393 protein-coding genes, 17 tRNA genes, 6 rRNA genes, 1 other RNA gene and 2 riboswitches (2 of these 419 only partly in view) are annotated in these 461,373 nt (G+C 39.2%); of the genes, 286 read left to right on the top strand and 131 right to left on the bottom strand.

Going from position 1 to position 461,373, the window contains the following annotated elements:
* From HWV00_RS18760 to rraB, 7 genes are all read left to right on the top strand, one after another.
* A protein-coding gene (locus HWV00_RS18760) for a hypothetical protein (RefSeq protein ID WP_211683747.1) crosses the window boundary here: on the top strand, positions 1 to 1,218 show its 3' portion. Its footprint begins 102 nt before the window's first position; the window shows 1,218 of its 1,320 coding nt (coding positions 103–1,320); its start codon lies off the left edge, out of view; it ends in the stop codon at positions 1,216 to 1,218.
* A gap of 10 nt (positions 1,219 to 1,228) precedes the next feature.
* Positions 1,229 to 1,642: a phosphate ABC transporter substrate-binding protein gene (locus HWV00_RS18755; RefSeq protein WP_211683746.1), complete on the top strand. Its 414-nt coding sequence runs from the start codon at positions 1,229 to 1,231 to the stop codon at positions 1,640 to 1,642.
* Between the two features lie 372 nt (positions 1,643 to 2,014).
* The gene (locus tag HWV00_RS18750) at positions 2,015 to 3,199 is read left to right on the top strand and encodes a hypothetical protein (RefSeq protein WP_211683745.1); all 1,185 of its coding nucleotides are present in this window, start codon (positions 2,015 to 2,017) and stop codon (positions 3,197 to 3,199) included.
* A gap of 11 nt (positions 3,200 to 3,210) precedes the next feature.
* Positions 3,211 to 3,624: a substrate-binding domain-containing protein gene (locus HWV00_RS18745; protein ID WP_211683744.1), complete on the top strand. Its 414-nt coding sequence runs from the start codon at positions 3,211 to 3,213 to the stop codon at positions 3,622 to 3,624.
* 366 nt (positions 3,625 to 3,990) lie between these two features.
* Positions 3,991 to 5,211 (top strand): carbohydrate porin, encoded by a 1,221-nt coding sequence (locus tag HWV00_RS18740; protein WP_211683743.1) that lies wholly within the window; start codon positions 3,991 to 3,993, stop codon positions 5,209 to 5,211.
* Positions 5,212 to 5,222: 11 nt separating this feature from the next.
* Complete coding sequence (locus tag HWV00_RS18735) at positions 5,223 to 5,636, top strand: phosphate ABC transporter substrate-binding protein (protein ID WP_211683742.1); 414 nt, start codon at positions 5,223 to 5,225, stop codon at positions 5,634 to 5,636.
* A gap of 121 nt (positions 5,637 to 5,757) precedes the next feature.
* Positions 5,758 to 6,120: a ribonuclease E inhibitor RraB gene (rraB, locus tag HWV00_RS18730; RefSeq protein WP_211683741.1), complete on the top strand. Its 363-nt coding sequence runs from the start codon at positions 5,758 to 5,760 to the stop codon at positions 6,118 to 6,120.
* Between the two features lie 61 nt (positions 6,121 to 6,181).
* On the opposite strand, the gene HWV00_RS18725 is transcribed toward rraB, so the two are convergent.
* The 3 genes from HWV00_RS18725 to HWV00_RS18715 form a co-directional block, all read right to left on the bottom strand.
* Positions 6,182 to 8,299 carry a GGDEF domain-containing phosphodiesterase gene (locus HWV00_RS18725; RefSeq protein WP_211683740.1) on the bottom strand — a complete coding sequence of 706 codons (2,118 nt, stop codon included), beginning with the start codon at positions 8,297 to 8,299 and terminating at the stop codon, positions 6,182 to 6,184.
* Positions 8,300 to 8,543: 244 nt separating this feature from the next.
* On the bottom strand, positions 8,544 to 11,405 hold the full coding sequence (locus HWV00_RS18720) for a valine--tRNA ligase (protein ID WP_211683739.1): 2,862 nt from the start codon (positions 11,403 to 11,405) through the stop codon (positions 8,544 to 8,546).
* Between the two features lie 33 nt (positions 11,406 to 11,438).
* Complete coding sequence (locus HWV00_RS18715) at positions 11,439 to 11,882, bottom strand: DNA polymerase III subunit chi (protein ID WP_211683738.1); 444 nt, start codon at positions 11,880 to 11,882, stop codon at positions 11,439 to 11,441.
* 324 nt (positions 11,883 to 12,206) lie between these two features.
* Here HWV00_RS18715 and HWV00_RS18710 point away from each other — a divergent pair, with 324 nt between their 5' ends.
* The gene (locus HWV00_RS18710; protein ID WP_211683737.1) at positions 12,207 to 14,369 is read left to right on the top strand and encodes a VWA domain-containing protein; all 2,163 of its coding nucleotides are present in this window, start codon (positions 12,207 to 12,209) and stop codon (positions 14,367 to 14,369) included.
* An 83-nt stretch (positions 14,370 to 14,452) separates the two neighbouring features.
* Here the strand turns inward: HWV00_RS18710 and pepA are convergent, their stop codons facing one another.
* The gene (gene pepA / locus HWV00_RS18705) at positions 14,453 to 15,976 is read right to left on the bottom strand and encodes a leucyl aminopeptidase (RefSeq protein ID WP_211683736.1); all 1,524 of its coding nucleotides are present in this window, start codon (positions 15,974 to 15,976) and stop codon (positions 14,453 to 14,455) included.
* 195 nt (positions 15,977 to 16,171) lie between these two features.
* Here pepA and lptF point away from each other — a divergent pair, with 195 nt between their 5' ends.
* On the top strand, positions 16,172 to 17,290 hold the full coding sequence (gene lptF / locus HWV00_RS18700) for an LPS export ABC transporter permease LptF (protein ID WP_211683735.1): 1,119 nt from the start codon (positions 16,172 to 16,174) through the stop codon (positions 17,288 to 17,290).
* Entirely contained in the window at positions 17,283 to 18,350 is a 1,068-nt protein-coding gene (gene lptG / locus HWV00_RS18695; RefSeq protein WP_211683734.1) for an LPS export ABC transporter permease LptG, read from the top strand. The genes lptF and lptG overlap by 8 nt, the downstream gene beginning before the upstream one ends.
* A gap of 102 nt (positions 18,351 to 18,452) precedes the next feature.
* Here lptG and HWV00_RS18690 read toward each other — a convergent pair whose 3' ends face one another.
* Positions 18,453 to 19,010, bottom strand: a complete 558-nt coding sequence (locus tag HWV00_RS18690) for an RDD family protein (RefSeq protein WP_211683733.1) — start codon at positions 19,008 to 19,010, stop codon at positions 18,453 to 18,455.
* Between the two features lie 377 nt (positions 19,011 to 19,387).
* Here HWV00_RS18690 and HWV00_RS18685 point away from each other — a divergent pair, with 377 nt between their 5' ends.
* Positions 19,388 to 20,974: an AbgT family transporter gene (locus HWV00_RS18685; protein ID WP_211683732.1), complete on the top strand. Its 1,587-nt coding sequence runs from the start codon at positions 19,388 to 19,390 to the stop codon at positions 20,972 to 20,974.
* Between the two features lie 442 nt (positions 20,975 to 21,416).
* Here HWV00_RS18685 and HWV00_RS18680 read toward each other — a convergent pair whose 3' ends face one another.
* Positions 21,417 to 21,854, bottom strand: coding sequence for a hypothetical protein (locus HWV00_RS18680; RefSeq protein ID WP_211683731.1), 438 nt, complete (start codon positions 21,852 to 21,854; stop codon positions 21,417 to 21,419).
* Positions 21,855 to 22,726: 872 nt separating this feature from the next.
* Here HWV00_RS18680 and HWV00_RS18675 point away from each other — a divergent pair.
* From HWV00_RS18675 to HWV00_RS18640, 8 genes are all read left to right on the top strand, one after another.
* A complete protein-coding gene (locus tag HWV00_RS18675; RefSeq protein ID WP_211683730.1) occupies positions 22,727 to 24,394 on the top strand; it encodes a P-loop NTPase fold protein in 1,668 nt (555 codons plus the stop codon).
* 362 nt (positions 24,395 to 24,756) lie between these two features.
* Positions 24,757 to 24,841: transfer RNA gene (locus HWV00_RS18670), tRNA-Leu, on the top strand.
* A gap of 593 nt (positions 24,842 to 25,434) precedes the next feature.
* Positions 25,435 to 25,860 (top strand): hypothetical protein, encoded by a 426-nt coding sequence (locus tag HWV00_RS18665; protein ID WP_211683729.1) that lies wholly within the window; start codon positions 25,435 to 25,437, stop codon positions 25,858 to 25,860.
* On the top strand, positions 25,850 to 26,593 hold the full coding sequence (locus tag HWV00_RS18660; RefSeq protein WP_211683728.1) for a hypothetical protein: 744 nt from the start codon (positions 25,850 to 25,852) through the stop codon (positions 26,591 to 26,593). Before HWV00_RS18665 ends, HWV00_RS18660 begins: the two co-directional genes overlap by 11 nt.
* A 123-nt stretch (positions 26,594 to 26,716) precedes the next feature.
* On the top strand, positions 26,717 to 27,934 hold the full coding sequence (locus HWV00_RS18655) for a site-specific integrase (protein WP_211683727.1): 1,218 nt from the start codon (positions 26,717 to 26,719) through the stop codon (positions 27,932 to 27,934).
* A gap of 85 nt (positions 27,935 to 28,019) precedes the next feature.
* Positions 28,020 to 28,397 carry a hypothetical protein gene (locus tag HWV00_RS18650; RefSeq protein ID WP_211683726.1) on the top strand — a complete coding sequence of 126 codons (378 nt, stop codon included), beginning with the start codon at positions 28,020 to 28,022 and terminating at the stop codon, positions 28,395 to 28,397.
* Positions 28,398 to 28,455: 58 nt separating this feature from the next.
* A complete protein-coding gene (locus tag HWV00_RS18645; protein ID WP_211683725.1) occupies positions 28,456 to 29,067 on the top strand; it encodes a hypothetical protein in 612 nt (203 codons plus the stop codon).
* 79 nt (positions 29,068 to 29,146) lie between these two features.
* The gene (locus HWV00_RS18640) at positions 29,147 to 29,569 is read left to right on the top strand and encodes a DUF2787 family protein (RefSeq protein WP_211683724.1); all 423 of its coding nucleotides are present in this window, start codon (positions 29,147 to 29,149) and stop codon (positions 29,567 to 29,569) included.
* Positions 29,570 to 30,224: 655 nt separating this feature from the next.
* Here HWV00_RS18640 and HWV00_RS18635 read toward each other — a convergent pair.
* From HWV00_RS18635 to HWV00_RS18625, 3 genes are all read right to left on the bottom strand, one after another.
* Positions 30,225 to 31,106 carry a YafY family protein gene (locus tag HWV00_RS18635; protein ID WP_211683723.1) on the bottom strand — a complete coding sequence of 294 codons (882 nt, stop codon included), beginning with the start codon at positions 31,104 to 31,106 and terminating at the stop codon, positions 30,225 to 30,227.
* Positions 31,107 to 32,124: 1,018 nt separating this feature from the next.
* Positions 32,125 to 32,379, bottom strand: a complete 255-nt coding sequence (locus tag HWV00_RS18630; protein WP_211683722.1) for a hypothetical protein — start codon at positions 32,377 to 32,379, stop codon at positions 32,125 to 32,127.
* Between the two features lie 265 nt (positions 32,380 to 32,644).
* On the bottom strand, positions 32,645 to 33,811 hold the full coding sequence (locus HWV00_RS18625) for a hypothetical protein (protein ID WP_211683721.1): 1,167 nt from the start codon (positions 33,809 to 33,811) through the stop codon (positions 32,645 to 32,647).
* A 187-nt stretch (positions 33,812 to 33,998) separates the two neighbouring features.
* Between HWV00_RS18625 and HWV00_RS18620 the strand changes: the two genes are divergently transcribed.
* The 9 genes from HWV00_RS18620 (at position 33,999) to HWV00_RS18580 (ending at position 45,806) form a co-directional block, all read left to right on the top strand.
* Positions 33,999 to 35,156, top strand: coding sequence for a site-specific integrase (locus HWV00_RS18620; protein WP_211683720.1), 1,158 nt, complete (start codon positions 33,999 to 34,001; stop codon positions 35,154 to 35,156).
* A 10-nt stretch (positions 35,157 to 35,166) separates the two neighbouring features.
* Positions 35,167 to 35,349 carry a helix-turn-helix domain-containing protein gene (locus HWV00_RS18615; RefSeq protein ID WP_211683719.1) on the top strand — a complete coding sequence of 61 codons (183 nt, stop codon included), beginning with the start codon at positions 35,167 to 35,169 and terminating at the stop codon, positions 35,347 to 35,349.
* A 330-nt stretch (positions 35,350 to 35,679) separates the two neighbouring features.
* Positions 35,680 to 36,114: a hypothetical protein gene (locus HWV00_RS18610; RefSeq protein ID WP_211683718.1), complete on the top strand. Its 435-nt coding sequence runs from the start codon at positions 35,680 to 35,682 to the stop codon at positions 36,112 to 36,114.
* Positions 36,115 to 36,187: 73 nt separating this feature from the next.
* Positions 36,188 to 38,872 (top strand): hypothetical protein, encoded by a 2,685-nt coding sequence (locus tag HWV00_RS18605; protein ID WP_211683717.1) that lies wholly within the window; start codon positions 36,188 to 36,190, stop codon positions 38,870 to 38,872.
* Between the two features lie 173 nt (positions 38,873 to 39,045).
* A complete protein-coding gene (locus HWV00_RS18600; protein ID WP_211683716.1) occupies positions 39,046 to 39,732 on the top strand; it encodes a hypothetical protein in 687 nt (228 codons plus the stop codon).
* A gap of 94 nt (positions 39,733 to 39,826) precedes the next feature.
* Positions 39,827 to 40,093: a hypothetical protein gene (locus HWV00_RS18595; protein ID WP_211683715.1), complete on the top strand. Its 267-nt coding sequence runs from the start codon at positions 39,827 to 39,829 to the stop codon at positions 40,091 to 40,093.
* A 52-nt stretch (positions 40,094 to 40,145) separates the two neighbouring features.
* Complete coding sequence (locus HWV00_RS18590; RefSeq protein WP_211683714.1) at positions 40,146 to 40,433, top strand: hypothetical protein; 288 nt, start codon at positions 40,146 to 40,148, stop codon at positions 40,431 to 40,433.
* Between the two features lie 433 nt (positions 40,434 to 40,866).
* Entirely contained in the window at positions 40,867 to 43,398 is a 2,532-nt protein-coding gene (locus HWV00_RS18585; protein ID WP_211683713.1) for a hypothetical protein, read from the top strand.
* A gap of 2 nt (positions 43,399 to 43,400) precedes the next feature.
* Positions 43,401 to 45,806: a hypothetical protein gene (locus HWV00_RS18580; RefSeq protein WP_211683712.1), complete on the top strand. Its 2,406-nt coding sequence runs from the start codon at positions 43,401 to 43,403 to the stop codon at positions 45,804 to 45,806.
* A gap of 79 nt (positions 45,807 to 45,885) precedes the next feature.
* Here the strand turns inward: HWV00_RS18580 and HWV00_RS18575 are convergent, their stop codons facing one another.
* From HWV00_RS18575 to HWV00_RS18565, 3 genes are all read right to left on the bottom strand, one after another.
* Positions 45,886 to 47,106 (bottom strand): phospholipase D family protein, encoded by a 1,221-nt coding sequence (locus tag HWV00_RS18575; RefSeq protein WP_211683711.1) that lies wholly within the window; start codon positions 47,104 to 47,106, stop codon positions 45,886 to 45,888.
* 604 nt (positions 47,107 to 47,710) lie between these two features.
* The gene (locus HWV00_RS18570; protein WP_211683710.1) at positions 47,711 to 48,934 is read right to left on the bottom strand and encodes a metallophosphoesterase; all 1,224 of its coding nucleotides are present in this window, start codon (positions 48,932 to 48,934) and stop codon (positions 47,711 to 47,713) included.
* A gap of 319 nt (positions 48,935 to 49,253) precedes the next feature.
* Positions 49,254 to 50,492, bottom strand: a complete 1,239-nt coding sequence (locus HWV00_RS18565; RefSeq protein WP_211683709.1) for a RidA family protein — start codon at positions 50,490 to 50,492, stop codon at positions 49,254 to 49,256.
* Positions 50,493 to 50,977: 485 nt separating this feature from the next.
* Between HWV00_RS18565 and HWV00_RS18560 the strand changes: the two genes are divergently transcribed.
* On the top strand, positions 50,978 to 51,532 hold the full coding sequence (locus tag HWV00_RS18560; RefSeq protein ID WP_211683708.1) for a PEP-CTERM sorting domain-containing protein: 555 nt from the start codon (positions 50,978 to 50,980) through the stop codon (positions 51,530 to 51,532).
* Positions 51,533 to 51,864: 332 nt separating this feature from the next.
* Positions 51,865 to 53,592, top strand: coding sequence for a hypothetical protein (locus HWV00_RS18555; RefSeq protein ID WP_211683707.1), 1,728 nt, complete (start codon positions 51,865 to 51,867; stop codon positions 53,590 to 53,592).
* 71 nt (positions 53,593 to 53,663) lie between these two features.
* On the opposite strand, the gene HWV00_RS18550 is transcribed toward HWV00_RS18555, so the two are convergent.
* Positions 53,664 to 54,431 (bottom strand): SDR family NAD(P)-dependent oxidoreductase, encoded by a 768-nt coding sequence (locus tag HWV00_RS18550; protein ID WP_211683706.1) that lies wholly within the window; start codon positions 54,429 to 54,431, stop codon positions 53,664 to 53,666.
* A gap of 102 nt (positions 54,432 to 54,533) precedes the next feature.
* On the opposite strand from HWV00_RS18550, the gene HWV00_RS18545 reads away from it, so the two are divergent.
* The 5 genes from HWV00_RS18545 to HWV00_RS18525 all read left to right on the top strand — a co-directional run bounded on the left by HWV00_RS18545 (position 54,534) and on the right by HWV00_RS18525 (position 61,738).
* Entirely contained in the window at positions 54,534 to 54,887 is a 354-nt protein-coding gene (locus HWV00_RS18545) for a helix-turn-helix domain-containing protein (RefSeq protein WP_211683705.1), read from the top strand.
* Between the two features lie 312 nt (positions 54,888 to 55,199).
* A complete protein-coding gene (locus HWV00_RS18540; protein ID WP_211683704.1) occupies positions 55,200 to 56,600 on the top strand; it encodes an aminotransferase class V-fold PLP-dependent enzyme in 1,401 nt (466 codons plus the stop codon).
* Positions 56,601 to 56,665: 65 nt separating this feature from the next.
* Positions 56,666 to 57,601, top strand: coding sequence for a transporter substrate-binding domain-containing protein (locus tag HWV00_RS18535; RefSeq protein WP_255554813.1), 936 nt, complete (start codon positions 56,666 to 56,668; stop codon positions 57,599 to 57,601).
* On the top strand, positions 57,598 to 59,907 hold the full coding sequence (locus tag HWV00_RS18530; RefSeq protein WP_255554811.1) for a bifunctional diguanylate cyclase/phosphodiesterase: 2,310 nt from the start codon (positions 57,598 to 57,600) through the stop codon (positions 59,905 to 59,907). The genes HWV00_RS18535 and HWV00_RS18530 overlap by 4 nt, the downstream gene beginning before the upstream one ends.
* A gap of 301 nt (positions 59,908 to 60,208) precedes the next feature.
* Complete coding sequence (locus tag HWV00_RS18525) at positions 60,209 to 61,738, top strand: serine protease (protein ID WP_255554809.1); 1,530 nt, start codon at positions 60,209 to 60,211, stop codon at positions 61,736 to 61,738.
* Between the two features lie 79 nt (positions 61,739 to 61,817).
* On the opposite strand, the gene HWV00_RS18520 is transcribed toward HWV00_RS18525, so the two are convergent.
* Positions 61,818 to 63,497, bottom strand: coding sequence for a phosphoethanolamine transferase (locus HWV00_RS18520; protein WP_255554807.1), 1,680 nt, complete (start codon positions 63,495 to 63,497; stop codon positions 61,818 to 61,820).
* Positions 63,498 to 63,499: 2 nt separating this feature from the next.
* Positions 63,500 to 63,889 carry a diacylglycerol kinase gene (locus HWV00_RS18515; RefSeq protein WP_211683701.1) on the bottom strand — a complete coding sequence of 130 codons (390 nt, stop codon included), beginning with the start codon at positions 63,887 to 63,889 and terminating at the stop codon, positions 63,500 to 63,502.
* Between the two features lie 359 nt (positions 63,890 to 64,248).
* Here HWV00_RS18515 and HWV00_RS18510 point away from each other — a divergent pair, with 359 nt between their 5' ends.
* Together HWV00_RS18510 and HWV00_RS18505 are read left to right on the top strand one after the other, a co-directional pair.
* On the top strand, positions 64,249 to 65,415 hold the full coding sequence (locus tag HWV00_RS18510) for a hypothetical protein (RefSeq protein WP_211683700.1): 1,167 nt from the start codon (positions 64,249 to 64,251) through the stop codon (positions 65,413 to 65,415).
* A gap of 4 nt (positions 65,416 to 65,419) precedes the next feature.
* Positions 65,420 to 66,232 carry a TauD/TfdA family dioxygenase gene (locus HWV00_RS18505; RefSeq protein WP_211683699.1) on the top strand — a complete coding sequence of 271 codons (813 nt, stop codon included), beginning with the start codon at positions 65,420 to 65,422 and terminating at the stop codon, positions 66,230 to 66,232.
* Here HWV00_RS18505 and HWV00_RS18500 read toward each other — a convergent pair.
* The 5 genes from HWV00_RS18500 to HWV00_RS18480 all read right to left on the bottom strand — a co-directional run bounded on the left by HWV00_RS18500 (position 66,209) and on the right by HWV00_RS18480 (position 70,387).
* Positions 66,209 to 66,841 (bottom strand): diguanylate cyclase, encoded by a 633-nt coding sequence (locus tag HWV00_RS18500; protein WP_211683698.1) that lies wholly within the window; start codon positions 66,839 to 66,841, stop codon positions 66,209 to 66,211. The genes HWV00_RS18505 and HWV00_RS18500 overlap by 24 nt on opposite strands.
* A 275-nt stretch (positions 66,842 to 67,116) precedes the next feature.
* Positions 67,117 to 67,830, bottom strand: a complete 714-nt coding sequence (locus HWV00_RS18495; protein ID WP_211683697.1) for a CHASE domain-containing protein — start codon at positions 67,828 to 67,830, stop codon at positions 67,117 to 67,119.
* 177 nt (positions 67,831 to 68,007) lie between these two features.
* Positions 68,008 to 68,442 carry a TadE family protein gene (locus HWV00_RS18490; protein WP_211683696.1) on the bottom strand — a complete coding sequence of 145 codons (435 nt, stop codon included), beginning with the start codon at positions 68,440 to 68,442 and terminating at the stop codon, positions 68,008 to 68,010.
* Position 68,443: 1 nt separating this feature from the next.
* On the bottom strand, positions 68,444 to 68,920 hold the full coding sequence (locus HWV00_RS18485; protein ID WP_211683695.1) for a TadE/TadG family type IV pilus assembly protein: 477 nt from the start codon (positions 68,918 to 68,920) through the stop codon (positions 68,444 to 68,446).
* 12 nt (positions 68,921 to 68,932) lie between these two features.
* The gene (locus tag HWV00_RS18480) at positions 68,933 to 70,387 is read right to left on the bottom strand and encodes a pilus assembly protein TadG-related protein (RefSeq protein ID WP_211683694.1); all 1,455 of its coding nucleotides are present in this window, start codon (positions 70,385 to 70,387) and stop codon (positions 68,933 to 68,935) included.
* A gap of 447 nt (positions 70,388 to 70,834) precedes the next feature.
* On the opposite strand from HWV00_RS18480, the gene HWV00_RS18475 reads away from it, so the two are divergent.
* Both HWV00_RS18475 and HWV00_RS18470 read left to right on the top strand, forming a co-directional pair.
* A complete protein-coding gene (locus HWV00_RS18475) occupies positions 70,835 to 71,971 on the top strand; it encodes a flavin reductase family protein (RefSeq protein WP_211683693.1) in 1,137 nt (378 codons plus the stop codon).
* 7 nt (positions 71,972 to 71,978) lie between these two features.
* Positions 71,979 to 73,112 (top strand): acyl-CoA desaturase, encoded by a 1,134-nt coding sequence (locus HWV00_RS18470; protein ID WP_255554802.1) that lies wholly within the window; start codon positions 71,979 to 71,981, stop codon positions 73,110 to 73,112.
* Between the two features lie 127 nt (positions 73,113 to 73,239).
* On the opposite strand, the gene HWV00_RS18465 is transcribed toward HWV00_RS18470, so the two are convergent.
* Together HWV00_RS18465 and HWV00_RS18460 are read right to left on the bottom strand one after the other, a co-directional pair.
* Entirely contained in the window at positions 73,240 to 73,902 is a 663-nt protein-coding gene (locus HWV00_RS18465) for an HAD family phosphatase (protein WP_211683692.1), read from the bottom strand.
* Between the two features lie 13 nt (positions 73,903 to 73,915).
* Positions 73,916 to 74,182 (bottom strand): TOBE domain-containing protein, encoded by a 267-nt coding sequence (locus HWV00_RS18460; protein WP_255554801.1) that lies wholly within the window; start codon positions 74,180 to 74,182, stop codon positions 73,916 to 73,918.
* 355 nt (positions 74,183 to 74,537) lie between these two features.
* Here HWV00_RS18460 and HWV00_RS18455 point away from each other — a divergent pair, with 355 nt between their 5' ends.
* From HWV00_RS18455 to HWV00_RS18425, 7 genes are all read left to right on the top strand, one after another.
* Complete coding sequence (locus HWV00_RS18455; RefSeq protein ID WP_211683691.1) at positions 74,538 to 75,116, top strand: cache domain-containing protein; 579 nt, start codon at positions 74,538 to 74,540, stop codon at positions 75,114 to 75,116.
* A 120-nt stretch (positions 75,117 to 75,236) separates the two neighbouring features.
* A complete protein-coding gene (locus tag HWV00_RS18450; RefSeq protein ID WP_211683690.1) occupies positions 75,237 to 76,631 on the top strand; it encodes a hypothetical protein in 1,395 nt (464 codons plus the stop codon).
* Positions 76,632 to 76,824: 193 nt separating this feature from the next.
* Positions 76,825 to 77,439, top strand: a complete 615-nt coding sequence (locus HWV00_RS18445; RefSeq protein WP_211683689.1) for a trimeric intracellular cation channel family protein — start codon at positions 76,825 to 76,827, stop codon at positions 77,437 to 77,439.
* Positions 77,440 to 77,451: 12 nt separating this feature from the next.
* Complete coding sequence (locus tag HWV00_RS18440) at positions 77,452 to 77,898, top strand: YbaN family protein (RefSeq protein WP_211683688.1); 447 nt, start codon at positions 77,452 to 77,454, stop codon at positions 77,896 to 77,898.
* 185 nt (positions 77,899 to 78,083) lie between these two features.
* Positions 78,084 to 81,200 carry a bifunctional proline dehydrogenase/L-glutamate gamma-semialdehyde dehydrogenase PutA gene (putA, locus tag HWV00_RS18435; protein ID WP_211683687.1) on the top strand — a complete coding sequence of 1,039 codons (3,117 nt, stop codon included), beginning with the start codon at positions 78,084 to 78,086 and terminating at the stop codon, positions 81,198 to 81,200.
* A gap of 32 nt (positions 81,201 to 81,232) precedes the next feature.
* On the top strand, positions 81,233 to 81,961 hold the full coding sequence (locus tag HWV00_RS18430) for an aldehyde dehydrogenase family protein (RefSeq protein WP_211683686.1): 729 nt from the start codon (positions 81,233 to 81,235) through the stop codon (positions 81,959 to 81,961).
* Between the two features lie 174 nt (positions 81,962 to 82,135).
* On the top strand, positions 82,136 to 82,600 hold the full coding sequence (locus HWV00_RS18425) for a methylglyoxal synthase (RefSeq protein WP_211683685.1): 465 nt from the start codon (positions 82,136 to 82,138) through the stop codon (positions 82,598 to 82,600).
* Between the two features lie 84 nt (positions 82,601 to 82,684).
* Here HWV00_RS18425 and ribA read toward each other — a convergent pair whose 3' ends face one another.
* Together ribA and HWV00_RS18415 are read right to left on the bottom strand one after the other, a co-directional pair.
* Positions 82,685 to 83,293 (bottom strand): GTP cyclohydrolase II, encoded by a 609-nt coding sequence (gene ribA, locus HWV00_RS18420; protein ID WP_211683684.1) that lies wholly within the window; start codon positions 83,291 to 83,293, stop codon positions 82,685 to 82,687.
* Between the two features lie 198 nt (positions 83,294 to 83,491).
* Positions 83,492 to 84,079, bottom strand: coding sequence for a super-infection exclusion protein B (locus HWV00_RS18415; RefSeq protein ID WP_211683683.1), 588 nt, complete (start codon positions 84,077 to 84,079; stop codon positions 83,492 to 83,494).
* A gap of 206 nt (positions 84,080 to 84,285) precedes the next feature.
* On the opposite strand from HWV00_RS18415, the gene HWV00_RS18410 reads away from it, so the two are divergent.
* On the top strand, positions 84,286 to 85,218 hold the full coding sequence (locus HWV00_RS18410; protein ID WP_211683682.1) for an NAD(P)-dependent oxidoreductase: 933 nt from the start codon (positions 84,286 to 84,288) through the stop codon (positions 85,216 to 85,218).
* Positions 85,219 to 85,240: 22 nt separating this feature from the next.
* Entirely contained in the window at positions 85,241 to 86,140 is a 900-nt protein-coding gene (locus HWV00_RS18405; RefSeq protein ID WP_211683681.1) for a lysine exporter LysO family protein, read from the top strand.
* Positions 86,141 to 86,242: 102 nt separating this feature from the next.
* Here HWV00_RS18405 and HWV00_RS18400 read toward each other — a convergent pair whose 3' ends face one another.
* The gene (locus HWV00_RS18400; RefSeq protein WP_211683680.1) at positions 86,243 to 87,112 is read right to left on the bottom strand and encodes a phosphoribulokinase; all 870 of its coding nucleotides are present in this window, start codon (positions 87,110 to 87,112) and stop codon (positions 86,243 to 86,245) included.
* An 86-nt stretch (positions 87,113 to 87,198) separates the two neighbouring features.
* The gene (locus HWV00_RS18395; protein WP_211683679.1) at positions 87,199 to 87,426 is read right to left on the bottom strand and encodes a YheU family protein; all 228 of its coding nucleotides are present in this window, start codon (positions 87,424 to 87,426) and stop codon (positions 87,199 to 87,201) included.
* Positions 87,427 to 87,588: 162 nt separating this feature from the next.
* Here HWV00_RS18395 and HWV00_RS18390 point away from each other — a divergent pair, with 162 nt between their 5' ends.
* From HWV00_RS18390 to HWV00_RS18355, 8 genes are all read left to right on the top strand, one after another.
* Positions 87,589 to 88,395 carry a DUF3450 domain-containing protein gene (locus HWV00_RS18390; protein WP_211683678.1) on the top strand — a complete coding sequence of 269 codons (807 nt, stop codon included), beginning with the start codon at positions 87,589 to 87,591 and terminating at the stop codon, positions 88,393 to 88,395.
* Positions 88,395 to 89,825, top strand: a complete 1,431-nt coding sequence (locus tag HWV00_RS18385) for a MotA/TolQ/ExbB proton channel family protein (RefSeq protein WP_211683677.1) — start codon at positions 88,395 to 88,397, stop codon at positions 89,823 to 89,825. The genes HWV00_RS18390 and HWV00_RS18385 overlap by 1 nt, the downstream gene beginning before the upstream one ends.
* Positions 89,826 to 90,332, top strand: coding sequence for a MotA/TolQ/ExbB proton channel family protein (locus HWV00_RS18380; protein ID WP_211683676.1), 507 nt, complete (start codon positions 89,826 to 89,828; stop codon positions 90,330 to 90,332).
* The gene (locus tag HWV00_RS18375) at positions 90,333 to 90,734 is read left to right on the top strand and encodes a biopolymer transporter ExbD (protein ID WP_211683675.1); all 402 of its coding nucleotides are present in this window, start codon (positions 90,333 to 90,335) and stop codon (positions 90,732 to 90,734) included.
* On the top strand, positions 90,706 to 91,410 hold the full coding sequence (locus HWV00_RS18370) for an energy transducer TonB (protein WP_211683674.1): 705 nt from the start codon (positions 90,706 to 90,708) through the stop codon (positions 91,408 to 91,410). Before HWV00_RS18375 ends, HWV00_RS18370 begins: the two co-directional genes overlap by 29 nt.
* Positions 91,397 to 92,716, top strand: coding sequence for a M48 family metallopeptidase (locus tag HWV00_RS18365; protein WP_211683673.1), 1,320 nt, complete (start codon positions 91,397 to 91,399; stop codon positions 92,714 to 92,716). Before HWV00_RS18370 ends, HWV00_RS18365 begins: the two co-directional genes overlap by 14 nt.
* A 135-nt stretch (positions 92,717 to 92,851) precedes the next feature.
* Entirely contained in the window at positions 92,852 to 93,211 is a 360-nt protein-coding gene (locus tag HWV00_RS18360; protein WP_211683672.1) for a nuclear transport factor 2 family protein, read from the top strand.
* Between the two features lie 185 nt (positions 93,212 to 93,396).
* On the top strand, positions 93,397 to 94,437 hold the full coding sequence (locus HWV00_RS18355) for an oxidoreductase (protein WP_211683671.1): 1,041 nt from the start codon (positions 93,397 to 93,399) through the stop codon (positions 94,435 to 94,437).
* A 61-nt stretch (positions 94,438 to 94,498) separates the two neighbouring features.
* On the opposite strand, the gene HWV00_RS18350 is transcribed toward HWV00_RS18355, so the two are convergent.
* A complete protein-coding gene (locus tag HWV00_RS18350) occupies positions 94,499 to 96,412 on the bottom strand; it encodes an ABC transporter ATP-binding protein (RefSeq protein WP_211683670.1) in 1,914 nt (637 codons plus the stop codon).
* 178 nt (positions 96,413 to 96,590) lie between these two features.
* Here HWV00_RS18350 and HWV00_RS18345 point away from each other — a divergent pair, with 178 nt between their 5' ends.
* Positions 96,591 to 96,794, top strand: a complete 204-nt coding sequence (locus HWV00_RS18345; RefSeq protein ID WP_211683669.1) for a YheV family putative zinc ribbon protein — start codon at positions 96,591 to 96,593, stop codon at positions 96,792 to 96,794.
* A gap of 51 nt (positions 96,795 to 96,845) precedes the next feature.
* Entirely contained in the window at positions 96,846 to 97,430 is a 585-nt protein-coding gene (gene slyD, locus HWV00_RS18340) for a peptidylprolyl isomerase (RefSeq protein ID WP_211683668.1), read from the top strand.
* Between the two features lie 156 nt (positions 97,431 to 97,586).
* Here the strand turns inward: slyD and HWV00_RS18335 are convergent, their stop codons facing one another.
* Positions 97,587 to 97,808 carry a SlyX family protein gene (locus tag HWV00_RS18335; protein WP_211683667.1) on the bottom strand — a complete coding sequence of 74 codons (222 nt, stop codon included), beginning with the start codon at positions 97,806 to 97,808 and terminating at the stop codon, positions 97,587 to 97,589.
* 254 nt (positions 97,809 to 98,062) lie between these two features.
* On the opposite strand from HWV00_RS18335, the gene fkpA reads away from it, so the two are divergent.
* Positions 98,063 to 98,806 (top strand): FKBP-type peptidyl-prolyl cis-trans isomerase, encoded by a 744-nt coding sequence (gene fkpA, locus HWV00_RS18330; RefSeq protein WP_211683666.1) that lies wholly within the window; start codon positions 98,063 to 98,065, stop codon positions 98,804 to 98,806.
* Positions 98,807 to 98,959: 153 nt separating this feature from the next.
* Here fkpA and rsd read toward each other — a convergent pair whose 3' ends face one another.
* Positions 98,960 to 99,448 carry a sigma D regulator gene (rsd, locus tag HWV00_RS18325; RefSeq protein ID WP_211683665.1) on the bottom strand — a complete coding sequence of 163 codons (489 nt, stop codon included), beginning with the start codon at positions 99,446 to 99,448 and terminating at the stop codon, positions 98,960 to 98,962.
* Between the two features lie 505 nt (positions 99,449 to 99,953).
* Here rsd and hemE point away from each other — a divergent pair.
* Positions 99,954 to 101,018, top strand: a complete 1,065-nt coding sequence (hemE, locus tag HWV00_RS18320) for a uroporphyrinogen decarboxylase (RefSeq protein ID WP_211683664.1) — start codon at positions 99,954 to 99,956, stop codon at positions 101,016 to 101,018.
* A gap of 133 nt (positions 101,019 to 101,151) precedes the next feature.
* Here hemE and bamD read toward each other — a convergent pair whose 3' ends face one another.
* Positions 101,152 to 101,889: an outer membrane protein assembly factor BamD gene (gene bamD, locus HWV00_RS18315; protein WP_211683663.1), complete on the bottom strand. Its 738-nt coding sequence runs from the start codon at positions 101,887 to 101,889 to the stop codon at positions 101,152 to 101,154.
* Positions 101,890 to 102,025: 136 nt separating this feature from the next.
* On the opposite strand from bamD, the gene rluD reads away from it, so the two are divergent.
* From rluD to HWV00_RS18295, 4 genes are all read left to right on the top strand, one after another.
* The gene (gene rluD, locus HWV00_RS18310; RefSeq protein ID WP_211683662.1) at positions 102,026 to 103,006 is read left to right on the top strand and encodes a 23S rRNA pseudouridine(1911/1915/1917) synthase RluD; all 981 of its coding nucleotides are present in this window, start codon (positions 102,026 to 102,028) and stop codon (positions 103,004 to 103,006) included.
* 6 nt (positions 103,007 to 103,012) lie between these two features.
* The gene (pgeF, locus tag HWV00_RS18305) at positions 103,013 to 103,768 is read left to right on the top strand and encodes a peptidoglycan editing factor PgeF (RefSeq protein WP_211686696.1); all 756 of its coding nucleotides are present in this window, start codon (positions 103,013 to 103,015) and stop codon (positions 103,766 to 103,768) included.
* A 148-nt stretch (positions 103,769 to 103,916) separates the two neighbouring features.
* Positions 103,917 to 106,490, top strand: a complete 2,574-nt coding sequence (clpB, locus tag HWV00_RS18300; RefSeq protein ID WP_211683661.1) for an ATP-dependent chaperone ClpB — start codon at positions 103,917 to 103,919, stop codon at positions 106,488 to 106,490.
* A 180-nt stretch (positions 106,491 to 106,670) separates the two neighbouring features.
* A riboswitch (glycine riboswitch) is annotated at positions 106,671 to 106,744 on the top strand.
* A 9-nt stretch (positions 106,745 to 106,753) separates the two neighbouring features.
* A riboswitch (glycine riboswitch) is annotated at positions 106,754 to 106,849 on the top strand.
* A 177-nt stretch (positions 106,850 to 107,026) separates the two neighbouring features.
* Positions 107,027 to 108,460, top strand: a complete 1,434-nt coding sequence (locus tag HWV00_RS18295; RefSeq protein ID WP_255554799.1) for a sodium:alanine symporter family protein — start codon at positions 107,027 to 107,029, stop codon at positions 108,458 to 108,460.
* A 589-nt stretch (positions 108,461 to 109,049) separates the two neighbouring features.
* Here the strand turns inward: HWV00_RS18295 and HWV00_RS18290 are convergent.
* Together HWV00_RS18290 and HWV00_RS18285 are read right to left on the bottom strand one after the other, a co-directional pair.
* The gene (locus HWV00_RS18290) at positions 109,050 to 109,643 is read right to left on the bottom strand and encodes a response regulator transcription factor (RefSeq protein WP_211683660.1); all 594 of its coding nucleotides are present in this window, start codon (positions 109,641 to 109,643) and stop codon (positions 109,050 to 109,052) included.
* The gene (locus tag HWV00_RS18285; RefSeq protein ID WP_211683659.1) at positions 109,636 to 110,838 is read right to left on the bottom strand and encodes a histidine kinase; all 1,203 of its coding nucleotides are present in this window, start codon (positions 110,836 to 110,838) and stop codon (positions 109,636 to 109,638) included. The genes HWV00_RS18290 and HWV00_RS18285 overlap by 8 nt, the downstream gene beginning before the upstream one ends.
* A gap of 251 nt (positions 110,839 to 111,089) precedes the next feature.
* Between HWV00_RS18285 and HWV00_RS18280 the strand changes: the two genes are divergently transcribed.
* From HWV00_RS18280 to HWV00_RS18265, 4 genes are all read left to right on the top strand, one after another.
* A complete protein-coding gene (locus tag HWV00_RS18280; RefSeq protein ID WP_211686692.1) occupies positions 111,090 to 111,377 on the top strand; it encodes an MFS transporter in 288 nt (95 codons plus the stop codon).
* A complete protein-coding gene (locus HWV00_RS18275; protein WP_211683658.1) occupies positions 111,377 to 112,600 on the top strand; it encodes an HlyD family secretion protein in 1,224 nt (407 codons plus the stop codon). Before HWV00_RS18280 ends, HWV00_RS18275 begins: the two co-directional genes overlap by 1 nt.
* A gap of 139 nt (positions 112,601 to 112,739) precedes the next feature.
* On the top strand, positions 112,740 to 113,492 hold the full coding sequence (locus HWV00_RS18270; RefSeq protein ID WP_211683657.1) for a hypothetical protein: 753 nt from the start codon (positions 112,740 to 112,742) through the stop codon (positions 113,490 to 113,492).
* Positions 113,493 to 113,695: 203 nt separating this feature from the next.
* The gene (locus HWV00_RS18265; RefSeq protein ID WP_211683656.1) at positions 113,696 to 114,232 is read left to right on the top strand and encodes a DUF924 family protein; all 537 of its coding nucleotides are present in this window, start codon (positions 113,696 to 113,698) and stop codon (positions 114,230 to 114,232) included.
* A gap of 3 nt (positions 114,233 to 114,235) precedes the next feature.
* Here HWV00_RS18265 and HWV00_RS18260 read toward each other — a convergent pair whose 3' ends face one another.
* The gene (locus HWV00_RS18260; RefSeq protein WP_255554798.1) at positions 114,236 to 116,032 is read right to left on the bottom strand and encodes a methyl-accepting chemotaxis protein; all 1,797 of its coding nucleotides are present in this window, start codon (positions 116,030 to 116,032) and stop codon (positions 114,236 to 114,238) included.
* A 684-nt stretch (positions 116,033 to 116,716) separates the two neighbouring features.
* On the opposite strand from HWV00_RS18260, the gene HWV00_RS18255 reads away from it, so the two are divergent.
* From HWV00_RS18255 to HWV00_RS18230, 6 genes are all read left to right on the top strand, one after another.
* Positions 116,717 to 118,261 (top strand): 16S ribosomal RNA (locus tag HWV00_RS18255).
* A 119-nt stretch (positions 118,262 to 118,380) separates the two neighbouring features.
* Positions 118,381 to 118,456, top strand: a tRNA-Glu gene (locus HWV00_RS18250).
* Positions 118,457 to 118,675: 219 nt separating this feature from the next.
* Positions 118,676 to 121,567, top strand: a 23S ribosomal RNA gene (locus tag HWV00_RS18245).
* A 141-nt stretch (positions 121,568 to 121,708) separates the two neighbouring features.
* Positions 121,709 to 121,824, top strand: a 5S ribosomal RNA gene (gene rrf / locus HWV00_RS18240).
* The 16S, 23S and 5S rRNA genes sit together here with 2 tRNA genes alongside, the layout of an rRNA operon.
* A 56-nt stretch (positions 121,825 to 121,880) precedes the next feature.
* A tRNA-Asp gene (locus HWV00_RS18235) sits at positions 121,881 to 121,957 on the top strand.
* A 190-nt stretch (positions 121,958 to 122,147) separates the two neighbouring features.
* The gene (locus HWV00_RS18230; protein WP_211683654.1) at positions 122,148 to 122,783 is read left to right on the top strand and encodes a bifunctional 4-hydroxy-2-oxoglutarate aldolase/2-dehydro-3-deoxy-phosphogluconate aldolase; all 636 of its coding nucleotides are present in this window, start codon (positions 122,148 to 122,150) and stop codon (positions 122,781 to 122,783) included.
* A gap of 81 nt (positions 122,784 to 122,864) precedes the next feature.
* Here HWV00_RS18230 and HWV00_RS18225 read toward each other — a convergent pair whose 3' ends face one another.
* Complete coding sequence (locus tag HWV00_RS18225) at positions 122,865 to 123,494, bottom strand: MBL fold metallo-hydrolase (protein WP_211683653.1); 630 nt, start codon at positions 123,492 to 123,494, stop codon at positions 122,865 to 122,867.
* Between the two features lie 217 nt (positions 123,495 to 123,711).
* On the opposite strand from HWV00_RS18225, the gene HWV00_RS18220 reads away from it, so the two are divergent.
* Entirely contained in the window at positions 123,712 to 124,086 is a 375-nt protein-coding gene (locus HWV00_RS18220; RefSeq protein ID WP_211683652.1) for a SirB2 family protein, read from the top strand.
* Positions 124,087 to 124,166: 80 nt separating this feature from the next.
* Here HWV00_RS18220 and lnt read toward each other — a convergent pair whose 3' ends face one another.
* The 5 genes from lnt to miaB all read right to left on the bottom strand — a co-directional run bounded on the left by lnt (position 124,167) and on the right by miaB (position 129,653).
* A complete protein-coding gene (gene lnt, locus HWV00_RS18215; RefSeq protein WP_255555038.1) occupies positions 124,167 to 125,630 on the bottom strand; it encodes an apolipoprotein N-acyltransferase in 1,464 nt (487 codons plus the stop codon).
* 139 nt (positions 125,631 to 125,769) lie between these two features.
* Entirely contained in the window at positions 125,770 to 126,654 is an 885-nt protein-coding gene (gene corC / locus HWV00_RS18210) for a CNNM family magnesium/cobalt transport protein CorC (protein WP_211683651.1), read from the bottom strand.
* 42 nt (positions 126,655 to 126,696) lie between these two features.
* A complete protein-coding gene (ybeY, locus tag HWV00_RS18205; RefSeq protein WP_211683650.1) occupies positions 126,697 to 127,158 on the bottom strand; it encodes an rRNA maturation RNase YbeY in 462 nt (153 codons plus the stop codon).
* Positions 127,155 to 128,192: a PhoH family protein gene (locus HWV00_RS18200; RefSeq protein ID WP_211683649.1), complete on the bottom strand. Its 1,038-nt coding sequence runs from the start codon at positions 128,190 to 128,192 to the stop codon at positions 127,155 to 127,157. Before HWV00_RS18200 ends, ybeY begins: the two co-directional genes overlap by 4 nt.
* A 30-nt stretch (positions 128,193 to 128,222) precedes the next feature.
* Positions 128,223 to 129,653, bottom strand: coding sequence for a tRNA (N6-isopentenyl adenosine(37)-C2)-methylthiotransferase MiaB (gene miaB, locus HWV00_RS18195; protein WP_211683648.1), 1,431 nt, complete (start codon positions 129,651 to 129,653; stop codon positions 128,223 to 128,225).
* A gap of 223 nt (positions 129,654 to 129,876) precedes the next feature.
* Between miaB and HWV00_RS18190 the strand changes: the two genes are divergently transcribed.
* Positions 129,877 to 131,049 (top strand): FAD-dependent oxidoreductase, encoded by a 1,173-nt coding sequence (locus tag HWV00_RS18190; RefSeq protein ID WP_211686687.1) that lies wholly within the window; start codon positions 129,877 to 129,879, stop codon positions 131,047 to 131,049.
* Positions 131,050 to 131,059: 10 nt separating this feature from the next.
* On the opposite strand, the gene HWV00_RS18185 is transcribed toward HWV00_RS18190, so the two are convergent.
* The 15 genes from HWV00_RS18185 to lolB all read right to left on the bottom strand — a co-directional run bounded on the left by HWV00_RS18185 (position 131,060) and on the right by lolB (position 139,158).
* Entirely contained in the window at positions 131,060 to 132,670 is a 1,611-nt protein-coding gene (locus HWV00_RS18185; RefSeq protein WP_211683647.1) for a methyl-accepting chemotaxis protein, read from the bottom strand.
* 361 nt (positions 132,671 to 133,031) lie between these two features.
* Positions 133,032 to 133,106, bottom strand: a tRNA-Gln gene (locus HWV00_RS18180).
* 42 nt (positions 133,107 to 133,148) lie between these two features.
* A tRNA-Leu gene (locus tag HWV00_RS18175) sits at positions 133,149 to 133,233 on the bottom strand.
* Between the two features lie 23 nt (positions 133,234 to 133,256).
* Positions 133,257 to 133,333: transfer RNA gene (locus HWV00_RS18170), tRNA-Met, on the bottom strand.
* A gap of 48 nt (positions 133,334 to 133,381) precedes the next feature.
* A tRNA-Gln gene (locus tag HWV00_RS18165) sits at positions 133,382 to 133,456 on the bottom strand.
* A 35-nt stretch (positions 133,457 to 133,491) separates the two neighbouring features.
* Positions 133,492 to 133,576: transfer RNA gene (locus HWV00_RS18160), tRNA-Leu, on the bottom strand.
* Between the two features lie 95 nt (positions 133,577 to 133,671).
* Positions 133,672 to 133,746: transfer RNA gene (locus HWV00_RS18155), tRNA-Gln, on the bottom strand.
* Between the two features lie 33 nt (positions 133,747 to 133,779).
* Positions 133,780 to 133,864, bottom strand: a tRNA-Leu gene (locus HWV00_RS18150).
* 103 nt (positions 133,865 to 133,967) lie between these two features.
* Positions 133,968 to 134,042, bottom strand: a tRNA-Gln gene (locus tag HWV00_RS18145).
* Between the two features lie 16 nt (positions 134,043 to 134,058).
* Positions 134,059 to 134,135, bottom strand: a tRNA-Met gene (locus HWV00_RS18140).
* A 384-nt stretch (positions 134,136 to 134,519) separates the two neighbouring features.
* Positions 134,520 to 135,611, bottom strand: a complete 1,092-nt coding sequence (gene ychF, locus HWV00_RS18135) for a redox-regulated ATPase YchF (protein ID WP_211683646.1) — start codon at positions 135,609 to 135,611, stop codon at positions 134,520 to 134,522.
* Positions 135,612 to 135,703: 92 nt separating this feature from the next.
* Positions 135,704 to 136,294 carry an aminoacyl-tRNA hydrolase gene (gene pth / locus HWV00_RS18130; protein ID WP_211683644.1) on the bottom strand — a complete coding sequence of 197 codons (591 nt, stop codon included), beginning with the start codon at positions 136,292 to 136,294 and terminating at the stop codon, positions 135,704 to 135,706.
* A gap of 282 nt (positions 136,295 to 136,576) precedes the next feature.
* Positions 136,577 to 137,521 carry a ribose-phosphate pyrophosphokinase gene (locus HWV00_RS18125; protein WP_211683642.1) on the bottom strand — a complete coding sequence of 315 codons (945 nt, stop codon included), beginning with the start codon at positions 137,519 to 137,521 and terminating at the stop codon, positions 136,577 to 136,579.
* Positions 137,522 to 137,699: 178 nt separating this feature from the next.
* Positions 137,700 to 138,563 carry a 4-(cytidine 5'-diphospho)-2-C-methyl-D-erythritol kinase gene (gene ispE / locus HWV00_RS18120; RefSeq protein ID WP_211683640.1) on the bottom strand — a complete coding sequence of 288 codons (864 nt, stop codon included), beginning with the start codon at positions 138,561 to 138,563 and terminating at the stop codon, positions 137,700 to 137,702.
* Entirely contained in the window at positions 138,550 to 139,158 is a 609-nt protein-coding gene (lolB, locus tag HWV00_RS18115; RefSeq protein ID WP_211683638.1) for a lipoprotein insertase outer membrane protein LolB, read from the bottom strand. The genes ispE and lolB overlap by 14 nt, the downstream gene beginning before the upstream one ends.
* 151 nt (positions 139,159 to 139,309) lie before the next feature.
* On the opposite strand from lolB, the gene hemA reads away from it, so the two are divergent.
* From hemA to rlmM, 8 genes are all read left to right on the top strand, one after another.
* On the top strand, positions 139,310 to 140,560 hold the full coding sequence (gene hemA, locus HWV00_RS18110) for a glutamyl-tRNA reductase (RefSeq protein WP_211683636.1): 1,251 nt from the start codon (positions 139,310 to 139,312) through the stop codon (positions 140,558 to 140,560).
* Positions 140,561 to 140,808: 248 nt separating this feature from the next.
* Positions 140,809 to 141,897, top strand: coding sequence for a peptide chain release factor 1 (gene prfA, locus HWV00_RS18105; RefSeq protein WP_211683634.1), 1,089 nt, complete (start codon positions 140,809 to 140,811; stop codon positions 141,895 to 141,897).
* Between the two features lie 13 nt (positions 141,898 to 141,910).
* Complete coding sequence (gene prmC / locus HWV00_RS18100) at positions 141,911 to 142,750, top strand: peptide chain release factor N(5)-glutamine methyltransferase (protein WP_304610864.1); 840 nt, start codon at positions 141,911 to 141,913, stop codon at positions 142,748 to 142,750.
* Positions 142,751 to 142,753: 3 nt separating this feature from the next.
* The gene (locus HWV00_RS18095) at positions 142,754 to 143,128 is read left to right on the top strand and encodes a SirB2 family protein (RefSeq protein ID WP_211683630.1); all 375 of its coding nucleotides are present in this window, start codon (positions 142,754 to 142,756) and stop codon (positions 143,126 to 143,128) included.
* A complete protein-coding gene (locus HWV00_RS18090) occupies positions 143,128 to 144,033 on the top strand; it encodes a SirB1 family protein (RefSeq protein WP_255554786.1) in 906 nt (301 codons plus the stop codon). The genes HWV00_RS18095 and HWV00_RS18090 overlap by 1 nt, the downstream gene beginning before the upstream one ends.
* 39 nt (positions 144,034 to 144,072) lie before the next feature.
* On the top strand, positions 144,073 to 144,927 hold the full coding sequence (kdsA, locus tag HWV00_RS18085) for a 3-deoxy-8-phosphooctulonate synthase (protein WP_211683628.1): 855 nt from the start codon (positions 144,073 to 144,075) through the stop codon (positions 144,925 to 144,927).
* A 319-nt stretch (positions 144,928 to 145,246) separates the two neighbouring features.
* Positions 145,247 to 146,155 (top strand): transcriptional regulator GcvA, encoded by a 909-nt coding sequence (locus tag HWV00_RS18080; RefSeq protein WP_211683626.1) that lies wholly within the window; start codon positions 145,247 to 145,249, stop codon positions 146,153 to 146,155.
* Positions 146,156 to 146,354: 199 nt separating this feature from the next.
* Positions 146,355 to 147,491: a 23S rRNA (cytidine(2498)-2'-O)-methyltransferase RlmM gene (gene rlmM, locus HWV00_RS18075; protein WP_211683624.1), complete on the top strand. Its 1,137-nt coding sequence runs from the start codon at positions 146,355 to 146,357 to the stop codon at positions 147,489 to 147,491.
* A 65-nt stretch (positions 147,492 to 147,556) separates the two neighbouring features.
* Here the strand turns inward: rlmM and HWV00_RS18070 are convergent, their stop codons facing one another.
* From HWV00_RS18070 to queF, 7 genes are all read right to left on the bottom strand, one after another.
* On the bottom strand, positions 147,557 to 148,060 hold the full coding sequence (locus tag HWV00_RS18070) for a hypothetical protein (RefSeq protein ID WP_211683622.1): 504 nt from the start codon (positions 148,058 to 148,060) through the stop codon (positions 147,557 to 147,559).
* Between the two features lie 231 nt (positions 148,061 to 148,291).
* Positions 148,292 to 149,299 (bottom strand): isocitrate dehydrogenase, encoded by a 1,008-nt coding sequence (locus HWV00_RS18065; protein ID WP_211683620.1) that lies wholly within the window; start codon positions 149,297 to 149,299, stop codon positions 148,292 to 148,294.
* Positions 149,300 to 149,528: 229 nt separating this feature from the next.
* Positions 149,529 to 150,308: a flap endonuclease Xni gene (xni, locus tag HWV00_RS18060; protein ID WP_211683618.1), complete on the bottom strand. Its 780-nt coding sequence runs from the start codon at positions 150,306 to 150,308 to the stop codon at positions 149,529 to 149,531.
* 18 nt (positions 150,309 to 150,326) lie between these two features.
* Positions 150,327 to 151,688, bottom strand: coding sequence for a nucleotide 5'-monophosphate nucleosidase PpnN (ppnN, locus tag HWV00_RS18055; protein WP_211683616.1), 1,362 nt, complete (start codon positions 151,686 to 151,688; stop codon positions 150,327 to 150,329).
* 97 nt (positions 151,689 to 151,785) lie between these two features.
* Positions 151,786 to 153,306: a GGDEF domain-containing protein gene (locus HWV00_RS18050; protein WP_211683615.1), complete on the bottom strand. Its 1,521-nt coding sequence runs from the start codon at positions 153,304 to 153,306 to the stop codon at positions 151,786 to 151,788.
* Positions 153,307 to 153,397: 91 nt separating this feature from the next.
* A complete protein-coding gene (locus HWV00_RS18045; protein WP_255554785.1) occupies positions 153,398 to 155,617 on the bottom strand; it encodes a lipopolysaccharide assembly protein LapB in 2,220 nt (739 codons plus the stop codon).
* Positions 155,618 to 155,847: 230 nt separating this feature from the next.
* On the bottom strand, positions 155,848 to 156,702 hold the full coding sequence (gene queF, locus HWV00_RS18040) for an NADPH-dependent 7-cyano-7-deazaguanine reductase QueF (RefSeq protein ID WP_211683613.1): 855 nt from the start codon (positions 156,700 to 156,702) through the stop codon (positions 155,848 to 155,850).
* Positions 156,703 to 156,813: 111 nt separating this feature from the next.
* Here queF and syd point away from each other — a divergent pair, with 111 nt between their 5' ends.
* Positions 156,814 to 157,383, top strand: coding sequence for a SecY-interacting protein (gene syd / locus HWV00_RS18035; protein WP_211683611.1), 570 nt, complete (start codon positions 156,814 to 156,816; stop codon positions 157,381 to 157,383).
* 108 nt (positions 157,384 to 157,491) lie between these two features.
* On the opposite strand, the gene HWV00_RS18030 is transcribed toward syd, so the two are convergent.
* The 5 genes from HWV00_RS18030 to HWV00_RS18010 all read right to left on the bottom strand — a co-directional run bounded on the left by HWV00_RS18030 (position 157,492) and on the right by HWV00_RS18010 (position 160,478).
* Positions 157,492 to 158,265, bottom strand: coding sequence for a Zn-ribbon-containing protein (locus HWV00_RS18030; RefSeq protein WP_211683609.1), 774 nt, complete (start codon positions 158,263 to 158,265; stop codon positions 157,492 to 157,494).
* Between the two features lie 92 nt (positions 158,266 to 158,357).
* Complete coding sequence (locus HWV00_RS18025) at positions 158,358 to 158,687, bottom strand: DNA-binding protein (protein ID WP_211683607.1); 330 nt, start codon at positions 158,685 to 158,687, stop codon at positions 158,358 to 158,360.
* Positions 158,688 to 158,747: 60 nt separating this feature from the next.
* The gene (locus tag HWV00_RS18020) at positions 158,748 to 158,978 is read right to left on the bottom strand and encodes a DUF2789 domain-containing protein (protein WP_370630526.1); all 231 of its coding nucleotides are present in this window, start codon (positions 158,976 to 158,978) and stop codon (positions 158,748 to 158,750) included.
* Positions 158,979 to 159,042: 64 nt separating this feature from the next.
* Complete coding sequence (locus HWV00_RS18015; RefSeq protein ID WP_211683603.1) at positions 159,043 to 159,339, bottom strand: DUF3301 domain-containing protein; 297 nt, start codon at positions 159,337 to 159,339, stop codon at positions 159,043 to 159,045.
* An 83-nt stretch (positions 159,340 to 159,422) separates the two neighbouring features.
* Entirely contained in the window at positions 159,423 to 160,478 is a 1,056-nt protein-coding gene (locus HWV00_RS18010) for a DUF3549 family protein (protein ID WP_211683601.1), read from the bottom strand.
* Between the two features lie 160 nt (positions 160,479 to 160,638).
* Between HWV00_RS18010 and HWV00_RS18005 the strand changes: the two genes are divergently transcribed.
* From HWV00_RS18005 to ptsG, 3 genes are all read left to right on the top strand, one after another.
* A complete protein-coding gene (locus HWV00_RS18005) occupies positions 160,639 to 160,965 on the top strand; it encodes a YqcC family protein (RefSeq protein WP_211683599.1) in 327 nt (108 codons plus the stop codon).
* A gap of 41 nt (positions 160,966 to 161,006) precedes the next feature.
* Positions 161,007 to 161,750: a tRNA pseudouridine(65) synthase TruC gene (gene truC / locus HWV00_RS18000; RefSeq protein WP_211683597.1), complete on the top strand. Its 744-nt coding sequence runs from the start codon at positions 161,007 to 161,009 to the stop codon at positions 161,748 to 161,750.
* Between the two features lie 460 nt (positions 161,751 to 162,210).
* Complete coding sequence (gene ptsG / locus HWV00_RS17995) at positions 162,211 to 163,671, top strand: PTS glucose transporter subunit IIBC (RefSeq protein ID WP_211683595.1); 1,461 nt, start codon at positions 162,211 to 162,213, stop codon at positions 163,669 to 163,671.
* Between the two features lie 285 nt (positions 163,672 to 163,956).
* Here ptsG and dapD read toward each other — a convergent pair whose 3' ends face one another.
* The 3 genes from dapD to map all read right to left on the bottom strand — a co-directional run bounded on the left by dapD (position 163,957) and on the right by map (position 168,680).
* Positions 163,957 to 164,988 carry a 2,3,4,5-tetrahydropyridine-2,6-dicarboxylate N-succinyltransferase gene (gene dapD, locus HWV00_RS17990; protein WP_211683593.1) on the bottom strand — a complete coding sequence of 344 codons (1,032 nt, stop codon included), beginning with the start codon at positions 164,986 to 164,988 and terminating at the stop codon, positions 163,957 to 163,959.
* 147 nt (positions 164,989 to 165,135) lie between these two features.
* The gene (gene glnD / locus HWV00_RS17985; protein ID WP_211683591.1) at positions 165,136 to 167,751 is read right to left on the bottom strand and encodes a bifunctional uridylyltransferase/uridylyl-removing protein GlnD; all 2,616 of its coding nucleotides are present in this window, start codon (positions 167,749 to 167,751) and stop codon (positions 165,136 to 165,138) included.
* Between the two features lie 89 nt (positions 167,752 to 167,840).
* Positions 167,841 to 168,680 carry a type I methionyl aminopeptidase gene (gene map, locus HWV00_RS17980; protein ID WP_211683589.1) on the bottom strand — a complete coding sequence of 280 codons (840 nt, stop codon included), beginning with the start codon at positions 168,678 to 168,680 and terminating at the stop codon, positions 167,841 to 167,843.
* A 485-nt stretch (positions 168,681 to 169,165) separates the two neighbouring features.
* Between map and rpsB the strand changes: the two genes are divergently transcribed.
* The 18 genes from rpsB (at position 169,166) to tilS (ending at position 190,070) form a co-directional block, all read left to right on the top strand.
* Positions 169,166 to 169,894, top strand: coding sequence for a 30S ribosomal protein S2 (gene rpsB / locus HWV00_RS17975; RefSeq protein ID WP_211683587.1), 729 nt, complete (start codon positions 169,166 to 169,168; stop codon positions 169,892 to 169,894).
* Positions 169,895 to 170,000: 106 nt separating this feature from the next.
* The gene (gene tsf / locus HWV00_RS17970) at positions 170,001 to 170,879 is read left to right on the top strand and encodes a translation elongation factor Ts (protein WP_211683585.1); all 879 of its coding nucleotides are present in this window, start codon (positions 170,001 to 170,003) and stop codon (positions 170,877 to 170,879) included.
* 77 nt (positions 170,880 to 170,956) lie between these two features.
* Entirely contained in the window at positions 170,957 to 171,694 is a 738-nt protein-coding gene (gene pyrH / locus HWV00_RS17965) for a UMP kinase (RefSeq protein ID WP_211683582.1), read from the top strand.
* A gap of 153 nt (positions 171,695 to 171,847) precedes the next feature.
* The gene (gene frr, locus HWV00_RS17960) at positions 171,848 to 172,405 is read left to right on the top strand and encodes a ribosome recycling factor (protein ID WP_211683580.1); all 558 of its coding nucleotides are present in this window, start codon (positions 171,848 to 171,850) and stop codon (positions 172,403 to 172,405) included.
* A 68-nt stretch (positions 172,406 to 172,473) separates the two neighbouring features.
* A complete protein-coding gene (gene uppS, locus HWV00_RS17955) occupies positions 172,474 to 173,244 on the top strand; it encodes a polyprenyl diphosphate synthase (protein ID WP_211683578.1) in 771 nt (256 codons plus the stop codon).
* Positions 173,245 to 173,303: 59 nt separating this feature from the next.
* On the top strand, positions 173,304 to 174,200 hold the full coding sequence (locus HWV00_RS17950; RefSeq protein ID WP_211683576.1) for a CDP-archaeol synthase: 897 nt from the start codon (positions 173,304 to 173,306) through the stop codon (positions 174,198 to 174,200).
* A 12-nt stretch (positions 174,201 to 174,212) separates the two neighbouring features.
* On the top strand, positions 174,213 to 175,409 hold the full coding sequence (ispC, locus tag HWV00_RS17945; RefSeq protein WP_211683574.1) for a 1-deoxy-D-xylulose-5-phosphate reductoisomerase: 1,197 nt from the start codon (positions 174,213 to 174,215) through the stop codon (positions 175,407 to 175,409).
* Positions 175,406 to 176,761, top strand: coding sequence for a sigma E protease regulator RseP (gene rseP / locus HWV00_RS17940; RefSeq protein WP_211683572.1), 1,356 nt, complete (start codon positions 175,406 to 175,408; stop codon positions 176,759 to 176,761). The genes ispC and rseP overlap by 4 nt, the downstream gene beginning before the upstream one ends.
* Positions 176,762 to 176,797: 36 nt before the next feature.
* Positions 176,798 to 179,245 carry an outer membrane protein assembly factor BamA gene (gene bamA, locus HWV00_RS17935; RefSeq protein ID WP_211683570.1) on the top strand — a complete coding sequence of 816 codons (2,448 nt, stop codon included), beginning with the start codon at positions 176,798 to 176,800 and terminating at the stop codon, positions 179,243 to 179,245.
* 77 nt (positions 179,246 to 179,322) lie between these two features.
* Positions 179,323 to 179,820, top strand: coding sequence for an OmpH family outer membrane protein (locus HWV00_RS17930; protein WP_211683568.1), 498 nt, complete (start codon positions 179,323 to 179,325; stop codon positions 179,818 to 179,820).
* Positions 179,821 to 179,887: 67 nt separating this feature from the next.
* Entirely contained in the window at positions 179,888 to 180,898 is a 1,011-nt protein-coding gene (lpxD, locus tag HWV00_RS17925; protein WP_211683566.1) for a UDP-3-O-(3-hydroxymyristoyl)glucosamine N-acyltransferase, read from the top strand.
* An 80-nt stretch (positions 180,899 to 180,978) separates the two neighbouring features.
* Positions 180,979 to 181,395, top strand: a complete 417-nt coding sequence (fabZ, locus tag HWV00_RS17920) for a 3-hydroxyacyl-ACP dehydratase FabZ (RefSeq protein WP_370630525.1) — start codon at positions 180,979 to 180,981, stop codon at positions 181,393 to 181,395.
* Positions 181,395 to 182,165 (top strand): acyl-ACP--UDP-N-acetylglucosamine O-acyltransferase, encoded by a 771-nt coding sequence (lpxA, locus tag HWV00_RS17915; protein ID WP_211683562.1) that lies wholly within the window; start codon positions 181,395 to 181,397, stop codon positions 182,163 to 182,165. Before fabZ ends, lpxA begins: the two co-directional genes overlap by 1 nt.
* A gap of 25 nt (positions 182,166 to 182,190) precedes the next feature.
* Complete coding sequence (gene lpxB, locus HWV00_RS17910) at positions 182,191 to 183,369, top strand: lipid-A-disaccharide synthase (RefSeq protein ID WP_211683560.1); 1,179 nt, start codon at positions 182,191 to 182,193, stop codon at positions 183,367 to 183,369.
* A complete protein-coding gene (gene rnhB / locus HWV00_RS17905; RefSeq protein WP_211683558.1) occupies positions 183,362 to 183,961 on the top strand; it encodes a ribonuclease HII in 600 nt (199 codons plus the stop codon). The genes lpxB and rnhB overlap by 8 nt, the downstream gene beginning before the upstream one ends.
* 80 nt (positions 183,962 to 184,041) lie before the next feature.
* Positions 184,042 to 187,521 (top strand): DNA polymerase III subunit alpha, encoded by a 3,480-nt coding sequence (gene dnaE, locus HWV00_RS17900; RefSeq protein ID WP_211683556.1) that lies wholly within the window; start codon positions 184,042 to 184,044, stop codon positions 187,519 to 187,521.
* A gap of 60 nt (positions 187,522 to 187,581) precedes the next feature.
* Positions 187,582 to 188,532, top strand: a complete 951-nt coding sequence (accA, locus tag HWV00_RS17895; RefSeq protein ID WP_211683554.1) for an acetyl-CoA carboxylase carboxyl transferase subunit alpha — start codon at positions 187,582 to 187,584, stop codon at positions 188,530 to 188,532.
* 128 nt (positions 188,533 to 188,660) lie between these two features.
* Positions 188,661 to 190,070, top strand: coding sequence for a tRNA lysidine(34) synthetase TilS (gene tilS, locus HWV00_RS17890; RefSeq protein ID WP_255554781.1), 1,410 nt, complete (start codon positions 188,661 to 188,663; stop codon positions 190,068 to 190,070).
* A 121-nt stretch (positions 190,071 to 190,191) separates the two neighbouring features.
* On the opposite strand, the gene hutZ is transcribed toward tilS, so the two are convergent.
* Positions 190,192 to 190,725, bottom strand: a complete 534-nt coding sequence (hutZ, locus tag HWV00_RS17885) for a heme utilization protein HutZ (protein WP_255554780.1) — start codon at positions 190,723 to 190,725, stop codon at positions 190,192 to 190,194.
* Between the two features lie 56 nt (positions 190,726 to 190,781).
* Complete coding sequence (hutX, locus tag HWV00_RS17880; RefSeq protein ID WP_211683552.1) at positions 190,782 to 191,291, bottom strand: heme utilization cystosolic carrier protein HutX; 510 nt, start codon at positions 191,289 to 191,291, stop codon at positions 190,782 to 190,784.
* A 203-nt stretch (positions 191,292 to 191,494) separates the two neighbouring features.
* Here hutX and HWV00_RS17875 point away from each other — a divergent pair, with 203 nt between their 5' ends.
* The 6 genes from HWV00_RS17875 to folA all read left to right on the top strand — a co-directional run bounded on the left by HWV00_RS17875 (position 191,495) and on the right by folA (position 196,052).
* Complete coding sequence (locus HWV00_RS17875; protein ID WP_211683550.1) at positions 191,495 to 192,346, top strand: hemin ABC transporter substrate-binding protein; 852 nt, start codon at positions 191,495 to 191,497, stop codon at positions 192,344 to 192,346.
* Between the two features lie 12 nt (positions 192,347 to 192,358).
* Positions 192,359 to 193,411 (top strand): iron ABC transporter permease, encoded by a 1,053-nt coding sequence (locus tag HWV00_RS17870; protein ID WP_211683549.1) that lies wholly within the window; start codon positions 192,359 to 192,361, stop codon positions 193,409 to 193,411.
* A gap of 4 nt (positions 193,412 to 193,415) precedes the next feature.
* Entirely contained in the window at positions 193,416 to 194,204 is a 789-nt protein-coding gene (locus tag HWV00_RS17865; protein WP_211683547.1) for a heme ABC transporter ATP-binding protein, read from the top strand.
* Positions 194,205 to 194,273: 69 nt separating this feature from the next.
* Positions 194,274 to 195,086, top strand: a complete 813-nt coding sequence (locus HWV00_RS17860; protein WP_211683545.1) for a threonine/serine exporter ThrE family protein — start codon at positions 194,274 to 194,276, stop codon at positions 195,084 to 195,086.
* Positions 195,083 to 195,550, top strand: coding sequence for a threonine/serine exporter family protein (locus tag HWV00_RS17855; RefSeq protein ID WP_211683543.1), 468 nt, complete (start codon positions 195,083 to 195,085; stop codon positions 195,548 to 195,550). Before HWV00_RS17860 ends, HWV00_RS17855 begins: the two co-directional genes overlap by 4 nt.
* A 13-nt stretch (positions 195,551 to 195,563) precedes the next feature.
* Positions 195,564 to 196,052, top strand: coding sequence for a type 3 dihydrofolate reductase (gene folA / locus HWV00_RS17850; protein ID WP_255554778.1), 489 nt, complete (start codon positions 195,564 to 195,566; stop codon positions 196,050 to 196,052).
* 110 nt (positions 196,053 to 196,162) lie between these two features.
* Here folA and putP read toward each other — a convergent pair whose 3' ends face one another.
* The 7 genes from putP to lptD form a co-directional block, all read right to left on the bottom strand.
* Complete coding sequence (gene putP / locus HWV00_RS17845) at positions 196,163 to 197,653, bottom strand: sodium/proline symporter PutP (RefSeq protein ID WP_211683541.1); 1,491 nt, start codon at positions 197,651 to 197,653, stop codon at positions 196,163 to 196,165.
* Between the two features lie 210 nt (positions 197,654 to 197,863).
* The gene (locus HWV00_RS17840) at positions 197,864 to 198,688 is read right to left on the bottom strand and encodes a symmetrical bis(5'-nucleosyl)-tetraphosphatase (protein WP_211683539.1); all 825 of its coding nucleotides are present in this window, start codon (positions 198,686 to 198,688) and stop codon (positions 197,864 to 197,866) included.
* Between the two features lie 79 nt (positions 198,689 to 198,767).
* Positions 198,768 to 199,145 carry an ApaG domain gene (locus tag HWV00_RS17835; RefSeq protein WP_211683537.1) on the bottom strand — a complete coding sequence of 126 codons (378 nt, stop codon included), beginning with the start codon at positions 199,143 to 199,145 and terminating at the stop codon, positions 198,768 to 198,770.
* Positions 199,146 to 199,160: 15 nt separating this feature from the next.
* Positions 199,161 to 199,979 carry a 16S rRNA (adenine(1518)-N(6)/adenine(1519)-N(6))-dimethyltransferase RsmA gene (rsmA, locus tag HWV00_RS17830; protein WP_211683535.1) on the bottom strand — a complete coding sequence of 273 codons (819 nt, stop codon included), beginning with the start codon at positions 199,977 to 199,979 and terminating at the stop codon, positions 199,161 to 199,163.
* The gene (pdxA, locus tag HWV00_RS17825; RefSeq protein WP_211683533.1) at positions 199,976 to 200,959 is read right to left on the bottom strand and encodes a 4-hydroxythreonine-4-phosphate dehydrogenase PdxA; all 984 of its coding nucleotides are present in this window, start codon (positions 200,957 to 200,959) and stop codon (positions 199,976 to 199,978) included. The genes rsmA and pdxA overlap by 4 nt, the downstream gene beginning before the upstream one ends.
* 11 nt (positions 200,960 to 200,970) lie before the next feature.
* Positions 200,971 to 202,257 (bottom strand): peptidylprolyl isomerase SurA, encoded by a 1,287-nt coding sequence (gene surA, locus HWV00_RS17820; protein WP_255554777.1) that lies wholly within the window; start codon positions 202,255 to 202,257, stop codon positions 200,971 to 200,973.
* A gap of 269 nt (positions 202,258 to 202,526) precedes the next feature.
* Entirely contained in the window at positions 202,527 to 204,899 is a 2,373-nt protein-coding gene (lptD, locus tag HWV00_RS17815; protein WP_255554776.1) for an LPS assembly protein LptD, read from the bottom strand.
* Between the two features lie 190 nt (positions 204,900 to 205,089).
* Between lptD and djlA the strand changes: the two genes are divergently transcribed.
* A complete protein-coding gene (gene djlA / locus HWV00_RS17810; protein ID WP_211683526.1) occupies positions 205,090 to 205,881 on the top strand; it encodes a co-chaperone DjlA in 792 nt (263 codons plus the stop codon).
* Here the strand turns inward: djlA and HWV00_RS17805 are convergent.
* The 3 genes from HWV00_RS17805 to rapA all read right to left on the bottom strand — a co-directional run bounded on the left by HWV00_RS17805 (position 205,878) and on the right by rapA (position 210,435).
* Positions 205,878 to 206,684 carry a DUF3530 family protein gene (locus HWV00_RS17805; protein ID WP_211683524.1) on the bottom strand — a complete coding sequence of 269 codons (807 nt, stop codon included), beginning with the start codon at positions 206,682 to 206,684 and terminating at the stop codon, positions 205,878 to 205,880. The genes djlA and HWV00_RS17805 overlap by 4 nt on opposite strands.
* A 25-nt stretch (positions 206,685 to 206,709) precedes the next feature.
* On the bottom strand, positions 206,710 to 207,405 hold the full coding sequence (locus tag HWV00_RS17800) for a pseudouridine synthase (RefSeq protein ID WP_211683522.1): 696 nt from the start codon (positions 207,403 to 207,405) through the stop codon (positions 206,710 to 206,712).
* A gap of 117 nt (positions 207,406 to 207,522) precedes the next feature.
* Positions 207,523 to 210,435: an RNA polymerase-associated protein RapA gene (gene rapA / locus HWV00_RS17795; RefSeq protein WP_211683520.1), complete on the bottom strand. Its 2,913-nt coding sequence runs from the start codon at positions 210,433 to 210,435 to the stop codon at positions 207,523 to 207,525.
* Positions 210,436 to 211,011: 576 nt separating this feature from the next.
* On the opposite strand from rapA, the gene HWV00_RS17790 reads away from it, so the two are divergent.
* The 9 genes from HWV00_RS17790 to HWV00_RS17750 all read left to right on the top strand — a co-directional run bounded on the left by HWV00_RS17790 (position 211,012) and on the right by HWV00_RS17750 (position 219,250).
* Positions 211,012 to 212,556: ribosomal RNA gene (locus HWV00_RS17790) — 16S ribosomal RNA — on the top strand.
* A gap of 139 nt (positions 212,557 to 212,695) precedes the next feature.
* Positions 212,696 to 212,771: transfer RNA gene (locus HWV00_RS17785), tRNA-Glu, on the top strand.
* A 219-nt stretch (positions 212,772 to 212,990) separates the two neighbouring features.
* Positions 212,991 to 215,882: ribosomal RNA gene (locus tag HWV00_RS17780) — 23S ribosomal RNA — on the top strand.
* 127 nt (positions 215,883 to 216,009) lie between these two features.
* Positions 216,010 to 216,125 (top strand): 5S ribosomal RNA (rrf, locus tag HWV00_RS17775).
* 73 nt (positions 216,126 to 216,198) lie between these two features.
* Positions 216,199 to 216,274 (top strand) — tRNA-Trp (locus HWV00_RS17770).
* 77 nt (positions 216,275 to 216,351) lie between these two features.
* Positions 216,352 to 216,427: transfer RNA gene (locus HWV00_RS17765), tRNA-Trp, on the top strand.
* Positions 216,428 to 216,461: 34 nt separating this feature from the next.
* A complete protein-coding gene (locus HWV00_RS17760) occupies positions 216,462 to 216,860 on the top strand; it encodes a DNA polymerase III subunit psi (RefSeq protein WP_211683516.1) in 399 nt (132 codons plus the stop codon).
* 26 nt (positions 216,861 to 216,886) lie between these two features.
* Positions 216,887 to 217,327 (top strand): ribosomal protein S18-alanine N-acetyltransferase, encoded by a 441-nt coding sequence (gene rimI / locus HWV00_RS17755; protein WP_211683514.1) that lies wholly within the window; start codon positions 216,887 to 216,889, stop codon positions 217,325 to 217,327.
* A gap of 135 nt (positions 217,328 to 217,462) precedes the next feature.
* On the top strand, positions 217,463 to 219,250 hold the full coding sequence (locus HWV00_RS17750; protein WP_211683511.1) for a long-chain fatty acid--CoA ligase: 1,788 nt from the start codon (positions 217,463 to 217,465) through the stop codon (positions 219,248 to 219,250).
* A 90-nt stretch (positions 219,251 to 219,340) separates the two neighbouring features.
* On the opposite strand, the gene HWV00_RS17745 is transcribed toward HWV00_RS17750, so the two are convergent.
* Entirely contained in the window at positions 219,341 to 220,258 is a 918-nt protein-coding gene (locus tag HWV00_RS17745; RefSeq protein WP_211686674.1) for a manganese-dependent inorganic pyrophosphatase, read from the bottom strand.
* A gap of 318 nt (positions 220,259 to 220,576) precedes the next feature.
* Between HWV00_RS17745 and dauA the strand changes: the two genes are divergently transcribed.
* From dauA to HWV00_RS17715, 6 genes are all read left to right on the top strand, one after another.
* On the top strand, positions 220,577 to 222,301 hold the full coding sequence (gene dauA, locus HWV00_RS17740) for a C4-dicarboxylic acid transporter DauA (RefSeq protein WP_211683509.1): 1,725 nt from the start codon (positions 220,577 to 220,579) through the stop codon (positions 222,299 to 222,301).
* Positions 222,302 to 222,381: 80 nt separating this feature from the next.
* Positions 222,382 to 223,968: a peptide chain release factor 3 gene (gene prfC, locus HWV00_RS17735; RefSeq protein WP_211683507.1), complete on the top strand. Its 1,587-nt coding sequence runs from the start codon at positions 222,382 to 222,384 to the stop codon at positions 223,966 to 223,968.
* Positions 223,969 to 224,314: 346 nt separating this feature from the next.
* Entirely contained in the window at positions 224,315 to 226,180 is a 1,866-nt protein-coding gene (locus HWV00_RS17730; protein WP_211683505.1) for a DEAD/DEAH box helicase, read from the top strand.
* A 191-nt stretch (positions 226,181 to 226,371) separates the two neighbouring features.
* Positions 226,372 to 228,438: a S9 family peptidase gene (locus HWV00_RS17725; RefSeq protein ID WP_211686672.1), complete on the top strand. Its 2,067-nt coding sequence runs from the start codon at positions 226,372 to 226,374 to the stop codon at positions 228,436 to 228,438.
* Positions 228,439 to 228,615: 177 nt separating this feature from the next.
* Complete coding sequence (locus tag HWV00_RS17720) at positions 228,616 to 229,707, top strand: efflux RND transporter periplasmic adaptor subunit (RefSeq protein ID WP_211683503.1); 1,092 nt, start codon at positions 228,616 to 228,618, stop codon at positions 229,705 to 229,707.
* A gap of 9 nt (positions 229,708 to 229,716) precedes the next feature.
* The gene (locus tag HWV00_RS17715) at positions 229,717 to 232,791 is read left to right on the top strand and encodes an efflux RND transporter permease subunit (RefSeq protein ID WP_211683501.1); all 3,075 of its coding nucleotides are present in this window, start codon (positions 229,717 to 229,719) and stop codon (positions 232,789 to 232,791) included.
* 80 nt (positions 232,792 to 232,871) lie between these two features.
* On the opposite strand, the gene HWV00_RS17710 is transcribed toward HWV00_RS17715, so the two are convergent.
* On the bottom strand, positions 232,872 to 233,903 hold the full coding sequence (locus HWV00_RS17710; protein ID WP_211683499.1) for a GGDEF domain-containing protein: 1,032 nt from the start codon (positions 233,901 to 233,903) through the stop codon (positions 232,872 to 232,874).
* A 123-nt stretch (positions 233,904 to 234,026) separates the two neighbouring features.
* Between HWV00_RS17710 and HWV00_RS17705 the strand changes: the two genes are divergently transcribed.
* The 10 genes from HWV00_RS17705 (at position 234,027) to HWV00_RS17660 (ending at position 249,521) form a co-directional block, all read left to right on the top strand.
* The gene (locus tag HWV00_RS17705; protein WP_211683497.1) at positions 234,027 to 234,803 is read left to right on the top strand and encodes a TatD family hydrolase; all 777 of its coding nucleotides are present in this window, start codon (positions 234,027 to 234,029) and stop codon (positions 234,801 to 234,803) included.
* Between the two features lie 209 nt (positions 234,804 to 235,012).
* Entirely contained in the window at positions 235,013 to 236,236 is a 1,224-nt protein-coding gene (locus tag HWV00_RS17700; RefSeq protein WP_211683495.1) for a NupC/NupG family nucleoside CNT transporter, read from the top strand.
* 624 nt (positions 236,237 to 236,860) lie between these two features.
* On the top strand, positions 236,861 to 238,084 hold the full coding sequence (locus HWV00_RS17695) for a NupC/NupG family nucleoside CNT transporter (protein ID WP_211683493.1): 1,224 nt from the start codon (positions 236,861 to 236,863) through the stop codon (positions 238,082 to 238,084).
* A 681-nt stretch (positions 238,085 to 238,765) separates the two neighbouring features.
* Positions 238,766 to 239,539: a deoxyribose-phosphate aldolase gene (gene deoC / locus HWV00_RS17690; protein ID WP_211683491.1), complete on the top strand. Its 774-nt coding sequence runs from the start codon at positions 238,766 to 238,768 to the stop codon at positions 239,537 to 239,539.
* Between the two features lie 192 nt (positions 239,540 to 239,731).
* The gene (gene deoA / locus HWV00_RS17685; RefSeq protein ID WP_211683489.1) at positions 239,732 to 241,063 is read left to right on the top strand and encodes a thymidine phosphorylase; all 1,332 of its coding nucleotides are present in this window, start codon (positions 239,732 to 239,734) and stop codon (positions 241,061 to 241,063) included.
* A 65-nt stretch (positions 241,064 to 241,128) separates the two neighbouring features.
* Positions 241,129 to 242,343 carry a phosphopentomutase gene (locus tag HWV00_RS17680; protein ID WP_211683487.1) on the top strand — a complete coding sequence of 405 codons (1,215 nt, stop codon included), beginning with the start codon at positions 241,129 to 241,131 and terminating at the stop codon, positions 242,341 to 242,343.
* A 120-nt stretch (positions 242,344 to 242,463) separates the two neighbouring features.
* The gene (gene deoD, locus HWV00_RS17675; protein ID WP_211683485.1) at positions 242,464 to 243,177 is read left to right on the top strand and encodes a purine-nucleoside phosphorylase; all 714 of its coding nucleotides are present in this window, start codon (positions 242,464 to 242,466) and stop codon (positions 243,175 to 243,177) included.
* Between the two features lie 170 nt (positions 243,178 to 243,347).
* On the top strand, positions 243,348 to 245,018 hold the full coding sequence (gene ettA, locus HWV00_RS17670) for an energy-dependent translational throttle protein EttA (RefSeq protein WP_211683483.1): 1,671 nt from the start codon (positions 243,348 to 243,350) through the stop codon (positions 245,016 to 245,018).
* Between the two features lie 409 nt (positions 245,019 to 245,427).
* Complete coding sequence (locus tag HWV00_RS17665) at positions 245,428 to 246,927, top strand: GGDEF domain-containing protein (protein ID WP_255554772.1); 1,500 nt, start codon at positions 245,428 to 245,430, stop codon at positions 246,925 to 246,927.
* 233 nt (positions 246,928 to 247,160) lie between these two features.
* Positions 247,161 to 249,521, top strand: coding sequence for a PilZ domain-containing protein (locus HWV00_RS17660; RefSeq protein ID WP_211683478.1), 2,361 nt, complete (start codon positions 247,161 to 247,163; stop codon positions 249,519 to 249,521).
* 115 nt (positions 249,522 to 249,636) lie between these two features.
* Here HWV00_RS17660 and serB read toward each other — a convergent pair whose 3' ends face one another.
* Positions 249,637 to 250,818, bottom strand: a complete 1,182-nt coding sequence (gene serB / locus HWV00_RS17655) for a phosphoserine phosphatase SerB (RefSeq protein WP_211683477.1) — start codon at positions 250,816 to 250,818, stop codon at positions 249,637 to 249,639.
* Positions 250,819 to 250,920: 102 nt separating this feature from the next.
* Here serB and HWV00_RS17650 point away from each other — a divergent pair, with 102 nt between their 5' ends.
* The 3 genes from HWV00_RS17650 to HWV00_RS17640 are packed head-to-tail and all read left to right on the top strand — an operon-like array spanning position 250,921 to position 253,807.
* Entirely contained in the window at positions 250,921 to 251,667 is a 747-nt protein-coding gene (locus HWV00_RS17650) for a hypothetical protein (RefSeq protein ID WP_211683475.1), read from the top strand.
* A 12-nt stretch (positions 251,668 to 251,679) separates the two neighbouring features.
* Positions 251,680 to 253,125 (top strand): UDP-N-acetylmuramate:L-alanyl-gamma-D-glutamyl-meso-diaminopimelate ligase, encoded by a 1,446-nt coding sequence (mpl, locus tag HWV00_RS17645; protein WP_211683473.1) that lies wholly within the window; start codon positions 251,680 to 251,682, stop codon positions 253,123 to 253,125.
* A 52-nt stretch (positions 253,126 to 253,177) separates the two neighbouring features.
* Positions 253,178 to 253,807 (top strand): flavin prenyltransferase UbiX, encoded by a 630-nt coding sequence (locus HWV00_RS17640; protein WP_211683471.1) that lies wholly within the window; start codon positions 253,178 to 253,180, stop codon positions 253,805 to 253,807.
* A 77-nt stretch (positions 253,808 to 253,884) separates the two neighbouring features.
* On the opposite strand, the gene HWV00_RS17635 is transcribed toward HWV00_RS17640, so the two are convergent.
* Positions 253,885 to 254,532 carry a TetR/AcrR family transcriptional regulator gene (locus HWV00_RS17635; protein ID WP_211683469.1) on the bottom strand — a complete coding sequence of 216 codons (648 nt, stop codon included), beginning with the start codon at positions 254,530 to 254,532 and terminating at the stop codon, positions 253,885 to 253,887.
* 280 nt (positions 254,533 to 254,812) lie between these two features.
* On the opposite strand from HWV00_RS17635, the gene hpt reads away from it, so the two are divergent.
* From hpt to HWV00_RS17615, 4 genes are all read left to right on the top strand, one after another.
* A complete protein-coding gene (hpt, locus tag HWV00_RS17630) occupies positions 254,813 to 255,346 on the top strand; it encodes a hypoxanthine phosphoribosyltransferase (RefSeq protein ID WP_211683467.1) in 534 nt (177 codons plus the stop codon).
* Between the two features lie 277 nt (positions 255,347 to 255,623).
* Entirely contained in the window at positions 255,624 to 256,556 is a 933-nt protein-coding gene (locus tag HWV00_RS17625) for an ABC transporter ATP-binding protein (protein WP_211683465.1), read from the top strand.
* A 163-nt stretch (positions 256,557 to 256,719) separates the two neighbouring features.
* A complete protein-coding gene (locus HWV00_RS17620) occupies positions 256,720 to 257,490 on the top strand; it encodes an ABC transporter permease (RefSeq protein ID WP_211683463.1) in 771 nt (256 codons plus the stop codon).
* A gap of 118 nt (positions 257,491 to 257,608) precedes the next feature.
* Positions 257,609 to 258,310 (top strand): tRNA (guanosine(46)-N(7))-methyltransferase TrmB, encoded by a 702-nt coding sequence (locus HWV00_RS17615; RefSeq protein WP_211683461.1) that lies wholly within the window; start codon positions 257,609 to 257,611, stop codon positions 258,308 to 258,310.
* 451 nt (positions 258,311 to 258,761) lie between these two features.
* Here the strand turns inward: HWV00_RS17615 and HWV00_RS17610 are convergent, their stop codons facing one another.
* Entirely contained in the window at positions 258,762 to 258,977 is a 216-nt protein-coding gene (locus HWV00_RS17610) for a hypothetical protein (protein ID WP_211686739.1), read from the bottom strand.
* A gap of 281 nt (positions 258,978 to 259,258) precedes the next feature.
* Here HWV00_RS17610 and HWV00_RS17605 point away from each other — a divergent pair, with 281 nt between their 5' ends.
* From HWV00_RS17605 to galU (HWV00_RS17345), 54 genes are all read left to right on the top strand, one after another.
* Positions 259,259 to 260,446: a polysaccharide export protein gene (locus HWV00_RS17605; RefSeq protein ID WP_211683459.1), complete on the top strand. Its 1,188-nt coding sequence runs from the start codon at positions 259,259 to 259,261 to the stop codon at positions 260,444 to 260,446.
* Positions 260,447 to 260,503: 57 nt separating this feature from the next.
* A complete protein-coding gene (locus HWV00_RS17600) occupies positions 260,504 to 260,935 on the top strand; it encodes a protein tyrosine phosphatase (RefSeq protein WP_211683457.1) in 432 nt (143 codons plus the stop codon).
* A gap of 124 nt (positions 260,936 to 261,059) precedes the next feature.
* A complete protein-coding gene (locus HWV00_RS17595) occupies positions 261,060 to 263,249 on the top strand; it encodes a polysaccharide biosynthesis tyrosine autokinase (protein WP_211683454.1) in 2,190 nt (729 codons plus the stop codon).
* 146 nt (positions 263,250 to 263,395) lie between these two features.
* Positions 263,396 to 264,640, top strand: a complete 1,245-nt coding sequence (locus HWV00_RS17590; protein ID WP_211683452.1) for an O-antigen translocase — start codon at positions 263,396 to 263,398, stop codon at positions 264,638 to 264,640.
* A gap of 11 nt (positions 264,641 to 264,651) precedes the next feature.
* Positions 264,652 to 265,722, top strand: a complete 1,071-nt coding sequence (gene rfbB, locus HWV00_RS17585; RefSeq protein ID WP_211683449.1) for a dTDP-glucose 4,6-dehydratase — start codon at positions 264,652 to 264,654, stop codon at positions 265,720 to 265,722.
* A 1-nt stretch (position 265,723) separates the two neighbouring features.
* Positions 265,724 to 266,596 carry a glucose-1-phosphate thymidylyltransferase RfbA gene (gene rfbA / locus HWV00_RS17580; RefSeq protein ID WP_211683446.1) on the top strand — a complete coding sequence of 291 codons (873 nt, stop codon included), beginning with the start codon at positions 265,724 to 265,726 and terminating at the stop codon, positions 266,594 to 266,596.
* A gap of 2 nt (positions 266,597 to 266,598) precedes the next feature.
* Entirely contained in the window at positions 266,599 to 267,000 is a 402-nt protein-coding gene (locus HWV00_RS17575) for an FdtA/QdtA family cupin domain-containing protein (RefSeq protein ID WP_211683444.1), read from the top strand.
* Complete coding sequence (locus HWV00_RS17570) at positions 267,000 to 267,245, top strand: acyl carrier protein (RefSeq protein WP_211683442.1); 246 nt, start codon at positions 267,000 to 267,002, stop codon at positions 267,243 to 267,245. The genes HWV00_RS17575 and HWV00_RS17570 overlap by 1 nt, the downstream gene beginning before the upstream one ends.
* On the top strand, positions 267,238 to 268,572 hold the full coding sequence (locus tag HWV00_RS17565) for an AMP-binding protein (RefSeq protein WP_211683440.1): 1,335 nt from the start codon (positions 267,238 to 267,240) through the stop codon (positions 268,570 to 268,572). Before HWV00_RS17570 ends, HWV00_RS17565 begins: the two co-directional genes overlap by 8 nt.
* Positions 268,573 to 269,298 carry an SDR family NAD(P)-dependent oxidoreductase gene (locus HWV00_RS17560; protein WP_211683438.1) on the top strand — a complete coding sequence of 242 codons (726 nt, stop codon included), beginning with the start codon at positions 268,573 to 268,575 and terminating at the stop codon, positions 269,296 to 269,298.
* A 2-nt stretch (positions 269,299 to 269,300) separates the two neighbouring features.
* Positions 269,301 to 270,056: an acyltransferase gene (locus HWV00_RS17555; protein WP_211683436.1), complete on the top strand. Its 756-nt coding sequence runs from the start codon at positions 269,301 to 269,303 to the stop codon at positions 270,054 to 270,056.
* Positions 270,053 to 271,168, top strand: coding sequence for a DegT/DnrJ/EryC1/StrS aminotransferase family protein (locus tag HWV00_RS17550; protein WP_211683434.1), 1,116 nt, complete (start codon positions 270,053 to 270,055; stop codon positions 271,166 to 271,168). Before HWV00_RS17555 ends, HWV00_RS17550 begins: the two co-directional genes overlap by 4 nt.
* A 273-nt stretch (positions 271,169 to 271,441) precedes the next feature.
* Positions 271,442 to 271,564: a hypothetical protein gene (locus HWV00_RS21520; protein WP_255554767.1), complete on the top strand. Its 123-nt coding sequence runs from the start codon at positions 271,442 to 271,444 to the stop codon at positions 271,562 to 271,564.
* Positions 271,565 to 271,926: 362 nt separating this feature from the next.
* Positions 271,927 to 272,094, top strand: coding sequence for a DegT/DnrJ/EryC1/StrS family aminotransferase (locus HWV00_RS21515; RefSeq protein ID WP_255554766.1), 168 nt, complete (start codon positions 271,927 to 271,929; stop codon positions 272,092 to 272,094).
* Between the two features lie 361 nt (positions 272,095 to 272,455).
* Positions 272,456 to 273,571 carry an O-antigen ligase gene (locus HWV00_RS17540; RefSeq protein WP_211683432.1) on the top strand — a complete coding sequence of 372 codons (1,116 nt, stop codon included), beginning with the start codon at positions 272,456 to 272,458 and terminating at the stop codon, positions 273,569 to 273,571.
* Between the two features lie 31 nt (positions 273,572 to 273,602).
* Positions 273,603 to 274,643 (top strand): GDP-mannose 4,6-dehydratase, encoded by a 1,041-nt coding sequence (gene gmd / locus HWV00_RS17535; protein ID WP_211683430.1) that lies wholly within the window; start codon positions 273,603 to 273,605, stop codon positions 274,641 to 274,643.
* Positions 274,643 to 275,539 (top strand): NAD(P)-dependent oxidoreductase, encoded by an 897-nt coding sequence (locus tag HWV00_RS17530; RefSeq protein ID WP_211683428.1) that lies wholly within the window; start codon positions 274,643 to 274,645, stop codon positions 275,537 to 275,539. The genes gmd and HWV00_RS17530 overlap by 1 nt, the downstream gene beginning before the upstream one ends.
* 4 nt (positions 275,540 to 275,543) lie before the next feature.
* Entirely contained in the window at positions 275,544 to 276,461 is a 918-nt protein-coding gene (locus HWV00_RS17525) for a glycosyltransferase family 2 protein (protein WP_211683426.1), read from the top strand.
* Positions 276,458 to 277,459, top strand: a complete 1,002-nt coding sequence (locus HWV00_RS17520) for a glycosyltransferase family 4 protein (RefSeq protein WP_211683424.1) — start codon at positions 276,458 to 276,460, stop codon at positions 277,457 to 277,459. Before HWV00_RS17525 ends, HWV00_RS17520 begins: the two co-directional genes overlap by 4 nt.
* A gap of 60 nt (positions 277,460 to 277,519) precedes the next feature.
* Positions 277,520 to 279,424: an acyltransferase family protein gene (locus HWV00_RS17515; protein WP_211683422.1), complete on the top strand. Its 1,905-nt coding sequence runs from the start codon at positions 277,520 to 277,522 to the stop codon at positions 279,422 to 279,424.
* 163 nt (positions 279,425 to 279,587) lie between these two features.
* Positions 279,588 to 281,003 carry a mannose-1-phosphate guanylyltransferase/mannose-6-phosphate isomerase gene (locus HWV00_RS17510; protein ID WP_211683420.1) on the top strand — a complete coding sequence of 472 codons (1,416 nt, stop codon included), beginning with the start codon at positions 279,588 to 279,590 and terminating at the stop codon, positions 281,001 to 281,003.
* A gap of 48 nt (positions 281,004 to 281,051) precedes the next feature.
* Positions 281,052 to 282,455, top strand: a complete 1,404-nt coding sequence (gene cpsG, locus HWV00_RS17505; RefSeq protein ID WP_211683418.1) for a phosphomannomutase CpsG — start codon at positions 281,052 to 281,054, stop codon at positions 282,453 to 282,455.
* Positions 282,456 to 282,502: 47 nt separating this feature from the next.
* Complete coding sequence (locus HWV00_RS17500; protein ID WP_211683416.1) at positions 282,503 to 283,243, top strand: glycosyltransferase family 2 protein; 741 nt, start codon at positions 282,503 to 282,505, stop codon at positions 283,241 to 283,243.
* A gap of 22 nt (positions 283,244 to 283,265) precedes the next feature.
* The gene (locus HWV00_RS17495) at positions 283,266 to 284,432 is read left to right on the top strand and encodes a nucleotide sugar dehydrogenase (RefSeq protein WP_211683414.1); all 1,167 of its coding nucleotides are present in this window, start codon (positions 283,266 to 283,268) and stop codon (positions 284,430 to 284,432) included.
* Between the two features lie 23 nt (positions 284,433 to 284,455).
* Entirely contained in the window at positions 284,456 to 285,382 is a 927-nt protein-coding gene (locus HWV00_RS17490) for a sugar transferase (protein ID WP_211686670.1), read from the top strand.
* Between the two features lies 1 nt (position 285,383).
* Entirely contained in the window at positions 285,384 to 286,286 is a 903-nt protein-coding gene (galU, locus tag HWV00_RS17485; protein WP_304610842.1) for a UTP--glucose-1-phosphate uridylyltransferase GalU, read from the top strand.
* Positions 286,287 to 286,421: 135 nt separating this feature from the next.
* Entirely contained in the window at positions 286,422 to 287,429 is a 1,008-nt protein-coding gene (gene galE / locus HWV00_RS17480) for a UDP-glucose 4-epimerase GalE (protein ID WP_211683412.1), read from the top strand.
* 227 nt (positions 287,430 to 287,656) lie between these two features.
* A complete protein-coding gene (locus tag HWV00_RS17475) occupies positions 287,657 to 289,093 on the top strand; it encodes an MBL fold metallo-hydrolase RNA specificity domain-containing protein (protein WP_211683403.1) in 1,437 nt (478 codons plus the stop codon).
* A gap of 228 nt (positions 289,094 to 289,321) precedes the next feature.
* Positions 289,322 to 291,247 (top strand): nucleoside-diphosphate sugar epimerase/dehydratase, encoded by a 1,926-nt coding sequence (locus tag HWV00_RS17470; RefSeq protein WP_211683402.1) that lies wholly within the window; start codon positions 289,322 to 289,324, stop codon positions 291,245 to 291,247.
* A gap of 3 nt (positions 291,248 to 291,250) precedes the next feature.
* Positions 291,251 to 292,744, top strand: coding sequence for a murein biosynthesis integral membrane protein MurJ (gene murJ, locus HWV00_RS17465; RefSeq protein ID WP_211683401.1), 1,494 nt, complete (start codon positions 291,251 to 291,253; stop codon positions 292,742 to 292,744).
* On the top strand, positions 292,745 to 293,563 hold the full coding sequence (locus tag HWV00_RS17460) for an aldolase/citrate lyase family protein (protein ID WP_211683397.1): 819 nt from the start codon (positions 292,745 to 292,747) through the stop codon (positions 293,561 to 293,563).
* The gene (locus tag HWV00_RS17455; protein ID WP_211683396.1) at positions 293,563 to 294,117 is read left to right on the top strand and encodes a sugar transferase; all 555 of its coding nucleotides are present in this window, start codon (positions 293,563 to 293,565) and stop codon (positions 294,115 to 294,117) included. The genes HWV00_RS17460 and HWV00_RS17455 overlap by 1 nt, the downstream gene beginning before the upstream one ends.
* A gap of 2 nt (positions 294,118 to 294,119) precedes the next feature.
* Positions 294,120 to 295,892: an asparagine synthase (glutamine-hydrolyzing) gene (gene asnB, locus HWV00_RS17450; protein WP_211683395.1), complete on the top strand. Its 1,773-nt coding sequence runs from the start codon at positions 294,120 to 294,122 to the stop codon at positions 295,890 to 295,892.
* A 102-nt stretch (positions 295,893 to 295,994) separates the two neighbouring features.
* Positions 295,995 to 296,684, top strand: coding sequence for a cytidylyltransferase domain-containing protein (locus tag HWV00_RS17445; RefSeq protein WP_211683394.1), 690 nt, complete (start codon positions 295,995 to 295,997; stop codon positions 296,682 to 296,684).
* Entirely contained in the window at positions 296,677 to 297,726 is a 1,050-nt protein-coding gene (locus tag HWV00_RS17440) for an N-acetylneuraminate synthase family protein (RefSeq protein ID WP_211683393.1), read from the top strand. Before HWV00_RS17445 ends, HWV00_RS17440 begins: the two co-directional genes overlap by 8 nt.
* Complete coding sequence (gene neuC / locus HWV00_RS17435) at positions 297,726 to 298,844, top strand: UDP-N-acetylglucosamine 2-epimerase (RefSeq protein WP_255554763.1); 1,119 nt, start codon at positions 297,726 to 297,728, stop codon at positions 298,842 to 298,844. Before HWV00_RS17440 ends, neuC begins: the two co-directional genes overlap by 1 nt.
* A gap of 11 nt (positions 298,845 to 298,855) precedes the next feature.
* Complete coding sequence (locus HWV00_RS17430; protein WP_211683391.1) at positions 298,856 to 299,674, top strand: formyltransferase family protein; 819 nt, start codon at positions 298,856 to 298,858, stop codon at positions 299,672 to 299,674.
* Positions 299,674 to 300,597, top strand: coding sequence for a polysaccharide deacetylase family protein (locus HWV00_RS17425; protein ID WP_211683389.1), 924 nt, complete (start codon positions 299,674 to 299,676; stop codon positions 300,595 to 300,597). The genes HWV00_RS17430 and HWV00_RS17425 overlap by 1 nt, the downstream gene beginning before the upstream one ends.
* Before the next feature lie 30 nt (positions 300,598 to 300,627).
* Positions 300,628 to 301,821, top strand: a complete 1,194-nt coding sequence (locus tag HWV00_RS17420; protein ID WP_211683387.1) for a hypothetical protein — start codon at positions 300,628 to 300,630, stop codon at positions 301,819 to 301,821.
* A 165-nt stretch (positions 301,822 to 301,986) separates the two neighbouring features.
* Positions 301,987 to 302,979, top strand: a complete 993-nt coding sequence (locus tag HWV00_RS17415; RefSeq protein WP_211683385.1) for a hypothetical protein — start codon at positions 301,987 to 301,989, stop codon at positions 302,977 to 302,979.
* Positions 302,980 to 303,227: 248 nt separating this feature from the next.
* Positions 303,228 to 304,229 carry a UDP-N-acetylglucosamine 4,6-dehydratase (inverting) gene (pseB, locus tag HWV00_RS17410; protein WP_211683383.1) on the top strand — a complete coding sequence of 334 codons (1,002 nt, stop codon included), beginning with the start codon at positions 303,228 to 303,230 and terminating at the stop codon, positions 304,227 to 304,229.
* Between the two features lie 14 nt (positions 304,230 to 304,243).
* Positions 304,244 to 305,437, top strand: a complete 1,194-nt coding sequence (gene pseC, locus HWV00_RS17405; protein WP_211683380.1) for a UDP-4-amino-4,6-dideoxy-N-acetyl-beta-L-altrosamine transaminase — start codon at positions 304,244 to 304,246, stop codon at positions 305,435 to 305,437.
* Between the two features lies 1 nt (position 305,438).
* Entirely contained in the window at positions 305,439 to 306,134 is a 696-nt protein-coding gene (pseF, locus tag HWV00_RS17400; RefSeq protein ID WP_211683378.1) for a pseudaminic acid cytidylyltransferase, read from the top strand.
* A 1-nt stretch (position 306,135) separates the two neighbouring features.
* Positions 306,136 to 306,801, top strand: a complete 666-nt coding sequence (locus HWV00_RS17395; protein WP_211683376.1) for a formyltransferase family protein — start codon at positions 306,136 to 306,138, stop codon at positions 306,799 to 306,801.
* Entirely contained in the window at positions 306,801 to 307,931 is a 1,131-nt protein-coding gene (gene pseG / locus HWV00_RS17390; RefSeq protein WP_211683375.1) for a UDP-2,4-diacetamido-2,4,6-trideoxy-beta-L-altropyranose hydrolase, read from the top strand. The genes HWV00_RS17395 and pseG overlap by 1 nt, the downstream gene beginning before the upstream one ends.
* Positions 307,918 to 308,967, top strand: a complete 1,050-nt coding sequence (locus tag HWV00_RS17385; protein ID WP_211683373.1) for an N-acetylneuraminate synthase family protein — start codon at positions 307,918 to 307,920, stop codon at positions 308,965 to 308,967. Before pseG ends, HWV00_RS17385 begins: the two co-directional genes overlap by 14 nt.
* Before the next feature lie 5 nt (positions 308,968 to 308,972).
* Complete coding sequence (locus tag HWV00_RS17380) at positions 308,973 to 310,232, top strand: ATP-grasp domain-containing protein (protein ID WP_211683371.1); 1,260 nt, start codon at positions 308,973 to 308,975, stop codon at positions 310,230 to 310,232.
* A gap of 14 nt (positions 310,233 to 310,246) precedes the next feature.
* Complete coding sequence (locus HWV00_RS17375; protein ID WP_211683369.1) at positions 310,247 to 311,092, top strand: amidohydrolase family protein; 846 nt, start codon at positions 310,247 to 310,249, stop codon at positions 311,090 to 311,092.
* 1 nt (position 311,093) lies between these two features.
* Positions 311,094 to 312,308 (top strand): pyridoxal phosphate-dependent aminotransferase, encoded by a 1,215-nt coding sequence (locus HWV00_RS17370; RefSeq protein ID WP_211683367.1) that lies wholly within the window; start codon positions 311,094 to 311,096, stop codon positions 312,306 to 312,308.
* Positions 312,308 to 312,976 carry a PIG-L deacetylase family protein gene (locus HWV00_RS17365; RefSeq protein WP_255554762.1) on the top strand — a complete coding sequence of 223 codons (669 nt, stop codon included), beginning with the start codon at positions 312,308 to 312,310 and terminating at the stop codon, positions 312,974 to 312,976. The genes HWV00_RS17370 and HWV00_RS17365 overlap by 1 nt, the downstream gene beginning before the upstream one ends.
* Before the next feature lie 11 nt (positions 312,977 to 312,987).
* Complete coding sequence (locus tag HWV00_RS17360) at positions 312,988 to 313,692, top strand: class I SAM-dependent methyltransferase (RefSeq protein ID WP_211683366.1); 705 nt, start codon at positions 312,988 to 312,990, stop codon at positions 313,690 to 313,692.
* A 49-nt stretch (positions 313,693 to 313,741) separates the two neighbouring features.
* The gene (locus HWV00_RS17355; RefSeq protein WP_211683363.1) at positions 313,742 to 314,908 is read left to right on the top strand and encodes a nucleotide sugar dehydrogenase; all 1,167 of its coding nucleotides are present in this window, start codon (positions 313,742 to 313,744) and stop codon (positions 314,906 to 314,908) included.
* Positions 314,909 to 314,954: 46 nt separating this feature from the next.
* On the top strand, positions 314,955 to 315,962 hold the full coding sequence (locus HWV00_RS17350; protein ID WP_211683361.1) for an NAD-dependent epimerase: 1,008 nt from the start codon (positions 314,955 to 314,957) through the stop codon (positions 315,960 to 315,962).
* Between the two features lie 81 nt (positions 315,963 to 316,043).
* Complete coding sequence (galU, locus tag HWV00_RS17345; RefSeq protein ID WP_211683358.1) at positions 316,044 to 316,940, top strand: UTP--glucose-1-phosphate uridylyltransferase GalU; 897 nt, start codon at positions 316,044 to 316,046, stop codon at positions 316,938 to 316,940.
* Between the two features lie 80 nt (positions 316,941 to 317,020).
* Here galU (HWV00_RS17345) and torD read toward each other — a convergent pair whose 3' ends face one another.
* On the bottom strand, positions 317,021 to 317,674 hold the full coding sequence (gene torD / locus HWV00_RS17340) for a molecular chaperone TorD (protein ID WP_211683357.1): 654 nt from the start codon (positions 317,672 to 317,674) through the stop codon (positions 317,021 to 317,023).
* Positions 317,675 to 317,898: 224 nt separating this feature from the next.
* Between torD and glyA the strand changes: the two genes are divergently transcribed.
* From glyA to HWV00_RS17285, 11 genes are all read left to right on the top strand, one after another.
* Positions 317,899 to 319,152 (top strand): serine hydroxymethyltransferase, encoded by a 1,254-nt coding sequence (glyA, locus tag HWV00_RS17335; protein ID WP_075477245.1) that lies wholly within the window; start codon positions 317,899 to 317,901, stop codon positions 319,150 to 319,152.
* Positions 319,153 to 319,430: 278 nt separating this feature from the next.
* Positions 319,431 to 319,724 (top strand): hypothetical protein, encoded by a 294-nt coding sequence (locus HWV00_RS17330; RefSeq protein ID WP_255554758.1) that lies wholly within the window; start codon positions 319,431 to 319,433, stop codon positions 319,722 to 319,724.
* 181 nt (positions 319,725 to 319,905) lie between these two features.
* Positions 319,906 to 321,384 carry a DUF4124 domain-containing protein gene (locus tag HWV00_RS17325; protein ID WP_211683356.1) on the top strand — a complete coding sequence of 493 codons (1,479 nt, stop codon included), beginning with the start codon at positions 319,906 to 319,908 and terminating at the stop codon, positions 321,382 to 321,384.
* Between the two features lie 174 nt (positions 321,385 to 321,558).
* A complete protein-coding gene (gene nrdR, locus HWV00_RS17320) occupies positions 321,559 to 322,008 on the top strand; it encodes a transcriptional regulator NrdR (RefSeq protein ID WP_017221092.1) in 450 nt (149 codons plus the stop codon).
* The gene (ribD, locus tag HWV00_RS17315) at positions 321,980 to 323,308 is read left to right on the top strand and encodes a bifunctional diaminohydroxyphosphoribosylaminopyrimidine deaminase/5-amino-6-(5-phosphoribosylamino)uracil reductase RibD (RefSeq protein WP_211683355.1); all 1,329 of its coding nucleotides are present in this window, start codon (positions 321,980 to 321,982) and stop codon (positions 323,306 to 323,308) included. Before nrdR ends, ribD begins: the two co-directional genes overlap by 29 nt.
* Positions 323,308 to 323,973: a riboflavin synthase gene (locus HWV00_RS17310; RefSeq protein ID WP_211683354.1), complete on the top strand. Its 666-nt coding sequence runs from the start codon at positions 323,308 to 323,310 to the stop codon at positions 323,971 to 323,973. Before ribD ends, HWV00_RS17310 begins: the two co-directional genes overlap by 1 nt.
* Before the next feature lie 48 nt (positions 323,974 to 324,021).
* Entirely contained in the window at positions 324,022 to 325,131 is a 1,110-nt protein-coding gene (ribBA, locus tag HWV00_RS17305; protein ID WP_211683353.1) for a bifunctional 3,4-dihydroxy-2-butanone-4-phosphate synthase/GTP cyclohydrolase II, read from the top strand.
* Between the two features lie 132 nt (positions 325,132 to 325,263).
* Positions 325,264 to 325,749: a 6,7-dimethyl-8-ribityllumazine synthase gene (ribE, locus tag HWV00_RS17300; protein WP_211683352.1), complete on the top strand. Its 486-nt coding sequence runs from the start codon at positions 325,264 to 325,266 to the stop codon at positions 325,747 to 325,749.
* A complete protein-coding gene (nusB, locus tag HWV00_RS17295) occupies positions 325,746 to 326,168 on the top strand; it encodes a transcription antitermination factor NusB (protein WP_198438503.1) in 423 nt (140 codons plus the stop codon). Before ribE ends, nusB begins: the two co-directional genes overlap by 4 nt.
* A gap of 225 nt (positions 326,169 to 326,393) precedes the next feature.
* The gene (gene thiL, locus HWV00_RS17290; protein ID WP_211686659.1) at positions 326,394 to 327,494 is read left to right on the top strand and encodes a thiamine-phosphate kinase; all 1,101 of its coding nucleotides are present in this window, start codon (positions 326,394 to 326,396) and stop codon (positions 327,492 to 327,494) included.
* On the top strand, positions 327,491 to 327,994 hold the full coding sequence (locus HWV00_RS17285; RefSeq protein WP_211683351.1) for a phosphatidylglycerophosphatase A: 504 nt from the start codon (positions 327,491 to 327,493) through the stop codon (positions 327,992 to 327,994). Before thiL ends, HWV00_RS17285 begins: the two co-directional genes overlap by 4 nt.
* A gap of 112 nt (positions 327,995 to 328,106) precedes the next feature.
* Here HWV00_RS17285 and dxs read toward each other — a convergent pair whose 3' ends face one another.
* The 3 genes from dxs to HWV00_RS17270 are packed head-to-tail and all read right to left on the bottom strand — an operon-like array spanning position 328,107 to position 331,146.
* Complete coding sequence (gene dxs, locus HWV00_RS17280; RefSeq protein ID WP_211683350.1) at positions 328,107 to 329,972, bottom strand: 1-deoxy-D-xylulose-5-phosphate synthase; 1,866 nt, start codon at positions 329,970 to 329,972, stop codon at positions 328,107 to 328,109.
* Positions 329,973 to 330,006: 34 nt separating this feature from the next.
* A complete protein-coding gene (gene ispA, locus HWV00_RS17275) occupies positions 330,007 to 330,897 on the bottom strand; it encodes a (2E,6E)-farnesyl diphosphate synthase (protein WP_211683349.1) in 891 nt (296 codons plus the stop codon).
* Between the two features lie 3 nt (positions 330,898 to 330,900).
* On the bottom strand, positions 330,901 to 331,146 hold the full coding sequence (locus HWV00_RS17270; RefSeq protein WP_211683348.1) for an exodeoxyribonuclease VII small subunit: 246 nt from the start codon (positions 331,144 to 331,146) through the stop codon (positions 330,901 to 330,903).
* Positions 331,147 to 331,331: 185 nt separating this feature from the next.
* On the opposite strand from HWV00_RS17270, the gene pomA reads away from it, so the two are divergent.
* A complete protein-coding gene (gene pomA / locus HWV00_RS17265) occupies positions 331,332 to 332,096 on the top strand; it encodes a flagellar motor protein PomA (RefSeq protein ID WP_211683347.1) in 765 nt (254 codons plus the stop codon).
* A 41-nt stretch (positions 332,097 to 332,137) separates the two neighbouring features.
* Entirely contained in the window at positions 332,138 to 333,049 is a 912-nt protein-coding gene (locus tag HWV00_RS17260; protein WP_211683346.1) for a flagellar motor protein MotB, read from the top strand.
* Positions 333,050 to 333,213: 164 nt separating this feature from the next.
* Here the strand turns inward: HWV00_RS17260 and HWV00_RS17255 are convergent, their stop codons facing one another.
* Together HWV00_RS17255 and HWV00_RS17250 are read right to left on the bottom strand one after the other, a co-directional pair.
* Positions 333,214 to 334,149 carry a lipase secretion chaperone gene (locus HWV00_RS17255; RefSeq protein ID WP_211683345.1) on the bottom strand — a complete coding sequence of 312 codons (936 nt, stop codon included), beginning with the start codon at positions 334,147 to 334,149 and terminating at the stop codon, positions 333,214 to 333,216.
* A 101-nt stretch (positions 334,150 to 334,250) separates the two neighbouring features.
* Positions 334,251 to 335,312 (bottom strand): triacylglycerol lipase, encoded by a 1,062-nt coding sequence (locus HWV00_RS17250; RefSeq protein WP_211683344.1) that lies wholly within the window; start codon positions 335,310 to 335,312, stop codon positions 334,251 to 334,253.
* 455 nt (positions 335,313 to 335,767) lie between these two features.
* On the opposite strand from HWV00_RS17250, the gene HWV00_RS17245 reads away from it, so the two are divergent.
* The 7 genes from HWV00_RS17245 to ushA (HWV00_RS17215) all read left to right on the top strand — a co-directional run bounded on the left by HWV00_RS17245 (position 335,768) and on the right by ushA (HWV00_RS17215) (position 344,684).
* A complete protein-coding gene (locus HWV00_RS17245; protein WP_211683343.1) occupies positions 335,768 to 337,399 on the top strand; it encodes an ABC transporter substrate-binding protein in 1,632 nt (543 codons plus the stop codon).
* A 113-nt stretch (positions 337,400 to 337,512) separates the two neighbouring features.
* Positions 337,513 to 338,433 (top strand): oligopeptide ABC transporter permease OppB, encoded by a 921-nt coding sequence (gene oppB / locus HWV00_RS17240; RefSeq protein WP_211683342.1) that lies wholly within the window; start codon positions 337,513 to 337,515, stop codon positions 338,431 to 338,433.
* 10 nt (positions 338,434 to 338,443) lie between these two features.
* On the top strand, positions 338,444 to 339,346 hold the full coding sequence (oppC, locus tag HWV00_RS17235; protein WP_211683341.1) for an oligopeptide ABC transporter permease OppC: 903 nt from the start codon (positions 338,444 to 338,446) through the stop codon (positions 339,344 to 339,346).
* Between the two features lie 114 nt (positions 339,347 to 339,460).
* Positions 339,461 to 340,426: an ABC transporter ATP-binding protein gene (locus HWV00_RS17230; RefSeq protein ID WP_211683340.1), complete on the top strand. Its 966-nt coding sequence runs from the start codon at positions 339,461 to 339,463 to the stop codon at positions 340,424 to 340,426.
* Positions 340,426 to 341,451, top strand: coding sequence for a murein tripeptide/oligopeptide ABC transporter ATP binding protein OppF (gene oppF / locus HWV00_RS17225; RefSeq protein ID WP_370630464.1), 1,026 nt, complete (start codon positions 340,426 to 340,428; stop codon positions 341,449 to 341,451). Before HWV00_RS17230 ends, oppF begins: the two co-directional genes overlap by 1 nt.
* A gap of 417 nt (positions 341,452 to 341,868) precedes the next feature.
* Entirely contained in the window at positions 341,869 to 342,942 is a 1,074-nt protein-coding gene (locus HWV00_RS17220; RefSeq protein ID WP_211683337.1) for a porin, read from the top strand.
* A gap of 92 nt (positions 342,943 to 343,034) precedes the next feature.
* Complete coding sequence (ushA, locus tag HWV00_RS17215; protein ID WP_211683335.1) at positions 343,035 to 344,684, top strand: bifunctional UDP-sugar hydrolase/5'-nucleotidase UshA; 1,650 nt, start codon at positions 343,035 to 343,037, stop codon at positions 344,682 to 344,684.
* A gap of 134 nt (positions 344,685 to 344,818) precedes the next feature.
* Here the strand turns inward: ushA (HWV00_RS17215) and HWV00_RS17210 are convergent, their stop codons facing one another.
* The 6 genes from HWV00_RS17210 to HWV00_RS17185 form a co-directional block, all read right to left on the bottom strand.
* Positions 344,819 to 347,989 carry an ExeM/NucH family extracellular endonuclease gene (locus HWV00_RS17210; RefSeq protein ID WP_255554751.1) on the bottom strand — a complete coding sequence of 1,057 codons (3,171 nt, stop codon included), beginning with the start codon at positions 347,987 to 347,989 and terminating at the stop codon, positions 344,819 to 344,821.
* A 51-nt stretch (positions 347,990 to 348,040) separates the two neighbouring features.
* Positions 348,041 to 349,153 carry a porin gene (locus HWV00_RS17205; RefSeq protein WP_211683333.1) on the bottom strand — a complete coding sequence of 371 codons (1,113 nt, stop codon included), beginning with the start codon at positions 349,151 to 349,153 and terminating at the stop codon, positions 348,041 to 348,043.
* 54 nt (positions 349,154 to 349,207) lie between these two features.
* Entirely contained in the window at positions 349,208 to 350,869 is a 1,662-nt protein-coding gene (gene ushA / locus HWV00_RS17200; protein WP_211686655.1) for a bifunctional UDP-sugar hydrolase/5'-nucleotidase UshA, read from the bottom strand.
* Positions 350,870 to 351,363: 494 nt separating this feature from the next.
* Positions 351,364 to 352,791: an endonuclease gene (locus tag HWV00_RS17195; RefSeq protein ID WP_211683331.1), complete on the bottom strand. Its 1,428-nt coding sequence runs from the start codon at positions 352,789 to 352,791 to the stop codon at positions 351,364 to 351,366.
* Positions 352,792 to 352,956: 165 nt separating this feature from the next.
* The gene (locus tag HWV00_RS17190) at positions 352,957 to 355,785 is read right to left on the bottom strand and encodes an ExeM/NucH family extracellular endonuclease (RefSeq protein ID WP_211683329.1); all 2,829 of its coding nucleotides are present in this window, start codon (positions 355,783 to 355,785) and stop codon (positions 352,957 to 352,959) included.
* A gap of 51 nt (positions 355,786 to 355,836) precedes the next feature.
* Positions 355,837 to 356,949 (bottom strand): porin, encoded by a 1,113-nt coding sequence (locus HWV00_RS17185; protein WP_211683327.1) that lies wholly within the window; start codon positions 356,947 to 356,949, stop codon positions 355,837 to 355,839.
* 734 nt (positions 356,950 to 357,683) lie between these two features.
* On the opposite strand from HWV00_RS17185, the gene HWV00_RS17180 reads away from it, so the two are divergent.
* Together HWV00_RS17180 and HWV00_RS17175 are read left to right on the top strand one after the other, a co-directional pair.
* A complete protein-coding gene (locus HWV00_RS17180) occupies positions 357,684 to 358,496 on the top strand; it encodes an outer membrane protein OmpK (protein ID WP_211686653.1) in 813 nt (270 codons plus the stop codon).
* A 306-nt stretch (positions 358,497 to 358,802) separates the two neighbouring features.
* A complete protein-coding gene (locus tag HWV00_RS17175; RefSeq protein WP_211683325.1) occupies positions 358,803 to 359,687 on the top strand; it encodes an outer membrane protein OmpK in 885 nt (294 codons plus the stop codon).
* A gap of 94 nt (positions 359,688 to 359,781) precedes the next feature.
* On the opposite strand, the gene HWV00_RS17170 is transcribed toward HWV00_RS17175, so the two are convergent.
* Complete coding sequence (locus HWV00_RS17170) at positions 359,782 to 360,246, bottom strand: DUF1097 domain-containing protein (RefSeq protein ID WP_211683323.1); 465 nt, start codon at positions 360,244 to 360,246, stop codon at positions 359,782 to 359,784.
* A 474-nt stretch (positions 360,247 to 360,720) separates the two neighbouring features.
* Between HWV00_RS17170 and rbsD the strand changes: the two genes are divergently transcribed.
* The 10 genes from rbsD (at position 360,721) to HWV00_RS17120 (ending at position 370,867) form a co-directional block, all read left to right on the top strand.
* Complete coding sequence (rbsD, locus tag HWV00_RS17165) at positions 360,721 to 361,140, top strand: D-ribose pyranase (protein WP_211683322.1); 420 nt, start codon at positions 360,721 to 360,723, stop codon at positions 361,138 to 361,140.
* A 94-nt stretch (positions 361,141 to 361,234) separates the two neighbouring features.
* The gene (rbsA, locus tag HWV00_RS17160) at positions 361,235 to 362,740 is read left to right on the top strand and encodes a ribose ABC transporter ATP-binding protein RbsA (protein WP_211683320.1); all 1,506 of its coding nucleotides are present in this window, start codon (positions 361,235 to 361,237) and stop codon (positions 362,738 to 362,740) included.
* 68 nt (positions 362,741 to 362,808) lie between these two features.
* On the top strand, positions 362,809 to 363,768 hold the full coding sequence (gene rbsC, locus HWV00_RS17155) for a ribose ABC transporter permease (protein ID WP_211686651.1): 960 nt from the start codon (positions 362,809 to 362,811) through the stop codon (positions 363,766 to 363,768).
* Between the two features lie 143 nt (positions 363,769 to 363,911).
* Complete coding sequence (gene rbsB / locus HWV00_RS17150; protein ID WP_211683318.1) at positions 363,912 to 364,790, top strand: ribose ABC transporter substrate-binding protein RbsB; 879 nt, start codon at positions 363,912 to 363,914, stop codon at positions 364,788 to 364,790.
* Between the two features lie 145 nt (positions 364,791 to 364,935).
* Positions 364,936 to 365,856, top strand: a complete 921-nt coding sequence (gene rbsK, locus HWV00_RS17145; protein WP_211683316.1) for a ribokinase — start codon at positions 364,936 to 364,938, stop codon at positions 365,854 to 365,856.
* A gap of 75 nt (positions 365,857 to 365,931) precedes the next feature.
* Positions 365,932 to 366,942: a substrate-binding domain-containing protein gene (locus tag HWV00_RS17140; protein ID WP_211683314.1), complete on the top strand. Its 1,011-nt coding sequence runs from the start codon at positions 365,932 to 365,934 to the stop codon at positions 366,940 to 366,942.
* 909 nt (positions 366,943 to 367,851) lie between these two features.
* Positions 367,852 to 368,793 (top strand): porin, encoded by a 942-nt coding sequence (locus HWV00_RS17135; protein ID WP_211683311.1) that lies wholly within the window; start codon positions 367,852 to 367,854, stop codon positions 368,791 to 368,793.
* Positions 368,794 to 368,975: 182 nt separating this feature from the next.
* Complete coding sequence (locus tag HWV00_RS17130) at positions 368,976 to 369,278, top strand: hypothetical protein (RefSeq protein ID WP_211683309.1); 303 nt, start codon at positions 368,976 to 368,978, stop codon at positions 369,276 to 369,278.
* Positions 369,279 to 369,444: 166 nt separating this feature from the next.
* The gene (locus HWV00_RS17125) at positions 369,445 to 370,386 is read left to right on the top strand and encodes a porin (RefSeq protein ID WP_211683307.1); all 942 of its coding nucleotides are present in this window, start codon (positions 369,445 to 369,447) and stop codon (positions 370,384 to 370,386) included.
* A 277-nt stretch (positions 370,387 to 370,663) separates the two neighbouring features.
* Positions 370,664 to 370,867 (top strand): hypothetical protein, encoded by a 204-nt coding sequence (locus tag HWV00_RS17120; RefSeq protein WP_211683305.1) that lies wholly within the window; start codon positions 370,664 to 370,666, stop codon positions 370,865 to 370,867.
* 163 nt (positions 370,868 to 371,030) lie between these two features.
* Here the strand turns inward: HWV00_RS17120 and HWV00_RS21605 are convergent, their stop codons facing one another.
* A complete protein-coding gene (locus tag HWV00_RS21605; RefSeq protein WP_211683303.1) occupies positions 371,031 to 371,510 on the bottom strand; it encodes a type II secretion system protein in 480 nt (159 codons plus the stop codon).
* Positions 371,511 to 371,850: 340 nt separating this feature from the next.
* Between HWV00_RS21605 and HWV00_RS17110 the strand changes: the two genes are divergently transcribed.
* Positions 371,851 to 372,780: a zonular occludens toxin domain-containing protein gene (locus tag HWV00_RS17110; protein ID WP_211683301.1), complete on the top strand. Its 930-nt coding sequence runs from the start codon at positions 371,851 to 371,853 to the stop codon at positions 372,778 to 372,780.
* 156 nt (positions 372,781 to 372,936) lie between these two features.
* Positions 372,937 to 374,331 carry a hypothetical protein gene (locus HWV00_RS17105; RefSeq protein WP_211683299.1) on the top strand — a complete coding sequence of 465 codons (1,395 nt, stop codon included), beginning with the start codon at positions 372,937 to 372,939 and terminating at the stop codon, positions 374,329 to 374,331.
* Positions 374,332 to 374,403: 72 nt separating this feature from the next.
* Here HWV00_RS17105 and HWV00_RS17100 read toward each other — a convergent pair whose 3' ends face one another.
* The 4 genes from HWV00_RS17100 to HWV00_RS17085 form a co-directional block, all read right to left on the bottom strand.
* Positions 374,404 to 374,673, bottom strand: coding sequence for a hypothetical protein (locus HWV00_RS17100; protein WP_211683297.1), 270 nt, complete (start codon positions 374,671 to 374,673; stop codon positions 374,404 to 374,406).
* Positions 374,666 to 375,196, bottom strand: coding sequence for a hypothetical protein (locus HWV00_RS17095; RefSeq protein ID WP_211683295.1), 531 nt, complete (start codon positions 375,194 to 375,196; stop codon positions 374,666 to 374,668). The genes HWV00_RS17100 and HWV00_RS17095 overlap by 8 nt, the downstream gene beginning before the upstream one ends.
* A 579-nt stretch (positions 375,197 to 375,775) precedes the next feature.
* Complete coding sequence (locus HWV00_RS17090) at positions 375,776 to 376,084, bottom strand: hypothetical protein (RefSeq protein WP_211683293.1); 309 nt, start codon at positions 376,082 to 376,084, stop codon at positions 375,776 to 375,778.
* A 1,426-nt stretch (positions 376,085 to 377,510) separates the two neighbouring features.
* Positions 377,511 to 377,813, bottom strand: a complete 303-nt coding sequence (locus tag HWV00_RS17085) for a hypothetical protein (RefSeq protein ID WP_211683291.1) — start codon at positions 377,811 to 377,813, stop codon at positions 377,511 to 377,513.
* A gap of 588 nt (positions 377,814 to 378,401) precedes the next feature.
* Between HWV00_RS17085 and HWV00_RS17080 the strand changes: the two genes are divergently transcribed.
* Together HWV00_RS17080 and HWV00_RS17075 are read left to right on the top strand one after the other, a co-directional pair.
* A complete protein-coding gene (locus HWV00_RS17080) occupies positions 378,402 to 378,773 on the top strand; it encodes a hypothetical protein (RefSeq protein ID WP_211683289.1) in 372 nt (123 codons plus the stop codon).
* A 182-nt stretch (positions 378,774 to 378,955) separates the two neighbouring features.
* A complete protein-coding gene (locus HWV00_RS17075) occupies positions 378,956 to 379,252 on the top strand; it encodes a hypothetical protein (RefSeq protein WP_211683287.1) in 297 nt (98 codons plus the stop codon).
* A gap of 26 nt (positions 379,253 to 379,278) precedes the next feature.
* Here HWV00_RS17075 and HWV00_RS17070 read toward each other — a convergent pair whose 3' ends face one another.
* Entirely contained in the window at positions 379,279 to 380,133 is an 855-nt protein-coding gene (locus tag HWV00_RS17070; protein ID WP_211683286.1) for an RNA polymerase sigma factor RpoD/SigA, read from the bottom strand.
* 373 nt (positions 380,134 to 380,506) lie between these two features.
* On the opposite strand from HWV00_RS17070, the gene HWV00_RS17065 reads away from it, so the two are divergent.
* Complete coding sequence (locus HWV00_RS17065; RefSeq protein ID WP_211683284.1) at positions 380,507 to 380,803, top strand: hypothetical protein; 297 nt, start codon at positions 380,507 to 380,509, stop codon at positions 380,801 to 380,803.
* A 1-nt stretch (position 380,804) separates the two neighbouring features.
* Here HWV00_RS17065 and HWV00_RS17060 read toward each other — a convergent pair whose 3' ends face one another.
* Together HWV00_RS17060 and HWV00_RS17055 are read right to left on the bottom strand one after the other, a co-directional pair.
* Complete coding sequence (locus HWV00_RS17060; protein ID WP_211683281.1) at positions 380,805 to 381,776, bottom strand: tyrosine-type recombinase/integrase; 972 nt, start codon at positions 381,774 to 381,776, stop codon at positions 380,805 to 380,807.
* A 224-nt stretch (positions 381,777 to 382,000) separates the two neighbouring features.
* Entirely contained in the window at positions 382,001 to 382,447 is a 447-nt protein-coding gene (locus HWV00_RS17055; protein ID WP_211683280.1) for a helix-turn-helix transcriptional regulator, read from the bottom strand.
* A gap of 116 nt (positions 382,448 to 382,563) precedes the next feature.
* On the opposite strand from HWV00_RS17055, the gene HWV00_RS17050 reads away from it, so the two are divergent.
* From HWV00_RS17050 to HWV00_RS16995, 12 genes are all read left to right on the top strand, one after another.
* Positions 382,564 to 382,806 carry a hypothetical protein gene (locus HWV00_RS17050; RefSeq protein WP_211683278.1) on the top strand — a complete coding sequence of 81 codons (243 nt, stop codon included), beginning with the start codon at positions 382,564 to 382,566 and terminating at the stop codon, positions 382,804 to 382,806.
* A gap of 31 nt (positions 382,807 to 382,837) precedes the next feature.
* Positions 382,838 to 383,104, top strand: a complete 267-nt coding sequence (locus tag HWV00_RS17045) for a hypothetical protein (protein ID WP_211683277.1) — start codon at positions 382,838 to 382,840, stop codon at positions 383,102 to 383,104.
* A gap of 70 nt (positions 383,105 to 383,174) precedes the next feature.
* The gene (locus HWV00_RS17040) at positions 383,175 to 383,768 is read left to right on the top strand and encodes a hypothetical protein (RefSeq protein ID WP_211683275.1); all 594 of its coding nucleotides are present in this window, start codon (positions 383,175 to 383,177) and stop codon (positions 383,766 to 383,768) included.
* Positions 383,769 to 383,773: 5 nt separating this feature from the next.
* The gene (locus tag HWV00_RS17035) at positions 383,774 to 385,753 is read left to right on the top strand and encodes a replication endonuclease (protein ID WP_211683273.1); all 1,980 of its coding nucleotides are present in this window, start codon (positions 383,774 to 383,776) and stop codon (positions 385,751 to 385,753) included.
* A gap of 104 nt (positions 385,754 to 385,857) precedes the next feature.
* Complete coding sequence (locus HWV00_RS17030) at positions 385,858 to 386,208, top strand: hypothetical protein (protein WP_211683271.1); 351 nt, start codon at positions 385,858 to 385,860, stop codon at positions 386,206 to 386,208.
* Positions 386,205 to 386,447, top strand: coding sequence for a hypothetical protein (locus HWV00_RS17025; RefSeq protein WP_211683269.1), 243 nt, complete (start codon positions 386,205 to 386,207; stop codon positions 386,445 to 386,447). Before HWV00_RS17030 ends, HWV00_RS17025 begins: the two co-directional genes overlap by 4 nt.
* A 36-nt stretch (positions 386,448 to 386,483) precedes the next feature.
* A complete protein-coding gene (locus HWV00_RS17020; protein WP_211683267.1) occupies positions 386,484 to 386,696 on the top strand; it encodes a hypothetical protein in 213 nt (70 codons plus the stop codon).
* A 210-nt stretch (positions 386,697 to 386,906) separates the two neighbouring features.
* Positions 386,907 to 388,421, top strand: a complete 1,515-nt coding sequence (locus HWV00_RS17015) for a hypothetical protein (protein ID WP_211683265.1) — start codon at positions 386,907 to 386,909, stop codon at positions 388,419 to 388,421.
* Positions 388,406 to 388,807, top strand: a complete 402-nt coding sequence (locus HWV00_RS17010; RefSeq protein WP_211683262.1) for a hypothetical protein — start codon at positions 388,406 to 388,408, stop codon at positions 388,805 to 388,807. The genes HWV00_RS17015 and HWV00_RS17010 overlap by 16 nt, the downstream gene beginning before the upstream one ends.
* 8 nt (positions 388,808 to 388,815) lie before the next feature.
* Complete coding sequence (locus tag HWV00_RS17005; protein ID WP_211683260.1) at positions 388,816 to 390,216, top strand: zonular occludens toxin domain-containing protein; 1,401 nt, start codon at positions 388,816 to 388,818, stop codon at positions 390,214 to 390,216.
* A 198-nt stretch (positions 390,217 to 390,414) separates the two neighbouring features.
* Positions 390,415 to 391,134, top strand: coding sequence for a DUF1566 domain-containing protein (locus HWV00_RS17000; RefSeq protein ID WP_211683258.1), 720 nt, complete (start codon positions 390,415 to 390,417; stop codon positions 391,132 to 391,134).
* 27 nt (positions 391,135 to 391,161) lie between these two features.
* Positions 391,162 to 391,740, top strand: coding sequence for a DUF1566 domain-containing protein (locus tag HWV00_RS16995; protein ID WP_211683256.1), 579 nt, complete (start codon positions 391,162 to 391,164; stop codon positions 391,738 to 391,740).
* A gap of 178 nt (positions 391,741 to 391,918) precedes the next feature.
* On the opposite strand, the gene HWV00_RS16990 is transcribed toward HWV00_RS16995, so the two are convergent.
* The 4 genes from HWV00_RS16990 to smpB all read right to left on the bottom strand — a co-directional run bounded on the left by HWV00_RS16990 (position 391,919) and on the right by smpB (position 394,538).
* Positions 391,919 to 392,653, bottom strand: a complete 735-nt coding sequence (locus tag HWV00_RS16990) for an endonuclease (protein ID WP_370630524.1) — start codon at positions 392,651 to 392,653, stop codon at positions 391,919 to 391,921.
* Between the two features lie 558 nt (positions 392,654 to 393,211).
* Entirely contained in the window at positions 393,212 to 393,520 is a 309-nt protein-coding gene (locus HWV00_RS16985) for a hypothetical protein (protein WP_211683254.1), read from the bottom strand.
* A gap of 138 nt (positions 393,521 to 393,658) precedes the next feature.
* Positions 393,659 to 394,017, bottom strand: a transfer-messenger RNA (tmRNA) gene (gene ssrA / locus HWV00_RS16980).
* A 41-nt stretch (positions 394,018 to 394,058) separates the two neighbouring features.
* A complete protein-coding gene (gene smpB, locus HWV00_RS16975) occupies positions 394,059 to 394,538 on the bottom strand; it encodes an SsrA-binding protein SmpB (protein ID WP_211683252.1) in 480 nt (159 codons plus the stop codon).
* A gap of 209 nt (positions 394,539 to 394,747) precedes the next feature.
* Between smpB and HWV00_RS16970 the strand changes: the two genes are divergently transcribed.
* Positions 394,748 to 395,191, top strand: a complete 444-nt coding sequence (locus HWV00_RS16970) for an SRPBCC family protein (protein WP_211683250.1) — start codon at positions 394,748 to 394,750, stop codon at positions 395,189 to 395,191.
* Positions 395,172 to 395,501: an RnfH family protein gene (locus tag HWV00_RS16965; protein WP_211683248.1), complete on the top strand. Its 330-nt coding sequence runs from the start codon at positions 395,172 to 395,174 to the stop codon at positions 395,499 to 395,501. The genes HWV00_RS16970 and HWV00_RS16965 overlap by 20 nt, the downstream gene beginning before the upstream one ends.
* 77 nt (positions 395,502 to 395,578) lie before the next feature.
* Here the strand turns inward: HWV00_RS16965 and bamE are convergent, their stop codons facing one another.
* The 3 genes from bamE to nadK all read right to left on the bottom strand — a co-directional run bounded on the left by bamE (position 395,579) and on the right by nadK (position 398,809).
* Positions 395,579 to 395,935: an outer membrane protein assembly factor BamE gene (gene bamE / locus HWV00_RS16960; protein WP_211683246.1), complete on the bottom strand. Its 357-nt coding sequence runs from the start codon at positions 395,933 to 395,935 to the stop codon at positions 395,579 to 395,581.
* A 153-nt stretch (positions 395,936 to 396,088) separates the two neighbouring features.
* The gene (gene recN / locus HWV00_RS16955; protein ID WP_211683244.1) at positions 396,089 to 397,750 is read right to left on the bottom strand and encodes a DNA repair protein RecN; all 1,662 of its coding nucleotides are present in this window, start codon (positions 397,748 to 397,750) and stop codon (positions 396,089 to 396,091) included.
* A 177-nt stretch (positions 397,751 to 397,927) separates the two neighbouring features.
* Positions 397,928 to 398,809, bottom strand: a complete 882-nt coding sequence (gene nadK, locus HWV00_RS16950) for an NAD(+) kinase (RefSeq protein WP_211683242.1) — start codon at positions 398,807 to 398,809, stop codon at positions 397,928 to 397,930.
* A gap of 248 nt (positions 398,810 to 399,057) precedes the next feature.
* On the opposite strand from nadK, the gene grpE reads away from it, so the two are divergent.
* Positions 399,058 to 399,714, top strand: coding sequence for a nucleotide exchange factor GrpE (gene grpE, locus HWV00_RS16945; RefSeq protein ID WP_211683240.1), 657 nt, complete (start codon positions 399,058 to 399,060; stop codon positions 399,712 to 399,714).
* Between the two features lie 119 nt (positions 399,715 to 399,833).
* On the opposite strand, the gene HWV00_RS16940 is transcribed toward grpE, so the two are convergent.
* Positions 399,834 to 400,976 carry an anhydro-N-acetylmuramic acid kinase gene (locus HWV00_RS16940; protein WP_211683237.1) on the bottom strand — a complete coding sequence of 381 codons (1,143 nt, stop codon included), beginning with the start codon at positions 400,974 to 400,976 and terminating at the stop codon, positions 399,834 to 399,836.
* Between the two features lie 29 nt (positions 400,977 to 401,005).
* On the bottom strand, positions 401,006 to 402,304 hold the full coding sequence (locus HWV00_RS16935) for a peptidoglycan DD-metalloendopeptidase family protein (protein WP_211683235.1): 1,299 nt from the start codon (positions 402,302 to 402,304) through the stop codon (positions 401,006 to 401,008).
* A 181-nt stretch (positions 402,305 to 402,485) separates the two neighbouring features.
* On the opposite strand from HWV00_RS16935, the gene tyrS reads away from it, so the two are divergent.
* A complete protein-coding gene (gene tyrS, locus HWV00_RS16930; protein WP_211683233.1) occupies positions 402,486 to 403,682 on the top strand; it encodes a tyrosine--tRNA ligase in 1,197 nt (398 codons plus the stop codon).
* Positions 403,683 to 403,827: 145 nt separating this feature from the next.
* On the opposite strand, the gene HWV00_RS16925 is transcribed toward tyrS, so the two are convergent.
* A complete protein-coding gene (locus HWV00_RS16925) occupies positions 403,828 to 404,451 on the bottom strand; it encodes a trimeric intracellular cation channel family protein (protein WP_211683231.1) in 624 nt (207 codons plus the stop codon).
* 877 nt (positions 404,452 to 405,328) lie between these two features.
* Between HWV00_RS16925 and greA the strand changes: the two genes are divergently transcribed.
* Complete coding sequence (greA, locus tag HWV00_RS16920) at positions 405,329 to 405,808, top strand: transcription elongation factor GreA (RefSeq protein WP_211683229.1); 480 nt, start codon at positions 405,329 to 405,331, stop codon at positions 405,806 to 405,808.
* A gap of 114 nt (positions 405,809 to 405,922) precedes the next feature.
* Here the strand turns inward: greA and yhbY are convergent, their stop codons facing one another.
* Positions 405,923 to 406,219, bottom strand: coding sequence for a ribosome assembly RNA-binding protein YhbY (yhbY, locus tag HWV00_RS16915; RefSeq protein WP_211674116.1), 297 nt, complete (start codon positions 406,217 to 406,219; stop codon positions 405,923 to 405,925).
* Between the two features lie 114 nt (positions 406,220 to 406,333).
* On the opposite strand from yhbY, the gene rlmE reads away from it, so the two are divergent.
* The 15 genes from rlmE to nlpI all read left to right on the top strand — a co-directional run bounded on the left by rlmE (position 406,334) and on the right by nlpI (position 422,754).
* Positions 406,334 to 406,978: a 23S rRNA (uridine(2552)-2'-O)-methyltransferase RlmE gene (rlmE, locus tag HWV00_RS16910; protein ID WP_211683227.1), complete on the top strand. Its 645-nt coding sequence runs from the start codon at positions 406,334 to 406,336 to the stop codon at positions 406,976 to 406,978.
* Positions 406,979 to 407,274: 296 nt separating this feature from the next.
* Entirely contained in the window at positions 407,275 to 409,200 is a 1,926-nt protein-coding gene (ftsH, locus tag HWV00_RS16905) for an ATP-dependent zinc metalloprotease FtsH (protein ID WP_211683225.1), read from the top strand.
* 96 nt (positions 409,201 to 409,296) lie between these two features.
* Positions 409,297 to 410,148 (top strand): dihydropteroate synthase, encoded by an 852-nt coding sequence (gene folP, locus HWV00_RS16900; RefSeq protein WP_211683222.1) that lies wholly within the window; start codon positions 409,297 to 409,299, stop codon positions 410,146 to 410,148.
* Between the two features lie 101 nt (positions 410,149 to 410,249).
* A complete protein-coding gene (glmM, locus tag HWV00_RS16895; RefSeq protein WP_211683220.1) occupies positions 410,250 to 411,584 on the top strand; it encodes a phosphoglucosamine mutase in 1,335 nt (444 codons plus the stop codon).
* A 250-nt stretch (positions 411,585 to 411,834) separates the two neighbouring features.
* Positions 411,835 to 412,155 (top strand): preprotein translocase subunit SecG, encoded by a 321-nt coding sequence (secG, locus tag HWV00_RS16890; RefSeq protein ID WP_211683218.1) that lies wholly within the window; start codon positions 411,835 to 411,837, stop codon positions 412,153 to 412,155.
* A gap of 7 nt (positions 412,156 to 412,162) precedes the next feature.
* A tRNA-Leu gene (locus tag HWV00_RS16885) sits at positions 412,163 to 412,249 on the top strand.
* Between the two features lie 204 nt (positions 412,250 to 412,453).
* Positions 412,454 to 412,530: transfer RNA gene (locus HWV00_RS16880), tRNA-Met, on the top strand.
* A 238-nt stretch (positions 412,531 to 412,768) separates the two neighbouring features.
* Positions 412,769 to 413,227, top strand: coding sequence for a ribosome maturation factor RimP (gene rimP, locus HWV00_RS16875; RefSeq protein ID WP_211683216.1), 459 nt, complete (start codon positions 412,769 to 412,771; stop codon positions 413,225 to 413,227).
* A gap of 14 nt (positions 413,228 to 413,241) precedes the next feature.
* Positions 413,242 to 414,741 (top strand): transcription termination factor NusA, encoded by a 1,500-nt coding sequence (gene nusA / locus HWV00_RS16870; RefSeq protein ID WP_211683215.1) that lies wholly within the window; start codon positions 413,242 to 413,244, stop codon positions 414,739 to 414,741.
* A gap of 26 nt (positions 414,742 to 414,767) precedes the next feature.
* Positions 414,768 to 417,488, top strand: coding sequence for a translation initiation factor IF-2 (gene infB, locus HWV00_RS16865; protein WP_211683213.1), 2,721 nt, complete (start codon positions 414,768 to 414,770; stop codon positions 417,486 to 417,488).
* Positions 417,489 to 417,564: 76 nt separating this feature from the next.
* Entirely contained in the window at positions 417,565 to 417,990 is a 426-nt protein-coding gene (gene rbfA / locus HWV00_RS16860) for a 30S ribosome-binding factor RbfA (protein WP_211683211.1), read from the top strand.
* 2 nt (positions 417,991 to 417,992) lie between these two features.
* Positions 417,993 to 418,958, top strand: coding sequence for a tRNA pseudouridine(55) synthase TruB (gene truB / locus HWV00_RS16855; protein ID WP_211683209.1), 966 nt, complete (start codon positions 417,993 to 417,995; stop codon positions 418,956 to 418,958).
* A gap of 217 nt (positions 418,959 to 419,175) precedes the next feature.
* Positions 419,176 to 419,445 (top strand): 30S ribosomal protein S15, encoded by a 270-nt coding sequence (gene rpsO / locus HWV00_RS16850; protein WP_211683207.1) that lies wholly within the window; start codon positions 419,176 to 419,178, stop codon positions 419,443 to 419,445.
* Positions 419,446 to 419,659: 214 nt separating this feature from the next.
* A complete protein-coding gene (gene pnp / locus HWV00_RS16845; protein WP_211683205.1) occupies positions 419,660 to 421,777 on the top strand; it encodes a polyribonucleotide nucleotidyltransferase in 2,118 nt (705 codons plus the stop codon).
* Between the two features lie 83 nt (positions 421,778 to 421,860).
* Positions 421,861 to 422,754: a lipoprotein NlpI gene (gene nlpI / locus HWV00_RS16840; protein WP_211683203.1), complete on the top strand. Its 894-nt coding sequence runs from the start codon at positions 421,861 to 421,863 to the stop codon at positions 422,752 to 422,754.
* A gap of 83 nt (positions 422,755 to 422,837) precedes the next feature.
* Here the strand turns inward: nlpI and HWV00_RS16835 are convergent, their stop codons facing one another.
* Together HWV00_RS16835 and HWV00_RS16830 are read right to left on the bottom strand one after the other, a co-directional pair.
* Positions 422,838 to 423,719: a U32 family peptidase gene (locus HWV00_RS16835; RefSeq protein WP_211683201.1), complete on the bottom strand. Its 882-nt coding sequence runs from the start codon at positions 423,717 to 423,719 to the stop codon at positions 422,838 to 422,840.
* A 113-nt stretch (positions 423,720 to 423,832) separates the two neighbouring features.
* A complete protein-coding gene (locus HWV00_RS16830; RefSeq protein WP_211686647.1) occupies positions 423,833 to 424,828 on the bottom strand; it encodes a peptidase U32 family protein in 996 nt (331 codons plus the stop codon).
* Between the two features lie 173 nt (positions 424,829 to 425,001).
* On the opposite strand from HWV00_RS16830, the gene HWV00_RS16825 reads away from it, so the two are divergent.
* The 3 genes from HWV00_RS16825 to rimJ all read left to right on the top strand — a co-directional run bounded on the left by HWV00_RS16825 (position 425,002) and on the right by rimJ (position 426,970).
* Positions 425,002 to 425,529 carry an SCP2 domain-containing protein gene (locus tag HWV00_RS16825; protein ID WP_211683199.1) on the top strand — a complete coding sequence of 176 codons (528 nt, stop codon included), beginning with the start codon at positions 425,002 to 425,004 and terminating at the stop codon, positions 425,527 to 425,529.
* A 246-nt stretch (positions 425,530 to 425,775) separates the two neighbouring features.
* The gene (locus tag HWV00_RS16820) at positions 425,776 to 426,354 is read left to right on the top strand and encodes an NAD(P)H-dependent oxidoreductase (protein WP_211683197.1); all 579 of its coding nucleotides are present in this window, start codon (positions 425,776 to 425,778) and stop codon (positions 426,352 to 426,354) included.
* Between the two features lie 37 nt (positions 426,355 to 426,391).
* Positions 426,392 to 426,970: a ribosomal protein S5-alanine N-acetyltransferase gene (rimJ, locus tag HWV00_RS16815; RefSeq protein WP_211683195.1), complete on the top strand. Its 579-nt coding sequence runs from the start codon at positions 426,392 to 426,394 to the stop codon at positions 426,968 to 426,970.
* 63 nt (positions 426,971 to 427,033) lie between these two features.
* Here the strand turns inward: rimJ and HWV00_RS16810 are convergent, their stop codons facing one another.
* From HWV00_RS16810 to rdgC, 4 genes are all read right to left on the bottom strand, one after another.
* A complete protein-coding gene (locus tag HWV00_RS16810) occupies positions 427,034 to 427,297 on the bottom strand; it encodes a YfhL family 4Fe-4S dicluster ferredoxin (RefSeq protein WP_211683194.1) in 264 nt (87 codons plus the stop codon).
* 23 nt (positions 427,298 to 427,320) lie between these two features.
* On the bottom strand, positions 427,321 to 428,685 hold the full coding sequence (gene yegQ, locus HWV00_RS16805) for a tRNA 5-hydroxyuridine modification protein YegQ (protein WP_211683191.1): 1,365 nt from the start codon (positions 428,683 to 428,685) through the stop codon (positions 427,321 to 427,323).
* A gap of 226 nt (positions 428,686 to 428,911) precedes the next feature.
* Positions 428,912 to 430,027: a Na/Pi cotransporter family protein gene (locus tag HWV00_RS16800; protein ID WP_370630523.1), complete on the bottom strand. Its 1,116-nt coding sequence runs from the start codon at positions 430,025 to 430,027 to the stop codon at positions 428,912 to 428,914.
* Between the two features lie 644 nt (positions 430,028 to 430,671).
* A complete protein-coding gene (gene rdgC / locus HWV00_RS16795) occupies positions 430,672 to 431,586 on the bottom strand; it encodes a recombination-associated protein RdgC (protein WP_211683187.1) in 915 nt (304 codons plus the stop codon).
* A gap of 397 nt (positions 431,587 to 431,983) precedes the next feature.
* On the opposite strand from rdgC, the gene phoB reads away from it, so the two are divergent.
* The 4 genes from phoB (at position 431,984) to HWV00_RS16775 (ending at position 437,041) form a co-directional block, all read left to right on the top strand.
* On the top strand, positions 431,984 to 432,670 hold the full coding sequence (phoB, locus tag HWV00_RS16790; protein WP_211683184.1) for a phosphate regulon transcriptional regulator PhoB: 687 nt from the start codon (positions 431,984 to 431,986) through the stop codon (positions 432,668 to 432,670).
* A 22-nt stretch (positions 432,671 to 432,692) separates the two neighbouring features.
* The gene (phoR, locus tag HWV00_RS16785; protein WP_211683182.1) at positions 432,693 to 433,991 is read left to right on the top strand and encodes a phosphate regulon sensor histidine kinase PhoR; all 1,299 of its coding nucleotides are present in this window, start codon (positions 432,693 to 432,695) and stop codon (positions 433,989 to 433,991) included.
* A gap of 267 nt (positions 433,992 to 434,258) precedes the next feature.
* Positions 434,259 to 435,236 carry a PstS family phosphate ABC transporter substrate-binding protein gene (locus HWV00_RS16780; RefSeq protein ID WP_211683180.1) on the top strand — a complete coding sequence of 326 codons (978 nt, stop codon included), beginning with the start codon at positions 434,259 to 434,261 and terminating at the stop codon, positions 435,234 to 435,236.
* A gap of 344 nt (positions 435,237 to 435,580) precedes the next feature.
* Positions 435,581 to 437,041 carry a NarK family nitrate/nitrite MFS transporter gene (locus HWV00_RS16775; protein WP_211683178.1) on the top strand — a complete coding sequence of 487 codons (1,461 nt, stop codon included), beginning with the start codon at positions 435,581 to 435,583 and terminating at the stop codon, positions 437,039 to 437,041.
* A gap of 175 nt (positions 437,042 to 437,216) precedes the next feature.
* Here HWV00_RS16775 and HWV00_RS16770 read toward each other — a convergent pair whose 3' ends face one another.
* Entirely contained in the window at positions 437,217 to 437,720 is a 504-nt protein-coding gene (locus HWV00_RS16770; RefSeq protein WP_211683175.1) for a glycine cleavage system protein R, read from the bottom strand.
* A 241-nt stretch (positions 437,721 to 437,961) separates the two neighbouring features.
* Here HWV00_RS16770 and HWV00_RS16765 point away from each other — a divergent pair, with 241 nt between their 5' ends.
* The 7 genes from HWV00_RS16765 (at position 437,962) to HWV00_RS16735 (ending at position 448,182) form a co-directional block, all read left to right on the top strand.
* Positions 437,962 to 440,172: an ABC transporter permease subunit gene (locus tag HWV00_RS16765; protein ID WP_211683173.1), complete on the top strand. Its 2,211-nt coding sequence runs from the start codon at positions 437,962 to 437,964 to the stop codon at positions 440,170 to 440,172.
* A 27-nt stretch (positions 440,173 to 440,199) separates the two neighbouring features.
* Positions 440,200 to 441,846, top strand: a complete 1,647-nt coding sequence (pstA, locus tag HWV00_RS16760) for a phosphate ABC transporter permease PstA (protein ID WP_211683171.1) — start codon at positions 440,200 to 440,202, stop codon at positions 441,844 to 441,846.
* Between the two features lie 78 nt (positions 441,847 to 441,924).
* On the top strand, positions 441,925 to 442,743 hold the full coding sequence (gene pstB / locus HWV00_RS16755) for a phosphate ABC transporter ATP-binding protein PstB (protein ID WP_211683169.1): 819 nt from the start codon (positions 441,925 to 441,927) through the stop codon (positions 442,741 to 442,743).
* A 77-nt stretch (positions 442,744 to 442,820) separates the two neighbouring features.
* On the top strand, positions 442,821 to 443,528 hold the full coding sequence (gene phoU / locus HWV00_RS16750; protein ID WP_211683167.1) for a phosphate signaling complex protein PhoU: 708 nt from the start codon (positions 442,821 to 442,823) through the stop codon (positions 443,526 to 443,528).
* 200 nt (positions 443,529 to 443,728) lie between these two features.
* Positions 443,729 to 444,637, top strand: coding sequence for an alpha/beta fold hydrolase (locus HWV00_RS16745; RefSeq protein ID WP_211683165.1), 909 nt, complete (start codon positions 443,729 to 443,731; stop codon positions 444,635 to 444,637).
* Positions 444,638 to 444,885: 248 nt separating this feature from the next.
* Complete coding sequence (aceB, locus tag HWV00_RS16740; RefSeq protein WP_211683163.1) at positions 444,886 to 446,502, top strand: malate synthase A; 1,617 nt, start codon at positions 444,886 to 444,888, stop codon at positions 446,500 to 446,502.
* A gap of 84 nt (positions 446,503 to 446,586) precedes the next feature.
* Positions 446,587 to 448,182, top strand: coding sequence for an isocitrate lyase (locus HWV00_RS16735; protein WP_211683161.1), 1,596 nt, complete (start codon positions 446,587 to 446,589; stop codon positions 448,180 to 448,182).
* A gap of 139 nt (positions 448,183 to 448,321) precedes the next feature.
* Here HWV00_RS16735 and HWV00_RS16730 read toward each other — a convergent pair whose 3' ends face one another.
* Genes HWV00_RS16730 through HWV00_RS16720 form a run of 3 tightly spaced genes read right to left on the bottom strand, consistent with a single transcriptional unit; the run spans position 448,322 to position 452,390 of the window.
* On the bottom strand, positions 448,322 to 449,134 hold the full coding sequence (locus tag HWV00_RS16730) for a slipin family protein (RefSeq protein WP_211683159.1): 813 nt from the start codon (positions 449,132 to 449,134) through the stop codon (positions 448,322 to 448,324).
* A complete protein-coding gene (locus HWV00_RS16725; protein WP_211683157.1) occupies positions 449,115 to 450,638 on the bottom strand; it encodes a nodulation protein NfeD in 1,524 nt (507 codons plus the stop codon). Before HWV00_RS16725 ends, HWV00_RS16730 begins: the two co-directional genes overlap by 20 nt.
* Before the next feature lie 51 nt (positions 450,639 to 450,689).
* Positions 450,690 to 452,390, bottom strand: coding sequence for a methyl-accepting chemotaxis protein (locus tag HWV00_RS16720; RefSeq protein WP_211683155.1), 1,701 nt, complete (start codon positions 452,388 to 452,390; stop codon positions 450,690 to 450,692).
* A gap of 401 nt (positions 452,391 to 452,791) precedes the next feature.
* On the opposite strand from HWV00_RS16720, the gene HWV00_RS16715 reads away from it, so the two are divergent.
* From HWV00_RS16715 to metC, 3 genes are all read left to right on the top strand, one after another.
* Positions 452,792 to 454,159: a sodium:alanine symporter family protein gene (locus tag HWV00_RS16715; RefSeq protein WP_211683152.1), complete on the top strand. Its 1,368-nt coding sequence runs from the start codon at positions 452,792 to 452,794 to the stop codon at positions 454,157 to 454,159.
* Between the two features lie 215 nt (positions 454,160 to 454,374).
* Positions 454,375 to 456,006 (top strand): hypothetical protein, encoded by a 1,632-nt coding sequence (locus tag HWV00_RS16710; protein WP_211683150.1) that lies wholly within the window; start codon positions 454,375 to 454,377, stop codon positions 456,004 to 456,006.
* Between the two features lie 178 nt (positions 456,007 to 456,184).
* Positions 456,185 to 457,369 carry a cystathionine beta-lyase gene (gene metC, locus HWV00_RS16705; protein ID WP_211683148.1) on the top strand — a complete coding sequence of 395 codons (1,185 nt, stop codon included), beginning with the start codon at positions 456,185 to 456,187 and terminating at the stop codon, positions 457,367 to 457,369.
* Positions 457,370 to 457,482: 113 nt separating this feature from the next.
* On the opposite strand, the gene HWV00_RS16700 is transcribed toward metC, so the two are convergent.
* On the bottom strand, positions 457,483 to 458,376 hold the full coding sequence (locus tag HWV00_RS16700; protein WP_211683146.1) for a DMT family transporter: 894 nt from the start codon (positions 458,374 to 458,376) through the stop codon (positions 457,483 to 457,485).
* A 157-nt stretch (positions 458,377 to 458,533) separates the two neighbouring features.
* Entirely contained in the window at positions 458,534 to 459,412 is an 879-nt protein-coding gene (locus HWV00_RS16695) for a DMT family transporter (protein ID WP_211683144.1), read from the bottom strand.
* A 225-nt stretch (positions 459,413 to 459,637) separates the two neighbouring features.
* Here HWV00_RS16695 and HWV00_RS16690 point away from each other — a divergent pair, with 225 nt between their 5' ends.
* Complete coding sequence (locus tag HWV00_RS16690) at positions 459,638 to 460,774, top strand: hypothetical protein (RefSeq protein ID WP_255554733.1); 1,137 nt, start codon at positions 459,638 to 459,640, stop codon at positions 460,772 to 460,774.
* A 56-nt stretch (positions 460,775 to 460,830) separates the two neighbouring features.
* Here HWV00_RS16690 and HWV00_RS16685 read toward each other — a convergent pair whose 3' ends face one another.
* Positions 460,831 to 461,373, bottom strand: partial view of a M14 family zinc carboxypeptidase gene (locus HWV00_RS16685; protein ID WP_211683142.1) — the 3' end only. The gene runs 2,121 nt beyond the window's last position; 543 of the gene's 2,664 nt are visible here — the last part of the coding sequence; its start codon lies beyond the right edge, outside the window; the stop codon is at positions 460,831 to 460,833.

The raw sequence follows: 461,373 nt of genomic DNA, 5'->3' as shown, positions 1-461,373 counted from the left end.
TCTGCCGCGTTATTCTCTAATTATGCTTTAGCTGAAGAGTCTCGCCGTGTGCAATTACTTGAAGAACAAGTTGCTGTACTTGAAGAGCAGCAAGCTGAAAGTAACCGTATGAATAATGTAACGGTTAATGGTTTTTTCACTTTAAGTGCAGGAATGGCGTCGAACGATTCTGGCTATGCTGGATATGATAAAACCCTTGATTATGTGCCTGAAACGAAAGTGGGCTTACAAGCCTCATTTGAAGTTACAGACAGCACATTTCTTGTAGCACAACTTGTTTCACGCGCGGAGCAGCACTGGCGTCCAGAGATGGAATGGGCTTTTATCAGTCATACATTCGATAATGATTTAACAGTACGTGCAGGGCGTTTACGCGTGCCTTTATACATGTACTCTGATTATTTAGAGATTAACTTTGCTCAGCCTTGGTTACGCCCACCTGAAGAAGTTTATGCTGTCGTGCCTGTTAGTTCGTACGAAGGTGTTGATTTTGTCTATACGGTTTTATTTGATGAAGCAGAATGGCAATTTCAGGCATACACAGGTGTAGGGTCTGATCCGAACGAAGAAACGGATTTTGGTACTGATGTTGAATATGATGATGTGATAGGTCTAGCAAGTACTTTCAGTTACAACAGCTTCAGTGTTCGTGCGAGTTATGTCATGACAACATTAAACTCAGAGCAAGCACATGTGCCTGGTACAGGTATTCCATTAGTGGACTTTAATGACTCTGATGCGCGCTTTATTGGACTTGGCGCTAGCTATGATGATGGTGATTTACTTGTTGTTGCAGAATGGACTAAATCTGAAGTGGATGGCGGAGGTCCAGATGTTGCAACGAGTGCAGAAGGAAATTGGCAGGATGTTAATTCGGCGTATATTTCTGCGGCCTATCGATTTGGTCGAATTACGCCATATGTTACGTATGCAATGATGGAAACGACGGATGATGATGAACGTGCATTAAACCTTGTTAATCAAATTGCATTTGATGCTCAGCGATCAACTTATAGCGCAGGCCTTCGTTATGATATTAATGCCAATATGGCGCTAAAGTTTGATCTTACTTACTCTGGCGACTTTGGTGATTCAGGCGCGACAGGTGGCTTAAGCGGTAATATCGTTACGAGTCTTGATAATGCTTATACTGGAGCATCCAACGTAATCGAAGACGATACCATGGTTTATACCGCATCGTTAAACATGGTGTTTTAGGGAGAGAATTATGAAACCGCTGTTAAAAAGTGTCTTTTTACTGTTGTTATTTTCTTGGACGGTAAAGGCAGATGTTGTTGTTATTGTGAATCCGCTTGGACCTGATCATTTATCACAGTCTCAAGTTAAGAAATTGTACTTAGGTAAGAGTAAGTATCTTCCAGAGTTGGGTAAGGCATACATCATCGAGATGACGGATGGTGATGCTATTAGAACTGAATTCCACGCTAAAGTGACGCATAAAAGTGCGGCACAATTACAGGCATATTGGTCTCGATTGATCTTTACCGGTAAAGGTAAACCACCTCATACAGTGAGGACGCCTGAGTTGATATTATCGTTAGTCGCGAGTAAATCGAATGCGATTGCTTATATTGACGAGTCCCTAGTGGATGACCGCGTGAAGGTTGCTTATCGACCTTAGTTATTGAACACAAATTAGGTTATAAATATGAGTCATGATTTTTGTTGTCGGCTCTTATTTACTTCCCATATCATCATTTCCCTCATTTAAATATTTTTCCTGTCACACTAGAATTAAAAATCATTTATTTTTGGTTAATCTCTTATGCCTATTCTCACGGTATTGCTGTTCCTCACTTGTTTGCTTTATAGCCGTATAAAATGATTTTAGTGTGATTACTCGGCAATTTTGTAAGCCTGTGTCATTTCGTTTAATTATCCTTGGTGTGTTAGTATAAGTTATTGTTTGGAATGGCTTTACTCATATTTATGTATTTTTATACATAAGCGATAAGCAGGGCATTCGTATTAATTAAATACCTAGGATAGATGGATGAAAAAAGTATTTACGTTGTTACCACTTGCTGTAGTTTGTGCAACGCAATTTGCTCATGCAGCAACGGATGCAGAGCGCCTAGCGCAAGTTGAACAAGAGCTTGCTATGTTACAAGAGCAAAGTGCATATGATACGTTAGCTGATCGCATGACAATTAATGGTTTCTTTACCGGTAAAATGGTTGTCGCGAATAATGATGCTGGTTTTGATAATGCGACTAAGAATCCCAACTTTGGTGATGGCAGTAAACTTGGTTTACAAGGTACGTTTGCGATCACAGATCAAACTCAAGTGGTTGCTCAAATTGTAGGTCGTGGTTCAGACGGTTGGACGCCAGAAATGGAATGGGCTTTTTTAAGTCATGATTTTGATAATGGTTTTGTTGCGCGCGTAGGTCGTTTACGTCTACCGCTGTACATGTACTCTGACTTTTTAGAAGTAGGCTATGCACAACCTTGGGCAACACCGCCTGCAGACGTTTATACGATTGCACCAATCACATCATTTAACGGTGTTGATGTGACTTATCAGCATGATTTGGGTGATGCAACACTGGCGCTTCAAGCAAGCTATGGTAATGACAGCTCATCAGGCGAAGACAACTCTGTAGGAAAGGATGTCGACTTTAAAGATATCACAGGTGTATCTGCGACGTTAAGTTACGAAGATTGGGTATTCCGTGGTACTTATTTCCAAACTGATTTAAGCTCAGTTCATACGGGTTTACCAGCACTTGGTGCATTTGAAAATGAGAAAGGGCAGTTCTTTGGTGGTGGTGTAAGTTACGATAACGGCTCATTCCTTGCGATTTCAGAATACACAGTTTCAAAAGTTGAAGGTGCATATGCGGATACTGAATCTGCTTACATTACCTTAGGCTATCGTGTTGAAGCGTTTACTCCTTATGTTAGTTATTCTTATTTAAAAACAACGGATGATGAGATGCGTGCTGGTAGTGCTCCAGACATGGCTTTACTTAATTGGCAACGTACAACTTATAGTGTAGGTACACGTTATGATATTAATCATAACTTGGCGCTTAAATTAGACGTGACTTATGCGGGTGATTTCGATGGTACTACAGGTGCTTTAACATCAAATATTGATCCTAGTACGTATGAGAATACACAAGAATTTGATGACACCGTTGTTTACACAATATCTTTTGACGCTGTATTTTAAGGAAAGTAAAAGTGAAATTATTAGCTAAAATCGTATTAACTACAGCGTTATTTTCTGGTGTTGCGCAAGCAGGATTCGTTGTTGTTGTTAATCCAGATGGACCTGATGCACTATCTAAATCTCAGGTTGCAAAACTGTATTTAGGTAAATCTAAAAAATTACCGAATGGTGAAAAAGTCAGTGTATTAGAACGTGCAAATGGCAGTGCAGAACGCCAAGCCTTTCATGCTGCAGTAACTGGTAAGACAGAGTCTCAATTACAAGCATATTGGTCGCGTCTTGTTTTTACTGGTAAAGGCAAGCCACCTAAAACATTAGGTTCAGCATCATTAATTAAAAACCAAGTAGCGGCGAATAGGGCTGCGATTGGTTATATTGATGAAGCTGATGTTGATGGTTCAGTGAAAGTCGTGTTTAGACCTTAATATCCTCATCAATGCCTCTTTAAATAAAAATGCCGTGCTTTTAGCGCGGCATTTTTATTTTATATTTTTCTTTTATCACTAATTACTCAGATGTTATCAGTTTGTTGGTTTATCACGTTGGTGGTATTTCTATTGATGCAGCTAAATGCTAGCGTTTAGAAGTAAATTACAATAAGTTCAACCTAATTCCTTACATTTATGTAACAAGTCGTCTCGTTGTGAACTAGATCGCAAAAATAAAGAACATGAGCATGAAAAATTCCATCATACTAACGAACCGATTGATTGATAATCAATATATATGTCGTATGACGACTTACTGAGAAATTCAACACGGATGAAATTTTTAATACAAGGAGAGTTTTGATGAAAAAAGCATTTATCATGCTACCGCTGGCTGTTGCCTGTGCTTCACAGTTTGCTGTCGCAGCAACAACGGATGCACAACGTCTTGCCCAGCTCGAACAAGAACTTGCGATGTTACAAGAAGCGAGCTCTTATGATTCGCTATCTGATCGTATGTCTATTAATGGTTTCTTCACTGGCCAAATGGGTGTTGCAAATAATGACGCTGGTTATGGTAACCGTCCTGGTGTTGAAGGTTATACTTCGGATCCGGATTTTTCATTAGGTAGTAAGCTTGGCCTGCAAGGTACATTTGCATTAACAGAACAAACGCAAATTGTTGCTCAATTAGTTTCTCGTGGTGCCGATGATTGGACGCCTGAGATGGAGTGGGCTTTTTTAAGCCATGACTTCGATAATGGTTTTACTACGCGTATCGGTCGCTTACGTGTGCCTCTGTATATGTATTCTGATTATCTTGAAGTTGGCTATGCACAACCTTGGGCTAACCCTCCTGCAGATGTTTACTCTATTGTTCCAGTAAGTTCATATGATGGTATTGATATCATTTATGATACTGACCTAGGTGATGCAAGTTTATCATTACAGGCGAGTTATGGTCATGATGTTGATGATGCAGAAGATAACCCGTTAGGTGTTGATGTTAAGTTCAAAAATACCATAGGTATGTCTGCAACGCTTTCTTATGAAGAGTGGGTATTCCGTGGTACTTATTTCCAGAGCGAACTTGAGTCGGGTGATGTCGCGATTCCAGATGTGCCAGCACAGCCTTTTGAGAAGTTTGATAATGAAAAAGCGCAATTTGCTGGCGTCGGTATTAGTTATGACAATGGCTCATTTCTAGCTATTTCTGAATATACGATTTCGAAAGTGGAAGGGAAATATTCGGATACTAAATCTGGATACATTACATTAGGATACCGTATTAATGCGTTTACCCCTTATGTGAATTATTCATTCCTAGAAACAACTGATAATGATGAAAGAGCACCAACTGCAGTTGATGATTACCCTAACCTTGTTGGTTCGAGTGCATTTAACTGGGAACGTACAACTTATAGTGTAGGTAGTCGTTATGATATCAGCTCTAATTTGTCGCTGAAATTAGATGTGACGTATGCTACTGATTTTGGTGACACTCATGGTGCATTACCTTCTCATGGTAGTGAGACGTATGATGACACTATCGTTTACACCGTTTCATTTGATGCAGTATTTTAAGGAGAACTTTGATGAAATTATTAGCTAAAGTTGCCTTAACAGCAGCATTAATCTCGGGTGTGGCACAGGCTGGTGTTGTGGTTATTGCTAACCCGACAGGTCCAGATACATTGTCAAAAGCACAAGTATCTAAATTATATTTAGGTAAATCTAAAAAATTACCTAACGGTGCTAAAGCCGAAGTGATTGAACAAGCGGCTGGCAGTGACATTCGTGGTGAATTTCACGCGGGCGTGACTGGTAAAAGCGATTCTCAGTTACAAGCTTATTGGTCTCGTTTAGTGTTTACCGGTAAAGGTAAGCCACCAAAAACGATTGGTTCATCAGCATTGATTAAAAGCCAAGTGGCGTCACGTGCTAATGCCATTGCTTATATCGACTCTTCAGAAGTAGATAGCACAGTTAAAGTGGTCTTTACGCCTTAATTTTTCTGTTTATCTGTTCATGCCAAACTTTATGTTTGGCATTTTTTTTGGGTAAAATTTAATGGCATGATGATTAAAACCAGAGTATTCTTCAATCATCATAACTAAAGAGATTAACCTAGTGGATTTTGAAAAAGAATTTGCCGAGCTGAAAGTAGAAGCTGAAGAGATCATTGATAACTTATTAGAAGATGGCAGTGATCCTGATGCCGTATATTCAATTGAGCACCACTTTGCAGGTGATGATTTTGCACAATTAGAGAAAGCCGCGATTGCTGCGTTCAAATTGGGCTATGATGTATCAGATCCAGAAGAAGTTGAACTTGAAGATGGGCAAACAGTATTTGCGTTTGATTGTGTTGTTGAAACAGAACTTGATATTGATACAATCACGCGTGACATTGAAGCACTACTTAAAATGTCTATCGAACAAGACGTGACTTATGACGGTTGGGGTACTTACTTCGAAGAAGACGCATCATAGTACTTACATTATGTACTTACATTATGTACTTACATTATGTACTTACATCATAGTACTGGCATCATAGTACTGGCATAGATAACCTTGTCTCTGTCTGTTGCAGATAAGTCATATTATTGTGTGTGGCATAATGTTTTTTATACCATAGACAAAATTTGTCGCTCGGTAACGGGCGACTAAATAAATACCCTTGAAGCTGATCGCATTGCTGCTCCTGTAGCCATTTCATTTGTGATTGCTCTTCAATTCCTTCTGCTGTTACCGTAATATTTAACTCCCTTGCTAGACTGATCACTGAACGTGTAATCGCAGTCGTTGTTTTATCTAATTCAAGTTCATCTACAAATGATTTATCAATCTTAAGTTTGTGTGCAGGCATATTTTTTAAATAAGAGAGTGAACAATACCCTGTCCCAAAATCATCAATAGACAAGCGAATGCCAAGTTTAATGAGCTCTTCAAGCATATGCTCTGCTGTACGGTTTGATTCCATGAGTGCGCTTTCTGTGACTTCTAACTCGAGTCGTTGTGCGGGGATATTATAGTATTCAATGTAATGTTTTATTTTACTGACCAGTTGGGGATCGTTGAACTGGATTGGTGACAGATTGACTGCAATAAAAATATCGAGATTATCTTTACGCCATAACGCTAATTGCTGGCAGGCCTTTTCTAATACAACATCGCCGAGTTGACCGATTAAATTATTTTTTTCGGCAAGCGCAATAAATTTTATCGGCATGATCAGTCCTTTTTCTGGATGATGCCAGCGAGCAAGGGCTTCAACGCCTAATACTGCTTTTGTTTTACTGTCGATAATAGGTTGATAGTAGAGATCTATATTTTTGTTTTTTATGGCGACTTTTAGGTCTTCGATAAGGCGTCGCTCCGCTTCAGAGCGTGCTTCTAAAACGGGGTCAAACAAGCTATAACTTTGTTCTGGTTGTTTGCGTGCTCGAATTAAGGCTTGTTCACTACAGGTCAATAACTGCTTGGTATTTTGAATGCTATAAGGATAATTTGCGGCACCAATGCAGATGACGAGATCAATAACACGTCCTTGTATGGCTATTTGCTTGTTGAGTTTATTTGCTAAGGCACTACATAAACTATTAAGTTGTTGGGTCGAACCCACTGTATTACTTAGGATGGCAAAGCGATCACCTTGAATTCGAGCTAAGCACGCATTTTTAGGCGCAATTTTTTTAATTACTTCGCTCACATAGAATAATACTTGGTCGCCAATATCAGTGCCGTGATGGCTGTTGATATGTCCTAGTTTTTTGATGTCGATGAGCAACATACCCCACTCAGAATTAGGGGCTATATTGTCGAGTTTTTGTAGGAAGGTGGTGCGATTGAACAGATTAGTGAGTTGATCTTGTTTGGTTAAGGTATCTATTTTTTGTAGTGTGATACGACGTTCTTTAATGTCTCGAGATATACTGACTGTACCGACAAGCTTATCATTTTGGATCACTGGGTGTTTGTGTACATCCACGTATACATCTCGGCCTGCAAGACTAAATTCCATTTTATAATTGGCACTTTTGTAATTTTCTTTGAGCTGAGTATCATAGCCTAAACTGACTTTGGCTGTTGATTCTGGTAATACCTGCTCTATTGTTTTGCCAATCACGTCTGACTTTTTCTTTTTTGCGAGCTTTAATGCTGCGCGGTTACATTCGACAATTCTTCCTTGCATATCTTTGTAGATAACGAAGTCGGGCAGCGCGTCAAAAATAGAGTTAAGCAATGCGGTTTTTTCTTGAAGTTTTTGTTCAGAGCGAAATTTACTTGATACATCAACTGCAATACCTAATAAACCCACGATCTGGCCTGCGCGGTTTTTTAATGGGATCTTTGTTATTTCAAATTGTCCCTCACCGTAGATAGTTTCCATCGTCATGGTTTTAGCTATTACGCTGCGGCCATGTTTTAGTGCTTCTTGATCTGTTTGATAGAGTACTTCGTTGGGGAGTACTTTTTGTTTAAATGCAGGCTCGAGTTGAGCGTCGGTTTTACCGATAATAAATTCTTCAGAAGGAAGATCAAATAGCGCTAGGCAGTGTTTATTGCAACCAAGATATTGACCTTCGATGTCTTTCCAAAAAATACCAATAGGTAAGTGCTGAATCGCTGTAATTAATACGTGATTCAGAGGATCTTTATTGTCCATAATCTATCACTCCATTCCTTGGTGTTGACATTTATAGTCCGTCGCTAAGCGGTGTCGCTCTCCATAACTACAACGCATTATTTTTTAACAAATATGTTACATCGTATACTTGTAGATGGGAATGTTTTTACTAGAAAGGAATGGGTAATTGTGACGTTGATTTAGTATTTAGTGGTGTTTGAAAACAACAAAGGGAAGGTTGATTGCTCAACCTTCCCTTTGTAGGTAAGTACGATTTTAACGATTAGATCGATTCAATTCGTGCTTTTTGTGCTTTAAATTTAGCAATCGTACTTTCAAATTCCGCTTGTTTCTCACGTTCTTTCGCGATAACGGCTTCTGGTGCTTTACCAACGAATTTCTCATTGTTTAGCTTACCTGAAACACGGTCTAAGTCTTTTTGTACTTTTTCCATTTGCTTGTTGATACGTGCAATTTCAGCATCTTTATCAATTAGACCAGCCATTGGAATTAAGATTTCCATGTCGCCTAATAGTGATGTTGCTGAGATTGGCGCTTCTTCATTATCGCTAAGGATAGTGATAGCTTCTAGTTTTGCTAGTGAGCTTAAGAACTGTTGATTTTCGTCTAGACGACGTTGCTCTTCAGTGCCTACGTTTTTCAACAAGATTGAGATTGGCTTGCTTGGACTGATGTCCATTTCGCCACGAATGTTACGGATAGCAATAATGAATTGCTTAACCCATTCTAGATCTTGCATTGATTGTGCATCAACTTTAGCTGCATCGTACTCAGGGAAAGCCTGTAGCATGATTGTCGCACCTTCAGTGTGCTTACCTGCAAGTGGCGCAACACGCTGCCAAATCTCTTCAGTGATGAATGGCATGATAGGGTGCATCAAACGTTGTAACTCTTCAAGAATCGTTACTAGTGTATGACGTGTACCACGTAGTTGTGCTTCAGTACCTTGTGCAAATACTGGCTTAGTTAATTCTAAGTACCAATCGCAGAACTGGTTCCATGTGAATTCGTAAGCGATGTTTGCTGCAAGATCAAGACGGTAAGTATCAACTGCTTCACGGTAAGCTTTGATTGATTCCTGGAATTGGCCTTGGATCCAACGATCTGCAAGACTGAATTCCATGTCGCCGCCATTTTGGCCACAATCATGCTCTTCCGTGTTCATCAATACGTAACGGCTTGCGTTCCATAGTTTGTTACAGAAGTTACGGTAACCATCAAGACGTTTCATGTCCCAGTTAATGTCACGACCAGTCGATGCCATTGCTGCTAATGTGAAACGTAATGCGTCAGTACCGTGAGCTTCAATGCCGCCTTCGAATTCTTTACGCGTTGCTTTTTCAATTTTCTTAGCAAGTTGTGGCTGCATCATGTTACCAGTACGTTTTTCTACTAGTGACTCAAGGTCGATACCGTCGATCATGTCTAGTGGATCAAGTACGTTACCTTTTGATTTTGACATTTTATCGCCAGCTTCATCACGTACTAAACCTGTTACATAAACAGTTTTAAAGGGTACTTGTGGCTTGCCGTTTTCATCTTTGATGAAGTGCATCGTCATCATGATCATACGTGCAACCCAGAAGAAGATGATGTCGAAACCTGTTACCAGTACATCACTTGGGTGGAACACTTTAAGATCTTGCGTTTGCTGTGGCCAGCCTTGCGTTGAGAATGTCCAAAGCGCAGATGAGAACCAAGTATCAAGCACATCGTCATCTTGACGTAATGCGATTTCTGGACCTAAATTGTTTTCTGCACGCACTTCTGCTTCATCACGGCCAACGAATACATTACCTTCGTTATCGTACCAAGCTGGAATACGATGACCCCACCAAAGTTGACGTGAGATACACCAGTCTTGTACGTCGTTCATCCACGAGAAGTACATGTTTTCGTACTGTTTTGGCACGAACTGAATTTCACCATCTTTAACTGCGTCAGTAGCTACTTTAGCCATTGGACCAACACTTACATACCATTGGTCTGTTAGTAGTGGCTCAATCACAACACCACTACGATCGCCGTAAGGTACTTGTAGTGTATGTGGTTCAATTTTTTCTAGTAGCTCAAGTTCTTCAAACTTAGCTACGATTGCTTTACGTGCAGCAAAACGCTCCATGCCTTGGTATTCAGCAGGGATTGTGAACGTTAGTTCAGTGTTTTCTGTGCCGTCTGAGTTGATGATTTCCGCTTCTTCACGGATATCTGCGTTTTCAGTTAGGATGTTGAACATCACTAAGTTGTTACGCTTACCAACTTCGTAATCGTTAAAGTCATGAGCAGGTGTAATTTTTACACAACCCGTGCCTTTTTCCATGTCAGCGTAGTCATCTGCAACAATTTTGATGCGACGGCCAACGATAGGAAGGATAATGTCTTTACCAACAAGCGCTGCATAGCGTTCGTCTTTCGGGTGTACTGCAACCGCAGAGTCACCTAGCATTGTTTCTGGACGTGTTGTCGCGACAACGATGTAATCTTTACCGTCAGCTGTTGTTTCGCCATCTGCTAGTGGGTAGCGGAAGTACCACATGCTGCCTTGTTTTTCTTTGCTCTCAACTTCAAGATCAGAAATAGCAGTGTGGAATTTTGGATCCCAGTTTACGAGGCGCTTGCCACGGTAAATTAGGTCTTCTTTAAATAGACGTACGAATACTTCTTTTACTGCTTCAGACAGACCGTCATCCATAGTAAAACGTTCGCGGTCCCAATCTACAGATGTGCCTAAACGACGCATTTGACGAGTGATGTTGCCACCTGATTCGTTTTTCCAATCCCAGATCTTGTCGATGAAAGCATCACGGCCATAATCGTGGCGCGTTTTGTTTTCTTCAGCTGCAATCTTACGTTCAACAACCATTTGTGTTGCGATACCAGCGTGATCGGTACCAACCTGCCATAACGTATTGTTACCTTGCATACGCTTGTAACGAGTTAGCGCATCCATGATCGTTTGTTGGAAGGCATGACCCATGTGCAGGCTACCAGTGACATTTGGCGGTGGGATCATGATGCTATATGCATCTTTTGTTAGATCGCCATTTGGCTTGAAGTAACCTTGCTCTTCCCAGTTCTGGTAAAGCGCTTGCTCAATGGCTTGGGGATTGTATATTTTTTCCATAGGTCTGCTTTCTAATTCTCAATGGTTGATTGATTATTCTGCGTTCACAGTTAACAGTTGTAACCCTGTTTGACGGTAGTGTTTATAACGCTCTCGAGCTTGTTGTTTTAACCCGTCTTGATGCGGTACAAAATCGATAATCTGATTAAAGTTTACTGCAAATTGTGGTGTGTGGTCATGCAGGTTTATTAGTACCTGATAGCGATGGCGAGGTGGTTGAAAACCAATTTCAACGGGCGCGCCATTACGTGGACCTTCACCTTGTAAATTATGTGGTACAAAACTGTTTGCATCCAATTGCCAAAGGTATTCGTCAACATGGTTTGCTGCCGATTCATCGTTGGTATGAATATAGACGCGTTGTCCTTGCTGGTAAAACTCACCAGCCAGTTTACAGGCAAGCTCATGGTGCTGTGGCATAGCTGCCTCAACGCCATTTTTTGATTCTTGCATGATATAAAAAGTGACTTTCTTCATCTGTAGTTTTGCGCCAATGACTGAGTCATTTACCAATTATAAATATAACAGCACATAGTATCACAAAGGATAGTGATGAAAAATAGAGTTGTCGGTTTCTGATGTGATTAGTCGCTTTAATTACTGGCTCTTTGTCTATTTTAGAATATGCAATAAAGTTATGGTGATGATTGTTACTCTGTGTTGGCTCTCACACGTTTTTTTGAAACTTTCGATTTAAATCTCACTATCACCACAGAGGTATAATATATTTTATTGTTTGATTTGTGTTTCAAGGTTTATGTCTAAAAATATATGCTTATCTCACAAACAGGACGTCATGATATGAAATATAAGTTATCGCTTGCTGCTATTGCAGTACTGTCTTTATCAGCTTGTAACAACAGCAATGAAACGCAGTCACCGCAAGAAACAACATTTAATTCATTGGTTAATATTACCGAAATAAACGCGGGAGAAAACTGTGCTTCTGGTGGTATTAGAGTGGATTCAGGTGTGGACAGTAATGCTAATAATACATTAGATGCGGATGAACTTATTGAACCAAGATTTTATTGTAATGATGGTTCACGTACTGTGAATGGTGATGCTGAGATTTACGGTCAATCTTTAGTGTCGGTGCTATCGGTGACTAAAGATGATAATGACTGTTCTGCTGGTGGACAAAAAGTGATCGCTGCGATTGATAGTAATGATGACGGTGTTATTCAAACGGAAGAAATCGTTGATACTTTTACTATGTGTAATCAAGGGGATTACGTATCAGATGAATTAATGATTAACGCGATAACAAGTTCATCTTCGGTTGCACCACCTAATTCAACCGTTCTATTGAGGGCGACAATATCAAATCTAACGGCAAGTGATCGTTTGTACTGGATTGGAGCTAATGGTGATGTATTAGCGCCGACAAATAGTAACGTGCCTAATGAAATCACGGTGACAGTTGGTGCAAACACAGGCATTGAAGAATATAAACTGTATTTATATCGTGAAGGCGGGCAAGACGATGGCTTAATTCAAAGTAAAACGATTAGTATTACTGTGGGTGAAAATGCACAAGCAACGCAGTCTGTGTTTTTAGATAATAGCCAAGTACTGCTGCCTAAGGGTTACACGGTTCAACCAGTCACAGGTGATTTTATTGGTACTGCAATTTATGGTGATAGCGTTGTTTCACCAAGCGCACGTATTAATCGTATTCCAACGCAAGATGATATTGATTTAGTTGGTTTTGTGAGTGAGCGACCTTCGCTTGGTTCGGGTAGTAATTCGATTGATATTCTAAGCTATTTAATGGGGGGATTATCATCGTCTTTATCGGGTAATGTATCGGTTACGCAATTTTCTCAGAATGTATTGCCAAATGGCGATATTTCAGCAAGTTATAATATTAATTACGCATTACCATCAGTTAAAACAACGACGTTATTGAATGAAATAATGCAACAAATCGGTGTTAATAAAGTGGGCGGTATTGCTGATGCGCTAGTAGCGAGCAATAACGAAATTGATAATCAGAATTTTCAATTTAATATCGTGCTGTCATATGCTGATGTGCTCGATAGCATTGTTCTGACAACGACACTGGTTGAGAAATCCTTGTATGAGCAATATGAAACACTCATTGTATCAACGACATCTGAAAATGTATTAGCGCCTGTTGATGCTAAACTTAAATTGCAAAATGATTCATATAAAGCGATAGAACAAGTGACTTCAAAAGCTGACTTCTTATTCGTTATTGATAATTCAGGCAGTATGTCTGGTGAACAAAACATGATTAGTCAATTAACACAAAGCTTTAGTAATTATGTTGGCAGTACGGGTATGGACTTCAAGGTTGGTACTATTACGACGGATAGAGATACTTTACGAGGTGTTGGTTTTACAGATGATTTAGCGCAAATTGAGTTAGATTTGAAACCTGGTACGAATGGATCTGCTAATGAACGAGGTATTTATTTTGCAGAACAAGCATTAACACCTGTGACAGGCACTGTGGCTTTAGATGGTTATCCAAGAGCTAATTCAACAATGTCAGTTATCATTATGAGTGACGAAGAGAGCCATTATTCTGGTTCACCGGCATTTGATCCATTAGATAATCTGTTTGTAGATAATAACTTCCGTGTGTACAGCATTGTTGAGCCTCGTGATATAGACCGTAGTCAGTATGATGATCTGTCGAATGCCACACTTGGCCTCGTACTCAATATTCAAGAAATGTCTGAGTATGATGGGTTTATGGAGAAAATTGCACAAAATGCGGGCGCGTCATCTGCTGGTTATAGTTTGAGTATTGTGGATAGTGAAGCGATTATTTCGTCTTCGATTGCTGTAAAAGTGAATGGCGTCGATGTGACACGTGATGCAACAAATGGTTGGCAGTATTACCCTCAAACAAATTCTATCGTCTTTACTGGCACCGCTATTCCGGCTGTTAATGCAGATATTGTATTTGCTTATCAGTATTTTAAGGCATAATTTTTTAATCAGTATATTTAGTCGGTGTAAAATAAAAAAAGGTCGCAATAGCGACCTTTTTAATATCAATAATATGAAATCAATTAAGCTTCGTCAGCTTGTTGAACTTCATTACGTTCAGTACGGTTAAGTAAGAACTGTGTCAGCATAGGGACAGGGCGACCTGTTGAACCTTTGTTTTTACCACTTACCCAAGCAGTACCAGCGATGTCTAAATGCGCCCAGTTATACTTTTTAGTAAAGCGTGATAAGAAACAAGCCGCTGTGATTGTACCGCCACCAGGGCCACCAATGTTTGCTAAATCAGCAAATGGACTTTCAATTTGTTCTTGGAAGTCGTCAGTAATTGGTAGACGCCATGCTTTATCTGCAGCTTGGTCTGATGCATTTAATAATTCATGTGCTAGTGGGTTATGCGTCGATAGTAAACCTGTGATGTGATGACCAAGTGCAACAACACAAGCACCGGTTAAGGTTGCTACGTCGATAACTAATTCTGGATCAAAACGTTCAACATAAGTTAATACGTCACATAATACTAAACGGCCTTCAGCATCGGTATTTAATACTTCAACTGTTTGCCCTGACATTGTCGTGATGATGTCACCTGGACGGTAAGCATTACTGCCCGGCATGTTTTCACAGCCCGCTAGAATACCGATTACATTAATTGGTAAGTCTAGTTTAGCTAATGACTTCATTGCGCCAAGTACGCCAGCAGCACCACCCATGTCATATTTCATCTCGTCCATGCCTGCGCCTGGTTTCAATGAAATACCACCTGAATCGAATGTTAGACCTTTACCAATGAGTACAATAGGTTTTGCGTCAGGATCTGGATTACCTTGATAATTAATAATCGACATCTTAGCTTCGTTTGCTGAACCTTGAGATACAGCAAGGTAAGAATCCATTTTTAATTCTTTCATTTCAGGCTCACCTAAAATCTGTACAGTGACTTTGTCACTTTCATCAGATAGTTGGCGTGCTTGATTTGCAAGGTAAACAGGATTACAGATGTTTGGTGGCATGTTTGCTACGTCTTTACAAAGACGCATACCGCTAGCAACAGCAAGACCGTGTGCAATTGCTTTTTCACTTGTTGGTAAATCACGGCGTGATGTTACGTTGAATACCATTTTACGTAATGGGCGACGCGTTTCTTCTTTATTGCTTTTTAGTTGGTCGAAACGGTAGCGACTTTCGCGTGCTGTTTCAACGGCAAAGCGGATCTTCCAGTAGGTATCGCGGCCTTTTACATTAAGCTCAGGTAGGAAACAAACCGCTTCCATAGAACCCGTTTCGTTCAAGGTATTCATTGTTTTAGTGATTATTTGCTTGTATTGACGTTCATCTAACTCACGTTCTTTACCACAACCAACTAATAATACACGTTCGCTTAGTACGTTTGGTACATGGTGAAGTAGTAACACTTGACCTGGTTTACCTTCGATATCACCGCGACGTAGTAGGGAACTTAAATAGCCATCACTAATTTTATCGAGTTGTTCTGCTGCTGGTGATAAACGACGTGGTTCAAATACACCTACAACAACGCAAGCACTGCGTTGTTTTTCAGGGCTACCACTTTTTACATTGAACTCCATGGACTCTCCGGTTTCCTAAAGACAAAATCAAATATTTATAACATAATAGGGGGTTATACGTATTTAGTTAATCAAAAACTAAACATTTACAGATAAAATGGGCGTGCAGTTAACTATTTATACTGCATTTGTAGCTGAGTTTACCTAATTATTAGCTGCATTTCATACAAAACATTAGTCTAATATAGGTTTTAAGTGATAATTTTCCGATATTTATTTGCTGAAACAGTTAAATCGCAAATCGCTGTTTTATTCATCTTATCACTTATCTTTGTGAGCCAGCAGTTTGTTGCATTGCTCTCGAAGGTAATGACAGGTGCCTTGCCTGCCAATTTAGTGATGGAGATGTTGTTGTACACTATGCCCGCATTAGGCACTTTAATTTTACCTGTGAGTTTGTTCATTGGTATTTTATTTGCGCATGGGCGGCTGTATGCCGAAAGTGAAATGGTGATTTTAACGGCCTGTGGTTACACCCCAAGCCGAATACTCATGTCATCATTATTACTGTCATCTGTCACCATTGGTCTTGTGGCTTTTAATGCATTTGTGTATGCGCCGACAGCGGAAGAAGGCCGTGTACAATTACTCGAAAATGTCGATGCAGATGCAGGCCTCGCCACATTAAAACAAGGTCGATTTGAGTCGCTTGATGGTGGTCGTGCGGTGGTCTATGTTGAATCTTATGATAGTGATAAGGCGCTGCGTAAAATATTTATTGCGAAGTCTCCTTCACAGGAAGGTGAACGTCCTTCTGTTGTGCTAGCTGATAAAGGCAATGTGGAGTCTGATGACAGCGGTGCGCAGTGGCTAAAACTAAGTCAAGGCTTACGCTATGAAGGTGAATTATCACAACAAGATTTTAGGATTGTTGATTTCAGTGCTTATAAAGTACTGATTCAAGAACAGGATGTCAGTGAGCGAGGCCGTAAAACAAAAGCGTTGCCAACGTCTGAACTGTGGAATTCAAATGAGTTTGAGCATAAAGTTGAATTGCAGTGGCGTATTGCCCAAGTGATTGCAATCCCATTACTGACATTGTTAGTTGTGCCTTTAGCGATGGTTAACCCTCGCCAAGGACGTTACGCTAAATTATTTCCTGCATTATTAATGTTCTTAACTTACTTTATGTTATTGAGTGCGGCCCGTTCAGCTATTTTAGATGAAAAATTACCGCTATCGTTTGGTTTTTGGATTGTTCACCTCGGGGTATTCTGTTTAGCTACGTGGTTTAATTTAGCTAACTTTTCTTGGTATCACCATGCTGTACATAAGCTGAAAGTTCGTTTCACTCGAGGTAAAAACAGTGATTAAAATTTTAGATATTTATATTGGTAAGGCTATTTTATTTGCCACTATGATCTGTTTATTTACCTTGGTTGGTTTATCTGCGGTGATTAAATACGTTGAGCAATTACGTGCTGTTGGCCGTGGTTCATATGGCTTATTAGAAGCACTATTTTTTGTGTTACTTAAGATGCCGCGAGAAATCACCATCTTTTTCCCGATGGCGGCATTATTAGGGGCGTTAATCGGTTTAGGTGCCCTCGCGAGTTCTTCTGAGTTAGTGGTTATTCAAGCCGCAGGTCAATCGCGTTTTAAAATTGTGTTGTCAGCAATGAAAACAGCGATCCCGATGATGGTTTTAGTGATGTTGATGGGTGAGTATGTTGCTCCTTATACTGAGCAGAAAGCGGCTCAACTTCGTGGTGAAGCGATATCTGGTCAATCTATTATTCGGGCTCAGAGAGGTGTTTGGGCGAAAGACAAAGATAACTTTATTAATATCGGTAAAGTTAACAATGGTAGTGAATTACACAATGTGACCATTTATGAGTTTGCAGAAAGCCAGCGCTTAGTGAAAACAACTCAAGCTGAGAAGGCTATGTATGTTGACAAATATTGGGAATTAACTGGGATCCGCATTACACATTTCGAGAGTGATAGTATTACGGTCAGTGAACAACCCTCGTTACGTTGGAATTCAAAATTAACGCCAGAAAAACTGGATGTTGTTACGATTGATCCTGAAGATTTATCGATATCTGGTTTGTATTCTTATATTACTTACCTTGATAGTAATAAGCAGGATGCGGCAAGTTACGAGTTAGCTTTTTGGCGTAAGATATTTCAACCTATTTCAATCGGTGTCATGGTATTACTTGCTTTGTCTTTTGTATTTGGCCCGTTGCGAACGGTGACTATGGGGGCGAGAATCCTGATGGGGGTTGTTGCTGGTTTTACTTTCTATCTCGCGAGTGAAACCTTCGGACCAATTAGTTTGGTGTACTCACTACCGCCGTTTCTTGGGGCTGTTGTCCCCAGTGCCATCTTTACCTTGATTGCGATTGTGCAGTTAAGGAAACATGGTTAGGTAATAATGTAGATAGATAGATATAAAAATGGCAACCAATTGGTTGCCATTTTTGTTTCCGCTTACCAGCTTAGTATTTGCTGCTAAGCAGAGGTAGACGAACTATTTTTTCTGTTTTAGCTTGTCAGCATAACGCAGTAGTGAACCGTTTTGATCTTTGCTTAAACGTAATACATTACAGTTTGACCAGTGGTCTTGAAATGCACGGTTTTTCATATCAAATGGCACTTGTAAATTACCAAGACCACAGGCTGATGTTGCTAAACGAATCGTTGCTTGAGTCAGGCTAATTGCGCTGCCATCGGCATTTTGTACACGTAAACGCCATGCGCGCATACCAACAGTTTGACCACCGTGAGTCCAGAACCATAGATAGAACCCTGCGACTGAACCCCATACTAAGATTGCAAACCAGATTTGGCTGCCTGCATACGCAGCGCTATCAACATAACGACCTGCAATGTCTACGATACCCGATGCAATTAATGCCTCAGCAATACCAAGTCCGATAGCACTTGCCACTGCCGCGATACCAATCACAATTAATGCGTCATATACAAGGGCGCCGATACGTGGGCCAAAAGTGGCAATTGATGCCGTTTCGCCTGTTTCAGGTGCAGGTGTGTGTTTTGGTTTTCTGAGTTTATTTTTCTTCGCCATTATTGAATCCAGCCATGTCTTCAGGGTTATCTCGAAAGTGGGAATAGTGTAGCAAAAATTCTTGTCCTTGGTAGCGCTAAATAATATGTGCTGGTGGATTGTTATCTCTGTTTTTAAAGCTATTTAATAGTATTAATTATTAGTCGTTTCGTTGGGGTTGTGGCGTTAAATTGGATTAAGTGAATACTCTACTCACTATTAAATAGAGAAGTACTCTGCTTGTTTTCTGTTCGACGGGTGTTGTGAAATATGATTCATCACACAAATCGCTATGTTTTTTAACACTTTACATACTTTTCTTGTTCATTTATCAGTATTCTGCGTCCGAAATTTAGACATCGTCGTCAAATTAGGATAACCATAACAAGGAGAGACAGATGAGTTCATCTGCTTCAATTAAAAATAACTCACTAAAGAAGCCTTTATTTACTCGGTTTTTAGATGGAGTTGAATACTTAGGCAATCTATTACCTCACCCGATCACGCTTTTCGCAATCTTCTGTGTTGCCATCTTAATATCTTCTGGTATCGCTGGTTACTTTGAGGTTTCTGTTATAGATCCTCGCCCTGAAGGCGCTAAAGGACGAGCTGCTGATGGCATGATCCATGTTGTGAGCCTGTTCAATGCCGAAGGCTTACAGCTTATCGTGACTAACCTAGTTAAAAACTTTGTTGGTTTTGCGCCATTAGGTACTGTACTTGTTGCTATGCTTGGTGTTGCCATTGCTGAGTACTCAGGCTTATTGTCTGCTGCTATGCGTGGCTTAGTTATGGGTGCATCTAAGCGCATGGTAACTGTGACGGTAGTATTTGCTGGTATCATTTCTAATACGGCATCTGAACTTGGTTACGTCGTTCTTATCCCACTTGCTGCTATGCTATTCCACTCTTTGGGTCGTCACCCATTAGCTGGTCTTGCAGCGGCATTCGCTGGTGTATCTGGTGGTTATTCTGCAAACCTACTAATTGGTACAGTTGATCCACTGCTTTCTGGTATTACAGAAACCGCTGCGCAAATGATTGATCCATCTTACACGGTTGGTCCTGAAGCAAACTGGTACTTCATGTTTGTTTCTACATTCTTCATTGCGATCACGGGTGCATTCGTAACAGAAAAAATCGTTGAGCCAAAATTAGGCAAATATAACGATGAAGAAGCATCAGAAGATCTATCAAATGATTCGATGGGTAAACTGACTAGTATTGAAAAGAAAGGTCTTAAATTCGCTGGTGTTGCTGTTCTTATTGTATCTGCACTACTAGCTTGGACGATTGTTCCTGAAAATGGGGTTTTGCGTTCAGACACTGGTACTATTTCGGGTTCACCATTCCTTAAAAGTATCGTTGCATTTATTTTTGTATTTTTTGCTGTTCCAGGCTTTGTTTACGGTAAAGTTACCGGTTCAATGAAGACTGACCGTGATGTGATTGATGCAATGTCTAAGTCTATGTCTTCTATGGGCATGTACATCGTACTTGTATTCTTTGCTGCGCAGTTTGTTGCGTTCTTCAAGTGGACTAACTTTGGTCAAGTATTCGCTGTAGGCGGTGCATCTTTCTTACAAGATATCGGTCTAACAGGTCCAATGCTGTTCTTCGCATTTATTTTAATGTGTGGCTTCATTAACTTGATGATTGGTTCTGCATCAGCTCAGTGGGCAGTAACAGCGCCTATCTTTATTCCAATGCTAATGTTAGTTGGTTATGCACCAGAAACGATTCAAGCGGCATATCGTATCGGTGATTCTGCAACGAATATCATTACACCTATGATGAGCTACTTCGGTCTTATTCTTGCTGTTGCATCACGTTACATGAAGAATCTAGGTATCGGTACGCTGATTGCGACTATGCTACCTTACTCAATCTGCTTCTTGGTTGGTTGGAGTATCTTATTCTACGTTTGGGTATTCGTCTTCGGTCTACCAGTTGGTCCTGGTGCGGCAACGTACTATACGCCTTAATTTTTATGGTTTTAACCATTTAACTTAGGTGAAAAGAACCTATGTTTGAAGTGACCCGTAATAGTTGGATAACCGATTGTTGCGGGTCTTTTTTTATGCCTGAGGTGTCCTTGTTAGTTCAAATTAATCACTGCAACTTTATGTGGTTAGCTAGCGCTGATATCAAAGGTGTGAATGTTGTTAAGCGCTTTATTACCCTTAGAAAACTTGATCTTGTTCATATCTTGTACTTTTACATGCAGAACTTACGCGCAACAAAATTTCACGCATTCCTTATGGTTCCAACAAATTCCTGTACTTTAACGATCGTTAATTTTGCTGGTGGATATTGATACCAGTATTAGCATGGGAGTCGGTTGGGCGTGATTCCGGTCTTTACGGTCCTAGTCCTGTCCTTTGGAATTGGTATGGGTAATTTGGTGGATTGTATGAATGAAAACAATTATTGTGCTTCTAAGAATTCTTGGTAAGTAGGTGTTAAGAAATTAGTATCGCACCCCTCTAAGTAATAAGGAGTGTTTTTTTTAATAATCTCTAGTGTTTTTCTCTGCTCGCGAAGCACTAAGAGTACCTCATTGACTTTGGTATAGTCGACTGATTCTTCATTATAGAGTTCTAATAATTCATCAAATAAGAACCAAAACTCATCAGCTGCATCCTTTGAATCCTCTGCTTTTTTATGTTTAATCCACGTTTCACAGGGAAATAGCAGCTCAGCCATTTCGTTTGTTTCTCGATCTAATTGATTTATTTTTGCTGTAATTTCGATTTTTTTAATTTCACTAAAATTTTCCGTTTTTAGCACTTTTTCAAGATTCTCTTGTATACGGCAATCACGGAAAAAATGTGACTCTAGCTGTTGAGCGTTTTCCTTGTTCATAATAGATATCTCAGAAGTGAAAAATAATTTAGAGTATTGGTATCAAAGTATTTTATATTCGTAGAATTTATGCACAACTAGAATAATTACGGGTATTTAAGGTTCTGCACATCTAACCCAACTTCAAGATAACTTCAATGATTACCAACGTGTATTATGCTCAGCTAGTATTGATAATATTGGTTAATGTATTGATATAAATTGATTAATAACTAACTTTCACACAGGGATAGTAGCAATGTAGAAGTGTTGCCGATATTAACTGACAGATATTGTTTCTGTGATTACGTACGTATAAACATCGTAATCAAATGAATAATGACGGCAATGTATCCATTGCTATAAACAAGGTTTGGAGTTCATCTTAAGTTATTGAATAACAATAAAATAATGGTGGTTTTATTTACGGTTGCTGATAAATAAGGGTAATTAACATGTCTAAATTAACTATAAACGATATTGAATTCGCTAGTCGTTCTGCTGCTGCCCGTCATTATGGCCTTGAATCTACATTAGTTAATGAGCTAGTAGCTGAAGGGCAGTAAAACAAATGGTTTATAACGATATTCTATACCTATCTTCTCGTAACTTGCTACTGGCGAACTTTGAACTGGTTGCTGGTGATACCGAGAAGATGATTACGTTATTGAAGTAGAAAGCCCGTAGAGCTAAGGCTAAAGGTGAAATGCTGGGATTGTCGTTGGATGAGTTAGTACGAAATTAGGCGTTGATAAGTTGCTGTATGTGGATGAATTTTATATTCGGGTTGATATGGTGAGTTATCGAATTAGTAATGCTGGAATGATTGATATTTATTACATGTTTAAATGTATGTTAACCTATTGATATAATTATTTTTTCGGGTGTTTGCCATGTCGGTTGAATTGGTTAAGGAACAGATTGAAATTTTTCTAAAGAGTTGTGAACCTGAGGTCCTTGCTATTAAAGGGCGCTGGGGTATTGGTAAAACTTATAGCTGGGATAAGTATATATCTGAGTTTAAAGATGAAATAGCTCTGAATTCGTATTGTTATGTTTCACTTTTTGGTATTAACTCACTGGATGACTTGAAACGAGGGATTTTTGACAACACTGTAGATACCAATATTATTGGTCAGAAACCCAATATTAATACCTTTAAGCAGAATTATCAGAGCTTAGTTAAACAGGTGGGTCGTAAATCTACAGGTGTAGTCAAAAGTATCGCTAAACCATTGGTAGATATTGCTGTAAAAGGGTTAGGTTCTGGTTTAGAGGATGTTTTTAGTTCCTTATCTTTCTTGTCTTTAAACGAGACGCTTATTTGCTTTGATGATATTGAAAGACATAGTGCAGGCCTGAGTGTTAAAGATTTTTTAGGTCTAGTTTCGTTTTTAAAAGAGCAAAAGGGTTGTAAAGTCGTTATTTTACTTAATGAAGACGCTAAAGATTTGGATGATTACTTTACATATAAAGAGAAGATAATTGATAAACAACTTCATTTCGAGCCTAGCGCTGCAGAATGTTTTGATTTAGCTGTCGATATGCAAGATCAGTATCCCCATATTCGAGATTGTTGTCTTAAATTGGATATTAAAAACATTCGAGTGCTTAAGAAAATTGAGCGTCACACACATGAAGTATTGAGTCTTATAGCTGACCATCATTGTGACCTTAAATATCAGGCTGTTCATTCTGTAGTTGTTTTTAGTTGGTGTTATTACTGTCGTGGTGGTGATGATTCTATACCTAGTTTTGATTTTTTGAAGCAGAGTGGTTTAAGGAAAACTATAAAGGGTGGTGATGAAGATAAGGCAAAGGAATGGAATGCCAGGTTGAGTGAATATGGCTATATGCTAACAGATGAGTTGGACATAGTTATTGCGGATAGTATCGAGCAGGGGTTTATTTATAGAGAAAAGTGGCTAGCGTTGTGTAATGCAAGGCAAGTTGAGCTAGAGGCTTTGGAAAGGAGTAAAGAGTACTCAAAGGCTTGGAATATTTTTCATCATTCATTTGATAATGATGTAGAGCAGGTTATCGAAGCGATGGAGATTGGTTTGAGGGTATCAGCTAAAGATCTATCAACATCTCAATACAGCAAAGGTATTAAGTTAATTCGGGATCTTGGTTTTGAGAGTAAAGCTAATGAATTAACGGATTTCTATATTGACCAAATGACAGACCGGTGTGAAATTTTTAATATGAAAAATATGGATTTTCATCCTTTTGGTGTTGAAGGCGGAGAGTTTAGAGACCGATTACAAGCTAAGTATGATGAGATTAAGGTAGATGACTCCCCTTTGGATATACTTGAACGATGGAAAGGAAAAAACTCTTATAACTTAGAAGATGCAGAACGTCTTGGTCAGCTCAGTAAAGATCAGCTAAAAACAATGTTTAAAGACTTTAAGGGGGATGATCTTACCGACTATATTAGAGTCTGTTTATTGCTGGGGCGTAGTTGTTCTGAACTTATGATAAATACTAGGCAGGCTTTGAAGGAAATTGGAGACGAGAGTCCTTTAAATAAACATCGATTAGATAAGTTCCACCTATAACCTGAATTAAGTTAGGTATAGCGGGTAGATCTTAAATTAATATGCGCCTCATTTAGCTATTGATATTCTTTCCTGTCCAGTTTCCGGTCCATCAATTATGACTTGTTATTCAGGCTTTAAAGAAATTTTGAAAGTGGTTATACGTAGCAAAGTTTGTGAGTATTAGTTGTGTTAAATAGTCATTGCCGGTGGATAGCAATTGATATGTAGTGAGACTAAGCATACGGATATCAAAGACGTGGATGTTGTTAAGCGCTTTATTACAGTTAAAATGCCAGTTTGCTTTAAAATTGAGCAGTTGATTTTACGATCATGAGAAACGCCTTGCTTGGCATCGTTTGCTATGTATAATGTTGACCTATGCCCGAGTGGTGAAATCGGTAGACGCGGTGGATTCAAAATCCTCTTCCGAAAGGAGTGGCGGTTCAAGTCCGCCCTCGGGCACCATATTTAAGTAATAGAGCCTCAACGAAAGTTGGGGCTTTGTTGTATCTGGTACTATCAAAAGCTTACGCTAACTTTCCTTACGTTATATCCTCAAAAATATTCAGCAATAAACTCTCGTTATTACCCTTAGAAAACTTACCCCTGTCCATATCCGGTACTTTCGCATGCAGAATCTGTGCGCAAGGGGATCTCACTGGATCCAACACTGTCCTGTACTTTGAAGATTGTTAGTTTTGCTGGTGGCTGTAACTGGCAGTATTAGCATGTGAGTAGGTTGGGTGGTTTTCGGTACTTTACGGTCCTAGTCCTGTCCTTTGGGTAGCCATTGGAATTTGTATGCGTAATTTGGTGGATTTATTAATAGTGAAGGTTGCAGCGTTATTATTTCGTAATTGGTTATTGCTGGGTGGTCCTATGCCATATGGGTTTGTGGTATGTGTGTGATTAGTGCGTAGGGGTAGATAACAAGTAGCACGCACTAGTGTCTACTTTTTTAATACTGTGAAATACCTAGGAAAATAAATGTGGTGTAATAGATAGTTCACGTATAGCATCTGACATTAACCTAATTAAATAAACAAAAAGAGGTAGAGATGATCGAGACATTACTTTCACAAGATAATTGGGAAGAAAACTTCACGCTGAAAGAAATAGTAGAAGAACTGAATAACCACCTTCCTGATGTTTTAACTTTGAGTGGAGTTGAGTCATGGGATGAACTAAATGCCAGCAAAGAAGTTATTTGTATGTTTTTAAACATTAGTTCCGGTAAAGATAATCAGTACTTTATCTCTAAGAAAATTGAAACAATATTCTACTTAGTAGAACTTAGCGGTGATGTTCAACAAGATAAATTGGGTATTAAGCCTATATATTACAAAAGTAAGAATAAGGCAAAGAATTGGCGAAATAGAATAGGTCATTTGATAGGTTCGAGCTCAGACAATCATGAGAAAGCGACAGATGCTCGTACAAAATTAAATGAGTTATATGAGGATATGGCCAAAAATGGTAGATAATAAAAATCAATTAAGCCGCATATTTGGAACATCACAAAGTCTAAGTTCGAGTCATTTAGATTCTTTACCAAAATCCTTAAACAGGCGTTCAGCTAAAAGTACATTTAACTCTTGGACGTCAGCCTCACTAGTTGACGGAATTGGCCAAGTTTGGGTTGTTACTGAACATTTACCTTCGATATGGCGTACTGATGCTGGAACTGCATCTTACTTCGTTGGTGGTATCGGTTCGCATGATAAAGCTAACTTTAATGGGCAAGATTGTGTTAGATATTCGTCAGTTATATATAGACTTAATGAAATATTGCAAAGTCCTATCAGCCATAAAAGACGAGAGTATCTTCGCTTTTCAGAGGAATTAGGGCAATCAGTTCGAGATTCAGACTCAGTGGAAGTTATAAGACTTAGGTATAGGGAGTTTATAGAAGAAACTAAAAAAGAGCTGAAAAAACGTAGGATCAAGCAATTTAGAGTTTCTCACGATGAGTTGACTGACGATCCTCTTTTTCATCGTTCAAGCGAGTTTCATCATATACGTAGACAATCAGCTTACCCTGATCTTATTAGCATGATTTGGAACGGTCTAATGATCAATAAAACTACTCACGATATTATTACTGCTAAAAACTGCTCAGATGAATACGATTTGTTAGAACTTTGTGAAGACAAAGGTTGGGCTACTTCATGGTTCAATAATTATCAAAATGATCTAGAAGATGCAGGATATGAGTAAACTATTATTAATAAATTAATTACACAGAATTCTTTATAGGGCCATGACTTGTAACCAATCAACGTATCTAACCCATCTTCAAGAACATATTAATACCTTGTATCTAACCAACGAGGTATTAATATGACCAGCAACAACACATCCAATAACCCCAGTCCCATCACGACCAAAAAATTCAAATTCACCAATGCCAATCTAAAATCCCTTCCCGCGAATCCAAGCAATTCATCATCAACAGAACTCGAAGTATCCGATACTGAAATCATCGGCTTAAAATGTCTATCCGGTAAAACGGGTAATAAACGTTTCTTATTACGTTATAAATTCCACGGACGTAAATGTAGTATCACCATCGGGCGCTTTCCTGATATCGACATCAACCAAGCTAGAAAGGTCGCTCGTAAGTATAAAGGTATGATCGCTGATGGTACTGACCCTAAAGCTGAACGTGACAATGCCACTGAGTACCCAACCGTTAAATCATTCTTCTACGATACGTACTTACCACTGGCAAAGCGTAGAAAGAAAACGTGGGGTATTGATGAAAAACGATTCCGTAAACACTGTAATGCTATTGCAAATATTAAATATAACGAGCTAACGGTTAGCCATGTAATGAAGCTACATCTTGGTTTAAGCGAGACTAAATACAAAGGTGAGTATTACGCACCAGCAACTTGTAACCGTATATTAGCTTTATTAAAAACGATGGGTAAGCTGGCGCATAACATGTTAGATATAATCAATGTGGCCGATAGGGTGTCGTTACTGCCCGAGAATAATGCTCGTACTCGATACTGTGATATTGATGAAACTAAACGCATAATCAAAGCCTCTAGAGCCTATCCGCAGAAAAGTATTGGTAACTTCATAGCATTGCTACATTTGATTGGTTGTCGTGAAGGTGAATTGCGTTTCAGACTGCATACGGATATTAATTACGAAAAGCGCACCCTAACTATCCCTCGCACCAAGAACGGTACTTATCACATCATTTATCTGTCTGACCTCATGATAGAGATCCTGCAATCTACCCCAAAAATATCGGGCAATAATTACGTATTCCCAGCGCCACACAAAAAAGGCAAGCCAATCGGTGCGCCTCGTTACTCTTTCGATATTATTAAACAAACAGCAAAGATAGATAATCCCGATGAAGTGTTATTGCATACGGCACGACATTCAGTCGCGAGTAACCTGATCTCTAACGGTGTTGATATTAGCGCTGTTCAGAAATTATTAAATCACAAGGACATATCTAGTACCTTACGTTATGCCAAATTAAGCGAGGGTAAACAACGTGAAACGGCATCGATAATATCGAGTATGGTCAATCTGTAATTTGTTGATTTTAAAGTAATAAAATAATTTTTAAGAATATATAAATATCATGTTATTGATTGTTAATACATAAGGAATACAACCAATGAAAGTGATTAAAAACTTCAACCTTGTTAATGAACTAACCCTGCCTGAACAAGTTAAAACCGCATTACATTCTGAGCTAATCAGTCCATTCGATGGTTGCTTGGATACCACTGCTGAGTTCTGGTCTGAATACGATACCTTTCTAATTCTGTTAGAAGAAAGCGATGTTGATAACTCGTTGACTGAAGCAGATGAAGATATTCAATACTTTATCCAACGCATGATAGATGTTGGTCCAGAGTTTGTCATATTGTTGAATGATGATACTTGTCCATACATTTTAGGACTGTTAGCCAATACAGACGGCGGCTGTTATGTAGTAGCCCCATTAACATCTAAGACAACTGCAGCAACGACATTAAGCAAGATGCTTTAACCTGCAATAACTACCTATATTACCAATCTAATTACCCATCATTATTAAAGGATTTTCTATGAGCCGTAAAACTAACAGCACCAATAAAACAACAGACGTAAAAGCTGATGATAACAATGTTACTTCTACCACTGTTGCAGTTGGTGATACTAATGTCGATAACACATCTGCTGAATTAACCGATGAACAAGTAAGTAATGTACCTGCTGATTCACCAACAGATAAAGCTGTTGAAGATAAGCCTGCTAATGATAAACAAACTGAATCTGAGAAACATGACCATTTCAGCAATATTGTATTATCAGGGAAAGGTAAGAAGCTAAGTCCTAAAACAACTAATCACGTTTTCTTTGATGTGGCAGAGCATGATGAAGAAGGTGAGTTGTATATCCGACTTAGTGGCAATGAAGGGGGTGGGTTACATTCTAAAGAATGGATTAACTTGTCTAAGTTGTTTGCCATCCTGGATGAACAAGTTGATAAACCATTTAAAAGTACCGTACTTAAACCTACATTAAAAAAATCTAACGCAAACAATGCAGGGTTTCTTGCTGGTGTGCTACGTTCGCCTGATATTGGTTTAATTGTCCAATCTGATACTAGCGTATTTCTGCATGTATTAGCTGATGATTACGAGGAGAAGAAAACCAAATTGTTAGCATTAACTTAATCCACGCTGGCCATTCACCACTTACATACCTAAGAACCTCACTAAACCTAATCCCACAAACTTACTAACGGAACTCATTATGAAACTGAACTTTGATTCGGATAGCTTCCTTGTGCCTGTAACACCAGACTTGATGAATATACTTGCCAAGGTTACCCAAGAACAAGACATACCAACAGGCACTAACACTATTGTATTTAACTTTAGAGATAGTGCTTACAACAGCGAAGATGGTGGTTTTCATCCTGTTGAAATCAGCATTACCCATCATAACGGTCTGTGGCAATTTGATTACATCACTTCGTTCAGTTACCAAGGTTATCATTATCCTGAATTGGCGAAAGAAATTGATTTCGATATGCGTAATGGAACTGGCATGGTGTACCCATTACCGATGCGTTCTTTACATGAAGTTATGGATTTCTATCCGACATGGGAGATGAACTTTATTGAGTATCAAGGTTTTGGTGCATTTGATGAAGTTAAACTCAGTACGTTTTAACCAATACAAAATAAGCTGTAATAGTGTTTTAACTGGACAGCGTAAAGGTCAGGAAAAAGTCGCGTTATGGACAGGAGGAGAAGTAACAACTTAGTGTACTTAAATTGGCACTGCCCATCGCAGCTTACGTAGTAAGGTGTGATGGGTATTGCCTTTCCATTCAATGGATTTTTAACAAAGGATACTAAATCCACTGACTGGAATTGGCTGTTTTAGTTGGTAATGATTGATGCTTAATGAAGTAAAAATACCATCGAAAATAATCACCCCATTGCACGATAGGCAATGGGGTAGGTGACTCAAATTAATGTAGTACTGGCAATAAAAGATAGAAATCTAAGTCTGTAAATTACTGATGAATTACTCTCTTATTATCCTTTTATATTAGATGTGCAAGCACTTATTAATTTAATGTTAGACAGTCGACGCTATTTTTTAGCTACTTTAAATCTTTCGATAACCCGTATCGGTTTACAGGTTTATGAATTTTAAGTATCTGGTTAGATCGCATCAGCAACTTTGATTTTAACTAACTATGTCAATTTAAAGTGACTCTTACCCTGTACTCACGTTCAAAACCAACAGTATGCAAAATAAGAAAATGAAGTTTAGCTGTGATTTGTATCGGATTAACACCTACCTCAAACTAACAGCATTACATCATCTTGGTGCGCTCTAATGACGCGTACAAATCGCGGATAAGTTCATGCTTTAGACTCACTGGTGATAACACTTCAACATGAGGCATCCAAGCCTTTAAAATAGGAAGCACATCGTGTAATCGTGTTACCTGAGAGCTAATCAGTAATGAACCATCATCCATTTCTTTTAACACCTGAATATTAGGGAGTAAATCACTATCAAGAAAGCGAGAGGCCACATGAGCATCAACTTGTATTAACACATCTGACTTGTCGATATCTAACCACTGCATTCCCTGCCTAATGATTTCATCTTGGATATTAGCTTGCGGTTTATATTTATCGTCACTGAGCTTAAATTGTGAAATATAGGCAATTCTGAATGAGTGTAGGTGGTTCTGACAGACTGCGGCTAGATACCAGATACCTCTGTCATTCACTAAGCGGTAGGGCTGAACCTGTTCTAGTAATTTATCTTTATATGTAAATGAAACCTGTCGCTGTGAATGGATAGCGTTAGTTAATACATCAAATAAATCAGTGAAATTAGATACATCTTCAATACGTACATTCTTGAATAAGAACGTCGGCATATCATTGGTCTGCCAGTTGTTCATGTTGAGCTTAATCGGGATTAATGATTCCAATCCAGCATTCTGTATTAACTTATTCATGTTATTTGATGATTGCTGTCTAACACTGCTCATATCAAGAAAGTAACAACCATCTTCACGAATCAAAGGCAGATAGGAGAGCCTTTCGAAATCACGCCATATCGTCCTTTCATGGACGTTAAATTCCACTTCCAAGTCTTTCTGGCATAACCGTTCTCCCGCATTTAATCGGGCAAGGATAGTACCTAATCGCTTGGCTAATTTTTCATTTTTAATTTTCATTTAACTAGATTAAACCACCGTACTGACAGGTTGAGTCAGTCGTTATTATTTGTAGTTCAAATCCATCAGGTTAGCGGTATTGCTATAGCTTTCATTGAGTAGATACCGTAAGGCTTATAACAATAATCAATTATTTATTCAGACACTGACACAACCTGTCAGTAGCCAACTATATACTAATCTCAAGCTACTTAATCTGAGTAGCCATCACTAATAGAAACTAATAGGGAAATATCATGACAATCAAAAAAATCTTAACAGCAGTAACGACATGTCCAGCTTGTGGTCAACGTGCTTACGATGATGGTAGCTGCCAAGTATGCGGTCATTCTCACTAATCAGGAACGAGCTAACATGTCATTTTTTAAGAAGTTGAGCAGTAACCTAAAACTATGGACTTGCAATAAGTGCGGTAAGAAAACAGAAGTCACTGGTGGCACATCATGTAATAAATGCGGTAAGTGGGTATGTAATTCACATAAAGCATCTGGCGGAGTCTGTAAGGGTGGTTGTTAGCCCATTAGATTGAATAAATAACAGAACTAAACGCAGCGCCATATCAGCAATGATATGGCGCTTTTTTATATCTGAAACAAATAAGGAAATATTATGCCGCTCGTTTTCACCAATCCAATATTTGGTATTGGGTTCATCATCGGCTATGCCATCTATAAAGAATTAAACAAGGAGTAATACCATGCCATTACCATTGATTTACTTAGGGTGCGGATTGATTTCAGGGTTCTTATTTGCCGCGAATGAAACCAAGGTTACAAGTAACTATAAATCTAAACGTGCTTAATTAAACAAGCATCCGTTCGGATATTATGACGTAATGAAAAAGTCATTTCCCAGTTGAATTCAGGAAATGACTTTTATTTTTTTTTCTAGGTGATTCTATTAATGTAAAGGGAGTCTCAACTTCGTTAATCCCCCTCCCTTTACATTAATCCATATATTAGTGAATAAATTACCCACTAATACAGACATACCAATAAATCACACCCAATACCCGCTATCAACCATCACCTCTGATTTTAGCAACTGTGCTATCAAACTCTTCAATAACCTTACGGCAGCCCCAATTAGGTCGGCTAGATATACACACGATGAAGTGCGCACGAATTCTACCGATATCAGGTATAGCACCATGTACCATTTCAATGTCATTTACGATGGCATCGAATTCCTTGACCCGAGCCTTAGAACCTTGGTTCGCTTTAAGTATTACCTTTGCCTTAAACGCTTCAACAAATAAATTAAATGTACTCATTTTTTATTTTCCCTATGGATTGTATAGCCCTTAGATGAAACGTTAGGACTATTAAAATTTTAACTAATTTATTGTTGATTTCATTTGCTAGTTAAATGAGTACGTTTGATTTTTCGTTTTAGTTTATGCAGTAATTTTATTATAGTTCAGTGAGTTGAGTGGGTGTGTGATTTACACGTAGGGGTAGATATAACAATGACACTCACATGTCCAGCTCAGTGTGAGTATCAGCATGACGCTAATGTTTTATTATTCGTTAAGATAATCAATTCATGATGAACTTAGTCGGCTTTATTTTTGTTCCCTTTTTATCTATAAACATTTTCGGGACAGTTTGTTCATAGAGTCCTTTTAGGGATAGGTGCTGATGAAAACGTTGTAATGTATGTTCGACGCTGAGTTTGTCACTAAGCCCGTTTGTTGATGTTAAATCTGAGATACAGTTACTCAGTAGATTTTTTTCTACTAATGAATAAGTAATATTAGGTAGTGATGAATCCCAAAGTTCTAATTTATTAAAAACAGGCTTTCCCGTAAATGGGTTGTTCACTATAGGTTTGAATACTTGCTCTATGACTGTTTTATACGTCAAAGTACTTCGAGCTTCGTTTGATAACTTAAGCGTAATAGTTAGTCTATTCTCTTCCTTTTGAACTGTAATACTGAAATTGCTTGTGTGGTCGAATAGATAATCATATATATTTTTTTCTTTCAGTGGATTATAGAATTTTACAGGTATATATCCGTACGCCTCGGAAGGTCTTAATAGTAGACATATTGCTGGATTAGATGCTACGTCATCATCTTCATTATCATCAACATTTATTATGATTAACTCTGCACTTATTGGTGTTTTCTTCGGTCGTATACATTTATATTTTGTAAGGTGGCTTCTATACCATTTACAGTTTGGTTCAATAATATGCTGTTCGGTATTAGGTGATATATCTTTAACTGCATTGAGGAATAATTTATAGCTGTGATTATCAAATTTTTTCTCTTCAGATATCAAACCGCCTAACCTTTTTATAATTAATTTATTCTGTTCATACCATGGTGGGAACTCATCAATATTAACTGTAACAATAAGATCGATTTTCTGAAAACTATCATCATTGGCGTTATTCTGTTCGATGACTGTATTCGTTATTAGTGTGAGATTTACATTATATTTATTATCTAAACTTTTCAGTGTCTGAAATGGTGTTTTTGTCTTATACGTTGAGTGGGCAGAACGTTTTGGCCATGTACTCTCGATATTGGCTTTCTTAAAGCCGTGTATTAGTGATAATGCTGCATCATCAGGGCTCAACCCAAAAAGTCGTTTAAAAGTGGCAATGATTAAATGTTTTGAATGTGTTGTTAACTCTTCTTTTCTTCTAATAAATAGCTGAATTTTCTTTTTCATCATCACAGGCTTTTTTCTTGGCATCGTAGTTTCCAATCAAACAAAAATGTACTTATTTTTATATATTACCTTTTTATAGCTTACTAATCTTAGGTGTTTTTATTTTGATGTGGTTGGTCTATACCTTGTTCAATGGTTTTAGCATTGAAATTGTAACCGCTTGATAATCAATATTCTCTGCGCATGATTTATTTATACAGAGTTAGATTTAATGAGTAATCCCCCTATTGATTTTACCCAAAAGGTACTCAATGCCTTGATTCGCCCTGCTAAGGGTGAACAAGGTGTTGAGTATCGTTGGAATCGTAATCCCCGTCTTCGAGTTCTTGCTACTCATAAAAGCATGCGCTGGCTTGTTCGTTTTAGCTGGAAAGGTCAACGTTATTACGAGTCATTCGGTACGTACCCTGAAATGAAATTTGCTGAATTTAATCAGCTAGCTTACCAATTCATTGCTGATGTTCAATCTGGTGCTTATCAAAAAGGTACTCGCTTAACGATTCAGCAGTTCTTTGATGAACATGCAGTGCCTTATAGCCTCAAGCATCACCGCGCTCATAAAACTTTTATGTCTAGATCTAAGCTGGTCATGAAATTATTGGGTGATAAGCGTGTTTCGGATATCACTCGTCGTGATACTCAGAATTTTTTGAATAGTCTTGAAGAACTTAGTAACTCGACCGTTAATCGTTATAAGGCTTTTTTATCCAAGCTTTTTTCGTTGGCTGTAGATCTTGAAATTATCGATAAGAACCCGTGTAAAGGTATTAAAAAGTTACCTGAGAATAACTTTAAAGATCGCGTGTTATCGCCGAAAGAGGCTGAATCATTTTGTCGCCATGCTTGTAGTGATAATAATTTTTATCATGCTAGTGCGTTAATGCTGAGTTTGGTGAGCGGTATGCGCATTGGTAATGTTATCAGTCTGACTCGCTCTATGATTTCCGATGACCTTTCTTCCATCATGTTACCTATAACTAAGTCGGGTAGGTCGCAACGGATCTATTTATCTGAACCTGCGAAACGTATTTTACGTAAATGCCTTGATGTGGCTTTTAACCATTGGGTGTTTCCGTCAATGATAAATGAAGGTGAACATATTGGTGCTCCGCGTGCTTGTATGGATCGAATTCAACAACTGATGAAAGAAGATGGATCATGGGCTGGGTATTTCACCATTCACGATCTGCGTAGAACCTATGCGTCAACCATGTTGGCTGCGACTAACGATATTCGATTGGCACAACAGAGTCTTGGTCATTCGAGTGTGAGTGTCACTGAGCGTTATGCCTACCACCAAAATATTCACTTAGCTCAAGCATCACAGAAAACCGTTGATGTAATGCTACCTAACTTTACTTTTGATTAAGGGCGATAAGATGAAAAATGCATTAACTATTGAAGAATTTGCTACGGAGTACAACTTGAATCCATCGACTGTGCGAACCAATGTTACTCGTAACCCTGAGTCATTGCCTAAAGTGTTGCGTATTGGTCGCAGTGTACGCTTTCTACGTACTGAAATTGATAAATGGGAGATAGCATTGTTAGCACAAGTATAAGTGGCATTCCCTTTACCCTGTAAAGTCCAAAGGTATCGATATAGATGTCTTTGGACTTTTTTGTATCTACGTTGCAATACAATCAAACAAAAACGTACCTACTTTGTATTTATGTACTTTCTAGTTACTCGTATTTACAGGGAACCATTAATAATTATCGCCCTTTGTGGCGTCTTCTTGATATCAGCCCTACGAATAAAATATTTCCCCAATCTCTAAAATCCTTCCTTATCAACTTAAGGCGTTGCTTTTAATTTGATTTTTAGAGAGGGCGATAAATGTCCTTATTGCTCTTTAATAATTTAAACTCTTAATTGAAGGAAGACTATTATGTCGACTACAAAAACACTATTCGTTCGTACATCAAACGGTATCGTAAACGCAAGTGCAGGTACTACTGCTGTCCACTCAGAAGGAGTAACCGTATTATTTGATATGCAATGTCGTCAAATCATTTTTGATAACAGCGATAAGTCATCTGAGCTGTTTGAGAAAGTGAAGCAACGCGTTAAACCATCTAAAGACTATGCCATCGTACTTGAAAATGGCGGTTTTATTGATGCTCGTATTATTAAAGAAGCATTTGAGTCGCCGAAGACTGGTCACTTACTTGTTATTGGTCTTAATGAACGTCCACTCTATATCTTTGATAAAGAGAAATACTCGGATATCTCTGGTCTTTCTGATGCCATTGCTGAGGTGCTTATTGACATTAGCGATGATAAAAAAGTGTCAGCCATTGAATGGTCTGTATACCAAAAATAATACTTTGGTAAATAACACACTTTTTAATTAAGGCTCCCTTGCGGAGTCTTTTTTGCATCTGGGGAGCAGAAAAATGAATAACGAATTAATGGTATGGGAACAGGAAGCGCCTGTAGTACTTGATTTCAGTGATGAAGATAATGGTTCATTATCTATGTGGGGTGAAGGAAATCTTGTCGATTACGAAGCTGAGATCCCCACTGCCCGATATGAAGAAAAAGTAAATAATTCCTCTGCTAAGAGCAGGGGTAAAGATAAAGCTAAAAAGAGTAAGCGTAGAATCGGTACTAAGTTCTTTGAACGTCCTACTGTGTCGCTGGATACCGAATACACGGAATCACCCTGTGGTACTTACAATCGTATATTGAGTTATCAATTTGTGGTGCGGCATGGAGATAAGTCATCAAGCATTATCTTATACCCTGAATCAACGAAGAAGTCTGGTCGATTAGCTTTGGATAAATGCTTGGTTTTGGCATTAGAAAAAGCAATGGCTGAAGATGTATTAACATGCTGGCCTACCGATATTATTTTGGTAGCTCATTTTCTCAAAGCGGATTTATTTAACTTCAGTAATGCTTTTGAACAGCTTAAAACTCACGTCAAAGGATTACGTAAGACTGTTGCCAGTCTTGATGAACCTTACGGTCTTGATCTTGATGAGGTCTTATCTCGTCGTATCGATAAAGAACCGTTGGAAGTTTATGATAAAACCCGCAATTACCACACCTTATACATTACCTTTTACGACAGTATGTTGTTATCGCCAAGCGGTAAGTCTTTGTTTAATATCGGGATTTTGGTAAATAAACCGAAGCTTAATATTCCTGCGACATATTCAATATCACGTATGGATGAATATCGAAAAGGCGATCCAGCTGGTTTTGAAGCTTACGCTATGAACGATGCGATTATTACATCACTTCATTTTGAACGCATCTCTAAATTCTGCAAAGATATCGGTCTGAAATCTGTCCCATTCACTATCGGTGGAATTGCTGTAAAAGCCTTTGTAAATGGGCTTGCAGACAGTAAAGGTTATCGTCAGTTATTTGGTTTTATGAAAGTAACTAAAGAAGTTTGGCCTGTTGATCGTAATGAACCACTGACGCTAACTAGAGATGTTCCTGTAACGGCAAGAATGACGTTGGAAAACTTTGCAACACAGTGTTATCACGGTGGTCGTAATGAATCATTTATTTCTGGTCCTACACATATTGATACATGGAATGATTTCGATGCCCCTAGCTGTTATACAGCGATTTCCTTAGGGTTAAAAAATTTAGCGTACGATCGTATGTTTATGACCAAAAATCTTAATGATTTATTTGGTGATAAATGTGCATTGGCTTGGGTTCGCTTTGAATTTCCGGCCTCGACACGTTTCCCTAGTTTAGCTGTACGCTCAGATAAAGGCTTGATATTCCCACTTACTGGTGAAACGCACTGCACTGGACACGAGCTTGAGGTTGCATCTAACCAAGGGGCGATCATTACCATCAAACAAGCGTTCGTGATTCCTTGGGCTGATGATGTTCGTATCTTTGAAAACTTTATGGGTTGGGTGAGGGAGAACAGACAAGCGAATGAGAAAGGCGGCTTCGAGGAACGTTTATTTAAAGAGATCGGTAACACGCTTTATGGCAAGTTTTCACAATCTCTACGTCCTAAAACTGCATTTGATATACAAGCTGGTTACTCTAAACAGCTTCCACCATCAACACTAACTAATCCATTCTTTGCAGCCTATACCACGGGACTTGCTCGTGCGCTAATGGGCGAAATGGTTGCTAGTATTCCTGAACATAGAACCGTCGTTTCACTTACTACAGATGGAATGCTTACCAATGCAACTTTAGATGAGTTTGATCTTAACGGTCCTATCTGTCAACGCTTTCGTGAACAGTTTCATCGCATCGATCCTGACGGTGGTGAGATCTTGGAATTGAAACATCAAGCGAAGCAACTTATTGGGGCAAAGACTAGAGCTCAATATACAGTGCTGGAAAGTGAAGGTTTTGCGCCTATTCTAGCTAAAGGCGGTGTGATGGTTGATCGGAGAGTGGTCAATCAAAATGCTTATATGGTGGACCTTTATTTAAATCGAGTGCTTGGTCAGCTGACTGATGGTTCTTATTTGACCTCTACTCGTGAAATGTTCATTGGGCGTAAAGACATGATGAATGAACAAAGGGATATTTTATTGAACATGGAATTCGACCAAAAACGTGAACTTATTACTCCTGTAATGATTGATGTTAAAGGTCAGTCCCATATTAGTTTGCAGTCCAAACCGCATCATTCTTTAGACGATATGTTATTTACACGCTTACGATTTGATCGCTGGCGTAAGAATAATTGCTTGAAAACGATGGATGATTGGATCATTTGGCAAGACCGTCTAGCAATGGCTAAAGCATCAAAGAATAAGTCTGTGAATCTAAAAGCCGATGAAACTTCGGATAGTTTTATGGCTCGTTTGTTCTTGCGTTTTTACGGGCATGAACATGCTGGGATGCTTAAGTCAGATATTAATGCTGCTCAATTGGCACTATGGTTGACGGTTCAGGGATATCCGATTAAAGCTGCTGCTGTTCGAAGTGGCGGTCGGAATAAGTTGGTTGAAGGTGCTGTGCCTTTAACCGAGCTAACAATCAAGTTTGCTAAATTGTTGGTTGCGAAGTTTCCTCACTTCAACCCAGAACGATTGTTTGAAGCATCATCACGACCTCAATTACGTGAAGCTTTAAAGCAATAAATAATATTTCTTCGTAAATACCTATATATCGAAGCCCTTATGCGATAAGGGCTTTCTTCTCATGTGTGAGTTGAATGTAGGGGATACAGATAAACATCAACACACACATTTCAAATATCAATTAATAGCTACATCCTGTGGCAAATTTTAACTTCAACACGGAGGGACTAATCATGTCCAAAAAACCAAAATATAAATTTTACGCTGCTATTAACGATACAGAAGCTCGCGTTGTAACTACATGGGCTGAGTGTGCTGCTATCGCAATCGGTAAACCCGGTGGTGATAACAAAGGTGCTTTTACACATGAAGAAGCAGAGAAATATCTTAAGCAGTTAATTAAAGAGCGTACCGCACGACTGAAAAGTAATAAGCCTAAGCGTAACCGTTACTCTAATTCATCACCTAACCCTAAGATGGACTTATCCTATCTAGCTAAAGTTGGTGCACCTAAGCAGCCCAAAGTCGTCACATTAACTTGCAAGCTTGGTACTGGTGGTAATGGTTCCACGATTAAGAGTTTAGATTGCGATACGCATATTATTAAAACATCTAAAGGTGCTACACCTGCGCAGATGTACCTAGAGCTTGGTTATGAGGCATTAAAGCTGGCGGATAATCATATTAAACAGGGTGCTGATACCGTTGAAATTATCGGACTGAATGCGAGTGTAGGTAATACCTTAAATAATTTCGCACCTAACTGGAAGACAAACAACTGGGTAAATTCTTCGGGTAAACCTCCGGCTAATCTTGAGGTGGTGCAATCAATGCTTGAATTATATGAGCAGATTAAGGTCAAGGTAACACTGGGCACTAAACAGTCTAAAGCAGCCTATACAGACATCTTACCGTTTTAAACATCCCATCAACTTAACCCCACGGTTGCAGAGCTTGTCGATGCAGCCTTGGGGTTATTATCTTCTTTATTTTTATTATATTTCGGAGTTACAAATGAATACTGAAAATGTACATATTGTTGATGGTGTTGAATTCGCTAGTCGTTCTGCTGCTGCCCGTCATCATGACATTGAAGCTAAATTAGTTAATGAACGAATGACTAAATTTGGTTGGTCATTAGCACAAGCTGTAGGTGCTGAATCACGGCCTAGTAAAGCGCATAGTAAACCTGTTGAGATTAACGGGGTTAAATATAAGAGTGTTAGTGAAGCGGCTAAGGCATTAAGTATGGCTAAAACGACATTAGCGGGGGAAGCTTAAGTCTGGTAATGGTATTGAAGTACGCGAACAACTGAAAGGTCAGTCAAAGCCAATGTTCTATAACGACACTCTATACCCATCTGCTCGTCACTTGTTACTGGCGAATCCTAAGCTGGTTGCTGGTGGTGATATTGATAATATGATTGCATTATTGAACCAGAAAGCCCGTAGATCTAAAGCTAAGGGGGAAAAACAGTGGATGTCGTTGGATGGTGTTAGTGCGCGATTAGGCGTTGATAAGCTACGATATATGGATGAATTTGATGCTTGGGTTGATACGGTGAGTAATCGAGTTGGTGATGCTGGAATGGCAGAGATGTTTTATTCTTATAAGCCGTAACGCTGTAGAGCTTTAAATTATTTTGAAAAGGCACTATGACTGCACTGAGCGTATGCGAGGTGTCGTTGTAGTGCCTTTTATATATTGGTTCACGTGTAAATGACTCTTCGTGTTGCACTGAAGGTGGGATCAAACCTTAAACTGTATTCATACTATTAACTCTATAATCGTGAATCCACTTGTTATAATCTGCGTATTCGTCTCTTTATTATCGTCATTTTTTTAAATTTAAAAATTAACAGTAGTGCTATCAACCTTATGCAAAAGTAGGTTTTTTGGAGATAGTAATGTTTAGGTTATAAACTTCTACTGTTGTATAGCAAATCTTAGTGCGTCGGGGTACAAAGCAAGCTAAAATGTTTTAAATCTGTTTGGTTGGGTGATCTCTTTTGATTTTTTACCAATACAAAAACCTAAAAACGTTAAGATATAGATGATAAAAAAACTAATACAATTAGAACGCGGAGATATTGACTGGAAAACATGGGCTTCTGGTAATTTATACTTTGTTTTCAAACACATATGCTTTAATGTGGACTCTGGCTTTGATGGTCCTATTAGTTTGGAATGTTTGCTTGATTTTAAGCTGCCAGTGGACTTGAACATATCAAAGTACGAGTCATCTGCTAAAAACATAATTGAGTCATACTCGCAGGAAGAACTTGAAGGTATAAGTGAGTTGGTATTTTCTTTCGCTAAAAATTATCAAAACAACTCATGCTGTTTTTTCTCTGAATTATATGAAAAGCTTAAGAAAAGAGCTTTAAAGAGTACATTCAAAGAAATTTTAACTCCGGGATCTGGTGTTAAAATACAAAATGAACGATTGTTTACCACCACGCAGTTTTTTACTGATGATTATATGGCCCGTTATCTTATTAAAGAATCATTAAGTGCAAAAGTTAAAGTTATAGATGTTGCTTGTGGTGGGGGGAACTTTTTAACTATAGCCTTAGAAGAAATGTTTAATGCTAAATGTTTGAATAGTAATCATGATTATTCCTCGATAGTCGAAAATTTATTATCAAGTCAATTGATTGGTTTTGATATTGACCAAAGTATGGTTGAACTATCTAGAATTAGTCTATACACGAAAGGAAGCACTCTCGCCAAAACTCTTCTAAAGGTTGAGCCAGTTATACAGCCTTACCGCTCGCAATATGGATTTTATGACATAAAAGAAAAAATAGAATTAGGGATCGATAAATCTCAACCAACGATGTTTCTTACTAATCCACCTTTTGCGGGAAAAAGAGATATAACGGAAGATCTGAGAGAGCACTTGAAAGGTAATTTCCCTCTATCTAATGGCGATATGTGTGTGTCATTCCTTCAGAATATGATGTCTATCATGCAAGAAAATGATGTCTTAGGTGTTGTTATTCAAAAAAGTTGGATGAATTTAAAATCATTTAATAACTTCAGAGAAATGTTTCTAAATGACTATAAACTAACTAGTTGTATAGATCTCGGTGCCGGTGCATTTCAGGCAATTTCAGGTGAAAAAGCATCTGTAGCTCTTGTATCTATACATAAAAATCAGAAACATGAACGATATAAAACCCTATTTGTTAATCTTACAGGTTTAACATTTAACGAAAAGAAAAGAATTCTAAATACTGGTGATATTAAAGATCTATCTGTTAATGTGGACTTAAAACTACTTAATATCCATGGCGATAACTCATTTAAATATCAGTTGGGATCAACGGTACTGAATATATTAAACGCTAATGGTTCTTATCGTGATTTTGCAACTCCAATGCAAGGCTCAAGTACAGGTGATCATAAAAAGTTCATAGATTTTATCTGGAAGAGAAAAGATGATAAAGAATGGAAACTTGTAAGTAAAGGTGGTGGTTATTGCCAATGGTTTGGTCTAAATCACTATTGCGTTCGATGGGGGGATAATGGGGAGCTGATTCGACAAAATAAAGGTTCAGCTTTAAGGAATGTTGATAAATTAGAAAAAACACAATTAGTTTTTAGTGATACAGGGACCTTAGGGTTAAATGTTAGGTTAAAAATTGAAGGGCAAATATTTGTTGCATCAGGGCCTGGAATTCATGTGAAAGAAGGTGATGTATATAGCCATTTAGCATATTTGAACTCAATTTTAGCTAGTTACTTGATTAGAAATTTTAGTCCGAAATTAACTATCGCAGCAGGTTATATTGGAATGCTTCCTATGACTAAGGAAATTGCATTTAATGAAGAGCTTAGTGCGCAATCTAAAGAAGTTATAAAATTAAAAAAAGTAAAGCATAATTATTTGGTTAATAATTATTTATATGAATTTGATAATTTCAACACCGACGGAAATAAAATTATTGAAGTGGTATTGTCTAACATTATTTCTGATGTGAAGTGTGCATTCAAAATTTTCCAACTGGAAGATGATATCAATAGTAAAATATTTCATCTTTTAAGTTTACCTTTAGATGAAATTGAAAATATTGATAAGAAAATGTATCCAAGGAAATACCTACCTTTTGATAGTTACAATATTACCGATTTAGATAACGTTATTTTTTCAAGTTTAGATAAAGCCACTGAATTTAAAGGTTGTAAAACAAAAGGTAATATATTAGGAAATGATAATGTAATGAGTGTTTTATCGTCTCATTTCGATCCTGACATTAATAATATAATGGGAATTTTATCTGGTAATATAAATGGTTTGAATAAAACTATCGTGCTTTACTTTGAAGACTTTCTCCATAAGCTAGTTTTAAAATGTATGGGTTTTAATGATATATCGAATTGGTCTGAAATTAAAATGAATATTAAAGATGTAGAGTTTAATTCACAAGTTTTATTTCCTAATATTCAAGTTGAGTGTGAAGAACATCTAAGCTTAAGTTTTACATCGTGGCTATCAAATAGACTACCCGTTATTCACCTTGAAGTTTTTAAAGGTGCACCAATCCTACACTTTTACGAGAATTTTTTGGAGCTTAAATAAATATGAAATATCTCATTGATGATAAAGCTTATAATGAAATTATTAGCTTTATGGAGACAAAATTATCTGACTTTATTCCGCTCCATTATATAGATGTTATTGAAGATCCCCTTGAATATAAAAAGGTTAAATACGATATTTTAGCGTCGATCGTAAATGAATTATGCCGCAGAGTTTTAGGTTGTGAGCTATCTAGTCATGCTTATATATCAACATTGCCCTTGATAATGAATGCTGACTATTATTGTGAACTAGAGGTTTTACTTACTCGTTTATGTCCGAATGAGATAAGCAGGATGTCTGAGGTCGAAGAGTTATATGAAAATATAATAGCTACTGATTTCACATTTAAAAATGGTCAGATTGAAGCAAATATATTACACGGTGGTCGGAATATTCAAGGTGCTTATTTTACACCTAAAGAATTATCAGATAATTGTGCCAGTTTTTTATTTTGGAATCATATAGAAAAATCGTTAGGATTTAAAAAAAATAAAATCAAGCACTTCAATACTCAACAAAAATCTCAAATTATAGGTTTGATATGTTCATTCAAGGTAGCCGATATATCAAGTGGTGTTGGCCGGTTTTTAATTTCTTACCTCAGAGTAATTAAAGAATTTTTTGACCTTTTAGGCGTTGAAGGAAAAGAGCAGAAAAATAATTTCAGAAAAATAGTTCAGGGTATATATGCTGTTGATATTGATTATTTAGCATTAGATATTGCAATGTTTTCTATAGCTGAATTTATAAATGACCCTTTGTGTATAGATGATATGAAAGGTAACTTTATTTTAGGGAATCCGTTGTTAACGAATAATGATAATGCTACTTGGGAAGAAAAAATAACTATTTTTAACAGTGGGATTTATTATTCAGAATCGATGGGGGTTGACCTTAAGAGACTGTTACCAAAATTAGATATCATTCTCGGTAATCCTCCATGGGAGAAAGTTAGGCTGGAAGAAAAATCATTTTTTATGGAACTCGCTCCAAGTATTTTAACATTGCATAATAAAAAAGAACGGGAAAAGTGGATTTCAGAATTATTTGTAGATAATGAAAAATTATATAATTACTATCTTAAGGCTAAGTTATCTTACGAAAAATCGAAAAAATTGATAAAAAACAATCCCTATTTCGAACATTCTAGCCATGGAGAGTTGAATACATACGCTTTATTTACTGAGTTGGCCGAGAAGTTAGTTAACTCTTCTGGAAGTGTTGGGTTATTGGTTAAAACAGGACTTTTAAGTACCTCTGTAAATAAATTCTTTTTTAATGATCTAGTTAATCGGAATAGACTTAGTGTTGTTGCTGATTTTATTAATAAAAAGAAAATATTTCAGATCGATGGTAGAGAACGTTTTTGTTTTTTAATAAATGCTTTAAATGAAAAAAATAGTTTTAGTTATGCTGGGTTGCTCCAAGAGTCAAAAGAGATCTTAGAGGATAAGTTTTGGGACTTTCCTTATCAGGCATTAAAAGAACTGAATCCCCAAACTGGTATGTTGCCTACCATTAAAGATCCAGCAGAGTTGTCTTTTTTGAGAAAAATTTACTCTAATTGTTCTACATTTAATGAAGTTTTTGGAGCCGCTCATTATGGGAGACTCGTACACTATACTAGTCATGCTGCTGATATAGTGAATTCAAATTTAGAAGGAACCTTACCAATATATGAAGGGAAATTTATCCATCAATATGATGGTAAATTTTCTACTTATCAAGGTTTGGATGAAGCAGCAATTTATTCTGGTAAGGCTTCGGCTCGTATTCTAAATGATGTAGAGAAGGAAGATTGTAATATTGTACCTCAATCTCGCTTCTTTATTTCAAAGGATAAATGGGACAGAATAACTAAGAATTACTCTAAAAATTATTCTTTAATGTGGCGCAGTATGTCATCAGCGAGTAATACTCGAACATGTCTCGCTACTATTCTTCCTCACTGTCCTGCATCACAATCAATTCAATTTCTCCAATTAGACAGTGAAATAGAACTAGCACTAGCATTGTCTATTATGAACTCAACAGTTTTCGATTATTTAGTCAGAATGAAAATGTCTGGTATTGACTTAACACAGACGGTAATTAAACAAATAGCTGTGCCATCACCTGATTTATTTCAACGTAAAATAATCGTGGAGAATATAAGCATTTCTATTTCTGATGCGATATTAAACGGTGTTGTAGGGTTATTGGGTAAAGATTATAGAAATAGAAAGTTCTGTGACGCTATTTCACGGCAGGCTGAGTTAGTAACGTATTGTGCAGATCCAATATTCTTGGACGCTTTGGTGGCCCATTGCTACGGAATTTCTATTGACGATTATGATTATATCCTTTCATCTTTCAAACTGGAGTGGGATAAACGAAAAGGAATTGATTTTTTTAAATCGTTTTAAGTTGAAATAGATACAATAAGTGGGCTATTTTTTCTAAGCCCATTTATTTTTCTAACAACATAAGATGTGTTTAAGCTGATCAATTTTTTAGTATGCCAAATTTTTTAGATTTGGCATTTGCTTTATCTATTTTGATACTCTTTGACTCTATATCCTTAATATGAGTTGCGTGATCAAAAAGTTCCATTTTGTAATGATCTGTGTCCATATAGGTAAAAATACAAACTTGATTCACAAACCCTTTCTGCTCCCCATTATTCAGCAACTTTGTAAACTTGATACCTGAATCTGATACCCCTCTAAGTGATAATCTAAGACTTCCATTCGATTTTCCTGTCACTTTTGACACAGGATAAATAATATCATTACCCTTGAACGTAACTCCTTCATAATCTATTGATATTCTTTTCAAAAGAGTTGTATTTTCATAATTATGTCTGACCTCTGATGGGGGTAATCCAAATAAACTAGATGCTCCTGGGATTATGTTATCGTGGCTACTAATACTTATATCTAAGATATTTCTTGAACCTCCAGTACTCAGACCTGTCTCAAACCAAAATTTGTGTACTAAACTAGGTAGTTTTTCTTCTGGGGTCGGCACACTAATTTTTTTATTCTTCGAAGTTTCTTTTTCCTTATCAGAAGCTTTGGTACCTACAGATCTTTCTATACTTGGGAAATCTTGTTTTAATAAATTAATTTGAGAGGCAGAGGGTGACTTTGAATAAGCTTTTCTGGTTTTAGACTCTGGTGGTACTATGCCAGAATCTAGTAGTAGTTTTATTAAGCCTTTTGTAAGCACTTTTTCATTTTCACTTAAACTTGATAACGCAGTGTTTAGTTCTTCGTAAAAAGCTAAGTCGTCTGGCTCGGATAACTTTAAATTAATCGCGATATTTGCCTCTATATTTTTAAGAAACCCACTGTCTGTTAAGTTTGATGACCCTAAAATAATTCTGCACTCTTCCTTACCTTCAAAAATATAAATTTTAGGGTGAAAAATAAAATTGGATGTAGTGTAAATGATGCTTGTGCTGAAACCACTATGAAGAAGTGCCTCTAAAGCTTCTACAGAAGTACCGCCTTGATCCACGCCAATATAAAAAGAAGTATTTAAATTACCGTGTGAAGATAGTAGTTCAGTTAATTTTGAAACTTTACTTCTAGTAGCAAATGCAGAATAAGCTCTAAACGTAGTGTAGTTATGATGTTCATTGATAATTGTTGATTCAATTGCGCTACCAATTGATTGTATTGTGCAGTTTTTACCAAACTGGCCTAATAATTCTATTTTCATAATTACTCCATATCATCTGATTAGTCAACACATCAGATGATATGGTTTCTGGCGTAACTTGTCAATATTTATCTAATCCGATTAGGTTGTTTTTTGTTGATATAGTTAATATGAAATTTTCTTATGAGGCTGATTACTTTTATTAAGCGCAATGGTTCTAGAGTTTAGTCATTTATTTATAGGTGTAATTCCTGTACGTATCAGTAGTTAACTTGATCTAATACAATCCCAAATTATGGACAAGAATATCCAACAAGATCCTAGTGTTTATAATCACAGTAAAGGCGTCTCAAGGAATTCAAAATCCTCTTCCGAAAGGAGTGATGGCTCAAGTCCGTCCTCGGGCACCATATTTAAGTAATAGAATAGAGCCTCAACGAAAATTAGCTCTCGTCCATATCCAGTACTTTTGCATACAGAATCTGTGGGTAAGGGAATCTCACTAAATTCAAGACTGTCTTGTACTTTTAAGATGGTAAGTTTTACTGGTGGCTGTTAGTGAAAGCATGGACGTGGGGTCGCTTGAATCGGTATGCGTAATGAGTTATTACTGAGGATATAGTACAGTAGCTCTGCATTTAAGCCACTACAGTACCATTACTGTTTATACTATTTTTGATGTCTTTAATGTAAGCTTGATAACGCTATGCTCTGCTGGCACGCCCAACCTAAAAGGGAATCCATAATGGCCGGTACCTCGATGTACATATAACTTGGTCTTATTTATTCCCCATAAGCCATGATCTGGCGATTTCGAAAATAGACTCAGTATCGTCGTTTTAAACCCTAGGCTCAGCAAACCTATTTGGCCACCGTGTGTATGCCCACTTAAAAATAAATCTATATCATTATTAGTTGGTAGATCTAAAACATGACTAGGATCGTGTAATAGGGCAATACGCGCGATTACCTCCCTTACTGCAGGTAAGTCCTTAACCGCTTTACTCAGTTTCGATGCTCTATCTTTAAAATGAAAATCAAATCCAATCACTTGAACAGCACCAAGTCGTGTTTGTACTGTTTGAGCTTCATCTATCAGCAAAGTAATATTATTGTTCGTCAACGCTTCCCTTACTATTTCAGGGGCTTCGTGATCATGATTGCCCATACAAGCAAACACTTTCCCATTATAATCTTTTAATGGCCTTAGCGATTGCGACAGTATTTGTGCAGATCCCTTGGACTCCATCGTTAAAAAATCACCGGTTAATAAAATGAGATCCGGTTGTTCCTTTACCGCATTTTCACAAATACGTTTAAGCCGTGCAACGGACATATACGGACCTAAATGCGGGTCTGTTAACTGTACTATATGTAGTTTGTCGTTATTATTCGAACTTGGCTTAGCTAAGTCTAATCGACTTAATTTTGATGGGTTTTCGTTATCATTAAGATCTATAAATACATTCTCTTTGGTAACTTGAAAATTTTGTAATAACCCTATCCCGCCGAGTATATAAGGGATATATAGAAAATCAGTACTATCAAGGAACAGTAAGGACAGTGCCCAAGGAAATGCAATTATAGTCGCGCCTAAAAACCACTGACCAGGCCAATTAACCAAAATTCGCATCCAAACAGGCTGCATTTTAGGCCGAACAAGAAGTAGGGTGTCGACAAACACTAAACTATATAACAGCAACACAATGAAAGGAGGGACGAAGCTAACTAAGGAGTCAAATAAAGTAAGAAAAACCAAACTGTATATTGTTAAAATAACGCCTCTAAAAATGGCAAATTCCTTCGAACGAAAGAACCAATTAATAACAAAATTAAACAACAATAAAAATAACGTTATTGTGCCGATATTATCCAAAACAATATTCAATTCATTCATCCTAGGTAGTGATTATAAATAGCATTCACAACGATATAAGGTTCAAGGCTGTATTCTTTCGATGTGCTAAGTTTACGCTAGCCAAATTAAATAACAATTGAAGTAAATTGAAAATAACTTTTACGATGGCGCAATAATGATGAAAGTATTGTAATGGTGTGCTGAATCTAAAATTATTTATTGGCGAGGGAGATCTAGATGAAGTTTTCATTGTTTTTACACAATTATTTTTACTGCTATCAAGAAAGAGCCTCAGTGTTACTGAAACTCTTTTTATTTTGAAAGTAATAAGACTGCAATCAAGTACCGATTAGCTCTGTGGCGGTGTACTTTCACAGTTAGATACAACGGCATCTATCTGTACTAAAGCATCCATAGGAATAGCTGAAACACCAATGACAGTTCTTGCAGGAAGATCACCTTTAAAGAATGTTGTGTAGATTTCATTTACTGCATCAATATCATCGATATTTTTAAGTTGGATGTTTATTTTAACGACATCGTCCATCACATGCTCAACACTTTCTAAAATTGCTTTAATATTATTTAAGCACTGCTTTGATTGGTCTTTTACATCGCCAGCTACTATTTCATTTGTTTTTGCGTCTAAAGGTAATTGACCTGCAATATGATTGTAGTGAGAAAAAGCAACAGTATGTGAATATGGTACTTCTGGGGCATTGTCGGTATTGTTTGCTTCTATAACAAGTAGGCGGCTGTCTTCTGGAAGTTGTGGCGGTGTACCATCGCCATGTGATACTGATGTATCAATTTGTACTAAAGCTCCCAAAGGTAAAGCGGAAGCGTTAACGATTGATCGTGCAGGTACATAATGGGGATAAAACTTGGCACAAACTTCGTTTATCGCTTCAACATCCGAGATGTTTTTAACGAATATAGTTGTTTTAACGACATCGTCCAGCACATGGTCGATACTTTCTAAAATAGCCTTAATGTTATTTAAGCATTGTTCAGTCTGCTCTTTTACACCGCCAATAATCAGTTCACCTGTTTTTGGATCGATAGGCAATTGAGCTGAAATATTATTGTAATGAGAAAAAGCCACAGTTTGTGTCGATACAGAACTTATTGGTGCATTCTCAGTGTTTCTTGATAGTTTTATAAGTGAGCAAGGCGCTTGTGGCGTTGTACCTTCACCGTTCGAAATAAGCGCATCCATTTGTACTAAAGCATCATTCATCGGTAACGCCGCTACTGCGACAACTACTCGTGTAGGAAGTGTACTTTGGAAAAATGTTGTATAAACACCATCTATAGCATCAATATCGGAGATACTCTTAACGAATATATTGATTTTAACAACGTCGTCCATCACGTGACCGATACTTTCTACAATTGCTTTAATATTTGTTAAGCACTGCTTTGCTTGGTCTTTTATACAACCAATTACGATATCACCCGTTTGAGGGTCTACAGGTAATTGAGCTGAAATATTATTGTAATGAGAAAACGCGACCGTCTGGGTTGATACTGCGTTTTTTGGTGCATTTTCTGTGTTTCTTGACGCTTTTATGATGTTAGTGCTCATATCGGTATACTCCTATTTGAAGGTTTATTTATTTTGTTGATTTGTAATCATTTTTGTTGAAAGAAGTATACGTAATAGAGATGAACAATCTTTGAACTTACTCACGAAATAAATTATGAGGATAGAGCTATCTGATTGATTTAAAATGACTTATTATGCTTGGCTATATTTTCATTATCATTTTTCAACGATGAAAATTGTTATTTTATTTTAAGTTGTTGATTACACTGGGTTTGATTGTTTGTTGTTTTGTTGTAATTAAGTTAATTATTTTAACTTTTAAATGTTATTCAGATTAAATGATTATATATACATAATTTAATAGTTTTTTGTTTTTGTAATTTGCTAGCTTGATCATGTTTTTACTTGAGAGGCGATTAAGTCTTGGTTATGTAGCAAATATGATGCTCATCTTTGCCGCTTCTGAACGCAGAACCTATGTGTAGGCTATCTTAGTAGATAGGGACTGGGTAAAAGGAGAGTCAATGATGAAATGTAAGATTCTATTGAGTTGGTTTTTTAGTGTTTGGTTTACTTCTGTTGCACAGGCTGGGTTTCTTGATTTCACGGAAGTTAATAACGGTTATTTGAATTCGACAACGATATCACTTTCTAATGCCACCATTAATTCATTTGGAACAGACTCTTTTGTTTATGCTCCTGGTGATTTTGGTGCTCTCGGAGGCGGAGGATTCTGTAGTATTGCTGGTGGATCTTGTGAAGGCAGTGCTGAAGTACTTTTTTCTGATTCTGTTTCTGATCTGACATTGAATACGCAGTTTTTTGATCGAGGTGATTCTGCATTACTGGAGATTTATAGCGGTGCTATTTTACTTTCTAGTATTGGTGTCATATCTGACACGATTGTTGATTTCACCGGCTTTAGTGGTATTACTAGACTGCTGATAACAGATTCAAGCACAGGTTCTGGTTTTGCCTATACTAATTTCGAATTCACCAGTGTTTCAGAACCCGGTGTATTAATCTTGATCATTTTAGGTCTTTTAGGATTCGCGATTAGAAAGAGGTTAGCAGAATGAGCGTTCGTTCTATCTGGCCTATCTTATTTCTTCAGGAATAAATTAATTCCTAATTCCTAATTCCTAACTCTTAATTCCTTACGTTATAGCTCTAAAGTGCGCTTCAATAAACGTCATACCTTCAAATTTAATTGTGAATTCCCAATAAAACCACGTCTGTTGTAAGAGGGTGTAAGGTGTTGTAAGCGATAGGCTTCAATATCAGAAATAGAACAAATAGTATGTTACGTTTTTATTCCTAGCTCGATATATAAGGGTAATCCCTGTGGGCAATAATGATGCTTTTTGAGTGAATAGTTTTATGAATTCAAATTATAATAGGAATCGCTAATATGCCACTTCAAAGTCAACCCCACTTAGAATTAGATTTGGATCTCATCAGTAATAACTTAGGTAAGGCTGGTGTATGCTCGAGAGAATTCGATAAATGGTTAGATCGGTTAGAAAAAGCGTACGGAAAACGTAATGCAATCAGAGCACTTCCAGCTTTGCAAAGAGGGGTTGATGGTGTTTACTCGCTACTTGAAGCGATGAAGTATCAGCATCATAAAAATCGCAGTAGTGCATATGAGTATGGTATATCCGCAATTACTGAGGATTCAACTTGGCAATGTCTTGTGGCTTCTGCGATGCGCCATTTTCCTGAGCAGGTTAAAGTTGTAAGACCGAGTCGAACCCCGCATGAAGCGATTCGAGATAAATGTGTTAACCGGACATTTTTTAATTTCATTTTTCAGAAGCAACGTTTAGCTGAAATAATGAAACCGAGTATTATCGCCCAAGGTGAGTTAGGTCGCCTACAAGTTCAGATTCTTGACGCTCAGATATCCTCTTTAGAAAAAGCTTATAATGAGCGAAGCCAGTTTAATGAACAAGTATGGAAAATTCTGAATGATTACAAATGTCGCCAGAGTCTTTTGAAGGCCTCTGCGAATGATGGTGGTGATAGTTATTTAGATGCGAGTGTTGAGTTGTTTGCTGGTTTAAAAGTTGAATACAGTAAGACCTGGGACTTTGCGAATATTATCCAGAATAAAGTAACAACAAAAGCTTCTATGGGTACTCACTTTAAGGCAAAAGTTAATATTGCTGATGAAGTTAAATTTGCTAGCGGCAGTGCTAAAACGAGCTCTTCTACTCCGATGCAATTAATTCCTGGTATTGATTTGGGCGTAAATGCAGAGTTAGCAGCCATGGTTGGGGCAAAAGTTACTGTTAAGCATGAGCTGACTGTGGGTCAAATTATGGCGATGACCAATGAAGCAGAGCTATTCGTTGGTGCGGAAGTAAAGGCTTATTCTAATTTTGCTTTAAATTCTAAGAATATTTATGACAAAGATGAAATTATTGTATGCAAACTTGGTGCAAGTGCGTTCGCGGGCCTAAAAGCAACAGGATCGAGTACGGTGACTTTTAAAGCGCGTGGTATTAATGCTGCGTCAGCTAAAATTTCAGGGACTGTTTCGGCAGGTATCGGCATAACAGCCGAAATTGAAACTAAAATACAAGGGTCTGGAGATATGACCCTTAAAATGGCATCTGGTGTGACAGCCGGAATAGGTGCTTCAAGTAGCTTTGCTGCCACGGTTAATCCTATCGCGCTTAAAGTGATTCTATGGGATGGTTTTGCGCATCACCTGACAACCAAAAAATATCAAAGACGCAAGAATGAAAAGCTCGATCGAAATTTAAATACAGTGGCCGTTGTACGTTGTAGTGAACATGCGCTTATGTCATTAAATATGCTAGAAAATGATTATAGAAAGATGGCTGAGGAACTTTGGCGAATTCCGGTCGATGCAAATTTTTCAAATGGTACTTATCATGATGATTTATCTCGAGGGGTTGAGCTTGATGATGCTTATACACGTTCGGTTGAGATGAATAGTGATAAAGGGATGGAGAAAGAAGAGGAGGGTATTATGCGTAGTTCTCAGGTGCTAAGTCGCTCGTCTGCCGTTAACAAATCGCATCTAAATAAACAATCTCGCGGTCGAAAAGCAATACGAAAAACGAAAGGGTTATTAGCCATACAGCCTCCGGTAGGGGCTTGGGTTTAGTACCTTGTAAATAATAACAAAGCCTCATATTCGATGAGGTCTTGTTATATATAGCATCATTTAGTCTAGACTTAATTTCGGCCAGCGATCACGCCACCGTCTACGTCCCAAATTGCGCCAGTGACCCAGCTTGATTGATCTGAGAGTAAGAAACAAATGCTATTAGCAATATCTTCAGGCGTACCCACTCGACCAATAGGGTGGAATGCGTTAAAGCTTGCTAGTGTTGCGTCCATATCTTCAGGGCTGATGAATGTTTCATAAATAGGCGTTTTCACTACCGCTGGCGATACAGCATTAACACGAATATTATGCTCTGCTAATTCCATTGCCATGTGTTGTGTTAAGGCATGTAGACCTGCTTTTGCCATAGAATACGCAGAAGAAGGCGTGGCTTTAATCGCTTGCTTACCCCACATTGAGCCGATGTTTACTACGTTGCCACCACCATTACTGATCATTTTTTTGGCAACGGCTTGTGTGATTTTGAACGTCGCTTTGTTTAATTCATGGTATTGATCATAGTCTTGCTCGCTATGCTCGATAAACGGTTTAGGATTAAAGTAACCCGCGGCATTTACAAGGTAACCGATGTTTTTACTTTGCTCGGTGATATGGTCAATAAATTGCGTGACACTGTTGCGATCATATAGATTTAATTGGATGCCTGTCACGTCACCGATTTGACTAAGTTGAGAAACAGCAGCGTCTAGTTTGTCGATATTGTTACCAACAATCGTAACGGGAATATTTTGAGCTGCAAGTTGTTTTGCTGTTTCAAATCCCATGCCACTTGTGCCACCAATGATGAGTGCGATACCTGATTGAGTAAATGTCATTTTCTTTCTCCTAAGATTTTGTATGTGGTAATCTTAGGCGCTAATTCACTTATTAAATAGTAAGTACAAATTGGTTACCTAGGTACTTATTGGTGCATCTTTATGAATAGTAACGAAAAGATATTTGTAAGAAAAACTGCGCCGGAAAATAGCGCAAGAATGGTCGAAAGTATTTATGGCTGTAAATGGTCATTGACTGTCTATCAGCTGTTGTCTCATGACATTAACCGACCGGGTGAAATGGTTCGTAATGTAGAAGGGTTAACGACCAAAGTGCTAAATCAATGTCTAAAACGAAATGTTGAATTCGGTATCTTAGATAAAGTTATCTACAACGAACTTCCGCCGAGAGTGGAATATCATGTGACGACATTTGGGCATAAATTTCTGGGTGTGTTAGCGCAGCTCGATGCTTTACAAGATGAAATTGACAACAAATACGACACGCCTCTTTAATGATGTAAATAAAAGCCTCGTATTGTATTGGGGCTTTGTTGTATCTGGTCTGATCTCATTTGCTAATCCACCCGAATTTAGCGTCGTAGTATCGAATTTTCATAAAAAAAATTTTAATACTACAACTATGTTTATCTCATGTTCAATAAATCGAATGAACCTTAACCGCTTGTGAATAAACGACAATAATTTGATCTCGATGATTTAACATATGTATATTTTCGAATAACATAGTGCGATCATTATTAATAATGCTTGTGATAATTATTATTAATAATAACTATATTTGCGTTTTAACAAGGAATTAAGTGGATGAACAATATAGAGACAGGGCTTAAAAGCCTTAATCGTCGTAAGTTTCTTAAAAGTACCGCGGCTAGTGTTGCTGTTGCAGGGCTTGGTGGTTCAGTACTTGCGAATACTGCGAGTGCATCAGAATTAGACAGTGAGTGGTTCCCGCCTGCACATAATAAACATAGCAAAAAGTTCTGGAACAAGATTCAGAAGCAATTTGTGTTAGACAAAAGAACAACTTATATGAATGTTGGTACAACTGGCTCAATGCCAAAGCATGTACTGGCTGGATTTAACGATAATAATAAAGCAGTGGCTAAATATCCTTGGGATATGGATGAAAGATTCGGTTCTTGGCCTTATATGACTGAGATGGTCGCTGATGTCGCGCCTGGTTTTGGTGCTGATGCACATGAGATTGTATTAAGCCGTAATACGACTGATGGTATATGTTCTATTATCAATGGCCTTCACTTCGAAGAAGGCGATGTGATCCTTACTACGCACCATGAACATATGGCAGCAACAACGCCAATGAATGTCGCTAAACAGCGTTTTGGTGTGAAAATAGTTGAAGTTCAGCTTCCTGTTTATACCGGTTTTGAAAGGGTAACAGAAGAAGATTATGTGGAAGCATTCCGCACCGCACTTAATGAAAACCCGAATGTTCGTCTGATTACTTTTTCTCATATTACTTACAAAACAGGTACGAAACTACCAGCGAAGCGTATTTGTGAGTTAGCGAAGCAGTACGCGGTACCAACACTGGTTGATGGTGCACATTCTATTGGTATGCTTGATTTAGATTTTCACGACATGGATTGTGATTTTTATGCAGGTTCAGGCCATAAATGGCAATGTGGGCCGGGCGCGACGGGTATTTTATACGTGCGTGATAATGCGCAGCGTTTAAATGAATATTGGAGCGATCGTGTTAATCCACTTTGGCCTATTAACGCATCATTATCGCATGCTGATTATCTTTGCGAGCAGATGCAGTATATAGGTAACGATAACTATCCTGCGAAACAAGCCTTGGTTGATAGTTGTTTAATGTGGGATGAGATTGGACGTAAGCGCATTGAAAAACGTGTTTTAGGTTTAGGCTCACTGTGTAAATCATTATTGGCTGAAGAATTACCAAATGCATACATCTTCTCTCCGGATGTAGAAGAACTTGCAAGTGGTTTAACAACGTTTAATCCATTTGAACTTGAAGACAGTGAATTACTTACTGAATTCAGAGATCGTCTTCGTAATCAGTATGGTTATATCATTCGTACAACCAATTTTAAACTGTATAAAGAAGATACCGCTAACAGTTATGCATTAAGAATCTCAACACATCTTTTCCATGATGAAAAAGATGTCAGAGGCTTAGTGGACGCCATTAAGCAATTATACCGAAGAATGTCTTAATAGTGAGGCGTCCAGCGAGACTGGGCGCTCTCTTTAAATCAGAACAGATTATATAGAGTATGTTGATGAAAGTTTCAAAATTTAAACAAACAATAAATAATATTTTCTTCGTGTGTTCATCCATTATGTTTAGTCAAAATGCCTTAGCGATGGATTTAGAAGATATAAAAAAACAAGGTGTGCTACGTCATATTGGTGTGCCTTACGCAAATTTTGTCTCTTATATTCAAAAAGATAACTTTCAATCGTTAAGCGGTTTGGATGTCGATTTAGTTAAGGGCTTTGCGGAGTCTCTGGGTGTTGAATATCAATATGTACCAGCGAAATGGGATAACGCGATAGGCAAATTAACGGGTCAACATGCTCAGTTCAAAAACAATAAAACAGTATTCGGAGACGACTGCGAAATAGAAGGTGACATCATTGCCAATGGGGTCACTATTTTAGAGTGGCGAACTAAACTCGCTGATTTTTCAAATGATTACTTCCCCTCTGCGGTATGGCTTATTGCACGAGCTGATTCAGATTTAAAGCCAATTGAGCCTGCGGGGTCGATTGACAAAGATATTCAGAAAGTAAAACAACTTATCAGTGGCCGAGATGTGTTAGCGATGGAGCATTCTTGTTTAGACCCTAACTTATATAATCTTTATAGCACAGGCGCAAACATCATCTTGCCAGATACAGAGCGCCACCTAAATGAAATGGTGCCAGCAATTCTTAATAAGGATGCTGAAAGTACGTTACTCGATGTTGCTGATACATTGATAGCACTTGAGAAATGGCCTGGTGAAATAAAAGTGATTGGACCGATATCTCAGCATCAAAGAATGGGCGCGGTATTTAGAAAAAACTCACCAGAATTACGCGAAGCATTTAATCAATATTTAGATGGCATAAAAGAAGATGGTAGTTACTTACAGTTGGTTGAAAAGCACTATCCATCAGTGTCTTATTTTTATAGTGATTATTTTAACAATAGCAATAAGTCGGAACGATGATGAAGTTGAAGAAAAAAATATCAAGTAGTCGTTTAATTATTATTGCAGCGGTATTACTTGCCGCCTACTTAATGCTGATTTTAGCCGTGACGAACCTTGGACAAACACGGTTAAAAGAATCACAACAACGTGAGCTTAATCTTAAGGTTCAAAATTACACCAGTACTTTAGAGTACTTTTTTAATGTTACCAATGATGAACTGACTAATCTCGCTGGTGATAAGTCGATGCTGACTTACTTTGCTAATTTAGCATCGGGTATGTCAATGAAGTATGGCTTAGGATCGAGTTTATTTAAGCTTAATAAAGAGCTAACTAACTTGATCGATAATACCGAAATTGACCAACAATCCGTTTATCAACGCTTTGTTTTAATTGGTTATGACGGGACGGTTATTGCCGATACGGATAAAAATAAAAATACTGCATTCGATATGGTGAAACCTCAAGATATGGGGGCTAAAGGATTTATTATTCGCACCCACCAATATGCAGGTGATACCCATATTCAACTGATTAAACTTGTGCACTATGCAGATAAACCCGTTGCATTTTTGGTTGTTGATCTGAATAAGCAAGTTATCGTTGCACAGTTAACGGCTCAGGAACATGAAGACAGCCAGAGTCGCATGGATTTAACCACCGAAGATGGTGATATTTTTATTTGGGATTCTCTCAATAATAAAAAGCCAAGTGATCAACGTAATAAGCTCGCGAATAAAATTTATTTCGAAACGCCAATTGAAAATACACCGTTTAAATTAAGAAGTTGGTTTGAACCCGTTAATGAAAAAGATATTTTCACTTCGGGGTGGTTTATCGCTGGCCTGTCTTTTCTTGCTGTGCCCGTTGTGTTTGGTCTTTTTTATACATTCATGATTAATAATGCAAATATCGTATTAAGAACGAAATTTGAAGAAAGTCATAAGCAACGACGAATGTTGTCTTTACAAAATCAGCTATTAACCGAAGAAGTTGAAAAAAGAAAAATATCAGAGCAAAAACTTGCTCATCAAGCGGCGCATGATGCTTTGACAGGTCTGCCAAATAGAACTTATGGCAACGCTTGTTTAGAAGAAGAGTTAGCGAAGGCTAAAGCAACAAATAGTAATGTACTAGTTATGTTTATGGACCTTGATAACTTTAAGCAGATCAATGATACCTTGGGGCACTTAGCGGGAGATCAGATCTTAATGCAGAGCACTGAGAGGCTATTGGGCTCTGTGCGTAATTCGGATATTTTAGCGCGCTTGGGTGGCGATGAGTTTTTATTCGTTATTCCGGATCTAAAAGGAGTTGATTCTGCAGAGTGCTTAGCAAGAAGAGTATTATCTCTTTTTGATAAACCGTTTGTTTGGGATAACCAAGAATTGTTTATTTCGGGCAGTATCGGTATGTCTATATATCCTCAAGATGGTGATAATGCCCAGCAACTATTAGCGAGTGCTGATACGGCTATGTATCGATCTAAGCAAGATGGCCGTAACACATTTAGTTTTTATCATACCGCGATGAGCACTGATTTACAGCGTACATTAGATTTGGATGGGCGTTTACGTCAAGCGATCGCAAATAATGAATTAGAACTTTATTATCAGCCAATAATGGACTTATCATCCAATAAGATAGTGGGTGCTGAAGCGCTTATGCGTTGGTATGATGATCGGTTTGGATTTGTGTCTCCAGATGAATTTATTCTGCTTGCGGAAAAAAACGGATCAATACACAAACTTGGAGAGTTTGCTATTAATCAAGCTTGTATGCAGGCTGCAAAATGGCAAAAGATCACTCCGCTACATATTTCGATTAACTTTTCGAGCGTGCAATTTAGATATTGTGAACAGTTATTTAAGCTGATTCGTGATGGTTTAATACAGTCAGGTTTACCTGCGGATAAATTGGATATCGAGATCACCGAAAGTTTGTTGTTCAATCATAATGAAGAAGTCGTCACCTTGTTAAATCAGCTACAAGCAATGGGAATACAGCTTTCAATTGATGATTTTGGTACCGGTTATTCTGCGCTGAGTTATTTACAGAAATTCCCCTTTGATCGGCTTAAAATAGACCGCGCATTTTTACAAAATATGCATGAAAATGATTCAGACCGAGAGCTTGTTAATGCGATCATCGCGATGGCAAAAGCATTGAATCTAAAAGTGGTAGCAGAAGGCATTGAAGATCAGTGGCATGCTGATTATTTGAGTTCAATGCATTGTGAATATGGTCAAGGTTATTTTTACAGTAAACCAGTACCAGCTAAAGAGTTTGAAGTGTTGCTGAATAAAGAAAAGGGACTGGTGTAGATAGTTAAGCATCACTTGTTCATGATTGTAATGCATTAAAATCATGATATATACAAGGCTTATAGCGTGTATGTATCATGTATGTGATTGATTTCATAAATTACAAGCAATAATCATTCTTATGTATGTTTATTGTTTGTAAGGCTGGAATATTTATTAATCTAATGTACTCTTGATAAAATTTTAAACAAAATCAATAGTTAACGCTTTTATCAAGGACGCGAACATGTATTTAAAAAGAATACTCTCATTTTTGCTTTTAGCACCACTCTCGTTGAGTCAGCTTCATGCTACAGAGAACATGAGCCCAAGAATTATTAACGGTGAAAAAAGTGATATTGATAGCTGGCCATTTATGGTGGCATTAGTATCTAAACATCGAGAGGTTAATAAAGGCTTATTTTGTGGTGCGAGTTTCTTAGGTGGGCGTTATATATTAACTGCAGCGCACTGTGTCGATAGTAAAGAAAAACTGGATTTGGATGCCGTTATTGGTATTTCTGATTTGACTCAAAATGATGTTACTGAGCACCGATATAGTGTTAAAGAAATTTATGTTCACGAAGATTATAAAAATGTTGAAGATGGCAATGATATTGCGATTATCGAGCTTGAAAAAGAGGCTGCATATACATCTGTTAATTTAGCTGATCAGTATTTACGTAATAACCTTCCCGTTGGCGAGACATTAACGGTGATGGGGTGGGGCGATCAAGATCCTGCTCCTGGTCGAGATTCAACATTATTTAAAAATGAATTATATCAAGTCAATGTACCTTTAGTTAAACAAAGCTTATGTCCTGATTCCGTTAAAAATAACGATAATGCATTCTGTGCAGGGTTCGAGAATGGTGGTTATGATTCTTGCCAAGGTGACAGTGGCGGTCCGATTGTTGTGGCTAGTGGTAATGGTTATGAGCAGCTTGGCGTCGTCAGTTGGGGTCAAGGTTGTGCTGAAGCCGGAAATTATGGTGTTTATACTAATATCAGTCATTTTACTGATTGGATCTCAGCAAAAACACAAGGGTTGAGCTACCGCCAATCAGAATTTGTTGGGACTAAATATCTAGGAACCCATTCACATTCTTTTTCTATCAACAATAATACTGATCAAATAGTGAGAACATCGGGTGTAACGATACAAGGTGTTGGAGCGTTAGTGACGGCGAATACTTGTTCTGAAATTGCGATAAATGAAAGTTGTGCGATTACGGTTAATTACAATGTCGATAAATTAGATGCTGGCGCTGTCTCTGTTAAGGTGCTGACAGATCTTCCACTGACGCCTAGTTTTGATGTCGCATTATCTTATGTTGGGGTTGAAGCTGCTTCTGCAGGTCTTCGTAATATGCTCTCGATTGCTAATACCGAAGTATATGTATCTGAAAATGCATGGGTTAAAAATGGTAGTTCCATTGAAACACCAGTGTTAGGTAACGGTGAATTCGCACAATTAACAATGACAGGTTTAGCGCCGGGAAGTTTGTCTTTCAACGTAAACATATCAACAGAAAAAAATTATGATTATTTTAATATCTATATTAATGGACATTTTTATTTCCGAACAAGTGGTCCAGGTTCGGGTGTAATTACTCTCGGTTTATCAAGAAATAATAATACGGTTGTACTTGAGTACAAGAAGGATGACAATTATTCATACGGTAATGACCGAGTGACAATTAGCAAGGTAACTCATTCAGTCGATGGAAAATCTGATATACCTGATGGACATTCGACGAGTAAAAGTTCAGGCAGTAGTGGTGGTGCGATTAACTGGATTAGCGTACTTTCTTTAGGGTTGTTAGCCTTCGTGAGAAGACGTTCTGTATAAAAGATTCGTTAGTATAAGAACCATCAGCAAGCGATGATTAATGACCCAAATAATACATTTATTTGGGTCATTATATTATTTACAGTTTACAGCTAGCTGTAATATCTAAACGTGGGTTAATCACGCTACTTTCAACACCATAAAATCCCAATAAAGTATGGAATAAATTATCGTGAGAGAACGTATTCTCTTTTGCTTTCTTCATGATACAGCGCTTATCAATCCCTTTTGCATCCGCGTATTGTTGTGGTAACCACATGAAAAATGGCACTTGGGTTTGTTCTTCTGGTGCAAATGAGTAAGGTGTTCCATGCAGGTATAGCCCTTTCTCACCTAATGATTCTCCATGGTCAGAAATATACATTAAGGCAACGTTATAGTCTTTTGAATAACGCTGTAATTTCTTGATTGTTTCGGCAATCACGTAATCGGTATAAGCAATGGTATTATCATAGACATTGACAATTTCTTCATCAGTACAGTTCTCAATATCACTCTGATTACATGATGGCGAAAATAATTCTTTTTGTCGTGGGTACCTTAAAAAATAGGTCGGTCCATGACTGCCAATAACATGCATTGCGATTAATTTGTTTTCTTTCATATTCGCAACTTCATCATCAAATGACTTCAGCATCACTTCATCGTAGCAAGTCGCACCATTACACACATCGGCATGTTTATTCGCATCCATCGTGATTAAGCTAACGCCTTTAGCTACTGACTTATCACCGCCATCATTGTCTTTCCATAACACATCAACGTTGGCATTCGCTAATACATCAAGTACGTTATCTTGGCTGTTGGCGCGGTTTTTATTATAGTCGCGGCGGTCTAGGTTGGAGAACATACAAGGTAACGAATGTGCTGTTGCAGTACCGCAAGACGATACATCTTGAAACGAGATGATGCCCATGTCCTGTGTATAAGGATTAGTATTACGTTCATAACCGTTATAGGCAATGTTCATTGAACGGGCTGTTTCACCGACAATGAGTACCATTAAGTTTGGTTTACCGTTAATTGCGGGTGGTAACGTAGCATCTTCACCTTGGGGTTTATAAGTGAGCTTCTCAGTAAAGACTTCTTTTTTAATGTATTTAAAACTATTAAAAATATGTGCAGGTACGATCATCTTATTGAGATAAGAATTATTACGGCCTACAGATGCGTAATCTTTATAAAAACAAGCTGCGATTAAAACGATTATCGCAATTGCAGATAATACTAACATTAATCTTTTAAAAGCACGTTTTAGCAAAGGCTCTTGGGTTTTGAATCGAATTAAGGCAATTAATATTGCAGGTACAATACCAACAAAAAATAAGTAACTAATTGAGCTTAAATTAACATATGAGACAGCTTCACTGGTATTGGTTTCAATCACATTTTCGATCATGGTGTAGTCAAATAAAACACCGTATTTTAGGGTCGCATAGCAAGCTGCAGCTGAAGATACGAGAACCATAATAAAGAAAGGTTTAGCGAAGTAGGGTATTGCAAATAAAGAGAAAATAATGACAAATGCGCAGCTTAGTAATACCGGGGCTGTGTATACAAATAACCAACTACTTGTATCGGCAGTAATATCGATTAAACGTGAGGTGATAGGAGTGTTGAGTACGAATCCAAAATACAGTGAATACAGCAATATAAACTTAGTCATGCTGATATTAATTTGGAGTTTACGTAATTTATTGACGCTAATACTAAGGTTAGGGGCAATGCGATTGACTTGAGCGTTAAGTATATTTTTCATCGTTATAACATCACAACCATGAACCAAATAAATGCTGCTAAGCATAAGGTAACAAATACAGCGGCAGAACCGATGTCTTTGGCTCGACCACTGAGTATGTGGTGTTCTGTTCCCACTCGGTCTACAACGGCTTCAATCGCCGAGTTTAGTAGTTCTACGATGACGACGAGAACTAACGATGCCACTAGCAGTATTTTTTCGATATTACTCACATCTAATAACAGGGCAATAGGCGTGAAAATGACCAGTAATAGTAATTCTTGTCTGATCGCTGATTCGTATTTAAATGCATCGCGCAATCCTTGGAATGAATACCCTGTAGCTTTAATAATACGGGTCAAACCAGTAAATCCGGGCTTACCGGCGTTAGTTATTACATCACTTTGATTCATTCGCTTACCAATCCTATTTGAGCTAAAATAATTACCTTTATTAGCGCATCATAATAGGACAATATCTTGTACGTTACTGTAAGATACCGTAAGCTACCGTAAGCTACCGTAAGTTATTGTAAGCGATAACATAGTGTAATTATCTATTTATAATCGATATGTTTGGAATGTAAAAGATAAAACAATCGGCTTTTATGATCATCTTAGTAAGATGTACTGCATCTCAAAATTGGCAGTTACAGCAGCGGTTAGTGGTTATAATTGTGTCATAGGCACAGATTTCATGGTTTTGTATTGTGACCTTGCTAGGTGTTCGGTAGTATCCATAGATTAACAACATAAAATATTGGATGAATGACATGAAGAAAACCCTGTTTGCTGCGATCGTGATATCGGTTGCTGGACTATCAGGTTGTGCATCGACGGAGTCTGCACAAAATAATGCTCATAATACCAATGATGTTGAAATCATCGACGAAGCGACGCTGGCAATACAGAAAGTCAAAGCATTAGCTGATCGTGTTGAACAGCAGTATCAATCGGCGAAAGAACAAGACTATGTATACTTTGCACCAGATAGCTGGAAAGACGTAAATTCGTCGGTTAGAACGATGCGTACGCTCGTGACCCAATTTGATCCGAATGATCAAGGTTTTTTTGGTGGCCCTTCAGAAAGTAAAGTTATCGATAAGATTGAATACGCGCAAGAAGCGTTAGATAAAGCTGTGCGTATTAAAGCACTGGTCTCCGAATTTCTAGCGCCGCAATTGGCTGATGTTGCGTATTTATTGCCGCAAGTACATGGCCAATGGCAGAGTGAATTAACGGATATTAATGAAAGTATGGCCGATTTAATTGCTGATATTGAAGATGATGACTCAACCAGTGGTTATGACAAGCGCAGTGCGGCAGTGCAAGCTCGATTATTGCAACTCGAGATCAGGGTTGTGAAAAGTAAGTATTACACACCGTTAGTAAAGAAAATGAAGAAATTGGATCAAGATCTGATCCCACAAACTTATACGCAAATACAGCTAAGCGTAAAACAGCTGAATGATGCGATCATTTTCGCGCCAAGAGAGCATCTCGTTATCGAGAAAATTGTCACGAAAGTTGAAGATGATTTACGCCGTGCTAATAACGTGACAGCTGAAGTACGTTGGATCAACAGTGTCGATCGTTCTGAAAGTGAAAAGATTGCATTACGTTATCGAGATGCGGTTGCTACTGTCGCATTTAATTTATTTTCTGAAGATATTTCGAGCCTGACATATGTTGAGCAAGTGTCGTATTTCGAAGATGCGATCCATAATAAATTGAATCAACAAAAAGCGCTTAACGATGAACAAGCAGCGTTAATTATAACGTTAACAGAGAAAGTGAAAGCGGCTATTATTGAAGATGAAGCCGTAGAGAATGACGCTGTAGAGAGTGAAGTATTAGATGAAGAGACACTCTTGATGGATGTAGATGTTGTGGCTGCTAGTACAGATAGCGATACGGTTAACAGCGTAAGTAAAGAGTAATAAGGTGAAGATTGAGCTGCTTACTCCACATATTGGGGCGTTGATTCATAATGTTGATTTAGCTACATGTGATGATCATACATTTAATATGGTTTATCAAACTTGGCTTAAACATCAAGTCATCTTTATGCGTGAGCAAGTATTTTCACCGCAACAACATTTAGCGATTGCAGCACGTTTTGGGGCGCTAGAATCGGTACATCCTTTTTTTCCTCATGTCGCTAGTGCACCGCAGGTCAGTGTCATTGAAACGGTGAAGGGAAAGCCACCGCTAGAAAGTTTCTGGCATACCGATCATACATGGCGACAGCAACCTTCAAAGGCATCTGTTCTTCATGCTCAGCATGTGCCGACTTGTGGTGGCGATACCATTTGGTGTTCGATGACGGCTATATTTCGTGATTTACCTGAACAAGATAAAGTATTGCTAAGAGCGTTATCTGCGATGCATGCGTTATTTGCATTTGATGGCATTGAATCTAGCGAGATCACCGAGGATTGGCAAAAAGACGTTATTGCAGTGTCAGCAGAAAACCCACCTGTATCTCATCCTGTGATAACGCGGCATCCTGAAACTGGCGAAGAAATATTATTTATTAACGAACAGTTTACTCGTTATATTATCGGTATGAATCGAGATGATAGTAATACGTTATTAGCGAAATTATTTGCCATGGCAAGACAGCCTGAATATCAAGTAAGGTTTAAATGGCAAGCCCATTCATTAGCCATTTGGGACAACCGTTGCACTCAGCATTATGCCGTGATTGATTATGCTGATAACCCGCGTAAGTTACATCGAGTTACTGTCGTTTAGATAGGTTTTGGTGTATGTTTCTGTGACTAATTTCAGCCCTTTTTTTGATGATACAACAACTTGATTCCTGCCCTTGGCCTTCGCTTGATAAAGCGCTTTATCCGCCGCTTCAATAAGTTGCTTTTTATCACTTTTATCTGAAGGGATTGTCGTCGCGACACCAACGCTTACAGTAATGACATCGGCTATTTTTGAATGTTGATGGGCAATGTTCAGTGCTTCAACAGCTTGACGGCATCTATCTGCGACTGTTTCTGGCGTTGCTGTTTCTGCGAGTACGATGGCAAACTCTTCTCCACCGTAGCGGGCCACAAGGTCACCAGTTCGTCGGGGGATGCAATTGAGAATATTGGCGACTTTTTGTAAACATTCGTCCCCCATCGGATGGCCATAGTTATCGTTATATTTTTTAAAAAAATCAATATCAATGAGAATGAAAGTAATGGTTTTTTTATTTCTTATTGCACGCGACCATTCACTACTAAAAACTTCATTTAAAAACCGTCTATTGGCAATGCCTGTGAGCGCATCATAACGAGATAAAAGCTCCAAACGTTTGTTTTTTCTATGCAACGCATTATTTTTCTTTTCATGTTCACGCTGAATCATGACTGATTTACGTGTACTGACTTTAATATAATAAAATATAAATAGGCTTAATAGGAAGCCGATATTAAATACAGCGAAAGGCATATAGTTTATTTTATTATTAATATAGTGAGTCGTTGGTGAGGCGACGATTGTCCATTGCCGCCCCCAAAGAGGAGGGAGATTTTTACTGTAAACAATACTGGTATCGACAGCTGTATTTATAGTTTGCTCTGTATACAGAGCTGTTGGATTTTCTAGTGCTGTGTTATCGACTAATTTAAAGTTAACATTCGTCAGCGAACCATGATTATCTGAGTGAGCAATAATATCGTTGATATTATAAACGCCAAGGACAAACCCGAGTAAGTTTTCGTCGGCGAATATATCGAATAGATGGGTTGGAATGCAATAAATCCCTTTTTATCCTGTGCGCCCTGTACCAATGTGACGCTAGCGGTTGCTTGCGCTGTATTGCTGTCTCTTGATTTTTGTAACGCAGATAGGCGCTCAGTGTTAGAAGAGAGATCAAACCCTAATGCTGCTTCATTCCCAATAAGTGGTTCTAGATAATACACCGGAAAATATTCAGACTTTATTTTTGCCGTGATCATCTGGCCATCGCTTAATTCAGTGATTTCATAATTAGGATAGTGAGATCGTACATTCAGTTCATATTGTTTTCGATTCGAATTATCAATACGTGGCACCCAGTTTAGGGCTTGAATCCCGTTATGACGATGGCGTATTTTTTGTGCCTCTTTTTGAAAGCGGGCATGATCAGGAATGACGCTCCCATCAAATAATATCGCTAATGATTGCAGCGTTTCGAAATTGATAAGTAATTCGCGATGGATTGCTGCTGCACGTTCATCAACATTTTTTTGAAACTCACTGATGATTGATTCTTTTTGAGATGCATAAATCAGCCAACCACTTAAAGTAGCAAGCGACATAGTAATGAGGGCTATTGTCAGTAGGATGACATTTGGTCGACTATTTTCCTTCATGATACCTTCAGTTGATTCGGAATGAGCGCAGAATAACGAATTCAACTACCCACAACTAAGTATAGCGATTGTGGTCGTAATGATTAGATAAACTTGAGGATAACAAGAGGTTTGATGATTTATGTGATAACCGTTAAACCTTCATTTTTACTTTAGAGAGCTATGAGGCGTATTTATTTAGAAATAAATGATCGTACTCGATGTACTGCTAAGTGTGATAGAAGGTAAAAAAGGGGTCACGCTAACAAAGTCGTGACTGACTTCAACTTCTACTACTTGCCCTGCGTCTTTAGTGATTAATTGGTTACTGTCTCGATCCCACGTTGTCGTCACTGTAATACTGTTTAGTGGCTGGGAACGCTGTAATACATAGGTTTCGATTTGTGTTGGTGAGGTTGGTGAATCGCCTATACGGCGGTTATCTTGTCCTGCTTCTGTCCCTCTTACTACGGCGTAACGGACACCTTCTCGGGCTGCGTGGGATATTGCGCCATAGGCATAAATAAGTCGAGAACCATCTAATATAACCAGTAATAATAAGCAAAATAATGGTGCGACGATGGCCGATTCGATAGCGGCGATACCGTGTTGGTAACGTAATGTATTTTGCATGTTATTGGATCCTGATCGTTGCGCTACGTGTTAACTGTACGCTATTGGGGATTATTGGATAGGGAGCTAGAGTGCGAAAATCTCGAGTTGCAGTACTTTTTACATATACTTCAACACCCAAATTACAAGATGATGTGCTGCCGCAACTGATATTGCTTCCTCCTACGCAGCGACAGATTCGCTCGGTGGTAATGGTGACCGCGGAAGTATTGTAATCATCAACCTTAAGATTCGTTGCATCTGCTAATGCTGCTGACTTCATGCCTGTGTAATCTATGGCTGAATTGGTATTTTGAGCACCATAACCTGCAGCGGACCTCGCGGAATTTGTCGTGGTGATAGAAGCGTGCATCACTCTGCCAAAATCTAATATTGTTAACATAATAAGAATCATAATCGGTAATACTATGATTGCTTCTATGGCTATGATCCCCCGTTGGTCCGTTTTAGAGGGGCGGCTAATTGATGATCGTTTCATGCTCTGTCCCTATTATTCGACTAAGGTAACTCGTTTTAATGGCGAACCACCGGCCCCTGTGAAATTGGTGATTTCGACAGATGAGTTACTGGAAACCTCTAAAAATTTTGATACTAAAATCGCATCACTTGGGTTACCTGACGAACCACTGTGAAATTTGAGGTGCTGGTTCCATACGTAAATAGCGCCTGAAAGTATGGCATTTGAGTCACTGTCTATGCGGTTCACTGGATCTGCGCCTGGATCATCTGAAGAGGGGGCGTCACGATCAGAAAAGAAGAGTACGCCGTCAAGTGTGTTGACACACTGACTACCGCTGTTACCTCCATTACAAGGTGGTGCAGATAGATCGACAGTAGCGCTCGAATTAACATCTAATGTCGAATACCACTCTTTACCTTTATCGGGAGAATGGTCTGAATTTGGGTCGTCACATTCCCAGAAACAGGTATTGTAAATAGAGACGCTGTTACCTGTGACATCGGAGTCGCCTCCTTCTACTTTAAAGCCGCCTCCACGCATTATATATACGCCAGGATTCATTGTTACATTGCCTTTTTTAACCAGTATCCCGCCACAATATGTACCTGGATTTAACGTTTTTGAACCACTGGTATCCACGGTATAAGCTTCGTATGGACCGCCTGAATCTTTTTCTTTACCGCTACAGCCAGTTGCATCACAGGATTCATCACTTGGGCAGGCGCCAGATGTTCGATCCACTGTTGGAGTCGCTAGATTAATAAATGGATCTGCTGCTGGAAGTGGTGATAACGCCGCTGATTTACCTTTGCCATAAATAGGGCAATCACCTGCGGTGTCACATTGGTAAGCTGAACCACCAGAATCGCAATTTTGACCTGTTTTATATCCTCCAACAACAGAGATAGTATCAGCTTTAACACAGGCCCCACTTTCAACCATAGAGGCTTTCTTATTATCAGAGTTGACCCAAATACCACAGTGGGCTTCTAAAGATGAATCACTACTGACTTCTAATGCGCCTTCGTGATCATCATCGAGTACGTAGACACAATTTGACCCTGAGGCTGTATTACCATTAGCAACCGCCCTTACTTCACTATTGATCGTATTAATATTGAGTACAGGTAGAAAGAAGGTCGCGGTAGATTGATTGATAATAACTTCAACGGAATTGTTATCACCTTGATAAAATCCACTTGTTGGAGGGTTATTGACAGTGATGGTAATGCCATCGGTACCATCGGTGAAGCCATTTGTTGTTGCTTCTGCATAAGCTGCGCTGCTAATCGTGCTATCGCGCTGGTTAAATTTTTCAAACGCGCCAGCTAAGGCTGCAGCATCTGCAGCTGTTTGGGCAAGACGATGATCGGAATAGACTTTCCCTGTATCTAGCGCAAATCCGACCATCGCAATTAAGGCAATGAGAGAAATGGATGCAAGTGGAATGATAAAACCGTTTTGTCTATGGCTGCTTGAGATCATGAATCAATTCTCTTTGATGATTTCTATCAACTTGATTACTGGTCATTATAAATTTAGATGTAATTTGGCGTAGTTTCTAATTTATTTTTTATTTTTGTGTGGATTGACGGGTAGTTGGAACAAATGAATGGATTAAAGATTATCAATTACAATGATAGATGTTTAGTAAGTATTAGACTTTATTGGTAAATAACAGTCGTATTTACAGTTAGGTATTTTATTTTTAGGGCGGAAATGATTCATCTTTCATGAAATTGTCATTAAAATTTAACCGTGTTAACACTTGTGCACTCAGTGTTTTTTTGGTTTGTTGATTAATGTGTTTTTAAGTTGTTGTTTTTAAGTGTTTATTTTATTTGTTTAATTTAATTTTATTTAAGTGAAATACTGATGGATCATTCTAGTGTACACCTGTAAGCTCTTTTTAACTTTTAGGGAGAGCGCTACATGCTTAATGATTTAACCAATAAACTATCACTGACGTTATTTAATAACGATACATTTAAAGCTTACTTTGCACCATTTTCAACTAAGCCTATTGCCGTACTTATGGGTGATATGCATGCCGCAAAGGTGGTGGGAATAAAGACCGAAAACAATGATATGTACTCATTAACATTAGCAATATCGGGCAAGGTGAATGAACAATATTTTACATTCAAGCCTGGCCAATATGTTGAATTACAGGTTAAGCAAAACGGCAGTTATATTAAACGTCCTTTCACAATATCTTCACCGCTATCGCAGTTGCAGCAAGATAAGACCATTACCTTAACCATTAAAAAGCAATTTGAAGGGCGTATTACTCCTTGGCTAGAAAGTGCTGTTGAGAAGGGTGAACTATTGGGTATCTCACCTGCAAAAGGTGATTTTGTTTTAAGTGCTTGCCTGCCACAAAATGCAACAGAGCAAACAATTAAGCAAACAACGAAAGAAGTCATATTCATTGCTGGTGGTAGTGGTATTACGCCGTTTCATAGTTTGTTGCTATCACATGTATCTCATTATCCGAATATTAAATTTACACTGCTTTATTATGCCCGTGCGAATCAACATGTTTTACATGAAAACCTTGTTGCGTTAGAGGTTGAACAGGCTAATTTCAGTTTGAGAATCTTACAAAGTGAACGTGATGGCCACTGTTCTGCTACACATATTAACGCCGTGACTACAGATCTGAGTAACAGCGCGGTATATATCTGTGGTCCAAATAGCATGATGGATAATACCCAAGCATTATTCGTTGAAATGGGGTTATCTCAAGAGGCTATTCACCTTGAACAATTTGGTTTAGCCAGCTTCAGTAATGTTGATTTAAATGTTGCCCGCAAGGTTTCATTCACCACAACAAACAAAGATATTGTAGTGAATGAAGAAAATCAGCAAACACTATTAACCATTGCTGAGGATAATTATGTTCCTGCTAAATATGGTTGTCGTATTGGTATTTGCCAAGAGTGTAAATGTAAGAAGGTAAGTGGTGTGGTTTATAACAGCCAAACCAAAACATATTCAGATACGGGTGAAGAAGATATTCAGGCTTGTATCAGTGTACCAGTGACTGATGTCGTGATTAATTTATAGGGATAAGATGATGGCCACGTTAGATAAAAAATTTGGTAAAAAGTTAAATGAACAACAGTTAGAGCAGTTGGCGATAGACCTTGATGGTGTTAAAGCAAAAGCCATGAATCAAGTGGGAAGTACCGATGAACGTTATATTAAAAAGATTGTTCGTCTGCAACGTACATTAGAAATTGCAGGACGTATTTGTCTTGTACTCGGGTTTATTTCATTGTATTTCTGGGGTGTTGGTGTGCTGCTATTAAGTGCATCGAAGATTTTAGATAATATGGAAATTGGCCATAACGTATTACATGGTCAATACGATTGGATGAATGATCCTACGCTTAATTCACAAACATTTGAATGGGATAATGCGTGTAGTTCAGAATCATGGAAGCGTGTGCATAATTATGAACACCATACTTATACCAATATTATCGGTAAAGACCGTGATTTTGGTTATGGATTATTACGCTTAAGTGACGATTTTTCTTGGCGCTTGCGTAACTTATGGCAATTCGGTACGTACCTTGTGTTAAGTACGTTATTCCAATGGGGCATCGCATTTCATGAGATGGCGGGTGAACGCGTATTCTTTGGTAAGCGTAAAGAAGGTCGTGAATCTCATGTAGATATTGAGCAATTAAAAAAAGTATTTTATAGCAAATCAACACGCCAAATTTTAAAAGATTACGTTATCTTTCCTATCTTAGCAGGCCCATTTTTTGTGATGGTATTGTTAGGTAATTTAGCGGCTAACTTACTGCGTAACTTTTGGACATCGACTATTATTTTCTGCGGTCACTTCCCAACAGAAGTGTATACCTTTACCGAAAAAGAATGTGAAAATGAATCTCGTGGTCATTGGTATTATCGTCAGATTTTAGGTTCGGCTAATTTAACGGGTGCTAAATGGTTCCATATTTTAACGGGTCATTTAAGTTGCCAAGTCGAGCACCATTTATTCCCTGAAGTACCAGCACATCGCTATGTTGAAATGTCAAAAGAAGTACAAGTGATTGCTGCTAAATATGGTATTGCTTATAACACTGGTAGTTTCTTTAGTCAGTATGCATCGGTAGTGCAACGCGTGATTTATTTCTCATTCCCGGTGGGTAAAGTTTCTGGTAAGAATGCGGCTCTTTACCCGCGTTTTTAATTTGGAACACTAGAATAATACGCATAAAAAAGCCTGACTATGTTGATTCGTAGTCAGGCTTTTTTGTTCAAATATCGGTATCGATTTATTTAGGTCTAATTACTTATATTTAACTACTTATCTTTAACTATCTGCCCCAAGATAATTGTGGCCACTTTTTTTCTTGAGCATAGTTGGTTAATTGTGGGCAAGGATTTACAACATGCGGATATTGACTGAATAGACACAGTGGTAGATCGTTAATTGAATCAGTATAAAAATAAATATCAGTAAAGATTTCAGTTTGTTCTGCCAACCATGATTCTAGGCGTATGACCTTGCCTTCACGATAACTGGCAACACCAAGTATATTTGCAGAGTAATGATCATCCTCAACCAGCATATCAATGCCCATCGCATGTTCCATGCCTAATTTAGCGGCGACTTTTTTTACAATAAAGCTAACTGTCGCTGAAATTAATATCCTTGTTATGCCATCTTGTTTTAGTTGTTCAAGAAGTTGCGTAGCTTGCGGAAAAACAGTCGGCATAATGCATTTTTCGACACATTCATCAACCAAGCTATCGACTTGCGCTTGAGTGAGAGAGGCAAGTGGTGCCATTGAAAAATGAAGGTATTCTGGCATATCCAATTTTCCCGCGGCATATAATGCCATCAAGCGAGCATCCTCAGCGAGGAAAGTCGGATCGGTAATAATGCCTTTTTGTACTAAAAATTGATGCCATAAAACAGAGCTATCTGCACCAATCAAGGTTTCGTCCAAATCAAAAATATACAGTGGTTTGCTCATCGTATTCTCTCTCTTAACTTACCTGTTGTAATTCATTTAGATTAAATAGCAGCTCTAGTGGCGTGCCAGTATCAAATAATCGTTCCGATGAACGATTCAATAAATCGACCGTAATATCACAGCCTTTTACATCGACCTGATAGCGGATCACATTACCCAATAATTGATGGTTTTTAATAATACCTTGAGTCGGGGCTGAAATATGTTCGCCATAGTCTCGACCTGCTTCCCGCACATAAATAGATTCAGGACGAATAGCCAGTTTGTTATTGATTGTCATACCAAGTACATCTTGCGCTTGTTGTACTGGTTAGTAACGTTTTCATTTTCTCTATCTTCCTAGACAGGTGAGTGAATTCGCAGCTATCTTATGACTATTTTGTGACATTCTTTGTTGTTTTTTATGACATTTTAATGAAAGAAGGGTGACAATAAAGCCCTTTTTAGATGATCATATTACGTTATATGTGAATCTGTATATCTAGATTAATTGACTGTTTTTTAAGGAATTATTAACAGGTCTGACCTTTCTTATTTTTGCTGTTTAGATTTATATTGTACTGTTGTATGATTGCGCCATCTATTGTCACAGAGGATTGAACTAATAAGGATGTGAATGTTCATTAAGTTAATTAATGTTAAAAACAGTATCACTTGAAAAAAAATTATTATTAATCGCAGGCTTCTTCTCTTTGTTGTTTATAGCCCTCAGCATTAATTATTTTTTATATGTCCGAAGTAATTTAATCGATGACCGTCGTTGTGCATTAGAACCCCGTATTAATTTTATTGGCTCAATTATTAATGAGTATTATCAAAAATCTCAACGTGGTGAATTGACATCATTAGAGGCTCAATTAAAGGCCGTCGATCGAATACATCAAATCAATGAAGACAATGAAAATTATATCTTTTTGTTTACTGATGATTACCTCTTACTCGAGTCTATAAGTAATGCCAAATTACGTTATCAGAATGTCAAAGACGTCACTGATATTAATGGTGTGAAGTTGTATCAGCTTTTGCATTTGGAAGCTGTAACTCATGCCAACGGTGGGTATTCTCGTTATTATTACTATTCAAATACGACACGTGAAGAGCAAGAAAAAATATCCTACACTCAGCACTTTGCCCCTTGGGGTTGGACCTATGGCGAGGGTGTGTATATTAACGATGTTGACGACTCGATTATCAACATGCTGACTTCGCATTAGCGAGTATAAAATTCCTTATTAATGATTATTTATAATCAATGAATGTTTCATAGTGCTTTTGGCGTAATATTTGCATTGTTCGTTTGTTGATTTTAATTGAATTATTTTAAGGAATGTCCGATGAGCAGACTATTAGCATTGTCTATATTGGTAAGCACCGCACTAACAGGTTGTGGCGGCAGTGGTAGTAGTGATGCTGGGCCAACACCTCCGTCGCCCGCAAAAAAATATACATTTGAATTTGTTAAACTGACCCAAGATAGTAAATCAGAATGCACGGTCTTTGACGGGTTGGGGCAAAATTTTGACACTAAGTATTTTGCCTATAATGTACAACCGCAACGAATCGAAATTCATGATGGTAATGGTTCTTATAGTAAAGAACTGAGTTCTGAAAATGGATCTATTACTTTTACTGTTGATGATGTTCCTGATGGTGGTTATGTTTCTATCATTGACTACCGTGCAGGTTCTCCAAACTATCAAGTTTTATCTATTCAAAAACAGCTGCTTGGTGACTATTTAATTAGATTGAATGGTGACTCTTTGAATACTTGTTATAGTAAAGGGAAAGCACTTGAAACTAAATCAGGTTTTGCGTCTATTTTAGTGTCTGGTCTACCGGTAAATTACTTCCAATTTGAAACTGGATTTGTGACAACTGAGAGAAAGGCTAATAACAGTGTTAATATTAGTGCTTATGCAGATGAAAAAGTGTTAGCTAAAGGCTATGAGGGTGATACAACTAATTTAATTGCTTATGCTTTTGTGAGCGAATTAACAGCTAACGCTAATGATGATTTAACATTAATCAATGGTTTTAATGATAGTTTAAATTGGTCAACTGACTTTGATTTGAATGATCTTGATAGTTTACAAATTAGTATTAAACAAGGCAGCTATACTTACCCTTGGTTTGATGCTCAATTTGATCCAGCTACTGATACAAAAACAGCATTTCCATATACTTATGAAGAGTCTGAGTGGCTATATACAGCCATGGGAACGACGCTTAATTGGGACTTTAAACATAACTCGGCATTTTCAGATACATTAGACGCTAGTCTGATGGTTAATATTGATAGTGATGTTGCCCCTAGTATTAGTAAAAATGGTGCAAGTTATGTGTTTTCAGCTCCCGGTATTAGTTCTACAGACGATTTAGTGCAACGCAGTTATTATTATACAGAAACGAGTGGACCTAATTCGACCTTAACTCATGTAATATATAGTGTACCAAATGAGGATGGTGAAGTTGTTATTCCGGATTTGAAGCTAGATCGCTTATTACCAATTACGGCTACGTCAGATGCAATTAAAGTGTCAATGATTGCAACTAAATCTAGAAATACAGATTTTGTTGAAAGTTTTATGCGTAGATTCCAGCCTCTCGATCCAAATATAGCTTCGTTTCCTATGAATGAAGACAGTATCTCGTTATTGTTGACACCTGCTGAGCAGCTTGAGCAACGCCAATATACTAAGATGCATGACTACACTATCGTAGAACGATAAACAGAATGTAATACGATCACAAAACCTCAGCTTGCTGGGGTTTTGTTGTTTCTGGGCGCTAAGTATTGTGATGAGCAAGGCGAACCCTGTACGTAATACGATGAAAATAGTTGCCAGTGAATGAAATGACTGGGTAGACTACTTGTTAATGCGTCGATTAAAATATTGAGTTTGGTGCGACAAGGAGTTGCTGATGTTGGTGTACAGCTTAGAAATGTTATGTATTGTTGCTTTTGCATTGAGTGGTGTATTGGTCGACTCTAATCGAGGCAAAGATATTGTCAGCGTGATGATGCTCGGTTGGATCACTGCATTAGGTGGAGGCACACTACGTGATATTATTTTATCGGCTGACACCATATTTTGGATCCGTGATCCCAGTTATTTCTGGACTGCATTAATTAGCGCCATCGCCGGTTTTTTTAGTATTACGCACATGCGTAAAACGCGAATAAATAAACTTATTATTATGTTTGATACCATTGGCGTATCGCTGTTCTCGATATTAGTGACTCAGCAATTATACAGCGCGGGTTATGCAGCTTATGTTGCAGTGTCTATGGGCATGGTCACCGCTATATTTGGCGGGGTATTACGGGATATTTTAGCGCATCGTCGTACTTTATTTAATGATACCGACATGTATGCAACACCTGTTATTTTAGGCTGTTGCCTCTATATTTTATTGGTCAATGTAAATATCGACATTACAGTTGCGGCTCTTATCTGTATGGCCTTGATCGTATCAATGCGGTTGTATATAGTCGTAAAGCAGATCCGTTTTCCTGCATTTCTCGTATTAAAATAACAATGAGACATAATGATGAGTAAACCCTCAACAAGCGTAAATGAATCGAGTAATGCATCAGGACAGCCGATAATTGCTGAACACTTTCTCGTTGCACAACCGTGGCGTTTTTTATTGCTTTGTGCTGGTTGTTTAGCTGTTGCCTTGGGAGTGTTAGGTATCTTTCTCCCTTTATTACCAACAGTTCCCTTTTTATTATTAGCTGCCGCGTGTTTTAGTCGTTCTTCACGCAAGTTACAACTGTGGTTGTTTAACCATCGTTATCTTGGCCCTTATTTAACAAATTATTTGTTGCGTAAAGGCATCAGTAAAAAACAGCTATTAAGTTCGTTGTCGAGTATGTGGCTTGCGATGCTGTTAGCAATATATTTTGCGCCTATCTGGTATGTGAAAATCGGTTTATTAGTGACGGCTTGCCTCGTTAGTCGACATCTTTTATCGTTACAACGTTTACCATAACGACCTATTTTATGATTTTATTCCCGCGATTTTCCTCAAATCACTGCTTAAACTGAAGTGAAATACTAATTATTTTATATAGAACGCATTTTCTTTCTAGATCTGATAACTAACTCATACTATTTTTGTATCTTTAATGTAACACTCTTGCAGCATTAAATTTTGTAAGTTAAGAGGCCCCTAGTATGTTTAAAGCGTTAGATGCACTATCTCCGTCGTTTATAGAGCGTCCATTGGATGAACTTTGGCAGTTAATATCACCTTTATATATGGCTGATGAATCAGAATGGTTAGCTGAATTGTTACCAATGGCGACTCCATCTGCAGAAGAGAAATCTCAGATCACCACAAATGCCACGGTTTTAATTGAACGAGTGCGCGCCGATAAACAAGCTATCCAAATGATTGATGCCTTGTTGCTGGAATATAGCCTAGATACCAAAGAAGGTATTTTGTTAATGTGTCTTGCTGAAGCGCTAATGCGTATTCCAGATGCAGCAACAGCTGATGCTTTAATCCGTGATAAATTAAGTGTGGCCGATTGGAAATCACATTTAAAAAATTCTGATTCGACATTTGTGAATGCATCAACATGGGGACTATTACTGACTGGTAAAGTCGTGAGCATGGATCGTAAAGATACCAAGTCTGCTGGCAGCACAATTAGTCGTTTAGTAAATAAAGTATCTGAACCTATTATTCGCCAAGCAATGAACCAAGCCATGAAGATCATGGGACATCAATTTGTATTGGGTCGTAATATTGCTGAAGCACAAAAGAATGGTCGCCCATCACGCGATAAGGGCTTTACCTACTCATTTGATATGTTAGGTGAATCTGCATTAACAACCGCAGACGCGAAAAAATATTTTAATGATTATATTCAAGCTGTAGAAGCGGTTGGTAAAAATAAATACGGTAACGGTAAAACACCAGATCCAACGGTTTCTATTAAATTATCTGCATTGCATCCGCGTTATGAAGTAGCGAATGAAACTCGTGTTATGAGCGAAATGCATGACACTGTTTTAGAACTATTATTACGTGCACGAGATTTAGATGTGGGTATTACGATTGATGCGGAAGAAGCGGATCGTTTAGAGCTGTCATTAGCATTATTTGAAAAACTGTACCGTCACCCGAAGCTACAAGGTTGGGGTAAATTCGGTATTGTTGTACAAGCTTATTCAAAGCGCGCATTACCAACATTAATTTGGTTAGCCGCACTAGCAAAAGAGCAGGGTGATGTTATTCCTCTGCGCTTAGTGAAAGGTGCTTATTGGGATACGGAATTAAAATTATCTCAACAAAATGGCTATGATGCTTATCCTGTTTATACCCGTAAAGAAGCAACCGATGTTGCCTATTTAGCCTGTGCACGTTTCTTATTAAGTGAACAAGTTCGTGGTTGTATCTATCCACAGTTTGCTAGTCATAATGCACATACAGTATCAGCGATTGCGACAATGGCTGAACATAAAGAATTTGAATTCCAACGTTTACACGGTATGGGTGATGCGTTATATAACCATGCATTAGCGATCTATGGTGTGGATGTGCGTATCTACGCGCCAGTGGGTAGCCATAAAGACTTACTGCCATATTTGGTTCGCCGTTTATTAGAAAATGGTGCAAACAGCTCGTTTGTACATCGCCTTGTTGATGCAGACTGTCCGATTGCAGAGCTAACAGAGCATCCGGTAGAAACGTTAGAAAGTCGTCCGACTTATCACAACAGTTTGATCCCATTACCAACGAAGATTTTTGCAGGCCGTAAAAACTCATGCAATGTGAATGTTGATATTATTAGTGAAGTGACACCATTCAATGCAGAGCTTAATCTGCAAATGAAAAAAACATGGCAAGCGACGCCTATTGTTAATGGGCAAGTGATTACTACTGAGTTCGATAATGGCAAACCAGTCAGTGCCCCTTATGATCGTCGTATTCATGTTGGTCAAGTATTGTGGTCAACGCCTGAAGATGTCACTAAGGCATTAGATACTGCTGCGGATTATTTCCCAACGTGGTCAGCAGTTCCTGTTGTACAACGTGCAGAGTGCTTAAATAAGATTGCCGATCTATTAGAAACCAACCTTATTGAACTCGTTGCGTTATGTCATAAAGAAGCCGGTAAAACGATTCACGATAGCTTAGATGAAGTTCGTGAAGCAGTCGATTTCTGTCGTTATTACGCAATGCAAGCCACTGAAAATTTCTCGGTAGCGAAAAACCAAGTACGCTTTGACGGTATTGCTCAGCAAGTTACGCGTCAGGGACAAGGTGTATTTGTTTGTATCAGCCCTTGGAATTTCCCCTTAGCGATCTTCCTTGGTCAAGTTGCAGCAGCATTGGTGAGTGGTAACACGGTTATTGCGAAACCAGCAGAGCAAACAAGCTTAATTGCAGCACGTACAATGGAATTGATGTTAGAAGCTGGCGTACCGAAAGAAGCTATACACTTATTACCGGGTGGTGGTGCAGCGGTCGGTTCACTATTAACATCGGATGAGCGTATTGCTGGTGTCGTGTTTACTGGTTCAACAGAAACAGCGCAAGTGATTAACCGTTCTTTAGCGAAGCGTGATGCAAGCGTTGCAACGCTAATTGCTGAAACGGGCGGTCAAAATACCATGATTGTTGATAGTACAGCACTGCCAGAACAAGTGGCTCGTGATGTAATCCGTTCTGCGTTTGCTTCTGCCGGTCAACGTTGTTCAGCACTGCGTGTACTGTTTGTACAAGAAGATGTGGCTGACCGTATTACCACCTTGATCCAAGGTGCAATGCAAGAGTTACACGTTGGTTTACCGTATTCACATCATACAGATGTGGGTCCGGTTATTGATTTATTAGCGAAGAAAAAGCTGCAAGCGCACATTGATAAAATGCGTACGACGAGCAAACTTGTTGGTGAAGTAACCTTGACTGATGAATGTAATTTTGGTGACTTTATTGCGCCAATCGCATTTGAAATTAACAGTATTAATCAACTCGAAAATGAGCAGTTTGGTCCAATTTTACATATCGTGCGTTATAAAGCGGGTGATTTGAATAATGTCATTGCTGAAATTAATGCCACAGGTTTTGGTTTAACCATGGGTATCCACAGCCGTAATGAACGTACTTATACCGATATTGAGCGTCAAATAAGAGTGGGTAACTGCTATATCAACCGCGACCAAGTGGGTGCTGTTGTGGGTGTTCAACCATTCGGTGGACAAGGTTTATCTGGCACAGGACCGAAAGCGGGTGGTCCACACTACCTGTATCGTTTTACTAAGCAAGTGATAAGCGCTTAGGCTGTCGTCATTGTAAATTAAGGAGTTAAACCATGGTTGTAGAAAATAAATTAGTACAGACGCAGCATATGATTGAAACAGGTCTTTGTGCTTGGCCAAGCTGGAACGAGTTAGGCGTAATTGCACGTGCAGATCTAATTGCGAAATGGGTTGATATTATTAGCCAAGAGGCGGCATTAGGTAAACTGGCTGGTGAAATGGCAAAGTACCACAGACATCAAGCGGTCACTTTATTAGGTGATGAAAAATTAATGCCAGGGCCAACAGGTGAAGTGAACGAGCTTTACAGTGCGGGACGTGGCTTATTTATTGTCGCTGCGACGGATGCAGATCAAAGCGCAAACACCCATGCAATTGTTGCACACATCAGTGCTGCATTGCTGGCTGGTAATACTTTAGTGTTGGCATTACCTGAAGCATTACAACATGTATTGCTAAACACGTTGCATGCTGCGGGTGTACCTGAGTTAGTTGTACAAGGTGCAGATGAAAGCGAGTTAACAACGCTGATTGAATCACCAAAAGTCGCAGGTGTGGCTTTTACCGGTGATGAAAAAATGGCGCAATCCCTTAACCGTACTTTATCTACACGTGCTGGATTACTTGCACAGTTAGTGGCTGAAGTGAGTGGTAGTGCTTTGTCATACGTAACAGATAATCACTTTATCTTACGTTTTATTACGGAACGTACACGTACTATTAATATTACTGCAGTGGGTGGTAATGCGACACTGCTTGAACTAGGTGGTGGCGATCATTAATCGTTAATACCAATATAATAACCATATCAGGTACTCATTTGAGTGCTTGATATGGGACTCCCATCAGCGTAAGTTCATTTATTTAGTAGTATCATCATCAGTCTTATTTTCTTGAGTTATAATTTTTAAACTTTTGTCTTAAGTTATTATTTATAAATTTAAAGTAGGTCACTGATGCACAAAACTACCCGTTGCATGGCAACGAACAAACGTATCGCGCTTGTAGCCCATGATCACATGAAGTCATCGTTAATTGCTTGGTCACAAGCACGCGCTGATATTCTTCAAAAACACCATTTATTTGGAACAGGCACAACAGCGACCTTATTGACTAAACATGTAGGCTTACCCGTAAAAGCGCTCTATAGCGGCCCTATGGGTGGCGATCAGCAGCTTGGTGCTCTGATTGCAGAAGGTGAGATTGATATGATGATCTTTTTCTGGGATCCAATGAATGCAGTACCACATGATCCAGATGTTAAAGCACTATTACGCTTAGCTGCAGTATGGAATATTCCGGTCGCAACGAATCCAGCAACGGCTGATTTTATTATTGATTCTATCCATACAAGCAGTAAATACGAACATGAAGTACCGGATTATGCTCGGTATTTAGCAGAGCGTACTAGCGAGTTGTAATAACAGCGCAGTCGTTCAAAAAGAAGAGTGTGATGAAAGGTAATAACAGCAGAGTAGCTCTGCTGTTATTATTAATAATAGTGACTAGTCTTCTTTGAAATGCTTTTCTGTCATCATATGACCAAGCTTGTCTGCTTTGGTTTTCAAATAATGTTCATTGTGCATATTCTTACCTACTTGTAATGGCTGACGCGCCACAACATTAACGCCATATTCTTCCATAGCGGCTAATTTTTTCGGGTTGTTCGTCATTAATTTAACTTTGTTAACACCAAGGTGATCTAGCATCGGTTTACACATTGCGTAATTACGTAGATCAGCAGCAAAACCTAGTTGTTCATTTGCTTCGACGGTATTTGCACCAGAGTCTTGTAAATTATATGCACGGATCTTGTTTAACAGACCAATACCACGACCTTCTTGGCGTAAATAAAGAATAAAACCAGCACCCGCTTCGGTGATATTTTTCATTGCAGTTTCAAGTTGAAAGCCACAATCACAACGTAAGCTAAATAAGGCGTCGCCAGTTAAACATTCTGAATGTATACGACCTAGCGTAACGTCATCAGTCGTTAACTCGCCATAAGTTAGCGCAACGTGTTCTTTACCTGTTTCTGAGTCTTCGAAGCCGTGCATGGTGAAAGTACCAAAAGGAGTTGGTAGTTTTGAAGATGCGATAAATTTAATAGACACGGATTACCTCTTACTATCCATCCCCACAGTGATGAACGTCTAAATTGGATTACTTTGGGCTAGTTTACGCGTTTATGGCGGCAATCTGAATAGACAATTGTAAAAAGACGGGATAATTATTATTCGCTGTCATTAGCGGTGCAAAGTACATCGTATTATGTACTTTGCTGCTACCATTTGATTTATTGAGTTAATCGTCTAATGGCGCACGTAAAACTCTTTAGCAAACGCAGGGCGCGCCGCTTTAAGTGCTTGTGCTTGTTGTTCTGTCATCTTGCCTTCTGGAAAGCCTAACGCTTTATGATCGAGCAATGCACGGGCTTTAATATTAATACACAGTTTTATTTTACTGCCAGTGCCGATAATTTCTTGGCTATTAAGTGCAGGAACTAAAATACAGTTATCAATTAGGTTGGCAACAGCGGCTGCTTCTAGCGGCAGTGAAATAATATCTTTCTTCTGAAAAATAAATTCGCGAACGACCGCTTGTTCAGAGGTATTCATCACTTTCACCATTTTGTGTATTTTCTTCATCGTTTCAGTTTCGCTTTGTTTCTCAAGTACTGATTGACCTGCTTGAACGAGTAATAACGCGATAAAATAGGCGATGCCTGAAATAACAATAATAGAAATATAACCACGGTATTCAGTCACCCATTGTTCCAAGCCAGAAACTGAGAGTGCAGTGCTTGGTAGTATCAATACCAATGCCGCAGCAAGTAGTAACCAAGTGGTGGCAATGTTTATCTGTTTGTAATTTTGAATATAATGTTTTAATTCGTGCATGATAAACCTTCTGCTGATAACAGTTGTCAAAAAATTGTCTGATGTGTGACGTTATTTCTGTAAATCTTCTTAGATTTCTTATTCTGTAAATGTAAGCATTTTCTGTGCCACTAAATTAATTATTTTCTATAGTCGTGATATTGATGACTATCAACTGGTTGAGCCGTATACTAAGTGCTGTTTATGCACTTTTAAATGGATGTAACATGCAGTATTTGCCAATTTTTATGGATATAAAGAATAAGAATGTGTTGGTTGTTGGTGGTGGTGAAGTCGCGAGTCGAAAAGTTGACTTGTTATTAAGTGCCAGTGCTAAGGTGACTGTCTTATCTCCACGCTTAAACGAGACGTTAGAACGCTATCGTGATGATGCCAAAATTACGGCGGTCATTGACGGCTATAACAGTGATTATCTTGGTGATTACGTTATGGTATGGGTAACAACGGATGATACCTTACTCAATAAACAGGTATGGCAAGACTGCTGCGAACGTAACTTATTAGTGAATGTTGCAGATCAACAGGAACTGTGTGAGTTTATAACGCCTTCAATTATCGATCGTTCTCCTTTGCAAATTGCTATTTCAAGTGGTGGTGCCTCGCCAGTATTGATCCGTTATCTTCGAGAAAAATTAGAAGCGTTGTTACCAGAAACGCTGGGCTTATTGGGTGCTTTTGCGGGTCAACAACGTGGACGTGTGCAGCAACAATTTAGCACAGTGACAGAAAGACGTCGCTTTTGGGAACGCTTCTTCACGTCAACCGCAGTGACGAGTGCTACAGATACACAGCAATTACAGACAGAATTTGATCTCTTGATTAATACACCTAATACCGATGTAGGTGGTGATATTTATATTATTCAATTACCTGATGAAGTCGATTTATTACGCCTAAGAGCATTACGCTTAATGCAACAATCTGATGTGATTTTGTATGCGGAACACAGCCATGATCATATGGATGATTTTATTGAGCTATGCCGTCGTGATGCCGAACGCCATCCAATACAGAATACTGACTTTGTTGTGCAAGCGCAAACGCGTCAACAGCAAGGTGAACGTGTTTGTTTATTGGTGAATAACGCACAATTTGATTTATTAACCGCAGAACTTAATGCCGTTAGTGTTGTAGCTTAATTATAGTAGGACTGATTTTAAAATGTATTCAGGTTTTCTCATTGTTATCATTCCTTTGGTGTTTGGTTACCTTATTGAATTAAAGCAAAGTAAACATATTCATTGGGTAAATGTTTGCACTAATAAAATGATCTATGTGATCTTATTTTTGATGGGCATTAGTTTGTCTCATTTAGATAACTTTGCTCAAAATATCCAAAACATTGGTATTTATAGCTTTGTTGTATTGAGCTGTGTATCACTCGCGAACCTACTTGCACTGTGGGGACTTGATAAACGCTTATCGAAAACGGTTGAAGGAGAAGGGCAGTCGTTGAGTAAATGGCACCTGATACTTGAATCGTTACAGTTAATTTTGGTGATTGCCGCAGGTTTTGTTATTGGTTTATTTATTCCGTCTGAAATGATTGATATTGATGCTATTAGCGAAGGTGCGCTGGTCTTATTATTACTATTTATTGGGTGTCAGTTACGTAATAGTGGCATGCAGTTACGTGAGATCCTGCTTAATACCTGGGGGATTAAAATTGCCATTGTCATGATGCTGAGTTCATGGATTGGTGGTATGGTCGCGGCGTTATTTCTGGATATCCCATTAACGCATGGCTTAGCATTGGCATCAGGTTTTGGCTGGTATTCGTTATCGGGTATTTTGATTACCGATGGTTTATCACCGGTATTTGGTGGGGCTGCATTTATCATTGATTTAGGTCGAGAGCTGGTGGCTATTTTAATTATTCCATCACTGATTCGTTTACACCCTTCAACGGCGATTGGTTATGCGGGCGCAACGGCGATGGACTTCACGCTACCTATGATTCAAAAAGCGGGTGGTAATGGCTATGTTCCGCTAGCGATTGTGAGTGGCTTTATTTTAAGTTTATCATCACCGTTATTTATTAGTTTGTTCTTGGCACTTTAAACACACTCGGCTCCATCATCAAATAAACAAAAGGGAGGCGCTGTAATACAGCGCCTCCCTTTTTGTATCTATTAGTGTAATTATTAGTGTAATTCGTCTGAATTAGCTAATCTTACCTTCTACTAATAACTGACGAATAAGTGGCGCACAGATTAACTCCATCGCCAGTGCCATTTTTCCGCCTGGAACTACCAAGGTATTTATACCTGAAATAAATGATCCTGAAATCATGGTTAGCAGGTAAGGAAAATCGACATTCTTTACGCTTTGAAAACGGATCACCACTAAACTTTCATCCAATGTTGGGATCGTTGTCGCACTAAATGGGTTTGATGTATCAACGAGCGGGACACGTTGAAAGTTAATATGGGTGCGCGAAAATTGTGGCGTAATAAAGTTAATGTAGTCATCCATCGAGCGTACGATAGAGTCCGTTACTGCTTCACGAGAGTGCCCGCGGTCTTCTGTGTCACGGACTAATTTCTGGATCCACTCTAAGTTGACGATAGGTACCATGCCGATAAGTAGATCAACATGCTTTGCCACATCATTATCTTTTGTGGCGACACCACCGTGTAGGCCTTCATAAAATAAGATGTCAGTACTTGAATCGATATCTTGCCAAGGTGTAAATGTACCCGGCATTAAATTGTACGGTACTGCTTCGTCAAAAGTATGTAAGTAGCGTCGGTATTTACCGCTGCCATCACGGCCATAATCTTGAAAGAAGTTTTCGAGTAACTCAAAATCATTGGCTTCGGGGCCAAAATAGCTGATGTGTCGACCTTGTTCACGTGCTTTGCGGATCGCGACATCCATCTCTGGACGTGTGTAGCGATGAAAACTATCACCTTCGATAAAAGAAGCTTTGATATTTTCTTGCTGAAACATGTGTGCAAAGGCCAAGCTAGTGGTAGAAGTACCGGCGCCTGATGAACCTGTCACAGCAATAATAGGATGTTTTGCTGACATTTGATCGACCAACTAGTTGAATTTGAATAGTGAGAGCTATGTTATACGAGTTAAATGGGTTTAGATCAAGTATAAAATTTGCACGATTATTGTGGGTTTTTAAGAACTTCGCTCTTTGGCAGTATGTTCACACTGTCGTGTAATTCAGAGTAAACAATAACAACATCACCACTGTCTAGTTGCTTTGTTACCTGACAGACTTTTTCAGACATCGTCATCTCTAAGGTGCCATAATCAGTGCCCTCGCGTAATACGAAGTGCTCTATTAATGTGTTAAGTGTGTTTTTATCTAGCTGTTGATATGGAATAATCATAATTAAGCTCTTCATGGTTGTTACGGATAATGGCCATAATATTAACATATTTTTGGTTATTGATTGCTAAATACAATCAGCTAAAATACAATAATTCTCATTTAGATTTAATGTTGGCATGTTAGCTAACGTTTTCATTATTTTTAGTCGCAGTGGAATAACATGAACTATTCAGCAATTTGGTCAATTGGGTTACTTGCGAGCGTCTTGGTTATGCCAGCTCAGGCTGCACCAACAGCGAGTGAACTTAATTCGATTATTAGTAGTAAACAACAATCACAAGCGCAAGCACAGCGTACGCAAGATCATATTGCTGAGCTAGATGATAAGACGAACGAAACCGTGAGCGAGTATCGTGCATTGCTACGTGAAAATGCTGTATTGACTGCTTATACCACGCAACTGGCTAAACAGGCCGATCAACAACAGCAGCTATTAAACAGTTTAGAAAATAATATGGCGAACGTGCGAGAAACCCGCATGGAGCTAACACCGTTAATGCAAGAAATGGTGCAAGTATTAACGCTATTCGTACAGCAAGACATTCCATTTTTATGGCAAGAACGCCAGTTACGCTTAGCTGAATTAAATCGCTTATTAGATAATCCTAATATTATTGTTGCCGATAAATACCGTCGAATTTTAGAAGCTTATCAAATTGAAACTGAATACGGTGACACCATCGAAACATGGCAGGCACAATTACCGTTAAGTGATGCAGATAAAACGGTGCAATTAATTCGAGTCGGTCGCGTTGCTTTGTATTACCTCACGCCAGATCACCAAAATGCAGGTTATTGGGATAATAGCAGTCGCTCTTGGTTGGTGTTACCAGCAAGCTGGTTACCAAAAGTAAAGCAGGCTTATGAAGTTGCGGATAATAAAACTGTGCCAGCATTATTAGCATTACCCCTCTTAGAGACATCGGTTTATTCCGCTTCAGAAACTCAACCGCAGGAGGCACTATAATGACTCGTATCCTATCTGCACTGACGACTTTTGCTCTGCGTTTTAGCGCTTACATCATGCTTGTGATGAGCTTATTGATGTTCGACGTCTACGCAACGCCATTAGATGAACTGTTAAAACAAGTGAAACAAAGCAATGTTGCTGAAACCAATATCGATAGTGAAGCGCTTACTCGGTTTAAAAATAATTTTGCCACGCAGCAAGCTAATTTAACCAAACAAACTAAGCGTAACCAAGCCTTACAGTTACAAATGACGCAGCTGCAAGATAAGATCGCTGCGAATAATAAACGGATCCTCGCCAAACAAAAATTAGCGAACAGTGAAAAGTCTGATTTAGATAAAGTCTTTAGTGAATTTCGTCGTGCTAGCCAAGACTTACGTGGTCAACTTAAAAAAAGCCCGTTAAGTGCAACTCTTTCTGGCCGTTCTGCACAATTAGCCCCGTATAGTGAAGCTGCATTTGAACCAGATATTGTTGCGATTAAACATCTTTGGCTAGTGTTCACCGAGCAAATGGTCGCGAGTAGTAAAGTCACGAAAACAGACACACTTGTCACGATGGCTGATGGCAGTAAAGACACATTAGCAGTGACACAAATAGCAGGTTTTACCGCGTTCACTACGCAGGGACCTTTGTTGTATCAACCTGCCAGTGAGAGCTATCAATTATTAACACCAACGTCAGCGGACATGACTGCGCGTATTAACGCATTTTCGCAACCGGTTGATGGCTTTGTTAGCACGCTGATTGATCCTTCTGCGGGCGCGTTATTAGAGCGTGCAACACAGACGAGCGCGTGGTGGCAGATATTTTCTGATGCGGGTGTCGTCGGTGGTTTGATTGTCGTGGTCGGTATTATTGGCATGGGTATTGGTTTATTTCGCTTATTCGTACTGACTCGAGAAGCGAAGAAAATTAAATATCAGAAACAGCATTTAGGCACCTTAACGGATAATTCGTTAGGCCGTATTGTTAGTGTGGCAGATCGCCATCAACACAGTAACGCGGATGAATTATCGCGTTTTCTTGATGAAGCAATTTTGGCTGAATTACCAGAATGCCGTAAAGGGTTAGGATCATTAGCCGTTTTAGCAACTATCGCACCATTGCTGGGGTTATTAGGGACAGTAGCCGGAATGATCGAAACATTCCAAGCCATTACCGCATACGGAAACAGCGATCCTCAAGTATTATCAAGTGGTATCTCACAGGCCTTATTGACCACTAAATTTGGTTTGATTGCCGCTGTACCTTTAATGTTATTACACAGTCTATTAAGCAGTAAGAGCGACAGTATTTTACATGTGATTGAACATCAAAGCGCAGGTTTGTTAGCACAGCGTCAACAGCGTCTTAATCTATATGTGAATAATGATGCCTCAGCCCCCGTTGCTGTAAATAAACAGCAAGTGACAGGTAACGTATAAATGTTAGGGTTTATGGATTTTCTTGGCAATGCATCGGTGATCTTTTGGGTCATCATGGCATTGTCGGTTGTCATGTGGTGGACAATAGCTCGTTGCTATTTACAGTATGGATTGCAGTATCCAGCCTTGTTAGTACATTACCAAGCTGAGTGGGCGCAATGGCAAGATCAATCACACTTACTCGCGATGGCAGTGCGAGATGGATTCATTTCAGAACTGCAAAGCCAGCTCACCCGTAAGCTTATTTTTATTAAAACCTTAACGGGTGTTTTACCTTTATTGGGCTTGCTGGGTACGGTTGATGGCATGATCGATAACTTTGCTGTGCTGTCTGACAGTCTTGGTGTATCAGAATTATTTAGCAGTGGTATTGCGCAAGCGTTACTCACCACATTAGCAGGGCTGGTGACTGGGTTATCGGGGTTATTTTTCTGTCACAGCTTAAACAAACGAGCAAATTTATTAACCTTGGATTTAGCGCAAAAATTAGTGGTTAAAGGGATATAAATGAGAACACGATTTAGCCGAAATAACAGTGATGCAGTTACGGTCGATTTAACGCCAATGATTGATATGGTATTTATTTTACTTATCTTTTTTTTGGTTACTGCTTCATTTAATAAAATGAACGCGATTGATATTCAACGCCCGGATGGTGCAACGAATGATCAGCAAGGCGCTGTTAGTTTAGTGGTGTCTATTGATGCTGAAAATGGCGTTTGGATTGAAGGCGAACCCGTTGATATTCGTAAATTACGTAGCCGAGTTAAAAACTTAAGTGGTGGTGAACATACTTCGGTGATGTTGAATGCCGACCGTACCGTTGATACCGGACGTTTAATTGAAGTGTTAGATCAAGTGAGATTAGCTGGGGTGGACAATGTTGCAGTTGCAACAGCGGGGCAGTAAGCGTTTTCGTCTATTGGCGTTCTTGCTTGCGGTGCTGGTTAACATTAGCTTGGCGGCTTTAATTTATGGGTTAACCATTGGTAGCAATAAAGCACCTGTGAAGGATCCTATCACGATTAATTTTCGTCAGTTTACTGATTCAACCGTAGAAGAACAGGAACTCACGCCTGAATTAGAAGTGATACCTGAGCCAAAACCACAACAAGACATGGTGGCGCCTGCACAGGTTGTTCAGCCGAGTTTTGATGTGCAAAATATTAATTTAAATAGCAGTATCACCTTACCTGCGTTATCGATACCAACTTTTGATGTTGCACCGCAATTGGTTGATGTTACCAGTTATATTCAACCACAAGCTGTTGTAGCACCTGTCGCAGTTAGCGCTGTTGAGCAAGCAAGTGTTGGTGAGCCTGAAATTGGTTTTGCTAAAGTACTACGTAAAACTAACCCGCAATATCCGTACAAAGCTAAACGCCTCAAAATTGAAGGGTCTGTGTTATTACATATCCTCGTGAATGATGATGGTCGTGCAGAAGAGATCAAGGTTATCGAAGAAACCCCCCGTGGTTATTTTGCTAAAGCATCACGTAAGTCAGTGCGCCGTTGGCAGTTTGAAAAAGCCCCAGCAGGCACTGAAGTATGGAAAAAATGGAGAATGGTTTTTGAACTTAATTAAAGTGAAGCAGCATTTTTCATTACTGTTATTCGTTATTTTGTTGTCACTATCGATATTACCATCGGTGCAGGCGCAGCAAGTGCCAGCAGCGGTATATAGCCGTTATGTCACGTTGACGACTGCCTTTACTAAAATGACAGCGCAAGACGATAGCCAGCGTAAAGAAAAAAGCGAAGCGAATGCTGGTCTTATTAAAGGTATTGCAGCGTTTTATCAGCAACAGCGAGAATACAGTGTTGAACGTCAATTATTAGCCAGTAATTTACAGCTGCAAGTATTGCTTATGCAGCAAGATTACCAGCAAGGCTATCAAGTAGTGAGTCAGTTATTAGATTTGTCGTTAGCACTTGAACAGCAACTGAGCTTTCAGCAGTTGGCCGCACAGTTAGCTGCGCAATCTGATTCGTATAAAACATCAAAAAATAAATCATGGCAGCAGGCCACTCAGCACCTTAAAGCTTGGTTTACGCTGGTGGATAACTTGAATGATAAACAACGTATCGAATATAACATTACCACCGAACAGGAAGCTGGTAATGCGGCATTATTAGCACAAGGGTATTATTTACAAGGTCAATTAGCATCGGCTTTAGCACCTGCAAAACGTGCTTATAAGCTATTACCTAAAAATGAATCCTACTTGCAATTATTACTCGCATTGTTACAACGTTTAGAGCGTCATTCAGCATTAAATAAACACCTTGAAATTGCGGTGGTAGATTTCCCTAATTCAAAAGATTACTGGGAGCGTTTGGCGTATAGCTACCTGACATTGGAACAGCATAAATCAGCGTTATCAACACTGGCTATCACCCGTAATCAGGGCTTACTCACCACACAAGGGTACCGTGTATTAGCCTCGTTATATCTACAGCAGCAGCAGCCTCGATTAGCCGCTCATGTTTATTTAGAAGGGGCAGATAAAAAGTTACTGAAGCAAGATAATGCGTATTTTAAAGGTCTGAGTAATGCATGGTTGATGGCTCGTGAACGCAGCAAAGCATTAGCGGTATTAGCACAAGCGGAAGCTGCGGGCATTAAGCTAGCTAAACAGGCACAGCAACAAGCCCAGTTATTATATTTGGAAGCGCGTTGGTCTGAAGCGGAATTAGCTTATGCCGCCTTATTGGATCATGGTGCTAAGGGCAAAGATCAAAAGACCTTACTTATGACTGACAAGTGGCGTTTTTTACTCGCAGTTAGTCAGATTGAACAAGGTAAAAAATCCCAAGCGAAAGATAATTTACTGCTGTTACAGACCAAGCAATATCAGGGTTACAGTAAAGGCTGGATGGCGCAGTTGTAACGCCAAATCACCGCCAGAAAAAGATGCTCTAGATCACACTTTTATCTAATTGTGGCTAGGGCAGGGTGATTGAATGACCTCTATAGTTAGATTATAAAAAAAGTTAGATTATAAAAAATATAGAGGGAAGCCTTAATGAAGTTATCTCATATAGTGCAACGTGGCTGGGAAGCTGTTGATAAAGGTGATTTTGATACCTTAATTACAGATTATACTGATGATATGACATTCGTCATGCCGGGTCAGGAAAGTATCATCAGGGGACGACGGACATTTCGTCGTGTGCTAGATAAGTTGGGCGACTTACTTCCTCCCGGTTTTGAGATCACTGAGCTCCGCCACATTGAAGGGGAGAATGAAGTCGTCTCAATTGTTGAGTGGAAATCAAATAAAATAGATTTCTCCGCATTAGCCGTCTTGTTTCGATTTGAAGATGACAAAATTTATGAAGAAAGATGGTTTATTGATACTGAGCAATGGAAAAGTTTATTTTGACCCGTTGAGTACATCATGATTGAAAGCGGGGCTTACATTGTAAACTTCGTTTCGCTACCCATTTTAGTTATAACTCTTTTATTTAAATATCTCATGTAACTTTATCGTGCAAATCGGCATACATTAAATTACGATTTGATGATACGAATACGCCCCATTATTTAATTAAATAAGAGTTAATAATTATGGCTTTAGTACCGATTAAAACAGCCGTTATCGGCTACGGATTTTCTGCAAAAACGTTTCATATCCCCTTTATTACTAGCTTACCTGAATTTGAATTAGTTGCTATTAGTAGCAGCCAACGTGACGCGGTCGAGCATGATTGGCCTGTAGTCGATCATTACTTGTCTGCTAATGATCTCCTTATTAATTCTGATGCAGAGCTTGTGATTATCACTGCGCCAAACGATGTGCATTTTTGTTTAGCAAAGCAGGCTCTAGAAAATAATAAACACGTTGTCCTCGAAAAACCGTTTGTTACAAATATTACTGATGGTGAAGCGTTAATTAAACTGGCAGCTGAAAAAAGCTTAACGCTAAGCGTTTATCATAACCGTCGTTGGGATGGTGATTTCCTTACCGTTAAAAAACTGATTGAAGAAGATCGTATTGGTGAGTTGAGAAGCTTTGAATCTCACTTCGATCGTTTTCGACCTAATGTACGTCAACGTTGGCGTGAACAGGCTGCTAATGGTGGCGGTATTTTATTTGATTTAGGCCCACACCTGATTGATCAAGCATTAATATTATTTGGTGTGCCGAATGCGATCACTGCACAATGTTTAATTATGCGAGAGGGATCGACGAACGTGGATTATTTTAATCTTGTCCTACATTACCCTAATCAAGTCACCACGTTACACGCAGATTTATTTAGTGCGGGGCCAAATAAGCGTTTTAGTATTAAAGGGACAAAAGGCAGCTATGAGAAATATGGGTTAGACCCACAAGAAGCACGTTTAATTGCGGGTGTATTACCTGTTGATGCATCTTGGTCGGATGAAAGTACAGATCAATATGGCTGTTTATATAACGCTGAAGAGATTGACATTGTGACAACAGAACGAGGTTGCTATCAGCTGTACTTTACTGCAATGGCTGATGCGATTAGGTTGAAAACAAAACCACCAGTAACAGCGGAGTCAGCGTTGTTGAACATTAAATTAATTGAACTGGCTATGGAAAGTAGCCGTTTAGGTGAGACGTTAACGGTGACCTTATAACTATAAAAAAAGGCTGATATAAAATCAGCCTTTTTTATTTCAGTAACTTAAATATTTAAAGTTAAGCTTGTTCGCTTTCTTCAATCATTTCTTCAAGCTGTTCATTTAATTCCATCCAAGTGGTTTCAGCTTCTTCAATCGCCACAACAAATTTAGCTTGATCACCTAATGCGGTTTTTAGCTTGGCTTTGTTTTGATCTTCATAGATGCTGGTTTCACTGAGCTGTGCTTCAACGGCAGCGAGTTTGTCACCTAACGTTTCAAGCTGCTTGTCTAGCTTTTCAATTTGCTTGCGTACTGGTTGTGTTAGCTTACGTAATTCCGCGGCTTTACGCTTTTGATCTTTCTTACCTTGTGCGCTATTTACGCCAGTATTAATGACTTGTGTTGCTTGCTTCTCAACTTTTTGTTGCTCGCTTAACCAACTGTGATAATCATCTAAGTCACCGTCGAACGGTAATACTTTCTTATCGTGTACCAAGTACAACTCATCAGTCGTAGAGCGTAATAAATGACGATCATGCGATACCACTACCATCGCGCCTTCAAAGCCTTGTAGGGCGACTGACAGCGCGTGACGCATTTCTAAATCCAAGTGGTTGGTTGGTTCATCAAGCAATAATAGATTTGGTTTTTGCCATACGATCAGCGCTAATACCAAACGTGCTTTTTCACCACCCGAGAACGGGCGAACAATATCTAACGCTTTTTCACCGATGAAACCAAAACCACCTAAGTACTTACGCAATTCTAATTCAGTTTTGTCTGGTGCAAGGCGAACCATGTGTTGCAGTGGGGTATCGTCTAAACGTAAAAATTCTAATTGGTGCTGAGCAAAGTAACCAACTTTTGAATTTGGGTTAACTTCTAGGGTACCTTTGATAGGTTCCATTTCAGCAGACAATAATTTGATTAGCGTTGATTTACCTGCGCCGTTACGACCCAATAAACCAATGCGACTGCCCGGAACTAGATTCAATTTAATGTTATCTAGAATAAGCGTATCGCCATAACCTGCGCACACATCTTCCATTGTTAATAATGGTAGTGGCAGGGCATCAGGTTTTAAGAAGCTAAAGCTAAATTGTGAATCTGCATTGGCTGCAGAAATAAGCTCCATACGTTCCATTGCTTTAATACGACTTTGCGCTTGTTTTGCTTTTGATGCTTTATAACGAAAGCGGTCAATGTAGCTTTGCATATGGGCAACTTCACGCTGCTGCTTTTCAAACATTGATTGTTGTTGTGATAGTTTTTCAGCACGTTGTTTTTCGAATGAGGTGTAATCACCTGTGTATTCGTTTAGCTTTTGATCTTCAACGTGAATGATTTTAGTAATAATGGCATCGAGGAAATCGCGATCATGCGAGATTAACATTAATGTACCGTCATACTGCTTTAACCATTTCTCTAACCAGATAACCGCATCCAAATCCAAGTGGTTTGTTGGTTCATCAAGGAGCAATAAGTCAGAACGGCATAATAGCGCCTGTGCTAAGTTTAAACGCATACGCCAACCACCCGAGAAACTCTGTACTGGTAGTTGTTGTTTTTCTTCGCTAAAACCTAAACCAGATAACAGTTCAGAACAACGCGCGTTGATGCTGTAAGCACCAATAGCATCTAGCTTGCCGTGGATTTCTGCAATTTTGTTGCCGTTATCTGCAGCTTCAGCTTGTGCAAGATCCGCTTCTAATTGGCGGAATTCAATATCGCCATCAAGCACATAATCATGCGCACTGCGATCGAGAGCAGGTGTTTCCTGTTTTACACTCGATACTTGCCAGCCTGTTGGATAGGTTAGGGTACCGTTATCCAAGCTGATTTCGTGACGAATTAAGGCAAATAAGCTGGATTTACCACACCCATTTTTACCTACTAAACCAACCTTTTGACCAGGATTGATTTTGGCACTGGTGTTCGTAATAAGTGGCTTGCCACCACGCAGAAGTTCAATATCGCTAGCTATGATCATATGAGGGCTATTAGTAACTATAATTGCCGCGATTTTAGCCGATTTACGCCCAGTTTAAAATGTTAAACTTTGAAATTTGTACCAAGAATAAAGTACACTCATAGCTAAACGATGCGAACGAGCCAAAGATCAGCAATGATATACGGATGATCACATCGTAAATGACTAGGAGGTCGCCGTGGTTGAACGGAAGAAAAGACGCTTTGTCGCGGGTGCTAAATGCCCGACGTGCAATGAAATAGATGTGATCCAGCTATTTCAAGTGAATGGGGTAGAAACAATTGAATGTGTCAGTTGTGGCTATACTCAGGCGCAAGCAGACGGAGAGGTGAGTACCGCCACCCGCGATTTCGAACAAATGATAGGTGTGTTTAAGCAATAGCCTTGTTTAAAGCATGCTTTATATAGTTAATCAGGAATGAAGAGAATAAATATGTTTATTGAAGCAAACTCAGTTGTAGTACTACACTTCGCAGTAACAGACGATAAAGGCGAACTTATCGATGATACACGTGATTCATCACCTCTAGAATTTTTAATGGGTTCTGGTTACCTTGTTCCTGGTCTTGAAGCTGAGCTTGAAGGTCTTAAAGTTGGTGACGATTTTGACGTTAAAGTTGAACCTGAACAAGGCTATGGCATCTACGATCCTGAACTAGTTCAAGAAGTACCTGCAGAACTTTTCGAAGGCGTTGAAGGCGTTGAACCTGGTATGGCATTCAGTGCTGAAACAGATGCGGGTCACCGTACTGTTATCGTAACTGCAGTTGAAGACAACATTATTGTTGTTGATGCTAACCACCCATTTGCTGGTCGTACACTGCAATTTAACGGTGAAGTAATGGGCATCCGTGAAGCAACTGAAGAAGAACTAGAACATGGTCACATCCATGGTGCTGGCGGCTGTGGTCACGACCACGGACACGAGCATGATCACGAAGGTGGCTGTTGTGGTTCAGAAGACGAAGCGCCAAAAGAAGAGAAAAAAGACGGTTGCTGCGGCGGCGGTTGTCACTAGTCTTTAGTGCTTTTTAGGGTTGGTGATTTGTGCTGACCCGATATAATGATTAAATTTCGATTTAATGAAAGTAAAATGCCAGTCTCGATGACTGGCATTTTTATTATTGATGGTAAATCGTTTACCTCAGCAGTTTGTTACCGACTCATTCCGGCATTAATAATGCGGTGGTGGAGTTTCGTCTGCTTCACTTGCTAGACCGCTGCCAACTTGCATCGTTTTTATTCGGCTAATTAAAAAAGTCAGCTGTACTTTCTGATCTTCAATAATTTTTTGTTGTTCGATAATGGCATTGTTTAATTGTTCAATGGTGTCGTCTTGAAAACTTAATTTCATTTCTAAGTCACAAACACGTTCATCTAACTGCTGAATTTCCATGTTTTTCCGCTATATCTATAGTTTTATGAACTAAGTTTAACATGTAATGTCGATTTATTTGAGCTGAAATACTAGGCTAGATAAGATGTAAAACTAAGTAAAGTAGGGTGATTTATCATTTTTTGCATTTATAGTTGTTAATATCTTGTATGGAAGCATCAAATAGTTATGATAATACTACTAAGTAGTTTAGGTATAAGTAACTTAGAACGTAGTTGTGGAATTACACTGCATTATTTTAATTAGGTATTTCGATGAAAAAATTTTTTAAAGTAACAATACTTGCTTCGGCAGTATCTCTGTTAGCAGCATGTGGCCAAGAAGCACAAGCAGATAAAGTAACAGACATTAAGACATACAGTGAAGATCAACAAGCGGCTTATGCAATCGGTTCAATCGTTGCCCGCAACTTGGTTGCACCACTTAAGCGTCAAGAAGAGCTAGGTGCACCATTAGATAAGGAAATCATCGTTCAAGGTATTACTGATGCGTTAAACGAAACAACCCAGTTATCTGATGAAGAATTACAAACTGTATTAAAAGCTTATGACGAAAAAATGAATAAGCTATCAACTGAAGCCGCGCGTGTAGAAAGCGAAAAATCAGAAGCTGAGTCAGCGACTTTCTTTGCTGAAAATGGCAAGAAAGAAGGTATTACTACGACTGAGTCTGGCCTTCAATATGAAGTGCTTACAGCTGGTACAGGTAACATCGCAACGCCAAGTGACACTGTAACTGTGCATTACACAGGTACATTGTTAAACGGTAAAGTATTCGACAGTTCAGTTGAACGTGGCGAACCAGCAACATTTGCGCTTAACCGTGTTATTCCTGGTTGGACAGAAGGTGTTGCACTAATGAATGTGGGCAGTAAATATAAATTATACATCCCATCTGAGTTAGGCTATGGCGCACAAGGTGCGGGTGCTGACATCCCACCAAATTCAACGCTTGTATTTGAAGTTGAATTGTTAGAAATTGCTGGCCAAGCAAAATAATATTGAAGACGCAACGACCTAATTATTAGGTCGTCGTTGTTGGACAGAAACCCATTCATATTTTGTAATATGAATGGGTTTTTTATTGGGCTTAGTTTAATGCTTTTATGTCAGACCCGTTAATGTAGGATCTGCTTATTTGAAACAGTTAATTTATTCTGCGTCGACTACTTCTCGGTGATAAGTCGCTAAGGTATAAAGCAACTTGTCTTCTAATTCAAAACGTCGTTCTAATAGTTCACCTACTTTTGACATGTCATTATCTAAAGACAGTAGTAGGGTGTCATCGTCTTCTTGTGCTTCTGCGTATTTATCATTGAATTCAACAAGGGCTTCTGTTGTTAGTACGATTTTAGGTTGGATTTCTTGTGCGAGAGTAAGGCTTTTTGCACTGTATTCTGCACATTGGGATACGATTTGGTCATAAACTTCAAAATGGCCTGTCGATAAGTAATCAATTAATATTTGGCAGAAAGCTTGTAGCTCATCTTTGCTGGGTAATGCGGCTTTTTTTTCAAACGGGGGTAAGCCTTCGAGTTTGCAATAATCGACGATTAATTCTTGTCGCTCTTCTAGCCAGTGATCGATGGCGTTGTGCGTGCCGCCCCAAGCTTGTTGCGCTTGTTCTAATTTGGTTAACATATGACTTACTCCATGTACCCTTAAAAAATTAAGGTTTCCTATTACTAAATTTTTTACTGTAAAACGTCAACACTATTTTGTCTGGTCAAACCTGATTAATTAGACCTGCAATAATATATTTATCTACTAAAGAACACGACCAGCTTTAAACTGACTGTGAGTTTAATCATAGCATATAAGTACTTGTTATGACTGATTTTTGGTTTGGCCTGATGAGTGAGTTGTTTAATTGTGATTAATGTCTCTGATTCAGTTAGTGTTAATTGCGTAAATTAATTGCCTTAATTGGAACCGTGTTTCGATGATGAATTTTGAGTGCTTTCAAGCTGGTGTTTTTTTCTCCATAAAAGCCTTAATCATGGTTAATTTTTTTATGTTTCACGTAAATCCCCCCGTTATGATCAACTTGTTGTTAAATTCGTCATGAAAGTGGCGTCAGATATTTTGTCAATTGTTGAATAATGTTACAATCACGCCATATTAGAGCCGCAATTCAGGAAAGGATATGAGCGAGTTAAAGAATGATCGTTATTTACGTGCGTTAGCCAAAGAATCGGTAGACCAAACACCAGTATGGATGATGCGCCAAGCAGGCCGTTATTTACCAGAATATAAAGCAACGCGCGCAGAAGCGGGTGACTTTATGTCTTTGTGTAAAAATGCAGAGCTTGCTTGTGAAGTAACGTTACAACCACTACGTCGTTTCCCACTTGATGCGGCGATTCTGTTTTCAGATATTTTAACTATCCCAGATGCAATGGGTTTAGGTCTATACTTCGAAGAAGGTGAAGGTCCTAAATTCGCACGTCCAATTACGTGTAAAGCTGACGTTGATAAGATTGGTATCCCAGATCCAGAAGGCGAATTACAATATGTAATGAACGCTGTTCGTACTATTCGTAAAGGCCTAGATGGCGCTGTGCCACTTATCGGTTTTTCTGGTAGTCCGTGGACACTAGCAACATACATGGTTGAAGGCGGCGGTACTAAAGCGTTTACTAAAATCAAGAAAATGGCATTTGCTGAACCACAAACGCTACACTTATTATTAGATAAGTTAGCTGACTCTGTTATCTCTTACCTAAATGCGCAAATTGCTGCTGGTGCACAATCTGTCATGGTATTTGATACTTGGGGTGGCGTATTATCACCACGTGATTACAAAGATTTCTCATTACAATACATGCACAAAATTGTTGATGGCTTAACGCGTTTCAACGATGGCCGTAAAGTACCAGTTACTTTGTTCACTAAAAATGGTGGTCAATGGATCGAGCAAATCGCTGCAACTGGTTGTGATGCGATTGGTCTTGATTGGACAATTGATATTGCTGAAGCAAAAGCGCGTGTTGGTGATAAAGTTGCACTTCAAGGTAATATGGATCCTTCAATGCTTTATGCATCGCCAGAACGTATCCGTGAAGAAGTAAGCACGATCCTATCTGGTTTTGGTAAAGGCAATGGTCACGTGATGAATTTAGGTCACGGAATCCACTTAGACGTTGACCCAGACAAAGCGGGTGTATTCATCGACGCTGTTGGTGAACTAAGTAAGCCATACCATAAGTAATATATTACTTATTAGGGTCCAATAGACAGTCATTTGGATCCAATTAATCATAAAAAACGGCGCTTATTTGCATAAGCGCCGTTTTTTTATGTTTATTTTAATGCGTTATAATCGTGAGTGAATGCTCTGATTATTAACTTGCATTAACCGCCAATATTTTTTCTGCATTCGCTTTTAGCTCAGGCTGTTCTAAAATATCATACGCTTTAATCATCACTTTTAATGCGCCAGTACGTGATTCTGTATCCGCAAAATTGTCGATAATATGCTGTGCACGCTGGATTGCAGCGATATAGGCCTTACGTTTCATATAATATTCAGCTGCAGATAGTTCGTAGCGAGCAAGGCGACTTTTAATTGAAATCGCACGCTTTTGCGCATCAGCCACATACTCACTTTCTGGGTAGCGTTTGATTAAGCGAGTGAAGTCATTAAAGGCTGCATTTGCATAACTTGGGTCTCGATCTGAACGATCTATATTAAAGAGGGCATGAAATAGGTTATAATCCGCGCCCATATTGGTAAGTCCACGCATATAGTAGACATAATCAATGTCTTTATGTGTTGGATTTAAGCGGATAAAGCGATCTATATTGGCCAATGCTTGTGCTGTGTCACTATTCTTGTAGTAAGCATAGATCAAGTCTAGCTGCACTTGTACAGTGTGCGGGCCAAATGGATAACGCGTATCAAGCGCTTCAAGCGTTTCAATTGCGGAAACAAAGTTACCCGCTTGTAACGATTGTTGAGCGATGCTGTACAGCTCAATGGCTGGTTTATCTGGTACGTTTGGTTCTGATTTCGAAGAACAACCGCTAGCCATAACCAGTGCGAGTGATAAGCTTATTGCTAATTTTATTGATTTTTTCATTAGGTTGGATTAATTCCAAATTGCTTAATGCGAAAATAATTACGTAGCTAATATGCTACAGCAAAATAAAAGGCTAAAATAGCCTGAATCCTGTAATTATACTGAAAATTAGGACCGAAGAGGGTCCCTGCTACCTATGAGCCAACATATAGAACTTTCTGCCGTTGTTGCAGAACACCAAGTCGGTCAACGTTTAGACCAAGTTTTAGCCGAGATGTTCCAAGATTATTCTCGTTCACGTCTGAAGGAATGGATTCTTGCAGGATTTGTTAATCTAAATGGCAAAGTTGTCGTTAAAGCACGTGAAAAAATGCAATTTGGCGACAAAGTTATCTTAAACGCTGAAGTTGAAGAAGAAGTTCGCTACGAGCCACAAGATTTACCACTAAATATTGTTTATGAAGATGATGATATTATTGTAATCAACAAGCCAGCTGGTTTTGTTGTACATCCAGGTGCTGGTAACCCAGATGGCACAGTGCTTAATGCATTGTTATTCCATTACCCTGCGATTGTAGACGTACCACGTGCTGGTATCGTTCACCGTCTAGATAAAGACACAACTGGTTTGATGGTTATTGCTAAAACAATTCCAGCACAAACGCATTTAGTGACAGCACTACAAGCGCGTCGTATTACACGTGAATACGAAGCGGTTGTAGCGGGTACTATGACTGCTGGTGGTTTTGTTGATGAGCCAATTGGCCGTCACGCAACTAAACGTACACACATGGCCGTTCGTCCACTGGGTAAACCAGCTAAAACGCATTACCGTGTTGCAGAAAAATATCGTGCACATACGTTATTAAGATTACGTCTTGAATCAGGCCGTACTCACCAAATTCGTGTACACATGACACACATTACTCACCCTATCGTTGGTGATGCTGTGTATGCTGGTCGTCCAAAGCCACCGGGCAATGCAACTGATACATTAGTATTAGCATTACGCGGTTTCGGTCGTCAGGCACTACACGCACGTATGTTGAAATTAGAGCATCCAGTAACGGGTGAAATGATGATGTGGCGCGCAGAACGTCCGTCAGATATGAATACATTAATTCGTATCTTACGTGAAGATACTGCGTTAAACATGATTGATGATTTCATTAGCTAATCATTGATTATGCCTCGTTTGATTAAACCTAACTGGCCAGCGCCTGCCAATGTTCAGGCGCTAAGCACTACTCGTTTGGGTGGTGTGAGTCATTTGCCTTATGCTGGACTTAATTTAGGTTTGCATGTGCAGGATGATAGTTCGTTAGTGTGGCAAAATAGACAGTTGTTAATGACAGCGGCTAATTTGCCACAGCAACCTTATTGGTTGAATCAAACGCACAGTTCGGATGTTGTTAGTTTAGTGGGGCAATCCCACGATGCCGAGCAACTTCCAGCTGCTGATGCGTCTGTCACTATGATGACGGGGCAAGTTTGTTTAGTGATGACGGCAGACTGTTTACCTTTATTGATTTGCGATAAAGCGGGAACACAAGTCGCGGCTATTCATGCGGGCTGGCGTGGGTTACTCGATGGCGTGATTGAAAACACCATAGATAAATTATCCGCAACACCCAATGACTTGTTAGTGTGGTTAGGGCCTGCTATTAGCCAAACCTATTTTCAAGTTGGCTGTGAAGTTCGTGATGCGTTTATTGCGCACGATAGCCAAGCAAGTGATGCATTTATTGCAGATGGTGATAAATGGTTAGCCGATCTTTATTTATTGGCTCGAAAACGTCTACAAGCGTTAAGTATTAACGCTACAGATATTTACGGTGGTGATTACTGTACATATCGTCAAACTGATTTATTCTATTCTTATCGACGAGATGGCCAAACAGGGCGTCAAGCAAGTCTGATTTACCTTGAATCTCAATAAATAATCCCCAGATTATAAGTATGGGATGTAGTGCCTTACTGCATATTCCTAGACCAATTAAATCGCTATCATTATACCGCTATAATCACATGATTATAGGGCTCAACAACATAGCTCAACTATATTGCACGACTGATAGGACATCGTTATGCGCTTAGATCAACTCACCACTAAATTCCAAATGGCTATTTCTGACGCTCAATCACTTGCGCTAGGTAAAGATAATCAATTTATCGAACCTATTCATTTGATGACTGCGTTATTAAACCAAGATCACTGTTCTATTCGCCCGTTACTTACCGCCGCTGCGATTGATGCCAATTCGTTACGCTGGCAGCTAGCTGATGAACTTGATCGTTTACCACAGGTGAAAGGCACACAAGGGGATATTCAATTATCGTCAGCGTTAAATATGCTGTTAAACCTGTGTGACAAGTATGCGCAAAAACGCAAAGATAAATTTATTTCTTGCGAGATGTTTGTTCTTGCTGCAGTTGAAGATAAAGGCCGCTTAGGTGATTTATTACGAAAAGCTGGCGGGACACGTAAACAGGTTGAAGAAGCAATTGATGTGATCCGTGGTGGTGATAAAGTTGATAACCAAGGCGCAGAAGAACAGCGTGAAGCATTAAGTAAATACACGTTAGATCTGACTGAACGTGCGGAAGTCGGTAAGTTAGATCCCGTTATTGGCCGTGATGATGAAATTCGACGTGCTATTCAGGTATTACAGCGCCGAACGAAAAATAACCCTGTATTAATTGGCGAACCTGGGGTGGGTAAAACCGCTATTGCCGAAGGTTTAGCGCAACGTATTGTCAATGGTGAAGTACCGGAAGGGTTGAAAAATAAACGCGTATTATCGTTAGATATGGGGGCGTTAGTCGCAGGTGCGAAATACCGCGGTGAGTTTGAAGAACGTCTAAAATCAGTGATCAAAGAGTTGGAGCAAACTGAAGGCCAAACGATCTTGTTCATTGATGAACTACACACCATGATAGGGGCGGGTAAAGGTGATGGCGCAATGGACGCGGGGAATATGCTTAAGCCCGCATTAGCGCGTGGTGAGTTGCATTGCATGGGGGCGACAACCCTTGATGAATATCGCCAATATATTGAAAAAGATGCTGCACTTGAGCGTCGTTTCCAAAAAGTATTAATTGAAGAACCAAGTGTTGAAGATACTATTGCGATCTTACGTGGCCTAAAAGCACGTTATGAATTGCATCATAATGTGGATATTACCGATCCAGCAATTGTTGCAGCGGCTACATTGTCACATCGCTATATTTCTGATCGCCAGCTACCGGATAAAGCGATTGATTTGATTGATGAGGCTGCCTCGTCAATTCGTTTACAAATGGATTCAAAACCAGAAGCGTTAGATAAACTAGAACGCCGTATTATTCAGCTTAAAATTGAACAGCAAGCGTTAGAAAAAGAAGACGATTCAGCCAGTATCAAGCGTTTATCGACGTTAGCTGAAGAGTTGGCGGAAAAACAAGATAAGTTTAATGAGCTTGATGAAATATGGCGTACAGAAAAAGCAGCTCTCTCGGGTACTAAACACATTAAATCGGCGTTAGATAAAGCGCGTGTTGAGCTAGATATGGCACGACGTGCGAGTGATTTAAATAAAATGTCTGAGCTGCAGTATGGCACGATCCCTATGTTAGAAAAACAATTGGATCTGGCTGCACAAGCTGAAATGCAAGATATGACATTACTAAAGCATAAAGTGGGTGAAGCTGAAATTGCCGATATCTTATCACGTTGGACGGGGATTCCCGTTAACCGTATGCTGGAAGGTGAAAAAGAAAAATTGTTAGCAATGGAAGCTAATTTACATCAGCGTGTGATTGGTCAAACCGAAGCGGTGAGTGTTATCTCCAATGCAATCCGTCGTAGTCGTGCAGGTTTAGCGGATCCTAATCGTCCGATGGGCTCATTTTTATTTATGGGACCAACAGGCGTGGGTAAAACCGAAGTATGTAAAGCCTTGGCTGATTTTATCTTTGATTCTGACCAAGCCATGATCCGTGTTGATATGTCTGAATTTATGGAAAAACACTCGGTTGCACGATTGATTGGTGCGCCTCCGGGGTACGTGGGTTATGAAGAGGGTGGTTACCTGACCGAAGCCGTACGTCGTAAACCTTATTCGGTTATCTTATTAGATGAAATTGAAAAAGCGCACCCTGATATTTTTAATATTTTATTACAAGTATTGGACGATGGTCGTCTAACCGATGGTCAGGGGCGTACAGTTGATTTCCGTAATACCGTGATTATCATGACCTCTAATTTAGGGTCAGATATTATTCAGGCTGAATATGGCAAACATGATTATGAGACGGTGAAGACACAGTTGTTAGATCTGCTGGGTCAGAGCTTCCGTCCTGAGTTTATTAACCGTATTGATGATACTGTGGTATTCCACCCGTTAGGGCGTAATCACATTGAAAAGATTGCTGCGATCCAGTTAAAGTCATTAGAAGCACGATTAAAACAATTGGGGTATAGCTTGTCGATCACAGCGGGTGCATTAGCTAAATTAGCTGAAGCTGGATTTGATCCTTTATTTGGTGCAAGACCATTAAAACGTGTATTACAACGACAGGTTGAAAACCGCCTTGCGAATGCCATTCTTGCGGGTGAAGTTATCCCTGGAAAGCCAGTTAAGATAAGTGTGGTTGACGATGAGTTAAGCGTGAGTCAATAACTTTTCATTGAACGAATAATAAATGAATAAGCGAAGAGCCCTGCATGACAGGGCTTTTTTTCATCTACAGATTAACTTTTAATCATTTGAACTGGCCCTGGTCTTTTCATTGAAGTTATACGTGCTAGTATCCTCTGATTCGCAGTATTTAATGCTGCGGTATATCCACACTAAGTTCGGATGAAGGTAGCAGGAGAGAGGCTTAGGCCCGCCGAAGAAGTAAATCTTTCAGGCATCAACATAGGTTGGTAAGGACTGTTACTGGACGAGCCTCTGGAGAGATCCATTAAATTGGACGCCGAAGGAGCAAAGCGACATTGTCGTTGAAACTCTCAGGTACAAAGGACAGAGGATAGGATTATTTTTTTTGCGACCTTACACGTCTGCTTTTTGCTTGGTTTTTATTTAGGTGCTTACTTTGGTATTCACTTAGATAGTAATCTTTGGCTTTTTGCGTCGACGTTTGTATTGTATCTGCCCATCTTAAATAATTACATCCTCCTCAGACTACTATCGTTCTCGAGGAATATTTTTAAATGCAAACAGCACAACCTTCTTTACTGGAATCGTTACAAGATTCTTTATTATCTTTACTACAAAATTTTTCATTACAACCTTTGCAAAATATCCTGCAAGCCATCGATCATTTTATTTGGGGCCCGCCATTATTATTACTTCTGGTCGGTACCGGAATTTATCTCACCCTGCGTTTAGGTTTTTTACAAATAACGAAATTACCATTAGCGCTAAAATACCTGTTTTCAGGTGATAAAGGCAACAACAGCAAAGGTGATATCAGTAGCTTTGCTGCGCTGTGCACCGCACTTTCTGCCACTATCGGTACCGGTAACATTGTCGGTGTTGCGACCGCGATAAAAATGGGTGGTCCGGGCGCTTTATTTTGGATGTGGGTTGCTGCTTTTTTTGGTATGGCGACTAAGTATGCCGAATGTTTATTAGCGGTGAAATATCGCGTTGTGGATGAAAAAGGGCAAATGGCTGGTGGCCCGATGTATTATCTTGAGCATGGCTTAGGTAATCGTTTTTTAGCGAAAGCGTTTGCACTATTTGGTATTGGTGTTGCGTGTTTTGGTATTGGTACCTTCCCACAAGTGAATGCGATCACGGATGCAGTGCGTATTTCATTTAATGTGCCAGTATGGTTATCAGCTAGTTTGCTAACTGTCTTTGTTGCTATGGTGACGTTAGGAGGTATTCGCTCCATCTCTGCTATTGCTCAACGTACAGTGCCTTTTATGGCAGTTCTTTATGTGCTGGCGTCGTTACTCGTTTTATTACTTAATGTCGATGCAGTGCCTGCGGCTATTACACTGGTGATCAGTAGTGCATTTAATTCGACTGCTGCAACGGGTGGCTTCTTAGGGGCAACAGTTATGCTAGCGATTCAGAGTGGTGTTGCACGTGGCGTGTTTTCTAATGAGTCTGGTTTAGGCAGTGCCCCGATTGCTGCTGCTGCGGCAAAGACAGACTCTTGTGTTAAGCAGGGCCTTATCTCGATGACGGGAACCTTCTTCGATACCATTATTATTTGTACGATGACGGGACTTACACTGATATTAACGGGTGTATGGAGTGGCGAAACGTCTGGTGCAGAGATGACTACACTGGCTTTTGAACAGGGGCTATCTCCGTTGATTGGTCAATATGTGGTGACGACTGGTTTAGTCTTTTTTGCCTTTACGACCATTCTTGGTTGGAACTATTACGGCGAGCGTTGTGTACAGTACTTATTTGGTCAAAAAGGCATTAAGCCTTACAAGTATTTTTATATTTTGTTAGTGGCTGGTGGTGCATTTTTACAGTTGGATCTTATTTGGATCTTGGCTGATATTGTGAATGGCTTAATGGCTATCCCAAACCTGATTGGTTTGATTGGCTTACGCCATGTGGTTATTGCTGAAACGCGATTATTCTTCGAACAATTAAGCATGAATCAGCAAACGGCATAAGTGATATTGAGAAACGGTAAAATAGTATGACTTATCGTTTCTCAATTTAATCAGTATGATTACTCCTTCAATTATCTTCCTCTAAATCTGCGTTAGCAAACCCCTCAAAATAAAAACGTCATTCGGTTAGAACAAGCGTCACGTTTCTTCCCAATTCTGTAGCTCGTAGTTGTTTCCGCAATACTGAAAGAGTAACTGCAGCGAGAGAGCTGTCACATCCTATTAAACATCTATGGTTATTATCGTCTCTTGGCTAGTGACTTTAGGGAAGTAATGATAATGTTACAAATGTGTTTGTTTTGCCTTTCAGTGTAAGTTGTTGATATTAACGCTATTTGATGGCGTTTCGTTTGTAGGTCTATATCTGTAATAAAATAACGTAATAAAAGTACGTACATGTTGTTTTATTACGTAATTGTGTAAGGGTTAGTTAAAGCTATGATTCATAGGCATAAAAAAACCAGCAGATAAGTGCTGGTTTTTTCATTTGTCATTGTTTGTTATGCGTTGATTATATTTTGAAGCTAAAACACGAGGTTATTAATTGGCGTTACAGTTGATATGAATAACGCCTATTTGCAGTGCTAATTTAATCCATCAAGCCATGATTAATGGCATATTGGATCAGCTCTGCACTGGTTTTTGCATTAATGAGTTTCATCATTGAATATTTATGGAACTCGACAGTGCGAGGAGAGATAAATAACTCATCAGCAACTTGGCGTGCTGATTTTCCCTGTGCCAATAAACGCAAGACGCTGATTTGGCGAGATGATAATTTGGGTTTGTCGATGTTGACTGTAATAGAGGTCGAAATATAATTGTTTCCCTCTAAAACTTGATTCACAGCTTCGACTAAACTTTCGCTAGCTTCATGTTTTAGTACATAGCCTTGCGCTCCAGCTGCGATGGCACCTTCTGCATATTCCTGTTCGTCATGCATCGTTAGGCATATTATTTTGACTGTTTTATTAATGCGTTTCAATGCAGCAATCGCGGCGATCCCTGTCATGTCTGGCATGCTAATATCTGTGATAACTAAATCAGGCTGATGCTGTTTGACAAGTTCGACTAACTCTAAGCCATCTTTGGCAATCGCTAAAATCTGATGCTCTGGTTGTAAAATACTGGCGATGCCTTGCGCTACAATCAGATGATCATCGGCTAAAACTATATTACTCATAATATTCCTTTAAGGTAGGGATCATTATATCAACGATAAAACCGCCGTCTTCTGGAGAAGTGAACACCGCAGTACCGTTAAATAATTGCGCGCGTTCTTGAATGCTGATTAGCCCGATACTCCCTCTTGCTTGGTTTAAAGCTAGGTTGCAGCCAATCCCGTCGTCGATAATTTGAAAGTGAAGATTACCTTCATTGCGTTGCATCAACACAAATACAGCAGATGCTTGTGCATGCTTGGTAACGTTGTTTAATGTTTCTTGTAATATACGGTAAAGGTTGAGAGATAATTCTTTATTAAGCGTTGGGATGGGGTCAAATAAAGTTTGTATATCAATCCCTTTAATTGTTGATATTCGTCGGCATTCTGATTTTAATGCGGTGATCAAACCGAGATCCTCTAAGATCGCGGGATGTAAAGATCGCGATAAGGCTTGCATATCTTTCGCTAGACCTTGGATTTCGTGGTGCAATGCATTCGCAGATTGTTTTTCACTGTCGGTAATTAAGGCCTGTGAAAGTGACGATGCTTTTATGGTTAATAGTGCCATGCGTTGCGAAAAATTATCGTGTAGTTCACGGGATAGCATACGACGCTCGGTTTCTTGGCTATCCATTAAATGGTGAGATAATAGTTCAAGCTTTTCATTTTTATGCTGTAACTTTTCCCAATAAGCGTAACGCTCGTAAGTTGACGCGAGGATCTGGCCAAAACTTCGGATCCCTGTGATGATATCTTTATGCCAATGTTCCGGTGCAATATAGCGGCTCGCAGTAATCCCCCCCCAAATTCGTCCTCGTACACGGAAGGGCACGACGATATGAGAAGTAATGCCAGCCATTTCTTTAAGCAGTAGTTCATCATGATTGATGATATCGAGTAAATTACCTTCTGCAATAATGAGCTCGCCTTTACTCACTTGATCTAAGTAAGGTGAGTAGAGCCCTTGTGCGGGTAACGATACAGGTTTATAACCGGGCGCGGCCACTGCCACAGCACCTTCAAAGCGATTATCTAGGGTGAGGCGAACCAATGACATACGTTGCACTTGAATATAAGGTAAAAAAGCAGTTAACGATGACTCAATCGCACTCGGTAAATCAACGGTATCGTTTTCCAATAACCAGTTGGAAACTTCAATAGTAAATTGCTCGATACTTAAGTTAGCCTCGTTTATCTTCGGCAGTGCTCGCATAGGCATTTTCCTTATCAAGTTTAAGCTATATGGAAATCGTATCATTACAGTCATATATTATGGGCTTACCGCGTGCTATTTGGCTATAAAAAAATAGCTAATACGTGTAAATCTAGCAATTCTACGAGTACCTTTTCACTTCCTTTCCCGAATATAATCGGCCTCAATATTCATTATTGTTATTTACTTTAGATCTAATTTTTAGGTACTGAATTAACTAATTGAGGAATTAACCTTTGAGCTTAATATCTATGCCTTTTGTGGGCACTGGCTTTGATACGGGATTACATATTGTTGCTGCTGTTGTGCTTATTGCGACGGTGGCTGCTGCAGGGATTGGCTTTTGGAAATTCCATGAGGTGCCTATTCATCAGGCTCACAAAAATGGTCATCAACAATTAACGTTGATTACTACTTTAACGTGGGTCGGGTTTATTTGGCATTGGGTGTGGGTATTAGCCGTGATTGTTGCGTTTGTCGATGCCGAACAAGCGATTGCTAAAGTGCGTGATATTTGGAAATCAGAGGAGAATAAATAATGTTAGAGGGTTTAGCTGTCTGGGCATTTCTTATCTATTTACTGCGTTTAATTGGTATGCCGTGGAATAAATATTCGAAGGGTTTTGCGTATATTGGCGGGTCTGCGTGGTTGCTATTTGTATGGGTGGGTTTAATTACGTATACGCCAATGGATTTATCTGGTGGTTCATTAGTGCAATCTCCGCATATTCAATTACGTCCTGGATCAACACAGGTGACGGGTAATATTAAAGCTATCCATGTCAAACCTAATCAGAAGGTAATAAAAGGTCAGCTTATTTATGAACTTGAAGATCAGGTTTATCAAATAGCATTAAATAAGTCTGCAGCACAGGTAAAAAGTGCTGAAGTTGCATTAGCATCGTCATTAGATGATGTGCGTATCAATGAATCTAAATACGCTATCGCAAATAAAGACATTACAATTAACTTTGATCAGCAAGCCGAAATTGAAGCAGATCTTACTTGGAAAAAAACGACGTTACAACGCTATATTGACCAGAATAAAGTGGCAGAATTTACTATCACAGAGAGCAAGTTAGATGAGCAGAAAACAGCTGTACAAGTGGCTGATGCAAAATTAACAGTACTGCAATCACAAGCTGAAAAATTAATGTTAAATGCACAGCAGGCACAGCTTAATACGATCAAAGCAGGGCATGCGGTAAATAGCCGTAAAGCTGATTTAGCAAATCAAACTGAAGTCTATGCACAAGCGCAGTGGAACTTAGATAATACCCGTGTTTATGCGCCAACGGATGGTTACTTAACTAACTTTATTGTTCGTGAAGGTCAGTACATAGGAACGATGCCGCGTATTCAAATGTATACTAATGAGAAATACGTATTAATGCGTGTTAATCATCAAGCAATTCGTAACATTGAAGTGGGTCAATCTGCTGAATTTGCGTCTGCAGTTTATCCGGGCCATATTTTCTCTGCTGAAGTAGAGGGCATCGTTGAAGCGACGGGTGAAGCGCAGGGGTCATTACTTGCAAAAGAAACGTCGGTGAGAGCAACTACCGGTCAAAATGTTCAGAATAAGCATCACTTTGTTCGTTTAAAGTTAATCGAAACGGAAGACTATGATATTCCAGTGGGCTCTGTCGGTCTGGCTTGGGTAAGTGGGGCTAAACCGATTGCGTTCCTTGGTTTTCTTGATGTTATACGCGGTATAATTATCCGTATGAAATCGCAAATATACTATTTTTATACCATGTAATTGATTTTCGGTGACATGTATTTAACCGTGTGCCTTTGGTACGCGGTTTCGTTTAATACGATTACAGGAAAAATTACGAGTCGTTATAGCAAGCATAGCATTAGATAATTACCTCATCATTACTATTGAGGTTATTTAGATGAACATGATTATTAAATCTGTTGGGCTATGTTGTGCTTTCCTTCCTTTATCTGGCATTGCCGCTGATTCCGATATAGAGACAATAAGTACACAGTCATCGTGGGATTTTAGTGTCGAGGTTTATGGTCAACTCACTAATATTGACGGTTCAACTCAAGTGGGTTCTGGCCGAGTTGATGCGTTAACGACAGATCTTAATTTAAGCAGTAATGACATTTTTTCTAAATTGAAAATGGCTGGGATGGTTCACACTGAGGGTCTTCATCGTAGTGGTTTTGGTTATTCGTTTGATTATGCCTTTATGAATTTAGATTCTTCGCCTGTTAATGCCTTACTCCATCAGGGCGTACTCGAAGCCAAAGGTTTTAAGCGTTATGAGTACGACTTTGGTACGCTTGATTATATGGCGGGAATTCGCTGGTGGGACATAACCCTTGATGCAGGGAATGTTGAACCTGGTGTTGATTGGATTGATTATGTTGTGGGTGTTCGTTATCGCAAGCAACTCGCAACAGATTGGACATTTGAAACCTTGGTTGATGTTGGCGCGGGCAGTGATACTCAATTTACTGGGCAGATCAATTCCGGTGTACGCTACGCAATGACGGATTGGTCAGAACTGCACGTTGCCTATAAAGCGGTGTGGGTTGATTATGATAATGGTAATAATGACATACTTAATGATGGCATTGCTTATCGCTACGACACTGTGACTCATGGTTTGATTGTTGGTTGGAATATTAAGTTTTAACCTGTCGTTTTAACCGCGAGTTTAAGATTAAGCCAGTATCTGTAAATATAATCTTTAGACCGAAATTTTCTAATACGCTATAAATACATAAAAAAATTGAATATAAATATGAGATTTGCGATCTTGGTTAAATTCTTGAGTGGGCTGTGTGTTTCTCGTTATCCTATACTCAATTAGTGGGGTCATAGGAGATGGGTTTAGCTATGTATAAAGATGTTATCAAGTTTTGGTTTGAAGATATTAATCCAACCAAGTGGTGGATTAAAGATGAAGTATTTGATCAGACAATTATTACCCGTTTTAGTGAATTACATAAGCGTGCAACGGCGGGGGAATTATTTCATTGGCGTCGTAGTGCTGAAGGGCGATTAGCTGAAATTATCATTTTGGATCAATTTTCTCGTAATATGTACCGAGATTCTGCACGTGCGTTTTCTTATGATGGTATGGCATTGGCGCTCGCGCAAGAAGCGATAGCATGTGGTGCAGATAGAGAATTAACACAATTGCAGTGTAGCTTTCTGTATTTACCTTTTATGCACAGTGAATCACCAGTGATACACCAACAAGCTGTCTATTTATATCAAGGTAATGATATTCGTACTAATCTTGAATTTGAGTTACAACACCAAGCTATTATAGAACAGTTCGGGCGCTACCCTCATCGTAATGATATTTTAGGACGAGAGTCGACAGCAGAAGAGTTGGCTTTTCTTGATACACCGGGTTCCAGTTTTTAATCACTAGGCAAAGATACTTAATATCTGTTCAACTTGTGTCGATACTTGTTGTTGAGCTGATAGGGTTTTACGGCGTGTATCTTCGCTGTGATTTTGCAGTGCTGTCATTTGTGTATTGACGGCGCTAATATGACTGACTTGTTGGCGGGTATTTTGACTACTATTCGCTGCATTTTGTTGTGATTGCTCCGATTGTTGAATCACACTGTTTATCTCTTTATGCATTTCTTTCGCATTGGCTAACTGTTGCTGGCAACGTTCAGCAATATGATCGATCTCTTTTTCTAATGACTGACTTGAATGATTTAATTGGCCTAAGAAATTACTGATTTGTTCTAGCGCTTGCTGCGTTTTTTTCGATAAGTTACGTACTTCATCAGCAACAACCGCAAAACCTCGTCCTTTTTCACCCGCTCGTGCAGCTTCAATGGCCGCATTAAGTGCCAATAAATTCGTTTGATCAGCAATATGATGAATAGACGTTACGATCGTTTCAACATTCTCCATATTAGTATTTAATGTTTTGATTGCTTTTAAGCTTGCAGTACCTGCTTGTCTCGTTTGTTCTGTTGCAGCACTAAAGTCAGTGATTTGATTCGCTGCTTTATACATCTGCTGGTTTGTTTGTTGTGTCAAACTATGAACGGACTGTGTATCGGTATCGACTTTTTGAGCGAGTGAATTAATCTCGGATACACCGCTAGATATGTCACTAATCGCAGAGCTGCTTGCTTGAGAATACTGGCTAATAGATTGGAAGTCTTCTTGCAGTAAATTTAATGCGTGCGTGACTTGTTCTATTTGATTGTGTTTAGTGACTTGCTCTTGTTTTACATTATCGAGTAATTGATTAAAGTGCAGTGCGATTAAACCTATCTCACTTTTATGATCTGCAAAGGTAAGGCGTTCGCGTGTATTAGTCTCAACTAAAGAGGCCAGTGCTTTGTCTAATTTGATTAACGGTTTTACCACCCAGTATTTTTCAGCATAAAATAAAGCGATACCAAATAAGATCAAGCTGAGTGCTATCAAAGCAAGGTATAAGTAAGAATCTTGTCTTTGTGTATTTGCGTAATCATTCACGGGCTTTTCAAGGTCTAAGATTGCTGCTTGGATATTGTTAATTGCGGTTAATACTAACTGCTGGTTATCGCTTTGCTCAGATAGTACTATTTTGGTGTTCAATAACTCTTTTGGATAACGACTAATAAGGCTGCTTAACTCATCGGTTATATCAACAATCAAAATTGTTTCTTCACCTTCTTCGTCATTTAAAAAGTTGTCGTCTTCAATGGTCATTTCATTCGCTGTGTCATAACGGGTGAATTGTGTGAGTTCGTTGATAAGCTGCGACGTTTCTTTTACTACCAGTAATAGTTCTTGCCATTGCGATGATTGGAATTGATTAAAGTAGCGTTGTCGCTGATTGGTTAAATGTGCCAGGCTGGCTTGTATATCGCTGATCAGGATTAAATCTTGCTGACGTATCGGTTGGTCATTCTGTAATAGCTGGCGTTTAAGCAGTGATAAATTATCGGCCAGTTCTTTTTCGTTATAATTAAGTAGTTGGAAATTGTCAGAAGCAAACTTACCTGATGAACGTAACGGTCCTTCTATTAATATTGCAAATTGATTGAGCTCGTTAGTGAGGGTCGTCGTATCAATGGCACGGGCCAATTGGTCGAGTGAGTTAATCAGTTGCGCGATGACCTGCTCTGCTTGTTGTAAATCAGCTGCGTTACCTTGCTGTAAATAATCTGAAATAGAATGATTTAATTTAATGGTGACTTGTTCTTTCATCTGCGCAAACATCGAACTTTGTATATCAAGCCGATTAAGCTGCTGGTGGCTCGCGTAGAGGGTATAGGTCATTAAGAGTGAAAGGCAGATCAGAGTAAGAGAACTGATTCGAGAAAAGGTTGTGATACGCAAGGTCATCATCCTGATTAGCATCTATGAATGTGAGCAGTGTAAAAGTGAAAGATGACAATTATATGAATATGTCTTTATTTATAGAAATTTGAAGTAATAGGGAAGTGTTAATTACTATTTGTAGTGTTTTAGTGCATTTAGACTAAGCTAAATCAGAGGGTGTTCTCTATATCGATACTTTAAATACCATATTTGACTGCTGAAAAGTTCGAAAACACCGTGTTTTGATTGTTTTTTAGTCGAATTGAATAAAACTGTCATAAATTTTAGTAAAACACTTGCCAATAAAGCGCTGTTCTCTATAATTGCTCCCACTGACACGGCAACAGTCGTTCAGTATGTTCTTTAACAATTTATTCAAGCAATCTGTGTGAGTACTTACAGAGATATAATGACCAAAAATTATATCAATGTAATTATGAACATTAAATTAAATCGAAAGATTTGGTTTTATAAACAACAAGCTTCGGTTTGTTGTTGAAGTACAGAATTCATTGAGCCGACTTGATACTTATTATCAGTAATGATTTTAGGCATCAGTCAAAAAACTTTTAATTGAAGAGTTTGATCATGGCTCAGATTGAACGCTGGCGGTAGGCTTAACACATGCAAGTCGAGCGGAAACGAAGAATAGCTTGCTATTCTGGCGTCGAGCGGCGGACGGGTGAGTAATGCTTGGGAATCTGCCTAGTCGAGGGGGACAACAGTTGGAAACGACTGCTAATACCGCATACGACCTACGGGTGAAAGGGGGCCTCTTCTTGAAAGCTCTCGCGACTAGATGAGCCCAAGTGGGATTAGCTTGTTGGTGAGGTAAGAGCTCACCAAGGCGACGATCCCTAGCTGGTCTGAGAGGATGATCAGCCACACTGGAACTGAGACACGGTCCAGACTCCTACGGGAGGCAGCAGTGGGGAATATTGCACAATGGAGGAAACTCTGATGCAGCCATACCGCGTGTATGAAGAAGGCCTTCGGGTTGTAAAGTACTTTCAGCGAGGAGGAAAGGTAAGTAGTTAATAACTGCTTACTGTGACGTTACTCGCAGAAGAAGCACCGGCTAACTCCGTGCCAGCAGCCGCGGTAATACGGAGGGTGCAAGCGTTAATCGGAATTACTGGGCGTAAAGCGCATGCAGGCGGTTTGTTAAGCGAGATGTGAAAGCCCCGGGCTCAACCTGGGAACTGCATTTCGAACTGGCAAACTAGAGTTCTTGAGAGGGTGGTAGAATTTCAGGTGTAGCGGTGAAATGCGTAGAGATCTGAAGGAATACCAGTGGCGAAGGCGGCCACCTGGCAAGTAACTGACGCTCAGATGCGAAAGCGTGGGTAGCAAACGGGATTAGATACCCCGGTAGTCCACGCCGTAAACGATGTCTACTCGGAGTTTGGTTCCTTGAGAACTGGGCTCTTAAGCTAACGCATTAAGTAGACCGCCTGGGGAGTACGGCCGCAAGGTTAAAACTCAAATGAATTGACGGGGGCCCGCACAAGCGGTGGAGCATGTGGTTTAATTCGATGCAACGCGAAGAACCTTACCTACTCTTGACATCCATAGAACTTTTCAGAGATGAATTGGTGCCTTCGGGAACTATGAGACAGGTGCTGCATGGCTGTCGTCAGCTCGTGTTGTGAAATGTTGGGTTAAGTCCCGCAACGAGCGCAACCCTTATCCTTATTTGCCAGCACGTAATGGTGGGAACTCTAAGGAGACTGCCGGTGATAAACCGGAGGAAGGTGGGGACGACGTCAAGTCATCATGGCCCTTACGAGTAGGGCTACACACGTGCTACAATGGCGCATACAAAGGGCTGCAAACCAGCGATGGTAAGCGAATCCCATAAAGTGCGTCGTAGTCCGGATTGGGGTCTGCAACTCGACCCCATGAAGTCGGAATCGCTAGTAATCGTGAATCAGAATGTCACGGTGAATACGTTCCCGGGCCTTGTACACACCGCCCGTCACACCATGGGAGTGGGCTGCACCAGAAGTCATTAGCTTAACCTTCGGGAGGGCGATGACCACGGTGTGGTTCATGACTGGGGTGAAGTCGTAACAAGGTAGCCCTAGGGGAACCTGGGGCTGGATCACCTCCTTACGTAAAGTTGTTAATTTTTGTAAGTGCCCACACAAATTGCTTGAATAGAAACGTTAAAGACAATCTTATGAAAATAAGATAACGACTGAGTTGAAGTCCAGTCGTAGAAAGTAAATTGTGTCCCGTTCGTCTAGAGGCCTAGGACACCGCCCTTTCACGGCGGTAACACGAGTTCAAATCTCGTACGGGATACCACTTTTCTTTCTGATTAAAAATCAAAGCTAAGCAACAATGTTTATCTTTGCTTTTTAGCAAATTGCTCTTTAAAAATTTGGAAAGCTGAATAAATAAAGAAGTTCTTAAAACACGTTACGATTAAGTTCGTAACAATATAGTGTTCTTGAGTATTCTTGAGGCGAAAAAAACTAGATAATACCTAGTTATTTCAATTGTACGGTCGACTTTAGATTGTATGGTTAAGTGACTAAGCGTATACGGTGGATGCCTAGGCAGTCAGAGGCGATGAAGGACGTGTTAATCTGCGTTAAGCTGTGGGGAGTTGATAAAAAGCGTTAATCCACAGATTTCCGAATGGGGGAACCCACTCTACTTTGTAGAGTATCGTAACGTGAATACATAGCGTTGCGAAGCGAACCGGGAGAACTGAAACATCTAAGTACCCCGAGGAAAAGAAATCAATAGAGATACCCTTAGTAGCGGCGAGCGAACGGGGTCTAGCCCTTAAGCAGTTTGGAAGTTAGTGGAAGATTCTGGAAAGTTTCACGATACAGGGTGATAGTCCCGTACATGAAAACGACCTTACTGTGAAATCGAGTAGGACGGCACACGTGATATGCTGTTTGAATATGGGAGGACCATCTTCCAAGGCTAAATACTACTGACTGACCGATAGTGAACCAGTACCGTGAGGGAAAGGCGAAAAGAACCCCTGTGAGGGGAGTGAAATAGAACCTGAAACCGTATACGTACAAGCAGTGGGAGCAGACTTGTTCTGTGACTGCGTACCTTTTGTATAATGGGTCAACGACTTAATTTCAGTAGCAAGGTTAAGCGAATAGCGGAGCCGTAGGGAAACCGAGTGTTAACTGCGCGAATAGTTGCTGGGATTAGACCCGAAACCCGGTGATCTAGCCATGGGCAGGTTGAAGGTTGAGTAACATCAACTGGAGGACCGAACCGACTAATGTTGAAAAATTAGCGGATGACTTGTGGCTGGGGGTGAAAGGCCAATCAAACCGGGAGATAGCTGGTTCTCCTCGAAAGCTATTTAGGTAGCGCCTCGCGTCTAACTATTGGGGGTAGAGCACTGTTAAGGCTAGGGGGTCATCCCGACTTACCAACCCTTTGCAAACTCCGAATACCAATAAGTTCAATCGCGGGAGACACACGGCGGGTGCTAACGTCCGTCGTGGAAAGGGAAACAACCCAGACCGTCAGCTAAGGTCCCAAAGTGTATGTTAAGTGGGAAACGATGTGGAAAGGCTCAGACAGCCAGGAAGTTGGCTTAGAAGCAGCCATCTTTTAAAGAAAGCGTAATAGCTCACTGGTCGAGTCGGTCTGCGCGGAAGATTTAACGGGGCTAAACATACCACCGAAGCTACGGATGCAAGACTTGTTCTTGCATGGTAGAGGAGCGTTCTGTAAGCCGTTGAAGGTGAGTTGAGAAGCTTGCTGGAGGTATCAGAAGTGCGAATGTTGACATGAGTAACGATAATGGGGGTGAAAAACCTCCACGCCGAAAGACCAAGGGTTCCTGTCCAACGTTAATCGGGGCAGGGTGAGTCGACCCCTAAGGCGAGGCCGAAAGGCGTAGTCGATGGGAAACTGGTTAATATTCCAGTACTCACTTATATTGCGATGGGGTGACGGAGAAGGTTAGGCTAGCATGGCGATGGTTGTCCATGTTTAAGGTTGTAGGCTGTATTCTTAGGCAAATCCGGGAATACATTAAGGCTGAGAACTGATGACGAGTCTCTACGGAGATGAAGTAGTTGATACCCGGCTTCCAGGAAAAACCTCTAAGCTTCAGATATAAGAGAATCGTACCCCAAACCGACACAGGTGGTTAGGTAGAGAATACTAAGGCGCTTGAGAGAACTCGGGTGAAGGAACTAGGCAAAATGGTACCGTAACTTCGGGAGAAGGTACGCCAATGATGGTGAAGGACTTGCTCCGTAAGCTATTGTTGGTCGCAGAGAAATGGTGGCTGCAACTGTTTATTAAAAACACAGCACTGTGCAAAATCGAAAGATGACGTATACGGTGTGACGCCTGCCCGGTGCCGGAAGGTTAATTGATTGGGTTAGACTTAGGTCGAAGCTCATGATCGAAGCCCCGGTAAACGGCGGCCGTAACTATAACGGTCCTAAGGTAGCGAAATTCCTTGTCGGGTAAGTTCCGACCTGCACGAATGGCGTAATGATGGCCACGCTGTCTCCACCCGAGACTCAGTGAAATTGAAATCGCTGTTAAGATGCAGTGTACCCGCGGCTAGACGGAAAGACCCCGTGAACCTTTACTATAGCTTGGCACTGAACATTGAACCTACATGTGTAGGATAGGTGGGAGACTATGAAACATTGTCGCTAGATGATGTGGAGTCTATCTTGAAATACCACCCTTGTACGTTTGATGTTCTAACGTAGGCCCCTTATCGGGGTTGCGGACAGTGTCTGGTGGGTAGTTTGACTGGGGCGGTCTCCTCCCAAAGAGTAACGGAGGAGCACGAAGGTTGGCTAAACATGGTTGGACATCATGTGGTTAGTGCAAAGGCATAAGCCAGCTTAACTGCGAGACAGACACGTCGAGCAGGTACGAAAGTAGGTCTTAGTGATCCGGTGGTTCTGAATGGAAGGGCCATCGCTCAACGGATAAAAGGTACTCCGGGGATAACAGGCTGATACCGCCCAAGAGTTCATATCGACGGCGGTGTTTGGCACCTCGATGTCGGCTCATCACATCCTGGGGCTGAAGTTGGTCCCAAGGGTATGGCTGTTCGCCATTTAAAGTGGTACGCGAGCTGGGTTTAGAACGTCGTGAGACAGTTCGGTCCCTATCTGCCGTGGGCGTTTGAGAATTGAGAGGAGCTGCTCCTAGTACGAGAGGACCGGAGTGGACGAACCACTGGTGTTCGGGTTGTTATGCCAATAGCATTGCCCGGTAGCTAAGTTCGGAACTGATAACCGCTGAAAGCATCTAAGCGGGAAGCAGGCCTCGAGATGAGTTCTCACTGGGACTTTAAGTCCCCTGAAGGGCCGTTGGAGACTACAACGTTGATAGGCAAGGTGTGTAAGTGCTGTGAGGCATTGAGCTAACTTGTACTAATTACCCGTGAGGCTTAACCATACAAATTAAAGTATGATTAATTGAAATATCGACTTAAGAATTGATTGAACACTACTATTTATCGAAAGATAGGTTTTAAAGACTTCTTTATTTATAGCTTTTCAGATTTTAGAGATACAACTTGAAAGCAAACTAGATTTGCTTGGTGACCATAGTGTTACGGTACCACCTGATCCCATTCCGAACTCAGTAGTGAAACGTAATAACGCCGATGGTAGTGTGGGGCTTCCCCATGTGAGAGTAGGGCATCGCCAAGCGCCAAACAATGTCGAAAGACTATAATTTAGACTGATAATATCAGCACAGATTGTGCGGAGCGGTAGTTCAGTTGGTTAGAATACCGGCCTGTCACGCCGGGGGTCGCGGGTTCGAGTCCCGTCCGCTCCGCCAACAAATAAAAAAAGCCTGAATCTTACGATTCAGGCTTTTTTTATGCCTGAAATTTGAGTTGAAAGAAATACAGATTGTGCGAATGCCACCCTCATCTCAACCTCTTTATCATCCCCATGATAGAATTAGCTATGGCTAATTACAGCCCACTTAATTTATTCATAACGCAATTAAAAGGACACGGATTGGAATGATAAATAATGAGTTAATCGATCAGTTAGCTACACTGGCTGTGATGCCTGTTATCCAAATTGAAAATGCCGATGATGCGGTAAACCTAGTTGAAGTATTGTCTGAGAATGGCTTACCAGCGGTTGAAATTACTTTCCGTAGTGCAGCAGCTGCGGAGTCTATTCGCCGTATTCGTAATGCGTTCCCTGATGTGATCTTGTGTGCTGGTACAGTACTCACCATAACGCAAGTTGATGAGGCGATTGCAGCAGGTGCCGATTTTATTATTAGTCCTGGTTTTAACCCAACGACAGTGAACTACTGTATTGAGCATGGAATTAAAATTATTCCTGGTGTTAATAACCCAAGCCAAATCGAACAAGCACTAGAGTTGGGCATTCATCTCGTCAAATTTTTTCCAGCTGAAGCGTCTGGTGGCGTAAATATGGTGAAAGCACTTGTTGGACCTTATAGCCAAATTAAACTGATGCCAACAGGTGGGATTAAGCCAAGTAATGTATTGGATTACCTTGCGATACCACAGGTCGTTGCTTGTGGTGGCAGCTGGATTGCGACACCGTCTGCGATCACTGAACATGATTGGGATGGCATCGCTAAAAATGTGCGTGATACTTGTCAGCTAGTCCAAGTTTAATAACGCATAAAAAAGCCCAAGTATTTTTAATATACTTGGGCTTTAAATTTTTAACGTAAATAATGTAGCTTTGTTAAATCATTATCTTACGTGTTGATTTGTTCTTTTTTCGTGACCGATTGTTGACGTTGGTCCATGCCCCGGGAAGAACACAGTCTCTTCTGGTAACGTCCATAACTGGCCTTTGATTGCTGTCATTAAAGTATTAAAGCAACCTTGTGGGAAATCAGTACGACCAATAGAACCACTGAATAACACATCACCAACAATAACTTGTTTAGTATTTGAGTGATTGAATACAACATGACCCGGCGTATGACCTGGTGTATGTAGAACGGTTAACTCTTGATGACCAAATGAAACTGTATCACCGTGTTCTAACCAGCGTTGTGGTTCGAATGGTGGTACTTGTGGAAAGCCAAACATTTGTCCTTGCATCGGTAGTTTATCTAACCAAAACTTATCAGCAATATGTGGACCTTCAATTGATACGTTTAATGCTGCTGCTAATGCTTCAGTGCCGCCAACGTGATCAATATGTGCATGGGTTAATAAGATCTTTTCTACTTCAACGCCTTGCTGATTGATTTGGTTAATAATTTTTTCAACATCGCCACCAGGATCAACAATTGCTGCCTTCTTGGTTTCAGGGCAGATTAATAGACTGCAATTTTGTTCAAAAGGCGTAACTGGAATGACTTTAACTTGCATTGCTCATCTCTCTTGGCTAGATAGTCGTGTTTGTTTAGCTATATATAATATAGTTGCGGTAGTTTACCTATTTGTAAGACAAGAGTACATGCTTTGCAGAACAAGAGTATATAGTCTAAATTGTTGCGCAATTGTTACGTCTTGATCTGTATCAAAACAGTGATTTAATTGGCCGTTATGATAACAGTCCTTACTTCTCTTATTTCACGGAATTGTTATGTATCCACTGCTATTGAAAGCGCACTTAGCTTTATTGTTAATTAGTTTACTCAGTTTTGCATTACGTACGTTTTGGGCAATTAAAGGCTCTGAATTGATTAATAACTATATACTTTTTAAGATCCACAAGGTGCTTAACCTAGTATTAATCCTCTCGGGTTTTGCGTTATGTGCGACGATTAATCAATATCCGTTTGTTGATGCTTGGGTAACTGAAAAACTTGTGCTGCTATTTGCTTATGTTGGTTTTGCAATGCTTGCGTTTAAACCTAAGATGAATTTAAAAGTGCGCCAAGCCTGTATCGCAGTGACGATGGTGTTTTTTGTTACTATCTTCTATATAGCGAAAACAAAAGTCGCATTATTTATGTAAATATAAATCAGATTGTTTGAAATGATAAAAATGGCACTTTAAAAGTGCCATTTTTATTGCTCTGTTGTGCTTAGCTGTATTTATAACGAATGACTAACCAGACGTTTAGCCTGATATTTTTTCGTAATGAGAGCATGAACGAATACTGCACCGAATAATAAGAAAGACAATATTAATAAAGGCGTATTACCGTAACGATTAAACGGTGTTGTACCCTGATAAGGCGTTACTTCCGCACGTAATACCGCTTTTTCAAATTGAGCAATACGACCAACCTCTTGACCTTGAGCATCGTAAATCGCAGTAATACCAGTATTAGTGCTACGAATGACAGGACGTTGAAATTCGAATGCCCGCATTCTCGCTATTTCTAAATGTTGGTCGGGACCAATAGAAGTACCAAACCATGCATCGTTACTTACTGTTAAAATAAACCCTGTATCAGGTGTTACCGTTTTTACTAAGGTTTGGTTAAAGGCAATTTCATAACAAATAGCTGTGGCAATATGCACATTACTTGCGGCTAGATTTAATTGTTCTTCACCACCACGTTGAAATGACGACATGGGTAAATTGAAGAGTGGTGCAATTGGTCTGAGTAAGTCTTCGAAAGGCACGAACTCACCAATTGGTAATAGTTTGTTTTTGTAATAACGATCATTAATTGGTGAATGATTTTTATGCTCTTGAGGCTGACCCAGTACGATCACTGCATTGTAATATTCATCAATGTTATCAACACGCTGGTAATTAATAATGCCAGTGATGAGTGTCGTATTACTCTCACGCATCAGTTCTGATACATAGTCTAAGTAACTTTTAACTTGAAACTCTAAAGCTGGAATTGCCGATTCTGGCCAAATAATAATATCAGCATCGGTATGATCTAAACTTAACTTTAGGTATTCATTAAGAATGTCTGTTCGTTTTTCAGGTAACCATTTTTCATCTTGTTCTGTATTACCCTGTACTAATGCAATTGATTTTGATGCCTGTGGCGTTGTCCACTGTTGGCCTTGTAACGCCATCGCTGAAAATACGATAACCGAAATAACTGCTGCGGAGATGATAAATTTACGTTCGCGATAAGCATAGTATAAGCTTGCCGTGATTAAACAAACTGCAACGGTGATCCCCTCTACGCCAAGCAGCGGTGCGTAGTTAACGAGTGGGGTATCCATTTGGCTATAACCAAATTGCAGCCAAGGAAAACCGGTCATAACCCAACCACGTAACCAATCGGTAATTAACCAAATAGCAGGAAAAGCGATAAAGTAGCGTAGCAAGCTGGAGTGTGACGTAAATCGGTTAAGTAGATAAGCACAAAGTGCAGGGTAAATAGCAAGATAAGCACAGAGTAATACAACAAGTAGCCCTGCGACAGGCACGGGTAAACCACCGAAGTCTAAGATGCTTACTGCAACCCAGTGGATGCCTGCTATGAAGAAACCGAGTCCCCAAAGAAAACCGTATCCGGCTGCGTGTTTTGCTGATTTATTATCAAGAATAAAGAGTAGGGCAAAGAGTGAAACGTATAAGCTAATGGTGTAGTCAAATGGAGCAAAAGCAAAAACGCTAAGCGCGCCAGCAAGTGACGCGCCTATTTTATGAATCAGTGGTTTGATAGGTTATTCCTTTGTTGCAATATTCAGCGACAAGCGGAGTAACCTGTCACTGAGACGGTTAAGCAGATTCAGCTAAGCGATCAAGTTGTGCTTCTGGCACCTTCACTTGCAGTTGAATAATACGACGGCGATCTGCTGAAATGACTTTAAATTGATAGCCTTCAACAGTGATTATCTCACCCTGCTCTGGTAAATGGCCAAATGCATGGGCAATCATACCGCCAATTGTGTCGACCTCATCATCTTTAAACATAGATGAAAAGTAGTCATTAAAATCATCAACAGGTGTTAATGCCTGCACTGAAAACACGCTTTTATTAATACGACGAATATCTTCTTGTGCCGATTCATCTTCATCGAATTCGTCTTCAATTTCGCCAACGATTTCTTCAAGAATATCCTCAATGGTAACAAGACCTGATACACCACCAAATTCATCAACCACAACGGCCATATGATAGCGTTCAGAACGAAACTCTTTAAGGAGTTTATCAACACGTTTACTTTCTGGTACAACAACTGCTGGGCGTAAAATAGAAGACAGCTCAAAGCTATCTGGTGTGCCAGCAAACACAAATTTAAGTAGATCTTTAGCTAACAAGATCCCCTCGATATGATCTTTATCTTCATTGACGACTGGAAAGCGCGAGTGCGCAGAGTCAATCATGATAGGTAAAAACTCTTCTACCTTTTGGCTTTTATCGATCGTAATGATTTGTGAGCGTGGAATCATAATGTCCCTTACTTTCAGTCCAGAGACTTCGAGTACACCTTCAATCATATCTTTTGTGTCTTGATCTATCAGTTCGCGGTTTTCTGCATCCTGGATCACTTCTACAAGCTCTTCTCTGTTTTTCGGCTCACCTTGGAATAATTGAGAAAATTTTTCAAAAAAACCTTTTTTTGATGAACCGTTTGTCGAGTGAGGTTTGTCGTCGTTCATAGTTTGTTGTACCTAAGTTATTTAACGTTAATGGTATTAATACTACTTTTCAGTAATATAGGGGTCTTCAAAATCGAGTTTTAGCATAATTTCGGTTTCTAGCGCTTCCATCTCGTCTGCTTCTTCATCGATAATATGATCATAGCCGAGTAAATGTAAAGTTCCATGAATAACCATGTGCGCCCAATGTGCGGTCAGTGGTTTTTGTTGCTCTTGTGCTTCGCGTTCAACGACTTGTTTACAGATAATTAAATCGCCAAGCAAATTTAATTCAATACCTTCTGGCACCTCAAATGGAAATGACAGTACATTCGTAGGCTTGTCTTTACCACGGTAATCGCTATTAAGTTGTTGGCTTTCTTCGTTATCAACAATACGAATAGTGACTTCAGCACTTTCTTGAAAGAGTTTAACCGCAGCATCAAGCCAGGTTGTTAGTTGTGCTTCAGTTGGTAATTGCGATTCGTCTTCCGTCGCGATTTGTAAATCTAGTGTAGTATTCATGAATCTTTATCCTTACGGGCAATGCTATTTTCAAAGTTTTCATAAGCATCGACAATTTTTGCAACAACAGGATGACGCACCACATCATTAGATATGAATACGTTAAAGCTAATGTCTTTTACTGGTTCTAAAACATCCATCGCATGACGTAAGCCTGACGTTATGTGTTTCGGTAGATCAACTTGCGTAATATCACCTGTGATCACCGCTTTAGAATTAAAACCAATACGGGTTAAAAACATTTTCATTTGTTCGATGGTGGTATTTTGACTCTCATCTAAAATAATAAACGCATCATTGAGTGTACGGCCACGCATATAGGCAAGTGGTGCTATCTCTATGACATTACGCTCAATTAAACGTTCCACTTTTTCAAAACCAAGCATCTCAAATAACGCATCATAAAGAGGGCGTAAATATGGGTCGACTTTTTGGCTTAAATCACCGGGTAGAAAACCAAGTTTTTCACCTGCTTCAACGGCTGGGCGAGTCAGTAAAATTCTACGTACCTCTTGACGCTCTAAGGCATCCACAGCTGCTGCAACGGCTAAATAGGTTTTACCTGTACCTGCTGGACCAATACCAAAGGTGATATCATGCGTTAAAATATTCGCAATGTAATTGGCTTGGTTGTCACCACGCGGCTTAATCATGCCACGCTTGGTTTTAATCACAGTATTAAAACTCGCGACTTTTGGTGCTGATACTGGTTCTGGTTCGAGTAAACGGCATGCTTGTATTGCAAGGTGGATTTGCTCAGGCTCAATATCGCTTACTTGGCCTTTAACAGGCTGAGTTTCAATATAAAGATTTCGTAGAATATCCATGCAACTGTGCGCGTTAACCGGATTACCGGTAATATGGAATTGATTATTTTGATAAGTAATTTCAACCTCTAAACGACGTTCAAGTTGTTTAAGATTGTCATCAAATGGGCCACATAAATGAGCTAATCTCGCCCCGTCAGCCGGTTCTAAAAATATGTCTAGCGTTGTGGTGTTCTGGTTCAAAATAGTCTCATTAGGCAGAGCCATTAATGGTCTTAATGGCTCTTAGTCTATCTCTTATGGGTTGAACTTAGCAACACCTAGCTCATCCGGTTGATTTGTAGCACGCGCCAAGATATCACTTGGTTTAACGTCACTACGTAGACCCATTTCATCTTCACCACGGATAAATACACCACGGATAGAGTTAGGGAATACATCAACAATGTCGACATCAACAAAGGTACCGATTAGATCCGGAGAACCTTCGAAGTTAACAACACGGTTGTTTTCAGTTCGACCAGTCAGTTCCATGATGTTTTTCTTCGACGGACCTTCAACTAAAATACGTTGTGTAGTATTAACCATATTTCGGCCAATTTTTTGCGACATTTGGCTAATACGAGTTTGTAGAATAGCCAGACGCTCTTTTTTCTCTTCTAATGATACATCATCAGGTAAATCTGCTGCAGGCGTACCAGGACGTGCACTGTAGATAAAGCTGAAGCTGATATCGTATTCAATATCTTCAATCAATTTCATGGTATCAGCGAAGTCTTGTTTGCTTTCACCTGGGAAACCGATGATGAAATCTGAACTCATCACTAGACCCGGACGTGCTTTACGCAGTTTACGGATTAATGATTTGTATTCGATTGCAGTGTGCGAACGTTTCATTAGCGTAAGGATACGGTCTGAACCTGATTGCACTGGAAGATGTAAGTGCGATACAACTTCAGGTGTGTCTTTATAAACTTCAACGATATCACTTGTGAATTCAATTGGGTGGCTCGTTGTATAGCGAATACGGTCAATACCATCAATTGCAGCAACATAACGTAAAAGATCTGCAAATGAACACATATCATCGTCATCGTGCATTTCGCCACGGTATGCATTGGCATTCTGACCAAGTAGATTTACTTCACGTACACCTTGCTCTGCAAGTTGTGCTATTTCGTAAAGGATATCGTCAAGTGGACGACTTACTTCTTCGCCACGCGTATAAGGTACAACGCAGAACGTACAGTATTTTGAACAGCCTTCCATGATAGATACGAATGCTGATACACCTTCGGCACGTGGCTCTGGTAAGCGATCGAATTTTTCAATTTCAGGGAAGCTAACGTCAACAAGCCCTTTTTTACCCGCTTGTGCATCATTAATCATTTCTGGTAAACGGTGTAAGGTTTGTGGACCAAATACAAGGTTTACGATAGGTGCGCGTTTTTGAATTTCAGCACCTTCTTGTGATGCTACGCAACCGCCTACACCGATCACTAATTTTGGATTACGCTTTTTAAGTTTTTTCCAACGACCTAGTTGGTGGAATACTTTTTCTTGCGCTTTTTCTCTGATAGAACAGGTGTTTAATAGAAGAACATCCGCTTCCTCTGGGTTTTCAGTCAGTTCAAAACCATTTTCGGCATTTAACAAGTCTGCCATTTTTGATGAATCGTACTCGTTCATCTGGCAGCCCCAGGTTTTAATGTGCAGTTTTTTACTCATTATCCACGTTGCTCTTTATTATTTATTGCGATATTCAAGTTGTGTGAAAACACACAGAAGATCGCGTATTCTACTGCCTTAATAGTCTGTTGACTAGACGTGATCGAGTCTTCTGTGCATAAATTTACTGTAATTTTCATTGGGCAAAGCAATCATTTCGGCGTAAAGCTTGTTAGAATTCTGATTCGATAAGAATTTATCCTTAAACGGTTCAGGAAGCATGATGCAGGAATTTGATGTAATAATTGTTGGTGGCGGAATGGTTGGTGCTAGCACCGCTAATTTACTCGCGCCTTCGGGACTTAAGATCGCAGTAATTGAAGCACAAACACCGCCCGCTTTTTCATTCGAACAGCCGATGGATCTGCGTGTTTCAGCGATTAGCTTAGCGTCTCAACAATTACTCGTTGCAACTGGTGCTTGGACTAATATCAGCGGAATGCGTTTGTGTCCTTATCGTCGTTTAGAGACTTGGGATCAAGGTGGTTGTGAAACTAAATTTCACGCTAATGATATTGGTTACGACAAATTAGGTTATATCATTGAAAATCGAGTGATTCAACTGGGCTTACTTGAAGCGATGAAGCGCCATTCTAATGTGCATCTACTTTGCCCTGAAAAAGTTGCAACGCTAGAGCAGTGCAGTGAATACGCTCAAATAACGTTAACTTCTGGTACGAAACTGCAAGCTAAGTTAGTTCTTGGTGCTGATGGTGCTAATTCGATTATCCGTCAACAAAGTAATATTGGTATTAGTAGTTGGGATTATCGCCAAAGCTGTATGCTCATTAATATTGATACCGAGCAGGCACAGCAAGACGTTACTTGGCAGGAATTTTCGCCGACAGGACCAATGGCGTTATTACCACTACCAGGACATAAAGCCTCTTTGGTTTGGTATCATCAGACCGCACAAATAAATCATTTGAGTAAATTATCGAATGCTGAACTGAAAGTGGAAGTGCAAAAACATTTTCCTGATCTGATCGGTGAATTTGAAATTACTAATCATGGCTCATTTCCGCTGACTCGACGTCATGCACAGCAGTACTATAAAGGTCGAGTTGTTTTACTTGGTGATGCTGCACATACAATTAATCCATTAGCAGGGCAGGGCGTTAATATCGGGTTTAAAGATGTGAACGTGCTATGTGAACTGATTCGAAGTGCAGTGATAGAAGGTGAAGCTTGGGATACCGAATTATTATTAAACCAATATCAGCGTAGTCGTAAACCAGACAACCTATTAATGCAAACCAGCATGGATCTGTTTTATTCTGTATTCAGTAATAACTCTGCGCCCGCTAAAGTGTTGCGTAATCTTGGATTAGCTATCGCACAGCGCGCCGGACCATTAAAGCGTCAGGCGCTACGCTATGCCATTGGGTTAAACTAATTCTAGCGTGTTAACTTAGTTTAAACTCTTTTACTTTTGTCAGTAGTTCAGTGGAATGGGTTAATAGTTCCTGACTGATGCTATTGGCATGGGTAGCGACGACTGTTGTTTCGTCGGAATGAACGGTAATCGTCTCTATATTATGTTGAATATCAGTAGTTAAGTTCTGCTGTGTTGCAGATGACTCGGTGACTGAATCATTTAACTGATTAATTTCCTGCATTTCTCGTGCAATCTCATTCAACATTTCAGCTAATTGTGACACTTTTATCGCACCTGATGCCGCGGTTGTTTTTGCGGTGTCCATCGCCTTAAACGAACTATTCGATGTTTCGGTTAATGTACTCACAATTGCTTGTATCTCGTGAGTCGAGTTATTTGTCTTTATGGCTAATGCACGAACTTCTTCTGCAACGACAGCAAAGCCTCGTCCTCTTTCTCCTGCTCTGGCTGCTTCAATGGCGGCATTAAGCGCTAATAAATTGGTTTGTTCGGAAATAGAGTTAATCACACCTAATATTTTTGTCACATTATTGGTTTGCTCACCAAGTTGATGCATTTTATCGACAACATGATCGAGTTGCGTTGTCAGCGTGGTAATTTCATCAATTGTTGCACTTGCGAGTAAATTACCCTTGTTTGTTTCTAATGCGGCCTGTGATGATGCTGCCTTGGTTAGATTGGCTTTAGACTGAATATCTTCGACTTGAATCTGCATATTAGCAATACTGGCGTTAATTGTTTCCGCTTCTTGTTTTTGTTGATGTGCAGAGTTGTAGGTTTGTGTTGATGCGGTGCTTAATTTAGTCGATATATCTTCTAAGTTTTCTGCGGTATTTAATACATGGGTTAAGCTGTAATGGAAATTACTCATCATGTAGTTAAACGATGTCACCATACGACCAATCTCATCATGATTTTTGACTTCAATGAGTGTCGTTACATCTTGAGTATCGCTTGCAAGCTCCATACTGTTAGTTAGCTCATTGATTGGCATTAAGATGACTTTACGAATAATGAGCAAGGTAAGTAAGAGTCCTGCAAATAATACGACAGCTAAGATTGCACTTGAGCGTAAAATATTTTGTTGTACTTGCTGGTAGAAACCTGTCAGAGAGTATTCGAGTCTTACCGCGCCGAGTACATCGCCTTCTTTTGCATTGTGGCAAGCGGTACAATCAGTGCCACGGTAATTTTTTGATGCAATGAGTGGTTTGGTGATCATTAATTTTTCACCTTCTGGGCTGCTTACCACTTGGCTTATTACTTCTCCGGTTAATGCTCGTCGGTCAAAGTCATCTTGTATCTGCTCACTCGCGAACCCTGCTCCGTATAGTTGATTAACTTTATCGCCACGGATCACGCGTATATCTGCAATATTTTCATTCTCTAGCATCTTGTGGCGTAATGTTTCACGTTGATTGATGCTACCGGTTAGCATCATGGTATTTAAGCTATCAAAATAAGTGTCGGCTTGTTCATGTGCTTGTTGTTCTAGAATGGATAAAACAAGATCTGTTTCTTGTTTACTTTGTGATAATGCTGAAATAGCCAGGATCAGAATAAAAAGGGTACTTAATGCGAGGTTTATTTTTTTAGTGATAGATAAGTTTCGTAGCATCTTTTTTTCCCATCATAAAATCAATCAAATATCTCAACGACTTAATGACAGCTATTGGTATTTAATTTCACTGTATTTAGTCGAATTAATATTAACAAAATAACGCTTATACATATGTGATATCGACCATAAGGGGTATTTATTTAGAGGGGGATTGTAAATAGCGGTGAATTATCTGCGGTATCAATTTAAATAAAATAAATGATAGATATGAGGGGAGTTTATAGTTTTTTGTTTGTGTTAGTCAGTTGGGATTAAAATACTGAAATTAGAAATTAGAAATTAGAAATTAGAAATTAGAAATTAGAAATTAGAAATTAGAAATTAGAGGAGGTATTCATGGGGAGAAGTTGGAAAGAAGTGGCAGGGATATGAGGATTTGAACCTCAGAATCCCGAGATCAAAACCCGGTGCCTTACCGCTTGGCGATATCCCTACAATTCTTTGCTACAGCATTGCTGTATTGTGCAATAAAACATGGTGCGGAAGGAGAGACTTGAACTCTCACACCTTACGATACTAGAACCTAAATCTAGCGCGTCTACCAATTCCGCCACTTCCGCAATGTTTTATTTTAAAATAAGAATGGTGGCCATGACGGGACTTGAACCTGTGACCCCAGCATTATGAGTGCTGTGCTCTAACCAGCTGAGCTACATGGCCATTCTTACTTTTTTTCATCTTATCCGTATAAATACGAATTAGATAAAGTGGCAGGGATATGAGGATTTGAACCTCAGAATCCCGAGATCAAAACCCGGTGCCTTACCGCTTGGCGATATCCCTACAAATCTTATATAACCGAAGTTATATTTAAAGCATGGTGCGGAAGGAGAGACTTGAACTCTCACACCTTGCGATACTAGAACCTAAATCTAGCGCGTCTACCAATTCCGCCACTTCCGCACAATATTCTTTATCTTTACAAGGTTGGTAGTATTGAATGGTTAGAGTTCAATAAACCTTACAAAGTTAACACTGACTAAGTCTGTGTTGGTATATGGCAGGGATATGAGGATTTGAACCTCAGAATCCCGAGATCAAAACCCGGTGCCTTACCGCTTGGCGATATCCCTACAATTTGTTCATGACAATGTCATGTTAAAGCATGGTGCGGAAGGAGAGACTTGAACTCTCACACCTTGCGATACTAGAACCTAAATCTAGCGCGTCTACCAATTCCGCCACTTCCGCACAATATTCTTTATATTTATAAACTTGGTAGTGTTAATCAAATTAATGATAAACAGTGTTTATAAATTTAACAATCCGCTAAATAGCCAATCGTTATATATAATGGCAGGGATATGAGGATTTGAACCTCAGAATCCCGAGATCAAAACCCGGTGCCTTACCGCTTGGCGATATCCCTACAATTCGAATTAAGATGGTGGCCATGACGGGACTTGAACCTGTGACCCCAGCATTATGAGTGCTGTGCTCTAACCAGCTGAGCTACATGGCCATCTTAAATCTCATTCCGACTAGCAGTTACCTGTTTCGTTGGAACGGGGCGCATTATGCTAATAACAGCCAAGTTCGTCAACTATTTTTTAGTTAAAAAACATTTTTAATGACGCTTGTTGAATTTGTGTACAAATCCTGTTGTCACTCTATGCTATTTGTATCAAAACTGCAAACATTGATAATTCAACGTAGTTATTACGTGTTTTTATTAATTGCGCCTAAGCTTCGCGATTTCACTATAATTCGCTTATTTAATTCATATAGTGCAGATTTATTTACATTAAGCTCGTTTACAGACGCCAGAAACAACAAACGCCGGCAATTGCCAGCGTTTTAGTGTGCTTACTTTAGATATAAACTAAGGTACTTAGCTTAAGTAAAGTTATACGTTGAAACGGAAATGTACAACATCACCATCTTTAACGATGTAATCTTTACCTTCTAGACGCCATTGACCAGCAGTCTTAGCGCCTGCTTCACCTTTGTGCTCAATGAACGCTGCATAAGGCGTTACTTCTGCACGGATGAAACCTTTTTCGAAGTCAGTGTGGATCTTACCTGCCGCTTGTGGTGCAGTTGCGTTTACAGGGATAGTCCATGCACGTACTTCTTTAACACCAGCTGTGAAGTAAGTTTGTAGTGTTAGTAGTTCATAACCAGCACGAATTACACGGTTAAGACCCGGTTCTTCGATACCCATGTCTTCCATGAACTCTGCACGTTCTTCATCTTCAAGTTCAGCAATATCTGCTTCCATTGATGCACAGATCGCAACAACAACTGCATTTTCTGTCGCTGCAAGTGCACGTACTGCATCTAGATGCTCGTTATCTTCAAAACCATCTTCATCTACGTTAGCGATGTACATTGTTGGTTTCAATGTTAAAAAGTTCATGTATTCAATCGCTGCAATCTCTTCTTTAGAAAGTTCTAAAGAACGGATCATTTCACCTTCAGCAAGGTGAGCAATGATTTTTTCAACAACAGGTACTTCAAATTTAGCGTCTTTATCGCCGCCTTTTGCTTTTTTAGCTAAACGTAGCAATGCGCGTTCACAGCTATCTAGATCCGCTAGAGCAAGTTCTGTGTTGATGATTTCGATATCATCTAATGGTGCAATTTTGTTGTTCACGTGAATGATGTTTTCATTTTCAAAACAACGTACAACATGACCAATTGCATCTGTTTCACGGATGTTTGCTAGGAATTTGTTACCTAGACCTTCACCTTTTGATGCGCCAGCTACTAAGCCTGCGATATCAACGAATTCCATTGTAGTTGGTAATACGCGCTCAGGGTTTACAATTGCAGACAGTGCGTCTAAACGCTTATCTGGCACTGGTACTACACCTGTATTCGGCTCGATTGTGCAGAATGGGAAATTGGCAGCTTCGATACCAGCTTGTGTTAATGCATTAAATAGTGTTGATTTACCTACGTTTGGTAAGCCTACGATACCGCATTTAAAACCCATGATTTTTACCTTCTTTGCTATGTACTAAAATTGGTTCACACAGCTAAATAATTTATCTGTGTGTGTTTAATTACTTATTTTTTATTAATTAATCATTGTGCTTTAAACGTATGTAAACGACTCATCGCTTTAACCATACCGTCTTTAGCTAAAATATCGATACAGCGGACTGCTTCATCAATTGCTGCATCCATTTGTTCTTGTTCTATTTTTTGTGCTTTACCAAGTACGTATCCGGTTACTTTTTCTTTACTGCCCGGGTGGCCAATGCCAATACGTAGACGGTAGAATTCTTTGCTGTTTGCCATCTTACTAATGATATCTTTAAGACCATTATGGCCACCATGGCTACCGCCTTGCTTAAATTTAGCGACTCCAGGTGGTAAATCGAGTTCATCGTGAACAACTAAAATCTGTGTGATTTCAATTTGGTAGAATTTTGCCAGTGCAGCAACTGATTTACCGCTTAAATTCATGAACGTAGTCGGTACGAGTAAGCGTACATCTTGGCCTGCCACATTAATACGGGCTGTATGACCAAAATATTTTGTTTCTTCACGTAACTGTGTGTTGTGCCATTTTGCTAATTCGTTAATAAACCAGGCACCAGCATTATGACGTGTGCGGCTGTATTCTTGTCCTGGATTTGCCAGGCCGACAATTAAACGAATGTCGTTGCTCATGGTATACCTATAATTGCTGTAATGATTGCGTAATGAGTTATCTAGCCAATAGCTTCGTTACTCATTGAATAAAAAACGCGCTATTTTACCCTGTGTCAGGGAAAACCTCAACTGACGAGTGAGTGAAAGGTCTGAACGTGAGTTGTTACGTTATTATTTGGGGAAGTGGTAGAACTAAAAAACCGAGTCTGGCATCACCAAACTCGGTTTTATTGCAGTGCTTAAATTTAGTTACTGAACGTTTTAAAGAGTCTTAACAGATGCTTTAAAAAGTAGTCTAAATTATTTAAACATTGCCGAAATAGATTCTTCATTGCTAACGCGGCGAATTGATTCTGCAAGCATAGGGCTTAAGCTTAATACGCGAACGTTTGGTAGAGCAGCAATTTCTGGAGATAGTGGTACTGAGTCTGTTACAACGATTTCGTCGATACAAGAATCACGTAGGTTCTCTACTGCATTACCAGAGAATACTGGGTGAGTCGCGTAAGCAAATACACGTTTCGCGCCATTTTTCTTTAGTGCTACTGCTGCTGCACATAATGTACCGCCAGTATCGATCATGTCATCAACAAGGATACAGTCACGGTCTTTAACATCACCAATAATATGCATTACTTGTGCTACGTTTGCTTTTGGACGACGTTTGTCGATAATCGCAAGGTCAGCTTCGTCAAGTAATTTAGCGTTAGCACGAGCACGTACAACACCACCGATATCCGGAGATACGATCACTGGGTTTTCAAGATTCTTTTCTTGCATGTCTTCTAATAATACTGGCGTACCAAATACATTATCAACAGGCACATCGAAGAAACCTTGGATTTGTTCAGCATGTAGATCAACCGTTAATACACGGTCAACACCAACACTTGAAAGGAAATCTGCAACAACTTTAGCTGTAATTGGCACACGAGAAGAACGTACACGACGATCTTGACGAGCATAACCAAAGTAAGGGATTACTGCAGTAATACGGCCAGCAGATGCGCGACGCATTGCGTCAACCATAACGATCAATTCCATTAGGTTGTCGTTAGTTGGTGCACAAGTAGACTGTAGGATGAAGATATCTCCACCACGTACATTTTCTTCAATTTCAACACTAATTTCACCATCGCTAAAGCGACCAACTTTGGCTTTGCCAAGTTGAATGAAAAGGCGGTCTGCAACTTTCTGTGCAAGTTCTGGTGTAGCGTTACCAGCAAAGAGCTTCATGTCGGGCACGGTGTAACCTCAGGTAATCGATGTATTTGGCCGGGATATAATTATACTCCTAAACAGCGAACTGCTTAGTAGAGATCCCCAGCGTTAATCTCTTAGAATTTGGTAACAACTTAATAGCTAAGATTCAAGTATTGCATTTATTTTCTAGTGTTCATTATTATTGCGCAGTGTTTTTCAATCATGCAATAGTCGCGTTTTCTAAATCACGTAATAATGGTGATTTATTTAAGCTCTTCGCGATATAAATTTGCATGCCTTCAGGCGCTTTAGCTAATACTGTTAATGCATCAGACTTAGTTTTAAACTCAGAAAAAACGCAACAACCGGAACCTGTCAGTCGAGATGGCGCATATTTTAGCAACCACTCTAATGCTTTTGCAACCTCGGGATGACGTTTTTTCACAGTTGGCTCAAAGTCATTTTTCCATTCTTCTTGTAACAACTGATGCAGCGGGCGTTTTGGCGTATCGCGGATTAACTCTGGGTCCGAAAATAATTTTGCAGTGTTGACCTGTGTGTCAGGTACTGCAATAAGATAATACTTCTCTTCTACCTCTATTGAGGTGAGAACTTCACCAATTCCTTCTGCAAATGCTGCATGGCCACGAACAAAGACTGGCACGTCTGCACCAAGTTTGACTCCTATTGCAGCTAATTGATCTTCATCCAACTGTAACTGCCATAATTTATTTAGTGCGACTAAGGTCGTTGCAGCATCTGAAGAACCACCACCTAAACCGCCACCCATAGGTAGGTTTTTGGTGAGCTTAATGTCAGCACCTAGTGGTAATGATGAATGTGCTTTAAGCGCCATGGCTGCTTGATAGATGATATTTTCGGTAACGGGTACACCCGGTATCTCAGGGGTAATCGTTATATCATCATTTAGATTAGGCGAGATGACTAACTCATCACCAATATCAACAAATTGAAATAATGTTTGTAACTCATGATAACCGTCGGGACGGCGACCATTTATATAAAGAAAGAGATTTAGTTTTGCAGGTGCTGACCAGTGGCTAATCGTATTAGTTTGTTGCATTTAACTTCCAGTTTCGAGTCGATATTTTTATACGCATGTCATCATTTTTGATTTCAATATTTTTGGGTAACCACATATTATCGATGCGTTGATATTTAGTATAGCGGAGCGTCCAGCCTTGTGGATGAGTCGCTTTAGTTACTCGGCCAAAGCTATCAAGGGTAATATCGTCGGTAAGCGGATCACCTAAGATCCAAGAACGTAACTCGCTTACCGGAATAGGTATTGGACTGAGTTGGTTAATAAGCGCTTGCGTATTATTACTTTGATATTGACTATCATCGTCTAGAATTAGAGTCGAGATATTATCACTGCGCTTAATCGTGAGCACATGAATACCAAATGGCCCCGTTAAATTGATGTTGAAATCGTTAGTATATTGCTGCCAGTTTAACGTGGCAGAATGACGAGAGTCAGGACTAATAAACGCAATTTGTCCTTGTAGTTGCCAAGTTTTAATTTTTTGTAATTGCAACTGATGTTGCTGCCATAATTGTTCTGGACTACCCGTTGGCGCTTGGTACTGTGTTGTTGTACTACAGGCGCTGAGTAATACACTCACAATTAAGATGTAAATAGAACGCTGAAATGTCATAAGATACTCAAAAAAATAAAGTAATGATGATAAAGAGCAAGCATGGGCTTATAAAAACAGATATGCATGGTTTTGTCACTTTAAAAATTCATACTTTTTGCGTAGAATGAATGTTCTATTTGTTTTTATAACTATTCACTGTAAGTAATACATGACTCTGTTAGCACTTGGTATAAATCATAATACGGCACCTGTATCACTACGTGAAAAGGTCGCTTTTTCACCCGACAATATTGAAGATGCCTTTACCAGCATAATTGCTGAGGGCGTTGCTTCTGAGGCGGTGATAGTTTCAACTTGTAATCGTACAGAGATATATTGCAAGATTGAGCAAGGCCAACCTGAGCGTGTTACGCAGTGGTTAGTTGACTTCCATCAGATACCTGCTGATGAGCTTGCATCATGTACTTACCGTCATTACGATGCTGATGCGGTTCGTCATTTAATGCGTGTTGCAGGTGGTTTGGATTCACTCGTATTAGGTGAACCTCAAATTCTGGGACAGATAAAGCAAGCGTTTGCAAAAGCAAAACAATTAAATTCTGTCGCTCAGACCCTCGAAAAGCTATTTCAAAAAACATTTACAGCGGCAAAACGTGTGCGCACCGAAACTGAGATCGGTGCTAATGCGGTATCAGTCGCATTTGCAGCGGTGAGTTTAAGTAAACATATCTTTGATGATTTGTCGAAAACACGCGTGTTATTGATTGGTGCTGGTGAAACAATTGATCTTGTTGCTACCCATCTTGCAGAGCAAAATGTGAGTGAGATGATGGTGGCTAACCGTACCGTATCTCGTGCACAAGCGCTGGGTGAAAAGTTTGGTGCGACAACCTTTACGTTAGAAGAAATTCCTCAGCATTTACACAATGCCGATATTGTTATCAGCTCAACAGCAAGCCCATTACCGATAATAGGTAAAGGAATGATTGAAAGTGCGTTGAAACAACGTAAACAAAAACCGATTTTCTTGGTTGATATTGCGGTTCCGCGTGATATTGAAGAAGAGGTGGGGGAATTAGGTAACGCTTATTTATATACAGTGGATGACTTGCAAGGCATCATCGAACAAAATAAAGAAGCACGCCAAGATGCAGCGCAACAAGCTGAACATATTATTACTGAAGAAACATTGTTATTTTCTGAATGGATAGCATCATTATCAAGTGTTGATTCAATTAAAGAATACCGCACCTCTGCAATGGCTGAAAAAGAAATATTACTCGAAAGGGCAATCGCTGCGATGCAAAATGGCACCGACTGTGAGCGTGTACTGACCGAGTTAGCGAACAAATTAACGAATAAACTTATCCACGCGCCAACTCAAGCGTTAGTGAGTGCTGGTAAGCGTAATCAAGATGACGAACTATTATTAGTGCGTCGTGTTGTTGGTCTTGATTAGTAATTCTTCCTCTAAATGTAATAAATATTACAGTTGCTGATAATTAGTATTCATTAGCAACTGACCACTCTATTTCACCTGTTTTGGTACATATTAGGTATATCAATAGTAAATTATCGGAAAGCAATCGACTATTTCCTTACATATAGGTATCCTTGCCGATCACAACAAAGAAATAATTCATATTCAATTGCTGAAGCTGTCTGTAAGACTTCGGTGATCTATTTAACGGTAATACGAGAGTAAAGATGAAAGCATCGATCATTACAAAATTAGAAGCCCTAATCGAGCGTCATGAAGAAGTTCAGGCATTATTAGGTGAGCCAGAGATCATTAGTGATCAAGACCGTTACCGTGCACTGACAAAAGAATACGCGCAACTAGAGGAACTTGTTTCTTGCTTTAAAGAATATCAAGAAGCGAAAGATGACTTCGATTCTGCAGAAGAAATGCTAAAGGACGATGATCCTGATATGCGTGAAATGGCTGTTGAAGAATATAAAGAAAGCAAAGCAGCGGTTGCTCGTATTACTGATGAATTAGAAATTCTATTATTACCACGCGATCCAAATGACAGTAATAACTGTTTCTTAGAGATCCGTGCGGGTGCTGGTGGTGATGAAGCTGCAATTTTTGCAGGCGACCTTTACCGTATGTACAGCAAATATGCTGAGAAAAAAGGCTGGCGCTTATCAGTAATGAACTTAAGCGACAGTGATCAAGGCGGTTATAAAGAAGTTATCGTTAAGATGGAAGGTGAAGCTGTATTCGGTACGATGAAGTTTGAATCAGGTGGTCACCGTGTACAGCGTGTACCAGAAACTGAATCACAAGGCCGTATCCATACATCTGCTTGTACTGTTGTTGTTATGCCTGAGATCCCTGAATCTGAAGCGATTAGCATCAATACTGCAGACCTTAAAGTTGATACGTTCCGTGCATCAGGCGCGGGTGGTCAGCACGTAAATAAAACCGATTCTGCAATCCGTATTACGCATATTCCAACGGGTACTGTTGTTGAGTGTCAAGACGAACGTTCACAACATAAAAACCGTGCACGTGCAATGTCAATTCTACAAGCGCGTATTCAAGCAGCTGCAGATGAAGTTGTTCGTTTAGAAGAAGAAAGTACACGTCGTAGCCTAGTAGCAAGTGGTGATCGTTCTGAACGTATCCGTACTTATAACTACCCACAAGGCCGTGTAAGTGATCACCGTATCAACTTGACGCTTTACCGTCTAAACGAAGTAATGGAAGGTGAATTAGATGTATTGATTCAACCTATCATTCAAGAACATCAGGCAGATCAATTAGCGGCACTTGCTGAAGCTGATTAATATGTCGAGTACTGTGAAAACAATCGCACAACTACTGCAGTGGGCTGTTACTCAGCTTGCTGACAGTGAAAGCCCTAAACTTGATGCTGAAGTCATCCTTTGTTCTTTACTCGAAAAAGATCGCAGTTATCTTTTTACTTGGGATGACAAGGTATTGGATGATGACGTTATTAGTCGTTTTTCTGCCCTGATCTCTCGCCGTCAAGCGGGTGAACCTGTCGCGCATATTCTTGGTTTTCGTGAATTTTGGTCATTAGAATTAGAGGTGTCACCTGATACGTTAATTCCAAGACCTGATACGGAAGTGTTAGTGGAACAAGCGCTGGCTATTATGCCAACTTCTGCTTGTCAGGTATTAGATTTAGGGACAGGTACGGGCGCTATTGCGCTGGCACTTGCCTCAGAATTACCACAAGCAACAGTGACAGCGATCGAATATAACCAAGGTGCAGCAGCACTAGCGCGTCGAAATGTGAAACGCTGTGGATTGGATGTAACTGTGTTACAAGGCAGTTGGTTTGAACCGTTAGATAGCGAACAACGTTTTGATGTGATTGTGAGTAATCCGCCTTACATCGAAGAACATGATCCACATTTAGCGATGGGTGACGTGCGTTTTGAACCGCTAACTGCGTTAGTTTCTGATGATGATGGACTTGCTGATCTTAAGCACATTATTAACCAAGGTTATCAGTTTTTAACAACAGATGGCTGGTTATTAGTCGAGCATGGTTTTGACCAAGGTGCTGCAGTACGCGCGTTATTTAACGCATCAGATTATCATCAGGTTATTACTCATAAAGACTATGGTAATAACGATCGTATTACTGTCGGACAACGAAAAGAAGCCTAATCAATGGATATTGTTATTCCGCTGCATATCGCGACGCTGCTATTAAGCGTAGTCATGTATTTTGTAAATTTTGCCTTCACAGTGAAGCAATCACCATATCTTGAGCACGCCGGTTTTATTAAATCGCGTCAAGTGATCGATATGATCACCATCATGATGATTGCGTTAGTGTGTATGGTTTCTGGTCGTGCGCCATTTGATGATACGGTCATGACAGAAAAATTATTGTCGACACTCTCTATCGCCTTTATGGTGTACATGTCACTACAGCAAGGTAAGAATTTATTTTTCCGTTGCTTTGCATTTGTAGGGAGTATTGGCTGGTTATTTTATGTGTATTCACTGGCCGTTAACGGCGAAGCATATTTGCTGAGGTAATGATGGAATTAGATGCAAATGCAGCGCTGACAGACACTGAGTTGACTGACACGAACACTGCAGAGAATGATAACGACGAGATGCAGGTTGATGAATACGATGATGAGCTTGCTGAAGAAGTACTCATGATCGACAACGTCATGCTAGCGAGTTTGTCTGCCATTGAAGAAGTGACAGAAAAAGCGTTATTAGAAGACGCGATTATCGAACTTGATGCGTTGATTGAGCTAATCGAAGTTGATATGCAAGGCTTTACTTGTGAAGCAGAGAAGCGTGACCAGCTATTGTATCTGTTTTATCAACAGCTTGGTTTTTCAGGCGATTGGCGTAAATGGCTTGAACTCGACAGTGTATTATTACACAAGGTAATTAGTACGCGTAACGGTGTGCCGCTGTCGTTAGGCACGGTATTTATGTACTTCGCTGAACATTTTGAAGTCGATGTGACTGGTATTTTATTTCCAGGGCAGTTTGTTTTACGCTTTGGCAGTAAAGATGATGGTAAGTATGTTGACCCAGCTGATGGGCAAGAGCTTGATCATCATAAATTACAGGTGTTATTACGTGGCATTGAGGGTAATCACGCCCTGTTATCAGACGATGATTTGTTAGAAGCCACTAATGAAATGCATTACTTGCGCTTATTACAGGTACTAAAAGCAGCCTTAATACGTGATGAGCATTTTTCTTACGCATTACGTAGTATTGATCTTATTTTAGAGCTTGAACCTGATGAGCCTTACGAGATCCGTGACCGAGGCTTTTTGTTACAACAACTAGATTGTAAAAAGCTAGCGAGCGAAGATTTTTCTTATTTTATTGAACAATGTCCAGATGATCCGATTACTCGGGTGTTGAAAGCGCAAGTTGAAGAACTCGCTGCGGCTAATGATACGATTCATTAAAATTAACCGATTTGAAATGGACCCTTTAAGGTAACAATTATGAATGCAAAAATAGTAAAAATTGGTAACGATATTATTTGTGCCAACGATCTACCATTTGTGTTATTTGGTGGTATCAACGTATTAGAAGACGAACTAACGACGCTACGCGCTGTTGAAGCGTATAAAACGGTGACTGATAAACTAGGTATCCCTTTTGTATTTAAAGCGTCTTTTGATAAAGCAAACCGTTCAAGCATCCATTCTTTCCGTGGTGTTGGTATGGAAAAAGGTTTAAACATTTTCCAACGTGTTAAAGCTGAATTTAATGTGCCAATCATTACTGACGTACATACTGAAGCACAGTGCCAACCGGTTGCTGATGTTGTTGATGTTATCCAATTACCGGCTTTTCTTGCTCGTCAAACTGACCTAGTGCAAGCAATGGCGGCAACTGGCGCTGTGATTAACATTAAAAAACCACAGTTTATGTCTCCACATCAAGTGGGCAATATCGTTGATAAGTTTGCTGAATGTGGCAATGAGAAAGTGATCTTATGTGAACGTGGCCATTGCCATGGTTACGATAACCTTGTGGTTGATCCACTTGCATTCGGTGTAATGAAAGAGCTAACTCAAGGTACGCCAATCATCTTAGACAGTACGCATGCAACGCAACAGCGTGATGCAGGCAGTGCCGCTTCTGGTGGTCGTCGTAAGCAAGTACCTGAATTAAGTTATGCGGGTCTAGCGACGGGTATTGCGGGTTTATTCATTGAAGCACATGAAAACCCAGCACAAGCACGTTGTGACGGTCCATCTGCATTACCTTTTGCTAAGTTAGAAGCATTTTTATCACAAGCAAAAGCGATTGATGATGTAGTGAAGAGTTTTACTGCGATTGATATCGATTAATTTTAGGTATAAAAAAAGCGCTGTAATGATACAGCGCTAAAAATCTTTGACCAAATAATACAAGTGTATTAAGAATATTATCAAAGCTTTGAAAATAAGTAATTATTACTTAAAGGCCTAAACCAACAAGTTTAAGCAAACAAACACAACATTACATAACAAAGACTAACTCATATAAATAATACTAATTAACAAAAATCAGTACAAATAAGTATTATGTCCTATATACATACGTGCACTATAGTTATTTTCTAGCATTCTGACAATTGACAAATTATAATGTTTCGCATTAGTTTTACTTATCCAATTGGACACCGATATGTCACGTAGACTTCCGCCATTAAATTCATTACGTGTTTTTGAAGCCGCAGCAAGGCATTCGAGCTTTACTCGCGCATCTGAAGAGCTATATGTTACACAAGCTGCTGTCAGTCACCAGATTAAAGCATTGGAAGAATATTTAGGCATTAAGCTCTTTCGTCGTCAAAACCGCGCGTTATTTTTGACGGAAGAGGGACAAAGTTATTTTCTTGATATTAAAGACACCTTTACATCATTAGTTGATGCAACAGAGCGTTTGTTAGCTCGTGGTGCTAAAGGGTCATTAACAGTTAGTTTGCAACCGAGTTTTGCTATTCAGTGGTTGGTACCGCGTTTATCTTTATTCTCTGAACTGTATCCAGATATTGATGTGCGTATTAAAGCCGTTGATATGGATGATGGTTCATTAACTGATGACGTTGATGTTGCGATTTATTATGGCCGAGGAAAGTGGAAAGATTTACATGCACAGAAGTTGCATACTGAATACTTAGTGCCTGTTTGCTCGCCACGATTACTTAATGGGGCAAAACCATTAAAGACCCCCGGCGATCTGAAGCTACATACATTATTGCATGATACTTCACGTCGAGATTGGAGCGCTTGGTTTAAACAAGCAAACATTACCGATGTAAATGTGAATCAAGGCCCTATTTTTAGTCATACGTCGATGGTATTACAAGCCGCTGTGCATGGCCAAGGTGTTGCATTAGGACACAGTGTACTTGCGCAACCAGAGATTGATGCTGGTCGTCTTGTCCGTCCTTTTAATGAAGTGTTAGTGAGCAAGAATGCCTATTATGTCGTATGCCGAGAAGAACAAGATGAACTTGGTAAAATTGTGGCATTTAGAGATTGGATGTTGTCTTTAGTACAGGAAGAACAACAAGACTTCGTGGATAATTAATTCACCATGAGGCGACTAAATCCTTGGTGTTATATCGTCAAGGGTTTAGACTGTGCGACTTTGTATTCAAACCAGTTCAAGATTAAGTATTATTCTGCACTGGCTTGGGTATATTTTATGTATTTGTAGTCTCAGTATTGTATCTATACTGAGTATATATCGTCAGCAGTGTTGATGACGAAAATGAGGTTATTAGAAAATGAATGGTATTTTATTATATTGCCGTCCTGGTTATGAAAAAGAATGTGCCGCTGAAATTCAAGCACGAGCGACTGCCATGGAGGCGTATGGTTTTGCTAAAGTAACGCCGAATTCGGGTTATGTTGTGTTTGAATGTCACTCTGCGGAAGATGTCGATTCACTAGCGAAAAAATTACCACTTTCATCATTGATCTTTGCACGTCAAATGATCGCATTACACGCACGTGTTGATGATATGCCGCTTTACGATCGTGTTAACCCTGTTGTTGCTGCCTGTGAAGGTATTGAAGCGATGGGTGAGCTACGTGTTGAAATGCCTGATACTAATGAAGGTAAAGAGCTTTCTAAGTTCTGCCGTAAGTACACTGTGCCACTACGTCAATCATTACGTAAAAACGATCATTTATTAGCAAAAGAAAATAAAAATCGTCCAGTATTACACGTATTCTTCATTGATAACGTAAGTGTTTATATCGGTTATTCATATAGCTTTAACAATTCGCCATTACCTATGGGTATTATGCGTCTTAAGTTCCCAGCGAAAGCGCCAAGTCGTTCTACGCTAAAACTTGAAGAAGCATTCCATACATTCATTCCAGCAGATCAGTGGGATAGACGTATTGGCGGTGCAATGCGTGCCGTCGATTTAGGTGCTTGTCCGGGCGGTTGGACGTATCAATTAGTACAACGTAGTATGTTTGTTGTGTCGATTGATAACGGTGCAATGGCTGAGAGCTTGATGGAAACTGGTCAAGTTAAGCATTATGAAGAAGATGGTTTTAAATATGAGCCAGCTAAAACGACAATTGCTTGGACTAACCGTAAGTTAAACGGTAACAAAGTGAAGGTTCCTGAGAATCCACCAGTTGATATGCTGGTATGCGATATGATTGAAAAACCGGAACGTGTTGCGCGTCTTATGTGTAAATGGCTATTGAATGCATGGTGTAAAGAAGCGATCTTTAACCTGAAATTGCCACTAAAACGTCGTTATCATACACTTGAAGATTGTTTAGAAATTTTAGACAAGCAACTTGATGATCGTTTTGTTGTTCAAGCTAAGCACCTTTATCATGATCGTGATGAAGTGACTGTACATGTAGCTTGGACTCACTTTATTCCAGAAGACAAATAATAAGCTACACGCTTTATCGTTGTTTGTATAAAAGCCATTAAGTCGTCATTGATTTAATGGCTTTGTTATTTAAAGCGGTAGCGAAAGTACATATGCGGCTCTTCACCACGTACTTTAATACCAATAACAGCCCCTTCAATATTCATATTATAATAAGCCTCGTGCTGCAACATACCGTTTGATTTTAGCTTCGTCTTGATAGTGATACGCTCGTAATCGAGTAATAGATAGGGACTGCGCTTCAAACTATAGTGTAAATTTAAGCTGAGTTTGCCGATGTCTTTGAGTCTAGGAATAAATAATCGAGTGATATCTGGATCTATCCACATATTAAGTAATTGTAGCTGCGCTGTTCGTTTATGTTTTTTCTTGGTCTTTTTTATTGTAAATAACGTTTGTTTAAATTCGAATCGAGGCGTTGGTGTGGCGGTGTCTGCATGTAGAGAGTAAGAACTTGTATAAAATGTGTTTTGTTCTGAGGTATAGGGAATTAACGGATTTTCTTTTGCTACGGTCATTCCGCTTAAGAGGCTCGTTGATAATATCGTTAATAACAATTTATGTAGCATGTATCACCAAGCGGATGATGAAAATATAACTATAGCTCGGTATTTATAAATTACTAGGTACGGCAATGACTATTTAAGATACGTTATTAGGTATGGGGAAGGACTTGAGTTATCAATGGATATGAAATGTAAGAAAAGAATATCAGTTGCTCAATACTATCAATATTAAGCAACTGAATCGGCTAACGAGTTTGTCATCATGACCAAACTCATTGTCGCTATATAAATGGCTTACAGACGTTCTAAAATAGCTTGAGTAAAGTCTGTTGTACCGTGCGAACCACCTAGATCTCGGGTTGTTCTGTCGCCAGATTCAATGACATCACGAACAGCATTACGGATGTTATCAGCTTCTGTTTTCATTTCTAAGTGCTCTAACATCTGGATAGATGCAAGGATAACTGATGTCGGGTTTGCTAGGTTCTTACCTGCGATGTCTGGTGCACTGCCGTGAACAGCTTCGAAAATCGCAATGTCTTCACCGATGTTTGCACCTGGCGCCATGCCAAGACCACCAACTAAACCTGCGCATAAATCAGATAAAATATCGCCAAATAAGTTTGTTGTTACGATCACATCAAAGCGTTCAGGATACATAACAAGATTCATACATGCCGCATCAACGATCATTTCTTCTGATTCAATTTCAGGGTAGCGCAGTGCAACTTCACGGGCTACTTCAAGGAATAAACCTGATGTCGTTTTTAGGATGTTCGCTTTATGGATCGCGGTTACTTTTTTACGGTTTTCTGATTTTGCTAATTCGTATGCTGCAACACAAATGCGTTCTGCGCCTTCACGTGTAATGATACTTTTTGCTTCAGCTTCACTGCCATCATCAGAAATGATTTGACCAGCACCAGAGTACATACCCTGTGTGTTTTCACGTACTGTAATAATATCGATATTTTCGTAGCGACTGCGCGTACCTTTAAAAGATAATACAGGACGTAAGTTAGCGTATAAATTGAAGTGCTTACGTAATGACACATTGATTGATGTAAAGCCAGCACCTACCGGTGTTGTTAAAGGGCCTTTTAATGCCACTTTATTTTTTTCAATAAGGTCTAATGTCGCTTGAGGAAGTAGTTCACTTGAAGTTTGTAGTGCAGCTAAACCTGCATCAGCAAAGTCATATGCGAAGTTACAGCCGGCTTTGTCTAAAATTTGAATTGCAGACTCAATAATATCCGGACCAATACCATCACCCGGGATCACTGTAATTCTTCTTTGTGTCATACATATTCCTTATTTAATTAGCGTACTTTCAAATGAAAATGTTTTGTTGCCGTATGGTAACAAAGTATTGATCAATTGTTAATGTAGTTACTTCTGTTATTTGGCTAAATAAAGGGTTTAACAGGGCATAAAACTGATTTGTTAGAGATAGCTCTAGATTTTAACTTTTTTTTTACTATTAACGCTTAGGTGACCCCAAGCGCTATAGTGATAATGACTACGTTAATGATTAAGGTTGATACCTGAGGTCTTTTAAGTTAAATCCTAACGGGATATCTATCTTTAATTGCGCTAATTGCTGGGTGATATAAGCCATGTCTTTATGCGTATCTAGTTTCTCACGAAGTTTCGGCTTTAGTGCTTCACTTGCATAGATGGCATCTAAATCAGGGTGTTCGTTTAATAGTTGCGTGGCTGTTTTTGGGCCAATACCTGCGACGCCTGCAAGATGACTACCGCTGATCCCTGTTAAAGCCCAGTAGTCGACAAGCTGCTGTGGTTGAACCCCAAATTTTTCGTCGATAAAATGTTGGTCTAACCAACGCTTATTAAAGTAATCTCGAATTTGAATATAGGGGGTTAGTAGTTGGCAATAGCCTTTATCTGTTGAAATGATGGTGACTTGTTGTTGTTGTGTTGACATCTTTATCGCGAGTGTCGCAATTAGATCGTCAGCCTCATCTTGCTCTGTTAATAAAGAGTCGATGTTTAATTCCCAAAGGTCATCTTGGATTAAGCTAAGAGCTTGCTGCAAGCTTTCTGGCATCGGCTTACGGTTCGCTTTATATTCTGGATAGATTTCATGACGCCAGCCTGTTTGCTCAGCATCAAATACAGCCACGACATGGGTAGGAGCTGTAATCGATAATAGTTTTCTGACGGCGTGTTTAATGGTTTCACGCGTTGCACTTATTTGTGCAACGGGATCGTTACTTTGATTTAGTTGTACTGCATGTACTCGACGGATCAGGTTTAATGCATCGATAATTAATAAGTGATTTTTGGCCATATCCGTGTTTCATCAAAGTTAGTTGGGTTTAATTATTTCATAGCAAGGCTCATACTTACTACCTGGAAGCTTCATTCTATTCTGTTTTATGAAACTTTTTAATAAATTGTCCATTAATTGCATTAATTTTGCGTCGCCCTGTAGTTTAAACGGACCATTCTTCTCAATCGATTTAATTCCAGAGTCTTTCACGTTACCGGCGACAATACCTGAGAATGCTTTGCGTAGATTCATTGCTAACACTTCAGGTGCTTGTTCAAGGTTGAGGTTTAACGCAGCCATATGCTGGTGGCTGGGGATAAATGGCATTTGAAAATCTAACTCGATTTTTAAACTCCAGTTATAGGAATAAGCGTCGCCAATCGCACGACGATATTCAAATGTTTTGTGCATGGCTTTTTTCATCAATTGCGCTGCACTAGAGGCGTCATCAATGATTATTTGATAATATTTTTGAGCTTCAAAGCCAAGTGTTGCACCGATGAAATCATCAATGGTTGTAAAATACTCTTCACTTTCCTTAGGGCCTGTAAGTACAATCGGCAGTGGTTGACGCTTATTTTCTGGGTGCATCATGATGCCTAATAAATACAGTAACTCTTCAGCTGTTCCTGCGCCACCAGGGAAAATGATGATACCGTGAGAAAGGCGAACAAAGGCTTCCAGACGCTTTTCAATGTCGGGTAAAATAACTAATTCATTAACGATTGGGTTTGGTGGTTCTGCCGCAATAATACTGGGTTCGGTTAAACCAAGGTAGCGTCGCTGCTTCACTCGTTGCTTCGCATGGCCGACAGTAGCCCCTTTCATTGGTCCTTCCATTGCGCCTGGTCCACAACCGGTGCAGATATTGATTTCCCGTAATCCAAGTTCGTGGCCGACAGCTTTGGCATATTCGTATTCTGGAGAGCGAATAGAGTGACCGCCCCAGCATACGACCATGTTGGGATCCGAATCAGATTTGATCACGCGTGCGTTACGTAAAATAGAAAAGACTTGGTTGGTTAAAAATGAAGAGAGATCTTTTTTGGGTACGGGGATTTTGTCTATGTAGCTATTCACATAAAGAATATCACGCAATACCGAAAATAAATGTTCTTGAATGCCTCGGATTATCTCTCCGTCGACAAATGCTTGCTCTGGTGCATTATGTAATTCGAGTTTGACGCCGCGTTCCTGTTGGACAACACTGATATCAAAATTACTGAATGCTTTTAAAATTTCAGTACTGGAATCGGTACGAGAGCCGGAATTTAAGACGGCTAAGGAACAATTTCGAAATAGTAAATATAAATCGCTGGTGGCTGTTTGTTGCAGTCTATCGACTTCGAGTTGTGACAGTAGGTCCATGCTGCCCACTGGTTTGATATGAGTGATCATAAGCTAAACTCCATGTCAGAAAGCAGGCGTTGAGCACATGTAACGAATCAATATTAAGTGAATATACTCGTGCTTATCGCCGCAGGTCTAACTAAGTTTAGTGCTTAATGATAACTTTATCTCGTCCTGAACTTTTTGCTTCATAAAGTGCTTTGTCAGCGCGTTCAAAAGGATCTACCGCGTCTTTATCTTCTGCTGTAAAGCGAGTTGCACCAATTGAGATGGTAATTGATATCTGTTTGCCTTTAAATCTAAACGGAATACTTTTAATGGTGTTACGTAGTTTATCTAAAATAACTTGGATTTTATCTGGTTCTAACTCAGCAAGTAATAATACAAACTCTTCACCACCAAAACGGGCAATAAAGTCTTTTCCTTTGATTGATTTTTGTAATGCGCGCGCGACAATCTTAAGGGCTTTATCACCAGCAATATGACCAAACGTATCGTTGATATTCTTAAAGTGATCAATATCGATAATAGCGATAGTTGTGTTGGTCTGGTAGCGTTGCCAGCGTTTAAATTCAAGCTTAAAGCGTTCGTCTAATGCGGTACGGTTATACACTTGTGTTAAAGAGTCGAGATAGAGTTTGTGCTGTTGCGCCTCTAGTCGTTGTGTATGCAGCAAGGTTTCTTTTTTCAGTTCTTCGAGTTGTTTTTGAACGGCTTGTATTTGTTGTTCTAATAATATCTTTTCTTGTAACAACTGTTCTTGCTGTTGAATGGTACTTGAAATTATTTCTAAACCTTGTTGAACGTGTAACTTTGTTTCTTCTAAGTTTTCACTGGTACTGATATCGAGATCTAAAATATCAATACGTTCTTTTAGGCCTTCTAATAAACTCAGCTGTTTTTTATTGATGTTGCTGTTATCGACGAGTGAGCTATCAAACTTATAAGCGATGTTATTCAGCTCTTCGACAATCGCATGTAAAAAAGTCTTCGATGCGAGACGTTCTTCGCGGGCACCTTCAATAATGTTATTGATGATCTGTAAGCAAATATCAACGAGCTCATGATTCTCAACGCCTTGTAATAAGCGTTGACGAATTTTTTTAAGGTTTGAGCCAAAACCACCGGCGAAATCAAGTTCATTGATTAAGCGCTGTAAGTCATCACATATTTTTTTGTGAACAGCAGAAGTAATGTTTTCATTACCATTACTTGCCATTTTTAAGTTTTTAATTGCGCTGTGATAAATACAGAAAAGAGATTGTACTTTAGTTTGTAATGACGCAACGGCTGTCGCTTTAGGCTCTGCTAATATTAATTGTAATTCTGCAGTTAGTTTAGGATCGTGCTGTAATAAGTTTGCTAATGATTGAGCTGCTTGAACCGTAGCGCTGTCACCTGTTTTTAAGGTGTCAGATAAAACGGTAGGATGGAGCATTACCTGACGCTCAACCTGTTTGATTTGTGTGATAAGTTCATCGTCAGACGCACTACGCTCCAGCGTTGCTTTCAGCTTAGCCACTTCAACATTTAACTCATTGTCGATTCCTCGTGTTGCACTAAGCAAACGATTAATGAACGCCAATAGCATTGCAGTGTTAATTTTTGTGTAGCCGCTGGCATCATTTTGCTTTGTTGCTGAATGTGCGTCTTGTGATGTCTGCATGGATACTTTTCACATAGGTTTAATCAAAGGTGAATATTAGCTTACCATTATTATATACATCTATAAAATAGTTTGGCTTTAAAATCTAACCTTAGAGCCAGTTAATGTCATTTTTGTCACTTGACGACGTCACTTTGACTAAGCCTTTTTCTATGGCTTGTTTTGAACGGTTCCAAACATCACCATGAAAAAATGCAGGTTGCGTATAGGTTAAAGCACTTAATTGCACCCAACTATTTTGTTTATGTTTACGACTAAGTTGGTTCGCACCTGATAACGCTAAGGTAGCTATATTTAACAACTTTTTACTGTCTATTGCGGTAGGGTATTTGAATAAGAAAGGATGAGACACCATGCCAATTGAAATCTCTTTATCAAAATTAAGCTGACAATCAAACTGTTCAAACCAGTCCATAATGTTATTGGCAATGATGGCTGGGTCATAATTTTTGTTCACTTTTCTAACTAATAATAACTGTGTATCATTTAATTGGAATAAGTGTTCTGAATCATGCAGTTGTTTTAATAAGTAAGTACCTAATTCCCTTTCTATTTGATTTACCATCGAAAGGCTACATTTCTGACGCAAAGGCTGTAAGAAATCGAGGCTGATAATGGCACAGCTATGCACGCTGTTTTGCTTATCAGAGTATTCCCAATCAGAATAAAATCGGGCTTCTTGTAATGGTGTCGGTATATATTGTTTTAGGCTGTTGATGTTATTCAAGCCAGTGTTCGAGTGAATATTGTAATTATTCTCTAATTGGTCAACCTCTTGCTTTTGTAATTTCATCTTTTGCGTATTGATATAATACAAATAAAGAATAATGAGCATGATTGAAGCCAGCAAGAATACATTAATAACCAAGTTATGCTTTGACTGTGTCAGCTTGGTTACTTGTGTTTGTAATTGGTCTATTTTTTGAGATTTTATTTCATTGTTTTCTTTGTGCTGATTTGAGACTGGTAGCGCTTTTTTAGAGTCAAAATTAGATAATTTGTTGTAACGTACAAACTGTTTGTAGCTATCGAGTGCTTTGGCGTATTGGTCTGTTTCTTCGTAAGCGGTCGCAAGATACAGGTAGACAGTTTCAAACTGCTTACTGTTGTTAAGTTGTCCTGCGATGGTCAGTGCTTTATTTAGTTGAATTAACGCTGCGTCATAGCGTTGTTGTTGAATCGCTAAATTAGCTAAATGCACCAGTGATTCAAGCAGTAAGTTATTTTGACCATTGTTGTAAAACAGCTGTTCTGCATTAGTGAGGTATTGCTCAGCTAAGCTAAAGTTACCCATTTGCAAATAAGTCTTACCCACTTCGAAATAAACGGCGTTTAATCTATTTTTTTCATCAAATACTTTTAATAAATCTAAGGCATTAAAGTAATAAACGAGCGATAAGTTATATTCTTTAATTTTACGATGCATGCTAGCCAATGCTAATAAAGAGTCTGATAATTGCAGTTTGTTACCAAGGTTTTGATAATACTGAGCTGATTGATTGGCAAAGCTGATCGCCAATTTAAAGTTATCTTGGGCAATATAGGCAAGGCTCATTTTTTTAGTGAGCAAGCCATTTAGCGTATCTTGGTTATCAAGTAGCTTTTGCTGTGCCTTGTTATAGAAATTAATCGCTAAGGCTAATTTGTTTTGTTGTTGGTAATTGTAACCAATCGCGTAAGCAGCCCAAGCCGCGTTATTGGTTAGGGGAGTCTTAAGGCCATATTGTTCTGCTTCACGGAATAACAGCATAGATTCGTCATAATTATTGAGATTGAGCGCAATTTCTCCGGCAATAATTTTGAGTGCGAAGTAGCCATTTGCAGTTGGGTTGTAGGTGTTGTCATCCACATTTTCGATGACCTGATCAATTGTTTCTTGAGCAAGTTGATAATTCGCAAGCGTTGTTGATTGCGCAAGAATATGACTTTTGATTAATAAGCTTTGCTGTCTTAAGTGCAGAGGAATGGAACTGGATTGATCTGCGAGCATTTTATCGAGCGTGACAACCGCTTGGTCTATATTATTAGCGTAGAAGTAACAAAGGGCTTTCTGTTGTTTTATTAGTGCAAGATCGGAAGGCGTAACCGATTTTTCTCTGATTTTACTGACGCGAGATACTTCGGTGATCACATCTTTATTATGGCGTTGCAAAAACTCATCAATAATTTGAATGCATTGATAAGGTTGACTGTATTGCACTGATTGACTGTGTTTTAGCTCATTGGGCAAGATCAGCTGATCAAATAAACTGGCACCTGCAGTGGTGCTAAAGAGAAGGAATAAAAGAGCATAAGCAAAACGTAAAATCATGTGTTTGATATCGACTAGAAGGGCTGCTATCACATACTTATGATTACATGTCCCTATTAATATTAGCGTTCCGTTGCTAATTCAGGCCTTCACCTGAGTGAGGTCGTTGTTGCAACATTTGGCTCGTAGGTAACTTTTCCGACCGAATTAATTGCAACATTTAAATCTTAAACTATTTTACCTGCTTTGTTAATGACTGGATATTTAAAAAATACTCAGTCTAACGGATGCTACTGGCGAATTAAGCGAATATTCTCTATTTTAGCATCACAATTGGTTCTAAATGGATTGATATCCAGCCCACCCCTACGGGTATAGCGTGCATATACAGTCAATTGCTCTGGTTTACAAAAGTGCATGATGTCGGTGAAAATACGTTCTACGCACTGTTCATGAAATTCATTATGCTGACGGAATGAGATTAAATAGCGTAATAACGCTTCTTGATCTATTTTTTTCCCTTGGTAAGCAATATAAACACTGCCCCAATCTGGTTGGTTCGTTACCAAACAATTTGATTTCAATAAATGGCTGTAAACGACTTCATCAACGATTTCATTACTTTCTGCAGCCGACTTTAATAGGTCAGCATTAAATTCGTAACCGTCGACATCAATATCAAGATGGTCTATACAGGTGCCTGATATTTTTGTTATTTGACTTGGCGCAGTATCTAAATCATCAAACATGACTACTTCAACAGGGCCTTGAGCACAGTTCGCTAGATCGCGCTGTAAGGTTTCAGTTACTTCAGTTGTTGAGCTAAAGCGTGTTTGGTTAAAGCTGTTTAAGTACAGTTTGAATGATTTTGATTCGATTAAATTTACTGATGTCGCACAAACTTTCACTTCTGCAACGGCAACGATAGGTTTCCCTTTGCTATTTAACCAAGACAGTTCATATAAATTCCATAGGTCACAACCAGTGAATGGCAGTTGATCTGATAATGCCAGATCATCACGATTCAGTTGTCTTGGTACTGGTTGTAACAAGCTTGGTTGGTATTGAGAGATATACTCCGTTTTTTGCCCTAGGTTTAACTTGTCTAGTGCCGTTGAATCTTGGTAACGGTTTGCTGGTGTCATGGTTAATTCTCGTCTGTTGCAGATAATTCACTTATCAATAGCGAGATTGTAATAAATTTTACTGCGGAGTGATATGCTATAGCGGATTTAATCATTTTTATGGGAAATATAATGACTGTAGCTGTAACCGATGCGCTTATTGCTTTTTATGCACGCTGTGAACAACTTTGGCAAGCACAAGATTTCGTACCACAACAAGAATTCGATTCGGAGTGGGATTCACCGTGTTTTATTGAAGCATCGAGTAGTATGTCGTTACTTGCTGGTCATAAAGCGTGGTTGCCAGTAAAGCGTGAGGAGATAACGTCATTTAATAATATTGAGTCAGCGCTAAATATCGATCTTGACCCACAGATAGCTGATTTTTTTGGTGCTTACTTTAGTGACCACATGCCTGCGAGCTTTAATGATGAGGTCATTGAGTTGGTGCAAGTGTGGAGTGCTGATGATTTTGATCGATTACAAGAAAATATGATTGCACATTTGATGATGAAAAAAACATTAAAGCAACCACCAACCTTGTTCATTGCGAGTTGTGCTGATGATATGCAAATTATTGCATTAGACAATGTGAGTGGTGAAGTTGTACGTGAAACATTAGGTAAAGGTATTACAGCGGTATTAGCGCCAGATCTGGCTAGCTTTATTGATATGCTAACACCGGTCTTACCTGTTCAATAAATAGCATTGAACAATAAGTACTTTATCGTAAGGTGAGGTCGATATTGGCGCTGTTACTATATTGATTATAATGTTGATCATCATAGTAGCAGCGCCATGATATTTAGTTTACCAAGGTAGATTCGATAATAAGCGGCAAGGCTCGCATTTAAAATCAAAAATACCGTGTAATGGTGTTGTCAGTTTCCATTCATCACCACAGCTTGGACAACAGCGCGGTTCAGTTTTCACATCACTTTCTGTTTCAGTTTTATCTGCTAAATGGTAAAGATAATAATACGTTGGAATGTTGGTTTGTTGTTCTATATTTTTAGCCAATTGCCAACCGGTATTATTTAAAGGGCTGTTTATATCTGTTAATACATCACTACATGCTTGTTGTAACGTGGTGCCATGCATTTGCAATTCATCTGTTGAACTCCAATCTACTTGCCAACGTAATAACGCTTGGTGATCGTCTGCTTTCGGATTCGGTATTTTGTAAAGTGGAATTGGTGCAAGGTGTTCACCACAGCGCAGGGGTGAACAGGTACTGAGGTAATGGGTGTATAACACTTGCCATTCAGGGTGCTGGCAAGGATCGGTATTATCAGAATGTAAATCCATGCCTGTCAGTCGAATTTTAGGTGCAAGTAATCCGGCTTCACTTAAATTTTGTAAGCGCTTCTCAACAATTGAAGAGTGATTTCGTGGGTGTAAACTTTCTTCCTCTGGACACACCACGCGGGTGATAAATACGCCATCATCCATACTGGTCGGAAATTCACGTCCTAATATTTGTCCGTTGTAACGTAATGCATCAATAAGTTGAGTGATGGCACCATCAACAGCATCAATGGTGGTGTCTTGGTAACATTCAAAAGTGAGTTCAGCAGTAAACAAAGTAGTCTCTCATGACGACTACTGATTGTTGTATCACTTAGTGTTAAGTCATACTCATCAGTAGCGTGTTGGTTGGGTAATTGTATTGGTCGTTATTGTGTTAATAGGGCTTTTTTTAATGCTGCTATTTCAGCTTTTAGTTCTGTCACTTCTTGGCGTAGTGGCGCGAACTCTTCACGTACAGACGCGATTGCATCAGCAATAAGCGCAGCAGTTGGGTCTGCTACATCCGTTGTTGTTACCGCAGGGCTGTCGTTTGTTGGTATGTCCGCATTTGGATTAAACTGCCATGTTTTCAATGTTTCGATAATCTCGCGTAAACTGGCTGGTTGTGAGATCCGTGATTTAATCAGTGCAACAGAGGGTTTTTTTCCTTCTCGAGCCAATTGGTTTGCGGCATCAGCAATATGTTGTAGGCTCATGGTATTCCTTCCTTAGTTTCTCGGTTGTGTGATTTAAATTATTTATAATGAACAGAGGCGTTACTTGCGTAGCATGACATCAAGTTGGTCAATTATCTCGGCCCAGTCCGCATCTTCATAAATAGCTTCTTTAATAAACATTGCTTGTGAGTCATTCCAAAACGGTGCTTCAAATAATAAGACACCTGCGTTGAGTTTATGCTGATGAATAAAACGTTTTATGCTTAATTCATCATTATCTAACCCGAGTTGCGCGAATAACATCTCTAAGGTTTGCGTGGCTAAAAACATCATCTGGCTCCGCTGTTTTTTTTCAGTATAGCCAGAGATGCGCAACAACGTTAGTTAATCAAGGCTAATCTATTGCATAAGGAGGGACAACAAAGTGTAAAACCGTTGGCCCTGCCATGATCAATGTTCCTTGATAAGCGTTCTCGCCATTGCTGCTAAAGTCGAAATTAAACTTATAACGGAATAAGCTTCCCTTATGTGGGAACCAAGAAATACCCGCTTGTGCTGTTGCTAGCCATTGTAATTGTTGTTGTTCACAATACTGTTTAATCAATGCGTTGGCTAATTCGGCTTGTTTACGCAGGTGTATAAAGATCACCACACCTATAAATCCAACCACAATGGCTAACAAACTTCCCATATTAAATTCACTCCGTAATTGCGACTGTCTTATTTGGTATTGCGCTAATGATTAGCTGCGTTTTGCGAAACAGCTTATTTTCTTTAACTACGTTTTTGGCGAAACAATAGGCCAATAGCACTGCCAAGCGCATTACTGCGATTTGGGTTACGTAGCATGGCTAATACTTTGTTACGTAGGCTTGGTATTGCAACAAGGTCTGAAAAGAGGTAAATGAATAACTCTTCACCTTGCTGCTGTTGTACTGCGGCTTCAAAGAAGGCAATAAGTTGTGCTTCGTCAGCCAAATCGTGCCAGCAACGGCCAGCTAATGCGACGATTGTTTGGCTAATATCTGTGTGCTTAAATAAAGCAGGATAAAGATCGGTACGTAACCCCTGTGCTGGCGCGCTTGATAAGGCGCGAATGAGCATTGATAACCGTACATCATTTGGTTTTTCTAAGGCTGTTTCTTGACTAATCAACCTTGCTAACGCTTCGCTTAATACGGTTGGTAATGCTTCGTTTTCAAGAGCAAGACACAGCGAATATAGAGGTTCAGTTGGCAATTTTGGTAATGCTGCGGCAAGGTTAGCGGTGTTATTATCACGATCTAATCGCGCGGCAACATCACAGATACCTTGTACACCGACTTCTTGCCATTGGTCAAACCCAAGTTTATTGGCGAAGTAACTATGCGCAGTAGGGTAATATTTACTTTCTGGACGAATAAAGTCACGATTAATGACGGCATTTAGCATTGCGACTTTATCTGTGCTTGGTTTAAACACGTATGGATTTGTTGCTAGGTGCTCTTGCTCTTCTTCGCTGGGGGTTTTTTCTAACATCAAACCAAGTGATTCAACCACCATGTTTAGGAAGGTATTACGTGTACCTTGTATCAGCAGGCCTTGTTCGTCGAGTGGGAACTTTAAAAACCAGATGTAGTGTTGGTTATTCTCGTTCTTATTCCAGAAAGTAATGGCAAATTGAGCATGGCGTTGCAGTGGTGCAGGGTAAGGGCGTTGTGCCGATTCAAACTGCATAAAGTCGTCGGTAGAAATTTTGCTGATCTTACGACCCATATCATATACGCGAAATTGGGTTTTTGCTTGTAACAGAAATTCTGATAGCGTATTAAGGGTATGCATATTTGCCATGTTCTAATGTGTCCAAGTTAAAAGTGGAACTGAATGTAGCTTAAGTATCGGAGTATTATACGCAAACCCTATCAAGATGCGAATTGAGATTATTATGCGCTTTTGTATCTTACCCTTGCTGACGTATAATGCCGCTAAATTTATTTCGTGAGATAATATTATGACGACCTATCTGCAAGTTCAGCAGTTATTAATAGCCATTGAAGCTGAATTAAAAAGCCAATCGTTATGGAATGAGGTGATGCCGAGCGCAGAAGCATTGGCGAGTACAACCCCTTTTTGTATTGATACTTTGCATTTTACAGATTGGTTGCAGTTCATTTTTTTAGTGAAGATGAAACAGCTGGTGGTCATGCAGATGCCGTTACCAGAGAATATGGCTATTCACCCGATGGCGGAAGAAGCCTTTAAATCCCTTACTGTGGATACGCGAGAGTTATTAGCCCTGATCTTATCGTTTGATCAGCTGTTAAATAAAAAGAACTAAATACAAATAGTTAAATAAAGCTAGTTAGGTAATAGAGCATAATGTTAGATATTTTATATCAAGATGAATACTTGGTCGCGATTGATAAACCCGCTGGCTTGTTAGTTCACCGCAGTTGGTTAGACAGTCATGAAACTCAGTTTGCGATGCAAATGGTGCGCGATCAAATTGGTCAACATGTTTTTCCTGTTCATCGTCTAGATAGACCAACATCTGGAGTATTGTTATTTGCCTTATCAAGTGAAGTTGCAAGGCAGATGAGTGAAATTTTTCAAGCGCATGCGCTAACTAAACGTTACCTTGCCGTGGTTCGTGGTTGGATTAATGAAGCGGGTACGCTCGATTATGCGTTAAAAGTAGAGCTAGATAAGATTGCAGATAAACAAGCAACGCAAGATAAAGAAGCACAAGAAGCGGTGACGCATTATAAACCGCTACATCAAGTTGAAATCCCGTATGCGGTGAGTAAAAATCACCCGACGAGCCGCTACTGCTTAATGGAGCTTGAGCCACAGACGGGTCGTAAACATCAATTACGTCGTCACATGAAGCACTTGTTTCATCCTATTGTGGGTGATACTAGCCATGGTGACGGGCGCCATAATGTATTTTATCGTGAGAATTTTGAATTGTCTCGTCTACTACTGGTTGCCAAGTCACTGTCTTTTGTTCATCCTGTGACTGAACAACCGGTACATATCGAAGCGGCTGTTGGTGAAGAAGTATTAGGCTTATTTGAGCAATTTGGTTGGCCGGCACAAGAAAGTGACTATTTACCAAAATAGTCACAAAAGACGCTAAAAAATAGCTGATTTTCGCTTGTTAACGTACAGATAAACTTAGGTTACACTTTGTTACGTAAGTTTATCTGTAAAACTGTTACCATTAACGGTTAATTTCTATTTCATTTATTCGTCAGAAATAAACCAAACCCCCTGTTTTTATAGTCTCTAAGGCTAAATACTCCCTTTCTAGCGTGTTATCGGAAACAAATTCCGTACTCTGCGTTATTCCTCTTATCGTGATTGTTACATTTACACTAAAAAGTATCCTCAATTGTACCGTTTTGTACCATTGTGAGTGGCTATTCAAATCTAAACAGCCGATTCGTTAATAGTTATGAGTATTGTTTTGCACCAGCTATAGTTAACTCAATAAAGGAGGCTAACCATGCGTCCGAAACAAATTCCACTGTATCAGTTTACTGTTGCAGTACTATTTAGTTTGTTCACTTAGGAGTGAGAGATGAGTAACGCGTTTGCAAATCTACAGAAAGTAGGTAAGTCGTTAATGTTACCAGTATCGGTTTTACCGGTTGCAGGTATTCTATTGGGTGTTGGTGCTGCGAAATTTAGCTGGATGCCTGAAATCTTGTCTAGCATTATGGAACAAGCTGGTGGTTCTGTATTCGGCCAGATGGCATTACTATTTGCCATTGGTGTTGCGCTAGGCTTCACTAAAAATGATGGTGTAGCAGGTCTTGCTGCTATCGTTGGTTACGGTATTATGACTGCAACGCTAGGTGTAATGGCTGGCGTAATGGGTGTTGATAAAATCGATACGGGTGTACTTGGTGGTATCCTTGTCGGTGGTCTTGCTGGTTGGGTATTTAATCGTTTCTATACAATCCGCTTACCTGAATACCTAGGCTTCTTTGCGGGTAAACGTGCAGTACCAATCATTACTGGTTTTGCTGCTATCGCATTAGGTCTTGTTCTATCTGTTGTTTGGCCTCCAGTTGGCAGTGCAATCTCTGCATTCTCTGATTGGGCTGCTTACCAAAACCCTGCAATGGCATTTGGTATCTACGGTGTTGTTGAGCGTGCGTTAATTCCATTCGGTTTACACCATATCTGGAACGTACCTTTCTTCTTTGAAGCGGGCGCATACTGTAAATCAATTGATGGCTCTACTATCGCAGCTGCAACTGAAACATTATGTACAGCAGCAAACGGCGAATGGTTTACTGGTGAAATCTCACGTTATGTAGCTGGTGACCCTACTGCCGGAAACATGGCTGGTGGTTACATGTTTAAAATGTTTGGTCTACCTGCTGCTGCTATCGCAATTGCTCACTCAGCTAAACCTGAAAACCGCGCTAAAGTAATGGGTATCATGGCATCAGCTGCGTTAACTTCATTCCTAACGGGTATTACTGAACCAATTGAATTTGCATTCCTATTCGTTGCACCAGTACTTTATGTTATCCACGCTTTATTAGCTGGTTCTGCTTTCGTAGTAATGATTTTACTTGGCATTAAACACGGTACTACGTTCTCACACGGTTTCATTGACTTCACTGTACTATTTAGCCAGTCAACGAACGGTATCTGGTTACCTGTTGTTGGTCTTGTTTACGCTGCGATTTACTACACTGTATTCCGCGTAGTGATTAAGATGCTAGACCTTAAAACACCGGGTCGTGAAGATGAATCTGAAGAAGTTGCTGCTGCGCCAGTATCAACAGATGCAATGGCTGCTGAATTAGTTGCTGCATTTGGTGGTAAAGATAACATCACTAACTTAGACGCTTGTATCACTCGCCTACGTATCAGTGTTAACTCTATCGATGACGTTGACCAAGATAAACTGAAAGCGTTAGGTGCACGTGCTGTCGTTGTTGTAGGCTCAGGTATCCAAGCTATCTTTGGTACTAAATCTGATAACCTACGTACTGATATGGAAGAGTACATTAATACACTATAATCAGTAATACACTAGAATCACTAACCTGATTGAGTTAAGCCACTGCACTTGCAGTGGCTTTTTTCGTTCTGTGATAAAGTAAATTGAACCAGTCGTCATGATGTTGAAGTAAATGATACGGTTGACGAAGTGATTCGCATTATTTAGTGAGCCGAATAGGAATTTATTTGACTCATTGATGCCGCTAAGTGATTTTAAGGCACAAAAAAGCCCAGTATAACTGGGCATTATTATCACGCTAACACTAAGAGCTACTTATTTAAAAGCATCAATCAAAACCAAGAATTAGTTGTTTGAGTGTAGCTCTGCGTTTAGTTCAACCGCTGATTTATTGGTTAAACATTCGATCGTGCCTGAGATTGAATTACGACGGAATAACAAGTCATCTTTACCTGCTAAGTCACGTGCTTTAACCACTTCAACTGCTTGGTTGTTTGCATCTAGCATTTGAACTTTAGAACCCGCTGTAATGTATAAGCCTGATTCAATTGTGCAACGGTTACCCATTGGAATACCTAAGCCAGCGTTTGCGCCAAGTAAGCAGTTTTCGCCCATTGAGATAACTAACTGACCACCGCCACTTAATGTACCCATGATAGATGCGCCACCACCGATGTCTGAACCGTTACCAACCATAACACCCGCAGAGATACGACCTTCAATCATGCTTACACCTTCTGTGCCAGCATTAAAGTTAACAAAACCTTCATGCATGATTGTAGTGCCTTCACCAACATGTGCACCTAAACGTACACGCGCTGTGTGAGCGATACGTACACCTGTTGGTACAACGTAGTCAGTCATTTTAGGGAATTTATCAACACAGCTTACCGTTAATACTTCACCTGCAAGACGGGCTTCAATTTGACGGTCTGCAAGTTCAGGTAAATCGATAGGGCCTTGGTTAGTCCAAGCGATGTTGTGTAATAAGCCAAAGATACCGTCTAGAACAGTGCCATGCGGCTTAACTAAGCGATGTGAGATGAGTTGTAGCTTTAAGTAACCTTCGGCAACAGATGCAGGCTTTTCGTCTGTAGCAAGGATTACAAGTACAAGTGGTTGTTTGCTTTTCGCTGCTGCGTTAGCAAATTTAGCATTGGCTGTATCATCGTTTGCTGTAAATACTGTAGCAAGTTGTACAGCTTGTGCTGACGTTACTTCAATAACTTCATTTTTACCTTGGTAATTAACGGCTTCGCTAATGTCGGCAACAAGTTTATCACTTGGGTTTAGCAGAGGGTTAGGGAAAAAAGCTTCGATAATTTTACCAGCAGTATTTTTAGTAGCACTACCGAAAGCGAGTGAAAAAGTTGCCATAGCTGAGAAATCTCCATTTAGAATAAAGGCGTGATATTCATACATCACGCCGGATCTGAGTATTTATTTTTTAGATGTAACTGTTAGTTCTATCACACTTGTCTTTATGGTTTCAAAGAAAAGTTGTCTTTGTTCTTTCTCTAGCCGTTAGTTGTCTGCTAATTCGGTGATCAGGTTATGACGTAATTCAGCTTGTTGTTCTGGTGATAGTGGTTGATTGTTATTACCCGAAATAATAAAGAAATCTTCAGCGCGCTCACCAATCGTTGAAATTTTAGCATTATGCAAAACGATATTTTCAGAACTCAAAATAGCACTGATACGGGCAAGTAGTCCCGGTGTATCTAAAGTGATAATTTCAACAAAAGTACGCTTTTTCTTCGTGGCTAAAAAGGTCACTTTGGTTTTCACTGAGAATTGCTTTATTTGTCGCGGAATACGTTGCTTTCTTAACACGGGTGCTTTTGCGGCGGTTAAGACAGTCTCTAATGATTCTTGCAGAGCATAAACACGATCAGGGGCTAGGGTATCTCCGCTTTGGTCTAAGATTACAAAGCTATCAAGAACATAACCATTACGGCTTGAGGTTATTTTAGCATCGTGAATATTTAAACATTTATTGCCCAATGCGGATACGGCAGAAGCAAATAGGTGCTTATTGTCTTTGGCATAAATAAAAATTTCATTACCGCCACGGCTACTGTTCTGACTAATTAGTACTAATGGCAGAGCTGGGTCCTCATGATTGAGGATACCTGTGGTATGCCAGCAGATCTGACTCGGATCGTTACGTAAAAAATATTCCGAACGGAATGTGCTCCACAGAGCTTGGATCTGTTCGAGACTAAATCGGCTATTTTCTAACAAGGCCAGCGCGGTATCTTTATTATTCCTAATTCTGAACTTGGCATCGAGCGGGTTTTCTAAACCACGACGTAAAGCTTGTTGGGTAAGGAAATATAACTCACGCAACAGTGAGCCTTTCCAGTTATTCCATAATGTATCATTTGTCGCACAAATATCTGCTACGGTGAGGCAGTATAAGTAATTCAAATGCTCTTGATCACCGATGGTACGAGCGAACTCGGTAATGATCTCTGGATCGTGGATGTCACGACGTTGTGCCGTTACTGACATAAGTAAATGATATTTTACTAGTCGAGCAACCAGTTTGCGATCTGCTTTATTAATACCGTGTTTTTTACAAAATGCACGTACATCAATGGCTCCAATTTCGGAGTGATTACCTTTTTGACCCTTACCTATGTCGTGGAAGATAGCTGCAATGAGCAGTAGTTCCGGTTTTTCTAAACGCGGGTATATTTCACAGCACAGAGGATGTGTTTCTTTGGTTTCTTCACGCTTATACGAGTTGATGATTTTAACTAAGCGATGGGTGTGCTCATCTACTGTATAGTTGTGAAATAAATCAAACTGCATTTGCCCAAGAATACGACTCCACTGTGGAATGTAAGCGGCAATGACGCCGTGCTTATGCATGAATGTAAGTGCTAATCCAGATGCGTTCGGGTGCTTCAGTAATAACATTAACTGTTCACGACATTCAGGAATGTCTTCTAGCCAAGTCGTGAGTTTACGTCTTGCGTCACGTAGTTCACGTATTGTTCCGGCATAAATACCCGTGATTTGCTCGTTGTCAGCAATATGATAAAACAGCTCAATAATGGCACTAGGACGACGCGTAAAAAGGTCTGTACAGGTTGTATCAATCAAGCTACCACGAAGTTGGAAATCAGGGGTGATGTTACGTACATCCATGCCCACATGACCAAGAATCGCTTGATTAAACAGTTGCAACAGCATTTCATTTAATTCAGTCACGCGTCTTACTGTTTGATAAAACTGTTTCATCATCATTTCGACGGCTTGGTTTCCCTCACCACGATAACCTAATGCTTCAGCAACCGTTGTCTGTCTATCGAACAGTAAGCGGTTGTCACAACGTTTTAAGCCAAGGTGAAGGGCAAAACGAACCCGCCACAAGAAGTTCTGACAATCTTCGAGTTCGTGATATTCACCTTTAGTTAAAAAGCCGTGGTTGGTTAGCTCAAAGAAACTGTTAGACCCAAAATGACGACGTGTGATCCATAGGATGGTTTGTAAATCACGTAGTCCGCCTGGACTGCTCTTTAGATCGGGCTCTAAGTTGTATGAGGAACCTTTGAATTGATGATGGCGAGCAAGTTGTTCTTCATGTTTGGCTTGAAAGAAATCTTGGCTTGGCCAAAATTTTTCTGGTTCAATAATATCTTGTAGTTGTGCGTAAGTATCTTCTGAACCCGTGATTAATCGCGATTCTAGTAAATTAGTCGCAATAGTGATATCACTTAAACCTTGCTCTAAACATTCCTCAATGGTGCGTACGCTATGACCAACTTCTAGGCGAAGATCCCATAACATGGTAATAAATTCGGATATACCCTGTTCTTGTTCTGTTGTTAATGGTGATGTAGTGGTGATCAATAAATCAATATCTGATTTAGGATGTAATTCACCACGACCATAACCACCAACGGCGACGAGAGCTAATTTTGGATGTGTTGATAATCCAAATTTTTGCCAAAGTCGATTGAGCAATTGGTCCATATATTCAGCGCGACAAGATACTAACGCAATAATATCATCACCATCAAAAAAGCGTTGTTCAAGCCATGCCTGAAATTCTTGCATGTGTGATTTACAATGACTAAGTGTTAACTCTTCATCTGAGAGTAATGCGGGGACATATTGAGTTGGATCCATGCGACGCCTTCCTGGAGTTCGATAGAGAAATGAGAACAGCGGGGCGCTGCTCTCATATTAACTAATCGTGTATTAGTTTTATGTAATATTTAGTTTTTTAAGATACGTGGGATTGTTTCTTCATCACGTAATGTCAGAATTTCACAGCCATCTTTGGTTACAACAAGTGTGTGTTCCCATTGTGCTGAATTTTTATTATCTTTTGTTAATACTGTCCAGTGATCATCTGCAACTTCATTGTGTTTCTTACCTGCATTGATCATAGGTTCAATCGTGAAGCACATGCCTTCTTTAAGCACTAGGTTCTGATTGCTTTCGTTGAAGCGAGATTTGTAATGTAATACTTGTGGTTCTTCATGGAATTTTTCACCAATGCCGTGGCCACAGTATTCTTCTACGATTGAGTATTTACGTGTTGGATTTGCTTTATTGTGAGTCTTGATTTTTTTCTCAATGATCTCGCCAATACGGCTTAAACGTGTACCCGGTTTTACTTGACGTAAACCGTCGTATAATGCTTCTTGTGCAATTCGGCAAAGTTGTTTGTTACGTGGTGATACTTCACCAACGAAAAACATTTTAGATGTATCGCCGTGGAAGCCATCTTTGATCACGGTAATATCAAGATTAACGATATCGCCATCTTCTAAAGGACGTTCATCAGGTACACCATGGCAAACAACGGTATTAATTGATGTACAGATTGATTTTGGAAATGCTGTGTCATCATTTTCATCGTAGCTAGGGTAAAATAGCGGTGCTGATAATGCATCGTTTGCTAAAGTGAATTCATGGCAACGATCATTTAGCTCCTGAGTAGTCACACCGGCAACAACAAATGGTTCTATCATTTCTAGTACTTGTGCTGCTAGACGGCCTGCAACACGCATTTTTTCGATTTGATCTTCAGTCTTAATGATTACGCTCATTTTTCACTCTTTAAATATATTGGGTGTTTTGTCTTATAACTATTATTGTAACGCTAATGAGAGTGAGAAGCATAAATTTTTTCTATGTATCAAAGGCTCTATTCACGTTATTGCTCTTTATGGGTATTTGTCTGTGGATTAATAATTAATTTTAACGACAAGAAAATTTCTTATAACCCGCTAAAATAAAGAGTGCGCGTAACTTCATCGCTCATTTTTTGCCGTAAAAGAGTGTCGCAAAATTTGTGCTATTTATCTGAATATGGTATAAAGCGCGCAATGAATTGGCAAATTCCAGTTACTGGCTGTTTGTTTAATCTCATACACACATATTTTATATAAATCACACACACATCGTCACATTTATCGGGGTGCTTTTGCTTTGTTTGATAATTGCTTGATTTTCTTGCGATTATTTAGAGGTTGAGGTCGAAAAAATGGGATGTGTGGAGGCCTAACCCCATACAAAACAAAGGAAATTTATAATGGCTACTGTATCAATGCGCGATATGCTACAAGCTGGTGTTCACTTCGGTCACCAAACTCGTTACTGGAATCCAAAAATGAAGCAATTCATTTTCGGTGCTCGTAGTAAAGTACATATCATCAACTTAGAACAAACTGTACCTATGTTCAACGAAGCTCTTGGTTTCATCAAGAACGTTGCAGACAAAAAAGGTAAAGTTCTTTTTGTTGGTACTAAAAAAGCTGCTGGCGAAACAATCAAAGAAGCTGCACTTTCATGTGACCAGTTCTACGTTGATCACCGCTGGTTAGGCGGTATGTTGACTAACTGGAAAACAGTTCGTCAATCAATCAAACGTCTAACTACTCTAGAAGCACAATCACAAGACGGTACATTCGAGCAACTTACTAAGAAAGAAGCTCTAATGAACACTCGTGAAATGGAAAAACTAGAGAAAAGCCTTGGTGGTATCAAAACTATGGGCGGTTTACCAGACGTTATCTTCATTATCGATGCTGACCATGAGCACATCGCTATTAAAGAAGCTAACAACCTAGGTATCCCAGTAGTAGCTATTGTTGATACAAACTCAAACCCAGACAACATTGATTTCGTTGTACCTGGTAACGATGATGCGATCCGTGCTATCAAACTTTATGCGGGTGCTGTTGCAGCAACTGTAAATGAAGGCCGTAATCAAGACATCGCTGCACAAGCTGAAAGCGACTTCATCGAAGAAGCTAAATAATAGCTTTTCGATTTAATCGATGCTCTTATTAACTAAGTGCACTATTTAGTTAGCAGGAGCCATATGGCTCCTGTTTTTTTTTGTATAAGAATTGAGGAAATTACCCATGGCAATTACTGCTGCAATGGTTAAAGAACTGCGCGAACGTACAGCTGCAGGCATGATGGATTGTAAAAAAGCGCTTGTTGCTTCTGAAGGCGACATGGAACTTGCAATTGAAAATATGCGTAAATCAGGCGCGATTAAAGCTGCTAAAAAAGCTGGCCGTATCGCTGCTGAAGGTGTTATCAAAACTAAAATTGGCAACGGCGTTGCTATCTTAGTTGAAATTAACTCTGAAACTGATTTCGTTGCTAAAGATGCAAGCTTCCTAGCATTTGCTGATCAAGTTGCAAACGTTGCACTTGCTGGTGAATTCACTACAGCTGAAGAACTTCTAGCTGCTGAATTTGAAGCGGGTCAAACTGTTGAAGAAGCACGTGCTAACCTGATTGCTAAAATCGGCGAAAACATCAACGTACGTCGTGTTCTAGTAGTTAAAGGTGACAACCTAGCTGAATACGTACACAGCGGTACTATCGGTGTTGTTACTTCTCTTAAAGGCGGCGACGCTGAATTAGCTAAGAAAATTGCTATGCACGTAGCAGCAGCTAAACCAGAATTCGTTAAACCTGAAAACGTTCCAGCTGAAGTTGTTGAAAAAGAACGCGCAATTCAAATCGATATCGCAGTTAAAAGTGGCAAGCCACAAGAAATCGCTGAGAAAATGGTTGTGGGCCGTATGAAGAAATTCACTGGTGAAGTTAGCCTTACTGGTCAAGCTTTCATCATGGAACCTTCAAAAACTGTTGGTCAACTTCTTAAAGAAGAAGGCGCAGATGTTGAAACTTTCATCCGCATCGAAGTTGGTGAAGGCATCGAAAAAGCTGAAGATGATTTCGCAGCTGAAGTTGCAGCTACAGTAGCAGCAGCACAAAAAGCATAATTTAATTATTGCTTAAGATTTAATATAGACCGCGGCTTAGGCTGCGGTTTTTCCACAATTAGGATAGAGAGATCATTATGACTACCAACCCGAAACCTGCATATCGTCGTATTTTATTAAAGCTTAGTGGTGAAGCTCTGATGGGAGACGAGAATTTTGGTATTGACCCTAAAGTTCTAGATCGCATGGCGCAAGAGATTAAAGAAATTGTTGAGCTAGGTGTTCAAGTTGGTTTGGTTATTGGTGGCGGTAACTTATTCCGTGGTGCAGGTCTTGCTGAAGCGGGTATGAACCGTGTAGTGGGCGATCACATGGGCATGTTAGCAACTGTGATGAATGGCTTAGCAATGCGTGATGCACTCCACCGTGCTTATGTGAATGCTCGTTTAATGTCTGCAATTGAATTACGTGGCGTATGTGACAGCTATAACTGGGCTGAAGCAATTAGTTTATTAAAAACAGGCCGAGTAGTAATCTTCTCAGCTGGTACAGGTAACCCATTCTGTACAACAGATTCTGCAGCGTGTTTACGTGGTATTGAAATTGAAGCTGATATCGTATTAAAAGCGACAAAAGTTGATGGCGTATACTCTGAAGATCCAGTTAAAAATCCAAATGCTGAATTTTACGATACGCTTGAATATCGTGAAGTTGTAGAAAAAGAACTTAAAATTATGGATCTATCTGCATTCACTCTTGCACGTGACCATAATTTACCTATGCGTGTATTTAACATGACTAAGCCAGGCGCTTTACGTCGTGTTATTATGGGTGAAGCTGAAGGCACATTGATTTCAAATGCAGCAAAGAAATAAAACTGAGTCTCAAATTCAGTAAATAAATACAATAGTTTAAAGTTTAGAGGGATTATAACAAGACCTCTAAATTGAATTGATTTACACTAAGTAAGTAAATTCTCATAAATAAGACAGTGTTTAGCACTGCTCGACAAATTTAAGGAAGACGTTGTGATCAACGAAATTAAAGATGACGCTCAGACCCGCATGGGCAAAACTATCGAAGCATTAAAAGGTCAACTATCTAAAGTTCGAACTGGCCGTGCACACCCAAGTATCCTAAACGGTATTACAGTTTCTTACTACGGTGCTAACACGCCACTTAACCAAATTGGTAACGTTGGTACTGAAGATTCACGTACATTAAGCATTACAGTGTTTGATGCAACGATGGTTCAAGCTGTAGAAAAAGCAATCATGATGTCTGATCTGGGTCTTAACCCACAGTCTGCTGGTACGAATATCCGTATCCCACTACCTGCGCTAACTGAAGAACGTCGTAAGAGTTTAATCAAAGTTGTACGTGCAGATGCTGAACAAGGCCGTGTTGCTATTCGTAACATCCGTCGTGATGCAAATGGCGATATTAAAGCACTATTAAAAGAAAAAGAAATCGGTGAAGATGATGATCGCCGTGCACAAGACGAAATCCAAAAACTGACTGATGTCTATATCAAGCAAGTTGATACTGTATTAGCAGATAAAGAAAAAGACTTAATGGAAGTGTAATTTATTTTACACGCTTAAAATGCCGTGTTTTGACACGGCGTTTTAATTTATAATGGATAGAAATAGTAATGGTAAACTCCAGCGAACTCGAAGCGTTAGTGAATGACTCGAAACCTAAGCACGTTGCAATCATCATGGATGGCAATGGGCGTTGGGCTGAACAGCGTGGCAAAATACGTATTAAAGGCCACCATGAAGGTGTTAAGTCTGTTCGTCGAGTTGTAAGTAGTGCATTAACTATTGGGGTTGAATCCTTAACGCTATTTGCATTTAGTAGCGAAAATTGGCGCCGACCTGAAGCTGAAGTTAGCATGTTGATGAAGTTATTCATGACAGTGTTAACGCGAGAAGTTAAAAAACTACACAAAAATGAAATCCGCCTGAAAATCATTGGCGATACCTCTGCATTTAGTCCTGCTATTCAAACCAAAATTGCTGACGCTGAAGCGTTAACTCGCCATAATACCAAATTAACCCTCAATATTGCAGCCAACTACGGTGGGCAGTCTGATATTGCTCATGCCGCTAAGCAGATTGCAATCGCGGTTAAAACGGGTGAAATTAGTGTCGATCAAATTGATGATAATATGCTCGGCCAACATATTGCAATGGCTGATCAACCCGCGGTAGATCTCATGATCCGTACGGGTGGCGATCATCGAATTAGTAACTTTTTATTGTGGCAATTGGCTTATGCGGAGCTGTATTTTACTGATACGTTATGGCCTGATTTCGACAATGTTGCGTTTGAAGATGCAATTGTTAGTTTTGTAAATCGAGAACGTCGTTTCGGCGGTACTGGTGAACAAGTCAGAGCTATTTTAACACAGCAGAAATAAACATAAATTAAGTGAGTACTGAGATAAATTCTGAGTACTTTTCAATAGGAGAACAACTTTTGCTTAAGCAACGAATTATCACTGCGCTAGTATTAGCGCCTTTAGCTCTCGCAGCTATCTTTCTGTTACCACTGCAATGGTATGCACTTGCAATTGCAGGCGTATTTATCTTAGCAACAAAAGAGTGGGCGGTATTGGTTGATAAAAACAATACTAAATTACCGAATGCGTTGATTGTGGGTTATTCACTTATCCTAGGTGCAACATTACTCGTTATTCCACCGGATGTACGTAATATTTGGCATGTGAGTGACGGTGAAATTGTCTTAGTACCTCTAGTAAGTGCGATTTTAAGTATTGGCGCTGTGTGGTGGGTAATTTGCGCTGCTTTAGTATTAACATATCCAAATAGTGCAAAAGCATGGACTAAGAATACGTTGGTTAAAGTTGTGTTTGGTATTGTTACCTTAGTGCCATTTTTCTGGGCTATGTTAGCACTGCGCTCTTATGATTATGCGCATGATCAGTTGTCTGGCGCATGGTTAGTGATGCTTGTTATGTTCTTGGTATGGGGTGCAGATTCAGGCGCTTACTTTACTGGTAAGAAATTTGGTAAAAATAAACTAGCGCCTAAAGTTAGCCCTGGTAAAACTCGCGAAGGCTTTTTAGGTGGCGTTGCTGTATCTATGATTATCGCGTTAATTGCTGCGGTTGTGATGGCTGTTTCACCTTCTGGGGAACTTGATAGCACTAAGCTTGTCATAGTTTTGTTCACGTGTTTTGTAACGTCAATTTCATCAACATTGGGTGATCTTAACGAGAGTATGTTTAAGCGTGAAGCCGGTGTAAAAGACAGTGGTACGTTATTACCTGGTCACGGTGGTATTTTAGATCGTATTGATAGTTTAACTGCCGCATTACCTGTATTTGCTGTTATTTATTTAGTTTGTTTTTAAGGGAGCGTTATTGTGATTGGATTAACGATATTGGGTGCGACTGGATCGATCGGTAAAAGTACCCTTGCAGTTATTCGTCAAAATCCTGAGCGCTTTCGGGTACAGGCTTTAACTGCGAATAGTAATGTTACTGAGATGCTTGCACAATGTTTAGAGTTTAAACCTTGTTATGCAGTGATGCTTAATGACGTTGCCGCAGGCCAGTTAGCGCAACAACTTAAATCACTTAATTGTTCTACAGAAGTACTTTCTGGCATAGATGCGTTATGCCAGGTCGCAGCGCTTGATGATACAGATATGGTTATGGCTGCGATTGTGGGGGCTGCAGGGCTAATGCCGACATTAGCTGCTGTTCGTGCCGGTAAGCGTATTCTTCTGGCAAATAAAGAAGCACTCGTTATGTCTGGTGCGTTATTTATGGAAGAAGTGAAAGCGAGCGGTGCTGAATTGTTACCGATTGATAGTGAGCACAATGCTATTTTTCAATCAATGCCGACTGCGGTACAAACAAATTTAGGTTTTTGTGATTTAGTTGCAGAAGGTATTAGCAAAATTTTGTTAACGGGCTCTGGTGGTCCGTTCCGTTATAGTGATATCGCGGATTTAGCAAATGTAACACCAGCGCAAGCTTGTGCTCATCCTAATTGGTCAATGGGACAGAAGATCTCCGTTGACTCTGCCACTATGATGAATAAAGGCTTGGAGTATATCGAAGCTAAGTGGTTATTTAATGCTGACGAAGCGCAGATTCAAGTTGTTATTCATCCTCAGTCTGTGATCCATTCAATGGTGAAATATACTGACGGTTCGGTATTAGCACAGATGGGTGAACCAGATATGTGTACGCCAATTGCACATGCGATGGCTTATCCACAACGTGTCCCTTCTGGTGTTAAACCATTAGATTTTTTTGAAATGGGTGAACTGACTTTCTTAAAGCCTGATTATGCACGTTATCCTTGCTTAAAATTAGCGATTGATGCTTGTTATCAAGGTCAAGCTGCTACTACAACATTAAATGCAGCCAATGAAATTGCAGTTGATGCTTTCTTAAATGGACAGATTGGCTTCACTGATATTGCTCGTGTAAATGAAACCGTATTGAATGGTCTTACTATTTCAGAACCAGATAATATTGATGCCTTAATTGATATTGATGCAATCGCGCGCGTTGAAACACTGCAAACAATAAATAGAGTAACAAAATGATATCGTCTTTATGGAACCTAGGTGCATTTATTATTGCCCTTGGTATTTTAGTTGCTATACATGAATTTGGTCACTTTTGGGTTGCACGTCGATGCGGCGTGAAAGTATTACGTTTTTCGATTGGTTTTGGTAAAACCTTATGGATGCGTACAGGTAAAGACGGCACTGAATATGTCATCGCAATGATCCCACTTGGTGGTTTCGTTAAAATGCTTGATGAACGTGTTGATGACGTACCTGAAGAGTTGAGATCACAATCGTTTAATCGTAAACCTGTGTTAGCTCGGATCGCGATTGTTGCCGCAGGGCCTTTAGCAAACTTTGCGTTAGCCATTGTTGCGTTTTGGTTTATGTTTATGATCGGTGTTCCTAGCGTGAAACCGGTTATTGGTGAAGTTGCTCCGCAGTCTGTTATGGCGCAAGCGGGCGTGACGAATAGAGCGATTATTACCGCGATTGATGGACAAGATGTTCAAGACTGGAATGATGTTAGTCTTAAATTAATTGAACACATGGGTGAACCATCGATGTCTGTTCAGTTATATCTTGAAGAGACAAATTATACGGTATCTCGACAAATTGATTTACGCGACTGGCAGTTTGATCCTGAGCGCGAATCACCGATAACAAGTGTTGGTCTAACACCTTATCGACCAGCTGTTAGTCAAGAGTTAGCGCAAGTTATGCCTGGTAGTGCCGGTGAACGTGCTGGATTATTAGCAGGTGATAAAATTATAGCGGTAGCGCAACAGCCTATTGATAGCTGGTTAGGGTTGGTTGACAAAATTCAAAATAGCCCTAATTCAATGTTAGTTGTGACCATTCTTCGTAATGGCCAGCAGTTAGCATTAAATGTTACACCGGAAGGTAAAACAGGACCAGACGGAGTATTAAAAGGTTATTTAGGTGTTGCTCCTGTTGTTGCTAGCTATCCTGAAGATTATCTTGTTGATATTCAATATGGTATTCTAGATTCAGTACAACAATCGGTTGAGCGTACTTGGCAACTTACAGCACTCACATTTAAGATGATTGGTCGCTTAGTCACAGGTGATATTTCGTTAAACAACCTTAGCGGACCGATTTCGATTGCCAAAAGTGCCGGAGCCAGTGCCGATTATGGTTTGGTTTACTTCTTAGGTTTCCTTGCCTTGATTAGTGTTAATCTAGGCTTAATGAATTTGATGCCACTTCCTGTATTAGACGGTGGCCATTTGGTGTTCTACACATTTGAACTTATTACTGGTCGACCTGTATCTGAAAAGATTCAAGAAGTCGGTTTCAAAGTAGGTTCAGTCATTATTATGCTATTAACGGGACTTGCCTTATTTAATGACTTTGCTCGTTTATAAGTCATTGAATTGCGTTTTAGGGATTATTTAATCAGAATGATAATTAATAAATATTTAGCTGGCGCACTACTTTCTGGTGCCTGCTTATTTACAAGTGCAACCGCAGTTGCTGCAAATAGCTTTATTATTAAAGATATTCAAGTTGAAGGCTTGCAGCGTGTCACATTAGGTGCCGCACTATTAAATATTCCCCTACGAGAAGGGGATAGTGTTAGCAGCAGTGATACCGCATTAGCAGTGAAAAAGTTGTATGCGTCTGGTAACTTTGATGATATTGAGTTGTACCGTGATGGATCAACGTTAGTATTTAAAGTCACTGAATTACCAACGATCAGCAGTATTGAATTTGTTGGTAACGAAGCTATCCCTGAAGAGCAGCTTAAAGAAAGCCTTAATTCATCTGGTATTCGTGTCGGTGAACCGATTGATCGTACAATTATTCGTTCGGTAGAGCAGGGTTTACAAGAATTCTATTATGGTGCTGGTCGCTATAGCGCAAAGATTAATACAATCATTACGCCGCTACCACGTAACCGTATCGATATTAAATTTAGTTTCGTTGAAGGTAAATCAGCAGAAATTAAACAGCTTAATATCTTAGGTAATACAGTTTATTCAACATCTGCATTAAAGAATTTGTTTGAGCTGAGTGATCATACGCCGTGGTGGAACTTCATGGCTGATCAGCAGTATCAAAAACAGCTGCTTGCGGGTGATTTAGAGAAGCTACGCAGTCACTATGTTGATAACGGTTATATCCGTTTTAAGACAGAATCAACACAGGTATCAATGACACCTGATAAGCAAGGTATTTATATTACGCTTAAAGTTGATGAAGGTGAGCAATATAAGCTTGGGCATATTACTTTAACGGGTGACTTACTCGATAAAGAAGAAGAGTTACGTGGTTTATTAGCGTTAAGTTCTGGTGAACTCTATAGCGGTGCTACAGTCACAGCAACAGAAGAGAGCTTAAGTCGCTACTTAAGCCGTTTTGGTTATGCTTATCCAAAAGTATCGACGTACCCAGAAATCAATGATGAAGACCATACGGTTAACTTGACCATTGCGGTTGAACCGGGCCCTCGTATTTATGTTCGCCGTATTAACTTTGCTGGTAATGATGTTACTAAAGATGAAGTATTACGTCGTGAAATGCGCCAAATGGAAGGTACTTGGTTATCTAATCGTTTAATCGACCGTTCTAAAACCCGTCTAAATCAACTTGGCTTCTTTGAAACAGTAAATACCAATACTGTTCGCGTACCGGGTGAAATGGATATAGTTGACGTTAATGTTCAAGTTAAAGAGCAACCTGCAGGTTCATTTAATGCGGGTATTGGTTATGGTTCTGAATCGGGCTTAAGTTTAAACGCAGGTATTCAGCAAGATAACTTCTTTGGTACAGGTAACAAAGCAGGTATTAGTGTCAGTACTAATGACTACTCTAAAAATGCCAGCATTAACTATACCGACCCATATTTCACGGTAGATGGTGTGAGCTTTGGTGGAAAGCTTTACTTCACTGATTTTGAAGCATCAGAAGCGGACATTGTTGATTATAACAACCGTACTTATGGTGTATCGGGTACATTAGGTTTCCCTGTAAATGAAAATAATACTCTGAGCTTTAGTTTAGGCTATGAGTGGAATAAGATTTCTCAAACAACCTCTTATGCACAAACAGATATTTTCTGGGATATTTATCAAGATGAAGTTGATAACGATGGTAGCTTTGTTGTATTCCAAGGTTTTGATGTATCTGCCGCTTGGCGTCGCCGTACCTTAAACCGTGGTGTATTTGCGACATCTGGTTCAGAGCAAAAAGCGAACTTCACGATGACTGTGCCGGGCTCTGATGTACAGTACTTTAAAATGAGCTTTGATAATAAGTATTATATTCCAATATCAACCAATCACCGTTGGTCAGTCTTAATGCGTGGTCGTATAGCTTATGGTAATGGTTATGGTAAAACATCAAATGGTGACGATCATGTCTTACCATTTTATGAAAATTACTATGCTGGTGGTTTCTATTCAGTTCGTGGCTTTAACAGTAATACCATCAGTCCTAAAGGTTTGCAGAGCTCTAATGCCCCAGGCAGTGGTAATAAAGGTTACGTAGCAACTGATTCATCAATTGGTGGTAATGCACTTGCTACTGGTAGCGTTGAATTAATTTTCCCTACGCCTTTCTTAAGTGAAGAGTATGCTAACTTAGTTCGAACGACAGTATTTGTTGATGCGGGTTCGGTATGGGATACTGAATTTGATGCTTCTACATATGCAAATCAAGCATGTTTGGGTGGTTGTGAATACTACGGTGACTATTCTGACCCTTCACGTCTACGCGCATCGGCTGGTGTGAGCTTGCAATGGTTATCGCCAATGGGACCACTAGTGTTCTCGTTAGCAACACCACTGAAAGAATACGAAGGCGATAAAACTGAAGTATTTACCTTTAATATTGGTACCACTTTCTAAACTAACTCATATTGATTAATGCATACTTTCCTGATGTGAAAGTATGCTTACAAGTTGTAATCTAACTAGGGATTAAAATGAAAAAATTTATTAAAGCAACAGCATTAGCACTGGCTCTTGGTGCATCATTTACTGCAAGTGCGGCTGGTTACGCTGTTGTTGATGCAGGTAAAATATTACAGCAATTACCACAGCGTGAAGCGATTGGTAAACGTCTAAATGAAGAATTCCAAACACGTGCGATTGAACTAAATAAATTACAGAAAGAATTGGTTGAATTGAACGAAAAACGTCAGCGTGATGCAGCGTTAATGACACCACAAGAGCAAACTAAATTAATTCGTAAATTAGAAGAACTTGATGCGCAACTGAAATTAAAAGGTAAAGCGTTTAAAGAAGATCAGCAGCGTCGTGGCCAAGAAGAAAATAACAAATTGTTAGTATTATTACAAAACGCGATTGAAACTGTGTCTAAGCGTGACGGTTATGATCTTGTGATCACGAAACAAGCTGCTTTATTCTTAGATCCAAAATTAGATATTTCTGACAAAATCATACAAGAATTAAGCAAGTAATCCTATTTCGCGAACGTAAAAGTGTAGTAAAATAGTATAAAATTATTTATAGGTAGAAAGGTTTAACATGGCAATGACGTTACAAGAAATAGCAACAGCAATTCAAGCTGAGCTACACGGCGATGGTAGCATCGAGATTAGTTCGATTAATTCGATGCAAAATGCACAGCCGGGTAGTATTACTTTTTTAAGTGATAGTAAATACAGCGCACAATTAGCGAATGTTGCAGCGTCTGCAGTGATTGTTAAACCTGATGACTTGGCTGCATGTAATACCAATGCGCTCGTAATGAAAAACCCGTACGTTGGCTTTGCGCTAGTCGCACAATTGCTTGATACGACTCCTGCACCTGCAACTGATATTGCACCAAGTGCTGTCATCGCGAATGATGTGATATTGGGCAAAAATGTGGCGATTGGTGCGAATGCCGTTATTGAAACTGGCGTATCATTAGCGGACAATGTGATCATTGGCGCAGGCTGCTTTATAGGTAAAAATACTAAGATTGGTCAGAGCACTAAATTGTGGGCAAATGTTACTATTTATCATGATATTGAAATCGGTGCTGATTGCTTGATCCAAAGTGGCACTGTGATTGGCGCAGACGGCTTTGGCTATGCGAATGACGGTGGTAAATGGATCAAAATCCCACAATTAGGGCGCGTGATTATTGGCGACCGTGTTGAAATCGGCGCGTGTACAACGATTGATCGTGGTGCATTAGATAATACCATTATTGCTGATGGCGTGATTTTAGATAATCAGTGTCAAGTTGGCCATAATGTTGAAATAGGTGAAAACACCGCTATTTCTGGCGGTACTCTGTTAGCAGGAAGCTTAAAACTAGGTAAACAATGCATGATTGGTGGTGGTAGTGTTATCAATGGTCATATGGAAATAACCGATAACGTTAATATCACTGGTATGTCGATGGTAATGCGCCCTATTGATAAAGCGGGCCTTTACTCATCTGGTATTCCAGCACAAGCTAATCGTGACTGGCGTCGTCAAACTGCCCGCGTAATGAAAATTGATGATATGCATAAACGCTTATCTAAACTAGAAAAATCAAGCTAGAAAAACGAAGTAAAGCTTTCGTTGCTACAGGAAAAAAAATTTTGAGTGAACAACTAAATACAATTGAAATACAAGAAATCATGACTCTTCTACCGCACAGGTATCCGTTCTTACTTGTAGACCGTGTATTGGATTATGTACCGGGTAAATCGATACATGCAGTTAAAAATGTATCGGTAAATGAGCCTCAATTTACTGGCCATTTCCCAACTAACCCTATTTTTCCGGGTGTATTGATTTTAGAAGCATTAGCACAAGCATCGGGTTTACTCGGTTATAAATCTGATGGCGGTCCAGCAGACAATGAACTGTATTATTTTGCTGGTATTGATAAGGCGCGTTTTCGCAAGCCTGTTGTGCCTGGTGATGTTTTACATCTGCACATCGAATTAATTAAAGAACGCCGTGGTATCGGTCGCTTTACTGCAATTGCAAAAGTTGATGGCAAAGTGGTTTGTGACGCAGAGATCATGTGCGCGAAACGAGAGGCTAACTAGTGATCCATGAAACAGCTATTGTGCATGAAAGCGCAAAAATTGGTAACAATGTAAAAATTGGTCCTTGGACTATTGTTGGTGAGAATGTAGAGATTGGCGATGATTGTGTTATCGCTTCTCACGTTGTTATTAACGGTCCTTGTAAAATTGGTCAAGGTAATCGCTTTTTCCAATACGGTTCGATCGGTGAAGAATGCCAAGATCTAAAATATGCGGGTGAAAACACGCGTCTTGAGATCGGTGATAATAACGTCTTTCGTGAAGGTGTCACCATTCACCGCGGTACCGTACAAGATCAAGGTTTAACCAAAATTGGTAGCAATAGCTTATTCATGGTAAATGCCCACGTTGCACACGATGTGATCATTGGTGACAACTGTATCTTTGCTAATAACGCAACATTAGCGGGTCATGTACACATCGGTGACTTTGTTATCTTTGGTGGTCATGCTGCGATTCATCAATTTGGTAAAGTGGGTTCTCATGCTTTTGTTGCTGGCGGTTCGGTTATCATTAAAGATATCCCTCCGTATGTAATGGCATCGGGTCATCACGCTAAGCCTTTTGGTATCAACTCTGAAGGCCTTAAGCGCCGTGGATTTGATGCTGAAGCGATTAAAGCTGTTAAACGTGCTTACCGTGTATTATTCCGTCAAGGTAACACGGTTGCTGAAGCATTAGCAGCATTAGAAGAAAGTGCAAATGAACAACCAAGCGTTGCTTTGTTTACAGAATTTTTAAAAACCAATGAACGTGGTATTATTCGTTAATCGTATTCTTCATAGATAGCTTACAATGACAACGAAACCATTACGTATTGGTATTATCGCCGGGGAAGTCTCCGGCGATATTTTAGCTGCCGCCCTGATCAAAGAAATTAAATCTCGTCATCCTGATGCCATTTTCGAGGGTATCGCTGGACCACGCATGCAAGCGCTTGGTTTTAATACCTTGTTTGAGATGGAAGAGTTATCTGTATTCGGTCTTGTCGAAGTGCTTGGTCGTCTTCCTCGACTGTTTAAAGTCAAACGAGAAGTACTTGCCCATTTTAAACAAAACCCGCCTGATATCTTTATTGGTGTTGATGCGCCTGATTTTAATATTCCCATTGAATTAAAGCTAAAAGCTGACGGTATAAAAACCGTGCATTATGTCAGCCCGTCTGTGTGGGCATGGCGTCAAAAACGTGTATTTAAGATTAAAAAAGCAGTGGATATGGTACTTGCTTTTCTACCGTTTGAAAAAGCATTCTATGACGAATATGATGTGCCTTGCCGTTTCATTGGCCATACGATGGCTGATTCTATTCCATTAGCAGGCGCAGATAAGCAAGCTGCAATAGCACAATTAGAACTTGTTCCTAAGCAACGTTATGTGGCGATTTTACCTGGTAGCCGCGCCGGTGAAGTCGGGCTGTTATCAGCAAGTTTTCTAGAAACTGCCGTTTTATTAAAACAGCGTTTTAGTGACTTACAGTTTGTTGTACCTATGGTTAACGAACTGCGCAAAGAACAATTTCTCGCAATTAAGCAAGAAGTAGCCCCTGATCTTGATGTGATCGTTTTAGACGGTCATGCGCGTGAAGCGATGGCGGTTGCAGATGCGGTGTTATTAGCATCAGGTACAGCAGCACTCGAAACCATGTTGATGAAGCGTGCTATGGTTGTCGGGTATCGTGTTAAGCCAATGACGTACCAAATCATGTTACGTCTGATGAAAGCACCATTTGTCTCATTACCAAATTTACTTGCGAAAAAAGAGATTGTTGCAGAGCGCTTACAAGATGATTGCCAGCCTGAAATACTCGCTGACGAGATGGCAAAGCTACTCGAAACAGACAATGCAGATTTGATCGCACACTTTACTGAGTTACATGAACAAATTCGTTGTAATGCAGATGAAAAAGCGGCAGATGCTGTACTTGAATTAATTAATAATACCCCAGCATTAGAGCAGGTAACTAAAAATGTATGATGATGTAATTTACCCTGAAGGAAAACTGGTTGCTGGTGTTGACGAAGTAGGTCGTGGCCCATTAGTGGGTGACGTTGTTACTGCGGCAGTTATACTTGATCCGAATAACCCGATAGTGGGCTTAACGGATTCGAAAAAATTAAGTGAAAAAAAGCGTCAATTACTGTTTCCTGAAATTAAAGAAAAAGCACTAGCGTGGAGTATTGGCCGCTGTAGTCCAAGTGAGATTGATGAACTGAATATCTTACAAGCAACCATGGTTGCGATGCAACGTGCTGTTGCTGGATTATCAGTACAACCAGAACATGTGTTTATTGATGGTAACCGTTGTCCTGCATTACCAATGACCGCTGAAGCGATTGTCAAAGGTGATTTACGTGTAGCGGAAATAAGTGCTGCGTCTATCTTAGCAAAAGTGGTTCGTGATGCCGAGATGGAAGAACTTGATCAACGTTACCCTGAATATGGTTTTGCGCAGCATAAAGGTTACCCAACCAAAGCGCACATGGAAAAATTAGCGGAACTTGGACCAACTGAAGAGTACCGTAAAAGTTTTAAACCTGTGCAACGCGCGCTGGGTCTATTAAAATAAGGTAGGTGGCCTGGCGCCACTTTATCGTTATTGTTTCTCGTTTTATTTTATCTACTCTCAATTAGCAGAAAGTCTTATTTATGGCAGAACCTCGTTTTATTCACCTGCATTTACACTCCGAGTTCTCGATGGTGGACAGCTTAGTACGTATTAAACGTCTTGCTCCCCGCTTACAAGAGCTCAACATGCCCGCAGTCGCATTAACCGATCAAACGAATATGTGCGCATTGGTTAAATTTTATGGTGCAATGCAAAAGTCAGGGGTTAAACCCATTCTTGGTGCTGATTTTTGGGTGCAAAGTGAAGAATACCCTGATGAACAGTTCAAGCTAACCGCGTTAGCAAAAGATAATAAGGGTTATAACAACATTACGGTGTTGATCTCTAAAGCATACACCCGGGGACACGTTGACGGTCGTGCAATTATTGATAAAGCATGGCTAGCAGAACATGCTGAAGGGGTGATCTTATTATCTGGTGCGCGTAATGGCGATGTCGGTAAGGCTTTATTAAAAGGCAATGCTGCACTTGCTCAGCAATGCGTTGCTTTTTACCAAACCCATTTTCCTGATAGTTATTATCTTGAGTTAATTCGTACTGGGCGTCCAGACGAAGAAGCTTATCTGCACATGGCTGTTGATTTTGCGGCTCAGTATCAGTTGCCTGTTGTGGCAACAAATGATGTGGTGTTCTTACATGAAGATGAATTTGATGCGCATGAGATCCGCGTATCGATTCATGATGGTTATACACTAGAAGACAAGCGTCGCCCTCGGCTATACAGCAAAGAGCAATACTTACGCAGTGAAGATGAAATGTGTGAGTTATTTGCTGATATACCTGAAGCGCTGGCTAACTCTGTTGAAATTGCCAAACGTTGTAATGCGACAGTACGCTTAGGCGAATATTTCTTACCTAACTTCCCAACAGGTGAGCTTTCTACTGAAGATTTTTTAGTTAAAGTATCTGAAGATGGCTTGGTTGAACGTTTAGACTTTCTGTTTCCTGATCCCGTTGAGCGTGAACGTCAGCGCCCTGCTTATGAAGAGCGTTTAGATGTTGAGCTTAAAGTAATTAACAATATGGGATTCCCTGGTTACTTCTTAATTGTAATGGAGTTCATTCAGTGGAGTAAGGACAACAATATTCCTGTTGGTCCTGGTCGCGGGTCCGGCGCTGGTTCATTAGTGGCTTATGCGCTTAAGATTACCGATCTTGATCCGATTGAATATGAATTACTGTTCGAACGTTTCTTGAATCCTGAACGTGTCTCTATGCCCGATTTCGATGTCGATTTCTGTATGGATCGCCGTGATGAAGTCATTGATCACGTAGCGGAGCTTTATAATCGAGATGCGGTAAGTCAGATCATTACTTTTGGTACCATGGCGGCAAAAGCCGTGATACGCGATGTTGGACGTGTGCTTGGTCATCCGTTTGGTTTTGTTGATCGTATTTCTAAGTTAATTCCCGGTGATCCTGGAATGACCTTAACCAAAGCGTGGGACGTTGAACCACGTTTAGATGAAATGTATCAAGGTGATGAAGAAGTACGTGCACTCGTTGATATGGCACGTATTCTGGAAGGTGTTACACGTAATGCCGGTAAACATGCTGGTGGTGTTGTAATTTCACCTACCTTGATCACTGATTTCGCGCCCTTGTACTGTGATGATGAAGGTAATAACCCCGTTACACAGTTTGATAAGAATGACGTAGAAGAAGCCGGGCTGGTTAAGTTCGATTTCTTGGGTCTAAGAACCTTGACTATTATTCAGTGGGCGCTGGATATGGCAAACCCACATTTAGTCAAGCAAGGTAAAGAAGCGATTCGAATTGAATCGATTGATATTACCGATAAAAGATGTTTTGACTTATTGCAACGTTCTGAAACAACCGCGGTATTCCAGCTTGAATCCCGTGGTATGAAAGATCTGATTCGACGCCTTAAGCCCGATAGTTTTGAAGATATGATTGCACTGGTAGCTTTGTTCCGACCTGGTCCATTGCAATCAGGCATGGTAGATAATTTCATTGACCGTAAACATGGTCGAGAAGAAGTGTCTTACCCTGATGCGCAGTATCAGCATGAATCGTTGAAAGAGATTTTAGATCCGACTTACGGCATTATCTTGTATCAAGAACAAGTAATGCAGATTGCCCAAGTCTTATCTGGTTACACCCTAGGTGGCGCCGACATGTTACGTCGTGCTATGGGTAAGAAAAAACCAGAAGAGATGGAAAAACAGCGTGGTACCTTTAAAGAGGGTGCGATAAACAATGGCGTCGACGGCGAACTGTCGATGAAGATCTTCGATCTGGTAGAGAAATTTGCGGGTTACGGCTTCAACAAATCTCACTCTGCTGCATACGCGTTAGTATCGTATCAAACGTTGTGGATGAAGACCCATTATCCTTCTTATTTCATGGCTGCTGTAATGTCAGCGGATATGGATAATACCGAGAAAGTCGTTACCCTTGTTGATGAAGTTGAACGCATGGGGCTGACAATATTACCGCCTGATGTGAACAAAGGTCTATTCAAATTCAATGTTGATGAAGACCATACTATTATTTATGGTATTGGTGCGATTAAAGGCGTGGGTGAAGGCCCAATTGACGCGATTATTGCAGCACGTGAAAGTGGTGGTGAATTCTCTGATTTATTTGATTTCTGTAATCGTGTTGATTTGAAAAAAATCAATAAAAGAATCATGGAAAAACTGATTTATGCCGGAGCATTAGATAAATTAGGTCCTCATCGCGCGGCCTTGCATGCTACATTACCTGAAGCGATGAAAGCTGCTGCACAACATGCAATGGCGGAATCTCATGGCCAAACCGATCTGTTTGGGATTTTAACCACAGAACCGGAAGAAGTAGAAAGCAAGTTTGCTGATGTACCTGAATGGCCTGATAAAGTGTGGCTAGAAGGGGAACGTGAAACGCTGGGTCTTTATCTTACTGGTCATCCGATTAATCAGTATATTAAAGAGGTTAAGCGTTATTCGAGTAACCGCTTGAAAGATGTAAAACCGACCGAACGTGGTAAAGTTGTTACTGCAGTTGGTTTAGTTATTTCTGCGCAAGTAAAAGTAACGAAAAAAGGTACCCGTATGGGGATCTTAGAAATAGATGATAAGAGTGGCCGCTTAAGTGTGATGTTCTTCTCAGAAGCGTTTGAACGTTATGAGGAATACATAGCTAAAGATCGCATTTTAGTGATTACTGGAGAGGTCAGCTTTGACGATTTCAATGGCGGGTATAAGATGACCGCCAGAGAAGTTATGGATATTGAAGCCGCGCGAGAACGTTATGCGCGAGGCCTCACATTGCAATTAAATGCAGAAAAAATAAATGATAAGTTTATGGGCAAGTTTATGGAAACACTTGAACCTTATCGGGCAGGTACTTGTCCCATAAATATAGTTTATCAACGCGCTGATGCTAAGGCCAAATTAACCTTAGGTGTCGAATGGCGAGTATCCCCTACAGATGAGCTCTTATATGGATTAGAGCTGATGTTAGGGTCGGGAAATGTTGATCTTGAATTTGATTAGTGTGGACGTTAACTGATTGTCGTCATTAGCCATAATATTTAGATAAGGAAATAGTGCCTCATGGCCATAAATTTTTTAGATTTTGAACAGCCTATTGCAGAATTGCAGGCTCAGATCGATGAATTAAAACTTGTGACTAACAATTCTAATGATGTAGATCTACAAGATGAGATCTTTCGTTTAGAAAAGAAGAATGCAGAGCTAACAACCAAGATATTTGGTGATCTAAAACCTTGGGATGTGGCGAAGATGGCCCGTCATCCGCAACGCCCGTATACGTTAGATTATATCGAACATGTTTTCACTGATTTTGATGAGCTAGCGGGCGACCGTGCGTTTGCAGATGATAAAGCAATTGTTGGTGGTACAGCACGTTTAGACGGTATGCCTGTGATGATTATTGGCCAGCAAAAAGGCCGTGATACAACCGAAAAATTAAAGCGTAACTTCGGTATGCCACGTCCAGAAGGTTATCGTAAAGCATTACGTTTAATGAAAATGGCTGAAAAATTCAACATGCCAATCATTACTTTCATCGATACTCCGGGTGCATACCCTGGTGTTGGCGCTGAAGAACGTGGTCAAAGTGAAGCGATTGCACGTAACTTAAAAGAAATGGCTGAGCTAACAGTACCGGTTATCTGTACTGTGATTGGTGAAGGTGGCTCGGGTGGTGCATTAGCAATTGGTGTTGGCGATCGTGTTAACATGCTGCAATACAGTACGTATTCGGTTATCTCTCCAGAAGGTTGTGCATCAATCTTATGGAAGTCTGCTGATAAAGCGCCATTAGCTGCTGAAGCAATGGGTATTACTGCAGAGCGATTAAAGAGCTTAGATTTGATTAATACAGTGATTACTGAGCCGTTAGGTGGTGCACATCGTGATGTACCGCTAATGGCTGCTAACTTGAAAGAGCGTATTAAAGCGGATCTTGCAGAGTTATCTCCACTGAGTCATGAAACGTTATTAGATCAACGTTATGAGCGCTTAATGTCATTCGGCATGTAAGACGTCATATAACGGATTTTTAGATTACAAAAACATGTTAAACCGCGGATAGCAATACCCGCGGTTTTTTTGTATCTCCTGTTTTTGTGGGTATACTATTCTCGTCTATTTTAACTGTGATAATACTTGTGGCCGTGAACATCGATCTATTCTCTACATTCCAGCATTCGTTACACTCGCTAACGACGAAACCTTTGCAAATTGTACTCGCGTATAGCGGAGGTCTGGATTCTCATGTGTTATTACATTTAATGGCTCGCTATCAGCAGTTATATCCTCAGCATGATTATCTTGCAGTACATGTCCATCATGGCTTAAGCGACAATGCTGATGATTGGTTAGTGCATTGTGAGCAAACCGCGAAGGCTCTCAATATTAACTTTGTCGCAGAAAAAGTCGTGCTGAATCTTGGTAATAGAGAAAGCTTAGAAGCAAAAGCACGGGATGCGCGTTATCAAGCGATAGCGAAGCACTTAGGCGATGAATCCTTACTATTACTTGGTCAGCATTTGGATGATCAGCTTGAAACGTTCTTATTACAGTTAAAGCGCGGAGCTGGGGTGAAAGGTCTTTCGGCAATGGCGGCTACAATGCCGTTTTTATTACATAACAGCTGCCAGATAGTACGTCCTCTATTAACCCTACCACAGCAAGCGCTGGTGGATTACGCCACGGATAGTCAGCTAACTTGGGTTGAAGATGAAAGTAACAATGACCACAGTTATGATCGTAACTTCTTACGTCATCAAATTATTCCTAGTTTAAAACAGCGTTGGCCGGGTATTGCTAATGCCGTACACCGTAGCGCTGAATTATGTGCAGAGCAACAAGCATTAGCAGATGAAATCGCACAGATAGATGTGGTTATTTGCGAGGATAGTTTAGCTGGATTAAAGATCGTTGAACTACAGCAATTATCAAAAATACGCCGTAATAACGTCATACGATTTTGGTTAGCGAAGCAACGATTACCGATGCCAAGTCGTCATCATCTCGATAAGGTATGGGATGAAGTTGTGAATGCAGTAGATGATGCTAATCCACAGTTGAGTTGGCAAGCTGGTGAGTTTCGTCGTTACCAAGGTGTGCTTTATAACCAGCAGAAATATGCTGAATTAAAAGACGTCGTTATCATGCTTGAACATACCCAAAATCAAGTAATCCCATTACCGGATAATATTGGGCTATTACATTTACAGGGGGAACTAAAAGATACCTTACAAGCACAGTCGCCAAAGAATTGTGGGATTGATACGAGTAAAGTGTTTGATGTAAACCATATAGGCATATGTATAAAGCGCCCATTGGATGATGAGAAGGTGACAATTCGTTTTCGTGGTGAAGGTAAATGTCATCCTACTGGCCGTAGTGGCTCGCGCAGTATTAAAAAATTATATCAAGAATACCGGGTTGCCCCTTGGTTACGAGATCGTATTCCACTGGTTTATTATAATGATAAGTTGGTGTGTGCGGTTGGGCTGTGGGTATGCAAGGGATATGAAGCGCAAGATGGTCTGTATTGGCACCTCACTTGTTAGTCTGTATTCATGATCACAGCGGTTGTTAGATACAAAAAGCAGATGAATCAATTCATCTGCTTTTTGTTTTATTATTCGTTACAGTTCAGCTTTTAGCCAATAACTGATAGCTATCAGTTAATTAAGCGTTAACTTCTTCTTTGATTTGCTTGTGACCTTGCTCTAAATGTACGAAGTCAATATCGTCATTACCGTTAACTGTATAGGCTTTACCGAAACCCCTGACATAGCGACCTGTTTGCGGTTCGATACGGAATAGGCGGAAATCACTTAATCCACTTAGGTTCGTAATTATGTCACCGAAACGTGCTTCTAGCGCTGGAATTGCGATAGCCCAAGATTCGCTATCGCGAGACATTACTTCAGCATTTGCTTTGTATGTTAGACGGTGACGAGCAAAAATTTGTTTACAGTTTTCTTCATCTTCTAACAGCATGAATGATAAATTCTTATTCACTAGTAAGTTTTGCGTATGTTCAGCAATCTCACTGATTAAGATATAATAGCCATCTTCTAAGCGAACAAATGGTGCATAGCTGATATGCGGAAAACCATCTGCACTTAGCGTTGATAAAAGTAACGTTTGACGCTCTTCTCTAAACTCTGCAATCTTTGGTTGTAAGCGATTTTCTAAACGTTCTTGTTTGTTTATCATAATGACCTTCATGTCCGTTATTTATGTTTAATTAGTATAGTATCGAAAGCGGTGACTTAGTTGCTGACGCCCTGTGCTGATAGCGTGTTAAAACGTTCTATTTGTTCAGGTATAACTTCGCCATCTTGATTACGGCCAAGGTAAATTTTAAATATACTATTACCATCATGATCAAAAAACTGAGTGTAGTAGCTTAATTTGCCTTGAACTTTACGCGTTAGCAAACCTATAGCTGCCACATTTTCAAGCTTAAGGTGACCTTGTAAGCCTTCACTGTCATGAGAGAGGTTATAATAACCATAAGCATTTTTTCCTTTTGGAAATGGCGCTTTTACTTCAAAAATAAAACCTGACACTTCAATAATACAAGTTACCTTTCCCCAATCAGCTATATCGGTTAATAAGCTGTGTGTTTGGTCTGCTGGCAGCATATTTACTTGTTCTGGTAATGCTTGAATCACTTGTAATTCACTACAGTTAAGTGCTCGCGCAATCTCAATTGTTCTTAATCTTGGCTGCTCAACCATTAACTGACGAATCTCATTATGGGTCGTATTTTCTTGCATACTGTTTAGCCTTTTAAATGACTTTATCGTTGAAGTTAGGGGAGCAGATTAATATAACTGAAATGATAATGCAACCAATTCTCATTTGCATTGTAAGGGTTTGTTATTTACACTACCGAGCAAGTCTGAGTTAAATTTAGAAGTGTTTTATCTATCTTTATTTAACTATAAATATCATTAAATTAATACGGGTTGGAATTAAGATGAATAAGGTTTTGATTAGCGTTTGCTGTTTATTATTGTCATTTGGTAGTACGGCCGGAGAACGTATTATTAGCGCGGGTGCTGGTGTCACTGAGTTACTCATAGCCTTAGATAAGCAAGACGATTTGGTTGCTGTCGATTTAACGAGTCGCTATCCAGCCGTATCAAAATTACCTGTGATTGGTTATCACCGTCAGTTATCAGCCGAAGGATTATTGTCATTAGCACCAGATACGTTGATCGGTAGTAGTGAAATGGGACCACAATCAACGCTGGATCTGTTATCGCAAAGTGGTGTTGAAGTGATGGTTCTACCGACAGAAACAACGACAGCTAACTTACTTGATACGATCACCTTGCTTGGTGATAAATTAGATCGCAAATCACAAGCTAAGCAATTAATAACTAAATTAGACAGTGACATAAAGCAGCTAGAAGAGAATAAGCGAGCAATTAAAACCACGAAAAAAATGCTGTTCTTACTGCTAAATGATAAAGGAACTTATACAGCGGCTGGTAGTAATACGACCGCTCACTCGGTTATGACGTTAGCTGGTGGCGTAAACCCCGCTGCAGAACTTAATTCTTATCAAGCGTTATCAGCGGAAGCATTTTTAGCGATGGCGCCTGAAAGTATTCTAGTCAGTGGTCGCCATTGGAAGAAGTACCAAGATATCGATACTTTAATTGCAGCCATGCCATTATTAGCGCAGACACCAGCAGGTCGTAATAAAGCAATTTATGTGATTGACGGTAGTGCATTAATTGGTGGTTTAGGACTAAATAGTATCGAACAAGCAAAGCAGCTACAGGGTAAGTTATACCCTTACTTATCTGCCAACCTAGATTAATTAAGGGCGTATATGTTTGTGAATAGCCGATGGCCATTATTGTTACCTAGTCTTGTTTTACTCTGTCTTGCATCGATGGTGGTGTTATCTGTTTCTGTTGGGCCAATGGCGATCTCGTTTGCTGACAGTATCAAAGCGTTATTTACCGATTGGATTAATTGGCAAGCGCCTGTCAGTGCGCAGAATGCCATTGTCGTCAGTAATATTAGACTGCCTCGTACATTGCTTTGTTTATCTATTGGCGGGATATTGGGATTAACAGGCGCTGTGATGCAAGGGGTCTTTCGTAACCCGCTTGCGGATCCCGGTATTATTGGTGTAAGCAGTGGTGCAGCGCTGGGTGCTGGCCTGGGTATTGTTATTTTTGCTGATGTGATGGTTGATTTACCTGATTGGTTACAATTAAGTACAGTATCATTTTTTGCATTTACGTTTGCATTAGCTGTTTGTTTGTTGGTGTATAAGCTTGGTACAAGCAGTCAAGGTAGTTCTGTGGTAGTGATGCTACTTGCGGGCGTGGCTATCAGCGCGATCGCTGGTGCGGGCATGGGCATGCTAACGTATATAGCCGATGATCAAAGCTTACGTGATTTAAGCTTATGGCAGATGGGGTCAATGGCTGGCAGTAATTGGATCAGCATTAGTATCAGTAGCATGACGCTTGTATTTCTGCTGGTGGTCTTTATGTCATCGGCTAAATCATTGAATATTTTATTGTTAGGTGATGCAGAAGCGGTACACCTTGGTATCGACATTGTACGTATAAAACGTCGTTTAATATTTTGTTGTGCAGTCGGTTTAGGTGTTGCGGTATCTATCGCGGGTATGATTGGTTTTATTGGCTTGATTATTCCGCATTTGGTTCGCCTATTAGTAGGGCCTGATCATCAACGTTTATTACCATTGTCGGCAATGTTAGGGGCTTTATTGCTATTACTTGCAGATATATTAGCACGTACTGTCATGGCCCCAAGTGAAGTACCTGTTGGTATTATTACTGCATTACTTGGTAGTCCTTTCTTTATTATTTTACTTTTACAACAACGCTCTAAATTAGGGATATAGTCTGATGTCAAATATGACTGCACCAGTACTGCATTGCCAGCAACTTAATTATAATATTGCAGGAAAATGTATTTTTAATGATCTTAATTTAACATTGGGTGAAGGGGAGTTCTTGGCTGTACTAGGTCCTAATGGTGCAGGTAAAAGCTCATTGTTCAAAGCCATTACTGGTGAGTTAAAGCCGAGCTCTGGGTCGATATTTTTAAATGGCGAACTGCGCAGTACGATTAGCATGGGTGAGATCGCTAAAACACTTGCTGTATTACCACAAAGTGCCAGTTTAAGTTTTTCATTTCAGGTTATTGATGTTGTGTTAATGGGTGGGCTACAAGCAGACTGCGGTAAAGCTAAAGTACAAACGCTTGCTGATGCTATTTTGGTTGAGCAAGAGATAGATCATCTCAGAATTCGCGCTTACCCTACTTTATCTGGTGGTGAAAAGCAGCGCGTTCATTTTGCTCGCATACTATTGCAACTTGCGGTGGGTAATAAAGATAAACCTCAGTTACTATTACTTGATGAGCCAACGGCAGCCCTTGATATTAATTATCAGCATCAATTATTGAAGAGTGCGAAGCATTTAACGAAAACGGGTGTCGCGGTTGTTGCTGTGCTGCATGATCTTAACCTTGCGGCAAAGTATGCAGACAGAATTATCTTATTAAAGGAAGGTAATATCTGTGCCAATGGTAGCGCGAAACAAGTAGTAACAACCGATAATATTAGAGACGTTTATGGTTATGAAAGTACGGTGATTAACAATAATGCGTTTTCGCACCCTATCATCATGTAGTGCTATTTCTTTATACAGTTTGCCGTTATAATCACCTAACCAATAAGTGATAGGTGGCTAAATGTAACCATGGATGATGACGTTAGTGGATACATAACTAATAACAACGCTGTTATTAGTTATGAAGAACAAGCTGCCATTACGCGTGTTATCGCGCGTGTAGGGCAGTTATTACAGGCGTATAACGCTGAAAGCAGATTGATAGAACAGACAACAGAGCGCCTTGGCATCGCGTTTGGTTTAGAAAGTGTTGAAATTGCACTGACCTCCAAAGCCATCATACTTACCACCCGATTTAACGATCACTGTGTGACAACAACACGAACGATGAAAGCGCATGGCATTGATATGGGGATCGTTTGCGAAGTGCAGCGAATTTGCATCCTTGCGGAAAGAAAAATCTACGATCTAGACCAAATAAAAACACGATTAGATAATTTGGATGTGCCCAGATATAACGCTGTATTGGTTGCCTGTTTTGTCGCATTGTCTTGCGCCTGCTTTAGTCATCTATTTGGTGGCGATAATATTATATTTATTTGTACTTGGTTGACGAGTTTCATTGCGATGCGTATTCGTCAGTGGTTAACTCAATTGCATCATAATTTACTTACCGTGTTTTTCATTACTGCATTTTTCGCTACTTTTATTGGTAGTTTTGCGACAGGTTTTGGGTGGGGAAATAACCCAGAATTAATTATGATAACCAGTGTATTACAGCTCGTACCGGGCTTTCCGTTAATTAATGCTGTATCGGACATGGTGAAAGGTCATGTCACCATCGGCATGGCAAGGTGGATGACCGCTACATTATTAACACTGTCTTCAGCTCTCGGTATTGTCTTGGCTGTACAACTAGCATTACTGGGAGGTTGGTTATGAATACACTATTAATGATGTTGGTTGATGATGCCGTGTTTGCTGGTATCGCTGCATTTGGTTTTGCGTTGTTATTTAATGTCCCTCGACAAGCTTTATTAGCCTGTGTGTTATTTGCCGCCAGTGCGCATGCGATACGTTCGTTGTTGTTACATTTTAATGTTCCGATAGAGTGGGCATCGTTTATTGCTGCGACATTACTGGGGCTGGCAACAGTACCTTGGTCTAGAAGGGTGGTTATCCCACGGCCTGTTGTCACGGTTGCTGCGATAATTCCGATGATACCAGGTGTGTATGCTTATAAGACAATGACTGGGTTGATGACTCTACATCATCAAGGTTACAGCGTGGAATTACAACAACAAGTGGTTGAAAACGGCTTACTGACACTTTTTATTTTAACTGGCTTGAGCTTTGGTCTGGCGATCGCCCCTGTGCTGGTGTACCGTAATAAGCCTATTGTTTGATTAAGGAGTTGTTGTGATTATTTCCATGATTGCCGCGCTGGCAAATAACCGAGTGATTGGTTTAGATAATAAAATGCCGTGGCATTTACCTGCTGAATTACAACTGTTTAAACGTGCGACGTTAGGAAAACCTATCGTGATGGGGCGTAATACCTTTGAATCAATTGGGCGTCCATTACCTGGGCGTTTAAATATTGTGTTAAGTAGACAAGCAGATTATAAGCCTGAAGGTGTTACTGTTGTTGCAACATTAGAAGACGCTGTTACAGCTGCGGGTGAGGTTGAGGAGTTAATGATTATTGGTGGTGCAACCATTTATAACCAATGCTTAGCTGCGACAGACCGTTTGTATTTGACTCATATTGAATTAACGACGGAAGGGGATACTTGGTTCCCTGATTATGAACAATACAATTGGCAAGAAATCGAAAATGAGTATTATGCGGCTGATGATAAAAATCCGCACGATTACCGCTTTAGTTTACTTGAACGAGTGAAGTAGTTAGTTGTTCGTAAGCTGAACGACGATGTAGAAAATAAAATGCCGCGCTAACCCTTTATTTATAGGGATAGCGCGGCATTTTTATTGTTAACATTTATTGCTGGTGGTTATTACGCCATTGTATCTAAGCTAGACTCGAATTCGTCATATTGCTCTTGAATACTGTAGTCGTCTTTTTTACCAACGAGTGAGATAACAACAATTGCAATAGAAGCAAAAATGATACCCGGTACGATTTCATACAGGTCAAAGATACCGCCACTTAGTTGTTTCCATACCACAACTGTAACCGCACCAATAATAATACCTGCAAGGGCACCGTTACGCGTCATTCCACGCCAGTATAATGAGATGATTAGTGCAGGACCAAATGCAGCACCAAAACCAGCCCAAGCATAAGACACTAAACCAAGTACTGAGCTGTCAGGATTCAGTGCAAGTAGCAATGCAATGATAGAAAGACCAACAACACCGTAACGACCTACTTTTACAAGTTCTTCACTGCTTGCTTGTGGGCGAACAAGTTGTTTGTAGAAATCTTCAGCAAGTGCTGATGATGATACAAGTAGTTGTGAATCCGCAGTACTCATGATTGCGGCTAAGATAGCTGCAAGTAGAATACCAGCAATAACAGGGTGAAATAGGCTGTTCACTAATAACATGAAGATAGTTTCAGCGTCAGCGATAGTGATGTTATTCGTATTCGTGTAAACAAGACCCACTAAACCAACTAACATCGCACCAAACATAGACAATGAAGTCCAAACAACGGCAATACGACGTGCTTTAACAAGATCTTTATTGCTACGTGTTGCTTTAAAGCGAGCCAGAATATGTGGCTGACCGAAGTAACCTAGACCCCAAGCTGCTAATGAGATAATAGCAATCATACTCAGGTCTTCACCTTTGCTATTCTGCCACATAGTCAGTAGTTCTGGGTTAATGTCTGCCATTGCAGCACCTAGATCGCTAAAACTACCGTCCATTGCGCTTAGCGGCACGATTAATAGTGCTGCTGACATTAATAGTCCTTGTACTAAATCAGTCCAAGATACTGCTAAGAAACCGCCAAATAACGTGTAAGAAACAACACAAACAGTGCCGATTACAACAGCAAGTTGATAATCAAGGCCGAATACTGTTTCAAATAATTTACCGCCAGCAACTAAGCCTGAACTTGTATAGAACAAGAAGAACATCAGGATAAAGAATGCTGAACAAATTTGAATTGCTTTTGAATCGTCTTTAAAACGACGTGATAGGAATTCTGGTAACGTGATTGATTTGGTTACAATACTGTACGTACGTAAACGTTTTGCACAGATTAGCCAGTTAAGCCAAGTACCAATTAATAAACCACCTGCTAACCAGATCGCTTCCATACCAGCTGCATATGCATAACCAGGTAAGCCAAGTAGTAACCAACCACTCATGTCAGAAGCACCAGCAGATAACGCTGCAGGCCAAGGACCTAAGTTACGGCCGCCCAAAAAGTAGTCTGTTGCATTACTCGTTTGTCGATAAGCATACACACCGATACCGAGCATAACAGCAAGGTAAGCAATGAATGTAGCTGAAATCATGAAATTATTTTCAATCATGTATATAAGCCTTAGTTGTGAAGTTGTTATTTATTTTTATTGTTTTTTATTATTAAACTCAACCAAGCCACGTCAATATACTTGTCTGCGGTAATATTGATGTGGGTTGGCTAAAATTTAGGGGGCAGTATATACGAACAGCAATGTTATTACTTAACATTGGAGTAACACTGTGATAACCCGCTTATTATTTAATCTTATTTTAGTTAATTATGTCGCATATATGGGGCAGGGGACTGAAAAAACTGCCTTATCTTCCCATCGTAACATAGTCAGGCTATTTCCCCATACACAGCCAGTATCAAGTGTTGTGGCATTTTCATGGCTACATTCGCCTTCTAACGCAGCCCAGTGACCAAAGATCACATGAGCATCATCAAGGTGTGGGCCTGCAACTTCATACCAAGGGATATGCTGTGTATTGCTATTTGTTGCTGGCGAATGTTTGTTATGGAATTCTAACTGTCCGTCAGAAGCGCAGAAGCGCATACGGGTAAATGCATTGATAATAAAACGCAAACGATCGAAGCCTTGTAATCCTTCAGACCAATAATCAGGTTGTGCGCCGTACATATTTGTTAATAATGCGAGATAATCATCACCGCGCAATTGTGCATTGACCTCTTGAGCATATTGTTTGGCTTGCTGTTGAGTCCACTGAGGGCTGATACCAGCATGCACCATAATAATGTTATATGCTTCATGGTGAGCCAAAAGCGGCTGTTGTCGTAGCCACTGTAACAATTCATCTTTATCGTCGGCATCAAAGATAGGTTGCGTTTTATCCTTGGGATTTAGCTTAGCTAATCCTGCGTCAATTGCGAGTAAATGTAAGTCATGATTACCGAGTATCGTTATAGCTGAAGTCCCAAGTCCTTTTACAAAGCGTAGCGTTTCTAATGATTTCGGCCCTCTCGCGACGAGATCGCCAGTCAACCAAAGTTGATCTTGCTGAGGATCAAAATCAGCTTGTTGTAATAGGTGTTGTAGATCATCGAAACAGCCTTGAATATCACCAACAAAATAAGTTGCCATGTATTAATTACCTTTCTTACTGAACTAGCATAATGAAATATGTGAGTTAATGCGTTTAATCTATAATGCGTTTAATCTATTAGTGCAAAAGATTAGGTGTGACAAGGCGAAATGGTTCGATAGTAATCACGACTAATTCACTTGCGTTGAGTCTTAATTCAATCTTTCCTTGAACAATACTCAATGGAGAATGGGTAATTATATCATTGCTATAGCAAAAATCTTGCTGTGAAGAGATAAGATAGTCATTATTTTGAAAGGGATTATTTAATTCGCTAACCGTACCGTCACCATCAGTGAGTAATAATTGGATGGCAGATACATTAACTGCTTGGTCTAATGGATTGGTTATGGTGATCGTATAAGTAAAGAAGTACCTGAGCTGAGTAGGTACAGATACTTCTTCGATATATTCGGTATCAATGATAAGAGTGAATGAATCAGCTAAACTTATCATTGATACGAGCGCCTATTAATCCGCTGCTTGCATTGGATTATCTGCTACGAAGTTAGCTATCGTAACATAATTTTCTAGCGTTAAGTTCTCTGGACGTAGAGAAACATTAATACCTAAAGCTTCAATATCTTCAACCGAAATTACTTTTTTCAAGCTATTACGGATTGTTTTACGGCGTTGGTTAAATGCACTTGTTACTACGTGATTAAGTACTTTTAAGCTTTTTGCTGGGTATGGTAAAACAGCATGTGGTTCTAAACGAACAACGGCTGAGTCAACTTTTGGTGCAGGTTTGAATGCACCAGGGCCAACTTCAAGTACTGGAGTTACATTACAGTAGTACTGTGTCATCACTGTTAAGCGGCCATAACTTTTAGTGTTGTGGCTTGCTGCTAAACGTTGTACTACTTCTTTTTGTAACATGAAGTGCATATCTTGGATATCTTCATGAAACTCAAATAAGTGGAACATTAATGGCGTTGAAATGTTGTATGGTAAATTACCAAATATACGCATTTTCATGTCTGGTTTGATTAACTGACGGAAATCAAAACGCATTGCGTCTGCTTGGTTAATATCTAATTTCTTAGATAATACTGGGTGTTCCGCTAGACGTTCAGCAAGATCTCTATCAAGCTCAACAACTGTCATTCTATCTACACAATCAGCTACTGGCTCGGTTAATGCTGCTAAACCTGGACCAATCTCAATTAGGTTTTGACCTTTTTGCGGATTAATCGATGCAACGATTTGACCAATTACATATGCATCATGTAAGAAGTTTTGACCAAAACGTTTTTTCGCGGTGTGACCTAAATGGACCTTGTCGTTCATGCGTTTTTCTCTACCATTTCTATTGCTTGGTTTACTGCTGTAAACATACTGCCGGCATCGGCTGTTCCAGTTCCTGCAAGTTCAATTGCAGTACCGTGATCAACTGATGTACGGATAAAAGGTAAGCCTAAGGTAATATTTACCGAGCTGCCAAAACCAACCGATTTCAATACCGGTAATCCTTGGTCGTGATACATTGCGAGTACAACGTCAGCATCGTCAAGATACTTAGGTTGGAACAAGGTATCAGCAGGGAGGGGGCCTGTTAAATCCATTCCCTCATCACGAAGTTTCATTAACGTCGGAGAGATAATTTCAATCTCTTCACGACCTAGATGTCCATCTTCGCCTGCGTGTGGGTTTAATCCACACACATAAATTTTTGGTCGTTCAATACCAAATTTCTTTTTCATCTCAGAATGAAGAATACGAATAATATTACTTAATCGTTCTTCGGTGATAGCTTTTGCCACGTATGCTAATGGAATATGCGTTGTGACTAGTGCAACACGTAAACCTGTCGTTGCCAGTAGCATCACGACATCAGCTGTTTCTGATTGTTGAGCAAAAAACTCGGTATGGCCACTGAAAGAGACACCGGCTTTATTAATGATGCCTTTATTAACAGGGCCTGTTACAACGGCGCTAAACTCTGCTGACATGTTTTTTTCACATGCAAATTGCAGAGTATCTAATACATAGCGGCCATTCATTTCATCAAGTTTACCCGGAATAGCCGGAGCAGCCATTTTCATTGGCGCGATAGTTAGCGTGCCAGCGCGTTGTGGCTGTGCTGGCGTATTTGGATCATAATCGATTAATTCAATCGATTTTCCAAGCGCTTTTGCACGGTCTAAAATGAGTACTGGGTCTGCACAAAGCACTAGCTCTACCGGCCAGTCTTGTTTAGTCAGTTCTAGTACGAGGTCTGGGCCGATGCCAGCTGGCTCACCTGGTGTTATTGCTATTCGATGAGTCACATTTCCACCTGTTACGATTCATTATCTAAAATACGAATATAAGCTTCTTGTTTTAATTCATTCAACCAAGCTTGGCTTTCTTCTGCGGCACGACGATTATACAACAATTGCCATGCTTTTTGGCGATTTGCTTTATCTGTTGTGTCTTGTGTACGTCTATCAATGAGTTGCACTATATGCCAACCATGGCTAGAGCGGAATGCAGAACTAATTTCACCTTTTTTCAAATCTTTCAGTGCTAATTTAAATGCTGGCACATAGATATTTGGATCTGCCCAACCAAGCTCACCGCCTTTTACTGCAGAGCCTGTATCATCTGAATAAGCTTTAGCAAGATCTGAAAACTCTGCGTCACCTGATTTAATGCGAGTTAAGTATTCGTTTAATAATGATTTCGCTTTGTCATCACTTAAAATAACAGATGGTTTAATCAGAATATGACGTGCATTAACTTCTTTTGTTAATACGGTTTCAACACCGCGCATATCGGCAACTTTAATAATATGTAAACCAGCGCTGCTGCGGATAGGACCGATAATATCGCCTTTTTTCGCATTCGTGACAGCTTCGGCAAATAGCGTTGGCATTTCATTAATATTCATCCACCCCCAATCACCGCCATCAAGCGCCTTTGGACCAGCAGAAAGTGCTAATGCAAGATCGGAGAATGGTTTACCTGCGTCGACCTGTGTTTGTATATCTGCAATTTTAGCCTGTAGCTTTTCCATCGTGGCATTATCAGCCTCGTTAGGAACACGCAGCATGATATGATTAACACGGTATTGTAGATTTTTTTGACCTTGTTCGTTAATAATGGCTAATAAATTATCAACGTCTTGATCTGAAATAGTAATACGACGACGCATTTGCATGCGTTGTACTTCGTTGGTTAATATTTGGATTCGAAGATCTTCTTTATAATTGTTAAAGTTACCACCATCTGCGACAACACTTTGACGTAGCTGTTCAACAGTTTGATTATTACCTTTTGCAACGTTATTTAATGTATCTTCAAGTTGAGCATTGCTAATACGCATACCCATCTTTTTTGCCATTTGCAGCTGTAAACTGTCAATGATGAGCTTATCTAACGCTTGCTGTGTCAGTACATCTTGCGCTGGTAAGGTTTGCCCTGCTTGCGTCGCTCGTTTTTTTACCGAGCTAGTTAATGCGTTGACATCACTTGCTAAAATGACTTCTTCATTAACAATCGCAATGACTTCATCAAGCTTCGTTAGCTCTGCCTGAGCTTGCCAACTCGTTACAACTATGACTCCAGATAATAGAGTCTTAAGCACTTTTTTAATCACTTTATGAATTCCTATTCAATATCGACTATAACTGAGACAGCAGTAGGCTGAAAATTATCAATTTTTACCACGGGAAATGTGAGGATTGTGTCGTTTTATGAAAACCGAGGCTAAAAAGTAAGCGGAAGTATACCTTGTCAGGGTTTCAATGCAATCTTCATGGGGTGTAAATCATCATTCAACTGATAACCGCTGTATTTAGTTAAACTATTTATAGCGGTTATCATGTTCGACATGTATCTATTTATAAACCAAGCCTATTTACGTAATTGGAATGGTTCACCGTATTCAAATAAACTTGATGTACCGATGTTGTTCATATCATTACCAATACCGCCAAGACCTTTCAGTTCAAACATCAATGTTGGACCACGATCAAAGGTTGTTTCATTGGTATTCGTATTATGATTTTTCAAACGATAGCCATAATCGAGGCGAATCGCCCAGCAGCATGACTCATACTTAATACCAACAAAGGCATCTTGTGTTATTTCATTTTCAACATCGTAGTAATAGCTCGCGCCCATATCCCATTGATGATTAATCGGTAATATAAACTTAGAACCAATTTGGTTTATTCTTGAATTAATTTCTTTATTTTCGTCTTCTAATATAGAAGCTGTATCTTCAATATAGCGATAGTTAAATTGTATACGCTGACCTTGATCGAAACGGTATTCAATTGCGGCATCAGAACGACTTATCTTATTATCATCAACGGCATACTCTACGCTATTGTTAAATAATAGGTTGTCACTGATCTTAACGTCGGTTTCTAGCACAAAACTTGATGAGGTGACTGTCGATGGGTCATTCACTTCTGCACCGACTGTTGTGTCGTCAAAATAAATAATTTGCCCTAGCGCTAATCTGAATCTTTCACTTCCTATTGCATCATAGACTCGACTTGTAAGACCGAAGGTGATTTGGTTGGTTTCGGCAATACGATCTAGGCCACTGTATTCTCGGTCTCGAAACAGGCCTAAGAAATCTTGCTGCATAATCGCTGAATCATAAATACCAATATTATCTTGGTTTTCATGCGGGATGTATAAATACTGTATTTGCGGTTCTAGGGTCTGTGTTAACGAGTTACTAAACCAAGTTGCCTCACGTTCAAAGTTTAAACCAGCATGTAGCCTTGCAGTGGGGATAACACGAACCACTTGCTCTTCTAACTCACCTTTGTAGCCATTTGCAAAGTCACCATTACTATCAAATGATTGGCTGTAATAAGTCATTGGTAATTTAAACTCGGCAACCGCAAATCCTTCAGGACGTTGATAAGGGAAACTAATTGCAGGTTCAATATGGCTACGTATGGCGCTGTACATTTTGCTATTGTCATGCGTAAAGTTGGTTATTTCACTATAGACAGATAATTCTATAGGAGTTTGGCCGAAATCTTTGTAGCCATTAAAAGAAATCTTAGGTAATACTTTATGCGGTGCGACATCAGAATAGTCGTTTAAAATTTGAAAACCTCGGACTTCAATTTCTGATGCTGTATTATCTGTATTGTAATTAATAGCGGCTGTTTGAAGTAACGTATTACTATCTCGAGAACCTGCAGAAGCATTTAGATCTTCAAAATAATTATCATCACTTACTTTTGTGTAGTTCGCTGACACACTTAAGTTATCGTTAAAATTACCGTTATGGCTCCAGTGGTACAAGCTACGATCTGTATTGGTTTTTTTGTCATTAGCAAGGTATTCAACATTGATATTACCTTGTTGTCCATCGATTAAATATCTGAACTTAGTCGTTAATTCTAGCCCGCGCTCTGACATATAGGTCGGAATAATTTCCATGTCATAGTTAGGGGCTATATTCCAGTATATTGGCTGAGAATAAGTGATCCCGTTCTCTAGAGAGCTTTCAAATGACGGGAAGAGTAAACCACTACGGCGTTTATTTGAGATAGGATAGGTAAAATACGGCATATAGAAAATAGGCACGTCTTTAAAATACAGGGTTGCATTATACGCTTCAGCTGATTCATCTACGTTATCAATGTCGATAGCTGATGCACGTAATACCCAGCTATTATCGCCTGTCGGACACTCAGTATAAGTCGAACGCTGCATTAAAATACTGTCACCGCTATCTGTGATATATATTTTTTTAGCTTGGCCGTTACCAGCTTCGCCATTCAATAAATATTCAACTTGCGATAGCTCTGCGTCTTTAGTATCTAAGTTCGCCTTTAAACTTTGGCCTTTAATTGTGGATGTCGTATCAGCTAAGACGACATTACCTTCAGCTGTAAGGATGTTCGTGAGTTGATAAAGGATGACTTCATCTGCAGATAGCTCTCGATTTCCTTGAGTGAAATTAACTTTGCCGCTAAAGACAGCCTTGTTGCCTTGAATTACCGATGCATTATTTGAAAGCAACTGGATCCGTTGAGAATCGGTGGTATTTGCAACGGGTGGTTTTACTGGTGGTACATGCGAATAGCATTGATTAAATAGATCTGCTGAGGCTAGTTCCATTGCAGATTTAGTGATAACCGTTGAAGAACCATCGTCATTTGTAATAAGTGTTGTTGCGCTCGCTGAGAATATGACACTGCTGAGTGTTGAAAATAAGGTAAAAAGGCGCATGTTAACAATCCATTTTGTCATCGATAATTTCATTCAAATTTAAAAATAGCTGAATATAATAATGCATATTACAGCGATAGACCATTTAATGGCTGGTTTTATCCCTTAAACCTGTAAAAAGATGATGAGATTGATTGATTTGTTACATTTTAAACAGCCATAATACAAATCTTATATAAATATATGTCATTTTTGCTTGGTAGCTACTTTTATGAATATGTTGTTTTACATTTTATTATTCGCCATTGGTATGAAGTTTGGTGGATTTTTTGGTGCGATCTTTATGGTCTGGGTTGGCTCGATATTAAAACGTCAATTTGGTCCTCGACTTGGTATTGATACACGACCTGCTGCGCATAAGCGTCAGGATATATTTTTACATACGTCATTTTCAGTGATGGGACACATGGCAAAAGCGGATGGTCATGTTACCGAAGCTGAAATTCATGTTGCAACACAGCTTATGGACCGTATGCAGTTGACCGGTGAAACGCGTCGCGCTGCTCAAGCGTCATTTAATCAAGGTAAGTCGGCTGATTTTCCCTTAGAGCAAACGGTTAGAGACTTTCGTCGTGTGAGTGTGCTACGTCGTGATCTGATTAAAATGTTCCTTGAAATTCAAATTCAAGCGGCTTTTGCTGATCATGAGTTATCAGATGCTGAACGCACTATCCTTCATCGCATTGGTTCAATCTTAGGTGTCACGACCCAAGATATGGATAATTTACTACGTATGATGGAAGCTGAAATACGTTCTCATCGTCATGGTAGTAAAGTCAGTCGTGAAGAAGCATTAACGAATGCGTATCAACAATTAGGTGTAACAGCTGAAGATGATGATAAAACCATTAAACGTGCTTATCGTAAGCTGATGAATGAGCATCATCCAGATAAGTTAGTATCTAAAGGTTTACCTGAAGAGATGATGATAATTGCTAAGGAAAAAGCCCAAGATATTCAAGGTGCTTACGATTTAGTTAAAGAATCAAGAAAAATGCGTTAATACCAGCCCAGCTTAACCAGCCAGCCATAAATTATTTGGCTGGTTGCGATTTGTGTTTCAACTTGTCCTTGTAATCCGATTACTACAGTTTGTCGATAATTGATATTGTTGACACGCCGTGCACTCGTTTTTCTTAATCTTGCCTCATCAATAATGGCTAAACTGTCCGTCTGTGAAAATAGATCCAGGATTGGTGTTTTCAATTGATTTATTTGCTCGTTTAATTGAGATGCTAACTCCGTTGTTGGACTGTGTGCACTGAGTAATACAATCGCGTCAACAAACACGTCAGGGTTATTGATTAATATATTTATCATCGCCTGAGAATTAGCACCCTGCAAGATAAGTAAGCGCTTACCATCTTGACTGACTATTTTTTCTTGTAGGATCCGTAATTGGGCTTGTAAACGTTGTTCTGCTTGTTCGGAATTTAATCGTTGGCTTAGTGGGGATATCGAGTAAGTATGTAAACCTTTATCAGTCAGTTTATAGCGCAGTGTTTGGATAATATTCGGATTATTTGCAGAGGTGTAAGTATCGGGGAAAATCCAGGTTGTTCCTGTTACTTTTGCGGTAGTTTGTTCACGCCATAATGTTAAAAATCGCGTATCTTTATCACCTAGCCACGCTACCTCATCTGCATCGTAGTATTTTGTTAAATCTTGATCAAATACGCGTTGCTGTGAAACTGGGAATGTAAGTGTTGGCTTATCCGTATTATTAGTCTGCTCGTCCTCTTTTACTGCGTCTTTTGCATGTAATGGCAAGGCTAATAAAAGTAATAATACGATAGACTTAAACATTTATAATTCCTAAAAATAATCAGTGTTAATCGATTGAAAAGGGCGGTTTGACTTTAAATTGTATTTTTTCTTCGGTCAAAGGGTGGTCAATTTCTAACATGGCAGCATGTAATTGTAAATGTTCTGCGGCCGCGACACCTTGTGCCGATGCATACAGTTCATCACCTAAAATAGGAGTGCCTAAGGCAAGCATATGCACTCGCAGTTGATGTGAACGGCCTGTCACTGGTTTTAATAGTACGGTCGCACTTTCAAGATATGTGTCGTTATTCTCATCCGTGATTTGCTGTTTTGAAATGATGTTCCAATGTGTTAAAGCGGACTTTCCGTCAATAAAGTCAACCATTTGCCTTGGTCTATTTGGCCAGTCGCAACGTAGTGGTAAATCAATACTGCCATTATTTGCCGTTGGAACGCCTTCTAAACGCGCGTAATAATATTTTGATGTTGAACGCTGCTGAAATTGGCGACTAATATGACTTTGTGCCGCTTTCGTTAATGCCATTAATATAACGCCAGACGTACACATATCTAAGCGGTGTACAATCGTTGCGGTGGGGAATTGCTCTTGCACACGGCTGGCAATACTGTCGTTATGTTCAGGTAATCGCCCTGGTACACTCAATAGCCCACTTGGTTTATTTAAAACAATAATGGCATCGTCTTGATAAATAATGTCTAACCAAGGTTGTTGTGGCGGAGCATAAATAAAATTTGACATAGAATGAATACAATATGATGAAGAAATGTGGGTTGAAGCTTTAAATATCATTTATTAATAATAAAGGGGTTAACCGAAATTAACCCCTTTATTGATTTTAATTATAATGTGTTTTTATTAGCTTGGTGTTACAACGATAAAGCGTACAGCATCTAGTTTTAGCTGTGCATTATTAATATGCGTTGTGAGTTCACTCGTTTGCTTTTCAATAAATGCTAGCTCTTCATCACGTACGTTAGGGTTAATCTTTTGCAATGCTTGTAGACGTTCAAGTTCGACACTCATGCGTTGTTGCATACTTGCAAGTGCAGCGTTAGTGATTGCTTGCTTTTGGTCTTCAGCTACAGCTGTTGATTTACCAATAAGGTCGTGAATAACGGTTTGAGATGCTGATACTAATTTGGTCGCAACATGACGATTAATCGCATTAAGTTGACGATTGAAACTATCAAAATCTACTTTTACCGCTAAGTTATTCGCGTTTTTATCCAGTAATAAACGAATCGGTGTTGCAGGTAAGAAACGATTAATCTGGCAATAAGACGGTGCTGATGTTTCTACGACATAAAGTAGTTCTAATAAAATAGTGCCTGCTGGTAGCGCTGGATTTTTTAATAGTGAAACAGCAGTGGAGCCTGTATCTGAAGTCATGATTAATTCGATACATGCACTAATTAAAGGGTGCTCCCATGTAAGGAAGTGCACATCGTCACGAGATAATGCAGTTTCACGATCAAATGTTACTGTAATACCATCTTCACTAAGATGCGGTAGACTTGGTACTAACATTTGATCTGTTGGTTTTAATACCAACATGTTTTCACCGCGATCTTCTTGATTAATACCAATAACATCAAATAAACGGATCGCAAAAATTGGCAATACAGGGCTATCATCATTTGTTTTTAGCTGAGCGATAATATCGTCTGACTTACCTAAACCATTAGAATTTAATTCGAGTAAACGGTCTCGGCCACTTTCCATTTTTGCTTTTAATGCATCGTATTGACTACGTGTATCAGTGATTAAGGTTTCTGTCGCAGTTAGATCAATTTCTTTTGCTGCTAGTTGAGTAAGTAACTCATCTTTTACTTCAGCGAAAATATCACCACCGATAGGGCAGGTATATTCAAACGCATTTAGACCATTGTGATACCAGTTTTGTAAAACATCTTGCGCTGTATTTGCGAAGAAAGGTACGTGAATACTGATATCATTCTTTTGGCCGATACGATCAAGACGACCAATACGTTGCTCTAATAAATCAGGGTTTAGTGGTAAATCGAATAATACGAGGTGTTGTGCAAATTGGAAGTTACGACCTTCAGAACCAATTTCAGAGCAAAGTAACACTTGCGCACCAGCATCTTCTTGAGCGAAGTAAGCACCTGCTTTATCACGCTCGATAATTGACATGCCTTCATGAAATACGGTACCACGTATACCTTCATTAACACGCAGTGACTCTTCAATAGACATAGCTGTTTCAGCATTGGCTGCAATCACTAATACTTTTTCGTTTTTATTTGCTAATAAGAAGTCTTGTAACCATTCAACACGAGGATCGAAACTACACCAAGATGCATCTTTACCTTCGAATTCAAGGAAGATTTCTTCTGGATATAAACCACGGCGAGCAGCTTCAGCAAAACTTGCAGTGCCATTCATCATCTGTGCTACTTTTAATGACGTCTTATATTGGTCTGGTAGTGCTAATGAAACCGGGTTGTAGCAACGAGTTGGAAACCCTTTAATTGCAGAACGCGTATTACGGAATAGCAAGCGACCTGTACCATGGCGGTCAAGTAATTGGCTAATGATTGATTCTTTTGCTTGTTGCGCTTCTTCTGAATCTGGCGAAGTTTGAATTAAAGCCAGCTTGTCAGATATATCAGCTTCACTTAATAGGGTCGTTAATGATGTTGCAGTTTCTGCTGACACGATTGGTGAATCTAATAGCTCTTGAGCTGCTTCTGCGATGACAGAATAACTATTTTCTTCAGCCACGAATGCTGCATAATCATAAAAGCGGTTAGGATCTAATAAACGTAAACGTGCAAAATGACTTTCATGACCAAGTTGATCAGGTGTTGCTGTTAGTAGTAGTACACCTGGCGATTTTTGCGCTAATGATTCTACAACCTGATATTCACGGCTTGGTTCTGTTTCACTCCATATTAGATGGTGTGCTTCATCAACAACTAATAAATCCCAATCGGCACCGACAGCTTGTTCAAAACGACGACGTTTCTTACGTAAGAAATCGAGGCTACATAAGATGAGTTGTTCAGTTTCAAATGGGTTATCCGCTTCAGCAAGTGATTCGATGCAGCGTTCTTCGTCAAAGATACTAAAGTGTAGGTTGAAACGACGCATCATTTCGACTAACCATTGGTGTTGTAATGTTTCAGGTACAAGAATCAACACGCGTTTAGCGAGACCAGCTGTTAATTGCTGATGGATAATTAAACCTGCTTCAATGGTTTTACCTAAACCTACTTCATCGGCAAGTAAAACGCGAGGAGCATGGCGCTGACCAACTTCAGTCGCGATATGTAACTGATGTGGGATCAAGCTTACACGTGGACCTTGAATACCATTCAATGCAGATTGTTGCTGAGAAAATTGATGTTGTAATGTTTGGTGGCGTAAAACAAAGCGATCCATACGATCAATTTGACCAGCAAATAAACGATCTTGTGGTTTATTAAATTTGATAAAGTTATTCAGGAATGTTTCACGTAATGAAACTTCTTCACCTGTATCTTGATGAATACCTGTATAAGTAATGATGCCTGAATTTTCTGTCACTTCTGTAACGGTTAAACTCCAGTCCTCATGAGAGAGAACTTGATCACCTATATTAAACATTACACGCGTGATTGGCGCTTCGTTACGAGCATATAAACGGTTTTCACCACTTGCAGGAAATAATAGCGTTAACATTCTGCCTTCGATGGCAACTATTGTTCCTAATCCTAATTCTGATTCCGTATCGCTGATCCAGCGCTGACCAAGTTGGAAGGGCATTGTATATTCAAACTCCAAAACCGTAAAAAGGGCGCATGTTACCTAAACCAGAGTGTTAGGTCACGTATAAAGACAAATTAAATAATAGTTTAAAATGACTTAGTAAGTAAATGTCTTGCGGCATAAGTAATGTGAAATATATATTTTAAGTAACGGAGGTAGTAATTCTGTAATTCGATGTATAAATGATGAGAATAAGCATCGGTTGAATTGTCTATCGTTTATATTTGTTCTGTTTTGTTTGAAATGTGTACTGGTTTTGGGCTTTATCTTTTAAAAATGATGAAATTTACAAAATCACTTGCGGATTTAACTGATATATCTATAATTCGACCCCACTGACACGGCAAGCGTCGTTCAGTATGTTCTTTAACAATTTATTCAAGCAATCTGTGTGAGTACTTACAGAGATATAATGACCAAAAATTATATCAATGTAATTATGAACATTAAATTAAATCGAAAGATTTGGTTTTATAAACAACAAACCTCGGTTTGTTGTTGAAGTACAGAATTCATTGAGCCGACTTGATACATATTATCAGTAATGATTTTAGGCATCAGTCAAAAAAACTTTAATTGAAGAGTTTGATCATGGCTCAGATTGAACGCTGGCGGTAGGCTTAACACATGCAAGTCGAGCGGAAACGAAGAATAGCTTGCTATTCTGGCGTCGAGCGGCGGACGGGTGAGTAATGCTTGGGAATCTGCCTAGTCGAGGGGGACAACAGTTGGAAACGACTGCTAATACCGCATACGACCTACGGGTGAAAGGGGGCCTCTTCTTGAAAGCTCTCGCGACTAGATGAGCCCAAGTGGGATTAGCTTGTTGGTGAGGTAAGAGCTCACCAAGGCGACGATCCCTAGCTGGTCTGAGAGGATGATCAGCCACACTGGAACTGAGACACGGTCCAGACTCCTACGGGAGGCAGCAGTGGGGAATATTGCACAATGGAGGAAACTCTGATGCAGCCATACCGCGTGTATGAAGAAGGCCTTCGGGTTGTAAAGTACTTTCAGCGAGGAGGAAAGGTAAGTAGTTAATAACTGCTTACTGTGACGTTACTCGCAGAAGAAGCACCGGCTAACTCCGTGCCAGCAGCCGCGGTAATACGGAGGGTGCAAGCGTTAATCGGAATTACTGGGCGTAAAGCGCATGCAGGCGGTTTGTTAAGCGAGATGTGAAAGCCCCGGGCTCAACCTGGGAACTGCATTTCGAACTGGCAAACTAGAGTTCTTGAGAGGGTGGTAGAATTTCAGGTGTAGCGGTGAAATGCGTAGAGATCTGAAGGAATACCAGTGGCGAAGGCGGCCACCTGGCAAGTAACTGACGCTCAGATGCGAAAGCGTGGGTAGCAAACGGGATTAGATACCCCGGTAGTCCACGCCGTAAACGATGTCTACTCGGAGTTTGGTTCCTTGAGAACTGGGCTCTTAAGCTAACGCATTAAGTAGACCGCCTGGGGAGTACGGCCGCAAGGTTAAAACTCAAATGAATTGACGGGGGCCCGCACAAGCGGTGGAGCATGTGGTTTAATTCGATGCAACGCGAAGAACCTTACCTACTCTTGACATCCATAGAACTTTTCAGAGATGAATTGGTGCCTTCGGGAACTATGAGACAGGTGCTGCATGGCTGTCGTCAGCTCGTGTTGTGAAATGTTGGGTTAAGTCCCGCAACGAGCGCAACCCTTATCCTTATTTGCCAGCACGTAATGGTGGGAACTCTAAGGAGACTGCCGGTGATAAACCGGAGGAAGGTGGGGACGACGTCAAGTCATCATGGCCCTTACGAGTAGGGCTACACACGTGCTACAATGGCGCATACAAAGGGCTGCAAACCAGCGATGGTAAGCGAATCCCATAAAGTGCGTCGTAGTCCGGATTGGGGTCTGCAACTCGACCCCATGAAGTCGGAATCGCTAGTAATCGTGAATCAGAATGTCACGGTGAATACGTTCCCGGGCCTTGTACACACCGCCCGTCACACCATGGGAGTGGGCTGCACCAGAAGTCATTAGCTTAACCTTCGGGAGGGCGATGACCACGGTGTGGTTCATGACTGGGGTGAAGTCGTAACAAGGTAGCCCTAGGGGAACCTGGGGCTGGATCACCTCCTTACGTAAAGTTGTTAATTTTTGTAAGTGCCCACACAAATTGCTTGAATAGAAAATTAAAGACATGTCTTATTAATAGTAAGACAATCTTATGAAAATAAGATAACGACTGAGTTGAAATCCAGTCGTAGAAAGTAAATTGTGTCCCGTTCGTCTAGAGGCCTAGGACACCGCCCTTTCACGGCGGTAACACGAGTTCAAATCTCGTACGGGATACCACTTTTCTTTCTGATTAAAAATCAAAGCTAAACAACAATGTTTATCTTTGCTTTTTAGCAAATTGCTCTTTAAAAATTTGGAAAGCTGAATAAATAAAGAAGTTCTTAAAACACGTTATTGCTTAGGCAATAACAATATAGTGTTCTTGAGTATTCTTGAGGCGAAAAAAACTAGATAATACCTAGTTATTTCAATTGTACGGTCGACTTTAGATTGTATGGTTAAGTGACTAAGCGTATACGGTGGATGCCTAGGCAGTCAGAGGCGATGAAGGACGTGTTAATCTGCGTTAAGCTGTGGGGAGTTGATAAAAAGCGTTAATCCACAGATTTCCGAATGGGGGAACCCACTCTACTTTGTAGAGTATCGTAACGTGAATACATAGCGTTACGAAGCGAACCGGGAGAACTGAAACATCTAAGTACCCCGAGGAAAAGAAATCAATAGAGATACCCTTAGTAGCGGCGAGCGAACGGGGTCTAGCCCTTAAGCAGTTTGGAAGTTAATGGAAGATTCTGGAAAGTTTCACGATACAGGGTGATAGTCCCGTACATGAAAACGACCTTACTGTGAAATCGAGTAGGACGGCACACGTGATATGCTGTTTGAATATGGGAGGACCATCTTCCAAGGCTAAATACTACTGACTGACCGATAGTGAACCAGTACCGTGAGGGAAAGGCGAAAAGAACCCCTGTGAGGGGAGTGAAATAGAACCTGAAACCGTATACGTACAAGCAGTGGGAGCAGACTTGTTCTGTGACTGCGTACCTTTTGTATAATGGGTCAACGACTTAATTTCAGTAGCAAGGTTAAGCGAATAGCGGAGCCGTAGGGAAACCGAGTGTTAACTGCGCGAATAGTTGCTGGGATTAGACCCGAAACCCGGTGATCTAGCCATGGGCAGGTTGAAGGTTGAGTAACATCAACTGGAGGACCGAACCGACTAATGTTGAAAAATTAGCGGATGACTTGTGGCTGGGGGTGAAAGGCCAATCAAACCGGGAGATAGCTGGTTCTCCTCGAAAGCTATTTAGGTAGCGCCTCGCGTCTAACTATTGGGGGTAGAGCACTGTTAAGGCTAGGGGGTCATCCCGACTTACCAACCCTTTGCAAACTCCGAATACCAATAAGTTCAATCGCGGGAGACACACGGCGGGTGCTAACGTCCGTCGTGGAAAGGGAAACAACCCAGACCGTCAGCTAAGGTCCCAAAGTGTATGTTAAGTGGGAAACGATGTGGAAAGGCTCAGACAGCCAGGAAGTTGGCTTAGAAGCAGCCATCTTTTAAAGAAAGCGTAATAGCTCACTGGTCGAGTCGGTCTGCGCGGAAGATTTAACGGGGCTAAACATACCACCGAAGCTACGGATGCAAGACTTGTTCTTGCATGGTAGAGGAGCGTTCTGTAAGCCGTTGAAGGTGAGTTGAGAAGCTTGCTGGAGGTATCAGAAGTGCGAATGTTGACATGAGTAACGATAATGGGGGTGAAAAACCTCCACGCCGAAAGACCAAGGGTTCCTGTCCAACGTTAATCGGGGCAGGGTGAGTCGACCCCTAAGGCGAGGCCGAAAGGCGTAGTCGATGGGAAACTGGTTAATATTCCAGTACTCACTTATATTGCGATGGGGTGACGGAGAAGGTTAGGCTAGCATGGCGATGGTTGTCCATGTTTAAGGTTGTAGGCTGTATTCTTAGGCAAATCCGGGAATACATTAAGGCTGAGAACTGATGACGAGTCTCTACGGAGATGAAGTAGTTGATACCCGGCTTCCAGGAAAAACCTCTAAGCTTCAGATATAAGAGAATCGTACCCCAAACCGACACAGGTGGTTAGGTAGAGAATACTAAGGCGCTTGAGAGAACTCGGGTGAAGGAACTAGGCAAAATGGTACCGTAACTTCGGGAGAAGGTACGCCAATGATGGTGAAGGACTTGCTCCGTAAGCTATTGTTGGTCGCAGAGAAATGGTGGCTGCAACTGTTTATTAAAAACACAGCACTGTGCAAAATCGAAAGATGACGTATACGGTGTGACGCCTGCCCGGTGCCGGAAGGTTAATTGATTGGGTTAGACTTAGGTCGAAGCTCATGATCGAAGCCCCGGTAAACGGCGGCCGTAACTATAACGGTCCTAAGGTAGCGAAATTCCTTGTCGGGTAAGTTCCGACCTGCACGAATGGCGTAATGATGGCCACGCTGTCTCCACCCGAGACTCAGTGAAATTGAAATCGCTGTTAAGATGCAGTGTACCCGCGGCTAGACGGAAAGACCCCGTGAACCTTTACTATAGCTTGGCACTGAACATTGAACCTACATGTGTAGGATAGGTGGGAGACTGTGAAACATTGTCGCTAGATGATGTGGAGTCTATCTTGAAATACCACCCTTGTACGTTTGATGTTCTAACGTAGGCCCCTTATCGGGGTTGCGGACAGTGTCTGGTGGGTAGTTTGACTGGGGCGGTCTCCTCCCAAAGAGTAACGGAGGAGCACGAAGGTTGGCTAAACATGGTTGGACATCATGTGGTTAGTGCAAAGGCATAAGCCAGCTTAACTGCGAGACAGACACGTCGAGCAGGTACGAAAGTAGGTCTTAGTGATCCGGTGGTTCTGAATGGAAGGGCCATCGCTCAACGGATAAAAGGTACTCCGGGGATAACAGGCTGATACCGCCCAAGAGTTCATATCGACGGCGGTGTTTGGCACCTCGATGTCGGCTCATCACATCCTGGGGCTGAAGTTGGTCCCAAGGGTATGGCTGTTCGCCATTTAAAGTGGTACGCGAGCTGGGTTTAGAACGTCGTGAGACAGTTCGGTCCCTATCTGCCGTGGGCGTTTGAGAATTGAGAGGAGCTGCTCCTAGTACGAGAGGACCGGAGTGGACGAACCACTGGTGTTCGGGTTGTTATGCCAATAGCATTGCCCGGTAGCTAAGTTCGGAACTGATAACCGCTGAAAGCATCTAAGCGGGAAGCAGGCCTCGAGATGAGTTCTCACTGGGACTTTAAGTCCCCTGAAGGGCCGTTGGAGACTACAACGTTGATAGGCAAGGTGTGTAAGTGCTGTGAGGCATTGAGCTAACTTGTACTAATTACCCGTGAGGCTTAACCATACAAATTAAAGTATGATTAATTGAAATAATCGACTTAAGAATAGATTGAACACTTTATGTTTTAAAGACTTCTTTATTTATAGCTTTTCAGATTTTAAAGATACATTTTGAAAGCAAACTAGATTTGCTTGGTGACCATAGTGTTACGGTACCACCTGATCCCATTCCGAACTCAGTAGTGAAACGTAATAACGCCGATGGTAGTGTGGGGCTTCCCCATGTGAGAGTAGGGCATTGCCAAGCGCCAATTACTTTATTTACTTAAGATATAAGTAGATAATAATTATTTAAGACGATGTCTTAAATAGAAAGTTTTAGGGGTGTAGCTCCAACGGCAGAGCAGCGGATTCCAAATCCGCGTGATGGGAGTTCGAATCTCTCCACCCCTGCCAATTTTATAAGTACGATCAAATCAAAGAAACAGATTTAACTTTAATGATAAATTAAGTTATAATCCTGTTCATCTTGTAGGGGTGTAGCTCCAACGGCAGAGCAGCGGATTCCAAATCCGCGTGATGGGAGTTCGAATCTCTCCACCCCTGCCACTTTCTTTAGTAAAACTCCATGATGTGGCCATTTATGAGTAATTTTTCACGCTATTACTTACAGCAAATGGGCATCACATTATGGCAATGTCATAAACCTGAACAATTTCCTCATCTAGCTAGCCAAGCAGAAAAAATTCCATTGCCAAAGAACTGCAGAATTTTAATTATCGCCAATGATAAACTTGCTCCACATACTCAATTTATCAAACAGATATTACGACCATTACAGCTTGAACTTAGCCAGAGCCATATTATTACTGAAGATGAATTACAGTATTATTATCAAGCTCCTGAGTGGATCTGGACGATTGGTTGTAAACAATCAGAACTTGCTGCAAAACAACAGCTTTCATCACCTAATTTAGATGTGTTGCTACATTCTGCTCAAGCAAAAAAACAGCTTTGGCAACAAATCGTTAGCTATATGTAACCTTATTTATAATAACGGATCCATTAATGCCAAAAATTATCCCTTTAACGTCTGAACACCTTCCTTTAATCAAATCAATAGAAACCACAAGCCATGCTTTTCCTTGGTCTGATAAGGTCTTAGCAAGTAACTTTGGAGCGAGATACTTCAATTTCTTACTCATTAAAGATGAGAAAGTATTAGGGTACTACTTTGCTAACCAAGTTGCTGGTGAAGCGAGCTTACTTAATATTGCTGTTGCACCAGAGGAGCAAGGTAAAGGGTATGGTAAGTTGCTTATTAATCACCTTATCCAGGAATGTCAGCAGCAAGATTTGTTTCAGCTGTGGTTAGAGGTACGAGAGTCTAATCATGGGGCCTATCATTTATATTTGAATGTGGGCTTTAACGAAGTTGATCGCCGTATTGGCTATTATCCTGCTGCATCAGGCAGAGAAGATGCAATTATGATGTGCTACATTGTTTGAAGATAAGACAGGGTGATTCTTTAGCATGTTTGCTATAGGGAAAGCCTATTGGTTGTATACTTATCCCTGATTAATGATTACTATCCGTGATTATATTATGCGCTTAATTCTATTTATGGGTAATCAGGGAAGCTAATGACACAACATTTAGTAAACAGTTTTAGAACTAAATTTGCAGCACGTAAAGCGACAACCGCAATTCGTTTTCAAGAAAATGGTGAGTGGAAAAATACCACTTGGTCAGAATTACTTGATAACTCAGACTGTGTTGCTAAAGCATTATTATTTCTTGGCTGTGAAGTTCAAGCTAAAGTTGGTATCTTTGCCAATAATCGCCCTGAGTGGAGCTTTGCTGATTTAGGTATCTTGGCGGCACGCTGTGTCACTGTGCCTATTTATCCCACCAATACCACAGAACAAACACGCTACATTGTTAATAATGCAGATATAGACTACCTATTTGTTGGCGGGCAAGAGCAATTTGATAAAGCACTGGAATTATTAACTTTTGGTGATTTAAAACTGATTATTGCGCTGACTGATTCTATTGATTTAAAAGACGAATCAAACGCGATGCACTTTTCTGATTTCATTCAGCAAGGTGATGAAGCATCTGAAACTGAATTTCAGCAGCGGCTTACTGATACAAGTATGGATGATCTTGTTACCCTTATCTATACATCTGGAACAACAGGCCAACCAAAAGGTGTAATGCTCGATTACACTAACTTTGCTGCTGCATTCAGTAGTCATGATAAAATGATTGAAGTATCTGAAACTGATACGTCGATTGCCTTCTTGCCATTAAGCCATGTGCTTGAGCGTAGCTGGTCTTTTTATCTTATGCATTGCGGTGCTCAGAATGTGCATTTAGAGAATCCTAAACTCATTATTGATGTAATTGCTGAAGTAAAACCAACATTATTAGTGGCTGTACCACGCTTATACGAAAAAATATACAGCACTATCCATAGTCGATTAGAATCAGCATCAGCAGTTAAAAAAACACTGTTTAGCTGGGCAACAAAAGTGGGTTTAGCGCACTTTAAAGTTATTCATGATAATCAAAAACCATCATTGTTATTGTCTACTCAGCATAAGCTGGCTGATAAACTTATCTTTTCTAAGTTACGTGGTATTTTAGGTGGTAACACTCGATTCTTACCTTGTGGTGGTGCGAAAGTTGATCCTGATATAAACCAATTTTTCCAATCAATCGGTATTCAATTACAAGCAGGCTATGGTATGACGGAAACAACTGCGACTGTGTGTTGTCATCGTGGGACCGGTTATGACTTTGGTTCTATTGGCTTGCCTTTGCCTGATATGGAAGTAAAAATTGGGGACGATAACGAGATTTTAGTGCGTAGTGCAACGGTGATGAAAGGTTATTACAATATGCCTGAAGAAACCGCAAAGAACTTTGTTGATGGTTGGCTAAAAACAGGTGATGCAGGTGAGATATTAGCAAGTGGTGAAGTTGTGATGACTGAGCGAATTAAAGAGCTAATGAAAACATCGAATGGTAAATACATTGCACCGCAATTGGTTGAAGGTACATTAAATAAAGATCACTTTATTGACCAAGTTGCGATTGTCGCTGATTCACGTCATTTTGTTAGTGCGTTAATCGTGCCGTCATTTGATGCATTGGAAGAGTATGCAAACTCCATCAATCTGCAATTCTCGAGTAAAGCAGAGCTGCTACGTCATAGCCATATTGTGACTATGTTCGAAAAGCGTTTACACGAACTTCAGGGTGAATTAGCTAACTTTGAAAAAGTGAAAAAATTCAAATTATTGAACCGTGAATTTTGTATGAAGAAAGGTGAGATCACACCGACATTAAAATTACGTCGAAAAGTAATTGAAAGTGAGTACAAAAAAGATATTGATGAAATGTATAAAAGCGACACAAAATAACACGATAAATGAATAATAAAATGGGAGCTAATTAGCTCCCATTTTTGTATCTATCACGCACTTTTCACTGTAATAAGAGTCTATTAAGACTTACTTAAATTGTGTTTGTAGCGGTGGTAATACTTGTTTTTTACGGCTTACAACATTTGGTAGATCAATCAATTCATCGATAAATGTACCACCTAACGTTTCAGCTACTAACGCACTTTCTTCACTTTCGATTAAAGCAACAGAATTTAGGTTTGTAATATCAGTAAGTAATACTAAAGCTGTGTGGTAACCGAACTCAGCTTTGTATTTAACTAGTTCAGCTTGTAATTCTTCTTTACGTGCTAGTGCAGAATCAACATTTGTGATTTCTACTTGTGCAATTGAGAAGTCTTTTTCACCGATAGTGTAAACCTTAAGGTCACGTAGAATTAATTCTTCAGAAGGCACTGCTGCAATATCAGATTTTGCTGCAAATTGTGCTGTAACGAAAGCATCAATATCATCGATACCAGCGATTTTAGCCAGCTCGTGTGCTGCATCGATATCGATTTGTGTACATGTTGGTGAGTTGAAGTGTACTGTGTCACTTAAGATTGCACCTAACATCATTACAGCTACTTTCTGATCGATCTCGATGTTGTGGATCTTGTACATGTTGTACACAATCGTGTTTGAACAGCCACAAGGCCAGATCCATGCTTCAAGTTGTTCGTCAGTTTCGAAGTCACCCAGTTTATGGTGATCAACAATACCGCGGATTTTTGCTTGGCGCGCATCTTTCGGTGCTTGGTTGAAATCTGAGTAATCAATGATCCAAACTTCTTCACCAGCAATAGATGTACGGATTTCAGGGCACTCTAGTCCAGCTTGTTCAAGCAAGAAAAGACCTTCTGCATTCGGTTCGCCTTGCATGATTGGTGTAACTGTTTTGCCATCGCGTTTTGTTAAAAATGCAGATAGAGAGATTGAGCCTGCTAAGCTGTCACAATCAGGGTTTGTGTGTCCTAGTACTAACATCATTGCTTCCAAATTAATTATAGGTTTATGGATTAACGAACATAATAGTGATCTCGGTTAAGCTCTGCAACCTAATCTGGCTAATCCCAGTATTATTTAGCTAGATTACTTGTAATCACTAATTTGCTTACTATCTCTAATTTAAGTATAACACCGGATTTTTTATGTGATCATGCTTGCAAATTAAGATAATTAGTCGGTAATTCTGATATGAATCAAGCAAACGACTATTTTGTTGCTAAATGCTTTGACCTTGATTGTATCTGCTGTAAAGAAGATTATAATTGCGTGATCTAATTAACAGTTTAAGGCAGTATAATGCAGCAAAGGGCTCATCTTTTTTCGTTACGTATTGCACACGCGCTACGTGAGTCGTTGGACCGAAATGGTTATAACTCGACTAAGTTCGGAAAAGATTTATTAGCGGGTATTACCGTTGGTATTATTGCCATTCCATTAGCGATGGCACTTGCTATAGCAAGTGGTGTAGCCCCTCAATATGGACTTTATACTGCAATCATTGGCGGTATCATTATCGCGATTAGTGGTGGTAGCCGTTATAGCATCTCTGGACCAACTGCAGCATTTGTTGTCATTTTATATCCTATCGTACAGCAATACGGCTTTGGTGGTTTATTATTGGCAACTATAATGTCAGGGCTGATCTTGGTATGTATGGCTGTATTACGTCTTGGTCGTTTTATTGAATATATACCTGAAGCAGTGACATTAGGTTTTACTGGCGGTATTGCTGTCGTGATTGCTACCTTACAACTTAAAGATTTTTTTGGTTTACCAATAGAGACTTTACCTGAGCATTACTGGGATAAGCTAGCTGTATTAGCAAATGGATTATCTGAGTTACATGTCCCTAGTTTTGCTGTTGCAGCATTCACATTATTTATCATGTTAGTCTGGCCTAAATTGAAAACGCCTGTTCCAGCTCATTTACCCGCTGTTATTCTAGGTAGTTTATTTGCGGCTGTATTAAACGATATGAGCATGGATATCGCGACGATTGGTAGCCGTTTCCATTACTTATTACCTGATGGGACTCAAGGCGCGGGTATTCCACCTTATTTACCGAGCTTTGAATGGCCGTGGCTACAAGCTGGTGTTAATGGTCAACCGCTTAATTTAAGTTGGAAACTTGTTTCGGATTTATTACCGGCTGCTTTTGCTATCGCTATGCTAGGTGCTATTGAATCATTATTATGTGCCGTTGTACTCGATGGCATGACTGGGAAGCGACACAGTGCGAACAGTGAATTACTTGGTCAAGGTATCGGTAATATCATCACGCCATTTTTTGGTGGTATCACCGCGACTGCTGCGATTGCGCGTTCTGCTGCGAATGTTAAGGCAGGTGCTCAAACACCTATTTCAGCTATCATTCATGGTTTAGTCGTATTAGCGAGTTTAGTTCTACTAGCACCATTGCTCGCTTATTTACCTATGCCTTCAATGGCGGCATTACTTTTAGTTGTTGCTTGGAATATGAGTGAAGCGCCTAAAGCTTGGCATTTATTAAAAACGGCACCAAAGAGTGATCTTTGGGTCTTCGCTATTTGTTTTTCGTTTACGATATTATTTGATATGGTTTTGGCTATTACCGCAGGTATTTTATTGGCTGCAGTATTGTTCATGAAAGAAATAGCTGAAATGGTTAAAGTTACAGATATCACTGATAACAAACGTATTGTAGCGGTGGATATACCTGCTGGCTGGCGTGTATTTAAAATTAATGGCCCGTTATTTTTTGCTGCAGCTGACCGCGTATTTTCGGAGCTGGCAGATAAAACGACAGAAGTAGATGGTTTTGTACTTTACTTAGATGCGGTGCCGTTACTGGATGCAGGTGGCCTTGCTGCGATGGAACAATTTATCAAACAATGCCAAATTTATAACACCCAAGTGATATTTTGTGATTTACAATTTCAGCCATTAAAAACCTTAGCGAGAGCAGGTGTGCAACCTATTGGTGGCGTGACATCATTCAGCCCGACGTTACATGAGGCATTACGCGATATTGCAAATTATTAATTGCAGGTCTTCCTTGTGTCTCATCGTTATTTCAGCGAAAATAGCGCCCATTAGATTTAACCAAATGAGAAGACTCATTCATGTCAAATAGCATTCTTGAGCAAGAGGTGTCGAAAAGACGTACTTTTGCGATTATCTCGCATCCCGATGCTGGTAAAACAACTATCACCGAAAAAGTATTATTATTCGGAAACGCATTACAAAAAGCCGGTACTGTAAAAGGTAAAAAATCGGGTCAGCATGCTAAATCTGACTGGATGGAAATGGAAAAAGAACGTGGTATCTCGGTAACCACATCGGTAATGCAGTTCCCATACCGTGATAGTTTAGTAAACTTACTTGATACTCCTGGACATGAAGATTTCTCGGAAGATACTTACCGTACGTTAACCGCTGTTGACTCTTGCCTAATGGTAATTGACTCTGCAAAAGGTGTTGAAGCACGTACAGTTAAGTTAATGGAAGTAACACGTTTACGTGATACGCCAATTATAACGTTCATGAATAAAATTGACCGTGATATTCGCGATCCAATTGATTTAATGGATGAAGTTGAAGAAGTATTAAAAATTTCATGTGCACCAATTACTTGGCCAATCGGTATGGGTAAAGAATTGAAAGGTGTTTACCACATTTTACGTGATGAAGTGATCATGTATAACGTGGGCCAGGGTCACATGATCCAAGACAGTCGCATTATTAAGGGTATTAACAACCCTGAACTTGACGAAGCACTGGGCGATTACGCTCAAGAGCTACGTGATGATATGGAGCTTGTTGAAGGTGCTGCAAACAAATTTGATTATGATTTGTTTATGGCGGGCGAATTAACGCCAGTATACTTCGGTACAGCACTTGGTAACTTCGGTGTTGATCATGTACTAGATGGCTTATGTGAATGGGCTCCAAAGCCACAATCACGTGCGTCAGATTTGCGTACTGTTGAACCAAGTGATGAAACTTTCTCTGGTTTTGTGTTTAAGATCCAAGCAAACATGGATCCAAAGCATCGTGACCGTATTGCCTTCATGCGTGTTTGTTCAGGCAAATACAGTAAAGGCATGAAAATGAAGCATGTTCGCTTAAATAAAGATGTCAGCATTTCTGATGCTGTAACCTTTATGGCCGGTGACCGTACACAAACTGAAGAAGCATATCCGGGTGATATTATTGGTTTACATAACCATGGTACGATCCAAATTGGTGATACGTTTACACAAGGTGAATTATTGAAATTTACTGGTATTCCTAACTTCGCACCAGAAATGTTCCGTCGTATTCGTTTAAAAGATCCACTGAAGCAAAAACAGCTGCAAAAAGGTCTGATCCAATTATCAGAAGAAGGCGCGGTACAGGTATTCCGTCCACAACGTTCAAATGATCTAATTGTGGGTGCTGTTGGTGTTCTACAGTTTGATGTGGTTGTGCATCGCTTACGTACTGAATATAAAGTAGACGCGATTTACGAAGGCATCAGTGTTGCAACTGCACGTTGGGTTGATTGTGCTGATCCACGTAAACTTGAAGAGTTTAAAAAGAAAGCGTGGGATAATATTGCATTAGATGGCGGTGATAACTTAACGTATATTGCGCCGACTATGGTTAATTTACGTCTTGCACAAGAACGTTATCCTGATGTTGTTTTCCGTGAGACACGTGAACACTAATTCATAAAATTGACTGAAAAAATCAATAAACCTTACCTCTTTAGTGGTGAGGTTTTTTTTTATTTGTTTTTTAAATAAATTTTGTTGTTTCATTCGTAACTTTTAAGTTGTTGATTTATAGTTGTTCTTTTTTGTGTTTTTAATTGTTTTTTGTTTTTTTGTGATTTAGGCCGCATATATCCGGATTTTAATTTTTAAATGATGTACACTACGTCGGCCTTTTTATGTGGCTTCGCTCTTTAAAAGAGTCTGAGCAAAAGACCACTAATTTTGCGCACGAAATACTATATGTGGAGCTATAATTGATATAGCTTTATTCAAAGACCCGTCTACCTGAGGCCCGTGAATGTCTGATACATCACCCGTACAATTTACTGATTTAAATTTACCTGAACCAATTTTAAAAGCGTTGAATGATCTAGGTTATGAAACACCTTCACCAATTCAAGCTGAATGTATTCCGTTACTACAGGATGGTGGTGATGTGCTAGGTATGGCACAGACTGGTACGGGTAAAACAGCTGCGTTTGCACTACCATTATTGAGCCGTATTGATACTTCGTTATCAAAACCTCAAGTATTGGTTTTAGCACCAACGCGTGAGCTAGCAATTCAAGTTGCTGAAGCATTCCAAGCATACTCACGCCATATGCGTGGATTCCATGTACTACCTATCTACGGTGGTCAAAGCTACCCAATTCAGTTAAAAGCACTGAAACGTAACCCACAAGTGATTGTTGGTACACCTGGTCGTGTGATTGATCACATTAACCGTGGTACGCTTGATCTTTCTGGTATTAAAGCTCTAGTACTTGACGAAGCTGATGAAATGCTACGTATGGGCTTTATCGATGATGTAGAATCAATTCTATCTAAAACACCTGAACAACGTCAAATGGCGTTATTCTCTGCAACTATGCCGGAAGAAATTCGTCGTATTACGAAACGTTTCATGACTGATCCGACAGCAGTTAAAATTGCAGCTAAAACATCAACTGTTGAAAACATTGAACAAAAATGTTTAATCATTGGTGGCTTACAAGCAAAACTTGACGGCCTAACACGTATTCTTGAAACTGAAGACTACGATGGTGTGATCATCTTTGCTCGTACTAAGACAATGACTGTTGAACTTGCTGAGAAATTAGAAGCTCGCGGTTATTCTGCAGCTGCTCTAAACGGTGATTTAAACCAAGCAATGCGTGAGCGCACTGTAAACCGTTTGAAAAATGGCCAGTTAGATATCGTTATCGCGACTGACGTTGCGGCACGTGGTCTTGACGTTCCTCGTATTGACCTAGTAATCAACTACGATATCCCAACTGACACTGAATCATATGTTCACCGTATCGGTCGTACAGGCCGTGCTGGACGTAAAGGTACTGCAATCTTATTTGCTGCACCACGCGAACGTCGTTTATTAAAAGCGATTGAACGTGCTACACGTCAGCCATTAACTATGATGGATCTACCTTCACGTGATGATGTTACGAAAAAACGTATCGCATCTTTCCGTGATCAGTTATCAGAACTTTCTTCTGGTGACGAAAACCTAGATTTCTACAAAAACCTAGTTGGTCAACTTTCTGAAGAATTAGAACTTAGCGAATTAGATCTTGCATCTGCGTTATTATTCATGGCTCAGAAAGAAAAACCATTAGTATTACCACCTGAAGCTCCACGTCGTGAACGTAGTTTCCGTGAAGATGACCGTGGTGATCGTGGCCGTGATCGTAACGACCGTGGCGAACGCCGTGATCGTGGTGACCGTCCAGAACGTGGCGAACGTGGTGAGCGTCGTCCAGCTGCTGAAATGGAAGTTTTCCGTATCGAAGTTGGTCGTACTGATGGTGTTCAAGTTAAGAACATCGTTGGCGCTATTGCTAATGAAGCGAATATCAACAGCCGTAACATCGGTGGTATCCGTCTACATGATGACTACTCAACAATTGAATTACCAAAAGGTATGCCAAGCGAGCAGTTACAACAACTACAGCAAGTTTATGTTTGTAACAAAGCATTACGCATGAGCAAACTTGAAGGTGTTGCAGCTGAAGGTCGTCAAGAGCGTAGCCGTCCAGCACGTGATAACGATCGTCCAGCACGTGACAATGACCGTGGTCATCGTGGCCAACGCCGTGATTCTAACGGTGGTGAGCGTCGTGAGTCTACTGGTGGCGAACGCCGTCCACGTCGTCCACGTCGTGACTAATTAACTCGTTAACAATTAATGGTTAATAGTTAAATATATGAAAAGGAGCGCTTGCGCTCCTTTTTTGCATCTGGGATATTAGTACTCATTACATTAGGTGAATCATCATTCACCTAATGTAATGAGTACTTAGAGCTCAATAGATAAGTAACATTTCTTCAGTTAATTTTATAGGACATCTTCTTGTGAAAATGGATCTCTCTACTACTGCCCCTGTTGCGATGAAGCAACCGCATTCAATGACTATTCATCAGCATACACGTCAAGATGATTACTTTTGGTTACGTGATGATGAACGTGAAAATAAACAAGTTTTAAGCTATCTAACACAAGAGAATGATTATACTCAATCTGTTTTATCACCATTAGCCTCATTACAAACCGAGCTTTATGATGAAATGGTTGCGCGAGTAAAACAAGAAGATGCATCGGTCCCTTATCTAAAAAAAGGCTATTGGTATCAAACTAGCTTTTCTGAAGGTAAAGAGTATCCGGTATATCATTGGCGCAAGGATAATACAGACGCAGAATGGCTAGTATTACTCGATGCAAATGAGCGTGCTAAAGATCACCAGTATTATCAACTAGGTGAATTGGCAATAAGCCCAAACCATCAAGTGTTAGCTTTTTCTGAAGACACAGTCAGTCGACGTCAATACCGTTTACGTTTTCTAAACCTAGAGACAGGTGAAGCTTATCCTGAAGAAATAGAAGATACTGAATCAGTTGTTTGGGCGAATGACAGTCAAACTTTATTTTATGTTAAGAAGCACCCAAGCACATTATTGCCTTATCAAGTCTATCGACATCAGTTGGGTACCGATATCAGTACTGATGTATTGGTTTATGAAGAGTTAGACGATACCTTTTACACTGACATTTATAAATCGACCTCTGATGATTACATTATGCTGTCATTAAGTAGCACGATGACATCTGAAGTACATGCATTATCTGCGGATAAGCCGACAGAGACGTTTACACTATTACGTGGGCGTGAACGTGGTCATGAATACAGTGTCGATCACTATCGTCAGCAGTTTTATATTCGAACTAATAAAACCGGCAAAAATTTCGCTTTGATGTCTGCTACATCAGCAACGATTTCAAACTCGGAGCAATGGCAAACAATTATTCCTGCACGTGATGGTGTATTGCTAGAAAGCTATGAGTTATTACGTGATTGGTTAGTTGTTGAAGAACGTGAACAAGGTTTAACATTTTTAAGACAGATTAATTGGCAAACCAATGCTGAAAAAATCATTAAATTTGATGATCCGACCTATACCGCGTGGTTAGGGACGAACCCTGATCCTGATACGGACAAGTTACGTTATGGTTATTCTAGTCTAACGACACCAACGACAACCTATCAGTTAAATCTTGATAGCGACGAACGTGAAGTGTTAAAGCAGCAAACAGTTGTTGGTGATTTTTGTGCGCAAGAATACAAAAGTGAACGGGTTTGGATTGCTGCTGAAGATGGCACTAAGATCCCTGTTTCTTTAGTCTACAAAGAAGCACTCTTTTCGAAGACTAACCAGAATCCAATATTACAATATGCTTATGGCTCTTATGGTTCGAGCATTGACCCGTATTTCAGTGCCTCACTATTAAGCTTACTTGATCGTGGCTTTGTCTACGCTATTGCGCATATTCGTGGTGGTGAAGAGTTAGGGCGAGATTGGTATGAAGACGGTAAGTTACTTAATAAGATGAATACCTTTACTGACTTTACAGCAGTAACGAAAGGGCTATTAGTACAGGGTTATGCAGACCCTAAACGCGTTTATGCAATGGGGGGATCTGCGGGTGGCTTGTTGATGGGCACTGTAATAAATATCGCCCCTGAGTTATATCATGGTGTTGTGGCTGCAGTACCATTTGTTGATGTTGTGAGTACGATGCTTGATGAATCAATTCCACTTACAACAGGTGAGTATGACGAGTGGGGTAATCCAAATGAAGCGGATTTTTATCACTATATGCTGTCATACAGTCCGTACGATCAAGTGAGTGCACAAGCTTATCCACATCTGTTGGTAACGACTGGTTTACATGATTCTCAGGTGCAATATTGGGAACCTGCAAAATGGGTTGCTAAGCTGCGTGAGTTAAAAACTGACGAGAATGTATTACTATTACATACCGATATGGAGACGGGGCATGGTGGTAAGTCTGGACGCTTCCAGCATTATCACGACACCGCTAAAGAATATGCCTTTATGCTCGATCTTGCATTGAGTAGCGACTGCTAAAATAATAACGGAGCAAGTGACCTAAGCCTATATTCATTGGTATTACACTTGCTCTTAATAATCAACTCAGGGTATATTGCAGCTTTAGTGGATAAGTTAAACTATTGAAGATAAAGAATTTAATAGTAATATATCCTTGATAAAGTAGTTTATTTCATACTGCCCTGAGGTTGAATCATGTCTAAATTAATGCTGTTGTTAACAGCCGTATTACTGCTATCTGGCTGTAATAATGAATCAAAAACAGCGACGGTTGAGCTGCCTAAAGCAGTTAAATACCAACGTGTTAGCGAATCTACTGGTTCTATATTTCGAGAAATATCAGGGCAGATCCGCAGTGCAGAACAATCAAGTTTAAGCTTCCGTGTTAATGGTGTACTGCAAGATATCTATGTCAGTAAAGGTGATCTTGTTGTGATGGGGCAACCGCTTGCACAACTTGATGATTCCGACTTCACTGTTGCGTTAAATAAAACTCAAGCATCTCTTGGTTCATCTCGGGCCTCTGCAAAAGCAGCAAATGATCAGTTGCAACGTGCGACTCGTTTACCAGAGGGTATTATATCGCTGGCGGAACTTGAACAGTTAAGTAATAGTGCTGAGGCAGCACGACAGCAAGTAAAAGTCATTGAAGCTGACTTAGCCCGCGCTAAATTAGATTTACAGCGTACCATTTTACGATCACCGTTTGATGGGCAAATTGCAGCTGTTAGCGTTGATAACTTCTCTAAAGTCGCGAATGGTCAAGAAGTCATAGAATTGATTGATGGTGACGCTTACGAAGTTGAAGTGTTATTACCTGAGTCAATGATTGGTAATATTAATTATCAGCAAGCAGTGACAGTGACAGTATCAGCTCTTCAAGATAAAACCTTCCCTGGTGAAGTTAGTGAAATAGGCTCTCGTGTTGAAAATGGTAATGCATTTCCGGTTACTATTCGCTTAAATCAGAGTAGTGACAAATTACGTAATGGCATGTCTGGTTCGGTTAAATTCACTGTAAGTAATCGCTCAATTCCCGCATATTTAGTACCACTAACAGCGTTGGACTTCACGCATTCTCTTAGCGCTGGCACGGCACAAAATGCGTCGTTATATGTGATTAATGAGCAGACAATGCTTTTAGAACAACGCAAAGTAAAAGTGGGTCATATTCGATCAAACAGCATTGAAGTATATAGTGGCATTTCCGAAAATGAAGCGATTGTGGTTGCTGGTATACCGTTTTTACGTGATGGTATGGCAGTTACTTTATGGCAAGCAAATTAAGGATAAGACATGGATAAGCTAACCTTATTTGCATTAAAAAATAATCGATTTACTCAGTTATTATTAGTGCTGATCATTATTATCGGTAGTGCATCATTTTTTAATGCACCGAGTAAAGAAGACCCTGAAATATTAGTGAGAACAGCTGTTGTTGTTGCTCAGATCCCGGGTATGTCGCCAGAGCGTATCGAGCGTTTACTCACAAAACCAATAGAGCGTGAAGCCAAGCAGATACCCGAAGTCAGTGAATTAAAATCATTAGTACGAACAGGCTATACGCAGATTAAAGTCACTGTGGCTGATGAGCATTTTGATTTACAGCCTATTTGGGACAATCTACGTAACCGCATGAATGACCTGCAATCATCATTACCAGAGGGCACAATAGGCCCAATGGTTAATGATGAGTTTGGTCGCGTCGCTTCTGCAACGATAGCACTTTATGGTGATGATTATTCTCTGCGTGAGTTGGATCTTGTTGCTGAATCAATTCAAGATCGTATCAGTGCGCTATCGACTGTATCTCAAGTGGATATTTATGGTGTTCAAGATGAACGTATCTGGTTAGAACCGGATAGTGACGCCATGAGCCGATTAGGGGTGTCGCCGGGGCAACTTGTTGCGGCATTACAAAATCAAAATATTGTATTACCGGGTGGTAAAATAAATACGGGTAAGTTAGAGCTTACCATTGAACCCAGTGGTAATTTTGAAGCGCTATCTGATATTGAAAACTTAGTGATATTAGAGCCTGAAAGTGGCCAGAATGTTTACCTTGGTGATTTGCTCTCTGTACGTCGAGGTTATGTTGAACCCCAAAATACACCTGTGTATTACAACGGTAAACCAAGTGTAGTATTAGCTGTGTCTATGCTGTCTGGTATCACCAGTGATAGTTTTGGTGCTGATATTAACCAATTTGTTACTGCGGAACAGCAATCATTGCCTGCGGGCTTACAGTTTGAATTAGCGACCTTTCAGCCAGATAAAGTGGCGACGGCGATCTCTTCTGCAACTTCTAACTTATTTCAAACGGTAGCGATTGTGCTTGCGGTTGTGATGCTGTTTTTAGGGTTTAGAATGGGGATGATTGTTGGCACGATTGTACCGCTAACGATGATGCTGTCGTTTATCGGCATGCAAATATGGGATGTTTCATTACAACGCATGTCGATTGCAGCGATTATTGTGTCGCTTGGATTGCTTGTTGATAACGGTATTGTGATTGCTGAGAATATTAATACCCGTATTCTGCAAGGAATGAAACGTGAAGCAGCAGCGCTTGCTGCCAGTAAAACATTAGCGATCCCATTATTAACATCATCATTAACGACTATTCTCGCCTTTATGCCGTTGATGTTAGCGCAGGATGTGGCTGGTGAGTATTTACGCTCACTCTCTCAAGTTATTATTATCGCATTATTGTCTTCTTGGTTATTAAGCTTACTCGTTACCCCCCTGATGTGCGTGTGGTTCTTTTCTGCAAAAGCAACGAAACAAACCGCGATGCCAAGTTGGGTTATATGGGTAAATCAACGCTATGGCAGTGTATTAAAAGTATTACTTAATTATCGCGTTAGCTTTATGGCGATGATGTTGGTATTACTCGTCGTGGCTATGTATGGCTTTAAGTTTATTACCGTGCAGTTTATGCCGGGTTCAGAGCGTAATCAGTATTTAGTTTATTTGAATTTACCTGCGGGCACGCCAACAGCAGAAACGGATAAAGTAACGCAACGATTCTTGACGTGGTTGAATGACGAGAACGAAAACCCTGATGTAACGAGTCATATTACCTATATTGGTGATGGTGGCCCGCGTTTCTTCCTTGCGTTAGCACCGGTTGATCGCGCATCGAATAAGGCGTTTGTGGTAGTAAATACCCGTGATCTTGCATCTGCATTAGTGATGATTGAGAAAACTAATAATTATATTCAACAGCAATTACCAGAGGCGACAGGTCAAGCTAAGCGTATGTGGTTAGGTGGCAGTGAGCTAGGCCTTGTTGAATACAAACTGCAAGGCCCTGATGGTGAACTGTTACAGCAAAAAGCGGCACTACTGATGGCTGGGTTTGCTGAGATTAATGGTGTGGTCGGTATTACGAACGATTGGGAAAATAACATTCCTAAGATCCTCGTTGATGTTGATCAGGATCGTGCTCGTCGCGCTGGTATCAGCAGCCGTGATATTGCCTTATCATTAAATGGTTTCTTTGATGGTTATAAGGTGACTGATTTTCGTGATGGTGATCGTGTCATTCCTGTTTTATTAAGGGGTAACCAATCACGTAATGATTTTGACAAATTACGTAGTGTTGAAGTGACCTCGGGACAGAATGGAGTAACGGTTCCGTTAATTCAAGTCGCTGACTTTGGTGGTGAAAGTGAACCCGCGATTATTCGTCGTGAAGATCAACAACGTACCTTGGTCGTAAGTGCTAAACATCGTCAATTACAAGCGAGTGAGTTACACCAATTAATGCAACCGACATTAGCTCAGCTTAATTTGCCCGCTGGTTATCGATTACGTCTAGGTGGTGAGTTACGTGGTGCAGATGAAGCGAGTAGTGCATTATTTGCTTATATGCCCCATTGCTTTGCATTGATTGCGTTATTACTCGTGCTGCAATTGAACTCATTCCGTCGTCCTGCCGTTATTCTTATGACAATTCCGTTATCATTGATTGGCGCCGTGTTTGGTCTGACTGTGACAGGCGCTTTCTTCACTTTCCCTGCAATGTTGGGGATGTTCAGTTTAGCTGGGGTGATTATTAATAACGGTATTGTGCTTATCGATCAGATTGAAACGAACCGTAAAGCGAACATGTTAGTGAATGAAGCATTGATTGAAGCCGGAAAAGCACGCTTACGTCCTATTTTGATGACGACATTAACCACAATACTCGGCCTTATTCCTTTGGCTATCTGGGGTGGTGAATTCTGGTATTCAATGGCGATTGTGATGATTTTTGGTATGGCTGTAGGAACGGTATTAACGCTCGGTGTTGTACCTGTGCTGTATAGTTTATTTTACCGCTCACAAGATATTAAGCATCAAGCGAAGATGGTGACTAACCTGTAACGGGGTGTGAGTACATCATTAAATATTAACAATGCCTCATGCTAAAGATGAGGCATTGTTGTTTCTAAATACGTCTAATTTTAACGTGGTAGTGGCATCACTCGATTACGACCAAGGCGTTTTGCTTCATATAACTGTAAGTCGGCACGCGTTAAAATATCATGGCTGGTATCACGAGGTTTATTTTCGGTGACACCGATAGACACGGTTATATTATCAATAAGCTTACCCGAGCGTTTATCTCGAATACTCAGACGTTCAATAGCACGGCGAATCGATTCTGCATTCTGGCGTGCTATCGTGTAGTTTTTATTAGGTAAGATGAGCACGAACTCTTCGCCACCGTAGCGGAATACTTGTTCACCTTCCTGACAGCTATCAGAGATACGTTTCGCAATCGCTTTTAAGACTTGATCACCGAGTTGGTGGCCAAAGTCATCATTAAAGGTTTTGAAGTTATCGATATCGACCATCAATATTGAAAAACTACGATTTAAACTTGGGTTACTGCAAAAGGTTTCAATCTCTTTACTGAACACGCGGCGATTAAGTAAGCCTGTTAAGCTGTCATGCATGGCATCATGCTGTGTTTCTAACAAGGTTTCACGCAACTGTGCTATTTCTGCTTGTGCTTCGTGCAACTGACTTTTGAAATGGCGTGTTGATGAGCGTACATCATGAGATTCTTTGACCAATTCACGCACTGCGGATAATGTTTTTTCAATTGAAAATCCATCTTGTTCCACACCCGATAAATCGTTCAAGCATTTATTCAGCATACGATCAAATTCATTGGTATCATTAAGCGTATCGTGTAATGAGCTACTCAATTCATTGGTCATTGAATCAAGTTCGCTGCGTAACTGCGAAATCTCTTGTTCACGTTTATCAACAATGAAGCGTTGGTAAAGTTCTTCACTTGCGGCAGGTGTACACGTACCGTGTTGCGCTATTTTATCATCGAGATGTTTCTGTAATGCACTATTATTATCTGAAACGTAGTGATACCACAGCGCATAGTTTGTTGGCGTGGTCGGAATTTGATACTGGATCATCAGTGGCATGGCTTTTTTTAAGTATTGAGCGGATAAAGCAAAGAGTTTTTTCGACATGCACCATTCCATAAAGGTTTTTAACTAATGATTAATTTCGCTATTAAATCAAATTATGCGCCAAGTTACACGCTCTCTTTATTTGACTACCCCTATTAATCACTAAAAAGGCCTGAGTATATTGTGATAACACTCGTCGACAGTCATTGTCACTTAGATTTTACTGACTTTAATTCAGACTTAGTGGCAGTGCTAAAACGCGCACGAAGTAAAAGCGTTCAACATTTTCTGGTGCCGAGTATTGGCGCTGCCCATTGGCAGACTGTTTTAACATTAGCAAAGCAGCATGAGGGTGTTTATCCGGCGCTGGGTATTCACCCGTACTTTCTCGCAGACTTTGATGCGAGTCACTTGCAATTACTTGATGAATATTTAGCAACAGAAAAAGGTATTGTTGCTGTCGGGGAGTTTGGCTTAGATAAGGTTGTCGATTTCCCCTTTGAACAACAGGTTCACATTTGTAAGCAGCAATTATTGTTAGCTAAAAAATATAATTTACCGGTTATTTTGCATTGCCGTAAAGCGCATAACGAATTGATTCAATTATTGCAGCAGGTGAAATTATCTCGTGGCGGGGTTATTCATGGGTTTAGTGGCAGTTCGCAATTAGGGATGCAGTATATTAAGCTTGGGTTTAAATTAGGGATTGGCGGCGTGATTACCTATCCAAGAGCGGTAAAAACACGGCAAGCGGTGAGTGAACTTCCTTTATCGTCATTACTATTAGAAACAGATTCTCCTGATATGCCTATATATGGGTATCAAGGTCAGCGTAATGAACCTGCTAACATTGCAAAAGTGTTACATTCTTTGGGTGAATTACGAAAAGAACCGGAAGAACACATTGCAAAAATCAATTTGAGTACGTTTTTTGAGCAGTTTTTGGCAGGTATTGATTAAAATATAAAAAAAATGAACTTTTTCGCTACTTTTTTTAGAGGTCTGATCTCAAGCACTTAACAAGTGGCTAATAACAGTTATAATCGCGCCAATTGTTATAATCAATGATTAAATTGTGAATTTACTATTAATTACAATTCTATCTACTACTTTGATTATTATATCGAGAAACAAAAACGCTTCTGAAGCGAAAATGGAGATTATTCCTGATGAATTTTGTAATGGGTATTGTGGGCATTTTTGTCCTACTTGGTTTGGCTGTTCTGTTATCTGATAATAGAAAAGCAATTAACTTACGCACTGTTGGTGGCGCATTTGCTATCCAGGTTGCTGTTGGTGCTTTCATTTTATACTTCCCTCCGGGTAAAGAGTTACTACAAGGTCTCTCTACTGGTGTAGCAAACGTAATTGCTTACGGTAATGAAGGTATTCAATTCTTATTCGGTGACTTGGCAAAATTCAAAGTTGGTTTCATCTTTGCGATTAACGTATTACCAGTTATTGTTTTCTTCTCAGCACTGATCGCTGTTCTTTATTACTTAGGTGTAATGAGCGTAGTTATTAACTTTATCGGTGGTGGTTTACAGAAGCTATTAGGCACAAGCCGTGCTGAATCACTTTCTGCTACAGCAAATATTTTTGTTGGTCAAACTGAAGCACCGTTAGTTGTGCGTCCGTTTATTAAATCAATGACTAAATCAGAATTATTTGCCGTAATGGTAGGTGGTCTTGCTTCTATCGCTGGTTCAGTACTAGCGGGTTACGCTGGTCTTGGTATTAAGATTGAGTACTTAGTTGCTGCGTCATTCATGGCGGCACCGGGTGGTCTATTAATGGCTAAGATTATTAAGCCTGAAACGGACACGCCAAAAGTATCACTTGATGATCTTGAAGAAAATGATGATGAAAAGCCTGCAAACGTATTAGACGCTGCTGCCGCTGGTGCATCTTCAGGTATGATGTTAGCACTTAACGTTGGTGCAATGTTAATCGCATTCGTTGGTCTAATTGCATTAGCAAATGGTATCACGGGTGGTATTGGTGCTTGGTTCGATATGCCTGAACTAACAATCCAAATGATCTTAGGTTGGATCTTCTCACCACTTGCATTCATCATTGGTGTGCCATGGCACGAAGCGATTGCTGCTGGTAGTTTCATCGGTCAGAAATTAGTAGTGAATGAGTTTGTTGCTTTCCTAGATTTCGTTAATTACATTAAAAATAACGAGTTATCTGAGCATACACAAATCATCATCTCATTTGCATTATGTGGTTTTGCTAACTTCTCATCAATTGCAATCTTGCTTGGTGGTTTAGGTAGCTTAGCACCAACACGTCGTGCAGATATTGCTAGCATGGGTCTAAAAGCGGTTCTTGCTGCTTCTTTAGCTAACTTAATGAGTGCTGCATTAGCGGGCTTATTCTTAGGCTAATATACGATTATTTATAAACCGTGGTTATCACGGTTATAAAATAGCGAATGCCTCGAGGTTGTTTCATTACAGTCTGGAGGCATTTTTTTTGGCCGCAATTAATTTGAATTCTTCCTTTTAAACTTCTTCTTCGTTTAGTTTTTTCATTGTGCACTTTAAGCGTCTCGACTGTATTTTCTCGTTGTGAGAGGTTGGTCGGTTTTGACGATATTAATTACTTGATTTCCTTATTATGAAGAGTACCCTCAACTAGGTAATTAAAACTGATCGTACAAGATGTACTTTTGGTGTTTTTCGTTCAATACAACTGACTCTTTGGCCTTGGATTAAGGTAGCAGAGTAGTGGTATTAACGCGGTTATATGGATGTTAATTGATAGTCATATCAAGTCTTCACGGAACCAAGTCCGCATAGTTATTCTTAATGGATATTGCCTAAAGATAGTTATGTTGATAGTTAGATTAATTGTTGTATTCATCACCAATTTACCTGCAGTTAAACACTTCTTCATTAGAATCATTTCAGAATAGCTACCGCCAGTAATTAACATTAATTACTGTGATTTCACTATTGGTTTATAAATATTGGCTTATAAAAGTCAATAAAGTTTGGAGATGATTCTTGATGAATTTTGTAATGGGTATTGTAGGCGTTTTCGCGCTACTCGGTTTAGCGCTGCTATTATCGGATAACAGAAAAGCAATTAACTTACGCACCGTGGGTGGCGCATTCGCTATTCAGGTCATTATTGGCGCGTTCATTTTATATTTCCCTCCGGGTAAAGAGTTACTACAGAGCCTCTCTACTGGTGTCGCAAACGTCATTGCTTATGGTAATGAAGGTATTCAGTTCTTATTTGGTGACTTGGCGAGATTCAAAGTTGGTTTCATTTTTGCGATTAACGTATTGCCAGTTATTGTTTTCTTCTCTTCACTGATTGCCGTTCTTTATTATTTAGGTGTAATGAGCATCGTTATTAACTTTATCGGTGGTGGTTTACAGAAACTATTAGGCACAAGCCGTGCGGAATCACTTTCTGCCACAGCAAATATTTTTGTTGGTCAAACTGAAGCACCACTTGTTGTGCGTCCGTTTATTAAATCAATGACTAAATCAGAACTATTTGCCGTCATGGTAGGTGGTCTTGCTTCTATCGCTGGTTCAGTATTAGCGGGTTATGCTGGTCTTGGTATTAAGATTGAATATTTGGTTGCTGCGTCATTTATGGCTGCACCGGGTGGTCTATTAATGGCGAAGATTATTAAACCAGAAACAGAAACGCCAAAATTATCACTAGATGATCTTGAAGAGAACAATGATGACAAACCTGCAAACGTGCTAGATGCTGCAGCGTCAGGTGCATCTTCAGGTATGATGCTTGCGCTTAACGTCGGGGCAATGTTAATTGCATTCGTAGGTCTAATTGCATTAGCAAATGGTATCACGGGTGGTATCGGTGCTTGGTTCGATATGCCTGAGCTAACAATCCAAATGATCTTAGGTTGGATCTTCTCGCCACTTGCATTTGTAATTGGTGTGCCGTGGAATGAAGCGATTGCAGCGGGTAGTTTCATTGGTCAAAAACTAGTAGTGAATGAGTTTGTTGCTTTCCTCGATTTCGTTAATTACATTAAAAATAACGAATTATCTGAGCATACACAAATCATCATCTCATTTGCATTGTGTGGTTTCGCTAACTTCTCATCAATTGCGATCTTGCTTGGTGGTTTAGGTAGTCTTGCTCCTTCACGTCGTGCTGACATTGCAAGCATGGGTCTAAAAGCAGTACTTGCTGCGTCGTTAGCTAACTTAATGAGCGCAACATTAGCGGGTTTATTCTTAGGTTAATACGCTGCCATTTATATATCGTTGTTATTGCGATGGTAAAATAATGGATGCCTCGAGGTTGTTTAATAGGCAGTCTTGAGGCCTTTTTTTGAACGAGATAAATAAGTACTTTCATCACCTTATATTTAATAAATAGTAAGCTTACATAGCCATACATTTAATATGTTGTTTTATTGTCGTTTATTTGTTCATTGTGAGATGTGAGGCGGTTTTGAAGGTATTTATTACTTGATTTATTTACCACTTAGCGTAACTTTAGTTGCGTAGTTTAAACTGATAGTACATGAGGTACTTTCGGTGTTTTTCGTTAAATATTGCTTATTTTCACGCTAGAATTAAAGTGAACAATAAGTCGTATTAGCGCGGTTATATGGATGTTAATTGATAGTCATATCAAGTCTTCACGGAACCAAGTCCGCATAGTTATTCTTAATGGATATTTATCTTAAAGATAGTTATGTCGATAGTTAGATTAATGCTTACTGTAATATAGGTATTAATTCTTTATACGTCATCTATTTACCTTGGCTATCAAGCTTAGAGTAAACACATCTTTCGTTAAATAATTCCAGAATAACTACCATAGCAATGGCATTCAATTGCTATGATTTCCTATTGGTTTATAAAAAATTGACCAATAAAAATTGGTTTATAAGAATTTAACAAGTCCGGAGACTTAATATGAGTAACTTTAAAGTAGCAGCGCAACGTGCATTAAACATGATGGACCTAACGACACTTAATGATGACGATACAGATGCAAAAGTAATTGAACTGTGTCATAAAGCAAAAAGTGCCGCTGGTAACACTGCTGCTGTTTGTATTTACCCTCGTTTTGTTCCTATCGCACGTAAAACATTAAATGCAATTGGCGCTGAAACAGTAAAAATCGCAACAGTAACTAACTTCCCACACGGTAACGATGACGTTGCTATCGCAGTTGCAGAAACAAAAGCAGCTGTTGCATACGGTGCAGACGAAGTTGACGTGGTATTCCCATACCGTGCACTAATGGCTGGTAATGCAGAAGTTGGTTTTGAATTAGTTAAAGCATGTAAAGCAGCATGTCCTGCAAACGTGCAACTTAAAGTTATCGTTGAAACTGGCGAACTTAAAACTGAAGCATTAATCCGTCAAGCGAGTGAAATCTCAATTGATGCGGGTGCAGACTTTATTAAAACATCAACAGGTAAAGTGCCTGTTAATGCAACACTAGAATTCGCTAAGATCATGCTTACAGTGATCAGCGAGAAAAACACTGATGTTGGTTTCAAACCAGCTGGTGGCGTTAAAAATGCTGAACAAGCAGGCGAATACCTTGCATTAGCAGAATCAATCCTAGGCCAAGACTGGGTTTCTCCAGCAAAATTCCGTTTCGGTGCTTCAAGCCTACTAGCTAACTTATTAGCTGAACTTGAATTAGCTGAAAAACCTGCTGACAGCAGCGGTTACTAAGTATCTATTTCTCGGGTTCGATAAAGTAATATTTTATCTTAATGTGTTCTGTATTGATTAAGTTATAGGCCAGTGATTACTGGCTGACATAATCAATACAGTATGTGCTTATTCGATCCTGATTTTCGTATCTAAACTACGCTCTTTTCATTTTTTAAGAGTGGCTTTTTCCGATTCAAGGAGTAGATAGTTATGTTTATACCGCAAGAGATTATTCGTCGTAAACGTAATGGCGAAGTATTAAGTCGTGCTGAAATTGAATATTTTGTTAACGGAATTTCTGATAACAGCATTTCGGAAGGACAAATCGCAGCTTTTGCGATGGCGACTTATTTTAATGATATGAATATGGATGAGCGTATTGCGATCACATCTGCAATGCGTGATTCAGGTGATGTATTAAGTTGGGGTGAAATGCAACTTAATGGTCCAATCGTAGATAAGCATTCTACTGGTGGCGTTGGTGATGTTATTTCACTGATGCTTGGTCCAATGGTTGCGGCTTGTGGCGGTTTCGTACCGATGATTTCAGGTCGTGGCTTAGGTCATACTGGTGGCACGCTAGATAAGCTTGATGCGATCCCGGGTTACCAAACGACAGTTGATAACGCACAATTCCGTCAAGTAGTAAAAAACAGTGGTGTTGCGATTGTTGGTCAATCAGCAAATTTAGCGCCAGCTGATAAACGCTTTTATGGTATTCGTGATATTACCGCGACAGTAGAGTCTATTTCTCTGATCACCGCGTCTATTTTATCGAAGAAACTAGCGGCTGGTCTTGATGCATTAGTGATGGACGTTAAGTCTGGTAGCGGTGCATTCATGCCAACGCATGAGCAGTCTGTTGAATTAGCGAAAAGCATTGTATCAGTAGCGAACGGAGCGGGTTGTAAAACATCAGCTTTGATCACTGATATGAATCAAGTGCTAGCAAGTAGTGCTGGTAACGCAGTTGAAGTACGTGAAGCAGTTCGCTTCCTTACTGGTGAATACCGCAATCCGCGTTTGTTCGCAGTGACGATGGCGCTTTGTGTTGAAATGTTATTATCTGCCAACTTAGCTACAGATGCTGATGATGCGCGTAATAAACTACAAGCTGTATTAGACAACGGTAAAGCGGCTGAATTATTTGGCACTATGGTGACAGGTTTAGGCGGTCCAGCAGATTTTGTTGACAACTATGACCTACACTTACCAAAAACAGAGATTATTCGTCCAGTATTTGCGACCCAAAGCGGTTACTTAACTGAGATGGATACACGTGGTTTTGGTATGGCTGTTGTTGCTATGGGTGGTGGACGTCGTGTTGCGACAGATCAAATTGACTATGCAGTGGGTTTATCTGATATTGCGGCACTTGGTCAGCAGTTAGATACAGAAACACCTGTGGCGATGGTTCACGCGCGTAGTGAAGCACAATTTGATGCAGCACAAGCTGAGATCTTGAAGTCGATTCATATCGGTGACACGAAACCTGCAGCAAGCGCAGATGTTTACCAACAAATTCGACTTACTGATGTCTAATGTTTAGTGATGATTCATAATAGTTAGATATCGATAAATACAGTCAAGATAAATAGGTTATAACGATGAAACGTACAATTATATTAATGTTGGATTCATTGGGTATTGGTGCTTCTGCCGATGCTGATAAATTTGGTGACGTAGGTAGTAATACATTTGGTCACATCGCGCAGTGGTGTGCTGAAGGTAAAGCGGATGATGGTCGTGAAGGTCCATTACATATTCCTAACCTTACCAAATTAGGTCTAGCGCATGCATGTGCTGATAGCGTGGGTTCATTCCCTGCAGGCTTAGACGAGAACGCTGAAGTTGTTGGTGCATACGGTTACGCACAAGAGATCTCAAGTGGTAAAGACACGCCAAGTGGCCACTGGGAAATCGCAGGTGTACCTGTACTGTTTGATTGGGGTTACTTCTCTGATACAGAAAACAGCTTCCCTCAGGAGTTACTGGATCAATTAGTAGAACAAGCAGACTTACCTGGCTATTTAGGTAACTGTCACTCTTCTGGTACTGAGATCTTAGACCTGATGGGCGAGGAGCACATGGCTTCTGGCAAACCAATTTTCTATACTTCGGCAGACAGTGTATTCCAAATTGCTTGTCACGAAGAAAGCTTTGGTTTAGATCGCTTGCTTAAGTTGTGTGAATTAGCACGTGAATTATTAGAACCTTATAATATTGGTCGTGTTATTGCGCGTCCATTTATCGGTAATGATAAGAGTGATTTTGCACGTACGGGTAATCGTCGTGATTATTCATTGCTACCGCCAGCACCGACATTGCTTGACCGCATGGCGGAGTCAGGTGGTGAAGTTGTGAGTGTGGGTAAAATCGCTGATATCTATGCACAGCAAGGTATTACTAAGAAAGTGAAAGGCACAGGTCTTGAAGCTTTGTTTGATCAAACGCTAGAGCAAGTTAAGCAAGCGGGCGATCATACTATTGTATTCACTAACTTTGTTGATTTTGACTCATCTTGGGGTCATCGTCGCGATGTTGCTGGTTATGCTAAAGGGTTAGAGTATTTCGATACACGTTTACCTGAGTTACTGGCTATTTTAGATGAAGGTGATGTCGTGGTATTAACGGCTGATCACGGTTGCGATCCAACTGCACCGGGAACAGATCATACGCGTGAACATATCCCTGTCATTTTCTATGGTCATAATGTACCAAAGGGTCCACTGGGCTTACGTGATACATTTGCAGATATTGGTCAGTCAATTGCGGCTTACCATGGTCTACCAAAATTAGAATACGGCACGAGTTTTTTATAAATCGACTGAGTGATGACACTCGATTGATTATGTAAATGATTTTTAATGAATAACTCTTTTATAAATAATAATATCTAGCTACAGAATGCTGGGTATACACAAAACAAGAAGGTAAAAATAATGGCTACTCCACATATTAATGCAGAAAAAGGTGATTTCGCTGAAACGGTATTATTCCCAGGTGATCCGCTACGCGCTAAATACATTGCAGAAACATTTTTAGAAGACGTTAAACAAGTGAATGACGTGCGTAACATGTTAGGTTTCACTGGTACTTACAAAGGTACACGCATTTCTGTAATGGGTTCTGGTATGGGTATCCCATCTTGCTCTATCTATGCAAAAGAACTGATCACTGAATACGGTGTTAAAAACCTTATTCGTGTTGGTAGCTGTGGCGCAATCAGTACTGATGTTAAAGTTCGTGACGTTGTGATCGGCATGGGTGCTTGTACAGACTCTGCAGTAAACCGTGCACGTTTTGATGGTTATGATTTTGCAGCTATCGCATCATGGGAACTACTAAGCAAAGCAACTCGTGCTGCTAAAGCGGCTGGTATCGATGCTAAAGTGGGTAACATCTTCTCTGCTGACCTTTTCTACACGCCAAAACCAGAATTGTTTGATTCAATGGAAAAACTGGGTGTACTAGGTGTTGAAATGGAAGCGGCTGGTCTATACGGTGTTGCAGCTGAATTCGGCGCAAATGCACTTTGTATCTGTACTGTATCTGATCACATCCGTACGGGTGAAGTAACAACTGCTGAAGAACGTCAATTAACATTCAATGACATGATCATCATGGCATTAGAATCTGTAATTATCGAAGACTAATATTTAGTTTTAATGAAAATACCCGCCAATGTAAATTGGTGGGTATTTTTTTATCGGTAATTTGGTGTCAATGATGACTCCTTATACGTGTGATGATGAATGCTTGTATCAACTGCATCCAAGGTTTACACTTATCACACATTCCTTATTCCTTGTTAAAAGAGAACATAATGGCTGGTCCTCAGTTTATCTATTCGATGCACCGTGTTGGCAAAATTGTGCCACCGAAGCGTCAAATTCTTAAAGACATCTCGCTTAGTTTCTACCCTGGCGCTAAAATTGGCGTATTGGGTCTAAACGGCTCTGGTAAATCAAGCTTATTACGTATTATGGCTGGCGTAGATAAAGACTTCGAAGGTGAAGCGCGTCCACTTGCTGGTACTAAGATTGGTTACTTACCGCAAGAACCTGTATTGGATCTAGAAAAAACAGTACGTGAAGTTGTTGAAGAAGCAATTTCAGAACTGAAAGATGCAATGGCTGGTCTTGACCAAGTTTATGCTGATTATGCTGAACCTGATGCAGATTTTGACAAGCTTGCTAAGAAACAAGAAAAGTTTGAATCAATCATTCAAGCACACGATGGTCACAACATCGAGAACCAACTAGAGCGTGCTGCAGATGCATTACGCTTACCTGAATGGGACACTAAAATTAAAGTTCTATCGGGTGGTGAACGTCGTCGTGTTGCTATCTGTCGTTTGTTATTAGAAAAACCTGATATGTTACTACTAGACGAACCAACCAACCACTTGGATGCAGAGTCTGTGGCTTGGTTAGAGCGTTTCCTACATGATTATGAAGGTACTGTTGTTGCTATTACGCATGATAGATATTTCCTTGATAACGTAGCAGGCTGGATCTTAGAGCTTGACCGTGGTGAAGGTATTCCATGGGAAGGTAACTATTCTTCTTGGTTAGAGCAGAAAGATGCCCGTCTAGAGCAAGAAGCGTCACAAGAAAGCGCACGTAAAAAGTCGATTGAGAAAGAACTTGAATGGGTTCGCTCAAATCCAAAAGGTCGTCAAGCGAAAAGCAAAGCACGTATGGCGCGTTTTGAAGAGCTTAACCAATCGGATTATCAACGTCGTAACGAAACTAACGAACTGTTTATCCCACCGGGTGAGCGTTTAGGTGACAAAGTAATTGATGTTGAAAACCTAGGTAAAGCGTATGATGGTCGTGTATTAATTGACGATTTATCATTCTCTATGCCAAAAGGCGCAATCGTCGGTATTATCGGTCCCAATGGTGCAGGTAAATCAACACTATTCAAAATGCTAGATGGTAGCGAGTCTCCAGACTCTGGTACTGTTTCAGTCGGTGAATCAGTTAAGTTAGCAAGTGTTGATCAGTTCCGTGATCACATGAACGGCGATAACACAGTATGGCAAGAACTGTCAGACGGCTTAGATATTATCAAGGTCGGTAATACTGAAATGTCATCACGTGCTTATTGCAGCCGTTTTAACTTCAAAGGTACTGATCAGCAAAAACGTGTAGGTCAGTTATCGGGTGGTGAACGTGGTCGTTTACACCTTGCTAAACTGCTACAGTCTGGCGGTAACGTGATCCTACTGGATGAGCCAACCAATGACTTGGACATCGAGACATTACGTGCACTTGAAGAAGCAATTCTAGAGTTCCCTGGTTGTGCGATGGTTATTTCCCATGACCGTTGGTTCCTTGATCGTATTGCGACGCATATCCTTGATTACCGTGATGAAGGTAAAGTGAACTTCTACGAAGGTAACTACACGGATTACGAAGCATGGTTGAAGAAAACATTAGGCGCTGAAGCGGCTCAACCACACCGTATCAAGTACAAACGTATTAGCTAATTGTTCTTGTATCATTTAGCGTAATAAAATAAACGTTAATTAAGACTAAAAGCCTGTGATTCTGATATTACAGGCTTTTTTTTGCTTGTTTAATTCTTATGCTTAATGGCTTTGTCTTTAAATCACCATGTGGTTGCATGATTACGCTAGGAAAAAATGCGTAATGAGTCATTGCTTGTCCCTCGTAGGGGATGAAATTTTGCTTTCGATTTAACAAGTTGGCAAAATGGTCATACGATATAAACAATGGATTGTTTTATTCCCCGTGATTTTAATTAAATACGCTATTTTTACCATTCTATCTCTGTACCTAGGATGTTTATCTTTTATTGTGCAGGCTAGTGATAATGCCGAGCATATCCGGATTTTATTACCTCCTACCTCAATGGTTCAATCTGCGGGCTATTACATGGCGCAGCATAAAGGGTTCTTCCGCTCGCAAGGTATTGATGCTGCGTTATTTCCGGCTCGTACAAGGCAGTCAATTACAGACGCTGTCGATGCTGGGGACGTTGAATATGGCGTGACGAATGCCAATGTATTAATTGAAAAAGCCAATGGCCTTGGGCTGCGGGCCATTGCCGTTATATTTCAACACTCTCCTGCAGCGCTACTTGTATTAAAAGGTAAAGGGATTAATAAATTAGCTGATTTAAATGATAAACGTATTTTATTATCTTCCGAATTTCAAGATATTGAAGTTATTAGTTTATTACGTCAGCGACATATTCAATCAATTAATATCTCATCACCGTCAGTCTCACGCGATTTAACTTCTCTTATTAATAATCAATTTGATGCCTTAAGTATTAATGTAACCAGAGGGCCTTATAACGCCGTTCGGCAACGCGTTAAACCGATATTATTTATGCCTAAAGATTATGGTATCGATTTTTACAGTGGTTTCTTATTTACGAACACGGAAGAGGCAACCGTCAATCCCGATCGCGTTGCAGCAGTGCGCAGAGCGGTGCTGCAGGGGTGGGAGTATGCGTTGACTCATACCGAAGAAACATTAGATGTACTTGTTGCGTTAAATCAACAGTCACCTTCTTCACTACTCGATGCCCCAAGCAATGAAGAGCGCAACAAACTTAAATATCAGTTGATCACCATGAGGGACTTTATTTTACCTGACTTCATCCCTTTAGGTTATATCAACCCACAACACCTTTTCGATATTCAACAGCAATTGATTGATCTTGGTTTTATTGAAAACGGCAGTGACTTCAGTCAATTTATCTTTACGCCACCACGGGCTAAAATAGACTGGCAAGTGTGGGGTGTTTGGCTGAAGGTAATTATTGCCGCCTTATTGTTTAATGGGTTGTGGTTATTCTATTTATTAATCATCAACCAACGATTAAAGCGCGAAGTACTAGAGCGTAAGCGTGCAGAGCAACAGGTTCGCTATGCAGCGATGCATGATAATTTAACTGGGCTGGCAAACCGAGCGCAACTAATGGATACCCTTGAACATACTTTACCACTGGCGAAGAGAGGTAAAGTCACGCCGGTATTGTTGTTTATGGATCTTGACCGTTTCAAGTTGGTGAATGATCGCTATGGTCACGCTGCTGGGGATGAACTATTAATTGCCGCTGCGCAGCGTATCTCTCGGTTGTTGGGCGCGCCTGGGGAGTTATTAACACGTTTAGGTGGGGATGAGTTTGTTATCTTATTACCTAACTCTAATTTACAATATGCAGCTCAGCTCAGTGATAAAATCGAGCGTACCTTATTGCAATCATTTGCCTTATCTGTCTGTAATGTGTCGATTGGTATTAGCATTGGTTATAGTGTTTATCGCCAGAATATGAGTGCAGATGAGTTGCTAACGGGTGCCGATGATCAGATGTACGAGATAAAAAGTGAGCATCATCAAAAAAGAAAGAAAATAGTGTGTTAAATGGCATTTATTTTGCTTAGCTAGCGTTATTATCTATTACTTGACGGTTTATACGTGTCGTTAGTAGTAAGAAGCCTGCTTTTACCTGTAAGATAATAATGACAGGTTATTGAGTCTTCGCGCTATAAAACACAGCTAACAGTGACTTACTTTAGTTGTGTTACTTATGTTTATCGTAAGTGACTAACCGTAATAGTTGTATTCGTTTTCTAATTTAAGTAGTGATCACCCGTATGGAATTATCTCGTTACACCGACGTCATTAAAAAACTAACGACCTTGTATCATGAGCCAGATTTCAGTCGCTTGTTCGAGCAGTTGACTGAAGATGAAACCAACAGTACCCGCTTCTTGATTAAGATGGAGGTTAACCGCCTTTCAGCCCCAACTCGCCGGATCCTTGATTTTCGTCAGCGTGGTGATAATGGTGCTGTTGCCTATGAATACGATGATATTCTCCATCACATTAACCCCGCCGAAATTAAACTATTAGAACAATTATTAGTTCAACACGAAGGCCATTACACGCTGGGTATATACGAAGAAATAATGGCGTATCATCAGTGTGAACGTAGCAAACCTGCTAATGAACGTCATGTTGAAGTATTAGAACCCGCTGCGCCATTTGCTGTTGAATCGATTCAATATGCATCTTACTTTGTGCGTAACGAAGAGCGCATGCATTATAGTTCTGCGATCAAAATGCGCATTGGTGATCGTGTCGTTGATGCGATGACTTCAGACCTATCAACGAGCGGGATAAAAGTTAAAGTCGATAAAAATAACAAGATGGTCGTTGGCAATCTGGTTAATGTGAATTTTTCTAGTTTACGCCAAGAATATGGTAATCATTTATTACGTGAATTCTTTGCTTATAAGCTCATGGGCATTGATGAAGAAGAAAAGTTCGATTATTTGCGTTTAATGCGTATTGATGAAAATGATGAATTAGATGTTTTTATCAGTAAGCTGATCAAGCAAAACAAAAGTAAATATAAAGTGAATGTCCGCTTCCAAGAAGAAAATGTAGTCGTAAAAGGTTACGAGCAATTCTTCTTACCACGTATGTCAGGTTTACCGTTATACGTTTCAAATGATGAACGCCCTGTACTTAGTCATTTATTATTGAATGAAAATAATCGCGGTGTATACGATTATTGGATCAATGAAGAATCGAAAAGTCAGCTTGAAGCATGTTGGCAAACGCCTTGGATGCAAGGGATGCTAGCTGCGAAAAAAAGCATCGACACCACTATTTACAGTTTTTATTATACGCAAAATGGTCGCTTATATTTTTATGCTGCGGATGCGGATAGTCTTGCTAAGTCGGGCCTGAAAGCACTCTTTTTATCATTTGCTTGTCAGCGTCCTAACTTCAGAGTATTTAAACTTTCATTAAACCCATCAAAATTTGATGAAAAGAAACATTTACTTGAAGTGGAAAGTAATCAGCAACCAATGGGCTCAGTTACACTTTCTGCATTACAAGAAATTCGTTGGGTTGGTTTACTACAAGACATTACCAATGAAAATATCTTGAATGATTATAAGGCTTACTCACAGGCGGGGAGTGATTTTAATCAACTGCATCAATACCGTTTACCTGCAGCAGAGCAGCGTGCGGTATTAACCCAGTTTAAGTTTGTGCAGTTACGTAAAGAAGCACGATTCAGTTATAAAACGGCTATTGTGGCCAGCAATACAGAGCGTAGTGTTAAAGGTTGGAGTAATGACTTTTCGACAGAAGGTCTACAGATTGAATTAGAAGCGCCACTGGATGTGCAGATAGGCCACCGTATTTATCTTGAATTACCGATGCTGCAAAAGCTATCGAAGAAAATTGCGCTCGCTAATTTGCCTTATAGTGTGGTTGGTTGTAATAAAGCGAAAACCATTCTGCATCTACAGATCTCGGGTGATAAAGAGAATCATATTGGCTGTAAGTTCTTTAGCTTATTAATTAGTAGTAATAAAGACAAACTAAAGAGCATGCCAGAGCCGACTCAATCACCGGGTGTCACAGCCGTATTAAGAAATATGTACTGCCAGCAGTTGGCGACTATGCCTTTGTATATCCATAAGGTTAATAACAGCTATCAGATGGATAGAATCGGTATTAGCCCTAATGAGAATAGCTTATCACCGCTATTTGAATTTTTTGGTCAGCCTGATGCGCCTTATAATTTGTATCCACTACTATCTGATTCGAGTGTTAAGCACGTATTTGATGAGGCATTAGCGGGATTAGAACCAAATTACCGACCTTGGCAGCAGGTCGTGTATATTAAAATTGCATCCAGTGATTCTGCTGTAACAACGCGATTCGAGAAAGATTTTAGTGATGATCACGAACGTCGTCAGTTTATTACTCATGGATTACAGAAAGGCGCTTTCTTTGCTATCCAAGTGATGCTGTCTCGCACTGGGCGACCGGATATGGAATACATTGAAAAAGAATTGAATTACGTGAGTCATTACGCAATGCACAGGGCGCAAAAGCTTGAAGATGAGTTATGGAGTGTCCGTGGTGTCGTTGACTTGATTGATGTGTCTGACGAGTTAATGTATCGACTGGGGTTACGCCGGATGCGTTAAGTTAGGGTTGGATTATCGAGTTTTAAAAGGCCAAGATTAATATCGTTAATATCGGCCTTTTTATATAGCGCTTAACTCATTATTTATAAGTGAGTTAAGCGCTATGATTTATAAGCTAAGTCCAGCTTGCTTCCACACACGTTGCTGCTTGTAATAGACCTACTAGTCCTTCTAAATCATGATGATTTAATGCTACTTGCGCTTGTTGCTGAACAATTGGTTTTGCATGAATAGCGACACCGAGTGCGGCACTCTTAAGCATAATTAAATCATTCGCGCCGTCACCAATTGCCACCGTTTGCTGTGGTGCTATATTATGTACCAGTGCTAATGCTTGCAGGGTATCTGCTTTCACCTGTGCATCAACAATGCTGCCAATAACGTTCCCCGTTAAAGTTCCATCGATTATTTCCAACTCGTTAGCATAAACAGCATCAAAGCCAAGATCATCTTGCAAGCGTTTAGCAAAGTAAGTGAATCCACCGGATGCAATTGCTACTTTCCAGTTTGCTTGGTGTAGGGTTGCAATCAGTAACTCTAATCCAGGCATGAGTGGCATTGCATCTGCAACTTGAGTAAGCACTGTTTCAGGGCAGTTAGTGAGTGTTGCAACTCGAGAACGTAAACTTTCAGCAAAATCTAACTCACCATTCATTGCGCGAGCGGTTACCGCTGCAACTTGTTCACCAACGCCTGCAAGTTTTGCTATTTCATCAATACATTCAATTTGTATCGTAGTTGAATCCATATCCATAAGTACAACACCAGGTTCATTTAAACTTGGTAGTGTTTGGCTGATGGCATAATCGATATGGTAATCATTACTCCAGCTTGATAGTGTGTTATCAAATTGCTGGTGTAATTCATCAGATAATGTAGGTAATCCAAGTACAATTATTTCACCTTGATTCGGTGCGGTGCCTGATAATGTACTGTCTGATAGGAACTTATCGGATATAGACTCATCTGATATAGGGTAGTGCGCTGGTGGATAAATGATAATATCACCAGACAATTGCGCTGATACTTGCAACTGACTTAATGCTGATAGTAAATTAAGCACGGCATCCGCAGTTAACGTACGCCCTATTAATGTGAGGTAATGATGCGCATGCTCACTATCACTATCACTATCACTATCAGCATAACTATCACTGATTAGTCGTGCTTGTGCCGAAATATTAAATTGTCCCTGACAATAGGTGACTTGTTTGATCTGGGTGCTTTGCAAGCTTAATAATTGTTGCCATGCTATTGGTGATGTATTACTAAATAAAGTCTCAGTGAGTTGAGTCATTTTGCTACTAATCCTTGTAATCGATAGGTTACTGCTAGTAAAGATAACGCATTAGATTTAAAATTGCGATTCGTAATTAGGCTATTCAGAAAGGAGCTCGTTGTGGTGAAAGATAAGAGTAAGGACAACCCTGTCAATACAGAGCTCGTTCTGCATGAAACGGATTCAGCGACTAATAAGATAAGCCATCAGGTAAGTGACCAGATAAGTCAGCAGGAAAACAAGCTTAGCCAAGACAGTATTTCTAATAGCCGAAATAAATTTTTGAAAGGTCAAACGTCACTATTAATCGCACTGAGTCTGAGTACACTGTTTATTTTCATTGCGATTTCGTTATATAACAATGTCACCGCTTCTCGTTATCATCAAGTCGATATGCTAGTGCATTCATTATTGGACTATCCCACAAAAATGGCAGCCAACTTAATTGTTGAACGTGATTCTAGTGACAGTGCTATTCGAGCTAATAGTAGAAAACAACTACAACAGCTGGTGGATGAAGTCAGCGAAAATCAATACGTGACGAGTCTGCATGTGTTTGCCGAAAATGGTAAGTTATTAAGTTCTTCACAAGAAGATTATGTCGCGCAGCTGCTTGCCCAAAAGCAATATTCAGCACCAAAGGATGTGCGTGTATATTTAAAGCCGATATTAGCGGAAGATTCATTAGGAAGTAAGAAACCAGTGGGCTTTTTACAGCTGCATTTCAGTTATCAAGAAATGCTAAAAACATTCACTATTTTTCAATTTGATGCCACTAAATCTATTTTATTATTGTTTCTGTTGTTATTGCTGTTTGGTGTCATTATCGGTGTGACGATCAACCGCGTTCATCATAAATTTCGTTAAAAAGGTAATCTGATGTCTAAACATATTCATATTCTTGGTATTTGTGGCACCTTCATGGGTGGTATTGCGGTACTGGCTAAACAGCTTGGTTATAGAGTGACGGGGTCTGATGCTAATGTGTATCCGCCGATGAGTACCCAGTTAGAAGAACAAGGTATTGAACTCATCGAAGGCTATGATCCGAGTCAGCTTGATCCCGCGCCTGATATGGTCATTGTTGGTAATGCAATGTCTCGTGGTAATCCGTGCGTTGAATATATGCTAAATCGAAAACTACCATATACATCGGGACCACAGTGGTTATCTGAACATCTGCTACAACACCGTTATGTGATAGCGGCATCGGGTACACACGGTAAAACAACGACTGCGGCCATGGTTGCATGGATCTTAGAATACGCAGGATTAAATCCGGGTTTCTTAATCGGTGGTGTACCACAGAACTTCACTGAGTCAGCACGTCTTGGTGGTGGCTATTTCTTTGTGATTGAAGCCGATGAATACGATACTGCCTTTTTCGATAAGCGTTCTAAGTTTGTGCATTATCAGCCAAATACTCTGATTATGAATAACCTTGAATATGATCACGCGGATATCTTCCCTGATTTAGCGGCAATTCAACGCCAATTCCATCATGTAGTGAGAACAGTACCAAGTAATGGCCTTATTTTAATGCCGGATAATGTACCTGCATTGGATGAAGTGAAAGCACAAGGTTGCTGGACACCAGTACAACGTTTGTCTTTAGAGGATAAAGAGCTAGGCTCGGAATATAAATCTAGAGATGTTGCAGATAACTGTCATTGGCAAGCGAAGAAGTTACGTGAAGATGCGAGCCAATTCGAAGTTTACTGTAAGGGTGAACTTGCTGGTGTGGTTAACTGGAACTTGATTGGCGAGCACAACTTACAAAATGGCATGATGGCTATTGCAGCAGCGCATTATGCAGGTGTTGAGTTAAGCCAAGCCATTACAGGGTTAGGGGAGTTTAAAACCCCAAAGCGTCGTATGGAAGTAAAAGGTGAAGTGCAGGGTATCCGTGTTTATGATGATTTTGCGCATCACCCGACTGCAATTACGACTACGTTAGCGGGGCTACGTGCAGCGGTAGGCAATGAGCGTATTATCGCGGTGTTAGAACCGCGTTCAAATACCATGCGTATGGGCACACATCAGCAAGCATTGGCGCAATCTCTCACCTTGGCAGATAATGTATTTTTGTATCAACCTGAAGGACTCGACTGGAATCTACAACCTGTTGCAGATGAGTTATGTGCGAGTGTCGATATTGAATGTAGTGATATAAATAAGAATAAAGCGGTTATCCATCAGCAAATTGATGTATTAATTGCAGATATAGCGACACTGGCACATAAGCAGGATGGTCCTTGCCATGTACTAATTATGAGTAATGGTGGTTTCGCTGGTATTCATGATAAATTACTCGCACAATTATAATTAAACACGATAAGTTAAATAATGACTTATATGAAAAAGGGTTTCGATTATCATGCTAGCTAAAGCTGAATCAACTACATTTAATAAGCGTATTACCTTAGGTATTAGTGGCGCGTCAGGTTCACAATATGCGGTACGTTTATTAGAGCTATTATTAGCAGCGGATGTGCAAGTACATTTATTGATGTCAGATGCAGCAAAAGTGGTGATGGCCACTGAAACCGATGAAAACTGGCCTGCGGATAATAAGTCACTACAGCTTTATTTATCAGAAAAGTATAACGCGAGAGCGGGGCAATTATTTGTGCCAAGCAGTAAAGATTGGTTCTCGCCAGTCGCATCGGGTTCTGGTGCACCAAAGCAGATGGTGATCTGTCCATGCAGTATGGGGACGGTAGCGGCTGTTGCGCAAGGTATGTCGACAAACCTCTTACAGCGTGCGGCGGATGTAGTATTAAAAGAGCGTGGTCAACTAGTCTTGATCCCGCGTGAAACACCACTTTCTCCAATCCATTTAGAGAATATGCTGAAGTTATCGCGTTTAGGCGTGACGATCATGCCCGCGGCACCGGGTTTTTACCGTAAGCCAGAGACATTGGATGATCTGATTGACTTGATGGTGGCGCGTATTCTTGATCACATAGATGTAGAGCAATCGATTTATGCTGGTTGGGGACGCTAGGCCTGAAGATTAAACAACCCCCTCCTTTTTTTATTAAAAGGAAAGGAAAGAAAAGGAGGGGTAAACTGTGTTGGATTTTATGCTTTCGCTAATGCTGACGTGACATACTTTTCTAAAAACTCAATAATTCGTTCTCTGCTCATTGCCTTTGGTTGATTGACTAATTGCAAGATCATATAGCCTTGGTTTGATAGGCTACGAGCAAATTCAGTGGTGGTTAAATAGGTATTTATTTCACCGGATGCGATGGCTGGTTCGATCTTGTTACTGATAATGGCAATGTTATTATCGAGTAAAGCAAGGTAGCGTGGCCAAGTCTCTTCGCGAATAGATGAACTCCATTCCAACCAAATGTAAGTGAACTGTGGATTGTTAATGGCGGCATCAACAAAATCGGACAGGTAATCGTGGATTGCTTGATGAGCACTCTTAATTGGTTGCGTACTGTTGTTTGATGGTTCGTTAATATCAACAAAGTTACGGCGTACCATATCACTGAAGAAGTCTTCAATTTGTATTAATACATTATCCACTAATTCTTCTCGGCTACTGAAGTAGTTAAAGACTGTCGCAACCGATACTTGCGCAAGCTCTGCTATTTCAGCATGACCCGCACGACCTAGACCACGTTTAGAGAAAACTTCGATTGCACACTGCATCAGTTGTTCGCGACGTGCTTCGGGGGATAGACGGGTACGGCGTCTGATTACTGCAGGCATTTCCATATGTAGCATCCAAAGGTAATAAATAACAATGTTAAATTATTGTTAATGCTATCATTAGGCTTATATCCAGTTCAACTCTAATGTGAAACTAATCACGCTTTCTATGCGGTTTGTCGGTTGTATTTTGTCGCGATAACAGCGCTGTTTTTTATGAAACCATTTCGAATATTGGTATTAGGCTGCTAAACTATGCGCAATATATCATTATGATTACATTTTTAGAGATGAGTACTTAGCCTATTTATTGCTGGTGGTACTGAGATCGTTTGGAGAAATTAACATGAAACACACTGTTGAAGTGATGATCACTGAAGCTGACGTGCAAGCAAAAGTAAAAGAGCTAGCTGCACAAATTGAAACGCATTATAAAGACACTGACACGCTAATCATTGTTTGCTTGTTACGTGGTTCAGTAATTTATATGTCTGATCTATGTCGTCATATCAACTTACCTGTTGAATTAGACTTTATGACAGCATCAAGCTACGGTAATTCAATGGAAAGTAACCGTGATGTGCGTATCTTAAAAGACTTAGATAGCGACATTAAAGGTAAAGATGTACTTATCGTTGAAGACATCATTGATACTGGTTTCACGTTAAGCAAAATCAAAACGATGCTAGAATTACGTGATCCTAAATCAATCACAATCACGACATTATTAGACAAACCATCTCGTCGTGAAGTAAACGTACCAGTTGATTGGGTAGGTTTTGAAATTCCAGATGAATTCGTAGTAGGTTATGGTATCGATTACGGTCAAAAATACCGTAACTTACCTTACGTAGGTAAAGTTGTACCATTAGAAGGTTAATCTAACCCTAAGACCAGCTCTAGTAGTTGCTGGTCGAGTCGTTTAAAGACGTTCAGCCCGCCGTAAATACATCCTTGTAGGCTTGGGCTGGCATCCCTGCCAGCAACAGCTGATCTTACTTTAAGCGACTCTCTTAAGTTATCGTCTTATTACGCCTCACGCCTTAGCCCTTAAGTCTTAGAGCAATTATTACATAGTGAGTTAAGACTCCACTCTCGCATTTCTAAGCTATTCCAGTATAATTCACCTCCCATTCTTGATTAGGTTTATTCCTCACATGACGTTAGCACTCGAAATTAAAGGGCTTCAGAAGACTTATTCTGGCGGAGTTAAAGCAGTAAAGCGTATCGATCTGACAGTAGAAAAAGGCGATTTTTATGCGCTGCTAGGGCCTAACGGTGCGGGTAAGTCGACCACGATTGGCGTGATGAGTTCACTCGTTAATAAAACCGCTGGGCAAGTTAAAATTTTTGGTTTTGATATTGATACTGACCTTGAAGCGGCAAAGAGCCAAATTGGTTTAGTACCACAAGAATTTAACTTTAATCCGTTTGAAAAAATTGAAAATATTATTGTCAATCAGGCGGGCTATTACGGTGTACCCCGTAAAGAAGCGCTAGTGCGTTGTGAAGCATTATTAAAACAGCTGGAATTATGGGATAAACGCCATGAAGCGGCACGTAATTTGTCTGGCGGGATGAAGCGCCGATTAATGATCGCCCGTGCGCTTGTACATGAACCTCAGTTACTTATTTTAGATGAACCAACAGCCGGTGTTGATATTGAATTACGCCGTACTATGTGGGAATTCTTACAACGTAAAAACGAGCAAGGTATTACCATTATTCTGACAACGCATTATTTAGAAGAAGCTGAAATGCTGTGTCGTAATATTGGTATTATTGATAAAGGCCTGTTGATTGAAAACACTTCAATGAAGGCGCTGTTATCTAAACTGAATAGTGAATCCTACCTGTTGGATATAAATAGCCAATTAATTAAACCTAAATTAGACGGTTATAGCTGTCGATTATTAGATGATCATACTTTAGAAGTGGATGTAGCGAAGAATCGTGGTTTGAATTCGTTATTCTCGCAATTGGCGACGATGAATATTGAAGTGCAAGGTATTCGTAATAAAGAGAATCGTTTAGAAGCCTTGTTTATGGATATAGTAGAGCAGGGTAGACAGGTGCAAGCTAGTTCATAGTATGTTCCGAGTTAACTAAAGACGACAACGTGCTGTAAACACATCCTATTTTGGTAGGCGCGAGCTTGGGGTTGGCATCCATGCCAACAACCGTTGTCTTTCTTTATTAACTCTCCACTAATTTGTACCACGGTTCACACAATATCTTGATAGGTTAGTTAAAATGAAACAAAATTATTTAATCGCGTTTAACAGTATTCTGAACAAAGAGATCACGCGCTTCACACGTATTTGGGTACAAACGCTAGTACCGCCTGCAATTACCATGACTTTGTATTTTGTTATCTTCGGTAACTTAATAGGCTCTCGTGTAGGTCAGATGGATGGTTTTAGCTACATGGCGTTTATCGTCCCTGGACTGATTATGATGTCGGTGATCACCAATTCGTATTCGAATGTTGCGTCGTCATTTTACAGTGCTAAATTCCAAGGCAATATTGAAGAGTTACTGGTATCACCAGTGCCCACTTATATCATTATTGCTGGTTATGTCGGTGGTGGTGTGACACGAGGTTTACTGGTGGGCTTTATTGTTACCTGTGTATCGCTGTTTTTTGTACCATTACAAATCCACAGTATATTGGTGATCATCACGACGCTATTATTGACTTCGATTCTATTCGCATTAGCTGGGCTGCTTAATGCCATTTTTGCAAAAAGCTTTGACGATATTTCTATTATCCCGACGTTTGTACTCACACCCTTAACCTATTTAGGCGGTGTATTTTATTCAACGTCATTATTACCACCTGTATGGGAAACTATTTCACATGCGAACCCTATCATTTACATGGTCAGTGCGTTCCGTAACGGTTTCTTAGGTATCGAAAATATTCCTCTACTCTATTCATTTACTGTCATCATTGGCTTTATCGCTGTGCTGTATGCCTTGGTATATCGTTTGATCAGTAAAGGTGTAGGGCTAAGAAGTTAAGAGTACGCCTCAGGCTCTATAATTAAACTAATAAATAAGACTTCTCTTTGCTTCACTTCTATTTTTAAAAGTGAAGATGAGAGGAGTTCTCTCTCGTATTTAAAAACCGGTAACAGCAATGAACACTGAACAACAAACAGTACAAGATGACTCAATGGGTAATTCTCGTGAGATCACGACTAATCAAACTGGCTTAAATGAGCATCTTGATGAAGTGGTATTAAAGCATTTAGCCCATAAATTCCGTAAACCTTATCGTCAGCATACAGTTGAAGCATTTGAACAAATGAAAGCGATTGTCGCGGCTGATCCTCGTCCTATTATTTTTGATTCATGCTGTGGTGTTGGTGAAAGTACGGCTAAGATTGCACAGATGCATCCTGACTGTTTAGTGTTTGGTATGGATAAGTCGGCAGACCGTTTAGACCGTAATGAACAACATCGCCATGCGCATCAAGTGGACGGGCAGGTTTACCATTTATTTCAAGTTGATTTAAATGACCTGTGGCGTTTGGCAGTAGATGCGGGTTGGCAGTTACACAAGCATTATATCTTGTATCCAAACCCTTGGCCGAAAGCGAAGCACTTGCAACGTCGCTGGCATGGTGCGGCGGTATTCCCGTCTATTATCGCTTTGGGTGGTGAATTAGAGTTACGTAGTAACTGGCCGCTATATTTACAAGAGTTTCAGCGCGCATTAGAACTGGCGAAAGTGGACAGTGAGTTACAAACGTATACAGCGGATGAGGCGACAACACCGTTTGAACGAAAATATTGGGCTAGTGGTCAGACATCTTGGCAGTTGGTCGCTAAATTGTAATGTAATTAGGGTACAGTGCTGCCCTTATGTTTGATAGCAATCACATAATCTGATTTCTATAAAATATATAATGCATTTCACTTTAGTAGTTGTTTTAAATTGTATTTATATATGGTTGAAGAATGATTTAAAGTGTAATGCTTAGTCATGATTATTCGCTGAACCTTGCTAGTTTAGTCACATTTTAGCTATTAATATCAACAGTATTTTATTATATTAAATGGAATTAAGTTATCCACTATGGAGTAGCTAAAGTACTTGCTCAAAGTAGGGGAATATGCGAGTATTGCATCGTTTTTGGGTGTTATAGCGAAGCTTGAAAAGATAATAAATCACTGTTTATAAATTTATAATCATGTGAACAGTTATTTATTATCCCTTATAATTTAGAATTTTATCGGTCTTGGGGTACTGCAACCCTAGGGCGGTAGCGTGCTTTTTAGCATAATAATTATTTATTATGCGTTAAATATTTACGTTTATATTCAGCTGAACGCGCAAACATAATTACTGACAATAATGCGAAAGCGATACCGTTCGCATAGATTAGCTGTTCATTTTCGATTAACTGATAAAGACTGCCTAGCATAACCAATATAACAATCATCAGGTTTATATTGTGCAGCAGTGGGTAGTTGTTAGTGAAGATGGCATAACGTCTGAACATAAGAATCTCTTACTCTGTATTTTGGTAACATTGCAAAGGCCTCATTATTATATTTGACTATTAATACGTAAGACGTGCTTAGGTATTTTATGTTTGAGGCTGTCGACACATACGATAATATGTATGTATCCAATGTAACATATCGCCATAGTACAGGTTGAAATAAAAGTAGAAAAAGATATCTAGAAATGTGACTTGCGTCTTGTTACGTCGTTCACTTTAGTTATTTCCTCATCTTCGCGGTATAATCCCGCTAATTTTAAAAATGAACTTTGGATCATATGAATCATTATAAAAAATTATTGGTGGCTATTGCCTTACCTGTAATACTGGCAGGTTGTACTGTACCTGGCTCTTATTTAAATATAGACGATAAAGCTGCAAATAGTAATGATGATAGTAACGGTCATAGTGCTGAAAACGTCGATATTTTAGAACGTGTTAATTTATATCCGTTAACAGCAGATAAAATGGCGACGTATAAAACGCCACGCCAAAGTGCACAGATTAACCCTGAATTAGATGCTAAATTGGCAGCATATGAATACCGTGTTGGTGCGGGGGATATTTTAAATGTCACGATTTGGGATCATCCTGAGTTAACTATTCCTGCTGGTTCTTACCGTAGTGCAAGTGAATCAGGTAATTGGGTGCATGCAGACGGTACAATTTTCTATCCTTATATAGGCTTTGTGAAAGTAGCAGATAAAACAGTTGTTGAAATTCGTGCAATGTTAACGAAGAAGTTAGCTAAATTTATTGAAACACCACAAGTTGACGTTAACGTTGCAGCGTTCCGTTCTAAAAAAACTTATATTACCGGTGAAGTGAACAAGCCGGGTCAACAATTTATTTCCAACGTACCTTTAACGTTATTAGATGCGGTAAACAGTGCGGGCGGTTTAGCTGAAAATGCTGATTGGCGTAATATTACCTTAACCCGTCAAGGTGTTGAGCAAGAGCTATCGTTATATGCCTTGATGCAACGTGGTGATTTAACCCAGAACCGTTTATTAATGCCGGGTGATATTGTTCACGTACCACGTAATGATGCGCAAAAAGTATTTGTAATGGGTGAAGTAAACGAACCTAAATTATTAAAAATTGATCGTGCAGGCATGAGTTTGACTGAAGCGTTAAGCAGTGTTGGTGGTATTAACCAACTAGCTGCTGATGCGACAGGTATCTTTGTTGTACGTGCGAACCGTACTACTCATCTCAAAAGTACTGCACCTGTAAATGAGTCAGATGAGGCTAGCGCTAATACAATTGCAGATATCTACCAATTAGATATCAGTAACGCCGCTGCATTGGTTATCGGTACTGAATTTGAATTACAACCTTATGACATTGTCTATGTAACAGCAGCACCAATTACCCGTTGGAACCGTGTTATTGGTCAGATCTTACCAACAGTGACAGGCTTTAATGATATTACTGAAGGTATTAACCGTGTTCGAGCTTGGTAATTTATAGCGTTTGAATGAAAGCATTGATTGAAAGGTTATGAATTAAAAGGGTTTGCTATGTTTAATAATATTTTAGTGGTGTGCGTCGGTAATATTTGCCGTTCTCCGTCGGGCGAGTATTTGCTTAAAGCGTTATTACCGAATAAGAATGTTGAATCTGCAGGTGTTGGTGCATTAGTTGGTAAACCAGCAGATAAAATGGCTTGTCAGGTAGCGGAAGAAAACGGTGTTAGCTTAGCAGGCCATCAAGGTCGTCAGTTAACGTCTGCTTTATGTAGAGAGTTTGATTTGATTTTAGTGATGGAGCAAGGCCATATTAATGCGGTAACGAATATTGCCCCTGAAGCGCGTGGTAAGACTATGTTGTTCAGTCAATGGTTACAAAAGCAAGATATACCGGATCCGTATCGTCAAAGTAAAGAAGCGTTTGATCATGCTTTCAAACTGATTGAAGCCTCGGCAAATGCTTGGGCAAAGAAGTTGGGCTAAAAGCAGTTAGGTTAAGAGCCATTAGCTTAAAAGCAACGAGATTAATAGACTTTAGGATAAAAGCAGTGACATTAATCAGTGCTTTATATCGCTTAAACTTAAATATTGGAATTAGATCATTATTATGAGCAGCAATACTCTCAATCAGACCAGCAAGCAGCAATCGCCACAAAGCAGCGGTGCAGATGAAATTGATTTAGGTAAGTTATTCGGCATATTACTCGATGCGCGTTGGAGCATTATCGCTGTTACGTTTATCTTCGCTGTATTTGGTGTTAGCTATGCATTATTAGCAACACCTGTTTATAAAGCGGATGCGTTGATTCAAGTTGAACAAAAAAGTGGTGGTATGTCTGCACTTGTTGGTGACATGGGCGATTTGTTTTCCAGTGAATCGTCTGCAACGACCGAAGTTGAGATCATTAAATCACGCATGATCTTAAGCCTGACTGTTGAAAAGTTAAATTTAACCACACTTGCAGCACCTAAATATTTACCAGTTATCGGTAAAGGATTAGCACGTATGAGTGGTCAGCAAAATGACATTACTATTAGTCGTTTTGAGATCCCAAGTTATGCGACACCTTCATTTAACTTAGTTATTGATGATGCGAGTAAAGGTACTTATTCATTATATGACGCTGAAGAGCGTAAAGTTTTATCTGGTGTTGTAGGTGAATTAGCACAAAACAACGATTACCGTTTATTTGTACAGTCATTAGTGGGTAACAATGCAGATGAATTCGCTGTTGTGAAGCGTTCTTCGTTCGATGCGATTCAATGGCTACAAGCTGGTTTGTCGGTAAGCGAACGTGGTAAGCAAACAGGTATTTTACAGTTATCGTTTAGTGGTGAAGATAAAGTATTAATCCAAGATATTCTTAATGACGTAAGCCAAAACTACTTCTTACAAAATGTGGATCGTAACTCAGCTGAAGCAGAGAAAAGTTTAGAGTTTTTGCAAGGCCATTTACCGAACATTAAAGTTGGTTTAACAGCTGCTGAAGATACTTTGAACCGTTTCCGTCAAGACAATGAATCAATTGACTTAGGGTTGGAAGCACAGTCGACATTAAAAGTAATGGTTGCTTTAGAGGCCCAGCTTAATGAGTTGACCTTTAAAGAAAGTGAAATTAGTCAACGCTTTACTAAAGATCATCCCGCTTATAAGTCATTATTAGACAAGCGCGAAGTATTATTAGAGAAACAAAATGAGCTAAACGCACAAGTTCAAAAATTACCAAAAACGCAACGTGATGTATTACGTATGAAGCGTGATGTTGAAGTGAACCAGCAAATTTATATTCAGCTTTTAAATAAAGTACAAGAATTGAATATTTTGAAAGCGGGCACTGTTGGTAATGTACGTATTTTAGATACAGCACAAGCGTATAGTAATGCGGTTAAACCGAAGAAATCATTAATTGTTGTATTAGCTACGCTATTAGGTGGCATGCTATCAGTTGCTATTGTACTTGTTCGTGCAGCATTGCATAAAGGTGTTGAAAACCCAGATGAAGTTGAAGCGTTAGGGTTACCTGTTTATGCCAGCATTCCAATGTCTGATTGGCAGGCTGAAATGGATGCGAAGCTTAAAAAGAATAAACGTAAGAAGAAACTTGAACTGCACGAAACTTTATTAGCAGAGTCTAATCCTGCTGATTTATCGATTGAAGCCTTACGTGGTTTACGTACCAGCATGCATTTTGCGATGATGGAAGCGAAGAATAATGTAGTGATGATTTCAGGCCCTGCGCCTGGTATTGGTAAATCATTCGTATCAGTAAACTTTGCTGCGGTGATTGCTAAAACAGGTCAAAAAGTACTACTGGTGGATGGTGATATGCGTAAAGGTTATTTACAACGCCATTTCAACCTGGAATGGGATCGCGGTTTGTCAGAAATGCTTTCTGGTAAATTGGAAACTAAAGACGTAATTAAAACATCGGGTATCGAAAATCTAGATGTTATTACCCGAGGTCAAATCCCACCCAATCCTTCAGAACTGTTGATGCACCCTCGCTTTGCTGATTTTGTTGAATGGGCATCAAGTGAATATGATTTAGTTATTATTGATACGCCACCTGTACTTGCTGTAACAGATCCAAGTATCGTTGGTGCTATTGCTGGTACGACCTTGATGGTTGGTCGTTTTGGTCAAAATACAGTAAAAGAAATTGAAGTAGCACGTCACAGATTTGAAATGGCAGGGATTGAAGTGAAAGGCTTTATTCTGAATGCTGTAGAGAAGAAGGCAAGTGCGTCTTATGGGTATGGTTATTATAACTATAGCTATGAGAGTGATAAGTCGTAACCTGTAGCTAAAAAACCGTAATAGCTAGGCTTTACAAGGGATTGCCAGACATGGAATGTCTCAAAATAGATAAAATATGTCTCAGTGGTTGTTAAATTCTGAGAATTAATATTGATTTTATTCAATTAAACATAATGAATTATAAAATGAACCTAGCAAAAACTTCTTTTTTAACACTAATAGCAACAACAATAAAAATGATAGCTGCTCTTGTTATAAATAAAGCAGTATCGATATTAATTGGTCCATCTGGATTAGCATTGATTGGGCAATTTCAAAATATATCTCAACTTGTCATGACTATTGCACAAGGAGGTATTAATACCGGTGTTACCAAGTATACGGCTGAATATGGCGCTGAAAGCGAACCGTTACCTAAGTTGTGGAGTTCTGCATCTAAAATAACACTAAGCTGTTCTATTATTGTCGGTCTTGTTTTAATTGTATGTTCAAAATATATTTCAGAATACGCCCTAAAGACAGATGAATTCACTTATATATTCATAATGTTTGGTTTTACAATAATATTTTATTCCATTAATCAATTATTGTTATCAATACTAAATGGTTTAAAAGAAATTAGAACGTTTATTGCTATAAATATAACGCAAAGTATTTATAGCCTTATATTTACAACATTATTAATTGTTAGTTTTGGTTTGGACGGTGCATTAATCGCAATGGTAACAAATCAATCGATTGTGTTTATTACAGTGTTATGGCGATTACGTAATCATAAACAGATTATATTGAGTAACTTTAAACACAAGTTTGATAATGCTGAAGGACGTAAATTACTATCATATTCAGCAATGGCACTTACATCGGCATTAACTGTTCCCGTTTCGCATCTGTTTATTCGTGATTATATAGGTGAAAATTTATCATGGGATGATGCAGGTTATTGGCAAGCAATGTGGTACATATCATCTATGTACCTTATGGTTGTTACAACAGCATTATCTACATATTACTTACCTAGACTATCCGAAATTACGTCAAAAATAGAATTAAGAGCTGAGCTAAAGCAAGGTTATTTAATCATTGTACCAATAGTCATATGCCTATCGTTGGCAATATATATGTTACGAGATTTTATAGTTTGGTTACTTTTCACTGAAGACTTTAAAGTAATGCTTGATTTGTTTAAATGGCAATTGATTGGTGATGTAGTTAAAATTATAGCATGGCTACTCTCTTATTTAATGCTAGCTAAGTCTATGACTAAAGTATTCATTATAACTGAAGTCACATTTTCAGCTAGCTTCATGCTATTATCATTTTATTTTATTGATCTATATGGACTAATTGGAATGACATACGCTTACGCATTAAATTATGTCATTTATTTTTTTTCCATGTTGTTAATTACTTGTAAAGTTATATTTTAATTAGGCTAAATATGAAAGTTTTAATCACAGGTGGTGCTGGCTTTATTGGTTCTGCTGTTGTTCGACATATTTTAAATAAAACATCTGATTCGGTTGTTAATCTTGATAAGTTAACATATGCGGGGAATTTAGAATCATTAAAAGATGTGGATGATAACTCTCGTTATTTTTTTGAAGAGGTTGATATTTGTAATCGCTCTGAATTAGATCGTGTATACAAACAATATCAGCCTGATGCAGTCATGCATTTAGCAGCTGAGTCACATGTTGACCGTTCAATTGATGGTCCCGCGGCATTTATAGAAACAAATATTGTCGGTACATATACGTTACTTGAAGCTACACGTGCTTATTGGAATGAACTCGATGTAGATAAGAAGACTACATTTCGTTTTCATCATATTTCTACGGATGAAGTGTATGGTGATCTTGAAGGAACTGATGATCTGTTTACTGAAACAACATCATACTCTCCAAGCAGCCCTTATTCTGCATCTAAAGCATCTAGTGACCATTTAGTTCGAGCGTGGCAGCGTACTTATGGTTTGCCAACGTTAATCACTAATTGCTCTAATAATTATGGGCCTTATCATTTTCCAGAAAAGCTTATTCCATTAGTGATTTTAAATGCCGTCGAAGGAAAACCCTTACCTGTTTATGGTAACGGTATGCAGATTCGTGATTGGTTGTTTGTAGAAGACCATGCTCGAGCATTATATAAAGTGGTTACTGAGGGCATTGTTGGTGAGACCTACAATATTGGTGGGCATAATGAAAAAGCCAATATTGATGTTGTAAAAACAATTTGTTCATTACTCGAAGAGTTAGTACCGAATAAGCCTGAAAGTGTCGCTCAATACCAAGATTTAATTACCTATGTATTAGACCGACCGGGTCATGATGTACGTTATGCGATTGATGCAAGTAAGATTGAGCTAGAGTTAAACTGGAAACCACAAGAAACATTTGAAAGCGGTATTCGTAAAACAGTTGAATGGTACTTGAGCAATAGTGATTGGTGGAGTCGTGTATTAGACGGTTCATATTCTTGTGAACGTTTAGGCTCGGAAAATAAGGTATAAGATGAAAGGTATTATTTTAGCGGGGGGTTCTGGAACACGCTTATATCCGATAACCAAGGGTATATCTAAACAACTATTACCGATTTATGATAAACCAATGATTTTCTATCCGCTATCTGTATTGATGTTAGCAGGCATTAGAGAAATATTGATTATCACTACACCGGAAGATCAAGCTGGTTTTATCCGCTTGTTAGGTGATGGTAGTCAATTTGGTATTCAATTAACTTACAAAATACAGCCAAGTCCAGACGGATTAGCGCAGGCTTTTATTATCGGCGAAGAGTTTATTGACGATGATAATGTGTGCTTGGTTCTAGGTGATAACATTTATTTTGGTCAAGGTTTTACACCAAAATTGTTAAGCGCAGCTGGTCGGGATAGCGGAGCTACTGTATTTGGTTATAAGGTTAAAGACCCTGAGCGTTTTGGCGTTGTTGAGTTTGATGATAACTATAAAGCGATTTCGATAGAAGAAAAACCAGAACAGCCAAAATCTAATTTTGCTGTGACAGGATTGTATTTCTACGATAATGATGTTGTTGAAATAGCTAAAAATATTAAGCCTTCTGCTCGTGGAGAGCTGGAAATTACCTGCGTGAACAATGAGTATTTAAAACGTGGTAAATTAAACGTTGAATTGTTAGGGCGTGGTTTTGCTTGGCTGGATACTGGTACTTATGACAGTTTGATGGATGCAGGACAATACGTGCAGACAATTGAACACCGTCAAGGTTTTAAAATTGCTTGTTTGGAAGAAATTGCGTTTAATCAAGGCTGGTTAACTGCATGTCAAATTGAAGAAATAGCTAAACCACTAATGAAGAATACTTATGGTGAATACCTATTAGATTTGATTAAGGGGGCAAGGTAGTAATGGATATTAAATTCATACAGTTTCAAAGCCATGGTGATGACAGGGGCTCCCTAGTTTCACTGGAGGATCATAAAAACATTCCGTTTACGATTCAACGTGTTTACTATATGTTTGATACTAAAGAGAATGTACGTCGTGGATTTCATGCACATAAAGAATTAAAGCAATTGGCTATCGTATTAAAAGGCTCTTGTAGATTTTTATTAGATGATGGTAAAGAAAAAATTGAACTGTTATTAGATAATCCGGAACAAGGTTTATATATTGAGTCATTTATGTGGCGTGAAATGTATGATTTTTCAGATGATTGCGTATTAATGGTTTTAGCAGATTCTTTTTATGATGAATCAGATTACATCCGTGATTATAACGAATTTACAAAAATGGTAAGTGAAAAATAATGAGAAAACTAATTTTAGAAAAATTTAACGAAGCATTAGAGCAAACGGGTAAAACAGAACAATATGAAAATATTGATGATAATGCGATCTTGCTCGAAACTGGATTAGACTCTTTAGGTTTTGCTATTCTAGTGGCATTTCTAGAAGAAGAATTGGATTTAGACCCTTTTCAATTAATGGATGAACCTGTATATCCTAGTACGTTTGGTGAGTTTGTTAATATCTATGAGCGATTTAATGATTAATTTATTTACTGATACTTTTAATGTCATTCCGAGTGATCGAGTTTATATACAGAATCGACATCAAGTTATTACTTATGGAGAAATTCAAAGTTCAATAGCGAAATTTAAAGATCAGAATCCAGAGTTGATTGGGAAAAACTGTGCTTTAGTGTCAAATTCAAGATTTGATTTAGCTAAATCACTTCCTCTTGTTGCTTCTGTAGCGCATAAAATATTCCTTCAGCCTCAATGTTTAAAAGAAGACGTTATTGAAGAATTTTATTCAAAGGCTGATATTGAGTATGTGGTTAAAATATCACATGCCGATATAGAGATCGTTAAGGTTTCAGATGTTGTTATCTTGAATAAGTCTGAGCAGGAATGGTTGTTATCAACCTCTGGTACAACTGGAACGCCAAAATTGGTGAGTTACTATATTGCTTCTTTAATGAAAACCACTAAAAAAGATGTAGTTAAAGGAGCTAATTTTAACTGGGGGTTATGCTACGACCTAAATCGTTTTGCTGGAATGCAAGTTTATCTTCAAGCAATTGCTTCTGGATCATCTTTAACTATTTCTGAGAGTGAGGAAGATTTAAATTTAATTGTAGCGGATTTTACAGATAAAGGGGTTAATTGTTTATCAGCCACGCCTTCTTTTTGGCGTAAAGTGTTGATGACTAAAAATTCAAATTCTCTGCCGCTTAAAAGAATTACGTTAGGTGGTGAGATTGCAGACCAAACGGTATTGAATTCATTAAAAAGACACTTTGTTGATGCAAACGTTATTCATATATATGCCTCGACAGAGGCGGGAGTTGGCTTTACTGTAAAAGACTATAAAGCTGGTTTTCCATATGATTATATAGGTATTTCTAAATTGTCATCGATTGAATTAAAGATAGTTGATGATCTGTTATGGATTAAAAGCAACCGCGGAGCTGATACCTTACTTAATGGTTCTTTAGATGTCGATATCGATGGATTTATAAATACTGGTGATATTGTTGAAGTCATAAATGATCGTGTTTTCTTTGTTGGTCGTGATAGTGGCACTATTAATGTCGGTGGTAATAAAGTAATCCCCGAAGAAATAGAATCTGTGTTGAATAGCCACCCAGATGTTGTTCAATCGAAAGTTTTTGGTAAAAAAAACCCAGTTCTTGGAATGTTGGTTAATGCTGAAATTGTGAGTGAAAAAACATTAGCAAAAGATGAAGAAAAGGTATTTAAAAAAGAGCTAATTATGTTTTGTAAGAGCGAGTTAGTCTCTTTCAAAGTACCCGCCATGATTAAGTTTGTTGATAACATTGCTGTCAATGAATCTGGAAAAATAGTGAGAAAATAAATGAGTAAAATTGTAATAGTTTCTGGTGCTACAAAAGGTTTAGGGTTTGCAATTAGCTCACAATTAGTGAACGCTGGGTACCTCGTTGTTGGTGTGAGTCGGACGAACTCTGAAGATTACCTTCACTTGATGTCAAGTAATCCTAGTTCTGTATTTTTTCATTCATTTGATTTTTCCAATACTGAAGGTATTTCAGCCTTGGTTAAAGATATTGTTAAAACATATGGTCGACCTTACGCATTAATTAATAATGCAGCATTGGGACATGATGGCGTTTTAGCTACGATGCACGAGAAAAGTATCTCTGAGCTAATTAAAGTCAATGTCGAAGCTCCTATCTTATTAGCTAAATATGTTTCAAGATCAATGCTTTTAAATCGAGAGGGGCGGATTGTTAATGTGGGCTCAATTATTGGTTCAACAGGCTTTAATGGTTTAAGTGTTTATGGCGCAACTAAATCTGCATTAGGCGGATTTACCAAATCTTTGGCGCGTGAACTAGGTCGAGCGAATATAACCGTTAATACTTTGGCTCCTGGCTATATGGCAACTAATATGACCCAAGGCTTACAAGGTGATAAATTAGCTTCAATCACCCGCAGAAGTCCCCTAGGGCGTCTTGCACATGTTAATGATGCAGCACAAGCGACTATATTTTTGTTGTCAGAAGGTGCTAGTTCAATGACTGGCTCTACAATTACTGTTGATGCAGGGAGTACTGCTTAATTATGATCCATCCAAGTGCAATTGTATCTGACAAAGCCGAAATTCAAGAAAACGTAACTATTGGCCCATTTTGTGTCATACATGAGAATGTGATAATCAAAAAAGGTACTCAAATAGGTTCATATTGTGAGATCGGCATAGCGACAAGATTAGCAATCACAAATACTTTAATTATTGGTGAAAATTCGATAATACGTAGCCACTCAACAATCTATATTGGTTCGACAATTGGGAAGAACTTCCAAACGGGTCATTACGTTACGATCCGAGAGAATAGTGCTATTGGTAATTATTGTCAGCTAGGTTCAAGAGGTGATATCCAAGGAGATTGCTCGATTGGACATTATACAAAAATGCATGCGGATGTTCATATTGGTAAAGAGTCCCAAGTTGGTAATTATGTTTGGATGTTTCCGGAAGTACTACTCACCAATGATCCGACACCACCAAGTGATAAGCTACTGGGAGTTACAGTTGAAGACTTTGCAGTTTTAGCGGCTAAAGTGCTTGTTTTACCAGGTGTGAATATAGGGAAAGATGCAGTCATTGCTGCTGGCTCAATCGTTAAAGGAAACGTTTTAGCTGGTAAAGTCGCCTCAGGTAGTCCGGCCAAAGTCATATGTGATGCTAAAATTTTACGGTTACACAACAACCCTAAAATAAAAGCATATCCTTGGCGAAATCGTTTCCATCGAGGGTACTCAGAGGTTGATGTACAGCGTTGGATTAGTGAAATAGAAGAGATAAAAATAAAATGATCCCATTCTTAGATTTAAAAGCAGTAAACCAGCAGTATCAGACTGAACTTAAAGAAGCTTGCTCTCGTGTTATTGATTCAGGCTGGTATGTATTAGGTAAAGAAGTTGCTGAATTTGAAAAAGAATTTGCTACGTATTGTGAAACTGAATATTGTTTAGGTGTTGCAAATGGTTTAGATGCGTTAGTACTTATCTTACGTGCTTATATGGAATTAGGGATAATTGCAAAAGGTGATGAAGTGATTGTCCCTTCAAATACTTATATTGCCTCAATTCTTGCTATTTCTGAGAATGGTTTAACACCAGTATTGGTTGAACCTGATATTAAAACCTTCAATTTAGATCCTGTATTAATTGAAGCTGCAATTACAGAAAAAACTAAAGCAATTTTAACTGTCCACCTTTATGGACAAGTCACGGCGATGGATGAGATAAATTCTATAGCTAAAAAGCATCATTTAAAAGTTATTGAAGACTGTGCTCAAGCGCACGGTGCTATATATACGAATAAAAAAGGTCAAAGTAAAAAAGTGGGTAGTCTAGGTGATGCAGCTGGTTTTAGTTTCTACCCGGGGAAAAACTTAGGTGCACTTGGTGATGGCGGAGCTGTCACGACTAATGATAGTGAATTAGCCAATACTATTGCGGCACTGCGAAATTATGGCTCACACGAAAAGTATAAAAATTTATATAAAGGTATGAATAGTCGTTTGGATGAGATCCAAGCGGCAATGTTACGTGTTAAATTACGCTATTTAGATAAAGAGATAATTGCGAGACAAACTGTTGCTCAGGCTTATTTAAAGGGTATTAATAACCCGTTAATTGAGTTGCCGCTTGTTGAGAACATAAATGCTCATGTTTGGCATCTGTTTGTGATTAAAACTACCCAGCGTGACAAGTTAGCAAGCTATCTAACTGATAATAGTGTGCAATCATTAATTCATTATCCAACTCCGCCTCATCAACAAGATGCTTATCAAGAGTGGAAAAACGCATCGTTTCCTATTTCAGAGGAAATACATCAGCAAGTCTTGAGCATTCCGATAAGTCCAGTTATAAGTCAAGATGAAGTTGATGTAGTTATCAGCGTTGTTAACGATTTTAGCTGATATAACAATAGGTAAAACCGCTGTGATGGCGCCTTGTTTCCGAGATAGTTCCTACTTACGCTGTCGTAGTTGGTAATGCTGAAAAACAATTCTACATATAGAGTGTTAAAACATGATTCCTTTTTTAAATTTACAAGTAATTAATCAACAATATCATGAAGAATTAAAAGAAACCTGTATTTGAGTTATCAATACTGGTTGGTACATCATGGATAATGAATTGAAAGCCTTTGAACAAGTGTTTTCAGACTAGGAACTAAATACAGTATTGGTGTGGCGAATGGTTTAGACGCGTTAACGTTAAAAGCATGGAAAGAATTAGATGAATTACAAGATGGTGATGAGGTCATAGTTCCATCTAATACTTATATCATATCGATTCTTTCTATGTCATAAAATAATTTAATGCCTGTATTAGTTGAACCTGATGAAGAAAACTTTAACTTAACGGCTAAAGGTATCAGGCTAGTATTACAGATAAAACAAAAGTTATTTTACCTGCGTATTTATATGGTAAAGTCATTGCTAATGAAAGAAGTCATGGTTTTTTCAAAAGAACATAATTTATTTGTTTTAGGATATCATGGTTAAAATCAGGCTCTTGTGCGATGTGGGGGCATTTAGTTTTTATCCCGGTAAAATATCGGTGCGTTAGGTGATGCTGTGCGCTAACAACCGACGATGCTAAGTGATTAAGTATCATTAATGGGCTACGTAATTGTGGTGCTCATGAAAAGTATAAGAATAAATATAAAGGTGTGAATAATTGTCTTGATGAAATTCAAGCTGCAATGTTACGTGTTAAGTTGAAGTATTTAGATAGAGAAACTAAGGCTCGTCAAAATGTGGGAAAACACTATTTTGACGAGATTCATAATTCTTTAATTAAACTTCCATATGTTGTTAATGATGAAGGGTGTGTTTGATATTTTTTTGTTGTTAAAAAAATGTCGATAAAAGTTACAACGACACCTTACTGATAATGACATTCAGACATTACTTCATTATCACATACCTCCTCATCGACAATTAGCTTATTAGGGGGGAGAATAGGCTGTTACCTATATCTGGGCTATTACATGAGCAAGTAATTAGTTTACTTATTAGCCCTCTGTTAACCGATAAGGAAATTAAAAACATAATTATACTGTTATACACCTTAAAATTTAGTTATAAATGATTTTTCCTAGCTAAGGCATTATAAATGAAAGTTGTAAATTTATTTTTTAGTATGGTGAATGGAGGGTTGGAATTGTCATACAAACGCTATTTTGACTATATAGATTTATGTTGAAAAACATTGTCACCTTTTTTGATGTTGTCATTTTTCTCGCGTTGACATTTGTAGGAGATTATAATTTAACCGGTGTGCCTGCATTTTATATCGTTTGGTTTATGATGGTTTTGTATAGAATACTAACAGGCTTGTTTTTTAAAAGTAATGAATTGTTTTTCCAAAGTTTTTTGATATTACTATTGGCTCCTGTTATAACATTTAGTATTTTTAAACCTGAATATTATACAAATTTCCTTTTTTTTATTATTCTATATTTCAATGCATTCCCTATATTGGAAAGGATTATTAGCAAGTCAGGATATAATTGGGCATGGATTTTAATTATTTTATTTTCGCCAATCGCCACGCTAAGTATTTTTAATGGTGATGGACGGTTGATTTTTATCTTTGGACCAAATATTTTATACCGCATATTCGGTGTGATGTTCCTTCTAGGTTTAATATTGTTTTTGTCAAAGTTAGCGGAAGATCGAAGTGTTCTTTTACTTGTCATTTCATATTTTTCTTATGTAATATCGATGCTTAGCACTGGCTCCAGGGGCGGGATGCTTGTGTTAATAGTAACTACTCTATTCATGGTGGTTTCTTTAAGACATAATAAACTCATAATTAATTCCGTTAGATTTATGTTCTTATCTATTTTTATTTTCTGTTTTTATTACTGGGATGATATAGCTGAATTGTTTTGGAGGTTGGTTTACTTTGATCAAAGTAATAATAGTGAAGCAGGTCGGATTATGTTTTATAATAATGCATTAAAGTTCTTTGATGATAATAATCCAATGAATATTTTATTTGGGTTAGGTGATAATAATCATGTGTTTTCTTTTTATCCTCATAATATAATATTAGAGACGATGGTTAATAGCGGAGTGTATTTATTATGTTTGCTTGTTTTTTCCTTGTTTATTTTTATTGTTTTTATGAACAACAGTGGGAGATATAAACATACTATAGTAGTTATTCCTATATTGATGGGTTCTATGCTTTCTGGTGGCGCATTGGATAATTATGTGGTATTTACTTTTTTATTTTATAATGTGTATATTTTACTAAAAAATAATGAAAGAACAAAGAACAAAGAACAAAGAATAAAGAATAAATAACAAATAACAAATAACAAATTTAGAGGTCAAAATGAATAATAGAGTTGCTGTCATTACAGGTATTACAGGTCAAGATGGAGCGTATCTAGCAGAGTTACTACTTGAAAAAGGATATGTAGTTTATGGTACTTACCGTAGAGTTAGTTCTGTTAATTTTTGGCGAATTGAAGAGCTCGGAATAATGGGGCACCCTAATCTTAAGTTAGTTGAATACGATCTGACTGACTTATCTTCAAATATTAGATTGTTACAGAAAGCAAAGCCAAGTGAAGTCTACAATCTAGCAGCTCAAAGCTTTGTTGGTGTTTCATTTGATCAGCCTTTAGCCACTGCTGCAATTACAGGATTGGGCCCTGTGAATATATTAGAAGCTATTAGAACTGTTGACCCAACGATTAAATTTTATCAAGCATCTACATCTGAAATGTTTGGGGAAGTACAAGAAATACCTCAAAAAGAAAGTACGCCTTTTTACCCTAGAAGTCCTTATGGTATTGCAAAGTTATACGCTCATTGGATGGTTATAAATTATCGAGAGTCGTACGGTATGTTTGCAGTCAGTGGCATCTTATTTAACCATGAGTCGCCATTACGCGGTAAAGAGTTTGTAACCCGAAAGATAACTGATACGGTAGCAAAAATAAAGTTAGGTAAACAGAAAGTATTAGAATTGGGAAATATGGATGCGAAACGAGATTGGGGGTTTGCGAAAGATTATGTAGAAGGTATGTGGCTGATGTTACAAGAAGAAAAACCTGATACTTATGTACTTGCCACTAATCGAACCGAAACTGTTCGCGATTTTGTTACTTTAGCGTTCAAAGCTGTAAATATTGAGCTTGAATGGAGTGGGACTGGCGAGTCTGAAACGGCAGTTGATACTCAAACTGGAGAGGTAGTCGTTAAGGTTAATCCTGATTTTTATCGTCCTGCGGAAGTTGAATTATTAATTGGTGACCCTACAAAAGCGGAAGTTAAAATGGGTTGGAAACCAACAACAAGCCTTGAAGATTTATGCTCTATGATGGTTGCTGCAGATTTAAAACGAAATGAAATAGGGTATTCATTCTAATGGATAAAGAGGTAATACTGGTTACAGGTGCTAATGGGTTTACAGGTCAGCATTTTATTAAAAATGCATTAGAAAAGGGCTTTGAATGTATAGCCCTAGTTCGAAAAAAACCAACTAACACGATGGAATATGTGCAGTATTTTGAAGTTGATTTATTAGAGAAAGATGAACTAAGGTGTTTAATAACAAATATTAAGTTCGATTATATTGTACATTTAGCAGCCGTAAGTTATGTCGGGTTTAGAGATTGTGCAACAATATATAAAAATAATATAGTTGCAACGTTAAATTTAATAGATTTGGTTGATGAACTAGTATTACCGTTGAAGAAAATAATAGTCGCTAGTACTGGTAATATATATGGACGCAGTAATAAATTACCAATAACTGAAACTACAATTGTCAATCCTGTGAATCATTATTCAATATCTAAACTCGCAATGGAAAAAGCGTTGGGCTTGTATAGCCATCTTCCTATTATTGTTGTTAGGCCATTTAATTATACAGGAAATGGCCAAAGCCACGATTTTTTAATTCCAAAAATAATATCGGAATATAAAAAGTTTAATACAGAGGTTTGTTTAGGTAATCTCGATGTATCTCGAGACTTTTCAGATGTTAGAGATGTAGTTGAAGCTTACACTCGATTACTTACAATTAACGAAAGCAATTTGACTTTAAATGTTTGCTCAGGTATTTCAACATCAATTGAACAAATAATAAAAGAATTAAACTTACTTTCTGGTTATGAAATAAAAGTAACTGTGAATGAGGATTTTAAAAGAGATAATGAGATCTTGGATTTGTATGGTTCGAATGATAAATTAATAAATTTAATTGGAGAATACCAAAAATATTCTATTAAAGATACTTTATATTGGATGTTAAGGTCGTAGTTATATGGTATTAAAAGTTGCCGTAGGAGTTATTTCATATAATTCTGAAAAAACAGTGTTAGAAACTCTTGATAGTATTATCAATCAAACTTATGGTTCAAATAATTTGACTTTAATAATATCAGATGACGGGAGTTCTGATGGAACAGTTGAAGTAATTAAGACTTGGGTTAAAGAGCATGAATTAAAATTTTTTAAAGTAATTACATTATTTAAAGTAAAAAATGAAGGTGTTTCTAAAAACTTTAATAATGTGATTTATAATTGTAATACCGATTGGATTAAAATCATCGCTGCTGATGATATATTGATGAAAGATTGTATTGATAAAAACATAATCTTTATAGGTCAAAAAAAATCAGAGCATATTATATTTTCAAATGTTTATAAATTTAAAAGTATTTCAGATACCTCTAGTACTCAGCTTATTAAACATAATGAATCATTCTTTAATTTAGATTCTTGTGGACAATACCGACAGCTATTAAAATCTTGTGATTTAATAGCGCCTTCGGTATTTTTATATGTTAACACCATAAAAAAAATCGGAATGGCTAATGATGCTTATTCAATGATAGAAGATTATCCGTTGTGGCTAAAGTTGACAAAAAATGGCATTAAGCTTAGTTATTTTAATGATGAAACTGTTTATTACCGTGTTTCTGATTCATTAAGTAAGAATACAGAAAAAATAGGCAATGTTAAATTTTTAAATTGTTTGGAATCTATTTATAAAAAAGAGATATGGCCTAATGTTAATTTTATACAAGTTTTAGATCAAAAGGTCATGTTTTTTTCAAAAAAAATAACTATTTATTTATTTGATAATAAAAAGTCAAAGAGATCAGATGTTTTTTATTATTGTTTCGCTATTTTAAGGCCCTTGAAAATAGTCCAAGTTATTCAGAAGGTATTTAAATGATTTTAAATTTTGTTGTAGGAAGTAATCTGAAACTATTTGGTGGGATTCAGAAACATGTAAATAATATTGTTTCTGAAATGAAAGTGAATAAAATTCATGTCGAATTACATGTTCCTAACTCAAGAATGAAAATTCTAAATAAACCATTACCAAGTTTAAAGGATTTTTTTAAATTAAGAGAATCTAAAGGGGTGATCCACTTTTTTGGATTTACATGTTTATTTGTAGGCATACTTTTACGTTTTACTTCTAAGAATAAGCATATAGTTTATACTCCTTGCATGCACCCATTTTATACACATAGATTCCCTATTTTGGCAAGGTTTAATTTCTATCTGTTGTTAAAACCATCGTTATATAAAATTGACAAAATATTAGTGTTGTCGCAATTTGAGGCTGACTTCTTTTCTAAATATGTACATTTAGACCGTATTTCATTTATACCAAGTGGTATAGATGAAATAATATCTAAAAATGATATATCTAATAAAAGAACTCATTTCTTGTTTGTGGGACGTGATGACGATAATAAAAGAATGTATATTGTTGAAGAGTTAGCTAAATTAAATCCAAATCTTAATTTTATTTGTGTTTGTAATACAAATAAGTCAAATTCAGAAAATATCAAATACGTAACGGGCTTATCTGATTATGATTTAAAACGCTTATATCAAAATGCAATTTCAACGTTGATACCTTCAAAATATGAATCATTTAGCATTGTAGCTTTGGAGTCTATAGCATCAGGTACTCCTGTAATTATTTCTGAAAATGTACAAATAAAATCCATGTTGCCTAATAAAATAATGAGGTTAGTTTCAGATAGTCACTTACTCGAAGGGTTCCAGTCGGCTATAAATGAGTTTAATGGAATAATGGAAGATAAAGTAACCTTGAATGAAGTTAGCTTAACTTCATTAGAGATTGCTTCTGTAGCGACATGGAAAAAAATATCAGATGATCATATAAATATATATAAAATAATATACGATAAATAGATTAAACAGAGTCGGATGATGGACGTTATTTACTTCAATATATAATATAAGATTTATAAAATGAAATTTAGAAAAGATATTAATGGACTCAGAGCTATCGCGGTGATTGCGGTGGTATTATTCCATTTCAATAATTCTTGGCTCCCTGGTGGATTTAGCGGTGTAGATGTATTTTTTGTTATTTCTGGTTTTTTAATGACCAAAATAATTTTTACTAGTCTTGATTTGAATAAGTTTTCAGTTTTTAAATTTTACATGTCAAGAGCTGATAGGATTTTACCCCCACTAATCGTTTTATGCTTAACGTTGATTATTTTTGGTTGGTATTTTCTTCCTCCTTTGGATTATAAAGCTTTAGGTAAGCATATTGCGAGTAGTCTAGGGTTTATATCTAACTTTATATATTGGAATGAGTCCGGTTATTTTTCATCATCATCTAATGAAAAGTGGTTGCTTCATACTTGGTCCCTTTCTGCTGAGTGGCAGTTTTATATACTATATCCTGTAGTGTTAGCTACAGGATATAAATCGTTAAGTCTAAAATATATTAAGTTTACAATTTTCATTGGTTGTGTAGCAGGATTTTTATTTTGTATTTTTGCGTCTAACATATGGTCTGATTCATCTTACTACTTATTACCGACTAGAATTTGGGAAATGCTGTTAGGTGGTGTTGCTTATTTATATCCGATTAATTTTAATAAAGAAAAACATAAAAAAATCATAGAGTACATCGGTTTTTCATTGATTTTATTGTCTTATTTTTTCATTACAGAAGATAATGTATGGCCTGGTTATTTAGCTATTTTTCCTACGCTAGGGGCATTTTTTGTAATACAGGCTCAGAGAAATAATAGCTTATTGACTAATAATTTGTTATTTCAATATTTAGGTTCATGGTCATACTCAATATATTTATGGCACTGGCCTATTGTAGTAGGTATATATTACTTCTCTCTTAGTGGTACAGCTGTAATTATAGGTATGTTTTTATCTTTATTATTGGGCTTCTTGAGCTATCGATATATTGAAAGTAAATCATATAAATCTAACTTTAAAACAATGTATGATTGTTTTAAATCAAAAATAGTATTTACAAGTGTAATATTAGCGTTGATTGGTTCGGTTATTTATTTTAATAATGGTTTTAATACTTCATTTAGAGACGGGGCTTCAACACCGCAAGCTAAATTTTTAGATTATTACTCTGAAGCTCATGCTAATTTAGATGATGCTTATTGGCTAAAATGTGATTATTATGATGCTGTTTATAAACAAGGCAATTCCTCTATTGATTTTAGTTGCTTTGAACGGAAATATAAAAAAGGTGTTTTTTTATGGGGAGACTCACATGCAGAAGCTTTATCTTTAGGAATTCGAGATACTTTAAAACCTCTTAATATTTCTTTTTATCAAGTCACATCCGCAGGTTGTAAACCGTCGTTATCTAAATCTGGAGGCTCTAATGGCGAATTGACGTTAGCTTGTGATCTGTCGAATGAACTAGCCTTGGAAAAAATGACGATCCTCAAACCTGATTTAGTAATTATGTCACAAGCTGGTATGCACGAAGAAACTAATTGGAATGAAATATATAATTACTTGAGAGGAATAGGTGTTAAAAATATATTATTGATTGGCCCTGTTTCTCAGTGGCGACCTTCCTTACCTAAGGTAATGATAAAACCAGAACACTGGAATTCTCTAGAACCATACATTAATGATGATTTTTTAGATATGGATATTATTAATACAGATCTTAAAATGAAACTATTGGAACCAAATTTTGACTTTCAATATATCTCTTTAATTGATGATTTATGTTATTTCGATGATGATTATTTTTGTAGGGTTAAGTCAGGGGACGATACTTTATTACAAGTCGATTATGGTCATTTGTCCGCATCCGGTTCAAAGTTTGTTTCTGAAACTATTCTTAGAGAAAGTATTATTAAATATTTATAAATATAATCGGTTTTTTAACAATCCTTAACTTTTTTAAATAACTACATCTAGTAGTACTTGTATTATTAATAGTATTCCGTTCGGTTTTTGTTATATATTTTAAATAAAGCGGAAGTAGTATATTAAATTAACTTTTAAACAATATTTAAGGTAAATAAAATTTATGATTTTACCCGTAATCATGTCAGGCGGTAGCGGCTCTCGTTTATGGCCGTTATCCCGCGCATTACACCCGAAGCAATTTTTAGCTTTACTTAACGAAAATACGTTATTGCAAGAAACAATTAATCGCCTTGATAATTCAAAATGCTTAAATCCATTAATTATCTGCAATAACGAACACCGTTTTATTGTTGCAGAGCAACTGCGCGCGAATGATACCGCGGCAAGTGACATCATTCTTGAGCCGATGGGTAAAAATACCGCACCAGCTATTACTTTAGCAGCACTTGCCGCTGTTGCTAAAGGCGATGACCCTTTATTATTAGTACTTGCTGCTGACCATGTGATTAAAGATATTCCGGCATTTCAGCAAGCGGTTATGGATGCAAAAGCATTTGCTGAACAAGATAAATTAGTGACGTTTGGTATTGTTCCAACGCATGCTGAAACGGGTTATGGCTACATTAAGCAAGGTGCTAGGCAAGCGAATAATGATGCAGAAGGCTTTGACGTAGATAGCTTTGTTGAAAAACCTGATTTAGCAACGGCACAAACTTACCTCGATTCAGATGAATATCTATGGAATAGCGGTATGTTTATGTTTAAGGCATCACGTTATCTTGAAGAGCTAGCTAAATTTTCACCAGAAATGCTAGCGATTTGTACTAACGCTTTTGAGAATAAATCCCAAGATTTAGACTTTACCCGTATTAGTGCAGATATCTTTGCACAATGCCCTGAAGACTCTATCGATTACGCGGTGATGGAGCGTACAAAGGATGCTGTAGTTGTTCCGATGAGCGCTGGTTGGAGTGATGTAGGCTCATTCTCATCGCTATGGGAAGTTAGTGAGAAAGATGGTAATGGTAATGTGAATCACGGTGATATTATCTCGCACAATACAACGAACTCATACATCAATGCAGGTCATAAATTAGTGACGACTGTGGGTGTTGATAATTTAGTGATTGTTGAAACCAAAGATGCGTTACTTGTTGCGAACAAAGACCAAGTGCAAGACGTAAAAAGCATCGTTGAAAAACTTAAGGCGGAAGACCGTTATGAATACAAACATCAACGTGAAGTGTTCCGCCCTTGGGGTAAATACGACTCACTTGATTTTGGTGTTCGTGACCAAGTAAAACGTATTACGGTAAAACCTGGTGCTAAATTATCAATTCAAATGCATCATCACAGAGCTGAGCATTGGGTTGTGGTATCGGGTACGGCAAAAGTAACCAATGGTGATAAGACGTTCTTAGTGACAGAAAATGAGTCAACGTATATTCCATTAGGTCAAATTCATGCCTTGGAAAATCCTGGCTGTTTACCGCTAGAATTGATTGAAGTACAAACGGGTTCATACCTTGGTGAAGACGATATTGTTCGTTTCGATGACAAGTATGGCCGCGTTTAATCTTTGGTTAAATAGTTAAGGCAATAGTGAATGACTAAGGTAAAGAATATGACAACAAAATTAACTGCATTTAAAGCTTATGACATTCGTGGCCAGTTAGGAACAGAGCTAAACACTGATATCGCGTACCGTATTGGTCGTGCATTTGGTCAGTTCCTTGCTCCAACGGCAACTGAATCAAAAAATGTCGTGGTGGGTGGTGATGTACGTCTTACATCAGAAGAGCTAAAGTTAGCATTAGCGAATGGCTTACTGGACGCTGGTGTTGATGTGATTGATATCGGCATGACGGGTACAGAAGAGATTTACTTTGCTACGAAACACTTAGGTGTTGATGGTGGCGTTGAAGTAACAGCTAGTCATAATCCAATGGATTATAATGGCATGAAGTTGGTACGTGAAGATTCAAAACCAATCAGTGGTGATACCGGATTACGTGAAATACAGACATTAGCAGAAGAAAATAACTTTGCAGAGGTTTTTGAAAATCAGCGTGGTAAATTAACACAGCAATCTACATTAACCGCTTATATTGACCATTTAATGACGTACATTACGCCTACTAATATTAAACCAATTAAATTGGTTGTTAACTCAGGTAATGGTGCAGCAGGTCATGTTGTTGATGAACTTGAGTCACGTTTTAAAGCGCTTAATGTACCTGTCGAGTTTATTAAAGTACATCATGAAGCGGATGGTAACTTCCCTAACGGTATCCCTAATCCATTGTTACATGATTGCCGTGCAGATACCGCAAATGCGGTTATTGCACATAGTGCGGATATGGGCATTGCGTGGGATGGTGACTTTGACCGTTGTTTCTTATTTGATGAAAATGGCGAGTTTATCGAAGGTTATTACATAGTTGGTTTATTGGCTGAAGCATTTTTACAAAAAGACGCTTCACAAGGAAAAAGTGGAACTAAAATAATTCACGACCCGCGCCTAAGCTGGAACACCATTGATATCGTCGAAGCCAATGGCGGCGAGCCAATCATGTCGAAAACAGGCCATGCTTTCATCAAAGAACGCATGCGCAAAGAAGATGCGGTATACGGCGGTGAAATGAGTGCCCATCATTATTTCCGTGACTTTGCTTACTGTGATTCAGGCATGATTCCTTGGTTATTAGTGACGGAACTGTTGTCAGTTAAAAATATGAAATTGTCAGATACAGTCAAAGAACGTATTGAAGCCTATCCGTCATCAGGTGAAATTAATTCTAAACTCGAAAATCCAGCAGAAGCAATCGCCAGAGTGCGTGCAGAATATGAGTCTGATGCATTGGTAGTGGATGAAACCGATGGCATTAGCTTAGAGTTTGCTGACTGGCGCTTTAATTTACGCTCGTCTAATACAGAACCCGTGGTGAGGTTGAATGTTGAGTCGCGTCGTAATGTTCCATTAATGGAAGAGAAAACTGCAGCGCTATTGACGTTATTACGTTCTTAATAGAGAGGCCTAATTATCTATGATAATTAGGCCTCAAGAAGGGAAATATGAAAGTTTCAATTATTACGCCTTGTTATAACTCTAAAGATAAACTTTTATCGACAATACAATCAGTTCAAAGTCAAACCTATAAAAACTATGAGCATATCATTATTGACGATTGCTCTCCAAATTTTGATTTTACCTTCCTTGAACATTTAATCTTAGATGATTCTAGAATTAAATTAATTAAGCGAACTTGGAATGCGGGCCCTGCTGTTACTCGTAATCGTGGTATTAGTGAAGCGAAAGGGAAATACATAGCTTTTTTAGATGCTGATGATTTATGGAATGAAGATAAATTAGAAAAGCAAATTGAGTTTATGGAATCTGAAAATTTATCTTTATCGTATTCGGCTTATGATGTAATTGATCTCGATGGACAATTTATGGGGCTTCGGACTGTACCTGGTTCTATTAGTTATAGAGATTTATTGAAAAGTAATAAGATAGGTTGCTTAACAGCTATTTATAATAAAGAGTTACTCGGTAAAGTCTACATGCCAAATATAGGGAAGCGCCAAGATTTAGGCTTGTGGCTTGAAATATTACGAAATGGAAATGTAGCGAAAGGACTAAATGTTCCTTTGGCTAAGTACCGTGTTGGTGGTGCATCTCTTTCATCCAATAAGTTAGGCGTGCTGAAATATCAATGGCGACTATATAGAGAAGTCGAAAATTTGGGCTTATTCTCTTCAATGTATTATTTCATTCATTATGCTGTTAATGGCGTAATGAGAAAACATTAATTAATGATTAATTGGATTTTAAATGAAAATTGCAATCGCCGGAACTGGCTATGTAGGCCTTTCAAATGCAATGCTTCTTGCGCAACACAATGAAGTCATCGCAGTTGATATTATCGAAGAAAAAATAAGCCAATTGAATCAAGGTATTTCACCAATCGCAGATACTGATATTGAATATTTCTTACAACATAAAGCATTAAGCTTTACGGCGACATTGGATAAAGTATCGGCATATCAAAATGCTGATTTTGTCATTATTGCCACTCCAACTGATTATGATAGCGTTAATAACTACTTTAATACAGCGTCTGTTGAAGCGGTTATTCAAGACGTGATGGCGATTAATCCCAATGCGGTGATGGTTATTAAATCAACTGTACCTGTGGGTTATACCAAAGATATTAAAGCTAAATTTGCTTGTAAAAATATACTTTTTTCACCCGAATTCTTACGTGAAGGTCGCGCATTATACGACAATCTGTATCCATCGCGTATTATCGTTGGTGAACAAAGTGAACGTGCAACTATATTTGCAAACCTACTTGCAGAAGGGGCTGTAAAAAAAGACATCGATGTTCTATTTACTGATTCAACTGAAGCTGAAGCGGTTAAGTTGTTTTCAAATACTTACCTTGCTTTACGTGTTGCTTATTTTAATGAGTTAGATACCTACGCTGAGATACATGACTTAAACTCTCGTCAAATCATCGAAGGTGTGGGCTTAGACCCACGTATTGGTGACCATTATAATAACCCTTCTTTTGGTTACGGTGGTTACTGTTTACCAAAGGATACCAAGCAACTGCGTGCTAATTACGCCGATGTGCCGAATAGCTTGATCGGGGCTATTGTTGATGCGAATACTACCCGTAAAGACTTCGTAGCGGATTCTATTCTTGCTAAGCAGCCTAAGATTGTAGGCATTTACCGTTTAATCATGAAAACGGGCTCTGATAACTTCCGCGCCTCGTCTATCCAAGGCATCATGAAGCGTATTAAAGCCAAAGGTATCGAAGTTGTGATTTTTGAACCTGTGTTAAAAGAAACATCATTCTTTAACTCGCGTGTTATCACTGATTTTGAAGAATTTAAACAGATCTCTGATGTGATTGTATCTAATCGTATGGAAGATGTTTTAAAATCAGTGATAGACAAGGTTTATACGCGAGATTTATTTGGTAGTGATTAAACAATGAAAAATTAAATAAATTAATAAAAGGTATTTTCATAGTGAATAGCGTAAAAAAAAAAATAATCCATATTTATTGTCCTGATGATAAAGTTGAAATTATAAGTAGCTTATGTGATAAACACTTATTTACAGGAATTGTTAATGATTACAGCATTAATAATTATAAAGATAAAGTGTTTTGCCATTATATGTCATCAGATTTGTCTGAAGAAAAACAATTTTATTTAGTACAAGCCACAAAATATGGCGCAAACGTAGAGCCTTTAGTTAGTTACCTTGATGCTACTCTAAAATATACTGAAGTTGAATTATTACACTCCAACTATTTTTTACATCAAAAGTCATTTTCAATTCTATCTAAGAAAGTGAAGCAGAGAAATAAGCGTATTTTAGACCTTATCTGTGCTGTTATCTTATTATTGATAACTTGGCCTATTGCTTTAATTACTACTATAGCTATTAAACTTGAAAGTCCAGGTCCAGTATTTTATAAGCAAAAAAGAACTGGTCGGTTTAATAAAGAATTTTTTGTTTATAAATTTCGTTCCATGCGTAATGATGCTGAAAAAAATGGTGCGCAGTGGGCATCTAAAAATGATGCTCGAGTAACAAAAGTGGGTAAGTTTATTCGTAAAACTCGTATTGATGAATTACCACAAATTATTAATATATTTAAAAGTGAAATGTCAATTGTAGGGCCAAGACCTGAGCGTGAAGTTTTTATCTCTGGATTAGAAAAAGAAATCCCGTTTTATCGTTTTAGGCATGCGGTTAAGCCTGGCGTAACAGGTTTAGCTCAAGTGAGCTATCCATATGGCGCTTCAACGGAAGATGCCATATGGAAACATAAATATGATATGTATTATATTAAACACCATACATTCATGAATGATATTAAAATCCTTATTAAGACTGTTACTGTAGTCATCTTTGGTATGGGTCAATAACATGAATAATGAAATTAAAATTACAAAAGCGGTTATCCCTGTTGCTGGCTTAGGCACGCGTATGCTACCTGCAACCAAAGCAATACCAAAAGAAATGTTGCCTGTTGTTGATAAACCATTAATTCAATACATCGTTAATGAATGTGCGATGGCAGGCATTACTGAAATTGTGCTTGTTACGCATGCTTCTAAAAATGCCATTGAAAACCATTTCGATACTTCATTTGAATTAGAATCAACCCTTGAAAAGCGTGTTAAACGTCAATTGCTTGAAGAAGTACAAGCGATCTGCCCAAAAGGTGTGACGATCATGCATATTCGTCAAGGCGTTGCTAAGGGTCTAGGCCACGCTGTTATGTGTGCGAAACCAATTATTGGTGATTCACCATTTGCTGTTGTGTTACCTGACGTATTAATGGACGAAATGTGTGCAGATCTTCATACTGAAAATCTAGCGAGCATGATGACTCGTTTTAATGACACTGGTTTTAGCCAGATCATGGTTGAACCTGTGCCAAAAGAAAGCGTATCTGGTTACGGTGTGGCTGACTGCGGTGGTGCGGAGTTGAATGCAGGTCAATCAACGGCGATGACTGCTGTTGTGGAAAAACCAAGTATTGAAGAAGCGCCATCAAACCTTGCTGTTACTGGCCGTTATGTATTACCTGCAGCTATTTGGGATATTCTAGCTAAAACGCCTCCGGGCGCGGGTGACGAGATCCAATTGACCGATGCAATTGCAACGTTAATGGAAACTGAAACTGTAGAAGCTTTCCATATTAGTGGTAAATCACATGACTGTGGCTCAAAACTTGGTTATATGAAGGCATGTATCGAATACGGTATTCGTAATGAAGAGTTTGGTGATGAGCTGAAAGATTTTTTAACAACTCTTGTAAAGTAAAATTAATCTTTAGTTGATGATTGAAAAGGGGGGAGTTGGCATTTATAATATAATGTCACTCCCCCCCTTTTTTATACATTTATGAGTAAGTCAGATATAAAATTCACTTACTTGATATAAGTACGAGGGATGAAAATGACAATTTTAGTAACAGGCGGTGCAGGTTATATAGGTAGCCACACCGTATTAGAATTATTAAACAGCAATCAAGATGTGGTTGTGATTGATAATTTGTGTAACTCAAGTGAAGAATCATTAAACCGTGTAAAATCAATCACAGGTAAAAGTGTTAAGTTTTACTGTGGTGATGTGCTTGATAGTGATGTATTAACGCGTATTTTTACTGAGCACGATGTTAAGGCTGTTATTCACTTTGCGGGTTTAAAAGCGGTAGGCGAGTCAAATCAGATCCCGTTAACGTATTACCGTAATAACATTGCTGCGACGGTTAATATCTTAGAAGTGATGGCTGAGCACAATGTGAAGAATTTTGTATTTAGTTCATCTGCAACAGTATATGGCGATCCGGCTTCTGTACCAATTGATGAAAGCTTCCCAACGTCTGCAACTAATCCTTACGGCCGCTCTAAGTTAATGGTTGAAGAAATTCTTGCTGACCTGTATAAGTCTGACAATAGTTGGAATATTGCCCGCTTACGTTACTTCAACCCAGTTGGTTCACACGAGAGTGGTTTGATTGGTGAAGATCCAAATGATATTCCAAATAACCTCATGCCATACATCTCACAAGTGGCTGTGGGTAAACTAAAGCAATTAAGCGTATTTGGTGATGACTATGCCACGGTTGATGGCACGGGCGTTCGTGATTATATCCACGTGGTTGATTTAGCATTAGGGCATTTAAAAGCCTTAGAAAAGCTAATGACTAATCCAGGCTTAGTGACGTATAACTTAGGCACTGGTCAAGGTTACAGTGTACTCGAGATGGTTAAAGCGTTTGAGCAAGCATCTGGTAAAGCAGTTGCTTATCAAATAGCACCACGCCGTGAAGGTGATATAGCTCAATGTTATGCAGCAACAGATCTTGCCGAGCGAGAATTAGGTTGGAAAGCCGAGCGTAGTATTAGTGACATGACCGCTGATACATGGCGCTGGCAATCAAATAACCCAGACGGTTATTAAAGATGTTTAAAAGGCTGTTAACAGAGAGTTGGCGGTCTAATTAACATAGAGTTAAATGTTATTAAGCTGACAATGTAATTCAGCGCTAAAGCCGTACTTAAATAAGCGCATTGACCTATTACTTTCTTTGGTTCCAAGCTTTAAACTAATTGTTTAAATACCCGTTGCATTAAATATGAATATCTATTTATTGTCATTGGTATCATATGCTTCCAAGGACGGAAACAATGCGTATTTTACATCATGGTGCTGTTAATGGCGTGACAGGCTCTTGTCATCAGCTGTATATGAATGACTACAATTCAGTATTAATTGATTGTGGTCTATTTCAAGGTTCTGAAGCCGCAGCGAACAATAATAACAGTCATAATAAAAACCAACTCAATATCGACTTTAATGTCCGTACCATTAAAGCGCTTATCATCACCCATTGTCATATCGATCACGTCGGTCGTATACCCTATCTACTAGCCGCAGGCTATACCGGTCCAATATACGCGACTGAAGCCACGGTAGCACTCCTACCTCTTGTTATTGAAGATGCCCTGAAAGTTGGCGTCACCCGCGATAAAAAACTCATCCAAGCTTGCCTATCCCTATTAGAAAAACAACTTATCCCAGTGCCGTATCAAAAATGGCAAACCATTGACGTATTGAATATCCCCAAAGAAGACATCAGTGATAATGAAATCTGCTATCAACGCCAAAAGATCCGTTTTTGTCCTGCCGGTCATATTCTCGGTTCTGCTTATGTCGAGATTGAATTAGCTACTGATAAGCCGATTTACCGTCATCGCCTCGTATTTTCAGGTGATCTCGGCGCCTCTTACAGCCCGCTGTTATCTGCCCCTCGTGCGCCGTACCGTGCTGATACCTTAATTATTGAAAGTACCTATGGTGATAAACGACACGAGCATCGTAATCAGCGTAGTCAAAAACTCCAAGCCGTGATTGAACATGCCGTCAGTGATAATGGCGTGGTACTGATCCCTGCATTCAGTATTGGCCGAACACAGGAGTTACTCTACGAAATTGAACAATTTATCCATGCCGCACCAAAGAAGAGTTTATGGAAACATATCGAGATCATCGTCGATTCACCCATGGCGGCTAATTTCACCAGTAAATACCGTGATTTTAAAGAACTATGGGATAAGGAAGCACAGGGAATATTGAAACAAGGTCGGCATCCTCTCGATTTTGATCAACTCTACACCATCGACAGCCACCAAGATCACTGTACAGTTGTCAAATACCTATCGAAACGTAACAGACCAGCCATCGTTATTGCTGCCAGTGGTATGTGTAGCGGGGGACGTATCGTTAATTACCTCATGCAATTTCTACCCGATGCTAAAGCTGATGTCATTTTTGTTGGTTATCAGGCTAAGGGGACGCCTGGCCGTGATATCCAACAGTACGGACCAACAGGTGGTTATGTTGAACTCAATGATAAACGTATCGCTATCAAGGCAGGTATTCATACGATTAGTGGTTATTCAGCCCATGCCGATCAACTTGATTTACTGAATTTTGTTAAACACATTCGCCATAAACCACGAGAGATACGTATAGTGCACGGTGATGAAGAGGCGAAATTAGTACTAGAAGAAAAGCTGAGACAATTAGTTCCTGATTCTAGGATATTAAGGCCGACTGAGTAAGTTTATATCTATATTTTCCTCAGTACTATTTAAGCCGAATGATTTAATTCAGTTGTGATGTGCTAGTTGCGGGACAACTATAAAACTGGTATTTTCTAAGGTTATTTAGCTAATTATAGTTATGGATGGATATGAGCAGTTTTAGTTGTCTAAAAGTTGTTCGTTGTATCATGATATTAGCCTGTTATTAACTATCTCTTCCCACTTATGACCGGAAACATAAAGTAAATGCAGTTTATATTACGAGTATTTGATTTATCGAAAACAATAAAAAATGGGATTAAATTAACATTTGATTTCTGTTGTCTGATATTTTGTTTTTGGGCTGCATTTTTTACTCGTATAGATGCGAGTGAGCTGATTTTTGAGCCTTTGTATTGGGGATGGATTAGCGTTATCGCATTATGTTCAGTTGCTTATTTTTTTAAAATTGGGATGTACCAAGTAGTCTTCCGATATGTTAGCGCAAGTTTTATTCGGACAATTACACAAGGTATTCTTGTTGCAGGGTTATTCCTTGTTTTAGGCTTTTATATTAATGATTTAATGCTACCACGATCATTACCTTTTATTTATATTGCTTACACCATGCTTATTATTGGTGGTTCACGTTTACTCTACCGTAATCTATTTCATTATATGACGACGTTAAAGCGCGGTGTTCCTATTATTATTTATGGTGCAGGTGGTGCTGGTCGACAGCTGCATTCTGCACTTGCATATAGTAAAGAATTTAAACCAGTTGCTTTTATGGATGATAATCAGTTACTTCATGGTAAAACAATTAATGGTTTAAGCGTATTTTCAGTGACTCAGTTAAATAAACTCATTGAACATTATGATGTGGAAAAAGTGTTATTGGCTATACCGAGTGCGAAACAATTTGAGCGTCAACACGTAATAGCGGAATTAGAGAAATCAGAGATTAAGGTCTTGACGGTTCCAGGTATGACTGAACTTGTTAATGGTGATTATCAAATTGATCAAATAAAGCAAGTTGATATTGCGGACTTGCTTGGTCGAGACTCGGTGCAGCCAGACTCATCTTTGATGCATGCGAATATTCAAAATAAAGTAGTGATGGTCACGGGGGCGGGCGGTTCTATTGGCTCTGAACTTTGTCGCCAAATTTTGTTACAAGCTCCGACTAAATTAGTTATTTTTGATGTGTCTGAATTTAATTTATATACCATTGAAAAAGAACTACGTGAAACGATAATACGAAGTGATTTAGATATCGAACTTTATCCTTTAATGGGCTCTGTGCAGTTGGAGTCACGACTACTGTCGATTATGATGGCCTTTAAAGTGGAGACGATTTATCACGCAGCTGCCTATAAACATGTCCCACTGGTTGAATATAACGTGAGTGAAGGTGCCAGTAATAATGTTTTTGGAACGCTAAAAACTGCTCGCGCAGCGATCAGTGCTGGAGTCGAAAATTTTGTATTAATTTCTACCGATAAAGCTGTTCGCCCGACTAATGTTATGGGGGCAAGTAAACGTATGGCTGAATTGGTATTACAAGCATTAGCCAAAGAGCAAGGTCAAACACGTTTTTGTATGGTGCGATTTGGTAATGTACTGGGATCTTCTGGTTCAGTAGTCCCTTTGTTTAAGAAGCAAATCCAATCTGGTGGTCCTTTAACGTTGACTGACAAGGACATTATTCGTTATTTCATGACGATCCCCGAAGCGGCGCAATTAGTTATACAAGCTGGCGCCATGGGTCAAGGTGGAGACGTATTTGTACTGGATATGGGCGAACCGATAAAAATATATGATCTTGCTACTAAGATGATTCATTTGAGTGGTTTTTCGGTAAAAGATGACAGTAATCCACAAGGAGATATTGAGATTACTGTGACCGGATTACGACCAGGAGAGAAGTTGTACGAAGAGCTATTAATTGGTGATAACGTTGCTAAAACGAGTCATCAGCGGATTATGACCGCGCATGAAGAGCACTTACCTTGGCTTGAAATGGAAATATTATTAGCAACATTAGAGAAAGCTTGTTTTGATTTTGATAATCAAGCTATTCGTGATGTTCTACTTTCAGCGCCCACTGGATTTAAGCCGAAAGATGGTATATGTGATTTGGTTTGGTTAGAAAATAATAAAACCAGCACTTTAACTAATGAAAAGAATTGAGTTATGCGTAATTTGTTAGTATCGAGTTTATTTGTTTCTATCGGACTTTTTATTGGTCGATTGTCTGGTTTTGTCCGAGAAACTTTTATTGCGTCAACGTTTGGTGCTTCAGAGCAAACAGATTTAATCATTGTTTTTTTATCTACACCTGATGTTTTAGTTAATTTACTTGTTGGTGGTGCGCTTGGTATGGCATTAATACCTGAGTTTAAGCGTTTAGATAAAGAGGCTGCGAAAGCACTTTATCAACAAATTATTATGTTATTGCTAGGGACGTTTTGTATTTTTAGTATATGCGCTTATTTCTTCGCGGGTGATATTTTGAATGCATTTGCACCGGGATTAAGCGACACGGTTATTCAAAAGTATAGCAGCACGTTTGCGATCACTTTTATTGCTATCCCTTTGACGGTATCCGCTGGAATTACAACTGCATTTTTGCATTCTAATGGTAAGTTTCTTATACCAGCATTAGGCACTTTTATTTTTAATTTGGTACTTATTGCTAGTTTATATATAACGAGTTTGTTTGATGCGGAATATATATTATTCATTATATCAATAGGTGTCTGTTCGGCGGCTTTTGTTCGCTGGACGAGTCAAGTGATAAACTCTCAGGTTATACCTTTCAGCTTCAGTGCTTTTAAGCAAAACTTAGTGTCTAGTTCGCTGTTGAGACGCTATTTTTATGGTGTACTAACTGGTGGTATTATTTTTCTCATGCCGGTGGTGACTCGGGCGATCGCTTCTGAAAATGGCGCTGGAGAATTATCGTTGGTTAATTACGCGATTAAGTTGGTCGAGTTTCCGTTAGGCGTTGTTTTAACGGTGTTTTCAATTGTGTTTTTCCCTCGTTTTTCAGGGCTATTTGCGGCAGACAATGAACGAGATTTTTTAACAACATTCAAACGTGTGATACTTTCTGTTATAGCCATCTCGTTTGCTGTTTTTGTGCCTTTACAGCATTTCTCTGCTTCGGTTGTAACACTTATTTATGATTGGAATCAACTGAATGTTGAGCAGCTTGATAAGATATCTATTTATTTTAATAGTGCAGTTCGTACCTTACCTTTTCAGGGGGTTAATGCATTATTAATTGCTGTCTTAGCGTCAAGACGAGATACTTTAAGTGCATTACTTTGTTCAACTGGTTTAGCGATATTATTCTTTACCATAGGTTATGGCGTTGTCAGTAGTATAGATGAACTATTTGATTTGATGGTATTAACGTATGCATTATTGAGCTTATCGTTATTTTTGGTTCTTGTCGTTAAACATAAAATAGACATTGTTAATCAACATTTCATTATTGATTTTATTAAGCTAGTGGTAGCTGCAGTGATTTATGCTTGGTTACTGTCACAAATCAATCTCGTTCAAGCCAGTATCTGGCTGGACATGCTGGTAGCAAGTATTTCTTGTATTATATTCTTAGTGTTATGTGTTTTGATGAATAAAGACATTCGACAAATAATTAAGTCTAAAAAAGGGTTTTAAATGTTTAATTTAATGCTAATTACAAATGATGTGGATTTAGCTAAACACGCCGTTGATGCTGGTATATCGCGAATATTTGTTGATTTAGAGGTTAATGGTAAATTTGAACGACAAGGCCATTTAGATACCTTGATCAGCAAGCACTCGATACAAGATGCCCGCCATATCCGCAATGTGATTGGTGAGCATGAATTATTGATCCGATTAAATCCTTTGTATGATGGTTCTGAACTGGAAGTCGAACAGGCGATTAGTGCTGGTGCTGATTTACTTATGCTACCGATGTTTACGACGGCCGAACAGGTAAATTCTTTTTGTCGTTTGATCGCTGGTCGCGCCAAATGTATTCCCTTAGTTGAAACTGCGGCTGCAGCTGCCTGTCTCGCTGATGTTGTTAAAGTTGAAGGGGTCAGTGAAATCTATATTGGCTTAAATGACCTACATTTAGATTTAAAACTTAACTTCATGTTTGAGCCGTTAGCAAATGGTTTACTTGAATCATTGATTAACATAGTAAAAGATGCTGGGCTACCGTTTGGTTTTGGTGGTATGGCTCGTATTGGTGAAGGGACGTTACCTGCCGAATTGATTTTAGCTGAGCATGTTCGTTTAGGTTCTTCTTGTGTTATTTTATCTCGAGCTTTTCATCATAAAAGTGAATCTTTAGTCGAATTTAAAAGTGTGATGAACCTTGAGAATGAGGTGAGCAAAATTATGGACACAAGAACGTATTTATTACAACGAAATGAAGCCGTGCAGTTAGCGGATAAAACGAAAGTTATTGATATTATTAACAGTATAATTGCGAGTAAGCATTAATGAAAAGATTTTTTGATATATTCTCATCGTTGTGTGTATTGCTCTGTGTTTTACCATTCTTTTTGATCGTGGCAATTGCCATCGTATGGGATAACTTTGGTTCTGTTTTTTATACCCAAAAACGTATTGGTCTAAATGGGAAAGAATTCGGCATGTATAAGTTTCGTAGTATGCGTGTTGATGCGGATAAAATAGGTCCTTATTTCACGTCTGTAAATGACCCTCGTATTACACGTGTTGGTCAATTTTTGAGACGGACCAGTATTGATGAATTACCACAATTACTTAATGTATTACTAGGCCATATGAGTGTTGTTGGCCCGAGACCAAATGTAGCACAGCAGGAGGAGTTATATTCACCTGTCTCGTGGAAAAAAAGGAATACGGTTAAACCAGGTATTACAGGCTTAGCGCAAGCGACTAAACGTTCGAGTGCTACGTTTGAAGAGAGGGAAAATTTAGATCTCGAATATGTGGATAACCATAATATTATATTTGATTTGAAAATTATTTTTATGACTATAAAGCAAGTTGTAGTGAAAGGCGGTAACTAATTATGTGCGGTATTTTTGGATATTTTGACTTACAAGGTCGTAGCCTAACGGGTTCAGCATTACAGAACATGGGGGATGTGATTAATTACCGAGGCCCAGATGGCCAAGGTATATTTGTCGAGCCTGGACTTGCTTTAGGTAACCAGCGTTTGGCTATTTTAGATATTGAGCATGGTCAACAGCCTTTTATCTCGGATGATAAACAAATTGTGGTTGTTCAAAATGGTGAGATATTTAACCATGTTGAATTAGCGGATGAACTAAAAAATACGGAATTTGAGTGTAAAACGCACTGTGATACTGAAGTATTATTACGTTTATATCAAAAACACGGTATTGATTTTGTCTCTAAATTAAATGGCATGTTTGCTATTGCGATTTGGGATAATAACGATAAAGCACTGTATTTAATTAGAGATCGTGTCGGTGAAAAACCATTACACTTCCACTATGTGGATGACCGTCTTATATTTGGATCAGAAATTAAATCAATTCTCGCCGCGGGTATTGATAAACAATTAGATCATAATGCCTTAGATTCCTTTCTGAGCTTTAACTACGTAGTGCCGCCATCAACATTATTTAAAGATGTTAAGCATGTTATGCCTGGTACCTATATTAAAGCAACTGCACAAGGTATTGAAGATGTACGTTGGTGGGATTTAGCAAGTATCGCGTTACAAGAAAAACCAGAACGTCAGTGGATTAATGAGTTTAATGATATTTTAGATGACGCCGTGCGCATACGGTTAAGAGCGGATGTGCCGTTTGGCGCGTTTTTATCTGGTGGTGTCGATTCAAGCTGCGTTGTTGGTTTAATGAGTAAGCATATGAACCAATCGGTGAAAACATTCACTATTGGCTTTCATGACGAAAAATTTGATGAATCTCCTTTTGCTGAGCTTGCTGCAACACGTTTCTCAACTGAGCATGTACTTGAAAAAGTAGAAGCTAATTTACTCGATTTATGGCCTAAAGCGACCTACCATTGTGACCAACCTCATGGCGACGTTTCATTTTTACCGACTTATCGAGTTGCTGAACTAGCATCTAGTAAAGTTAAAATGGTGCTAACGGGTGATGGTGCAGATGAACTCTTTGCTGGTTATGATAAATATAAATCATTCTTTGCTGATGATTATGCCAGCGGCATGAGTGAGACTGAATTTAGAGGTAATTACCTAGATAATATTTCATTATTCAAATCAGATGCGAAATCGGCTCTTTATAGCGAAGGCTTTAAGCAACAGGTAGCGGAAGATAATACGGCGTCTTATATCTTTCCTTTATTTGATAAAAGCCAACATATGGGTCGTGTTAATCAAGCGCTTTATATTGATACAATGCTGTTATTACCGGGTAATAATCTCGTGAAACCCGACCGTATGGGCATGGCCGTATCGATAGAAAATAGAGCACCATTTTTAGATTTCCGTATGGTTGAACTTGCATTTTCAATGCCTGGCAAATTGAAATTACAGCAGGGTGAAACCAAGTATATTTATAAGAAGGCTGTGGCTGATTTAATCGGTTCGGATTTAACTTATCGTAAAAAACAGATGTTTACAGTGCCTATATCTGAATGGTTGAAACATGATTTGAAAGAGATGGTACTTGATCTACTGTTATCTGAAAAAACGATGGCTCGCGAACTATTCAATGAAGAATATGTATCTACGTTATATGCCGACCATTGTAATGGTAGCGCTAATAATACGCGTGAAATAAGAGCATTAATGGCATTAGAGATTTGGTTTAGAGAGTTTGATGTCTAGATTTCGATAAATGTCAGCAGTATGATAAAGAAAGTTTTAAGTTAATCCATTATTGATTTTTAATATGGGTATTAATTTTATTCTTAAAAAGCATGAGAAATTATGAATATAGCTCTTATAACGGCAAGAGGTGGCTCTAAAGGCTTACCTCGAAAAAATATTTTACCGTTAAATGATAAACCACTTATTAGCTGGACTATTCAGGCCGCATTAAACTCATCTTGTATTGATGAGGTCTATGTTACAACTGAAGATCTAGAGATTGCAGATATTAGTGTTAAATATGGGGCGAAAGTGATTCCTCGCCCCAATATTCTAGCTCAAGATGAAACAAGTAGTGAACCGGTTATTGCACAGGCTATCAATTATTTGAGTGAGCAGAATTATAAGTTGGATAAAATATGTTTATTGCAGCCTACTTCCCCTCTTCGAACAGCCGAACATATAAATGCTGCTTTTCAATTATTTGAGAAAAAGAAAGCTTTTTGTGTGTTAAGTGTATTTGAGCCACAGCATAGTGCTGCAAAGGCATATAAAGTACTCGACGATGGTTCTATTACAGGGTTGATTTTTGATGATGCTCCATATTGCCGTCGCCAAGATTTACCAAATACTTACCAACCAAATGGTGGTATTTATCTGTTTGATGCGGAACAGTTTATGCTTAATGAGCAAATTCCCCGTAAATATGTATTTCCATTGATAATGACTGAAGAAGAGTCTATAGATATTGATACAGCAGCAGACTTACAACACGCAGAATTAATTATGAAAGGTAAAATAAATGACTAATCCAGTATTTGAAATCTCAGGCCGTAAAGTAGGCTTAGACTACGCACCTCTTGTTATTGCTGAAATTGGTATTAACCATGAAGGGTCTTTAAAAACAGCATTTGAAATGGTTGATGCTGCAATTGAAGGCGGTGCTGAAATTATTAAACACCAAACTCATGTAGTAGAAGACGAAATGAGTTGTGAAGCTAAACAAGTAATCCCAGGCAATGCAGATGTTTCAATTTATGAAATTATGGATCGTTGTTCTTTAAATGAAGAAGATGAAACAAAATTAAAAGAATACATTGAAGCTAAAGGCGCTATTTTTATTAGCACACCTTTTTCAAGAGCAGCTGCTTTACGTTTAGAGAGAATGGGTGTTAAAGCTTATAAAATAGGTTCTGGTGAGTGCAATAACTATCCATTATTAGATTTAATTGCTAGCTACGGTAAACCTGTCATTTTAAGTACTGGTATGAATGATATCCCTTCAATTAGAAAGTCAGTTGAGATATTCAGAAAATATCAAACCCCGCTTTGTTTATTGCACACTACAAATTTATATCCAACGCCTGATCATTTAATTCGTATTGGCGCAATGGAAGAAATGCAACGTGAATTTCCTGATGTTGTTGTTGGTTTATCTGATCACAGCATTGACAATTTAGCATGTCTAGGTGCTGTTGCTGCTGGTGCATCTGTATTGGAACGCCATTTTACTGATAGTAAATCTCGACCAGGGCCTGATATTTGTTGTTCAATGGATGCCTCTGATTGTGCAGAGCTAATCGCACAATCAAAACGTATGGCTCAGATGCGTGGTGGTTCGAAAGGCGCAGTTAAGGAAGAACAAGTAACAATTGATTTTGCTTATGCAAGTGTTGTGACAATTAAAGATATTAAAGAAGGCGATAAATTTACTAAGGATAATCTTTGGGTTAAACGCCCTGGAACGGGGGAGTTTTTAGCTGATGATTATGAGTCACTTTTGGGTAAAGTAGCGAAAGTGTCGATTGTAAGTGATACTCAACTTAAGCGTATTGACGTCGAGTTCAAATAATGAAAAAAATCGTTTTTTTAACTGGAACTCGAGCTGACTTTGGTAAATTAAAGAGCTTAATTAATAAGGTTGAAGGCTCGAACGAATTTGATGCTCATATTTTTGTTACTGGAATGCATATGTTATCTAAATATGGCATGACTGCAAATGAAGTAACAAAGTCTGGTTTCAAGTCAATATACAGGTATATAAATCAGCATAGTGGTGACTCTATGGATGGTATATTGGCGAAGACAATCCATGGACTATCTGATTATATTAAAGAAATTGAACCTGATATGATTGTTGTTCATGGTGATCGTGTTGAAGCTATGGCTGGCGCAATTGTTGGTTCTTTAAATAATATTTTAGTTGCCCATATCGAAGGCGGTGAAGTATCAGGAACAATTGACGAGCTGATTCGACACGCAGTATCTAAGATGTCCCATTTACATTTTGTGTGTAATGAAAAAGCAAAGCAGCGTTTGATACAATTAGGGGAGCTATCTTCATCTATCTATATTATTGGCTCGCCTGATTTAGATATTATGACATCAATTAATCTCCCTTCATTAGACGATGTAAAATTAAGATACGGTATAGAATTTGATAAGTATGCTGTATTTATGTATCACCCTGTAACGACGGACTTAGATGCGCTACCTTATAACATTAAACAAACAGTAGATGCGATGCTGGAAAGTGATCATAATTATGTTGTTATTTATCCTAATAATGATCACGGTACAGATATAATAATTAAAGAGTTATCTCGTTTAGAAGGAAATGAACGTTTTAAAATATATCCTAGTTTACGTTTTGAATCTTTTCTTACGTTACTTAAAAATACCACTTTTATGATGGGTAATTCTAGTGCTGGTGTGAGAGAAATTCCTTTTTACGGATTACCTTCAATAAATCTTGGGTCAAGACAAGATGGAAGGGCTAAGGCAAAGTCAATAATAAATGTAAATGAAAATTGTGATGATATCCTTAATGCTATAGACCTAACTGGTGTCAGTAAACTTATGCCAGTTCGTGAATTTGGTAATGGTAATAGCGATGAACTATTTTTTAACGAACTAACTAAGCCTATGCTTTGGAATAAAGCAAAGCAGAAAGTATTTGTAGATTTATAAAGGGCAGTATAATGAAGGTTGTCATATTAACAGGTGGTCAATTACGGCATGATTATTTTAGAAAGCGCTTAGCCTTAGACCCTAATATTGAGGTACTTGCAAGCTATTGTGAGTTTAATAATAAACTAGCAAAAATGGTTGATAAAGGTGAGTCATTGCTAGCTAGGGAACACTTAAGAATAAGAACTCAGTCTGAGGAGGACTTTTTTAGAGAGTTTGTTACATACACAAATGATAACTCTAACCCTAAGTTCATTGAAGCGGGAAATATAAATTCCGAAGATATAGTAAATGAAATTATAGGGTTAGTACCAGATCTAATTATAAGTTATGGTTGTTCTATTATAAAAAGTGAGCTGTTAACTGTATTCAAAAATAGATTTATAAACTTGCATTTAGGTTTATCACCTTATTATGTTGGGAGTGGCACTAATTTTTGGCCTTTTGTAAATCGAGAACCTGAATACTGCGGTGTGACATTTATGTATATAGATTCAGGCATCGATACCGGTAATATTATCCATCAGATACAAGCTAATTCAGGTTGTACTGATCATCCTATTGTTATTGGTAATCGGTTGATTCAAAAGATGACAAAAGTGTGTATTAATATGCTGATTCACTTTGATAAACTAGAAATTAAAGAACAAGTTGATCTTGATATTAATAGTAAATCATACCGAAATATAGATTTTACAGATGAATCTGTCATTGATTATTATAATAACTTTTCAAATTCAATCAAAAGTATCTTAAGCGATGATAAAAAATTAGATAAAAAATTAGATAAAAAATTAAAATTAATACATCAGTCATTTCTGGAGAAATAATGAAAGCTGTTATGTACCATTATGTTAGACCTGTAGACGCTAACATGCCATTTTTTAAAGCGCTACATATCGATGATTTTAAAAAACAACTTGATTATTTTGAGCAAGAATTCGGTATTGCTACTTATGAAGATATGCTGGAAGTAAAAAATGGAAAATTACTTGATAAGATCATTTTAACTTTTGATGATGCTATTTCAGACCATTATGAATATGTTTTTCCTGAGTTAAAAAAAAGAGGAATAACAGGAGTATTCTATATACCAACTCAGCCCTACTTGAATAACAAAATGCTTGATGTTCATAAAGTACATCTTATTTTAGGCTCGATTGAATCAAAGATTGTATTAGAAAAGTTAAATTCATATATTTCTTATGGCATGTTGCAGCATACTAACGAGTTTGAAGAGAAAACATATAATTATCAAACTAATGATGAATGTACTTTGCAAGTTAAACGTATTTTGAATTACTTTCTTTCATATCAATATAGAACTAAAATTATTGATATGTTGTTTCTTGAGCTATTAGGTGAACAGAGTGATTATTGTGCATCTTTTTATATGAATACGGCTCAACTTAAAGAACTTTCTGACAATGCTATGATTATTGGTAGTCATTCTATTTCTCACCCTGTATTTAGTCGATTATCAAAAGATTTACAAAGAGTTGAAATTGAAGATTCTTTTAATTTTTTGTCAGAATTAGGTGTCATTAATGATTTTAAAACATTTTGTTATCCTTATGGTGGTGATCACTCCTTTAATCAGGATACTGTCGATTTATTAAATGAGTCAAATGTTGACTTTTCTTTTAGCGTTGATCCTTGCGATATTAAAACATTAGATCTGAATAAGATACAAACACTTTCAAGGTATGACTGCAATCATTTTAAGTACGGACAATGCCGAACAGTTCTATAGATATTATTGAATTTTTATCAGTGGTGTAAAATGAAAAAATTATTGATGGTTTGTTATGGTGGAGGGCATATGAAAATTATTGCTCCGCTATATCACCATTTAAAAAATGAATATGATATTACGGTTTTGGCATTAACTATAGCCCAACCTTTTATGTCAAAATCGGGTATTCCATATGTGGGGTTTAATGATTTTGAATGTATCAAAACTAATGAATCCATCGCTTTTGGACGAGAGTTAGTTAAGAATATTCCACATGATAATTTAGTGCCTATTGCTGAGTCTATTAGTTATTTAGGTGCTTCTTTTTCTGATCTCGTTACTGAATTAGGCAGTGTGAAATTAGCCTATGAAAAGTTTGATAAAGAAGGTCGAGCTTGTTTTTTACCTACTATCAGTTTGACCAAAATTATACAACAATTAGATGTAGATGTTGTTGTAACCACTAACTCACCAAGAGCTGAGAGAGCTGCATTAATTGCAGCTAAAGCGTTGGATATTCCTAGTATTTGTATTAACGATAACCTTGGTTTTTTCGGTGGTTTGATTGACATAGTACAAAAGAACTTAGCAACGAAGGTATGTGTACTATCTGAATCATTGAAAAATGTTGTTTTAAATCATAGCAATTTAAACTCTAAAGATGTCATTGTAACTGGTAGTCCTGTATTTGATAACTTGAAGGAAAAACCTAAAACAATATTTTCAAGTGAGAAGCCTAAAGTGTTACTTGCTGATGATGATCTTCCTAAAACACATTTAAGGTTTAAAGGTGTTATCGCTAGGAATGAGAATATAGATGTAGAAGTCAGAGAAGAGTTAAATAAATTATCAAAAGAAGGGAAAATAAAAGCTATTTTCAGACCACACCCTAATAGAGAATACAATTATGACGCTTATAAATATTGCGAAATATCTAAACCGACAGAAGAGTTAAATTCGGTATTGGCTAAAGTTGACTTAATTGTTACAGCTAATTCAACGGTAGGTATTGAAGGAAAGTGTTTAGGGTTAGGCTTAGTGTCAATAGAAGAAACGGTGTATTCAACGTTAGAGTCTTATGCCGGTTACGGTTTAGCTACTGGTGTTACAGAAGCATCTGAACTGTGGAAGGCAATTCAAATTGAATTTTCAAAGCTTGATAATGGAAATGTGGTTGAATTATATAAGGGAAGATCGGTAGATAATATATCGAATGTCGTTAAAGAATTATTAGCTATATAATGAAAACATCAATGATGGTAATCGTGATTCTCTCTGAGCTGTTAAGCATTTAATTATCATGCTATTACCTCGGATATTGGGATACGTTAAGGTATCTGAACTTGATGTTACAAGTGATAATATTTGAATGTTAGATTTTATTATAAATTATGGGTTTTGATTAAGATGTTTAATAATACATTTAGATTTATCTTTTTTGTTTTTTTTGTTTTGATTTTATCAGAACATGTAGGCTTTGAATTGTGGCCTCAAGTTTACTATTTTCAACGTGAGTGGGAAGGTGTTAATTTATTAACAATAAATCCAATGGAACATCCCCACTTAATTCGATATTTAGTGGTACTACCAATTTTCATTGTTTCTGATTATTTACCTGTTAATCCGGACTTTGTTTTTAGCTTGTTATGTGTTTTCATTATTTATGTTTTAAGTTTTAATGTAACTAAAATTACTACATATACATTTTTTTTGAAAGATAAAAAATATGATGTTTTGATGTTAGTTTCTCTTGTTTATTTTTTATTTGTTTCAAGTTTTATGAACGGTAGGATACTTTTCGCTATGCTCGGTTTTTCTTTAATTGTTTTAAATACAATTAAATGGGAATTGAATGTTATTCCAACATATAAAATGTTCTCATATAATATTTTGGGATACTTTTTGTGTAGTGTCAGTAGTGGAACATTTTTAGTTTCTATTACTTTTACTTTTTTTTGGATTATTTTTCAATTTTACCGTTCTAAAAGTTTGGATATATATATATTGCACCTTGTTGCGTTAATAGTGTTTTCACCTTTGATTTATACCTCCATAATGAACAATGTAAACTTTTTTGGGGGAGGGGTTAATGGTGCTGTGAATATGCTTACACATGGATTTGGAATTGTTTTCCATCTTTATGATGGAAAACAATTTTTCTTAATTATAGTTTTTTCAGCTGTTATATGTTTATTTTTATCGTGGTTATTTAAATCATTTATTTATCTTCGCATTCTTTTTTTAGCTACTTATACGTCAATGTTTGGAGGCGCTTTTGGTTTTTCTACGTTAGCAATTTGTGCACCAATTGTTATCTCACTCCTGTTGGTATTTATATTCACCATATACGAACAATTTAGATATCGTGCAATTCGACCTGATAATAAATATACAGTTTAATAGGTTGTTGAGTCGGTTTTATTACCACTCTGTTATTTTAAGTTACCTAATGGGCCTGTAATTCTTTGATGCGCCTATTAAAATTTTTATCTATCGAATAAGCTATCTTTTAACTTGTGAAATTAGGGATGTTTATATCGATCTAAAACGATATAGTTATTATTATCTAAATCATATATTGATAATAAACACTGAGGAGGGGGAACTGAATATTAATTTAGTTTAGTTTTCTCTTAAAAGGGAATCAAATGTTCAACAATAAATCCATTCTCATCACTGGCGGTACAGGCTCTTTTGGTAAAAAATATACCAAAACTATCCTTACTAACTACAAGCCAAAACGTCTTATCATTTTATCCCGCGACGAACTTAAGCAATTTGAAATGCAACAAGAGTTTAATGATCCGTGTATGCGCTATTTCATCGGTGATGTTCGTGATGGTGAGCGTATGATGCAGGCAATGCAGGATGTAGATTTTGTTATCCATGCAGCAGCATTAAAGCAAGTACCTGCCGCAGAATATAACCCGATGGAATGTATTAAAACTAATATTCATGGAGCTGAGAACGTTATTAAAGCGGCGATAGCGAATAAAGTCGAAAAGGTTATTGCGCTATCGACAGACAAAGCGGCGAATCCGATTAATTTATATGGCGCAACTAAGTTAGCGTCGGATAAGTTATTTGTTGCTGCAAATAATATGGTAGGTAGTGGACCAACACGTTTTGCTTGTGTGCGTTATGGCAATGTTGTTGGTTCTCGTGGTTCGGTAGTTCCATTCTTTAAAGGCTTACTTGAGAAAGGCGCTGAATCTTTACCTGTTACTCATGCTGATATGACGCGGTTCTGGATCACACTGCAAGACGGTGTTGATTTTGTATTGACTAACTTTAAGCGTATGCAGGGTGGCGAAATTTTTATCCCTAAGATCCCATCTGTACATATTATGGACTTGGTCGAGGCGTATGCTCCAGATATTAAAACTGAGATTATCGGTATTCGCCCGGGTGAAAAGTTACATGAAATAATGTGCCCAGCAGATGACTCGCACTTAACGTTAGAATTTTCTGATCATTATGTTATCTGTCCTACAATTACGTTCTTCGGTCAAAATATAGATTATACCAATAATCGTCTTGGTGAAGTTGGCCAATCTGTCGCGCAAGGATATGAGTATCATTCTGGTAATAACCCAGATTTCTTAGATATCCAACAGATCCGTAATTTTGATGCGTTAGCAGAGCTGTAAGGAATAATATTGTTATGATCCCTTATGGTAAGCAGGATATTAACCAACAAGATATCGATGCTGTTGTTGCAGTATTACAATCAGATTATCTTACCCAAGGTCCGCAAGTACCGGCATTTGAACAAACGCTCATTGACCATACTGATGCAGAGTATGCGGTTGCTTGTAATAGCGCAACGTCAGCTTTACACCTTGCTTGCTTAGCCTTAGAACTAGGGAAAGGTGATTGGCTGTGGACAACCCCGATTACTTTTGTAGCTTCGGCTAATTGCGGCTTGTATTGTGGTGCAAAAATCGATTTTGTTGATATTGATCCGCAGACTTATAATCTTTGCCCTAAAGCACTTGAGAAGAAACTTATCCTTGCCAAAGCCGAGAACAAATTGCCTAAAGTTGTTGTGCCTGTGCATTTATGTGGACAGTCATGTGATATGGCAAGTATTCACGCATTATCATTAGAATATGGCTTTAAGATCATCGAAGATGCTGCCCATGCTATTGGTGGTGAGTACCAAGATAAGCCTGTCGGATGTGGTAATTATAGTGATATTACAATCTTTAGTTTCCATCCTGTAAAGATCGTTACTACAGCTGAAGGCGGTGCTGCACTGACAAATCAGCAAGTACTGGCTGATAAAATGGTTCTGTTACGCAGTCATGGTATCACTCGAGATAAAGCATTGATGAAACCCGTTTCAGGCTTAGATATGGATGCGCAAGGAAATTGGTATTATCAACAATTGGAATTAGGTTTTAATTATCGAATGACTGAATTACAAGCTGCGTTAGGTGTATCGCAAATGCAGCGATTGAATCAGTTTGTTAAAGACCGTCAGCGCCTTGCTCATCGTTATAATAAGTTACTTGCAGAGTTTCCCTTAATTTTACCGATGCAACTTGAGAACGCTAATTCTGCGTGGCACTTATATGTTATAGGCCTGACGGTAGAGGATGGTTTACGCTCTAAAAGTAAGCTATCTCAGAAAGCGTTATTCCAGCAATTACGCGAGCTCGGCATTGGTGTTAACCTGCACTACATTCCTGTACATACTCAGCCTTATTATCAAAATATGGGATTCGTTGTGGGGGACTTTCCACATGCAGAATACTATTATCAGCAGGCGTTATCATTACCACTATTTCATGGAATGACAGATGCACAACAAGATGAAGTCGTAAGCGCATTAATACAAGTGCTAGGAGCATAAAATGAAGATTGCTGTTATACCTGCTCGTGGTGGCAGTAAACGTATTCCGCGTAAGAATATTAAAGATTTTTGTGGTAAGCCTATAGTCGCTTATGCTATTGAAGCAGCGATCCAGTCACAGTGTTTTGATTTAGTTATTGTATCAACAGATGATACTGAAATCGCGGAAATAAGTAAGCGTTATGGTGCGTTAGTTCCATTTGTTCGTCCTGATGCACTCGCAGATGATTTTACTGGTACGAATGATGTTGTTGCCCATGCGATTGCAAAATATGGTTGTGATGTTGAACTTGCATGCTGTATTTATGCGACAGCACCGTTTGTGAATAAAGAAGTTATTAGGGCGGGAATGAATGCATTAATGGAGAGTGGGGAGCATGATTTTGCTGTCACAGTGACTGCATTTCCTTTTCCTATTCAACGAGCTTTAAAAATAGGTGAAACGGGTAGCGTTGCTATGCGAGAGCCTGAACACTTATCAACGCGATCTCAAGACCTTGCTGAAATGTATCATGATGCAGGGCAAATTTATTGGGGTACTCGCGATGCATTCTTACAAGCCAAACCGCTATTTAATAATAGAACATTGCCGTTAATATTACCGAGTTACCAGGTACAAGATATTGATACTGAAGATGACTGGTTACGTGCGGAATTGATGTATCAAGCTTGGTTAACGGCGGAGAGGGCTAATTAATATGTGGTGGCATAATCGACGTAATGTATCTGTCGTTGTTGATAATGATAGCTGGATTTTACCCTTCGCTCATAAATTGGTTACTTTAATTAATCAACAAGGACATAACGCTAAGTTATGTCGAGAGCATAATGAAATATTGAGCGGTGGCGTGGCTTTTTTTCTCGGTTGTGTGCATATTGCTCCTGCTGAAGTATTGGCTTTGAATTATCAAAATTTATTGATACATGAAAGTGATTTACCTAAAGGTAAAGGCTTTGCTCCTTTGTCTTGGCAAGTACTCAATGGAGAGTCAAAAATATGCTTCTGCTTATTAGCTGCTGCTGAGGACGTTGATGCGGGTGATATTATCTATAAAGACTACATTTATCTGACGGGAAATGAGCTAAATGATGAGTTACGCAATTTACAAGGTCATAAAACGTCAGACTTGTGTATGCGCTATTTAGATGAACCTTTGCCCAAACATGGTGATGCTCAAATGGGGGATTCTAGCTTTTTTAAACGTCGTAGGCCGCAGGATAGTGAACTTAATATGGACATGACTATTCGTGAGCAGTTTAATTTATTACGCATTGTTGATAATGAACGTTATCCTGCATTTTTTTATCACAATGATGAAAAGTATATATTACAAATCTCGAAAGCAAGCGAGGTTGATAAATAGTGAGTATTGCTTTTTTTTTTCGCGTCGATGTTTCAAGTAAAATTGGTTTAGGGCACTTATATCGCAGTCTAACATTAGCAGAGGTCGCGCTAACACAAGGTGTTGAGTCACACTTTATATGTCGTGAACATGGTGATTACGATCATCAGTTGGTTGTAAATCGTGGTTTTAAATTACATTTGTTAGCAGCGGGGGCCAATGAACAAAAAACAGATAAGGTCGGTGATAAACTAGTTTATCAAAGCTGGTTAGGTGTACCACCGTTGTCCGATGCAGCTGAATTTATAGCTATAATGAGAACCGTCGATGCGCAACAAAAAGTTGCGATTGCCGATCATTATGGCATTGAAGCATGTTGGGAATCGACAGTAAAAAAATCGACAGACCTGTTATTAAGGATGTCTGACCGACCACCTATTTCCTCCATTCCATTGATTGCTGATATAATTCTAGACCCGACCTTAGGGCGCGCTGAATCCGAATATGCGCCAGCTGGCGAGAGTGTTATTTTAGCTGGAACCCAGTTCGCACTGATTAATAATAGTTTTGTTCATTTACGCGATGATACGTTAGCTTTACGTCAATCTCAACGAACTGTAAATCGTATATTGGTGACGTTTGGCGGTTCTGACCCACTTAACTTAACATCATCATTTTTATCTTTATTAACCGGCGAGCCTAGTAGAGTTCATTATCATGTTGTATGTGGAAGCTGTAATGCACATCTTGATTCAATCAATACTCTAATTAAAGGCTTAGTCGCACAAGGTTGGTTAATTAATTTGCACATAGATACGAATGAGATGGCGTTATTAACAGCGAAGGCTGATTTAGCTATTGGTGCTGCGGGTAGTGCATGTTGGGAGCGGGCTGTGCTCGGTTTACCTTCGATCATTGTTGCATTTGAAAATAATCAATTAGATATTGCTCAAGCATTAGCGGATAATGGGGGGGCGGAGATTATTGATATTAACGATTTTAATGCTGAAATGAATGTGGCGATGGCACTACTAATTAATGATGCTGATAAACGCTACTTACAATCTAAAAATGCGGCACTGCTTTGTGATGGTCATGGTGCTAATCGAGTTGTAAAAAAATTAAAAGAGATGTTGAATGAAAAACTTTAGTCAGGAAATACAAATAGGTAAAAAATGTATTTCAGCAGACGACCCTACTTATATTATTGCCGAAATCGGTTCTAACCATGACCAGTCACTAACAAAAGCAATTGAGATGATCGATGCAGCGGCTGATTGTGGTGCTGATGCAGCAAAATTTCAATCATTAAATTTTGATGCTCTATACCATCAAGATAGAACTGGCGATGATATTAAAGACCTATTTAATCTAATTGAACTCTCTGAGCAATGGTATGCGAGTCTTGCTGCGCATTGTGCTAAGCGTAATATCGACTTCTTATCTGCACCTACTTATCTTGAAGCTGTTAAGTTATTGGCCGATGTTGGCTCCCCCGCATTTAAAATAGCCTCACCACAGTTTGATTTATATCCTGAAATAACTTTAGCGGCAAAAGAGTATCAACTACCGCTTATTATGTCTGTCGGCCTGAGTGATATCGGCGATATTGACCGTATGATGAATCTTTGTATTAATGAAAGCATCCGTGATGTGGTGTTATTACATTGTGTTTCTCAATATCCGACACCAGCTGGAAATGCTAATTTATCTTTTATTACAACATTAAGAAATACCTACAATTGCCTCGTCGGTTATAGTGATCATACATTAGGGATCCACTTCCCAGTGTCGGCTGTAGCCTTGGGTGCATCAGTTATTGAAAAACATTTTACACTTGATAAAAATGGCTCAGGTCCAGATCATCATTTTGCTAGTGAGCCTGCTGAATTTAAAGCGATGGTGGAACAAATTCATGATATCAAAGTTGGCTTAGGCGATGGTCGAAAAGCGCCGCTTACTGAGTGGGAGACGGGGCACCGCCAGCGTATCGCTATGAAATTTGTTGCTAAGCATGAGATAGCAGTTGGTAAGCCTGTAATGGCAACTGATTTTATCCTTAAGCGTGGAGAGGGTGGCATTGCGCGCGAGCATCTCGCTCTAATTGAAAAATTTAGCGTAAAAACAGAATTGGCAAAAAATGACATGCTGGAATGGCACCATTTAACAGATGGTCTTGTGGATTAATGATAATGGAAAACAAATCGGTAGTGAACAAGAACGTCTTGTTGATTAATCTGGGCTGGGAGCAGCAATCATATATTGAGCAATTATTTCAATTAGGCTGCAATATATTTGCTGTAAATCACCTCGATTATGTGCAGGATAATCGTATTATTGATACCTTAATCAGTGATTACTTTGATATAGAAAACATAATTGAGTTTGCTCATATAAATCATATTGATGCGGTTATTGCGGACCAATGTGATCATGCTATTTATGCTGCGGCGGTCGTATCTGAAGTGCTTAACTGCCAGAATATTAGTGTAGAGCATGCATTATTAACGACAAATAAACTCTTACAGAGAGAGCGTATTAAGCTACAAGATCCCGCTATAAAACAACCCGATTATGCTTTGTGCTTAACACCACAACAAGCGAAGCAATTCGCAATTCAAATAGGTTATCCGATTATCTTAAAACCAGTGGACAGTCGTGGTAGTTTTGGGGTGAGTAAAGTTTGTAATGACGATGAAGTCATGACTGCTTTTGTTAGTGCTTTAAATAATAGCCCTGCAAGACAAGTACTTGTAGAGGAGTTTATTATAGGTACTCAGATCACTGTTGATGGCTATGTTGATTTGAAACAAGGGGCACAGTCTCTCGCGTTAGCCTGTAAAATGATGGTAGATGAGCAGACGCAAGTTGCGATTGGTATTAGCTATCCGGGCAACCTCCCATCTTTGCTTTATAAGCAAGCGATGGATAATAATATTCAGGTTGTTAATGCATTGGGGTTAAAGTTTGGTATGACACATGCCGAATATATGATTGATCGTCATGACGATATTTATTTAATTGAAATTGCGAATCGAGGTGGTGGCTGTTTTACTTCAACGGATATCTTACATTCGGTTACTGGAATTGATTTTGCTAATAAGCTAGTCACTGATTGTGTAGGGCTCGAGAATACTATCGATTACAAACAAGTTGCAGCAACCCCAACTGACTTATTATTTTTTTATATTCCGATAGATGGGCAGTTGGAAAGTGTTACTTATACGGATGAACTGACGTCTTTGGAAGGACTTGTAAATTATAAAGTCATGATAAATGAGGGCGATTATATTGATGCTGTCAGTAATGATGCCAATCGCCACGGCTTTATTATTATTCATGAGAAACGTAATAATAATACGGATAAAAAATCTCAATTAATCACGAAAATATTAAGTGCAATTCAATTTACCATGGCTGATGGTCGTGTGACTAACCCTGTTGTTTATTAAAATTGGTATTAAATATGCGCATTATTTCAGATTGTAACTTCCATTTACCAGTAACGCCTGACGGTGTTGACTTGCAAACGCCTGAGCATAAAGCATTGTTAGACCATGCAATCGATGTGGAATTTAATATTTGCAAGCATGATGTTGAAGCAACTTTAGCTGCAGCTGTTCAACGTGCTAATGCTCTTGGTTTAGCTAACGCTAATTTTATGATATTAGATTCTGATTTTGCTAAGCGCTTGGATGAATTTGGTGCGAATCTTAAATTGCAAGATGGCCATTATATTACGGTGCTTATCGATCCTTTAGATTCTAATGCAGAGCAGCATATTGCATCAGCAAAAAAATATGGCATCTCAGGGATTAAATTCCACCCTTATTTACAAAAAATAACGCGAGAGCAATATACTCGAGTGCAAGCGTTAGCTGTTATTGCCGCTCAGTGTGGTATGTGGGTCGCTGTTGATTGTTCGTATGGCACAGATCGTTTGTATGATATTAACGGTGTTGAATTGTGTGCCTTCGTATTGAAAAATGGTTTTTCAGGTCGACTACTTGCACTGCATTTTGGTGGACCGAAAGTATTAGATGTCATGTCATTAATGGCTCAGCATCAGAATATCTATGCTGACTTATCGTTATCATTAAGCTACTGGAAAGGCAGTTCGGTGTGGCAAGATTTGCACTTTTCGATGATGAGAGTCGGTTATGGCCGTTTTATATTTGGTTCTGATCAACCCTTTATTGAATTTCAGCAAGCGCTGGCAGATTTGGATATTTTTGCTGCTGAATATGGTTTATCTACACATCAACTAACAGCGATTTTACATGACAATTTCAATTCTTTCTTAGGTAAATAACGTGGATTCAAAAATGGGTATTAACCCTATTGTACAGCAGATCCCACAAGCACTGTCGGTCTATATCAATCAAGCTGTTTATGATTTAAAACGTCGTGGTAAAACGGTGATTTCGCTTTCGCTTGGAGAAGCATTTTTTGATATTCCCAAGTTTGATTATAATGATATCGATTTAGAGCAAGGTTATCACTATTCTGACAGTTTAGGCTTGCCAAGTTTACGGGAAAAAATTGCGGTATTTTATGGCCGCCAATATGATGCACCACTCAATTCGGATTCGGATATTTTACTTACAGCGGGGTCAAAAGCCGCTATTTTTATGTGCATGCTTACGGTATTGCAGCGTGATGATGAAGTACTAATTCATGAACCTGCTTGGTTGAGTTATCAAGAGCAAGCTCGGTTAGCGGGTGGTGAAGCCAAATTTATTCCTTATCATGAAAAAATTGATCATTTTCAGCAATATTTTCATGATAAAACGAAGCTGTTGATTATTAATAATCCAAACAATCCTCAAGGTAAGCTATACAGTAAAGATGAATTAATCAGCCTTTATCAACAGTGTAAACAACGAGGTGTGTTTTTACTTGTTGATGAAGCGTACAGTGATTTTGTTTTAGGCCATGATTTTGTTTCTGCTGGCTGTGTATTAGCAGATAAAGATAACTTGTTTATTGTTAATTCGTTGTCTAAAAACTTTGGAATGTCAGGTTGGCGAATAGGGTATGTGATCAGTAATCCGGCCATGATAAAGCAATTACTCAAGCTTAATCAGCACCTAATTACTTGTGCGCCGACATTGTTGATGCTTTATCTGGATAAACATTTTGATACTTTATTGGCTGCAACCTTACCTCAGGCGCTGTTGGTTACAGAAAAGAGACAACAAGTATTAAAAGTTATAGATAAGCTTGGGATGTCTTATTTACCCGGCTGTGCCACTTTTTACATATTTCTGAATGTGGAAGTATTTCAAGGTTCTACATTTGATCTCGCATTATATTTACTCGCAAAATATGCGATAGCAGTTGTTCCTGGTATCGCATATGGCCAGAGTACGGCTGATTTCATTCGTATTTCGGTGGGTGCCGAGTCTATAGAGACAATTACTCAAGCATTACATATCATCCATGATGTGGTTGATAATGTGGTTATTAATCAAGATGAAATCATGTCACTTGTCAGGGATGCTGGTTTAGAGTTAATGGAGTCATAATGAAATCAATATTAGTGGTCGCTGCCCATCCTGATGATGAAGTACTTGGTTGTGGCGGTTCGATAGCCAGACATATCGATAATGGTGATAGTGTCTCTGTTATCTTCATGACGAATGGCGTGTCAGCAAGATGTGGCTCTGGAGATAAAGAGTCAATTATTCGCCAACAATCGGCAACGTCAGCATTGAATATACTGGGTGTATCATCCATTTTTTTTGAAGACTGTCCTGATAATATGATGGATAAATTGTCTTTGATTGAGGTTGTTAAAAAAGTTGAATTAGTGATTAATAAAGTTAATCCAGAGATAATATATACACATTTTTCTGATGATTTGAATATCGATCACCGCATAACTCACCAAGCTGTCATGACGGCGTGTCGCCCTCAGTGTGCTTACTCAGTGAAAGAAATTTATTGTTTTGAAGTGCCATCATCAACGGAATGGAATTCTTATTCAAGTCATAAATTCAACCCTAATTTTTTTGTCGATATCAGCGATTTCTGGTCTAAAAAAGAAAAGGCTTTACTCGAATATAAAGAAGAAATGCGGGCGTTCCCTCATAGCCGAAGTATAAAAGCTATTGAGGCTCTGGCTATTCTTAGAGGCGCTAATGTTGGTCTTGAAAAAGCAGAAAGTTTTCAAATTGAACGAATTATTAAGTAATAGGAAAGTACATGGCACAGCCACTCAGCGTTAGAAAAAATAAATTTTTAAAAGAAGATAAGCAATACTTTGATTATATCGCAGGCATAGATAAAGAAAATGTTGATGTTGAAGATGTTATTTTTCAATTTCCCTTGTATGTAGGGCAGGTGAATTTAGCTCGATTTTTAACATTCTATGAAGCGTATCAAAAGGTGGTCAATATATCTGGCGCTATTGCTGATGTGGGCACTTGGAAAGGTGCATCTTTACTAACGCTTGCGAAGTTAAGTCATCTACTTGAACCTCATTCAAATACTGATTTATATGGCTTTGATTGGTTTGAGGGAACAAACTGTGAATCATCTGATGCAACTGAATCTATTTTTTATAAAGGTGATCAAGAAACATTAGAAGAGCTAATCAAGGCGCAAGGTTATGATGATAGGATCACTATTGAGAACATGGACTTAACTCAGGAACTTGATGCATATTTTTCGCATAATAAATGGTTACGCTTTAAATTCATTTTCATGGATTGCGGTGTTCAAGAAGTACTAGAAAAGGCATTACCGTTATTTTGGGATAAACTTAGTCCAGGTGGCATCTTAATGCTTGATCATTATAACCATCCAAGTTCACCTTATGAATCTGATGTTGTGCAATCTATTATTGGTAATAGAAGCATTCAGCAGTTAAGTTTTTCTCGCAGTCCAACAGGATTTGTTATTAAATAAAGAGTTAATATTAATAAATATTTACGCTTTATATATTTAGGTACACTTCATGAACATTACTATCGCTGGCACAGGTTACGTAGGTCTTTCTAATGCAGTGTTATTAGCACAGCACAATAACGTGATTGCTTTAGACATTATTGCCGAAAAAGTGGATCTTATTAATGATAAAAAATCACCTATTTCAGATGATGAAATTGAAGATTTTCTCACCAATAAAGAGCTTGATCTTACTGCGACAACAGATAAACAGTTTGCTTATGCGGATGCTGATTATGTGATTATCGCAACGCCGACTGATTACGATGTTGTACATAACTACTTTAATACTAAATCTGTGGAATCGGTGATAAAAGATGTCATGGGGATTAATCCCAATGCAGTCATGGTGATTAAATCTACGGTGCCTGTTGGTTATACTAAAGAAGTAAAACAGCGTCTTGGTTGCGATAACATTTTATTCTCGCCAGAATTCTTACGTGAGGGAAGTGCATTATATGACAACTTACATCCATCACGTATTATTGTCGGTGAACAATCTGAGCGAGCAGAAGTTTTTGCGAGTCTGTTAACTCAAGGCGCGGTTAAAACTGATATCGATGTATTGTTTACTGATTCAACAGAAGCAGAAGCGGTTAAACTTTTTTCTAATACCTACCTTGCTATGCGTGTTGCTTATTTTAATGAGTTAGATAGTTATGCTGAAACGCATGGGCTAGATGCGCGTCAAATTATTCAAGGTGTAGGTTTAGACCCACGCATTGGTAGTCACTATAATAATCCATCATTTGGTTATGGTGGTTATTGTTTACCTAAAGACACGAAACAATTACGTGCTAACTATGAAAATGTGCCTAATAGTTTAATTAGCGCGATAGTTGATGCAAACTCGACGCGTAAAGATCATATTGCAGATGCTATTATTGCGAAAAATCCACAAGTCGTCGGTGTTTATCGTTTAATCATGAAATCGGGTTCTGATAATTTCCGTGCATCATCGATTCAAGGCATCATGAAACGGATTAAAGCCAAAGGTATTAAGGTTGTGGTGTATGAGCCAGTATTAACAGAAAGTGAATTTTTTAAATCACCTGTACTGACTGATCTAAATGAATTTAAAGCGCTTTCTGATGTCATAGTATCGAACCGCCTAGCGGATGAATTGCTTGATGTTGCGGATAAAGTCTATACTCGTGACTTATTTGGTAACGACTAGCTCAGTAATGATTAAACTGCTATTTAAATTAATAAAAGCGAAATAGATGAAATATTTAATTACCGGCGCTGCTGGCTTTATTGGCTCCCGCTGTGCAGAACTATTATGCCAACAAGGCCATCAAGTTGTCGGTGTCGATAATTTAAATGATTATTACGATGTGAATTTAAAGTTCGCTCGTTTAGCTAATGCAAAAAAGTCAGCATTATTTAGTTTTATTGAACTTGATCTGGCTGATCGTGATGGTGTTGCAGCCTTATTTACGGAACATCAATTTGACCGTGTTATTCACCTTGCTGCGCAAGCTGGCGTGCGTTATTCAATTGATAATCCAATGGCGTATGCCGATAGTAATTTAACGGGTTTCTTAACGGTATTAGAAGGCTGTCGTAATAATAAGGTGAAGCATTTAGTTTATGCATCATCAAGCTCGGTCTATGGATTAAATAATAAAACGCCGTTTAGTACAAGTGATAGTGTTGATCATCCTATTTCGTTATATGCAGCATCGAAGAAATCAAATGAATTGATGGCCCATACGTACTCACACTTATACGGTGTACCGACCACTGGACTGCGTTTTTTCACTGTATATGGTCCTTGGGGTCGTCCGGATATGGCGTTGTTCAAGTTTACGAAAGCGATTATCGCGGGTGAGCAAATTGACGTATATAACAATGGCGATATGTTACGCGACTTTACTTACATCGATGATATTGTCGCAGGTGTTTTACAGATCCAAGATGTAATCCCAGCGCCGGATGCAGATTGGAAAGTAGAAACGGGTAGTCCTGCAACAAGCAGTGCGCCGTACCGTGTTTATAATATCGGTCATGGTAGCCCAGTTAAACTCATGGATTACATTGAAGCGTTGGAAGATTCATTAGGCATTACAGCTAATAAAAATTTCATGCCGATGCAGCCCGGTGATGTTTATGCGACTTATGCTGATACGCAAGATCTATTTGAAGTCACAGGCTATACTTCGAAAATAAAAGTGAAAGAAGGGGTTAAAGCCTTTGTTGATTGGTATCGTGACTTTTATAAGGTGTAGCGTTTGCATTATTATTTCATTTATCAAATACAAAAAATAAAATTACAAACCTAAGAGAAAGGTTAACAAGGATAATAAAAGTTGAAACAGACTAAGATAACAAAAGCGGTCATTCCTGTTGCAGGGTTAGGCACTCGTATGTTGCCAGCAACGAAAGCGATTCCAAAAGAAATGTTACCAGTGGCAGATAAACCTCTGATTCAATATATCGTTAATGAATGTGCAGCTGCAGGTATTACAGAGATCGTGCTTGTCACACATGCATCAAAAAATGCGATTGAAAACCATTTTGATACATCATTTGAACTAGAATCGACACTAGAGCATCGTGTTAAACGTCAACTATTAGCTGAAGTTCAAGCGATTGCACCAAAAGGCGTGACGATAATGCACATTCGTCAAGGTGTGGCGAAAGGTTTAGGGCATGCTGTATTGTGTGCAAAACCAATTATTGGTGATGAACCGTTTGCTGTGGTACTGCCTGATGTATTGATGGATGAAGTGAGTGCGGATCTAAAAACTGAAAACTTAGCAAGCATGATGCGTCGTTTTGATGAAACAGGCTTTAGTCAGATCATGGTTGAACCTGTGCCGATGAATTTAGTGTCTGGTTACGGTGTTGCAGATTGTGCTGGTGTTGAACTTAGCGCTGGTGAATCAACTAAGATGACAGCGGTGATTGAGAAACCAGCGCAAGACAAGGCGCCATCTAATTTAGCTGTTGCAGGACGTTATGTGTTACCTGCTGCAATCTGGGAGTTGCTAGCGCGTACCGCTCCAGGTGCTGGTGATGAAATTCAATTGACAGATGCGATTGATGACCTTATGACGTTAGAAACAGTTGAAGCTTTCCACATTAGCGGTAAGTTGCATGACTGTGGTTCGAAGCTGGGTTACATGAAGGCATTCATTGAATATGGCTTACGTCACCCTGATGTAGGCGCTGATTTACAAGCATTTATCAGTGGTTTGAAATAAGACGCTCAGTGAATGTTTAAAGCGATAATGTAATGAAAACAAAGGGCTGTTAATAGCCCTTTGTTGTATCTAAATAGAAATTAATCTAATTCAGTTTCTAACCAATCAGAGTCTAATTGTGCGAATGCTAATAGCAGTTCAACAACGGCTGCATAAAAACCGAACTTATCACAATCTTTTACTTTAATCTCAAAGTCACCTAACCAGTTAAGCAGATGAGTTTCTAGGAAATCATGCTGTAGTGCAAAGTTAGCGCGGATCTCTTCTTCTGATTCAGAATCCAACGTTTTTAAGATTAAGTTACCCATGAAATCAAGTTGAATAGCAATGTGATCTGCTGGTTCGCTGTATTTTTCATTGATATTAATATTATGCTCGTCTAATAGCGCAGTCATCTTTTGATATGCTTCTTGCATCAAATGACCTTCTTCACTAGTGAATACCGATGCATACGGTGGCGCTGATGATTTGCTGTTGCCTAGAAATACTTGTGCGTAATCGGCACATAATTCTAAGCGTGCATCATTACGTAAATTAGCGGCGGCTAGGGCACTGATTAACTTCTCTGCTGAAGCTGTTAATGCTGGTGTTGCTGCTAACCCTTGTAAAAAACCTTGGATTTCAGCTGATTGATATTGACCAAGTTGTTCGTCGGTTAGCTCTGCTGCTAATGTGGTTGAAAGCCACCAGTAGATCTCTGAACGGGTTTGGCATAATTGGGTTAGTTCATCCATTGTGGACTCCAAATGAGGTTGAGTACTAAGGTTGGCGCGTATTATAGCGGAATTAATTTAACCGGGGAGTCAGTTTTGATCAAAGTTAAATTAAAATGCAGTCTTTTCACGCAAAATTGAAATTTTCTCAAGTCTTTCTAGTAGGAACTTACTAACACTCGCGTTACAATATCCGCGAAATTTAGTTTAAACCAACTTGTATTATCTCAATCAGGAGAAAACGGATGTTTACACGTGATATGAATATAGCTGACTATGATGCAGAATTATGGGCAGCAATGACACAAGAAGTAACTCGTCAGGAAGATCATATCGAGCTTATTGCTTCAGAGAACTATACAAGCCCACGCGTAATGGAAGCTCAAGGCTCTCAGCTTACGAATAAGTATGCAGAAGGCTACCCAGGCAAACGCTATTATGGCGGTTGTGAGTATGTTGATATTGCTGAGTCTTTAGCAATTGAACGTGCTAAGCAATTATTTGGTGCTGATTACGCGAATGTACAACCACACTCTGGTTCACAAGCAAATGCTGCAGTTTACATGGCATTAGTTAAACCAGGTGATACTGTACTAGGCATGAGCCTTGCTCATGGTGGTCACTTAACACACGGTGCAAGCGTTAGCTTCTCGGGTAAAATTTACAATTCAGTTCAGTACGGAATCAACCCTGAAACGGGTGAGCTAGATTACGCTGAAGTTGAAGCGTTAGCAATTGAACATCAGCCAAAAATGATTGTTGCTGGTTTCTCTGCATACTCAGGTGTTGTTGATTGGGCTAAATTCCGTGAAATCGCTGATAAAGTAGGTGCTTTCCTATTTGTTGATATGGCACACGTTGCAGGTTTAGTTGCTGCTGGCCTATATCCAAATCCAATGAAACATGCACACGTTGTTACTACAACGACGCATAAAACATTAGGTGGTCCACGTGGTGGTCTTATCCTTGCGCAAGCAGATGAAGTGATTGAGAAAAAATTAAACTCAGCAATCTTCCCTGGTGGTCAAGGTGGTCCTTTAATGCACGTTATCGCTGCTAAAGCGGTTGCATTTAAAGAAGCGATGGAACCTGAATTTGCGGTTTACCAACAAAATGTACTTGATTGTGCGAAAAGCATGGTTGCAGTATTACAAGAACGTGGTTTCAAAATCGTTTCTAACGGTACTGAAAATCACCTATTCTTAGTTGATCTGATTGGCAAAGAATACTCAGGTAAAGATGCAGATGCTGCACTGGGTAATGCGCATATCACAGTAAACAAAAACTCTGTACCTAACGATCCACGTTCACCATTTGTTACATCTGGTCTACGTATCGGTACGCCTGCACTAGCTCGCCGTGGTATCCCTGCTGATAAAGCTGGTGAACTTGCTGGTTGGATGTGTGACGTATTAGATAACATCGGTAATGAAGATGTAGCTGCAACGGTACGTGCTAACGTACAAGCGCTATGTGCAGAATACCCAGTATACAAATAATCTCTATGCATAATGTTTATATAAGTATCGATTGAGAGGCTGAATAGGTCTTAAAATGTGATCGATTGACTAACCGTAAATGATACCTAGTGAGTAGGTTATTGTTTACGGTTTTTTTGTGCCTGTTTACACCATTTCATATTTTCTAATACCTCTCCATACCTAAAGTCATGCTATTTCCATGCTTTTTTACTGCGTTAGGATCGTATGATCAGCTGTCATTACACACCACCTAAGTGTGGCTGTGAACCTAATTTTATAGACCAAGGATGGGAAATATGATGAATAAGTTTCTGGTAAAGACCATTTTTCACAACACGCCTATGCAAATCACTAAAAAGGTGAGTATTGCTGTGTTTGTTGTGGTTATGACGGGCTGCACTTCTGTTGATATATTAACTAAAACTGAAAATGGTGCGTCGTACGAATATCAACTTGGTGAATTTGAAACGATTGACGTGGTCGATATGGCTCAGGAACATTGCGGTAAATATGGTAAACACGCAGAGCTAACGAACCGTTACTCGGATGCAAACCGTATATTAAATACGTTGATATTTAATTGCTCGTAAATAAATTATTTTAATTGTGACGTCTGTAAGGTGGAATTTAACGGGAAAGTTTTAAATTCCCCATGCTTGGTGTTAACATAGTTGCAACATTTGGTTCTGTTTTGTGGTTAGAGCGATGGTGACATAGATACTTGGGAAGGAATGCTCAAGTTTAAGCAATAAATAGAGTGAGGTATAAGGGATGATGCTGAATTCAATCGGTAATTATAAACGCTTAATATTAGCGTTAGTCTGTGGCTCGATGAGCTATTCAACGTTTGCTAAAGTATACAGTTGGCGCGATGCTGATGGTGCGATGCATTATAGTCAGTTTCCACGTCAAATAGTGGAGAAAAATGCAGCACAAAGTCGTGCAAGTCGTCAACAAGCCGATATGAATGATGTCGTTAACGATTTGGCGGTGACTAAAGGTAACAACTTACTGGATGGCCTTGATGATATTGTAGCGAACGCAAATGTTGAGCGCCAAGTTGAAAAGGTGCTCACACGTCGTGATCCTCAACTTGTATTAATTGAGCAACAATTAGCACGCCAGCAAGCAGAACAGCGAGCGTTGACTATTGCTAAGCAAGACGCCATCGCAAAAGAAAAAGCGCTTGTTGTTGCAAATAACATGACAGAGCTCAATCAAAAACCAACTAAGCAAAAGCGACCTGTTAATAGCTTTATGGCGGGGATCCATAAACGTGCCTACGGTTCTGTAACAAAAGCAGGCGATTTAGCTCAACCGATTGTACCTTCTACGCTTGCATCGACACAGGTTCAGACATTAAGCGTCATTGAGCATGTTGAACCTACGCGAAAAAGACAAGATTCAAACAAATTCTTAGCGCAAATTCAAAATAAATTAAAACGTAATAAGCAGATAGAAATAACACCAGTACCTAAAGTGATGAAAACCATTGATATTGCTAACGCTAAATCGCTTGAATCTCCGAAAATCGAAAGTAGAGCTAAAGCAATCCAGCAACCAGAAGCTAATTATATTCTTGATCCCGTTGAAGCATCTATGGTTTCTTCTGCGATGGTAGCTGTTAATACACCGTTAGTTGAACAGGCCGAGCAAGTTGGAGTATTACCAACGATTACCGAACCTCACGCTGTTGTGGACGTGGCTAGCCAAACTCAAGTTAAACCTAATAATGCTTTCTTAGCAGGTATTAAAAAGAAATTAAACCGTTCTGATAACGTGGATAGAGTGTCTGACGCTGTAGTCCTTGCCAGCAAAACGAAAGCTATTAGCATCAAGCCGCAGGTAACTCAGGAACAAGTGCAAAATAAATTTTTAGCTGAAATTAATAAAAAATTATTCCGTGCAAAACTTGGATCGGATGTAACGCCAACGACTACGCATGTTAAAACAGTTCAAACGACGCGAACGAAAGCAAGTCACACTACGACAGCTAAAAATAAAGCGTTAATGCAGAGCGCTGATCAAATTAAAGCGATCGAAAGTGAGATTAGTAGCAGTAGCGACGAGTCTCATAAGGTGAAGTCACCTGCTGTAAAGCAAGTGAGCTCGGCCTTAATGCTGAGTCGATTAAGTTATAATAGCAATGCACGTCTACCGTTATTGGGTGCAGGAACAAATCAACTCGACAGACAAGGTATTGAAGCATCAAGTCAGTTTGTAAACGAAGTCAATCGTAGCGCTGAATAAGCGAGGCTCAAACCTCAGACGGTTTTTATCCCATTAATATGAGGGATTAAAACCGTCTGATTATTCAACAATTTGTTAACTTATGTATTAATTCCGCTAAATTATCTGCACTTTTCTGTACCCGCCTGCTGTTTAACGATAAACTCAGAATAATATTATTCAATAGGATTGTTTATGTTCTGTCCATTTTGTTCTGCGACTGAAACTAAAGTTATCGACTCTCGTCTTGTGGCTGAAGGCCATCAAGTACGTCGCCGCCGTGAGTGTGCGAAATGTCATGAACGTTTTACTACCTTTGAAACTGCAGAATTAGTTATGCCACGTATCATTAAAACAGATGATAAACGTGAACCATTTAACGAAGATAAATTGGTTAATGGTATTTATCGCGCGCTAGAAAAACGCCCGGTTGCCGCAGAGCAAATTGAACTCGGTATTAATCAGATCAAATCGAGTTTAAGAGCGACAGGTGAGCGTGAAGTTGAATCTAGTTTCCTTGGCGAACTCGTTATGGATGTATTAAAAAAACTCGATAAAGTAGCTTATGTACGTTTTGCTTCTGTTTATCGTTCTTTTGAAGATGTAAAAGAATTTAATGAAGAAATCGCAAAGCTCGACAAATAAAGCAGCATCTGAAACTTCATTTACTGTACCAAAAAATTCACGTGCTGAACTTGATTTATTACTTGATGAATTAGCTGTAATAAGTGAGTTTAGCGATGCTGATACTCGATATATGCAACGAGCGGTTACGCTTGCAAAGCAAGGCCGCTTTACGACTGCGCCAAATCCAAATGTTGGCTGTGTCATCGTAAAACAAGATGAGATTATTGGTGAAGGCTTTCATTTACGTGCGGGCGAAGCACATGCTGAAGTGCATGCGTTAGCTGCTGCGGGTAAAGATGCACAAGGTGCTACTTGTTACGTCACGTTGGAACCATGTAGCCATTATGGCCGCACGCCCCCTTGTGCTGAAGCTTTAGTTAAAGCGAATGTAAACGAAGTCGTGATTGCGATGGTTGATCCAAATCCGAAAGTTGCTGGTAATGGTGTTGCAATATTGATTGCCGCTGGTATTAAAGTGCGTATCGGTTTGTTAAGTCAGCAAGCGCATGCACTTAATCCAGGCTTTATTTTACGTATGCAGAAACAACGCCCCTTTGTACGCTTAAAAATGGCGGCGAGTTTAGATGGACGGACAGCCCTTAAAAACGGTGAGAGTAAATGGATCACTGGACCTGCTGCGCGTTCTGATGTCCAAGTTTATCGTGCGCAAGCTAATGCGATTTTATCAACAGCGAGTACAGTCATTATGGATGATGCCTCACTGAATGTTCGTTATAGCGAGTTAGGTGCAAGCCAAGCTGATTATCCTTTATCTCTCAATGACTCGTCAGAGCAACAAATTCGTCAACCTACGCGTGTTGTTTTGGATAATCATTGCCGATTAGATCAACATCTAATTCAATCAGATAACGAATTAAAATTATTCGCACAGCCCGGTAAAATATTATTAGTTAATGGTAAACAAAATCTGGCGACCGATACTGAAAAAAGCGTTAATGCTGTTGAGAATAACTTGTCAGCAGAGCCATTATTCATTAATGAATCGGTATCACGAATTGAAATTAACCAAGATTGCCACCATAACATAGATCTAAAGCAGTTAATGATTGCCTTGGCAAAACAGGACATTAATGACCTGTGGGTTGAGGCGGGAGCGACGCTAGCTGGTGCATTACTTGAAAATAAGCTGGTGGATGAGATAATTATTTATCTGGCACCTAAGCTGATGGGTGATAGTGCCAGAGGATTAGCAGTATTAAGCGAGTTGACTGAGATGGCGCAAGTGCCTGCATTCAGCTTTACCGATGTCACGCAGATCGGTGACGATCTTCGAATTACAGCAAAACCGGAATACTAATGTTTACAGGAATTATTGAAACCGTGGGTACGCTCACTGGTTTAACCCCAAAAGGGGCTGATGTGAGCGTCACTGTTGACAGTGGTGAGCTTGACTTAAGTGATGTGAAACTAGGTGACAGCATCGCAACCAACGGCGTTTGCCTGACGGTTGTTGAATTACTAAGCAATGGTTACCGTGCTGATGTGTCATTGGAAACGATTAAGCGTTCTGGTTTTGCGCATTACCGTATTGGTGATAAGGTAAACTTAGAAAAAGCGTTAACCTTAAATACACGTCTTGGTGGTCACTTAGTGAGTGGGCACGTAGACGGTGTTGCCGAGATTGTTAACATTACTAAACTTGGTCGTGCGACTGAGTACTGGTTACAAGCACCGAATGAATTAGCCCGTTATATTGCCGAAAAAGGCTCTATTACGATTGATGGTATTAGTTTAACTATCAATGAGATTGATGGCGCTAAATTCAAATTGACGATCGTACCGCATACAGCATTAGAAACAACGATAGAAAGCTATGTAGTCGGTCGTAAAGTTAACTTAGAAGTAGATGTTATTGCCCGTTATTTAGAACGCATTATGCTAGGTGATAAAGCCGCTGAATCAAGTACACCTGAACAAGGCATCACTATGGATTTTCTTGCGAGTAATGGATTTTTAAAGTAAAACATCTATTAACGATCAGTTTTTAATTGTTATAAAAGGGCTATGAGCATGGCACTAAGTCGTATTGAAGATATTATTGAAGACATCCGCCAAGGTAAAATGGTTATTTTGATGGATGATGAAGATCGCGAAAATGAAGGCGATCTGATCATGGCTGCAGACAAAGTAACGCCAGAAGCGATTAACTTTATGGCGACGCACGGTCGTGGTTTGATTTGTCTCACATTAACAAAAGAACGTGTAGCTAAATTGCAGTTACCTTTGATGGTTCAAGACAATACGGCGCAATTTTCTACTAACTTCACCGTTTCTATTGAAGCGGCGGAAGGTGTGACTACTGGTATTTCTGCAACAGATCGCGCGGTAACGGTATTATCTGCTGTTGCTGGTGATGCAAAACCGGCTGATATCGTTATGCCTGGTCATATTTTCCCACTTGCAGCACAAGACGGTGGTGTATTAACACGCGCTGGTCATACTGAAGCGGGTTGTGATCTTGCACGTCTAGCGGGTTGTGAGCCTGCTGGTGTGATTGTTGAGATCTTAAAAGATGACGGTGAAATGGCTCGTCGTCCAGATCTTGAAATTTTTGCTGAGAAACACGGTATTAAATTAGGCACAGTTGCTGATTTAATTGAATACCGTAATAGCAATGAAACGACGATTGAGCGTGTTGCTGAATGTAAATTACCTACTGAACACGGTGATTTTGATTTAGTGACTTATCGTGACACGATTGATAATCAAGTTCATTACGCATTACGTAAAGGCGATGTTGTTGCTGAGCAGCCAACATTAGTACGTGTGCATGTACAAAATACCATGACAGATATTTTGCATACAGATCGAGCGAGCAAAATCTCGTGGTCACTCGGTGATGCAATGGCACGTATCGGTCAAGATGGTGGCGTGATGGTTATCTTAGGTAATGAAGAGAACTCTGACGATATCATTGAAAAAGTTAAACAATTTGCTCAAGAAGATAAAGGTGAAACACAGCCAAAAGCAAAATGGCAGGGTACCTCACGTCGCGTGGGTGTAGGCTCTCAAATTTTGGCTGATATGGGCGTGTCTAAGATGAAGCTATTAAGCTCAGACAAACGTTACCATTCACTATCTGGCTTTGGTCTAGAAGTTGTCGAATATATCTCTAAATAAGTTTTAGAGATAGTCGTAGAATAAGTTTGCTTGCTGGCGAAAGCTTGGTACAATCCGAGCCCTTTCGTCAGCCGATTCATAATAATTAAAATTGGCCGTAAAATTACGCGCCGTGATATAGGATTTGTACACATGAAAGTTATCGAAGGAAATGTTCCTGCTCCAGAAGCAAAAATTGCAATTGTTATCTCTCGTTTTAACAGCTTCATTAATGAAAGTCTGTTAGAAGGTGCTATCGATTCACTAAAACGTTTTGGCCAAGTTAGCGAAGACAACATCACTGTTGTTCGTGTTCCTGGCGCTGTAGAATTACCGCTTATCACTAAGCGTGTTGCTGCAACAAAACAGTTTGATGCGATTATTGCTTTAGGTACGGTAATTCGTGGTGGTACACCACATTTTGAATTCGTAGCTGGCGAATGTAATAAAGGTCTTGCTCAAGTTGCAATGGACTATGATGTTCCTGTTGCATTTGGTGTGTTAACTACTGACACTATTGAGCAAGCAATTGAGCGTGCTGGTACCAAGGCTGGTAATAAAGGGTCGGAGGCTGCTCTAAGTGCACTTGAAATGGTGAATGTTTTGCATCAATTAGATGTATCATTGGAGAAAAAATGAAACCTTCGGAACGTAGTAAGGCACGTCAGTTTGCCACACAAGCAATTTATCAATGGCAAATGACACAAGAAACTGTTGCAAATATTGAACACCAATTTGTAACAGAGCAAGATTTTAGCGACACAGATGCAGTTTACTTCCGTGAACTTGTTTTAGGTGTAAGCTTAAACTCTGTAGAACTTGATGAGTTAATGTCACCATTCCTATCTCGTCCAATCGATGATTTAGACTTGGTTGAGAAAGCGATTTTACGTCTTTCTACATTTGAGCTAACTAAGCGTCAAGATGTACCTTATAAAGTTGTGATCAATGAATCTATCGAATTAGCGAAAGATTTTGGCGCTGAAGACAGCCATAAATTCGTTAACGGCGTATTAGATAAAATTGTAAGTAAATTGCAATTACGTTTGAAAAAATAATTTAATTATTTTCTTCAATGCAAAAAAGCTAGCACAGGTTGCTGGCTTTTTTTATGCCTAAAAAAGACGATTTATATCATCACTAACTAGCAGTATAATGTCGTAACTAACGGTATGGTATCGTAAACAATGAGATCGTAAATATAGTACCGTAAACAATGGTACCGTAAATAATAGTATAATAACGTTATTAATTTAACATCGATAATGGAAAATAAGATCACTATGGCAACAGGCGAGTTTGACTTAATTGGGCAGTATTTCACGAATAAATCTGTGTCACGAGATGATGTTATTACTGGTATTGGTGATGATTGTGCAATCTTGTCAGTGCCGGTTGGAAAGCAACTTGTCGTGACGACAGACACAATGGTCAGTGGTGTTCATTTTCTTCATGATGCAAACCCTGTGGATGTGGCGCACAAACTTGTCGCGGTAAATATCAGTGATATTGCTGCGATGGGTGGGCAACCAGCTTGGGCATCCTTAGCATTAACTTTACCTGACTATGATCATGCATGGTTAGCGGCATTTAGTGATAGTTTGCATCAGCAATTACATCACTATGGTGTCAGTTTAATTGGTGGTGATACGACTAAAGGTGATATGACACTGACATTGACGCTACAAGGCTTTGTTGAGCAGGGTAATGCATTACAGCGACACGGTGCTAAAGTCGGTGATTTGATTTATTGTAGTGGCACGATAGGCGATGCAGCCGCAGGGTTAAAGTTACTTATTGATGCGGGTCGTGATGTTAATCATGCTAATAGCGATATTGATAATGATAGCGATAGTGAACAGGGTAATTGTCTCGCTGAAAGTGTAGCGCCTGAAAAGACGAATACAATTTTATTAACAGACGTAGAGACAGACTTTTTAATTGCGCGTCATCAACGTCCGACAGCACGAGTGAGCACAGGTGAAGCGCTTGTTGGTATTGCGAATAGTTGTATCGATCTGTCTGATGGTTTAGCGTCTGACTTAAAGCACATATTGAAGGCATCAAGTCGTCAATCAGGTATGACACTATCAGCAAATATTGAACTGTCTGCACTTCCTTTATCAAACGCATTGCAAACTTATGTAAGTAAAGAGTTATGGCCACAGTATGCACTTGCTGGTGGTGATGATTATGAATTACTATTTACCGTATCGCCAGAAAACAAAGCACAATTAGAAAAAACCATGGCTGACCGTAATTTACCTTATACTCACATTGGTGAGATTGTTAGCAATAGTAAACAGACGGAACAACAGATTTATTACTTTAACGATAAACAACTCAGTACGCTCGCTTTACAAGGATGGGATCACTTCCAATGAAAAAAGATTTTTTATCGCCTGAATTACAAAAATTAAATTATGCTAATCCCGTTCATTTAGCTGCTGTGGGTTTTGGTAGTGGTTTATTACCCAAAGCGCCTGGCACGGCGGGAACCGTTGCTGCTATTCCGCTGTATTTATTAATGACTAGCGTGTTTGAACTGGGTTTATGGCAATATATTGCGATTGTAGTGCTTGCTTCAGTAATCGGTGTGTACATTTGTGCAAGCGCGAGTAAAGCAATGGGAGTTCATGACCATGGTGCAATTGTGTGGGATGAAATTGCAGGTTACGGTATTACGATGATTGCAGCGCCGCAAGGTTGGGCTTGGGTTATTCTCGGTTTTGCATTATTTCGTTTTTTTGACATCGTTAAACCCGGACCGATTGGTTGGTTAGATAAAAATACGCATGGTGGCTTTGGTATTATGATTGATGATGTACTAGCGGGTATATTTGCGTTAGCTGGTGTTCAGTTGATCGCTTATATGGTGCTTTAATTACAACGGCTAGTAGTGCTCTAAGCTCTCATGAAGTTGAATAAAAAGCCCTACTGGATGTTAGTCGAGTAGGGCTTTTATGTATCGGTATTTGATTTCGTTTTAAGGAAAATTAAAGCGCAATAAACGCCTTAATGCTGGCTTCAATACCAATATCATCTAGGCCTAGTTCCGCATAGATCTCATCTTGTGTACCTTGATGAATAAATTTATCAGGTAGCCCTAAGTTTAATGTTGGTGTCATTAACTTATTTGTCATTAGATATTCATTCACACCAGAACCCGCACCACCCATGATAGCGCCATCTTCGATAGTGACTAAGATATCATGGTTCTTAGCCATTTCAGCTAATAAGGCTTCATCTAACGGTTTTGCAAAACGCATATCAACAACTGTCGCATTTAAGCGTTCAGCAGCAGGAATTGCATTATGCATTAGCGTACCGAAACACAAAATTGCGACTTTTTCACCTTGGCGACGCACAATACCTTTACCGATTTCTAATTCAGTAAATGCTTCTTGTACTTCAATACCAGTGCCGCTGCCACGTGGGTAGCGTACAGCTGCAGGGCCACTATATTGATAACCTGTGTGCAGCATTTGACGACATTCATCTTCATCACTTGGCGTCATGATCACCATTTTAGGGATGCAGCGCATGAAGCTAATATCAAACGCACCTTGGTGAGTTTGACCATCTGCGCCAACTAGACCTGCACGATCAATGGCAAATAACACCGGAATGTCTTGAATTGCAACATCGTGAATCAGTTGATCATAACCACGTTGCAAGAAAGTTGAATAAATAGCGACAACAGGTTTATGACCACCAATGGCAAGACCGGCAGCGAAAGTAACACAATGCTGTTCAGCAATCGCTACGTCAAAGTATTGCTCTGGGTATGTTTCTGAGAATTTAATCATTCCCGAGCCAGCACCCATCGCAGGTGTCACAGCTGCTAATTTTTTATCTGTTTTTGCTACATCGCATAACCAATTACCAAAGATCTTTGAGAACGTTGGTTTTGACGGTGCCGATACGGGTAACGTATCTTCTGCAGGGTTGAATTTAGGTACTGCGTGATAGCCCAGTTGATCTTGTTCAGCTGGAGCATAACCTTTGCCTTTCTTCGTCACCACGTGTAAAAACTGTGGACCTTTAAGGCTGCGCATATTTCGCAGTGTTTCAACTAAGCCATTAACATCATGGCCATCAATTGGGCCAATATAATTAAAGCCAAACTCTTCAAATAGCGTACTTGGTACAACCATGCCTTTTAAATGTTCTTCCGCACGACGCGCAAGTTCTTTAATTGGCGGGATACCTGATAGCACCTTTTTACCGTTTTCACGGAAGCTAGAATAAGCATCGCCCGATAATAGTTTTGCTAAATGTTTATTTACTGCACCGACGTTTTCAGAAATAGACATATCGTTATCATTTAAAATAACCAGTACGTCTTTGTTGATGTGTCCAGCGTGATTTAGCGCTTCAAATGCCATACCACCCGTGATTGCACCATCACCAATAATCGCGACAGTTTTACGGTTTTTATCTTCTTGATCAGCTGCAACAGCAAGACCAAGTGCCGCACTGATTGATGTAGATGAATGACCAACATTAAGATGATCGTATTCACTCTCATCACGCCAAGGGAATGGGTGTAACCCACCTTTTTGACGGATCGTAGACATACGATCGCGACGACCGGTTAAGATTTTGTGCGGGTAGGCTTGATGACCTACATCCCATAACAATTTATCGTATGGCGTGTTGTAGACATAATGCAAAGCAACGGTTAATTCTACGACACCTAAGCCAGAAGCAAAGTGGCCGCCACTTTTACCTACGGTATGTAATAAATAGCTACGCAGTTCATCACATAAGTCATCCAAACGATCGGTCGGTAATTGGCGCAACTCTTCAGGGATGTCTGCCAATGCCAATGTAGGGTAATTCGAAATATCTAAGCTCATAATTTTTATAATTTTTATACTTTGTTAGAATCAGTTATTTATTTCGCTCGATGATGTACTGCGTAAATAAAGCGAGAGTTGTCGTATCATGCGGAATAGTTTCTAAGGCGAACATCGCTTGTTGATACAGTGCTTGGGCTTTTTCTTGCGCCCCTGCTAAACCGAGTAATGCTGGGTATGTTGATTTATTTAATTCAACATCGGAGCCCTGTGGCTTACCGAGCGTTTCAGTATCACTGATTATATCGAGAATGTCATCTTGAACTTGGAATGCTAAACCAATGGCATTTGACCAGGCATCTAAAGAGGCAAGTAATTCAACTGAGCAGAGTGGAGATGCTAAACCACCTAATTTTGCTGCGCAGTTAATTAATGCACCCGTTTTATTATTGTGGATAGCTTCGAGTTGTGCCAGCGAGATCTGTTTATCTGTTGCTGCGAGATCCATTGCTTGACCTCCACACATACCGCTATAGCCACTTGCTTTAGTTAGCGATTTCAGCATCGCTAAGCGATTTTTTTCTGCTTCAGGTGCCAATGCGCAATCAAGTAATAATTCAAATGCAAAAGGTTGCAGAGCATCACCGGCTAAGATAGCGGTAGCATGATCGAATTTAATGTGACAAGTTGGCTGGCCACGACGTAAATCATCATCATCCATCGCAGGCAAATCATCATGAATTAACGAATAGGCATGAATTGATTCAACAGAGGCTGCTGGGCCATCAAGATCGGCAAGGTTAACACCGAGCATTTCGCCAACGGCATAGACGATCACGGGGCGTACGCGTTTACCACCTTGTAAAAGACCATATTCCATTGCTGCTGCAAGCTGAGTGTCATGTGTTGGTAACAAGTTTATTTGTTGTTGCAAATAATCATTGATACGACCCTGATATTGGGTAATCGTGTTTGAAAGCTGCACTATTTAATTACTACTGTCAGAGTTGAAAGGAGAAAGCGTTTGCTGGTCACCGTTGGCGAGTAATATTGCTACTTGCTGTTCAGCATGCTGAAGTTTTTGTGAGCTAGCACGTGTTAAGCTAATACCGCGTTCAAATTGCTTCAACGCATTATCAAGTTCACAATCACCTTGCTCTAGGCTGTTAACGATTGCCTCTAGCTCTGTAATAGACGCCTCGAACGTCATATTTTCTGGTTTTTTTACCGCCATCGGGTGTCCCTCTGATAATATACTCGGGTATTATACCCAAGTTAATAAGGTATATACAGCTTAACTGTACGATGACAACGATAAGCAAGATAAGATCACTTAAGATATTTACTTGCTTGCCGATATAGATCGATGTATACACACGCTAGAAATATGATAATAATTTGCTTGATATGGGGAATGTTGTGGATTTAGCAACTTTAATAGGATTAATCGGCTCGTTTGCGTTTGTTGTGATGGCAATGATCATGGGCGGCGATATAAGTATGTTTCTTGATACGCAATCAGTTTTGATTGTGTTTATCGGCTCACTCTTTGTAGTATTGATGCATTTTAATTTTGGTCAGTTTTTAGCGGCGGCGAAGATCGCAGTAAAAGCGTTTATGTTTAAAATTGATAAACCTGAAGAGTTAATAGAACAAGCGGTCGAAATGGCTGATGCCGCACGTAAAGGTGGCTTCTTAGCTCTTGAAGAAGCGGAAGTGAATAATGAATTTATGCAAAAGGGTATCGATTTATTGGTTGATGGCCACGATGCGACCGTTGTAAGTCAAACATTACAAAAAGACATTAAGCTGACAACGGCACGTCATAAAGCCGGTATTCACGTATTTAGCATGATTGGTGAAGTTGCGCCTGCAATGGGGATGATTGGTACCTTGGTTGGTTTGGTTGCGATGCTGTCAAACATGGATGATCCGAAATCGATTGGTCCTGCGATGGCTGTTGCCTTGTTAACGACATTGTATGGCGCTATTTTTGCTAACATGATTGCAATCCCAATTGCCGGAAAATTGAAATTACGTTCTGAAGAAGAGATGCTGAATAACACCTTGATTATGGATGCTATTTTAGGTATTCAAGAAGGGCGAAATCCTCGGGTAATCGAAAGTTTATTAAAAAATTACCTCAATTCATCAAAACGTGCAATAGCGGATGCTGACGTTTAGTTGGCCTAACGATGGCTGCTCAATGAATAGAGAGATGATTTATGTCAGATGAATGTGATTGCCCACCTCCAGGCCTCCCCGCGTGGATGGGTACATTTGCCGATTTGATGAGCCTGTTAATGTGCTTCTTCGTATTACTGCTGTCTTTTTCAGAAATGGACGTGGTTAAGTTTAAGCAGATTGCTGGTTCGATGCAGTTTGCATTTGGTGTTCAAAATCAGATTGATGTAAAGAATATACCAAAAGGCACAACGGTTATTGCACAGGAATTTCGACCTGGCCGACCAGATCCAACACCGATTGAAACCATCATGCAACACACGATTGATAACAGTGAAGCTGAATTGGATTTCAAAGACGGTGAAGATCAAAATGCAGGTGGTAAGAACAAGCTAGAAGAAGACAGTAATGGAGGTAAATCACCAGAAACCTCGACGCGTGAAAATACGCCAACAGAAAATGTCGAAGTGACTGAAGATACCAGTGAGTTGGTTAAAGCATTGGCTGAAGCGTTAAAAGAAGAAGTTGATAGCGGGGGCGTTGAGGTTGAAAACCTAGGCCAGCAAATCATCATTCGTATTAATGAAAAAGGCTCATTCCCAGCTGGTTCGGCATTTTTACAACCACGTTTTCGTCCCGTTATTCAGAAAGTAGCTGAATTGTTAGCAACGATACCGGGTATTATTACCGTTGCTGGTCATACTGGTAAAGAGCAATTACATTCTGAGTTATACCGTTCTAAATGGGATTTATCGAGTCAACGTGCTGTTTCTGTTGCCCATGAAATGTTAAAGGTTGAAGAGTTCACTGAAAGTCGTTTGATCGTGCAAGGGATGGCCGACACGCAACCGTTAACCGATATTGCAAGTGAACTGCGTCGTAACCGCCGAGTTGAAATTAGTATTATGCAGGGTAAAGCGAAGTTATCAGAACCGCTTGATGTCGTTAAATAAGATGGTTTAAATAAGATAACTTAAGTAAAACAGAGGCTTAACCTATTTGTTACGCGAGTAATTGAGTGTAAGCAGGGATGAAAAAAAGGCTCACTAGCATGGATAAAAGCATGCGGTGAGCCTTTTTTGTTTAACGCTTTATCTGCCATCTTTCAGTTATTCATTTAACTACTTGATTCACTGCGGGCGAGTCTTTTTCGGGCTAACTGACATAAGGCGGTTACTTGTTTTTCGGTAAATTCTTCACTGTTTCCTTGGCATTCGCCACTATTATCAATACTAAAGTTTGGTGATGAACTCTGTAATATAAACGTTTGCTTACGTGCTTGGTATTGTTCTGTTGTTAAATGCTGCTGGGCTATTTGTTCTATCTGTTGCTTACGCTCTGAGGGCGTTAAATTACTATCGAGTTTGGCAACGGTCAGCATGTATTGATCATAATTAATATCTTGGCCAAACATCGCATCGCGTTCTTCTAATGTGAATACGCTATCGCGCATATCTTGGCGCGCTTGCATCAACCCCTCAATGGTTTGCAGGGTATCGTTATCTGTCAGGGTATTTAGCTCGGGTAAATCTTGCAAGGCTATATCTTGGGCATAAAAATCTTGCATTTGCTGCTTATAATCGAGGTATTTATCTAATAAGGCTAAGGCTTGTTGTGCGGCTGGCTGTGGGTAAGTAAGTTTAATATATTGCTGTATGCTCGTGAGCAATTCTGCAGGTGTTAAATCACCTTCGGCACTAAAAAAATAATCAAATAACATTTTGATGTCATGATTTAACACTAGCTGGTTATTACTATCAACGTGGATTAAGCTACTTGGATCCGTACTTGCTAAGGATGCAGGCATGTTAATATCAGCCAGTAAGACAACGTTATCACTTAATGCATGACTATCCGTAGCGGTTGTTTTTTTACGTAATGCGATTGAGGATCTTAGTATGGATTGTTGCGTGTTATCGACGTTATGGTTATCACTTAGCGCAGAGGCTTGTTCTGTTTTATTCGGAGTTGTGTTGCCATTGTATAAGTAGATACCAGTGACACTGATAATTAATATACTCATCATGGCGACAGATTTTTTTATATTATGCATTCGACCATCCAGGTATAAGACCAAAACAACGCTCAATTTAAGCTTTGGTCTGCTTTTTTTGTTAAATGTTTTGCTAAAATGGAGTACTTAGCACGAACTGTTTACAAACCTTGTTGTGCAAGCATGTTGGCATGTTTGGTGTAGATAGCTGGTATATTTAGCTTCCAACTGCCTAGGCCCATTAATTGATTAATTGCATCAAAATGGTTGGCGTTGTAATCAAGTTTGATGACTTGACCAATCGCTTGACCACACATTGGCACTAAACCATCCCATTGAAATCCATCTTCTGATTTATATTCAGGTACAAAGAGTCCAAATACTGGCACTAGCATTGAATCAAGTGGGTCGAGCACATTCGTGCTGTATTTGTTGCCGCCCCAAGAATAATACTTAATCCCGTTCGACTCTGTTTGCCCATAGTAAGCGGGGTCAACATCGCCTTTTTCACCATTGTTAATGGTCATGCAGTCTTGAGTTGGCATTACCGACATATCAGTAAATTCGTCAGCATACAGTGCCACTTGTTCGCGGTTAGTGGCTTGAGCCAGGCGCAATAAATCTTGTTCTCCACGCGCGGGACTGTCGTAATCACCGTCAGCGGCATCTTCTTTTGCAGATAATAATTCGAGGGTATTAAATACAAAGTTAATCAGCGGTACGCCTAATTTTTCAATGGTGCTGCCTTCTTCTACAGCGGCTCTGAAACCTTCGGAAAAGTGAGTGCCTTTGTTCATCCCATGCGATGTTGATACTGATGCGATGCTATCGCTGACGCGTTCATCATTTGCGGCAAAACGAGAGGCGAGGGCTCCTTGGCTATGCGCTATTAGGTTTACTTTATCTGCGCCTGTTAGCGCTAATATTTGCTCGATATCGTAAACAAGCTCTTCGCCACGAACTTCGTTTAACTCCGCGCTTGATAGATTGGTTACATACACTTCAGCACCTTGTTCGCGCAGCGCATCTGTAATGCCGTACCAATAATCGATACCGATCGCACTATCAAATGCAAACGCGCCGCCTACCATCACAATAGGATATTTTGTTTTAGCGAAGGTCGGTTCTGGTTTATCAAACCAGCCCGCATTGGCTTGAGTAGTGATTAATAGTGTGCTCGATATAGCTGCTGCAAGGGCTACTTTGTTGAAATTCCATTTCATTTTTAATCCTCAATAAACAAATGGGACAGGTTGTCTCAATTGGTTTGTTGAGCATATAAGTTCATTTTAAAATGTGTCAATATTTGTTCGTGCTCGTTTTCGAAACAAATCGAAAGCGTGAATCCTCTCACATTAACGCCTGTTTTCATTATCAATTTAGTCAGCTATTAGTCAGTCATAAGTATGAATACCAGTTTATTGTTGAGCATATATTCCAATAAGGGGTTATTAAGTATATTAACATCACATTTAGATACTTAATCTTACCAATTGTCATATTGTAGGTATTAACGGTTGTCGATTGATGATAGTTTAGAATATATAGCAATTAAATGAATTAATTGCTATTGTGAGTAATACTCCTTTAGGGGTGCTTTATATTTTAATTAAACAAAAATTGAAATATAAAACAAATTTAAAGGTCATGGATGTAATTGTCGTACTGGAGTTTGTACATGTTAAAAAATAAAATAACCCAATCATTATTATTAGGCGCAGGTCTTACGTTTGCTGCCACTTCTCTTACTGCTACAGCCGCAGAAGTTCCTGCCGGTGTAAAGCTAGCTAAAACCCAAGAAATTGTACGTGGTAATGGTACTGAAGTTGCCTCGCTTGACCCACATAAAACCGAAGGTGTACCAGAGTCACATGTAATCCGTGATTTAATGGAAGGTTTGGTAAACCAAGACGCAAATGGTAAAACGATTCCGGGTGTAGCTGAAAGCTGGGAAACAATTGATAATAAAACATTTACCTTTCACCTACGTAAAAATGCGAAATGGTCTAACGGTGACCCTGTTACCGCGCATGATTTCGAATACAGCTTTAAGCGCGTAGTTAATCCTGCAACTGCTGCACCTTACTCATGGTATATGGAAATGACTACCATGGTGAATGCATCAGATATTATCGCGGGTAAGAAAGATAAAGACACGTTAGGTATTAAAGCACTAGATGATTACACGCTAGAAATTAAACTAGAAAGTGCAGTGCCTTATTTCGTGATGATGATGGGTCACACAACAGTAAAACCAGTACACCAAGCGACAGTTGAAAAATTCGGTGATAAATGGACACGTCCAGACAATTTTGTTGGTAACGGTGCGTATACAGTAGATAAGTGGGTTGTAAATGAACGTATTACCCTAAAGCGTAACGCGCAATACTGGGATGATGCAAAAACAGTTATCAACAAAGTGACTTTCCTACCGATTGAAAACCAAGTAGCAGAAATGAACCGCTTCTTATCGGGCGAAATTGATATTACCAATGAACTACCAAACGAGCACTTCCGTCGTTTACAGAAAGAACATAAAGAAGACGTATCTATCACGGGTAACTTGTGTACTTATTACTATGCATTTAATACCACGAAAGCACCCTTTAACGATGTGCGAGTTCGTCAAGCATTATCATATTCAATCGACCGTGACATCATTACTAAAGCGTTATTAGGCCAAGGTCAAAAGAACGCTTATGCATTCACACCTGAGATTATTTCTGGTTTCACGCCTGAACTACCTGATTATGCAAAACTAACGCAGAAACAGCGTATCGAAAAAGCACAATCACTGTTAGCTGAAGCGGGTTTTGATAAGTCAAATCCACTGTCTTTCAATTTGCTATATAACACCAGTGAAAACCACAAGAAAAACGCAATTGCGATCACGTCTATGTGGAAAAAATCATTGGGTATTAACGTGACACTTGAAAACCAAGAATGGAAATCATTCTTAGACAGCAAGCGTCAAGGTAACTTCGATGTGACACGTGCCGGTTGGTGTGGCGATTACAACGAACCATCAACGTTCCTATCATTAATGCAAAGCACAAACTCTTCAAATGACGCGCACTATAAGAGCAAATCATATGACGAGCTAATGCAACAAGCTCTTGCGACAACAAGTGATGAAGCGCGTAACGACATCTACCTAAAAGCTGAATCACTATTGGCAAAAGACATGCCGATTGCCCCTATTTATCAATATGTTAAAGCACGCTTGTTAAATCCGCTAGTTGGCGGCTACCCAACAAACAATGCTGAAGAGCAAATCTTCACTAAAGATCTTTATATCATTGCGAACTAGTCGCAAACTAACGATATAACATTCTTTTCATATTAGATTGATCAACGGATGGTGTTCACCTGAGCACTGTCCTTGATCTTGCACTTTTAATAAGTGTAATAGGATATTAATTTATGTTTAAATTTATTATCAAGCGTATCTTCGAATCGATCCCAACCATGTTGGTATTGATCACGCTGTCATTCTTTCTTATGCGTTTTGCCCCGGGTAACCCGTTTTCGAGCGAACGCGCTTTGCCACCCGAAGTGATGGCTAACATTAATGCTAAGTATGGTTTAGATAAGCCCGTACTTGAGCAATACACGACTTATTTAACTAATATCATCCAAGGTGATTTAGGGCCTTCTTTTAAATATAAAGATTTTACAGTAAATGAATTGGTTGGTGCGGCATTACCTGTATCCGCTAAAATTGGTTTTTTTGCTTTTGTGTTAACGCTTATCCTCGGCGTATTTATTGGCACGATGGCTGCTCTCAGGCAGAATACGTGGTTTGATTACACTATTATGTCCACAGCGATGCTCGGGGTTGTGATGCCCTCATTTGTACTCGCTCCTGCTCTTATTTATCTTTTTTCAATTAATTTAGGCTGGTTACCGGCTGGTGGTTGGAACAGCGGTACTTGGATGTACATGATCCTACCTGTTGTGGCGATGTCATTATTGTATGTGGCTACATTTGCTCGTATCACCCGTGGCAGCATGATTGAAGTGATGAACAGTAATTTCATTCGTACCGCGCGTTCGAAAGGATTAAGTAAGCCACATATCGTTATCAAACATGCGTTAAAACCAGCGATGTTACCGGTTGTTTCATACATGGGACCTGCATTCGTGGGTATTATTACTGGTTCGGTAGTGATTGAAACCATCTTTGGTTTACCGGGTATTGGTAAGTTGTTTGTGAACGCCGCATTTAACCGAGATTATTCCCTAGTGATGGGTATTACCGTTTTAATCGGTTTCTTATTCATCTTATTTAATGCAATCGTTGATATTTTACTTGCTTATATCGACCCGAAAATTCGCTACTAAGGGACTAGGTATGTTATCTAAAACAGACAAAGTAGAAGCGCTAAACACCTTCTCAAATAATTTAGAAATCGAAGGCCGCAGTTTGTGGCAAGATGCCCGTATTCGCTTTATGCGTAACAAAGCGGCGATGGTGAGTTTATGTATTCTTTTCTTAATCACCTTGTCAGTTATCTTTGTGCCGATGTTCAGTCAGTATGCGTTTGACGATACTGACTGGTATGCATTGCATCAGGCTCCTTCAGCAGAGCATTGGTTTGGTACGGATAGTTTAGGTCGTGATTTATTAGTGCGTACCTTTATCGGCGGCCGTATCTCGATGATGGTTGGTGTGATGGGGGCATTAGTTGCTGTACTTATCGGTACGCTATATGGCGCTGCATCAGGTTTCATCGGTGGTAAAACAGACCGTGTAATGATGCGTATCCTTGAGATCCTTTACGCAATTCCGTTCATGTTCCTTGTTATCGTATTGGTGACATTCTTTGGTCGCGATATTATCTTAATTTTTGTGGCGATTGGTGCAATTGCGTGGTTAGACATGGCGCGTATTGTTCGTGGTCAGACGCTAAGCTTACGTGGTAAAGAGTTTATCGAAGCGGCACATGTATGTGGTGTGAGTAAGTGGGGCATTATTACCCGCCATATCGTTCCGAATGTATTAGGTATTGTTGCTGTTTATTCAACACTGTTAATTCCAAGCATGATCTTAACTGAATCATTTTTAAGTTTCCTTGGTCTTGGTGTGCAAGAGCCAATGACAAGTTGGGGTGCCTTACTGCAAGAAGGTGCACAAACAATGGAAATAGCGATTTGGCAATTAGCCTTCCCAGCTGCATTTATGGTGTTAACACTGTTTTGCTTTAACTATGTTGGCGATGGTCTGCGTGATGCGTTGGATCCAAAAGACAGATAATAGCTAAATAGAATGGCTTAAAGTGAGCAGTAACCTAACTTAAGCCATTCTAGTGTAAATATATTGCTGACTACACAGTTAGATGTAGAGCTAGAACAAGATTAAGGATGTCAGATGAGTTTACTAGATGTTAAAGACCTACGCGTTGAGTTTACGACTCAAGACGGTAATGTCACGGCGGTTAACGATTTAAATTTCTCTCTTAGCCCAGGCGAAACACTGGGTATTGTTGGCGAGTCCGGCTCAGGTAAGTCACAGACTGTATTTGCAATCATGGGATTGCTGGCGAAAAACGGTATTATTTCTGGCAGTGCAAAGTTCGAAGGTAAAGAGATCTTAAATTTACCAGAGAAAGAACTAAACCATGTTCGCGCAGAACAAATTGCCATGATCTTCCAAGACCCAATGACTTCACTAAACCCTTACATGAAGGTGAGTGAGCAAATGATGGAAGTACTGATTTTACATAAAGGCATGAGCAAAAAAGAAGCCTTTGAAGAATCAGTATTTATGCTTGAATCGGTTAAGATTCCTGAAGCGCGTATTCGTATTAACATGTATCCGCATGAGTTTTCAGGTGGTATGCGTCAGCGTGTAATGATCGCAATGGCCTTGTTATGTCGCCCTAAACTGTTGATTGCAGATGAACCAACGACTGCATTGGATGTAACGATTCAAGCGCAGATCATGCAATTATTGAATGAATTGAAAGACAAGTTTAATACCGCCATTATTATGATTACGCATGATTTGGGTGTGGTAGCTGGTAGTTGTGACAAGGTATTAGTGATGTATGCGGGTCGTACAATGGAGTATGGTAAGGTAAATGATATCTTCTATACACCGAGCCACCCTTATACAGAAGGCTTACTTAAATCAATTCCACGTTTAGATACCGAAGGTGATATTTTACCGACCATTCCGGGTAATCCACCTAACTTGTTATCACTGCCGAAAGGGTGTGCATATCAAGATCGTTGTCATCGTGCACAAGAACACTGCCAACAAGAACAACCACAATTAATCCCGTTTGCTGGCGACCGTTTACGTGCCTGCTTCTCAGACCAGGGGACATGGTAATGACTAATGTAGTAAAGCAAGAGCAAGTTGCGGTACAAGCGGTAAAGAAAGAATTGCTGCTAGAAGTGAATGACCTTAAGGTTCAATTTGATATCCCATCAAAGTCATTATGGCCTTGGGCACCACCTCGACCACTTAAAGCGGTTGATGGTGTAAGTATCAAATTATACGAAGGTGAAACGTTGGGTGTAGTAGGGGAATCAGGTTGTGGTAAATCGACATTTGCCCGAGCTCTTATTGGCTTAGTGCCAGCGGCGGCTGGTCATGTGGTTTGGTTAGGCCAAGATCTTACGCGTTTACCGCACAATGAAATGCGTGAAAAACGTAAAGAAATTCAAATGATTTTCCAAGATCCGCTGGCATCATTAAACCCTCGTATGACGGTAGGTGACATTATTGCCGAGCCGCTACGCACTTTCTTTCCAAATCTATCTAAAGTAGAAGTGAAAGAGCAAGTGAAGGACATGATGACGAAGGTAGGTCTATTGCCTAACGTGATTAACCGTTATCCGCATGAATTCTCGGGTGGTCAGTGTCAGCGTATTGGTATTGCTCGTGCACTTATCTTAAAGCCTAAGATGATTATTTGTGATGAGCCAGTATCTGCATTGGATGTATCCATTCAAGCGCAGGTAGTGAACTTGTTACAATCATTGCAGAAAGAATTGGGTTTAAGCCTGATCTTTATTGCCCATGATTTATCGATTGTAAAACACATTTCTGATCGCGTATTAGTCATGTATCTCGGTAATGCGGTTGAATTAGGTGAGTCGAAAGCCTTGTTTTCAGATCCGAAGCACCCGTATACGAAAGCATTAATGTCTGCAGTACCAATCCCAGATCCGGAACTTGAGCGTAATAAGAAAATAGAAATGTTGGAAGGTGATTTACCGTCACCATTAAACCCGCCATCAGGGTGTGTATTCCGTACACGCTGCCCTGTTGCGAAAGCCAGTTGTGCCGAAACTAAGCCTCAGCTAATTGGTAACGAAGAACATTCAGTGTCTTGTTTAATGGTTGCTTAATACCTTTGGCATAATGCTCTCGATATAATTTAAAATAGTCACAATATTCAATACCTATCAGCGAATCGTTGATAGGTATTTTTTTGTTTGTTTTTTAATGATACTTCGATAATCCTCTGTATTTCCTACCAATATGCCTTCCAGCACTTTTATTTTTTGATTAAAAATGACCCGTTATAGTCAAAAAACTAAAACGCGAATGATATCGTAATATTTAGATTTAAAACCTATATAAATCACATTATTACGATTAATTGATTTGTCGTGAGGTTAATTTGAAGAATATGATGCTTATATCAACTAATGGGTACTCCATACTTGTGTTAATGACGTTGCTTATATATTTTCATATAGAAAACAGAATCTTATTAAGATGAATAAATATAAGAATAATAAAATAAACATTAGGAAATTATAATGAAATATTCAACTCTTGCTCTAACTCTTGCATCAATTCTGTCTGTCGGCGCAGCTAGCGCTGCAACAATCTATAAAAATGATAATGGTGATAATTTAAAAATTTATGGTGGTATGGAAGTCGGTGGTACGGTTGTATCTGACACGGATAAAACACCGTTTGGGCCAAGTTCTACCTATGTCGACGATTCATTTATGACGCTGGGTGTAAAGGGCTCAACAGGTAATATCTATGCCAAGTTTGAGATGGATGCAGAGCGTCAAGATTGGACTACTGATAATAATATGCGCCTTGTTATCGACAAGGCTTATGTAGGCTACAATTTAACACCGAAGCAATCAATTGAGTTTGGTCGTACTGATACAGCCTATGATCACTATGATGCATTTGGTGATGTAACAAATGAATTAGGTGCTAGTATTTCTGAAGCGGGTGACCAAGATAATACGCTAAAATACCGAGGTCAATTTGGTAATATTAAAGTGGGTATTTCTCACTCATTAGAAGGCTGGGATGGTACAACGGATAAAAAGACTACATACGAGCTTGATGCTGATGGTAAAACAGTGAAAGCTACAACAATTGATACTGGCGAACCAAAAAAATATTCATATGAAACAGATTCACTATTTGGTCAAGTAACTAACGGTTACATTGGTTATTTTGGTGATGATTTCACAGTGCTTGCAGGTGCTGAAGTGGGCGATGAAACTGAAATTTATTCACTACACGGTGAAGTTAAATTAGGTGATGTCACTGTATCTGGCTTAATTTGGGATCAAACCAAAAATTTCAATAAAAATGAAAGCTCAGAAAAAAATATCGTCGGTACTAACATCGGCGCTAAATATAAATTGACCGAGAAACTAAATCTGTTAGCGAGTGTGAACTTCGAAGATTTAGATAATGTTGACGCATCTAAGGAAGATTACAAATCAGAGTGGGCTGTTATCGGTGCTGAATACAAATATGCTCGAAATATTAAGTTAGCTGCTGAAATTGCAGCGGGTGATGTGCTTAAAAATGGCGAAAGTGGTGCGCTAGGCTACGTTAAAGCTTATTACTGGTTCTAAGCTAATCAATCTAATAGTATTATCTAATATATAGCCTCTTATTTTATATAGAGGCTTTATTCTCTCATATCCCTGATAAATCGGACGATTCTATGAAACTTAAAAATATAGCGCTCTCAGCTTTAACTATTGCAATTGCAACTGGTTGCGCTACAACTGACCAACAGCCTCAGCATGAATGGACACAAGATAAAGAGTATAACCTTACCATTCTTCACACGAATGATAACCACGGTAACTTTTGGCAGAATAAGTACGGCGAACGCGGTATGGCTGCACGTGCGACGCTGATTAATGACATCCGTACTGAAGTTAAATCTGAAGGTGGTTCTGTATTATTATTATCAGGTGGTGATATTAATACAGGTGTACCTGAATCGGATTTACAAGATGCAGAACCTGATTTTATCGGCATGAACATGATTGGCTATGATGCGATGACATTGGGTAATCATGAGTTCGATAACTCGCTTGATGTGCTTGCTAAACAGGAAGGTTGGGCTAAATTCCCGTTCATCTCAGCTAATATCTATAAAGATGGCGAACGTATGTTCGATGCTTACAAAATCTTTAATAAAGACGGTGTTAAAATTGCAGTTATCGGTCTAACAACTGAAGATACGGCTGAAATTGGTAATCCAGAATTCATCAGCGAATTAGAATTCCGCGACCCTAAAGTGGAAGCTAAAAAAGTAATTGCTGAAATTAAGAAAACTGAAAACCCAGATATCATCATTGCAGCAACGCACATGGGTCATTACCTTAACGGTGACAACGGTTCAAATGCACCGGGTGATGTACAGCTTGCACGTTACCTTAATGAAGGTGACCTAGATATGATCGTTGGCGGTCATTCTCAAGAGCCTGTATGTATGGAAGGTGCTGAATATGCAAACTTCAAACCAGGTCAAGACTGTGCTCCAGATGTGCAAAACGGTACTACTATCGTACAAGCACACGAATGGGGTAAATATGTTGGACGTGCTGATTACACCTTCAAAAATGGTGATTTCGAACTGCAATCGTACAAACTTATTCCAGTTAACTTAAAGAAAAAAATCAAAGTTGATGGTAAGAAAAAGCGTGTATTTATCCAAGATGAGATTGCTCAAGATCCAACTGTACTTGCAACACTAAAACCGTTCCAAGAAAAAGGGCAAGAGGCATTAAACATTAAGATTGGTCATTCTGATGCTTTGTTAGAAGGCAATCGTAATGTTGTACGTAACAACCAAACTAACCTTGGTCGTTTAATTGCGACTGCACATATGGAACGTGCTAAAGCAGATTTCGGTATCATGAATTCTGGTGGTGTTCGTGCGTCAATCGATGCTGGTGACATTACGTATAAAGACGTATTAACGGTACAACCGTTTGGCAATATCATTACGTATGTTGATATGACAGGCGCTGAAGTGATGGACTACCTAAACGTAGTTGGCACTAAAATGAAAGACTCTGGTGCATTCGCACAATTTGCAGGTATCTCAATGACGGTTGCAAATGGTCAAGTGTCTAACGTGGTTATCGCAGGTAACGCTATCGACTTAGAGAAAGCATACCGTTTCACTATCCCATCGTTTAATGCCGCTGGTGGCGACGGTTACCCGAAAATTACAGAGCACGCATCGTTTGTAAACACAGGTTATGTGGATGCTGAAGTACTGAAAGAATACATTGAAGCAAACTCACCAATTAACGTTGCTGATTTTGAACCAAAAAATGAAATGGTTTATAAATAATATCAGTATGTAGTCTTTATTAGACTGCGATGTTATAAATTAAACGTATTAAAAAAGGCGAATAAACTGATGTTTATTCGCCTTTTGTTTAACTAGTTTTTAATGATTCGTTAGTAATGAATCAAACAACACTACTATTTAGCTTTACGACGTAGGAAACCTAAACCAAGTAGAGATAGCACACCAAAAATACCGAAAGAACCACCTGAATTATCTGATGGTGGAATTACGATTTTAGGTGTTAGTGAGTCTTGCTTAGCAACTTCAATTTCTAGAGATACGCTAGAACCTGAAACCGTAGAGCTTGTCGAAGCTGCACCTGTACGCTCTAGTTGCATTGTTGCACTGTATCGACTTGCATCCGCACCATATACTTCTAGTTCAACAAATGATTGACCATCTTTTGTGAGCGCGACTCGTGGTAACACGACATCACTCATATCAACATTATCATTACTATTTAATGGTGTTAATGTAATTGTCGCAATATCACCTTTTTCAGCATTAGCCGCTGTAGGGATGTTGTAAGGGACTTTAATTAAACCGCTTGTAATTGCAACATGTACAGCCTTACCATCTGTTTCACCGTGCTTGTAGCTTAAAGACATAATGGCTGAGTCGTGGTCTGAAGAACGATATGCGTCGTCAGCATAAAAGTCTTCCGCACCAGTTGCGCCTTTATAGTCAATATTGTAATCATACAATGGTGATTCTGCAGCGTTGATATGCCAATCAGTTGCATCAATTAAACGGTTATTTAATGATGGGCTGATTAGTAAGTGATCCAGCGAACCAATTTCATCATTGTAAGAGTAGCTCCAGCTCGCTTTGCCTTTTTCTGCATCTTTCTTACTTACCGCATTAATATAACCATACGTTTTAGTCCAGTTAACTGGATTACCAGAATTGTTAAACTGCGGAGTTTTACCGATAAAAGTATCACGCGCTGTTGTTAATGTTTTTCCAGTTGTATTTTCAGTTAGTACTAACATTGGATCTTCAAGCGCATATGAATTCATATCACCGACGATAACAGTATCACCGCCAATTTTATCTAATTCTTCACCAAGTTGTACTGCTGCAGCTACACGGAAGTCTTCACAGGCACCTTGGAAGTCAGCGTCTGGCGCATCGTTTTTCCATACTTCTGTTGTGCCAAAGTCAACACCATCCCATTCTTCCCAGCATGTAGAACCTTTCGATTTAAGGTGATTCACTGCTACAGTTAGGCGTTTACCTGTTTGGTTAACAATAAAAGTACCAGCTAGGGTGTCACGTTGGTAGTTATCACCACTTTCTAAGATTCCACCGTTACTGTTTTTCACAACAATATTATTATCATTAACAACGACCGGTGCGTGCTGTTGTGGCATCGGGATTACTTTCGTACTTTCTAAGCTGACTTTAGCTGGGCGATATAAAAGACCTGTACTGATTGAATCAGTACCTAGTGAATCTTGATCATCAAGAACAGTATCGCCATTTTTATCATAACCAATAAATACATAGCGTTTACTTGTTGAATATTTACTATCAATATCTTTTGGATCATCGTCATCATAGTTAACGTTAATCGCTGCAACGAGTTCTGCGATTGCACCTGCATCACCATAGCCATTATTTTCGATTTCCATCAGACCCACGATATCAGCATCAAGTCCGCGTATCGCGCTTACTAGTTTTGCTTTTTGACGTTCATATTCAGCAATACTATCTGCACCACGGTTATCACCATGTTGATTTGCTGAACCACCGAATGGAGAGTTAAATAGGTTCAATAGGTTTTGAGTAGCAACTTTAATAGCGAAGCTATCATCAGTAGTCGTAGTACTTAGAGTTGGAGATGTTTTTCTATCTGTATTATGAGTAATATTATCTTCATCAATAGTGTTAGTTACTGTTAAATTATAATCCCCAAAGCTATGAGAAAGAACACCCTCCATACCAACAACACTATCATCGATACGAATATAGTTATCCGCAGCATCGTCATGGAATGTTGGATAATAAGGAATTCGACCATCTTCAGCCTTAACTGCGCTCTCAATGATTAAACGGAAATCGTCATTTTGGTACATTGCTTTGAGAGCATCTGTACTACCTGCTACGTTTTCCTGGTTAGGTTGCATGTTTGGACGTTTATAAGAAAACACCATGTTATTGCGGAAGCTATCAAAGTTAAAACTAATCGTTTTTGATACGCGCATGTCTTGGTTGCCAGTTTCATTAGGATCCATATCCTTAGGCAGTCTAACTAGCATACCTTCATAGCGCTCTAGTGTAGTATCAAATGAGAAACCATATTCGTCTTTATCTGACTCAATAACTTCAATATCAACAGCTGCTGGAACAGCTTCACTACCTTTAACGTGGATCTCTTTTTGGCTAGTCAGTGTTGTTAGACCATAGTCTTCAACAACAACACCTTGTAAACACACTTTATCGCCAGGGGCTAGATTACTCGTATCTTCATTCGTGGTGATAAAAAGACCGTCAGAGGTTAATTGGTTGTTGTCCGTTTCCTGAGCTAGGAAAATACCTTTAACAGGATATGACGTAATTGCACTGATTACAGCTTCAATAATGACGTTTTCACCAGTGATTGGTGATGTAGTACCTTCGCCTTGAATTGCTTGAATACTTGTTCGCGCTTCGCTATCTAAACAATTAAATGGAATATATGCTTCTGGAAGTGAGTTGATACCAAGATCATCAAATGTATTATTTACATGCTCAATCCAATCTGTTTTTACATAAACAGATTGTTGTGTTGGATTCGAACCATCAACTTGCTTACTACGTCTCATCGTGATGTTAGATAAACTTGGTACACTACCCGTTTCGCCGATGATATCTAATACTTGTGTTGGTGGCGTCAATGAGTCACTCATATCAACAATAGCGACAGAATCGTTACCAGTAAATCCTAAGCTGCTGCTGATTATAACTCTTGCATTATTGGCTTCAGCTGCATCTCTTACATCACTTCCGTAAGTTGCATGTGGAGGGGCAATAATTACTATCGTTTCACCAGCAAGAATTGTTGTTCCGGTTAGAACTTTACCACCATCTTGGTGATTAATTTTTTTCCAATCAGAATCTGATCCTGGAGGGTTGTAAAAATATACTAAACCTTCATTATCTGTAAAGGTTACGTCTTCATTACCCATGTTGGTAATTTCAATTGCTCTATTTTGAGAATTAGAACTTTCAACATACTCTGTAATCAAAACATCAGTGATATCAGCTTGAGCACCTGCGGATAAAACACTGCCTACTGCGAGTGCTAATAATTTCTTTTTCATAATTTACCTTAAAATTCGTTAACTGGTTCTTACATCGAAATGATGGAAATACTAGAAATAAACACGGCCGTAAGCGTAAGCATCTTGTGCTGACTCACCGAAGTTTGCTTCAACAGCAAAAATAACTGAGCTTGATGGGCGGAAGTTCACGCCAACAGTACTCCAAGTACGTTCATCGCCCCACGAGTATGGAGTTACGCCGTTTTCAACATTTTTGATTGCCCACTTTTCATATTCTTCGAAGTTATAAGAACCTGTTACTTCCCATTTAGCAGAGAATTTGTAACGAGCAGAAACTAATGCACCTTTGTTTTGGAAGGTTTGGTAATCGTTATGTACAGTGACATCATTGTCTGGGTTCGCTGGGTCAACAACTAAGTTAGTGCTGTTTTGAGCAATATCTTCATCTTCGATATAACCATTAACACCAAAAGAAAGTTGTTCATTTACGTTATAGCGTGCACCAAAACCAAATAGAACTTGTTCGCCGTATTTAGATTCACCAGCTGAGCCTGCGCGCTTTTCTACACCCACAACAGCTGATAATGTCTTACCGAAGTAACCAAAATAACCATTTACGATGTCACCTAATGCAGAGCCTGATGATGATTCACCTTGGTAAGAATAAGACGCACCTAATTTGAAGTTTTTGATTTTACCTTCATATTTAACGGTGTTTTGTTGGTCACCAGCTTCACCGGTTTCAACAGTGGTATCAAACGTGAAATCACCGTATTTATCGTAATCATCGAATGCAGTATCAGTTAGACCGACTTCAATGGCGTGGTTACTTGTGATGTTGTAACCGATAAATAATTTGTCGATTGCTAATACCATATCGCCAGAGCCATAAGCCCAGTTTTCACGTTCGTAATCAAGTTCTACGCGGTAGTAAACGTCTTGATACGTACCTTTTACACCAATAGTGGCAAAGCTGTCATCGATATAGGTAGTGTCTGTACCATAACCATCTTTATTTTCATTTAGCGGTGATTCAACAAATTCACCGTATTCGTAGTCAGGATTGAAATGACCACCAACGCCAACTTCACCGTATAACTTGATCACGTCACCATTGTCATTATCGTAAATCGTTACAGCTTGAGCCGCGCCGCCTGCGAAAATTGCAGCAAGTGCAATTGCAAGAGTTGTTTTCTTTAACATATTTATTCTCACTTATGAGGCCGCACAATCCAGTGCGGCTGTTATAGCTAAAAGTTATTTGTGATTTATTTCATTTTTTGGCGCGAAGTTGGCTACTGAAATCGGTGAGTTAGCTTCGATGTATTCTTTCAGTACTTCTGCGTCGACGTAACCTGTATTAACAAATGCAGGATGTGCCGTGATATTTGGATATCCGTCACCGCCAGCTGCATTGAAAGAGGGAACTGTGAAGCGATATGATGCATTCATGTCAATTGCTTTATTGCCGATAACTACGTTAGAAACTCTATCCGCTTCCACTGTCATCGAGATACCTGCAAATTGTGCATATGCACCAGAATCTCTTGTTTTAGTACCCACTTTATTCAGGTATTCAATTACTTCTGAACCTGCCATATCCACGTAAGTGATGATGTTGCCAAATGGCTGTACAGTAAGCATATCTTTGTACGTTACATCACCCGCTTCAATAGAGGCACGAACACCGCCCGAATTCATTACACCAAAGTCTGCTTTTGCGCGTTGCATATGTGCAGTGGCAATTAAGCGACCTAGGTTTGTTTGGTTGTTACGAACGATTTTTCGTTCGCCTTGTAGTATGCCGTCAGTCGTACCAATTTTAATACCAAGTGCCGCCTGGCCTTTTTCTTGGAATGGCTTTAAAGTGTCGTATACCACTTGATCTTGTGCTATTTCATCTTGGATAAGCACTCGTACTCTTTTTCCGTCTGTATTGTTAACTTTTCTCTTCAAGTTAACAGGGATCAAGTTATAAGATTGTAGTGTGAATTCACCATTTTTAAAGGTGTAGTCTGCACGGCCAACATATTTACCCCATTCGTGTGCTTGCACGATATCAGTACCATTTTGCTGATCTGGCTTGCAGTCTTGGCCTAGTTTGAAGTCCGCATATTGATTTATACTTTCCATGCAAATAGGTTCTTGTGAGTGACCGCCTACGATCATGTCTAAATCCCCTTCGTTTAGGTAGCGCGCTAGTTGTACATCACCGGGTGCATTAGAACCATTATCACCGTTGAGGTAATGGCCCATATGCGTTGCTGCAATAATCATATCTGGATTATATTTTTCTTTTAATTCTGCGATGACTTTTTTAGCTTCGACCTTTGGGTCTTTAAACTCTATTTCGCTAATGAACTCGGAGTTCCCTATGTTAGCGGTGTCCTCAGTCGTAAGACCAATAACGGCTATTTTGATACCAGATTTATTGAAAATTTTGTAGGCATCGAACATACGCTCGCCATCTTTATAGATGTTTGCAGCAAGGAAAGGGAACTCTGCCCAGCCTTCTTGTTTGGTTAGTACGTCTAAAGGGTTGTCAAATTCATGATTACCGATAGCCATTGCATCGTAACCAATCATATTCATACCAATAAAATCAGGTTCAGCATCTTGTAGATCAGATTCAGGAACACCAGTATTAATATCGCCACCAGAGAGGAGTAATATAGACCCACCTTCAGCGCTCACTTCATGACGAATATTATTGACCAATGTAGCTCTAGCTGCCATGCCGCGTTCACCATATTTATTCTGCCAAAAATTACCGTGGTTATCGTTGGTGTGTAAAATTGTCAGATTATATTCTTTATCTTGAGCCCACTCATGCGCATTCATTTTCACTGTAGGTTGAGTTACACAGCCTGTTGTAGTCGCAGCTATGAGAGCCGTTAGAGCAAGGTTTTTATAATTCATCATTAAACGCCTAAAATAAATATCGTAAAATTACGACAATTCACTTTATAAAGTTGACCGGCAAGTCAGTTTTAGAAAGTAAATATCATGAATAGCTACACAATTTAATGTTTAGCTATTCCCTGTTTAATTGTTAAGTGGTTATAAATCAAACGCTTGTAATATAAAGTTCTTTTTTATAGTTTTGTTCGGGCAAATTATGCTGCAATTCTATACTTAAAAAGCTTATTTGAGCTATCACTTTTATTGGCTTTAGTTCAAACATTTACAAAATAAATTTATGTTTCATTTCTTTTGATTTTCCAGATAATTTAACATTGTTATTTCCCATAATAAATCGTAAGAAAATTAGTGTTTCCTTGTGTTTTGATTGTATTTCGTATGATTTTTAGATATAAAAAAGGCGAATAAACTGATGTCTATTCGCCTTTTTTACATTATTTTTTAATACTGTTTTTCTAAATAGTATTGCTACATTTTAGGAACTGTTGCTATTAATCAACCCAAATTTCATTTACATATTCGGGATGATCTACAAACGGGTTGCGGTTACCTTGGTAAATTGCAGCCGCAGTATTACGATCAATTTCTTTTTGGCTTACTGGATCATTCTCATGCCATTTTTTCAGTATAGCAATAACCCAAGGTTCGAATACTTTATCACTACTGCCATCAAGTACTGCATCTGAATGCTCAGTATTTTTATCCCAGCTTCCGATAATATCTTGGTAGCGAGTTGCCATATAAAATTGCGCTCGTGCAAAGTCGCCTTTAAATTCAGCGATAGGTTCAAAAACGGTGCCATTGTATCCAAGTGAAGCTGTTGCACTGCCTAGTTTACTACCATTATCAGAAGTCCAAGATGGGCTATCTACTTCGCCATACGGATAGTTACTACGTTTACCATTTACATAACCATCAGTTGCAAAAATATGATGAACATCGCTGACCATAGGTGATTTTTTCTCAAACCAGCTTTGTGGCATTGAGTGCTCACGGTTATAGCAACTACCTTCACCGCTGTAATTACCACATTGGTTAGTTACTGGGGTGTAACTATATGTGTCTGATGAAGAAGGAATTTCAGAGTACATATCTAAAATGGTTTTATCATTGTCATAATAAATATCTAGAGAGTTAACACTCATAAAGTCCCATAAATCACCATATGATTTTGTTGTGTGATTTTTGATGATGTTATAAAGTGCCGTTTTTAGTTCAAAGCCTGTTTTTCCTTTAGCACTTTCATAATACTTACTTGGGTCTATAGGATCTGGGCCTGGAGTTGGATCTGGGTCTGGCGTTGGATCTGGGTCCGGTGTTGGATCTGGGTCCGGCGTTGGATCTGGGTCCGGTGTTGGATCTGGGTCAACAGCTTTTTCAGCGATTAATACGACGTCGTCAATAAAGACATTTTCATGCCCATCAAAACCAGAAACATCGTAGAAGCGAATGCCTACATCAATAACTTTATTTTCAGTTGCTGTATATGTAGTCGTAATTTGTTGCCATTCATTAACTAAGTTGTTATTTGAATATGGGTCATATTGGCCATCGATATACATACGGGTTTTCATATAACCTTCAGTATGTAGAACCCAAACTGAATATGTGTACGTTTTACCAGCAACAACATCAACTGATTGACGGAAATCAGTGCTACCTTGAGAGCCTGTATTAACCAGAACTCGAGCTGAGTTTGCACCTGTTTTATATTGGGCTTTACTTTGCTCAACAGTGATTCCATCATCAATGGTATCCCAACCTGGTACGGGAGTTGAAGTCGCCCAGTTCTCAAAGTCACCATTATTGATTAAATTACCAGATTCCGTAATCGGATTGATATTATCATTTGAATCATTACAGGCACTAAGTAGTAGTAATGATAATAAGCATACAGCTGTATTGGATTTGTAATTCATTTTTATTCACCAACTTATTAAATAAAAGTATTTTTAATAAGTTTATTTTTATGTTTTAAATGATGACCACAACACTTATAAAATAATATTTAGAAGTGTTGTGGCTTTGTATTAATAAATAGATTCTCATTCACTCTAAACAAGCAGTTGAATGGAAATCTATTATTAATGCTTACGGCGTAAGAAACCTAAGCCAAGTAGAGATAGGATTCCAAAGATACCAAATGAACCACCCGAACCATCTGATTCCGGAACTGTTAGTTTAGGTGTCAAAGAATCTTTCTTTGTAGCTTCAAGTTTTAATGATACTTCAGAGCCTGTAACCGTAACGCCGTTTCGTTCTAACGTCATTGTTGCTGCATACGTACCTGCTGTAATGCCAGCTACTTCAAAGTGAGCGAATGATTGATTAGCACTCATTGCATACTTAGGTAAGATTGCTTCTGATGTGTCTGCGTCATCATTTGTTGCTTTTAGTGAAATCTTAGCGATATCACCAGCTTGTACATCCACTGATGAAGGAAGAACATAAGGTACTTCCATCGTACCGCTACTAACTGTTACTAATACTGGCGCATTGTTTTCAGTTTCAGCGTATTGGTAGCTTAATGAGATGATTGCTGAGTCATGATCTGAAGAGCGGAATGCGTCTTCTGCATAGAATCGATCAGCTGTTGCATCATTGCCTTTAGCTGGAACTAAGCCATCATCAGAATCGAAGCGTACAATGTTGTAGTCGAAATAAGATGATTCAGCAGCATTGATGTGCCAGTCTTTCGCATCAATTAAACGAGAGTCAAGTGACGGGGTGATTAATACGTGATCAAGTGAGCCAATCTCATCATTGTAAGAATAACTCCAGCTGATTTTACCTTCTTCTTTATCTTTTTTATCTACAGCACTAATATAACCATAAGTTTTTGTTACTTTTACTGGGTTACCTGCAGTATTAAACTGTGGTGTTTTTCCAATGAAAGTATCTCTTGCTGTTGTTAGTTCTTTGTTAGTCGGATTCGATGTTAACACTAACATTGGATCTTCTTTCGCATAAGAGTTCATGTCACCAAGAACAACGCGATCACCACCAATTTTTTCTAGCTCTTCACCTATCTGTACAGCTGCCGCTACACGGAAGTTTTCACATTGGCCTTGGAAATCTAGATCCGGAGCACTGTCATAGTAGTTTTCGTCAGTGCCGAAGTCTACACCATCCCAATCTTCATAACAGGTTGAGCCTTTAGATTTCAGGTGATTAACAGCTACTGTTAAACGCTTACCTGTGTTATTAATTGTGAATGTTGCGGCAACTGTATTACGCTGGTAGTTGTCACCACTTTCTAATACTTCATCGTATCTGTCTTTCACTACAACATTGTTATCATTAACAATTGTTGGAGCGTGCTGTTCTGGCATTTTGATAATACGAGAACTTTCTACGGTTACTTTAGTTGGGCGGTATATGATACCTGATGTGATAGCATCAGAACCAACAGAATCAAGAGCATCTAGTACTGTATCGCCATTTGAATCAAAACCGATGAATACATATCTATTGGTTTCTGAATTCGGATCATCTTTTAGATCATCACGAACAATAAAGTACTTTTCATTAATTGCTTCAACGAATTCTGCGATAGTACCATTGTTACCGAAACCATTATTTTCAATTTCCATTAGGCCTACGATATCAGCATCAAGACCAAAAATTGCTTCAACTAGTTTTGCTTTCTGGCGTGGGTACTCTTCATCAGTTTCTGCGCCACGGTTATCTGCGTGTAAATTTTGATCTCCACCAAATGGCGAATTAAATAAATTTAACACGTTTTGAGTTGCAACTTTAATTGCAAAAGCTGTTTCAGCTGTAGAAGTATTAAGGTTAACACCGCCACGGTCTGAATGATGGATGAAGTTACTGTTATCTACATCTTCTGTAACTGTTAATGTGTAGTTACCTGCAGAGCCCGTAATCATACCTGTCATACCCACGATTTGATCTTGAATACGGATATAATTGTTTGCAGGGTCAGTATTAAAGTCTGGGTAGTAAGCAAGTTCGCCATCAGGTGCATAAGCGCCTGTAATTAATAGCGTGCGATCTATATTTTGATCATTATAAGCTTTTGCTTCAGGGCTACCTGCTACGTGTATTTGATTCGGCTGGTAATTAGCGCGATCATAAGAGGCTGTAATATTATTACTGTAGTTATTGAAGTTAAAGCCATAAGTTCTTGTAACGATAAGACCTTGTTCGCCAGCTTCAGTAGGGTTCATATCTGCAGGGATAGTAACTTCTTTACCTACATAACGAGCAAGTGTATTCGCAAATAATCCACCGTCTTCAGGGATCATAGTTAACTCTTCAACTACTGGTGGCTCTACGTAGTCACCAAGTGTTGGAATACCTAAATCAGCAAAGTTATCTTTACTTATAGTTTCGCCATCTGGGATTGATTCAGCCCAGTTTGTTGGAACATACTTTGCGTCAGGAGTTGGTAGGCTAGAACCGTCAGCAGCAGCGCGACGAATTAAAGTTTTATCTTCACCCCATTTAGAACCATCGACACCGATGATATCAACGATTGTGTTGCCGTCGCGAAGTGCAACGTGGTCATCACCGTTAAAGTTCATTGCGTTATGTGAGACATCATTGTATACGCCAGCTGCAAAATGGCGAGCACCATTATCGGAAATTGCAGTTAACAATTCAGTCGTTACTTCACCATTTGTAAGTACGATTGTTTCATTACCAGCAATAGTGATGCCTTTTAAAATACTAACGCCTGCAGGGCTATGGATGGCGTTACTGTAAGAGCTATATGTAACCACATCACTGTCTGAGAACGTATATGGAGTGCCAGTCGTATTGGTTAATTCGACGGCTTTATTGTTAGCACTACCTTCAACATATTCTGTAATAATAATATCTGATAGTGCAGCTTGAGCACCTGCGGATAAAACACTGCCCACTGCGAGTGCTAATAATTTCTTTTTCATAATTTACCTTAAAATTCGTTAACTGGTTCTTACATCGAAATGATGGAAATACTAGAAATAAACACGGCCGTAAGCGTAAGCATCTTGTGCTGACTCACCGAAGTTTGCTTCAACAGCAAAAATAACTGAGCTTGATGGGCGGAAGTTCACGCCAACAGTACTCCAAGTACGTTCATCGCCCCACGAGTATGGAGTTACGCCGTTTTCAACATTTTTGATTGCCCACTTTTCATATTCTTCGAAGTTATAAGAACCTGTTACTTCCCATTTAGCAGAGAATTTGTAACGAGCAGAAACTAATGCACCTTTGTTTTGGAAGGTTTGGTAATCGTTATGTACAGTGACATCATTGTCTGGGTTCGCTGGGTCAACAACTAAGTTAGTGCTGTTTTGAGCAATATCTTCATCTTCGATATAACCATTAACACCAAAAGAAAGTTGTTCATTTACGTTATAGCGTGCACCAAAACCAAATAGAACTTGTTCGCCGTATTTAGATTCACCAGCTGAGCCTGCGCGCTTTTCTACACCCACAACAGCTGATAATGTCTTACCGAAGTAACCAAAATAACCATTTACGATGTCACCTAATGCAGAGCCTGATGATGATTCACCTTGGTAAGAATAAGACGCACCTAATTTGAAGTTTTTGATTTTACCTTCATATTTAACGGTGTTTTGTTGGTCACCAGCTTCACCGGTTTCAACAGTGGTATCAAACGTGAAATCACCGTATTTATCGTAATCATCGAATGCAGTATCAGTTAGACCGACTTCAATGGCGTGGTTACTTGTGATGTTGTAACCGATAAATAATTTGTCGATTGCTAATACCATATCGCCAGAGCCATAAGCCCAGTTTTCACGTTCGTAATCAAGTTCTACGCGGTAGTAAACGTCTTGATACGTACCTTTTACACCAATAGTGGCAAAGCTGTCATCGATATAGGTAGTGTCTGTACCATAACCATCTTTATTTTCATTTAGCGGTGATTCAACAAATTCGCCGTATTCGTAGTCAGGATTGAAATGACCACCAACGCCAACTTCACCATAAAGTTTGATTGTGTCACCGTTGTCATTATCGTAGATAGTGACAGCCTGAGCTGCAGTACCAACGAATAAAGAAGAGAGTGCTATTGCAAGAGCAGTTTTCTTTAACATGTGTTTTATCTCTGTAAGGGTTAACCGTACATACCTGTGCGGCTTAATTTAAAAAATGAATTTATTATTATTTTTATATTACAAGTGTGTGATTTCACCCTTAGGTGCAAAATCGTCGACGTTGATCGGATAATTTGCTTGGGTGTAATCTTTTAATACTTCAGGAACCACGTTACCTACGGCATAAATAAGCGTTAAGAGTATAAACGTATTGCTCTGAACTCTATTTAGGTAAATTGTGCGCGCATTTTATACTGAAAAAGCGCATTTGAGCTATTACTTTAATTGGATTTAGTTCAAAAAAAATAACAAAATAAATGAAATAAATAAAAATGCAAAATTTTAAACTAAAATGATGGTGGTTATTTTTCTTTTTAATCATAAGCTTAGGTATTAATATTCATATTTTAATAAAAATATTAATTTAAGTGTATTTTTTTATATTAATGTTAATAACTTAGTAATCTGCGTTACTTAATTGAATTAATATCATTAGGAGCTATTTTATAAGCGTGAAATTAATAATTAGATTTATATTCCCACAGTAGGAGCTTTAATGAGTCTTCTTGGCTAGGTTTTGAGCTTTAATTGGTTTTATATTTTTTGGTTATGATCTGATGCGCAATAAACAACTATATTTATGCATGTTTATTGAACTTTTGTTTTTCATCGTTAAAATCGCCATAAAACAGCGCTGACTCATGCTGAGTTGTGCACCATAAACGGAAGTAATGATGAAAAATATTAAAAATGCAGCATTAGCTGCAACAACGCTTGCTGCTATTTCTTGTAATGCTTTTGCCGCTGATTATTCTGATGATATCCACAAGAATGATTACCAATGGTCACAATTCAACTTAATGTATGCTGTAGCTGAAAAGCCAAGTGGTACAGGTTCTAATAAAGGACATGATTATTTAGAAATGGAATTTGGCGGTCGTTCAGGTGTTGTTGACTTGTATGGTTATGTAGATGTATTTAATTTAACTAATACCGATTCAAGTGATTCAGATAAAACTAGCGGTAGCAAAATATTCATGAAACTTGCTCCTCGTTTTTCACTTGATGCGATCACTGGTAAAGATTTGTCATTTGGCCCAGTTCAGGAAATCTATTTTTCCAATCAGATTGTTTGGGATGGTGCTATTGATGAAGGCCTAAATAATTTCTTCACTGGTTTAGGTAGTGATGTAATGGTTCCTTGGCTTGGAAAAGTAGGCGTTAATCTTTATGGTCTTTATGAAATGAACAATAAAGATTGGAACGGTTATCAGTTATCTGTGAACTGGTTTAAACCTGTTCATACTTTTGAGAATAAGAGTTTTATTTCTTACCAAGGTTATGTTGATTATCAGTTTGGTCTTGATACGAGCGCTGGCGGTGTAAGTAACGGTGGTACTATGTATAACGGTATTTATTGGCATTCAGAGCGCTATTCTGTGGGTTATGGCCTAAAAGCGTATAACGAAATCTATGGTATTAAAGATGGTGGTGGTACAGAATCTACAGGTTTTGCTCACTTCTTCGCAGCAGCATACAAATTCTAAAAGCCTAATTTTAGAATAGTATGGTGGGATCACGTATCGCGTGGTTCCACATTATACCCATCCATTATTTCTTCTTTGTTATCATTTTCTATTTAGCCCTTCTAAATTCAATTTATTTTCATCTCTATTTATTTGTTATATAAGCGTAACAGTCTGCAACTGCGAGATTTCAAAAGCCTATCAAGGCCATTTATATGGCTTGTTCTATAATTATGGTTTATTGCATTTAGCTCAATGAACTTAGGTTTTATTGCACTGAATTTATTGATACTAAGCATTTAAACACCTAAAAATGGAGTTTGGTTGATGAATTATATCTATAAATTATTACTCTCGAGTGCAGTGCTGCCCATTTGCGCGAGTACGGCTATTGCAGCGGATTATAGTGACGGGTTACATAAAAATGACTATAAATGGATGCAATTTAATATTATGTATTCCGTTGGCGAAAAGCCCAGTATTGACGATAACTTAGCTCATGATTATCTGGAACTCGAATTTGGTGGTCGTTCTGGGATCGTTGATTTATATGGTTATGTGGATGTGTTTAATCTTACTAATACAGATTCGAGCAACTCAGATAAAACCGATGGTGCAAGTAAGATATTCATGAAATTAGCACCACGCTTTTCACTCGATGCGATGACAGGCAAGGATCTATCTTTTGGACCCGTGCAAGAAATGTATATTGCGACCCTATATAATTGGGGTGGGGGAGGGATCACGGGATCACGTCCTAATGATGAGAAAGGTCAACCAAGTGTTGCCATTGATGGCGATGTGAATAATTCATTTTGGGGATTAGGCACAGACATGATAGTGCCTTGGTTTGATAAGATTGGAGTTAATCTTTATGTCTTATACGATCTCAATACAAAAAGCTGGAATGGTTACCAGTTTTCAATGAATTGGTTTAAACCGTTTGTTACGTTCGATAATGACAGTTTTATTGCGTATCAGGGCTACATTGATTATCAGTTTGGTGCGGATGCGAGTGATACTAATTTTGTTCCGACAACAACACATGGTGGAGTGATGTTTAATGGTGTGTATTGGCATTCAGACCGATATTCTTTAGGGTATGGAATTAAAGCATACAATGATGTTTATACCGTTAAAGATGGGGCTGGTACGCTCGGTTTAGACTCAACGGGTTTTGCGCATTATTTTGCGGCTATTTATAAGTTCTAATATTATTCGTCGTGATGGGTAAAGAGCCAGTCATAATCTGGCTCTTATGGTCGAGCTTGCTAAATATCAAACTGATTGATTTAACTGGCAGTGCTCAAATGTGCTGTGGCGCTGCTTTAAAATTAACAAACAAGGCTGTTAGTTGTGTCATGGCATACCCTAATAATGCACCAAGCAGTAGCGGTGGAATAATCGGAGTGACATCACCGGCCATCGCAAAAGTAATGCAGCAACCGATAAAGGCACCGGGGATAAAGGCAAGTTTGGTATGGCTGGCTTGCAGACACATAAGGCTGGTTATAATACCTGTGAGGAGATAACCCAGTAGGGGCGTATCGACAAGACCACTGCCTGTGATGACTAACCACGCCCAGAATACGCCTGACAGATTAGTGAACCAAGTCATTAAGACGCCCTGAAACCCAGCTTTCGGTTGCGCAAAGTAAGTACTGCAACTTAAAAAACCTATCCAAGTGATCAGATGAAACGTATCAGCTATACCGCACCATAGCGCAGCAAGTAGACCTGCGGAAAGTGCTACTTGATAACGATCTTTCATGTATTACTCTATTATATAAACAATATTGGTGGATAAACTACCTCATAAGTAAGAACAAAACTATGATGCTAGTCGAAAATGCGATATTAAAAGCTGCATATCTATAAGATATTCAGCGTATTATTATTTTCGTGATTTATAAATAGCATGAATATGTTTAATATTTAACCGATCTATTCGTGGTATAAGATCTGAGCATTATAGATCCAATTTTATTTCCTACTCTTTTTTCCTCGTACTATTACTTTCGATATAACCTATTTTCTTCGTAAAAATAACCCCCCGATTTCAAATGAAAGAAATTACACTAGATCTTAGATCCAACTCGCACTTTTATACTTAGAGACTAGAATTATCCTTATTTTTGACTATATTCAATCCCATCGAAACGTTTGCGCAAACGTTTCGATGGCGTTAACATGCTCGCCATCGAACGACATCGTTTAGCTATATTCACCTTGTAAGGCGTGACTCATGAAGAAAAATAAACTCATCAATGCTGACTTATCTTATTTAGTTGCAACGCTTGGACATACTAACGAGATCACCATTTGTGATGCTGGTTTACCGGTTCCTGACTCGACAAAACGTATCGATTTAGCGCTTATTCCGGGTGTACCTACTTTTATTGCGACTGTGAAAGCAATATTAGGCGAAATGCAAATTGAAGGTGTGGTGCTTGCAGAAGAGTTTGCAACGGTTAGCCCTGAGTTACACACAGCCTTACTTGATGTTATTACGAATGAAGAACAACTCACAAATAAAGCGATTACGATCACTTATATTAGTCACGAAGCATTTAAACAACGCACACACCAAAGTAAAGCGGTTGTACGAACCGGTGAGTGCACACCTTATGCGAATGTGATTTTTCAATCTGGCGTCGTGTTTTAATTCAGCCGTTTAAGCTAATAATTTTAAGCCAATATGGCATTGATTGTATGACACGTAATAATAGCTATTTATGCGGAATAAAGTAGGAACTGACATGACGCAAGCAATTTTAAAACTCAGTGGTATCGAAAAATCATTTCCAGGTGTAAAAGCGCTGGATAATGCGTGCTTGAATGTATACCCAGGTAAGGTAATGGCATTACTGGGCGAAAATGGTGCCGGTAAGTCGACGTTAATGAAGGTACTTACAGGTATCTACAGCATGGACAAGGGTAATATTAACTATCAAGGTAGTGATGTTACGTTTAATGGTCCGCGTCACTCGCAAGAAGTTGGCATCAGCATTATTCACCAAGAATTAAACTTGATCCCTGAGTTAACGATTGCTGAAAATATCTATTTAGGCCGTGAAAAAACCAATGTGTTTGGTGGCATTAAATGGACGCAGATGTACCGTGATGCAGATGCATTGCTAAAACGTTTAAACGTCAAACACAGCTCGCGTCAATTATTGGGTGAGTTAAGCCTAGGCGAACAGCAAATGGTTGAAATTGCCAAGGCGTTGTCATTTGAATCGCAAGTTATCGTGATGGATGAACCAACCGATGCATTAACGGAAAGCGAAACTGAATCACTATTTAAAGTGATTAATGAGCTACGTAATGAAGGTTGTGGCATTGTTTATATCTCACACCGCTTAAAAGAAATTTTCGAAATTTGTGATGATATTACGGTATTACGTGACGGCAAATTTATTGATGAAATTGCAGTAAGTGCAATTGATGAAGACGGTCTGATTGAAAAAATGGTTGGCCGCCGTCTGGACGAAATTTATCCACGTATTGATGCGACGCATGGCACAACATGTATGACGGTTGAAAACATCGTTGCACCGGGTGTCCGTGATGTTAGCTTTACTTTAGACCGAGGTGAAATCTTAGGTATCTCAGGTCTAATGGGCGCGGGTCGTACCGAGTTAATGAAAGCGATTTATGGTGCACTGGCACGTGAGTCTGGCGATGTTATTTTAGATGATAAAGTTATTAGTCCTGTTACGCCACGTGATGGGTTGGTTAATGGTATTGCTTATATCTCTGAAGACCGTAAAGGTGATGGTTTAGTGCTTGGCTTATCAGTCAAAGAAAACATGTCATTGTGTGCACTTGATTCATTGTCTAAAGGTCTGCAATTAGATCACGGTAAAGAAGCAACGGCGGTTGAAGATTTCATGCGCTTGTTTAATGTAAAAACCCCAAGTCGAGATCAAATCATCGGTAACTTATCTGGTGGTAATCAACAGAAAGTCGCGATTGCAAAAGGTTTAATGACTCGCCCGAAAGTGCTTATTTTAGATGAACCAACTCGCGGTGTTGATGTTGGCGCTAAAAAAGAAATCTACCAGTTAATTAATCAATTTAAAGCAGAAGGCATGAGTATCATTTTAGTGTCGTCAGAAATGCCGGAAGTATTAGGCATGAGTGATCGTATTTTAGTGATGCACGAAGGTCGAATCAGCGGTGAGTTTATGGCTGAAGATGCTAACCAAGAAAAACTAATGGCGTGTGCTGTTGGCAAGCGTATCGATGAGGCAGGACTATGAGTTCGGATAAAACAGTGAGCCAGAACCAAGCAGTTAATCAAAATTCCAGTAAAACAAGTGGCGATGCAATGACTAAAACCCTAACGAACAAGCTATTCAGTAAAGAATGGTTAATTGAACAAAAATCATTAATCGCTCTGATCTTATTGATTGTGGTGGTGTCTTTTTTAAACCCTAACTTTTTCACTATGGGTAATATTTTAAACATATTACGTCAAACATCAGTGAATGCGATTATTGCCGTGGGCATGACCTTAGTTATCTTAACCGCTGGTATTGATTTAAGTGTCGGCTCTATTCTCGCGCTATGTGGTGCCTTTGCAGCGACGCTTATCTCGATGGAAGTGCCAGTGATGATTGCGGTACCCGTTGCTTTATTTGCAGGTGCAGGTCTGGGTGCAATGAGCGGTATTATTATTGCGAAAGGTAAGGTACAAGCCTTTATTGCTACGCTGGTTACTATGACGTTATTACGTGGTGTGACTATGGTGTATACCGAAGGTCGTCCTATCTCAACTGGTTTTACTGATGTTGCAGATAACTTCTCGTTAATCGGTACTGATTACTTATTCGGTATTCCTGTGCCAATTTGGTTAATGGTAATGGTGTTTGCATCGGTATGGTATTTATTAAATCACACACGTTTTGGTCGTTATGTTTATGCGATTGGTGGTAACGAAGCGGCAGCACGTTTATCAGGTATTAATGTAGATAAAGTAAAAATTGGTGTCTATGCCATCTGTGGTTTACTTGCAGCATTAGCGGGCTTGATTGTGACTTCTCGTTTGTCATCAGCGCAGCCAACAGCTGGTATGGGTTATGAGTTAGATGCCATTGCCGCGGTCGTATTAGGCGGAACAAGTCTTGCGGGTGGTAAAGGTCGCATTATGGGTACACTGGTTGGTGCGCTTATTATCGGTTTCTTAAACAACGCATTGAACCTGTTGGATGTATCGTCATATTTCCAAATGATTGCTAAAGCTGTCGTTATCCTACTTGCAGTATTAGTTGATACGAAAAAGAAATAACCTTGATTGACAATAAAGTTAACCATGAACACGAATTATAAGAAGTAATAATTAGAAATAATAAAACACATAATAACAAAAATCTGTGAGCCCTAGTCACCCTATCTAGGGCAGCAGAATTAACTTAAAAGAAGGTATAAGTAATGAAAAAATTAGCAACCCTAATTTCTGCAGCTGTTGTTTCAGCTTCTTTCAGTGCAACCGTTATGGCACAAGATACACTTGCAATGGTGGTTTCGACGCTAAATAACCCTTTCTTCGTAACAATGAAAGAAGGTGCAGAGGCGAAAGCGGAAACCTTAGGTTATAAGTTAATTGTGCTGGACTCACAGAATGATCCAAGTAAAGAATTAGCGAACGTTGAAGACCTTACAGTTCGTGGCGTAAAAGCAATCCTAATCAATCCAACGGATTCAGATGCGGTATCAAATGCGATTCGTATGGCTAACCGTTCAGGTATTCCAGTATTAACATTAGACCGTGGTGCAAGCCGCGGTAAAGTAGTGAGCCACATTGCATCAGATAACGTTGCTGGTGGCGAAATGGCTGGTCAATATATCTCAGATACGATTGGTGCGAATGCAAAAGTAATCCAATTAGAAGGTATCGCAGGTACATCTGCAGCACGTGAACGTGGTCAAGGTTTCATGCAAGCTGTTGAAAAAAATAAAATGGATTTATTAGGTAGCCAACCAGCTGATTTTGACCGTACAAAAGGTCTTAACGTAATGGAAAACATGCTTGCTGCGAATCCAAATGTACAAGCGGTATTTGCACAAAATGATGAAATGGCATTAGGTGCATTACGTGCTGTTCAAGCATCAGGTAAAGACGTATTAATCGTTGGCTTTGATGGTACTGAAGACGGTATTGCTGCTGTTAAACGCGGTATTTTAGGCGCGACAATTGCTCAACAACCTGAGTTAATTGGTGCCCTTGGTATCGAAACAGCTGACAAAGTACTAAAAGGTCAGTCTGTAGAGAAAAGCATCGCTGTTCCACTAAAAGTGATCACTCAGTAATTAGAAATAGAGGGAATAGCGTCAATCGTTATTCCCTTTACGTCATTTATCCAATATTAAAAAACATGACTTAATCACACCAACTCGCGACGTGTTATTAAGTCATGTTTTATTCTCACCAGTTATAACGTATTAAGGTTTCATTATGAATAAGTTAGTTGTGTTAGGCAGTGTAAATGCTGATCATGTTTTACAAGTGGCTTCTTTTCCCCGTCCAGGCGAAACCTTACTCGGCCATAGTTATGCAGTGATCCCTGGTGGTAAAGGTGCGAACCAAGCAGTTGCAGCAGCAAGATTAGGTGCTGATATTGCGTTTATTGCTTGTGTTGGCGATGATAGCTTTGGCCACAAAATGATTAACGAATTCGCCGATGATGGCATTAATACACAAGCGGTGATGATTGAAGCAGATAAACCCACTGGCATTGCGATGATCCAAGTGGCTGCAACGGGCGAAAACAGCATTTGTATTTCAGCAGAAGCAAATGCCTGTTTAACACCGGAGCGAATTGCACCACATAGTGATTTAATTAAGCAAGCTGATACATTATTGATGCAATTAGAAACGCCGATTGCAACTATTACCCAAGCCGCTAAAATAGCAAAACAAGCAGGTACACGAGTGGTATTAAATCCAGCACCTGCCCAACCTTTAAATGATGAATTATTATCAGTTGTTGATCTGATTACACCCAATGAAACTGAAGCCGAATTGCTGACGGGGATTAAAGTGGTGGATATGGCATCAGCACAAGTGGCTGCAGATGTATTGCACAGCAAAGGTATTTCAGAAGTGATGATTACTTTGGGTAGCCAAGGTGTTTGGATCAGTGAAGATGGTAAAGGTAAGCAAGTAAAAGGCTTCCGTGTCGATGCGGTTGATACAACTGCTGCAGGTGATACTTTTAATGGTGGTTTGTTAGCGGGGTTACAAGCTGAACTACTATTAGATGAGGCGATTATTTTTGCTCATGCAGCCGCTGCAATTTCAGTTACTCGTGTTGGTGCGCAAACATCAATACCGACTAAAGCAGAAGTTGAAGTGTTTTTGGCCTCGCAAGATTAAAGTAAAACATTTTTTCTAAACAAGTTAATATAAGGCGCTTATATTAACAGACATGATTATGGACAACATTAGCCAATGGCAACAATTAAAGACGTAGCAAGACATGCAGGCGTATCAACGTCAACGGTCAGCCATGTATTAAATAATACACGCTATGTTAGTGAAGATGTGTCTGCGCGCGTAAAAGCTGCCGTTGACGAGTTACGTTACGCACCTTCAGCATTGGCTCGTAGTCTTAAAGTTCAAAGTACAAAAACCTTCGGTATGCTCGTTACTACTTCTACAAACCCCTTCTTTGGTGAAGTACTAAAGGGCGTTGAACGTCGTTGTTATGAATACGGTTATAACTTGATTCTGTGCAATACCGAAGGCGATGTAGCGCGTATGCACGCAAATCTTGATACGTTATTACAGAAGCGTGTTGATGGCCTAATGTTGATGTGCAGTGAAGTTGAAAGCCAAGGTTTCAATTTATTCGAACGCCATAAACCAGTACCCACAGTTGTCATGGATTGGGGCCCAACCAATTTTTCTTGCGATAAAATACAAGATAACTCACATCGTGGTGGCTACATGGCCACACAACACCTGATTGCTAAAGGTCATACCGAGATTGGTTGTATTACTGGTGTACTAGATAAACTAACGGCACAACAGCGTTTTGCTGGATTTACTCAAGCAATGGAAGAGGCTGGTTTGTCTATCAATCCTAAGTGGGTGACTGCGGGGAATTTTGAATGTGAAGGCGGTGAAAAAGCATTTGCTGAGATGGTCGAAAATGGCCCATTACCGTCTGCGTTATTTGTTTGTAACGACATGATGGCGATGAGTGTGATTAATAGTGCCAGTAAAAAGGGTATTTCGGTACCGGAAGACTTATCTATTATCGGTTATGATGATATTAAGTTGGCAAAGTACATTACACCGTCATTAACGACTATTCATCAGCCGAAACATCGTTTAGGGCAAAAAGCAGTTGATATGTTACTTGAGCAAATTAATACCAAAAGCGAAAGTAATCAGATTATCGAGTTAGAGCCGACGTTAGTTGAACGTGACAGTGTGAAGGCGTTAAATATTGCGTAAAGGAAATTGGCGATATTTTAAACTGCATTTAAACCTTTCTTAATATAAAAGTTAGTCATTCAGGGTTGGCTTTTTACATTAAACTGAGCAATATTTATCCTACATGTGTAACACGTTGACTTGTTAGCTTCATTTTCTTTATTAATTTACTATTTAAATTTGAAAATATGTCATTTAAGGTACTTTTTTCAAATACGACATACTACTCTCGATTAACAGCCGATAGTATCTCTGCCAATTTGTTGCGAAGTGTAACGCTGTGATTTGTGATACATAAGCTTATGAACAAATATGTTTAGTGCTTTTAGATATATTGATGTTATTACCGTGTTTAAAGCGGGCCTGTAATCAAATTGTGTGGAGTCGATATGAAATGTTGCAAAGATGGTAAAATGATAAAAATAAGCCGCAACTGGTTTCAAAAGTTGTTCTACAGTAGCGTTTATAAATGTAATAGCTGTGGCAGCTTCACTAAGCTTAAAAAATAGTAACGATTGTTATTTAAGATTATAAGAAAGAGCCTATTGAAATGGAATTTCAATAGGCTCTTTTGCATCTAGCGTTAAAATATTGAATGGTGATATGTATTTTAAAGTTTAGATTCACTGACAGATTGTTATGATATTCTTATCGATTTACCTCTCCTCGAGCATTCCACGCTGCGACCTTACGGGTCAAAGTGCAGCCATTCTTGATCTGAATCATACCCAATAGTGGGTGTAGATGATTATCTGGTATTTTTACTAGTTACAGCGCGTTGGCTTAGCTAATATACTAATCAATATAATTTACCGCATAACCACTATGTATATTACTCATGTATATGTTGCATGGCGGTATTGAAAATTGATTTTTACCTGAGCTTTAAACGTAATTTAACTATCAACTAAACTAAAAGTGGAATTGTTCATGAAAACAATAAATAAAGCACTATCTCTTACATTGGCAACACTTGTTTCGATGCCAGCGCTTGCTGAAGTAAACAGCGAAGATTTTTCTTTTGGTGGCCGTGTTGAAGCAAGGGGTGTTCTTGCCGACAGTTCTTTTTCAGATGCTTCTCGCGTTCGTTTAAATGGTCAAGGTAAGCATGCAATCAATGACGATATTACTGCTGTTGGTAAATTCGAGTATGAATTAACGCAAGATAACGATACGGCTGCTACGACAAACCAAACTAAGACGCGTTATTTATACGTTGGTGCTGAGACTGCTTACGGTACGGTAACATATGGTACTCAAGATAACGCTGTTACCTACCTGACTAATTTTACCGATATGGCTGAGTACTTCAGTGGTTATACTAACGAAGAAATTACAGCGAGCGGTGATAGAGCTGAGGATACTATCCTTTATAGTGTGACCAAAGGTGATCTAACATTTAATGCATCAGCTAACCTTAAAGCGGCGGAAAATGGCGGCGGTTTGATGGTAGCTTATAAATTGCTTCCAAGCGTTGAAGTAAGTGCTGGTTATGCTGCAACAGAAGCGGCTAAGGATGAGTCAAACTCATCAGATGTATACATGCTTGGTGCGCGTTATACTAATGGTGGTATTTTAGTTTCAGGCTTAGTACAAAAAGGTACTTTAGCTGATGCTGACTTCGAAGCTGTTGATGCATTCGCATCTTATGGGTTTGGTGAGAATACAGTAAGTGTTTCATATAACTACTTGAGTGCTGATGATCAAAGCGCTGATGATGTTAACTTCGTTGCATTTGAATATGGCCGTTATATTGGTGACGTAGCAGCATACGCTGGTTATAAAGTTGCACTAGGTGATGATACTTCAGCTGGTCATGGTAACAATGGTAACGCAGATGAGTTTATCGTTGGTGCTCGTTACACTTTCTAATCCTGATACATTAATACTGTAGTTCAGTGATATAAGCCTCCTTCTTGGAGGCTTTTTTGATCTTAGTTTCTGATTATATGAATACAATCAGATCAGCATCTACTATATGAAATACGCATTTATCTGATCATTTTTAACATGGTAGTGTCTCTGGTTAATTTAGCTAACTTAAGGACGAGTTTATGCAGTCAAAATTGTTATGGGTAACCTTCACTGTATCAATGTTATTTTCATCATTATTGTATGCAAAAGCGGAAGATTTCTTTCGACTCAGTGGTGGGGGATTACTCATTAGTGGTGTCGAAATGAAGCACTCAGAAGTGATAGAAATGATCAATAAAGAAAAATTTTGGCAACGTATTGGGCGTGATCATTACATCTTGAATGCATCTGTTGGTGGTGAATTTGATGTGCAACTTAAGTTTAGTCACGGAAAGTTAAAGAAAATACTGGCAACGCAGTTAGATAGACCTTACCACCATTAGCGGATAGACCAATCTTAGATAAGTAAATTTTAGTAAACTTAAGTAAAGTAAATATACTATTATTAGGTATTTTATTAATATTTATGGTTAATTACCGCGTGAAATTCAGTTTAATCTGCGATTTCTAACTTTTTAATTATAAGCTTTAATAAAAACGGAATTGTTCATGAACAAAATAAATAAAGCATTATCTCTTACTGTGGCAACTCTTGTATCTATGCCTGTTCTTGCTGAAAACATTAACAGCGAAGATTTTTCTTTTGGTGGACGTGTTGAAGCAAGGGGCTCTCTTGCTGACAGTAGCTTTACTGATAAATCGCGTGTTCGTTTAAATGGTCAAGGTAAGCATGAGATCAACGAAGCTTTAACTGCAGTAGGTAAATTTGAATATGAACTAACACAAGATAGCAAGGAAGATGATACAACCGTTAAAAATAACACGCGTTATGCATACGTTGGTGTTGAGAGTGCTTACGGTACACTAACATACGGTACTCAAGATAACGCTGTTACATATTTAACTAACTTTACCGATGTAGCTGAAGTTTACAGTGGTTACACAAACGAAGAGTTTTCTGCAAGTGGTGATCGTTCTGAAGATACAGTGCTTTATGCAGTAACTAAAGGCGACTTAACCGTTCATGCATCAGCAAACCTAAAAGCGACTGAAAATGGCGGCGGTTTGATGGCTGCTTATAAATTACTTCCAAGTATTGAAGTAAGTGCTGGCTATGCAGCAACTGAAGCGGCTGAGGGCGATGCAGCTTCATCAGACGTATACATGCTTGGCGCGCGTTATACTAACGGTGGTGTTTTAGTTTCAGGCTTAGTACAAAAAGGTTCTGTAAATAATGATGATTTCAATGCTGTTGACGCATTTGCATCTTATGGATTCGGTGAAAATAAGGTAAGTGTTTCATATAACTATTTAGGCTTTGATAATGAAGCTCAAGATGTAAACTTCGTTGCATTTGAGTATGGTCGCTATATTGGTGATGTTGCAGCATACGCAGGTTATAAAGTTGCACTAGGTTCTGATATGTCAGCTGGACATGGTCGTAATGACAATGCTGATGAATTCATCGTTGGTGCTCGTTACTCTTTCTAATAATGATGACTTCAATGTCATGATTCATTGATGTTGGCCTCCTACTGGGATGCGTGAAATCAAAAGTTTACGCCATTACTTCTGCCGATTTTTTAGTCTTTACCATAGAAGAAAGTAGTATATCCTTTATATTAAATCTCGCTTATTTGCAGTAAGCGGGATTTTTTAATCACTTCCTCTTTGATCTGTTCAAACTCTACAAATCAACTCAAACAGGAAAAACAACAAAATCGGCAAGGGGACTAGCCCATTTCAAAGCCCTAAGTTCGTTATTGCTGTGGTGTTTCTATTATCCATTCTGGCTTATTTCATATGGTCTGCGTTTGGTCGTGACGATAATCCATCGAGTACCGATACTCAACAAGGCAGTGGACAAATTCATTCAGTTGATGACGTTTCTATTGACGAAAGCGCGGTGGTTGCTGGGACGAATATTGATTTTTACGTTACTGGGTTTACTAAACAAGTGAAATATAACTGAACAGAAGCCCACACCCGAAGATTTACTATATCTTATTTAATCTGACGGTATTCAAGGAGCGACCCTCTATTCATGATGAAAAAACATTTTCCTTCCTGCTAAACCTGTTTTAAGTAAAGAATATGCGGCCATGCTTTGTGGGGCATGGACTCATTTTACACACCTATATTATAGATAGACATTCCCCAGTTGGTATTAATTTTCCTTCACGAATCGTGAACGAAGCATTCAAACTCGCTTGCTGATAGGTGATACAGGAATCACCGGTGTTATTTGAATCTGCAAGGCTAATGATAGTAGTACCAATGTATTTACCAATACGAACTTCAAAGCCTTTCAATGTTATTATTTTATTTATTGTTTCTGGTGAGCCTTCTGGGTATGCATAGACAAGTTTTATGTCTTCACCATTAATTTTAACGGTACTTCGATCTAACTTCTCAACACTATCTAATTGAGCTCTATAGTGAACTAGATTCGCTGCGCTAATTAATGCGCCGCTTGCTGCGTGTAATGATGCTGCTTTAGTATCATCTTGAATATTTATAAATTTAGGCACCGCTGTTGCTGCTAGTATCCCTAAAACAATAATGACGATAACTAATTCAATTAGTGTAAAGCCTTGGTTTCTCGCTTTATTCATTTGTTATACCCAATATAATATTGAAATTATTAATTCAATCAATGACTAGGCTATTATAGGGCTTTATATATATCTAGTATATATTATTGATTGGTGGTGGGCGTATTTTTAGAATAGTAGAAGGTGAATGGTTTTATAATTAGTATAAACCTGTTTTAAGCAAAGAGTATGCATCCATGCTTTGTGGGGCATGGACTCATTTTACGCGCGACAACCTACATCCAATAAGTACGCTGCTCTGGCATAAAGTCGCTAGTGTCAGACATATTTCTGATTTCACCGCTTTGCTCTTCTGTTTTAGGTTCTTCTAATTTCTCGTCCTTTTCGTCAACGATATAGCTTGCATCAATTTGATGTGAACATTAAAAAGAATCAGGCCATATACGACACCTTAGATACGATGCGGGCGAATGATTTAAAAGGTAATGCGAATATTACCAAAGTACATAATCTTATTCGTCCGGTGGCCGAACAGGCCGTTAGCCACAAGTCTTTTGATTTTGCACCAATGCCATATTTCCAAAGACGCCCACGAACCCACGAACATAACCCACTTGAACGCGGTTTATCTCCGAAGAAAGGTGAACAAGTCAAAAGAAGGAAGATCCCACTTGATGTATTCAAACTCTACAAATCAACACAAACAGGTAAAAACAACAAAAGCGGCAAGGGGACTAGCCCATTTCAAAGCCCTAAGTTCGTTATTGCTGTGGTGTTTCTATTATCCATTCTGGCTTATTTCATATGGTTTGCGTTTGGTCGTGACGATAATCCATCGAGTACCGGTACTCAACAAGGCAGTGAACAAGTTCATTCAGTTGATGACGTTTCTATTGACGAAAGCGCAGTGGTTACTGGGACGAATACTGATTTTATTGATAGTGATGATAGCAGTGCGGTTATTGATGAAGTTGTTGATATTGAGCCAGAGCCTTTAATCGGTTTTGATTTCTACGTTACAGGCTTCACTAAGCAAGTGAAATACAACCGGACAGAACAGCAGCTCACGCCCGAAGATTTCTTATACCTGATTTACTTTGATGTATATAAAGATGGTCACTTAATGTTTAAGACTACAAATGAAGATTTAAACGAAGTGGGTTATACAACAAAGACATTAACGGAATGTGTTTATAAACTCAGTTATCAGGCTCGTTCGCGGATAGTAACGTGCAGGGAAGATGATAAGGCTGATGACGTTGAGCGTGATGGGGATGATTTTAATATGGATGAATCTCTACTGGCGTCAGCTCCCACTAGCTTATTGTAATGGGGGTATCTGTATAAGGTATATTATTACTTTGTATGCACTATAAATTGTATTATAAAAAGTAATGTTCACATCAACAACTCTAGGTTTAAGGGTTGTAAATCAATGATTTAAGGTATGATGGTATACTGTTTAAAATTGTGGAGGGATGTAATAATGAATAAGCGAGAAGCTGAGGTAAAATTTAATCACGTTAACCAGTCTATCAAACAGGCTAAAAGTTTAAAGTCTGCAAAGAGTCTGCTTTCGTCAATAGAAGCTTTAGAATCGATCGGGGAAAAAAACTTACAGAGATATAAATTGATTAATAAGGGTTGTTATCCATTGTTGATTGAAGGTTTAGTGGTAGATGCTCTCAATTATTCGGTAGAGTCACAACGGTTGAGTGAGTTCTTAAGTCAATTTGAACAGTGCTTAAGGAAATTTTGCGATAGGGAGTTGTACCTTAAATTCCTGAACCAATATCTTTTTACTGTAACAAAGTTGGCATTACAAGAATGGTTATCAGGAAAGAAAATATCACTTGTAGAGCTAAGTTATAGAGTATCTAATACTTTAATGACTGCAAAACCACAAGAAAAGGCGAGGCTCATTGAACTTAGAAAATTTGAAGATCTGTGTGCTAAAGGGTTTAAATCCGAGATAACAGTCCAAATTGCTTCCCAGGTTATTTGTTTACCACTTAGCTTTAATTATGAAGGCTATGATTACTCATTTGATTTTAGTCATTTGGATAATGAAAATGCTCCAATAAAATCGGAGGGAGTAGTTCTAGAAGGTGATATTCATGGTTTAAATAAACAAACATTGATTTCAATAAAGACGAATAAGTGCATCCAAAAGCCCTGCGAAGTTATTAGATTATTGAATTACTTTATTAAAGCCTATCGAGTTACTATGAATGAAGAATGGGTTCTGAAGATTAGTGATAAGTTGATCGTTGAAACAAATATTAGGTATACCTTACTTGGGGAAGAAGTTCATAGGATTATATTTCCTCCTCAGGGAACATTCAGTTCAGTCCCGAAAAAAAATCTTGATAATGCTCTTTTACTTGAGGAGTTAAAACACCCGACAAACAGTATTTGGAAGCATAGCTATTTAGATGCAAAATTGAACTTCGGGATTAATAATTTGACTCAGGCTGTAATGGATCTAAACATTGCATTTGAAAATTTTGTTGGGTTAAAAGTAGATGAGAGACTGTCTAAGAGCCTTAGTCAAGAAGAAGTAGACCTTTTTTATTCAGGTAGGTCTTACGAGAACTTAGATAGTAAGCTTCAAAAATTTATAACTAAAGATATTTTTGAGAATGAATTTTTAAGTGACAAAAACTATAAGCTACCACCGAGTACTTATAAATTAGTTGGGTACTGTAATAGGATAAAGAAATTTAGTTTGTCGAGAAAAGATATTAATTCGCTGATAAATACGATTCGAACGTATCGTAATGATATTGCACACGGTCGGCATATAGCTGATGATGATCTATTTGAACATATCCCAAAAGCATTTGAGAGCTTTGATTCTTTTCAAGCTTTATGGGATTGAGAGGCATATAGAGGAGTGCTGATACACTCCTTTTCTGTAGGTAACTCCAGTAGCTATTCGGATTTCAAAAGACTAAGCTGTAGTTTTGGTTTTGTTAGAATTAATTATTTTAATTAGCTGTGTTTTAGACAATTTTTTACCGGATGCTACTATTCTTTTTTTATCTTCATTAGATCTGTGTACTCGAATCGATATAATTTCCTGTGCTTTTAAGATCATATCTTGATTACGAATACCTCGTTCTTCACGAGCTTTGAGAACCATTCTCGCTCTATGGGCAAGCAATGCCGAACGAGCTGTACGATTTTTAATTGAATCCGCGTCAACTTTTTTATTAGCCATGAGCCTCGCCCTCCTCTAGATCTTTAAGAAAGATATATGTATTTCCTTCGTTTCTATTTTCATCAAGTACATAGTAACTATAGCCTGATTCTTCAAGTTGTGGAATAACATTCCTACGATAAAGTAAGTCATGTTGTCTTGTCGCTGGCTCGGCGAAATAAAAAATACAGTCGAAAGCCTCTTGATGAATTTGGATGATTTCGGTAACTGCTGACGTAATGTCTCTCATGCTAGCAATTCCATTTCCATATCCATTTTCAGGTATTATAAACAACTGATCTTCATCGTAAGTTAGAAAATTTACCTCTAGATCGAAATCTACCTTAAAGGTATTTAAACCAGGTTCATATACACCATCCTCTTCAATCTCACGAACAGTATCCTCTACGGATTCTAGATCTATCGTTAATTCGGTAAACCAGCAGGTATATCGAGTATCTAAGACTATAAATGGATAGGAGGCTATAACTCCATGACCTAAACTACGAATATCAATATTTTCATGATCTATGATATATGCCACTGTTATTCCTGATTATGATTTTAATTAAAAGTATACCATCCAAAATATAATTTTAATGATATCGCTATCAATTATTTATAAAAACAACTGTTTAGTGTAAAAGAAATGTTATGACTCTAACTCTAACAATGTCTGATAGTTACTATTGATATCAGTCTAACTTAATTTGGGCTTGTATGTAATAATTCGCGTCAGCTCCCACTAGCTTATTGTGATTTGAGGACGAAGGCTGAGTAACGAAAACACGATAAGCTAGAGGTTTAGGCCTCTAGCTTATATTAATAATGATACTCGGGTATAAAAACAAACAGATCAAATTTGGATTTTGATTGATCAAATAGTGAATGTGATCATCGGGGTAATAGCGGGGTATTGAGTGGTTTTGTAATCAATCTGAACCTGTTCAGATATAAGCCATTGCACGTAATTGGAGTAAATAGCAGATTTAATCTGGCGGAACTCGCGGAGCGATCCCTCTATTCATTATGAAAAAAACACCTTTCTCCCTGCAAAACCTGTTTTAAGCAAAGAGTATGCGTCCATGCTTTGTGGGGCATGGACTCATTTTACGCGCAACACCTACATCCAATAAGTACGCTGCTCTGGCATAAAGTCGCTAGTGTCAGACATATTTCTGATTTCACCACTTTGTTCTTCTGTTTTAGGCTCTTCTAATTTCTCGCCCTTTTCATCAACGATATCGCTTGCATCAATTTGTGGCGTATCCAAGTCATCAACACTAATTGGTTGATCTACTGTTGCATCTTCAACGCTGGCAGGGGCAAAAGATTGGATATTACTCGGTGGCTGGTTAATCGGTAGGTTGTTTTTGGTGCTACAACCTTGATTTAACAGGCAAAGAAAGATGATTAGCTTTAAATGTTTCATTATTACCTCATATTTAAATTGTCATATATAACAATAGGTTATGAATTAATTTGTTAAATTTTAGACAAAGAAAAGCCCATTGAATCAAACCATTCAATGGGCTGCGACACTTAGGAGGGTGCCGTTCTAACTTGCGTTTGGTGGAGTCGGGGGGAGTTGAAGCCCAAAACACTACTGGATGTAATTACAGTGTTAAAAATTTGTAATCGGTAGGCCTATCCATATGTATCTAATACGACCCATCCTATGCCGCCAAAGTGCCGCCGATCGCAATAATAAATTATGGTTGCATACAATATTATTTCTTTCATTGCTAAGTCGCAGTTTGCCAGATAAAAGTCTTGCATTTCTTTCTATAAAACTGAAAATCCAATAGAATCAGTTGAATACCAAATCTTGTAAATAATTAAGAAGACTTGAAAATAAATAACAGGATATTACGCTATTTACTGAATAGATTTTGGGAATCGGGTAATCGTAACTTCCTTTTATACAATGTTATAAGTCATTACCTAAGATATAGATGGAGCAGAGTTTAATGAAGAGGGAAGCGCAGGTTCAGTGGCTTAAGATTCGAAGAAAAAGCTTCTTTAGGCATGTGATTACTTATGGCTTGGGGTTTTGTATTCCTCTTATAGTAGGTAGTGAATTTGTTCGAAATGATTTTTATCTAGATTTGTCGTTTCAGGCATCATATAAACTTTACCTAACGATTATTTTCGGAGCCGTATTCTTTGCGGGTTGCGATTGGGTTAGCAGAGGTTGTCAGTATCGAAAGTATAAGGAAGGCCTAGTTCGAAAAAATACTGAATAATAAAGTCTTTAAGAGGATACCCAGCGCTTGGTTGAGTGTTTATGATGCTATGCCTTGAATATCGCGGTAGCACTGACCAGTATTTAACGTGGAATTACTTATAAAAGGACTTTTCAGGCTAATTTTAGCTGAAACATTGACTCCCCAATTTGGTGCAAAATTATCCCACCCTTTTTAGTCCGTTATAGCGAAGTTAGCATCTATAAATAAGTCTTAGAGTACGCATCTTACGTGAGTATGCTTTTGGTTATGCGTGTTAGATACAATATGTTAAATAGAGGGGAAGTCGGTGAAATTTAGTTGGTATGCTTAACTCATTATATATTGGATGGATATAGATCTAATTAGTTCGCTAGATGTGCGTAGCGAACTATAGACTTTAATTTTGCCTAGTTATGTCTCTGTAGGTGATTCTTGTTTAAATACATAATTCAACATTAGTTGTTCTTCATTAGATAATATGTTCTTAAGATCTTTGTTTTTATATGTAAAAATCTCACGTTCTAATCTCTTTAACTGATACGGTGAAAGGCTATCAATTGAAACTATCAGTTTATTAAAGTAGGCATCATCCATTTTGGCTACCTCGTCACTTACTTAACACATGACTTTTTAATGTACTGTGATGACTTCACATTCACGCTCTAAAGTATTTTTGATAAACCAAGATGCAAAATCAATAAACTTCATATTTGATTCTATTCGGTACTTATGGATTGCAATTCGATAGCTACATTCAATATACGCGGTTAAGTCATCTAAAATGACCTGTAAAAAATTATATTTATAAAGCGCGAGTTCTAAAGCCTTTTTATGGTAAGAATACAGCACGTTTTCGGCCTCAATACTTCCGTTATGTGCAGCTTTAATTAGTAATAATTCATCTGAAGTATTTTTTACCGTAGAGTATTTCATTTTATCGTCCTTGACCCGCTTCCATGGGGTAATATCAAAATTATCCTTTTTTAATTCTAGTTAATACATGGCGGTACTAGTGATTATTTTCTAAGTGTATATTTTTATTGTGATCTGTGTCGACTATTTCTTAATGCTTTATTATCAATGTATTAAGTATGATTTGGCGTAGTGGTTGTAGCATTTTCTTTATGAAATAACGCCTAGTTATTACAGCGTAATACCTTAAATATTCCACATGTCACCCAGATTACTTTGAGCTATTTTGGTGAGATTTGGTTTCAGAAAAATTTAACACTAATCACTTATTTATATTTTTGAAAATTTGTGAGCTGTGTCGAGAGTCAGTTTATTGAAAAATCATTAATTAGCATACGTAACTATAATGTATCAATGTAACTTTAATTTAATAGGTAGCTTATGAGATTATTTTTACTCAACATGTTTAAGAAAAATCGAGAAACAGTGAATTTAAATGAAAGACTCAAGTATGCAATTCTTGAAAACCCAAATAGGTAATGATTAGTGAGTATTTAACTTCACATCACGATAGAAAGATAAAAATATAGCTATATCAAAGGATGGATTATGGGAAAGCAGCTTAGTTACTTTATTGCTTCATTTATATTATTTTCATTTTCAGCACTTTCTAGTGAGGTACCATCTAGTATCTCTCTGAATTTAACAAGTAATAATGAGACTCGTTCATGCGTTTTTTTTGATGGTAGTGCGGAACAGAGAAAGTTAATAATGAAAAGTATCACGATGACAAAACAGAAAAATAATAGGTATCAGTGCTTAGCGCAACTTCCAGAGGATAAATTTAAATACTGTACGCTTACTGGTATTGATTTCAGTAAAGGGCAAGGGTTATGCAATGCTATCGCACAAGAAAAAAGAATAATTCTAGATGTATCAGCAACCCAAGGTTCAATTGATTGTTCTTTTATCTGTTTTTGAACTAAGCGGAATATTGGTAGGGCTTAACTCGTGTGGTTCTTAGCATTACCAAGATAAATCCGCTCTATTTACGTAATAAATTTTACTATAACCTTACGCCCTTCAAAGATTATATTTTTAGTACTACCGCTTCTAAATTTTCATACCATCCTCTAAATTATTCGTGATCAAATAATGTGGGAATGATGGTGAAGATATTTTTATTTATAGTTCTACTGAGCTTTGAAGTTCAATCCGAAGAACACTGTAATGAATATGTTATTGCGTATAATAGTGATGATATTAAAAATGTTTTTGACTCTTTTATGAATGGTATTCATGATATGCCAGCTCTTATTAGAAGTGAATATGAATCAAGGTTCTTAACTTTAGACGTAGAATCTAAAATTAAGATATTAGAAGATGTATTGAAAAACTGTTCAGTTATTCAATCAGATAACTATTTAAAAACAGTTATCGAGAAAGAGATGCAACCGTGAATTAGGGGGTACTAATGGATTACTACTTAAAGTATATAGTCATGTCGCTGCATATTATCCCGTAATAACTGCGGTTTTAATTTTATAAGACTCTTATTTATAGAAATCCTGACTTTTTCACGAGATACAGATAAACGCTCGCCTATACGTAACAAGCTAAGGGGGGGTTCATCTGTTAAACCAAATCTAAGTTCAATAATACGACGCTCAAAGTTTGGTAAACTTTCCAATAATGCTAAGAGATATTCTCGAGTACTGCCGGACTCAAATTCTGAACTAGGAGGAGTGATAGACTTATCTTCAATTATATTAACAAGTGTTGTGACAGAGCCGCTTTCAGTCGTAGCATTCTCATCTAAGTTTAATACATGAACGTAATTTGATAATGTGTCTGTGACGTCATTAATATCCATTTCTAAGGATTTGGCAATAATGATTAGATCATTATAATTAGCCAAATCTAATTTTAGTTTGTTTGCGGCCTTATTAATGCGTTTATATATTTTAGCAATATTAATAGGTATACGGATTGTTCGAGAGTTATTCATGATAGAGCGGTCTATATGATTTTTAATCCACCAAACTGCATAAGTTGAAAATCGGAACCCCTGAGTAGCATCAAATTTTTCAACCGCACGAATCAATCCTGTATTTCCTTCTTGGATTATATCGATAAGAGGAATATCGCTATATTGATAATGCTTAGCAACATTAATAACCAAGCGTAAATTTGACTCAATCATACGATTTTTAGCTCGTAAATCGCCATTTTTTGCTGCAATAGAAACCTCATACTCTTCTTCTTTTGTAAGTAGGTGGCTACTTTGCTTTACTTGTCGCATATAAGAATCTAAAGCACTTAATGTTTGAGATAATTCCATTTTTTATTCCTTTAAAGTCCGGTTATTCAATTTTATTTAATCAACTTTGAATATTAAAAGATAGGTGTTAAAGGCTGGTTGTCGACATCTACGTGACATAGTTTCATGTTATTGGGAGTTTGATCTCAAATATAGTTGAAAAATAATAGGTGTTATTGACGAAATAGGTGTTCGTGATTTTTTTAGATGTAAGGTTTTGTATTTAAAGTTTTTTATTTATTATTGTTAAGTCGTTAATATAGTTAAATGACTTATGAGTTCTCTTACTTGATATTTACAACTACTCTTTAGTAGTATATGAAATACCTATTTATGGCCTCTGTTTTTTCGTGGTAATGTACCAACTTAATTTAACTAACTTAAGGATGAGTTTATGCAGTCAAAATTTATATGGATATTTTTTATCGCTTCAATTTCATTTTCATCACTCTCTTATACGAAAGATTTTTTTCGTGTCAGTGGTGGAGATCTTTTGATTAGTAACACTGGTATGACACACTCCGAAGTAATGGAAATCATTAATAACGAGAAGTCATTTAAACAAGTTTCATATAGCCATTATATTTTAGAAGCATCGGTTGGTGGCGAGTTTGATGTGCGTTTAAGGTTTGCGGGTGGAAAGTTAATCAAAATTGTGTCTAAACAAGTAGGACGTAAAAATTACCGCTAGCCTAAGCCAACGGATTCAACCTAACCGCATCCTCTAAATGCTCTGGTGCAAAATGTGAATATTTCATCGTATCAACAATTGATGCGTGACCAAGTATTCGCTGTAGCACCAGAATATTCCCACCATTCATCATAAAATAACTCGCAAACGTGTGGCGTAACACATGGCTCATTTGCCCTTTGGGTAATTCAAAACCTGTGCGTTCTACCGCTTTGCGAAATGCTTTTAGGCTGCTGCTAAACAAATGCCCCTGTTTTTTAGGTAATCGGTCGGCAAGTTCTGAGGATATAGGGATCGTGCGTGGCTTGTTACCTTTAGTATTCATAAACGTCACTTTGTTATTATGAATATGCTCACCTTTTAAATTTTCAGCCTCACCCCAGCGGCAACCAGTCGTTAAACAAATTTCAGCAATTAGCCTTACTTGTTTATTACGGCCATTATCCAGCTCGTTAAGTAAGATAGGTATTTGTGCTTTTTGTAAAAATCCCATCTCAGGCGTTTTATATTTTAATGCTCGCATACCTGCAATCGGGTTTCCTGCTTTCCATTCACCCAAACGGTTTAATTCATTGAATAGGGCATTGAGATAAGTTTGCTCATTATTCACGGTTTTAACGCTGACTTTTTCAAGGCGTAATTTTCGGTAAGTTGAGAAGTGAGAACGGTCGAATTTCTTCGCTATTGGATTACCCATCATCTTCGATAATGCCAATAATTTACGCTTACGCTTCATGCCATCGTTTAACGCTTGGCCGTGTAAGTTGTACCAGATTTCAATTAAATCATCTAACCGCTGACTGTCATTATTAAATTCTAACCAGCCCTCATTTTTTGCTTTTACGCCCATGTATTCTTCGAAGCGCAAAGCCTCTGCTTTCGTGCTAAAGCGTTTTCTTATTCTGCGACCACCACGACCAAACGGATACATTTCAACGAGGTAGTAACCATCAGCTTGTTGTTTTATAGACATTACGTTCCCTGTAATTAGTTAATATTAAACATTGTTTTGAATTGTAACCGATAGTATGCTGGATGTATATACAGTGTTTTATAGGTGTAAAATGGACGTTAAATATATTCGTGCTTACAAACTCATGGAAGAGTTAATCTTAATTAACCAGATGCCAGACTCGTTAGAAAAAGCGAAAGTCTGGCGTGCGTGGAATATTAAAGCGATGGAATGGGGAGGTGATATTAAGCTGTCTGAGTCTCGCTCTCGTCTGCATCTTGTGCAATCAATTTCCCACCCTGTTCAACAAAGTCATGGCGCATTAAATCAGAAAGCATAGAAAACTGTATTTCTGGTTTAGCCGTTAACCAACCTAATGAAATAGACGTTGTGATCGTTTTCTTAAACGCTGTATTTAATAACTCTTCTGGTACACCATCACCACTCATTTTCGGTGTTTTATCACCTGGGGCAACTTGTCCAGCTTCAAGATTAACTTTTCCAGTTGTTAACCATAGAGCATATTGCGGGAATTTATCTGATATTTTCAAAAAAGCACTCATGGCAACTTCGGTATTACCAAGCTCATATTTTTGGTAAGAGCGGAATGGTATATCGGTAAGTTTTGCAAAGTTTGTTTGCGTGTATCCGTGAGTATTTCTGATTAACTTAATCTTTTCTTTTAATTCCATTTGACTTTGTACCATATTTGGGTCTAGTATTTATACCAATCACCCAAATCAGGTACATTCAATCTAAAATGTACCTTTACAGGGTTAACCTCGTATTACAACAACAGGAAGTTGCAATGTCGATAGCTATTTTAATAGATGCCCCTTTTTTACCTGTTTCTGAGTACGCACGACGTACAGGGCAATCAGAAAGAACGATCCGCAACGATATGGAAGCGGGATTAATACCCTTTTATCAACGTTACCGTGGTTCAAAGCGTCTTGTAAATATGGTGCAACTACTGCAAATGGCAAATGTTGGTGCCAATGAATTAGAGCCTTGGAACAACCCCGAAGAAGTTTTAAGGCTCAACAGTTAACGGATTTAACGATTTAAACAGGGATAGAAACATGCAAATTAATATTGAAAACGACAAATTTGGAGAGGGCGTAATAGTTCAAGTAATTGATAACGGTTGCTTGATGCAGTTACGTGGCATTACCCGCGCTGAAATAGTTTATGTCGATAAAGGCCAGATTCATTTCGCATTAGAAAACGACCAAGGCATGACAGGCTGCATTGTTGCTTACAACAAACAAGCCGACAAAATACAAACCGATTTAGCCCACTGCGGTATTGAGGTTCGTAACGATGTATTTGATGCCATTGCTTGTTAGCGCCCGTTAGCAGGTACAAATAAAACGTCATAAGGATGTAGGCGTAAATTAATAATACAGGGAGTATTAAATGAGTATTTTTATTTCAAACGGCTTTGTTGTTAAGTCAGGTAAAGATCATTACCAATACGGCAAACACTCACCAGCATATGTAAACATTGTTGGTCAACGCTTTGGGTTATTGGTCGTTGTTAAGCAAGATGCAGGTAAGGGCGTTGAATGTCTTTGTGATTGTGGTCGAACCCATGTTGAAAAATTCACGGTTGATTTACGTCGCGGTACACGTAAAAGCTGCGGTATTTGTAACAACAGAGCTAACCCTCGTTTTAGCCAAGCCGAAGATGCAATTATTCGAAAACATGCTGGTCGTAAATCGCCTACTGAAATAGCAAAGTTAGTCACTGCACTTGGTTTCCGTAAAGCAACTTATTCAACTATTAAAAATAGAGCGCAGCGCAAAGGTATTTCACTGCGACGATATGGTGAATTATACCCGCACTCTAAAGGCACTGATGACGAAGTTGAGTTATGTCGTCAACTCTCTGATGCTGGTTTAACACCGACTGTCATTGCTGAAAAAATGGAATTCACTATTCCGCACGTTAATAAGATCATTCATTATCGCACTCGTACCCAACGAGCCGATGCAACTTTTCGTCTGTAACGCTTATGCAATTAAGCCAAGACTACAGAACGGAACTCGGTGGTAATCCACTTAGACAAATCCCAACAGAACTGCGTGAAGAACTAGCGCAGTTTGTCACCCGCCAGTCACGTGTCAATCCGATGCTGTGCCGTGTGTCGGATAGTAAATCAACTTATGGTAAAGCAACTGCACAACAGACAGTGTTTGATTTTGCTAATCATGTTGTTGCCAAGCTCGATTTCCCTTTCGATATTAAAAACTTCTTGATGAAAGGTGCTACCGCTCGCGTTAAGAAGTACGGTTTTAAGCGTGCTTTTAACTTTGTTACTTCTCGTTCATCGGAAGTCGCAACGGCCCTTAATGCGTTACCTGTTCACTTTAACCAAATAGATACTGAGTACAAACGTGTGCGACTTGCCGATAAACTGACAAGTCTTTCTCGTTTGCATTTAAACAAGGCACTAGAGGCGGGACATTCCCCACTTGAAGCACTGCAAGCAATTAATGAGGCAACGGGTTTAGCCTTGTGGATACCGCACTTTTTACCGAAAGCAGGTAATGACGACAGTGTGTATTTTAGTATTCTCGCCCGTACCGATGATGATGCTGTGTGGTTACGTGCTATCAATACCAAAGTAACGCGGGTATTTGAAACGGCAAGGCGTGCTGCTGGAATGGTTTCACCTAGTGTGAGTCCTTATGCCTCATACACATCTAGGCAATGGCTTAAAGATCGTCAGCGTAAACAAACTGAATGGTTAGAAATGATGACCATCGAAAGTGAATGTGGTGAGTCGTTAAACCTTAAAGACGTACATGATGCGTCAACGTCCAACCCTGCTAATAGACGTAATGAGTTAATGACTCGCATTGCAGGTTGTCAGGAATATGCAGACGCAAATGAACATGTTGCTTTGTTTGTCACGATGACAGCCCCCGGTCGCTACCATAGATTAAAAAAACACGGTCAGTATTTTGTTGAGAATAAAAACTGGGCGGGGCATGCACCTGTTGATGCACATAATTGGTTGTCGCGTTCGTGGGTACGCTTTCGCGCAGCTGCCGATAGACGTGATTTTTTATACTACGGTTTACGTGTTGTTGAACCGCATGTTGATGGTACACCGCATTGGCATTGTGTTTTCTTCATGCCGTTATCAAGTGTTGCTGGTTTCAGTGAGCAGTTAAATCATTATCAGTGCCAGTTTGATGCAGATGAACTACGCCACCAAAACGGCACGATTAATCACTCTGCTGTTAACGCTCGTATCAAGATTGAGTTAATTGATAGTGATAAAGGCGATGCCGTTGCCTATATCGCTAAGTACATATCTAAAAATATTGATGCCCATAAATTAGATGGCCTCAAAGACACCGATTCAAAAAAGGTCGATTTGCAGGAATCAGTGCAGAACGTCACGGCTTGGTCGCGTACCTTTGGCTTTCGTCAATTTCAATTCCAAAAAACTCCCTCGGTTACAGTCTGGCGTGAACTGCGCAGAATGACCAACAAACTTCAAGATACGGCCTTTGAGCGTATTCGCTGTGCGGCTGATTCAGGCTTTTTCTCTGCGTACTTTGATTACATGGGCGGTCACACGGTTAAGCAAACCGATAGACCTGTGAAAGCCTGTTACGAAGAGAAAGAAAACAAGTATCAAGAAATGGTGAAGAAGATTAGTGGTGTTAGTGGCCGTACTGTTGAGGACACGTTATTGACCATACTCACGCACGAAAAACAGTGGTCGTTGGTGAAGAAAGAAGATGCGAAACCAAGCCCTGCTGTTTTGTCTTTAGGCGCTCTTGTTTCAAGCCCTTTATCTTTAGGTACTACAGAAAGCGGCGGGAGCCGTTTTCCTTGGACTCGTGTCAATAACTGTACGCAAGACCAAAAGCGCTCGCTTTTGGTCAGTGATGAAGATTACTTAAAGTGGTATTTCGCCCCCACAAGGGGCGATGAACCCGATATTAAATCGTGGGAGTCGATACGACCCGCGATGTAATCAAAAAGAAAATGCACTAAAACAAATTTAATTCCGTTTGCCACCCAAGGCGGCTCTAAACATGGCGCTTAATGGACGCATACACACCAAACGGAGACATTGTTATGTCATTACAGCTAGGAAGTTTTGTAGTCGGTATCTGCAAGGATTTTCGTTCAGAGCCTTGGAACACTGACCCTACTAAATTTAATCATCGTTTGATTATCTCGCGCCCGTATTCAGACCAATACGGCAACGAGCAAACAGATGTAACCATCATTGATATTAATTCAGATGATGTGCACTCGGTACAAAACCAAGTGGCTTCATTTCGCAATAAAGCCATTATCTGCCCTGTTGCTATTGCAGCTCGGGCAGGTGGTCGCAATGGCGCATGGTTATCAAGCCGTATGCCACGTAATGAAAAGTTACAGCTCTTAGATAGTGTCGTTAAACAAGTGGCTGTACAGAAATGATTTGTGTCGGGCTAACCTCAGAAAACTTCGTAAAAGCAGAAACGTGTACGAGCGAAAGTTTAGTGCTAGTTAGTTCGACCGAATACAGTGCATTAGCTAATAACAATTTAGCGACTGTGCTACACGAAATCTTTGCGTTCGATATGGAAGTCTTTTCAGTAGTTATCGGCTCATCGTTATTGATGTTCTTAGTGTCACATGGCACTGGGTCTGTCGTTCGCTGGCTAGGACGAGCTTAGTCAGTACCTTACTTTTATTATATGGAAATAATTATTATGCAAAATATTAAAACAAATCTAAAACGTGGTGCGGTTGCTGTAGTAGCTGCGGGTTCTTCACTTGCTGTTAATGCGGCTGATTACACAACTGAAATTGGTGCTGCGGGTAGTGAAGCGAATACCAACCAAGCGGCTGTGATGGGCGCGGTAATTGCGCTTGCTGTTATCGGCTTTGGTGTGACTGCATTAGTGTCGTGGATGCGCAAGTAATACGTGGCCACATCAATACTGCTCGGGGCATTGTTTAGTTACTGCATTGTCGAGGGATTTAAAACGGGCATTATTGCCAGTTAATACAAGGGGGCGGCTTAGGTCGCCTTTTTTGATCTTATGAAACGGATTTTCATTTTATTTTGTTTGATTTTTAGTGGTAGTTCTCTTGCTGATTATTATTACACTAGGGTTGTTGAAGTTTATGTTATGGATAATAGGGAAGATGACCATCTTGTAACTGTTGAACTTTATTCGTTATCTATTGAAGCATCAAATGCTGCGCTTTGTGGTGGTACATGGACTTATTATACTCCTGTTTATACTTGCACTGCTGGTAATATTATTAAAAAATATAACATCTTAAGATTTGATACACCTAGTGACACGTGTCCGGAAGGGACTGTTTTTGATGTTGCATCAGGGCTTTGTATTGTTCCTTTTGATTGTGATGCTATTAGTAAATCAAATGAATATATGACTGCTCGAAATAGTTGTTTTGATATTGGTGGTGAATTTAAATTCCAATGTTCTGACTCTGGTTATTCCATGTTTTGCGAACAACCCTCTTTTTGTTCATCCAATGAAGCGCAGAATCAAATCGCTGATGCTCGAAATTTATGTTCAATTAATGCAGCTGGTGAACCTTTTACGTTTACTTCCTCTTGCAGTGAACAAACGCGAAGTGTAACGACTAATTGCGTTGTTGATACATGTACTAGCTTGGATTGTATCGGCGGTGGTGAATCTGGTGGTGGTGAATCTGGCGGTGGAGAATCTGGTGGTGGCGAATCTGGCGGTGGTGAATCTGGCGGTGGAGAATCTGGCGGTGGAGAATCTGGTGGTGGCGAATCTGGCGGTGGCGAATCTGGCGGTGGCGGAACTGATCCTGATTGTCAGCTTAATTGTGTTGAACCCGATCCCCCATTACCGTGTGACAACCCTTTAGCAGATCCTAATAATTGTACCTCTGGCTCTAACTCTGATTTATCTGAGGTGATTCTTCGTTTGGATACCATGACCACGAATCAATTAAGGCAGCTTGAAGCGATGCAGCAAGAGAACGCCAAGACTAATGACCTAAATGAAAAAACTAAAATTACGAATCTGATGCTTGAAAGAATCAATGTTAATCAGAAAATTATGAATGATAAATTTGATGTGAACATTAAAAAGAATCAGGCCATATACGACACCTTAGATACGATGCGGGCGAATGATTTAAAAGGTAATGCGAATATTACCGATGCGTTAGACCGTAGCAGCACCAGTAATAATAAATTATTGCGTGATTTAAATACTTCGCTTGGTGGTCTTGGTAATAAGCTCGATGAACTTAAACCCAAAGAACCTGCTCCCGAACCAGACCCAGAACCCGAAGATAGTGGAATGGGGAAAGTTAATATTGATGATGTAGATAAATCTTTAATTAATAGTTTGTTCTCTAGCGATAAGAAAGACGAATTAAAAGATGAAATCGCAGCGTTAGATAAAGCACTTACCGATGGTATTGATTCTAATATTAAGGATTTAAAAAAATCTTTTACCGTATCTGTATCGAGTTCTGCGCAATCGGATGTTGGCTTTAATATTAGCGTAGCGGGAATGTCTATTGCTGTGCCTAACCCTTTAACTACATGGTCTAAATACTATGGTGAGATCGGTGTCATCGTCATGTTATTAGCTTCAATGTCTGCATTGGTGATCGTATGTTCAAAAAATTAATTCTAATCACGTTTGTTTTATTCACCCCATCTGCATTTGCGAATGATTGGTCATTTGGTGAGATATTTTCGACTGTCGATGCACTGGCAACGAATGTCACTACATTCTTCTTTGATGATGTGCCTAACCTGATTGATAGGGCAATGGCGTATTTTTTTGAGTTGCTTATCTATGCACAAATTAAAACGACTATCTACGCCATGCAAACAGGTTTCACTGTAGCGAAATTAATTGTGTCAGATTTTGGCATCGTGCAAATGGTCGAAACATTCGCGGGGCAGCTGCCAGCCGACATTCGCCACGCAGCGGTGAAGATGAATATATTCAATGCGTTTAATTTAATTGTTGAGGCGTATATCGCCCGATTCGTTATTAGCTATCTATAAGGATATTCATGGCTTCTTTTATATTTCATGGGAACCCAGGTTCTTATAAAACATCAACCGCACTTTGGTTTGAAATGCTGCCAGCGTTACGGGCTGGTCGTTGTGTTGTCACTAACATCGAGGGACTTTTTGATTTAGATACCATTGAAAAGGCAGTTGGTGAAAAGTTTCCTGAGTCAGCGCAGTTGTGGCGTATTTCCACATTAAACCAAGCGGGTGTTGATGTACTTGCACGCTGGTTTCATTGGTTGCCAGCGGGCGCATTACTGCTGATTGATGAAGTGCAGAATCTTTACAGCGATAAAGATAGAACGGAATTAAAAGAGTTTAACGTCAGCTTAGATGGTGAACCCAACACGATAGATATTATTAAAGCCGTTGAGTCTTTACCTGCATCATTACGTGAGTATGCGATAAATGTGGTGAGTGATATTAAGCCGGATGGATACACCGATGATCTTGGGTTAACTGAAACAGATGATAACGGCCATATTCGTTATCCCCGAAATATTAAAGATGCGTTAATGCGTCACCGTAAATTTAATTGGGACATTTTGGTTTGCACGCCCGACATTACCAAAGTACATAATCTTATTCGTTCGGTGGCCGAACAGGCTGTCAGTCACAAGTCTTTTGATTTCGCACCAATGCCATATTTCCAAAGACGCCCAAGAACCCACGAACATAACCCACTTGAACGCGGTTTATCTCCGAAGAAAGGTGAACAAGTCAAAAGAAGGAAGATCCCACTTGATGTATTCAAACTCTACAAATCAACACAAACAGGTAAAAACAACAAAAGCGGCAAGGGGACTAGCCCATTTCAAAGCCCTAAGTTCGTTATTGCTGTGGTGTTTCTATTATCCATTCTGGCTTATTTCATATGGTTTGCGTTTGGTCGTGACGATAATCCATCGAGTACCGGTACTCAACAAGGCAGTGAACAAGTTCATTCAGTTGATGACGTTTCTATTGACGAAAGCGCAGTGGTTACTGGGACGAATACTGATTCTATTAATAGTAATGATAGCAGTGCGGTTATTGATGAAGTTGTTGATATTGAGCCAGAGCCTTTAATCGGTTTTGATTTTTACGTTACAGGATTTACCAAACAAGTGAAATACAACCGAACAGAACAGCAGCTCACGCCCGAAGATTTTTTATACCTGATTTATTTTGATGTATATAAAGATGGTCACTTAATGTTTAAGACCACCAACGAAGATTTAAACGAAGTTGGTTATACAACAAAGACATTAACGGAGTGCATTTATAAACTCAGTTATCAAGCTAGTTCGCGGATAGTAACGTGCAAGGAAGATGATAAAGCGAATGATGTTGAACGTGATGGGGATGATTTTACATTGGATGAATCACTACTGGCGTCAGCACCCACTAGCTTATTGTGATTTTAGGGCTAGGCTATTCACTTGTGGGCGGTTTCAAGTTAGCTGTGAAAAATAAATTATAAGGATAGTAATTCTAGATACTTTCCAGTTATCAATAATTATGATTTCTAATCAAACTATTAATTGTGATTGTTTTTTGGTTTAAATCGACATTTGTAATCTAAACTTCTATATAAGTTACTCTTTTGGCGTGTATTTATGCAGTATTTAATAGTATTTCTGAGTATCTCATTACTCGTTGGCTGCCCTAATGGCAGCGATAGTAACGTTGAGCGAAATAGTTATCCGGGCACTGGTGGAGGGGCATTTTTGCCTGATTATGCTATACGGTTTAATTTAAACCCTGCAGGACTAAGCTTAAATGATAATTCTATTCGTCAAGAGCAATCATTAGATTTTACAAAAATTGGAACACAAGGCTCTGTTATTACCAATGATGCTATGGAGTGGTCTTGCGTCTTAGATAATCATACTGAACTGATGTGGGAAGTTAAATCTGCGATTGGTAAGGGCAGTATTAACGATGCAGATTATAGTTACTCTTGGTTTAGGTCGAGTGATGCTGACTTTGAGGGGCATGGAGTGGCTGAAAATGGTGGTATTTGTATTGATAGTAGTCACTGTGACACTGAGAAATTCACGCTTGTTATGAATCAATTAAATTGGTGTGGTTACAATGATTGGCGCTTACCTACACGCTTAGAACTACAAAGTATTGTTAATTATTCGCACGATGTGCCTGCAATTGAAACTGCATTTTTTCCCTATACCCAAAATGATTATTATTGGACTGCGGATATTGATATTGACGACTTGGATTCAGCTTGGATGGTTAATTTCTTGTATGGCAATATTCAAGGTAACTTGACTCGCATGCCAAGGGCTGTTCGATTAGTGCGTAATAGTCGCGTGGAATAAAATAGTCGTAATCATAAAAAGGATATAATGATGAATACCCGCCTAGTGTCTCATACACTTTACCTTGTTAGTACAATATTGTTATTAACTACATCGATATCAGTTAAAGGATTAGAGCAACGTTGTAATGATAATGCCGAAACTTCGACACCTACTGGACGTTACATCCGAAATAGTGATGGTACTGTATTTGATAAAGCCACACGATTAGAGTGGCAAATTTGTGTTAGTGGACTCGTCGGTTCGCGTTGTAATGTGGGAAGTGTGAGGTATTTTACTTGGTGGGAAGCATTAGCGGAGGCCAAGGTGTTTAATAGGGAAAGTAGTAATCATACCGATTGGCGATTACCTGATATAAAAGAACTTTATAGTATTATTGAAACAGCTTGTGAAGAACCTAGCTTAAATAAATCCGTTTTCATAAACCACCCGTTATTGCCTGCAGTGTCTAAGTCTTGGTCTAGTACACCGAGTAATAGTAATGGAGAGAAAGCGTGGCAAATTGAATTTCAAAATGGATTATTATATACCTTATCAAATAACGAGAAGTTAACGGTTCGTTTAGTCAGAACGTGTGATGGCGTATGCCAACAAGCCTATGATTAGCACTTGTTATTTATAGTTTAATTGTCTATTGGTCGTTGCCAATGACGGGAAAGTTCTAAGTTAGTGGTGAAAAATAAGCTATAAGAAGAGTGACTCTAGAAACTGCCCAACAATCAATAATTATGTTCTTGATTGTATTATAAAGATGGCTATTAATATTATGGATGTAGTCGAGTAACTACATCCATAATAACAGACAACGTCTCTCAACGATCCGATTCGGATTTCCTTGTAATTCCCAAATCATTCTATTTCGCTTGCATTCCCAAGTTGACACCGGATGTTCTCTATCCCATAAATTCATTAATTGGCGCTGCTTTTTACTCATGGTGTAACTAGGGTAAGTTTGATCCATATATATATAAGTCCGAGCAATCCGACCGCGTGAACTTATCGGGGGTTCTGCTTTTCGATTATCGATCTTCATATCACAACTATCTAACTCTGATTTAGCAGCTGGCAACATGGCGAAATTGTAATTACTGCGTATCACATTAACAGTATCAATAGCCGGAAACAGATTGTGCATATCCGCCTGCATGTAACGATATTCAGTATTTATCTTTTCGGCACATTTACGCCCCTTAAATGACATACCTTTTCTGTCTACACATCCCCGATTACCACTACGCCACTCACTAAATGAACGCCCAAAGTTTTCGGCTGGAACAACATGCACCCACTCCATTTGTTTGGCTTGTGTTTTATGCTTTTCAGTTTTTAAGTCGACTGGAACGGCTATATTTTTCTTATTATCGAACACCGCAGCACAATAAATCGTTTCTCGATGATCTTGGTAAACAGTTTGTTCTAGGTCTTTCTTTGCTTTGCTGAATGATTGATTGGTTTCATTACCGGCTGCGATGCAGCTCCCGCTAAAACAAAGTAAAATAATGCTGAAAATGGAATTCATTAATTTCATAATAACCTGCTCTAAATATGCTTTTATTTTCATATGAATACACGTTGCTGCTACTACGATTAACAAAAAATAATTGAATACACATTGCGCTTGAGTATATTAACGTAATGTTTTTTCGTCTCATCGAATTCTAAGCTTAGCGAATAATTAATCGGTTTGCCTATTTTGGCGTAAGCTCCCACTAGCTTATTGTGATTTGAGGACGAAGGCTGAGTAACGAAAACACGATAAGCTAGAGGTTTAGGCCTCTAGCTTATATTGATAATGATACTCGGGTATAAAAACAAACAGATCAAATTTGGATTTTGATTGATCAAATAGTGAATGTGATCATCGGGGTATTGAGTGGTTTTGTAATCAATCTGAACCTGTTCAGATATAAGCCATTGCACGTAATTGGAGTAAATAGCAGATTTAATCTGGCGGAACTCGCGGAGCGATCCCTCTATTCATTATGAAAAAAACACCTTTCTTCCTGCTAAACCTGTTTTAAGCAAAGAGTATGCGTCCATGCTTTGTGGGGCATGGACTCATTTTACGCACTAGAACCTACATCCAATAAGTACGCTGCTCTGGCATAAAGTCGCTAGTGTCAGACATATTTCTGATTTCACCACTTTGTTCTTCTGTTTTAGGCTCTTCTAATTTCTCGCCCTTTTCATCAACGATATCGCTTGCATCAATTTGTGGTGTATCCAAGTCATCAACACTAATTGGTTGATCTACTGTTGCATCTTCAACGCTGGCAGGGGCAAAAGATTGGATATTACTCGTTGGCTGGTTAATCGGTAGGTTGTTTTTGGTGCTACAACCTTGATTTAACAGGCAAAGAAAGATGATTAGCTTTAAATGTTTCATTATTACCTCATATGTAAATTGTCATATATAACAATAAGTTATGAATTAATTTGTTAAATTTTAGACAAAGAAAAGCCCATTGAATCAAACCATTCAATGGGCTGCGACACTTAGGAGGGTGCCGTTCTAACTTGCGTTTGGTGGAGTCGGGGGGAGTTGAACCCCCGTCCGAAAAACCTACATCCGCGGTACTACATGTTTAGTCATCTCTATTAATTTAACTTTATGCGAAGCCGAGTGACAGGCCGAACAAAAGCGTGCTCGATTGTGTTTAGCGCTTTCTCTACGAGCGAAGAGTCCACGCGATCCTGATATTTAATGACCATACAATATCAGAGACCCTCAGGCAGGGTTCCGAACGATGGCTAGCTAGCCTAAGCTGCTAGAGAGTAGTTAGAGTCGTTTGCAACTATAACAGTGCGGCTTTTTACGAGGCCAACCGCCCCTCGACATGCACCTAGGGTTTCGTGAATCTCGTCGAATCCTAAATCGACCCCAGAACTAAAATTCTACGCCTTTAGTGTAGAATTGCAACAAATTAACGAACTTTGTGTTTCATCATACGTTCTTTGTCTATTTTCCATTCACGATCTTTAACATCTGAACGTTTATCGTGCTCTTTTTTACCTTTAGCAAGACCAATGTTGAGCTTAACCCACGCTTGCTTCCAGTACATTGATGTAGCAACAATCGTATAACCTTGGCGTTCTACTTTACTTGCCAGTACTTCTAACTCGCGCTTGTTTAATAATAATTTACGAATACGCGTCGGGTTACAAACTACGTGTGTAGATGCAGTATCTAGTGGCATGATCTGCGCACCAGACATAAATGCTTCACCGTTTTTAATAAATACATAACTCTCGGTAATATTTACTTTACCGGCACGTAATGATTTAACTTCCCAACCTTGGAGTTCTAGTCCTGCTTCCAGACGATCTTCGATTTTATATTCGAAACTTGCTGTTTTATTTCTCGCGATGGTGTTTTCGCTGTTTTTTGGTTTTTTCTTAGCCATAATTTATCTTTATGCACCCATCATTGACGGAATTTAATGTTATAAATCTTATAACAAAATCGAATTTTATCCTAGTACTTGTCTTACTTTGCTGGGAATAACAAATGAATTTTATATAGATAAATGCTAAAGTTGCCTGCTTATAATTACTGATGTGACTATTACGCACAGTATTAAGCTATTTTATTGTTTTGAATATAGGGACTCGTATGCCACGGATAACGCGAAGCGCACTGTTAATGTATAGCGCTGACCAAATGTTTAATTTAGTTAACGATGTCGATGCATACCCAAATTTCTTACCTGGCTGTACTGGTACTCGAATTTTAGATGAGCATGATAATGAAATGATTGCAGCAGTTGATGTTGCAAAAGCAGGTATCAGTAAAACGTTCACAACGAAGAATACGCTTACACCTGGGCAAGAAGTGAAAATGGATCTTGTTGATGGACCATTTAAAAAACTAACCGGTGGTTGGACGTTTAAAGCGTTGGATGAAACCGCGTGCAAAGTAACACTTGATTTAGAATTTGTATTTAGCAGTAAATTAGTTGAAGTTGCTTTCGGCCGTATTTTTTCTGACTTAGTGAATAATATGGTGCAATCTTTTACAGACCGTGCAAAAGAGGTTTATGGTGTCGACCAACATTAATGTGGAAGTCATCTATGCATTACCGAAAGAACAAATTACGTTTACGGTAAGCTTAGAGCAAGGTGCGACAGCACAACAAGCGATAGAACAATCAGGAATATTAGTTAAATATCCTGAAATAGAATTACAAAAAAATAAGCTGGGTATTTACAGCCGTTTAATTAAGCTTGATACCGTCGTTGAAGATGGTGAGCGTGTTGAAATTTATCGACCGTTAACTGCTGATCCAAAAGAGATGCGTAAGCGTCGCGCTGAAAAAGCCAAAGAAGATGGACGACTTCATGAAAAAACCGGCCAGAAAATAAGATAATCGTTATTGCTACGATAATAAAAATCACCGCTAATTTGAGCTGTGATTTTTATTATCCAGTATTCGTCAGTTTGATTTTATCGATCAAGCGGCGTTGAAAAATCAGGGTTTAGTAGATAATCACCGATCACTGTTTTCAAGTTATTCCCTTCAAACGTTAATACCAATTCTTTGGTTGTTACTTCACCACGACCTGTTTTGAAGCGGTACAAGTAATTCCAAACATCATGATTGAACGAATCAATTAGCATTGGACTACCAAGTACAAACGTCACTTGTTCTTTAGTCATATCAACACGTAATTTGTCTACTTGGTTATCCTCAACATAGTTACCTTGTGGGATATCAATTTTATAAACCAGTTTTTCAAGAATTGAGCAGCCCGATAAACTAAAGATAGCCAAGCCTGCAATAAGTAAGTGTTTTAAGCGCATAAGTATTTTGCTAATTAAGTCCATATAGATAGGTAAATAATAACTCGCCTGACGAGTGAAGTAAATCGATGTATTTAGCCGACTGACTAAGGTTACGCTGGTTAGAAGACAAAAGCAGGGATTAGTTCCCTGCATTATCTTTGTTATGAGGGGTTAAACTAACATTTCAGCGGCATTACTCAGTGTTGATGCCGTTATTTTATCGCCACCAAGTAAACGAGCGAGCTCTTCAATACGTTTTTCTTGGTTTAACGCTTTCATGCAGGTTTCAGTAGTTTTACCGTCGGTGGTTTTACTCACAAACATTTGCTGATGACCTTTTGATGCGACTTGCGGTAAATGGGTAACACACATGACTTGGGTTTTATCACCGAGTTGACGAAGTAATTTACCTACGATGGATGCTGTTTGCCCTGAGATACCCACATCTACTTCATCAAAAATTAACGTTGGTGTTGAGATCTTCTGCGCAGTGATCACTTGAATCGCCAAGCTTATACGTGATAATTCACCACCTGAAGCGACCTTACCCAATGCTTGCAATGGCTGCCCTGGGTTCGTTGATACTAAAAAGTTAATATTATCTAACCCGTGTGGGTTTGGCGCTTTGTGTTCATCGTTCTCTAATGTTATTTCAAAACAGCCGTTTTCCATGCTGAGTTCGTGCATGCTTGCTGTGATCAGTTTGTTTAGCTGTTTTGCGTATTTTAGGCGACTAGCAGACAGTTTCTCTGCTTGCTGGTGATACTTAGTTTGTGACTCTTCTAGCTCTAGTTTGATACTTTCAATACGTTCATCATCGCCTGCAATGTTATCTAACTCTGATTTTAACATTTGATGATGTGTTGCAAGCTGATCCGCAGAGACTTGGTGCTTGCGCGCCAGTTCTAAGGCTTTACCCAAACGTTCATCGAGGTATTCAAATTGCTCTGGATCACGGTCTAGATTGTCGGTATAGCTACGCAGTTCATTACCTGCTTCTTCAACCAGTACGACTGCTTCTTGTAATGTATCCGTGATCGTTTTTAATTTCGGGTCCATATCTAGCAGGTTTTCTAAGCGATGAGTCACCACTTGCAACATGCTGCAGATTGCATTGTTTTCATTTTCATACAAGGCATCAACACTGCTCATGCACTCTTGCACTAACTCGGTGCTGTTTGCTAATAATCGATGTTCCGCTTCAATTTGGCTGTATTCACCATCGGCAAGCGCAAATTCATTTAGTTCTGATACTTGGTATTGTAATAGCTGTTGTCTTGCTGCGCGCTGCTGCTGATTTTGTAATAACTTTTTTTCTTCATTCGCTAAATCATGCCAGTGTCGATAGCTATCTCGTACATTTGTGAGTAATTTGGTATGGCTGGCATAGCCATCAAGAATTGCTAATTGAACCTCTGGTTTTAATAAGGTTTGGTGTGCATGCTGACCATGAACTTGAACCAAAAATTGTGATAATGATTTAAGTTGTTGTAAGGGAACAGGGATACCATTGATATAGCCCTTAGAACGACCCTCTGCGGTGATGACTCGGCGCAGGATACATTCATCGTCATTATTTAATTCGTGTTCGACTAACCATTTGTAGGCGAGGGAACTTGCTTCAACTGTAAATATTGCACTGATTTCCGCTTTCTTCTCACCGGGTCTTACCGTGCTGGCATCTGCGCGAGATCCTAAAGCGAGACCAAGCGCGTCAATTGCAATTGATTTACCCGCACCTGTCTCACCCGTTACGGTAGTCATACCTGACTTCAGTTCAAGTTCTAAAAATTTAACGATAGCAAAATTATGAATAGTGAGTTGCGTTAGCATGCTGTACCCTGTTTATTTTATCAGGCTGGTTTTATATACAGTATATATCTGCTCACCCATAAGTGTAAATACTTTGCTTTTAGTTGCGGGGTTTATTTTCAATTTGTGATCAAAGTACAGGGTAGAGAAGTGACAAGGCTTAACATTGAGTTAAGCCTTGATAGAACAGTGTTCAAACTAAAATAATTTACTGCCCCAGCCAAGCTTTTCACGTAAAACATTAAAATAATCATAGCTTTTAGGGTGGATAAGATTGAGGTGATTTTTATCACGTTTGATGATAATTTCATCACCCGGTAGTACACCAATGTGCACGTGACCATCACAACTCACCATCATGTTTTCTTCATTATTTGGTGAAACAACTAATTTAACTGTGCTATTTGCATTTATGACAATTGGGCGGCTTGATAGTGTGTGCGGGAACATAGCCATTAATGTGATCGCTTCTAAGCTTGGCGAAAGGATTGGCCCGCCAGCAGATAATGAATAAGCAGTTGAACCCGTAGGAGTTGACACCAATAAACCGTCAGCACGTTGACTTAGCATAAAGCTATTATCAATATAGACTTCAAACTCGATCATTGCAGGGATCTTACCGGGATGTAATATAGTCTCATTAAAGGCTAAGTTTGTTGCTTTTAACATGCCATAGCGATAGATCGACGTATTTAATAAGATACGCTTTTCTGAAATATAATCGCCTTTAAGTACGCTTAACAAATGTTCATCAAACCCTTCAGGATCAAGGTCAGTTAGGAAACCTAAATTACCACGGTTAACCCCGATAACTGCGATATCAAAGCGAGATAGTACACGGCCAGCACCCAACATATTACCGTCACCACCAACGACAATGGCAAGGTCAGCTTCTTCACCTAAATCCATGAGTGGGCGCGAGGCAATATTATCCATATTGAGATCTTGCGATACGCGACTATCAACAATCACGTTATATGCGTGTTCGGTTAAAAAATTATGCAGGGCAATAAGGGTCTTCGTTGTTTCTGGATGCTTGGGTTTTCCGATTAACCCGATGGTTTTGAACTCTCTCTTCATTGCCTTGATTCCACTAAGTAAGTATAGATTCAGTATATACTCAAGCTACTTCAAGATTCAAAGTCTAAATACTTCTTAATTAATTATGTATCGGCCCTTATTTAGCACTATTTTTGCAGTAGAGGATAACTTGAGATGAATTCGACTTGAATCTCGTGTTAGGATCCCCATTATATTTCGGTATAACCCATTAATTGTAATATAGCGTACTACTATTGAGTATGCTGAATTGAATGTCGGAGAAAGTAATGAGCAGCGAAGAGCAAAAAGTACAGGCTGAAAAGCAAGTTGAAGAGCAGTTAGTAACAGAAACTGAAGCGCAGCCTGTAGTTGAAGACGTTACAGTTGAAGAGACTGTAGTTGAAGAAGCGGCAGTAGAAGTTGATGAGTCTGCGGCTCGTATCGCTGCATTAGAAGCTGAATTAGCAAAAGCAACGGCATCAGCAGCTGAATTTAAAGATGCTGCATTACGTTCAAAAGCAGATGCTGATAATGTTCGTCGCCGTGCTGCGATTGATGTTGATAAAGCAAAAAAATTCGCATTAGAAAAATTCGCGAATGAACTACTACCTGTTATTGATAACATGGAACGTGGTTTACTGCATGCTGATAAAACAAATGAAACACTACTTCCATTGATTGAAGGTATTGAGCTAACGGCTAAATCACTAGAATCAGCATTAGAAAAATTTGGTGTTAAATCAGTTAATCCTGAAGGTGAAAAATTCAACCCTGAGTTACATCAGGCGATGAGCATGATTGAAAGTGCTGACGTTGAACCAAATACAGTGATTACTGTGATGCAAAAAGGTTATGAACTAAATGGTCGTTTAATTCGTCCAGCTATGGTTATGATCTCAAAAGCGACTGCAACGCCAGCACCAACAATTGATACACAAGCTTAATTGCTAATATAGCACCGAGTGCTGTAATCATTGTTGTAAAAATAGAGCCTTATGGCTCTATTTTTTTATCTGAAAATTGATGAATCCAGTTTTTGTTAAACGACGATCTATCGATACGATCAAGCTGCTGGATAGAAAGCGCCTAATATGGCTAAGCGACTTGCTCCTGTTACCGCGGGTAAATTTCCCGGTAATTTATGGACGTGCTGTTTGGCTAACCAAGCAAATGCAATCGCTTCAACCCAATTGGGATCAATACCAATCTCAGTAGTGGTCATGACAGGACTATTTGGTAACAAGCGTGCTAAATCAGACATTAATAATGGATTTGAAGCTCCTCCGCCACAAATATACACTTCGCTATTGGTAATGATGTCATCGCTTACCATTAATTTATTCACTTCATTTACAATCGATACTGCAGTAAAGCGCGTTAAAGTGCGCTGCACATCCGCATCTGAATATTCAGCAGTGATTGTGTCTAAATAATCTTGCAACCAGGCTAAATTAAATAACTCACGACCGGTGCTTTTAGGCGCGCTTAACGCAAAATACGAATGCTGTAATAGTTGTGTGAGTAAGGATTCGATAACCGTCCCTGAATTAGCCCATTGACCATCAACATCATAATGGCTGTCACTGTCATTATGAGCGGTAAACCAAGCATCAAGTAAGGTGTTACCGGGCCCTGTATCATAGCCGACAATGGGTTGATCATGCTGCAGACTTGGCAAGTAAGTGATGTTGGCTAACCCGCCAATGTTAACAATGGCGCGTGTAATTGTTGAGTGTTGAAAAACAGCTTGATGAAAAGCGGGTACTAGCGGTGCGCCTTGGCCTCCTAGTGCCATATCCTTGCGTCTGAAATCAGCAACAGTATCAATATTTGTTAATGCGGCCAGTATATTGGCATCACCGATTTGTAAGGTAAATTGGTGCTCAGGGTGATGACGTATGGTTTGACCATGAGAGCCAATGGCTGTGATGTCATTGGCTGTATATTGCGTTTTAGCTAGCAATTGTTCGGTAGCCAGTGCAAAAGCTGTTGCAAGTGGTTGCTCGACCGTTGCAAGCGTGCTTATTTCATCATTGCTTGGGCTGCATAATTGATGTAATTCTGTCGTCAGTTTGGCTGACATCGGTTGTAAGTGTTGCGCAATCAGTTGGCACTGACCATTTTCAAATGCAACTAAGGCAGCATCAATACCATCAATGCTTGTTCCAGACATCAGTCCGATATATAACTCACGCTTGCTTGGCATTGGTGCTCCTTAAAGTTGGTTGTTTATCTCTATTGTCCAATTAATGTGTATAACTTGGCATTACTTTCCAATTGTTCCATGATGATTTTAGCGTCAGAAACAAACTTCGTTTTCTCACTACCACGTAATGAATCCGCTTTTGGTAGTGATACCGTTTTTGGATTCTTATGCTTACCGTTAACTAAAAATTCATAATGTAAATGAGCGCCTGTCACACGACCTGTTGCGCCAACAGTACCAATTTTCTGGTTCTGTTTAACACGTTGTCCTTTCTTAACACTGCGTTTGTTCATGTGTAGGTATTTAGTTACGATATTAGAGTTATGCTTAATAAAGACGTAATTACCGTTAAAGCGATTATAGGCAGATGCAATCACCTTGCCATCACCAGCTGAAACAATCGGTGTGCCGGTTCTTGCTGCGTAATCAATACCATTATGGGCACGTACTTTGCCTGTTACTGGATGGCGACGATTACGGTTAAAGCTAGAACTGATGTATTTGAAGTTTACAGGTGCGCGTAGAAAGGCTTTACGCATAGAGCGACCAGATGGTGTGTAATAGCTACCATCTTTGTTACGAACCGCTTGGAATTTATCGCCTTGATTGATGAACTCTGCGGCAAGAATATTACCAGTAGATACAAACTCACCATCAATGAATTGCGTTTCATAAATAACCGCAAAACTGTCGCCAGCTCGAATATCTAAGGCAAAATCAATATCCCAACCAAATATGGTAGCTAAGTTCATGATTTGTTTAGGTGGCATGTCGGCTTTTACACCCGCATTCCAGAAATTACTAGTGATATCTGCGCGTGCGAATTGTTCTCTTATCTCAATTTGGTTTTTAACTATTTTTGTATTGTATCCATCAGCCGTTTTATTGATATATAACGACTCTGTCGCACGGTAAGGGTAAATTAATTCAACAAATTCGCCTTTGTTATCAGTTGTTATGGTTAGCTTTTGTCCAGGGTAAATACTACGTAAGCGTTTAGCCGATGATAATCGGTCTATTTCATAAATGGTTTTTGTTGATAAATTGCCACGTTTACCGATGAGTGACAGATTATCGCCAGATCTAACAATTATCTCTTCACTGGTTAATTGTGATTTAACTGGCTTATTTTCGCTCGAAATTAGGGGAGGTAGTTTTAAACTGTAACGATCGCCAACTTGATATATATAGAAAGATTCTTCATCTGATGATTGCGGCGCGCTGGTGGATACAGGCAGTAACAGCAGTGACATGATTAAACCGAAGATAATCAAAATGAACGTTCGGTGCTGTTTTGGTAATTGCTTAAAACGGTTACCGAATGACATAAGAAAACACTACCTTGTGATAATTAAAAAATAAGTATCATATTCTAACAAATAGTAAGGTCTGTGCAAAAAAATTATCATTAAATTAGCAGTATTGCCCTTGTGCAACGGTTTTCAATTGTGACGCTATCCAGTAGTATAGAGTTATTATATATAGGTAATAAGTGTGGAGCTTAATATTATGACGCAAATCAATGATGCGTTACGCGAAATTAAACGTGGTACAGAAGAAGTCTTAGTTGAAGAAGAACTGATTGCTAAGTTAAAAGAAGGTCGTCCGCTAAGAATTAAATTAGGTGCTGATCCAACAGGTTCAGATCTACATTTAGGCCATACTGTTATCTTAAACAAGTTACGTCAATTCCAAGATCTTGGTCATGAAGTGATTTTCTTGATTGGTGATTTCACTGCGACTGTAGGTGACCCGTCAGGTAAAAATACAACGCGTCCACCGCTGACTCGTGAAGATGTACTTGCACACGCAAAAACATATACAGACCAAGTGTTTAAGATTTTAGACAAAGAAAGAACACGCATTGAGTTTAACTCTACGTGGTTAAATGAATTAGGTGCTGCGGGCATGATCCGTTTGGCATCACAGCAAACCGTTGCGCGTATGTTAGAACGTGATGATTTCAAAAAACGTTATGCATCAGGTCAAGGTATTGCGATCCATGAATTCATGTATCCATTACTACAAGGTTATGATTCAGTTGCACTAAAATCTGATGTTGAACTTGGCGGTACAGATCAAAAATTCAACCTATTAATGGGTCGTGAATTACAAAAAGCAGAAGGTCAAAAACCACAGACTGTTATCATGATGCCACTGCTTGTTGGTCTTGATGGCGTGAAGAAAATGTCTAAATCAGCGAACAACTACATTGGTGTAACTGATTCACCAAATGAGATGTTTGGTAAGATCATGTCTATTACTGATGACTTGATGTGGAACTACTTCGAGTTATTATCATTCCGTCCATTAGCTGAAATTGAAAAATTCAAGACTGATATCGCGGCGAATGCAGTGAACCCTCGTGATGTTAAGATCTCATTAGCAAAAGAAATTATTGCTCGCTTCCATGACGAAGCTGCAGCAGAAAGTGCACATAATGATTTCACTCAGCGTTTTTCAAAAAATGCGATCCCAGATGAAATGCCAGAATTTGATTTTGCAGTAAGTGATGCAATGGCTATTGCTAACTTATTAAAAGAAGCTGGACTTGTATCAGGTACATCAGAAGCGATGCGCATGATCAAGCAAGGCGCTGTTAAAATTGATGGTGATAAAGTAGAAGATACACGATTTGTTCCTACAGCTGGTACAGCTGTATATCAAGTTGGTAAGCGTAAGTTTGCACGTATTACACTTGCTTAATCAGGTAAATACAATTGTATAAATAAATGTTCATCATTGAGTATTTATAAATAAAAAGGCCCGTTATGATTAATGTCATAATGGGCCTTTTTTATAATGAGAGAAACTGAACTACTATTAATAGTTAATAGTTAATAGTTAATAGTTAAGAGCGATGATGCTTTAAAACAAAGATCGGTAAACGTAAATGCCAGTGTACTGCTGCCATACGTAGTGTAAATACGCCAGTCATGGCGAGTAGCATCGCTAAACCTTCGCTTATACCGATAGCGAGAGAACCTGTATAAACCACGCCTCCCAGCACTGAAGCGGTCGCATAGATGTCTTTCTGTAATACCATAGGTACGCGGCTTGCCAGTAGGTCTCGTATAATACCGCCAGCGACACCAGTGATAACGCCCATGACAACCGCTGTCATTCCAGGTGCCCCATAAGCTAACGCTTTTTGCGTACCGATTACGGTGAATAAGGCTAAACCTGCTGCATCAGCAAGTGGTAATAGTATCGGTGGCATGCGGTGATTACGATTCGCAAATAAGATCGTTAACAAGGAGGTCAGAATAATAACGAACAGATAAACTGGATCATGAACCCAGAATGCGGGACCAACATCTAAAACGGCATCACGTATCGTTCCGCCGCCAACTGCGGTTACCGCAGCCAATACTGTCGCACCAAATGGGTCCATACGCATCTGCCCTGCGACTTGCACGCCTGATATTGCAAAAACGGCAGTACCCGCGAGATCGAGTAAATAAATAATATCCATGTTTATCATTAGTAAGCTTATTAATCCTGTCTATAGTACTCATGTTTAAGAAGTGCAGAGTATACGGATAGAGAAAATGATTTCTTTTAGCTACATCGAAGTTCTAACAAATAAAGTTGCAGAATATAAATAAAATTTGAATAAATGGCGGCGTTTTTTTTAGTTTGATGAATAGATGCTTTCGGATGAAATAATAAGGGAAGTGATAAAAAGTAGGTTATGTACAGACATCAAAAAACAGCATAGAGAAGTTTTCGCCTACTTATAAAACAAATGTTATATAACGACAAACTTTTCCATGCTGTTTTAGGGTTTTCTAAAACTATAGGCTAGCAATTGATGGTAATACACCACTTGTGATAGCTAAAGTAGTTAAAACTGTAAATACTGCGACGAATTCTTTCATGATAATGCCCTTTTTTTATTGGATTGGATACATTATGCACATTTTTTATCCGCTTGGCTACCTTTTTATGAGAAAAGTGTGGTTTTTAGCTGTTTGGTGCTCTTGCGGCTTCGAAGTGTTGATTAGTCGCTGTATTCCTCCGGTGTGCAGCGGTTTTATCAATGCCCTATGTTTTTTACTGGATAATTGAGTGTGATTTGGCAATAGAAAGTAGCTTTTAGCCATTCTACTTGCAACTTAACTCAAGTCTATTTAAAAGCACTTGTTTATCATTGTTTAATGGCTTTCTTCTCGTGCTTTTACGCGATAAATATAGATCTCAATAATCAGATAAAATGTGCTTAATAGTTTGAATAAGGTGAACTATCGTCATATTCGTATTACAATAGATGCATTATAATTGTAAACATCATTAACGCTGACTAACATGCAGCAATGGTAATGAATTGATTAAAAGGTTATTAAAATACTATGAGTAATATGATTCCGATGACTGCGCGTGGTGCAGAGAACTTACGTGTAGAACTAGAACATCTTAAAACAGTTCGTCGTCCTGAAATTGTGAATTCAATTGCTGAAGCGCGCGAACATGGCGATTTAAAAGAAAATGCTGAATATCACGCAGCACGTGAAGAGCAAGGGTTCTGCGAAGGCCGTGTTCAAGACATCGAATGGAAATTGTCTAATAGTCAGATTATTGATGTGACAAAAATCACGAATAACGGTCGTGTTATTTTTGGTTCAACAGTGACACTGTATAACACTGAAACAGAAGATGAGATCACTTATAATCTTGTTGGTGATGATGAAGCTAACATTAAAGAAAATCGTATTTCAATTAACTCGCCAATTGCACGTGGTTTAGTGGGTAAAAGCGTAGATGATGTTGCGACAGTGACGACACCAGGCGGCGCGATTGAATTTGAAATTGTATCGGTAGAATATATCTAACTAGCGACACACAATATGCACGACAGACTCTTGTTACCGTGGTCTGTGACCCAGTTTTAACGCTGGGTATAGTCGAGCTGGGATTCCTTGCCCAGCTGGATACTCACAAAGCTATTATTTCTTTGGCAGTATGATTTTCTTTTCATCACTTGTACGGTAAATAACCAATGTGTGGCCAATACTTTGTACTTTTTCTGCGTTAGCTTCTTTTACAATTGTATCCATCACTAATGCTTTTTGATCGCGGTCTTCAGACGCAACTTTAATTTTGATTAATTCGTGATGTGCTAGCGCTACTTCAATTTCAGCCATAACACCTTCTGTTAAGCCGTGTTGGCCTAGTAAGATGACAGGTTTTAATGAATGTGCTAAACCTTTTAGGTGTTGCTTTTGTTTATTGCTTAATGCCATATTTTAAATTTCTTATTACTTAGGGTTGAAAAAGAGTAATTTTAGCTTCATCTTCATCTTAATACCATGCCATTATGGTAATGGTTTAAAAAAATATTAATAACAGGCTTTCAGATGACCCCGACACCGAAGAAAAAAAGTACCCAAAAGGGCAGTTCTAAAAACTGGCTTAACGAGCATCACAATGACAAATATGTTAAAGATGCGAAAAAACAAGGGTTGCGTTCACGTGCGACTTTTAAGCTTGAAGAAATTCAAGCAAAAGATAAATTATTAAAACCGGGTATGAATATTGTTGACCTTGGCGCTGCGCCTGGTGGTTGGTCACAATATGCTGTAAAGCAACTGGGTGATAAAGGTCGTGTTATTGCTTGTGATATTTTAGCAATGGATCCAATTGCTGGTGTTGATTTCTTACAAGGTGATTTCCGTGATGAGAAAGTATTATCTGCTTTACTTGCGAAAGTAGGTGATGGCCAGATTGATGTTGTCATTTCGGATATGGCACCAAACATGAGTGGCAATATTGGTGTTGATCAACCTGCTGCAATGTATTTAGTTGAGCTTGCGCTAGAAATGTGTCGTGAAGTACTTAAACCAAATGGCAGTTTTGCGGTCAAAGTGTTTCAAGGCGAAGGCTTTGAGCAATTCATGAAAGATGTACGTAGTATGTTTAATGTTGTTAAAACGAGAAAACCGGATTCATCTCGTGCTCGTTCACGTGAAGTTTTCATCGTCGCAACTGGTTACAAAGGCTAAATTAACGTGGCTGGTTACTAGGGATAAATCACTGTTGCTATAAAAGAATAAAATCCAGATTTGTAATGAATAAGCATTTAATTATGTTAATAAATGTTCAAGTCTTGATATATTTAATTAGACAGTAGAGAATATCCAAAGGGTTCTGCAACCTTGCATTTTACTTGTAAGGATCACAGGATGATAAATTTAAAATGTAAGTTGTTGTTAAACTGTCTATATTTAGAATATATTGAGTGTATCAACTGTTTTTTTTCAGGGAACTTAAGACCCGGAGAGGCTAGATTTTGAGTGATATGGCAAAAAATCTGATTTTATGGCTGGTTATCGCAGTCGTATTAATGTCAGTATTTCAGAGTTTCGGACCAAATGATAATTCAAGTAATCAGTTAGATTACAGTTCGTTTGTGCAACAAGTTAGAAATAAACAGGTTAACGAAGTTAAGATTAATGGACGTACTATCCGTGGCGTTAGCCAAGGCGGACAGAAGTTTGTTACTTTCTTACCTGCGGAAGACCCACAGTTATTAAATGACCTGTTAAATAATAACGTTAAAGTATTCGGTGAACCTGAAGAAGAAGCGAGTTTATTAACTTCTATCTTCATCTCTTGGTTCCCAATGTTATTACTGATTGGTGTTTGGGTATTCTTTATGCGTCAAATGCAAGGTGGCGGCGGTAAAGGCGCTATGTCATTTGGTAAGAGTAAAGCACGCTTAATGAGTGAAGACCAAATTAAAACTACTTTTGCTGATGTTGCTGGTTGTGATGAAGCAAAAGAAGAAGTTGCTGAATTGGTTGATTACTTAAAAGATCCAAGTCGTTTCCAGAAACTTGGCGGTAAAATTCCGACTGGTATCTTGTTAGTTGGTTCTCCAGGTACTGGTAAAACATTACTTGCGAAAGCAATTGCCGGTGAAGCGAAAGTACCATTTTTCACTATCTCAGGTTCTGATTTCGTTGAAATGTTTGTTGGTGTTGGTGCATCTCGTGTGCGTGACATGTTCGAGCAAGCGAAGAAATCATCTCCATGTATTATCTTTATCGATGAAATCGATGCTGTAGGCCGTAAACGTGGCTCAGGTATGGGTGGTGGTCATGATGAACGTGAGCAAACGCTAAACCAAATGCTTGTTGAAATGGATGGTTTTGAAGGTAATGAAGGTATCATTGTTATTGCTGCGACTAACCGTCCAGACGTACTTGACCCTGCATTATTACGTCCGGGTCGTTTTGACCGTCAAGTAACAGTTGGTTTACCTGATATCCGTGGTCGTGAGCAGATCTTAAAAGTACATATGCGTAAAGTACCAATCAGCGATGACGTTGAAACAGTATTGATTGCACGTGGTACACCGGGTTTCTCTGGTGCAGAACTTGCTAACCTTGTTAACGAAGCTGCATTATTTGCTGCGCGTAGTAATAAGCGTACTGTATCAATGGCTGAATTTGAAAAAGCTAAAGATAAGATCTTGATGGGTGCTGAACGTAAGAGCATGGTAATGAGCGAAGAAGAGAAAACGATGACAGCGTATCATGAAGCTGGTCACGCAATCGTTGGTCGCTTAGTACCAGATCATGATCCTGTTTATAAAGTAAGTATCATTCCACGTGGCCGTGCGCTGGGTGTGACGATGTATTTACCTGAACAAGATCGTGTAAGTCATTCAAAACGTCATCTAGAAAGCATGATTTCAAGTCTTTACGGTGGTCGTATTGCTGAAGAAATTATCTTCGGTAAAGACAGTGTATCAACGGGTGCTTCAAACGATATTGAACGTGCAACGGATATCTCTCGTAAGATGGTTACACAATGGGGTCTATCTGAAAAATTAGGTCCGATGAAGTTTGCTGATGAGCAAGGTGAAGTATTCCTTGGTGGCGGTGGCTCACAAGCTGCAAGCATGTCAGCTGATACTGCGAAACTAATCGATGATGAAATTCGCTTCTTAGTGGATACTAACTATCAACGTTCGTATAAGTTGTTAAGTGAAAATATGGATATTTTGCATGCAATGAAAGATGCATTAATGAAATATGAAACTATTGACGCAAAACAACTTGATGACTTAATGGCTCGTGTTGAAGTACGCGCTCCTGCTGACTGGGGCGAAAGCTACGGTACGGTAGACAGTGACAAAACTAAAGACACTAAAAAAGAACCAAAAGTTGAAAACGAAAAAGTAAATGAAGAAGATAGTGACAAAAAAGATGCAGAATAAGCACTAGCTTATTTGGTATTACTTTTTAGCTATTAATTCATGATAGAATAAACCTCGAGTGCAACTCGGGGTTTTTTTTTAGGGATAAAAACGATTATGCAATTACAGCTGAAGACCAATATGAATACATCTCGTTTACTTGATGTTAGTCAGCCGACAGTAATGGGCATTCTTAATGTGACACCAGATTCATTTTCTGATGGTGGTCAGTATCACGGTCTAGATGCTGCATTTCAGCAGGCTAAGAAGATGGTTGCTGATGGTGCAAAGATTATTGATATTGGTGGTGAATCGACACGACCAGGTGCGAGTGCTGTCACTTTAGAAGAAGAGCTTGCACGAGTTATTCCTATTATCAAATTAATTGCGGCTGAACTTGACGTCGTGATTTCTATCGACACCAGTAAAGCACAAGTGATGCGACAAGCTATTGCTGCTGGCGCACATATTATTAATGATGTAAGAGCGTTACAGGAAGAGGGTGCATTGCAGGCAGCGGCTGAATTAGCTGTGCCAGTTTGTCTTATGCATATGCAGGGGCAACCAAGTACCATGCAGGATGCACCTTCTTATCAAGATGTGACAGCAGAAGTTATCGCGTTTTTACAACAGCGGATTGATGATTGTGTTAATGCTGGCATTAAACGTGAAAATATTATTCTCGACCCTGGTTTTGGGTTTGGTAAAACATTAGAACAAAATTATCAGTTATTGGCTGATACGCCTGCATTTCATCAATTCGGTTTACCTATTTTGATCGGCGTTTCTCGGAAGTCGATGATAGGTAACTTATTGCAGTGTAATGAATCTCAGCGTTTGGCTGGCAGTCTTGCATGTGCAAACAGTGCTGCAACAGATGGCGCTCATATATTTCGTGTACATGATGTACGAGAAACGGCAGATACTTTAGCTATCGTTGCTCAACTTAAAAAACATCGTGTCTGCTAATAAAATAACGAATGCTATATATTTTGCATAATGATCTATTTTAAAAATAGAGCGTAGTTGAGTGTATAGCAGGATATAAAATAAAATATTAGGGATTAAATATGTCAAGAAAGTATTTTGGTACTGATGGTATTCGTGGTCTTGTTGGTAAAGCGCCAATCACACCTGAATTTGCACTTAAATTGGGTTGGGCTGCAGGTAAAGTACTTGCACAGCAAGGCACAAAGAAAGTACTTATCGGTAAAGATACGCGTATTTCTGGTTACATGCTGGAATGTGCTTTAGAGGCAGGTCTATCTGCAGCTGGTCTAGATGCTGCGTTTATGGGGCCGATGCCGACACCTGCTGTCGCTTATTTGACTCGTACATTCCGTGCTGAAGCCGGTATCGTGATCAGCGCTTCGCATAACCCTTACCATGATAACGGTATTAAATTCTTCTCTGCTAACGGCACAAAATTACCAGATGAAGTTGAACTTGCGATCGAAGCGGAATTAGAAAAAGAACTGACTTGTGTTGAATCTGCACAACTTGGTAAAGCGGTACGTATTGAAGATGCTGCTGGCCGTTATATTGAATACTGTAAAAGCACCTTCCCATCACGCGCCAGTCTAAAAGGCCTGAAGATAGTATTAGATTGTGCTCACGGTGCAACTTATCACATCGCCCCAAGTGTATTTAGAGAATTGGGCGCAGAGATCATTACGATTGGCGTTAACCCAAATGGCTTGAATATTAATGATGGTTGTGGTGCTACGGAACCCGCTGCATTGGCAGCACGTGTACTTGCTGAAAAAGCTGACCTTGGTATTGCCTACGATGGTGATGGCGATCGCTTGATGATGGTTGATCACACTGGTTATGTGATTGACGGGGATGAAGTACTTTATATTATCGCACGTGATGCATTACGTAACGGTGAGCTTAAAGGTGGTGTTGTTGGCACATTAATGGCGAATATGGGCTTAGAGCTTGCGCTTAAAGCACTTGGAATTCCCTTTGCACGTAGTGCAGTTGGCGATCGCTATGTTGTTGAAATGCTACTTGAAAAAGATTGGCGTATCGGTGGTGAAAATTCAGGTCATATTATTTCACTGGATCATACAACGACAGGTGACGGCATAGTATCAAGCTTATTGGTTTTAGCTGCACAGGTTAATAGTGGATTAACGCTGAAAGAATTACGCTCTGGCATGAGTAAATTCCCACAAGTATTAGTGAATGTTCGCTTTAGTGGTGATTCAGATCCGCTACTAGCTGAATCTGTAAAACAAGCGGTTGTTGATGTTGAACAAGAACTCGGAGATCGTGGTCGTGTATTGTTACGTAAATCGGGAACAGAACCACTTATTCGAGTTATGGTTGAAGGCGAAGATGAAACACATGTTTTAGCGCTGGCGAACAAAATTGCAGATGCAGTTAAAGCGACGTTTTAAGCTTGTGTAGAGAGAACGTTTAAGGCTTATTAGTATACGGCAACTGGTGTTGTTTTGTGCTAAAGCCTTTTATTCATTGTTTTTTTAATAATCAGCTTGCAACTGGGGTGGAGGTTAGATAATATCTCCTCCGCTTTACCACTTATCTTAAATTAATGATTAATCATTAATGTTTAGGTAATGTGTCCCTTACCTCGGGTAAGGATGTTCGATAAAGCTATATTAAACCTTTTGAGATTTAGGTATTAAAATGTACGAAGTTATTATTGTTATTTACTTAATTGTTGCACTTGCAATCATTGGATTCGTTCTAATGCAGCAAGGCAAAGGCGCTGATATGGGTGCTAGCTTTGGTTCTGGTGGTTCAAATACTGTATTTGGTGCTGGCGGTTCAGGTAACTTTTTAACTCGCGTTACTGCAATACTTGCTGTTGTATTTTTTGCTTTAAGCTTAGTGCTTGGTAACTTATCTACGCAATCTGAAACTGATGTTATTTTAGATGCTGAAAAACCAGCAATTATAAGTGACGTTCCAGTAGCGCCAGTAAGCAACAGCGACGTACCTCAATAAGAATTAAGCCGTGGTGGTGGAATTGGTAGACACGCCAGCTTGAGGGGCTGGTGTCCGAAAGGACGTGCGGGTTCAAGTCCCGCCCACGGCACCAAATAAAGAAAACCTTAGTATTTAATACTAAGGTTTTTTTTTGCCTGAAATATAGTGGCGCAAATTGTGTTAATTTTCACATAATGTGGTGTTATTTTATTTCAGGGATAAATAAACAGGCCAATAGTGGTTTCATTATTTAAGTGAAATTACGCTTGCTTATTATAGTTGCAATAGCCTATAATCAGCGCAGTAAGATTGTTGTCGCGGGATGGAGCAGTTTGGTAGCTCGTCGGGCTCATAACCCGAAGGTCGTTGGTTCAAATCCGGCTCCCGCAACCATTTCTTATACCTGTTGATAAGGCTAGTCAACAGTGTGCAAATAGCATTACTTAAATTTAATTTTATCTCGGTAAATGTAATTTACGTAATACTATTGGCTTCTTGCTTATTATTCATTTAATAAGCGCCACGCAAGTGGCATACAAGGTCTAGTAGTAAGAAGCCCCGCCTTATAGTCGGGGCTTTTTATTTTTTAAATTACGGGCATATGCCCTTTTTTTGTTTTTAGGGGGTTGTTTTGGCGAGTCTAGAACAAACACTAACTGAATTGTTGGAACCAACAGTTGAAATGTTAGGTTTTGAACTTATTGGTATTGAGTTTACACGAGCTGGTAAACACTCGACATTACTTGTTTACATCGATCATGAAAACGGTATTTTCGTTGATGATTGTTCTAAAGTAAGTCATCAAATCAGCGCGATTATGGACGTTGAAGATCCAATCAGCACAGAGTACTTCTTAGAAGTATCTTCACCTGGTATGGAACGACCACTATTTAAAGTATCACACTACCAAGAGTACTGTGGTTCTGAAATTAAAGCATTATTACGTATGGCTGTTAATGGTCGTCGTAAACTAAAAGGCGTAATCAAAAGTGTTGACGGTGACATGATCACTGTAACAATTGATGGCAAAGACGAAGTCTTAGCACACGCAAATATCCAAAAAGCAAATATAGTTCCAAAATTTGACTAACGAGGCGTCCGGGAATGAATAAAGAAATTCTGTTAGTTGTTGATGCAGTTTCTAACGAGAAAGCACTACCTCGTGAGAAAATTTTCGAAGCACTGGAAATTGCACTAGCGACAGCAACTAAAAAACGATATGAAGGCGAAATTGAAGTTCGTGTTGAGATTGACCGTAAAACGGGTAATTTTGAAACGTTCCGTCGCTGGCTTGTAATTGATGATAAAGGTGAAGCATTAGAAAATCCTTTCTCAGAAATTACCCTGGACGCGGCTAAATACGATGATGAAAACATCGAAGTTGGTGGTTACATTGAAGATACAATTGAATCAGTTGTATTTGACCGTGTAACAACACAAACTGCGAAGCAAGTTATCATCCAAAAAGTACGTGAAGCCGAACGTGATTTAATCGTTCAGCAATACGCTAAACACGAAGGTGAGCTAATCACTGGTTTAGTAAAACGTGCTAACCGTGAGACTGTTGTATTAGATCTTGGTAACAATGCTGAAGCAGTAATGTTCCGTGATGAAATGCTTCCACGTGAATCATTCCGTACTGGCGATCGCATCAAGGGCTTACTAAAAGAAGTAAAACCTGAAGCGCGTGGCACACAGCTATTTATTAGCCGTGCATGTAACGAAATGCTAATCGAATTGTTCCGCGTAGAAGTGCCTGAATTCAACGAAGAGATGCTTGAACTTAAAGCAGCTGCTCGTGATCCAGGTTCGCGTGCTAAGATTGCCGTTAAATCTAACGACAAACGTATCGACCCTGTTGGTGCTTGTGTTGGTATGCGTGGTGCACGTGTACAAGCAGTTTCAAGTGAACTAAACGGTGAACGTGTTGATATTATCCTTTGGGATGATAACCCAGCACAATTCGTTATCAATGCAATGGCTCCTGCTGAAGTTGCTTCTATTATTGTTGATGAAGATCAACACTCAATGGATATTGCTGTTGAACAAGATAACTTAGCACAAGCAATTGGCCGTAACGGTCAAAACGTACGTCTAGCTTCACAACTGACTGGTTGGGAACTAAATGTAATGACTGTTGCTGACGCTAACGAAAAGCACCAGAAAGAAAATGACCGTTTGATGACAATCTTCACTGATAAATTAGATATCGATGAAGATATGGCTGAATTACTGATCGGCGAAGGCTTCTCTTCTTTAGAAGAAATCGCATATGTGCCAGTTAATGAATTCTTGCAAATCGATGGTTTTGATGAAGATCTAGTTGATGAATTACGTTCACGTGCTAAAAATGCACTAACAACATCTGCACTTGCTGCAGAAGAATCACTAGAAGGTGCAGAACCAAGTGCAGATTTATTAGCGCTTGAAGGCTTAGAAAAGCATCTAGCTTACGTACTTGCAAGCATCGGAGTTACAACTCTTGAAGAGCTAGCAGAACAAGGCATCGACGATTTAAGCGAAATTGAAGAGTTAACGGATGAACGTGCTGGTGAATTAATTATGGCGGCGCGTAATATCTGTTGGTTTAGTGATAGCGAATAATAACGCGAAGAGAGGGATCGAATTACATGGCAGATGTATCAATTACAAAATTGGCCGAAGATATCGGTACTACTGTTGATCGCCTAGTACAACAATTCTCTGATGCTGGTATAGCAAAAGTGAACGACAGTACGGTAACGGAAGGTGAAAAGCAGACACTACTTGTGCACTTAAGTGAGCAACATGGTAGTGATACGGCTGAACCAAGCCGTTTAACACTGCAAAGAAAAACCAAAAGCACACTTAGCGTAGCAAGTGGCGGCGGTAAGCAGAAATCTGTAGCAGTAGAAGTTCGTAAAAAACGTACATACGTTAAACGTACTACTGCTGAAGATGAAGCGAAACTAGCAGAAGAACAAGCAGCGAAAGAAGCAGCAGAAGAAGCGGCTAAAGCAGCTGAACTAAAAGCACAAGCAGAAGCTCAAGCAGAAGCGCAAGCAAAAGCAAAAGCTGATGCCGAAGCGAAAGTAAAAGCAGATGCTGAAGCAGCAGCAAAACGTGATGCAGCAGAACAAGCAAAACGTGACACAAAACAAAAAAATACTAAATCAAAAGAGGCAGATGATATGGCGAAGCGCGAAGCGGAAGCGTTGAAGCAGAAGCAAGAGCAGGAAGCCACTCGTAAAGCTGAGCTGGATGCTCAACAAAAAACTGAAGAAGCACGTAAACTAGCTGAAGAAAATGCAGGCCGTTGGGCTGCAGAAGAAGCTGAACGTGAAAAAACAGAAAAAGCAGCTGATTACCACGTAACAACATCAACGCATGCGCAAGCAGCTGAAGATGATGCTGATGCTCGTTCAGAAAAAGGTGTTCGTAAGAAAAAACCTGCTGCACCAGTAGAAGCGGCTAAACCTGCACCAAAAGGTAAAGGTAAAGCACGTAAAGCTAAAGGTCGTAAACCTGATAATCGTTACAGCCGTAACCAAAGTAAATCAGTTAATGCACCTGAAGCAATGCAACAAGGCTTCAACAAACCTGTTGCTAAAGTTGAGCGTGATGTTCGCATCGGCGAAACGATCAGCGTGAGTGAACTAGCACAAAAAATGGCAATCAAAGCAACTGAAATCATCAAATACATGATGAAGCAGGGCTCTATGGTTACTATTAACCAAGTACTTGACCAAGAAACTGCACAACTTGTTGCAGAAGACATGGGTCATAAAGTTATCTTAGTTAAAGAAAATGCCCTAGAAGAAGCTGTACTAGCTGACGCGCAAGATGTAGTTGAAGGTGTTAAAGTTACTCGTGCTCCAGTTGTTACTATCATGGGTCACGTAGATCACGGTAAAACATCACTACTAGATTACATCCGTCGCGCTAAAGTTGCTGACGGTGAAGCAGGTGGTATTACTCAGCACATTGGTGCTTACCACGTTGAAACTGAAAACGGCATGGTATCTTTCCTTGATACTCCTGGACACGCGGCGTTTACGTCTATGCGTGCTCGTGGTGCTCAAGCGACAGATATTGTTGTTTTAGTAGTTGCAGCTGATGATGGTGTTATGCCACAAACAATCGAAGCTATCCACCATGCGAAAGCTGCGGATGTGCCACTGATTATTGCTGTGAACAAGATGGATAAAGAAGGTGCTGATACAGACCGCGTTAAAAGCGAACTGGCTCAACACAACGTTATGCCAGAAGACTGGGGCGGCGAAAACATGTTTGTTTATGTTTCTGCTAAAGCGGGTACTGGTGTTGACGAACTACTTGAAGCTATCTTATTACAAGCTGACGTATTAGAACTAGAAGCAGTTGCTACTGGTCCTGCTGCAGGTGTTGTTATTGAATCTCGCCTTGATAAAGGCCGTGGTCCAGTTGCAACTGTACTTGTACAACAAGGTCAATTGAAGCAAGGTGATATCGTTCTTTGTGGTCTAGAATACGGCCGTGTTCGTGCAATGCGCGATGAGAATGGTAGAGCAATCGAATCAGCAGGTCCTTCTATTCCAGTAGAGATCTTAGGTCTTTCTGGCGTACCTAAAGCAGGTGATGAAGCGACTGTAGTTCGTGATGATAAAAAAGCTCGTGAAGTTGCACTTTACCGTCAAGGTAAATTCCGTGATGTTAAACTTGCTCGTCAACAGAAGTCTAAACTTGATAACATGTTCGCGAACATGGAAGCGGGCGAAGTTTCTGAGCTTAACATCGTACTTAAAGCGGATGTTCAAGGTTCACTTGAAGCACTTTGTGATTCATTAGTTAAACTGTCAACTGACGAAGTTAAAGTAGCTATCATCACGCGTGGTGTTGGTGGTATTACTGAAACTGACGTAACACTTGCTGCTGCATCTAACGCTATCGTACTTGGTTTCAACGTACGTGCTGACGCTAAAGCACGTGAAGTTGTAAGCAACGAAAGTGTTGATTTACGTTATTACAGCGTTATCTATGACTTGATTGATGAAGTTAAACAAGCGATGAGCGGTCTGCTTGCGCCTGAATTCCGTCAAGAAATCATTGGTCTTGCTGAAGTACGTGATGTATTCAAATCACCTAAAATCGGTTCAATTGCTGGTTGTATGGTTACTGAAGGTATCATCAAACGTAGCGCGCCAATCCGTGTGCTACGTGAAAACATCGTTATCTATGAAGGCGAACTTGAATCTCTACGTCGCTTTAAAGATGACGTACAAGACGTTCGTATGGGTATTGAATGTGGTATCGGCGTTAAGAACTATAACGACGTACGCGTTGGTGACCAAATTGAAGTATTCGAAACTGTTGAAATTAAACGTTCTCTGTAACGGTTAATAGCTCGGTTCGATTTAGATAAATTAATGGGGACCTCTGGTCCCCATTTTCCTTTAGAGGAATTTAAAAATGGCAAAAGAATTCAGTCGTTCTCGTCGTGTTGCACAGCAACTACAACAAGAAATCGCACGTATTTTACAACGTGAAGTAAAAGATCCACGTGTTGGTATGGTGACAGTATCAAGTATTGATCTGTCTCGTGACCTGTCTTACGCAAAAGTGTATGTTACTTTCTTCAATATCGATAACGATGAAGAGCGTATCAAAGACGGTATCGCAGCATTAGATACAGCAAGTGGTTATATCCGCTCGTTAGTGGGTAGCTCAATGAAGTTACGTATCGTGCCTGAACTGCGTTTTATCTATGACAATACGCTTGTTGAAGGTATGCGTCTTTCAAGTCTCGTAACTGAAGTACGTGCTAAAGATAAAAAACTGCAAGATGATTATGGCACTACGGCAGATGAAAAAGACGCTCCTGAAGGAGAGTCTTAGTCATGTCTGGACGTCGTCGTCGATGGAACGGCCGTGATGTACACGGCGTATTCTTGTTGGATAAACCGACAGGTATAAGCTCAAACGATGCATTACAGCGTGTTAAGAAGATCTTCTTTGCTGCGAAAGCGGGCCACACAGGTGCTTTAGATCCATTGGCTACTGGTATGTTACCGTTATGCTTTGGTGAAGCAACGAAGTTTTCACAATTCTTACTTGATTCAGATAAGCGTTACTTAGTAACTGCAAAACTGGGTGAACGTACGGATACATCAGATTCTGATGGTGAAATTGTGCAAACACGTGCTGTTAACGTAAGTGATGCTGAATTATTGATTGCACTTGATACTTTCCGTGGCGACACAGAGCAAGTACCGTCGATGTTTTCTGCATTAAAGCACGAAGGTAAACCTTTGTACTGGTATGCGCGTCAAGGCATCTTTATTGATCGTCCTGCTCGTCCTATTTCAGTTTTCGAACTTAAATTATTAAGTTATGAAAATGATGAAGTTAATCTAGAGATTCACGTGAGTAAGGGTACTTATATCCGTACTATCGTTGATGATTTAGGGGAACTATTGGGCTGTGGTGCACATGTCTCTATGCTACGTCGTATTGGTGTTAGCAGTTATCCAGCTGAACGCATGATGACGTTCGAAAAGCTGGAAGAGATGGTTGAGCAAGCTAAAGCGGATGGTGTTGAGCCGAAAGTGGTGCTTGATCCATTATTGATGCCACTTGATTCAGCGGTCAGTCATTTACCTGAAGCGAACATGAGTGAAGAAACAGGCGGTTTTGTATTACACGGGCAACCTGTTGTAGTACCAAATACACCTGAATCTGGCTTAGTCCGTATGACAGTAGGTGAAGAGCGTTCTTTCATTGGTGTTGGTCAGATTGATGACCAAGGTCGAGTTGCGCCTAAACGTATCGTTAATTACGAAACGCAGGCGCGTGAGCCAAAATAATCGCATTATTCAGCAGTGATTAATGGATGAGATAAAAGGCATTATTACCTAGGTAATCGTGCCTTTTTTATACGCCTTTTTAAGGTTGTTATTTGTTTAAGTATTGTTCGCTAAAAATGATTGCAGGAACTCGCTGACGTCTGTATACTCCGCGGTTCTTCTTATAGCTGAACGAGTGGTCGGCTATAAGCTATTTATCTATATTGGAGATTCCACTATGTCATTAAGCGCTGAAGCTAAAGCAGCAATCGTTGCAGATTTCGCACGCCAAGAAGGCGACACTGGTTCAACTGAAGTTCAAGTTGCACTACTAACTGCACAAATCAACCACCTTCAAGGTCACTTCAAGAAGCACATCCACGATCACCACAGCCGTCGTGGTCTATTACGTATGGTTGCTAGCCGTCGTAAACTTCTTGATTACCTAAAACGTACTGAAAACGTACGTTACGCAGACCTTATTGCACGTCTAGGTCTACGTCGTTAATCGACGATTAATTTGACGTCTACGGACAACAAATTATAAGAAAGGAGCCAATTGGCTCCTTTTTGTTTTTATGCGTTTTATCCCACAAAATTTTATTCCTAGAATTATTTTTCAACTTATTTCACTATTTCCAATACTTACATTGCCCTTTAATTTTTTTATGCAGTATACTTAGCGACGAAATTAAAGAGACATTAAAGATTAAGGACAAAGAGTGAATCCTATCGTAAAATCGTTTAAGTATGGTGAACATACAGTTACATTAGAAACAGGTGTTATTGCACGTCAAGCAACAGCAGCTGTAATGGCAAGCATCGGTGATACTTCTGTTTTAGTAAGTGTTGTTGGTAAGAAACAAGCTGAAGCTGGTCGTGATTTCTTCCCGCTAACAGTTAACTACCAAGAACGTACTTACGCTGCAGGTAAGATCCCTGGTGGCTTCTTTAAACGTGAAGGTCGTCCAAGTGAAGGCGAGACATTAACATGTCGTCTTATTGACCGTCCAATCCGTCCACTATTTCCTGCTGGCTTCAAAAATGAAGTACAAGTAGTTGCTACTGTTGTATCTGTTAACCCAGAAATCCAACCTGATATGGTTGCATTAATCGGTGTTTCAGCTGCATTAAGTATCTCTGGTATGCCGTTCAATGGCCCAATTGGTGCTGCACGTATCGGTTTCCAAAATGATGAATACATTCTTAACCCATCAACATCTGAGTTAGCAGAAAGCCAACTAGACCTTGTTGTTGCCGGTACTGAAAATGCAGTATTGATGGTTGAATCTGAAGCTGAAATCCTTAGCGAAGAACAAATGCTAGGCGCGGTAATGTATGGCCACGAGCAAATGCAAGTTGTGATCGAAGCGATCAACGAATTTGCTGCTGAAGTTAATACGCCTAAATGGGACTGGACTGCGCCAGTAGTTAACACTGAGCTTAAAGCGAAAATCGCTGAATTAGCATCAGGCGAACTTGCTGAAGCATACCAAATCCAAGAAAAAACTGAACGTTACGCTAAAGTTGGTGGCATCAAGTCAGCAGCAATCGCTAAACTTCAAGAAGAAAACGAAGAACTAAACACGCGTGAAGCGGGTGAACTACTTGGTTCTTTAGAAAAGAATATCGTACGTAATCGTATTCTAGATGGCGAACCACGTATTGATGGTCGTGATCCAGAAATGATTCGTGCACTAAGCGTAATGACTGGCGTTCTACCACGTACACACGGTAGCTCACTATTCACACGTGGCGAAACTCAAGCACTAGTTACTGCTACATTAGGTACAGAGCGTGATGCACAACGTATCGACAGTCTAACTGGCGAAACTGTTGACCGCTTCCTAATGCACTATAACTTCCCTCCTTACTGTGTTGGTGAAACTGGTATGGTTGGTTCGCCTAAACGTCGTGAAATTGGTCACGGTCGTCTAGCGAAACGTGGTGTTTTAGCTGTTATGCCAAATGCAGATGAATTCCCGTACACAGTACGTGTTGTATCTGAAATTACTGAATCTAACGGCTCAAGCTCAATGGCTTCTGTATGTGGTACTTCGTTAGCACTTATGGATGCTGGTGTACCAATCAAGGCATCTGTTGCGGGTATCGCAATGGGTCTAGTACTTGACGGTGACCGTAGCGTAGTTCTTTCTGACATTCTTGGTGATGAAGATCACTTAGGTGACATGGACTTTAAAGTTGCTGGTTCAACTGGTGGTATTACTGCACTACAGATGGATATCAAAATTGAAGGTATCACTAAAGACATCATGCAGAAAGCGCTTGTACAAGCAAAAGCTGCACGTCTACACATCTTAAGTGTTATGGATCAAGCTATCGCAACTAACCGTGATGATGTATCTGAATTCGCTCCGCGTATTCATACAATCAAAATCAACACAGATAAGATCAAAGACATCATCGGTAAAGGCGGCGCAACAATCCGTGCTCTTACTGAAGAAACTGGTACTACGATCGAAATCGAAGATGATGGTACAGTGAAAATTGCAGCGACAAGTGGCGAACAGGCACAAGCAGCAATCGAACGTATTCACCAACTAACAGCTGAAGTTGAAGTTGGCCAAATCTACGAAGGTAAAGTTGTACGTCTAGCTGACTTCGGTGCATTTGTTAACATCTTACCTGGTAAAGATGGTTTAGTTCACATCTCGCAAATTACGCAAGAACGAGTGAACAAAGTTGCAGATCACCTGTCTGTAGAACAAGTAGTTAAAGTTAAAGTTCTAGAAGTAGACCGTCAAGGTCGTATCCGTCTAAGTATTAAAGAAGCAATGGACGCTCCTGCAGCGCCTGCTGAGCAACCAGTTAGCGAATAACTTGTTGTTTATTTAGATTGATTATTTTAAGGAGCGTTGATACGCTCCTTTTTTATATCTGTAAAAAAATAAGTGGTTTAATTATGAAAAGACGTCTTAGTTTATTGATTGCTGCAGCCTTGCTTTCTGGCTGTAGTTCATTGTCCGGTTCTTTTTCGGCTAATGATCGTGCGCCTTCTGAATTAATTCTTGCTGAACCACTCCAAGTTAATTATCAGACTGAAATCATGTTAATGCGTTACAGTCAGCTTATTCTTGACGCGAAAGATGATCGTGTTCGTCAAGCTCGCTATTTTTATGAACGTGGGTTACTTGCTGATAGCATGGGATTGCGCTCTCTTGCACATGCAGACTTTCAACGAGCATTAACATTACAGCCTGATTTCGTACCAGCTTATAACTTTATTGGTTTGTATATGACTCAGACCGAACAGTTTGATGAAGCATATGATGCGTACGACTCTATTTCTCAGCTAGATCCAGAAAACAATTATGTATTACTTAATCGTGGTATTGCATTGTACTATGGTGAGCGTTATACATTAGCCATTGATGATCTTGTTAGTGCGTATGACGACGCACCTAATGACCCATTTAGAACGTTATGGTTATACTACCCAGAATTCCAAGTTAATGCAGAAGACGCGTTAAAATCAATTAAGGTGCGTTATAGCCAGCACATTGATAATAACTGGTCATGGAATATTGTTTCACTCTATACACAATCGATAGATGAAGCAGAATTACTGAATAAATTACTCGATGGACTAGATAAGAACGACCCAAATTACAATAAAATATTGGCTCATCGTTTAACTGAAGCGTATTTTTATCTTGGTAAATATAAGCTATTGATGAACGACAAGACTGCGGCTGCAAGTTATTTTAAATTGGCATTAAGCAATAATGTTTATGAATTCATTGAACATGGCTATGCACGTTTAGAACTAGGGCGATTGGCTGCGGCTGAAAAATAAAAGAAGTCACCTTATTTATCGTTTTAAGGTTAAATAAGGCTGGACGTCCCCTCCCATTTAAAAAGGGAGGGATAGGGGTTGCTTTAGCTCGTAACTGTGTCTAATCCGGCAATTTGATGCCAATAGCCATTACATTCACGATCTAATTGCAGGTCAAACTTAATATCTTGTTCTGCTGCTTGTTTAAATTGAGCCACAGTTTGGAATGCGGAGTCACCTAATGGACTGACGCGTACCACATCGACTAAATCATGCATACTTGCCACATCATTTAATAAATTGTATTTATATCCCGACATGGTTTGAATACCATTAATGGTAAACAGCTCTTTATCGTCTTGACTATATACGGGTTTACCATTGGCGTGATTAATACAGCAAAGTTCGCAATCATCTTTCGCTTTATTTTCTGAACGTGCGGTAAAGCAACGAGCAGAGTAGGCCAGTGGTAAATGCCCGTGAGCAAACACTTCTATTTCGAATTGATCACGGATATTAAGTAATCGGCTGTCTTCTTGTAACTGCATTAACCAATCGCGTGACAATTCAACTGGCATTACCCAGCGTTGCATGCCTTTATTCACTAATAGCTGCAGTACTTGTGCGTTATAAACATTGAGGGCATGACCACAAACAAAGGGGGTTTTGGCTTCAGCTAATAAATTAATCGCACCAAAATCATTTGCTTCTACAATGAAGTCACCATTTTCACAGTACTTACGTAGTATGTTCACCTCTGATGGTGCTTCTAATAGCGCCATCGTTGAGATGACGACTTGTTTACCAGAGTCGGCAATTTCTTTTGCTAGCCCTAACCAATCTTTCGGTTTTAATTCTCGGCGTTTACTGCAAACCGTTTCACCAAGATAAATAATATCAGCGTCTGAGTTAACGGCTGCAGCATAAAAATCTTCGACTTGTTGTTTTGGCCAATAATATAAGATTGGTCCTAATGCGTATTTCATTGTTACTCTCGCTGCTGACTTTCATTGCCAGCTTAAGTTGTTACCCGTAAAGGCTTTTCAAGTATAGGTGCGGTCAGTATCTGTTTGGTAGCCAAGGTTGCTACCAATCTTAATTACTGCCAATCTCGGTGGTAAGCACCTAATGTTGTACTCGTCCCTTCAGAAAGCTGATCAAGTTGTTTATTCCATGCGGCTTCAACTTGATATTTTTCTGGGTCTTTTCGGTAGCGATCAATTGCGGCACGCCATACTTTAGTCACCTGTTCTGTATAAGCAGGGCTGCGTTGACGACCTTCAATTTTAACCGCTGATATATTTGCCTTGGCAAGTTCAGGTATGAGTGCAAGCGTATTTAAACTCGTTGGTTCTTCCAGGGCATGGAATACTTTGCCATCGACATTAAAGCGGCCTTTACACAGGGTTGGATAGCCTGTTTTTTCTTCAGGCTGGTAGCGGTCGATAAGCACACCATTTAAGCGAGACTCTAAACCTTGCTCTGTCTCTTCCCAGCGTACGTATTTTGCAGGAGAACAAGCGCCGACAGTATTAGGTGACTCGCCTGTTAGATAAGAGGATAGGTAACAGCGGCCTTCTGCCATGATACATAAGCTACCAAAGGCAAACACTTCCAATTCTACATCGGTATTACGGGCTAATTGTTTTACTTGGTGAATAGATAAAACACGGGGTAATACAACTCGGCTGACATTAAAATTGTTGGTATAAAAGTTAATTGCTTCAACGTTCGTTGCAGATGCTTGAACAGATAAATGTAATTCTAAATCCGGGTATTTCTTCGTTGCGTAATCAAGAACTGCAACATCAGAGATAATCGCGGCATCTACTCCCATATCTGCACAGCGATCGACTGCGCGCTCCCAGCGTTCTAATTTTCCTGGGTGAGCAAATGTATTAATCGCAACGTGAAGATGACGATCATGGCTACGAATATAATCGACAGCTTTATCGAGTTTTTTGTCAGTAAAGTTTAAACCAGCAAAGTGACGAGCGTTAGTGTCGTCTTTAAAACCGATATAAACCGCGTCTGCGCCATTATCGACAGCGGTTTTTAATGCAGGTAAGTTACCAGCAGGGCAGAGTAATTCCATTGTTATAGTATCTTGCACGATGAATCTTGAGAAAAATTGTAAGGGATTGGCGTTTTATTGGATTTGATTTAGGGCAGGATTATCTTAGTTAATCTACTTTAAATTGACTTTGCTTAGGATACAGCGGGAGATAGCAGGCTAAAATGGTGTTTTTACTCAAGGGTCATTACCGGATGTTACATACTCTACACCGTAAGTTGGTACACACTGTACCTGGGTTATTAGCAATTCCCGCTAAAATTTTACCTTTTTCATTACAAGAAAAAGTACTTTCACAAGTGCTTAATCGTGTATTTGCTGAAGGGTTAGAGGATGATGAATTTGAGTTCCTTGAGCAAAAATGGCTACAAGTTGAAATTACTGATTTAGGCATTAATTGGTTTATCACTTGCCAGAATAATAAGCTTGTTATCGCAGAAAAAGCGGATGCGGCAGATGTTAGTTTTAAAGGTAACTTAAATGAGTTAGTACTCATTACTGCACGTAAAGAAGACCCTGATACCTTGTTTTTCCAGCGTCGTTTAAAAATTGAAGGTGATACTGAGTTAGGCCTTGAAGTAAAAAACATGCTTGATAGTTTTGATCTCGATGAATTACCAAAATCGGCAACAACATTATTGTCTTATCTTGCGGAGTTCATTCAGCAAGGGCTGGTTGAACCTGAAACGAAAATGAGTACGCAAGAAAAAGCCAACGCTTAATATCCATTAAATGTGTAAACTGATAATTGAACATACCCATGCTTATATTATGAGTGTGGGGGTTAAACTTATTACTATCGCTTTTCCCACGCTCCGCTGTCATGCCTTAGTATGGTTATAGTATTGCTTTATGTTATCGCTATAGACCGACCTTACCGTTCCCTCATATTATGATTCTATAACCTTAACGCCATATGGATATGGCCGTAATTTAGTTGTGAATACCTTTGATGCAAGGAGCATAAAGTGAGACTAGTTGTTGTTAGTGGCAGTTCCAGAAATAGGTCGACAACCATTAAAATTGCACAATCAGTATTGCAATTAGCCGAGCAGTCGCAGTTATTTAGTAAAGTTAACTTATTAGACTTTGTTAAAATAACCTTACCGATATGGGATAAAGCGATAAAAAATGAAATTGATGATTGGCAAGATGAATGGCAAGCTACAGCACAGTTAATGCGAACGGCAGATGCGATTATTGTTGTTAGCCCTGAGTGGGAAGAAGAAAGCTTAGATAATTTTTATGCTTTTTGTGAAAATGATAATTTACCTTTATTACCAAGTGCGATACTAAGGGTGAGTAGTAATTGTCGTGGGGCCTACTCATCGACAGCGCTCTGGATGGAAAATTTCTGTAAAAATAATACCTGCTTGATATTAGAACATTTTAGCGTAGCCACAATTGAATCAGTGAATAATTGTAAAGAACGCTATTATCCATTTGAAACACCATTAGTAGAACGTATACTGGCTAATTTAGGCTTGATGAAGCAGTTGGTCGATAATGGTGGTTTACTATCTTCAACAAGGTTACATCTCGCCTAATTTGATCGAGTGCGATCTAGTTTAGCTGAGGTGTTGGATGTCATCAAAATTTCCGCAATTTGTAACAAACCGTTTAGTTATCCGTATGGCGGTGGCGCGTGATGCCGAGTTACTACGTCAGTATTATCTACGCAATCAGAGCCATTTAGCACCTTGGGAACCCACTAGAAGTGATGCTTATTACACGTTACGTTGGTGGTTACTCCGCATAGATCAGATTCATACAGAGTTTAATGATGCTAGCGCCATCAATTTTATTGCGATGACCCCAGATCAATCTGAAATTGTTGCTGTGGCTAATTTCAGTAATATTATTCAAGGTGTCTTTAAATCATGCTACCTCGGGTATTCAATTTCAAAGGAGTATGAAGGGCAGGGCTTGATGGTCGAGTTTTTGCAATGTGCTCTGGACTTTATGTATACAAATGTAGGACTAAACCGGGTGATGGCGAACTATATTCCAGAGAATGAACGCAGTGGTGCATTATTACAAAGGCTGGGATTTGAACGTGAAGGTTATGCGCGGAAATATCTTAAAATTGCAGGGTGTTGGCAAGATCATGTATTAACGGCTTTATTACAAGAAGATTGGTTATACCGTACTGCAAGGGGCTGATAGATAAATAAAAAGGCGAGTAATTACTCGCCTTTTTGGTATTGATGCGACAGCGTTATTTACTTAGCGTGCTGCCTTTGTCGCGTCTTGGATCATCACAAATTTTTCCCATAATGTTTCCTCTTTTTCTACATTATCCGGATCGGTAATAATGCAGTTAATCGGGCAAACAGTCTTACAGGTCGGTTTATCATAATGACCAACGCATTCAGTGCATAATAGCGGGTCTATTTCATAAATCTTTGCGCCAAATGTAATTGCGCCATTCGGACATTCCGGATCGCACATATCACAGTTAATACACTTATCATTAATTAATAATGCCATAAGGTTACTTCTATCCTAATGGATTATTTATGCGGATTACGAGTATCTTCGCTATTGGCAAAGTTACGCATCAGTAGCGCGTGATCTAGTGTTACTTCTTCAGGTACTGGTAAGTAAACAATGTGGCCAGAACCTGGTGCGTATTCCATTGACTCGCCTTTACGGTTTTCTAATTCTTCAAGTTTGAAGGTTAGGTTACCTTGTGGTGTCATTAATTCTAGTGAATCACCCACTAGGAATTTATTTTTAACAATGACTTCAGCAAGACCTTTATCGTTACGGCCATTGAATTCACCAACAAACTGCTGTGTTTCACTGATCGAGTAACCGTAATCGTAGTTCTGGTATGCATCGTGTGTATGACGGCTTAAGAAACCCTCTGTGTAACCACGGTGTGCAAGGTGTTCTAGTGAACGCAATAGTGATGGATCAAAGTCACGGCCTGCAACTGCATCATTAATCGCTTGCTTATATACTTGTGCAGTACGTGCACAGTAGTAGAACGATTTAGTACGACCTTCAATTTTTAATGAATGTACGCCCATTTTAGTTAGACGCTCAACGTGTTGGATAGCACGTAGGTCTTTTGAGTTCATGATGTAAGTACCATGCTCATCTTCAAATGCAGGCATATATTCATTTGGACGACCTTGCTCTTGTAATAAGAAGATTTGGTCAGTCGGTTTACCTTCGCCTAACGTCGGCTCTGGCGATTCCGGAATATAGATTTCTGGTTCAGTAGCAACAATATCACCAGTTTCATTTTCGGTAGCATCATGTGCATCGTATTTCCAACGGCATGAATTAGTGCATGAACCTTGATTTGGATCTCGTTTGTTAATGTAACCAGACAATAGGCAACGACCAGAGTAAGCCATGCATAATGCACCGTGTACAAAAACTTCTATTTCCATGTCAGGGCAGTGGAAACGAATGTCTTCAATTTCATCAAGTGATAGTTCACGAGACAAGATCACACGTTTAATACCTTGCGTGTACCAGAATTTTACAGTTGCCCAGTTTACAGCGTTTGCTTGTACTGAAAGGTGAATAACCATATCTGGGAAAGCTTCACGTACCATCATGATCAGACCTGGATCAGACATGATAATTGCATCTGGCTTCATTGCGATGATAGGTGTTAAATCACGGATGAAGGTTTTTAACTTTGAGTTATGAGGTTGGATATTACAAACCACATAGAATTGTTTACCAAGTGCGTGTGCTTCATTGATACCAATTGCTAAGTTTTCTAAGCTAAATTCGTTGTTACGTACACGTAGGCTATAACGTGGTTGGCCAGCGTAAACAGCATCGGCACCGTAAGCGAAAGCATAGCGCATGTTCTTTAGTGAACCTGCAGGGGAAAGTAATTCTGGAGTAAACATTTCAACCTCAATTTGTGTCTGAGTTCAAGTCAGGGAATACCCTAAGGGCATCAAGGTTCGCGATTCTACGCGTTGGTATGTGATGTGACATTGATCTAGATCATGCTTTATTCGAAGAGGATATTGCAAAGGGGGCTTACTTTAATGCAGATACAAAAAAGCTCAGAACAAGTCTGAGCTTTTAAATATGATGGCTAATTATTTACAGTCATCATTTATGCTTTGTTTAGTTAAACACAATCATCAGACCAGGTAGTGCGAAGAATGCGCCCACTACATAACCAAAAGCGATGAATTTATTTTCAGTACCTTGGCGTGCTAGTGCTTCTGCACACTTAATTGGAATCTCACGTAATGCTGGGATACCGTAGATAAGTGCAACAGCGAATACGTTAAACATAACGTGCACCAGCGCAATCGTCATTGCTACTTCTGCGAACTCACCGCTGATAGATGTTGCTGCAAGTAATGCTGTAATCGTCGTACCGATATTCGCACCCAAAGTGAATGGGAAGATTTGACGGGTTGTAAATACACCACTGCCTGCTAATGGAATCATCAAGCTTGTTGTTGTTGATGATGACTGCACCATTACTGTTACCGCTGTACCAGATAGGATACCACTTACAGGGCCACGACCGATTGCACCGTGTAATACTGCTTTAGCACGACCAACCATTACTGATTTCAATACTTTACCTAGGAAGGTAACAGAGAAACCAATCATGAAGATACCGATGAATACCATTACTAGACCTGCTGTATTACCTTCAATTGGTAATGCACTAGCGAGTTCTTTAATTTGGTTTACCGCAGGTTTTGTTAACGGTTTAATGAAGTTGAATTCTTTAATGCTTAAGCTGCTGCCGCCAACAAAGAAATCTGCTAGGAAGGTAGCCATTTTTTCAAGGATACCAAATGCAATTTCTAGTGGTAGGAAGATAGCTACCGCAAGTAAGTTAAAGAAGTCATGTACTGTTGCTGCACTAAATGCACGTTGGAATTCTTGTTTGTCACGAATATGACCCATGCTTACGAACGTATTTGTAATCGTCGTACCCATGTTTGCACCCATTACCATCGGGATTGCAATTGAAATTGGCAGGCCGCCAGCAACAAGACCAACAATTACTGATGTAACTGTACTTGAAGACTGTACTAATGCTGTTACTAGGATACCCAATAATAAAGCTACGAATGGGTTAGTTGCGAAAGCGAAAATTTGTTCTGCACCAGCACTACCACCGGAGAACATTTTAAAGCCTCCACTTACTGTAGATACTGCTACTAATACGAAGTATACCAATGCGGCTACACTTACCCAGCTGAATACTTTTTGCATTGTGCTTGGGTTCAATTCATTTGCTTCGTTGTTTTTCATCTCTAGGTACCGTTTTATCTGTCGCTCTTGACAGATTTGCTTCAGTTAGTTGACGAGAGGGATTAGAACAAACTTGTGTGACAGAAATATTACAGTGATTTTTTAATGTCATAAAAAATACGCATTAATATTTAAGGTGCTGTTTTTGAATGTTTATTTGTTATCGTTTATTTTCAATGTTTATTGTTGAACGTTATAAATTGTAGCTTAAATCGGCGGTTTATGACTCTTTTAGCACCTTGAAATAGCAATTGTGACACTCTTGTCATGTTAATTATGCGGATTGAAGGGGGAAATACAGAGTTTAAATGAGTAATTCAAACGAAAGTTTAGGTATAAATGGGGCTGGCAGGAGATTAATACTGAAGATAGAAGATAGAAGATAGAAGATAGAAGATAGAAGATAGAAGATAGAAGATAGAAGATAGAAGATAGAAGATAGAAGATAGAAGATAGAAGATAGAAGATAGAAGATAGAAGATAGAAGATAGAAGATAGAAGATAGAAGATAGAAGATAGAAGATAGAAGATAGAAGATAGAAGATAGAAGATAGAAGAAGTATGCAGCATACCTGAGGAGATATGCTGCATAATAAGAGTGCTATTTATTTAGCACTTGCTTCTTCACCACCTAGAGCAGTGATTAGGTCTGGAATGAAGCGCATTAACTCGCCGGTCATCAAAGCAAAGTCAGCATCAAATTTCGCCGCGTAGTCATCAGTGGCTACATCGTCGTTTTGCTCTCTAATAAGATCGCTGAATTTAAGACGCTTTACAGACATGTCTTCACCCAGTAAGAAAGAAAGCGATTCGCTCCAGTCTAGGGCCAACTTAGTCACCAATTTATCAGCATTAAGGTGATGTTGGATCTCTTCACTGGTTAAGTCTTGTTCTTTACAACGGATAATACCACCGTGTTCAAGTGCAGAGCGTAATTCAGCTTCGTCACCTAATTCAAACCCCGGAGCTGCACTGCCGTTATTTAGCCATTCTGTCATGGTTACATCTGCTGGCGTCGTTAAGGCAACAGGAACAACAGGTAAGCTACCAACGCATTTACGTAATAAAGCAATTAAGTCTTCGGCCTTTTTTGCACTTGATGCATCAACGACTAATAAATCTTGCGAAGGACAGATCCAAGCAAAAGTTTGACTGCTACGTGGGAATGCACGTGGTAGTAACTGATGAACGATGTCTTCTTTTAATGCGTCTTTTTCTTTTTTCTTTAGACCACGGCCTTGTTCTGCTTCAATCGTGTCTACTTTTTCTTGTAGCATGTCTTTCACAACAGATGCTGGTAGTACGCGATCTTCTTTTTTAGCACAGACAAGTATGTTATCTGCGATGCCGTGTGTTAACGCTTGGCCTGATTTACCCAGTGGTTTGATCCAGCCGAACTTTGATAAATCTTGACTACCGCAAGGGGTAAACGGGAAGTCCGCTAACTTGGTTTCAAGTTGTTCAATATCTAGTTCGAATGGACGAGTGAAACGATAAATTAGTAAGTTTTTAAACCACATTATAGCAGGACCTTGGTATCAACTGTTTGGATAACCAGTATACTCAAGGAGGTTGGAAATACAAGTTTGGCTCTGCTTAAGCGTATACTTATCAAAATCTTAATTTAAGCAGTGTGAACGTTATTGATTTTTATAATGAGCTTATTATAAGTATGTTTTAGTTATTAAAATCATTGTTTTAATTAAATACTATATTTATATGCAATTCATGACATTTGTTCGATGTGAAATGTATTTTTAATAAAAAATTCATTGGTGTAATAATTCTGAAACATATTGAGCTGATAATCTCTTTCAGTTAAAGTCGAAAGATAAATGGGTCTTTCATCATTAAAATATAAATCTTTTGCTGACTGGGTACAGTTAATAAAGGGATGAATAGTAAAGGATATTTAAAGTGTCTAAGCGAATTTTAGTAGTTGAAGATGAATTAGCGATCCGTGAAATGCTGTGTTTTGCATTAGAGCAGAAAGGATTCGATGTTATTGAAGCTGGGGATTATGACGAAGCGGTAGAGCGACTTGTCGAACCTTATCCTAATTTAATCTTATTAGATTGGATGCTACCGGGTGGTAGCGGCATTAAATATATTAAACATTTAAAGTCTCAACCACATTTATCATCGATTCCTGTTGTGATGTTAACTGCGCGTGGCGAAGAGGAAGATAAAGTTAAAGGATTGGAAGTAGGGGCAGATGATTACATCACTAAACCATTTTCACCAAAAGAGTTAATAGCACGATTAAACGCAGTAATGCGTCGTGTTGCGCCGATGACACAAGATTCAGTGATTGATATTAGTGGCCTACAGCTTGATCCTGTTGCTCACCGTGTATCAGCGAATGATACTGTGATTGATATCGGTCCAACAGAGTTTAAATTATTGCACTTTTTTATGACACATCCAGAGCGTGTATATAGCAGAGAGCAGTTATTAGATAATGTTTGGGGTATGAATGTGTATGTCGAAGATCGTACGGTTGATGTGCATATCCGTCGTCTGCGTAAAGCATTAACACCGAGCGAGCATGATAAATATGTACAAACAGTTCGTGGTGCAGGTTATCGCTTTTCGATACGTTAATCATTAGAGTTGAAGTTTCAATATGAATAAGACGAACGTTTTTGTCAGTGGCTTATGGCGACTGATTTATTGGTATATTCCGTTTTTTCTTGTTGGTTTAGTTATTGATAACATAACATTAAGCTTACTCATTGCGACAGCAATACATGTTGTTTGGCTATACCGAAGTCAGTATATATTGCATAAATGGTTGTGGGTCGGACGCAGTGCCACTCCGCCCGAAGGTAAAGGCAGTTGGGAATCTATTTTTAATGGTATCTATCGTTTACAGCGTAGGCATAAGCGTAAACGTAAAGAATTACGTATTGTAATCCGTCGTTTTCGTGAAGGTGCAGAAGCGATGCCGGATGCGGTTGTCGCGTTAGATACCGATTACTCTATTATGTGGTGTAATAAATTAGCGCAGCAAATGATTGGATTAAAGTGGCCGGAAGATGCGAATCAGCATATTGGTAACTTGATCCGAACACCGGACTTTATTCAGTACCTGAATTCCAAAGAGTATCAAGAGCCGTTAGAGATCACATCGCCTGTTCATAATGCCAAAACATTAGAAATTCGTGTGATGGCTTATACTGACGATCAATCAATGCTGGTGGCGCGTGATGTTACTGAGTTACGTCAGCTTGAACAAGTAAGGCGTAATTTTATGGGGAATGTATCTCATGAATTACGTACCCCACTGACAGTATTAAAGGGTTACCTTGAAATGCTTGAACCTGATGAGTCGGATAAAATGTTTGCCCGTGCACATAAGGTGATGTCAGAGCAAACTGCACGAATGGATTCTTTAGTTAATCAGTTATTAGCGTTATCGCGTATTGAAGCTGCGCAAGCAGTCGATTTTGAAAAACAAGTCGATATACCCTTTATGTTGTCGATGCTAGAGCAAGAAGTCTTAATTTTAGGCGCCGATAAAGCGCTCACTGTCGAATTCAATATTGAGCATGGTTTATTTGCGCTTGGTGATGAATCACAATTACGCAGTGCTGTATCTAACTTGATTTATAATGCGGTGCGTTATACACCTGAAAACGGCACTGTTGTCGTGGAATGGAAAAAAACATCGGTAGGTGGCTTATTTAGCGTGACAGATAATGGTGACGGTATTTCTGCTGAACATTTACATCATTTAACTGAACGTTTTTATCGTGTCGATGATGCACGTTCGCGTGACTCTGGTGGTTCTGGTATTGGTCTGTCGATCGTGAAACATGTATTAACGAACCATGACAGCTTGTTGCAAATTAAAAGTAAGATTGACAAAGGTAGTTGCTTTAGTTTCTCGTTACCACAGGTTGTACGTATTAAACGTCATTAAAATACTATTATTTAGTGTCGTTATTAGCCCATCCTAATTGTGATGGGCTTTTTTTTGTCGAGAATTTAGCGGCTATTTGTCATTAATGCTGTTTTATTTGTAATAAATTGTGCACTGTCATCAAACCGTCATGTTTCATTCATATTATTGTCATCACTTTATTGAATACTTGTAGTCACAGAAACGAGATACAAAGTTATTATCTACAAAAGTTATTATCTGTAGTCCATAGAGACGCAATAAAAAATTATACTTGGAGAAGTAAAAATGAATATTAAACAAATTGTTGTAGCATTAGGGATTTCAATGACAGCAATCGCTTCACAAAGCGCATTTGCAGCAGGTCTAGACCCTAAATTACCAGAATATCAAAAAGTAAGTGGTATCTCAGGTAACCTATCTACAGTTGGTTCAGATACATTAGCAAACATGATGACGTTGTGGGCTGAAGAATTCAAACATACTTACCCAAGTGTAAATGTACAAATTCAAGCGGCTGGTTCTTCTACTGCACCACCTGCTTTAACTGAAGGTACTTCACAGTTCGGTCCGATGAGCCGTAAAATGAAGTCGAAAGAAATTGAAGCGTTTGAAAAACGTTACGGTTACAAGCCTACTGCAATCCGTGTTGCAATCGATGCGCTAGCAGTATTCGTACATAAAGATAACCCAATTAAAGGTTTAAGCATTGCAGATGTTGATGCAATTTTCTCAAGCACACTAAAATGTGGTGAGAGTAACCGTGTTGAACGTTGGGGTGAGCTAGGTCTAGAAGGTTCTTGGGCTGAGCGTGATGTTCAATTATTTGGTCGTAACTCAGTATCAGGTACTTACGGTTACTTTAAGAAAAAAGCACTTTGTAAAGGTGACTTCAAAAACAACGTAAATGAGCAACCTGGTTCAGCATCTGTTGTACAGTCTGTATCATCATCACTAAATGCAATCGGTTACTCAGGTATCGGTTATAAGACATCGGGTGTACGTGCTGTAGCATTATCTAAAAAAGGTACTAACTACATCGATGCAACACTAGATAACGCGGCGTCAGGTAAATACCCACTGTCTCGCTACCTATATGTTTACATCAACAAGAACCCAAACAAAGCATTATCACCAATGCAAACTGAGTTCCTAAAATTGATGTTATCAAAACAAGGTCAAAAGATTGTAGCTAAAGATGGTTATATCCCACTGCCTAACTCAGTAACATCAAAAGACCTTAAGAAAGCGGGTATTACTCTGTAATATTCCAACTTAAAGCAAGTTATCCAAAGCCCGCTAAATAGCGGGCTTTTTGCTTTCTGACATAATACAAACTAGTCTAAATCGTTAAGAATCCTTTTGATGAATAGGTATATTTCGTTTATATCTGAATTTAGATGCATTGCTCGTAAAGTGATACATTGCTCACATTTAGTCACCATCTTGGTGCAAACTTTTCCCTTTAGGTCTATTAGATGTTTACGGTTTTATCTTAAGTTGTTGATATTTAATGTGTTAACTTTGTTTTATCAAGTTGGCCTTAGTATTGCTTTACTCTAGGTAAGATAAAATTTTTAAACTTTGTTTATATATTAGAGGGATTTTTTATGGGGCAGGAAAAATTTAATATATTGTCTTTTACAGGGAAGATGAAAGTATTACATCTCTCGTGGATGGCTTTCTTTATTACGTTTGTTGTTTGGTTTAATGCTGCGCCTTTGATGCTTGCGATTAAAGATAGCTTGGGATTAACCACTGAAGAAGTGAAAACGTTACTTATTCTTAATGTGGCCTTAACGATCCCGGCACGGGTGATTATAGGCATGTTAACCGATAAATATGGCCCTCGGATAGTTTACTCTACGTTATTGGCTGTCTGTTCAATTCCATGTTTCATGTTTGCGTTGGCGACGACATTTGAACAATTGGCAATAGCACGTTTTATGATGGGCTTAATTGGTGCTGGCTTTGTTGTTGGTATTCGTATTGTGAGTGAGTGGTTTCCAGCAAACGAGCTAGGTACGGCCGAAGGCGTATACGGCGGTTGGGGTAACTTTGGTTCTGCCGTTGCTGCATTTACATTACCGACTGTTGCACTCTTATTTGGTGGTCCTGATGGCTGGCGTTATGCAATCGCAATTACAGGTGCGATGAGTTTAGCATTCAGTTTTGTGTATTATTTTAATGTGACAGATACACCGAAAGGTGCGACTTATTTCCGCCCGAAAAAAGGCGGTGCAATGGAAGTAACAAGTAAAGGTGATTTCTTTTTACTTGTATTCATGAAACTGCCAATGTATTTAACGTTATGTTTACTGGCTTGGAAATTATTGCAAATCGGTATGTTTACCGAAACAATTACAGATTCAGTTTATCTTGGTTTAGGCGTGCTATATATATTTGACGTCTGGAAAACTTACCAAGTAAACCGCGATGTATTTGTTAAAAAAGTACCTGAAATAGAACGTTATAAGTTTAAACAGGTTGCTGTACTTAACGTATTATACTTTTCGACATTTGGTTCTGAATTAGCGGTTGTTTCTATGTTGCCACTATTTTTTGCGGAAACATTCGGACTGGGTATGGCAGAAGCGGGAATGGTTGCGGCCTCTTATGCGTTCATGAACTTAATGTCTCGTCCTGGTGGCGGTTGGATTAGTGATCGCTTTGGTCGTAAGAAAACGTTACTTATTCTCACTGCAGGTTTAGCTGTTGGTTATTATGCGATGTCACAAATCACGTCTGAATGGTCATTACCGTTAGCAATTGCAGCTGCAATGGCGTGTTCATTCTTCGTGCAAGCAGGTGAAGGCGCGGTATTTGCTGCGGTACCATTAATCAAACGTCGTTTAACTGGCCAGATCGCGGGTATGACGGGAGCGTATGGTAACGTGGGAGCGGTGTTTTACTTAACGCTTTACTCTATCGTATCAACACAAGTATTCTTCTACGCAATTGCAATTACTGCCATTGTAGGCTTTCTGGCGTTATTATTAATGGAAGAGCCGAAGGGTCACATTGCTGAAGTGGATGAAGACGGTAAAGTAACCTTAATTAATGTGTCATAAACGGGTTAATGATAAGAATATACTTAGGTATGTTTTATGAAGACTATCTGATTGGTTATGCTTTGTAGAAATAGTATGACTGGTTGATGACAACTCGTTTTGTTCTAATACGGCGTCATTATCATTGATTGGTAATGGCGCCGTTTTTGTATCGGTATTATTCGTCCGATAAATATTATGCTTCAGTCATTTCGGCTTCAAGTGTTGCTGATATTTGAGTTAATTCCATATTAAATTTATCATAATCAAGATTATCTGGCAGGGCTAATTTTAGCTTGGCATAAAATTGATTATTATCTGATTGCCATAAATCTTTACAGTGAGTCGTGATTGCTTTTAATTCAATGTCGTTTTGTGTCAGTACTTTAGATACTTCGTTAATGATACCTGGACGATCAACATCTTGAATAATAAGACAAGGTGATTTGTGCCATATGTTTTGATTTTTTCCCTCAGCAAAACTGATGGTTAGGCCTGGAATGAGGCTCAATGCTTCACATAAATCACGGTAATATTCATCTTCGACTGAAATTTGTAAAATGCCTGCAAACTGTCCTGCTAGCTCACTCATATTACTTGCTAACCAATTGCCCTTATGTTCGGCGACGACACGCGATAAATTATTTATGAGACCTGATTTGTCATCACCAATAAGCGTTACGATAAGTTGTTTAAGCATTACTAAGCCCTATGTAAGAAATTCGATGTAAAACATTTCGTTTTAACATTTATTATCACTCAATATGATGCGCCATATCATATGCAAAGAGCACCAATAAATATAGGCTACTTCGCTAAATATCTGTGTTTCGTCGAGCTAATCTGGAATATATTTAGCAGAGTTGAGAGATGTCATATAACTGTCACAAATATTACATATAATCCGATTGTGATTAATTACAGCTAAATACGAGGAAGAGATGGCTGAACAGTTTTCTTTAACGATTGCGGGCTCTCGCAAACGCTTACTTAAAGATAAACTCGCAGAATATGGAATTAAAATGGGCGGTGGTGTTGTACTGATGACACTGTTGTTAATATTTTTCTATTTACTGTATGTAGTTTATCCGGTTTTTGAATCTGCGAAGGTAGAGTCTAAAGCACAATACAGTCAGTCTTTTGCTGGTAATACTTATGCATTAGCGATGGAAGAGCAAAATGAAATTGCTTACCGTTATAGTGACTTAGGCATTAACTTCTTTAACACTCAAGATCCTAACGTTGAGTTAATGCAATTTGCATTACCACAGCAAGCTGCGTCGTTTGGTCAAGCTGGCCCAACATCAGCATCTGTCGTTTTTGGTTTTAACGATGGTACTGCATTAGTTGCAGCAGCGGATTTTGATATCACTTATCCTAATGATAAGCGTGTTATCACACCTCAAATTAAGTTTCCATTTGGTGATCAACCAATTGAAATTGATAGCCAAGGTAAACCGCTACATAAAATTGCCATCGAAGTTGAAGGCGAAGATGCAGCTATTGTTGCTGTAACAGCGGATCACCGTGGTGTATTACTGCGTTATGTTGCTGAAGAAAACTTCATGACGGAAGAGCTTGAATGGAGCAGTGAAATTATTGAGCTGCCATCAATGCCAACGGATGTAGAACAAATTCTGTTAACACCTAACTTCCGCTTTATCTTTATGCGCAGTGGTAATAAATTATCTATCTATGATATTCGTGATACGGATGATATCTCGATTGTTGAAGTATTAGATATTAATGAAAAACAACAAAATGTTACTCAGATTGCATTGTTAACTGGCGCAAGCTCATTGCTTGTAGCTAACGATAACGGTGTCGTGAGTCAATGGTTTGAAGTTGCGAAAGATGGTGAACGTAAGTTTACTAAAATTCGTCAATTTGATGCGCAAGCAAGTGTGACTGATATTACGACAGAGTTTTCGCGTAAAGGTTTCATGACTATTGGCGCGGATAATAACTTAAGTATTTTCCATACGACAGGTGAAACAACGCTATTACATGAGAACCTTAATATGGGTTCACTGGAGCATGTCGCAATTTCTCCTCGTGCGAATGCTTTTATCGTTGAATCAGAACAAGGTATTGGTTTTTATAAGCTAACGAATGAGCATCCTGAAGTAACATGGAGCGCATTATGGCAAGAAGTTTGGTACGAAGGTTATCCTGAATCGGATTACATTTGGCAGTCAACATCTGCATCTGATGACTTCGAACCAAAGCTAAGCCTAGTGCCAATTACATTCGGTACGATTAAAGCAGCATTTTATGCGATGTTATTTGCGGTGCCAATCGCGGTAGCAGGTGCTATTTATACTGCTTACTTCATGAACTCTGGTTTACGTAAAGTAATTAAACCAACAGTTGAAATCATGGAAGCGTTACCAACGGTAATTTTAGGTTTCCTTGCTGGTCTATGGTTAGCCCCGTTTGTAGAAATGCATTTACCCGGCGTCATGATGATCGCGGTGCTCTTACCATTCTCAGCCGTACTCGTCGCTGCAATTTGGCACTTCTTACCGCAGTCGTTTGTTAACCGTGTCCCACAGGGTGCGCATGTAATTATCTTATTGCCTGTGTTATTGCTTGTTGGTTACTTATCAGTATTAGCAAGCCCGTTTGTAGAAGACCTCGTATTTGATGGTGATGCACGTGCTTATATCAATGATATCTTTGGTTTCGACCAACGTAACTCACTGATTGTTGGTATTGCGATGGGTTTTGCGGTTATTCCGACTATCTTCTCGATTGCTGAAGATGCCATTTTCAGTGTACCAAAGCACTTAACGCAAGGTTCGTTGGCATTGGGTGCGACAAGTTGGCAGACGCTGGTTAAAGTTGTATTACTTACTGCAAGTCCTGGTATTTTCTCGGCAGTCATGATGGGCTTAGGCCGTGCGGTTGGCGAAACAATGATTGTATTAATGGCCACAGGTAACACGCCTGTAATGGACTTTAATATCTTCTCTGGTATGAGAACATTGGCAGCAAATATTGCCGTTGAAATGCCTGAATCAGAAGTGGGTAGTTCACATTACCGCGTACTGTTCTTAGCAGCATTCGTCCTCTTTATTCTGACGTTTGTATTCAATACGATTGCAGAATACGTAAGACAGCGTTTACGTGAAAAATACAGCGCGATTTAATCTAAGGCTTGTAAGTAGGATATTAAAATGAAAAATTGGTTTCGCTCAGGATCGCCTTGGATATGGATGACAGGTGGTGCTGTAAGTATAAGTTTGATTGCAGTTCTTGGTTTGTTAATGTTGATCGCATGGCGTGGTCTAACGTACTTCTGGCCAAGTGAGATTCATGAATTTAATGTGCAGTTAGAAGACGGTTCAAATCGTGTTGTTATTGGTGAAATTTACGACCGTGAAGTTGTGCCAATTCAACGCTTACTTGAAGCGGGTGTAAAGATTGACCCAACGCTAGAAACGGTTGAGCGTATCTTAGTTAAAACGGGTAACCGCGAATATGTTGATTTAGATTTCAGCTGGTTATTGGGTACGGCAATCACGCAGCAATCAACACCTGCTGCAGTGGCTGTATTCGAACGTTTTACGAATGGTAACTTTTATGGCTACCCGATTGCTGTCGAAGAAGATGGGGTGAAAAAAACCTTAACTTCTGCGGAGCAATTGGAAGTTTTGATTGAACGTGCCGTTGCACTAAACGATAAAGCGCAAGATCTACAGAAAGGCGAAATCAGTTCGGTTAACTATGAATTAGAGCGTATTCGCTTAAAATTACGTAGTTATGAATTAAAAGGTGAACTGACTAGCGAAATTGAAACGAAATATAGCAAGATCTCTGAAGGACTGCGTGCTGAATATCAAATTCATGAAGCGCAATTATTCAGTTATCGTGACCAAGCTAATCGTGATGCAGTTATCGTTAAAGACATGCGCGGCGAAGAAGTGCGTATTCCATTAGCAAATGTGCTTGAAGTAACATACCCGAACAACATGGGTATTGTGAGTAAAATCACGCATTGGTTTGGCAATATGGGTAGCTTCGTAACAAGCGACCCACGTGAAGCAAATACAGAAGGTGGTGTGTTCCCGGCAATCTTCGGTACTATCTTCATGGTGATGTTGATGGCTGTTATTGTAACTCCGCTAGGTGTGGTTGCAGCGATTTACTTACACGAGTATGCACCGAAAAATGGTCTAACGAAAATGATCCGTATTGCGGTGATTAATCTCGCTGGTGTACCATCAATTGTATACGGTGTATTTGGTCTAGGCTTCTTTGTTTACATGCTCGGTGGTTCAATTGATGAATTGTTCTACCCTGAATCATCACCGTCACCGGTATTTGGTTCGCCAGGTGTATTGTGGTCGGCATTAACATTGGCTATTTTAACGTTGCCTGTTGTGATTGTATCAACGGAAGAAGGCTTATCGCGTATTCCGACATCATTACGTCAAGGTTCGCTAGCACTGGGTGCGACGAAGTTTGAAACGTTATGGCGTATTATTGTGCCAATGGCAAGTCCGGCTATTATGACTGGTCTTATTCTTGCGGTTGCACGTGCAGCGGGTGAAGTTGCTCCCTTGATGCTGGTGGGTGTTGTTAAATTAGCACCGACATTACCTGTTGATATGAACTTCCCGTATATTCACGTTGAACGTAAGTTCATGCACTTAGGTTTCCACATTTATGATGTTGGTTTCCAGAGTCCAAACGTAGAAGCGGCACGACCATTAGTTTATGCCACGTCGTTCTTGTTAGTAACGGTTATTATCGGACTAAACTTAACGGCAATTGGTGTGCGTAACCATTTACGCGAAAAATTCAAAAATTTAGAACTATAGACCTCTAACTGATTCGTTAGGTTGTAGATTTAGAAATGGAAAGCAGCTGCTAAAGTGGCTGCTTCAATAGGAAAGAAAATGATTGATATGAGTTCAAATGTTACTGATGCAGTAAGCCTAGATGTTAATAACTTATCACCAGAAGACACGGCATTAGAAATTAAAAATTTAGACTTATTTTATGGCGACAAACAGGCATTGTTTGATGTAAGTATGAAAATACCGAAAAAACAAGTCACCGCTTTCATTGGCCCGTCAGGTTGTGGTAAATCAACACTATTACGTTGTATTAACCGCATGAATGATTTAGTTGATATCTGTCATATTAAAGGCGATATTAACTTACACGATAAAAATATTTATGACCGTGATGTTGATGTTGCAACACTACGTCGTAATGTTGGTATGGTGTTCCAGCGTCCTAATCCATTCCCTAAATCGATTTATGAAAATGTGATTTATGGTTTACGTTTACAGGGTATCAATGACAAACGTCGTTTAGATGAAGCGGTTGAATCATCATTGCGTGGTGCAGCTATCTGGGACGAAGTAAAAGACCGTTTACATGATAATGCATTTGGCTTATCTGGTGGTCAGCAACAACGTCTTGTTATTGCGCGTGCGATTGCTATTGAACCAGAGATTTTATTGCTTGATGAACCTACATCGGCACTGGATCCTATCTCGACATTGGTTATTGAAGAACTGATCACAGAGTTGAAGAAAAAATTCACCGTTGTGATTGTAACGCACAATATGCAACAAGCAGCGCGTGTATCAGACCATACTGCATTTATGTATATGGGCAAGCTTGTTGAGTATGCAGATACAAATACACTATTTACCACACCCGCTAAAAAGCAGACAGAAGATTATATTACGGGTAAATACGGTTAATTTAAGGCTCTTTTGTATTTGATAAAGAGTTTGGATTTCATAAAGAATTAGCGTCAAGACGCAGGCAAGGACAACACATGGATAATTTAACATTAGGTCGTCATATTTCTGGCCAATTTAATGCAGAGTTAGAAAGCATCCGTAATCAAGTAATGGTGATGGGTGGGTTAGTTGAAGAACAACTGAATTCAGCAATTGAAGTATTATCATCACAAGATATTGAGACTGCGAATAAGATCATCGATACTGATAAAAGCGTTAACTCAATGGAAGTTGCGATTGATGAGTCTTGCACGCGTATTATTGCGAAGCGTCAACCAGCGGCAAGTGATTTACGCTTAGTGATGGCGATTATTAAAACCATTACTGACTTAGAGCGCATTGGTGATGTTGCAGACCGTATTGCACGTACTGTGATTGAGAACCGTAACAAGAAGTCACCACCACTTGTAAGCATGGAAAATCTAGGCCGTCATACGGTTAAAATGTTACATGACGTGCTTGACGCATTTGCGCGTATGGATGTTGATGCTGCATTTAAAGTATATCAAGAAGACGTTAAAGTTGACCGTGAATACGAAAGTATTATTCGTGAACTAATGACATACATGATGGAAGATCCACGTTCAATTCCACAAGTGCTTAATGTACTTTGGTGTGCGCGTGCACTAGAACGTGTTGGTGACCGTTGTCAGAATATTTCTGAATACATCATTTACTTTGTTAAAGGTAAAGATATTCGTCATATTAATCATGATGAAGTAAAAGATTTACTTAATAAGTAATTATTTAAAGCACACCTTTGAATAATAAATATTAGCCCTGCTTATCAATTGATAAACAGGGCTTTTTTGTGTATCACACATCCTCAATATTTGATTTGTCATGAATAGCATTTCGACTTTATTTTGCTTTACAAGTCTTGCCATCATGCGACTATATTAGGCATTAACGTGATCTTGTATTAATTGAAAAGGATAGAGTGATGCATTCTGTATTGACGGCAGCAGATGGCCGAGAAATAAAATTATTTGCTTGGTTGCCTAAGCAGGAAGTTCGTCACGTGATGGTATTAAGTCACGGTATGGCAGAGCATATTCAACGATATAAAGCTTTTGCGCAGGCATGTAACGCAGCTGGAATTGCCGTTTATGGTGCGAATCATCGTGGGCATGGTAATGATGCGCCTGTATTAGGCCATTATGCAGATGATAATGGTTGGCACAAAGTCATTACTGATTTAGATCTTATTATTGACGATGTTGCTAAACGTCATACTGTACCGCTGGTATTATTTGGCCACAGCATGGGGTCTTTCATCGCCCAGCAATATGCCATTTTACACGGTAATAAATTGAATGGTTTGGTACTCAGTGGTTCTAATTACCAACATCCAATTATGTACAAGCTGGCAACTTTGGTCAGTAAAATTGAAAAAATGCGTATTGGAGCTAGATCGCCAAGTCGTTTTTTAGATTTCGTCTCGTTTGGTGCCTTTAATAGTAAATTTAAACCAACACGAACAGCATCAGATTGGTTAAGTCGAGATCCTGTTCAAGTCGATAAGTACTTGAATGATGGTTATTGTGGTTTTCCGTGCAGTCCACAATTTTGGTTGGATTTTATGTCGGGACTTATTACGATTAGTCAAAAATCAGAAATAGCAAAAATACCAAATCAATTACCGATTTATATTTTTAGTGGCGACAAAGATCCCGTCGGTCTTCAAGGTAAAGGTGTTTTAGCATTAGAACAACATATAACTAACAATGGCTGTGTTCAGGTGCAATGTAAACTTTATTCCGGTGGTCGTCATGAAATGTTAAATGAATCTAACTCTAATGAGGTGTTTAGCGATGTAACAGACTGGGTTATATCAAAATGTAAGGTCTAAATGTACATTTAAAAGCTTCATTTGAAAGCTCGTTTCGCTTCAGATTTATTTGATTTTTATGAAAGCGAAACGTGATTAATTGACACTGTGTCATTAATGTGAAATGTGTTGCATTTATTGCGAAGATGTTGCAATGTGTAGGTCGAGAGAGCAATTCGTACAGATGTTTTAAACAACCGAAGGTAATGTTTTTATTACTAACGGATAATGAATTGTGGCCAATACATATATTTCAACGGAGTGAAGCTATGACTGCCAATACCCAGTCTAATGAAACCGGTTCTCTGGTTTTCCATGGGGAAATCAACGAAGAACAACAACAGATCTTAAACCCTGCAGCAGTTGCGTTGTTGACTGAGCTAGTCGAGAAGTTCGCTCCTCAAGTTGATGAGTTACTTAGCCAGCGTGTGAAAAAACAAGCACGTATGGATGCGGGTGATTTACCAGACTTTTTACCTGAAACGGCTCATATCCGTGAAGGTGATTGGAAAATTCAAGGTATCCCTGCAAAACTTCAAGACCGTCGCGTTGAAATTACTGGTCCAGTTGACCGTAAAATGGTGATTAATGCACTAAACGCACGCGTTAAAGTATTTATGGCTGATTTTGAAGATTCATTCGCGCCAACGTGGGGCGGTGTATTAGATGGTCAAGTTAACTTACGTGATGCCGTGAATGGTACGATTGAATATACCAACCCTGCAAACGGTAAACACTATACGTTAGATGAAGATCCCGCGACACTTATCTGTCGTGTACGTGGCTTACATCTACCAGAAAAACACATTACCTTTAACGGTAAAATTGTACCGGGTTGTTTAGTTGATTTTGCACTTTTCTTCTCTAATAACTACGAAGAATTATTAGCAAAAGGCGCTGGCCCTTACTTCTACGTACCTAAACTACAAAGTCATCATGAATCAAAATGGTGGAGTGAAGTATTTAGCTATGCTGAAGACAAAGTAAATCTAGATCGCGGTACAATTAAAGCAACACTACTAATCGAAACTATCCCTGCTGTATTTGAAATGGAAGAAATTCTATATAGCATGAAAGAGCACATTGTTGCACTTAACTGCGGCCGTTGGGATTACATCTTTAGCTACATTAAAACACTGCGTAAGCATGCTGACCGTGTATTACCAGATCGTCACTCAGTTACGATGGATAAAACCTTCCTTAGCGCTTATTCACGTTTATTAATCAAAACGTGTCATAAACGTGGTGCGCTTGCTATGGGTGGCATGGCTGCATTTATTCCAGCTAAAACAGCGGAAGAAAACGATAAAGTATTAACGAAAGTGACCGCTGATAAAACGTTAGAAGGCCAAAACGGTCATGACGGTACTTGGGTTGCTCACCCTGGATTAGCTGATACTGCTATGGGTGTAATGAACGAATACATCGGTGAAGGTAACGCTAACCAAATTCATGTTTTACGTGAAGGTGATGCACCAGTAACGGCTGCTGAACTACTACAACCGTGTGCTGGCGAACGTACTGAAACGGGCATGCGTTTAAATATCCGTATTGGTGTTCGCTATTTAGAAGCGTGGATCTCAGGTAATGGTTGTGTACCTATCTACGGTCTAATGGAAGATGCTGCAACAGCTGAAATCTCTCGCGCATCAATTTGGCAGTGGATCCAACACGGTAAAACATTAAGCAACGGTAAAGTTGTAACAAAAGAATTATTCTGCGAATTGCTACAAGAAGAATTGGTAGTTATTCGTAATGAAGAAATTGGGGCTGAAACTTATGACCAAGGTCGTTTTGCTGAAGCGTCTAAATTGTTTGAAGAGTTAACAATCAGTGATCACCTTGCTGAATTCTTAACGCTTCCTGGTTACGATTTCTTAGATTAGAAATTTTTGGAATAGGGCGGGATTAGCTTATCTCGTCGTGTTCTTGTTGTATCAAGTATTAAAATAATTATTAAGGGAATAAAAATGTCTATATACAAAAATGATATCGATTCAATTGCTACACTGAAAGCAGAACAAGGTTCTAAATGGGCTGCAATTAGCCCTGAATATGCTGCACGTATGCGTGCGCAAAACCGTTTCAAAACAGGCCTAGAAGTTGCGCAATACACAGCTGACATTATGCGCGCTGATATGGAAAACTACGATAATGATTCTTCATTGTACACGCAGTCTTTAGGTTGCTGGCATGGTTTTATCGGTCAACAAAAAATGATTTCTATTAAGAAACATTTTGAGAACAACACTGACCGTCGTTATCTTTACCTTTCTGGTTGGATGGTCGCTGCACTACGCTCTGAATTTGGTCCACTACCAGACCAATCAATGCATGAAAAAACATCTGTTGCTGCATTAATTGAAGAACTATACACATTCCTTCGTCAAGCTGATGCACGTGAACTAGGCGGTTTATTCCGTGAACTAGACGCTGCAAAAGAAGCGGGCGATTCAGCTAAAGTAGCTGATACACAAGACAAGATTGACAATCACGTGACGCACGTTGTGCCAATCATTGCAGATATCGATGCTGGTTTTGGTAACGCAGAAGCAACTTACCTACTTGCTAAGAAAATGATTGAAGCCGGTGCATGTTGTATCCAAATCGAAAACCAAGTATCTGATGAAAAACAATGTGGTCACCAAGATGGTAAAGTAACGGTTCCACATGAAGATTTCCTTGCGAAAATCAATGCTGTTCGTTACGCATTCCTAGAGCTAGGTATCGATAATGGTGTGATTGTTGCGCGTACAGATTCACTAGGCGCAGGTCTAACAAAACAAATCGCTGTAACAAGTGAACCAGGTGATCTTGGTGACCAATATAACTCATTCCTTGATTGTGATGAGATCTCAGAAGCAGAGCTAGGCAATGGCGATGTAATTCTGAAGAAAGACGGTAAATTATTACGTCCTAAACGTCTGCCAAGTAACTTGTTCCAATTCAAAGAAGGTACGGGTGAAGCTCGTTGTATCCTTGATTGCATTACATCGCTACAAGGCGGCGCTGACTTATTATGGATTGAAACTGAGAAGCCACACGTTGGTCAAATCGGTGCAATGGTAAATGAAATCCGTAAAGTAGTACCGAATGCGAAACTAGTTTACAACAACTCACCATCATTCAACTGGACGCTTAACTTCCGTCAACAGATCTTTGATATCATGGTTGAAGCAGGTCAAGATGTTGCAGCGTATGATCGTGCAGACCTAATGAACGAGAAATACGATAGCACAGAATTAGCAATCCAAGCTGATGAGAAGATCCGTACATTCCAAGCTGATTCAGCACGTGAAGCGGGTATTTTCCATCATCTAATCACACTACCGACTTACCATACAGCTGCGCTATCAACTGATAACCTAGCGAAAGAGTACTTCGGTGATGAAGGTATGCTGGGTTACGTTAAAGGTGTTCAACGTAAAGAAATTCGTCAATCAATTGCATGTGTTAAGCACCAAAACATGGCTGGTTCTGATATGGGCGATGACCATAAAGAATACTTCGCTGGTGATGCTGCACTGAAAGCAGGCGGTAAAGACAACACGATGAACCAGTTCTAATTTAGCGCTTCATTGAAAATCTTACTTATCAGTTAAAATAAGTGAATATGAAAAAACCAGCTTCGGCTGGTTTTTTGCGTTTGGGTGTAGCAAAGAGAGGAATCTTTCCTACCCCCCTTAAAGTGCAGGGGTGGGGAGATCACTCATCATTCTCTGTGTTATTCCCCGTTTTATTCTCTGCTTTAGCTTTTTTACCAGGCATTAGGTTCGCGAGTAATTCTGTAGGCATTGGAAATAAGATCGTTGAGTTTTTCTCACTGGCGATCTCGGTTAAGGTTTGCAAATAGCGCAGTAGAATTGCATTTGGTTCTTGGGCTAGTTTACCTGCTGCTTCGACCAGTTTCTCAGAGGCTTCCATCTCCCCTGAGGCATGAATGACTTTTGCCCGTCGGGTTCTTTCTGCTTCAGCTTGTCGGGCAATGGCCCTAATCATGGTTTCGTTTAAATCAATGTGCTTTATTTCGACATTGGATACCTTGATCCCCCAACCATCTGTTCGTGAATCTAAGATTGCTTGAATATCGACATTGAGCATCTCTCTGTTCGCTAACATTTCATCTAATTCATGTTGGCCTAATACTGAACGTAATGTGGTTTGTGCTAGCTGTGAAGTGGCTTGTAGGAAGTTTTCGACATTGATAATGGCTTTTTGTGAATCTATGACACGAAAATAAATGACAGCATTAACACGGACAGAGACATTATCGCGGCTGATCACATCCTGACTGGGTACATCCATTACTACTGTTCGTAAATCAACTCGCACCATCTGTTGTACTATGGGTATCACGATGATCAAACCGGGTCCTTTTACCTTCTCAAAACGTCCAAGGAAAAATATCACCCCACGTTCATATTCTCGTAGGATCCGAAACATGCTGATAACTAACAGGAGCAATAAAAAGATAATGGCTCCCGTAAATAACATACCGCTATTGAGGATTGCTTGCATCGTTAACCTCCAATTCTGTCATTGGCAATAGGATTAGGGTTAAACCATCAATGCCATTTATTTCTACGACTTGTCCTGCGAGTAATTGTTGTGGGCAGTAGGCTGACCAACGTTCACCTTTTACCTCAACATAGCCCTGGCCAATAAAGCCGGTAGCAATCGTTATTTCAGTACCAATTAATGCTTCTTTACCGCTGACAACTTTGTTTTTGCGAATGTCCCATAAATAGCCAAATATAAAAATAAAAAACAGCAGTGAAACGACGGCAAGGGCAGCAATTAATTGAAGTGATACTTGAAATTGCGGTAAGTCTGTATCAAATAAAAAGATGGAACCGAGTGTGAAAGCGACAAGACCACCGAGCCCAAAAATACCCACACTTGGTGACATTGATTCCGCGATGAGCAAGACAATACCCAGTAATAATAATGCGAGACCGGCGTAATCAAGGGGTAAAAGCTGAAAAGCATACATTGCAATAAATAAAGATATTGAACCTGTCACCCCTGCGATACCCACTCCTGGGGAATAAAACTCGAGTAGGATGCCATACACGCCAATTAACATGAGGATATAAGCAATGTTTGGGTCGGTGATGGTTCCAATAAAGTTACTGCGCCAATTGGGTTGACGTAGCTCCAGTGGATTGTGAGTTAATGTGAGTAGCCGTTGTTGCTGTTTAATTGTCACGAGTGTTCCATCAAGCTGCCGCATTAAATGTTGTGGTGACTGTGCTAATAGATTAATAACATTTTTATCCAGCGCTTCGATTGCGGTGAGAGTCGCAGCTTCTGTCACCGCCAATTCAGCCCATTCGACATTACGCTTACGCAGTTGTGCTAATGAGCGGATATAGGCAACGGCATCATTGAGTACTTTTTTTTCCATGGCTGTTTTTTCGGTCGCGTGTGGCTCAGATTTAGTTGGCGTTGATTGTTGACCTTTGGTGTTTGAATCAGGCTCTCCAGGTTGATCATCAGCGTTTTTATCGGGATTTGGAGATGGTTGATAAGGGCTTGCGGGTTTCTTGTCACCAGAAGGTAATGGATTACCGATACTCACTGGGGTGGCAGCACCTAATGTGGTGGTGGTTGCCATTGCCGCAATATGGCATGCATAGAGGATATAGGTACCCGCGCTTGCGGCCCTTGCGCCGGGAGGGTGAACGAGACAGGCGATGGGAATATTTGAGTTCAAGATTGCTTGATTTATATCTCGTAAGCTAGAGACTAAACCTCCAGGAGTATCGATGGTAATGATGATTAACGGTGGTGTTGAATGGTCATTATTACTTGATTCAGTATCAGTAGGGTTGTTTGCTCGACTAATTTCACTGGTTAGGTAATGGCTGACAGCAGGACCTATAGCCCCTTTAATCGTTAAGACGGGGACTGGAATACCGACTTCGCTGGTGACCGCATTTGAAGGTTCGGTTAGGTTAGCATGTAGCATACTGCTGTAGATCAACAGCATACCTATCAACCAATAATACATAGGTAACATCTCACAATAATGCTACCTATATTTTAGCTCATTAATGGCTTGGTTGCGTCGTTATGCTAGCTTGAATTGACGTAACAAGTGCTCTAATTGTTCACCTGCTGTAGATAAGTCCGTTGAAACTAATGTTGTTTCATGACTCGATGCCAGTAATTGGGCTACAACATCTCTAATATTCACCATGTTACGGTTTATCTCATCGGTTACTGAGCTTTGCTCTGTTGCCGCAGTGGCAATATGGTTTGTCATATCATTAATTGCGTCAACAGCATCTGTCACCGCGGATAAACTGCCGCTGATTTCAGTTGATGACTGCATGACATGGACGCTGGTTGCTTGGCTGGTTTTCATGGCGCTCACAGCTTGGGCTACAAATTGATGCAGACCATCAAGCATGACCTTAATTTCCAATGTACTGTCTTGAGTTCGGCTTGCTAAACTACGTACTTCATCTGCGACCACGGCAAATCCACGGCCTTGTTCACCGGCTCTGGCGGCTTCAATTGCGGCATTAAGGGCAAGTAGATTGGTTTGCTCGGCAATAGCACCAATTACTTGCAAGACGTGGTCAATCTTCTGTGACTGTTCATGTAAGGAGCTCATGTGACCGCTCGCTTGTTCAACTTCATCTACCAATGCGGTAATGGCTGTATTCGATGTACTGACATTATCTTGTGCTAATAAAGAGTCCTGCGTCGCGACCTGTGTTGCATCTGAGACTTGTATTACGTTCTCGGCAACGTCATTGGCAGTTGTATTCATTTCGGTTACAGCGGTAACCACTTGATCTGTTTCATTATTGTGAATTGTTAATTGTTCGGTGGTTTTTTGAGTTTGTTGACTAAGGCTACTTGCTGAATTTGATACTTGGTGGCTAACATCGGCGACTGCGCTGATAATATGCTGTAATTTAGAGGTAAAGCGATTGAATGCACGGCCAAGTTGGGCTATTTCGTCGCAGCCTTCGACATCTAATCGACGTGTTAAATCACCTTCACCGTCAGCAATATCATTGAGTGTATTGAGCATTTCATTAATTGGTTTTGCTAAGCGTTTCGCAATCCAAAGCATAATGAGGCTGGTAAGTATCACGAGTGCAATAGCGCTACCTATCGCTAAATTCATTTGAGTATAAAGCTGCTGCCATGCGGATTGGCTAAATATGGCAGAATCTTTGGCTATATCATCAATGTAGACGCCTGTACCGATAAACCAGTCAGTATTAGCGATTGGCGCGGCATAACTTAATTTGGGTTGTAAGGTATCAGTACCGGGTTTAGGGTACACATATTCTACAAATCCACCTTCTGATTGGCTTGCTTTGATGAGTTCTTGAATAAGGAATACACCGTTTTTGTCTTGTAGGCTGAATCTGTTTTTCCCCTGATTATTTTCGTTACTTGCATCGGCAATGTTATAGCCCTTACTGTCGTAAATGAAGAAGTAACCAAGGTTGTTATCACCATAACGAGCGTGCTTTAGAATAGCGCGAACATTTGTTAGTGTTTGCTGTTGAGTGTTGTGGATCGCGGCTGACTCTGTGATTTCTCGCTGCACTATTTTTTGGGTGATTTTAACCGCATCACTGATTTGTTTCTGACGTTCGTTTCGTAGAAGTGAATCATGGTTATTGATCATGTTTGTAACCACGTCAGCCTGTAAATTAGCGATAATGGTTAATGTAACTAATAGCGAAATAATCATGGGAACTATGGCAATAAGTACTAATTTATTCTGCATTCTTAAGTTATTCATGACCTAACCTTATGATTCATTAAAGATAACGACCTGTCTTATTAGGTCATTTTTTTATTCATTTTTATATATCTCCATGTTCAAACTGTTAACTAGATGTTTATTTTTTGTTTTTTTACATTTTATTTATAGCGTTGTTAACGTACTTTTATAGAACACTACGTCAGTTTTATTCAGGCCTGTAGTATCGGGCCTTGAGGCTGTTTTTATCGGAAATAATGAGTGAGTTCATACTACTTTAGGAGGCGTTATTTCTTTTGAAATATAATGTTTTGTTATTTTAATTCTCTGGTAGTTGGTTGCATGTTAAACAGTTGTGGGTATTATGTTTACCTAGTTGTTGAATATATAACCTGATAATGTGCGTTATCAGAATTATAAATCTTAAGGAAGGGATGTTGATGGAAGCTTTAACAGATTTTATTTCTGCGGTAAATGGTGTGGTATGGGGTGTACCTATGCTAGTCATGATCCTTGGGGTGGGCTTATTCCTGTCTTTAGGGTTGAAATTAATGCCAATTTTAAAATTGGGAACCGGATTTAAGTTACTTTGGGCTGGGCGAACAACAAGTGATCGCGATAAAAGTGAAGGTGAAATATCCCCGTTTAATGCGTTAATGACATCACTTTCTGCGACCATAGGTACAGGTAATATTGCTGGTGTTGCGACGGCTATCTTTTTAGGTGGTCCGGGGGCATTATTTTGGATGTGGTGTACTGCGCTAGTGGGTATGGCAACGAAATATGCTGAAGCGGTTTGTGCCGTTAAATACCGTGAAGTTGATGATAATGGTAATTATGTTGGTGGTCCAATGTATTACATCAAAAACGGTTTAGGCAGTAAGTGGGCTTGGCTCGGTACTGCGTTTGCTATTTTTGGTTCAATTGCTGGTTTTGGTATTGGTAATACAGTGCAATCAAACTCGGTTGCCGATGCCTTATCTACGAGCTTTGGTGTATCGCCAATGGTATCTGGCTTAGTCATGATGGTATTGGTTGGTTTGGTATTAATGGGTGGCGTTAAACGTATTGCTGATGTAGCTGGTAAATTGGTACCGCTAATGGCTATCTTTTATATCGGTGCTGGTTTTGTTGTTCTCGCGATCAATGCGAGTGAAATACCTGCTGCGTTTGGATTAATTATCGAAAGTGCATTTACGCCAGTTGCTGCGCAAGGTGGTTTCGCTGGTGCTGCTGTTTGGGCTGCAATCCGTTTCGGTGTCGCACGTGGTGTATTCTCTAATGAAGCTGGTTTAGGTAGTGCACCAATTGCACATGCTGCAGCGCAAACTAACGATCCGGTTAAACAAGGCCTTATTGCAATGCTAGGCACGTTTATTGATACGTTAATCGTTTGTACTATTACAGGCTTAGCGATTGTTGTATCTGGTGCATGGACATCGGGTGAAACAGGGGCTGCATTAACATCAGCGGCCTTTGCAAGTGCGTTACCGGGCGTGGGTAATTACATTGTTGCTGTTGCACTGTCGGTATTTGCGTTCACCACTATTTTAGGCTGGAGTTTCTACAGTGAAAAATGTGTGCAGTATCTATTTGGTGTGAAAGCGATTGTCCCATTCCGTATTTTATGGATTGTTGCGGTGCCAATTGGGGCGACAAGTTCACTGAGTTTTGTCTGGTTACTTGCAGATACATTAAATGCAATGATGGCTTTGCCTAACTTGATCGCTCTTGCGTTACTTAGTCCTGTGGTGTTTAAGCTAACGAAAGAATACTTTGCTAAGCAAGATAAAGCAGTGAAAGAATAATAAAACCCAGATATAAGGATACCTCCTTTACTGTGTTAAGTTATTAATTAACCCCCGTCTATTTTTTAATGTAGGCGGGGGTTTTGTTTTTGTTACATAAATACCCGCCTATACGTACTTATTGTCTTGCCATTACATCTCCTTACATAGTGTGTCCTGTAATTACTTTATTATCGTTTTATACAAGATATGAACTTATTAAAGGTAATTCAAAGATGGCAGTATCGAATAAAGTAAAAGGAAGTTTACTGGCGGCAGGTATGGTTATGCTTGCAGGTTGTGGTTCAGATAGCAGTAGCGGCACAGGTTCAACAAAACCGACACCACCAACACCGACAATTCCGACAGCAAAAATAACCTTTACTCCGACAGTTTTAGCTACGTTACCAGTAGATATGAGTATTGCTTCTGACGCAGGGTTTACGCGTTACAGTGAATTACTGATTAAGAGTCCAACGAGTACATTTAATGCTGCAGTTCCTCAACTTAAACTACGTATTATAGCGACAGGCGATAATGCGGATAATGATGAGAAGATTATCCGTGCGGGTAATATCATGTTCCACTTACTGCAAGATGTTGCCAACTCAAATTATGGTAAAGATAAATACTCGATTGCACAAACGATGGCTACACGAGAAGCAACGCTGATCTTGACTAAAGATCAAGATGAAAATGATATGGCGACATTAAAGCTATATGCGGCAGCGGCTATTAAATTAGACTTATTAAGAGGCATCCTCATAGAATCAGGGATTAGTGGTATTCGTGTTGATAACCTAGCTAACTTTGTAGCAGATGTTAGAGAATTAGAAGAGGAAGATAGAGAAAATGTGATTGGTGCGCTAGTTCAACTAAATAGCCATGCGGCTATGCCTAAATGGCTTACTAATAGCCAAGCGCTACAGTTCCGAGAGCTATCTGTTGAAGGTGATTGCCATTACATGAGTGATTTTGCTCAAGTGTTCATATGGGATGAGAATGAAGGTGAAAATAGACCGACCTCTAAATACTGTACGGACTTAGGTGAAAACTCAGATCGTGATGCTGGATTTGAAGAGATCTTACATTTAATTCAAGCGCAAGGTATTGCTCCGAACCCTGAAACGAGTGCTTATCAAGAAGCGGTAAGAGCTAGAGCTGAAGCAATTTATAAGTCTACAGCGGCAGACAAGCCTTGGAACCCGACAAAAGATGATTGGGCTGATTGGGCGTCTGATGACGTTATTAGCATCATGGGACCAACTTATTCTCATGAATATCTTGCGGCTGTATTAGAAGCATTTATGGGTATGAATGGGCATAAAACAGAAGGGCTAGATGGATACACGAGTACTGAGCGAGAGCAGATTATTGTTAAAGATAATATTGGTGATGACTTTGTTCGAGAGATGTTTGCTGGTGACTTGCAATACACGGCTCGAATACAAACTGATGGTGTAATTCAGTACTACAATAAAACCGCATTAACAGGTACGCCAACATTCAAAATGAAGAAGAGTGATGATGCTTTAGAGAAATACACCTTTAAATCACAATACCTTAAAAATGCAAAAATTGTCGGCTCTGACGCAATCGATTTACAAGGCAATGATAAGGATAATATTCTCGAAGGTAACAAGGCTAACAATACAATTCGAGCTGGAGCAGGTGGTGATACGTATATCATTACAAATACGACTGCAGCTGAATTTAGTTCATGCCAAGTGACATCGGGTGACGATAGTGGCGAGATTTATACTCAAATTACGTGCCCTAATACGGGAACGGATAAGCTATATAACGTTGAAACAATAAAATTATCAGATGCAATTAAAACGATTGATGCGGCTGGTAAGGTTAACTAATACCGCGAATCAGATGTAAATAATGACATGCAGAGTGGGGGGAGACTTCTTTCTCTGCGTGTTATCCTGTTATTCTTTTCATCCCAAGTCACGTTATTCATTGCCTGTCACTCTATCTTTCGCTACTGTGTTTTCATATGTAAATGATAAATATGAATGAGCAGGGAAAGATACGATTATGAGTTCAGATAAATTAGCCACACAACTTGTCTCGGCAGGACGCGATAAAAAATTCTCACACGGTGCAGTGAACCCCGTTGTTCAGCGTGCATCATCAATTGTATTTGACTCAGTAAAAGCAAAAAAAGCAGCAACAGCTAAACGTGCTGAAGGCGAGCTATTTTATGGTCGTCGTGGTACGCAGACTCACTTCTCGTTACAAGAGGCAATGACAGAATTAGAAGGCGGAGAAGGTTGTGCGCTTTACCCTTGTGGTGCCGCAGCAGTAACCAACGCTATCTTGTCATTTGTGAGTGCGGGTGATCATATTTTAATGACCAGTGCCGCGTATGAACCAACACAAGACTTTTGCAATGTGATGTTAGCGAAGATGAACGTCGCAACTACGTATTACGACCCAACGCTAGGCGAGGGTATCGCGGCATTAATGCAGCCGAATACCAGTGTTGTATTTTTAGAATCACCAAGCTCGATCACTATGGAAGTTCAAGATATTCCCGCGATTGTAAAAGCAGTACGTACGGTGAACCCAGACGTTATTATCATGATTGATAATACGTGGGCAGCAGGTGTGTTATTTAAAGCCTTTGAACATGATATTGATATTTCGATTCAAGCGGGTACGAAATATATTATAGGTCACTCTGATTATATGTTGGGTACAGCTGTTGCTAATGCACGCTGTTGGGCACAATTACGTGAACAGTCTTATCTTATGGGCCAAATGGTTGATGCCGATACCGCGTACATGGCGAGCCGTGGTTTACGTACTATGGGTATTCGTTTAAAGCAGCATGAAGCAGCGAGTATTAAAGTGGCTAACTGGTTAAGTACACGCCCAGAAGTTGAACGTGTTAATCATCCTGCGCTACCAAGTTGTAAAGGTCATGAGTTCTATAAACGTGACTTTAATGGTTGTAATGGTTTGTTCTCGTTTATCTTAAAAGACAAACTGAGCAATGAACAGTTAGCTAACTATCTAGATAACTTTGCACATTTCAGTATGGCGTATTCATGGGGCGGCTATGAGTCATTAATTTTGACTAACCAAGCATCAGAACTAAACCGTATTCGACCTGCGGGTGATGTAGATTTCACTGGTACATTAGTGCGTTTACATATTGGTTTGGAAGATGTAGAAGACCTGATTGCTGACTTAGAAGCAGGTTTTGCTAGATTGTAATAGCAAATGTATTAACGGATTAAAACCTTAGTCCGTTAATACATAATTTTTTGTCTGTAAATATCAAACGACTTGTCAGTAAATACTAAACTCTTGGTAGTAAATACCAAACGTTAAGATGGAATAGCCGCTTTTGTTTTCACTGCATTTTTAGATTTCAACTGCGTCATCGTCACACCCGCCAATACTAATGCACCACCAATAAACTGATAACTTGATAATTGTTCATCAAGAATAAAGGTTGCCATTATTGCGGTAAATACCGGTAATAAATTCATGAACATCGCGGCTTTATCTGCGCCGAGATGATGGATACCCTGCATCCATAACCATGTTGCTAAAATCGACGTTGGGATAGCAGCATATAAGACCAAAGGTAGTGATTCGCTGCTTAGGCTGACGTTACCGTTGTAAGTCAGTAAAGGAAGTAAAATTAGCACGGCAAATACCATCTGCACATATAACGCTATCCAGTTATTAAAAGGCAAGCGCCAGCGTTTCAGTAATACTCCGTACAGAGAATAACTACAGGCTGCGATGAGCATTAACGAATCACCGATATTAAGCCCTTTTGATAATAAGCCAATGATATTACCCTCACTCAACATATACGCTAACCCTGTCAATGATATTGACGCGCCAAATACAGCTCTCTTCGTTAACGACAGCCCCAGTAATGGCACACTAAACATCAAACTTAATAACGGCACTAAAGAAAAAATCAAGGTCATGTTTGTGACGGTCGTGGTTGCGGCTGCGAAGTAGGCGAGTGATTGGTTAATCGCCATGCCCAATAGCGCTAATACTGCTAGTTTGGGTAAATAAGGTTTAATAGCGTGGCGTTTTTTCCATACCGGTTTGATTAAAAATGGCGTAAGTGTGATTAAGGCAATAAACCAACGGTAGAAAGAAATAGTCTCGGGAGCGATGACGTTTGTAGATAAAATATTAACAATTGAATTACCTGACCAAATGATCACGGTGAATAGCGGGAGTAAAAAGTACATGGAGTCTGCTTGCGTATAAAAAGGGAATTGTAGCAGACAATTCAGCGTTATTGGAGGAGACTTATTGATAGAATATAGAGTAAATAAAAGTAACCGAGGTTATTCCATATGAATGATGGCATTACCTCGGATTAATTATGTTATTTGTTGATGAGGGTTAGTGTGCTAACGCCTTTTGCGTTATTTTTTTCTTCACCACGGTCTCGTTAAATATCAGTGACAATAAGATAATACCGCCACCTAACGCCAGTTTAACTAAATCAGCATCACGGTTCCAAATGACGAGATTCACTAATAAACCTAATGGTACAAGTACATTATTCATTGCGGCTAATGTGCCAGCATTTACCAAACAAGCGCCTTTATTCCACATGAAGTAACCTAAACCTGATGCGATAATGCCAAGGTAGGTTAATACACTCCACTGTGTTGTTGTGGTTGGCATTTTCTCTGTACTACCGAGCAACATAAAGGCGATGAAAGCAACAAGAAATGCACCAATATAAAACAGCCCAAACACATCACTATGTTTAACGCCTTTTAGATCTGTTTCGGATAATTTTTTGTACGCCACCTGGCCAATTGCCATCGCAATATTTGCGCCTTGCACAACAAGGAAACCCACTACGAACCCATCATTAATCCCAGCATATTTAATCACCACAGCACCAACGACTGCAATGATTGCAGTGCCTAAATACCAAGGGTTAAAACGCGAATGTAGTAGGTCATCAATCAAGGTGACGTAAATCGGTGTAAATACCGTGAACAACAAGACTTCTGGTACGGATAGCAGTAGGAATGATTGATAATAAAAACCATACATCACACCAAGTTGGCATGCACCGATGGCCATTACTTTGGCGATGGTGGTACGAGATAAGTTACCCAGTTTTAAGAATGGGATGAATACCAGCATGGCCAAACCAATACGGAATAACACTGAGAACCAAGCATCAACCTGACCCGCTAAATAAACCCCGATAAGGCTAAATGAAAAAGCCCATACTAAATTTGTAATGATTAAAAAATGCATTCCTTTACCTTAATTAATAGATGCCTGCAGAGTTGACGACGTTTGCCGAAAATAGTGACTAGAGTTTATATTTTGAATCCTTGAGATTACAGAACTGTGTTTAAAACTTGTCTGTTTGCTTTACGTCAGAGTAATAAATAAGCACTTGTAAGCAAAGACTAATGGTATATTTATTGTTGTTATAATTAATATTAGCTGTTTGTCTTAGGATATCGAGATCGTGACATGATGAAATTGAGTGCGCTATTACCTTTAACGCTGCTGGTGGCGTTTAATACCACTGCGAATGTGACTGTAAACCCTATTTATAAATTAGAAGCTGATCCTCAGCTTGGTAAAATGGTGACGCCGTCTACGGCTGAGCTTTGTCATGTTGCTAAAGGGGCTGTGGATTACCTTGCGTTAGGCGAAGGTTATGATCCCGGGATTATTACCGCAGGTATGACGAGGCAATTTGGCGGTGATTTAGAGCGCGTGAAACAAACGCTTAATTTTATCTGCCAAGTGGAACAAGAAGATAAATTAGCAGGTACATCAAGCCGCTTGATGGATAGCGCATTTATTGCAACACATTTTGATGTGATCCGCTGGATGCCAGATAAAGATCAAGCGCAGCATTTTTCAAAAAATAAACCGCTATTGAAAAATATTCCTGACGATAAGATCTTACTGACTAAATATTATATTAAGTTGGCGAAAGGCAGTGCGGTTCAAACACCTGACACGCCTTATGCGTTATACGCGATTCCAAATGATGAGAAAAAACTGAGCCTAGAGCAAGCGAATGCAAATCCCGACTTAACGCGTCATCAATTGACTAAGCAAGATGTGCTAACGGGTGTATTAGATAAAAAAAGTTTAGCCGAACCTATGGTGTGGTTATCACGTTATGATTTAGAAGATTCATTAATGCAAGGCACGGTTAAGGTCGATATTACCAGTGAAGATAGTCGCGATATAACGAGTCAGTTCTTTAATGTGCATCGTAATAACGGAATTGGTTATAAACGTAATTTAAACAAAGAAGATCAGGGACGTTATTGGTACTTTAAGAAAACGGATTCTGTGATGGGTTATGGTAAGGATGCAAATTACAAGATCCCTGTTTACCCATTCGTCACTGTTGCTGGAGATTTAGCGCATTTAGGTTTGGGTAAGTTAATTATGTTGAGCAGTAATGGCGAAAGCCGCTTAACAGTATTAGCGGACACGGGCGGGGCGTTTGAAGACAATCAATATCAACTGGATTATTTAGGTGGGTATTTTAAAAATTGGGATGACTATATTAATACGTACCGTACATTCCCTGATTATTTTGAAGCGCGCATATTATTGTTGAAAGATAAGTATGTAGCAGAATAAAAAAAGCCTCCGTTCAGTGTTGAACGGAGGCTTTTTAATGGTATACGCTGATAGTGTTAATTCAACTCGCCATCATGGTATTTTTGTTCCAGCTCATCTTGGGCTTCAAAATCATCAAGCTGAATTGGAATGATTTCATCAGAACTATAGCTCAGGCTAATGGCTTGTGAATAGTTAGGCACGCTATCATAACTAAATACCGAGTAGTATTTGGCGATATTCGGGTTGCCAAATCGATCATAGGTATAATTATCTTTACCCGCGTACAGCTTTACACCATCGAATGGAGAACGAGGTGGATGGAAACAGTTACGTACCACGAAGCAGCCCATCAAGTCAGCATCATCTGGCTTCTCCCATTCTAACCTGACAATGCCTTTTTCAAGCTTGGCATTGAATTGAGTCGGTGCGGGTAGGGCCTGTTTACGTCGCTTGATGTATTCAACAACAAGTTTAGGCGGGTACTTATTCGCAGACCAATCGACCGTTGCATTCGGTTTTCTGGATGCTGACGTAGCTTTAATTGTGAGGGTCAGGTCAGCCTTGTCGGTGTGTAGCTGTTCTAGCTGTTGCTTCGCTGCGGAATCAAACATAAACAA

Source organism: Moritella sp. 24 (assembly GCF_018219155.1).
In the GTDB taxonomy this organism is placed as follows: Bacteria; Pseudomonadota; Gammaproteobacteria; order Enterobacterales; family Moritellaceae; genus Moritella.
The sequence above is the reverse complement of the archived record's forward strand: the minus strand, read 5'-3'. Positions and strand labels throughout refer to the sequence as shown.

Coding starts and splice junctions, on each gene's coding strand:
- HWV00_RS18755 (WP_211683746.1), top strand. CDS start 1,229: ATGAAACCGCTGTTAAAAAGTGTCTTTTTACTGTTGTTATTTTCTTGG.
- HWV00_RS18750 (WP_211683745.1), top strand. CDS start 2,015: ATGAAAAAAGTATTTACGTTGTTACCACTTGCTGTAGTTTGTGCAACG.
- HWV00_RS18740 (WP_211683743.1), top strand. CDS start 3,991: ATGAAAAAAGCATTTATCATGCTACCGCTGGCTGTTGCCTGTGCTTCA.
- HWV00_RS18735 (WP_211683742.1), top strand. CDS start 5,223: ATGAAATTATTAGCTAAAGTTGCCTTAACAGCAGCATTAATCTCGGGT.
- HWV00_RS18725 (WP_211683740.1), bottom strand. CDS start 8,299: ATGGACAATAAAGATCCTCTGAATCACGTATTAATTACAGCGATTCAG.
- HWV00_RS18720 (WP_211683739.1), bottom strand. CDS start 11,405: ATGGAAAAAATATACAATCCCCAAGCCATTGAGCAAGCGCTTTACCAG.
- HWV00_RS18715 (WP_211683738.1), bottom strand. CDS start 11,882: ATGAAGAAAGTCACTTTTTATATCATGCAAGAATCAAAAAATGGCGTT.
- HWV00_RS18710 (WP_211683737.1), top strand. CDS start 12,207: ATGAAATATAAGTTATCGCTTGCTGCTATTGCAGTACTGTCTTTATCA.
- pepA (WP_211683736.1), bottom strand. CDS start 15,976: ATGGAGTTCAATGTAAAAAGTGGTAGCCCTGAAAAACAACGCAGTGCT.
- HWV00_RS18690 (WP_211683733.1), bottom strand. CDS start 19,010: ATGGCGAAGAAAAATAAACTCAGAAAACCAAAACACACACCTGCACCT.
- HWV00_RS18685 (WP_211683732.1), top strand. CDS start 19,388: ATGAGTTCATCTGCTTCAATTAAAAATAACTCACTAAAGAAGCCTTTA.
- HWV00_RS18680 (WP_211683731.1), bottom strand. CDS start 21,854: ATGAACAAGGAAAACGCTCAACAGCTAGAGTCACATTTTTTCCGTGAT.
- HWV00_RS18675 (WP_211683730.1), top strand. CDS start 22,727: ATGTCGGTTGAATTGGTTAAGGAACAGATTGAAATTTTTCTAAAGAGT.
- HWV00_RS18665 (WP_211683729.1), top strand. CDS start 25,435: ATGATCGAGACATTACTTTCACAAGATAATTGGGAAGAAAACTTCACG.
- HWV00_RS18660 (WP_211683728.1), top strand. CDS start 25,850: ATGGTAGATAATAAAAATCAATTAAGCCGCATATTTGGAACATCACAA.
- HWV00_RS18655 (WP_211683727.1), top strand. CDS start 26,717: ATGACCAGCAACAACACATCCAATAACCCCAGTCCCATCACGACCAAA.
- HWV00_RS18650 (WP_211683726.1), top strand. CDS start 28,020: ATGAAAGTGATTAAAAACTTCAACCTTGTTAATGAACTAACCCTGCCT.
- HWV00_RS18645 (WP_211683725.1), top strand. CDS start 28,456: ATGAGCCGTAAAACTAACAGCACCAATAAAACAACAGACGTAAAAGCT.
- HWV00_RS18640 (WP_211683724.1), top strand. CDS start 29,147: ATGAAACTGAACTTTGATTCGGATAGCTTCCTTGTGCCTGTAACACCA.
- HWV00_RS18635 (WP_211683723.1), bottom strand. CDS start 31,106: ATGAAAATTAAAAATGAAAAATTAGCCAAGCGATTAGGTACTATCCTT.
- HWV00_RS18630 (WP_211683722.1), bottom strand. CDS start 32,379: ATGAGTACATTTAATTTATTTGTTGAAGCGTTTAAGGCAAAGGTAATA.
- HWV00_RS18625 (WP_211683721.1), bottom strand. CDS start 33,811: ATGCCAAGAAAAAAGCCTGTGATGATGAAAAAGAAAATTCAGCTATTT.
- HWV00_RS18620 (WP_211683720.1), top strand. CDS start 33,999: ATGAGTAATCCCCCTATTGATTTTACCCAAAAGGTACTCAATGCCTTG.
- HWV00_RS18615 (WP_211683719.1), top strand. CDS start 35,167: ATGAAAAATGCATTAACTATTGAAGAATTTGCTACGGAGTACAACTTG.
- HWV00_RS18610 (WP_211683718.1), top strand. CDS start 35,680: ATGTCGACTACAAAAACACTATTCGTTCGTACATCAAACGGTATCGTA.
- HWV00_RS18605 (WP_211683717.1), top strand. CDS start 36,188: ATGAATAACGAATTAATGGTATGGGAACAGGAAGCGCCTGTAGTACTT.
- HWV00_RS18600 (WP_211683716.1), top strand. CDS start 39,046: ATGTCCAAAAAACCAAAATATAAATTTTACGCTGCTATTAACGATACA.
- HWV00_RS18595 (WP_211683715.1), top strand. CDS start 39,827: ATGAATACTGAAAATGTACATATTGTTGATGGTGTTGAATTCGCTAGT.
- HWV00_RS18590 (WP_211683714.1), top strand. CDS start 40,146: ATGTTCTATAACGACACTCTATACCCATCTGCTCGTCACTTGTTACTG.
- HWV00_RS18585 (WP_211683713.1), top strand. CDS start 40,867: ATGATAAAAAAACTAATACAATTAGAACGCGGAGATATTGACTGGAAA.
- HWV00_RS18580 (WP_211683712.1), top strand. CDS start 43,401: ATGAAATATCTCATTGATGATAAAGCTTATAATGAAATTATTAGCTTT.
- HWV00_RS18575 (WP_211683711.1), bottom strand. CDS start 47,106: ATGAAAATAGAATTATTAGGCCAGTTTGGTAAAAACTGCACAATACAA.
- HWV00_RS18565 (WP_211683709.1), bottom strand. CDS start 50,492: ATGAGCACTAACATCATAAAAGCGTCAAGAAACACAGAAAATGCACCA.
- HWV00_RS18560 (WP_211683708.1), top strand. CDS start 50,978: ATGATGAAATGTAAGATTCTATTGAGTTGGTTTTTTAGTGTTTGGTTT.
- HWV00_RS18555 (WP_211683707.1), top strand. CDS start 51,865: ATGCCACTTCAAAGTCAACCCCACTTAGAATTAGATTTGGATCTCATC.
- HWV00_RS18550 (WP_211683706.1), bottom strand. CDS start 54,431: ATGACATTTACTCAATCAGGTATCGCACTCATCATTGGTGGCACAAGT.
- HWV00_RS18545 (WP_211683705.1), top strand. CDS start 54,534: ATGAATAGTAACGAAAAGATATTTGTAAGAAAAACTGCGCCGGAAAAT.
- HWV00_RS18540 (WP_211683704.1), top strand. CDS start 55,200: ATGAACAATATAGAGACAGGGCTTAAAAGCCTTAATCGTCGTAAGTTT.
- HWV00_RS18535 (WP_255554813.1), top strand. CDS start 56,666: ATGAAAGTTTCAAAATTTAAACAAACAATAAATAATATTTTCTTCGTG.
- HWV00_RS18530 (WP_255554811.1), top strand. CDS start 57,598: ATGATGAAGTTGAAGAAAAAAATATCAAGTAGTCGTTTAATTATTATT.
- HWV00_RS18525 (WP_255554809.1), top strand. CDS start 60,209: ATGAGCCCAAGAATTATTAACGGTGAAAAAAGTGATATTGATAGCTGG.
- HWV00_RS18520 (WP_255554807.1), bottom strand. CDS start 63,497: ATGAAAAATATACTTAACGCTCAAGTCAATCGCATTGCCCCTAACCTT.
- HWV00_RS18515 (WP_211683701.1), bottom strand. CDS start 63,889: ATGAATCAAAGTGATGTAATAACTAACGCCGGTAAGCCCGGATTTACT.
- HWV00_RS18510 (WP_211683700.1), top strand. CDS start 64,249: ATGAAGAAAACCCTGTTTGCTGCGATCGTGATATCGGTTGCTGGACTA.
- HWV00_RS18500 (WP_211683698.1), bottom strand. CDS start 66,841: ATGATTCAGCGTGAACATGAAAAGAAAAATAATGCGTTGCATAGAAAA.
- HWV00_RS18495 (WP_211683697.1), bottom strand. CDS start 67,830: ATGAAGGAAAATAGTCGACCAAATGTCATCCTACTGACAATAGCCCTC.
- HWV00_RS18490 (WP_211683696.1), bottom strand. CDS start 68,442: ATGCAAAATACATTACGTTACCAACACGGTATCGCCGCTATCGAATCG.
- HWV00_RS18485 (WP_211683695.1), bottom strand. CDS start 68,920: ATGAAACGATCATCAATTAGCCGCCCCTCTAAAACGGACCAACGGGGG.
- HWV00_RS18480 (WP_211683694.1), bottom strand. CDS start 70,387: ATGATCTCAAGCAGCCATAGACAAAACGGTTTTATCATTCCACTTGCA.
- HWV00_RS18475 (WP_211683693.1), top strand. CDS start 70,835: ATGCTTAATGATTTAACCAATAAACTATCACTGACGTTATTTAATAAC.
- HWV00_RS18470 (WP_255554802.1), top strand. CDS start 71,979: ATGATGGCCACGTTAGATAAAAAATTTGGTAAAAAGTTAAATGAACAA.
- HWV00_RS18465 (WP_211683692.1), bottom strand. CDS start 73,902: ATGAGCAAACCACTGTATATTTTTGATTTGGACGAAACCTTGATTGGT.
- HWV00_RS18460 (WP_255554801.1), bottom strand. CDS start 74,182: ATGACAATCAATAACAAACTGGCTATTCGTCCTGAATCTATTTATGTG.
- HWV00_RS18455 (WP_211683691.1), top strand. CDS start 74,538: ATGTTAAAAACAGTATCACTTGAAAAAAAATTATTATTAATCGCAGGC.
- HWV00_RS18450 (WP_211683690.1), top strand. CDS start 75,237: ATGAGCAGACTATTAGCATTGTCTATATTGGTAAGCACCGCACTAACA.
- HWV00_RS18445 (WP_211683689.1), top strand. CDS start 76,825: ATGTTGGTGTACAGCTTAGAAATGTTATGTATTGTTGCTTTTGCATTG.
- HWV00_RS18440 (WP_211683688.1), top strand. CDS start 77,452: ATGATGAGTAAACCCTCAACAAGCGTAAATGAATCGAGTAATGCATCA.
- putA (WP_211683687.1), top strand. CDS start 78,084: ATGTTTAAAGCGTTAGATGCACTATCTCCGTCGTTTATAGAGCGTCCA.
- HWV00_RS18430 (WP_211683686.1), top strand. CDS start 81,233: ATGGTTGTAGAAAATAAATTAGTACAGACGCAGCATATGATTGAAACA.
- HWV00_RS18425 (WP_211683685.1), top strand. CDS start 82,136: ATGCACAAAACTACCCGTTGCATGGCAACGAACAAACGTATCGCGCTT.
- HWV00_RS18415 (WP_211683683.1), bottom strand. CDS start 84,079: ATGCACGAATTAAAACATTATATTCAAAATTACAAACAGATAAACATT.
- HWV00_RS18410 (WP_211683682.1), top strand. CDS start 84,286: ATGCAGTATTTGCCAATTTTTATGGATATAAAGAATAAGAATGTGTTG.
- HWV00_RS18405 (WP_211683681.1), top strand. CDS start 85,241: ATGTATTCAGGTTTTCTCATTGTTATCATTCCTTTGGTGTTTGGTTAC.
- HWV00_RS18400 (WP_211683680.1), bottom strand. CDS start 87,112: ATGTCAGCAAAACATCCTATTATTGCTGTGACAGGTTCATCAGGCGCC.
- HWV00_RS18395 (WP_211683679.1), bottom strand. CDS start 87,426: ATGATTATTCCATATCAACAGCTAGATAAAAACACACTTAACACATTA.
- HWV00_RS18390 (WP_211683678.1), top strand. CDS start 87,589: ATGAACTATTCAGCAATTTGGTCAATTGGGTTACTTGCGAGCGTCTTG.
- HWV00_RS18385 (WP_211683677.1), top strand. CDS start 88,395: ATGACTCGTATCCTATCTGCACTGACGACTTTTGCTCTGCGTTTTAGC.
- HWV00_RS18380 (WP_211683676.1), top strand. CDS start 89,826: ATGTTAGGGTTTATGGATTTTCTTGGCAATGCATCGGTGATCTTTTGG.
- HWV00_RS18375 (WP_211683675.1), top strand. CDS start 90,333: ATGAGAACACGATTTAGCCGAAATAACAGTGATGCAGTTACGGTCGAT.
- HWV00_RS18370 (WP_211683674.1), top strand. CDS start 90,706: ATGTTGCAGTTGCAACAGCGGGGCAGTAAGCGTTTTCGTCTATTGGCG.
- HWV00_RS18360 (WP_211683672.1), top strand. CDS start 92,852: ATGAAGTTATCTCATATAGTGCAACGTGGCTGGGAAGCTGTTGATAAA.
- HWV00_RS18355 (WP_211683671.1), top strand. CDS start 93,397: ATGGCTTTAGTACCGATTAAAACAGCCGTTATCGGCTACGGATTTTCT.
- HWV00_RS18350 (WP_211683670.1), bottom strand. CDS start 96,412: ATGATCATAGCTAGCGATATTGAACTTCTGCGTGGTGGCAAGCCACTT.
- slyD (WP_211683668.1), top strand. CDS start 96,846: ATGTTTATTGAAGCAAACTCAGTTGTAGTACTACACTTCGCAGTAACA.
- HWV00_RS18335 (WP_211683667.1), bottom strand. CDS start 97,808: ATGGAAATTCAGCAGTTAGATGAACGTGTTTGTGACTTAGAAATGAAA.
- fkpA (WP_211683666.1), top strand. CDS start 98,063: ATGAAAAAATTTTTTAAAGTAACAATACTTGCTTCGGCAGTATCTCTG.
- rsd (WP_211683665.1), bottom strand. CDS start 99,448: ATGTTAACCAAATTAGAACAAGCGCAACAAGCTTGGGGCGGCACGCAC.
- hemE (WP_211683664.1), top strand. CDS start 99,954: ATGAGCGAGTTAAAGAATGATCGTTATTTACGTGCGTTAGCCAAAGAA.
- bamD (WP_211683663.1), bottom strand. CDS start 101,889: ATGAAAAAATCAATAAAATTAGCAATAAGCTTATCACTCGCACTGGTT.
- rluD (WP_211683662.1), top strand. CDS start 102,026: ATGAGCCAACATATAGAACTTTCTGCCGTTGTTGCAGAACACCAAGTC.
- clpB (WP_211683661.1), top strand. CDS start 103,917: ATGCGCTTAGATCAACTCACCACTAAATTCCAAATGGCTATTTCTGAC.
- HWV00_RS18295 (WP_255554799.1), top strand. CDS start 107,027: ATGCAAACAGCACAACCTTCTTTACTGGAATCGTTACAAGATTCTTTA.
- HWV00_RS18290 (WP_211683660.1), bottom strand. CDS start 109,643: ATGAGTAATATAGTTTTAGCCGATGATCATCTGATTGTAGCGCAAGGC.
- HWV00_RS18285 (WP_211683659.1), bottom strand. CDS start 110,838: ATGCGAGCACTGCCGAAGATAAACGAGGCTAACTTAAGTATCGAGCAA.
- HWV00_RS18280 (WP_211686692.1), top strand. CDS start 111,090: ATGCCTTTTGTGGGCACTGGCTTTGATACGGGATTACATATTGTTGCT.
- HWV00_RS18275 (WP_211683658.1), top strand. CDS start 111,377: ATGTTAGAGGGTTTAGCTGTCTGGGCATTTCTTATCTATTTACTGCGT.
- HWV00_RS18270 (WP_211683657.1), top strand. CDS start 112,740: ATGAACATGATTATTAAATCTGTTGGGCTATGTTGTGCTTTCCTTCCT.
- HWV00_RS18265 (WP_211683656.1), top strand. CDS start 113,696: ATGTATAAAGATGTTATCAAGTTTTGGTTTGAAGATATTAATCCAACC.
- HWV00_RS18260 (WP_255554798.1), bottom strand. CDS start 116,032: ATGAAAGAACAAGTCACCATTAAATTAAATCATTCTATTTCAGATTAT.
- HWV00_RS18230 (WP_211683654.1), top strand. CDS start 122,148: ATGATAAATAATGAGTTAATCGATCAGTTAGCTACACTGGCTGTGATG.
- HWV00_RS18225 (WP_211683653.1), bottom strand. CDS start 123,494: ATGCAAGTTAAAGTCATTCCAGTTACGCCTTTTGAACAAAATTGCAGT.
- HWV00_RS18220 (WP_211683652.1), top strand. CDS start 123,712: ATGTATCCACTGCTATTGAAAGCGCACTTAGCTTTATTGTTAATTAGT.
- corC (WP_211683651.1), bottom strand. CDS start 126,654: ATGAACGACGACAAACCTCACTCGACAAACGGTTCATCAAAAAAAGGT.
- ybeY (WP_211683650.1), bottom strand. CDS start 127,158: ATGAATACTACACTAGATTTACAAATCGCGACGGAAGACGAATCGCAA.
- HWV00_RS18200 (WP_211683649.1), bottom strand. CDS start 128,192: ATGGCTCTGCCTAATGAGACTATTTTGAACCAGAACACCACAACGCTA.
- miaB (WP_211683648.1), bottom strand. CDS start 129,653: ATGAGTAAAAAACTGCACATTAAAACCTGGGGCTGCCAGATGAACGAG.
- HWV00_RS18190 (WP_211686687.1), top strand. CDS start 129,877: ATGCAGGAATTTGATGTAATAATTGTTGGTGGCGGAATGGTTGGTGCT.
- HWV00_RS18185 (WP_211683647.1), bottom strand. CDS start 132,670: ATGCTACGAAACTTATCTATCACTAAAAAAATAAACCTCGCATTAAGT.
- ychF (WP_211683646.1), bottom strand. CDS start 135,611: ATGGGTTTTAAATGCGGTATCGTAGGCTTACCAAACGTAGGTAAATCA.
- pth (WP_211683644.1), bottom strand. CDS start 136,294: ATGAGCAACGACATTCGTTTAATTGTCGGCCTGGCAAATCCAGGACAA.
- ispE (WP_211683640.1), bottom strand. CDS start 138,563: ATGCAACAAACTAATACGATTAGCCACTGGTCAGCACCTGCAAAACTA.
- lolB (WP_211683638.1), bottom strand. CDS start 139,158: ATGACATTTCAGCGTTCTATTTACATCTTAATTGTGAGTGTATTACTC.
- hemA (WP_211683636.1), top strand. CDS start 139,310: ATGACTCTGTTAGCACTTGGTATAAATCATAATACGGCACCTGTATCA.
- prfA (WP_211683634.1), top strand. CDS start 140,809: ATGAAAGCATCGATCATTACAAAATTAGAAGCCCTAATCGAGCGTCAT.
- HWV00_RS18095 (WP_211683630.1), top strand. CDS start 142,754: ATGGATATTGTTATTCCGCTGCATATCGCGACGCTGCTATTAAGCGTA.
- HWV00_RS18090 (WP_255554786.1), top strand. CDS start 143,128: ATGATGGAATTAGATGCAAATGCAGCGCTGACAGACACTGAGTTGACT.
- kdsA (WP_211683628.1), top strand. CDS start 144,073: ATGAATGCAAAAATAGTAAAAATTGGTAACGATATTATTTGTGCCAAC.
- HWV00_RS18080 (WP_211683626.1), top strand. CDS start 145,247: ATGTCACGTAGACTTCCGCCATTAAATTCATTACGTGTTTTTGAAGCC.
- rlmM (WP_211683624.1), top strand. CDS start 146,355: ATGAATGGTATTTTATTATATTGCCGTCCTGGTTATGAAAAAGAATGT.
- HWV00_RS18070 (WP_211683622.1), bottom strand. CDS start 148,060: ATGCTACATAAATTGTTATTAACGATATTATCAACGAGCCTCTTAAGC.
- HWV00_RS18065 (WP_211683620.1), bottom strand. CDS start 149,299: ATGACACAAAGAAGAATTACAGTGATCCCGGGTGATGGTATTGGTCCG.
- xni (WP_211683618.1), bottom strand. CDS start 150,308: ATGGCCAAAAATCACTTATTAATTATCGATGCATTAAACCTGATCCGT.
- ppnN (WP_211683616.1), bottom strand. CDS start 151,688: ATGATCACTCATATCAAACCAGTGGGCAGCATGGACCTACTGTCACAA.
- HWV00_RS18050 (WP_211683615.1), bottom strand. CDS start 153,306: ATGCAGACATCACAAGACGCACATTCAGCAACAAAGCAAAATGATGCC.
- HWV00_RS18045 (WP_255554785.1), bottom strand. CDS start 155,617: ATGATTTTACGTTTTGCTTATGCTCTTTTATTCCTTCTCTTTAGCACC.
- queF (WP_211683613.1), bottom strand. CDS start 156,702: ATGACACCAGCAAACCGTTACCAAGATTCAACGGCACTAGACAAGTTA.
- syd (WP_211683611.1), top strand. CDS start 156,814: ATGACTGTAGCTGTAACCGATGCGCTTATTGCTTTTTATGCACGCTGT.
- HWV00_RS18025 (WP_211683607.1), bottom strand. CDS start 158,687: ATGAGCCTACAACATATTGCTGATGCCGCAAACCAATTGGCTCGAGAA.
- HWV00_RS18020 (WP_370630526.1), bottom strand. CDS start 158,978: ATGTTTTTAGCCACGCAAACCTTAGAGATGTTATTCGCGCAACTCGGG.
- HWV00_RS18015 (WP_211683603.1), bottom strand. CDS start 159,339: ATGGGAAGTTTGTTAGCCATTGTGGTTGGATTTATAGGTGTGGTGATC.
- HWV00_RS18010 (WP_211683601.1), bottom strand. CDS start 160,478: ATGGCAAATATGCATACCCTTAATACGCTATCAGAATTTCTGTTACAA.
- HWV00_RS18005 (WP_211683599.1), top strand. CDS start 160,639: ATGACGACCTATCTGCAAGTTCAGCAGTTATTAATAGCCATTGAAGCT.
- truC (WP_211683597.1), top strand. CDS start 161,007: ATGTTAGATATTTTATATCAAGATGAATACTTGGTCGCGATTGATAAA.
- ptsG (WP_211683595.1), top strand. CDS start 162,211: ATGAGTAACGCGTTTGCAAATCTACAGAAAGTAGGTAAGTCGTTAATG.
- dapD (WP_211683593.1), bottom strand. CDS start 164,988: ATGGCAACTTTTTCACTCGCTTTCGGTAGTGCTACTAAAAATACTGCT.
- glnD (WP_211683591.1), bottom strand. CDS start 167,751: ATGGATCCAACTCAATATGTCCCCGCATTACTCTCAGATGAAGAGTTA.
- map (WP_211683589.1), bottom strand. CDS start 168,680: ATGAGCGTAATCATTAAGACTGAAGATCAAATCGAAAAAATGCGTGTT.
- rpsB (WP_211683587.1), top strand. CDS start 169,166: ATGGCTACTGTATCAATGCGCGATATGCTACAAGCTGGTGTTCACTTC.
- tsf (WP_211683585.1), top strand. CDS start 170,001: ATGGCAATTACTGCTGCAATGGTTAAAGAACTGCGCGAACGTACAGCT.
- pyrH (WP_211683582.1), top strand. CDS start 170,957: ATGACTACCAACCCGAAACCTGCATATCGTCGTATTTTATTAAAGCTT.
- uppS (WP_211683578.1), top strand. CDS start 172,474: ATGGTAAACTCCAGCGAACTCGAAGCGTTAGTGAATGACTCGAAACCT.
- rseP (WP_211683572.1), top strand. CDS start 175,406: ATGATATCGTCTTTATGGAACCTAGGTGCATTTATTATTGCCCTTGGT.
- bamA (WP_211683570.1), top strand. CDS start 176,798: ATGATAATTAATAAATATTTAGCTGGCGCACTACTTTCTGGTGCCTGC.
- HWV00_RS17930 (WP_211683568.1), top strand. CDS start 179,323: ATGAAAAAATTTATTAAAGCAACAGCATTAGCACTGGCTCTTGGTGCA.
- lpxD (WP_211683566.1), top strand. CDS start 179,888: ATGGCAATGACGTTACAAGAAATAGCAACAGCAATTCAAGCTGAGCTA.
- fabZ (WP_370630525.1), top strand. CDS start 180,979: ATGACTCTTCTACCGCACAGGTATCCGTTCTTACTTGTAGACCGTGTA.
- lpxB (WP_211683560.1), top strand. CDS start 182,191: ATGACAACGAAACCATTACGTATTGGTATTATCGCCGGGGAAGTCTCC.
- rnhB (WP_211683558.1), top strand. CDS start 183,362: ATGTATGATGATGTAATTTACCCTGAAGGAAAACTGGTTGCTGGTGTT.
- dnaE (WP_211683556.1), top strand. CDS start 184,042: ATGGCAGAACCTCGTTTTATTCACCTGCATTTACACTCCGAGTTCTCG.
- accA (WP_211683554.1), top strand. CDS start 187,582: ATGGCCATAAATTTTTTAGATTTTGAACAGCCTATTGCAGAATTGCAG.
- hutZ (WP_255554780.1), bottom strand. CDS start 190,725: ATGATAAACAAACAAGAACGTTTAGAAAATCGCTTACAACCAAAGATT.
- hutX (WP_211683552.1), bottom strand. CDS start 191,291: ATGCAAGAAAATACGACCCATAATGAGATTCGTCAGTTAATGGTTGAG.
- HWV00_RS17875 (WP_211683550.1), top strand. CDS start 191,495: ATGAATAAGGTTTTGATTAGCGTTTGCTGTTTATTATTGTCATTTGGT.
- HWV00_RS17870 (WP_211683549.1), top strand. CDS start 192,359: ATGTTTGTGAATAGCCGATGGCCATTATTGTTACCTAGTCTTGTTTTA.
- HWV00_RS17865 (WP_211683547.1), top strand. CDS start 193,416: ATGTCAAATATGACTGCACCAGTACTGCATTGCCAGCAACTTAATTAT.
- HWV00_RS17860 (WP_211683545.1), top strand. CDS start 194,274: ATGGATGATGACGTTAGTGGATACATAACTAATAACAACGCTGTTATT.
- HWV00_RS17855 (WP_211683543.1), top strand. CDS start 195,083: ATGAATACACTATTAATGATGTTGGTTGATGATGCCGTGTTTGCTGGT.
- putP (WP_211683541.1), bottom strand. CDS start 197,653: ATGATTGAAAATAATTTCATGATTTCAGCTACATTCATTGCTTACCTT.
- HWV00_RS17840 (WP_211683539.1), bottom strand. CDS start 198,688: ATGGCAACTTATTTTGTTGGTGATATTCAAGGCTGTTTCGATGATCTA.
- HWV00_RS17835 (WP_211683537.1), bottom strand. CDS start 199,145: ATGATAAGTTTAGCTGATTCATTCACTCTTATCATTGATACCGAATAT.
- rsmA (WP_211683535.1), bottom strand. CDS start 199,979: ATGAACGACAAGGTCCATTTAGGTCACACCGCGAAAAAACGTTTTGGT.
- lptD (WP_255554776.1), bottom strand. CDS start 204,899: ATGACAAAATGGATTGTTAACATGCGCCTTTTTACCTTATTTTCAACA.
- djlA (WP_211683526.1), top strand. CDS start 205,090: ATGAATATGTTGTTTTACATTTTATTATTCGCCATTGGTATGAAGTTT.
- HWV00_RS17805 (WP_211683524.1), bottom strand. CDS start 206,684: ATGTTTAAGTCTATCGTATTATTACTTTTATTAGCCTTGCCATTACAT.
- HWV00_RS17800 (WP_211683522.1), bottom strand. CDS start 207,405: ATGTCAAATTTTATTTATGCTCCGCCACAACAACCTTGGTTAGACATT.
- rapA (WP_211683520.1), bottom strand. CDS start 210,435: ATGCCCTTCCAACTTGGTCAGCGCTGGATCAGCGATACGGAATCAGAA.
- HWV00_RS17760 (WP_211683516.1), top strand. CDS start 216,462: ATGAGTAATTTTTCACGCTATTACTTACAGCAAATGGGCATCACATTA.
- rimI (WP_211683514.1), top strand. CDS start 216,887: ATGCCAAAAATTATCCCTTTAACGTCTGAACACCTTCCTTTAATCAAA.
- HWV00_RS17750 (WP_211683511.1), top strand. CDS start 217,463: ATGACACAACATTTAGTAAACAGTTTTAGAACTAAATTTGCAGCACGT.
- HWV00_RS17745 (WP_211686674.1), bottom strand. CDS start 220,258: ATGTTAGTACTAGGACACACAAACCCTGATTGTGACAGCTTAGCAGGC.
- dauA (WP_211683509.1), top strand. CDS start 220,577: ATGCAGCAAAGGGCTCATCTTTTTTCGTTACGTATTGCACACGCGCTA.
- prfC (WP_211683507.1), top strand. CDS start 222,382: ATGTCAAATAGCATTCTTGAGCAAGAGGTGTCGAAAAGACGTACTTTT.
- HWV00_RS17730 (WP_211683505.1), top strand. CDS start 224,315: ATGTCTGATACATCACCCGTACAATTTACTGATTTAAATTTACCTGAA.
- HWV00_RS17725 (WP_211686672.1), top strand. CDS start 226,372: ATGGATCTCTCTACTACTGCCCCTGTTGCGATGAAGCAACCGCATTCA.
- HWV00_RS17720 (WP_211683503.1), top strand. CDS start 228,616: ATGTCTAAATTAATGCTGTTGTTAACAGCCGTATTACTGCTATCTGGC.
- HWV00_RS17715 (WP_211683501.1), top strand. CDS start 229,717: ATGGATAAGCTAACCTTATTTGCATTAAAAAATAATCGATTTACTCAG.
- HWV00_RS17710 (WP_211683499.1), bottom strand. CDS start 233,903: ATGTCGAAAAAACTCTTTGCTTTATCCGCTCAATACTTAAAAAAAGCC.
- HWV00_RS17700 (WP_211683495.1), top strand. CDS start 235,013: ATGAATTTTGTAATGGGTATTGTGGGCATTTTTGTCCTACTTGGTTTG.
- HWV00_RS17695 (WP_211683493.1), top strand. CDS start 236,861: ATGAATTTTGTAATGGGTATTGTAGGCGTTTTCGCGCTACTCGGTTTA.
- deoC (WP_211683491.1), top strand. CDS start 238,766: ATGAGTAACTTTAAAGTAGCAGCGCAACGTGCATTAAACATGATGGAC.
- deoA (WP_211683489.1), top strand. CDS start 239,732: ATGTTTATACCGCAAGAGATTATTCGTCGTAAACGTAATGGCGAAGTA.
- HWV00_RS17680 (WP_211683487.1), top strand. CDS start 241,129: ATGAAACGTACAATTATATTAATGTTGGATTCATTGGGTATTGGTGCT.
- deoD (WP_211683485.1), top strand. CDS start 242,464: ATGGCTACTCCACATATTAATGCAGAAAAAGGTGATTTCGCTGAAACG.
- ettA (WP_211683483.1), top strand. CDS start 243,348: ATGGCTGGTCCTCAGTTTATCTATTCGATGCACCGTGTTGGCAAAATT.
- HWV00_RS17665 (WP_255554772.1), top strand. CDS start 245,428: ATGGCGCAGCATAAAGGGTTCTTCCGCTCGCAAGGTATTGATGCTGCG.
- HWV00_RS17660 (WP_211683478.1), top strand. CDS start 247,161: ATGGAATTATCTCGTTACACCGACGTCATTAAAAAACTAACGACCTTG.
- serB (WP_211683477.1), bottom strand. CDS start 250,818: ATGACTCAACTCACTGAGACTTTATTTAGTAATACATCACCAATAGCA.
- mpl (WP_211683473.1), top strand. CDS start 251,680: ATGTCTAAACATATTCATATTCTTGGTATTTGTGGCACCTTCATGGGT.
- HWV00_RS17640 (WP_211683471.1), top strand. CDS start 253,178: ATGCTAGCTAAAGCTGAATCAACTACATTTAATAAGCGTATTACCTTA.
- HWV00_RS17635 (WP_211683469.1), bottom strand. CDS start 254,532: ATGGAAATGCCTGCAGTAATCAGACGCCGTACCCGTCTATCCCCCGAA.
- hpt (WP_211683467.1), top strand. CDS start 254,813: ATGAAACACACTGTTGAAGTGATGATCACTGAAGCTGACGTGCAAGCA.
- HWV00_RS17625 (WP_211683465.1), top strand. CDS start 255,624: ATGACGTTAGCACTCGAAATTAAAGGGCTTCAGAAGACTTATTCTGGC.
- HWV00_RS17620 (WP_211683463.1), top strand. CDS start 256,720: ATGAAACAAAATTATTTAATCGCGTTTAACAGTATTCTGAACAAAGAG.
- HWV00_RS17615 (WP_211683461.1), top strand. CDS start 257,609: ATGAACACTGAACAACAAACAGTACAAGATGACTCAATGGGTAATTCT.
- HWV00_RS17610 (WP_211686739.1), bottom strand. CDS start 258,977: ATGTTCAGACGTTATGCCATCTTCACTAACAACTACCCACTGCTGCAC.
- HWV00_RS17605 (WP_211683459.1), top strand. CDS start 259,259: ATGAATCATTATAAAAAATTATTGGTGGCTATTGCCTTACCTGTAATA.
- HWV00_RS17600 (WP_211683457.1), top strand. CDS start 260,504: ATGTTTAATAATATTTTAGTGGTGTGCGTCGGTAATATTTGCCGTTCT.
- HWV00_RS17595 (WP_211683454.1), top strand. CDS start 261,060: ATGAGCAGCAATACTCTCAATCAGACCAGCAAGCAGCAATCGCCACAA.
- HWV00_RS17590 (WP_211683452.1), top strand. CDS start 263,396: ATGAACCTAGCAAAAACTTCTTTTTTAACACTAATAGCAACAACAATA.
- rfbB (WP_211683449.1), top strand. CDS start 264,652: ATGAAAGTTTTAATCACAGGTGGTGCTGGCTTTATTGGTTCTGCTGTT.
- rfbA (WP_211683446.1), top strand. CDS start 265,724: ATGAAAGGTATTATTTTAGCGGGGGGTTCTGGAACACGCTTATATCCG.
- HWV00_RS17575 (WP_211683444.1), top strand. CDS start 266,599: ATGGATATTAAATTCATACAGTTTCAAAGCCATGGTGATGACAGGGGC.
- HWV00_RS17570 (WP_211683442.1), top strand. CDS start 267,000: ATGAGAAAACTAATTTTAGAAAAATTTAACGAAGCATTAGAGCAAACG.
- HWV00_RS17565 (WP_211683440.1), top strand. CDS start 267,238: ATGATTAATTTATTTACTGATACTTTTAATGTCATTCCGAGTGATCGA.
- HWV00_RS17560 (WP_211683438.1), top strand. CDS start 268,573: ATGAGTAAAATTGTAATAGTTTCTGGTGCTACAAAAGGTTTAGGGTTT.
- HWV00_RS17555 (WP_211683436.1), top strand. CDS start 269,301: ATGATCCATCCAAGTGCAATTGTATCTGACAAAGCCGAAATTCAAGAA.
- HWV00_RS17550 (WP_211683434.1), top strand. CDS start 270,053: ATGATCCCATTCTTAGATTTAAAAGCAGTAAACCAGCAGTATCAGACT.
- HWV00_RS17540 (WP_211683432.1), top strand. CDS start 272,456: ATGTTGAAAAACATTGTCACCTTTTTTGATGTTGTCATTTTTCTCGCG.
- gmd (WP_211683430.1), top strand. CDS start 273,603: ATGAATAATAGAGTTGCTGTCATTACAGGTATTACAGGTCAAGATGGA.
- HWV00_RS17530 (WP_211683428.1), top strand. CDS start 274,643: ATGGATAAAGAGGTAATACTGGTTACAGGTGCTAATGGGTTTACAGGT.
- HWV00_RS17525 (WP_211683426.1), top strand. CDS start 275,544: ATGGTATTAAAAGTTGCCGTAGGAGTTATTTCATATAATTCTGAAAAA.
- HWV00_RS17520 (WP_211683424.1), top strand. CDS start 276,458: ATGATTTTAAATTTTGTTGTAGGAAGTAATCTGAAACTATTTGGTGGG.
- HWV00_RS17515 (WP_211683422.1), top strand. CDS start 277,520: ATGAAATTTAGAAAAGATATTAATGGACTCAGAGCTATCGCGGTGATT.
- HWV00_RS17510 (WP_211683420.1), top strand. CDS start 279,588: ATGATTTTACCCGTAATCATGTCAGGCGGTAGCGGCTCTCGTTTATGG.
- cpsG (WP_211683418.1), top strand. CDS start 281,052: ATGACAACAAAATTAACTGCATTTAAAGCTTATGACATTCGTGGCCAG.
- HWV00_RS17500 (WP_211683416.1), top strand. CDS start 282,503: ATGAAAGTTTCAATTATTACGCCTTGTTATAACTCTAAAGATAAACTT.
- HWV00_RS17495 (WP_211683414.1), top strand. CDS start 283,266: ATGAAAATTGCAATCGCCGGAACTGGCTATGTAGGCCTTTCAAATGCA.
- galU (WP_304610842.1), top strand. CDS start 285,384: ATGAATAATGAAATTAAAATTACAAAAGCGGTTATCCCTGTTGCTGGC.
- galE (WP_211683412.1), top strand. CDS start 286,422: ATGACAATTTTAGTAACAGGCGGTGCAGGTTATATAGGTAGCCACACC.
- HWV00_RS17475 (WP_211683403.1), top strand. CDS start 287,657: ATGCGTATTTTACATCATGGTGCTGTTAATGGCGTGACAGGCTCTTGT.
- HWV00_RS17470 (WP_211683402.1), top strand. CDS start 289,322: ATGCAGTTTATATTACGAGTATTTGATTTATCGAAAACAATAAAAAAT.
- murJ (WP_211683401.1), top strand. CDS start 291,251: ATGCGTAATTTGTTAGTATCGAGTTTATTTGTTTCTATCGGACTTTTT.
- HWV00_RS17460 (WP_211683397.1), top strand. CDS start 292,745: ATGTTTAATTTAATGCTAATTACAAATGATGTGGATTTAGCTAAACAC.
- HWV00_RS17455 (WP_211683396.1), top strand. CDS start 293,563: ATGAAAAGATTTTTTGATATATTCTCATCGTTGTGTGTATTGCTCTGT.
- asnB (WP_211683395.1), top strand. CDS start 294,120: ATGTGCGGTATTTTTGGATATTTTGACTTACAAGGTCGTAGCCTAACG.
- HWV00_RS17445 (WP_211683394.1), top strand. CDS start 295,995: ATGAATATAGCTCTTATAACGGCAAGAGGTGGCTCTAAAGGCTTACCT.
- HWV00_RS17440 (WP_211683393.1), top strand. CDS start 296,677: ATGACTAATCCAGTATTTGAAATCTCAGGCCGTAAAGTAGGCTTAGAC.
- neuC (WP_255554763.1), top strand. CDS start 297,726: ATGAAAAAAATCGTTTTTTTAACTGGAACTCGAGCTGACTTTGGTAAA.
- HWV00_RS17430 (WP_211683391.1), top strand. CDS start 298,856: ATGAAGGTTGTCATATTAACAGGTGGTCAATTACGGCATGATTATTTT.
- HWV00_RS17425 (WP_211683389.1), top strand. CDS start 299,674: ATGAAAGCTGTTATGTACCATTATGTTAGACCTGTAGACGCTAACATG.
- HWV00_RS17420 (WP_211683387.1), top strand. CDS start 300,628: ATGAAAAAATTATTGATGGTTTGTTATGGTGGAGGGCATATGAAAATT.
- HWV00_RS17415 (WP_211683385.1), top strand. CDS start 301,987: ATGTTTAATAATACATTTAGATTTATCTTTTTTGTTTTTTTTGTTTTG.
- pseB (WP_211683383.1), top strand. CDS start 303,228: ATGTTCAACAATAAATCCATTCTCATCACTGGCGGTACAGGCTCTTTT.
- pseC (WP_211683380.1), top strand. CDS start 304,244: ATGATCCCTTATGGTAAGCAGGATATTAACCAACAAGATATCGATGCT.
- pseF (WP_211683378.1), top strand. CDS start 305,439: ATGAAGATTGCTGTTATACCTGCTCGTGGTGGCAGTAAACGTATTCCG.
- HWV00_RS17395 (WP_211683376.1), top strand. CDS start 306,136: ATGTGGTGGCATAATCGACGTAATGTATCTGTCGTTGTTGATAATGAT.
- HWV00_RS17385 (WP_211683373.1), top strand. CDS start 307,918: ATGAAAAACTTTAGTCAGGAAATACAAATAGGTAAAAAATGTATTTCA.
- HWV00_RS17380 (WP_211683371.1), top strand. CDS start 308,973: ATGGAAAACAAATCGGTAGTGAACAAGAACGTCTTGTTGATTAATCTG.
- HWV00_RS17375 (WP_211683369.1), top strand. CDS start 310,247: ATGCGCATTATTTCAGATTGTAACTTCCATTTACCAGTAACGCCTGAC.
- HWV00_RS17365 (WP_255554762.1), top strand. CDS start 312,308: ATGAAATCAATATTAGTGGTCGCTGCCCATCCTGATGATGAAGTACTT.
- HWV00_RS17360 (WP_211683366.1), top strand. CDS start 312,988: ATGGCACAGCCACTCAGCGTTAGAAAAAATAAATTTTTAAAAGAAGAT.
- HWV00_RS17355 (WP_211683363.1), top strand. CDS start 313,742: ATGAACATTACTATCGCTGGCACAGGTTACGTAGGTCTTTCTAATGCA.
- HWV00_RS17350 (WP_211683361.1), top strand. CDS start 314,955: ATGAAATATTTAATTACCGGCGCTGCTGGCTTTATTGGCTCCCGCTGT.
- torD (WP_211683357.1), bottom strand. CDS start 317,674: ATGGATGAACTAACCCAATTATGCCAAACCCGTTCAGAGATCTACTGG.
- glyA (WP_075477245.1), top strand. CDS start 317,899: ATGTTTACACGTGATATGAATATAGCTGACTATGATGCAGAATTATGG.
- HWV00_RS17330 (WP_255554758.1), top strand. CDS start 319,431: ATGATGAATAAGTTTCTGGTAAAGACCATTTTTCACAACACGCCTATG.
- HWV00_RS17325 (WP_211683356.1), top strand. CDS start 319,906: ATGATGCTGAATTCAATCGGTAATTATAAACGCTTAATATTAGCGTTA.
- nrdR (WP_017221092.1), top strand. CDS start 321,559: ATGTTCTGTCCATTTTGTTCTGCGACTGAAACTAAAGTTATCGACTCT.
- ribD (WP_211683355.1), top strand. CDS start 321,980: ATGAAGAAATCGCAAAGCTCGACAAATAAAGCAGCATCTGAAACTTCA.
- HWV00_RS17310 (WP_211683354.1), top strand. CDS start 323,308: ATGTTTACAGGAATTATTGAAACCGTGGGTACGCTCACTGGTTTAACC.
- ribBA (WP_211683353.1), top strand. CDS start 324,022: ATGGCACTAAGTCGTATTGAAGATATTATTGAAGACATCCGCCAAGGT.
- ribE (WP_211683352.1), top strand. CDS start 325,264: ATGAAAGTTATCGAAGGAAATGTTCCTGCTCCAGAAGCAAAAATTGCA.
- nusB (WP_198438503.1), top strand. CDS start 325,746: ATGAAACCTTCGGAACGTAGTAAGGCACGTCAGTTTGCCACACAAGCA.
- thiL (WP_211686659.1), top strand. CDS start 326,394: ATGGCAACAGGCGAGTTTGACTTAATTGGGCAGTATTTCACGAATAAA.
- HWV00_RS17285 (WP_211683351.1), top strand. CDS start 327,491: ATGAAAAAAGATTTTTTATCGCCTGAATTACAAAAATTAAATTATGCT.
- dxs (WP_211683350.1), bottom strand. CDS start 329,972: ATGAGCTTAGATATTTCGAATTACCCTACATTGGCATTGGCAGACATC.
- HWV00_RS17270 (WP_211683348.1), bottom strand. CDS start 331,146: ATGGCGGTAAAAAAACCAGAAAATATGACGTTCGAGGCGTCTATTACA.
- HWV00_RS17260 (WP_211683346.1), top strand. CDS start 332,138: ATGTCAGATGAATGTGATTGCCCACCTCCAGGCCTCCCCGCGTGGATG.
- HWV00_RS17255 (WP_211683345.1), bottom strand. CDS start 334,149: ATGCATAATATAAAAAAATCTGTCGCCATGATGAGTATATTAATTATC.
- HWV00_RS17250 (WP_211683344.1), bottom strand. CDS start 335,312: ATGAAATGGAATTTCAACAAAGTAGCCCTTGCAGCAGCTATATCGAGC.
- HWV00_RS17245 (WP_211683343.1), top strand. CDS start 335,768: ATGTTAAAAAATAAAATAACCCAATCATTATTATTAGGCGCAGGTCTT.
- oppB (WP_211683342.1), top strand. CDS start 337,513: ATGTTTAAATTTATTATCAAGCGTATCTTCGAATCGATCCCAACCATG.
- oppC (WP_211683341.1), top strand. CDS start 338,444: ATGTTATCTAAAACAGACAAAGTAGAAGCGCTAAACACCTTCTCAAAT.
- HWV00_RS17230 (WP_211683340.1), top strand. CDS start 339,461: ATGAGTTTACTAGATGTTAAAGACCTACGCGTTGAGTTTACGACTCAA.
- oppF (WP_370630464.1), top strand. CDS start 340,426: ATGACTAATGTAGTAAAGCAAGAGCAAGTTGCGGTACAAGCGGTAAAG.
- HWV00_RS17220 (WP_211683337.1), top strand. CDS start 341,869: ATGAAATATTCAACTCTTGCTCTAACTCTTGCATCAATTCTGTCTGTC.
- ushA (WP_211683335.1), top strand. CDS start 343,035: ATGAAACTTAAAAATATAGCGCTCTCAGCTTTAACTATTGCAATTGCA.
- HWV00_RS17210 (WP_255554751.1), bottom strand. CDS start 347,989: ATGAAAAAGAAATTATTAGCACTCGCAGTAGGCAGTGTTTTATCCGCA.
- HWV00_RS17205 (WP_211683333.1), bottom strand. CDS start 349,153: ATGTTAAAGAAAACAACTCTTGCAATTGCACTTGCTGCAATTTTCGCA.
- ushA (WP_211686655.1), bottom strand. CDS start 350,869: ATGAATTATAAAAACCTTGCTCTAACGGCTCTCATAGCTGCGACTACA.
- HWV00_RS17195 (WP_211683331.1), bottom strand. CDS start 352,791: ATGAATTACAAATCCAATACAGCTGTATGCTTATTATCATTACTACTA.
- HWV00_RS17190 (WP_211683329.1), bottom strand. CDS start 355,785: ATGAAAAAGAAATTATTAGCACTCGCAGTGGGCAGTGTTTTATCCGCA.
- HWV00_RS17185 (WP_211683327.1), bottom strand. CDS start 356,949: ATGTTAAAGAAAACTGCTCTTGCAATAGCACTCTCTTCTTTATTCGTT.
- HWV00_RS17180 (WP_211686653.1), top strand. CDS start 357,684: ATGAAAAATATTAAAAATGCAGCATTAGCTGCAACAACGCTTGCTGCT.
- HWV00_RS17175 (WP_211683325.1), top strand. CDS start 358,803: ATGAATTATATCTATAAATTATTACTCTCGAGTGCAGTGCTGCCCATT.
- HWV00_RS17170 (WP_211683323.1), bottom strand. CDS start 360,246: ATGAAAGATCGTTATCAAGTAGCACTTTCCGCAGGTCTACTTGCTGCG.
- rbsD (WP_211683322.1), top strand. CDS start 360,721: ATGAAGAAAAATAAACTCATCAATGCTGACTTATCTTATTTAGTTGCA.
- rbsA (WP_211683320.1), top strand. CDS start 361,235: ATGACGCAAGCAATTTTAAAACTCAGTGGTATCGAAAAATCATTTCCA.
- rbsC (WP_211686651.1), top strand. CDS start 362,809: ATGACTAAAACCCTAACGAACAAGCTATTCAGTAAAGAATGGTTAATT.
- rbsB (WP_211683318.1), top strand. CDS start 363,912: ATGAAAAAATTAGCAACCCTAATTTCTGCAGCTGTTGTTTCAGCTTCT.
- rbsK (WP_211683316.1), top strand. CDS start 364,936: ATGAATAAGTTAGTTGTGTTAGGCAGTGTAAATGCTGATCATGTTTTA.
- HWV00_RS17140 (WP_211683314.1), top strand. CDS start 365,932: ATGGCAACAATTAAAGACGTAGCAAGACATGCAGGCGTATCAACGTCA.
- HWV00_RS17135 (WP_211683311.1), top strand. CDS start 367,852: ATGAAAACAATAAATAAAGCACTATCTCTTACATTGGCAACACTTGTT.
- HWV00_RS17130 (WP_211683309.1), top strand. CDS start 368,976: ATGCAGTCAAAATTGTTATGGGTAACCTTCACTGTATCAATGTTATTT.
- HWV00_RS17125 (WP_211683307.1), top strand. CDS start 369,445: ATGAACAAAATAAATAAAGCATTATCTCTTACTGTGGCAACTCTTGTA.
- HWV00_RS21605 (WP_211683303.1), bottom strand. CDS start 371,510: ATGAATAAAGCGAGAAACCAAGGCTTTACACTAATTGAATTAGTTATC.
- HWV00_RS17105 (WP_211683299.1), top strand. CDS start 372,937: ATGAATAAGCGAGAAGCTGAGGTAAAATTTAATCACGTTAACCAGTCT.
- HWV00_RS17100 (WP_211683297.1), bottom strand. CDS start 374,673: ATGGCTAATAAAAAAGTTGACGCGGATTCAATTAAAAATCGTACAGCT.
- HWV00_RS17090 (WP_211683293.1), bottom strand. CDS start 376,084: ATGAAACATTTAAAGCTAATCATCTTTCTTTGCCTGTTAAATCAAGGT.
- HWV00_RS17085 (WP_211683291.1), bottom strand. CDS start 377,813: ATGAAATACTCTACGGTAAAAAATACTTCAGATGAATTATTACTAATT.
- HWV00_RS17080 (WP_211683289.1), top strand. CDS start 378,402: ATGGGAAAGCAGCTTAGTTACTTTATTGCTTCATTTATATTATTTTCA.
- HWV00_RS17075 (WP_211683287.1), top strand. CDS start 378,956: ATGATGGTGAAGATATTTTTATTTATAGTTCTACTGAGCTTTGAAGTT.
- HWV00_RS17070 (WP_211683286.1), bottom strand. CDS start 380,133: ATGGAATTATCTCAAACATTAAGTGCTTTAGATTCTTATATGCGACAA.
- HWV00_RS17065 (WP_211683284.1), top strand. CDS start 380,507: ATGCAGTCAAAATTTATATGGATATTTTTTATCGCTTCAATTTCATTT.
- HWV00_RS17060 (WP_211683281.1), bottom strand. CDS start 381,776: ATGTCTATAAAACAACAAGCTGATGGTTACTACCTCGTTGAAATGTAT.
- HWV00_RS17055 (WP_211683280.1), bottom strand. CDS start 382,447: ATGGAATTAAAAGAAAAGATTAAGTTAATCAGAAATACTCACGGATAC.
- HWV00_RS17050 (WP_211683278.1), top strand. CDS start 382,564: ATGTCGATAGCTATTTTAATAGATGCCCCTTTTTTACCTGTTTCTGAG.
- HWV00_RS17045 (WP_211683277.1), top strand. CDS start 382,838: ATGCAAATTAATATTGAAAACGACAAATTTGGAGAGGGCGTAATAGTT.
- HWV00_RS17040 (WP_211683275.1), top strand. CDS start 383,175: ATGAGTATTTTTATTTCAAACGGCTTTGTTGTTAAGTCAGGTAAAGAT.
- HWV00_RS17035 (WP_211683273.1), top strand. CDS start 383,774: ATGCAATTAAGCCAAGACTACAGAACGGAACTCGGTGGTAATCCACTT.
- HWV00_RS17030 (WP_211683271.1), top strand. CDS start 385,858: ATGTCATTACAGCTAGGAAGTTTTGTAGTCGGTATCTGCAAGGATTTT.
- HWV00_RS17025 (WP_211683269.1), top strand. CDS start 386,205: ATGATTTGTGTCGGGCTAACCTCAGAAAACTTCGTAAAAGCAGAAACG.
- HWV00_RS17020 (WP_211683267.1), top strand. CDS start 386,484: ATGCAAAATATTAAAACAAATCTAAAACGTGGTGCGGTTGCTGTAGTA.
- HWV00_RS17015 (WP_211683265.1), top strand. CDS start 386,907: ATGGATAATAGGGAAGATGACCATCTTGTAACTGTTGAACTTTATTCG.
- HWV00_RS17010 (WP_211683262.1), top strand. CDS start 388,406: ATGTTCAAAAAATTAATTCTAATCACGTTTGTTTTATTCACCCCATCT.
- HWV00_RS17005 (WP_211683260.1), top strand. CDS start 388,816: ATGGCTTCTTTTATATTTCATGGGAACCCAGGTTCTTATAAAACATCA.
- HWV00_RS17000 (WP_211683258.1), top strand. CDS start 390,415: ATGCAGTATTTAATAGTATTTCTGAGTATCTCATTACTCGTTGGCTGC.
- HWV00_RS16995 (WP_211683256.1), top strand. CDS start 391,162: ATGATGAATACCCGCCTAGTGTCTCATACACTTTACCTTGTTAGTACA.
- HWV00_RS16990 (WP_370630524.1), bottom strand. CDS start 392,653: ATGAATTCCATTTTCAGCATTATTTTACTTTGTTTTAGCGGGAGCTGC.
- HWV00_RS16985 (WP_211683254.1), bottom strand. CDS start 393,520: ATGAAACATTTAAAGCTAATCATCTTTCTTTGCCTGTTAAATCAAGGT.
- smpB (WP_211683252.1), bottom strand. CDS start 394,538: ATGGCTAAGAAAAAACCAAAAAACAGCGAAAACACCATCGCGAGAAAT.
- HWV00_RS16970 (WP_211683250.1), top strand. CDS start 394,748: ATGCCACGGATAACGCGAAGCGCACTGTTAATGTATAGCGCTGACCAA.
- HWV00_RS16965 (WP_211683248.1), top strand. CDS start 395,172: ATGGTGTCGACCAACATTAATGTGGAAGTCATCTATGCATTACCGAAA.
- bamE (WP_211683246.1), bottom strand. CDS start 395,935: ATGCGCTTAAAACACTTACTTATTGCAGGCTTGGCTATCTTTAGTTTA.
- recN (WP_211683244.1), bottom strand. CDS start 397,750: ATGCTAACGCAACTCACTATTCATAATTTTGCTATCGTTAAATTTTTA.
- nadK (WP_211683242.1), bottom strand. CDS start 398,809: ATGAAGAGAGAGTTCAAAACCATCGGGTTAATCGGAAAACCCAAGCAT.
- grpE (WP_211683240.1), top strand. CDS start 399,058: ATGAGCAGCGAAGAGCAAAAAGTACAGGCTGAAAAGCAAGTTGAAGAG.
- HWV00_RS16940 (WP_211683237.1), bottom strand. CDS start 400,976: ATGCCAAGCAAGCGTGAGTTATATATCGGACTGATGTCTGGAACAAGC.
- HWV00_RS16935 (WP_211683235.1), bottom strand. CDS start 402,304: ATGTCATTCGGTAACCGTTTTAAGCAATTACCAAAACAGCACCGAACG.
- tyrS (WP_211683233.1), top strand. CDS start 402,486: ATGACGCAAATCAATGATGCGTTACGCGAAATTAAACGTGGTACAGAA.
- HWV00_RS16925 (WP_211683231.1), bottom strand. CDS start 404,451: ATGGATATTATTTATTTACTCGATCTCGCGGGTACTGCCGTTTTTGCA.
- greA (WP_211683229.1), top strand. CDS start 405,329: ATGAGTAATATGATTCCGATGACTGCGCGTGGTGCAGAGAACTTACGT.
- yhbY (WP_211674116.1), bottom strand. CDS start 406,219: ATGGCATTAAGCAATAAACAAAAGCAACACCTAAAAGGTTTAGCACAT.
- rlmE (WP_211683227.1), top strand. CDS start 406,334: ATGACCCCGACACCGAAGAAAAAAAGTACCCAAAAGGGCAGTTCTAAA.
- ftsH (WP_211683225.1), top strand. CDS start 407,275: ATGGCAAAAAATCTGATTTTATGGCTGGTTATCGCAGTCGTATTAATG.
- folP (WP_211683222.1), top strand. CDS start 409,297: ATGCAATTACAGCTGAAGACCAATATGAATACATCTCGTTTACTTGAT.
- glmM (WP_211683220.1), top strand. CDS start 410,250: ATGTCAAGAAAGTATTTTGGTACTGATGGTATTCGTGGTCTTGTTGGT.
- secG (WP_211683218.1), top strand. CDS start 411,835: ATGTACGAAGTTATTATTGTTATTTACTTAATTGTTGCACTTGCAATC.
- nusA (WP_211683215.1), top strand. CDS start 413,242: ATGAATAAAGAAATTCTGTTAGTTGTTGATGCAGTTTCTAACGAGAAA.
- infB (WP_211683213.1), top strand. CDS start 414,768: ATGGCAGATGTATCAATTACAAAATTGGCCGAAGATATCGGTACTACT.
- rbfA (WP_211683211.1), top strand. CDS start 417,565: ATGGCAAAAGAATTCAGTCGTTCTCGTCGTGTTGCACAGCAACTACAA.
- truB (WP_211683209.1), top strand. CDS start 417,993: ATGTCTGGACGTCGTCGTCGATGGAACGGCCGTGATGTACACGGCGTA.
- rpsO (WP_211683207.1), top strand. CDS start 419,176: ATGTCATTAAGCGCTGAAGCTAAAGCAGCAATCGTTGCAGATTTCGCA.
- nlpI (WP_211683203.1), top strand. CDS start 421,861: ATGAAAAGACGTCTTAGTTTATTGATTGCTGCAGCCTTGCTTTCTGGC.
- HWV00_RS16835 (WP_211683201.1), bottom strand. CDS start 423,719: ATGAAATACGCATTAGGACCAATCTTATATTATTGGCCAAAACAACAA.
- HWV00_RS16830 (WP_211686647.1), bottom strand. CDS start 424,828: ATGGAATTACTCTGCCCTGCTGGTAACTTACCTGCATTAAAAACCGCT.
- HWV00_RS16825 (WP_211683199.1), top strand. CDS start 425,002: ATGTTACATACTCTACACCGTAAGTTGGTACACACTGTACCTGGGTTA.
- rimJ (WP_211683195.1), top strand. CDS start 426,392: ATGTCATCAAAATTTCCGCAATTTGTAACAAACCGTTTAGTTATCCGT.
- HWV00_RS16810 (WP_211683194.1), bottom strand. CDS start 427,297: ATGGCATTATTAATTAATGATAAGTGTATTAACTGTGATATGTGCGAT.
- yegQ (WP_211683191.1), bottom strand. CDS start 428,685: ATGTTTACTCCAGAATTACTTTCCCCTGCAGGTTCACTAAAGAACATG.
- HWV00_RS16800 (WP_370630523.1), bottom strand. CDS start 430,027: ATGCAAAAAGTATTCAGCTGGGTAAGTGTAGCCGCATTGGTATACTTC.
- rdgC (WP_211683187.1), bottom strand. CDS start 431,586: ATGTGGTTTAAAAACTTACTAATTTATCGTTTCACTCGTCCATTCGAA.
- phoR (WP_211683182.1), top strand. CDS start 432,693: ATGAATAAGACGAACGTTTTTGTCAGTGGCTTATGGCGACTGATTTAT.
- HWV00_RS16780 (WP_211683180.1), top strand. CDS start 434,259: ATGAATATTAAACAAATTGTTGTAGCATTAGGGATTTCAATGACAGCA.
- HWV00_RS16775 (WP_211683178.1), top strand. CDS start 435,581: ATGGGGCAGGAAAAATTTAATATATTGTCTTTTACAGGGAAGATGAAA.
- HWV00_RS16770 (WP_211683175.1), bottom strand. CDS start 437,720: ATGCTTAAACAACTTATCGTAACGCTTATTGGTGATGACAAATCAGGT.
- HWV00_RS16765 (WP_211683173.1), top strand. CDS start 437,962: ATGGCTGAACAGTTTTCTTTAACGATTGCGGGCTCTCGCAAACGCTTA.
- pstA (WP_211683171.1), top strand. CDS start 440,200: ATGAAAAATTGGTTTCGCTCAGGATCGCCTTGGATATGGATGACAGGT.
- pstB (WP_211683169.1), top strand. CDS start 441,925: ATGATTGATATGAGTTCAAATGTTACTGATGCAGTAAGCCTAGATGTT.
- phoU (WP_211683167.1), top strand. CDS start 442,821: ATGGATAATTTAACATTAGGTCGTCATATTTCTGGCCAATTTAATGCA.
- HWV00_RS16745 (WP_211683165.1), top strand. CDS start 443,729: ATGCATTCTGTATTGACGGCAGCAGATGGCCGAGAAATAAAATTATTT.
- aceB (WP_211683163.1), top strand. CDS start 444,886: ATGACTGCCAATACCCAGTCTAATGAAACCGGTTCTCTGGTTTTCCAT.
- HWV00_RS16735 (WP_211683161.1), top strand. CDS start 446,587: ATGTCTATATACAAAAATGATATCGATTCAATTGCTACACTGAAAGCA.
- HWV00_RS16730 (WP_211683159.1), bottom strand. CDS start 449,134: ATGCAAGCAATCCTCAATAGCGGTATGTTATTTACGGGAGCCATTATC.
- HWV00_RS16725 (WP_211683157.1), bottom strand. CDS start 450,638: ATGTTACCTATGTATTATTGGTTGATAGGTATGCTGTTGATCTACAGC.
- HWV00_RS16720 (WP_211683155.1), bottom strand. CDS start 452,390: ATGAATAACTTAAGAATGCAGAATAAATTAGTACTTATTGCCATAGTT.
- HWV00_RS16715 (WP_211683152.1), top strand. CDS start 452,792: ATGGAAGCTTTAACAGATTTTATTTCTGCGGTAAATGGTGTGGTATGG.
- HWV00_RS16710 (WP_211683150.1), top strand. CDS start 454,375: ATGGCAGTATCGAATAAAGTAAAAGGAAGTTTACTGGCGGCAGGTATG.
- metC (WP_211683148.1), top strand. CDS start 456,185: ATGAGTTCAGATAAATTAGCCACACAACTTGTCTCGGCAGGACGCGAT.
- HWV00_RS16700 (WP_211683146.1), bottom strand. CDS start 458,376: ATGTACTTTTTACTCCCGCTATTCACCGTGATCATTTGGTCAGGTAAT.
- HWV00_RS16695 (WP_211683144.1), bottom strand. CDS start 459,412: ATGCATTTTTTAATCATTACAAATTTAGTATGGGCTTTTTCATTTAGC.
- HWV00_RS16690 (WP_255554733.1), top strand. CDS start 459,638: ATGATGAAATTGAGTGCGCTATTACCTTTAACGCTGCTGGTGGCGTTT.